Annotated in this window: 425 protein-coding genes, 1 tRNA gene, 8 pseudogenes and 1 riboswitch (1 of these 435 only partly in view); of the genes and pseudogenes, 193 read left to right on the top strand and 241 right to left on the bottom strand. The window is 63.8% G+C overall.

Going from position 1 to position 454,767, the window contains the following annotated elements:
* From ABIC03_RS12770 to ABIC03_RS12760, 3 genes are all read left to right on the top strand, one after another.
* A protein-coding gene (locus ABIC03_RS12770; RefSeq protein WP_354058484.1) for an MFS transporter crosses the window boundary here: on the top strand, positions 1–456 show its 3' end. The gene continues 711 nt to the left of window position 1, outside the view; 456 of the gene's 1,167 nt are visible here — the last part of the coding sequence; its start codon lies off the left edge, out of view; its stop codon occupies positions 454–456.
* Positions 457–525: 69 nt separating this feature from the next.
* Complete coding sequence (locus ABIC03_RS12765) at positions 526–1,137, top strand: PilZ domain-containing protein (protein WP_007602573.1); 612 nt, start codon at positions 526–528, stop codon at positions 1,135–1,137.
* A 331-nt stretch (positions 1,138–1,468) separates the two neighbouring features.
* Positions 1,469–2,095 carry a transglutaminase-like cysteine peptidase gene (locus ABIC03_RS12760; RefSeq protein WP_275174679.1) on the top strand — a complete coding sequence of 209 codons (627 nt, stop codon included), beginning with the start codon at positions 1,469–1,471 and terminating at the stop codon, positions 2,093–2,095.
* A gap of 120 nt (positions 2,096–2,215) precedes the next feature.
* Here the strand turns inward: ABIC03_RS12760 and ABIC03_RS12755 are convergent, their stop codons facing one another.
* Complete coding sequence (locus tag ABIC03_RS12755; protein WP_354058481.1) at positions 2,216–3,967, bottom strand: CYTH and CHAD domain-containing protein; 1,752 nt, start codon at positions 3,965–3,967, stop codon at positions 2,216–2,218.
* Positions 3,968–4,290: 323 nt separating this feature from the next.
* Between ABIC03_RS12755 and ABIC03_RS12750 the strand changes: the two genes are divergently transcribed.
* Together ABIC03_RS12750 and ABIC03_RS12745 are read left to right on the top strand one after the other, a co-directional pair.
* On the top strand, positions 4,291–5,103 hold the full coding sequence (locus ABIC03_RS12750) for a helix-turn-helix domain-containing protein (protein ID WP_354058479.1): 813 nt from the start codon (positions 4,291–4,293) through the stop codon (positions 5,101–5,103).
* 165 nt (positions 5,104–5,268) lie between these two features.
* Positions 5,269–6,198 carry a Bug family tripartite tricarboxylate transporter substrate binding protein gene (locus tag ABIC03_RS12745; protein WP_275174676.1) on the top strand — a complete coding sequence of 310 codons (930 nt, stop codon included), beginning with the start codon at positions 5,269–5,271 and terminating at the stop codon, positions 6,196–6,198.
* 40 nt (positions 6,199–6,238) lie between these two features.
* Here ABIC03_RS12745 and ABIC03_RS12740 read toward each other — a convergent pair whose 3' ends face one another.
* Entirely contained in the window at positions 6,239–6,946 is a 708-nt protein-coding gene (locus ABIC03_RS12740) for a GntR family transcriptional regulator (RefSeq protein WP_275174675.1), read from the bottom strand.
* A gap of 265 nt (positions 6,947–7,211) precedes the next feature.
* On the opposite strand from ABIC03_RS12740, the gene ABIC03_RS12735 reads away from it, so the two are divergent.
* The 6 genes from ABIC03_RS12735 to ABIC03_RS12710 all read left to right on the top strand — a co-directional run bounded on the left by ABIC03_RS12735 (position 7,212) and on the right by ABIC03_RS12710 (position 12,783).
* A complete protein-coding gene (locus ABIC03_RS12735) occupies positions 7,212–8,198 on the top strand; it encodes an ABC transporter ATP-binding protein (RefSeq protein ID WP_275174674.1) in 987 nt (328 codons plus the stop codon).
* Between the two features lie 42 nt (positions 8,199–8,240).
* Positions 8,241–9,530, top strand: a complete 1,290-nt coding sequence (locus ABIC03_RS12730; RefSeq protein WP_275174673.1) for an ABC transporter substrate-binding protein — start codon at positions 8,241–8,243, stop codon at positions 9,528–9,530.
* A 4-nt stretch (positions 9,531–9,534) separates the two neighbouring features.
* Positions 9,535–10,494, top strand: coding sequence for an ABC transporter permease (locus ABIC03_RS12725; protein ID WP_007602562.1), 960 nt, complete (start codon positions 9,535–9,537; stop codon positions 10,492–10,494).
* 3 nt (positions 10,495–10,497) lie between these two features.
* Positions 10,498–11,376: an ABC transporter permease gene (locus tag ABIC03_RS12720; protein WP_354058475.1), complete on the top strand. Its 879-nt coding sequence runs from the start codon at positions 10,498–10,500 to the stop codon at positions 11,374–11,376.
* 4 nt (positions 11,377–11,380) lie between these two features.
* Positions 11,381–12,112, top strand: coding sequence for an aspartate/glutamate racemase family protein (locus ABIC03_RS12715; protein ID WP_354059633.1), 732 nt, complete (start codon positions 11,381–11,383; stop codon positions 12,110–12,112).
* A 176-nt stretch (positions 12,113–12,288) separates the two neighbouring features.
* Positions 12,289–12,783 carry a hypothetical protein gene (locus tag ABIC03_RS12710; protein WP_354058473.1) on the top strand — a complete coding sequence of 165 codons (495 nt, stop codon included), beginning with the start codon at positions 12,289–12,291 and terminating at the stop codon, positions 12,781–12,783.
* 174 nt (positions 12,784–12,957) lie between these two features.
* Here the strand turns inward: ABIC03_RS12710 and ABIC03_RS12705 are convergent, their stop codons facing one another.
* Positions 12,958–13,320 carry a hypothetical protein gene (locus ABIC03_RS12705; RefSeq protein ID WP_354058471.1) on the bottom strand — a complete coding sequence of 121 codons (363 nt, stop codon included), beginning with the start codon at positions 13,318–13,320 and terminating at the stop codon, positions 12,958–12,960.
* A 102-nt stretch (positions 13,321–13,422) separates the two neighbouring features.
* Positions 13,423–13,722: a hypothetical protein gene (locus ABIC03_RS12700; RefSeq protein WP_275170188.1), complete on the bottom strand. Its 300-nt coding sequence runs from the start codon at positions 13,720–13,722 to the stop codon at positions 13,423–13,425.
* Positions 13,723–13,833: 111 nt separating this feature from the next.
* Between ABIC03_RS12700 and ABIC03_RS12695 the strand changes: the two genes are divergently transcribed.
* The gene (locus ABIC03_RS12695; RefSeq protein WP_275170187.1) at positions 13,834–13,998 is read left to right on the top strand and encodes a ribosome modulation factor; all 165 of its coding nucleotides are present in this window, start codon (positions 13,834–13,836) and stop codon (positions 13,996–13,998) included.
* Between the two features lie 2 nt (positions 13,999–14,000).
* Here the strand turns inward: ABIC03_RS12695 and ABIC03_RS12690 are convergent, their stop codons facing one another.
* Together ABIC03_RS12690 and ABIC03_RS12685 are read right to left on the bottom strand one after the other, a co-directional pair.
* A complete protein-coding gene (locus ABIC03_RS12690; RefSeq protein ID WP_275170186.1) occupies positions 14,001–14,531 on the bottom strand; it encodes a gamma carbonic anhydrase family protein in 531 nt (176 codons plus the stop codon).
* Between the two features lie 88 nt (positions 14,532–14,619).
* Positions 14,620–14,949, bottom strand: coding sequence for a DUF6949 family protein (locus ABIC03_RS12685; protein WP_007611845.1), 330 nt, complete (start codon positions 14,947–14,949; stop codon positions 14,620–14,622).
* A gap of 221 nt (positions 14,950–15,170) precedes the next feature.
* On the opposite strand from ABIC03_RS12685, the gene ABIC03_RS12680 reads away from it, so the two are divergent.
* Entirely contained in the window at positions 15,171–15,878 is a 708-nt protein-coding gene (locus ABIC03_RS12680) for a hypothetical protein (RefSeq protein WP_354058468.1), read from the top strand.
* Positions 15,879–15,894: 16 nt separating this feature from the next.
* Here the strand turns inward: ABIC03_RS12680 and ABIC03_RS12675 are convergent, their stop codons facing one another.
* Both ABIC03_RS12675 and cysE read right to left on the bottom strand, forming a co-directional pair.
* Complete coding sequence (locus ABIC03_RS12675) at positions 15,895–16,113, bottom strand: DUF3126 family protein (RefSeq protein ID WP_007602550.1); 219 nt, start codon at positions 16,111–16,113, stop codon at positions 15,895–15,897.
* Between the two features lie 148 nt (positions 16,114–16,261).
* On the bottom strand, positions 16,262–17,086 hold the full coding sequence (gene cysE, locus ABIC03_RS12670; RefSeq protein ID WP_007602549.1) for a serine O-acetyltransferase: 825 nt from the start codon (positions 17,084–17,086) through the stop codon (positions 16,262–16,264).
* A 275-nt stretch (positions 17,087–17,361) separates the two neighbouring features.
* Here cysE and ABIC03_RS12665 point away from each other — a divergent pair, with 275 nt between their 5' ends.
* A complete protein-coding gene (locus tag ABIC03_RS12665; RefSeq protein WP_354058464.1) occupies positions 17,362–18,735 on the top strand; it encodes a hypothetical protein in 1,374 nt (457 codons plus the stop codon).
* Here the strand turns inward: ABIC03_RS12665 and ABIC03_RS12660 are convergent.
* Together ABIC03_RS12660 and ABIC03_RS12655 are read right to left on the bottom strand one after the other, a co-directional pair.
* Complete coding sequence (locus ABIC03_RS12660) at positions 18,721–19,476, bottom strand: alpha/beta fold hydrolase (protein WP_354058462.1); 756 nt, start codon at positions 19,474–19,476, stop codon at positions 18,721–18,723. The two genes, ABIC03_RS12665 and ABIC03_RS12660, sit on opposite strands and share 15 nt — an antisense overlap.
* Positions 19,477–19,511: 35 nt before the next feature.
* A complete protein-coding gene (locus tag ABIC03_RS12655) occupies positions 19,512–20,648 on the bottom strand; it encodes a hypothetical protein (protein ID WP_354058460.1) in 1,137 nt (378 codons plus the stop codon).
* 304 nt (positions 20,649–20,952) lie between these two features.
* Here ABIC03_RS12655 and ABIC03_RS12650 point away from each other — a divergent pair, with 304 nt between their 5' ends.
* Positions 20,953–21,198, top strand: coding sequence for a zinc-finger domain-containing protein (locus ABIC03_RS12650; protein ID WP_007602543.1), 246 nt, complete (start codon positions 20,953–20,955; stop codon positions 21,196–21,198).
* 19 nt (positions 21,199–21,217) lie between these two features.
* A complete protein-coding gene (locus tag ABIC03_RS12645; RefSeq protein WP_354058458.1) occupies positions 21,218–22,420 on the top strand; it encodes an FAD-dependent monooxygenase in 1,203 nt (400 codons plus the stop codon).
* 15 nt (positions 22,421–22,435) lie between these two features.
* Here ABIC03_RS12645 and ABIC03_RS12640 read toward each other — a convergent pair whose 3' ends face one another.
* Positions 22,436–22,852: a twin-arginine translocation pathway signal gene (locus ABIC03_RS12640; protein WP_354058457.1), complete on the bottom strand. Its 417-nt coding sequence runs from the start codon at positions 22,850–22,852 to the stop codon at positions 22,436–22,438.
* 172 nt (positions 22,853–23,024) lie between these two features.
* Here ABIC03_RS12640 and ABIC03_RS12635 point away from each other — a divergent pair.
* From ABIC03_RS12635 to ABIC03_RS12625, 3 genes are all read left to right on the top strand, one after another.
* A tRNA-Leu gene (locus tag ABIC03_RS12635) sits at positions 23,025–23,113 on the top strand.
* Between the two features lie 159 nt (positions 23,114–23,272).
* Positions 23,273–24,523 carry a multidrug effflux MFS transporter gene (locus ABIC03_RS12630; protein WP_354058455.1) on the top strand — a complete coding sequence of 417 codons (1,251 nt, stop codon included), beginning with the start codon at positions 23,273–23,275 and terminating at the stop codon, positions 24,521–24,523.
* Positions 24,524–24,576: 53 nt separating this feature from the next.
* On the top strand, positions 24,577–24,720 hold the full coding sequence (locus ABIC03_RS12625) for a hypothetical protein (RefSeq protein WP_354058453.1): 144 nt from the start codon (positions 24,577–24,579) through the stop codon (positions 24,718–24,720).
* 88 nt (positions 24,721–24,808) lie between these two features.
* Here ABIC03_RS12625 and ABIC03_RS12620 read toward each other — a convergent pair whose 3' ends face one another.
* Positions 24,809–26,416, bottom strand: coding sequence for an ABC transporter substrate-binding protein (locus ABIC03_RS12620; protein ID WP_354058451.1), 1,608 nt, complete (start codon positions 26,414–26,416; stop codon positions 24,809–24,811).
* Between the two features lie 269 nt (positions 26,417–26,685).
* On the opposite strand from ABIC03_RS12620, the gene ABIC03_RS12615 reads away from it, so the two are divergent.
* The 8 genes from ABIC03_RS12615 to ABIC03_RS12580 all read left to right on the top strand — a co-directional run bounded on the left by ABIC03_RS12615 (position 26,686) and on the right by ABIC03_RS12580 (position 36,920).
* Positions 26,686–27,816: a M20/M25/M40 family metallo-hydrolase gene (locus ABIC03_RS12615; RefSeq protein ID WP_354058449.1), complete on the top strand. Its 1,131-nt coding sequence runs from the start codon at positions 26,686–26,688 to the stop codon at positions 27,814–27,816.
* A gap of 168 nt (positions 27,817–27,984) precedes the next feature.
* Positions 27,985–28,926 (top strand): ABC transporter permease, encoded by a 942-nt coding sequence (locus ABIC03_RS12610; protein WP_275170173.1) that lies wholly within the window; start codon positions 27,985–27,987, stop codon positions 28,924–28,926.
* Between the two features lie 20 nt (positions 28,927–28,946).
* Positions 28,947–29,834, top strand: a complete 888-nt coding sequence (locus tag ABIC03_RS12605; protein ID WP_247497687.1) for an ABC transporter permease — start codon at positions 28,947–28,949, stop codon at positions 29,832–29,834.
* 14 nt (positions 29,835–29,848) lie between these two features.
* Positions 29,849–31,498: an ABC transporter ATP-binding protein gene (locus ABIC03_RS12600; RefSeq protein WP_354059631.1), complete on the top strand. Its 1,650-nt coding sequence runs from the start codon at positions 29,849–29,851 to the stop codon at positions 31,496–31,498.
* A 298-nt stretch (positions 31,499–31,796) separates the two neighbouring features.
* The gene (locus tag ABIC03_RS12595) at positions 31,797–33,302 is read left to right on the top strand and encodes a M81 family metallopeptidase (protein ID WP_354058446.1); all 1,506 of its coding nucleotides are present in this window, start codon (positions 31,797–31,799) and stop codon (positions 33,300–33,302) included.
* Between the two features lie 13 nt (positions 33,303–33,315).
* Positions 33,316–34,488 carry a M20 aminoacylase family protein gene (locus ABIC03_RS12590; RefSeq protein ID WP_354058444.1) on the top strand — a complete coding sequence of 391 codons (1,173 nt, stop codon included), beginning with the start codon at positions 33,316–33,318 and terminating at the stop codon, positions 34,486–34,488.
* Positions 34,481–35,902, top strand: a complete 1,422-nt coding sequence (locus ABIC03_RS12585) for an amidase (RefSeq protein WP_354058442.1) — start codon at positions 34,481–34,483, stop codon at positions 35,900–35,902. Before ABIC03_RS12590 ends, ABIC03_RS12585 begins: the two co-directional genes overlap by 8 nt.
* 127 nt (positions 35,903–36,029) lie before the next feature.
* Positions 36,030–36,920, top strand: coding sequence for a crotonase/enoyl-CoA hydratase family protein (locus tag ABIC03_RS12580; RefSeq protein WP_354058440.1), 891 nt, complete (start codon positions 36,030–36,032; stop codon positions 36,918–36,920).
* A 99-nt stretch (positions 36,921–37,019) separates the two neighbouring features.
* Here ABIC03_RS12580 and ABIC03_RS12575 read toward each other — a convergent pair whose 3' ends face one another.
* Positions 37,020–37,997 (bottom strand): NADPH:quinone oxidoreductase family protein, encoded by a 978-nt coding sequence (locus ABIC03_RS12575; protein WP_354058438.1) that lies wholly within the window; start codon positions 37,995–37,997, stop codon positions 37,020–37,022.
* Complete coding sequence (locus ABIC03_RS12570) at positions 37,997–38,605, bottom strand: 2-hydroxychromene-2-carboxylate isomerase (protein WP_354058436.1); 609 nt, start codon at positions 38,603–38,605, stop codon at positions 37,997–37,999. The genes ABIC03_RS12575 and ABIC03_RS12570 overlap by 1 nt, the downstream gene beginning before the upstream one ends.
* Positions 38,606–38,714: 109 nt before the next feature.
* On the opposite strand from ABIC03_RS12570, the gene ABIC03_RS12565 reads away from it, so the two are divergent.
* Together ABIC03_RS12565 and ABIC03_RS12560 are read left to right on the top strand one after the other, a co-directional pair.
* Positions 38,715–39,737, top strand: coding sequence for a methionine synthase (locus ABIC03_RS12565; RefSeq protein ID WP_106944562.1), 1,023 nt, complete (start codon positions 38,715–38,717; stop codon positions 39,735–39,737).
* A 4-nt stretch (positions 39,738–39,741) separates the two neighbouring features.
* Complete coding sequence (locus tag ABIC03_RS12560) at positions 39,742–39,969, top strand: hypothetical protein (RefSeq protein WP_354058434.1); 228 nt, start codon at positions 39,742–39,744, stop codon at positions 39,967–39,969.
* On the opposite strand, the gene ABIC03_RS12555 is transcribed toward ABIC03_RS12560, so the two are convergent.
* The 3 genes from ABIC03_RS12555 to ABIC03_RS12545 form a co-directional block, all read right to left on the bottom strand.
* Complete coding sequence (locus ABIC03_RS12555) at positions 39,966–40,583, bottom strand: hypothetical protein (protein WP_354058432.1); 618 nt, start codon at positions 40,581–40,583, stop codon at positions 39,966–39,968. The genes ABIC03_RS12560 and ABIC03_RS12555 overlap by 4 nt on opposite strands.
* A gap of 101 nt (positions 40,584–40,684) precedes the next feature.
* A complete protein-coding gene (gene gpt, locus ABIC03_RS12550) occupies positions 40,685–41,212 on the bottom strand; it encodes a xanthine phosphoribosyltransferase (protein ID WP_007602504.1) in 528 nt (175 codons plus the stop codon).
* A 36-nt stretch (positions 41,213–41,248) separates the two neighbouring features.
* Positions 41,249–41,986: a competence/damage-inducible protein A gene (locus ABIC03_RS12545; protein WP_275170163.1), complete on the bottom strand. Its 738-nt coding sequence runs from the start codon at positions 41,984–41,986 to the stop codon at positions 41,249–41,251.
* Between the two features lie 277 nt (positions 41,987–42,263).
* Here ABIC03_RS12545 and ABIC03_RS12540 point away from each other — a divergent pair, with 277 nt between their 5' ends.
* The 5 genes from ABIC03_RS12540 to ABIC03_RS12520 all read left to right on the top strand — a co-directional run bounded on the left by ABIC03_RS12540 (position 42,264) and on the right by ABIC03_RS12520 (position 47,256).
* The gene (locus ABIC03_RS12540) at positions 42,264–43,682 is read left to right on the top strand and encodes a circularly permuted type 2 ATP-grasp protein (RefSeq protein WP_275170162.1); all 1,419 of its coding nucleotides are present in this window, start codon (positions 42,264–42,266) and stop codon (positions 43,680–43,682) included.
* A 4-nt stretch (positions 43,683–43,686) separates the two neighbouring features.
* Positions 43,687–44,631, top strand: coding sequence for an alpha-E domain-containing protein (locus ABIC03_RS12535; RefSeq protein WP_007611898.1), 945 nt, complete (start codon positions 43,687–43,689; stop codon positions 44,629–44,631).
* Positions 44,632–44,740: 109 nt separating this feature from the next.
* Positions 44,741–45,589: a transglutaminase family protein gene (locus ABIC03_RS12530; protein WP_354058428.1), complete on the top strand. Its 849-nt coding sequence runs from the start codon at positions 44,741–44,743 to the stop codon at positions 45,587–45,589.
* Positions 45,590–45,712: 123 nt separating this feature from the next.
* The gene (locus tag ABIC03_RS12525; RefSeq protein ID WP_027518752.1) at positions 45,713–46,471 is read left to right on the top strand and encodes a proteasome-type protease; all 759 of its coding nucleotides are present in this window, start codon (positions 45,713–45,715) and stop codon (positions 46,469–46,471) included.
* 26 nt (positions 46,472–46,497) lie between these two features.
* The gene (locus ABIC03_RS12520; RefSeq protein ID WP_275170160.1) at positions 46,498–47,256 is read left to right on the top strand and encodes an SDR family oxidoreductase; all 759 of its coding nucleotides are present in this window, start codon (positions 46,498–46,500) and stop codon (positions 47,254–47,256) included.
* Between the two features lie 154 nt (positions 47,257–47,410).
* Here ABIC03_RS12520 and ABIC03_RS12515 read toward each other — a convergent pair whose 3' ends face one another.
* Positions 47,411–48,649 carry an MFS transporter gene (locus tag ABIC03_RS12515; RefSeq protein WP_354058425.1) on the bottom strand — a complete coding sequence of 413 codons (1,239 nt, stop codon included), beginning with the start codon at positions 48,647–48,649 and terminating at the stop codon, positions 47,411–47,413.
* A gap of 157 nt (positions 48,650–48,806) precedes the next feature.
* On the opposite strand from ABIC03_RS12515, the gene ABIC03_RS12510 reads away from it, so the two are divergent.
* Positions 48,807–50,057, top strand: a complete 1,251-nt coding sequence (locus tag ABIC03_RS12510) for a NupC/NupG family nucleoside CNT transporter (RefSeq protein WP_354058423.1) — start codon at positions 48,807–48,809, stop codon at positions 50,055–50,057.
* Positions 50,058–50,183: 126 nt separating this feature from the next.
* On the opposite strand, the gene ABIC03_RS12505 is transcribed toward ABIC03_RS12510, so the two are convergent.
* Both ABIC03_RS12505 and ABIC03_RS12500 read right to left on the bottom strand, forming a co-directional pair.
* Complete coding sequence (locus ABIC03_RS12505) at positions 50,184–51,254, bottom strand: threonine aldolase family protein (protein WP_354058421.1); 1,071 nt, start codon at positions 51,252–51,254, stop codon at positions 50,184–50,186.
* A 27-nt stretch (positions 51,255–51,281) separates the two neighbouring features.
* Complete coding sequence (locus ABIC03_RS12500) at positions 51,282–52,277, bottom strand: amino acid ABC transporter substrate-binding protein (RefSeq protein ID WP_354058419.1); 996 nt, start codon at positions 52,275–52,277, stop codon at positions 51,282–51,284.
* Positions 52,278–52,347: 70 nt separating this feature from the next.
* On the opposite strand from ABIC03_RS12500, the gene ABIC03_RS12495 reads away from it, so the two are divergent.
* Both ABIC03_RS12495 and ABIC03_RS12490 read left to right on the top strand, forming a co-directional pair.
* On the top strand, positions 52,348–53,268 hold the full coding sequence (locus ABIC03_RS12495; protein ID WP_354058417.1) for a LysR substrate-binding domain-containing protein: 921 nt from the start codon (positions 52,348–52,350) through the stop codon (positions 53,266–53,268).
* A 148-nt stretch (positions 53,269–53,416) separates the two neighbouring features.
* Positions 53,417–55,543 (top strand): O-linked N-acetylglucosamine transferase, SPINDLY family protein, encoded by a 2,127-nt coding sequence (locus ABIC03_RS12490; RefSeq protein WP_354058415.1) that lies wholly within the window; start codon positions 53,417–53,419, stop codon positions 55,541–55,543.
* A gap of 12 nt (positions 55,544–55,555) precedes the next feature.
* Here the strand turns inward: ABIC03_RS12490 and ABIC03_RS12485 are convergent, their stop codons facing one another.
* The gene (locus ABIC03_RS12485) at positions 55,556–56,095 is read right to left on the bottom strand and encodes a cupin domain-containing protein (RefSeq protein WP_354058413.1); all 540 of its coding nucleotides are present in this window, start codon (positions 56,093–56,095) and stop codon (positions 55,556–55,558) included.
* A gap of 155 nt (positions 56,096–56,250) precedes the next feature.
* Complete coding sequence (locus tag ABIC03_RS12480) at positions 56,251–56,538, bottom strand: usg protein (protein ID WP_007602477.1); 288 nt, start codon at positions 56,536–56,538, stop codon at positions 56,251–56,253.
* Positions 56,539–56,916: 378 nt separating this feature from the next.
* Here ABIC03_RS12480 and ABIC03_RS12475 point away from each other — a divergent pair, with 378 nt between their 5' ends.
* Together ABIC03_RS12475 and groL are read left to right on the top strand one after the other, a co-directional pair.
* Positions 56,917–57,231, top strand: a complete 315-nt coding sequence (locus tag ABIC03_RS12475) for a co-chaperone GroES (protein ID WP_007611913.1) — start codon at positions 56,917–56,919, stop codon at positions 57,229–57,231.
* 44 nt (positions 57,232–57,275) lie between these two features.
* A complete protein-coding gene (gene groL, locus ABIC03_RS12470; protein ID WP_007602475.1) occupies positions 57,276–58,916 on the top strand; it encodes a chaperonin GroEL in 1,641 nt (546 codons plus the stop codon).
* 240 nt (positions 58,917–59,156) lie between these two features.
* On the opposite strand, the gene lepB is transcribed toward groL, so the two are convergent.
* A complete protein-coding gene (gene lepB, locus ABIC03_RS12465) occupies positions 59,157–59,903 on the bottom strand; it encodes a signal peptidase I (protein ID WP_354058411.1) in 747 nt (248 codons plus the stop codon).
* 109 nt (positions 59,904–60,012) lie between these two features.
* Entirely contained in the window at positions 60,013–60,846 is an 834-nt protein-coding gene (locus ABIC03_RS12460; protein WP_354058409.1) for a LysR family transcriptional regulator, read from the bottom strand.
* A 124-nt stretch (positions 60,847–60,970) separates the two neighbouring features.
* Between ABIC03_RS12460 and ABIC03_RS12455 the strand changes: the two genes are divergently transcribed.
* From ABIC03_RS12455 to ABIC03_RS12445, 3 genes are all read left to right on the top strand, one after another.
* Positions 60,971–61,564, top strand: a complete 594-nt coding sequence (locus tag ABIC03_RS12455; protein WP_354058407.1) for a cysteine hydrolase family protein — start codon at positions 60,971–60,973, stop codon at positions 61,562–61,564.
* Between the two features lie 13 nt (positions 61,565–61,577).
* On the top strand, positions 61,578–62,216 hold the full coding sequence (locus ABIC03_RS12450) for a glutathione binding-like protein (RefSeq protein ID WP_354058405.1): 639 nt from the start codon (positions 61,578–61,580) through the stop codon (positions 62,214–62,216).
* A 111-nt stretch (positions 62,217–62,327) separates the two neighbouring features.
* Positions 62,328–63,674: a caspase family protein gene (locus tag ABIC03_RS12445; RefSeq protein ID WP_354058403.1), complete on the top strand. Its 1,347-nt coding sequence runs from the start codon at positions 62,328–62,330 to the stop codon at positions 63,672–63,674.
* 18 nt (positions 63,675–63,692) lie between these two features.
* Here the strand turns inward: ABIC03_RS12445 and ABIC03_RS12440 are convergent, their stop codons facing one another.
* The 7 genes from ABIC03_RS12440 to ABIC03_RS12410 form a co-directional block, all read right to left on the bottom strand.
* Positions 63,693–65,129 carry an NAD-dependent succinate-semialdehyde dehydrogenase gene (locus ABIC03_RS12440; protein ID WP_354058401.1) on the bottom strand — a complete coding sequence of 479 codons (1,437 nt, stop codon included), beginning with the start codon at positions 65,127–65,129 and terminating at the stop codon, positions 63,693–63,695.
* Positions 65,130–65,141: 12 nt separating this feature from the next.
* Positions 65,142–65,801 carry an ATP-binding cassette domain-containing protein gene (locus ABIC03_RS12435; RefSeq protein WP_354058400.1) on the bottom strand — a complete coding sequence of 220 codons (660 nt, stop codon included), beginning with the start codon at positions 65,799–65,801 and terminating at the stop codon, positions 65,142–65,144.
* Positions 65,802–66,503 (bottom strand): ABC transporter ATP-binding protein, encoded by a 702-nt coding sequence (locus ABIC03_RS12430; protein ID WP_354058398.1) that lies wholly within the window; start codon positions 66,501–66,503, stop codon positions 65,802–65,804. It abuts the gene before it with no gap.
* The gene (locus tag ABIC03_RS12425; RefSeq protein ID WP_354058395.1) at positions 66,500–67,243 is read right to left on the bottom strand and encodes an ABC transporter ATP-binding protein; all 744 of its coding nucleotides are present in this window, start codon (positions 67,241–67,243) and stop codon (positions 66,500–66,502) included. Before ABIC03_RS12425 ends, ABIC03_RS12430 begins: the two co-directional genes overlap by 4 nt.
* Positions 67,240–68,283, bottom strand: a complete 1,044-nt coding sequence (locus tag ABIC03_RS12420) for a branched-chain amino acid ABC transporter permease (protein WP_354058393.1) — start codon at positions 68,281–68,283, stop codon at positions 67,240–67,242. The genes ABIC03_RS12425 and ABIC03_RS12420 overlap by 4 nt, the downstream gene beginning before the upstream one ends.
* A 5-nt stretch (positions 68,284–68,288) precedes the next feature.
* Positions 68,289–69,209 carry a branched-chain amino acid ABC transporter permease gene (locus ABIC03_RS12415; protein WP_354058391.1) on the bottom strand — a complete coding sequence of 307 codons (921 nt, stop codon included), beginning with the start codon at positions 69,207–69,209 and terminating at the stop codon, positions 68,289–68,291.
* Positions 69,210–69,313: 104 nt separating this feature from the next.
* Positions 69,314–70,606 (bottom strand): ABC transporter substrate-binding protein, encoded by a 1,293-nt coding sequence (locus tag ABIC03_RS12410; protein ID WP_354058389.1) that lies wholly within the window; start codon positions 70,604–70,606, stop codon positions 69,314–69,316.
* Positions 70,607–70,742: 136 nt separating this feature from the next.
* Between ABIC03_RS12410 and ABIC03_RS12405 the strand changes: the two genes are divergently transcribed.
* Both ABIC03_RS12405 and ABIC03_RS12400 read left to right on the top strand, forming a co-directional pair.
* Complete coding sequence (locus ABIC03_RS12405; protein WP_354058387.1) at positions 70,743–71,576, top strand: MurR/RpiR family transcriptional regulator; 834 nt, start codon at positions 70,743–70,745, stop codon at positions 71,574–71,576.
* A 22-nt stretch (positions 71,577–71,598) separates the two neighbouring features.
* Positions 71,599–72,423 (top strand): SDR family NAD(P)-dependent oxidoreductase, encoded by an 825-nt coding sequence (locus ABIC03_RS12400; RefSeq protein WP_354058385.1) that lies wholly within the window; start codon positions 71,599–71,601, stop codon positions 72,421–72,423.
* A 74-nt stretch (positions 72,424–72,497) separates the two neighbouring features.
* Here the strand turns inward: ABIC03_RS12400 and ABIC03_RS12395 are convergent, their stop codons facing one another.
* A complete protein-coding gene (locus ABIC03_RS12395) occupies positions 72,498–73,571 on the bottom strand; it encodes a DUF2778 domain-containing protein (protein WP_354058383.1) in 1,074 nt (357 codons plus the stop codon).
* 653 nt (positions 73,572–74,224) lie between these two features.
* Between ABIC03_RS12395 and ABIC03_RS12390 the strand changes: the two genes are divergently transcribed.
* A complete protein-coding gene (locus tag ABIC03_RS12390; protein ID WP_354058381.1) occupies positions 74,225–74,746 on the top strand; it encodes a FecR domain-containing protein in 522 nt (173 codons plus the stop codon).
* Positions 74,747–74,851: 105 nt separating this feature from the next.
* Positions 74,852–76,741: a CHASE2 domain-containing protein gene (locus ABIC03_RS12385; protein WP_354058379.1), complete on the top strand. Its 1,890-nt coding sequence runs from the start codon at positions 74,852–74,854 to the stop codon at positions 76,739–76,741.
* A gap of 25 nt (positions 76,742–76,766) precedes the next feature.
* Here the strand turns inward: ABIC03_RS12385 and ABIC03_RS12380 are convergent, their stop codons facing one another.
* The 4 genes from ABIC03_RS12380 to ABIC03_RS12365 all read right to left on the bottom strand — a co-directional run bounded on the left by ABIC03_RS12380 (position 76,767) and on the right by ABIC03_RS12365 (position 80,342).
* Positions 76,767–78,269: a glycosyltransferase family 39 protein gene (locus ABIC03_RS12380; RefSeq protein ID WP_354058377.1), complete on the bottom strand. Its 1,503-nt coding sequence runs from the start codon at positions 78,267–78,269 to the stop codon at positions 76,767–76,769.
* A 6-nt stretch (positions 78,270–78,275) separates the two neighbouring features.
* Entirely contained in the window at positions 78,276–79,409 is a 1,134-nt protein-coding gene (locus ABIC03_RS12375) for a glycosyltransferase family 2 protein (RefSeq protein ID WP_354058375.1), read from the bottom strand.
* A gap of 259 nt (positions 79,410–79,668) precedes the next feature.
* The gene (locus ABIC03_RS12370) at positions 79,669–79,872 is read right to left on the bottom strand and encodes a hypothetical protein (protein WP_354058373.1); all 204 of its coding nucleotides are present in this window, start codon (positions 79,870–79,872) and stop codon (positions 79,669–79,671) included.
* Positions 79,873–79,961: 89 nt separating this feature from the next.
* On the bottom strand, positions 79,962–80,342 hold the full coding sequence (locus ABIC03_RS12365; RefSeq protein ID WP_354058371.1) for a hypothetical protein: 381 nt from the start codon (positions 80,340–80,342) through the stop codon (positions 79,962–79,964).
* Positions 80,343–80,457: 115 nt separating this feature from the next.
* On the opposite strand from ABIC03_RS12365, the gene ABIC03_RS12360 reads away from it, so the two are divergent.
* Together ABIC03_RS12360 and ABIC03_RS12355 are read left to right on the top strand one after the other, a co-directional pair.
* Positions 80,458–81,279 carry a DUF72 domain-containing protein gene (locus ABIC03_RS12360; RefSeq protein WP_354058369.1) on the top strand — a complete coding sequence of 274 codons (822 nt, stop codon included), beginning with the start codon at positions 80,458–80,460 and terminating at the stop codon, positions 81,277–81,279.
* 22 nt (positions 81,280–81,301) lie between these two features.
* Positions 81,302–81,765: pseudogene (locus ABIC03_RS12355) on the top strand (DUF488 domain-containing protein).
* 225 nt (positions 81,766–81,990) lie between these two features.
* On the opposite strand, the gene ABIC03_RS12350 reads toward ABIC03_RS12355, so the two are convergent.
* The 6 genes from ABIC03_RS12350 to ABIC03_RS12325 all read right to left on the bottom strand — a co-directional run bounded on the left by ABIC03_RS12350 (position 81,991) and on the right by ABIC03_RS12325 (position 88,051).
* Positions 81,991–82,905 carry a PhzF family phenazine biosynthesis protein gene (locus ABIC03_RS12350; RefSeq protein WP_354058367.1) on the bottom strand — a complete coding sequence of 305 codons (915 nt, stop codon included), beginning with the start codon at positions 82,903–82,905 and terminating at the stop codon, positions 81,991–81,993.
* A gap of 237 nt (positions 82,906–83,142) precedes the next feature.
* Entirely contained in the window at positions 83,143–84,450 is a 1,308-nt protein-coding gene (locus ABIC03_RS12345) for an adenylate/guanylate cyclase domain-containing protein (protein ID WP_354058365.1), read from the bottom strand.
* Positions 84,451–84,481: 31 nt separating this feature from the next.
* Positions 84,482–85,645, bottom strand: a complete 1,164-nt coding sequence (locus ABIC03_RS12340) for an ABC transporter permease (protein ID WP_354058363.1) — start codon at positions 85,643–85,645, stop codon at positions 84,482–84,484.
* Positions 85,642–86,574 carry an ABC transporter ATP-binding protein gene (locus tag ABIC03_RS12335; RefSeq protein WP_106944523.1) on the bottom strand — a complete coding sequence of 311 codons (933 nt, stop codon included), beginning with the start codon at positions 86,572–86,574 and terminating at the stop codon, positions 85,642–85,644. Before ABIC03_RS12335 ends, ABIC03_RS12340 begins: the two co-directional genes overlap by 4 nt.
* On the bottom strand, positions 86,571–87,359 hold the full coding sequence (locus ABIC03_RS12330; protein WP_354058361.1) for an HlyD family secretion protein: 789 nt from the start codon (positions 87,357–87,359) through the stop codon (positions 86,571–86,573). Before ABIC03_RS12330 ends, ABIC03_RS12335 begins: the two co-directional genes overlap by 4 nt.
* Entirely contained in the window at positions 87,356–88,051 is a 696-nt protein-coding gene (locus ABIC03_RS12325) for a TetR/AcrR family transcriptional regulator (RefSeq protein WP_354058359.1), read from the bottom strand. The genes ABIC03_RS12330 and ABIC03_RS12325 overlap by 4 nt, the downstream gene beginning before the upstream one ends.
* Before the next feature lie 109 nt (positions 88,052–88,160).
* On the opposite strand from ABIC03_RS12325, the gene ABIC03_RS12320 reads away from it, so the two are divergent.
* The 3 genes from ABIC03_RS12320 to ABIC03_RS12310 are packed head-to-tail and all read left to right on the top strand — an operon-like array spanning position 88,161 to position 89,383.
* The gene (locus ABIC03_RS12320) at positions 88,161–88,496 is read left to right on the top strand and encodes an ArsR/SmtB family transcription factor (protein WP_007611986.1); all 336 of its coding nucleotides are present in this window, start codon (positions 88,161–88,163) and stop codon (positions 88,494–88,496) included.
* Positions 88,493–88,957 (top strand): SRPBCC family protein, encoded by a 465-nt coding sequence (locus ABIC03_RS12315; RefSeq protein WP_275170126.1) that lies wholly within the window; start codon positions 88,493–88,495, stop codon positions 88,955–88,957. Before ABIC03_RS12320 ends, ABIC03_RS12315 begins: the two co-directional genes overlap by 4 nt.
* 12 nt (positions 88,958–88,969) lie before the next feature.
* Complete coding sequence (locus ABIC03_RS12310) at positions 88,970–89,383, top strand: GFA family protein (protein ID WP_354058356.1); 414 nt, start codon at positions 88,970–88,972, stop codon at positions 89,381–89,383.
* A gap of 43 nt (positions 89,384–89,426) precedes the next feature.
* Here the strand turns inward: ABIC03_RS12310 and ABIC03_RS12305 are convergent, their stop codons facing one another.
* The 10 genes from ABIC03_RS12305 to ABIC03_RS12260 all read right to left on the bottom strand — a co-directional run bounded on the left by ABIC03_RS12305 (position 89,427) and on the right by ABIC03_RS12260 (position 97,386).
* The gene (locus ABIC03_RS12305) at positions 89,427–89,837 is read right to left on the bottom strand and encodes a DUF2000 family protein (protein ID WP_354058354.1); all 411 of its coding nucleotides are present in this window, start codon (positions 89,835–89,837) and stop codon (positions 89,427–89,429) included.
* Between the two features lie 63 nt (positions 89,838–89,900).
* Complete coding sequence (locus tag ABIC03_RS12300; RefSeq protein WP_007611990.1) at positions 89,901–90,290, bottom strand: DUF4189 domain-containing protein; 390 nt, start codon at positions 90,288–90,290, stop codon at positions 89,901–89,903.
* Positions 90,291–90,483: 193 nt separating this feature from the next.
* The gene (locus ABIC03_RS12295; RefSeq protein ID WP_354058352.1) at positions 90,484–92,088 is read right to left on the bottom strand and encodes an NTP transferase domain-containing protein; all 1,605 of its coding nucleotides are present in this window, start codon (positions 92,086–92,088) and stop codon (positions 90,484–90,486) included.
* Entirely contained in the window at positions 92,085–92,786 is a 702-nt protein-coding gene (locus ABIC03_RS12290; protein WP_354058350.1) for an XdhC family protein, read from the bottom strand. The genes ABIC03_RS12295 and ABIC03_RS12290 overlap by 4 nt, the downstream gene beginning before the upstream one ends.
* A 2-nt stretch (positions 92,787–92,788) precedes the next feature.
* Positions 92,789–93,112 (bottom strand): XdhC family protein, encoded by a 324-nt coding sequence (locus ABIC03_RS12285; protein WP_007602422.1) that lies wholly within the window; start codon positions 93,110–93,112, stop codon positions 92,789–92,791.
* 9 nt (positions 93,113–93,121) lie between these two features.
* The gene (locus ABIC03_RS12280; protein WP_354058348.1) at positions 93,122–94,324 is read right to left on the bottom strand and encodes a vWA domain-containing protein; all 1,203 of its coding nucleotides are present in this window, start codon (positions 94,322–94,324) and stop codon (positions 93,122–93,124) included.
* A gap of 139 nt (positions 94,325–94,463) precedes the next feature.
* Positions 94,464–95,387 (bottom strand): AAA family ATPase, encoded by a 924-nt coding sequence (locus ABIC03_RS12275; RefSeq protein WP_354058346.1) that lies wholly within the window; start codon positions 95,385–95,387, stop codon positions 94,464–94,466.
* A gap of 62 nt (positions 95,388–95,449) precedes the next feature.
* On the bottom strand, positions 95,450–96,256 hold the full coding sequence (locus ABIC03_RS12270) for an FAD binding domain-containing protein (RefSeq protein WP_354058342.1): 807 nt from the start codon (positions 96,254–96,256) through the stop codon (positions 95,450–95,452).
* A gap of 33 nt (positions 96,257–96,289) precedes the next feature.
* Positions 96,290–96,775 (bottom strand): (2Fe-2S)-binding protein, encoded by a 486-nt coding sequence (locus tag ABIC03_RS12265; protein WP_007602418.1) that lies wholly within the window; start codon positions 96,773–96,775, stop codon positions 96,290–96,292.
* A 164-nt stretch (positions 96,776–96,939) separates the two neighbouring features.
* The gene (locus ABIC03_RS12260) at positions 96,940–97,386 is read right to left on the bottom strand and encodes an SRPBCC family protein (protein WP_018455582.1); all 447 of its coding nucleotides are present in this window, start codon (positions 97,384–97,386) and stop codon (positions 96,940–96,942) included.
* Between the two features lie 184 nt (positions 97,387–97,570).
* On the opposite strand from ABIC03_RS12260, the gene ABIC03_RS12255 reads away from it, so the two are divergent.
* From ABIC03_RS12255 to ABIC03_RS12245, 3 genes are all read left to right on the top strand, one after another.
* On the top strand, positions 97,571–98,926 hold the full coding sequence (locus tag ABIC03_RS12255; protein ID WP_354058339.1) for a 3-carboxy-cis,cis-muconate cycloisomerase: 1,356 nt from the start codon (positions 97,571–97,573) through the stop codon (positions 98,924–98,926).
* Between the two features lie 35 nt (positions 98,927–98,961).
* Positions 98,962–99,744, top strand: coding sequence for a 3-oxoadipate enol-lactonase (gene pcaD, locus ABIC03_RS12250; protein ID WP_354058337.1), 783 nt, complete (start codon positions 98,962–98,964; stop codon positions 99,742–99,744).
* 129 nt (positions 99,745–99,873) lie between these two features.
* Entirely contained in the window at positions 99,874–100,266 is a 393-nt protein-coding gene (locus ABIC03_RS12245; RefSeq protein WP_354058335.1) for a carboxymuconolactone decarboxylase family protein, read from the top strand.
* On the opposite strand, the gene ABIC03_RS12240 is transcribed toward ABIC03_RS12245, so the two are convergent.
* Positions 100,228–100,764, bottom strand: a complete 537-nt coding sequence (locus tag ABIC03_RS12240) for a hypothetical protein (RefSeq protein ID WP_354058333.1) — start codon at positions 100,762–100,764, stop codon at positions 100,228–100,230. The two genes, ABIC03_RS12245 and ABIC03_RS12240, sit on opposite strands and share 39 nt — an antisense overlap.
* A gap of 345 nt (positions 100,765–101,109) precedes the next feature.
* Here ABIC03_RS12240 and ABIC03_RS12235 point away from each other — a divergent pair, with 345 nt between their 5' ends.
* The 5 genes from ABIC03_RS12235 to ABIC03_RS12215 all read left to right on the top strand — a co-directional run bounded on the left by ABIC03_RS12235 (position 101,110) and on the right by ABIC03_RS12215 (position 106,203).
* Positions 101,110–102,027, top strand: a complete 918-nt coding sequence (locus ABIC03_RS12235) for an ABC transporter permease subunit (RefSeq protein WP_007602412.1) — start codon at positions 101,110–101,112, stop codon at positions 102,025–102,027.
* Positions 102,028–102,038: 11 nt separating this feature from the next.
* Entirely contained in the window at positions 102,039–103,358 is a 1,320-nt protein-coding gene (gene livM, locus ABIC03_RS12230) for a high-affinity branched-chain amino acid ABC transporter permease LivM (RefSeq protein ID WP_354058331.1), read from the top strand.
* Positions 103,355–104,188, top strand: a complete 834-nt coding sequence (locus ABIC03_RS12225) for an ABC transporter ATP-binding protein (RefSeq protein ID WP_354058329.1) — start codon at positions 103,355–103,357, stop codon at positions 104,186–104,188. Before livM ends, ABIC03_RS12225 begins: the two co-directional genes overlap by 4 nt.
* The gene (locus ABIC03_RS12220; RefSeq protein ID WP_354058327.1) at positions 104,185–104,925 is read left to right on the top strand and encodes an ABC transporter ATP-binding protein; all 741 of its coding nucleotides are present in this window, start codon (positions 104,185–104,187) and stop codon (positions 104,923–104,925) included. Before ABIC03_RS12225 ends, ABIC03_RS12220 begins: the two co-directional genes overlap by 4 nt.
* Before the next feature lie 159 nt (positions 104,926–105,084).
* Entirely contained in the window at positions 105,085–106,203 is a 1,119-nt protein-coding gene (locus ABIC03_RS12215) for a branched-chain amino acid ABC transporter substrate-binding protein (protein WP_275170111.1), read from the top strand.
* 84 nt (positions 106,204–106,287) lie between these two features.
* Here ABIC03_RS12215 and ABIC03_RS12210 read toward each other — a convergent pair whose 3' ends face one another.
* On the bottom strand, positions 106,288–106,674 hold the full coding sequence (locus ABIC03_RS12210) for a response regulator (RefSeq protein ID WP_275170110.1): 387 nt from the start codon (positions 106,672–106,674) through the stop codon (positions 106,288–106,290).
* Between the two features lie 240 nt (positions 106,675–106,914).
* On the opposite strand from ABIC03_RS12210, the gene ABIC03_RS12205 reads away from it, so the two are divergent.
* The 3 genes from ABIC03_RS12205 to ABIC03_RS12195 are packed head-to-tail and all read left to right on the top strand — an operon-like array spanning position 106,915 to position 111,042.
* Positions 106,915–109,725 (top strand): PAS domain S-box protein, encoded by a 2,811-nt coding sequence (locus ABIC03_RS12205; RefSeq protein WP_354058324.1) that lies wholly within the window; start codon positions 106,915–106,917, stop codon positions 109,723–109,725.
* Positions 109,726–109,783: 58 nt separating this feature from the next.
* On the top strand, positions 109,784–110,779 hold the full coding sequence (locus tag ABIC03_RS12200) for a P1 family peptidase (protein WP_354058322.1): 996 nt from the start codon (positions 109,784–109,786) through the stop codon (positions 110,777–110,779).
* Positions 110,780–110,829: 50 nt separating this feature from the next.
* Positions 110,830–111,042 (top strand): KTSC domain-containing protein, encoded by a 213-nt coding sequence (locus tag ABIC03_RS12195; protein ID WP_354058320.1) that lies wholly within the window; start codon positions 110,830–110,832, stop codon positions 111,040–111,042.
* Positions 111,043–111,054: 12 nt separating this feature from the next.
* On the opposite strand, the gene ABIC03_RS12190 is transcribed toward ABIC03_RS12195, so the two are convergent.
* The gene (locus tag ABIC03_RS12190; protein WP_354058318.1) at positions 111,055–111,849 is read right to left on the bottom strand and encodes an EF-hand domain-containing protein; all 795 of its coding nucleotides are present in this window, start codon (positions 111,847–111,849) and stop codon (positions 111,055–111,057) included.
* 251 nt (positions 111,850–112,100) lie between these two features.
* Here ABIC03_RS12190 and rpe point away from each other — a divergent pair, with 251 nt between their 5' ends.
* From rpe to ABIC03_RS12170, 4 genes are all read left to right on the top strand, one after another.
* Positions 112,101–112,802, top strand: coding sequence for a ribulose-phosphate 3-epimerase (rpe, locus tag ABIC03_RS12185; protein ID WP_354058316.1), 702 nt, complete (start codon positions 112,101–112,103; stop codon positions 112,800–112,802).
* Between the two features lie 151 nt (positions 112,803–112,953).
* On the top strand, positions 112,954–113,094 hold the full coding sequence (locus ABIC03_RS12180) for a hypothetical protein (RefSeq protein WP_007602382.1): 141 nt from the start codon (positions 112,954–112,956) through the stop codon (positions 113,092–113,094).
* A gap of 4 nt (positions 113,095–113,098) precedes the next feature.
* Positions 113,099–113,275, top strand: coding sequence for a hypothetical protein (locus ABIC03_RS12175; RefSeq protein WP_198034867.1), 177 nt, complete (start codon positions 113,099–113,101; stop codon positions 113,273–113,275).
* 22 nt (positions 113,276–113,297) lie between these two features.
* Positions 113,298–113,489 carry a hypothetical protein gene (locus tag ABIC03_RS12170; protein ID WP_007602380.1) on the top strand — a complete coding sequence of 64 codons (192 nt, stop codon included), beginning with the start codon at positions 113,298–113,300 and terminating at the stop codon, positions 113,487–113,489.
* Between the two features lie 25 nt (positions 113,490–113,514).
* Here ABIC03_RS12170 and ABIC03_RS12165 read toward each other — a convergent pair whose 3' ends face one another.
* From ABIC03_RS12165 to ABIC03_RS12145, 5 genes are all read right to left on the bottom strand, one after another.
* A complete protein-coding gene (locus tag ABIC03_RS12165) occupies positions 113,515–114,939 on the bottom strand; it encodes a protein kinase domain-containing protein (RefSeq protein WP_354058313.1) in 1,425 nt (474 codons plus the stop codon).
* Positions 114,940–114,945: 6 nt separating this feature from the next.
* Positions 114,946–115,686, bottom strand: coding sequence for a metallophosphoesterase family protein (locus ABIC03_RS12160; RefSeq protein WP_354058311.1), 741 nt, complete (start codon positions 115,684–115,686; stop codon positions 114,946–114,948).
* A gap of 116 nt (positions 115,687–115,802) precedes the next feature.
* Positions 115,803–116,408 (bottom strand): hypothetical protein, encoded by a 606-nt coding sequence (locus ABIC03_RS12155; RefSeq protein ID WP_354058309.1) that lies wholly within the window; start codon positions 116,406–116,408, stop codon positions 115,803–115,805.
* Entirely contained in the window at positions 116,401–117,087 is a 687-nt protein-coding gene (locus ABIC03_RS12150) for a DUF2135 domain-containing protein (RefSeq protein WP_354058307.1), read from the bottom strand. The genes ABIC03_RS12155 and ABIC03_RS12150 overlap by 8 nt, the downstream gene beginning before the upstream one ends.
* Positions 117,084–117,884, bottom strand: a complete 801-nt coding sequence (locus ABIC03_RS12145) for a MotA/TolQ/ExbB proton channel family protein (protein ID WP_354058305.1) — start codon at positions 117,882–117,884, stop codon at positions 117,084–117,086. Before ABIC03_RS12145 ends, ABIC03_RS12150 begins: the two co-directional genes overlap by 4 nt.
* 198 nt (positions 117,885–118,082) lie before the next feature.
* Here ABIC03_RS12145 and ABIC03_RS12140 point away from each other — a divergent pair, with 198 nt between their 5' ends.
* The 3 genes from ABIC03_RS12140 (at position 118,083) to ABIC03_RS12130 (ending at position 120,557) form a co-directional block, all read left to right on the top strand.
* A complete protein-coding gene (locus ABIC03_RS12140) occupies positions 118,083–119,453 on the top strand; it encodes a sensor histidine kinase (protein WP_354058303.1) in 1,371 nt (456 codons plus the stop codon).
* Between the two features lie 7 nt (positions 119,454–119,460).
* The gene (locus ABIC03_RS12135; protein WP_354058301.1) at positions 119,461–120,111 is read left to right on the top strand and encodes a response regulator; all 651 of its coding nucleotides are present in this window, start codon (positions 119,461–119,463) and stop codon (positions 120,109–120,111) included.
* Between the two features lie 143 nt (positions 120,112–120,254).
* Positions 120,255–120,557, top strand: coding sequence for a hypothetical protein (locus ABIC03_RS12130; RefSeq protein ID WP_354058299.1), 303 nt, complete (start codon positions 120,255–120,257; stop codon positions 120,555–120,557).
* A 58-nt stretch (positions 120,558–120,615) separates the two neighbouring features.
* On the opposite strand, the gene ABIC03_RS12125 is transcribed toward ABIC03_RS12130, so the two are convergent.
* Positions 120,616–121,200 (bottom strand): TetR/AcrR family transcriptional regulator, encoded by a 585-nt coding sequence (locus ABIC03_RS12125; protein WP_354058297.1) that lies wholly within the window; start codon positions 121,198–121,200, stop codon positions 120,616–120,618.
* Between the two features lie 570 nt (positions 121,201–121,770).
* Between ABIC03_RS12125 and purB the strand changes: the two genes are divergently transcribed.
* A complete protein-coding gene (purB, locus tag ABIC03_RS12120) occupies positions 121,771–123,078 on the top strand; it encodes an adenylosuccinate lyase (RefSeq protein ID WP_354058295.1) in 1,308 nt (435 codons plus the stop codon).
* A gap of 107 nt (positions 123,079–123,185) precedes the next feature.
* The gene (locus tag ABIC03_RS12115) at positions 123,186–124,358 is read left to right on the top strand and encodes a M20 aminoacylase family protein (protein WP_354058293.1); all 1,173 of its coding nucleotides are present in this window, start codon (positions 123,186–123,188) and stop codon (positions 124,356–124,358) included.
* 135 nt (positions 124,359–124,493) lie between these two features.
* Here the strand turns inward: ABIC03_RS12115 and ABIC03_RS12110 are convergent, their stop codons facing one another.
* The 4 genes from ABIC03_RS12110 to ABIC03_RS12095 form a co-directional block, all read right to left on the bottom strand.
* Positions 124,494–125,819, bottom strand: coding sequence for an LVIVD repeat-containing protein (locus ABIC03_RS12110; protein ID WP_354058291.1), 1,326 nt, complete (start codon positions 125,817–125,819; stop codon positions 124,494–124,496).
* 124 nt (positions 125,820–125,943) lie between these two features.
* Positions 125,944–127,755, bottom strand: coding sequence for a caspase family protein (locus ABIC03_RS12105; RefSeq protein WP_502916880.1), 1,812 nt, complete (start codon positions 127,753–127,755; stop codon positions 125,944–125,946).
* Between the two features lie 39 nt (positions 127,756–127,794).
* The gene (locus ABIC03_RS12100; RefSeq protein ID WP_502916879.1) at positions 127,795–129,621 is read right to left on the bottom strand and encodes a caspase family protein; all 1,827 of its coding nucleotides are present in this window, start codon (positions 129,619–129,621) and stop codon (positions 127,795–127,797) included.
* 193 nt (positions 129,622–129,814) lie between these two features.
* Positions 129,815–131,722, bottom strand: coding sequence for an acyl-CoA synthetase (locus ABIC03_RS12095; RefSeq protein WP_354058285.1), 1,908 nt, complete (start codon positions 131,720–131,722; stop codon positions 129,815–129,817).
* A 268-nt stretch (positions 131,723–131,990) separates the two neighbouring features.
* Between ABIC03_RS12095 and ABIC03_RS12090 the strand changes: the two genes are divergently transcribed.
* Together ABIC03_RS12090 and ABIC03_RS12085 are read left to right on the top strand one after the other, a co-directional pair.
* On the top strand, positions 131,991–133,088 hold the full coding sequence (locus ABIC03_RS12090; RefSeq protein ID WP_354058283.1) for a SecDF P1 head subdomain-containing protein: 1,098 nt from the start codon (positions 131,991–131,993) through the stop codon (positions 133,086–133,088).
* 274 nt (positions 133,089–133,362) lie between these two features.
* Positions 133,363–134,169 carry a Crp/Fnr family transcriptional regulator gene (locus tag ABIC03_RS12085; protein WP_275170088.1) on the top strand — a complete coding sequence of 269 codons (807 nt, stop codon included), beginning with the start codon at positions 133,363–133,365 and terminating at the stop codon, positions 134,167–134,169.
* Positions 134,170–134,187: 18 nt separating this feature from the next.
* On the opposite strand, the gene ABIC03_RS12080 is transcribed toward ABIC03_RS12085, so the two are convergent.
* Both ABIC03_RS12080 and ABIC03_RS12075 read right to left on the bottom strand, forming a co-directional pair.
* On the bottom strand, positions 134,188–134,829 hold the full coding sequence (locus tag ABIC03_RS12080; protein ID WP_354058281.1) for a glutathione S-transferase family protein: 642 nt from the start codon (positions 134,827–134,829) through the stop codon (positions 134,188–134,190).
* A 66-nt stretch (positions 134,830–134,895) separates the two neighbouring features.
* Positions 134,896–135,444 (bottom strand): cytochrome b, encoded by a 549-nt coding sequence (locus ABIC03_RS12075; protein ID WP_354058279.1) that lies wholly within the window; start codon positions 135,442–135,444, stop codon positions 134,896–134,898.
* Between the two features lie 174 nt (positions 135,445–135,618).
* On the opposite strand from ABIC03_RS12075, the gene murI reads away from it, so the two are divergent.
* From murI to ABIC03_RS12045, 6 genes are all read left to right on the top strand, one after another.
* The gene (murI, locus tag ABIC03_RS12070) at positions 135,619–136,416 is read left to right on the top strand and encodes a glutamate racemase (protein WP_354058277.1); all 798 of its coding nucleotides are present in this window, start codon (positions 135,619–135,621) and stop codon (positions 136,414–136,416) included.
* 61 nt (positions 136,417–136,477) lie between these two features.
* Positions 136,478–137,251, top strand: coding sequence for an HpcH/HpaI aldolase family protein (locus ABIC03_RS12065; protein ID WP_354058275.1), 774 nt, complete (start codon positions 136,478–136,480; stop codon positions 137,249–137,251).
* Between the two features lie 74 nt (positions 137,252–137,325).
* Positions 137,326–137,709: a cupin domain-containing protein gene (locus tag ABIC03_RS12060; RefSeq protein WP_354058273.1), complete on the top strand. Its 384-nt coding sequence runs from the start codon at positions 137,326–137,328 to the stop codon at positions 137,707–137,709.
* 105 nt (positions 137,710–137,814) lie between these two features.
* Positions 137,815–138,582, top strand: coding sequence for an acyltransferase (locus ABIC03_RS12055; RefSeq protein WP_354058271.1), 768 nt, complete (start codon positions 137,815–137,817; stop codon positions 138,580–138,582).
* Positions 138,583–138,778: 196 nt separating this feature from the next.
* Positions 138,779–139,396: a 30S ribosomal protein S4 gene (gene rpsD / locus ABIC03_RS12050; protein WP_275170081.1), complete on the top strand. Its 618-nt coding sequence runs from the start codon at positions 138,779–138,781 to the stop codon at positions 139,394–139,396.
* Between the two features lie 352 nt (positions 139,397–139,748).
* On the top strand, positions 139,749–140,816 hold the full coding sequence (locus tag ABIC03_RS12045) for a threonine aldolase family protein (protein WP_354058269.1): 1,068 nt from the start codon (positions 139,749–139,751) through the stop codon (positions 140,814–140,816).
* A gap of 115 nt (positions 140,817–140,931) precedes the next feature.
* On the opposite strand, the gene ABIC03_RS12040 is transcribed toward ABIC03_RS12045, so the two are convergent.
* The 4 genes from ABIC03_RS12040 to grxD are packed head-to-tail and all read right to left on the bottom strand — an operon-like array spanning position 140,932 to position 144,413.
* A complete protein-coding gene (locus tag ABIC03_RS12040) occupies positions 140,932–142,197 on the bottom strand; it encodes a serine hydrolase domain-containing protein (protein WP_354058267.1) in 1,266 nt (421 codons plus the stop codon).
* 1 nt (position 142,198) lies between these two features.
* Complete coding sequence (locus ABIC03_RS12035; protein ID WP_354058265.1) at positions 142,199–143,485, bottom strand: serine hydrolase domain-containing protein; 1,287 nt, start codon at positions 143,483–143,485, stop codon at positions 142,199–142,201.
* Between the two features lie 43 nt (positions 143,486–143,528).
* The gene (locus ABIC03_RS12030; RefSeq protein WP_354058263.1) at positions 143,529–144,083 is read right to left on the bottom strand and encodes an O-acetyl-ADP-ribose deacetylase; all 555 of its coding nucleotides are present in this window, start codon (positions 144,081–144,083) and stop codon (positions 143,529–143,531) included.
* Between the two features lie 3 nt (positions 144,084–144,086).
* Entirely contained in the window at positions 144,087–144,413 is a 327-nt protein-coding gene (gene grxD / locus ABIC03_RS12025; protein WP_063995769.1) for a Grx4 family monothiol glutaredoxin, read from the bottom strand.
* A 241-nt stretch (positions 144,414–144,654) separates the two neighbouring features.
* On the opposite strand from grxD, the gene egtB reads away from it, so the two are divergent.
* The gene (gene egtB / locus ABIC03_RS12020; protein WP_354058261.1) at positions 144,655–145,947 is read left to right on the top strand and encodes an ergothioneine biosynthesis protein EgtB; all 1,293 of its coding nucleotides are present in this window, start codon (positions 144,655–144,657) and stop codon (positions 145,945–145,947) included.
* 52 nt (positions 145,948–145,999) lie between these two features.
* A complete protein-coding gene (egtD, locus tag ABIC03_RS12015; RefSeq protein ID WP_354058259.1) occupies positions 146,000–146,971 on the top strand; it encodes an L-histidine N(alpha)-methyltransferase in 972 nt (323 codons plus the stop codon).
* Positions 146,972–146,996: 25 nt separating this feature from the next.
* Here egtD and ABIC03_RS12010 read toward each other — a convergent pair whose 3' ends face one another.
* Together ABIC03_RS12010 and ABIC03_RS12005 are read right to left on the bottom strand one after the other, a co-directional pair.
* Positions 146,997–148,190 (bottom strand): low temperature requirement protein A, encoded by a 1,194-nt coding sequence (locus ABIC03_RS12010; protein ID WP_354059629.1) that lies wholly within the window; start codon positions 148,188–148,190, stop codon positions 146,997–146,999.
* A 24-nt stretch (positions 148,191–148,214) separates the two neighbouring features.
* Positions 148,215–148,451, bottom strand: coding sequence for a BolA/IbaG family iron-sulfur metabolism protein (locus tag ABIC03_RS12005; RefSeq protein ID WP_354058257.1), 237 nt, complete (start codon positions 148,449–148,451; stop codon positions 148,215–148,217).
* A 213-nt stretch (positions 148,452–148,664) separates the two neighbouring features.
* On the opposite strand from ABIC03_RS12005, the gene ABIC03_RS12000 reads away from it, so the two are divergent.
* On the top strand, positions 148,665–149,024 hold the full coding sequence (locus ABIC03_RS12000; protein ID WP_027567668.1) for a DUF427 domain-containing protein: 360 nt from the start codon (positions 148,665–148,667) through the stop codon (positions 149,022–149,024).
* A 161-nt stretch (positions 149,025–149,185) separates the two neighbouring features.
* On the opposite strand, the gene ABIC03_RS11995 is transcribed toward ABIC03_RS12000, so the two are convergent.
* A complete protein-coding gene (locus ABIC03_RS11995) occupies positions 149,186–149,359 on the bottom strand; it encodes a DUF1328 domain-containing protein (protein WP_007602280.1) in 174 nt (57 codons plus the stop codon).
* A gap of 188 nt (positions 149,360–149,547) precedes the next feature.
* Here ABIC03_RS11995 and ABIC03_RS11990 point away from each other — a divergent pair, with 188 nt between their 5' ends.
* The gene (locus ABIC03_RS11990) at positions 149,548–150,726 is read left to right on the top strand and encodes an acyltransferase family protein (RefSeq protein WP_354059627.1); all 1,179 of its coding nucleotides are present in this window, start codon (positions 149,548–149,550) and stop codon (positions 150,724–150,726) included.
* Between the two features lie 121 nt (positions 150,727–150,847).
* Here ABIC03_RS11990 and purL read toward each other — a convergent pair whose 3' ends face one another.
* Complete coding sequence (gene purL / locus ABIC03_RS11985; protein ID WP_354058254.1) at positions 150,848–153,058, bottom strand: phosphoribosylformylglycinamidine synthase subunit PurL; 2,211 nt, start codon at positions 153,056–153,058, stop codon at positions 150,848–150,850.
* Between the two features lie 183 nt (positions 153,059–153,241).
* Here purL and ABIC03_RS11980 point away from each other — a divergent pair, with 183 nt between their 5' ends.
* Both ABIC03_RS11980 and ABIC03_RS11975 read left to right on the top strand, forming a co-directional pair.
* On the top strand, positions 153,242–153,721 hold the full coding sequence (locus tag ABIC03_RS11980; protein ID WP_275170072.1) for a PaaI family thioesterase: 480 nt from the start codon (positions 153,242–153,244) through the stop codon (positions 153,719–153,721).
* A gap of 75 nt (positions 153,722–153,796) precedes the next feature.
* Positions 153,797–154,752, top strand: a pseudogene (locus ABIC03_RS11975) (DMT family transporter).
* Here ABIC03_RS11975 and ABIC03_RS11970 read toward each other — a convergent pair.
* Entirely contained in the window at positions 154,753–155,727 is a 975-nt protein-coding gene (locus ABIC03_RS11970; RefSeq protein WP_354058252.1) for a tripartite tricarboxylate transporter substrate binding protein BugD, read from the bottom strand. It abuts the pseudogene before it with no gap.
* Complete coding sequence (purQ, locus tag ABIC03_RS11965) at positions 155,724–156,425, bottom strand: phosphoribosylformylglycinamidine synthase subunit PurQ (protein WP_354058250.1); 702 nt, start codon at positions 156,423–156,425, stop codon at positions 155,724–155,726. Before purQ ends, ABIC03_RS11970 begins: the two co-directional genes overlap by 4 nt.
* A 165-nt stretch (positions 156,426–156,590) precedes the next feature.
* On the opposite strand from purQ, the gene ABIC03_RS11960 reads away from it, so the two are divergent.
* The gene (locus ABIC03_RS11960) at positions 156,591–157,607 is read left to right on the top strand and encodes a magnesium and cobalt transport protein CorA (RefSeq protein WP_354058248.1); all 1,017 of its coding nucleotides are present in this window, start codon (positions 156,591–156,593) and stop codon (positions 157,605–157,607) included.
* A 10-nt stretch (positions 157,608–157,617) separates the two neighbouring features.
* Here the strand turns inward: ABIC03_RS11960 and purS are convergent, their stop codons facing one another.
* Complete coding sequence (gene purS, locus ABIC03_RS11955; protein ID WP_007602264.1) at positions 157,618–157,860, bottom strand: phosphoribosylformylglycinamidine synthase subunit PurS; 243 nt, start codon at positions 157,858–157,860, stop codon at positions 157,618–157,620.
* Between the two features lie 12 nt (positions 157,861–157,872).
* Positions 157,873–158,640, bottom strand: coding sequence for a phosphoribosylaminoimidazolesuccinocarboxamide synthase (gene purC / locus ABIC03_RS11950; protein ID WP_171944915.1), 768 nt, complete (start codon positions 158,638–158,640; stop codon positions 157,873–157,875).
* A gap of 309 nt (positions 158,641–158,949) precedes the next feature.
* Between purC and ABIC03_RS11945 the strand changes: the two genes are divergently transcribed.
* The gene (locus ABIC03_RS11945; protein ID WP_018455521.1) at positions 158,950–159,273 is read left to right on the top strand and encodes a DUF1476 domain-containing protein; all 324 of its coding nucleotides are present in this window, start codon (positions 158,950–158,952) and stop codon (positions 159,271–159,273) included.
* A 114-nt stretch (positions 159,274–159,387) separates the two neighbouring features.
* Here the strand turns inward: ABIC03_RS11945 and cynS are convergent, their stop codons facing one another.
* From cynS to ABIC03_RS11925, 4 genes are all read right to left on the bottom strand, one after another.
* Positions 159,388–159,870, bottom strand: coding sequence for a cyanase (gene cynS / locus ABIC03_RS11940; RefSeq protein ID WP_007612142.1), 483 nt, complete (start codon positions 159,868–159,870; stop codon positions 159,388–159,390).
* 65 nt (positions 159,871–159,935) lie between these two features.
* Positions 159,936–160,868, bottom strand: coding sequence for an ABC transporter ATP-binding protein (locus ABIC03_RS11935; RefSeq protein ID WP_354058245.1), 933 nt, complete (start codon positions 160,866–160,868; stop codon positions 159,936–159,938).
* Between the two features lie 4 nt (positions 160,869–160,872).
* Positions 160,873–161,715: a nitrate ABC transporter permease gene (gene ntrB / locus ABIC03_RS11930; protein ID WP_354058243.1), complete on the bottom strand. Its 843-nt coding sequence runs from the start codon at positions 161,713–161,715 to the stop codon at positions 160,873–160,875.
* 169 nt (positions 161,716–161,884) lie between these two features.
* Positions 161,885–163,264 (bottom strand): CmpA/NrtA family ABC transporter substrate-binding protein, encoded by a 1,380-nt coding sequence (locus ABIC03_RS11925; protein ID WP_354058241.1) that lies wholly within the window; start codon positions 163,262–163,264, stop codon positions 161,885–161,887.
* Between the two features lie 160 nt (positions 163,265–163,424).
* Between ABIC03_RS11925 and ABIC03_RS11920 the strand changes: the two genes are divergently transcribed.
* Complete coding sequence (locus ABIC03_RS11920; protein WP_354058239.1) at positions 163,425–165,353, top strand: sigma 54-interacting transcriptional regulator; 1,929 nt, start codon at positions 163,425–163,427, stop codon at positions 165,351–165,353.
* A gap of 6 nt (positions 165,354–165,359) precedes the next feature.
* Here the strand turns inward: ABIC03_RS11920 and ABIC03_RS11915 are convergent, their stop codons facing one another.
* From ABIC03_RS11915 to ABIC03_RS11905, 3 genes are read right to left on the bottom strand one after another with little or no spacing between them, the layout of a single operon-like run.
* The gene (locus ABIC03_RS11915) at positions 165,360–166,238 is read right to left on the bottom strand and encodes a sulfurtransferase (RefSeq protein WP_354058237.1); all 879 of its coding nucleotides are present in this window, start codon (positions 166,236–166,238) and stop codon (positions 165,360–165,362) included.
* Between the two features lie 46 nt (positions 166,239–166,284).
* On the bottom strand, positions 166,285–167,418 hold the full coding sequence (locus ABIC03_RS11910; protein ID WP_354058235.1) for an acyl-CoA dehydrogenase family protein: 1,134 nt from the start codon (positions 167,416–167,418) through the stop codon (positions 166,285–166,287).
* A 34-nt stretch (positions 167,419–167,452) separates the two neighbouring features.
* On the bottom strand, positions 167,453–167,995 hold the full coding sequence (locus tag ABIC03_RS11905; RefSeq protein ID WP_354058233.1) for an OsmC family protein: 543 nt from the start codon (positions 167,993–167,995) through the stop codon (positions 167,453–167,455).
* Positions 167,996–168,241: 246 nt separating this feature from the next.
* Between ABIC03_RS11905 and ABIC03_RS11900 the strand changes: the two genes are divergently transcribed.
* On the top strand, positions 168,242–168,919 hold the full coding sequence (locus ABIC03_RS11900; protein ID WP_354058231.1) for a TetR/AcrR family transcriptional regulator: 678 nt from the start codon (positions 168,242–168,244) through the stop codon (positions 168,917–168,919).
* Between the two features lie 70 nt (positions 168,920–168,989).
* Here ABIC03_RS11900 and ABIC03_RS11895 read toward each other — a convergent pair whose 3' ends face one another.
* Positions 168,990–170,555, bottom strand: coding sequence for a bifunctional AfsR/SARP family transcriptional regulator/alpha/beta hydrolase (locus ABIC03_RS11895; RefSeq protein ID WP_354058229.1), 1,566 nt, complete (start codon positions 170,553–170,555; stop codon positions 168,990–168,992).
* A 148-nt stretch (positions 170,556–170,703) separates the two neighbouring features.
* Here ABIC03_RS11895 and mddA point away from each other — a divergent pair, with 148 nt between their 5' ends.
* From mddA to ABIC03_RS11870, 5 genes are all read left to right on the top strand, one after another.
* Positions 170,704–171,495: a methanethiol S-methyltransferase gene (mddA, locus tag ABIC03_RS11890; protein ID WP_354058227.1), complete on the top strand. Its 792-nt coding sequence runs from the start codon at positions 170,704–170,706 to the stop codon at positions 171,493–171,495.
* A gap of 47 nt (positions 171,496–171,542) precedes the next feature.
* Positions 171,543–172,184 carry a helix-turn-helix transcriptional regulator gene (locus ABIC03_RS11885; protein ID WP_354058225.1) on the top strand — a complete coding sequence of 214 codons (642 nt, stop codon included), beginning with the start codon at positions 171,543–171,545 and terminating at the stop codon, positions 172,182–172,184.
* Complete coding sequence (locus ABIC03_RS11880; RefSeq protein WP_354058223.1) at positions 172,181–173,158, top strand: NADPH:quinone oxidoreductase family protein; 978 nt, start codon at positions 172,181–172,183, stop codon at positions 173,156–173,158. Before ABIC03_RS11885 ends, ABIC03_RS11880 begins: the two co-directional genes overlap by 4 nt.
* A gap of 28 nt (positions 173,159–173,186) precedes the next feature.
* Positions 173,187–173,936 carry a PaaI family thioesterase gene (locus ABIC03_RS11875; protein ID WP_354058221.1) on the top strand — a complete coding sequence of 250 codons (750 nt, stop codon included), beginning with the start codon at positions 173,187–173,189 and terminating at the stop codon, positions 173,934–173,936.
* Between the two features lie 158 nt (positions 173,937–174,094).
* Positions 174,095–175,798, top strand: coding sequence for an amidohydrolase (locus ABIC03_RS11870; RefSeq protein ID WP_354058219.1), 1,704 nt, complete (start codon positions 174,095–174,097; stop codon positions 175,796–175,798).
* Positions 175,799–175,858: 60 nt separating this feature from the next.
* Here the strand turns inward: ABIC03_RS11870 and ABIC03_RS11865 are convergent, their stop codons facing one another.
* Positions 175,859–177,058 carry a TrmJ/YjtD family RNA methyltransferase gene (locus ABIC03_RS11865; protein ID WP_354058217.1) on the bottom strand — a complete coding sequence of 400 codons (1,200 nt, stop codon included), beginning with the start codon at positions 177,056–177,058 and terminating at the stop codon, positions 175,859–175,861.
* Positions 177,059–177,426: 368 nt separating this feature from the next.
* On the opposite strand from ABIC03_RS11865, the gene ABIC03_RS11860 reads away from it, so the two are divergent.
* Together ABIC03_RS11860 and ABIC03_RS11855 are read left to right on the top strand one after the other, a co-directional pair.
* A complete protein-coding gene (locus ABIC03_RS11860; RefSeq protein ID WP_275170054.1) occupies positions 177,427–178,641 on the top strand; it encodes an NADP-dependent isocitrate dehydrogenase in 1,215 nt (404 codons plus the stop codon).
* 99 nt (positions 178,642–178,740) lie between these two features.
* Entirely contained in the window at positions 178,741–179,235 is a 495-nt protein-coding gene (locus ABIC03_RS11855; RefSeq protein ID WP_354058215.1) for a DUF3455 domain-containing protein, read from the top strand.
* A gap of 4 nt (positions 179,236–179,239) precedes the next feature.
* Here the strand turns inward: ABIC03_RS11855 and ABIC03_RS11850 are convergent, their stop codons facing one another.
* Together ABIC03_RS11850 and alaS are read right to left on the bottom strand one after the other, a co-directional pair.
* On the bottom strand, positions 179,240–180,466 hold the full coding sequence (locus tag ABIC03_RS11850) for a cyclic nucleotide-gated ion channel (RefSeq protein ID WP_354058213.1): 1,227 nt from the start codon (positions 180,464–180,466) through the stop codon (positions 179,240–179,242).
* Between the two features lie 4 nt (positions 180,467–180,470).
* A complete protein-coding gene (gene alaS, locus ABIC03_RS11845) occupies positions 180,471–183,164 on the bottom strand; it encodes an alanine--tRNA ligase (RefSeq protein ID WP_354058211.1) in 2,694 nt (897 codons plus the stop codon).
* A gap of 222 nt (positions 183,165–183,386) precedes the next feature.
* A riboswitch (glycine riboswitch) is annotated at positions 183,387–183,475 on the top strand.
* Positions 183,476–183,618: 143 nt separating this feature from the next.
* Between alaS and gcvT the strand changes: the two genes are divergently transcribed.
* The 3 genes from gcvT (at position 183,619) to gcvP (ending at position 188,193) form a co-directional block, all read left to right on the top strand.
* On the top strand, positions 183,619–184,767 hold the full coding sequence (gene gcvT, locus ABIC03_RS11840; RefSeq protein WP_354058209.1) for a glycine cleavage system aminomethyltransferase GcvT: 1,149 nt from the start codon (positions 183,619–183,621) through the stop codon (positions 184,765–184,767).
* Between the two features lie 11 nt (positions 184,768–184,778).
* Positions 184,779–185,147, top strand: coding sequence for a glycine cleavage system protein GcvH (gcvH, locus tag ABIC03_RS11835; RefSeq protein ID WP_247328286.1), 369 nt, complete (start codon positions 184,779–184,781; stop codon positions 185,145–185,147).
* A gap of 181 nt (positions 185,148–185,328) precedes the next feature.
* Positions 185,329–188,193 (top strand): aminomethyl-transferring glycine dehydrogenase, encoded by a 2,865-nt coding sequence (gene gcvP, locus ABIC03_RS11830; RefSeq protein ID WP_354059625.1) that lies wholly within the window; start codon positions 185,329–185,331, stop codon positions 188,191–188,193.
* Between the two features lie 191 nt (positions 188,194–188,384).
* Here the strand turns inward: gcvP and recA are convergent, their stop codons facing one another.
* A complete protein-coding gene (gene recA / locus ABIC03_RS11825; protein WP_007602214.1) occupies positions 188,385–189,473 on the bottom strand; it encodes a recombinase RecA in 1,089 nt (362 codons plus the stop codon).
* A gap of 250 nt (positions 189,474–189,723) precedes the next feature.
* Between recA and ABIC03_RS11820 the strand changes: the two genes are divergently transcribed.
* Entirely contained in the window at positions 189,724–189,891 is a 168-nt protein-coding gene (locus tag ABIC03_RS11820) for a hypothetical protein (protein WP_275170048.1), read from the top strand.
* Between the two features lie 718 nt (positions 189,892–190,609).
* On the opposite strand, the gene ABIC03_RS11815 is transcribed toward ABIC03_RS11820, so the two are convergent.
* Positions 190,610–190,867: a DUF2798 domain-containing protein gene (locus ABIC03_RS11815; RefSeq protein WP_354058206.1), complete on the bottom strand. Its 258-nt coding sequence runs from the start codon at positions 190,865–190,867 to the stop codon at positions 190,610–190,612.
* Between the two features lie 374 nt (positions 190,868–191,241).
* Here ABIC03_RS11815 and ABIC03_RS11810 point away from each other — a divergent pair, with 374 nt between their 5' ends.
* Positions 191,242–191,475 (top strand): DUF6894 family protein, encoded by a 234-nt coding sequence (locus ABIC03_RS11810; protein ID WP_275170045.1) that lies wholly within the window; start codon positions 191,242–191,244, stop codon positions 191,473–191,475.
* Between the two features lie 9 nt (positions 191,476–191,484).
* Here ABIC03_RS11810 and ABIC03_RS11805 read toward each other — a convergent pair whose 3' ends face one another.
* A complete protein-coding gene (locus ABIC03_RS11805; RefSeq protein ID WP_275170044.1) occupies positions 191,485–191,739 on the bottom strand; it encodes a hypothetical protein in 255 nt (84 codons plus the stop codon).
* Between the two features lie 105 nt (positions 191,740–191,844).
* Positions 191,845–192,156, bottom strand: a complete 312-nt coding sequence (locus ABIC03_RS11800) for a hypothetical protein (RefSeq protein ID WP_354058203.1) — start codon at positions 192,154–192,156, stop codon at positions 191,845–191,847.
* A 361-nt stretch (positions 192,157–192,517) separates the two neighbouring features.
* On the opposite strand from ABIC03_RS11800, the gene ABIC03_RS11795 reads away from it, so the two are divergent.
* Positions 192,518–192,982 (top strand): PaaI family thioesterase, encoded by a 465-nt coding sequence (locus ABIC03_RS11795; protein WP_007612196.1) that lies wholly within the window; start codon positions 192,518–192,520, stop codon positions 192,980–192,982.
* Between the two features lie 112 nt (positions 192,983–193,094).
* Here ABIC03_RS11795 and ABIC03_RS11790 read toward each other — a convergent pair whose 3' ends face one another.
* Positions 193,095–193,388 (bottom strand): HdeA/HdeB family chaperone, encoded by a 294-nt coding sequence (locus ABIC03_RS11790; protein ID WP_354058200.1) that lies wholly within the window; start codon positions 193,386–193,388, stop codon positions 193,095–193,097.
* A 180-nt stretch (positions 193,389–193,568) separates the two neighbouring features.
* Between ABIC03_RS11790 and ABIC03_RS11785 the strand changes: the two genes are divergently transcribed.
* Complete coding sequence (locus ABIC03_RS11785) at positions 193,569–193,811, top strand: PilZ domain-containing protein (protein WP_354058198.1); 243 nt, start codon at positions 193,569–193,571, stop codon at positions 193,809–193,811.
* Positions 193,812–193,857: 46 nt separating this feature from the next.
* Here the strand turns inward: ABIC03_RS11785 and ABIC03_RS11780 are convergent, their stop codons facing one another.
* Both ABIC03_RS11780 and ABIC03_RS11775 read right to left on the bottom strand, forming a co-directional pair.
* Complete coding sequence (locus tag ABIC03_RS11780) at positions 193,858–195,873, bottom strand: pyrroloquinoline quinone-dependent dehydrogenase (protein ID WP_354059623.1); 2,016 nt, start codon at positions 195,871–195,873, stop codon at positions 193,858–193,860.
* A 33-nt stretch (positions 195,874–195,906) separates the two neighbouring features.
* Positions 195,907–196,140, bottom strand: a complete 234-nt coding sequence (locus ABIC03_RS11775) for a hypothetical protein (protein ID WP_007602200.1) — start codon at positions 196,138–196,140, stop codon at positions 195,907–195,909.
* Positions 196,141–196,356: 216 nt separating this feature from the next.
* Between ABIC03_RS11775 and ABIC03_RS11770 the strand changes: the two genes are divergently transcribed.
* On the top strand, positions 196,357–196,761 hold the full coding sequence (locus tag ABIC03_RS11770) for a hypothetical protein (protein WP_275170040.1): 405 nt from the start codon (positions 196,357–196,359) through the stop codon (positions 196,759–196,761).
* A 110-nt stretch (positions 196,762–196,871) separates the two neighbouring features.
* A complete protein-coding gene (locus ABIC03_RS11765) occupies positions 196,872–197,201 on the top strand; it encodes a hypothetical protein (protein WP_035961409.1) in 330 nt (109 codons plus the stop codon).
* A gap of 57 nt (positions 197,202–197,258) precedes the next feature.
* On the opposite strand, the gene ABIC03_RS11760 is transcribed toward ABIC03_RS11765, so the two are convergent.
* Together ABIC03_RS11760 and ABIC03_RS11755 are read right to left on the bottom strand one after the other, a co-directional pair.
* Positions 197,259–197,726, bottom strand: a complete 468-nt coding sequence (locus ABIC03_RS11760; protein ID WP_354058195.1) for a DUF6691 family protein — start codon at positions 197,724–197,726, stop codon at positions 197,259–197,261.
* A gap of 5 nt (positions 197,727–197,731) precedes the next feature.
* Positions 197,732–198,160: a YeeE/YedE family protein gene (locus ABIC03_RS11755; protein ID WP_354058193.1), complete on the bottom strand. Its 429-nt coding sequence runs from the start codon at positions 198,158–198,160 to the stop codon at positions 197,732–197,734.
* A gap of 169 nt (positions 198,161–198,329) precedes the next feature.
* On the opposite strand from ABIC03_RS11755, the gene ABIC03_RS11750 reads away from it, so the two are divergent.
* Entirely contained in the window at positions 198,330–199,493 is a 1,164-nt protein-coding gene (locus ABIC03_RS11750) for a GNAT family N-acetyltransferase (RefSeq protein ID WP_354058191.1), read from the top strand.
* Between the two features lie 7 nt (positions 199,494–199,500).
* Here the strand turns inward: ABIC03_RS11750 and ABIC03_RS11745 are convergent, their stop codons facing one another.
* Positions 199,501–200,166 (bottom strand): DsbA family oxidoreductase, encoded by a 666-nt coding sequence (locus tag ABIC03_RS11745; RefSeq protein ID WP_275170035.1) that lies wholly within the window; start codon positions 200,164–200,166, stop codon positions 199,501–199,503.
* A 67-nt stretch (positions 200,167–200,233) separates the two neighbouring features.
* Positions 200,234–201,055 carry a helix-turn-helix domain-containing protein gene (locus ABIC03_RS11740; RefSeq protein ID WP_354058189.1) on the bottom strand — a complete coding sequence of 274 codons (822 nt, stop codon included), beginning with the start codon at positions 201,053–201,055 and terminating at the stop codon, positions 200,234–200,236.
* Positions 201,056–201,156: 101 nt separating this feature from the next.
* On the opposite strand from ABIC03_RS11740, the gene ABIC03_RS11735 reads away from it, so the two are divergent.
* Positions 201,157–201,387, top strand: a complete 231-nt coding sequence (locus tag ABIC03_RS11735; RefSeq protein WP_354058187.1) for a hypothetical protein — start codon at positions 201,157–201,159, stop codon at positions 201,385–201,387.
* 37 nt (positions 201,388–201,424) lie between these two features.
* Entirely contained in the window at positions 201,425–201,829 is a 405-nt protein-coding gene (locus tag ABIC03_RS11730; RefSeq protein ID WP_354058185.1) for a hypothetical protein, read from the top strand.
* 38 nt (positions 201,830–201,867) lie between these two features.
* Here the strand turns inward: ABIC03_RS11730 and ABIC03_RS11725 are convergent, their stop codons facing one another.
* A complete protein-coding gene (locus ABIC03_RS11725) occupies positions 201,868–202,428 on the bottom strand; it encodes an SET domain-containing protein (RefSeq protein WP_354059621.1) in 561 nt (186 codons plus the stop codon).
* 164 nt (positions 202,429–202,592) lie between these two features.
* Here ABIC03_RS11725 and ABIC03_RS11720 point away from each other — a divergent pair, with 164 nt between their 5' ends.
* On the top strand, positions 202,593–203,213 hold the full coding sequence (locus ABIC03_RS11720; RefSeq protein ID WP_354059619.1) for a hypothetical protein: 621 nt from the start codon (positions 202,593–202,595) through the stop codon (positions 203,211–203,213).
* A 20-nt stretch (positions 203,214–203,233) separates the two neighbouring features.
* Here the strand turns inward: ABIC03_RS11720 and ABIC03_RS11715 are convergent, their stop codons facing one another.
* Complete coding sequence (locus tag ABIC03_RS11715; RefSeq protein WP_354058184.1) at positions 203,234–203,509, bottom strand: hypothetical protein; 276 nt, start codon at positions 203,507–203,509, stop codon at positions 203,234–203,236.
* 49 nt (positions 203,510–203,558) lie between these two features.
* Positions 203,559–204,284: a TetR/AcrR family transcriptional regulator gene (locus ABIC03_RS11710; protein ID WP_354058182.1), complete on the bottom strand. Its 726-nt coding sequence runs from the start codon at positions 204,282–204,284 to the stop codon at positions 203,559–203,561.
* A gap of 106 nt (positions 204,285–204,390) precedes the next feature.
* Here ABIC03_RS11710 and ABIC03_RS11705 point away from each other — a divergent pair, with 106 nt between their 5' ends.
* The 6 genes from ABIC03_RS11705 to ABIC03_RS11680 all read left to right on the top strand — a co-directional run bounded on the left by ABIC03_RS11705 (position 204,391) and on the right by ABIC03_RS11680 (position 208,647).
* Complete coding sequence (locus ABIC03_RS11705) at positions 204,391–205,788, top strand: carotenoid oxygenase family protein (RefSeq protein ID WP_354058180.1); 1,398 nt, start codon at positions 204,391–204,393, stop codon at positions 205,786–205,788.
* Between the two features lie 39 nt (positions 205,789–205,827).
* On the top strand, positions 205,828–206,091 hold the full coding sequence (locus ABIC03_RS11700; RefSeq protein WP_354058178.1) for a hypothetical protein: 264 nt from the start codon (positions 205,828–205,830) through the stop codon (positions 206,089–206,091).
* A 77-nt stretch (positions 206,092–206,168) separates the two neighbouring features.
* Positions 206,169–206,744 carry a hypothetical protein gene (locus tag ABIC03_RS11695; RefSeq protein WP_354058176.1) on the top strand — a complete coding sequence of 192 codons (576 nt, stop codon included), beginning with the start codon at positions 206,169–206,171 and terminating at the stop codon, positions 206,742–206,744.
* Between the two features lie 12 nt (positions 206,745–206,756).
* Positions 206,757–207,311 (top strand): inner membrane-spanning protein YciB, encoded by a 555-nt coding sequence (locus ABIC03_RS11690; RefSeq protein WP_275170027.1) that lies wholly within the window; start codon positions 206,757–206,759, stop codon positions 207,309–207,311.
* Between the two features lie 103 nt (positions 207,312–207,414).
* Positions 207,415–207,711, top strand: a complete 297-nt coding sequence (locus ABIC03_RS11685; protein WP_247497827.1) for a hypothetical protein — start codon at positions 207,415–207,417, stop codon at positions 207,709–207,711.
* A 15-nt stretch (positions 207,712–207,726) separates the two neighbouring features.
* Positions 207,727–208,647 carry an SH3 domain-containing protein gene (locus tag ABIC03_RS11680; RefSeq protein ID WP_354058173.1) on the top strand — a complete coding sequence of 307 codons (921 nt, stop codon included), beginning with the start codon at positions 207,727–207,729 and terminating at the stop codon, positions 208,645–208,647.
* 157 nt (positions 208,648–208,804) lie between these two features.
* Here the strand turns inward: ABIC03_RS11680 and ABIC03_RS11675 are convergent, their stop codons facing one another.
* The gene (locus ABIC03_RS11675) at positions 208,805–210,460 is read right to left on the bottom strand and encodes a fumarate hydratase (RefSeq protein ID WP_354058171.1); all 1,656 of its coding nucleotides are present in this window, start codon (positions 210,458–210,460) and stop codon (positions 208,805–208,807) included.
* Positions 210,461–210,706: 246 nt separating this feature from the next.
* Here ABIC03_RS11675 and ABIC03_RS11670 point away from each other — a divergent pair, with 246 nt between their 5' ends.
* The 3 genes from ABIC03_RS11670 (at position 210,707) to ABIC03_RS11660 (ending at position 212,410) form a co-directional block, all read left to right on the top strand.
* Positions 210,707–211,180: a hypothetical protein gene (locus tag ABIC03_RS11670; RefSeq protein WP_354058168.1), complete on the top strand. Its 474-nt coding sequence runs from the start codon at positions 210,707–210,709 to the stop codon at positions 211,178–211,180.
* A 265-nt stretch (positions 211,181–211,445) separates the two neighbouring features.
* Complete coding sequence (locus ABIC03_RS11665) at positions 211,446–211,619, top strand: hypothetical protein (protein ID WP_007612258.1); 174 nt, start codon at positions 211,446–211,448, stop codon at positions 211,617–211,619.
* Between the two features lie 116 nt (positions 211,620–211,735).
* Positions 211,736–212,410, top strand: a complete 675-nt coding sequence (locus tag ABIC03_RS11660) for a methyltransferase family protein (RefSeq protein WP_354058166.1) — start codon at positions 211,736–211,738, stop codon at positions 212,408–212,410.
* 77 nt (positions 212,411–212,487) lie between these two features.
* On the opposite strand, the gene ABIC03_RS11655 is transcribed toward ABIC03_RS11660, so the two are convergent.
* Together ABIC03_RS11655 and ABIC03_RS11650 are read right to left on the bottom strand one after the other, a co-directional pair.
* Positions 212,488–213,195: a glutathione S-transferase gene (locus ABIC03_RS11655; RefSeq protein ID WP_275170022.1), complete on the bottom strand. Its 708-nt coding sequence runs from the start codon at positions 213,193–213,195 to the stop codon at positions 212,488–212,490.
* A 185-nt stretch (positions 213,196–213,380) separates the two neighbouring features.
* Entirely contained in the window at positions 213,381–214,058 is a 678-nt protein-coding gene (locus tag ABIC03_RS11650; protein WP_275170021.1) for a lectin, read from the bottom strand.
* A gap of 365 nt (positions 214,059–214,423) precedes the next feature.
* Between ABIC03_RS11650 and ABIC03_RS11645 the strand changes: the two genes are divergently transcribed.
* From ABIC03_RS11645 to ABIC03_RS11630, 4 genes are all read left to right on the top strand, one after another.
* On the top strand, positions 214,424–215,437 hold the full coding sequence (locus ABIC03_RS11645) for an NrtA/SsuA/CpmA family ABC transporter substrate-binding protein (protein WP_275170020.1): 1,014 nt from the start codon (positions 214,424–214,426) through the stop codon (positions 215,435–215,437).
* Positions 215,428–216,276 carry an ABC transporter permease gene (locus ABIC03_RS11640; protein ID WP_354058163.1) on the top strand — a complete coding sequence of 283 codons (849 nt, stop codon included), beginning with the start codon at positions 215,428–215,430 and terminating at the stop codon, positions 216,274–216,276. The genes ABIC03_RS11645 and ABIC03_RS11640 overlap by 10 nt, the downstream gene beginning before the upstream one ends.
* 20 nt (positions 216,277–216,296) lie before the next feature.
* On the top strand, positions 216,297–217,136 hold the full coding sequence (locus tag ABIC03_RS11635) for an ABC transporter ATP-binding protein (protein WP_354059617.1): 840 nt from the start codon (positions 216,297–216,299) through the stop codon (positions 217,134–217,136).
* Positions 217,137–217,226: 90 nt separating this feature from the next.
* A complete protein-coding gene (locus ABIC03_RS11630) occupies positions 217,227–217,952 on the top strand; it encodes a Crp/Fnr family transcriptional regulator (protein ID WP_007612272.1) in 726 nt (241 codons plus the stop codon).
* A 10-nt stretch (positions 217,953–217,962) separates the two neighbouring features.
* Here the strand turns inward: ABIC03_RS11630 and atzF are convergent, their stop codons facing one another.
* The 9 genes from atzF to flgB all read right to left on the bottom strand — a co-directional run bounded on the left by atzF (position 217,963) and on the right by flgB (position 226,929).
* Positions 217,963–219,348 (bottom strand): allophanate hydrolase, encoded by a 1,386-nt coding sequence (gene atzF, locus ABIC03_RS11625; protein ID WP_354058159.1) that lies wholly within the window; start codon positions 219,346–219,348, stop codon positions 217,963–217,965.
* A 167-nt stretch (positions 219,349–219,515) separates the two neighbouring features.
* On the bottom strand, positions 219,516–220,520 hold the full coding sequence (locus tag ABIC03_RS11620; protein WP_354058157.1) for a Tim44 domain-containing protein: 1,005 nt from the start codon (positions 220,518–220,520) through the stop codon (positions 219,516–219,518).
* 205 nt (positions 220,521–220,725) lie between these two features.
* Positions 220,726–223,308 (bottom strand): cell cycle histidine kinase CckA, encoded by a 2,583-nt coding sequence (cckA, locus tag ABIC03_RS11615; RefSeq protein ID WP_354058155.1) that lies wholly within the window; start codon positions 223,306–223,308, stop codon positions 220,726–220,728.
* A gap of 154 nt (positions 223,309–223,462) precedes the next feature.
* Positions 223,463–224,542, bottom strand: a complete 1,080-nt coding sequence (flhB, locus tag ABIC03_RS11610; protein ID WP_354058153.1) for a flagellar biosynthesis protein FlhB — start codon at positions 224,540–224,542, stop codon at positions 223,463–223,465.
* An 11-nt stretch (positions 224,543–224,553) separates the two neighbouring features.
* Entirely contained in the window at positions 224,554–225,324 is a 771-nt protein-coding gene (gene fliR, locus ABIC03_RS11605; protein WP_275170013.1) for a flagellar biosynthetic protein FliR, read from the bottom strand.
* Positions 225,325–225,341: 17 nt separating this feature from the next.
* The gene (gene fliQ, locus ABIC03_RS11600; RefSeq protein WP_007612284.1) at positions 225,342–225,605 is read right to left on the bottom strand and encodes a flagellar biosynthesis protein FliQ; all 264 of its coding nucleotides are present in this window, start codon (positions 225,603–225,605) and stop codon (positions 225,342–225,344) included.
* Between the two features lie 151 nt (positions 225,606–225,756).
* Positions 225,757–226,065 carry a flagellar hook-basal body complex protein FliE gene (fliE, locus tag ABIC03_RS11595; RefSeq protein WP_007612285.1) on the bottom strand — a complete coding sequence of 103 codons (309 nt, stop codon included), beginning with the start codon at positions 226,063–226,065 and terminating at the stop codon, positions 225,757–225,759.
* A gap of 15 nt (positions 226,066–226,080) precedes the next feature.
* Positions 226,081–226,506 (bottom strand): flagellar basal body rod protein FlgC, encoded by a 426-nt coding sequence (flgC, locus tag ABIC03_RS11590; RefSeq protein WP_027518913.1) that lies wholly within the window; start codon positions 226,504–226,506, stop codon positions 226,081–226,083.
* 18 nt (positions 226,507–226,524) lie between these two features.
* Positions 226,525–226,929, bottom strand: a complete 405-nt coding sequence (gene flgB / locus ABIC03_RS11585; RefSeq protein WP_354058150.1) for a flagellar basal body rod protein FlgB — start codon at positions 226,927–226,929, stop codon at positions 226,525–226,527.
* Between the two features lie 346 nt (positions 226,930–227,275).
* On the opposite strand from flgB, the gene ABIC03_RS11580 reads away from it, so the two are divergent.
* The 3 genes from ABIC03_RS11580 to ABIC03_RS11570 all read left to right on the top strand — a co-directional run bounded on the left by ABIC03_RS11580 (position 227,276) and on the right by ABIC03_RS11570 (position 230,392).
* Complete coding sequence (locus tag ABIC03_RS11580) at positions 227,276–228,241, top strand: flagellar biosynthetic protein FliO (protein ID WP_354058148.1); 966 nt, start codon at positions 227,276–227,278, stop codon at positions 228,239–228,241.
* A complete protein-coding gene (gene fliP, locus ABIC03_RS11575) occupies positions 228,238–228,999 on the top strand; it encodes a flagellar type III secretion system pore protein FliP (RefSeq protein WP_354058146.1) in 762 nt (253 codons plus the stop codon). The genes ABIC03_RS11580 and fliP overlap by 4 nt, the downstream gene beginning before the upstream one ends.
* Positions 229,000–229,186: 187 nt before the next feature.
* Positions 229,187–230,392, top strand: coding sequence for a multidrug effflux MFS transporter (locus ABIC03_RS11570; protein ID WP_354058144.1), 1,206 nt, complete (start codon positions 229,187–229,189; stop codon positions 230,390–230,392).
* 267 nt (positions 230,393–230,659) lie between these two features.
* Here the strand turns inward: ABIC03_RS11570 and ABIC03_RS11565 are convergent, their stop codons facing one another.
* From ABIC03_RS11565 to ABIC03_RS11555, 3 genes are all read right to left on the bottom strand, one after another.
* A complete protein-coding gene (locus tag ABIC03_RS11565) occupies positions 230,660–234,409 on the bottom strand; it encodes a tetratricopeptide repeat protein (protein WP_354058142.1) in 3,750 nt (1,249 codons plus the stop codon).
* A 216-nt stretch (positions 234,410–234,625) separates the two neighbouring features.
* Positions 234,626–235,489, bottom strand: a complete 864-nt coding sequence (locus ABIC03_RS11560; RefSeq protein WP_354058140.1) for a tetratricopeptide repeat protein — start codon at positions 235,487–235,489, stop codon at positions 234,626–234,628.
* 102 nt (positions 235,490–235,591) lie between these two features.
* Complete coding sequence (locus ABIC03_RS11555; protein ID WP_354058138.1) at positions 235,592–236,218, bottom strand: FecR family protein; 627 nt, start codon at positions 236,216–236,218, stop codon at positions 235,592–235,594.
* 415 nt (positions 236,219–236,633) lie between these two features.
* Between ABIC03_RS11555 and ABIC03_RS11550 the strand changes: the two genes are divergently transcribed.
* Positions 236,634–240,776 carry a VCBS domain-containing protein gene (locus tag ABIC03_RS11550; RefSeq protein WP_354058136.1) on the top strand — a complete coding sequence of 1,381 codons (4,143 nt, stop codon included), beginning with the start codon at positions 236,634–236,636 and terminating at the stop codon, positions 240,774–240,776.
* Positions 240,777–240,797: 21 nt separating this feature from the next.
* Here the strand turns inward: ABIC03_RS11550 and ABIC03_RS11545 are convergent, their stop codons facing one another.
* The 5 genes from ABIC03_RS11545 to fliL all read right to left on the bottom strand — a co-directional run bounded on the left by ABIC03_RS11545 (position 240,798) and on the right by fliL (position 244,518).
* Positions 240,798–240,995, bottom strand: coding sequence for a hypothetical protein (locus ABIC03_RS11545; protein WP_275170004.1), 198 nt, complete (start codon positions 240,993–240,995; stop codon positions 240,798–240,800).
* Between the two features lie 598 nt (positions 240,996–241,593).
* Positions 241,594–242,352 carry a MotE family protein gene (locus ABIC03_RS11540; protein ID WP_354058134.1) on the bottom strand — a complete coding sequence of 253 codons (759 nt, stop codon included), beginning with the start codon at positions 242,350–242,352 and terminating at the stop codon, positions 241,594–241,596.
* A 9-nt stretch (positions 242,353–242,361) separates the two neighbouring features.
* Positions 242,362–242,808: a DUF6468 domain-containing protein gene (locus ABIC03_RS11535; protein WP_106944397.1), complete on the bottom strand. Its 447-nt coding sequence runs from the start codon at positions 242,806–242,808 to the stop codon at positions 242,362–242,364.
* Entirely contained in the window at positions 242,805–244,007 is a 1,203-nt protein-coding gene (fliM, locus tag ABIC03_RS11530) for a flagellar motor switch protein FliM (RefSeq protein WP_027567600.1), read from the bottom strand. Before fliM ends, ABIC03_RS11535 begins: the two co-directional genes overlap by 4 nt.
* 19 nt (positions 244,008–244,026) lie before the next feature.
* Positions 244,027–244,518, bottom strand: coding sequence for a flagellar basal body-associated protein FliL (fliL, locus tag ABIC03_RS11525; protein WP_354058132.1), 492 nt, complete (start codon positions 244,516–244,518; stop codon positions 244,027–244,029).
* Positions 244,519–244,897: 379 nt separating this feature from the next.
* On the opposite strand from fliL, the gene flgF reads away from it, so the two are divergent.
* From flgF to flgH, 4 genes are read left to right on the top strand one after another with little or no spacing between them, the layout of a single operon-like run.
* Positions 244,898–245,659 (top strand): flagellar basal-body rod protein FlgF, encoded by a 762-nt coding sequence (gene flgF, locus ABIC03_RS11520; RefSeq protein WP_247437369.1) that lies wholly within the window; start codon positions 244,898–244,900, stop codon positions 245,657–245,659.
* A 16-nt stretch (positions 245,660–245,675) separates the two neighbouring features.
* A complete protein-coding gene (gene flgG / locus ABIC03_RS11515; RefSeq protein ID WP_007602131.1) occupies positions 245,676–246,464 on the top strand; it encodes a flagellar basal-body rod protein FlgG in 789 nt (262 codons plus the stop codon).
* A 10-nt stretch (positions 246,465–246,474) separates the two neighbouring features.
* The gene (flgA, locus tag ABIC03_RS11510) at positions 246,475–247,614 is read left to right on the top strand and encodes a flagellar basal body P-ring formation chaperone FlgA (RefSeq protein WP_354058129.1); all 1,140 of its coding nucleotides are present in this window, start codon (positions 246,475–246,477) and stop codon (positions 247,612–247,614) included.
* A 3-nt stretch (positions 247,615–247,617) separates the two neighbouring features.
* On the top strand, positions 247,618–248,385 hold the full coding sequence (gene flgH, locus ABIC03_RS11505) for a flagellar basal body L-ring protein FlgH (protein ID WP_354058127.1): 768 nt from the start codon (positions 247,618–247,620) through the stop codon (positions 248,383–248,385).
* 249 nt (positions 248,386–248,634) lie between these two features.
* Here flgH and ABIC03_RS11500 read toward each other — a convergent pair whose 3' ends face one another.
* The 3 genes from ABIC03_RS11500 to ABIC03_RS11490 form a co-directional block, all read right to left on the bottom strand.
* Positions 248,635–249,414: a 2-keto-4-pentenoate hydratase gene (locus ABIC03_RS11500; RefSeq protein WP_354058125.1), complete on the bottom strand. Its 780-nt coding sequence runs from the start codon at positions 249,412–249,414 to the stop codon at positions 248,635–248,637.
* A gap of 519 nt (positions 249,415–249,933) precedes the next feature.
* The gene (gene dksA / locus ABIC03_RS11495) at positions 249,934–250,299 is read right to left on the bottom strand and encodes an RNA polymerase-binding protein DksA (RefSeq protein WP_008554760.1); all 366 of its coding nucleotides are present in this window, start codon (positions 250,297–250,299) and stop codon (positions 249,934–249,936) included.
* A 216-nt stretch (positions 250,300–250,515) separates the two neighbouring features.
* A complete protein-coding gene (locus ABIC03_RS11490; RefSeq protein ID WP_354058123.1) occupies positions 250,516–251,127 on the bottom strand; it encodes an NAD(P)-dependent oxidoreductase in 612 nt (203 codons plus the stop codon).
* Positions 251,128–251,275: 148 nt separating this feature from the next.
* Between ABIC03_RS11490 and ABIC03_RS11485 the strand changes: the two genes are divergently transcribed.
* A complete protein-coding gene (locus ABIC03_RS11485) occupies positions 251,276–251,647 on the top strand; it encodes a winged helix-turn-helix transcriptional regulator (protein WP_275169997.1) in 372 nt (123 codons plus the stop codon).
* A gap of 4 nt (positions 251,648–251,651) precedes the next feature.
* Here the strand turns inward: ABIC03_RS11485 and ABIC03_RS11480 are convergent, their stop codons facing one another.
* On the bottom strand, positions 251,652–252,065 hold the full coding sequence (locus tag ABIC03_RS11480) for a flagellar assembly protein FliX (protein ID WP_354058121.1): 414 nt from the start codon (positions 252,063–252,065) through the stop codon (positions 251,652–251,654).
* A gap of 270 nt (positions 252,066–252,335) precedes the next feature.
* Between ABIC03_RS11480 and ABIC03_RS11475 the strand changes: the two genes are divergently transcribed.
* From ABIC03_RS11475 to ABIC03_RS11460, 4 genes are all read left to right on the top strand, one after another.
* Positions 252,336–253,460, top strand: a complete 1,125-nt coding sequence (locus ABIC03_RS11475; RefSeq protein ID WP_354058119.1) for a flagellar basal body P-ring protein FlgI — start codon at positions 252,336–252,338, stop codon at positions 253,458–253,460.
* On the top strand, positions 253,460–253,825 hold the full coding sequence (gene flgJ, locus ABIC03_RS11470) for a flagellar assembly peptidoglycan hydrolase FlgJ (protein WP_354058117.1): 366 nt from the start codon (positions 253,460–253,462) through the stop codon (positions 253,823–253,825). The genes ABIC03_RS11475 and flgJ overlap by 1 nt, the downstream gene beginning before the upstream one ends.
* A gap of 11 nt (positions 253,826–253,836) precedes the next feature.
* Entirely contained in the window at positions 253,837–254,334 is a 498-nt protein-coding gene (locus ABIC03_RS11465) for a hypothetical protein (protein WP_354058115.1), read from the top strand.
* Between the two features lie 159 nt (positions 254,335–254,493).
* A complete protein-coding gene (locus ABIC03_RS11460) occupies positions 254,494–254,853 on the top strand; it encodes a hypothetical protein (protein ID WP_354058113.1) in 360 nt (119 codons plus the stop codon).
* Between the two features lie 3 nt (positions 254,854–254,856).
* Here ABIC03_RS11460 and ABIC03_RS11455 read toward each other — a convergent pair whose 3' ends face one another.
* The 6 genes from ABIC03_RS11455 to ABIC03_RS11430 form a co-directional block, all read right to left on the bottom strand.
* Positions 254,857–255,000 (bottom strand): hypothetical protein, encoded by a 144-nt coding sequence (locus tag ABIC03_RS11455; protein WP_275169992.1) that lies wholly within the window; start codon positions 254,998–255,000, stop codon positions 254,857–254,859.
* Positions 254,997–255,365, bottom strand: a complete 369-nt coding sequence (gene flaF, locus ABIC03_RS11450; RefSeq protein WP_007612319.1) for a flagellar biosynthesis regulator FlaF — start codon at positions 255,363–255,365, stop codon at positions 254,997–254,999. Before flaF ends, ABIC03_RS11455 begins: the two co-directional genes overlap by 4 nt.
* Before the next feature lie 291 nt (positions 255,366–255,656).
* Positions 255,657–257,948 carry a DUF1522 domain-containing protein gene (locus ABIC03_RS11445; protein ID WP_354058110.1) on the bottom strand — a complete coding sequence of 764 codons (2,292 nt, stop codon included), beginning with the start codon at positions 257,946–257,948 and terminating at the stop codon, positions 255,657–255,659.
* A 215-nt stretch (positions 257,949–258,163) separates the two neighbouring features.
* The gene (locus ABIC03_RS11440) at positions 258,164–260,443 is read right to left on the bottom strand and encodes a DUF1522 domain-containing protein (protein ID WP_354058108.1); all 2,280 of its coding nucleotides are present in this window, start codon (positions 260,441–260,443) and stop codon (positions 258,164–258,166) included.
* Between the two features lie 325 nt (positions 260,444–260,768).
* Entirely contained in the window at positions 260,769–263,045 is a 2,277-nt protein-coding gene (locus ABIC03_RS11435; RefSeq protein WP_354058106.1) for a DUF1522 domain-containing protein, read from the bottom strand.
* Positions 263,046–263,402: 357 nt separating this feature from the next.
* Positions 263,403–265,682 carry a DUF1522 domain-containing protein gene (locus tag ABIC03_RS11430; protein ID WP_354058104.1) on the bottom strand — a complete coding sequence of 760 codons (2,280 nt, stop codon included), beginning with the start codon at positions 265,680–265,682 and terminating at the stop codon, positions 263,403–263,405.
* 319 nt (positions 265,683–266,001) lie between these two features.
* On the opposite strand from ABIC03_RS11430, the gene flbT reads away from it, so the two are divergent.
* Positions 266,002–266,442 (top strand): flagellar biosynthesis repressor FlbT, encoded by a 441-nt coding sequence (gene flbT, locus ABIC03_RS11425; RefSeq protein WP_275169987.1) that lies wholly within the window; start codon positions 266,002–266,004, stop codon positions 266,440–266,442.
* Between the two features lie 119 nt (positions 266,443–266,561).
* Here flbT and ABIC03_RS11420 read toward each other — a convergent pair whose 3' ends face one another.
* The 9 genes from ABIC03_RS11420 to ABIC03_RS11380 all read right to left on the bottom strand — a co-directional run bounded on the left by ABIC03_RS11420 (position 266,562) and on the right by ABIC03_RS11380 (position 280,244).
* On the bottom strand, positions 266,562–268,058 hold the full coding sequence (locus ABIC03_RS11420; protein ID WP_354058102.1) for a pyridoxal phosphate-dependent decarboxylase family protein: 1,497 nt from the start codon (positions 268,056–268,058) through the stop codon (positions 266,562–266,564).
* On the bottom strand, positions 268,055–269,308 hold the full coding sequence (locus tag ABIC03_RS11415; RefSeq protein WP_354058100.1) for an ATP-grasp domain-containing protein: 1,254 nt from the start codon (positions 269,306–269,308) through the stop codon (positions 268,055–268,057). The genes ABIC03_RS11420 and ABIC03_RS11415 overlap by 4 nt, the downstream gene beginning before the upstream one ends.
* A 1-nt stretch (position 269,309) precedes the next feature.
* Positions 269,310–270,959, bottom strand: a complete 1,650-nt coding sequence (locus ABIC03_RS11410) for a sugar phosphate isomerase family (RefSeq protein WP_354058098.1) — start codon at positions 270,957–270,959, stop codon at positions 269,310–269,312.
* Positions 270,949–271,731 carry a hypothetical protein gene (locus ABIC03_RS11405; RefSeq protein WP_354058096.1) on the bottom strand — a complete coding sequence of 261 codons (783 nt, stop codon included), beginning with the start codon at positions 271,729–271,731 and terminating at the stop codon, positions 270,949–270,951. Before ABIC03_RS11405 ends, ABIC03_RS11410 begins: the two co-directional genes overlap by 11 nt.
* A 72-nt stretch (positions 271,732–271,803) precedes the next feature.
* Complete coding sequence (locus ABIC03_RS11400; RefSeq protein WP_354058094.1) at positions 271,804–273,687, bottom strand: flagellar protein; 1,884 nt, start codon at positions 273,685–273,687, stop codon at positions 271,804–271,806.
* A 21-nt stretch (positions 273,688–273,708) separates the two neighbouring features.
* Positions 273,709–275,592, bottom strand: a complete 1,884-nt coding sequence (flgK, locus tag ABIC03_RS11395; RefSeq protein WP_354058092.1) for a flagellar hook-associated protein FlgK — start codon at positions 275,590–275,592, stop codon at positions 273,709–273,711.
* Between the two features lie 34 nt (positions 275,593–275,626).
* Positions 275,627–277,888, bottom strand: a complete 2,262-nt coding sequence (locus ABIC03_RS11390; RefSeq protein WP_275169980.1) for a flagellar hook-basal body complex protein — start codon at positions 277,886–277,888, stop codon at positions 275,627–275,629.
* 290 nt (positions 277,889–278,178) lie between these two features.
* Entirely contained in the window at positions 278,179–278,691 is a 513-nt protein-coding gene (gene msrB, locus ABIC03_RS11385) for a peptide-methionine (R)-S-oxide reductase MsrB (protein WP_085357245.1), read from the bottom strand.
* A 56-nt stretch (positions 278,692–278,747) separates the two neighbouring features.
* Positions 278,748–280,244 (bottom strand): NAD(P)/FAD-dependent oxidoreductase, encoded by a 1,497-nt coding sequence (locus ABIC03_RS11380; RefSeq protein WP_354058089.1) that lies wholly within the window; start codon positions 280,242–280,244, stop codon positions 278,748–278,750.
* A 92-nt stretch (positions 280,245–280,336) separates the two neighbouring features.
* Between ABIC03_RS11380 and ABIC03_RS11375 the strand changes: the two genes are divergently transcribed.
* The 3 genes from ABIC03_RS11375 to ABIC03_RS11365 all read left to right on the top strand — a co-directional run bounded on the left by ABIC03_RS11375 (position 280,337) and on the right by ABIC03_RS11365 (position 282,867).
* Positions 280,337–280,870 (top strand): SixA phosphatase family protein, encoded by a 534-nt coding sequence (locus ABIC03_RS11375; RefSeq protein WP_354058087.1) that lies wholly within the window; start codon positions 280,337–280,339, stop codon positions 280,868–280,870.
* Positions 280,871–280,940: 70 nt separating this feature from the next.
* Positions 280,941–281,366: a universal stress protein gene (locus ABIC03_RS11370; RefSeq protein ID WP_007602088.1), complete on the top strand. Its 426-nt coding sequence runs from the start codon at positions 280,941–280,943 to the stop codon at positions 281,364–281,366.
* A 673-nt stretch (positions 281,367–282,039) separates the two neighbouring features.
* Positions 282,040–282,867, top strand: a complete 828-nt coding sequence (locus ABIC03_RS11365; RefSeq protein ID WP_354058085.1) for an outer membrane protein — start codon at positions 282,040–282,042, stop codon at positions 282,865–282,867.
* Positions 282,868–283,946: 1,079 nt separating this feature from the next.
* On the opposite strand, the gene ABIC03_RS11360 is transcribed toward ABIC03_RS11365, so the two are convergent.
* Positions 283,947–284,183, bottom strand: coding sequence for a DUF1127 domain-containing protein (locus ABIC03_RS11360; RefSeq protein ID WP_007612358.1), 237 nt, complete (start codon positions 284,181–284,183; stop codon positions 283,947–283,949).
* Positions 284,184–284,366: 183 nt separating this feature from the next.
* Here ABIC03_RS11360 and ABIC03_RS11355 point away from each other — a divergent pair, with 183 nt between their 5' ends.
* A complete protein-coding gene (locus ABIC03_RS11355; protein WP_354058083.1) occupies positions 284,367–285,710 on the top strand; it encodes an aminotransferase-like domain-containing protein in 1,344 nt (447 codons plus the stop codon).
* 26 nt (positions 285,711–285,736) lie between these two features.
* On the opposite strand, the gene ABIC03_RS11350 is transcribed toward ABIC03_RS11355, so the two are convergent.
* Positions 285,737–286,324 (bottom strand): hypothetical protein, encoded by a 588-nt coding sequence (locus ABIC03_RS11350; RefSeq protein WP_354059615.1) that lies wholly within the window; start codon positions 286,322–286,324, stop codon positions 285,737–285,739.
* Positions 286,325–286,403: 79 nt separating this feature from the next.
* Between ABIC03_RS11350 and ABIC03_RS11345 the strand changes: the two genes are divergently transcribed.
* Positions 286,404–286,838 carry a hypothetical protein gene (locus ABIC03_RS11345; protein WP_275169975.1) on the top strand — a complete coding sequence of 145 codons (435 nt, stop codon included), beginning with the start codon at positions 286,404–286,406 and terminating at the stop codon, positions 286,836–286,838.
* A 2-nt stretch (positions 286,839–286,840) separates the two neighbouring features.
* Here ABIC03_RS11345 and ABIC03_RS11340 read toward each other — a convergent pair whose 3' ends face one another.
* The 3 genes from ABIC03_RS11340 to ABIC03_RS11330 all read right to left on the bottom strand — a co-directional run bounded on the left by ABIC03_RS11340 (position 286,841) and on the right by ABIC03_RS11330 (position 291,411).
* A complete protein-coding gene (locus ABIC03_RS11340) occupies positions 286,841–289,240 on the bottom strand; it encodes a bifunctional diguanylate cyclase/phosphodiesterase (RefSeq protein ID WP_354058080.1) in 2,400 nt (799 codons plus the stop codon).
* Between the two features lie 112 nt (positions 289,241–289,352).
* Positions 289,353–290,756, bottom strand: coding sequence for an MFS transporter (locus tag ABIC03_RS11335; RefSeq protein WP_354058078.1), 1,404 nt, complete (start codon positions 290,754–290,756; stop codon positions 289,353–289,355).
* A gap of 148 nt (positions 290,757–290,904) precedes the next feature.
* Entirely contained in the window at positions 290,905–291,411 is a 507-nt protein-coding gene (locus tag ABIC03_RS11330) for a YciE/YciF ferroxidase family protein (protein ID WP_027566868.1), read from the bottom strand.
* 424 nt (positions 291,412–291,835) lie between these two features.
* On the opposite strand from ABIC03_RS11330, the gene ABIC03_RS11325 reads away from it, so the two are divergent.
* Together ABIC03_RS11325 and ABIC03_RS11320 are read left to right on the top strand one after the other, a co-directional pair.
* The gene (locus tag ABIC03_RS11325) at positions 291,836–292,918 is read left to right on the top strand and encodes a lysylphosphatidylglycerol synthase transmembrane domain-containing protein (protein WP_275169972.1); all 1,083 of its coding nucleotides are present in this window, start codon (positions 291,836–291,838) and stop codon (positions 292,916–292,918) included.
* A 154-nt stretch (positions 292,919–293,072) separates the two neighbouring features.
* Positions 293,073–295,022 (top strand): SGNH/GDSL hydrolase family protein, encoded by a 1,950-nt coding sequence (locus tag ABIC03_RS11320; protein WP_354058076.1) that lies wholly within the window; start codon positions 293,073–293,075, stop codon positions 295,020–295,022.
* A 63-nt stretch (positions 295,023–295,085) separates the two neighbouring features.
* Here the strand turns inward: ABIC03_RS11320 and ABIC03_RS11315 are convergent, their stop codons facing one another.
* Positions 295,086–296,171, bottom strand: a complete 1,086-nt coding sequence (locus tag ABIC03_RS11315) for a hypothetical protein (RefSeq protein ID WP_354058074.1) — start codon at positions 296,169–296,171, stop codon at positions 295,086–295,088.
* Positions 296,172–296,466: 295 nt separating this feature from the next.
* On the opposite strand from ABIC03_RS11315, the gene ABIC03_RS11310 reads away from it, so the two are divergent.
* The 6 genes from ABIC03_RS11310 (at position 296,467) to garD (ending at position 304,411) form a co-directional block, all read left to right on the top strand.
* Positions 296,467–297,819: an MFS transporter gene (locus tag ABIC03_RS11310; protein ID WP_354058072.1), complete on the top strand. Its 1,353-nt coding sequence runs from the start codon at positions 296,467–296,469 to the stop codon at positions 297,817–297,819.
* Positions 297,820–297,941: 122 nt separating this feature from the next.
* Entirely contained in the window at positions 297,942–298,847 is a 906-nt protein-coding gene (locus tag ABIC03_RS11305; RefSeq protein WP_007602059.1) for a LysR family transcriptional regulator, read from the top strand.
* A 124-nt stretch (positions 298,848–298,971) separates the two neighbouring features.
* Positions 298,972–299,916: a 5-dehydro-4-deoxyglucarate dehydratase gene (kdgD, locus tag ABIC03_RS11300; RefSeq protein WP_354058069.1), complete on the top strand. Its 945-nt coding sequence runs from the start codon at positions 298,972–298,974 to the stop codon at positions 299,914–299,916.
* Positions 299,917–299,941: 25 nt separating this feature from the next.
* Positions 299,942–301,285, top strand: a complete 1,344-nt coding sequence (gudD, locus tag ABIC03_RS11295) for a glucarate dehydratase (protein ID WP_354058067.1) — start codon at positions 299,942–299,944, stop codon at positions 301,283–301,285.
* A gap of 17 nt (positions 301,286–301,302) precedes the next feature.
* Entirely contained in the window at positions 301,303–302,751 is a 1,449-nt protein-coding gene (locus ABIC03_RS11290; RefSeq protein WP_275169965.1) for an aldehyde dehydrogenase family protein, read from the top strand.
* Positions 302,752–302,869: 118 nt separating this feature from the next.
* Positions 302,870–304,411 (top strand): galactarate dehydratase, encoded by a 1,542-nt coding sequence (gene garD / locus ABIC03_RS11285; RefSeq protein WP_354058065.1) that lies wholly within the window; start codon positions 302,870–302,872, stop codon positions 304,409–304,411.
* An 89-nt stretch (positions 304,412–304,500) separates the two neighbouring features.
* On the opposite strand, the gene ABIC03_RS11280 is transcribed toward garD, so the two are convergent.
* The 3 genes from ABIC03_RS11280 to ABIC03_RS11270 all read right to left on the bottom strand — a co-directional run bounded on the left by ABIC03_RS11280 (position 304,501) and on the right by ABIC03_RS11270 (position 306,978).
* Positions 304,501–304,857 (bottom strand): hypothetical protein, encoded by a 357-nt coding sequence (locus tag ABIC03_RS11280; RefSeq protein ID WP_027518961.1) that lies wholly within the window; start codon positions 304,855–304,857, stop codon positions 304,501–304,503.
* 379 nt (positions 304,858–305,236) lie between these two features.
* On the bottom strand, positions 305,237–305,833 hold the full coding sequence (locus ABIC03_RS11275) for a DUF2147 domain-containing protein (protein ID WP_354058063.1): 597 nt from the start codon (positions 305,831–305,833) through the stop codon (positions 305,237–305,239).
* Positions 305,834–305,949: 116 nt separating this feature from the next.
* Positions 305,950–306,978 carry an NAD(P)/FAD-dependent oxidoreductase gene (locus tag ABIC03_RS11270; RefSeq protein WP_354058061.1) on the bottom strand — a complete coding sequence of 343 codons (1,029 nt, stop codon included), beginning with the start codon at positions 306,976–306,978 and terminating at the stop codon, positions 305,950–305,952.
* A gap of 179 nt (positions 306,979–307,157) precedes the next feature.
* Between ABIC03_RS11270 and ABIC03_RS11265 the strand changes: the two genes are divergently transcribed.
* Positions 307,158–307,625 (top strand): acyl-CoA thioesterase, encoded by a 468-nt coding sequence (locus ABIC03_RS11265; protein WP_354058059.1) that lies wholly within the window; start codon positions 307,158–307,160, stop codon positions 307,623–307,625.
* 12 nt (positions 307,626–307,637) lie between these two features.
* On the opposite strand, the gene ABIC03_RS11260 is transcribed toward ABIC03_RS11265, so the two are convergent.
* Both ABIC03_RS11260 and ABIC03_RS11255 read right to left on the bottom strand, forming a co-directional pair.
* Positions 307,638–307,958, bottom strand: a complete 321-nt coding sequence (locus ABIC03_RS11260) for a 2Fe-2S iron-sulfur cluster-binding protein (RefSeq protein ID WP_007602043.1) — start codon at positions 307,956–307,958, stop codon at positions 307,638–307,640.
* A 165-nt stretch (positions 307,959–308,123) separates the two neighbouring features.
* The gene (locus ABIC03_RS11255; RefSeq protein ID WP_354058057.1) at positions 308,124–308,498 is read right to left on the bottom strand and encodes an Hpt domain-containing protein; all 375 of its coding nucleotides are present in this window, start codon (positions 308,496–308,498) and stop codon (positions 308,124–308,126) included.
* Positions 308,499–308,894: 396 nt separating this feature from the next.
* Between ABIC03_RS11255 and ABIC03_RS11250 the strand changes: the two genes are divergently transcribed.
* Positions 308,895–314,603, top strand: coding sequence for an apolipoprotein A-IV repeat region-like domain-containing protein (locus ABIC03_RS11250; RefSeq protein WP_354058055.1), 5,709 nt, complete (start codon positions 308,895–308,897; stop codon positions 314,601–314,603).
* 196 nt (positions 314,604–314,799) lie between these two features.
* Here the strand turns inward: ABIC03_RS11250 and ABIC03_RS11245 are convergent, their stop codons facing one another.
* Genes ABIC03_RS11245 through ABIC03_RS11235 form a run of 3 tightly spaced genes read right to left on the bottom strand, consistent with a single transcriptional unit; the run spans position 314,800 to position 317,604 of the window.
* Positions 314,800–315,681 (bottom strand): MlaD family protein, encoded by an 882-nt coding sequence (locus ABIC03_RS11245; RefSeq protein ID WP_275169957.1) that lies wholly within the window; start codon positions 315,679–315,681, stop codon positions 314,800–314,802.
* A 16-nt stretch (positions 315,682–315,697) separates the two neighbouring features.
* Entirely contained in the window at positions 315,698–316,468 is a 771-nt protein-coding gene (locus tag ABIC03_RS11240) for an ABC transporter ATP-binding protein (RefSeq protein ID WP_247400481.1), read from the bottom strand.
* Between the two features lie 2 nt (positions 316,469–316,470).
* Positions 316,471–317,604: an MlaE family ABC transporter permease gene (locus ABIC03_RS11235; protein ID WP_275169956.1), complete on the bottom strand. Its 1,134-nt coding sequence runs from the start codon at positions 317,602–317,604 to the stop codon at positions 316,471–316,473.
* A gap of 143 nt (positions 317,605–317,747) precedes the next feature.
* On the opposite strand from ABIC03_RS11235, the pseudogene dgcA reads away from it, so the two are divergent.
* Positions 317,748–318,741 (top strand): annotated as a pseudogene (gene dgcA, locus ABIC03_RS11230) (N-acetyl-D-Glu racemase DgcA).
* Here dgcA and ABIC03_RS11225 read toward each other — a convergent pair.
* Positions 318,711–319,907 carry an MFS transporter gene (locus ABIC03_RS11225; RefSeq protein ID WP_275169954.1) on the bottom strand — a complete coding sequence of 399 codons (1,197 nt, stop codon included), beginning with the start codon at positions 319,905–319,907 and terminating at the stop codon, positions 318,711–318,713. The pseudogene dgcA and the gene ABIC03_RS11225 overlap by 31 nt on opposite strands.
* 75 nt (positions 319,908–319,982) lie before the next feature.
* Between ABIC03_RS11225 and ABIC03_RS11220 the strand changes: the two genes are divergently transcribed.
* The gene (locus tag ABIC03_RS11220) at positions 319,983–321,368 is read left to right on the top strand and encodes a hypothetical protein (RefSeq protein WP_275169953.1); all 1,386 of its coding nucleotides are present in this window, start codon (positions 319,983–319,985) and stop codon (positions 321,366–321,368) included.
* 272 nt (positions 321,369–321,640) lie between these two features.
* Here the strand turns inward: ABIC03_RS11220 and ABIC03_RS11215 are convergent, their stop codons facing one another.
* Entirely contained in the window at positions 321,641–322,000 is a 360-nt protein-coding gene (locus ABIC03_RS11215) for a hypothetical protein (protein ID WP_007612410.1), read from the bottom strand.
* A 121-nt stretch (positions 322,001–322,121) separates the two neighbouring features.
* On the opposite strand from ABIC03_RS11215, the gene ABIC03_RS11210 reads away from it, so the two are divergent.
* Positions 322,122–322,439 carry an antibiotic biosynthesis monooxygenase family protein gene (locus ABIC03_RS11210; protein ID WP_275169952.1) on the top strand — a complete coding sequence of 106 codons (318 nt, stop codon included), beginning with the start codon at positions 322,122–322,124 and terminating at the stop codon, positions 322,437–322,439.
* Positions 322,440–322,469: 30 nt separating this feature from the next.
* Here the strand turns inward: ABIC03_RS11210 and ABIC03_RS11205 are convergent, their stop codons facing one another.
* A complete protein-coding gene (locus tag ABIC03_RS11205) occupies positions 322,470–322,913 on the bottom strand; it encodes an RbsD/FucU family protein (RefSeq protein ID WP_354058051.1) in 444 nt (147 codons plus the stop codon).
* A 164-nt stretch (positions 322,914–323,077) separates the two neighbouring features.
* Here ABIC03_RS11205 and ABIC03_RS11200 point away from each other — a divergent pair, with 164 nt between their 5' ends.
* Positions 323,078–324,895 carry a caspase family protein gene (locus ABIC03_RS11200; RefSeq protein ID WP_354058049.1) on the top strand — a complete coding sequence of 606 codons (1,818 nt, stop codon included), beginning with the start codon at positions 323,078–323,080 and terminating at the stop codon, positions 324,893–324,895.
* Positions 324,896–324,968: 73 nt separating this feature from the next.
* Here the strand turns inward: ABIC03_RS11200 and ABIC03_RS11195 are convergent, their stop codons facing one another.
* The 4 genes from ABIC03_RS11195 to thiD form a co-directional block, all read right to left on the bottom strand.
* A complete protein-coding gene (locus tag ABIC03_RS11195) occupies positions 324,969–325,952 on the bottom strand; it encodes a threonine/serine dehydratase family protein (protein WP_035994560.1) in 984 nt (327 codons plus the stop codon).
* A gap of 63 nt (positions 325,953–326,015) precedes the next feature.
* Positions 326,016–327,059, bottom strand: a complete 1,044-nt coding sequence (locus tag ABIC03_RS11190; RefSeq protein WP_354058047.1) for a glycosyltransferase family 4 protein — start codon at positions 327,057–327,059, stop codon at positions 326,016–326,018.
* Between the two features lie 13 nt (positions 327,060–327,072).
* On the bottom strand, positions 327,073–327,885 hold the full coding sequence (locus tag ABIC03_RS11185; protein WP_354058045.1) for a UDP-2,3-diacylglucosamine diphosphatase: 813 nt from the start codon (positions 327,883–327,885) through the stop codon (positions 327,073–327,075).
* Between the two features lie 184 nt (positions 327,886–328,069).
* Positions 328,070–328,870 carry a bifunctional hydroxymethylpyrimidine kinase/phosphomethylpyrimidine kinase gene (thiD, locus tag ABIC03_RS11180; protein ID WP_354058043.1) on the bottom strand — a complete coding sequence of 267 codons (801 nt, stop codon included), beginning with the start codon at positions 328,868–328,870 and terminating at the stop codon, positions 328,070–328,072.
* Positions 328,871–328,999: 129 nt separating this feature from the next.
* On the opposite strand from thiD, the gene ABIC03_RS11175 reads away from it, so the two are divergent.
* Positions 329,000–329,245, top strand: coding sequence for an Lrp/AsnC ligand binding domain-containing protein (locus ABIC03_RS11175; protein ID WP_007602021.1), 246 nt, complete (start codon positions 329,000–329,002; stop codon positions 329,243–329,245).
* A gap of 24 nt (positions 329,246–329,269) precedes the next feature.
* Here ABIC03_RS11175 and ABIC03_RS11170 read toward each other — a convergent pair whose 3' ends face one another.
* Entirely contained in the window at positions 329,270–330,199 is a 930-nt protein-coding gene (locus tag ABIC03_RS11170; protein WP_354058040.1) for a c-type cytochrome, read from the bottom strand.
* 152 nt (positions 330,200–330,351) lie between these two features.
* Between ABIC03_RS11170 and ABIC03_RS11165 the strand changes: the two genes are divergently transcribed.
* Positions 330,352–330,768, top strand: coding sequence for a CHRD domain-containing protein (locus tag ABIC03_RS11165; protein WP_275169947.1), 417 nt, complete (start codon positions 330,352–330,354; stop codon positions 330,766–330,768).
* A 75-nt stretch (positions 330,769–330,843) separates the two neighbouring features.
* On the opposite strand, the gene ABIC03_RS11160 is transcribed toward ABIC03_RS11165, so the two are convergent.
* The 10 genes from ABIC03_RS11160 to ABIC03_RS11115 form a co-directional block, all read right to left on the bottom strand.
* Positions 330,844–332,139 carry a cystathionine gamma-synthase family protein gene (locus ABIC03_RS11160; protein ID WP_354058038.1) on the bottom strand — a complete coding sequence of 432 codons (1,296 nt, stop codon included), beginning with the start codon at positions 332,137–332,139 and terminating at the stop codon, positions 330,844–330,846.
* A 335-nt stretch (positions 332,140–332,474) separates the two neighbouring features.
* Positions 332,475–332,921, bottom strand: a complete 447-nt coding sequence (locus tag ABIC03_RS11155; RefSeq protein WP_354058036.1) for a c-type cytochrome — start codon at positions 332,919–332,921, stop codon at positions 332,475–332,477.
* A 137-nt stretch (positions 332,922–333,058) separates the two neighbouring features.
* Entirely contained in the window at positions 333,059–335,368 is a 2,310-nt protein-coding gene (locus ABIC03_RS11150) for a xanthine dehydrogenase family protein molybdopterin-binding subunit (protein ID WP_354058034.1), read from the bottom strand.
* A gap of 115 nt (positions 335,369–335,483) precedes the next feature.
* Entirely contained in the window at positions 335,484–336,380 is an 897-nt protein-coding gene (locus tag ABIC03_RS11145) for a DUF1152 domain-containing protein (RefSeq protein ID WP_354058032.1), read from the bottom strand.
* 65 nt (positions 336,381–336,445) lie between these two features.
* On the bottom strand, positions 336,446–336,703 hold the full coding sequence (locus ABIC03_RS11140) for a DUF1127 domain-containing protein (RefSeq protein WP_354058030.1): 258 nt from the start codon (positions 336,701–336,703) through the stop codon (positions 336,446–336,448).
* 319 nt (positions 336,704–337,022) lie between these two features.
* Positions 337,023–337,439: an SRPBCC family protein gene (locus ABIC03_RS11135; RefSeq protein WP_354058028.1), complete on the bottom strand. Its 417-nt coding sequence runs from the start codon at positions 337,437–337,439 to the stop codon at positions 337,023–337,025.
* Between the two features lie 163 nt (positions 337,440–337,602).
* Positions 337,603–339,129 (bottom strand): murein biosynthesis integral membrane protein MurJ, encoded by a 1,527-nt coding sequence (gene murJ / locus ABIC03_RS11130; RefSeq protein ID WP_354058026.1) that lies wholly within the window; start codon positions 339,127–339,129, stop codon positions 337,603–337,605.
* 227 nt (positions 339,130–339,356) lie between these two features.
* Positions 339,357–340,544 carry a DegT/DnrJ/EryC1/StrS family aminotransferase gene (locus ABIC03_RS11125; RefSeq protein WP_354058024.1) on the bottom strand — a complete coding sequence of 396 codons (1,188 nt, stop codon included), beginning with the start codon at positions 340,542–340,544 and terminating at the stop codon, positions 339,357–339,359.
* Positions 340,545–340,553: 9 nt separating this feature from the next.
* Entirely contained in the window at positions 340,554–341,558 is a 1,005-nt protein-coding gene (locus ABIC03_RS11120; protein WP_275169940.1) for a Gfo/Idh/MocA family protein, read from the bottom strand.
* Between the two features lie 183 nt (positions 341,559–341,741).
* Entirely contained in the window at positions 341,742–343,154 is a 1,413-nt protein-coding gene (locus tag ABIC03_RS11115; RefSeq protein WP_354058021.1) for a mannose-1-phosphate guanylyltransferase/mannose-6-phosphate isomerase, read from the bottom strand.
* Between the two features lie 541 nt (positions 343,155–343,695).
* Between ABIC03_RS11115 and ABIC03_RS11105 the strand changes: the two genes are divergently transcribed.
* Both ABIC03_RS11105 and ABIC03_RS11100 read left to right on the top strand, forming a co-directional pair.
* Positions 343,696–344,655 carry a lysylphosphatidylglycerol synthase transmembrane domain-containing protein gene (locus ABIC03_RS11105; RefSeq protein WP_354058019.1) on the top strand — a complete coding sequence of 320 codons (960 nt, stop codon included), beginning with the start codon at positions 343,696–343,698 and terminating at the stop codon, positions 344,653–344,655.
* Positions 344,652–345,671 (top strand): MraY family glycosyltransferase, encoded by a 1,020-nt coding sequence (locus tag ABIC03_RS11100; protein ID WP_354058017.1) that lies wholly within the window; start codon positions 344,652–344,654, stop codon positions 345,669–345,671. Before ABIC03_RS11105 ends, ABIC03_RS11100 begins: the two co-directional genes overlap by 4 nt.
* On the opposite strand, the gene ABIC03_RS11095 is transcribed toward ABIC03_RS11100, so the two are convergent.
* From ABIC03_RS11095 to rfaD, 6 genes are all read right to left on the bottom strand, one after another.
* Positions 345,659–346,606 (bottom strand): NAD-dependent epimerase/dehydratase family protein, encoded by a 948-nt coding sequence (locus ABIC03_RS11095; protein WP_354058015.1) that lies wholly within the window; start codon positions 346,604–346,606, stop codon positions 345,659–345,661. The two genes, ABIC03_RS11100 and ABIC03_RS11095, sit on opposite strands and share 13 nt — an antisense overlap.
* Entirely contained in the window at positions 346,603–347,823 is a 1,221-nt protein-coding gene (locus ABIC03_RS11090; protein ID WP_354058012.1) for a glycosyltransferase family 4 protein, read from the bottom strand. The genes ABIC03_RS11095 and ABIC03_RS11090 overlap by 4 nt, the downstream gene beginning before the upstream one ends.
* Positions 347,824–347,825: 2 nt before the next feature.
* Positions 347,826–349,739, bottom strand: a complete 1,914-nt coding sequence (locus tag ABIC03_RS11085; RefSeq protein ID WP_354058010.1) for an SDR family NAD(P)-dependent oxidoreductase — start codon at positions 349,737–349,739, stop codon at positions 347,826–347,828.
* A gap of 123 nt (positions 349,740–349,862) precedes the next feature.
* Positions 349,863–351,152 carry an O-antigen ligase family protein gene (locus ABIC03_RS11080; protein WP_354058008.1) on the bottom strand — a complete coding sequence of 430 codons (1,290 nt, stop codon included), beginning with the start codon at positions 351,150–351,152 and terminating at the stop codon, positions 349,863–349,865.
* Positions 351,149–352,621, bottom strand: a complete 1,473-nt coding sequence (gene rfaE1, locus ABIC03_RS11075; RefSeq protein WP_354059613.1) for a D-glycero-beta-D-manno-heptose-7-phosphate kinase — start codon at positions 352,619–352,621, stop codon at positions 351,149–351,151. Before rfaE1 ends, ABIC03_RS11080 begins: the two co-directional genes overlap by 4 nt.
* A gap of 23 nt (positions 352,622–352,644) precedes the next feature.
* On the bottom strand, positions 352,645–353,625 hold the full coding sequence (gene rfaD / locus ABIC03_RS11070; protein ID WP_354058006.1) for an ADP-glyceromanno-heptose 6-epimerase: 981 nt from the start codon (positions 353,623–353,625) through the stop codon (positions 352,645–352,647).
* A 173-nt stretch (positions 353,626–353,798) separates the two neighbouring features.
* Between rfaD and waaF the strand changes: the two genes are divergently transcribed.
* The gene (gene waaF / locus ABIC03_RS11065; RefSeq protein WP_354058004.1) at positions 353,799–354,869 is read left to right on the top strand and encodes a lipopolysaccharide heptosyltransferase II; all 1,071 of its coding nucleotides are present in this window, start codon (positions 353,799–353,801) and stop codon (positions 354,867–354,869) included.
* A gap of 10 nt (positions 354,870–354,879) precedes the next feature.
* On the opposite strand, the gene ABIC03_RS11060 is transcribed toward waaF, so the two are convergent.
* From ABIC03_RS11060 to ABIC03_RS11050, 3 genes are all read right to left on the bottom strand, one after another.
* Positions 354,880–355,074 carry a type II toxin-antitoxin system HicA family toxin gene (locus ABIC03_RS11060; protein ID WP_007612469.1) on the bottom strand — a complete coding sequence of 65 codons (195 nt, stop codon included), beginning with the start codon at positions 355,072–355,074 and terminating at the stop codon, positions 354,880–354,882.
* Positions 355,071–355,352 carry a DUF1902 domain-containing protein gene (locus tag ABIC03_RS11055; protein ID WP_354058002.1) on the bottom strand — a complete coding sequence of 94 codons (282 nt, stop codon included), beginning with the start codon at positions 355,350–355,352 and terminating at the stop codon, positions 355,071–355,073. The genes ABIC03_RS11060 and ABIC03_RS11055 overlap by 4 nt, the downstream gene beginning before the upstream one ends.
* A gap of 382 nt (positions 355,353–355,734) precedes the next feature.
* Positions 355,735–356,772, bottom strand: coding sequence for a glycosyltransferase family 4 protein (locus tag ABIC03_RS11050; RefSeq protein ID WP_354058000.1), 1,038 nt, complete (start codon positions 356,770–356,772; stop codon positions 355,735–355,737).
* Between the two features lie 125 nt (positions 356,773–356,897).
* Between ABIC03_RS11050 and galE the strand changes: the two genes are divergently transcribed.
* From galE to ABIC03_RS11035, 3 genes are all read left to right on the top strand, one after another.
* A complete protein-coding gene (gene galE / locus ABIC03_RS11045) occupies positions 356,898–357,911 on the top strand; it encodes a UDP-glucose 4-epimerase GalE (RefSeq protein WP_354057998.1) in 1,014 nt (337 codons plus the stop codon).
* Between the two features lie 118 nt (positions 357,912–358,029).
* The gene (locus tag ABIC03_RS11040) at positions 358,030–359,832 is read left to right on the top strand and encodes an ABC transporter ATP-binding protein (protein ID WP_354057996.1); all 1,803 of its coding nucleotides are present in this window, start codon (positions 358,030–358,032) and stop codon (positions 359,830–359,832) included.
* Between the two features lie 35 nt (positions 359,833–359,867).
* On the top strand, positions 359,868–360,569 hold the full coding sequence (locus ABIC03_RS11035; protein WP_354057994.1) for a fumarylacetoacetate hydrolase family protein: 702 nt from the start codon (positions 359,868–359,870) through the stop codon (positions 360,567–360,569).
* Positions 360,570–360,646: 77 nt separating this feature from the next.
* Here ABIC03_RS11035 and ABIC03_RS11030 read toward each other — a convergent pair whose 3' ends face one another.
* On the bottom strand, positions 360,647–361,105 hold the full coding sequence (locus ABIC03_RS11030; RefSeq protein ID WP_354059611.1) for a YybH family protein: 459 nt from the start codon (positions 361,103–361,105) through the stop codon (positions 360,647–360,649).
* A 131-nt stretch (positions 361,106–361,236) separates the two neighbouring features.
* Here ABIC03_RS11030 and ABIC03_RS11025 point away from each other — a divergent pair, with 131 nt between their 5' ends.
* Positions 361,237–361,779 carry a periplasmic heavy metal sensor gene (locus tag ABIC03_RS11025; RefSeq protein WP_354057992.1) on the top strand — a complete coding sequence of 181 codons (543 nt, stop codon included), beginning with the start codon at positions 361,237–361,239 and terminating at the stop codon, positions 361,777–361,779.
* Positions 361,780–362,218: 439 nt separating this feature from the next.
* On the opposite strand, the gene ABIC03_RS11020 is transcribed toward ABIC03_RS11025, so the two are convergent.
* Complete coding sequence (locus ABIC03_RS11020; protein ID WP_007612486.1) at positions 362,219–362,374, bottom strand: hypothetical protein; 156 nt, start codon at positions 362,372–362,374, stop codon at positions 362,219–362,221.
* Between the two features lie 145 nt (positions 362,375–362,519).
* Entirely contained in the window at positions 362,520–363,443 is a 924-nt protein-coding gene (locus tag ABIC03_RS11015) for a LysR family transcriptional regulator (protein ID WP_354057989.1), read from the bottom strand.
* A 213-nt stretch (positions 363,444–363,656) separates the two neighbouring features.
* Here ABIC03_RS11015 and ABIC03_RS11010 point away from each other — a divergent pair, with 213 nt between their 5' ends.
* From ABIC03_RS11010 to ABIC03_RS11000, 3 genes are read left to right on the top strand one after another with little or no spacing between them, the layout of a single operon-like run.
* Positions 363,657–364,367: an SDR family NAD(P)-dependent oxidoreductase gene (locus ABIC03_RS11010; protein ID WP_354057987.1), complete on the top strand. Its 711-nt coding sequence runs from the start codon at positions 363,657–363,659 to the stop codon at positions 364,365–364,367.
* Positions 364,368–364,385: 18 nt separating this feature from the next.
* Positions 364,386–364,622: a tautomerase family protein gene (locus ABIC03_RS11005; protein ID WP_354057985.1), complete on the top strand. Its 237-nt coding sequence runs from the start codon at positions 364,386–364,388 to the stop codon at positions 364,620–364,622.
* A gap of 32 nt (positions 364,623–364,654) precedes the next feature.
* Complete coding sequence (locus ABIC03_RS11000) at positions 364,655–365,896, top strand: YbfB/YjiJ family MFS transporter (RefSeq protein ID WP_354057983.1); 1,242 nt, start codon at positions 364,655–364,657, stop codon at positions 365,894–365,896.
* 19 nt (positions 365,897–365,915) lie between these two features.
* Here the strand turns inward: ABIC03_RS11000 and ABIC03_RS10995 are convergent, their stop codons facing one another.
* The 4 genes from ABIC03_RS10995 to ABIC03_RS10980 all read right to left on the bottom strand — a co-directional run bounded on the left by ABIC03_RS10995 (position 365,916) and on the right by ABIC03_RS10980 (position 371,692).
* Positions 365,916–367,376 carry a flavin-containing monooxygenase gene (locus tag ABIC03_RS10995; protein WP_354057981.1) on the bottom strand — a complete coding sequence of 487 codons (1,461 nt, stop codon included), beginning with the start codon at positions 367,374–367,376 and terminating at the stop codon, positions 365,916–365,918.
* Between the two features lie 158 nt (positions 367,377–367,534).
* A complete protein-coding gene (gene ahcY / locus ABIC03_RS10990; protein WP_354057979.1) occupies positions 367,535–368,956 on the bottom strand; it encodes an adenosylhomocysteinase in 1,422 nt (473 codons plus the stop codon).
* A gap of 123 nt (positions 368,957–369,079) precedes the next feature.
* The gene (metK, locus tag ABIC03_RS10985; protein ID WP_354057977.1) at positions 369,080–370,276 is read right to left on the bottom strand and encodes a methionine adenosyltransferase; all 1,197 of its coding nucleotides are present in this window, start codon (positions 370,274–370,276) and stop codon (positions 369,080–369,082) included.
* A gap of 60 nt (positions 370,277–370,336) precedes the next feature.
* Positions 370,337–371,692, bottom strand: coding sequence for a hypothetical protein (locus ABIC03_RS10980; RefSeq protein WP_275170196.1), 1,356 nt, complete (start codon positions 371,690–371,692; stop codon positions 370,337–370,339).
* 172 nt (positions 371,693–371,864) lie between these two features.
* Between ABIC03_RS10980 and ABIC03_RS10975 the strand changes: the two genes are divergently transcribed.
* A complete protein-coding gene (locus ABIC03_RS10975) occupies positions 371,865–373,583 on the top strand; it encodes a caspase family protein (protein WP_354057975.1) in 1,719 nt (572 codons plus the stop codon).
* Positions 373,584–373,806: 223 nt separating this feature from the next.
* Here the strand turns inward: ABIC03_RS10975 and ABIC03_RS10970 are convergent, their stop codons facing one another.
* The 6 genes from ABIC03_RS10970 to ABIC03_RS10945 form a co-directional block, all read right to left on the bottom strand.
* Complete coding sequence (locus tag ABIC03_RS10970; protein WP_354057973.1) at positions 373,807–374,925, bottom strand: cobalamin-independent methionine synthase II family protein; 1,119 nt, start codon at positions 374,923–374,925, stop codon at positions 373,807–373,809.
* 19 nt (positions 374,926–374,944) lie between these two features.
* Complete coding sequence (locus tag ABIC03_RS10965) at positions 374,945–375,661, bottom strand: ABC transporter ATP-binding protein (protein WP_354057971.1); 717 nt, start codon at positions 375,659–375,661, stop codon at positions 374,945–374,947.
* Positions 375,654–376,409, bottom strand: a complete 756-nt coding sequence (locus ABIC03_RS10960; RefSeq protein WP_354057969.1) for an ABC transporter ATP-binding protein — start codon at positions 376,407–376,409, stop codon at positions 375,654–375,656. The genes ABIC03_RS10965 and ABIC03_RS10960 overlap by 8 nt, the downstream gene beginning before the upstream one ends.
* Entirely contained in the window at positions 376,406–377,434 is a 1,029-nt protein-coding gene (locus ABIC03_RS10955) for a branched-chain amino acid ABC transporter permease (protein ID WP_354057967.1), read from the bottom strand. The genes ABIC03_RS10960 and ABIC03_RS10955 overlap by 4 nt, the downstream gene beginning before the upstream one ends.
* A gap of 8 nt (positions 377,435–377,442) precedes the next feature.
* A complete protein-coding gene (locus tag ABIC03_RS10950) occupies positions 377,443–378,312 on the bottom strand; it encodes a branched-chain amino acid ABC transporter permease (RefSeq protein ID WP_007612509.1) in 870 nt (289 codons plus the stop codon).
* 153 nt (positions 378,313–378,465) lie between these two features.
* Positions 378,466–379,656 (bottom strand): ABC transporter substrate-binding protein, encoded by a 1,191-nt coding sequence (locus ABIC03_RS10945; protein ID WP_354057965.1) that lies wholly within the window; start codon positions 379,654–379,656, stop codon positions 378,466–378,468.
* Positions 379,657–380,183: 527 nt separating this feature from the next.
* Between ABIC03_RS10945 and ABIC03_RS10940 the strand changes: the two genes are divergently transcribed.
* Positions 380,184–380,468 carry a hypothetical protein gene (locus ABIC03_RS10940; RefSeq protein ID WP_354057963.1) on the top strand — a complete coding sequence of 95 codons (285 nt, stop codon included), beginning with the start codon at positions 380,184–380,186 and terminating at the stop codon, positions 380,466–380,468.
* 38 nt (positions 380,469–380,506) lie between these two features.
* On the opposite strand, the gene purU is transcribed toward ABIC03_RS10940, so the two are convergent.
* Positions 380,507–381,370, bottom strand: coding sequence for a formyltetrahydrofolate deformylase (purU, locus tag ABIC03_RS10935; RefSeq protein ID WP_275170195.1), 864 nt, complete (start codon positions 381,368–381,370; stop codon positions 380,507–380,509).
* Positions 381,371–381,511: 141 nt separating this feature from the next.
* On the opposite strand from purU, the gene ABIC03_RS10930 reads away from it, so the two are divergent.
* Positions 381,512–382,351 (top strand): uroporphyrinogen-III synthase, encoded by an 840-nt coding sequence (locus tag ABIC03_RS10930; RefSeq protein ID WP_354057961.1) that lies wholly within the window; start codon positions 381,512–381,514, stop codon positions 382,349–382,351.
* 129 nt (positions 382,352–382,480) lie between these two features.
* Positions 382,481–383,743, top strand: a complete 1,263-nt coding sequence (locus tag ABIC03_RS10925) for an MFS transporter (protein WP_354057959.1) — start codon at positions 382,481–382,483, stop codon at positions 383,741–383,743.
* A gap of 212 nt (positions 383,744–383,955) precedes the next feature.
* On the opposite strand, the gene ABIC03_RS10920 is transcribed toward ABIC03_RS10925, so the two are convergent.
* From ABIC03_RS10920 to ABIC03_RS10910, 3 genes are all read right to left on the bottom strand, one after another.
* The gene (locus tag ABIC03_RS10920) at positions 383,956–384,342 is read right to left on the bottom strand and encodes a hypothetical protein (RefSeq protein WP_354057957.1); all 387 of its coding nucleotides are present in this window, start codon (positions 384,340–384,342) and stop codon (positions 383,956–383,958) included.
* Positions 384,339–385,661: an AbeC-like domain-containing protein gene (locus tag ABIC03_RS10915; protein ID WP_354057955.1), complete on the bottom strand. Its 1,323-nt coding sequence runs from the start codon at positions 385,659–385,661 to the stop codon at positions 384,339–384,341. Before ABIC03_RS10915 ends, ABIC03_RS10920 begins: the two co-directional genes overlap by 4 nt.
* A gap of 624 nt (positions 385,662–386,285) precedes the next feature.
* A complete protein-coding gene (locus tag ABIC03_RS10910; protein WP_354057953.1) occupies positions 386,286–386,963 on the bottom strand; it encodes a Crp/Fnr family transcriptional regulator in 678 nt (225 codons plus the stop codon).
* A gap of 333 nt (positions 386,964–387,296) precedes the next feature.
* On the opposite strand from ABIC03_RS10910, the gene ABIC03_RS10905 reads away from it, so the two are divergent.
* The 6 genes from ABIC03_RS10905 (at position 387,297) to ABIC03_RS10880 (ending at position 394,390) form a co-directional block, all read left to right on the top strand.
* Entirely contained in the window at positions 387,297–388,118 is an 822-nt protein-coding gene (locus tag ABIC03_RS10905) for an ABC transporter ATP-binding protein (protein ID WP_354057951.1), read from the top strand.
* The gene (locus tag ABIC03_RS10900) at positions 388,115–390,046 is read left to right on the top strand and encodes a long-chain fatty acid--CoA ligase (protein ID WP_354057949.1); all 1,932 of its coding nucleotides are present in this window, start codon (positions 388,115–388,117) and stop codon (positions 390,044–390,046) included. Before ABIC03_RS10905 ends, ABIC03_RS10900 begins: the two co-directional genes overlap by 4 nt.
* Positions 390,047–390,125: 79 nt before the next feature.
* A complete protein-coding gene (locus ABIC03_RS10895; RefSeq protein WP_007612526.1) occupies positions 390,126–391,019 on the top strand; it encodes a branched-chain amino acid ABC transporter permease in 894 nt (297 codons plus the stop codon).
* A 3-nt stretch (positions 391,020–391,022) separates the two neighbouring features.
* Positions 391,023–392,096 carry a branched-chain amino acid ABC transporter permease gene (locus ABIC03_RS10890; RefSeq protein WP_354057946.1) on the top strand — a complete coding sequence of 358 codons (1,074 nt, stop codon included), beginning with the start codon at positions 391,023–391,025 and terminating at the stop codon, positions 392,094–392,096.
* A 46-nt stretch (positions 392,097–392,142) separates the two neighbouring features.
* The gene (locus ABIC03_RS10885) at positions 392,143–393,426 is read left to right on the top strand and encodes an ABC transporter substrate-binding protein (protein ID WP_275169906.1); all 1,284 of its coding nucleotides are present in this window, start codon (positions 392,143–392,145) and stop codon (positions 393,424–393,426) included.
* 124 nt (positions 393,427–393,550) lie between these two features.
* On the top strand, positions 393,551–394,390 hold the full coding sequence (locus tag ABIC03_RS10880) for an ABC transporter ATP-binding protein (RefSeq protein ID WP_354057944.1): 840 nt from the start codon (positions 393,551–393,553) through the stop codon (positions 394,388–394,390).
* Here the strand turns inward: ABIC03_RS10880 and ABIC03_RS10875 are convergent.
* Positions 394,387–395,541: an AGE family epimerase/isomerase gene (locus ABIC03_RS10875; RefSeq protein ID WP_354057942.1), complete on the bottom strand. Its 1,155-nt coding sequence runs from the start codon at positions 395,539–395,541 to the stop codon at positions 394,387–394,389. The two genes, ABIC03_RS10880 and ABIC03_RS10875, sit on opposite strands and share 4 nt — an antisense overlap.
* An 86-nt stretch (positions 395,542–395,627) precedes the next feature.
* On the opposite strand from ABIC03_RS10875, the gene ABIC03_RS10870 reads away from it, so the two are divergent.
* Complete coding sequence (locus ABIC03_RS10870; RefSeq protein WP_354057940.1) at positions 395,628–396,851, top strand: phenylacetate--CoA ligase family protein; 1,224 nt, start codon at positions 395,628–395,630, stop codon at positions 396,849–396,851.
* Between the two features lie 9 nt (positions 396,852–396,860).
* Here the strand turns inward: ABIC03_RS10870 and ABIC03_RS10865 are convergent, their stop codons facing one another.
* The 3 genes from ABIC03_RS10865 to ABIC03_RS10855 form a co-directional block, all read right to left on the bottom strand.
* Positions 396,861–397,454 (bottom strand): hypothetical protein, encoded by a 594-nt coding sequence (locus ABIC03_RS10865; RefSeq protein WP_354057938.1) that lies wholly within the window; start codon positions 397,452–397,454, stop codon positions 396,861–396,863.
* Positions 397,455–397,458: 4 nt separating this feature from the next.
* Complete coding sequence (locus tag ABIC03_RS10860; RefSeq protein ID WP_354057936.1) at positions 397,459–398,127, bottom strand: hypothetical protein; 669 nt, start codon at positions 398,125–398,127, stop codon at positions 397,459–397,461.
* Positions 398,128–398,512: 385 nt separating this feature from the next.
* On the bottom strand, positions 398,513–398,782 hold the full coding sequence (locus ABIC03_RS10855) for a helix-turn-helix domain-containing protein (protein WP_354057934.1): 270 nt from the start codon (positions 398,780–398,782) through the stop codon (positions 398,513–398,515).
* Between the two features lie 78 nt (positions 398,783–398,860).
* Between ABIC03_RS10855 and ABIC03_RS10850 the strand changes: the two genes are divergently transcribed.
* The 5 genes and pseudogenes from ABIC03_RS10850 to ABIC03_RS10830 all read left to right on the top strand — a co-directional run bounded on the left by ABIC03_RS10850 (position 398,861) and on the right by ABIC03_RS10830 (position 401,780).
* Entirely contained in the window at positions 398,861–399,697 is an 837-nt protein-coding gene (locus tag ABIC03_RS10850) for a YqaJ viral recombinase family protein (RefSeq protein WP_354057932.1), read from the top strand.
* Entirely contained in the window at positions 399,681–400,802 is a 1,122-nt protein-coding gene (locus tag ABIC03_RS10845) for an ERF family protein (RefSeq protein ID WP_354057930.1), read from the top strand. The genes ABIC03_RS10850 and ABIC03_RS10845 overlap by 17 nt, the downstream gene beginning before the upstream one ends.
* An 84-nt stretch (positions 400,803–400,886) precedes the next feature.
* A complete protein-coding gene (locus tag ABIC03_RS10840) occupies positions 400,887–401,234 on the top strand; it encodes a hypothetical protein (protein ID WP_354057928.1) in 348 nt (115 codons plus the stop codon).
* Positions 401,159–401,437: pseudogene (locus tag ABIC03_RS10835) on the top strand (outer membrane protein); the annotation flags it as partial. The gene ABIC03_RS10840 and the pseudogene ABIC03_RS10835, both read left to right, overlap by 76 nt.
* 79 nt (positions 401,438–401,516) lie before the next feature.
* Positions 401,517–401,780, top strand: coding sequence for a hypothetical protein (locus ABIC03_RS10830; protein ID WP_354057926.1), 264 nt, complete (start codon positions 401,517–401,519; stop codon positions 401,778–401,780).
* A gap of 210 nt (positions 401,781–401,990) precedes the next feature.
* Here the strand turns inward: ABIC03_RS10830 and ABIC03_RS10825 are convergent, their stop codons facing one another.
* The 3 genes from ABIC03_RS10825 to ABIC03_RS10815 form a co-directional block, all read right to left on the bottom strand.
* A complete protein-coding gene (locus ABIC03_RS10825; protein ID WP_354057924.1) occupies positions 401,991–402,320 on the bottom strand; it encodes a hypothetical protein in 330 nt (109 codons plus the stop codon).
* Between the two features lie 125 nt (positions 402,321–402,445).
* Positions 402,446–402,583, bottom strand: coding sequence for a hypothetical protein (locus tag ABIC03_RS10820; protein WP_354057922.1), 138 nt, complete (start codon positions 402,581–402,583; stop codon positions 402,446–402,448).
* A gap of 548 nt (positions 402,584–403,131) precedes the next feature.
* Entirely contained in the window at positions 403,132–403,692 is a 561-nt protein-coding gene (locus tag ABIC03_RS10815) for a D-glycero-alpha-D-manno-heptose-1,7-bisphosphate 7-phosphatase (protein WP_354057920.1), read from the bottom strand.
* Between the two features lie 418 nt (positions 403,693–404,110).
* Between ABIC03_RS10815 and ABIC03_RS10810 the strand changes: the two are divergent.
* Positions 404,111–404,754, top strand: a pseudogene (locus tag ABIC03_RS10810) (YqaJ viral recombinase family protein); the annotation flags it as partial.
* 17 nt (positions 404,755–404,771) lie between these two features.
* Here ABIC03_RS10810 and ABIC03_RS10805 read toward each other — a convergent pair.
* The gene (locus ABIC03_RS10805; protein ID WP_354057918.1) at positions 404,772–405,143 is read right to left on the bottom strand and encodes a hypothetical protein; all 372 of its coding nucleotides are present in this window, start codon (positions 405,141–405,143) and stop codon (positions 404,772–404,774) included.
* Positions 405,144–405,275: 132 nt separating this feature from the next.
* Between ABIC03_RS10805 and ABIC03_RS10800 the strand changes: the two genes are divergently transcribed.
* A complete protein-coding gene (locus ABIC03_RS10800; RefSeq protein ID WP_354057916.1) occupies positions 405,276–406,688 on the top strand; it encodes an O-antigen ligase family protein in 1,413 nt (470 codons plus the stop codon).
* A gap of 536 nt (positions 406,689–407,224) precedes the next feature.
* Here ABIC03_RS10800 and ABIC03_RS10795 read toward each other — a convergent pair.
* Complete coding sequence (locus tag ABIC03_RS10795) at positions 407,225–407,368, bottom strand: hypothetical protein (protein WP_354057914.1); 144 nt, start codon at positions 407,366–407,368, stop codon at positions 407,225–407,227.
* Between the two features lie 484 nt (positions 407,369–407,852).
* Positions 407,853–408,056 (bottom strand): annotated as a pseudogene (locus tag ABIC03_RS10790) (helix-turn-helix domain-containing protein); the annotation flags it as partial.
* A gap of 79 nt (positions 408,057–408,135) precedes the next feature.
* On the opposite strand from ABIC03_RS10790, the gene ABIC03_RS39265 reads away from it, so the two are divergent.
* Positions 408,136–408,378: a hypothetical protein gene (locus tag ABIC03_RS39265; RefSeq protein WP_502917340.1), complete on the top strand. Its 243-nt coding sequence runs from the start codon at positions 408,136–408,138 to the stop codon at positions 408,376–408,378.
* Positions 408,379–408,669: 291 nt separating this feature from the next.
* On the opposite strand, the gene ABIC03_RS10780 is transcribed toward ABIC03_RS39265, so the two are convergent.
* The 6 genes from ABIC03_RS10780 to ABIC03_RS10755 all read right to left on the bottom strand — a co-directional run bounded on the left by ABIC03_RS10780 (position 408,670) and on the right by ABIC03_RS10755 (position 417,820).
* Positions 408,670–410,058 (bottom strand): hypothetical protein, encoded by a 1,389-nt coding sequence (locus tag ABIC03_RS10780; protein ID WP_354057912.1) that lies wholly within the window; start codon positions 410,056–410,058, stop codon positions 408,670–408,672.
* 142 nt (positions 410,059–410,200) lie between these two features.
* Positions 410,201–412,327, bottom strand: coding sequence for a bi-domain-containing oxidoreductase (locus tag ABIC03_RS10775; RefSeq protein WP_354057910.1), 2,127 nt, complete (start codon positions 412,325–412,327; stop codon positions 410,201–410,203).
* On the bottom strand, positions 412,324–413,589 hold the full coding sequence (gene wecC, locus ABIC03_RS10770) for a UDP-N-acetyl-D-mannosamine dehydrogenase (RefSeq protein ID WP_354057908.1): 1,266 nt from the start codon (positions 413,587–413,589) through the stop codon (positions 412,324–412,326). The genes ABIC03_RS10775 and wecC overlap by 4 nt, the downstream gene beginning before the upstream one ends.
* Positions 413,586–414,707 (bottom strand): non-hydrolyzing UDP-N-acetylglucosamine 2-epimerase, encoded by a 1,122-nt coding sequence (gene wecB / locus ABIC03_RS10765; protein WP_354057906.1) that lies wholly within the window; start codon positions 414,705–414,707, stop codon positions 413,586–413,588. Before wecB ends, wecC begins: the two co-directional genes overlap by 4 nt.
* A 178-nt stretch (positions 414,708–414,885) precedes the next feature.
* Positions 414,886–416,163: a glycosyltransferase family 4 protein gene (locus tag ABIC03_RS10760; protein WP_354057904.1), complete on the bottom strand. Its 1,278-nt coding sequence runs from the start codon at positions 416,161–416,163 to the stop codon at positions 414,886–414,888.
* 1 nt (position 416,164) lies between these two features.
* On the bottom strand, positions 416,165–417,820 hold the full coding sequence (locus ABIC03_RS10755; protein WP_354057902.1) for a heparinase II/III family protein: 1,656 nt from the start codon (positions 417,818–417,820) through the stop codon (positions 416,165–416,167).
* Between the two features lie 90 nt (positions 417,821–417,910).
* On the opposite strand from ABIC03_RS10755, the gene ABIC03_RS10750 reads away from it, so the two are divergent.
* A complete protein-coding gene (locus ABIC03_RS10750; RefSeq protein ID WP_354057900.1) occupies positions 417,911–418,867 on the top strand; it encodes a class I SAM-dependent methyltransferase in 957 nt (318 codons plus the stop codon).
* Between the two features lie 120 nt (positions 418,868–418,987).
* On the opposite strand, the gene ABIC03_RS10745 is transcribed toward ABIC03_RS10750, so the two are convergent.
* Genes ABIC03_RS10745 through ABIC03_RS10730 form a run of 4 tightly spaced genes read right to left on the bottom strand, consistent with a single transcriptional unit; the run spans position 418,988 to position 425,417 of the window.
* The gene (locus ABIC03_RS10745; protein WP_354057898.1) at positions 418,988–420,208 is read right to left on the bottom strand and encodes an oligosaccharide flippase family protein; all 1,221 of its coding nucleotides are present in this window, start codon (positions 420,206–420,208) and stop codon (positions 418,988–418,990) included.
* A complete protein-coding gene (locus tag ABIC03_RS10740; RefSeq protein ID WP_354057896.1) occupies positions 420,196–422,220 on the bottom strand; it encodes a heparinase II/III domain-containing protein in 2,025 nt (674 codons plus the stop codon). The genes ABIC03_RS10745 and ABIC03_RS10740 overlap by 13 nt, the downstream gene beginning before the upstream one ends.
* Complete coding sequence (gene asnB / locus ABIC03_RS10735; RefSeq protein WP_354057894.1) at positions 422,207–424,249, bottom strand: asparagine synthase (glutamine-hydrolyzing); 2,043 nt, start codon at positions 424,247–424,249, stop codon at positions 422,207–422,209. Before asnB (ABIC03_RS10735) ends, ABIC03_RS10740 begins: the two co-directional genes overlap by 14 nt.
* 31 nt (positions 424,250–424,280) lie before the next feature.
* Positions 424,281–425,417, bottom strand: a complete 1,137-nt coding sequence (locus tag ABIC03_RS10730; RefSeq protein ID WP_354057892.1) for a glycosyltransferase — start codon at positions 425,415–425,417, stop codon at positions 424,281–424,283.
* Positions 425,418–426,797: 1,380 nt separating this feature from the next.
* On the opposite strand from ABIC03_RS10730, the gene ABIC03_RS10725 reads away from it, so the two are divergent.
* Positions 426,798–427,640 carry a hypothetical protein gene (locus tag ABIC03_RS10725; RefSeq protein WP_354057890.1) on the top strand — a complete coding sequence of 281 codons (843 nt, stop codon included), beginning with the start codon at positions 426,798–426,800 and terminating at the stop codon, positions 427,638–427,640.
* 255 nt (positions 427,641–427,895) lie between these two features.
* Here ABIC03_RS10725 and ABIC03_RS10720 read toward each other — a convergent pair whose 3' ends face one another.
* The 7 genes from ABIC03_RS10720 to ABIC03_RS10690 form a co-directional block, all read right to left on the bottom strand.
* Positions 427,896–429,221: a hypothetical protein gene (locus tag ABIC03_RS10720; protein ID WP_354057888.1), complete on the bottom strand. Its 1,326-nt coding sequence runs from the start codon at positions 429,219–429,221 to the stop codon at positions 427,896–427,898.
* A gap of 26 nt (positions 429,222–429,247) precedes the next feature.
* Positions 429,248–431,113, bottom strand: coding sequence for a hypothetical protein (locus tag ABIC03_RS10715; protein ID WP_354057886.1), 1,866 nt, complete (start codon positions 431,111–431,113; stop codon positions 429,248–429,250).
* A 43-nt stretch (positions 431,114–431,156) separates the two neighbouring features.
* A complete protein-coding gene (locus ABIC03_RS10710) occupies positions 431,157–432,104 on the bottom strand; it encodes a Gfo/Idh/MocA family protein (protein WP_354057884.1) in 948 nt (315 codons plus the stop codon).
* A 79-nt stretch (positions 432,105–432,183) separates the two neighbouring features.
* Positions 432,184–432,918: a class I SAM-dependent methyltransferase gene (locus tag ABIC03_RS10705; protein ID WP_354057882.1), complete on the bottom strand. Its 735-nt coding sequence runs from the start codon at positions 432,916–432,918 to the stop codon at positions 432,184–432,186.
* Positions 432,915–433,433 (bottom strand): GtrA family protein, encoded by a 519-nt coding sequence (locus tag ABIC03_RS10700; protein ID WP_354057880.1) that lies wholly within the window; start codon positions 433,431–433,433, stop codon positions 432,915–432,917. Before ABIC03_RS10700 ends, ABIC03_RS10705 begins: the two co-directional genes overlap by 4 nt.
* 18 nt (positions 433,434–433,451) lie before the next feature.
* Entirely contained in the window at positions 433,452–434,483 is a 1,032-nt protein-coding gene (locus ABIC03_RS10695; protein WP_354057878.1) for a glycosyltransferase family 2 protein, read from the bottom strand.
* 26 nt (positions 434,484–434,509) lie between these two features.
* Entirely contained in the window at positions 434,510–435,742 is a 1,233-nt protein-coding gene (locus ABIC03_RS10690; RefSeq protein WP_354057876.1) for a class I SAM-dependent methyltransferase, read from the bottom strand.
* Between the two features lie 207 nt (positions 435,743–435,949).
* On the opposite strand from ABIC03_RS10690, the gene ABIC03_RS10685 reads away from it, so the two are divergent.
* The gene (locus ABIC03_RS10685; RefSeq protein ID WP_354057874.1) at positions 435,950–437,842 is read left to right on the top strand and encodes an acyltransferase family protein; all 1,893 of its coding nucleotides are present in this window, start codon (positions 435,950–435,952) and stop codon (positions 437,840–437,842) included.
* A 108-nt stretch (positions 437,843–437,950) separates the two neighbouring features.
* Here ABIC03_RS10685 and ABIC03_RS10680 read toward each other — a convergent pair whose 3' ends face one another.
* Entirely contained in the window at positions 437,951–440,575 is a 2,625-nt protein-coding gene (locus ABIC03_RS10680) for a M10 family metallopeptidase C-terminal domain-containing protein (protein WP_354057872.1), read from the bottom strand.
* Between the two features lie 196 nt (positions 440,576–440,771).
* On the opposite strand from ABIC03_RS10680, the gene ABIC03_RS10675 reads away from it, so the two are divergent.
* The 3 genes and pseudogenes from ABIC03_RS10675 (at position 440,772) to ABIC03_RS10665 (ending at position 442,254) form a co-directional block, all read left to right on the top strand.
* Positions 440,772–441,086, top strand: a complete 315-nt coding sequence (locus tag ABIC03_RS10675; RefSeq protein WP_354057870.1) for a hypothetical protein — start codon at positions 440,772–440,774, stop codon at positions 441,084–441,086.
* Between the two features lie 134 nt (positions 441,087–441,220).
* A pseudogene (locus ABIC03_RS10670) lies at positions 441,221–441,550 on the top strand (CoA transferase); the annotation flags it as partial.
* Positions 441,551–441,726: 176 nt separating this feature from the next.
* Complete coding sequence (locus ABIC03_RS10665) at positions 441,727–442,254, top strand: CBS domain-containing protein (protein WP_354059609.1); 528 nt, start codon at positions 441,727–441,729, stop codon at positions 442,252–442,254.
* Here the strand turns inward: ABIC03_RS10665 and rfbG are convergent.
* Entirely contained in the window at positions 442,148–443,221 is a 1,074-nt protein-coding gene (gene rfbG / locus ABIC03_RS10660) for a CDP-glucose 4,6-dehydratase (protein ID WP_354057868.1), read from the bottom strand. The genes ABIC03_RS10665 and rfbG overlap by 107 nt on opposite strands.
* The gene (gene rfbF / locus ABIC03_RS10655; RefSeq protein WP_354057866.1) at positions 443,218–443,988 is read right to left on the bottom strand and encodes a glucose-1-phosphate cytidylyltransferase; all 771 of its coding nucleotides are present in this window, start codon (positions 443,986–443,988) and stop codon (positions 443,218–443,220) included. The genes rfbG and rfbF overlap by 4 nt, the downstream gene beginning before the upstream one ends.
* Before the next feature lie 290 nt (positions 443,989–444,278).
* Between rfbF and ABIC03_RS10650 the strand changes: the two are divergent.
* Positions 444,279–444,646: pseudogene (locus ABIC03_RS10650) on the top strand (GDP-mannose 4,6-dehydratase); the annotation flags it as partial.
* Here the strand turns inward: ABIC03_RS10650 and ABIC03_RS10645 are convergent.
* The 10 genes from ABIC03_RS10645 to ABIC03_RS10600 form a co-directional block, all read right to left on the bottom strand.
* Entirely contained in the window at positions 444,604–445,269 is a 666-nt protein-coding gene (locus ABIC03_RS10645) for a hypothetical protein (protein ID WP_354059698.1), read from the bottom strand. The pseudogene ABIC03_RS10650 and the gene ABIC03_RS10645 overlap by 43 nt on opposite strands.
* On the bottom strand, positions 445,257–445,511 hold the full coding sequence (locus ABIC03_RS10640) for a hypothetical protein (RefSeq protein ID WP_354057864.1): 255 nt from the start codon (positions 445,509–445,511) through the stop codon (positions 445,257–445,259). The genes ABIC03_RS10645 and ABIC03_RS10640 overlap by 13 nt, the downstream gene beginning before the upstream one ends.
* Before the next feature lie 463 nt (positions 445,512–445,974).
* Positions 445,975–446,997 (bottom strand): glycosyltransferase family 4 protein, encoded by a 1,023-nt coding sequence (locus ABIC03_RS10635; protein ID WP_354057862.1) that lies wholly within the window; start codon positions 446,995–446,997, stop codon positions 445,975–445,977.
* 163 nt (positions 446,998–447,160) lie between these two features.
* Positions 447,161–448,093, bottom strand: a complete 933-nt coding sequence (locus ABIC03_RS10630; protein ID WP_354057860.1) for an NAD-dependent epimerase/dehydratase family protein — start codon at positions 448,091–448,093, stop codon at positions 447,161–447,163.
* Between the two features lie 3 nt (positions 448,094–448,096).
* Positions 448,097–448,948 (bottom strand): class I SAM-dependent methyltransferase, encoded by an 852-nt coding sequence (locus tag ABIC03_RS10625; protein WP_354057858.1) that lies wholly within the window; start codon positions 448,946–448,948, stop codon positions 448,097–448,099.
* Entirely contained in the window at positions 448,938–449,543 is a 606-nt protein-coding gene (locus ABIC03_RS10620) for an acyltransferase (RefSeq protein WP_354057856.1), read from the bottom strand. The genes ABIC03_RS10625 and ABIC03_RS10620 overlap by 11 nt, the downstream gene beginning before the upstream one ends.
* Positions 449,544–449,585: 42 nt before the next feature.
* Positions 449,586–450,674: a glycosyltransferase family protein gene (locus ABIC03_RS10615; protein WP_354057854.1), complete on the bottom strand. Its 1,089-nt coding sequence runs from the start codon at positions 450,672–450,674 to the stop codon at positions 449,586–449,588.
* 3 nt (positions 450,675–450,677) lie between these two features.
* Positions 450,678–452,516 carry an asparagine synthase (glutamine-hydrolyzing) gene (gene asnB / locus ABIC03_RS10610; protein ID WP_354057852.1) on the bottom strand — a complete coding sequence of 613 codons (1,839 nt, stop codon included), beginning with the start codon at positions 452,514–452,516 and terminating at the stop codon, positions 450,678–450,680.
* Between the two features lie 3 nt (positions 452,517–452,519).
* Positions 452,520–454,073, bottom strand: coding sequence for an oligosaccharide flippase family protein (locus tag ABIC03_RS10605; protein ID WP_354057850.1), 1,554 nt, complete (start codon positions 454,071–454,073; stop codon positions 452,520–452,522).
* Positions 454,074–454,452: 379 nt separating this feature from the next.
* Positions 454,453–454,758, bottom strand: coding sequence for a hypothetical protein (locus ABIC03_RS10600; RefSeq protein ID WP_354057848.1), 306 nt, complete (start codon positions 454,756–454,758; stop codon positions 454,453–454,455).
* Positions 454,759–454,767: the final 9 nt, after the last annotated feature.

Raw genomic sequence — 454,767 nt, 5'->3', positions numbered from 1 at the left:
GCGGCGGGATCGGCGATCAGCGTCGTGATGTGGCTGTCGGTGATCTCGGTGCCGGCAGGCGGCTATCTCGCCGATCGCTTCAAGCGCCCCTTCGTGCTGGCGATCGCGGCCAGCCTGGTGGTGGCCGGGCTGCTGGCCTGGCTGACCCGGTCCGACGCCGTGATCACGATCCTGGTCCTGATCGGCCTCATCGGCGGCCATCCGGCCGGGCCGATCATGAGCCTGACCGCCCGCGTGCTCGTGCCGGAAACCAGGGCGATCGGGATGGGCGTGTTCTACACTCTCTTCTATGCCGCGATGATGCTGGGGCCGGCGGTGGCGGGCCGGCTCGCCAAATCGGCCGGCACTGCCGCGGTCGCGCTCGACCTCGGCGCGCTGACGGTGCTGGCCTGCCCGCCACTGATGTGGCTTTACGAACGCATTGTGTCTGTTCGTCTTCGCCGCGCCCGATCCTAACGGGGCATTAACCCTGTGCACCTTAGGGTCGTCCCGGACTCCGCCAGGCGGGGGGGTCGGGTTGTGAAAATGGCGTTGGCGCACAAAAAATTTCTTCCGGCCGCCGAGGAACGTCGGCGTTTCCAGCGGGTGAAAGTTCACCTGCTCGGCCGCTACATGCTGCCGGACCGCCGTGAATTTCCCTGCCAGGTGATCAACATGTCGCCGGGCGGGCTGGCGCTGCTGGCCCCCGGCATCGGCAATGTCGGCGACCGCGTGGTCGCCTATCTCGACCATATCGGCCGCGTCGAGGGCAAGATCACCCGCATCATCGACAATGGCTTCGCCATGACCGTCGGTGCCACGCCGCGAAAGCGCGACAAGCTTGCGGCACAGCTGACCTGGCTCGCCAACCGCGACATCCTCAATTTGCCGGAAGACCGCCGCCACGATCGTATCGTGCCGCGCAACCCGATCGCGGTGCTGACGCTCGAGGACGGAACCAAGATGACCTGCCGCATCATCGACCTCTCGCTCTCGGGCGCGGCCATCGCCGCCGAGAACCGCCCCCCGCTGAAATCGACGGTTCTGCTCGGCCGGGTGCAGGGTCGCGTGGTCCGAAACCTCGAAGACGGCTTCGCGCTCGAGTTCATGCATTCGCAGCCAATTGAAACTCTCGAAGAGAGCGTTACCGCGCGGTAAAGCGCGAAGGCACCAAAACCACTGCATTTCCAGCCCTGAAGGCGGCCTCCGCGATGCGGACGCCGCCTTTTTCATGGGTCGTGACCGGCCTGGCGCGGGTTAACGCGGAGGCTGCGGGTGCGTGCAAACAACGGTTCCGCCAGCGTTTCCGCGTTAATCGATAAAATTTGAATCAATTGCAGTCATATCGAATTTTATTCAAGTTTGACTCAAGTATAGATCGAATTTTCCGCGTGTTTTACTTGCATTCGTCTCGACTTGACTTGGCTGACTTAGCGGCAACTCAAAAGCTCCCTGCGCAATGTGGTCCCAACAAGAAACGGGGGCCGCAATGTTTGATTTCAGGGGACAGGGGAAGGGAATGGCGCTGGCCGCCATGCTCTTCGGAATGAGCGCGGCAGCGCAGGCCGGCGAAAGCCGTCTGCTCTACGCAAGCCTCGGCGACACCACGCGTGCGCCGATCGGCTGGGTCGAGTTCTGTGCGGATAATGCCGCTCAGTGCCAGGGCGCACCGACGCAAGCGCGCGACATCGTGATGTCGCAGGCTGCATGGCGCGACCTCGTCAAGGTCAATCGCTGGGTCAACGAGACCGTCAAGCCTTTGACCGACCAGGAGCACTGGGGCGTGATCGAAAAGTGGTCGCTGCCGTCCGACGGTTACGGCGACTGTGAAGACTACGTACTGTTGAAGCGCAAGATGCTGATCGATGCCGGATGGCCGCGCGAGGCCCTGCTCATCACCGTCGTGCGCGACAAGAAGGGCGAAGGACACGCGGTGCTGACGGTGAAGACCGACAAGGGCGAGTTCGTTCTCGACAATCAGAACGAGAACGTCGTTGCCTGGACGGAGACCGGCTATCGCTTCGTCAAGCGCCAGTCGCAGAGCGATCCCAACGTCTGGGTCTCGCTCGGCGACACCAAGCCGGCGGTCTCCACCGCCAGCGCGAGAGATCAGTAGAGACAAACGAAAGAGATACGCGACCCGGTCACATCCCCACCCCTCCCCGTCCCAGACCGGTTCGCGCGCGGCCAGCCATCCCCCAATGGCTGGCCGCAACTTTTCAAGGATGTACTTCGCTCAGTCCTGCGGCGTCTGCCGCGACCAGGGCACGCGCGCGGCGGTGAAATCGCGCCACGTGCTTTGCAAGGCAGGCTGCACTCCGATCGACGCGCGCGCCTGCCAGCCGGCGATCGCCGCCGCAGCGATGGCACCCTCGGGCTCGGCACCAAGCCGGTCCAGCAATGATGCAGTCACCGCCATGTCGTTGAAGGCGCCGAGCTGCTCCTGCAAACCGGCGAGCCTGCGCGAGAATTTTCGCGCGAATTTGCGGTCCACGAACAGCGGCAGCAGAAACTCGCTGAGATAGCGCAGCCGCTTGGTCGCCAGCCGCACGCGGTGCAGACCTTCGGCGGAAAGCGACTTAAAGCGGCGGCCGCGCCTGAGCACCTTCGCATATTGCTCCGACAGAATGCGCTGCGCGAAATTGACGGCGGGTTCGGCGAGTTGGCCGAGATCCTCAGCGGCGACGTCGTTGCGCCAGCCCCGCGTCTCGATCCAGCTGCCGAGGCCGAGCAGGAATATGGCGCAGCGGCGATCTTCGAGCGCGTCATGCGCCTTGCGATAGGCGTCGGACTGACGCCCGGCCGCGGCCCGGCCCAACGCATCGAAGCCCGCGACCGACGGACAGGCCTTTGCGATCGTCGGCAAGGTCTCGATCCGGAACACGTCCCAGTCGCGCGCGGCGGAGAGGTCTTGCGCGAGCCATCTGGCTTCCGACCGCAGCGCGTCGAGATTGCTGAGCGCGCCGACCGACCGCATCAGGTCCAGCGCCGATCGAAGCCGGCGCAGCGAGACGCGCAGCTGATGGACGCCTTCCGGATTGCGGCCGTCCTCGGCCGCCGGCACCGACTGAAGCAAATGGAGGAAGCAGGAGCGCAGGATCGTCGCGAACGCCTCGTCCAATGTCACTGACGGATCGAGACGAAGTTTTCGCGGACGTCGCGCCGAGGGCGGTGTGTCGTCGGCAAGATCGAAGCCGCGTGCCGATTTGGGGCGGATGGACGGCTTTACGTCACCGTGCTCCGCGAGTCGCAGCGCGATCTCGTAGATCGCGCTCGCGCTGCCGCTCTTGAGTTCCAACTCGATCTCGCTCACCGGCAGTGAACGATCGCCGGCCGTCAACTCGCCCCGGTCGAAGGCGATCTCGACCGTGCCTGACGGCAGGTCGATCAACCGCGCATGGCGATGGACATCGGCGGTGAAGACGGCTTCGAGCGGCTGCGCTTCCAGGTGGCCGCGAAGCTTCTCGGGAATGAAAGGCATTGCCAAAGCGAGATCGGGTGCAAGCGAAGGTACGCTCGCCTCCCACTCACCGCGGCGGAGCGGATCGTCTACCACATCGGTCTTCACGGTTTGCACGAAGCGCGCACCGCTCCGACGAACCCGCAAGCTCAAGCCGTTGCGACGCAACGTCCGCTCCGGCGTGTCGTAATAGACGGACTTGAGATGTTTGCGCGTGCCCTTGTTGCGCGCGTTCGCCGCGATGACGGGGGCGGCATTGAAATGCGCCATGCGATCGGCATCGACGAGAAGCTTGAGTTCGATCTCGCCGGCGGCAGGCGCGGCGCCGCTCGACGGGAGTGGTTCCGTTGCCGGTTCCGCGTCCTGCGATGGCATCTGATCGCTCACAGGTTCCGCGACGAGCTCGGCGGGTTCACGCTGCCTCAAAAAGCCGGCGATGACTTGCGTTCTCCTGTTGTCCTTCGCAACAGGACTCCCATCCCGCGCGCTCGAAACCTTGCGAACCGGCGTTGCGTCTGACTTCAGCATTTACAGGTTCATGACAGTTCGATGACGGAGCGTCCTCCTATAGCTGGTGCGGCTCGCGAGGACTAGTCACGTGACGCCGCAGCGCCCGACCGTCCACACGAGGCTGCGAGCGGCTTGACCACAGGAACTAAATTGCCGCCGGCTCAGCAAGCGATCGGCTTGACTGCGATCCCGCCCCTCTCGAAACCGAGATGAACGCGTCAGCGAGCTTGACTCATTCCAGCCTTCCCGCAATCGGTGAAGGCGTTGGCGTCGAACGCGCTGCCCTGTCCCTCCGGCGGTTGCTTCATGGCTAGCGGCACAGGCAATCACAAGGAGCTGCCATGACGTCGTTCCGTCCCGTCATCGCGTTGTCCAGGGGCCTGGAAGTCCTGCGGGTGATCAACCAGGAACGGCAGTCGACCGTCGGCTCGCTGCACAAAGCGACGGGGCTGAACAAGTCAACGATCGTCCGCATGCTCGAGACGCTGGAGCACGAAGGCTATGTGGTACGCCGTACCGAGCCGGCCAGCTACGCGCCGACGGGACGCGCGCTGCTGCTCAGCGCGGGCTATGACGAGCCGACCTGGATTGGCGGCATCGCCGAACCCATCCTCAACAAATTCCGCAAGCAGATCCACTGGCCGTCAGACATTGCCGTGCTCGATCAGGAATCCATGGTCATCGCCCACACGACGCGCGTGGATGGATCGCTGCTGTTCAGCCGTCCGCCGGGATTTCGCTTTCCCGTTCTCGGCACCTCGATGGGGCGCGCCTATCTCGCCTTTTGTGAGCCCGCCGAGCAGGAGCGCATTGCCGCGCGGCTTGCCCTCGGTCCCGAGCCCTGGAACGATCTGGCGCGCAACCCCGGCAGGCTCGCCAAAGTGCTGCGCGCGATCCGCGGCGCCGGCTTCGCGGTGATGGACGACAGCTACAGCCGCAGTATCTTCGGCGGCGCAGTCTGGGCGATTGGCGTACCCGTGATTTTGCGGAATCGGCTGTTCGGCAGCATGAACGTGATGATGCTGCGCGAGGCGGTCGGTCTGGAGGACGGCGTGCGGCGCTTCGTACCTCCGATGAAGAAAGTCGCTTCCGCACTTGCCGAGGCGCTCGGCGCCAAGCTTGCTGCGCCGGGCTCTCCTGAAGGTCGGCGATGATCATTTCACACAGTGAAACGATATTTTGATTTCTTGACCCTCCACCTCGCCCGTGTGACACCTCGTTACGGTGGCTACCGGCTGCCCAATGATACAGGGAAAAGGGGGGAGGCCGAAGTGCGGACATCCGCGAGAGTTTGGGCTGCCGCGATTGCATGCCTCACGATGGCCGCTTCTGAAACGGCTTGGGCCGAAGCCTGGCCGACCCGGGCAATCAGGATCGTCGTCTCCACACCGGCAGGCGGCATCACCGATGCCTTCGCCCGCGCCTATGGCGACTATATCTCGCAGAAGCTTGGCCAGCCGGTCATTGTCGAAAACAAAACCGGAGCCAGCGGTGCGCTGGCGGCACAGTCGGTGAAGGACTCTCCGGCGGACGGTTACACGCTGATGTACACGATCTCGTCCACCTTGCTCGGTAACCGGCTGCTGCTGAAATCGCTGGCCTATGATCCGGACAAGGATTTCACGATCGTCGCGGTGACGCCTTCGGGGCATCTGCCGTTGGTGGTCCATTCCGCCACAAACGCAAAGACGATCGAAGAGTTCGTCGCGTACGCCCGTGGCAACAAGGTCACGGCCGGCTCGTACGGGATCGGCTCGTTCGCGCACATTGCGATCGCCGAGCTCAACCGACAATTCGGTCTCGACATTTCCATCGTGCATTACCGCGGCGAAGCGCCGATGTGGCAGGATTTGGCCGCCGGGGTGATCCAGGCGGCGGTCGGCAGCTATCAGGCCGCGCTTCCGGTGCTCGATACCGGCGTCGGCCGCCCGATTGCGGTGCCGACACCGGTGCGCATGAAGAAGCTGCCCGAGACCAGGACGTTTACCGAACAAGGGGTCACCGGCAATGTCTTCCAGCTCACCAGCTTTACCGCGCTGGTGGCGCCTGCTGCGATGCCGGCAGACCGGATCGACATGCTCGCCAAGCTGATGGTCGAAGGCGGCAAGACGGAGCGCGTGCAGAAGCTGCTCGATGCCTTCGGCGTCGACCAGCCGGCAATGGACCGCGCATCCTCGATTGCGCTCTACGAAAAGGAAGGGCCGGTCTGGCTCGGCTCGATCAAGACTCTCGGATTGGAGCCGCAATAGCCGCGGCCGCGCCCAACCGGGCGCGGACGCCTCGTTGCGCTCACGCCCCGAGCACGTCCGCGAGCCGCAACTCGTCGGCGGCGGGATCCTTCAGGAACAGCTCGGCCTCGATCTCGTTCAGATGCGACAACATCTGCGCGCGCGCGGCCTCCCTGTCGCATTTGCGGATCGCGGCGACGATGCCGGCGTGATGATTGGTGCCGCAGGCCGGCGTGTCGTGCCGGCGGTAGAGCAGGATGATGAGCGAGGAGCGCGCGATCAGCTCCTTGAGAAAACCGAGATAGATGCTGTGGCCACTCATCTCGGCGACGAGTCGATGGAAGTCGCCGGAGAGGCGGACCGAAGCACGCGCGTCGCCACGCAGCTCCGCCTCGCGTTCCTCGGCAAGATGCCGCTGGAGACGCCCGATCCAGGCCGGCGACACCGCGTCAACGGCGTGATCGACGATCGTCGGCTCGATCAGGCGGCGCGCCTCGAATACTTCTCGGGCGTCCGCAGGCGTCGGCCGCGCGACGAAGGCGCCGCGGTTCTTCTCGATGTTGACGATGCCTTCATGCGCGAGCTGTTGAAGCGCGGTGCGCACCAGCGTTCGGCTTGCGCCGTAGATCTCGCCGATCTCGTCCTCGCCGAGTTTCGTGCCGGGCAGCAGGCGATGTTCGAGGATCGCCGCAGTCACGCCTTCCCGGATGCGGCTGACGCGATCGCTCGCATCTGGCGCGTCGGATTTGGGTCGGGACTTGGCAGCCATGAATGTGAGGGCTCGATCGTCGAAGATGGCGTCGAATCCTAATCGACCAGCTGTATCCAATCACAGGCGAAACTTTATACAATCCGCGCCTGTTTTGTGTGCACGCAACTGCGAAGGCCACGAGCCGCCCACGCACATGAGATTCGATCTAACGATCTGACTCCGCTGCACTGTTTTGGAATTCGGCCGGCCGAGAACGATTCAAGCGCGATTGGCATGGACCTTGCGGAGAGAGGCGCAGCATCGCCCTCGCCCCGGACACGCCATGGCCACTCCCGCCGCCCTCGAACTGGTCGCCGTCAGCAAGCGCTACGACACGACGCTGGCGGTCGACACCGTCAATTTGAAGATCCCGGCCGGCACCTATTGCTGCCTGCTCGGCCCCTCCGGCTGCGGCAAGACCTCGACCTTGCGCATGATCGCCGGCCACGAGGCCGTCAGCGAGGGCGACATCATCCTGGGTCCGCAGAACGTCACCGATCTCGAACCCGCCAAGCGCGGCACGGCGATGATGTTCCAGTCCTACGCGCTGTTCCCGCACCTCACCGTGATCGACAACGTGGCGTTTGCCCTGAAAATGCGCGGCATCGACCGGGCGACGCGGCACAAGCGCGCCGGCGAGTTGCTCGAGCTGGTGGCGATGACGCCCTACGCGGCCCGGCTTCCCGCACAGCTCTCCGGCGGCCAGCAGCAGCGCGTCGCGCTCGCCCGCGCGCTGATCACCGAGCCGCAGATCCTGTTACTCGACGAGCCGCTCTCGGCACTCGATCCGTTCCTGCGGGTGAAGATGCGGGGCGAATTGAAGCGGCTGCAGCGCGAACTCGGCATCAGCTTCGTTCAGGTCACGCACGGCCAGGAAGAGGCGATGGCGCTCGCCGACCACATCGTGGTGATGAACCAGGGCAGGATCGAACAGCAGGGAAGTGCCCGCGATATCTTCCATCATCCCCGCACCGAATTCGTGGCGCGCTTCATTGGCGGTCACAACGTCCTCAGCGACGCAGGCAAACTCATCGCCGTGCGCGCCGATCAGCTCGGCATCGTGCCGATCGCCGACGGCGCGGTCGGCGCGCCGGCGCTGCTGACCCAGACCGAGTACCAGGGCTCCTACATCGCCGTCTCGCTCACGCTCGAAGACGGGACCGCCCTGTTCTCCCACCTTCCCGAGGCCGCCTTCGACGTCCACCAGTTCCGGCCGGGCGATCGCGTGCTGGCCACCTGGGATCCCGCCAAGGCGCAACGTCTGCAATAGCGCCGATCAATCACCGGAATGCGCAACAGAGGAGTGACCGATATGACCGAAACGACCAGGAAGAAGGGCCTTAGCCGCCGCACGCTACTCAAGAGCACCGCAGGTCTCGCCGGACTTGCCGCCGGCTCCGGCGCCATCACCGGCTTTCCCTATGTCATGTCGGCCGAGCCGAAGGTGCTGCGCTATCTCGGCACCGCCGTGAACGAGGGCGACGACATCTCCAAGCAGTGCCTGAAGGACACCGGCATCAAGATCGAATACATCACCGCGACCACCGACGACGTCACCAAGCGCGTGATGACCCAGCCGAACTCCTTCGACGTGCTGGACACCGAATATTTCTCGCTGAAGAAGATCGTCCCGTCAGGCAACATCCTTGCCCTCGACGCCAGGAAGATCAAGGAATTCGACAACATCACGCCTGTCTTCACCAAGGGCCAGACGCCTGGCGGCAAGAAGATCGGCAGCCAGGGCACTGCGCCCTGGAAGGTGCTCTATCTCGAAGGCAAGGACTCCAAGAAGTTCGCGACGTCGGCGACCGAATTCGTCACTCTGATCCCGACCGTCTACAACGCCGACACGCTCGGCATTCGTCCCGACATCATCAAGCGTCCGATCAGCTCATGGTCCGAGCTGCTCAATCCCGAATTCAAGGGCAAGGCCTCGATCCTCAACATCCCCTCGATCGGCATCATGGATGCCGCAATGGTCGTGGAAGCCTCCGGCAAGTACAAATATGCCGACAAGGGCAACATGACCAAGGAAGAGATCGATCTCACCATGAAGGTGATGACCGAGGCCAAGAAGGCCGGTCAGTTCCGCGCCTTCTGGAAAGACTTCAACGAGAGCGTCAACCTGATGGCCTCGGGCGAGACCGTCATCCAGTCGATGTGGTCGCCGGCGGTGACGAAGGTCCGCTCAATGGGGATTGCCTGCACCTTTCAGCCGCTCAAGGAAGGCTATCGCTCCTGGGCCTCGGGCTTCTGCGTCTCCAAGGGCGTCTCGGGTGCGAAGCTCGAGTGGGCCTACGAGTTCGTCAACTGGTTCCTGTCCGGCTATGCCGGCGCCTATCTCAACCGCCAGGGTTACTACTCGGCCGTGCTCTCCACCGCGAAGGCGCATATGGAGCCTTACGAGTGGGCCTACTGGATGGAAGGCAAGGCGGCCGAGAAGGACATCAAGGCGCCCGACGGCTCGCTGCTCGAAAAGGCGGGCGCCGTGCGCGACGGCGGCTCCTACGAGGACCGCATGGGCGGCGTCGCCTGCTGGAACGCCGTGATGGATGAGAACGACTACATGGTCCGCAAGTGGAACGAGTTTATCGCAGCATAATGTGATGGACACGTCGGAGGACATCCTGCAACAGGCATCCCCGGATCTGGTCCGGGGATCGGAGACGGCGCGCCGCAGCAAAGCGGCGCGGCTGTCACCCTCCTTCATTTCCTGGCTCCAGGCCGGGCCGATGATGCTGGTGTTCCTCGCCTTCTTCCTGATCCCGCTCGTCTTCGTCGTTATCGTCTCGTTTTGGGACTACAACGAATACCAGTTGCTGCCGGCCTTCTCGGGCCGCGGCTACACCGACACGTTCGAGGGCTGCATCGCGCAGCTCCCCGATCTCTGCACCATCGCCAAGACCTATCTGAAGACGCTGAAGCTCTGTTTCCTCGTCTGGGTCATCACACTCTTCATCGGCTTCTGGGTCGCCTACTTCCTCGCCTTCCACGTCAAGTCCAAGACATGGCAGATGGGACTGTCGCTGCTCTGCACGATCCCGTTCTGGACCTCCAACGTGATCCGCATGATCGCCTGGATTCCGCTGCTCGGGCGCAATGGCCTGGTCAACTCAGGCTTGGTGAAGACGGGGCTGATCAACCATCCCGTTGAGTGGCTACTGTTCTCCGAATTCTCCGTGGTGCTGGCGCTGGTTCACCTCTTCACCTTCTTCATGGTGGTGCCGATCTTCAACTCGATGGTGCGCATCGACAAATCGCTGATCGAGGCCGCCTATGACGCCGGGGCGACCGGCTTCCAGACGCTGGTCAACGTCATCATCCCGCTCGCCAAGCCCGGTATCGTGATCGGCTCGATCTTCGTCATCACCATAGTGATGGGCGACTTCATCACCATCGGCGTGATGGGCGGGCAGCAGATCGCGGCCGCCGGCAAGATCATCGAGACGCGGGTGAATGCGCTGCAATTCCCGGCAGCAGCGGCCAACGCCGTGATCCTGCTCGTCATCACCTTCCTGATCATCACCATGATGTCGCGCATCGTCGACATCAAGAAGGAGCTCTAGAGCATGAAGGAAGGACGCCCGCGCTCTTTCTACGTGCTCGCGATCTTCTTCGCGGCCTACACGCTGTTCCTCTACGGCCCGATGATTGCGATCTACGTGCTGTCGTTCCAGGGGCCGCAGGGCGGCCTCACCTTCCCGATGAACGGTGTATCGACTTTCTGGATCGCAAAACTGTTCCAGGGCACCGGCATCGTCGATCTCGGTGCGGCCTTTCGTCGTTCGCTGCTGCTTGGCATTATCGTGATGATCGTCACCGTCGTGCTGTCGGTCGCCGCCGGCATGGCGTTTCGCCGCAAGTTCAAAGCGCAAAGCATCCTGTTCTACTCGGCGATCGCGAGCCTCATCGTGCCCTCGATCATCACCTCGCTCGGCATCTCGCTTGAATTCCGCATCATCGACGATCTGATCAAGGGCACCATCAACGAGAATTTCGAGACCTCGATGGGCCTGCTCACCTCGGGCCTGGGTGCACATCTGACCTGGACGCTGCCGTTCGGGCTGCTCATCATGTTCGCGATCTTCAACCGGTTCGATCCCAGGCTCGAGGAAGCCGCGCGCGATCTCGGCGCAACGCCATGGCAGGCCTTCCGTCATGTCGTGCTGCCGATCATCCTGCCCCCCGTGATCGGCATTGGACTGTTCGGCTTCACGCTGTCCTGGGACGAACTCGCGCGTTCCAGCCAGGCGATCGGGGCGGTGAACACGCTGCCGCTCGATCTCCAGGGCCTCACCACCACCGTGACGAACCCGGACATCTATGCGCTCGGCACCGTGATCTCGGCCGTCTCGTTCACGGTGATCGCGCTTGCGCTCGGCACCATCCACATGCTCAACAAGCGGCAGGCGGCCAAAGGCTCGGACGCCGGCAAAGGGCTTGTCTGATCTGATGCGGCTTCACGTCGTCAATCCCAACACCACTGCGGCCATGACGCTGAAGATCGCCGCTGCGGCGGGAAGCGTCGCCATGCCCGACACCGTGATCGATGCGCGTCAGCCCACGATGGGCCCGGTCTCGATCGAGGGATTTTACGACGAGGCGTTCGCGGTGCCCGGCATGCTCGGCTGCATCCGCGAGGCCGACCGCGACGGCGCGGACGCGCACATCATTGCCTGCTTCGACGACACCGGCCTCGACGCCGCGCGCGCCGCGGCAAAGGCACCCGTGATCGGCATTGGCGAGGCCGGCTTCCACATGGCGAGCCTGATCGCCGCGCGCTTCGCCGTGGTGACGACGCTCGGTGTCTCCATCGTGCCGATCGAGCATAATTTGCGGAAATACGGCCTCGCCGAACGCTGCGCCCGCGTCCGCGCCGCCGAGGTGCCGGTGCTCGCGCTGGAGGAGCGCAACACCGATGCGCTCGCAAAAATCTCCACCGAAATCACAGTCGCGATCCGCGACGACCGCGCAGAGGCCGTGGTGCTCGGTTGCGCCGGCATGGCCGATCTCGCCAATGAACTCGCCGCCATGCACGGCCTGCCCGTGATCGACGGCGTCGCCGCCGCAGTGACTTTGGCGGAATCACTGGTGCGACTTGGCCTGAAGACCTCCCGACTCGGACCCTATGCGGCGCCCCGATCGAAGACCTATTCAGGTCCGTTTTCGCCGTTTCAGCCCTGATCTCTGCCTCTGACGGGCGCTCGGATGCCCTAAGGCATCCTGATTGCTGGTTTTTTTGCTCTTGGCCTCTTTTTGGTCCCATTCCTTGCTGAAACGTAACGCTTTCGGGACACCCGGCGGCCTCAGGGTTGCCGGTCTTCGCCACTCACCAAGTTTCAATTTGGGTTTTGTCAGCGATGATCGATCTCGCAGAGGACACACGGTCCCATCCCCTCCTTCGCCTTGGCGCCCAGCCCATCGCGCTGACCGCCGCCGCGCTCCTGCTGCTGATCGCCGGCGTGACCTCGATCGCGATCTGGCGCGCCTATACCGGCTCAGCCCCTGAGACCGACCGGGTGGTGGCGTCGCGGCAGCTTCAGGCTCGCACCGCACAAGCATCCGAGCAGCTGGTCGAGAAGACCAAGGGGCTGGAGGCAACCCAGCAGGAATCGATTGACCAGCTCCAGGTCGTGCAAGACCAGCTCCAGAGTGTGAAACGCTTGCTCGCATTCCAGCAGGCCGACACTAAGCGCCTGTCCGAGCAGGTCACGACACTCAACGAGTCCATCGACGGCCTGCGGCAATCCTTTGCCAGCGCCCGAGCAACCGAGGCGGAGGCTCCCTCGGTTACCCGCAGGAAACCTGCACGGCATCGTGTCCATGCCAGTGCACGGAAGGGCTCGCGCAGCTGAGCAGCCGGCGCTGCCTATATTTTTGGACTTGTGAACTGGATCACATTCACCCGTATGATTCCAAGCGATGCTCGCCGTTACCGGATGGCGTGAGCCGATTTCAATGTCCGGGGCTGGCAAGGTCGTTGACGGTATATTGCGTCAACGGCCTTGTTTTTTAACGGGCGCCGCCGCCTATTCGCAAACATCCACGGGGCGGATGCGCCAGCCCGACGGCGTCATGACGCGCTTGCGCACGACGTAGCAGCCGCCATAGCCGCCATCGTTGTAGCCGGTACCATAGTAATACGGATTGCCGTAATATGGTTGGCCGTAGCCGTAATAGCCGCCGTAATAACCCGCGCCGGCAATACCCGCCCCGATGGCGATCCCCGGCCAGAAGCCGCCGCCGCGCCAATGGCCGCCGTGACCCCAGCCCCCGCCGTGGCCCCAGCCGCCGCCCCCGTGGCCGAAACCGCCTCGCGCCTGGGCCGCCTGTGGGGCCGACAGCCCGATTGCCGCGACGGCCAGCGCCGCCATCATCATCCTGCGTAACATCACTCGATCCTCCGCGTGGACACGCTCCACGCTCAAAGCAGGACCAAGCTAGCGTCCGCTGGGCATTCGGGACAGCCACGCTGCCTCACTTCCGCGCGAGCATCAGCAGCCGCGGCAGATGCTCTTGAGCTTCTTGTCGAGGAGCCGGTTCTCGGCGTTGACGGCGGCATCAGTGCTCCCGCCTGCACCGGTCCCGGTGGTGGCGCCGGGTGCATTCGCACCGGACGATTGGGCGGTACCCAGACTGTTGGTGCCAGGCGCGGGAGCCGGAGAGTTGGCCACACCTCCGGCCGATCCCGCAGAGCCGCCGGTGGCTTGCGCGAACGATACGGCCGGCATCGCGGCAAGGGCGAAGATCACGATCACGGTCTTGATTGAATGGGTTGTGGGCAATCTGGCCATTGAATTCTCCTTCGCCGGTCAACCGCCGCAGCAATGACCGGTTCCGGAACAAATGCCGTCGCATCAGCTTGAAACCCGGGAAGGCTCCGGAAACAGAAAGGCGCAGTCACGATGAACGATCGCGATGCTTTTGCAGAAGGCGAACGCGCGGCGCGTCAAAACATTCCGGCGGAAGCCAATCCGTACCAAGACGGCAGCGACGAGCATGCCCTTTGGTCCGCGGGGCACGAGAAGGTCGCAACCGCAATAGAAGCGCGCGAGTCCGAAGGAAACTGAGCTCACCCGATCCGCTTGAGGCCTTTCGTGAAGCGCGGGCCGTTCGCGACGTAGAACTTCGCCGCGCTGCCCATCTTCTGCACCTGGGCGTCGTCGAGCGTGCGGATCACCCGCGCCGGCGAACCGATGATCAGGGACCGTTCGGGGAACTCCTTGCCCTCGGTGATGACGGAGCCGGCGCCAACGATGCTGTTGCGCCCGATCCTGGCGCCGTTCATCACGATGGAGCCCATGCCGACGAGTGCGCCCTCCTCGATGGTGCAGCCATGCAGGATGACGTTATGGCCGACCGTACAGTTCCTGCCGATGTGAAGCGGAAAACCGAGATCGGTGTGGCAGGTCGAGCCGTCCTGCACGTTGGACCCCTCGCCGATCTCGATCCACTCATTGTCGCCGCGCAGCACCGCGCCGAACCAGACGCTCGCGCCTGGCTTCAAGCGCACGCGGCCGATCACGGTGGCGGTCTCCGCGATGAAGTAGTTGCCGTCGGCGGGAAGATCGGGCGCCTGCCCGTCGAGCTCGTAGATCGCCATGAGGGTCTCCTGTCGCGTCAACCCCAGCCATAGCGAAACGGCAGCCTCGACGCAAAGGGCCGCCGCGCAGGCAGCCCTACAGCGCGCATCAGACCAGAACGCCGGCCGCGCGGAGCGTCATCAGGAAGAAGGTGCCGCTCATCATGCTCCAGAAGCCGGCGATGACGGTCGCCATCATCACGAATTCGACGCGGCGGCTCTCCAGCTGCCTGCCGCGCAAGGTGTTGCGCATGATGATGAAGGGCGCCGCGAACACCAGAAACGGAACCGCCGCGAAAGTCTTCGGCGCCACGCCGTCCTGCAACAGACCGAAGCCGGCGGGCCGCTGTGCGACCGTCTGGTATCCGCTCACGAGCGCCCCCGCGAGCGCGAAACCGATGCCTATCGAGAAGAATGTATTGAGAGCTTCAGGTGTCATCGGAACGGTCCGCCCTTACGCAACGCCAGAGCCTTCCTGTGACAAAGAGTGCCGGTTAACGCTACATTATCCTTAAGGGAAGGTTAACGCCGCCGGCCGTTCCACGCAGGCCCCTCTCCCTTCCCTGCAGCCGGTGAGCGCTCCGCGAAATCACCGCCGCGTGGCATATTCGCCGCTGATTCGTCGGCCATCGGCCGACTTCCGGCTCATTCGCGCGGCTCATGACACTGTTTTCGGCAATCTCCCCTCAGTCCCCCCGGACGCGCACCCGGGCCCACGTGGTCCCGATCGTACTCGGCGGCATTGCCGCGGTGTGTGCCGTCGCGCTCGTCGCCTATTTGTTGTGGCCGACCTGGGGCCCGAGCGGCGCGAGCGCCCCGGACAAGCTGCCGGTGAGCGTCGGCGGCACGCTGTTCAACCTGCCGACCACCGCGATCCGCATGAAGATCCAGCGCCACTCCGGGCCGCAGGAGCGGATCGACCTCGACTTCCTGTACCCTTCGCTGGAGCCGCCGGGCGCGCCGAAGCACGTCACCGCTGATAGTGTGGATGCGGCGATGCAGCCGATCGACCGCATCTTCCTGTCGATCGCCGCGCATCGCGATGCGCTCTCGCCCGAGCAGCGCACAGCCACGATCTATCCGCGCTATCTCGACCAGGCCGCGGCAGTGCCCCAGGACGGGCTGATGATGCGGATGTTCCGCGCCGACACGCCTTATGGCAGCGAGGATCTCTATTCTGCCGCAAGTCCCGCGCTGACCGCGCGGTGCACGCGCGATGGGGCGACGCCCGGCATGTGCCTCGCCGAACGACGCGTTGGCGGCGCCGACCTCACCTTCCGCTTTCCGCGAAGCTGGCTGTCGCAATGGCGCGATGCGGCGGAGGCGATGGACCGGCTCACCGCGCAGTTGCGCGGGCCGCGGATTTAACACTCGTGGTGAAGAACTATTCCTGGTCGACCAGATCGTCCTCGAGGATCGCCATCTGGAACTGGAACGAGCGATCATCGTCCTCGTCGTCGACGAAGAGCACGCCGATGAATTCCTCGCCGATATAGACCTCGGCGGAATCATCCTTCTTCGGCCGCGGCACGACGCGGATCTTGGGATTGCCGAATACGCGCTTCAGATACGCGTCGAGCTTCCTAACTTCCTTGACGTCCACAGCAAGTCTCCAATCGAAATCTGGGTTGCCGCGGGTTTTAGGACGAGACGCGACTAACCGCCAGCATGAATTGCCAAAGAATTTTGGGCGAAAGGGCGGAAAATCCCGCCCCTTCCGACAAGTTCGAAGTCCCGCCTCAAAGTCCGCCTCAGAGTCCCATGGCGTTGATCATCTGATCCATGGTGCGCGACGGCTCGGCGCAGCCGGCTTCGCCGACGACCTTGGCGGGCACGCCTGCGACCGTCACGTTGTGCGGCACCGGTTTGACCACGACCGAGCCCGCCGCGATGCGCGCGCAATGACCGATCTCGATATTGCCGAGGATCTTCGCGCCGGCGCCGATCAGGACGCCGTGACGGATTTTCGGGTGGCGGTCCTCGTTCTCCTTGCCGGTGCCGCCGAGCGTGACGCCATGCAGGATCGAGACGTCGTCCTCGATGAGCGCAGTCTCACCGCAGACGAAACCGGTGGCGTGGTCGAGGAAGATGCCGCGGCCGATGCGCGCGGCGGGATTGATGTCGGTCTGGAATACCGCAGACGCCCGGCTCTGCAGATAATACGCGAAATCCTTGCGGCCCTTCAGATAGAGCCAATGCGCGAGGCGGTGGGTCTGGATGGCGTGAAAGCCCTTGAAATAGAGCAAGGGATCAATGAAGCGCGAGGTCGCGGGGTCGCGGTCGTAGACGGCGACGAGATCGGCGCGGAACGCGTTGCCGAGATCTGGATCGTCGCGCAGCGCCTCGTCATAGGTCTGGCGCACGAGATCACCCGACAGCGCGGAGTGATCGAGCCGGTCGGCGACACGATGGATCACCGCATCTTCCAGGCGGCTGTGATGCAGCACCGTCGAATAGATGAAGGTCGCAAGCTCCGGCTCGCGATGGACGATGTCCTCCGCTTCGCCGCGGATCCGATCCCAGATCGGATCAAGCGTTGCGAGCTTTCCTCCCGGATTGACCTGATGCACTGCCATGAGATCTGCTCTTTCGAATTGGCTCGTTTCGTTGGTTCTATAACACAGTCTAGGCGACAAAGTCCTGACGGGCTTGCCTAAGAGTGAACAGTGCGTTGTCCCGCCAGGGCATGCCAATGCGTTGAATCACAACAGTTTCTTCCGACACCCCGGGCCGCGAGGTCGGCTCAAAATGGTCAGGGTTTTGCCAAATTCAAGCCGGGCGGCGTCAAACTATTGGTGAATTCCGCATCAACCGTTATTGCAGGCATGGTCCGAGTGAGGACGGAGCGGATTTGACCATCACCACCGATCATGCGCGCGCGGGCGCCGTGGGCTCACTTTGGCTGCGGCTCGCCGCGGTCGCCCTGCCGCTCCTGATGATCGCGCCGGCGTTCTGGAACGGCTATCCGCTGTTGCAATGGGATACCGGAGGCTATCTGGCGCGCTGGTACGAGGGCTATCTCGTCCCGAGCCGCTCCACCGTGTTCGGCATCTATCTGCACTATGGCGAGAATTCTGGTTTCTGGATCAACCTCGCGGTCCAGTCGCTGGCGACGCTGTGGCTGTTGCAGCTCACCTTGCGCGTGCTCTCGATGATGCAGACGTTCCGCTTCGTCGCGATCAGCCTGCTCCTGATCCTGTCGACCGCGCTGCCCTGGCTTGCGAGCATGTTGCTCACCGACATTTTTGCAGGCCTGTCGGTGCTGTCGCTATTCCTGCTGGTCATCGGTGGGCAGCGGACCTCGGTGCTCGAAAAAATCTCGCTGTTCGTCTTCACGGCCTTTGCCGCCGCGACCCACAGCGCCACGCTCGGCGTGCTGCTCGGTCTCTGCGTCGTCGGCTGGATGGCGCGGCCGTTGCTCGGGCGCCGGCTTCCGATCGCCGGATTGGCTCAAGCGAGCCTCACCGTCGTCGCCGGTGGCCTGATGCTGGTGTCGGCGAACCATGCCTTGTCGGGCAAATGGACATGGACGCCCGGCGGCACCGGCGTCGCCTTCGGCCGCATGATGCAGGACGGCATCGTTGCGCGCTATCTCAATGACCATTGCCCGCGCGAAAAACTCAAGCTGTGTCCCTATCGCGACCAATTGCCGGCGACCGCTGACGAATTTCTGTGGGGCAAGAGCATGTTCAACACGCTCGGCCGCTTCGAAGGCATGAACGACGAGATGGGCACCATCGTCGTGGGTTCGCTTGCCGACTATCCGGCTTGGCAGGCCGGCGCGGCGTTGCGGGCGATGGGCCAGCAATTGCTGCATGTAGCGACCGGCGAAGGCACCAATGGCTGGATCCCACACACCCGCGGCATCATCGAACGCTATATCCCCTCACAAGCCGCGCCGATGCGCGCCGCGCGCCAGCAGCATTGGGGTGTCAATTTCGACACCATCAACTGGCTGCACGTTCCCGTTGCACTGGCCTCGATGCTGGCCCTGGTCGTGCTGCTCGCGCATGCGCTCGCGAACCGCTGGCTTGACGACCTGACGCTGCTGGCGGCGACGGTGACTCTGGCGCTGCTCGGCAACGCCTTCATCTGCGCCGTCATCTCCGGCCCCCATGATCGCTACGGCGCGCGGATGGTGTGGGTTGCGACCTTCACAGTGCTGGTAGCGCTGTTTCGCTCGTTCGGCGACGAGGCGGCGGACGAGACCTCAGCCGCGGCGTGACAGGAAATCGAGCACGCCGGTCTTGTAGACCTTGTCGCCGACCGCCCGCATGTGATCGCGGTTCGGGATGTCGAGCACTTCCGAACCCGGGATGATGGCGCCGAGTGCGCTGGCCGAGCCCGCGACGTCGTCGCTGCTGCCGACCGCGATCAGCACGGGCACGTCGATGCGCGCGGCGTCGTCCTTCGTCATGAGATCGCGTGTGCCGCGCAGGCAGGCGGCCAGCGCCTTGCGGTCGGAACGGGTTTGGTCTGCAAAAGCACGAAACGTGCGTCCGACGGGATCGGTGACGTCGTCGAGCGAGGGCGCTTCCAGCGCCTTCGCCACGTTCTCGCCGGGCCCGGTGCCCTCGATCAGGCCGCCGATGCCGATGCCGCCGAGGATTGCCGAACGCAGGCGCTGCGGCTCCTTGAGGGAGAGCCAGGCGGTCATCCGTCCGCCCATCGAATAACCCATGAGATCGGCCTGCGGGATGGCGAGGTGATCCATCAGCGCGAGCACGTCGCCGGCCATGGTCGGGATCGAGTACTGCGCGGGCTCGTAGAGCTTGGCGCTTTCGCCATGGCCGCGATTGTCGAGCGCAATGACGCGGCGGCCGTTCTTGCGCAGCTCCGAGACCCAGGTCGGATAGACCCAGTTCACGTTCTTGCTGGAGGCAAAGCCGTGCACCAGGATGATCGGATCGCCCTCGCCTTCGTCGAGATAGGCAATTTCAACGGCGCCGTTGTGAAAGCTCGGCATCATCAGTTCCGCAAATCTTGAGGTGAAGAGGTACCTTAGGCCGAGACGGCAGCGCTTGCCAGAACGGCTTCGGCGGCGATCCGGGCCTGGCGAAGTCGCCGCGCCCGTCTGCGATCGCACCAGGCCTGGGTCAGGCGCTCCGTGGTCGCCTTGATCGATGACAACAGGCCGAACAGCGTTAGGGCCGCACCGAACAGCCAGAGTGCAAGATTGAACGCACCGCCGATCAGCAGCAGCGCGCCGCGGCCGAGCAGCTTCAGGATCGCGCGCGTCTTGCCGCCCTGCACTTCCGCGAGCCGCACCGCGCGTGCGACGTCCTTGGGACCTTCGGCGATGCGCAAGCTATCCATCGCGCCGCGCGTGCCGGTCTTCTCGACGACGCGCGTGACATCCTTGCCAAGCCGAACCAGCGCGCCAGCCTTCTCGGCGCGGAACGCGGCCTTGATTGCGCTCAAGGTTTGGCCCGGCCGCAGCACCGAGCCGGAGGCAACCGCGTTCTGCAGCATCGGCGTATCGACGACCTCGCGCGCGGACCGGCCGGCCCAGGCCGCCAGTCCCTCGCCCAGCCGGCCCACCTTGCGTGCGTCCTTCACCAGCGTCAGCCCGGCGCGAACCGGCGCGGCACCGCCGACGGAGACGTAGGTCACGGCCGTGACCGCCAGACCCGCGGCGGCAAGGCCCAGCACCAGGCGATCGGTCTCCTCGCCCATGGCGAGGTGCTTGCCCTCGCGCACGATGTCCCTGATGTCGCCGATGACGAAGAGATCGCCGGCCACGGTTCCCGACAGGCTCGCAACATCGTCCGCGCTGCCGGTGACGAGACCGGTGGCAAACCGTTTTGCGAAATGCGAGGTGGAATTTTCGGCTTTGACCGCGTCGTTGACACGGCTCAGGAGGTCGTCAGGCAGCGCGATGTTGCGGTCGCGCGCCAGCGCGACAAAACTGTCGGCGAGATCGGCATCGCCCGATGCAAGCGCGGCATCGATGTTGTCCTGAATCAGGCGGTCGTTGTGCCGCAGCAGCGCGTCGAGCTTGATCTCGGACAGCGCGGCGGGATCGTCCCGGGCGGCCAGAATCGCGCCGGCCTCGCGGGCATGCGGTGCTACCTGCGCGAGCATGAAGCCGCATGCCGCGATACCGGTCAACGCTGTGCTGATTCGCAACCACTTCATGCGGAGAGCCTGGACGGTCCTGAGATCGTTGACGCCTGACGGTTCGTCTTTCGTCGCAATTGCGCTCGTCCACAGACATAGTATGCCAAAATTGCGACACAACGTCCCCGACGAAAGAAGGGCTTCTCTCAGGCCGCAAGATTGTGTCGAATTTGCATGAGCAAATGAGCATGGGGCATTGCGGAGCTTTCGGTTCCGCTGGACTAGCAATCATCTGTACCCACCAGTATGGTCCGCGGCGCCTTAATAATGCCGCGTCAGTCGTGATTGTGTCTGCCGCCATTGCCACTCCAGGATGAGTACGATGTCCGACCATGTCGTCCCGCACTTCCACAACGATGCCGGTGTCCCCGTCATCGAGATCGGCTCGCAAGAGTTCATGTGCGTGGGCGCCAACCCTCCGTTCGATCATCCGCACGTCTTCCTCGACCTCGGCAATGACAACGAGATCATCTGCCCCTACTGCTCGACGCTGTACCGTTTCGCCGCCGACCTGAAGGCGGGCGAAGCCCGTCCGCCGGAATGCGTCCTGAAGGACAAGGTGGCCTGACCGCTTCCATCGGCCAGGGGTGGCGCTCTCCCGAACGATTGTCATCGCCGGTGCCGGCATAGGTGGACTGACGGCTGCGCTTGCGCTCGCGGCCCGCGGCTTCCGCATCGTGGTACTGGAAAAGGCCGAGCGGCTCGAGGAAGTCGGCGCCGGTCTGCAACTCTCTCCCAATGCCAGCCGCGTGCTGGTCGAGCTCGGCCTCACCGAGCGCCTCAAGCTGCGCGCCGTGATCCCGGAGGCGGTCTCGATCATGAGCGCGCGGGCCGGCGGCGAGCTATTGCGCATGCCGCTGGGAGAAGCCGCCGCCGCGCGCGCCGGCGCCCCCTATTGGGTGGTGCACCGCGCCGATTTGCAATCCGCCCTCGCTGGCGCAGTCTCCGACCATCCCGATATCGACCTGAAACTTGGTGCGACCTTCGAAGACGTCGCGCCTCACGCCAAGGGGCTGACGGTCGTCCATCGCAGCGGCACGATCCGGCGCAGCGATCTCGCCAGTGCGCTGATCGGCGCCGACGGCATCTGGTCGACGGTGCGCCAGCATCTGTTTCCCGAGGTGCAGCCGCGCTTTTCCGGGCTGATCGCCTGGCGCGGCACGCTCGATGCGACGCAACTGCCGAAGGACTACACCGCGCGCCGGGTCCAGCTCTGGATGGGCCCGAATGCCCATCTCGTCGCCTACCCGATCGCGGGCGGACGCCAGATCAACGTGGTCGCGGTGCTGCCGGGCACCTGGAACAGACCGGGCTGGAGCACGCCCGGCGATCCCCGCGAGGTGATGGACGCCTTCGCCGCGCCGAGCTGGCCGCCAGCGGCGCGCATGATGCTCGCCACGGTCGATAGCTGGCGGAAATGGGCGCTGTTCGGCGTGCCTGACGACTGCCCCTGGAGCAAAGGGCCGGTCGCGCTGCTCGGCGACGCCGCGCATGCGATGCTGCCGTTTGCAGCCCAGGGCGCCGGCATGGCGATCGAGGACGCCGCGGTGCTCGCGCAGCATTTGAGTCTTGAGATCGCCGAGAGCACCGCGGGCATCACAGCTGCGCTGAAACAATACGGCCGTATGCGTCAGGCGCGCGTGCGGCGGGTGCAGCGGACCGCGCGGCAGCAGGGCCGCATCTATCATTTCACTGGGCCGCTGGCCTACGCACGCGATCTTGCGGTCCGCGCGCTCGGCCCGGAACGCATGCTGGCACGACAGGACTGGATCTACGGTTGGCGGCCCTGATGCGAGGCGCTGGTTTCAGCGCACTGCTCGTGTCGATTTCGGGCCAGGCTTGATCGGGCCAGGATTGGCGGCCGGCGTCGCCTCGGGCGGCGTTTCCCGGCACTTGTTGCGGCGCCAAGCGTCATCGGCCATCTGCGCCTGCCCGCGTACCGCGATGTATTCGTTGCGATAAGCAAGCTCCGACACGACGGCGCCGCCCGCGCCGGTCTGTGCCTTGTCCATCAGTCTCTGCAAATCACCGGTTCGGTTGGCGAGCGACTTGCGCTCGCCCTCGAGCTGCTTGCAATCGTACAATTCGTACCTGGCGGGATCGGCAAATGCCGGAGCGACGGTCTCGCTCATGCCTGCGCAGCCGGACAGCACGAAGCCGGCCGCGAGCAGCGCGACGGCCACGCAGCATGTACGCAGGCGATATTGGATCAAAGCAGCCATGTCGGATGAATAGTCCCCGTCGATTGAGAATGCCTAAAGCAACAACAGATGTCCGGATTGAGGCTTTGCCTTGTGCCGCCTGCTCGCCTAAGGAAGTACCGCCCCTCCGGCCTGCAAACGCCAATTCCAGACCGCCGGTAAGGGACTTAAGTGACTGATCTCGTTGGATCAAGCGGGCATGGCGGAATTGGTAGACGCAAGGGACTTAAAATCCCTCGGTGCGCAAGCACTGTGCCGGTTCGATTCCGGCTGCCCGCACCACGAGAGCTGCGCGGATGATCCCACCGAACGACGCGGCCGCGAGCGTTGATCCCTCATCAATTCTGCCTGCTCCTGCACCGCCTGCCAGCCATCCCGAAACATCGCTTGTGCAACGCAGCATTGGAGGTAGACAAGTCCCTCAAATCAGAGGTGAGCTTCTTGTCCGACGTCAATGCCGACGATTGGGTGTCCTCGGGACACCGACCGATGGGTTTCCCCGAATTCGTTATCGTGATCGCGTCAATCATGGCGCTGAATCCGCTTGCGATGGATATGATGCTCCCGGCGCTGCCCAATATCGGGTCGGCCTTCAATATCCCCGTCGCCAACCATCTTCAGCTGGTGCTGTCGACCTTCCTGATCGGCTTTGGCGCGGGGCAGTTCGTCATGGGTCCGCTGTCGGATCGCTTCGGCCGCCGCCCGGTGCTGCTTGGCGGGATGGCGGTCTATGCGGTGGCGAGCGTGCTGGCGATTGCCGCGCCGTCGTTCGAAACGCTGCTGCTGGCACGCGCACTGCAGGGCTTCGGCACCTCGGCCACGCGCGTGATCGCGACCTCGATCGTGCGCGACTGTTACGTCGGCCGCCGCATGGCGAGCGTGATGTCGCTTGCGATGATGATTTTCATCGCCGTGCCCGTGATCGCCCCCTCGTTCGGACAGGCGGTGCTGCTGGTGACGCAATGGCGCGGCATCTTCGTCGTGCTGATGCTCTACGGTCTGCTCGCGCTTGCATGGTCCGTGCTGCGGCTTCCGGAGACCTTGCCTGAGAGCGAACGCAGGTCACTTGCGCCGGCCGACGTGCTCACGGCCTATTGGCAGACCGTGACCCATCCCCAAACCCTCGGCTACGCGCTCGCCGCCGGTAGCGTCATGGGCGCGCTGTTCGCCTACGTGTTTTCGGCTCAGCAAGTTTTTGTCGGCATCTATCATCTCGGCCATTATTTTCCGCTCGCCTTCGCCGCGATCGCGGCCGGCACCGCCATTGCCGGCTTCCTCAATGCAAGATTCGTCGGGACCCTCGGCATGCGCGTGATCTCGCACGGCGCGCTGACACTCTACACCGCGGTGGCGGGCGTGATGCTGCTGACCGAAAGCCTCGGCGCGTTGCCGCTTCCCCTGTTCATGGTGCTCTCGGCACTCATGATGTTCTCGTTCGGCATGATGGTTGCCAACTTCACCGCACTCGCCATGGAGCCGCAGGGCCACATCGCCGGCACTGCGTCCTCGCTCTACGGCTCGATCACCACGCTGATCGGCATCGCCGTCGGCATGGCGATCGGACAAAGCTTCGATGGCACGTTGCTGCCGTTTTCGATCGGTTTCTTCGTGTCGTCACTCGCCGCGCTCGCGATCGTGCTGGTGGTGGAGAGGGGACGGCTGTTCAAGCCGCATCATCGCGCCATCGGCTGAGGAACTTCGCGGCGCTCTCGATCTTGTACTGCAACATTCGAGAGGAAGGCGAGATGGAACAAGAGAGCAGATTCGATCAGCCCGCGCGCGAGATCGAACGGCCCGCCCCGCGGCAACCAGTTTCTGAGCAGCAGCCGGACAGAAACCTGCCGTTCGCAGGTGAAGGGCTCGAGCAGCTGCGCGACAGCCACTGCTAGAAGAGGTCGAGCCAGTACCGCTTCATGGAAACGGCGCCGCGGAGAGATCCGCGGCGCCGTTTCTCTTTTCAGACCAGGAGTCTTCGCGCTACTCCGACTTGTCGACGTTCCAGAACAACGGGGTCGCGGGACCGTCGAGCACGCCGGTCAGCGATTTGCGCCAGCCGCTCGGCAGGAGATACTGCCCCAGCGGGATGTAGATCACCTGCTCATAGGCTTCCTTCTGGATGTCAGCAGCGATCTTCTTCTGATCGTCGAGCGAGGCGGCGCGAACGAAGTCGTCCTTGAGCTTTTCGATCTTGGCGTTCTCGGCCCAGCCGAACCAGCCCTTCTTGCCCTGGCCGCCGATCGAGAGATTGGCGATCGGGTTGGAGACGTCGGCTGCGACCCAGTTCGTGAAGAACATGTTCCAGCCGCCCTCCTTCGGAGGCTTCTGGCTGGCGCGGCGGCTCACCACCGTCTGCCAATCAGTCGCTTGCAGGTCGACTTTGAAGCCTGCCTCACGCAGCAACTGAGCCGCAACGATCGGCTGCGCCTTCAGCGTGGTGACATCGCCGGGGGCCATGATCACGATCGGGGTGCCGTCATAGCCGGACTCGGCGAGCGCCTTCTTGGCTTCGGCCATGCCGTTGCCCTTCACCAGCGTCTCCCCGCCGACTTCGGTCGCGAACGGCGTATCGCACACGAAGAAGGCACCACAAATCTTCTGATATTTGGCGTTGCCGACGAGCGCGTCGAGAACGTCCTTCTGGTTTATCGCCAGAAAGGCAGCACGGCGCACTTTGACATTGTCGAACGGCGGATGAAGGAAGTTCATTCGGCCGAGCGTCTGGAAACCGAACTTGTTGGAGACCTCGATGGTGATCTCCTTGTTCGCCTCAAGCAACGGCAGCATGTCGTAGGGCAGATTTTCCATGAAGTCGATGTCGCCCGACTGCAACGCGTTCACCGCGGTCTGCGAGTCCGGCATGGTGATCCACTCGACGCGGTCGACCTTCACCACCTTGCCGCCGGAGGTCCAGCTCGACGGCTCCTTGCGCGGCATGTAGTCGGTGTTCTTGACGTAGACCGCCTTCACGCCCGGCTGGAATTCCGACTGCACGAACTTGAAAGGACCCGAGCCGATCTGCTCGGGGATCTGCTTGTCCGGCGGCGTCTCGGCGAGGCGCTTCGGCATCATGAAGGCAACGCGGGAGGACGGCTTGCCGATCGAGTCAAGCACGAGGCCGTAGGGCTCCTTCAGCTTCAGCGTGATGGTCTTGGCATCGGTCGCTTCGATGCTCGCAGTGAAGTCGAGCAGTTTCTGCCCCATGCCGTCGACTGCGGCCCAGCGCTTGAGCGAGGCAACGCAGTCCTCCGCCGTCACCGGCGCACCGTCATGCCACTTCAGGCCGTCGCGCAGCGTGAACGTGTAGGTGAGCTTGTCGTCGGAGATCTTCCAGTCCGCCATCTGCGGCTGGATCTTGAAGTTCGAATCGGGCGCCACGAGCGTGTCGTAGATCATGTAGCCATGGTCGCGCGTGATGTAGGCCGTGGTGAAGATCGGATCGATGATGCGCAGATCCGAATGCATCACCGCCGTGATGGTCTTGCCGGCCGCAAGCACCGGCGAGGCCAGTGCGGTCGAAAGCGCGACGACCGACAGCGCAAGTTTGGAGGCGAACGCGCGAGGCCCCCGGCGCATCAACTTAAACATAAAAAGTTCTCCTGACGTGAAACTGTTCAAAGGCAGGTTATTGATTGAGCATCCGGTTCGTTCTTTAGGCGAACTAACCTCATGCAATGCCTTTATCTTTTCGAGACTTGCAGACAGTGCCGAGCGCGTCAATCCGGTTTCGCTGCAAGCCCAAGCGGCGCGCGCACGGGCTCCACAAGGATCGGTTTGGCTCTACAACGCTCTCCGCCTGTCCTGCTCCACGCCAATGCAATCCGCGTTCCACGTTCCGAAGCCCGAGAGACATTGAGATGAATCCAGCCAATCTTCCCTTCGATTCCGAAACGATGCTCCAGGGCCTGCGCGGCTGGGTGGAATGCGAAAGCCCGACCTGGGACGCGAGCGCCGTGAACCGCATGCTCGATATCGCAGCGCGGGAGATGGCGATCATGGGTGCGACGATCGAGCGCATTGCCGGTCGCCAGGGTTTTGGCGGCGTGATCCGGGCGCGCTTTCCGCATCCGAAACAAGGCGAGCCCGGCATCCTGATTGCCGGACACATGGATACCGTCCACCCCACGGGCACCATCGAGAAGCTGAAATGGCGGCGCGAGGGCAGCAAGTGCTACGGACCCGGCATCTACGACATGAAGGGCGGCAATTATCTTTCGCTGGAAGCGATCCGCCAACTGGCCCGCGCCTCGTTCACGACGCCGCTGCCGATCACCGTGCTGTTCACGCCCGACGAGGAAGTCGGCACCCCCTCCACGCGCGACATCATCGAGGCGGAAGCCGCGCGCAACAAATATGTGCTGGTGCCCGAGCCCGGCCGCGCTGACAACGGCGTCACCACCGGACGTTACGCCATCGCGCGGTTCAATCTCGAGGCGACCGGCCGGCCCAGCCACGCCGGCGCGACCTTGTCGGCGGGCCGCTCGGCGATTCGCGAGATGGCGCGGCAAATCCTCGCCATCGACGCGATGACGGGCGAAGACTGCACGTTTTCGGTCGGCGTCGTGCAAGGGGGTCAATGGGTCAATTGCGTTGCCACGACCGCCACCGGCGAAGCGCTTTCGATGGCCAAGCGCCAGGCCGACCTCGATCGCGGCGTCGAGAGGATGCTGGCGCTCTCCGGGACAACCAATGACGTCACCTTCAAGGTGACGCGCGGCGTGACACGTCCGGTCTGGGAGCCCGATGCCGGCACCATGGCGCTTTATGAAAAGGCGCGCGGGATCGCCAAGTCGCTCGGCGCGGAACTGCCGCATGCGAGCGCCGGCGGCGGCTCCGACGGCAATTTCACCGGCGCAATGGGCATCCCGACTCTCGACGGCCTGGGCGTGCGTGGCGGCAACGGCCACACGCTCGAAGAGTATATCGAGGTCGAAAGTCTAGCCGAACGCGGCCGGCTCATGGCGGGGCTGCTCGCGACTCTCGAGTAATGGGGCAAGCCACGTCACCCAAACCGGGCCAAGTCACCAAAACAAGGTGACCGCACTGCAAAAACCGTGGCCCGGATGGCATGGGAATTGCTGAAATGTTAGGCTGATGGCAGAACCCCAGGCTCCAGCCGCTGTCTCTGATTTGACTCTAATCTGACGGGATCCAACTTGCTCGGATATCTCCTTCGCCGAATTCTCGCCGCCGTGCCTGTGATGGGCGTGGTGGCGCTGTTCGTCTTCCTCCTGCTCCGCCTCACCCCGGGCGATCCCGCCGCCATTCTTGCCGGCGACAACGCCACGCCGGAGCGGCTCGAGCGGATCCGCACCTCGCTCGGTCTCAACGAGCCGCTGATCGTGCAGTTCATCACGTGGCTGAACAAGCTGCTGCATGGCGATCTCGGAACGTCACTCATCTCCAACCTTCCGGTGATGAAGATGATCGGCCAGCGGGTCGAGCCGTCGATCTCGATCGCGCTGTCGACGATCATTCTCGCCGTCATCGTCGCTGTTCCCCTGGGCGTCATCGCGGCGTGGAAGCACGGCACCTGGATCGATCGCTTCGTGATGGGCCTGTCGGTGCTCGGCTTCTCGGTGCCGGTGTTCGTGGTCGGCTATGTCCTGATCGAGGTCTTCGCGATCGACCTTCGCTGGGTGCCTGTGCAGGGCTTCCGCAGCATCTCGAACGGTTTTGGGCCGTTCTTCGAGCGCATCATCCTGCCCACCTGCGCGCTGTCCTTCATCTACATCGCATTGATCGCACGCATGACGCGCGCGGCGATGCTCGACGTGCTCGGCGAGGACTACGTCCGCACCGCGCGTGCCAAAGGCATCAATGAAGTCGCCGTGATGATGCGTCATGCGCTACGCAACGCCGCGGTGCCCGTGATCACGGTGATCGGTACCGGCTTTGCGCTTTTGATCTCCGGCGTGGTCGTCACCGAGAGCGTGTTCAACATCCCCGGCATCGGGCGCCTTACGGTGGATGCGGTGCTAGCACGCGACTATCCGGTGATCCAGGCGATGATCTTGCTGACGTCGTTGATCTATGTCGTCGTCAATCTCCTGATCGACGTCGCCTACACGCTGCTCGATCCCCGGATCCGGTACTAGGGCTAAGGATAACAACAAGAATGTCGGTCGATACCCTTCCCCAGTCATCCATCCCGATCACGTCGCCGCTGCGGCCGCGCCTCGGATTCCTGACCTCGACGCCGATCATCGCGGCAGCGACCATCTGCCTGGCGTTGGTCGTGCTGATCTCGATCCTGGCGCCGTTGATCGCGCCGTATGATCCGATCCAGCTTGCGCCGTCGCAGCGACTGAAGCCCTCTTCGGCGCAATTCCTGCTCGGCACCGACGCCTATGGCCGCGACCTGCTGTCGCGCGTCATGTATGGCGGACGCATTTCGCTTCTGATCGGCATCGGCTCGGCGATCATGTCGATCGTCATTGGGTTGGCGATCGGCCTGGTTTCCGGCTTCTTCAAGCTGGTCGATTCCGTCATGATGCGAATCATGGACGGCCTGATGGCGATGCCGAGCATCCTGCTGGCAATCGCCGTGGTGTCGCTGTCCGGCGCCAGCCTCTGGACCGTGCTGATCGCGATTACGATCCCCGAAGTTCCGCGCGTGGCACGCCTGGTGCGTTCGGTCGTGCTATCGGCTCGCGAAGAGCCCTATGTTGAAGCGGCGATCTCGGTCGGCTCATCCCTGCCGAAGATCATGTGGCGGCATTTGATGCCGAACACGATCGCACCGCTGATCGTCCAGGGCAGTTACGTCTGCGCGTCCGCGATCCTCACCGAGGCCATCCTCTCCTTCCTCGGCGCCGGCATCTCGCCGGAAACGCCGACCTGGGGCAACATCATGGCCGAGGGCCGCCAGTACTTTCAGCTCAAACCGACGCTGATCTTCTGGCCGGGCCTGCTGCTCTCGATCGCCATCCTCAGCATCAATTTGATCGGCGACGCCGCCCGCGACGCACTCGATCCGCGCATGAAGCAGCGGGAAGGCAAATGATGACCGATCAAGTGATGACCAGCCCGATCCTCGACATCAACAACCTCGTCGTCTCCGTCGGCAAGAAGCCAAATGCCGCAAACATCATCGACGGCATCTCGATCCAGGTGCACGAGCGCGAGACGCTGTGCCTCGTCGGCGAAAGCGGCTCGGGCAAGTCGGTGACCTCGCTGACCACGATGGGTCTGCTGCCGAAGGGCACGCTGATTCCGACCGGCGGCAGCGTCAAGCTGGTCGGCGAGGAGATTCTCACCGCGACCGACCGCCGCCTGCGGCAGCTCCGCGCGACGCGGATGGCGATGATCTTCCAGGAGCCGATGACGGCGCTCAATCCGGTGATGCCGGTTGGCCGCCAGATCGACGAAGTCCTGCGCGCGCACACCAAACTCGATGCGAAGGCGCGCAAGAAGCGCATCCTCGACATGATGGAGCAGGTGCGCCTGCCCCAGGTCGAGCGCATCTTTGCCTCCTACCCTCACCGACTCTCCGGCGGTCAGCGCCAGCGCATCATGATCGCGATGGCACTCGTACTCGAACCGAAGCTGCTCATTGCGGATGAACCGACCACCGCGCTCGACGTCACAACGCAGAAGCAGATTTTGACACTGATCCGCGACCTCCAGCGCGATCACGGCACCGCCGTTCTGTTCATCACCCATGACATGGGCGTGGTCGCCGAAATCGCCGACCGCGTCGCGGTGATGCGGCAGGGCCGATTGGTCGAGACCGGAACGCTGGATTCCATCCTGCGCAATCCGACCATGGAGTACACCCGCAACCTGCTCTCGGCAGTGCCGAGCCTGGTGCCGCGCGCGGCACGGCCTGAAACCAAGGAACCGGTGGTGCTGGAGGCCAACGAACTCGGCAAGGTCTACCGCGAGCGTGCGTTCTTCGGTAAAGGCCGCGAAGTTGTCGCCGCCGACAAGGTCACGCTGACGCTGCGCAAGGGCCGCACGCTCGGCATCGTCGGCGAGAGCGGCTCAGGCAAATCGACCGTGGCGCGCTGCATCGTCCGCCTGATCGACCCGACCTCCGGTGGCGTGCGCCTCTCCGGCCGCGAGATCTCGGACATCTCGCGGCGGCTGTTGCAGCCGCATCGGAAGAAGATCCAGATCGTGTTCCAGGACCCCTACCGCTCGCTCAACCCGCGCGTCACTGTCGGCGAAAGCATCGCGGAAGGCCCTATCAATTACGGCGTGTCGCATGCCGACGCAATGAAGCGTGCCCGTGAATTGCTCGAGCTGGTCGGCCTGCCCGCCGATGCGGTCGGGCGCTATCCCCACCAGTTCTCCGGCGGCCAGCGTCAGCGCATTGCGATCGCCCGCGCGCTCGCGCTCGATCCCGACGTGCTGGTCGCGGACGAGGCGGTCTCCGCCCTCGACGTCTCCGTGCAGGCGCAGGTGCTGGAACTGTTCGATGAGATCCAGAAGCGGCTCGGCATCGCCATCCTGTTCATCACTCACGATCTGCGCGTCGCCGCGCAGATCTGCGACGAGGTCGTGGTGATGCAGCACGGCCGCGTCGTCGAGCAGGGCCCGGCCGCCGAAGTGCTGACGCATCCGAAGGAGGCGTACACCAGAGCCCTGCTCGAGGCCGCGCCGGGCCGCGGCTGGGATTTTGCGAACTTCCGGCCGGTGGCCGAGGGCGTGGCGGCCACGGCATAGCAGCATGCTCCGGCGTCGTCCCGGCGAAGGCCGGGACCCATACCGCGTGATCTATCCATCGCGTGTGGCGCTTATCCCAAACATCCAATCTTCGCCAAACTGCTCCCTGGGGTTATGGGTCCCGGCCTTCGCCGGGACGACCCCGAGAACTTGGTGGCGTCTTTGGCTTCAACTAACACCCCATCCGCAGCATTCCCAAAACGATCTGACCCTATGCATGGCGCGATTGCTTCCCGGCTTGCTCTCGCCGCAAGCACAGGGCTAACGTCGCGCACTTTCAATTGCTGGGCTTGAGTTGATGATACGTATCGCCGTCGGCGGCTTCCTGCACGAGACCAACACCTTCGCTCCGACGAAGGCGACCTTCGCGGACTTCCAGCACGGCGGCGGCTGGCCGGCGATGACGCAAGGTCCCGACGTGCTGAAGGTGATGCGCCGCATCAATGTCGGCCTCGCCGGTTTCGTCGACAGCGCCGAGGCCAACGACTGGGAACTCATTCCAACGATTGCCTGCGGCGCGAGCCCTTCGGCGCATGTCACCAAGGACGCCTTCGAGCGCATCGTGAAGGTCATGGTCGACGGAATCGCAGCCGCCGGCCCGATCGACGCCGTCTATCTCGATCTGCACGGCGCGATGGTCACGGAACATCTCGACGACGGCGAGGGCGAGATCCTGGCGCGCGTGCGCCGCGCCATCGGCAAGGACATTCCGCTGGTCGCGAGCCTCGATCTCCACGCCAACGTCACCCCCGAGATGATGGAGCATGCGGACGCGCTGATCGCCTACCGCACCTATCCCCATGTCGACATGGCCGAGACCGGCCGCGCCTGCGCGCAACATCTCGCATTGCTTCTGAAGACAAAGCAGCGTTTCGCAAAGGCCTTCCGGCAATTGCCGTTCCTGATCCCGATCAGTTGGCAGTGCACCAACGACCAGCCGACCAAGGGCATCTACGAAAAACTTGCGGCGCTGGAGAGCGATCCGGTTCCGACGCTGTCCTTCGCGCCCGGCTTCCCCGCCGCCGATTTCCGTGATTGCGGGCCGAGTGTGTTCGCCTATGGCAAGACGCAAGCCGATGCCGACAGCGCGGCGGATGCGATCGTGAAGCTGATCGAGAGCCACGAGGACGATTTCGACGGCAAGATCTGGTCACCCGATGACGGCGTGCGCCACGCGATGGAACTCTCGAAGGGCGCGAGCAAGCCGATCATCATCGCCGACACCCAGGATAATCCCGGCGCCGGCGGCGATTCCGACACCACCGGAATGCTACGCGCGCTGGTCCGCAACAAGGCCAGTGCCGCGACCGGCGCGATCTATGATCCGGAATCGGCTAAGGCCGCGCATGCAGCCGGCGCCGGCGCCACCGTGACGCTGTCGCTCGGCGGCAAGTCCGGTATTCCCGGCGACGAGCCCTATCGTGAGACTTTCGTCGTCGAAAAACTTTCCGACGGCCGCTTCATCGCGCCCGGTCCCTACTATGGCGGTCGCGAGATGGAGATGGGGCCGTCCGCCTGCCTTCGCATCGGCGACGTCCGAATCGTCGTAAGCTCGCACAAGGCGCAGCTCGCCGACCAGGCGATGTATCGCTATGTCGGCATCGAGCCGACCGAACAGAAGATTTTGGTCAACAAGAGCTCAGTGCACTTCCGCGCCGATTTCGAGCCGATCGCGGAAAAGCTGATGATCTGCGCTGCCCCCGGCGCGATGCCCGCGGACACGGCTACGCTGCCGTGGACGCGCCTGCGGCCGGGCATCCGCATCAAGCCGAACGGCCCGGTTTTCACTCCTTCCTCACGCTAACTGGACAGAACACATGCCCACAATCGAGCGCATCGACGGCTATGCCGACGAACTCACTGCTATCAGGCGCGACCTTCACGCCCATCCGGAAATCGGCTTCGAGGAGGTGCGCACCTCCGGCATCGTCGCGGACAAGCTGAAGAGCTGGGGCATCGAGGTGCATCGTGGTCTCGGCGGCACCGGCGTGATCGGCGTCATCAAAGGCAAGGGTTCGAGCGGCAAGCGTATCGGGCTTCGTGCCGACATGGACGCGCTGCCGATGGAAGAGAACACCAATCTGAAATGGAGCTCGAAAATCCCCGGCCGCTTCCACGGCTGTGGCCATGACGGCCACACAACCATGCTGCTCGGCACCGCGCGCTACCTCGCCGAAACGAAGAATTTCGACGGTACAGTACACCTGATCTTCCAGCCGGCCGAAGAAGGCCTCGGCGGCGCCCGTGCGATGATCAAGGACGGGCTGTTCGAGAAGTTTCCCTGCGACGAACTCTACGGCCTGCACAACGCGCCCGACCTCAACCACGGCGAGATCGCGATCCTGCCCGGCCCCGCGATGGCCAGCGCCGACTTCTTCGATCTCCGCATCACCGGCTACGGCGCACACGGCGCGATGCCCGAACGCTCCAAGGACGCCGTGATCATCGCGACCACGCTGGCGCAGGCGATCCAGACCATCGTCAGCCGCAACGTCGAGCCGCTGCAGGCCGCCGTCGTCTCGATCACGCAGATTCATGCCGGTTCGGCGTACAACGTCATCCCCGGCGACGCGCATCTTTGCGGCACCATCCGCACTTTCTCGAAAGAAGTCCGCACCCTGATCAGCGAACGCATTCGCACGATCTGCGCCGGCATCGCGAGCGCCTATCAGTGCGTGATCGACGTCGACATCCGCGACACCTTCGATGTGCTGGTCAACCAGGTCGAGCAGTCCAAGGTGGTCGAGGAGGTCGCGCGCACCGTCGTCGATCCTTCCAAGGTGATCATCCGCGCCCAGCCGAAGATGGGCAGCGAGGATTTTGCCGACATGCTGCAAACCATTCCCGGCGCCTATTTCTGGGTCGGCCACGACGGCTCGGTCCCCGTGCACAATCCCGGCTTCGTGCTCGACGACAAGATCCTGCCGATCGGCGCCAGCATGTTCGCCCGGATCATCGAGACCCGGATGCCGGTGGGTGCCCATGCATAAAAAGAGCGTCGAAGAGGAAGTCACCTCGCTGCACGATCTCTCCGCGGTCGATCTGATCGCGGGCTATCGCGCCAAGCAGTTCTCGCCGAGCGAGGTGCTGGAAGACGTGCTCGCGCACGTCGCCGCGTGGGAGCCGCACCTCAAGGCGCTCTATGCATTCGATCCCGATGCCGCGCGCGAGGCCGCGAAGGCCTCGACCGCGCGCTGGTCCGGGGGCGAGCCGTCCGGCGCGCTCGACGGCGTGCCGGTGACGGTGAAGGACAACATCGCGACCAAAGGCGTGCCGGTGCCGCTGGGCGCGGCCAGCGTCAAGCTCGTGCCGGCCGAAAAGGACGCACCACCCGCCGCGCGCTTGCGCGAAGCCGGTGCGATCATCTTCGCCAAGACAACCATGCCCGACTACGGCATGCTGTCCTCGGGGCTGTCCTCTTTCCATGCGCTCGCGCGCAATCCCTGGGACCTCTCCAAAAACCCCGGCGGCTCCAGCGCCGGCGCGGGCGCCGCTGCGGCGGCTGGCTATGGGCCGCTGCATCTCGGGACCGATATCGGCGGCTCGGTCCGCCTGCCTGCGGGCTGGTGCGGCCTCGTCGGATTGAAGCCAAGCTTTGGCCGTGTGCCGATCGATCCCGCCTATGTCGGCCGCGTCGCCGGTCCCATGACCCGCACGGTCGACGATTGCGCGCTGATGATGAGCGTGATCGCAAGACCCGACCGGCGCGACGGCACGAGCCTGCCCGCGGAGCCCCTCAACTGGAAGGTGCTGGAGAAATCCCCGCGCAAACTCCGCATCGGATTGATGCTCGATCCCGGCGTTGGCCGGGCGCTGGAGAAACCGGTGCGCGAGGTCGCGGTGGAGGCGGCGAAAGCGTTCGAATCCGCAGGCGCCGTCGTCACCGAAGTCGACGGCATCCTCACGCGCGAGATGCTCGATGGTCTCGACAATTTCTGGCGCGCGCGGATGTGGGATGACCTGTCCAAGCTGACGCCCGCCGAACAGGCAGAGGTGCTGCCCTACATTTTCAAGTGGGGCGAGTCTGGCGCGAAACTGTCTGGCGTCGACGTCATCCGTGGCTTCAACCAGACCATGGCAATCCGCGCGGCGGCATCAAAGCTGTTCTGCGAGCTCGACTATGTGATCTCGCCGACCGCGCCGAACGTGAACTATCCGGCCGAGTGGGCCTCGCCGACCAACGATCCCATGAAGCCGTTCGAACACATCGCCTATACCGTACCGTGGAATATGTCTGAGAATCCGGCGATCTCCATCAACGGCGGCTTCGACGCCAAGGGTTTTCCCATCGGCGTGCAGATCGTCGGCCGCCGCTTCGACGATATCGGCGTGCTTGGCATGGCCAAGGCTTTTGAGAGCCTGCGCGGGCCGCAGAAGCCCTGGCCCGGCCCGCCGGCGAAGTAGCGACTAAGCACAAGTCGTCATGCGCGGGCTCGACCCGCGCATCCATCCTCTTCAAAAAAGATGGATTGCCAGGTCAAGCCCGGCAATGACACAATTGATTCAAGAAATACCAGGGAAGGAAACCACCATGGCGTATGAGACGATCAAATACGAGGTCGCCGAGCAGATCCTCACCATCACGCTGAACCGGCCCGACAAGCTCAACGCCTTCAACGCGCAGATGCAAGCCGAACTGATCGACGCGTTCGACGCCGCCGACAAGGACGACGACGTCCGCGCCATCATCGTCACAGGCGCTGGCCGCGGGTTTTGCGCGGGCGCAGACCTTTCGTGGGGCGCCGACACCTTCGATCGCGACGCACGGCGCGGGCCCGTAAAACGCTTCGCCGACGGCAAGGTCGACTACAGCGATTCCCAGGTGCGCGACGGCGGCGGCCAGGTGACCCTGCGCATCTTCAAATGCCTGAAGCCGGTGATTGCCGCGGTGAACGGTCCCGCGGTCGGCATTGGCGTCACGATGCAGCTCGCGATGGACATCCGCATCGCGTCCGACGCCGCGCGCTTCGGCTTCGTGTTCTCCCAGCGCGGCATCGTGCCGGAGGCGGCCTCGAGTTGGTTCCTGCCGCGCATCGTCGGCATCTCGCAGGCGCTGGAATGGTGCTATTCCGGCCGCGTCTTCCCGGCGCAGGAAGCCCTCGCCGGTCGTCTCGTCAGCAAGGTTGTAGCTCCCGATGATCTGCTGCCGACCGCCCGTGCGCTCGCCAAGGAATTTGCGGCGAAGACGGCGCCGGTGTCGGTGGCGCTGATCCGCCAGATGATGTGGCGCATGATGGGCGCCGACGATCCGATGGAAGCCCACAAGGTCGACAGCCGTGGCATCTACGCTCGCGGCCGCTCGGACGATGTGAAGGAAGGCGTTGTGTCGTTCCTGGAGAAGCGCCCGGCTCAGTTCAAGAACAAGGTGTCGAGCGATATGCCGGACTATTTCCCGTGGTGGACGGAACGGGAATACAAGTAGCTTCGTAGGGTGGGTTAGCGAAGCGTAACCCACCACTTTCTGATCCGCGGTCACAGAGGTGGTGGATTACGCCTTCGGCTAATTCACCCTACGGCACGGTCACTCCATCACCAACGCCACGCGCCCGATCGCCTTGCGATCGATCAGCAGCCGCATGGCCTTCGCATAGTCCTCCAGCGGCAGGCGGTGCGAGACGTTGGGGCGCAGCTTGCCCTCCTCCGCCCATTCGAGCAGCGCCTTCAGGCGCACCTCGCCGAGCGCGGGATTTTTCCGTACCGCCTCACCGGCGCGCACGCCGAGCACGCTGGCGCCTTTGATCAGCAAGAGATTGGTTTTCGCCGAGCCGATGCCGCCGGTGAAGCCGATCACCAGCAGCCGCGCGCCCCAGGCGATGCAACGCATCGAGCTCTCGAACACTTCGCCGCCAACGGGATCGAACACCACGTCGGCACCGCGACCGTCGGTGATACGTTTGACGGCATCACGAAACGGCTCGCGGTCGTAGCGCACGAGATGATCGGCGCCGCGCGCCTTGGCGATTGCGAGCTTTTCGTCGCTGGACGCGGTCGCGATCACGGTCGCCCCCAGCATCTTGCCGATCTCGACGGCAGCAAGGCCCACGCCGCCGCCGGCGCCATGCACAAGCAGCACCTCGCCCGGCGCAACCCGGCCGCGATCGATCAGCGCGTGATAGGCGGTGCCGTGCCCGGCGAGATAGGTCGCAGCTTCCGCATAGTCGAACGTCGATGGCATCGGCGTGAGCTGCGATGGCATCACCACCGCTTCATCCGTGAAGGCGCCGTGCCGCATCTTGACGATGACCTTGTCGCCGACGGCAACACCGCCCGCCTCTGCGCCGACCTCGGTCACGTCGCCGGCCGCCTCCATCCCCGGCGTGAACGGCAACTCGGGCTTGAGCTGGTATTCGCCGGCCGCCATCAGCACGTCGGGGAAATTCAGGCCCGCGGCACGGATCGCGACGCGCACTTCGTCCGGCTTCAGGTCGCGCGACGGAAACTCTTCGAGCTGCATTTTTTCGGGTGCACCGAGCGCGCGGCAGACGACAGCCCGCACCATCAGGCTGCGCTCGCCTTGCCGCGCAGCAGCGCCTCGCGGATCAACGGCAGGCGGTCATTGCCGAAATACATGTCGGTCTTGCCGACAAAGATCGTCGGCGAGCCAAAGCCGCCGCGGGCGACGACCTCTTCGGTGTTGGCCTTGAGCTGATCTTTGATCCCCTGCCCGGAAATGCCCGCGAAGAAATTCTGCTCGTCGACGCCGACCTTCCTGCAGATCTCCGCGAGCACTGCGTCCTGCGAGATGTCCTTGTCCTCGCCCCAATAGGTCTCGAACACCGCCGTGGCGAAAGGCACCGTTTCCTGCCCGAGCCAGATGCAGCCGCGCATCGCTTTCACGCTGTTCACCGGAAACACCGTCGGCGGCATCTTGATCGCGAGACCGGCCGAGCGGGACCAGTCGGCAAGATCCTTTTTCATGTAGCGCGCCTTCAGCGGCACCGGTGTCTCACGCTGCGCATAGACACTTGGGTTGACCGTATTGAAGATGCCGCCAACCAGGATCGGCCGCCAGACGATCTCCGCGCCAACCTCCCTGGCCAGCGGCTGGATGTTGTGGAAGGCAAGATAGGTCCAGGGGCTGGAACAGTCGAAGAAGAATTCGATCATGGCGTTTCCGGTCCGGCGCCGCCGGTTTCAGGCGACTTTTGTTGTTCTGTACCTCGACGTTAAGACATGGCAGGAAGGGGCGCAATCATAACTCGCCGAGAGGGCCGCCATGCTGTTTCCAACCACGATCGCCGGCTCCTTGCCGAAGCCGGAATGGCTCGCCGAACCCAATATGCTCTGGGCGCCCTGGAAGTCGCAAGGCGACGAGCTCGTCCGTGCCAAGCGCGATGCGACGATGCTTGCCGTCAAGGTCCAGGAGGACGCTGGCATCGATATCGTCACCGAGGGCGAGCAGGCCCGGCAGCATTTCGTCCACGGTTTCCTGGAGAAGATCGAGGGCATCGACTTCGCCCACAAGGTCGAGATGGGCATCCGCAAGGATCGCTACAAGGCGATGGTACCGCAGGTCGTCGCCCCGCTCCGGCTGAAGAGCCGCGTCCACGCCGACGAGGCGCGCGTCGCCCGCGCGCACACGCGGAAGAAGCTGAAATTCACCCTGCCCGGCCCAATGACCATCATCGACACCATTGCCGATCGCTACTATGGCGACCGCGTCAAGATGGCCTTTGCGTTCGCCGAACTCCTGAACGAGGAAGCCAAGGCGCTCCAGGCCGACGGCGTCGATCTCGTGCAGTTCGACGAGCCCGCCTTCAACGTCTACATGGACGAGGTCAACGACTGGGGCATCAAGGCGCTGGAGCGCGCGGCGCAGGGCCTGACCTGCGCCACCGCCGTGCACATCTGCTACGGCTACGGCATCAAGGCCAACACCGACTGGAAGGAAACGCTCGGCGCGCAATGGCGGCAGTACGAGCAGATCTTTCCCGCGATCGACGCGAGTCCGATCCAGCAGGTCGCGATCGAGTGCCGCAACTCGAAGGTGCCGCTCGACCTGCTTGCCCTGCTCAAGTCCAAGATCGTGCAGGCCGGCGTGATCGACGTCGCCAGCGACACGGTCGAGACCGCCGAGGACGTCGTGCAGGTGATCGACGCGGTGTCGAAATTCGTACCCAAGAGCAACATCATCGCCACCACCAATTGCGGCATGGCGCCGATGCGGCGCGAGATCGCCGAAGCCAAGCTGATGGCGCTCGGCGCCGGTGCCGCGCTGGCCCGCGAGAAGCTGGGTTAAGGATGTGATCCGTCTGGCGTTCACCATCGCAGCGCTTGCCGCGTTGGCGCTGCCTGCGCATGCAGAGGATCGTTCGGTGCTTCTCAATTGCAAGGCAACCGTGGAGCGTACGTCGAAGGATTCGAATGCTGCGAGCGAAGCCGAGCTGACACGCTGCCGCCAGGTGATCCGCGAATGGGCACTGCGCGATGCGCGGACGACAGTGGATGAAAACGGTAAGCCGCTACGCTAGCTGCGCGCGGTCGGATGCAGCACAGGCTGATATCCAGCGATGATCGTGCATAGCGTCGAAGGCGGCGTCAGCAACATCGGGTGATCGAGGGCGCTCGTATGCGGGACGTAGCCCGCGGGTGACCACAGCAGCGCCTTGCGCTGCGCGACCAGGAAGCAGTCATCGCCCTGTTGCACCACCGCGCCGTCTGGCAATTCCGCGAGCGGCATCGGCAGCGGGTGCAAGCGCTTGCGACCATGATCGAGGCGTTCCACGTGCAGTTGCGCATCGATCTCCTTCGCACGCGCGTTGCTCACGCCATTGCCCGTCTCCCATGCAACGCGAAAGCGTTTGGCATCATCGCGACGGCAGAAGAAGCAGGGACGGTGGCCTGCGGCAAAGGCGGTAGCCTCATCGAGAAAGAACAGCTCGGTCCAGCTCCGCCGCGCCATCACGGGCCGCCGCCAGCCGCGGAATTCACACAGGCAAACGATCCAGGCCGGCGACGACCAGCGCTTCTTCAGCAGCGTCTTCGTTGCGGGGTCATGGATGATGCCGCGGTTGCCGGTGAACATCCCGCGATGTGGTGTCGCGATGATCTCGCCGGTCGGCGTGACGCGGTTTTGCAGCGGCATGCCGGCCTCCGCCCGTCATTGCGAGCGCAGCGAAGCAATCCAGACTGTTTCCGCGGACACATTTCTGGATTGCTTCGCTGCGCTCGCAATGGCGGCGATAATCACGCTGCCCCGTCGCGAAGCGGCGGGTGATAGGACAGCGCGGTGTCCCAGGGGAAGAAGATCCAGGTGTCCTGCGAGACTTCCGTGATGAAGGTGTCGACCAGGGGACGCCCCTTCGGCTTGGCGTAGACGGTGGCGAAATGCGCGTCGGGCAGCATCGCGCGCACCAGCTTGCCGGTCTTGCCGGTGTCGACGAGATCGTCGACGATCAGGAGCCCCTTGCCGGTGCCGCCGCCGAGCTTCATCACGTCTTCGGAGATGCCCTTCAGCACTTTGAGGTCGCCCTGCTTGTCGTGGTCGTAGCTGGCGATGCAGACCGTATCGATCACGCGCACGCCGAGTTCGCGGGCCACGATCGCGGCCGGCACCAGCCCGCCGCGCGTGATCGCGATCACCGCATGAAACGGACCAACCTCATTGAGCCGCCAGGTCAGTGCCCGGCAGTCCCGGTGGAACTGGTCCCACGAGACCGGAAAGGGGCGACCCGCCCGTTCTTCCGCACTCAGTTCCGGTGCTTCACCAGCCATTGTCGTCTCCTGCTTCGCCCGCCGGCAGCTAGGTTGCTAACGGGTGATGTTCAATCCCGCCAGCATTTCCTTCACGGCCGCCATTGCGGCTGCGAGCTTGTCCGCATCGCGCGAGCGCACCACCAGATTGGTGTTCGGCTTCTGCTCTTCATCCATGAAGGGATAGCTGCCGATGATGGTGTCGGGATGTTCGGCGGCAATCGCCCGCAGCGGGCCGCCGATGTCGCCTTCCCGCGCATTGGCGCGGACCGATTCGGAGAGCATGCGGACGCCCGATTTCAGCTTGGGCGATACGATGTCCATCATCGCCTGCATGATCGAGGGCACGCCCGCCATCACGATGACATTGCCGATCTTGAAGCCGGGGGCGAGGATGGTCGCGCTCTGGATCAACTCGGCACCATCAGGAATGCGGGCCATGCGCAGGCGGGCCTCGTTGAGGTCCTGCTCGCTCCAGCGCTCGCGGAAACGGGCGACCACCTCCGGGTGATGGTCGATGCCGACGCCGAACGCCTTGGCGACGCTATCAGCGGTGATGTCGTCATGGGTTGGCCCGATGCCGCCTGTGGTGAAGACATAGGTGTATCGATGCCGCAGCGCATCCAACGCGGCAATGATGTCGGGCTCGTCGTCGGAGACGACCCGGACCTCCTTCAGGTCGATGCCGATATTGGTCAGGTATTCGGCGATGAAGCCGATGTTCTTGTCCTTGGTCCGGCCGGACAGGATTTCGTCCCCAATGACCAGAATACCCGCCGTGACGATCTCGCTCATACCTCAAGTCCCTCACCTATCGGCCCGACTTTGCCGAGGTAACGCGTTGAAGTCACGCGGTTTTGCTGCCGAAATAAGCAGTCCTCAGCCATTTTTTCAGGCAAGCCGCCGGCCACTCCCGGCAAATGTCCTCTCCCCATGCTTATCGCGCTGGCCCGGCCCTTGCTACCGCATGAAAGTCATGCACTCTTGCCGCATGGCCAGGACGTTGCGGTCTTCACCAAGGCCTGGCGACCTGTCGAATGGCGCAACGCCTTGCGGAGACAAGTCGGGATCTATGGCAGTCGCGTTTGATGAAATGAACATTCCCGGTGGGGACCTTCGCCCCGCCTATCAGGAGCTGGCGCGCTGGCTCAAGGAGACGCCTCCCGAGGCGCTCGAATATCGCCGCCAGGAGGCCGAGCTCCTCTTCCGCCGTATCGGCATTACCTTCGCGGTCTATGGGGACTCCGAGTCCACGGAGCGCCTGATCCCCTTCGACGTGATCCCCCGGATCATGTCCGGCAAGGAATGGTCGCTGCTGGAGAAGGGCCTGAAGCAGCGCGTGCGCGCGCTCAACATGTTCCTGCGCGACATCTATCACGGCCGCGACATCCTCCGCGCCGAGATCGTGCCCGATGACCTCATCTTTCAGAACCCGGTCTTCCGTCCCGAGATGAACGGCCAGCAGGTGCCGCACGACGTCTACGTGCACATCGCCGGCATCGACATCGTCCGGGTCGATTCCGAGGACTTCATCGTGCTGGAGGACAATGCGCGCACGCCCTCGGGCGTGTCCTACATGCTGGAAAACCGCGAGATCATGATGCGGCTGTTTCCGGACCTGTTCGCCCGTCACAGGGTGGCGCCGGTCGAACGCTATCCGGACGAGCTGCTATCGGCCTTGCGCTCGGTGGCGCCGCAAAGCGCCTCCGGCGAGCCGACAGTCGCGTTGCTCACGCCGGGCGTCTACAACTCGGCCTATTACGAGCACTCCTTCCTCGCCGACAAGCTCGGCATCGAGCTGGTCGAGGGCCGCGATCTCATCGTCAAGAACAATGAAGTGTTCATGCGCACGACCGAGGGCGTGAAACGGGTCGACGTGATCTACCGCCGCGTCGACGACGACTACCTCGATCCCCTCACCTTCCGGCCCGACTCCGCGCTCGGCGTGCCCGGACTGATGTCGGCCTATGCGGCCGGCAATATCACGCTCGCCAACGCCGTCGGCACCGGCATCGCCGACGACAAGGCGATCTACTCCTACATGCCGGACATCGTAAAATTCTATCTCGGCGAGGAGCCGATTCTGAAGAACGTGCAGACCTGGCGCTGCCGCGAGCCGAAGGATCTCGCCTATGTGCTCGATAATTTGAGCGAACTCGTCGTGAAGGAGGTGCACGGCTCCGGCGGCTACGGCATGCTGATCGGACCTGCCGCGACTAAGGCGACGATCGAAGCATTCCGCGAAAAGCTCAAGCGCGAGCCGGAGGGCTTCATTGCGCAGCCGACGCTGGCGCTCTCGACCTGCCCGACCTGCACGGCATCCGGCCTTGCGCCGCGCCACGTGGACCTGCGGCCGTTCGTGCTCACCGGCAGCAAGAGCACCACGATCGTGCCCGGCGGGTTGACACGCGTTGCCCTGAAGGAAGGCTCCCTGGTGGTGAATTCGAGCCAGGGCGGCGGTACCAAAGATACCTGGATCCTGGACGAGTAGAGAGATGCTGTCGCGTACCGCCGAAAACCTCTATTGGCTCGCCCGCTACGTCGAACGGGCCGAGTATCTCGCGCGCACCATCGATGCGACGCTGCGCGTCACCGCGCTTCCCGCCGCCTATATCGGCAAGACCAACGAATGGGACTCGGCGCTTTTGACCGCCGGCGTCGCCGCGAGCTTCTATCAGCAGTATGAAGAGGCCAACGAGCGCAACGTCGTCGATTACCTCTCGTTCTCGGCGGACAACCCGTCCTCGATCAGGAATTGCATCGAGGCGGCGCGGCTGAATTCGCGCTCGGTGCGCACAGCGCTGACGAGCGAGATGTGGGACACCATCAACTCGGCCTGGATCGAATTGCAGGAAGTCTGGAGCAGAGGGACCTCCACGCGCGAGGACCTCGCAAAATTCCTGCGCTTCGTGCAGGAGACCTCGCTGCGTTTCGACGGCTCGGCCTACCGGACCATGCTGCGCAACGACGCCTACTGGTTCTCGCGGATGGGCCTGCATCTCGAGCGCGCCGACAACACCGCGCGTATTCTCGACGTGAAATACCATGTGCTGCTGCCCGAGGAGGAGCATGTCGGCGGCCCGCTGGATTTCTACCAGTGGACCTCGATCCTGCGCTCGGTTTCGGCGCTGACGGCCTATCACTGGGTCTATCGCGAGACGCTGAAACCCTGGTTGATCGCGGATTTGCTCATCCTCAACGATTCGCTGCCGCGTTCGCTCGCAAGCTGCTACGGCAATCTCGTGCGCAATCTCGATCAGATCGGGGTCGCCTATGGCCGCCAGGGCCCGGCCCAGCGCCATGCCCGCGGCATCCGCAACCGGCTGGAACACAGCAATATGAACGACATTTTCCAGCATGGCGTGCATGAATTCATTCAGGAATTCATCTCGGACAATTCCAGGCTGGGCGAAATCATCACGAAGCAGTATTTGATCTGATCTTCTGTCATTCCGGGATGGTCCGTAGGACCAGACCCGGAATCTCGAGATTCCGGGTTCGATGCTGACGCATCGCCCCGGAATGACCATTTAGAAATCACGGTCCCCCATGCGCCTGCGAATCCTGCACACCACGACCTATCGCTACGAGCCGCAGGCCACGAGCGTGATCCAGATCCTGCGCATGACACCCGGCAGCCATGACGGGCAATATGTGGCGGAGTGGCAGATCGACGTGTCGACCGACACCAAGCTCGACACCCACGAGGACGCGTTCGGCAACGTCACCCATGTGCTGTCCTGCGGACCGGTCGGCGACATCAAGATCATCGCCGAGGGCCTGATCGAGACCCACGACACCGGCGGCGTTCTGCGCGGCGCCGATGAGCGCTTTCCGGCCGGCATGTTCTTGCGCGCCACCGACCTCACCACGGTCAATCCGGCGATGCATGTGGTCGCTCGCCAGCTGCGCAGCGAGGCCGAGAGCGACACGCTCGGCTTCCTGCATACGCTGATGACGCAAATCGGCGATCACATGACCTTCGACGAGGACCCCACCAACAGCGGCACGTCGGCGGCGGAAGCGTTCACGCTCAAGCGCGGCGTCTGCCAGGACTACGCGCACATCTTCATCGCCTGCGCCCGCAGCGGCGGCGTGCCGGCGCGATTCGTCTCCGGCCACTTCCTGCGGTCGGACGGCACGGTGCATCAGGACGCGGGCCATGCCTGGGCGGAGGCTTATGTTGACGGTCTCGGCTGGGTCGGCTTCGATCCCGCCAACAGCATCTGCGCCACCGACGCCCATGTCCGCGTCGCGATCGGGCTCGATTATCTCGGTGCAGCCCCCGTGCGCGGCACCCGCTATGGCGGCGGCGCCGAGACGCTGTCGGTGGCGGTCAAGGTCGAGCAGGCCGGCCGCAGTGGCCAGTCGCAATCGCAGTCCCAGCGGCAGAGCTGAGCCGCGCCGCGCGCGGCCCTCACCCACGGTCGGTTTCCACCCTGCCGCCCCGCGGCAATCGGGGGTTGGAGCGGCCCTTGAAATTGGCTAGTAATTCGGCGCAAACGCGTTCGGGGACCGGAAATGACCTATTGTTGCGGAATTCTGGTTCGGGACGGTCTGGTGATGATCGCCGACACCCGCACCAATGCCGGCCTCGACAACGTCTCGACCTTCCGCAAGCTCCACATCTTCTCCAAGCCCGGCGACCGCATCATGGCGATCGCCAGCGCCGGCAACCTCGCCGTCAGCCAGTCGGTGCTCTCGACGCTGACCGAGGGCCTCGAAGACCCCAACACGGGTGAGATCGAGACGCTGATGAACGCGCCGACCATGTTCCAGGCCGCCCAGCGCATTGGCCGGGCGATCCGGGCCGTGCACGCGACCGAGGGGCCGGCGCTCAAATCCGAGGACGTATCGTTCGACGTCTCCTTCCTGTTCGGCGGCCAGATCAGCGGCGCGCGCATGCGCCTGTTCATGGTCTACACCGCCGGCAATTTCATCGAATGCACCACCGACACTCCCTATTTGCAGATCGGCGAGCACAAATACGGCAAACCGGTGCTCGACCGCGCCATGCATTACGACGTCGAGCTCTACGAGGCGCTGAAGACCGGGCTGATCTCGATGGACTCGACCATGCGCTCGAATCTCGGCGTCGGCCTGCCGATCGATGTGCTGGTGGTGCGCGCCGACGCCTGCGAGGCCGATCTCAACCACCGCATCGAGGCGGGCGAGCCCTATTTCCACGATTTGCGCTCGCGTTGGTCAGCGGCCTTGCGTGCCGCGCATCAGAACATTCCGCGGCCGCCCTACAAGAACGAAAAAGAATCCAAAACCTGACAGCTTAAGAGAAAAGGCAGGAAACGATGAGTGAAGCGAAAAAGATCGCAGTGGTGACGGGCGCCGGCACCGGAGTCGGGCGCGCGGCGTCACTGGCGCTGATGAACACAGGCTTCACCGTGGTGCTGGTCGGGCGCCGCATGGAGATGCTCGAGGAGACCGCCAAGCTCGGCCCCGCCGGAAAGAGCCTCTGCGTCACCGCCGACATGACCAAGCCGGACCAGATCGCCGCGCTGTTCGACAAGGTGAAGGCGACCTATGGCCGGCTCGACGTGCTCTTCAACAATGCCGGCATGGGCGCACCGCCAGTGAATTTCGAGGATCTCAGCCTCGAGCAGTGGCAGGCGGTGGTGAATACCAACCTCACCGGCCCATTCCTGTGCACCCAGCACGCCTTCCGCATCATGAAGGACCAAAGCCCGCGCGGCGGCCGCATCATCAACAATGGCTCGATCTCGGCGCATGCGCCGCGGCCGTTCTCTGCCGCCTACACCTCGACCAAGCACGCCATCACGGGCCTGACCAAGGCGTCCAACCTCGACGGTCGCATGTACGACATCGCGGTCGGCCAGGTCGACATCGGCAACGCCGCGACACCCATGACCGACCGCATGGTCAACGGCCCCGGCGTGCTGCAGCCCGACGGAACGTCGAAGCAGGAGCCGCGCATGGACGCGAAAGCGGTCGGCGATGCCGTCGCTTACATGGCCGGTCTGCCGCTCGATGCCAACGTGCTGACCATGACTGTGATGGCAACCAAAATGCCGTTCGTGGGACGGGGCTGATCGCCGCTCTCGTGCCCCGGACGCAGCGCGGCATGCAATGACGCGCTGCTGAGCCGGGGCCCACGCCTCCGCGACCTCGTTCCTGGCGTTCTGGGTCCCGGGTCTGCGGCGCGTCACTTCGTGCCGCACCGCGTCCGGGACATGCGACCTTCCGCTACTCCAGCGTTTCCACCTGTCGCAGGCTCGGGAACAGCTTCATCCACAACAGCGCCACCGCGACCGTGCAGACGCCGCCCAGCACGGCTGCCGGCATGGCGCCGAACAGTGCGGCGGCCACCCCGCTCTCGAACTGGCCGAGCTGGTTGGAGGCGTTGATGAAGAGAAAGTTCACCGCACCGACCCGGCCGCGCATCTCGTCGGGGGTCGCGAGCTGCACCAGCGAGAAGCGGATCACGACACTGATCGTATCGGCCGCGCCGAGAACGGCGAGCGCGAGCACCGACAGCCACATCCAGGACGACAGCGCGAACACGATCGTTGCAACGCCGAACACGATCACGGCCTGAAACATGCGAAGGCCCACATGCCGCGAAATGGCGTGACGGGCCAGCACCATGGTCATCAGCAGCGCGCCGACCGCGGGCGCGGCGCGCAGGATGCCGAGCCCGACCGGACCGGTCTGGAGGATGTCGCGGGCATAGATCGGCAGCAGCGCGGTGACGCCGCCGAACAGCACCGCGAACAGATCGAGCGAGATGGTGCCGAGGATCGCTGGATTGCGCCGGATGAAACGGACGCCAGCGAAAATATTGTCGGCGCCCGCCATGTCCTTGGCGACCGCCTGCGGACGCGGCCGGATGAAGCCGGTCAGGATCATCCCGAAGATCCAGAACAGCACCATCACCGCGTAGGCGAGATGCGGCGCGACCGCGTAGGCAAAACCGCCGAGCGCCGGCCCTGTAATGGTCGCGACCTGCGCCGCACCGCTGGAGACGGCGGTGGCGCGCTGGAGCGAGCCCTGCGGCGCAATCGCCGGCAGCAGCGCGGCGGTGGTCGGACTTTCGAAGGCTCCGGCAATGCCGAGCACGAAGGTTGCCACGAAAATCTGAACTTCGCTGACCAACCCGAGATAGGTGATGACGCCGAGATAGAGCGCGGTCGCGGCTTCCACGAGCTGGCAAAGCTGGACCACACGCTTGCGCTCGTAGCGGTCGGCGGCATGGCCGGCGACGAACACCAGCAGCGCGGTGGGCAGGAATTGCACGAGGCCGACCATGCCGAGGTCGAAGGCCGAGCCGGTGAGATCGTAGATCTGCCAGCCGATCGCGACCGCCGCGATCTGGCTGGAGAAACGCGACAGGCTGCGCGAGAGCAGAAAGAACAGAAAGGCGCGATGGGAGAGGAGCGCGCGGGCACTGACCGGCGGGTTTCCCGATATTGGCTGATCTGGCATCGCCTCTTCGGTCACGCTCGGACTATCCGGCTCCTGATGTCATGTGCTCCGGGTGGCTGACGCGGACCTGCTTGTCAACAGCGGGACGCTCCGACAATCTCCCGGCATTGCGTTTGCAACGCAGAGGTGGCCATAATCATCGGGGTTTGGGGACATCATGCTGCAGCTGCAATCGGCACTCGGCATTTTCGCATTGCTGTTGATCGCCTTGGGACTGAGCGAGAATCGCCGCGCGGCCTCGCTGCGCCACGCGGCAATCGGCCTCCTCGCCACCTTCGTCACCGCGATCGTTCTCCTGAAGGTGCCCGTCGTCGCGCGCGCCTTCGGTGCCGTCAACGACGCGGTGGGCGCGATTTCGGCGGCCTCGCGCGCCGGCTCCTCCTTCGTGTTCGGCTATGTCGGCGGCGGTCCCCTGCCCTTCGACCTGAAAGCACCGGGTGCCGATTTCGTCCTGGCGTTCCAGGCGCTGCCGATCGTGCTGGTCATGAGCGTTCTGACGACGCTCTTGTTCTATTGGCGCGTGCTGCCGCCGGTGGTGCGCGGCATGGCCTGGCTGCTGGAGCGGACGCTCGGCGTCGGCGGCGCGGTCGGGCTCTCGACCGCCGCCAACATCTTTCTCGGCATGGTCGAGGCGCCGCTGTTCGTGCGGCCTTATCTCGCGCAGATGACCCGCAGCGAGTTGTTCCTGGTGATGACCGGCGGCATGGCCGGCATCGCCGGCACGGTGCTGGTGCTGTATGCGACGCTCCTTGCTCCCCTCATTCCTGACGCAGCCGCGCATTTCGTCATCGCCTCGGTGCTGGGTGCGCCGGCCGCGATCCTGGTCAGCTTGATCATGGTGCCCGAGACATCCGACAAGCGCACCGGCGGGGCACTGGAAGATCCCGAGATGGAAGTCTCAGGCACGATGGACGCGATCGTGAAAGGGACCGGCGCGGGGATCGAGCTGCTGATCAACATCGTCGCCATGTTGCTGGTGCTGGTGGCGCTGGTCTACCTCGTCAATGCGGTCCTCGGCCTGCTGCCTGATATCGGCGGCGCTGCGATCTCGTTGCAGCGCCTGCTCGGCCTCGTGATGGCGCCGGTGTGCTGGCTGATGGGATTGCCGTGGGACCAGGCGATCACCGCCGGCAGCCTGATGGGAACGAAAACCGTGCTCAACGAGCTGATCGCCTATGTCGACTTCTCGAAGCTGCCGCCCGGCACCCTCGATCCGCGTTCGCGCCTGATCATGCTCTATGCGATGTGCGGCTTCGCCAATTTCGCCAGCCTAGGCATCATGATCGGCGGTCTCGGCGTGATGGCGCCGGAACGGCGCGAGGAAATCAACGCGCTCGGGCTGAAGTCGATCGTGTCGGGAACGCTGACGACGTGTCTGATGGGAGCGGTGGTGGGCGTGCTGACGTAGTAACGATCTCGTAGCCCGGATGGAGCGCAGCGCAATCCGGGAAAGTCTATCCTCGCAAGCAGCGGCCCTGGATTTCGCTGCGCTCCATCCGGGCTACAGGAGACGCGATTCACATCGTCGGATGCGCTAAGCCAAAACTCCAGCCACGGTGCGAAATGCCATGACCGCGCGATCAATATCCGCATCATCGATATGGCGATGGGTCACACAACGCAAGCGATGCTTGCCCCAAGGCCTCGCCCTCAGGCCCGCCTCTTCGAGAGCCCCCGACCACACGGCGCTGTCGCGCCCGGAGAGAGAGACATCAACCTGCACGATATTCGTCTGCGGGATTGTCGCGCTGATCTTTGGATGCATCCCGTTCAACGCATCACTCAGGGCTCGCGCACGCCGGTGATCCTCCGCCAGATGCGTCCCCATGACCTGAACCGCCTCCAGGCCGGCCGCAGCCAGGATGCCGATCTGGCGCTGCGTGCCTCCCAGCATGCGGCGAAACCTGCGGCTGCTGTCGATCACCGCGCGCGGCCCGGCGAGCACGGCACCGGCGGGTGCGCTCAGGCCCTTCGACAGACACAGAGAAACCGTGTCGCAATGTCTCGCAACCTCGGCCGGCGCCGTTTCAAGCGCGACGGCGGCGTTGAACAGGCGGGCGCCATCGAGATGCACCGGGACACCGCGGGCCGAGGCCATGGCGTGCACGGCGTGCATATGATCCAGCGGCAATACGGCGCCGCTCGCGTTGTTGTGCGAGGTTTCCATCGCGACAAGAGCGGTCCCGAGCTTGAGCCCTTCGCCTTGCAAGGCGTCCTCCAGTAAATTCAGGTCCATTGCGCCGGCGGTGCCGGCAATTGCGAGGTAGAACTGCCCGGTAAACGTCGCCGCCCCGCGTTCCGAGGTGTACATGTGGGCATTCGATTCCAGCACGATCTGTTCGCTGCGCTGCGACTGCGCCAGCGTCGCCAGCAGATTGGCCATGGTGCAACTCGGCACAAACAGGCCGGCGTCCTTGCCCAACGCCGCAGCTGCGACGGCCTCCAGTTCCTGCACCGTGGGGTCACCGTCCAGCCCGTCATCGCCGAGCGGTGCAGAGGCCATGCGGGCATACATCGCCTCGGTCGGCTTGGTGACGGTATCGCTGCGCAGGTCGATGGGTGGCAACCCGGCGCCCGCCGGCTTCGTGTCGTGTTGATGTGCCATTGCGAGATCTCTAGAGCGCTTGTCGCATCATTCGTAGACTGCCGGTTCGCCGGAATCGGTCGGGTTGGCCAACGCCCGCTTGAGGGCGGCGCTCATCGGAAATTTCAGGTTGAGGCCATGCGGCGGGATCGGTGAATTGAAATATTTGTCGTAGAGCGCCGCAATCTGCCCGCTCTTCATCAGGTCGATCACGGCATCGTCGACCATCTTCTTGAAAGCAGGATCATCCTTCGGTTCGACGATACCATAGGGCGCCGTCTCAAGACTCTTGCTACCGATCAGGAATTCATCCGGCGTTCTGGACGAGGCGACCGTGGCAAAGGCGAGACCGTCATCGTTGGCAGTGCCGGCCACCCGGCCCGTCGACACCAACAAGAAGGTCTCGGCGGTGTCCTTGGCCGGCACCACCGTGATGCCGAGATTGTCCTTGGCATTGATCAGCGTAATCACCTTGAAAGTCTGGCCGCCGGCCTGGGCGGCGATAGCCTTGCCACGAAACGAAGCCGGGTCGTTGACATCGACCTCGCCATCCTTGCGCGCGACGAGAACAACCTGCGCAACGAAGGTGGTGGGAGCAAAGGCAACGAGTTTGTGCCGCTCGACATTATTGGTCGTGTTGCCGCATTCGAGATCGATCGTCCCGTTGGCGAGCAGCTGAATACGTGTCGCCGAGGTTATGGGGTTATAGCGAATCTCGAGCTTGGGGAGCTTGAGGGCCGTCTTGATCGCCTGCACCACCTGTTCACAGATTTCCACGGTGTAACCGATCGGCTTCTGGTTACCGTCGAGATAGGCGAAGGGCACCGAGGTCTCGGGGTACCCCAACGTGATCGAGCCGCTCTCACGGATCTTGTCCAGCCGGCTCGCACCCTGCGCCATGGCCTCGCTGGAAAGAAGAACACCAGCGACAGTCGCCGCGGCCAGTGCCTTGATCATTGTCGCTTTCATATGTCCCCTCTTGTCGCGAATGTCCGTCCACGGTGGGTGAGCACCCACAGGACAGCTCCGTGCGAACAGCTTCATGCTCTGGACTATCGTCCAAAAGCTCGATCTGATGAAATTCCAGTTTCATACTCTCCTATACGGATTTGATATGGCCACCAGACGCATGGGCCTGAAGCATGTGGAGGCTTTTCGGGCGGTCTTCGTGACGGGATCGATGACGCAGGCGGCTCAGCGCATGCATACCTCGCAACCCCAGATCAGCCGCCTGATCGGACAGCTGGAAGCGATCACACAATTCCCGCTGTTCGACCGCAGTGGCGGCCGGCTCCGCTCGACGGTGGACGGATCGCGCTTTTTCCAGGAGGTCGAGAAGACTTTCATCGGCTTGGCGGGACTGGAGGCCAGCGCAGCCAGCATCCGCTCGTTCGGTATGGGTCGGTTAAGCGTTGCGGCGATGCCGCGCCTGGCCGGCGGGCTGCTGACGCGCATCGCGGCACGCTTCAAGGTGGACTATCCGCATGTGATGATCTCGATCCGATCCGGCACGGCGAGCGCCGTGCACGACTGGGTCAGTTCCGGGCTTTGCGACACCGGATTGGCGATGCTCTACGGCGAGGTTGCGGGGGTGCACGTCGAGCCGGTGCTCAAGACGCGTTGCGTCGCGATCATGCCGAAGGCACATCGTCTTGCGCAGAAGAAGACGCTGCGCCCTGGCGATTTCGCCAACGAGCCCTTCATCTCCTTCGCCACGGGGAGTCCACTCTACGATCGCATCGATACGATCTTCGCGCAGGCAGGCGTCACGCGCCGCATCGTTGCGGAGACCGATCTGGGCGCATCGGTCTGTGCCCTGGTCGCGGCGGGCCTCGGCATTAGCATCATCAACCCGATTGCCGCGCATGACGAAAGCTCTGGCGCGGCTCTGATCACGCGCCCCTTCAACCCGGCTGTCCCCGTTACGATCGCACTGCTCTATCCACCTTATGCCGCGCGCGCCCGGTTGATCGATGCCTTCAGCGAATATGCTCGCAAGGTCATGAGCGCGGAATTGGGCTATCTCGAGCGGTAGTGGGCCGATCCGCCGCGAGGAAATCAACGCGATCGGGCTTCGTGAAGCTTGTGTGAGGCTGGCGCCCTCGCAGCTCCGATGGAGCGCAGCGCAATCGTGACAATCCTTCCATGTTAATCTCGTCGGGAGATTCGGGTGGGATTGATTCATGAGCAACAGCGCAGGCCAGCGGGCATTTCAAAATGCCCGGCTTCAGAAGCGGCAAAAAGCCGAGGTGACGCCGTTGCTCGCGCGCGCCCTCCAGCTGCACAAGGCGGGACTTCTCCCCGAGGCCAAGACGGCCTATCGCGAACTCCTGGATCTCGCGCCCAACCAATTCATCGCGCTGCATCTGCTCGGCGCTTTGGAGTCCGAAGCCAAAAACTATCAGCAAGCTCAAGTTCTGCTGAGCCGAGCGGTTGCCGTGGATCCGCGATCTGCCGAAGCTCATATGAGTTTGGGCGTCGCGCTCAACGGGCTAAAACGTCACAACGATGCCCGCGAGAGCTATCGGAAGGCCCTGGCCTTGCGACCCAATTACGCCTTAGCGCTATCCAATCTCGGGAACGCGAGCGCGGCCCTCGAACTTTACCAGGAAGCGCTCGAGAGCTACGACAAGGCGCTCTCAATCGACGGAAGACTTTCCGAAGCCCATAACGGCCGGGGTTGGGCGCTCTGCCGTCTGCGCGCCTATGACGAGGCGATCGCAAGCTTAAACCGCGCGCTATCGGTCAAGCCTGACTATGCCTCGGCGTTGTCGACCCGCGCCGTTGCTTTGCGAGAACTTCAGCGATTTGATGAAGCCATGGCGGATTGCAATCGAGCAATCGCGCTTGCACCCGGCGACGCGAATGGGTGGCTGTGGCGGGCCAGTATCTTGCTCCTGACCCGGCAAGTTGCCGAAGCACTGTCCGATTGCGAGAAGGCTCTCGCGACCGATCCCGGCTTCGCTCAGGCTCACAGCCTGCTCGGCCAATGTCTCGCGGCACTTGGCCGGGTCGACGAAGCCCTCGCCAGTTTCGACAGAGCTATCGACATCGAGCCTGATCAGAGCACGATCTCGAGCAAGATATTCACCCTCGATTTTGTGGCGGACGCCAGCGTTGCGCAGCATCAGCAAGCGCGACATGTATGGTGGGAGCAGATTGGTGCGAAGATCGCTTCGGCAGCGGCGGCACCGCATGAGAACAGCCGCGATCCAAATCGCCGTCTGGTGCTGGGTTATGTCTCGTCGGATTTTCACACACATTCAGCGGCGTTCATTTTCAAGCCGGTCCTACAGCACCATGATCGGGCACAGTTCGAGATCGTGTGCTATGCTTGTTCAGCGAAAACGGATGCGACGACTCGCGAATTTCAGGGGATCGCCGATCGCTGGCGCGACGCCTCGCAATGGTCCGACGATCGCCTTGCCGCTCAGATCCGCGCCGATGGCGTCGATATCCTGATCGATCTGTCCGGCCATACCAGCGGAAACCGCCTCGGTGTGTTTGCGCGCAAGCCGGCACCTGTCCAGGCGCATGGCTGGGGCCACGGTACCGGCACCGGGTTGCCAACGATCGATTATCTATTCTCGGACCCGGTCGCGATACCTGTCGCGGTTCGGCACCTGTTTGCGGAGACCATCGTAGACCTGCCGTGCTTCGTGACGTTGGCGCCGCTGCCGGCCGGGATTGCTCGGGCGCCGACGCCGGCGATTGCGAACGGCTTCATCACATTCGGTGTTTTCAACCGCATCAGCAAGATTTCGAACGAGGCGGTGGAAGTCTGGTCCAGGATTCTCGAGCGGGTGCCGGGTTCGCGACTGCTGATCAAGGATACTGCGCTGGACGCTCAGCTGGTCCGCGACAATCTGCTGGCGCGGTTTGCCGCTTGCCGGCTGCCGGCCGAACGCGTCGATCTGCTCGGAGCCACGTCACGAGACGAACATCTGGCAGCGTTCAATCGCGTCGATATTGGCCTCGATCCATTCCCGCAGAATGGCGGCGTCAGCACGTGGGAAGCCTTGCAGATGGGCGTGCCGGTGGTGGCGAAGCTCGGTCACAGCCTGCCAAGCCGTGCTGCCGGTTCCATCCTCACCGCGCTGGGCCTGCCGGAGTGGGTCGCGGAGAGCGACGAGGCCTATGTCGAAATCGCAGCGAGCCGTGGGTTGCAGATCGGCGAGCTCGATAAGTTGCGCGGCGAACTGCCCGGGCAGATCAGGGCTGCCGCCGCCGGCAACCCCGTCTCATACGCGCAAGCGGTGGACGATGCCTATCGCGCGATGTGGAAACGCTATTGCAACGACCGCGGCTGATCTCCGCCTCGCCTACGCCTTCAACTCCACCGTCCTGAACTCCGCCGGCAGGATCACCTCAAGCAGCTCGACGTCGTCCGAATAGTCCAGGATCATGTGCTTGATCTTCGGCGGCTGGGTCCAGGCGCTGCCTTCCTTCATCAGCGTCTCGCCCTCTCCGTCCATATAGGTCTTCACCCAGCCCTTGAGCACGTAGACCATCTGGAATTCGACGTCGTGGAAGTGCAGCTTCGACACCTCGTCCGGATTGCAAGGGCCTTGCAGCCGGATCACGTGCGCCTGCGCGAGGCCGTGGCTCGCGGCGGCGATGCCGAGATCGCGATACTTCGCGTAGGTACGGAGGCCGTCGGCCTTAAAGTCTTCCTCGCGGTGGTGGCTGATCGCAATGCGCTGCTTGGGCCGCGCCGGTTTCTTGACGGATGACTTTGCCGTTGTCGTGCGGGCTTTCGCCTTCACCGCCTTGCGCGCCGAGGATCGTGCGGCGGGTTTGGCCCCGCTTCGCTTCTTCACCGCCGCCTGCGATGCGCTACGCGATTTTGCTTTCTTGGTCATGGGCGGTCTCCCCTGTTGTTATGGGGAGAGGCTAGCACAGAATGCGAGATCCTGGGGTGGGTTAGCGCTCACGTAACCCACCAGTTCTTTCCGCAACCGTTGAAGCACGGTGGGCTTCGCTGAGGCTAACCCGCCGTACAGCACCGCGCTCGCCTTCAATGCAACCGGAATACGCCGTCCACCGCGCGCAGCTCGGCCGGCTTGATCAGCTTGGAATGCGCGACCGTGACCGAGAATAGCGGACCGTCGAGCTTCTTCTGCCAGAACGCCAGGAAATCCGTCAGCGCTGGAAATTTCGGAAACATGTCGTAGTTCTGCCAGACATAGGTCTGGAGCAGCGAGCGATGATCCGGCATCCGGTAGAGAATTTCGGCCGTCGTCAGCCCGTAACCCAGCACCTGTTTCCGGAAGTCGTCGGAAACAACCCCAACTCGCGAGACCATGCCAACCTCCTTTGCAGGAGCGCATATTCAAGGGGTGGCTTTCCGGTACGCGCCCTACGAGCCACCCGGTGGAGATGCGCTCACATGAGTGAAATGTGACGCAAACTGACAATCCATCTCAAGCCCAAAAGTTTAACAAGCTGTTGAAATTCAATGCGTTAGCAGCAGATGCGGCTCCCTGCTAGTACGGGCGCCGAGCGCGATTAACGATGGAAAGAGATTTTGGCAGGCAGCGCTTCCGAGTGCTATTTTTCTGCTACAAGCCCTTGCTCCCGCCAAAATCCTGCCTTATCTCAGCTGTGCCTGTGCTAGCACTCGCCGGCACAGACTGCTAACAATCCAAAATTCCCAACTCGTGCAAAAGCTTAGGAGAACTGCATGAATTTCCGTCCGCTTCACGACCGCGTCGTGGTCAAGCGCATCGACGCAGAAGAGAAGACCGCTGGCGGCATCATCATTCCCGACACGGCGAAGGAAAAGCCCTCGCAGGGCGAGATCGTCGCCGTCGGCCCGGGTGGCCGCGACGAAGCTGGCAAGCTGATCCCGATCGACCTGAAGGTCGGCGACCGCGTGCTGTTCGGCAAGTGGTCCGGCACCGAGGTCAAGATCGACAACGTCGACCTGCTGATCATGAAGGAAAGCGACATCATGGGCGTCCTCGACGTCCCCGCTTCCAAGAAGAAGGCGGCCTAAGAGCCCCTCTCTTATCCAGTTAAACACCTAAGGAAAAAATCCAGATGGCAGCTAAAGAAGTCAAATTCTCCGTCGATGCGCGCGACAAGATGCTTCGCGGCGTCGACATTCTCGCCAACGCGGTGAAGGTCACGCTCGGTCCGAAGGGCCGCAACGTCGTGCTCGACAAGTCGTTCGGCGCTCCCCGCATCACCAAGGACGGCGTCACCGTCGCCAAGGAGATCGAGCTCGAGGACAAGTTCGAGAACATGGGCGCGCAGATGGTGCGCGAAGTCGCTTCGAAGTCCGCTGACGCGGCCGGCGACGGCACCACCACCGCCACCGTGCTGGCCCAGGCGATCGTGCGCGAAGGCGCCAAGTCGGTTGCCGCCGGCATGAATCCGATGGACCTGAAGCGCGGTATCGACCTCGCGGTCGAAGCCGTCGTTGCGGACCTCGTCAAGAACTCCAAGAAGGTCACCTCGAACGACGAGATCGCCCAGGTCGGGACCATCTCGGCCAACGGTGACGCGGAGATCGGCAAGTTCCTCGCCGACGCCATGAAGAAGGTCGGCAACGAGGGTGTCATCACCGTCGAGGAAGCCAAGTCGCTCGAGACCGAGCTCGACGTCGTCGAGGGCATGCAGTTCGACCGCGGCTACATCTCGCCCTACTTCGTCACCAACGCCGACAAGATGCGCGTTGAGATGGACGACGCCTACATCCTCATCAACGAGAAGAAGCTCTCCTCGCTGAACGAGCTGCTCCCGCTGCTCGAGGCCGTGGTGCAGACCGGCAAGCCGCTGGTGATCGTCGCCGAGGACGTCGAAGGCGAAGCGCTTGCGACCCTGGTCGTGAACCGTCTGCGTGGCGGCCTCAAGGTCGCGGCCGTCAAGGCTCCGGGCTTCGGCGATCGCCGCAAGGCCATGCTGCAGGACATCGCGATCCTGACCGGCGGCCAAGCGATCTCGGAAGATCTCGGCATCAAGCTCGAGAACGTCACGCTCAACATGCTCGGTCGCGCCAAGAAGGTGATGATCGACAAGGAGAACACCACGATCGTCAACGGCGCCGGCAAGAAGGCCGACATCGAAGCGCGCGTGGCGCAGATCAAGGCGCAGATCGAGGAGACCACCTCGGACTACGACCGTGAGAAGCTCCAGGAGCGTCTTGCCAAGCTCGCGGGCGGCGTCGCGGTGATCCGCGTCGGCGGCGCGACCGAGGTCGAGGTGAAGGAGCGCAAGGATCGCGTTGATGACGCGATGCATGCGACCCGCGCTGCGGTCGAGGAAGGTATCGTTCCGGGCGGCGGCGTCGCCCTGCTCCGTGCCTCCGAGCAGCTCAAGGGCCTGCGCACCAAGAACGACGACCAGAAGACCGGCGTCGAGATCGTGCGCAAGGCGCTCTCCGCGCCCGCTCGCCAGATCGCGATCAACGCCGGTGAAGACGGCTCCGTGATCGTCGGCAAGGTCCTCGAGAACAAGTCGTACGCCTACGGCTTCGACTCCCAGACCGGCGAATATGTCGATCTCGTCAAGAAGGGCATCATCGACCCGACCAAGGTGGTCCGTACCGCGATCCAGAACGCAGCCTCGGTTGCGGCGCTCCTGATCACCACGGAAGCCATGGTCGCCGAGTTGCCCAAGAAGGGCGGCGCCGGTCCGGCGATGCCCCCGGGCGGCGGCATGGGCGGCATGGACTTCTAAGTCCAGCCATTCCGGCAAACGACAAAATGCGAAACCCCGGCAGCGATGCCGGGGTTTTTGTTTTTGCAGGATCGCTTCGCGCGCCCCATGATCACAGCCCTTAGCCCGGATGGAGCGCCGCGCAATCCGGGGCACGGTGTCCGGCGCAGGCAGTTCTCCTGGATTACGCTGCGCTCCATCCAGGATACGAACTCATGTCATGCAGGCGCCGCGCAATGCCCCCGGGATGGCGGGCGGGCCTCACCACACCTTCCCCAGCCGCTCCAGATGCGGCTCGCCGTGTTGGTCGAGCGACCAGAATATCCGCGTCACCTTGCCGACCAGATTGTCCATCGGCACGAATCCGATCGACGACATCACGCGGCTGTCGCTCGAGTTGTCGCGATTGTCCCCGAGCACGAAGAAATGGCCCGGCGGTACGGTATAGACGTCGGTGTTGTCGTAGTAGCCGTTGTCGACGCAGTCCTGCGTGACGTAGGACGCGCCGTTCGGCAGCGTCTCGCGCCAGCGCTTGGCCTTCGCACCGTCATCCACGCCGCAGGTGGAGCCGGCAACCACCGCCTTCAGGGCAACGCGTGTCACCGGGCGGTCGTTGAGGATGAGCTGGCCCTGCCGCATCTGGATGCGATCACCGGGCAGCCCGACCACGCGCTTGACATAGTCGACTGAGGTGTCCTTTGGCGTCCGGAACACGACGATGTCGCCATACGCGGGCTCGGTGGCCCGGAAACGCCCAGAGATCCATGACGGCGCGAAAGGAAACGAATAGCGGCCATAGCCATAGGCATATTTTGCGGCAAAGACGTAGTCGCCGACCACCAGCGTCGGCGTCATCGAGCCGGACGGGATGTTGAACGGCTGGAACAGGAAGAAGCGAAACAGGAACGGCGGCGACCACAGCACCGGGATCAGGAGGATCAGGATGACGATCGCCTTCCATTCCCGCACCTTGGGCTGCGGGTGGATGGTTTCCTGGAGAGTGGTCATGCGCCTGCCCTGATCAAGCCCGTAGCCGTTGCGAGATTACGCAACCCTCGCGCGCGCGCAATCCCATAGCTTGGTCGCGCCGCTCGCGGATCGCGTTCACGGGTCGCAATCAGCCGCGCGCGAGATCGCTGAAGCAGCGGCGGATCCATTCGATGGTGAGCCGCGTCGCCGGATCGCGCTTGAGATGGTTCTGCACCAGCAGCCAGACGTCGCGGCGCCCAGGCAGCAGTGTGGCGCGCAGGGGGCGATCGCCGAGCAAGTCTGCGCAGACGTGCTCCGGCAACACGCCGGCGGCCTGATGTGCGCGGATCAGGTTACGGATGACGCGAACGTTGTCGGTGACGCAGCGCGCGCGGGCTTTCTTCGTGCGCAGGAATTGCATCTCGGGAATGGCACCGAGCTCGTCGGGATAGGCGCACAGCATCGGCTCGCCCTCGGTCGTAACAGGCTCGAAATAATAGAGCTTGACGTCACCGAGTCTGGAGATCGCGAAGTCGCCCTTGTCGGGCTTGCGCAGCCGGATAGCGAGATCGGCTTCCCAGCGCGAGAACTTGACGTTCTCGCTCGAGGTGAGGAATTGCAGCGTCAGGCCCGGATTGGCGCGCAGGAAGTCGCTCGCGCGCGGCGACAGGACCTCCTCGGCGACCGTGTTGGTGGAGGCGATACGCAGGCGTCCCACCGGGCCAGCCAGACTCTCGCCGACGCGACCGATCTCGGCGGCATGTGCGGCCATCGCCTCGACATGCGCCAGCACCGCCTCGCAATGGCGCGTCGGCCGGCGCTGGCCGTCCACCGCATTGAACAGCGGCACGCCGAGATTGCGCTGGATCCGTGCAAGCCTGCGGCCGACGGTGGTCTCGTCGATGCGCAGCCGTGCGCTGGCGCCGGCATAGGTGCCCTCGTCCCTGACCGCGGCGATGATGCGCAGATCGTCCCAGTTCATGGCGATGAGCCTAGCAGGTCTCCTGCAAATTTGCAGCCGTATGCTGCAATAGTCCTGCACATTGGCAGGCCCCGGCCGCGCTAGTGTCACGCCGTCCGATATTTCTTAGGAAGGCCCGACCCGCATGACCGCTCCAAAAACCCTGCTTGAATTGTCCGGCGCCGATCTCAATCCGCCCAGGCTCGCCGATTCCTGCCTCGTGCTGATCGACATCCAGAACGAATATTGCGCCGGCCCGCTCGCCTTGCCGGATGCGGAGCCCGCGATCGCCGCCGCCGCGCGCCTGCTCGCCCGCGCGAGGGCGAGCGGCGCTGCGATCTTCCATATCGCGCACAAGGGACGTGCGGGCAGCCTGTTCGACCGTGAGGCCGCGCGCGGCGCGATCGTCAGGAACGTGGCGCCGCTCGCCAGTGAAGCCGTGATCGAAAAGGCGCTGCCGAACGCTTTTGCCGGCACCGACCTGCAGGTCCGACTGGCCGCAACCGGACGCACCAACATCGTGCTGGCCGGCTTCATGACCCATATGTGCGTCAGCTCGACCGCCCGCGCCGCGCTCGACCTCGGCCTGCGCACGACGATCGCGGCCGATGCCTGCGCCACACGAGATCTTCCCGATGGCCGCGACGGAGCGCTCTCCGCAAGGATCATCCACGAGGTCGCCCTGGCCGAATTGTCGGACCGGTTTGCGATCATCGCGCAAACCGAGATATTGACCTGAAGGAGCGTGGGCGATGCTGCAACTCTATTTCTCCCCGATGGCCTGCTCGCTTGCGAGCCGCATCGCGCTGATGGAAGCGGGCATCGAGGCCCGCTATCATCCGGTCCATCTCCAGACCAAGCAGGTCGTCGACGACGGCAGCGATTTCCTCGGCGTTTCGCCGAAGGGCGCCGTGCCGGTCCTCATGCTGGAGAATGGCGAACGGCTGACCGAAAGCGCGGCGGTGCTGCAATACATCGCCGATCTGAAGCCGCAGGCGGGCCTTGCACCCGCGTTCGGAGATCCCGACCGCTACCGTCTCCAGGAATGGCTGAGCTTCATCGGGGCCGAGATCCACAAGGCATTCCTGTTTCCAACCTTCTGGTACAAGGACGACGCCTCGCTCGCCAAGCCGCGTGCAAGGATAGCGCAGACATTATCGATGCCTGCGACGCATCTGGCGGGCCGCGAATTCCTCGTCGGCAACAGCTTCACCGTCGCGGATGCCCACCTCACCTGGGCTTTGCTGCTGCTCCGGCCGGCGGGCGTCGACATCGCGCAATGGCCATCGTTGTCGGCGTACCTCGCGCGCATGCAGGCGCGACCGGCCGTGCGGGACGCGATTGCGACCGAAATGGCTGTGCGCAAGATGATGGCGGCGAGCCCGGCGTGACAGGATGTCACGGCCGCGAAATCCGAGCGTTTTCTCTGGCAAGGCATTGATGTCGGCGCGGCATGCGCTAATCTGGAAGGATATTTTTCGACATTTCCTTGGAAGGCATTCATGCGTGCTCTTTCCAGATTTTGCCCGGCCGGACTTTGCCTCACCCTCCTGGCCTGCTGGCTTTTCCTTGCACCTGCATCGGCGGAAACCCGCGTCGCGCTGGTGATCGGCAATGGCGCCTATGCCAGTACGGCGAAGCTTCCCAATCCGTCGCACGATGCCGAAGACGTCGCCGCCTCGCTCAAGCGCAGCGGCTTCGAGGTGCTCCAGGGCATCGACCTGCGCCAGGCCGACATGCAGGACCTCACCATCCGCTTCGCGCGCGCCGCGAGCAAGGCCGACGTCGCGATGTTCTACTACAGCGGCCATGCGATGCAGTACAACGGCGTGAACTATCTGATGCCTGTCGATGCCGTGCTGAGCGACGAAGCCGACCTGAAGCGCTTCGTGCGGGTCGACGACATCGTGAACGATCTGCAGCAGGCCAAGAACCTGCGCATCCTCATCCTCGATTCCTGTCGCGACAATCCACTGGCCGACATGCTGAAGCGCTCTGCGACTCGCGCCGCCTCGATCGGGCGTGGCTTGTCGAAAGTCGAAGCACCGCGCGGCACGATCGTTTCGTTCTCAACCCAGTCCGGGCAGACCGCGGCCGATGGCAGCGGTCGCAACAGCCCCTACACGACGGCGTTCCTGAAGCACATCGAGGAGCCGCAGGAGATCGGCGAGGTCTTTCGCGACATCAGCAGCGACGTCTACGATTCCAGCGGCAAGACCCAGCTCCCGGAGCTGTCGCTATCGATCATCGGCAAGTTCTATCTGAACGGGCCGGTGTCGATCACGGTGGCGCCGGCGGCGCCGCAAGCCGCACCCCGGGCTGACCCTTGCGCGGCAGCAGAAGCGCACTGGAAGGCCGCGGACGGCATCGGCACGCTTGGCGCCTACGAGGACCATCTCACGAGATTTCCGAATTGCATCTTCGCTACGCTTGCCAAGGCACGGATTGAGAGCCTGAAGCAGAAGGTGGCGCTCGCGCCTGCAACCGGCAATCCCCGTAGCACCAAGGATTTCGACGGCAATTGGGACGTGACGTTAAACTGCCCGCCTACCGGCAAGGCGCAGGGCTTCACCAGGGCCCTGTCTGCCACGGTCGCGAACGGCGTGTTTCACGCTGACGCCCAGGGCCAGGGCGCCGTCAACCGCCTGGAGATCGATGGCCAGATCCCCGCGGACGGCAAGACGACTTTGAGCGCGCGCGGAACGACGGGGGCGAGCACCTACACCCTCAACAACCTCGCGCCCGGCTCGCCCTACGCCTTTACGGTCGATGCGCAGTTCGATCGCACCCGCGGCAGCGGCAAGCGCAACGAGGCGCGTGCCTGCAATCTGGTCTTCGTCAAACGCTAGCCGCGCATCGTCCAGCGTTCACACGCCGGTCTGGCTGATGAACTTTGTGTTGAAATAGCCCTCCATCGCCTCGGTACCGCCTTCCGAGCCGCAGCCGGAATCCTTGATGCCGCCGAACGGCACTTCGGGCAGCGCGAGACCAAAACTGTTGATCGACATCATGCCGGCTTCGACCGCCGAACCGATCGCGGCCGCGGTCTTCGCCGAGCTGGTGAAGGCATAGGACGCCAGCCCAAAAGGCAGCCGGTTGGCCTCCTCGACCACCTCGTCGAAGGATGAGAAGCGCGAAATCAGCGCCAGCGGGCCGAACGGCTCCTCGTTCATGGCGCGCGCATCTTTCGGCACGTCGCTCACCACGGTCGGCTCGAAGAAATAGCCCTTGTTGCCAACGCGTTTGCCGCCGGTCTCGAGTTTTGCACCCTTGCCGACGGCATCCTGCACCATGCCTTCGATGGCGGTGACGCGGCGCGGATTGGCGAGCGAGCCCATTTTGGATTCGGGGTCGAGCCCGTTGCCGACCTTGAATGTCTTGGCGCTGTCGACAAAGGTGTCGACGAATTCACGGAACACGTCATCCTGCACCAGCATCCGCGTCGGCGAGATGCAAACCTGCCCGGCATTGCGATATTTTGCTGCCGCCAGAATTTTCGCGGCCGACGCGACGTCGGCGTCCTTGAAAACGATCGCCGGCGCATGACCGCCGAGCTCCATGGTGGCGCGCTTCATGTGCAGGCCCGCGAGCGCATTGAGCTGCTTGCCGACATGGGTCGAGCCCGTGAACGAGATCTTGCGGATCACCGGATGCGGAATGAGATATTCGGAGATCTCGGCAGGCACACCGTAGACCAGGTTTATGACGCCGTCCGGCACGCCAGCGTCCGCAAACGCGCGGATCAGCTGTGCGGGCGAGGCCGGCGTCTCCTCCGGGGCCTTGACGATGATCGAGCAGCCGGCGCCGAGAGCGGCGGAGAGCTTGCGCACGACCTGATTGATCGGAAAATTCCAGGGCGTGAACGCCGCGACGGGGCCGACCGGCTCCTTCATCGCGAGCTGGTAGATGCCGGGGCCGCGCGCAGGGATCAGCCGGCCATAGGCGCGCTTGGCTTCTTCCGCAAACCACTCGATCACATCGGCGGCGGCCATCGCCTCCATTTTGGCCTCGCCAAGAGTCTTACCCTGCTCCATCGTGAGCAGCGGCGCGATCTCGTCATTGCGCTCGCGCATGATCGCGGCGGCTTTGCGCATGATGCGGCAGCGCTCGAAGGGGGCAACGTTTCGCCAGATCTTGAAGCCGGCGCTGGCTGCGGCCAGCGCCTCGTCGAGGTCGGACCGCCCGGCATGGGCGACGGTTCCGATCACCTCTTCGGTCGCGGGATTGCGCACCTCGATCACCTTGCCCGAATGGGCCGGTCGCCATTTGCCGCCAATGAAAAGCTGGGTGTTCGAATAGGCCAACGGATTCTCCCTTTAGGTCGATCTGTGAACGGCGCCGTGACAAATCGCATCCGCCGCCTTTGTCATTTCCGGCCCGAGATAAGAGCGACAGCGCGGATCTGCGACGAGAGCGCCGAAATTCGCCACGGGTGTCACCCCACCGCCGGCCACGAACAGGAATCGCCCGGCGATCTCGGCGAGGATGTCGAGGTGCCAGGCCGCCGTCGGATGCATGCAGAGAATGACCAGCCGGCCCTCGTCGCGCAGCTTGCGGAAGAAATCGAGCATAAAGCCGATATAGCCATCCTGCAGATTGAACTGCGGTTCATCGAACAGATGAACCAACGGCGTCCGGGTCGGCGACGGCGCCAGGAAGGCGGACGGAATGCGCTTACGGAAGCGCCTGACCTGATACGACTGGTGATAATGGATTGCGAGCCGGTCGCGCTCGCGATATTTGACGCCATGGATATCGGTGCCCGCAACCAGCACGCGCCCCGAGGTCGGCGCGTTCGAGCCCGTCATCATTTCGAACAAGGTGGTCTTGCCGGCCCCATTCGGGCCGACGACACCGACGATTTCAGGCTCCTCCAGCGACAGGCTTGCCTGTAGCGAGAATGTCGGTCGGCGGATCAGGCGGCCCCGCGTATAGACCTTCCGAACGTCGTCGAGAACGAGCAGCGGTGCGGCCATTTATTGTACTCCCAGCAAGCGCTGACGAAGCCCGCGATCATCGCGCAAGGCCGCGGCCTCCCCGGTCCAAACGATCCGGCCGCGATCGATCACCGCGGCATGGTCTGCGACCGACAGCGCGATCTCGGCGTTCTGCTCCACGACCAGCGAGGCAATGCCCTCGTCCTTCATGCGCAAGATAGTCGCGAGCACGTCGCCGACGATTTTCGGCGCCAGCCCCTGGCTCGGCTCGTCGAACAGCACCAGTCCCGGCGAGCCGACCAGCGCGCGGGCGATCGCCACCATCTGCATTTCACCACCCGACAGATTTTCGCAGTCGCGCTCCATGAGATATTCGAGCGGTGAAAAGATCGCGGCGGCCTCCTTGACGCTCCAGCGGCGAAAGCGCGTGCGCTTTTGCGCGATCGACAGGTTGCGCGCGACCGTCAATGTCGGGCATAGCCGGCGGTCGTCGGGCACCCAGCCGATGCCGGCGCGCGCAATCTCGTGGGTGGGATTGCGCGTGACGTCGTGACCGTCGAAGCAAACGGAGCCGCGGCGCGGACGCGTCAGGCCGAGAATCGAGCGGAGCATGGTCGTCTTGCCGGCGCCGTTGGGGCCGAGCAGCGCAAATACCTTGGCGTGCTCGATGGCGAGCGATGCGCCGAACAGCGCCTGGGTCTCGCCGTAGAAGGTATCGACCGCGTCCACTTCGAGGATCATGCGAACTTTCCGAGATTGGAGCGCCGAACCCATTCGTTCTGCTGCAGTTCGTGTGGCGTCCCGCGCGCCACCACCTGGCCCCAATGGATGACCGAGATACGGTCAGCCAACGAGAACAGGAACTCCATATCGTGCTCAATGGCGACGATAGTCAGCCGCCCCTTCAGACGAGCGATCAGGGTTGCGAGCCGCTGCACCCCATCGGAGCCGAGGCCGGAGGTCGGCTCGTCCAGGCACAGCACGCGGGGCGCCTGCGCCAAGGCGACCGCGATCTCCAGCGCCCGCCGATCGCCATAGGACAGGTCCTTGGCGCGGATGTCGCCCTTGTCGGCAAGCCCGACTGCCGCCAGCGCTTCGGAGGACTTCGCCGCAAACCGACTATCGCCCGCCGCGGCGCGGGCGACATCGTGGCCGCGGGCTCGAAACTCCGGCAGGCCCATCATGACGTTGTCACGCGCGGAAAATTCGTCGAACAGTGTCATGATCTGAAACGAGCGGGCGATGCCCTTGGTGGCGATGCGGTGCGGGCTAAGGCCTGTGACATCCTCGCCGGCGAGCAGGACTCGACCGCGGTTTGGTTTCACCCGGCCGGTGAGGACATTGAAGAACGTGGTCTTGCCGGCGCCGTTCGGACCCATCACACCGTGAAACTCGCCGTCCGCGACCGCGAGATCGACGCTTTCCAGCACGACGCGATCGCCGAAGCGGACATGAACGGCTGCGGCCTCGATCATGTTCATCGCCCGCTCCCGAACAGCAGCCGCATCGCCGAGGTACCGCGCTGCCGTAAGGCCCCGATTGAATGCTGCTGCACGGCAGCCGATATCGCGCCGGCGATGCCTTCGGGGCGGAACAGCACGATCGCGATGAACAGCAGACCAAAATAGAGCATCCAGGCATTGGTCAGCGCGCCGATCACGTCACGGGCGGTGAGGAAGAGAAACACGCCGATCACCGGGCCCCAGAAGCTGACAAGCCCGCCGCCGACGAGAGTCATCATCACCACGTAGCCGGATTGATGCAGGCTCATGACGTCGGGGAATGCGGCGAGCTGCGCCATGGCGAACAATCCGCCGGCAAGGCCGGAGACGGCAGCCGAGAGCGCAAAGACCGCTACCTTGTAGAGCCATACGTTATAGCCGAGATGGCTTGCGCGAACTTCGCTCTGCCTGATCGCAGCGACCACGCGGCCATAGGGCGAGTTCACCAGCCGCCACAATGCGGCGGTGCCGATCGCAAAGACGGCGAGCACGAAATAGTAGAACGCGATATTGTCGGTAAGATCGAAAGACACAAGCCCGAAATCGGCCGGCAACCGCTTGATCTTGAGTAGGCCGTCTTCGCCGCCGGTGATCCGGTGCGATTTGATCGCCAGCGTCCAGAAGATCTGGCCGAACGCAATCGTCATGAAGGCATAATAGATGCCGCGTCTGTGCGAGATGAACAGCGCCACCAGCACGCCGGCGAGGCCCGCGACTGCGGCCGCGGCAATCAGACATATCCAGAGATTGGCAACGATTTCGAACTGGCAGAGACCGAACGCATAGGCGCCGATGCCGAAATAGGCACCATGACCGAACGACGGAAGTCCGGCGGTGCCCAGCACCAGGTTGAACGCGAGCGCATAGAGCGACCAGATCAGGATCTCGATCCCGAGATAGGGATAGAGCCCGATCCGCGTGATCCAGAGCGGCACCGTTGCAAGCACGAACCAGAGCACCAGCATTGTCGGCGTCACGAGGCGCGCGGCGTCCGGTGAAGATTTTGATCCCACAATCATTCCCTTTAGGCCTCGAGCACGCTCTTCTTGCCCCAGAGGCCCCGCGCGCGGAACGTGACGACGGCAACGAGCAAGATGTACATCGACAACAGCGACCATTCGGACGCGTAGGCGCCGGCAATGCCGACGCACAATCCGACCAAAAGACCCGCGACGACCGCGCCCCAAAAGCTGCCGACGCCGCCGAGCACGATAACCAGGAACGCGGGGATGACGGCATCGACCCCCATATGCGGACGAATGCCCCAGATCGGCGCGACGATGATGCCCGCGATAGCGGCCAGCATCGTGCCGAACACGAACACCAGCAGCCGTAGTCGTGACAGGTTGATGCCGAGCGCACGGACGATCTCGCTGTCATGAGCGCCGGCCTTGACCGTCGCGCCGAACGAGGTCTTTTCGATCAATAGCCAGACCAGACCGATGATCCCGGCCGCGATGCCCGCCGCGTAGAAGCGATAGGTCGACCAGATCAGGTCGCCGAAGAGGAAGCCCCCATTGATGGCGGACGGCACCTGCAGCACGTAGTCGCGCGTGCCCCAGACCAGGCGGATCATCTCCTCGATCACCATCGCGGCGCCGAAGGTCAGGAGCAGCCCGTACAGCGGATCCTTGCCATAAGTGCGCCGCATACAGAGCTCGATCAGCATGCCGACCAGACTCACGATCACAGGCGCGATGATCAAGGTGGCGGCATAGCGCCAGCCGAGCGGCAACGCGAGCCACGCTTTCGCAAGCTCCATCGGCAATGGCGGGCGCGGCCCCGTGAGCTGCATGGCGACATAAGCCCCGAGCGCGAACAGAGAGCCGTGCGCGAGGTTGATCTGCTCCATCAGCCCGACGATGAGCATGAAGCCGAGTGCGATCAGCGCGAACAACAGGCCGAGCGTCAGGCCGTTGAGGAGATGCGGAAGAAGGTCAAACAAGGTTTTGGCTCTCGCAACTGGCGTGTGTCACCCGGAACGCCGATGGTCCGGGCGCGCGGCGCGCGAGATGCGCGCCGCTCGGTACGCGATGTGACGCACCGTCTCTAGGAGTCGACGGTCGGCACCTGCTCGTAGGGCGTGAGCTTGCACTTGCCGGGGGCCGCATCGTCGGCGGCGGATTTCGGCTCCGTCCAGCTGATGATCTCGAACAGATCGGTGTTGTCGGCCGGCTTGGCGTTGCGCCGGGCCAGATAGATCGTCTGCTGCATCTGGTGCGTCATCGGATCCATGTAGGCGTCGAAATGCTGCATGCGATCGGTCGCCGAGACCTTCAGGTTCTCGAGCTCCTTGATGATCTTGACGTTGTTGGTCGACCCTGCCCGCTCGATCGCACGGAGCAGTTCGCGCGTGGACATGTAGCCGTTGTAGGAGACGTTGCCCGGCACCGGAACCGGGCCGTCCTTGTTGGCGGCCTGCCACTTCTTGACGAATTCGGCGACGCCGGGCAGCGGCAGCTTGTGATACCAGGTAGTGCCGAACACGCCGAACAGGCTGTCGGGCGCGCCCCACACGTCGGGCCAGTCCTGCTGGTTGTTGATCCAGGCCGGCTTGCCGTCGAGCTTGAGCTGCGCCACCTGCTCGCGCAATGCCTTGATGTCGTCGCCGCCAACCGCGGTCGCCACAACATCGGGCTTGGCCTGCTGGATCTTCAGCAGATAGGCGGTGAAGTCGCGGGTGTTCTGCGGCACCAGCAGATTGTCGATGATCTTGCCGCCGGCGCTCTCGACCTGAGTCCTGGTCGCGGCAGACGTCGTGTGACCCCAGACATAGTCGTTGGTCAGCAGCATCCAGTTCTTGCCGATGGAGTCCACCGCGTTCTTGACGGACGCCTTGGAAAAATTGGTGCCGTTGCCGTCCCAGACGAATTTCACGCGTGAGCAGTTCTCCCCGGCTTCGCTCGGCGCGGAGGAATTGGTGTTCATGTAGATCACACCGTATTTGCTGGCGACCTGCGTGATGGCGTTGGCGACGCCCGAATGCAGCGCGCCGATCAGGATGGTGCAGTCCTCGCGGGTGATGAAGCGTTCGGCGACGCGGCTGCCGGTGGCTGGCGTCGTCTCGGTGTCCGCCGTGATGAAAGTGACCTGGCGCCCGAGTACGCCACCTTTGGCGTTGATCTCGTCGATTGCCATCTTGATGCCGCGGAAATCATCCTGGCCGCTGTTGCCGTATTGACCGCTGGCATCGCAAGTCAGGCCGAGTTTGATCGGTTTTGCGCCTTGCGCCCACGCATGATTCTGCTGCCACGGCCCAAAGAAGCTACCGGTCCCGCCGATGACACTCGCCATCAAGCTGCCCTTCAGAACGCTTCGCCGTGAGATCTGACGCCCTCTCATCGTGTCCTCCCGTTTTCGAAGTCTTTTGCTTTTTTGTGAGATTAGAATATTCATTCCATCTGTTATGTAAAGTAGAATATTTGATCCAAACTGTGAAATGCCGTTAAAGAGGCGACCGATCCGGAGATCCGACTCGATGAACAAGACGGCTGGCGCCATGAGTTATGACGAGCTACGCGGCGCGATTGCGCAGCGGCATCGGGCGTTGTCCGGCCGGCTGCAGCAGATCGCGGAGTTCGTGCTCGATCATCCGACTGATGTCGCACTCGGCACCGTGGCGGAGGTGGCACAGCGCTCAGGGGTGCCGCCGTCGGCGATCGTTCGCTTCGCGCATGCGCTCGGGTTCGGCGGCTTCACCGAGATGCAGCAGGTGTTCCGCTCACGCCTCGTTGCCGGCGTCGCGCCAAGCTACAAGGCGCGCCTCGCCCGCATGAAGAGCCAGGAGAAATCAGTGCTCGGCCGCCAGCCGGCCGCGGTATTGTCGCGCTTCGTCTCGGAAGCCCAATCGGCGCTGGTCACGTTGAGCCAGTCCGTGCATGCGCGCGAACTCGACGTCGCAACTGCAATTCTTGCCAAGGCGCGCGACATCTATCTGCTCGGCCTCGGCGGCTCGTTTCCGGTTGCGATTCATCTGGCCTACGTGCTGCGCAAGCTGGGACGGCGGGTCGTCCTGCTCGACGGCACCGGCGGCAGCATCCACGAGCAGTCGCATGCCGCGACCACGGAGGACGCGCTGGTCGCGATCAGCTTCCGAAACTACTATCCAGATACGGCGCGGCTGTTTCCTGAACTCGTCGCGCGTGGCGTACCCACGATTTCCATCACCGACAGCCTTTTGAGCCCGATCGTCGAGGGCGCGAGCGTCGTGTTCGAGATCCAGGATATGCCTGAGCCTGCGCTGCGTACGCTTGTCGCACCGATGTGCCTCGTGCAGGCGTTGGCGATCGGCCTCGATCTCGCAGCAGACTGATAGTCTCAACAGGAACAAGATCATGACATTGCATGACACCACCAAGATTCTGGCAGGCAAAGTTGCGCTGGTGACCGGCGCGGGGCGCGGGCTCGGCCGCGCGTTTGCAGAGAAGCTTGCCGCGCTCGGCGCTGACGTCGCCATCCACGGCATGCGCGAGAACGGGCCGGCCGAGTATGGCGAGGGCACCACCCTCACCGCGGTCGCGGCTGAGATCGGCCGGGAATTCAGCGTTCGCAGCCAGCGCGTGCTCGGCGATCTCACCAAGGGCGAGGACATCGCGCGCGTCATCGCGGAGAGCGAGGCGGCACTCGGGCCGATCGACATTCTCGTGCATAATGCCGGCGGCGATATCGCGGCCGGCGGCGGCAAGCCCGATCCGAACGATGCAGTGAACATCAAGGAGGCCGATGTGCGCGCGGTGCTGGAGCGCAACCTGCTCAGCACCATCCTGACATGCCAGGCGGTCGCGCGCGGCATGATGGAGCGCCGACGCGGCCGCATCGTCACGCTTGGCTCGGTCGCGGCTTTCAAGGGGCGTACCCAGGGCTCGATCTATGCGGTGTCGAAGGCCGGCGTGACCCATTACACGCGATGCCTGGCCGACCAGCTCCGTCCCTACGACATCGCCGTCAACTGCATCGCGCCCGGAGATACCCGAACCGGCCGCTTCCTCGGGACACGCGCGGTGGACCCCGACCGAATGGTCGAGACCGGCACGCTCGACCGCATCGCAACCGTCGACGAGGTCGCGCGCGTTGTCGAGTTCTTCGCCGGTCCCATGGGCGCCTTCGTCTCGGGCCAGGTACTGAGGATCGACGGCGGCGGACAGTGCTGGCCGGGCTGAAACGCACCCCGCAAAGCGGAACAGAAAAGGGCCGCTGCAAGCGGCCCTTTTGCGTGATCTCGAATTGACTGAGCCTAGTCCACCCGCGCCAGCACCGCGAGCTTGCGGATGCCTTTGTTACGGTAGGCGTCGAGGAACGCGTAATAATCCTTAAACGACACGCAGCCGTTGGAATCGCCATTCGGCCCCAGCATGAAGGTGTGCGCGAGCAGGCCGTCGCGGCCGTAGATCGCGCTCTCGCCGCCAATTGGGGTCAGGCGCAGCGCGGGCACGCCGTGAAACAGCGCCTCGCGCGGCTTCAGCGTGTAGATGTGCGGCGGCGTCACGCCGCGCATGCGGACGCGCGAGGAGCGGGGGTCGTCGAGGTTGGAGCCGAGGCCGGAATGCGCCTCGAGCTTGGTGCCGTCGGGCAAGTAAACCGTCTTGGCCGAGATGTCGTAGACCGCGGTGTCGCGCTCATAGGGTGCCGAACCGCCGAGCATGGGGTTCTGCTCCCTCGGCGCGATGGACGCGGTCACACTGGCGTCGGCCGAGGCATAGGCGAGCAGCCCGCCGGACGGCTCGCGCTTGCCCCAGAGTTTGTCCACCATCGACTGCCGCGGTCCGGTGATCGACATCACCGCAGCCTTGGCGCGATCGGCAATCGATTTTGGCTTCGCCTCAGGCGCCGGCACGATCTCGGCCGGATCTGCCGAGGCAAGCTGCACCGACGCGTCAGCGCCGCGCTTGGACTTCGCGGCGTCAGCGACCTTGGCGGGGCCCGGCTTCAGGACTTCCGCGACCCTTGCGATCACGCTCGGCTTCGGCGCGTCCTTGGCTTCGGCGACCCTGGTTGCGGGTGCGGCGCTCGCCGCATTCGATGTCACGCCTTGGGTCGCAGCCGCGGCAAAGCGATCGTTGAACATCTCGCGGGAGATCGGCGCTACCACCTGCAAGCGGTCGGGCAAGAGCGCAAAGGCTTCCTTGACGGCCTCACCGGCCTCGCGCAGCGCGACCCTGGGCGCGCGCTTGATCACGGGCTCGTCGTAGCCGCGGCTGCCGACGGACGGATAGACACTGGCGGCAAAGATGTTGCTGTAGATGGTCCAGCCGGCGCCAAGCACGACGCAGCCGATCACGGCGGCGCCAAGCACGTTTTGGATGGTCATTTTCCGGAAAGGCTTCCGATAAGAAGCGCTCGAGAATCCTTTGGACCTTCGTGCCGCGATGCCTTGCGCAGCGATACTCGTACTCATTCGCCTTGCGTCCAGAACGGTGTCACTCAGTCCCCCTTCGAAGCGCCGCTGGTCACGATCCGGGAACAGCATCTCGCAGAGGGTCGGAGCGTCATTAAGGCCACTTTTAGTTAAATGCGGATTAAGTTCGGGCAGATGTGGGGCAACCCGTTCGGGTCGTCCCATTTTGAGAAAAAAGCCCACAGAACTACGGACTTAAGGGCCTCTGTTAACTATGATTCTCGGCGGGATTGGCATTGCCGGCGACCGTCTCCGGCCGCATCTCTAAGGCCATCCAACCAAGTCGTTTTCGTGGTCTTCGATACCCGGAAGATAGCGGGGAAACGTTGCGCGAGGCTGGTGCGCACAGCACCCTCTTCTCCGCAGCCGCAGCGCGGTTGTCAGCAGCCACATCACACCGCGCAGGGGAGCCGGTGCCCTGACTGAAAGTTGATTGCACCGCACTAGAAAAGGCCGCAGCGAGAAAATAGCTACGTCAACCGGCACTTTTCAGCAGCCTCTGCGTGTGATACGGTACCGTATCAACATCGCCTTGAACTGTGCCTGGCACGCAAACGGAGGCTGGCATGAGAGGGATCGCACACGCGGGGTTTTTCGTCCTGCTGTGGTCGTCTTTGGCGATGGGATACGCGGCCGCGCAGCCTGCCAATGCGGGCTGCACAGCATCGCCATCCGCTGCCGGTACGCAGACCTGGCGCTGCGACAACGGCATCACGATCGTTGCCGAAAGCGGTGCCAGATTTGAACTTAAGGACGCCAACCGCGACGGACATATAGACTCCGTGGAGTTGAGCAGCAAAGCGCTGTTGGTCGAGGTGCGCAAAAAGCCCGGCGGCAATCCCTTCAAGGTGCTGACGCCGCAAGCGATCGCCGCGGTGCGCGGCACGAAATGGGCGGTCGACGTCGCAGAGGCCAAGACCTCGGTCTTCGTCGCCGACGGCCGTGTCGGCGTGAGCCGCAGGAGCCGTGGGCGCGGCGTCGTTTTAGGCCCCGGCCAAGGGGTCGATGTGGAAGCGACAGACCCGTTGACCGTCAAGACATGGGGCCAGCCGCGCGTCGACGCGCTGATGGCAAGGCTCGGTCAATAAGACTAGGCCAATAAGACTAGGTCAATAAGACCAGGCCAATGAGTTCGGGTCACCTGGGCTCGGCGAACAGCATTTGGACGATAGAAAAAATTGCAACACGACCACATGAGTAGCCGACGCGTTCAGATCCTGGTGGCACTCGTCCTCACCGGGCTGTGGGGCGCGGGCATCTATGCCGGCCACGCCAACGGACATCTTCGCTTTCTCGATCGCCTCGAGGCGACGCTGACGGATTGGCGGACGCAGGTCCGCGGCGTGCAGGTTCCGCCCGATCTCGTCACCATCGTCGCGATCGACGACACCGTCGTGAAGCGCGGCGGCAGCTATCCGCTGCCGCGCGCCGATCTCGCCCGCGTCGTCGACACCATCGTGCAGTTCAAGCCGAAGGTCGTCGCGATCGACCTGCTTCTGGTCGACCGCAGCGCTGCGATCGGCGACGCTACGCTGGCAAATACGCTGGCTACGGGTCCCATGGTGCTTGCCGCCGCGGCGATCTTCCCGTCCGCCAGCGAGACCGTGGAGACTAGCGGCCAAGGCCCCCTCGCCGCCCTGCCGCAGGCCGAGCGCTTCCTGCTGCCCTTGCCGGCGTTCGCCGATCATGCCGAGGTCGGCGTCGTCAACGTTGCGACCGGACAATCGGGCTCGCCGCTCTCGGTGCCGATGCTGTTCCGGACCAGCGACAAGGTCGAGCTGTCATTCCCGTTGCGGGTCGCGGCGCGGGCGCTCGACAAGTCGCTGACGATCGCGCCGGACCATCTGATGCTCGGCGACCGCGCGGTGCCCACCGATAGCGACTTCGCGCTGCCGATTACCTATTACGGGCCGCGCCGGACCATCCGCACCGTCAGCGCGCAGAGCGTCTTCGACGGCACGCTCAAACGCTCCGCGATCGAGAACCGCATCGTCGTGATCGGCGCCTCGGTCGCCGGCGGCGGTGATTTCTACCCGACGCCATTCGATTCCCTAATGCCCGGCGTCGAAGTGGTCTCCACCGCGATCACCCACCTCGTCGCCGGCGACAGCATCGTCCGCGACCGCAAGGTCCACATCGCCGACGCGCTCATCGCGATCCTGTTGCCGATGCTGCTGGTCGGCCTGCTCGCCTGGCGGCGCAGCGCGCTCGGCATCGTCGCGGCGGCCGCGGTGATGATCGCCTGGGCCGGCTTCAATCTGTTCGCGTTCACCCACGGCGTCTGGCTGAACGCCGCAACCACGCTCGCCACAGCGGTACCGCCGGTTGCGGTCTTTGCCGGCGTGCAATTGTGGGCGGGAGGCCGCCGCACGCAATATTTCGCGGCCAAGAGCCGGTCGCTCGCGCAATTCCAGGCGCCGGCCGTGCAGGAGTGGCTGGCGCGCGATCCGAATTTCCTGTCGAAGCCCGTCCGGCAGGACGCAGCCGTGGTCTTCATCGATCTCTCCGGCTTCACGGCGCTGAGCGAGCGGATCGATCCGGGCGAACTACAGGACATTCTGAAGGCGTTTCACGCGCTGATCGAGAAGACCGCGGTCGATTGCGGCGGCATGATCAGCGGCTTTCTCGGCGACGGCGCCATGATCCTGTTCGGTCTGCCCGGCGCAATGCCCGACGACGCCGCACGCGCGCTGAAATGCGCGATCGACCTGCACCGCGGCGTCGAACGCTGGATCGCGTCGTTGCCGCCTGCGATCAGGGATCAGCTCGGCTTCAAGATCGGCGCGCATTTCGGCCCGATCGTCGCCTCCCGCCTCGGCGAAAGCCACCAGCACATCACGGCGACGGGCGACACCGTCAACGTCGCGAGTCGGTTGATGGAGGTTGCCGTCCAGAACGGCGCGCAGCTCGCGCTCAGCGATACGCTGCTGGATGCGGCCGACTTCCAGGGCGCTCCAGACGGCGTTCTGTCGGGCCCTCTGCTCACGCAGGTCCGCGGCCGCTCTGGCGTCGTGACCGTCTGGTTCTGGCGCGACCAGGACAGGCCGAACCAGACCACGACCAAGGCCGCGATGATCGACTGACCTTCGCCGTCGTCCCGACGAAGAGCTACCGCGCTTCCGGCGGTGGCGAGCGGTCCAGCACGTCGCCCTTGGCGCCTTCGAGCAGATCGATGCCGTAGGTCTCGATCACGAGCGGGCCGCGCTTGCGCTGCAATTGCGCGACCTGCGTCACCTTCGCAAAGAGGTCGTGGACGGCGGGATGGCCGCCAGAGCGCAGCTCGTCGACATAGATCAGCTTGCCCGCAAGCAGTTTTGGATCGGGCTCGGGCATGTTGGCCCAGCGGATGCGCTGGTTCTGCTGCACCACGCAGCTGCCGGGCGGCAGATAGAAGGCGAGCCAGCCGGTCGTGCCGTAGTCCGGCGCAAGCACGCAGGTGGCACCATTGCGGGCGCGCACCGCTTCGATTTCGGCAGCGAGCTCGCGCCAGCCGACGCCGACGCTGCGCACCGTCGCATCGCGGCGATAGCCGGACAGCCAGCCGGTATTGGCCTGCACGATCAGCGCGACAAACATCACGATGCCGGCGGGTGCGGCCCAGCGCAGGCAGAAATCCACCAGGCTACGCTGGCGCGGCTTCCACTGCACGAGATTGGCGGCGGCGGCCGCGGCGACGACGAAAGGCGGATAGACCGGCGCGAACCAGTTGGCCTCGACGCGGGCATGCAGCGAATGCCAGACGAAATAGACGACGATGGTCCAGAACATCGTCTCGATCAGCACGCGCGAGGCCAGCGCACCGGCCCGGCGCCAGGTCAGCGCGTGCAGCCCCATCGCGCCGAGGATAAACACCGGCGGGGTTGCGAACGCGATCTGGGTCGGGATCAGCTCGGCAATGAAGACCGGACGAAAATCCTCGATCCTGGCGCGCCCGAGCTGCTTTGCGAACGAGACCCATTGATGATCGGCATTCCAGAGAATCACCGGCGAGAACAGCGCGAGCGCAACGAGGCCGCCGAGATACGGCCACGGCGAGAGAAACCAGTGCCGCAGTTTCGGCACGGTCACGAGCCAGATCAGGATCGCCAGCCCGAAGAACATCGCGGTGTATTTCGACAGTAGCGCTGCGCCGACGGCTGCGCCGACCGCGAGCCACCAGACGCCGCGGCCGCTCTCCAGCACCTTGGCGAGAAAGAACAGCACGAAGCTGGAGGCAACCAGAAGCGGCGCATCCGGCGTGACGATCAGTGTGCCGACCGAGGCCAGCAGCGTCACGTTGAGCAGGATGGCGCTGGTCGCCGCCACCCGCGCGCCGCCGATCAGAATCGCGGCGGAGCGATAGACCGCGTAGCTCATCGGGAGCGCGAGCAGGATCGAGACCAGGCGCACGCCGAGTTCGGTATTACCCGCGATCATGGTGCCGGCGCGGATGACGTAGGCAACCATCGGCGGGTGGTCGTAATATCCCCCGGCGAGGTTCTGTGACCACATCCAGTAATAGGCTTCGTCGAAGGTGATCGGCGTGAAGGCGGCTGCGACGAGCCGCAAGCCGACCAGCGCAAGGATCACCAGCACCGTATTGCGGACGATCCGCGCGTCAGCCCTGCCCATCGAGAGTTACTTCTTGCGCCAGACGAACAGTCCGGACATCGCGTAGTTCCACACCACGCCCATCAGCGCCCCGGCCGCACCCGCAAGCCACCAGATCGGCTCCTGGTCGTAGACCGAGAAGGCGACCCCGACATTGGCGAGCAGGCCGACGCTGCACACGATGTAGAACGCGATCAGGCCGCGCAGCAGTGCAAAGCCCTTCAGCCGCTGGTCGCGATAGGTGAGGAAGTTGTTGAGGACGAAATTGCTGGTCATCGCGACAATGGCGCCGGAGGCCTGCGCTTCCGCGAACGGCTCCTTGAACAGCTCGAGCGATATGAACAGGGTGGTGAGATGCACCACGAGGCCGATCCCGCCGACCATCGCGAACAGCAGGAAACGTAACGAGACAGCATCGTTGGTGAACTTCGCCAGCACCAGGCCGAGAAAATCCAGCGCGACCATGGAATCGAGCTTGCTCTCGCCGTGCTGACGCTCGCCGAACGTGTAGGGGATTTCCACGGCCCGCAAGGTGCCGTTCGCGCTGGCGACGAGGTCGAGCAGGATCTTGAAGCCGTGCACGGAAAGTTTCGGCGCCAGCTGCTCGAAACGGTCGCGGCGAACCATGAAGAAGCCGCTCATGGGATCGGCGATCTCGACCCGCAGCGCTTTCCTGGCGAGTTCCGTTGCCAGCGCGCTGGCTCCGGCGCGCTGCTTGTTGAAGCCTTCGCTCTTGTAGCCCTCGATGTAGCGGCTGCCGACCACGAGTTCGGCCTGCCCGCTCGCGAGCAGCGACAGCATCTTCGGCAGTTGCGTCTCGTCGTGCTGGAGGTCGGCGTCGATCACCGCCGCATAGGGCGCGCTGGAAGCCAGGATGCCCTCGATGCAGGCCCCCGACAGGCCGCGGCGGCCGATACGGCGGACACAGCGCACGCGGCTGTCGCGCTGTGCCAGCGCGCGCACGACATCCCACGTGCCGTCAGGCGAATTATCGTCGACGAACACGACTTCCCAGGCGACGCCGGCCAAGGCTGCCTCCAGCCGCCGGTACAGCACCGTGACATTGTCGCGTTCGTTGAAGGTCGGGACGACGACCGACAATTCCGGCGCCGGTGAGGCCGCCTGTGGGATGTCGGAGCCCGGTCTGATCGCTTCATTCATGACGGCAGCGTATATCCGCCGCGTCCTGTGCTGCCAAGAACTTGCGCTAGCAAGCCGGGGGTTCTCTGGGGGAGCGGCCCAAAAGGGGCCCAAAAATGCCAACGACCCCGGAACGGCGGGCCGCGCGTACATCCGGCGCAGCCTGTGCTATTCCAAGGTCGTTCCAGCGCCGGAGTTTTTCGCTCAACGTCGCCGTTAAAAGCTAAATGGGAACGGCAACGCCGCTTTACAAGGGGCGAAAGAGGCCTTTTTCACACCCTTACTGGTTCGGGACTTCCTTGATCACCGGCCCTCGCGGCACGGGCGCGGCAGGGGCCGCCGGCGCCGCAGCCCCGGCCGGCTCGGCCTTCGCAGGTTTGGGCGGCTTGCCGTACTGGCCGATCGGCCCAAAGACGACGGCGACCGCAAGCACGATCGCCGCGACGATCACGCCCAAAATGCCCCCCACCGACTCAGACGACATGGAAACCCATCCCTGTTCCAGATGCGCCCAGTGATACCATGGATGAGCGCGCTGCCGGAAGGGCTTGCCGGACGCACCGGTTCAATGGGCTATTTCTGCGGCGGCTTGTGCTTGACGAAGGCCGTCACGATGTCCTTCTGGGCCGCCTCCACCGCCCTGTTCGCGGTCGCGAGATGGGCGCCGGCATCGATAGCCGGATATTGCGTGGTGAGATAATCGAGCAGTGCCACCCGGTAATATTGCCGCTCCGACGGACAGGCTCCGGCGACGGAGCGGCCAAAGTCCTGTTCCGACAGGCCCTGATTGCCGTCGCGCGAATATTCCCGCGCCAGGCAATGCCAATAATCGTCGCGGCCCTGCATGGCGAGCTTCTGCGCACCCTTGGCATCGTCATCGTCGGCCATGACTGAAGATATCATGGCAGCAGATGTCATCATGACGAGCGCCGCTCCCACCATCAGCATCCGCATCTTGTTCTCCTTTTTTCGCAGATCCGTCGCGAGCTTAGACGGGACGTCGCAACTGGCCAATCACAACTGGTTTGATTAGGATGGAGGCCCTCCTCCCGTCATCCGAGATCCTCCCGTGGCCAAAGCAAAAACCGCGTCCAAAAAATCCGGCAACATCTACATCGGCATCGGCGGCTGGACGTTCGAGCCTTGGCGCGGCGTGTTCTATCCGGAGAAGCTCACGCAAGCCAAGGAGCTGTCCTACGCCGCCTCGAAGCTGAGCTCGATCGAGATCAACGGCACCTATTACGGCTCGCAAAAACCGGAGAGCTTTCGCAAATGGGCGAGCGAGGTGCCTGATGGTTTTGTGTTCTCGGTCAAGGGGCCGCGCTTTGCCACCAACCGGCGCGTGCTGGCCGAGGCTGGCGATTCCATCAAACGTTTCTATGATTCCGGCGTGCTGGAACTGGGCGATCATCTTGGGCCGGTGCTGTGGCAGTTCGCGCCGACCAAAAAATTCGACGGTGCCGATTTCGGTAAGTTCCTCGAGCTGTTGCCGCGCAAGCTCGACGGACGCGCGCTGCGCCATGTCGTCGAGGTCCGTCACGACAGTTTCTGCACGCCGGATTTCGTCGCGCTGATCCGCGAATTCGGGACGCCCGTCGTGTTCGCCGAGCACGGCAAATATCCTGGTATCGCCGACGTCGCCGGCGATTTCGTCTATGCCCGGCTTCAAAAGGGCAATGACGAGATCAAGACGTGCTATCCGCCGAAGCAGCTCGATGCCTGGGCCAAGCGCTTTCAGGACTGGGCCGAGGGGAGCGAACCCGACGACCTGCCGAAGGTCGACAAGGCCAAGCCGAAGAAGGAGCCGCGCGACGTTTTCGCCTATGTCATCCACGAGGGCAAGGTGCGCGCGCCGGCCGGCGCGATGGAACTGATCGCACGAGTGAGTTGAGGTGTTTCGCTAAAGGTGTCTCATGGCAAAGGCCAAAAAGCTCTTCACCATCGGCTATGAGCAGACGCCGCCAAAGGCCGTACTCGACGAGTTGGAGCAATCCGGCGTCAAGCTCGTCGTCGACGTGCGCGCGGTGACGTCATCGCGCCGGCCCGGCTTTTCCAAGAGGCAATTGTCCGCAGGACTCGACGAACGCGGCATCGCCTATGTCCACCTCGCCGCGCTCGGAACGCCCAAGGAAGGCCGCCTCGCCGCCCGCAGCGGGCAATACGATGTGCTGGAGAAGATTTTTTCTCAAAGCACCTGAAGACGCCGGAGGCCCGCGAGCAGATGGACGAGCTCTCGGCACTGGTGAAGAAAGCCGGTCCCGTCTGCCTGCTCTGCTACGAGCGCGACCACACCCATTGCCACCGCCAGATGATTGCGGAGATCATCGAGGAGCGCGATGGGGTGGCAGTGAAGAATCTGGCGGGGCGGCAGGTGTAGCGGCCGTTCGTGTACCGTCCGCTTGAGCAGAAGAAGGACGACGACTCTATCCGTAGCCGTCATCCTGAGGTGGCCGCTTCTTCAGCGGCCCTCGAAGGACGACGGCGTGCCGCGGAGGTCGCACCTCGGCCGTTCATCCTTCGAGGCTCGCAAGAGCTCGCGCGTCAGGATGACGATTCTAACTTCGGTGCGTAGTGCACAACTAAAACGGCGAATGGCGAAAGCCTACCCCTCTCCCGCCAGCCTAAACGTCCCTTCCATCATCTGCACGCATTGCCCGCCGACATGGGCCGAGACGATCTTGCCGTCCTGCTTGCTCACGCGCGTCTGCAGGATGCTCGGCCGGCCCATGTCAAAACCCTGCCCAACCGTGAGCTTCAACTCGCCATCGCGCGTGGCATTGAGCTCGGCGAACAGCGCGGCTGCGGCAACTGTGGCGCTGCCGGTGGCGGGGTCTTCGGCGAGGCCGCCGGCGCCGCGCATGAACATCCGCGCCTGCCGCTCGCAAGGCGCCTCCGCCGCGGGCACATCGCGCGTATAGAACCACGCCGAGAATGCGCCGTCGCACGGAAATACCTTGCCGAAGGCCGCCGCGTCGGGCCTTGCTCGCTTGAGCGCATCGCGCGAATGCACCTCAATCACCAGAAACGGCGTTCCAACGCTGACGACCTGCGGCGCGTGACGGTCGACCTTGATGTCGTCTGCACTGAGCGAGATGCAGCTTGCGGCATCAGCGGCAGACAATTGCGACAGGCGCGCCAAAGGCTGTGGTGCGGTGAGCTCGGTGCTGATCACGCGGCCCTGCTCTCGCGAGATATCGATCGGCACCAGCCCCGCCTTCTCCTCGAACCGCAGGCGCGGCTTCGGCTCCTTCGCGATCGTCGCCAGCACGAAGGCGGTACCGACATTGGGATGGCCAGCGAAAGGAAGCTCCCTGACAGGCGTGAAGATGCGCACCTCGGCATCATTCGCGTTGTCGCGCGGCGGCAGCACGAAGGTCGTCTCGGAATAGTTGAACTCGGTCGCGACCGACTGCATTTGCGCGGTCGACAACCCGCCGGCATCGAGCACCACGGCGAGCTGGTTGCCGCCGAAGGCGCGGTCGGTGAACACGTCGACGGTGATGTAGCGGCGCTGCATCTTCGCTTCCTCACGCAAGTCGCGACCACAACCGGCCGCATCACCGCCAGTCTACAAGCCGACGACATCGCTCGTCATGCCCCAATATTCGGTGCAATCGGAGCAATCGCGATGACGTGCTTGAAGCCGAGAAGCGGCTTCTACAATGCAAGACCCAGGCTAGCAAAGATAGTTCATCACGCGCCTCACCGAAGCGCGCCCCACTTCAACGAAGCGCGACTCGCATTTGAAGGCGCGTTAGCCCAATTGAAACACCGCCACCTTCTGCTCATAGCCGCGCACCTCGACCTCGCCGAGCGCGACGGCATCGCTGCCGTCCTCGCCCAGCGCCTCGCGGACGGCCGCGGAGATCAGGAGCTGCGAGCCGAACTCCTTGTTCAGCGCCTCCAGCCGGGAGGCGAAGTTCACGGTGTCTCCGATGACGGTGTATTCCTTGCGCCGGGGCGAGCCGATATTGCCGGCGACGACCTCGCCGAAATGGATGCCGATTCCGATTCTGAGCGGCCAGCTCGTCTGCGCGTTGATGCGCTCCATCGCGGTCAGCATCTCGCGGCCCGCGGCGACCGCGCGGTGCGCGGCGTCGGAGGTCTCGAGCGGGGCGCCGAACAGGGCAAGAAAGCCGTCGCCCAGAAACTTGTTCACGATGCCACCCTCGCGGTCGAGAATGTCGACCAGCACGGCGAAGGCACCGTCGAGCCTATCGACCACCTCCTGCGGGGTGCGCGACTGCGCGCCCGTGGTGAAGCCGCGGAAATCGACGAACATCACGGCAACGCGGCGGAGGTCGCCGGCGGCGCTCGTCCCCGCCGCCATCAGCCGCTCCACCACCTGAGGGGAAACGTGCTGGCCGAACAGGTTGGTCACCCGGTCGCGCGCGGTCGCCGCCGCAATGCTCGCGGCGAACTGGCGCCGGAGCTGCGCACCGACCGCGCCTGCAAGCACGCCACAGATCAGGATGATGGTGCTTCGCACCGCGTGGAAATAGATCTGCGGCTCGCCGCTCCCGCTGACGGGGTCGAAGATCAGCGCCACGGTGAGCAGCTCACCCGCAGCAACGAAGCCGGTGAAGGTGGACAGCCAGAAGTCGAGCCGCAGGGTCGAGAGAATGACGAAGATGAAATAGATCAGCGGCACGACGAAGCCGAGCGCCTGGCTCGCACCCATGCTGCGGATCTGCAGGATCAGGATAACGGTCGGCAGCGAGGTCTCGATCAGCGCACCGATATAGCGCCGGATCACCGGCAGATCGCGGTCGAGCTTGAGGTTTCGCCTGATCTGGCTATGGACCCAGACCTCGAACAGGATGAAGCCGGTCAGGAGACCATAGACCTCGGCAAGCCCCTCCGTGCCCCGCCAGACCCGCTGCACCACGGAGGAATCGACGAGATAGATCGCGGTGAGGAACACGACGATGACGCACCCCGTCGTGATCAGCGCCCTCACCCGTACGAGCTCGGTGCGCAGCACTTCGCGCGTCAGCTCGCGTTCGAAGTCCTCGGACATCACGGCATGCTGCCGGGCCTTCCTGCTCGCAAAACTGACCATTCCGCCCCCTTGATTCCAGCGGCATCTTGCCTCAATCCAGCGTGCGGCGGAAGCGCGTCACGGCGATGGTCATGGCGAGCAGCATCAGGACCGCCAGGGCCAACGCGTCAAAGCGCAAGTTTTGCATGCTCGCGCCCTTCAGCATGATGGCGCGGACGATGCGCAAATAATGCGTCAGCGGCAGGCACTCGCCGACATATTGCGCCCAGGCCGGCATCCCGGCGAACGGGAACATGAAGCCGGACAGCAAGATGCTCGGCAGGAAGAACATCATCGACATCTGCATCGCCTGGAGCTGATTCTGCACCAGCGTCGAGATCGTGTACCCGATCGCCAGATTGGTCGTGATGAACAGCGTCGAGAGCAGCGCCAGCAGGAACAGATTGCCGAGCACCGGCACGCCGAACAGGCCGACCCCGATGCCGATAATGAGAAACGCCTGCACGAACCCAACCAGCACGTAAGGGATGATCTTTCCGAACATCACCTCGACCGGCCTGATCGGCATCGACAACAGGCTCTCCATCGTGCCGCGTTCGACCTCGCGCGTGACCGAGAGCGCGGTGAAGATCAGCATGGTCATGGTGAGGATAGTGCCGACGAGGCCCGGCACGATGTTGAGGCTCGACGCGGCGGCGGGGTTGTAGCGGGCGTGGGCGCGGATCTCGAATGGCATCTCCGGGGGATTTCCGATGTAGAGATCGTGTTTGAGTGCGGTCTGCACGACCATGCCGAGCGAGCCGATCGCCGCGCTCGCTGCGACCGGATCGGTCGCGTCGGCCGCAACCAGCAGCGCAGGTCTGTCGCCGCGCCGTACCGCCCGCTCGAAGCCGCGCGGGATCTCGACGCCGAACAGCACCTTGCCGGACTTCAGCAAATTGTCGAAATCGTCGACGTCGTGCACCTCGTAGATGAAGCGGAAATAGGCCGTATTCTCCAGCGCCTTCAGGATCGAGCGGGCGAGATCGGAATCCTCCTGGAGCAGCACCGCGCTCGGCAGATTGTGCGGCGTGGTGTTGATGGCATAGCCGAACAAGAGCAGCTGCATCACCGGCAGCATCACGATCATCGCAAACGACACGCGGTCGCGCCTGAGCTGGATGAACTCCTTGATCAGCATCGCATAGGAGCGCCTCCAGAAACCGAAGCGCTCCCGGATCGCGTGCCGTGGTTCGGGACCGTCGACGGCACTCATTGGAAGTTGTCCTTGGAACGGCCCATCAATTCGATGAAGACGTCTTCCAGTGACGGCGATGATTGATGCCAGTGCAGCCCGCTTTTCTCGCGCCACGGCGCGATGCTGGCTTCGAGCGCGGCGACGTCGCGGCCGGAGACGTGCAGCGACGTACCAAACGGCGCCACCATGTCGATTCCCGGCTTGCCGGTAAGCGCAGCCGTGAGCTCGTTCAGGTCCTCGCCCGTCACGGTGTAAGTCGTCAGCGCGGATTTCGCGATCACCTCCTCCACGGTGCCGTGCACGAGCAGATGGCCATAGGCGATATAGGCGATCTCGTGACAGCGCTCGGCCTCGTCCATGTAGTGTGTCGAGACCAGCACGGTGAGACCGTCGGCCGCCAGTGCATGAATCTCGTTCCAGAAATCGCGCCGCGCTTTGGGATCGACGCCGGCGGTCGGCTCGTCGAGCAGCAGCAGCTTCGGACTGGGCAATGTGCAGGCACCCAACGCCAGCCGCTGCTTCCAGCCACCGGAGAGCTCACCCGCGAGCTGCTCCTCGCGGCCCGAGAGCCCCAGCCGCTTGATCATGTCGCGCGCGGCGCCGCGTGCATCGCGAAGGCCGTACAGGCGCGCGACGAATTCGAGGTTTTCGCGGACGGAGAGATCCTGATAGAGGCTGAAGCGCTGGGTCATGTAGCCGACCTGGCGCTTGATCTTTTCCGCATCGCGCCTGATATCGTAGCCGAGGCAGGTGCCCTCGCCGCTGTCGGGCGTGAGCAGGCCGCAGAGGATGCGGATGGTCGTCGTCTTGCCCGAGCCGTTCGGGCCGAGGAAGCCGTAGATCGAACCGCGCTTCACCTGCATTGACAAATCGTGCACGACCTCGCGGCCACCGAACGACTTGGTCAGGCCCTTGACGTCGATCGCGATGCCATTGCCGCCGCTCATCGCTTGTCCGCCACCGGGGTTTTTGGATTGAAATGGACGTCGATGGGTTGTCCGACGCGCAGCGCATCGGGGCGCGACGGCCGCGCCTGGATCAGATAGACGAGCTTGTTGCGCTCCTCGAGACTGTAAATGACCGGCGGGGTGTATTCGGCCGAAGTCGCGATGAAATAGATCTTTGCGGTGAGATCGGCGGCGCAATTGTCGCACGCGACCCGCACGGTATCGCCGATCGCAAGCTTCGGCAGCTCGGTCTCCGGCACGAAGAAGCGCAGCTTCATGTTGCCGGGCGGCATGATCGAGAGCACCGGCCGCTGCGCCGCCACCATTTCGCCCTCGCGAAAATAGATCTGCTGGATGGTACCGGCAACGGGCGCAAAGCCCTTGCGACGCGCCATCCGCGTCTCCGAGGTCGCCACCCGCGCCTCGGCGACGCGCAAGGCGGAGACGGCCGAGTCGAGATTGGCCTGCGTGCCCGAGCCGGTCTTGCTCAGCGAAGCCGCGCGGTCATAGGTCTGCTGCGCGTTGGCAAGCGTCGCCTTGTTCTGGTTGAGATCGGCAAGCTGGAGATCATCGTCGACGGAATAGAGGTGATCGCCGACCTTGACCTCGTCGCCCTCGCGGATGTTCAGCTTCGTCACGCGGCCCGCTTCGTCCGGGCTGACGAAGATCATGTCGGCCTCGACCCAGCCCTGGAAGCCGGGCTCACGTTTCTCCTGGCACCCGGCAAGCCCGGTTGCGAGCGCGATGATCAGTGCAGCTCCGAAAATTACCTGCGACGACCTCATGTCGTGCTCCGTTCGCCAAAAATCAAATCGAGATGAACGCGCAGCATGTCCTGCGCGTCGAGCGGCGCGTGCCGCGCAAACAGGCTCTGCCAGATCACCGCGATCATCGCGGGTGCGACCAGGATCTGCGGGTAATGCGCCAGGTTCTTCTGGCGTATCTCGCCGCGGGCGATGGCGAGTTCGATCAGCGCGCGCATGGCGGCGATGCCGCGTGAGACGACCTCGCGGTAGTAGAAATCGGCCACGGAGGGAAAGCGCGGTCCCTCGGCCACGATCAGGCGCACGAGATCGCCGCGCCTGGTGCCGATGACTTCCTTCAGGAAGTTGCTGGCAAACGTCTCGACGAGATCGCGCACCGAGCCCGCCGGCGGCGGCAATGCCGTCAACCGCGTCACAACAGGCACGATCACGGTCCGCACCAGCTCCTCGAACATCGATTCCTTGTCCCTGAAGTGCAGGTAGATGGTGCCCTTGGCGACACCCGCGCGCTTCGCGATGTCGTCGAGCCGCGTCGCGGCAAAGCCGCGCGCGATGAATTCCTCCATCGCGGCATCCACGATCGCCGCACGCCGTTCCGCCGCACGCGTGGCACGGCTCGACGCGGGGGCCGGGTCGTTGTCAGCACGTGCAGAGGCCTTCGCGTTGGCGCGAGTTGCGGGCGGCGTGGTGGCTTTGGCGGGCTTCTTGATCATCCGCACAAGATGACTGACTGGTCAGTCATAGTCAAGGCACAGCATTGCGGACCTAGTGGCCAACAAATTAGTCTTGACTAATTCATTAGCGTATACTAATCTAACTTCTATGATCGAAGCCGCCCCAAATCCCGTCACCACAGTGATGCGCGCCCTTGCCGATCCAACCCGGCGCGCCGTGTTCGAGCGCGTCTTCGAGAGCAAGGAGATCAGCGTCGCCGAGCTCACGCGCGGCAGCGGCGTGACGCAAGGCGCGATCTCGCAACATTTGAAGTCCCTCAAGCAGGCCGGCCTCGTCGCCGAGCGTGCCGAGGGCCGCAACGTCTATTACCGTGCCGCGCCGCAAGGCCTCGAACCGCTGGTCTCCTGGATGGACCATTACGGCGTGTTCTGGCGCGAGCGCTTCCAGAACCTGCGTGACCTCTTGAAGGAGATCGACCCGTGAGTGCTGTTGAATTGAAAGCCGAGACAAAAGACATCGTCCTCGACGAGGTGCTCCCTCACGCGCCGGAGACGATCTGGAAGGCGCTGACCAGCGCCCAGCTGATCGCGCGCTGGCTGATGCCGCCGAGCGGTTTCGAGCCTGTCGAAGGCAACACCTTCACCTATCAGACCACGCCGGGCGGCGCCTGGGATGGCGTCATCCATTGCCGCGTCCTTGAAGTCATGCCGAACCGGCGCCTCGTCTACGCCTGGAAGGGCGGCGATGAGCGCAACACCGGCTACGGCGCGCCGCTCGACACTATCGTGACGTGGTCCCTCACCCCGGTGGAGGCCGGCACGCGGATCCGTCTGGTTCATGCGGGCTTCGTCATACCCAGGAACGAATCCGCCTACACGGGCATGAGCGGCGGCTGGAAGAAGGTCGTCCGCCAGCTCGACGAGATCAGCGGCGAAGATAAGTAAGGAGTTGTCGCAATGACCAATCCGTTTACCGGCGGCTGCGCCTGCGGCGCGATCCGCTATTCGATCGCTAGTGAGCCCCTGTTCAGCAATCACTGCCAATGCCGGGACTGCCAGCGCGAAAGCGGCAGCGGCCACGGCTCCTACGTAACCTTCGCGCGCGCCGGCGTGACGCTTACCGGCGAGGCGAAGCATTGGGACATGGTCGCCAACAGCGGCAACGTGAAGACGCGCGGTTTCTGCACCCAGTGCGGCGTGCCTGTGTACATGACCTTCGCGGCACAGCCCGACGTCTTTACGATCCGCGCCGCTAGCCTCGACGAGCCTGCCCGCTACAAGCCGCAGGCGGTCACTTTCGCCGCGCGCGGACATGACTGGGATCGTCTTGACCCGGACCTGCCGAAATTCGCGGGCATGCCGCCGGGATAAGGCATCGCAAGTGGAAGCGCGCGCAAGACCGCGCGCGTTCACGTCAACTATGAAACTTCAGCCCATCAACGATCTTGTCGATCACCTTGCGCTCGGCGCGCACCGCGAGTCCGACGAGGTTGAGATCGGCCCGCGCCACCGCCCTCACCGCTTCGCGATTGGCAGCATCGTGCGTGGTCTTGAACATGTCCTCGGTGTAGACCGCCGGCTTGACGCTACGCGTCAGTGCCCGATCGAGCGCGCGCGTCAATGCGGGACCGTCGGCGCCATAGATCAGGACGGGCTGGCCGATGAGCGCGTGATATTTCGTGCCCGACGCGTCCTCATAGGGCTCGCCGATGCATTCCGGAAAGGCTGCGGCGATGCCGCTGGTGAGGAAGGCCGCGACATTGAGCTTCTGCCAGGCCTGAAGATCGGTGCGGATCACGATGGCGATTTTGGTATCGAACTGCATGCAACTCCCCGACTGTCATTCCGGACTCGATGCTACGCACCATCGGAATGACGGCAAGAGGAATCAACCCTTTGCGTCGCAGGCCCAGGCGCGGATCACGCATTCCTTGCCGCCGTATTTGTAGCATTCGCGCGTCGCGGCATTGAGCGTGGCCGAGATCTTCGGCTTGACGGCATAGCCATAGGCACCGCAGGGATTGGAAAGGTCGACCGACATCGCGGCGCAGGCGCGCTTCATCGTCACGGTCGTGCAATCGCCCTTGCACTGCTTCTGCGCCGCCGCACGCGCTTCGTGCTCGGCGCCATAATCAAAGGCCTGGCCATAGGCGCCACACTTGCCGACCGCAAATGCACCGGCGGCGTGCGCATCCGTGATATGGCGAGCGCCCGCGACGCACACGGACAGCGCAAAGAAAAACATCGCGCAACGGCGCGCGACGACGTTCGAAGCCATGGAAAAATCCCTCCCCCCAAGGCAGGTGGAGTGGACTGTAAGCGCCGGTCGTTTCCAGATGGTGAACGGGGCGTTGAAATCGGCAGGCTGGGAGGCGCTTCGTAGGGTGGATTAGCGAAGCGTAATCCACCAACTTCGTTCCGCGACCGGTGAAGCGTGGTGGGTTACGCTTCGCTAACCCACCCTACAAGAGCTATCCCCGCCGTGCCGCTTCCAACGCCTGCGGCGTGTCGATGTCGAGGAAGGCGCTCTCGCCATCCACCGGCACTTCGGCGACTGCCTCGGTGTGCTTGGCGATCAGATGGCGCGCGCCGACATCGCCGTCGAGCGTCATCAACTCCTTGAAGAAGCGGCGCGACCACAGCACGGGATTGCCGCGGCGGCCCTCGCTGACGGGCACGACGATGAGATTGCCGCGGTCCGGTGCGAACGCGTCGATGAGGCGGTCGATCAGACCGGCGTCGATCAGCGGCATGTCGCCGAGGCAGACCACGGCGCCGTCGGACGTCTCGGGGACGGCCGCGATCCCGGCCTTGACGGAGCTTGCGATGCCGCCGGCGAAATCCGGATTCCTGACGAAACGCACCTTGAGGCCTTGCAAGGCTTGCTCGATCAGCTCGGTCTGATGGCCGGTAACGACGATCACCTCGGACGCCTTGGAGGCCAGCGCCTGCTCGGTCGCGATTCGCACCAGCGTCTTGCCGTCGAGCTCGGCTAGAAGCTTGTTCGGTCCGCCCATCCGGGTCGAGCGGCCTGCCGCGAGCACGATGACTGCGACCTGGTTGTTTCCCTCGATCTCCGGTTTTGCGCGCGGCTGCGGGCGTGTAACGATCTCCATCAGGAGACCGCCGACGCCCATGCCCATCAGCTCGGAACGCGTCACCTTGATGCCGGCCAGGAGCCGCATCAGCACCCAGTCAAAGCCGTTCTCGACCGGCGAGCGCGCGCAGCCGGGCGCACCCAGCACAGGCACAGTGCCGGCCCGGGCAATCAGCAGTAGATTGCCGGGATCGACCGGCATGCCGAAATGCTCGATCTCGCCGCCGATTCCGGTCACCGCCGCAGGGATCACGTCGCGGCGGTCGGCGATCGCGGATGCCCCGAACACGATGACGAGTTCGGCGCCAAGACCCAGCAATTCCTTGATCGCAGCCGACAGCGCCTGCTCCTCATGCGGGACCCGCCGCTCGGCGATGATGCCGGCCCCGGCCGGCGCCAGCCGCTCGGCGGTGACGCGCAACGTCTTGTCGATCACCTTGGAGGACAGGCCGGGCAGCAGGGTCGAGACCACGCCGACACGCTTGATCGCGTAAGGTGCGATCTTCAGCACGTCGCGACCCGCGGCCTTCACCGCGGCATCACGCAAGTTCCCTTCGACGCCGAACGGGATGATCTTGACGGTGCCAACCATCTCGCCCTCGACCACCGGCTTGAAGGCGGAGAGCGTGGCAAAGGTAATGGCCTCGTCGATATTGTTGATGCGGTCCACCGCGGCGCGATCGATCACCAGCACGCCCGGGCGCGCGGCGAACAGATTGGCGCGACCGGTGAAGGCACGCTCGACGTGAATGCCATCGCCACCAACGGCGAGTGCGATGCTGGCAGCCGCGATGTCCTCGGAGACATCGCCCTCCTCCATCCGCACCACCACGACGTCCTTGATGCCGGCGCGCTCCAGCGCCGCGACCTCGGTGGGCCCGATCGTCGTGCCCTTTTTCAACACCAGCGGTCCCTGGCGCAGGGTGTGGACGGTCACCCCGCCGATCGCATCCTTGGGACTCGCCGGGCCGAACTTCATGCGGCTTCTTCTTTTTCTTTGGGCGGGAGGCGAAGCACCGCCGTGATCTCGGCCATGATCGACACCGCGATCTCGGATGGCGAGACCGCACCGATCGCAAGCCCGATCGGCGCGTGGATGCGCACGATGTCAGCCTCCTTGGCGCCCTGCGCCCGCAGCCGGTCGCCGCGCTTGGCGTGCGTCTTCCGCGAGCCGAGCGCGCCGATATAGAAGCAGTTGCGCTCGAAGGCGTGCAGCAGCGCGGGGTCGTCGATCTTGGGATCGTGCGTTACCGCGACGAAAGCTGTATAGGCATCGACATTAAGCGACGGCAGCGCCGTGTCGGGCCATTCCGCAACCAGCGGAATGTCGGGGAAGCGCTCCGGGCTCGCAAAGGCCGTGCGCGGGTCGACTACGGTGACGTCGTAGCCGAGCGAGCGCGCCAGCGGCGCCAGGGCCTGGCTGATATGAACGGCGCCGACGATGACGAGCTTTGCGGTCGGCGCGTAGACGTTGAGGAAGAGCTTCTTGCCGCCGGCTTCGACACTGGCGCTTTTGCCCATGCGGAGCTGCTTGTCGAGCTCGGCGCGCAAAGGATCCTTACTGAAGTCGTCGGCCTTCACCAGGCGCTGCTCGCCGCTCTCGGTGTCGGTCACCAGGATCACCGGGCGGCGCGCGGCGCGCTCGGCATTGAGTTCGTGCAGGATTGCGAGCTTCACGGCTAGCCGACCTTCTCGACGAAGACGCGGATGGTGCCGCCGCAGGACAGCCCGACATTCCAGGCAGTCTCGTCGGCGACGCCAAACTCCAGCATCCTGGGCTTGCCGCTCTGGATCACATCCATGGCCTCGGTGACCACGGCGCCCTCGACGCAGCCGCCGGAGACGGACCCCAGGAACGTGCCCTCGTCGTTGATGACGAGGCTCGAGCCCGCCGGACGCGGTGCCGAGCCCCAGGTCTCCACTACGGTGGCCAGCGCGACGCCACGGCCGGCCTTCTGCCAGTCCTCCGCCGCCTTCAGAATATCCTCGTCGCGATCGAGCATGGCTACCTCTCAGGCTGCGGAGCGGATCAGGCTGCGGTGATGCGGCGGAAGCGGCCGGGAGAGCGTAGTGATCAGCTCCTGAATCGAGCTCAAATTATGTACGGGGCGGAATTCGTCAACGTGCGGCAGCATCATTTTGATGCCCTGGGCCTTGGCCTCGAAGCCGCCAAACCGCAGCAGCGGGTTGAGCCAGATCAGCCGCCGGCAGGAGCGGTGCAGCCGGTCCATCTCGAAGGCGAGCTTGGAATCGGCCTCCCGCTCCAGCCCGTCGGAGATCAGCAGCACGATGGCGCCCTGGCTCAGCACGCGCCGCGCCCACAATTTGTTGAAATTGTGCAGGGAAGCCGAGATCCGGGTGCCGCCGGCCCAGTCCTCGACCGAGGCCGAGCAGCTCGCCAGCGCCTCGTCGGGGTCGCGCTGGCGCAGCGCCCGGGTCACGTTGGTGAGGCGAGTGCCGAACAGGAACACCGAGACACGTTTGCGCGCGTCCCCTATGGCATGCAGGAAATGCAGGAACAGGCGGGTGTACTCGCTCATCGAACCCGAGATGTCGAGCAGCGCGACGATCGGCGCCGGTTTCTCGATCCGCCCGAGACGACGGATGTCGATGATGTCGCCGCCAGTGCGCAGCGAGGCGCGCAGCGTGCGGCGGAGGTCGAGGCGCAGGCCGCGGGGATCGGGCAGGTGCCGGCGCGTCAAAAGCTCGGCCTGCGGCAATCGCATCCGCTCGACGGCGCGGAGCGCTTCGGTGATCTCTGCCGCGCTCATCTGCGCAAAATCCTTTTTCTGAAGGATTTCCTTGTCCGAGACAGACAGGCGCAAATCCTGCTCCTGGTGCTGCGGCGTCTCCGTCATGCGCGGTTGCGACATCGCCTCCTGCACACGGCGCGAGCCGGCCTGTGGCTTCTTTTTGGCTTGCTCCGGCAACGGCACCGAATCCAGCATGTGCTTCCACTCTTCCGAGGCGCGGAAGAACAGGTTGAAGGCCTGCTTGAAGATCAGCGCATGCTCGTGGCGCTTGACGAAGATCGCCTCCAGGGTGGTGAAGACGTCGACGCGTTTGCCGATGTCGATCACCTCAAGCGCGCTCATGGCATCGATGACCGCACCCGGCCCGACCGGCATGCCGGCCGAACGCAGCGCGCGGGCGAAGCCGACGATGTTGTCGGCGAATTGCTCGGTCTGCTCAGGCGCAAGGTGGTTGATGGCCATGGTTCATCCTTGCTCCGTCATTCCGGGGCGCGCCGCTTGGCGCGAGCCCGGAATCCATACTCCCGATCGTGGTTATGGATTCCGGGCTCGCCGCTTGCGCGTCGCCCCGGAATGACGGGGTTGTTGTGACGCACGCGCGTCAATTCTCGCTCGTCACGTCCTTCAGCACCTTCTGCAAGGTGTCGCCCTGCATCCGCGTGATGTCGTCCTGGTATTTGAGCAGCGCGCCCAGCGTGTCGCCAACCACTTGCGGGGTCAGCGATCGGGCGTCGAGCTCGGACAAAGCGGTGGCCCAGTCGATGGTCTCGGCAACGCCCGGCGACTTGTAGAAATCCTGATTGCGCAGCGCCTGGACGAAGCGCACGACCTGCTGCGACAATTTTGCCGAGATGCCCGGCACGCGCGACTTGACGATCGCGAGCTCGCGGTCGGCGTCGGGATAATCGACCCAGTGATAGAGACAGCGCCGTTTCAGCGCGTCGTGGATCTCGCGGGTGCGGTTGGAGGTGATGATGACGATCGGCGGGCTCGGCGCCTTCACGGTGCCGAATTCGGGGATCGTTACCTGGAAGTCGCTGAGGATTTCGAGCAGATACGCCTCGAACGCTTCGTCGGCGCGGTCGAGCTCGTCGATCAGCAGCACCGGCGGCCCGGCGACGTCGGGCTCCAGCGCCTGGAGCAGCGGTCGCTTGATCATGTAGCGATCGGCGAAAATGTCGGATGACAATTGATCGCGATCGGTGTCGCCGGCCGCTTCCGCCATCCGGATCGCGATCATCTGCGCGGCGCTATTCCACTCGTAGACCGCCGAGGAGACGTCGAGGCCTTCGTAACACTGCAGGCGGATCAGCTTCCGCCCAAGGGCCGCCGACAGCACTTTTGCGATCTCGGTCTTGCCGACGCCGGCCTCGCCTTCCAGAAACAGCGGCCGGCCCATGCGCAGCGACAGATAGGTCACCGTGGCCAGCGATCGCTCGGCGAGATAGCCGCGCGACGTCAGGAGTTCGAGCATCGAATCGACCGATGCCGGCAAGGCACCGGACGTGTTGGCCGCTGAGGTCATGAAAAAGCCAGTCTCGCTACGCCCTCACCGGGGACAAGTTTGGGCCGAGGCGTGAGGATCACTCACTCCTTGGCGTTGGCGGCATCGAGGGCACGCCGCGTCAGCACGCCGATGAGGTGCGCGCGGTATTCGGCGCTGCCATGGATGTCGCTGTTGAGGCCGTCCGCCGGCACCTCGATGCCGTCAAGCGCCTTCGCGGCGAAGCGCTTCTTCAGGGCTTCCTCGAACGCGGTGACACGGAACACGCCTTCGGAGCCGGCGCCGGTGACCGCGACCCGAACATCGGAGGGACGCCGCGTCACGAACACGCCGACCAGCGCGTAACGCGAGGCCTGGTTGCGGAATTTGATATAGGCCGCCTTCTTCGGCAGCGGGAACATTACCTTGGTGATGATCTCGTCGGCCTCGAGCGCCGTCGTGAACAGGCCCTGGAAGTACTCTTCTGCCTTGAGGCGCCGCTTGTTGGTGACGATGGTGGCGCCGAGCGCCAACACCGCAGCCGGATAGTCCGCGGTCGGATCGTTGTTGGCGAGCGAGCCGCCGATCGTGCCCTTGTGGCGCACGGCGGGATCGCCGATCTGGCCGGCAAGGTTCGCGAGCGCCGGGATCGCCTCGCCGACGATGGCGGAGCTTGCGACCTCGGCATGCCGGGCGGTGGCACCGATCACGAGCGCGCGGCCCTTCATCTCGATCGTGTTGAGCCCATCGATATGAGAGAGGTCGACCAGATGCGGCGGGCTGGCGAGGCGCTGCTTCATGACGGGAATCAGCGTGTGGCCGCCGGCGATCACCTTGGCGTCTTCGTTCTTCACCAGGAGGTTGGCGGCCTGCCGAACGGTCCCGGGGCGATGGTATTTGAAATCGTACATCTGAATGTCCTGATCGCAGAGTGCGCGCGCGGTTTACGCGAGATCGGATTTCGCCATCGCCTTGGCGCCGGCGGAGATCGAGGTGACGATGTTCTGGTAGCCGGTGCAGCGGCAGAGATTGCCTTCCAGCTCCTCGCGGATGGTGTGGTCGTCGAGCTCGTTGCCCTTGCGATGGACGATGTCGATCGCGGTCATGATCATGCCGGGCGTGCAGAAGCCGCACTGTAGGCCGTGGTGTTCGCGGAAGGCCTCCTGCATCGGATGCAGCGGCGCGCCGTCGGCGGCCAGCCCCTCGATCGTCTTGACCTCGTGGCCATCGGCCATCACCGCGAGCGTGGTGCAGGACTTCACGGCCTTGCCGTCCAGATGCACAACGCAGGCGCCGCACTGTGAGGTGTCGCAGCCAACATGGGTGCCGGTGAGCCGCAGATTCTCGCGCAGGAACTGCACCAGCAGGGTGCGGGGATCGACATTGGCCGTGACAGGATTGCCGTTCACGATGAGGGAGATTTTTGCCATAAGCACTCTCTATCAGCGCCCCGACGGGTCCCGTCGAAGCGGTTCTTATAATTATTCCAACCCATCATATGGGCCATTATGCCCCGGGGCAACATCGCCGGGAATGCAAGGCGCCATGACAAAACGCGATATGCCGAAAGGCGCCATGCTTGAGGTATTGGCCTTCAGCCCTGTACCGCCTTGGCGAAGTTCGCGAAAAATTCGTCGGCCAGTTTCTTGGCGGCGCCGTTGATCAGGCGCTGGCCGAGCTGCGCCAACTTGCCGCCGATCTGCGCCTCGACCTCGTAGGACAAAAGCGTGCCGCCGTCCTTCTCCGCAAGCTTGACCACGGCGCCACCCTTGGCGAAGCCGGCTACCCCGCCCTCGCCTTCGCCGGAGATCTTGTAGCCGTTCGGCGGGTCGAGATCGGACAGCGTGACCTTGCCCTTGAAGCGCGCCGACACCGGCCCGACCTTCATTTTCGCCGTCGCGCGAAAGCCGCCATCATCGGTCTTCTCCAGCTCCTCGCAGCCGGGGATGCAGGCCTTCAGCACCTCGGCATCGTTGAGCTTGGCCCACACGGCCTCGCGCGGCGCCGCAAGCTGGACTTCGCCGTTCATCGTCATGGCCATGGGTGCCTCCCGGGATATCGAACTTGGATCGCGCAACTATAATGCTGCTCAAGTACCGCAGCGAGGCGGCAAAAGCAAAGGGTGGCCCCCGGTCACGTGCAATGCATATTCGCAACTGCAAAAAGCTTGCGCCGGTGGTTTGGGATTGGCACAGGCGGGCCATGGTGGTTAGGTCCCGCACGATATGAGCACATCCCTCTCCCCCCTGCTCGCGCCGATGCTGTCGAGCGTAGCCATGCGCGCGGTCTGCGACGACCGGTCGACCCTCCAGAACATGCTCGATTTCGAGGCAGCCCTGGCCCGAGCCGAGGCGGCCACAAGTGTGATTCCCGCGTCCGCGGTGGGCCCGATCGAAGCCGCTTGCAAGGCCGATACCTTTGACATGGCCGCGCTGGCTGAGGCCGCCACGCGATCCGGCAATCTCGCGATCCCCCTGGTCAAGACGTTGACCGCCAATGTCGCCAGGACCGATGCAGAGGCCGCACGCTACGTGCATTGGGGCGCGACCAGCCAGGACGTCATCGACACCGCGACCATGCTCACGCTTCGCGCCGGCATCGTTGCGCTGGACGCCGATCTCGGCCGCGCCATTAAAGGCTTTGCCGCGCTGGCACGAGCCCACCGCAACACGGCAATGGTGGCGCGAACCTGGCTCCAGCACGCCCTGCCGATGCCGTTCGGGCTGAAGGCTGCCGAATACGCAGCAAGCCTTGCCCGCGCCCGCTGCCGCTTGAGGCGGCTCTCCCGCGAGGGCCTCGCACTGCAATTCGGCGGCGCGGCCGGCACGCTTGCAGCACTTGGCGACAAGGGCCTCGTGGTTTCCGAACGGCTGGCGCAGGAGCTGAACCTGCCGCTGCCCGAAGCACCCTGGCACACCCATCGCGACCGCATCGCGGAAGCCGCATCAGCCTTCGCGATTCTCGCCGGCAGCTGCGGCAAGATCGCCCGCGACGTCTCACTGATGATGCAGACCGATGTCGGCGAAGCGTTCGAGCCTGCCGGCGAAGGCCGCGGCGGCTCCTCGACCATGCCGCACAAGCGCAACCCGGTGGCCGCCGCAAGCGCGCTCGGCTGCGCAACCATGGCGCCGCAGCTCGCCGCGACGATATTCGCTGCGCAGGTACAGGACCATGAGCGCAGCGCTGGCCCCTGGCACGCGGAATGGCCGACACTGCCGCAATTAATGCTGGTCACCTCCGGTGCCCTCGCAGCCATCGTCGACATCGCGGAAGGACTGGACGTCGATGCGGCGCGCATGCGCAGCAATCTCGATGCGACGCACGGGCTGATCATGGCGGAAGCGGTCACCTTTGCGCTGGCCGAGACGATCGGCAAGAACGATGCGCATCACCTCGTCGAGGCCGCGAGCAAGCGCGCGGTCGCCGAGAAGAAGCATCTGCGCGAGGTGCTCGCAGCTGATTCGCAGGTCACTGCGCATCTTTCGCCGGAAAAAATTGCGGCGTTGTTCGAGCCGATGGCCTATCAAGGCGCTTCCCAAGCCCTGATCGACCGCCTGCTCGACAGCCTCGAACGCGAATAAAACAGTCCTGAGCGCAAATAAACGGAGACGCCCGCATGCCCATGATCGATGCCGACGGTTGCCTGATCAACGTCTCCGTCGAGGGCCGCGACGGCGGGCCGACGCTGATGCTGTCGAACTCGCTCGGCTGCACGCTGCAGATGTGGGAGCCGCAGATGAAGGCGCTGACGCAGATATTCCGCGTCATCCGCTACGACCGCCGCGGCCACGGCAAGTCCAACGTTCCGCCCGGCCCCTATACGATGGAGCGCTTCGGCCGCGACGTGCTGGCCATCCTCGACGACCTCAATATCGAGAAAGTGCACTGGTGCGGCCTGTCGATGGGCGGCATGGTCGGGCAATGGCTGGGCGCGAACGCGCCGGAGCGCTTCGGCAAGCTCATCCTCGCCAACACCTCCTGCTACTATGCCGAGCCGACCAAATGGCTGGAGCGCATCGACGCCGTGAAGAAGGGCGGCATCGCCGCCGTCGCCGATGCCGTTATTGCCGGCTGGCTCACCCAGGATTTCCGCGAGCGTGCACCCGACATCACCGCCAGGATGAAGGCGATGCTACTGGCCTCGCCGGTCGAAGGCTATCTCGCCTGCTGCGAGGCGCTGTCGACGCTCGACCAGCGCGCGCTGCTGCCGAAGATCAAGAGCCCGACGCTGGTGATCGCCGGCCGCCACGACATGGCGACGCCGATTTCGGCGGGCGAACTGATCCGCTCAAGCATTCCCGGCGCGAGCATGACCATCATCGACGCCGCCCACATTTCCAATGTCGAGCAGCCACACGCGTTCACCGACGCGGTCGTGGGCTTTTTGACGCAACGCTGATCGCGCCATCGCCATTCCGGGGCGATACGAAGCATCGAGCCCGGAATTTCGATCCGCATTTCACCACTTCGAGATTCCGGTTTCGCCTCTCCGAGGCGCCCCGGAATGACTGATCCGGAGGAGAACAGCATGGACGACCAGAAACGCCGCGATGCCGGCATGAACGTGCGCCGAAAAGTGCTGGGCAATGCCTGGGTCGACAAGTCGATCGTGGGTCGCAATGCATTCAACACCGATTTCCAGGACATGATCACGCGCTACGCCTGGGGCGAGATCTGGACGCGGCCGCATTTCGACGAGCGCACGCGGCGGGTGCTGGTGATCGGCACCATGGTTGCGCTTGGCCAATGGGACGAATTCCGCCTGCATGTGCGCGCGGCGCTCGCCGAGGGCGGCTTCACGCCCGACGACATCAAGGAAATTCTGCTGCAGCAAGCGATCTATTGCGGCGTGCCGGCCGCGAACCACGCCGTCAAGGAAGCCTCAGCGATTGTGCAGGAGCTCGGCCTGCTCAAGACCTAGCGGCGGGGTCGCCTCGACGGTCTTCTGAACGATCTTGGGCGCCGCCTCGGGCCGTTCGATCACCACCACGATGGCGGCACCGAGCAGGAGCAGGAGTTCGGTGGCGTGCAGCCGCAGCGCGGCCATCTCGCCGACCTTCGAAGCCATGATCATGCTCGCAAACGAGATCAGGCTGCCGATCGCAAGCGCAATGCCGAGCGCTTCGTCGCTGCCGCCGTTCTTGCGGACGCGGGGGATGCAGAGCAGCGCAAGGTAGATCACAAAGAACGCCACCACGGTCAGTCGCCCCAGTGCCAGCAGCCAGGCGGCGCGCACCGTGTCCATGCCCGCCATCTGGAGATGGTCGCTGAGGAAAAGAGCGACTGCGACGCTCGGCCGCTCATAGAGCCCGTGCACCGGCGCCACCATGATGTTGAAGGCAACGAGGGTCCAGGCCGGGACGAAATAGGCCGCCAGAAGTGCGCCGTTGACCGAACCGATCCGCCAGTTTCCGAACATGCCGCTTCCCGTTTCGCTTGGCCCGCGCCTTCCGTGGAAGGCCTTGCCGGGAGCTAACTCGCATCAGACTGTGGCGGCAATTTAAACCCTTTGTTTACCTTAACTGCCTCCCGACGGGCATCCAATTGGGCGCCGGCGGAACCGGTTCCGCCCATTGCCGGGGGAACCGGAGCGGCAAATGATCTCTGTAAAAGCCTTGATGCGGCGGCGGGGCCGGGTTGCAGCCGCCAGTTCCCTCCTGTTACAAAACGAGAATGCTTAAGGGCTGCCGGGGCCCGAGAAGAAACCAGCACTCTCTCTCGAAGAGCTCCCTTTGAGCCGCGTCAGATTTGGGTACGGCAGCCTATGGATTATTTCGCCCAGCAGCTCATCAACGGCCTCGTGCTCGGCTCGATCTACGGGCTGATCGCGATCGGCTACACGATGGTCTACGGCATCGTCGGCATGATCAACTTCGCCCATGGCGATGTCTTCATGATCGGGGGGTTCATCGCGCTGATCACCTTCCTTCTCCTGGTCTCGACCGGCCTGACTGCGGTCCCGGTGATCCTTTTGATCGTGATCCTGGTCTCGATGGCGGTCACAGCGCTGTATGGCTGGACCATCGAGCGCATTGCCTACCGTCCGCTGCGGCACTCCTTCCGCCTCGCGCCGATGCTGTCGGCGATCGGCATGTCGTTCGTGCTGACCAACTATTCGCAGGTGGCGCAAGGCGCGCGGGTGAAGCCAGTGCCGCCAGTGATCACCGGCGGCTATACGCTGCACGAGAGCGCCGATGGCTTCGTCATCCAGCTCTCCAACATCCAGATCGTGGTGGTCATCACCACCATCGTGTTGCTGGCGATCTTCACCTGGCTGGTGTCGCGCACCCGGCTCGGGCGCGACATGCGCGCCTGCGAGCAGGACCAGACCATGGCGGCGCTGCTCGGCGTCAACGTCGACCGCACCATCTCCATGACCTTCGTGATCGGCGCTGCGCTCGCCGCAGTGGCCGGCCTGATGTACCTGCTCTATTACGGCCTGGTCGATTTCTTCATGGGCTTCGTCGCCGGCATCAAGGCGTTCACCGCGGCCGTACTCGGCGGCATCGGCTCGCTGCCCGGCGCCATGCTCGGGGGGCTCGCCATCGGGCTGATCGAGACGTTCTGGTCGGCCTATTTCTCGGTCGAATACAAGGACGTCGCCGCGTTCTCGATCCTGATCGTCGTGCTGATCTTCATGCCGACCGGCCTGCTCGGCCGCCCCGAAGTCGAAAAAGTCTGACGGTCGCGCGCGTGAACACTCCCTCGATCAATACGGCCAAAGCTGCATCGGGCATCGCCGCTCTCCTGAAGACCGCCTGCTTCAACGCGCTGATCGCGCTGGTGCTGTTCTCGCTGATGGTCGGCGTCCGCACCGAAGCCGGTTCCGACGGCCAGCTCACCTATTGGACGCGATTCGGCGAGGTCGCCTCCCTCGTCGCCGCGGTATTCGGCGGCTCGATCGTGCTCGAGCTGCTCAAGCAATGGATCGGTCCGACCGGCGCCGAGAAGCTGGTGCCGCCGGCGGTGCAGAGCGGAATGTCGTTCCTCGGCCGCTATCTCGCACCGGCGCTCCTGATCTTCACGCTGCTGGTGCCCGTGATCTTCTATGACCAGCGCTACATCCTCGATCTCGCCATCCTCGTGCTCACCTATGTGATGCTGGGCTGGGGACTGAACGTCGTGGTTGGCCTCGCCGGCCTGCTCGATCTCGGCTACGTCGCCTTCTATGCGGTCGGCGCCTATTCCTACGCGCTGCTCGCGACCAATTTCGGCTGGTCGTTCTGGATCTGCCTGCCGCTCGCGGGCGTCCTCGCCGCATTCTGGGGCGTGCTGCTCGGCTTTCCCGTGCTGCGCCTGCGCGGCGATTACCTCGCGATCGTGACGCTCGCCTTCGGCGAGATCATCCGCCTCGTCATCATCAATTGGCAGGATCTGACCGGCGGTCCCAACGGCGTCTCCAGCATTCCCCGCCCCTCCTTCTTCGGCATCCCGCTCGACAACAGCGACAACGGGCTCGCCGCCAGGCTCGGTATCGAATATTCGCCGACCCACCGCATCGTCTTCCTGTTCTACCTGATCCTGGCGCTCGCGCTGCTCACCAACTGGGTGACGATCCGGCTGCGCCGCCTGCCGATCGGCCGCGCCTGGGAAGCCCTGCGCGAGGACGAGGTCGCCTGCCGCGCGCTCGGCATCAACACCACGACGACCAAGCTCACGGCATTCGCGACCGGTGCGATGTTCGGCGGCTTTGCCGGCGCGTTCTTCGCGACACGCCAGGGCTTCATCAGCCCGGAATCCTTCACCTTCCAGGAATCGGCACTGGTACTCGCCATCGTCGTGCTCGGCGGCATGGGCTCACAGCTAGGCGTGGCGCTCGCAGCGCTCGCCATGATCGGCGGTTTCGAGCTGTTCCGCAGCCTCGAGAGCTATCGCATGCTGGTGTTCGGCATGGCCATGGTGCTGATCATGATCTGGCGGCCGCGCGGCCTGATCGGCCATCGCGCGCCGACCGTGTACCTGACCAAGGCACACGCGATCTCATCCGACCTCGTCAAGGAGGGGCACGGATGAGCCGCGACCAGATTCTCGAGGTCGACCGGCTCACCATGCGCTTCGGCGGCATCGTCGCGGTGCAGGACCTGTCGTTTGCCGCCGAGCGGAAGAAGATCACCGCGCTGATCGGACCCAACGGTGCCGGTAAGACGACGGTGTTCAACTGCATCACCGGATTCTACAAGCCGAGCAGCGGCGCCATCCGCCTCAGCCATGACGACGGCAAGGTGATCGCGCTGGAGCGGCTGAACGATTTCCGCATCGCCAAGCAGGCCAAGGTCGCCCGCACCTTCCAGAACATCCGCCTGTTTCCCGGCATGACCGCGCTGGAAAACCTGATGGTGGCGCAGCACAACGCGCTGATGCGCGCCTCCGGCTTCACCTTGCTCGGGCTCGTTGGCGCGCCCGTCTACCGCGACGCCGAGAAGCGCGCGATCGATCTCGCCACCGACTGGCTCAAGCGGGTCAATTTGCTCGATCGCGCCGACGATGCCGCCGGTAATTTTGCCTATGGCGACCAGCGACGGCTCGAGATCGCACGCGCGATGTGCACCGAGCCCGCGCTCTTGTGCCTGGACGAACCCGCCGCCGGCCTCAATGCGCGCGAGAGTGCCGCCCTGAGCGAGCTGCTGCTGTCGATCCGCAACGAGCTCGGCACCTCGATCCTGCTGATCGAGCACGATATGTCTGTGGTGATGGAGATCTCCGACCACATCGTGGTGATGGACCACGGGGTGAAGATCTCTGAAGGCTCCCCGCGCGAGGTTCGCGACGATCCAAAGGTGATCGCCGCCTATCTCGGCACAGATGAGGAAGAGGCGGCGGCCGTGATGGAGAGCGGGTCGTGACGTCCCCCACTGCCCTGCTCGCGATCCGCAGCCTTCGCGCCGCCTACGGCAAGATCGAGGCGCTGAAAGGCGTCGACCTCGAGATCAACGCCGGCGAGATCGTGGCGCTGATCGGTGCCAACGGTGCCGGCAAGTCGACGCTGATGATGACGATCTTCGGCAAGCCGCGCGCCCGCGCCGGCCAGATCCTGTACGAAGGCCGCGACATCACCGAAGTGCCCACCCACGAGATCGCGCATTTGCGCATCGCGCAATCGCCGGAGGGCCGCCGCATCTTCCCGCGCATGAGCGTGGCGGAAAATCTCCAGATGGGCGCGGACGCCACCGAATGCACCGACGCCGAACGCGAGGCGACGCTAGACCGCGTGTTCACGCTGTTTCCGCGGCTGAAGGAACGCTACGCCCAGCGCGGCGGAACCCTGTCCGGCGGCGAGCAGCAGATGCTGGCCATCGGCCGCGCCTTGATGAGCCGTCCTCGGCTGCTCCTGCTCGACGAACCCTCGCTCGGTCTGGCGCCGCTGATCGCGCGCCAGATTTTCGATGCGATCCGCACTCTGAACCGGCAGGACGGCCTGACCGTGCTGATCGTCGAGCAGAACGCCAACCATGCGCTCAAACTCGCCCATCGCGGCTATGTCATGGTCAATGGCCTGATCACGTTGGCCGGGACCGGTGCCGAGTTGTTGCAGCGCCCCGAGATTCGCGCCGCCTACCTGGAAGGCGGCCGGCACGGTTGAGGCGCCCGAAAGCGAACCCGTGCGGCCGAATGAGGCGAGATATCTCTGCCAATGCCCGTATTTTGCCGGTGACTTCTCCTCAAATTCATTCAAGAATGGCGCCGGTTTGAACCGGGCATGCCCGGTAACTTCCACAGGCGACCACCCTCGAGGTATCTCATGAAATCACTGAAGCTCATCGGTCTGGCATTCGGCGCATCGATCGCGCTGTCGAGCGCGACATTCGCGCAGGATGTCACCGTCGCAGTCGCAGGTCCGATGACCGGCGGCGAGTCCGCCTTCGGCCGCCAGATGAAGAACGGCGCCGAGATGGCCGTCGCCGACATCAACGCCGCCGGCGGCCTCAACGGCAAGAAGCTCGCGCTATCCGTCGAGGACGACGCCTGCGATCCGAAGCAGGCGCGCTCGATCGCCGAGAAGATCGCCGGCGCGAAAATCCCGTTCGTGGCCGGGCATTATTGCTCGTCGTCGTCGATCCCCGCGTCGGAAGCCTATGCCGACGGCAACGTGCTCCAGATTACTCCCGCCTCCACCAATCCCAAGTTCACCGACAGCGGATTGTGGAACGTGGCGCGCGTCTGCGGCCGCGACGACCAGCAGGGCCTGGTCGCCGCCCAGTACATCGCCAAGAACTACAAGGGCAAGAATATCGCCATCCTCAACGACAAGACCACCTACGGCAAGGGTCTTGCGGACGAGACCAAGAAGGCGCTCAACAAGGCTGGCGTCACCGAGAAGATGTACGAGTCCTACAACAAGGGCGACAAGGACTTCAACGCGATCGTCTCGCGGCTGAAGCGCGACAACATCGATCTCGTTTATGTCGGAGGCTACCATCAGGAGAGCGGCCTGATCCTGCGCCAGATGCGCGACCAGGGCCTCAAGACCGTGCTGATGGCCGGCGACGCCCTCGCCGACAAGGAATATGCCTCCATCACCGGCCCGGCCGGCGAAGGTACGCTGTTCACCTTCGGCCCCGATCCGCGCAACAAGCCGACCGCGAAGAAGATCGTCGAGGCCTTCAAGGCCAAGAACATCGACCCTGAAGGCTACACGCTCTACACCTACGCGGCGATGCAGGTCTGGTCGCAGGCGGCCAAGAAGGCCGGGACCACCGACGCCAAGAAGGTCATGGCGGCCATCAAGGCCGGCAAGTGGGACACCGTAATCGGGCCAATCGAGTATGACGCCAAGGGCGACATCAAGCAGCTCGACTACGTCGTCTACAAATGGGACGCCAAGGGCGGCTACGCCGCGATCAGCGGCAACGGCACCTAAGCACGCGTGCCGGGGGGCCTGAAGGCCTCGTCCCATCATCATCGCGCCCCGGCTTGCCCCGGGGCGTTTCTTCCTGCGTCAGGGTCAGACGGCTGCAGGCAGCGCGGTGTCAGCCGCGGCTTGGGCCTTCCGTAGGGCTTGAAGAAGATCGTTCGGCCGAAACGGCTTTTGCAGGCAGACCACGTTGGCGAGGTGGGGCGATTGTTCCATGAAATCCAGCGCCGTCATCCCCGACACGGCAACGACCGGGAGGCTCGGTGCAAGCTCGCGCAGGGTTGCGATGACCTCGACGCCGTTGGTATCGCCGAGGAAAATGTCGACGATTGCCGCGTCGAAGCAGGCCTCGGTGAAGGCTTTCACCCCGGCTGCGCCGCTATCGGCCTCAACGACGTCATAACGGTTGACGCGCAGCACGATCGCGACCATCGCACGGACGTCCTTCTGGTCGTCGATGATGAGAACGCGGGGCATAGGGAACAACTCCCGGATCCTGAAATCAAAATGCCTGATTCAAACCTGGAACCCGTAGCGGCGGGAGAGCATTATGGCACCGTCCCGTAAAGCGCATCTTACCCAATCCCCCGTGCGCGTTCCCCATAAAATTAAGTAAGCTGTAACCTTCGGTTGAGTCGCAGTGGGTTTTGTCATGATGCGTGCCCAGAACCCGCTACCATGGGCGGAAATAGATTGGGCCAAATGAGATTGGCAAAAATGCTCAAGACCGATCTGCGAGAGCTGCACGTGTCCGCGACAACCGATCGGAACACATTCCTTTCGACGTTGCCGGCCACCCCGAAAGACCGCAGCGCAGCATTGGCGATCGTCGGCGTCTCCTCGATCCTGTTCGCAGTGGCCGTGCCCTTCGCTGGTATCCCGCTGCTGCCTGTGCCAGCCTTCGTCGCGAGCTATCAATCCGCCCTCGTCGTCGCGGACATCGTCACCGCGGTCCTGCTGTTGTCGCAGTTTGCGGTGCTCAGGACCCGCGCGCTGCTCGTGCTCGCGACGGGTTATCTGTTCACCGCCGCCGCGGCCGTGGTCCATGCCCTCACCTTCCCCGGACTTTTTTCGCCGACCGGGCTGCTGGGGGCCAACCAGCAGACCACGGTCTGGCTCTACATGATCTGGCACGGCGGCTTCCCGCTCTGCGTGCTGGCCTATGCCTGGCTCAAGGAGGCCGACGGCGGCGCCCGGATCGCCGGCTCGGCAAGCAAGGCGATCTACGCCAGCGTGGTCGGCGTCGTCGCGGTCATGATCGTCTTGACCTGGATCGTCACTGCCCAGCACGACCTGCTTCCGGTCCTGCTGCGCGATGGCCGTTACACGCAGATCATGATCGGCGTGGTGTCCTTTGTCTGGTCCTTGAGCTTCGCCGCGCTGGTCTCGCTGTGGTTCCGCCGTCCGCATTCGGTTATCGATGTCTGGCTCATGGTGGTGATGTGCGCATGGCTGTTCGATATCGCGCTGTCGGCGATCGTCAACGTCGCGCGCTTCGATCTCGGCTTCTACGCTGGCCGCCTCTACGGCCTCTGCGCGGCGACCTTCGTGCTCGCGGTGCTTTTGATCGAAAATGTCCGCCTTCAGGCGCATACGCTGGGTCTCGTCGGCAGGCTGCGGCAGCAGTCGGCATTGGATCGCGACTATTACGGCAAGCGCCTTGCCCTGTACGGCGCCGTCGTCGAATCCGCCAATGATGCCATCATCACGAAGACGCTCGACGGTATCATCACGGGCTGGAACAAGGCCGCCGAACAGCTGTTCGGCTATGCCGCCGCGGAGGCCGTCGGCCAGCCGATCGACATCATCGTGCCTGAGGATCGCAAGGCCGAGGTCAGGGGTATCCTGAACCGGGTCGGCGGCAACGAAACGATCGCCCAGCACGAGACGGTCCGGATCCGAAAGGACGGCCGGCGGGTCGACGTCGTCCTCAATGTTTCTCCGCTGAAATCAGCCAGCGGACAGATCATCGGCGCCTCCAAGATCGCCCACGACATCACGGAAGAGAAGCAGGCACGAGAAAAACTGCGCCGCGAGGTCGAGGAGCGGCAGCGGATCTTCGAGACCTCGCAGGACCTGATCCTGGTTACCGACGGTTTTGGCAATTTCATCCAGGTCAGCCCGAGCGTGAAGACCATTCTCGGCCTGAGTCCGGAGGACATGATCGGGCACAGCGCCACCGAGTTCATTCATCCCGATGACCTCCAGAAGACGCGCGACGAGATGCGCGCGGCGCGGCGCGGCGCGGTCAAGCGCAGCTTCGAGGCGCGCTACTACCACTACGACGGTCACGAGGTCACGCTGAACTGGATGGGCACTTGGTCCGAGCCGGTCAAGCGCCATTTCTTCATCGGCCGCGACCTCACCGAGAAGCAGGCCGCCGAGGCGCAGTTCAGGCACGTCCAGAAGATGGATTCCATTGGTCAATTGACCGGCGGCGTCGCGCACGACTTCAACAATGTGCTGACCGTCATCACTGGCACGATCGGCATTTTGGCCGACGCCGTCGCTGACCGTCCCGAGCTCGCCGCTATCACCAAGCTGATCGACGACGCCGCCGAGCGCGGCGCGCAACTGACCAAGCATCTGCTCGCCTTCGCCCGCAAGCAGCCGCTCCAGCCGCGCGAAATCGACGTCAACGCATTGACGCTCGAGGCCGCAAAGCTCCTGCATCCCACGCTCGGCGAGCAGATCACCATCATGCCGCAACTCACCGAGGATGCGTGGCCGGCACTGATCGACCCGGGCCAGCTTTCCACCGCGATCCTCAATCTCGCGCTGAACGCGCGCGATGCGATGCCCGACGGCGGCACGCTGGTGCTGGAAACCCGCAACATCTTCCTCGACGACGGCTATGCCAGCATGAATCCCGACGTGATGGCCGGAAATTACGTCATGATCGCCGTCAGCGACACCGGCTCCGGAATCCCGCCGGAGTTGATCGACCGGGTGTTCGATCCCTTCTTCACCACCAAAGAGGTCGGCAAGGGCACAGGCCTCGGGCTCAGCATGGTGTTCGGCTTCGTCAAGCAGTCCGGCGGACACATCAAGATCTACAGCGAGGAAGGCCACGGCACGAGCGTGAAGATCTACCTGCCGCGCTCGAGCGGCGTGCAGGAGACCGAATTCGAGGCGCTCCAGAACGCACCCGTCACCGGCGGCCACGAAAAAATCCTGATCGTCGAGGACGACGCGCTGGTGCGCCAATATGTCGTGACCCAGATCAAGAGCCTCGGCTATGCAGCCCTCGAAGCCGCCAACGCGGCCGAGGCCCTCGTCATCATCGACGCCGACAAGGACATCGACCTGCTGTTCACGGACGTCATCATGCCGGGCAGTATGAATGGCCGCCAGCTCGCCGATGAGGCGGCTCGCCGCCGCCCCGATTTGAAGACGCTGTTCACCTCGGGCTACACCGAGAACGCCATCGTCCATCACGGGCGGCTCGATTCCGGCGTGCTGCTGCTGGCAAAACCCTACCGCAAGTCCGAGCTCGCCAAGATGCTGAGGACCGCGCTCGCGGGTTGAGCGTGCGGCATCCCTACGATATCGCTGAAGCGAACGCCTTTCAGCCCGCGGAGCCGCCTTGAAAAACCTTCTCACCGATATCGCCGGCGTCCGCGTCGGCCACGCCGAAGATGCGAAAATCGCCACTGGCACGACCGCGATCATCTTCGACGCCCCCGCGGTTGCGGCCATCGATGTTCGCGGCGGCGGACCCGGTACGCGCGAAGATGCGTTGCTCGACCTCGCCAGCACCGTCGATCGCGTTGACGCCATTGCGCTGTCCGGCGGCTCCGCCTTTGGAATCGACGCAGGCGGCGGCATCCAGGCCTGGCTCGCCGAACAAGGCCGCGGCTTGCGGATTCGCGAGGTTGTGATTCCGATCGTGCCGGGCGCGATCGTTTTCGACCTGCTCAACGGTGGCGACAAAGCCTGGGGACGCTTCGCGCCCTATCGCGATCTCGGCTACGCCGCAGCGTTGGCCGCCAGCGACGATTTCGCGCTGGGCAGCGTCGGCGCCGGCCTTGGTGCCACCACCGCGACCTTCAAGGGCGGACTGGGCTCGGCCTCCGCGGTCCTGGCCAACGGCGTCAAGGTCGCAGCGATCATGGTCGTCAACGCGGTCGGCAGCACGACCGTTGGCGAAGGGCCTTGGTTCTGGGCTGCGCCATTCGAGGAGAACGGCGAGTTCGGCGGGCGCGGTCTGCCGTCCGCGTTCACGCCGGACATGCTGGCGATGCGCATCAAGGGCGGCCCCGCAGCGAGCGCGCGTGAGAACACCACGATCGGCCTCGTCGTCACCGATGCCACGCTGACCAAGGCACAGGCCAAGCGGCTTGCGATGATCGCGCATACCGGGTTTGCCCGTGCGATCTATCCGGTGCATGCCCCGACCGACGGCGACGTGCTGTTCGCCGCCGCAACGGGCGAAAAGCCGATCGAACCGCTGGTTGGGCTTACCGAACTCGGCACGGTCGCCGCCAACGTGGTCGCACGCGCGATCGCTCGCGGCGTCTACAATGCGACGGCCCTGCCGTTTGCCGGCGCGATGCCGGCGTGGAAGGATCGGTTTGGCTAGAAACGAAACGGCGGGCACAGCGTTACCCTGAGGGGCCAAGGTGCACCGCCATGCCGTCTTCCGTGATCCGCTTTTTCCGCTATGCACCCGACACGCGCGAACTGAAGGTGGCTTTCGTCAGCGGACGCCTCTATGTCTACGAGGACGTTCCGCCCGAGGTGGCCGCGGCGTTCAGGAATGCGCGCTCAAAGGGTACGTTCTTCAACCACGAAATCCATGATCGGTATGTCTTTCGTGACATCACTCACGAATATGCCGGTTAGCCGTGAGCGGGGCTACACGCTCATCGACATCGATGAACCGACAGTCGCTGAGGCACCTTGTCCCTGCCCGCCTTGCCGCTGCATCAACTGTGCGAACAGATCGTAGGCTGAATTACGCGAGCTGGAGGCGCCCGGGACCGTCGTCGACATCTTGAAGCCGTCGGCGTAGGTGACGGTGGTGGTGGTCGAGCCGTCGGCGCCCGTCGTCGAGGTCGAGGTGGAGCCGCCGGTGGATCGCGAGGATGAATCCGAACCGCTGCCGGACGCATCGCCCGCACCTTGCGCGTGATGGTGGCCGCGATGACCGCTCTTCAGTGCCTTGGACATCTCATCGAGGCTAACGCTGCCGTCGGTATTCGAATCCAGCTTCGAGAAAACGTCGTCGGCCTGCGCGAGGTTGGTGCCGCCGGCGCCGAGCGCATTCTCGAATTCCGACTTGGTGATCTTGCCGTCGCCGTCCCCATCGATCTGCGAGAACAGATCCTTCAAGGCGGCGTCGCGGCGCGTCGAGGACGAAGACGTCGAGCTCGACGAGGTCGAGCTGGCTGTGCTGCTCGTACTCTCCGAGGATTGGCTCTGCGCGGCGAACAGCGCGTTCATCGTCTCCGGCGAGATCTGCGGGGTTTTGCCCGCATTGACCGATGAGGTCGCGCCGGTCGTGCTGTTGCTGCCGCTGTCGATCGCGAACGGATTCGTCGCCGGCTTTTGCGAGGACCCCGTCTTCTGCGCCGACGTGGACGATTTCGAATTTGTCAGCGACTGGATCGCGTCGAGCGCGCTCGATACGGCCCCAAGAGCGAACAACATTGCACAACTCCAACCGATGCGGCATGCCGCGGCCAATGTTCTGTTCAGGTGAAGTCAGCAAGCGCCGTGCCAGCGCAAAAAGCTCAATGAAATCCGCTTTCACCGCGATTTGCACGGCCCGGGAACACCGGCAATTCGTGCCGGTCGCGGCAGAAATTTCCGCCCACAGGAAGCACGCCGCCCCTGCATTGCCCGGCTGAGAGGCCCATGTTAGGCGAGTCCATCTTTCACGGCCGCCACGGGAAACCGCCATGACCCAAGCCTTCGCCCCCCGCCCCCTGGCAATCGCGCCCTCGATCCTGGCCTCGGATTTCTCCAGGCTCGGCGAGGAGGTGCGCGCCGTGGACGCCGCCGGAGCCGACTGGATCCATCTCGACGTCATGGACGGGCACTTCGTTCCCAACATCTCGTATGGCCCCGACGTCATCAAGGCGATGCGCCCGCACACCAAGAAGATCTTCGACGCGCATCTGATGATCTCGCCCTGCGACCCCTATCTAGAGGCCTTTGCGAAAGCCGGCTGCGACCACATCACGGTGCATGCCGAAGCCGGTCCCCATCTGCACCGCTCGCTCCAGGCGATCCGCGCGCTTGGCAAGAAGGCCGGCGTTTCGCTCAATCCGGGCACGTCGATCAGCGTACTCGAATACGTGCTGGACCTGGTCGACCTCGTACTGGTGATGTCGGTCAATCCCGGCTTTGGCGGCCAGGCCTTCATCCCCTCTGCAATCAGCAAGATCCGCGACATCCGCGCGATGACAGCGGGCCGTCCAATCGATATCGAAGTCGATGGCGGCGTCGGCTCCGACGTCGCAGGTCCGCTGGCCGCGGCCGGCGCCAACGCCTTCGTCGCGGGCACATCCGTGTTCAGGGGCGGCACGCAGGACGCCTACAAGACCAACATCGCCGCGATCCGCAACGCCGCCGCGGGCGCGCGCGGCGAGGCGATCTGAAGGCTCGCGCGCAGCTCCACAGATGTGCGGCTTCTACGGGTGTTGCGGCGCGCAATGCCTAAACTTGCAACCTTGATCCGTACTCCTCCGGGCTTCCCTGATTCGCGCAAATCACCGCTAGTGATTCTTGCCTGTTTTCGCGGAGCACATCATGACGACGACCCTGGTTTGGACTGGCGTGGCGTTGTGGCTTGGTTTTTGTGCGTTTGTTGTGTTTGGTCCATCGGCCGGACCGGTGAAGGTCTCGGCTCGCTCGACCCGCATCGCCCGTCGCGACTGGTATCGGGCCTGACCCCATGCAGATCGCGCTCGTGAAACGTCAGCCGAAGCGCCGGTGCCGCATCCCGCGGCGCCCGCATCCTGACCTCGATTTTTTCTTCGGTCGGCTCGAACGCACCGAAGGCGAGATGCGCGACGACACCGGGCCCGAGACGGACCTGGATCACCCGCTCCGGTCACCGCGCCGGCATTGAATTCTTTTTCTGGACCAAGCTCATGAAGCCGCATTGCCCGAACTGCCTGAAGGAAATGACCAAGGCGTCCGCGTCGCGTAACCTGTTCAACTGCGAGCCCTGCCGCGAGATCATCCAGTTCTTCGGCGGCAGCGCGGATCACGGCGAGCCCGGCCCGCAATTCTCCTGGCCGATCCGCCGCAAACGCTCCGTCCACACCGCTCACGCGGCCTGAACCTTCCAGAATCCAGAGCGCGGCCCTAGCCGGCCTCCTCGCCCGCATCCGCAGCCATTCGCGGCGGCCGTACCACGGTGACGGTGCAGGCCGCTTCCGAGGCCACCTTGGCCGAAACGCTGCCGAGCAGCGTGCGCCTGAACGAGCCCTGCCGCGCGCCGATGATGATGTGGTCGACGTGGTTGACCTCGCAAAACTCCAGGATGGCCGCGGCCGGATCGACGGCTTCCAGCACGTGAGCCGACAGCCGGCTTTCATCCAGCTTGAGCGGCGTGGCCCAGTGTCTGAGCGCCACCAACCGGTCGATATGCTTGTTGGAGCCCTGCTCATCCAGCGTCCTGTCGATCGCGATGCGGTTGAGCTTCAGCACGTTGAGACAGGCGAGCCGCGCCGACGGCAGCGTGGCGAGAATGCGCTCGGTGGTGACGCGCAACGCTTCGTTCAGCTCGGGGGCGCCTTCCACGGTGTCGAGCGCGACCGCGAGGATCGGGCTTGATGCGATCTGGGCTGCGACATCCGATTTCGCGCGCGGCTGCATGACGCCTTGATTGAAGCGGCGCCGCCAAGCGACGCTTAACGGATCGCGCTTCATCCGCTCCGAGCGTGTGGTGAGCCTGACCTGGTCCGGGTGGGTGAGATCGAAGGCGAGCTGGGACGCCGTCGGATAGCGCCGCACCGGCTCGATCTCGAGGCATCGCAGCACCACCTCCTGGAGCCAGGGCGGATAGTCGGCGCGAAGCGAGCGCGGCGGGTGCGGATCGCGCCACAGCCGGCGCCGCATCGCACGCAGCGTCTCGCCCTCACCGAACGGCCGCTCGCCGGTCGTGAAGAAATAGAGCAGCACGCCGAGCGAGAACAGATCGCTGCGCGGATCGTCTCGCACCCCTGACAGCCGTTCCGGCGCCATATAGGGCGCGGTGCCGTAAGGCAGGCGGAATTCCTCCTGCAACAGGTCCGGCAGGTGGTTGTGATGCGACAGGCCATAGTCGATCAGCACCGCCTCGCCGCTCTCGCGGAACATGATGCTGCTCGGCTTGATGTCGTGATGGATCACGTGCTGCCGGTGCAAATCCGCGAGCCCCGTCGCGATCCTGGCGACGAGTTGCCGCGCCTCGTCATACGGCAGCGGCAGGTCGGGCAGCCGCTTGTAGAGCGTGGTCCCGGAGATGCGCTCGATCACGACATAGGCCTGGTGGGCGAAATCGCCGGTGCCGAAACATGAGGGTACGTGCGGCCCGGCCAGCCGCGGCAGGATCATCATCTCCATTTCGAAGGAGACGATCGCCGCGGGGTCCTCGCCCTCCGATACCCGCGGAATCTTCATCAGCAGCGGCACGTCGATGCCGGGATGGGTGACCGTCCACAGCGTCGCCATGCCGCCGGCATGGACGCATTCGCCGATCGTGTAGCCGTCGATCTCTGCGCCCGATTTGACGAGGGGTTTCGGCATCGGCCTCTAGCGTCCCTGCGACAGTCGGTCGGCGAGCCAATGCGGCAGGCCGTTCTCGCGGATCCGGCTTGCGGCCGTCTCGACATCGTAGGGCGCGCGGCAATAGGTGATCAGACACGAGACCGTGTCGAACAGCGCGAAAGCCGCGGATGGATCGTTATCGCGCGGCTGGCCGACCGAGCCAAGCACAGCAAGCCATTGCCGCCCGCGCAGCAAAGGCACGGAGACGTCGGTCTTAGGCACGAGTCCCGACATCTTCGCCGTCACCGACATCGAGTAGATCGCCGGGCGGTGGATGTGGCCGCAGAACGTGACATGAGCTGGCGTCGCGATCAGGCTTTTGGCGGCGTCCGCCGTCGATCGGACATAGTGCCAGCTTCGGGGACTGGAGGCTTCCGAATGCACGAACAGGCGATCGCCGTCCTCCACCAGCATCGGCAATTCCGCCAGGAACCGCCGCTGCGCGGTGTCGAGCCGGCCGCGGGTCCATTCGATCGCGATTTGCGCCTCGGCATTCATGGCCTCGGCCGAGGAATTCACTGCCTGGTCATGATTCCCGCGCACGGCGACGGCGCCCTGGGCAACCAGCTCCATCGCGGTATCCACCACCCATTCCGGATCGGCGCCATAGCCGACGAAGTCGCCAAGCAAGATGAAGCGCTCGGCGCCACGCGCCCGCGCGACTTTCAGGCACGCCTCGAACGCCTGCCGGTTGCCGTGGATATCCGAGAAAACAGCGAGAAGCACGCACCCTCCACCCTCGAACCTTATTGGGAGCCGATGAGGCCAAATTGAGGGAGGTCAAGAACATGCGCCAGCGGCGCGCGGTTTGCCAGCGGTGCCCTGTCGCGATGGTGAAGAGCCTATTGCTCGTCCTTCGGCGGCATCCGGGGCGGCGGAATCGGGGTGAACACGGCGCCCTGTGCGCCGGCCTGCGGAGCGCTGAACTCGCCGGTCGAGGAGTCTCCGCCACTCGTCTCCACGATGGTCTTGGGCGTCACATATTCCCGGACCATATCGATGAGGCTGCCATCGCCGCCGCCGAAATCGGCGGCGCGCCCGCCTTGCGGATGTCCCAGCGCGATCTCGTTCTCCGCCGCGTGGGTCTTGTCGGCCAGCCTGTCATTATAGGGCACACGAAAGGCGCGCGGGATGCCGCTCGGGCGATTGTCCTCGTCGAGCTGCTCGACCCAGAGATAGATCGAGCCGGGATCGCCCTCCAGCGAATGCGGCTCGACGATACGGGCCTTCAGCAGCTTGAAGTTCGCCGGCAGCCGGTCGGCGCTGGCCCAGCCGAGCAGCCCGCGCATCTCGGTGAAGCTGACGACATAGAAGGCGCTGGTCACGATCACCGCGACGGCCTTGATCGACCAGTGCAGCCGCGCATAGACCAGCACGACCAGCAGCAGCGCGCCGATGACGGCATAGGCTATCGATAGCGTGAGGATGACCGTCTGCAAGCTAGTCACGGCGCACCCTCACAGCGTTCTTGCTCACGCCGGTGCTCGGGTCGAGATCGGCGCCGTTGCGCCAACTGCTGCGAAAGGTCTCCAGCAGCGATTTCGGCCGCTGATCCACATTGACGACCTTGCCTTCGGCATCAAGCCGGAACCGCACCGCGGTCTTCTCGTCGCCGGTGTGGTCGAGGGTGAACTTGTTGTCGAAGACCACTTGCGCAGTCGGATTGAGCTTCTGCACCTTCACATTGGCCGTGACGGGTTCGCCTGTCGTGGCCACGAAATGTGAGACGTTGACCGTGTATTCGCCGGGGACGATGCCGCGCACGGTGACGATCTCCTCGCGGATCGGCGAGGCAATCTTCTTGCCGTTGACGACGATGAAGTCGTTGGCTCCGCCGCGATCGTCGCGGTCGAGCGTGAGGAAGCCGGCCTCGCGGTGGCGATACCAGGCGATATTGCCGACGGGATCCTGCACGAACAGATCGAGATCGTCGGGATGGCTGTCCGGCCAGTCCAGCGTGATCATGAACTCGGCCTTGGAATCGATCTTGCCGTCCTTGGCGTCCGGCGAGACCGCGAGCAGTGCGAGGAAGAAAAGGAAAGCGATCACCTGGAGCGCCTTGAACAGCATCACGCCCAGCGGATCGAACGGCTCCTCGCGCGGATAGAGACCGAAATCGCCCATCATGACTGGGTTCCGGCGCCCTTGATTCCAGACCCCTCGATTCCAAAACCCTTGCGCTCCAGCACCGGCGTCACATAGGTCTCGGTCAGCACCACCGCATCCGAGAACACCCGCTGGGTCGCGGCATCCAGCATGTAATACTGGATGCGGACCAGGATCGAACCGACCAGGCCCGCCAGTGTCGTGTACATCGCGACCGCCATGCCGTCGCTCATCAGCCCCATCGAAGATCGCATCGCGACCTTGTCGGCGGCATCCAGCCCCGCGATCGGCGCCAGCATGATGATGAAGCCGACGATGGTGCCGAGCAGGCCGAGCTTCATCAGCGTATCCGAGACGAAGGCCCCGAAGCCGTTGGAGCCGCGCAGCCGGTCGGCAAGCGTCCGCAGCAATAGCGTCTGGTCCACCGGACGGTAGTCCTGCGCGGCGGCCTTTGTCACAAGGCTGTCGATATGGTCGCGGACCAGCCCGCGCGGCAATGCGGTCGCGCTCGCATCGAGCACTTTGCTGCCGTCGGGTGCCGCGAGCGCCGCCCGGCAGCGCCGGGCCGCCGCGCCCTCACGGGCAATGGCCCGCGTACGCAGGAAGCAGTGGCCGCAGGTGAGCACATAGAGCAGTGCGATCACGCTGGAAATGTAGGTTCGATCCGAGGTCAGCATCAGACGGATCAGGCCGAACCGCCACAGCAGCACGACGGCGAAGATCGAAAGCCCGGTGAAGATCATCCAGAACAGGAGCGCGCTGCGCTCGGATGGGTCGGCAGCAGGCCCCGCGATCGGCCCAATCGTCATCGAACTCATGCTGCACTGCTCCTGGCCTCTAAAGATTGGCCTGCCGCGATTTCCTGCCCATTAGATCAAAGCCGCCGCGCCCGGTCCAAAGAGCCATGCCCAATCCGGCTTGGGAAATTTGCCCGAGCTGCCATCTTGCCGTGCCTCGCAATTGGCAAGGCGCGGCGGCGTTGTTAGGCTGACCTTACCAAACTTTGGGGTGATCGCATGCGCCTTGTGCTTCAGCTTGTCGCCCGTCTGTTTCTCATCGTCGCCCTCTGCCTTGGCGCGGCGACCATCTGGGCGACGTTCGACGCCTATCGCAGCGTCGACCGGGCGACTGCGGCCTCGGCGCAGCGGGTCGCCCAGGCGCTTCAGGCCCTGTATTGGCACGAATTCCTGTTGCGTAGCAGCAGAACACGCGAGCAGCTCCTGCCGGTTCCGGAGTGGCGCACGCTGGAGACGATGAAGCTGATCTCACCCGGCGTCTGCGTGGAGTTCCAACCCGCTATCGCATTCGAGAAGCCGCTCTGCGGCCAGAGCGAGGGGCTCGGCAAGACGCCTCCGCGCTGGTTCGCGTCAATTGTGCCGACCTTCCTTGGCAGCCATGCGGAGGTGATACGGCCGGTCAGTCCCCGCGCGGCGACCGCCGGAACGGTGGTCGCGACGCCGGATGCCGCAGCTGCCATCTCGCTCGCTTGGGAATACATCCTCAACGTAATCGACGTCGCGCTTTTGATGGCGGCGGCGATCGCGCTGCTGGCTTCGCTCGCGATCGCGCATGCGCTGGCGCCGGCGCGCACGATCGTGACCGCCTTGCAGCGCATGGCGCGCGGTCAGTATCGCACGAAACTGCCGCGCTTCCGCTCGATGGAGCTGGCGATGATCGGCAGCGCCGTCGACGAGCTCGGCGGGCGGCTGGAGGAAGCGACCGAGCAGCGCGCGGCGCTGACGCGGCGCCTGATCGAGATCCGCGACGACGAACGCCGCGCGCTCGCCCGCGAGCTGCACGACGAGTTCGGACAAAATCTCTCGGCCATCCTCGCCTTCGCCAACACCATCGAGACGGCGAGCACGAAGGCAGACAAGCGCAACGACATCGTGCAGGACGCGCGGATGATCTCGCAGGCCACGCATCATCTGATGGCATCGCTGCGCGACGCGCTGAAGCGCCTGCGCAATCCCCTGCCCGCCGAGCTTGGGCTGGAGGCGAGCCTCGTGAATCTGGTGGATAGCTGGCGCTCGCAGAGCTCGGCGCGGCCGACGATCCAGCTCGATCTTAAGGGCGACCTCACCGACATCAGCGGCCCGGCCGCGACCACCGCCTATCGCGTCGCGCAGGAATGTCTGACCAACGCGTTGCGCCACGGCGCGGCACGCGAGATTTCGGTCAGCGTCGAGCGGCGCCCGGGCGACGACGATGCGTTGCTGATCCGTATCGAGGACGATGGCGGCGGCGACGCGGCACGCGTTGAGCGGTCGGCCGGCTTCGGCCTCACGGGCATCCGCGAACGGCTCGCGGCGGCCGGTGGATCATTGTCGATCCTACCCGCCCATCGCGGACTCAGCGTCGCCGCCACCATCCCGCTCGCCGCGTGAGGACGGGATGAACGAGATTACGGCAACAGGCATCTCCGTGCTTCTGGTCGACGATCATCCGATCGTACGGCAAGGCTATCGGCGCGTGCTGGAAAGCCAGGGCGATCTGCATGTCGTGGCGGAAGCCGACAACGCCGCGGATGCCTACAGCGCCTTCAAGGCGCGCGATCCTGATGTCGTCGTGCTTGATATCTCGATGCCGGGCGCGAGCGGGCTGGAAGCCATCCGCAACATCCGCGCGCGCAGCCCGCGGGCGCGGATCCTCGTTTTCACCATGCACAACGAGGCCGTGCTGGTGAAGGCAGCTTTCAGTGCCGGTGCCAGCGGCTTCGTCACCAAGAGCAGCGAGCCGTCCGCGGTCGTGTCCGCGATCCGGAGCGTCGCGCGCGGCGAACGCGCCATGAGCGACGACATCGCGCACATCCTGGCCGAGGACAGCCTGTCGGCGGGCTCTGCGCTGGATCAACTGGGCGAACGCGAGATCGAGATCCTGCGCCAGTTCGCCGGCGGCGCCACGACCGAACTGATCGCTGCGCATCTCAATCTCAGCGTCAAGACGGTGCAGAACTATCACTACCTGATCAAGACCAAGACCGGCGCGCGCACGGATGCGCAGCTTGTGCGGTTGGCGGCCAGTTGTGGACTGACGAAAATCTAGATGCTCGCCCCTCCCTGGAGGTAGAACGCACGGAGCCCTCCTCCGCATGCGGGCACATGCAAGGATATTTCGACCGCCTTGCGATGCGGATTGGAACGGAGGCCGTCGAACTCTGGTTAGTACCGGAGTCAAGGAGTTCCGCCATGAGTAAGGCTATCCGCGAAGCTACCTATCCCGCGCTCATCACTGTCGGCGAGCTCATCGATGAACTCTGTCGCTTGCCAGACACAGCAACGATTCGATTCCACTGCCCCATGCTCGAGCAAGAGCTTGCATTCTACAGGCTTCGAAAGCGGGCGAAGGACGTGGTCGAAATCGAAGTCAATGCGTATCCGGAAAGCCCGCCGGTCGTGCCGTTGGCGGGTACCGCTCTTCGTGGGCGGAAAAAGGCCCACCATCCGCGTTCGCTCCGCGATGGTGCGCTCGCCCACAAGGCCGAAGGATAACCAAGCGCCGCCCATGCCGGCTATCGAGCGGCTTTGGATCGGCGTGGAGGTGTTCGGCCTACGCCTTCAGCCCGCGCAATAGCAGCGCCAGCGTCGCATCGACACGCGCCGAGAGATCGGCGTCCTTCCATTCGTCGGCGTGGGCCGGATGGTGGAAGCGGACGGTGGCATCGAAGATGGCGCGTGCGGTGGTCTTGACGTCGCCCACCTCGAACACGCCCTGCTTCACGCCATCGTTCAGGATCGCCGCAATCTGGTCGATCATAGTGTCCTTGTGACACTTGACGGCTGCACACGCCTCGCGCGCCAGAGTCAGATAGGTGTCGAACATCTCGGGGTCGTCGAGCACGCGCGAACGCTTGGCGGCGAACAGGGTGCGCAGCCAGCGGTCGAGCCGTGCTGGGGCCGGCCCCTGCTCTTCGGCCAGCTGGCGCAATGGCGCGTCGATGCGGTCCAGCCAGCGTTTGGCGACGGCCTCGCGCAGGGAGGCCTTGCTCGGAAAATGGCGGTAGACGCTGCCGTGGCTCACATCGAGTGCACGGGCCACGTCGACCACGGTGGCCTTGGCGAGTCCGTAACGCCGCAGCACGTCCTCGGTCACTTCGAGGATCCGCTCCGGCGTCAAGATAACGGCTTCGTTCATGCCAGCACCATGTTCCCGTTGAGGGCTCAGTTACCCGGCGACGGAGCTGCTTCCGAAGCGCCCGTGCCGGTCGTTTCGGAAAGCTCTCGCCTTAATGAGGCAGTTTTGCAGCCTGCGCCGCGATCTGGCGCGCCACCAGTAAATTGAGCCAATGCCCAATTGTCCCGGTCAAATTGATGATTTCGGTCGTCATTGTCGTAAGTCTCCAATCAATTGGCGGTCCCCATTGTTCAATTGCGATCCTCAATCCCATCTGTCTGGGACGTCGGGCTCCCGGGATGCCGCCAGACGCCCAATCGGAGCGTCCGAGAACGGATATACACGTCTCGCTGACAGATTTCAATATCTGTCAGTCAATGATCCGTGATTGACAGTTAATATCTGCGCCCCTGGGCGCGGGCCACCCATCGCCCGGGGTGGCCGGGCCGATCACCGCCCAACCCAATCATCCCCCGCTACCTTGTCGCCGCCGTTTGTTTCGCCCTCTCCCCTCTGCTAAATCACGGCGTAAAAAACATTCTGGCAGGTCGCCCCTCGTGGGTCGCCCGCCCACCTTCCTGGAGCAGTCCAATGATCCCCCGCTATACCCGGCCGGAAATGGCCTCGATCTGGGAACCCCAGACCCGGTTCAAGATCTGGTTCGAGATCGAGGCGCACGCGGCGGACGCCCTCGCCGAGCTTGGGACTATCCCCAAGGACGCCGCCAAGACGGTCTGGGCCAAGGCCAGGAACGCCACCTTCGACGTCGCCCGCATCGACGAGATCGAGCGCGAGACCAAGCACGACGTCATCGCCTTCCTCACCCACCTCGCCGAGATCGTCGGCCCCGAGGCGCGCTTCGTGCACCAGGGCATGACCTCCTCCGACGTGCTCGACACCTGCCTCAACGTCCAGCTCACCCGTGCCGCAGACCTGCTGCTTGCTGACCTCGACAAGGTGCTGGCTGCGCTGAAGAAGCGCGCCTTCGAGCACAAGATGACGCCGACCATCGGCCGCAGCCACGGCATCCACGCCGAACCCGTGACCTTCGGCCTCAAGCTCGCCTATGCCTATGCGGAATTCTCGCGCGCCAGGGAGCGCCTGATCGCGGCGCGCAAGGAAGTCGCTACCTGCGCCATCTCCGGTGCGGTCGGCACTTTTGCCCAGATCGATCCGCGCGTCGAACAGCATGTTGCGAAGGCCATGGGCCTCGTCCCCGAGCCGATCTCGACGCAGGTCATCCCCCGCGACCGCCACGCGATGTATTTCTCGACGCTCGGCGTGATCGCCGCCTCGGTCGAGCGTTTCGCGGTGGAGGTCCGCCACATGCAGCGCACCGAAGTGCTGGAAGCCGAGGAGTTCTTCTCCGAAGGGCAGAAGGGTTCGTCCGCGATGCCGCACAAGCGCAATCCGGTGCTCTCGGAGAACCTCACCGGCCTGTCGCGCATGGTGCGCGCCTATGTGACGCCGGCGCTGGAGAACGTCGTGCTCTGGCACGAGCGCGACATCTCGCACTCCTCCGCCGAGCGCATGATGGCCCCCGACGCGACCGTGACGCTCGACTTCGCGCTGGTCCGCCTCGCCGGCCTGATCGACAAGCTGCTGGTGTACCCCGCCAACATGCAGAAGAACCTCGACCGCCTCGGCGGCCTCGTGCATTCGCAGCGTGTTCTGCTGGCGCTGACGCAGAAGGGCGCGAGCCGCGAGGACGCCTACAAGCTCGTGCAGCGCAACGCCATGCCGGTCTGGCGCGGCGAAGGCGACTTTCTCCAGCTCCTGAAGAAGGACGCTGACGTGAAGAAGTATCTCACCGACGCCGAGATCGAGGAGCAGTTCGACCTCGGCTATCACTTCAAGCACGTCGACACGATCTTCAAGCGCGTGTTCGGCGAAAGCTGAACGTCATTCGTAGCCCGGGTGAGCGCAGCGATACCTGGGACTTCTCTCACAAAAGATCCCGGATGCCCCTTCGCTCATCTGGCAACAACAACAGAGACGGAGCCTCCATGCCCATCGTCAACCGCGTTGCCGCCCTCTCCGACGAAATGGCCGCCTGGCGCCATGACTTCCACGAGAACCCGGAGCTGCAATACGACGTCCACCGCACCGCCGGCATCGTTGCCGACCGCTTGCGCGAGTTCGGCTGCGACGAGGTGGTGACGGGCATCGGCCGCACCGGTGTCGTCGGTGTGATCCGCGGCCGCAAATCCGCCTCGGGCAAGACCATTGGCCTGCGCGCCGACATGGACGCGCTGCCGATCATGGAGACCTCGGGCGTCGCCTACGCCTCCAAGGTCCCCGGCAAGATGCACGCCTGCGGCCATGACGGCCACACCGCCATGCTGCTCGGAGCCGCCAAATATCTCGCCGAGACGCGCAACTTCGACGGCACCGCGGTCGTGATCTTTCAGCCCGCGGAAGAAGGCGGCGGCGGCGGCAAGGCGATGGTCGAGGACGGGCTGATGACGCGCTGGAACATCCAGGAGGTCTACGGCATGCACAACATGCCGGGCCTGCCCGAAGGACATTTCGCGACCACGCCGGGTGCGATGCTCGCCTCCTCCGACAACATCCAGATCACAGTCCACGGCAAGGGCGGCCATGCCGGCGCGGGTCCGCACAAGTCGATCGACAGCGTGCTGATCGGTTCGCAGATCGTCAACGCGCTGCAATCGATCGTCGCGCGCAACGTCGATCCGCTGAAATCCGCCGTCATCTCGATCACGCAGTTCCACTCCGGCACGGCCTTCAACATCATCCCCGAGATCGCCGAACTCGGCGGCACCGTGCGCACGCTCGACCCTGAAGTGCGCGATCTCGTCGAGCGCCGCATCGGCGAGGTCGCCGACAGCGTCGCGCGCGCCTATGGCGGCTCGGCGGAGACCAAATACACGCGGATGTATCCGGTGACGATGAACCATGCGCGCGAGGCCGGCCTTGCCGCCGACGTCGCCCGCGACATCGTCGGTGCCGAGCGCGTCAACGACAAGTTCATTCCGATGATGGGGGCCGAGGACTTATCCTTCATGCTGGAAGCGCGCCCCGGCGCGATGATCCTGGTCGGCATGGGCGACGGCAACGAGTGCCACCACCCGGCCTACATCTTCAACGACAACATCCTCGGCCACGGCGCGTCCTATTGGGCGCGTCTGGTGGAGACGCGGATGCCGGCGGGTTAGTCGGATTCGTAGGGTGGGTTAGCCGAAGGCGTAACCCACCGCCGTCTCTGTCCACGGAAACAGAAGAGGTGGGTTACGCCCTGCAGATGCGCTTTGCGCATCTGCAGGGCTAACCCACCCTACGCGCTCCTCCGCTCATCCCTGATATTGCAGCACGTGCATGCCGGCGTTCCAGTCGGAGACGAACATCAGCCCGTCGGGCCGGACATAGGCGTCGCAGGTCTTGGCCGCGAGCGCGACGTTCGGGCGGGGGTCGATGAGCTTTTTCGGTGTCGGCGGCACCCAATACGCGATCTCCTTCGGTGCGAAGGCGTCCCTGACGTCGAACACCCTGACGCCGGCATTGTTGTAGGTCGCAAAGATCGTCTCCTCGCTCTGGAACGAGCCCGGGCGGTTCTCGTGCAGATTATGCGGTCCGAAGGTACCGTTCGTGCAGAAATCGCGTTCGCGCGGGGTCGGCAGGGTTGCGATCGGCACCGGGTTTCCAGGCGCGCGCACGTCGAGGACGAATGTATGGAACAGGCCCTTGGCGCAATTGTCCGCATTGGCTTCGTCCGCGACGATCGCGAGCTGCCGCTTGGGCAGCGGCAGCGGCGTATGCGTGCCACCGGCGAAGGGCGGCGACCAGTTGATGTGGGACAGCAGCTTTGGATTGGTGGGATCGCTGATGTCGTGAATGGTGAAGCCGCCATCGCGCCAGGCGGCATAGCCGCGATCACCAGCCGTGATCATGTGATGGAGCGCAAAGCGCTTGCCCTTTGGCGTCGCCGGCTCGCCGGCCGCGCGGTTCATGCCGGGCAGCCACCATTTCGCGACGATCTCCGGCTTCGTGATGGTCTTGAGATCGACCACGCAAAGGATGTGGTCGGTGAACCCGTCGAGATGCGCCGACACATAGGCATAGCGGCCGCCCGGCCACCACAGCCGGTTGATGCCGAAGCCAGGCATTTCGAGAAACGCGATCTCGCGCATCTCGTTCGGCTTCGAGATGTCGTGGATCGAGAGGCCGCAGCGGAATTTCTTTGCCTTGGTGATGCTGTCGACCAGCGTGTTCTCGAAATAGCCGCGCATGTTGTCGTAGGACTGCATCGCGACAATATTGGCGCCGTTCGCAAGCAGCAGCAAATCTTCCGCCACCTGTAAATGGTGGGTGCGGGTGTATTGTCTTGCGGTGAAGAAATTGACCGGCTTCAGCGCACGCGGATCGGATGCGTCCAGGATCGTCACGCCGTCGCTGAACATGTGCCCGACATAGACGTGCTGCCGGTTGAACATCACCTGCACGCTGTCGGGCCGTCCGCCGATGTCGCTATAGGAGATGTGCTTGATGCCCTTGCCGATGCCCTCGGGAGGAATGTCTGCCTCCGAAGCCCTCGCGCATCTCGACCACCCAGGCAGCGCGGCGGATCCGAGCACGGCCGACAATTGCTGAAGGTGACTGCGGCGCGAGAGCTCAAGCATCGGTTTCCCCCATTTTTTTGGGAATGATGCTCGCTTGCGGCGGGGCACGCAAGCCTCGTGTCGCCTTCCCCCACCTCAACCGCAGACGTGTGTGGTCCGGCCGGACATCACCACTGCCTGGCCGTCAATTGCAGACCTCGCCGGTGATCTTGGCGCTGGCGTTCGCATTGGGCACCGGCCCGAGATGACAACCCTTTGCGACCGGCCTGCAGCCGGCGCCGTTGCAGATCATCTGGCCGGAGGCTTGTGACTTTGGTGCCGTTGACTCGGTATTTCTGCGGTCGCTATCGCGCCTTCTCGAGTCCTCGCGCGTCACGACCGGCTTCTTCTCTTGAATCTTCTCGCATTCGTTATCATCGCCGACATGATAGCCGGCGCGGCAGGTAATCTTCGCGCATTGATCGCCGTCGGCCTTGAAGCCGAAATTGCATACGAGCGGACAGACGCGTCCCGGCTTCGCCTTCAGCGCATCGAGCGCGTCAACGCTTGCAAGCTTCGCGTCGAACTGAGTGCCGGCATATTTGTTGAACAGCGTCAGCGAGCGCTGCGTTGCGGCGTTCCAGTCGCCGTCAGCGGAGGCCGAAAGACAGCCGACGCGGCGCAGTTCGCTCTGAACGGATTTCGCGAGGTCGCCGGGTGGCGGAGCGCTTGGCGGCGGCGGCGACATCGCGGCGACCTTCCTGCTTTCGGCATCAGCCGCCTGCTTGTCCGCTGCCTGCTTCGCTGCCGCCTCAGCTGCCGCCTTCTCCATCGCCCGCTTCTCCGCGAGCGACTTGGCCGCGGCCGCTTCCGCCGCCTTGCGATCTCGTTCGGCCGCCTCCGCCTTGGCCTGCTCGATCTGCTTGGCCTTCTCGGCCGCGATCCTCGCCTCTTCCGCGGCTTTGGCAGCTGCGGCGGCTTTCTCCTGCTCGGCCTTCTGGGCTCGTTCGGTCGCGAGCCTCGCCTTCTCCTGTTCGGCCAGACGCGCCTTCTCTGTCGCCACCGTGCGATCCTCCTCGGCGGCGATCTTCTTCAACTGCACGCGGGCGAGGTTGGCGTAAAAGCCGTCCGGATAGGTCTGGAGGAATGCTTCCCAGGCCTCGCGCAGGCCGGCCTGGAGGGCAAGCTCGTAGTCTTTGCGCACACTGTCCTGCGGATTTGCCTGCGGACCGGCTGCGGCGGCCGGCCTTGCCGGCACCAGCGGCACATCGCTGCCGCCCAGAGAGCCATAGACATACGGCTCCTGCTTGTTGCCGGTCTTCTTCAAGACGTCGTCACGGACAAACCCGAACGCCTTGCGCAAATCGAGCCCGGGCTTCGGCAGATGATCGGTCAGCGCGACCGCGAACGGGCTGTTCCGGGAGTCGCCATCCGACGCCGTCGATCCCGCCTTGGCCGCAAAGGCGATCATCGTGTTCGGACTGGTGGGCTCGACCTTGGCAAGCCCGCCGCCAATCGCGCGCGAGGCCAGGGTGCGCTTCATCGTCTTGGCGAAGGGATTGTCGCGGCACGCATCGAGGATGACGAGACGGAGTTGTTTGGCCGGTTCGACCGCGTACAGCGCGCGGTCGAGCGCGATCGTCTCATCGAGGACGTCGCCGTCGGTTTCCAGCATGGCATCGGTCGGAACGAGATAGTTGCTGCCGTCCAGCTCGATGCCGTGGCCCGCATAGTAGATCACCGCCATGTCGGCATCGCGCGTCCTGGCCGCGAACTCGCGCAGCGATCGCCGCATTTCGCTGGCATTGAGGTCCAACCTGATCTCGACCGTATCAAAACCCGCGTTCCTGAACATGCCGCCGACCAGCCCGGCATCGTTGACCGGGTTGGCGAGCCGCGGCGCGTTTTTATAGGCGGAGTTGCCGATGACGAGCGCAACGCGCTTGTCGGCCTGGGCCGATCCGCACCCCAGCCAAAGACCGAAAATCAACATTGAAAGAGATCGCAAGACGATCATAGAAGAACGAGCCTTATACGGGCGATTGCCAGTGACACCCTAGTTGCAGACCTCGAAGTTGCCGCCGGTGGCTGTATTCGAACTAACCCTACCGGGGATCGTGCCGCTAACAAGCCGACATCCCTTTTGCACCGGGCGACAGCCGGTCGAACTGCAAATGATCTGTCCACTCGCCTCAGGCCTGGACGGCGAAGATTCGCTTGCCTTCCGGTCCGTATCCCGCCTCCTCGAATCCTCGCGCGTCGCCACCGGCTTCTTCTCTGGTACCTTCTCGCACTCGTTGTCGTCACCGACGCGATAGCCGGCGCGGCAGGTGATCTTCACGCATTGATCACCATCCGCCTTGAAGCCGAAATTGCAAACCAGCGGACAAACCCGGCCTGGCTTCGCTTTCAGCGCATCGAGCGCGTCGATGCTCGCAAGCTTCGCGTCGAACTGGGTGCCGGCATATTTGTTGAACAGGGCCAGCGAACGCTGCGATGCGGCGCTCCAGTCGCCGTCCGCGGTGGCGGACAGACAGCCGACGCGGCGCAATTCACTCTGCACGGATCTTGTCAGATCAGCCGACGACAATGTGGATGCCGGCGCCGGTGAAAGGGCTGCAGCTTTTTGCTCGACCTCAGGCATCTGCCGATCGGCCACAGGCTTTGCAGCCTGCTCCGCCTTCTCTGCGGCCTGCTTGGCGGCAAGCTCGGCCTTGGCCCTCTCCGCGGCCTGCTTCTCTGCCTGTGCTTTCGCTGCGGCAGCCTCGGCCAGCTTGCGCTGGTGCTCCGCTGCGTCCGCCTTCGCCTGCTCGATTTGCTTCTGCTTCTCGGCCGCGATCCGGGCCTCTTCGGCAGCCTTGGCGGCCGCGGCCGCCTTGTCCTGCTCGGCCTTCTGGGCGCGTTCGGCAATGAGCCTTGCCTTCTGCTGCTCGGCCGCATTCGCTTTTTGCTCGGCCGACGCGCGCGTCTCTTCAGCGGCGATCTTGTTCATCTGGCCCTTGGCCAGATTGGCGTAGAAACCTTCGGGATATTGCGCCAGGAAGGCCTCCCAGCCGTCGCGCGTGGCAAGCTGCAGCGCGAGTTCGTAATCCCTGCGAATAGAATCCTGCGGATTGGCCTGCGGGCCGGTCGCCGCCGGCTTGGTCGCGACCAGCGGCACATCGTCGCCGCCGAGCGAGCCGTAGACATAGGGCTCCTGCTTGTAGCCGGTGTTCTTGAGCACGTCGTCGCGCACGAAGCCGAACGCCTTGCGCAAATCGAGTCCCGGCTTCGGCAGGTGCTCGACCAAAGCGACGGCGAACGGGCTATTCCTGGAGTCGCCGTCGGACGCGGTCGAACCGGCCTTTGCCGCGAACGCAATCATGGTGTTGGGGCTGGTCGGCTCGACCTTGGCAAGCCCCCGTCCGATCGCGCGCGAGGCCAGCGTCCGCTTCATGGTCTTGGAAAACGGATTGTCGCGGCAGGCGTCCAGGATGATCAGGCGCAGCTGCTTGGCCGGCTCGACCGCGAACAGCGCACGTTCCACCGGGATGGTCTCGTCGAGCACGTCGCCGTCCGTCTCCAGCGTCGCGTCAATCGGAATGAGATAGTTGGTGCCTTCCAGCTCGATGCCGTGGCCGGCGTAATAGATCACCGCCATATCGGCATCGCGGGTCCTGCCGGCGAACTCACGCAACATGCGCCGCATCTCGCTGGCACTGAGATCCAGCCTGACATCGACGGAATCAAAGCCCGCCTTCTTGAACATACCGCCGACCAGAGTGGCGTCGTTGACGGGATTGCCGAGCTTGGGCGCGCTCTTGTAGGCGGAATTGCCGATGACAAGCGCGACCCGCCGGTCCGCATGGGCCGGTCCGCAGGCGAGGCCAATGGCCAAAATCAACAAAGCAAATATCCGAAACGGAATCACTTGCGTCCCCCCGGATGCAATTCCACGAGACTATTCGGACCATCGCTCAATTACCAATTCTTCCTATGTGATACTTGTCACATAAGGGGCTCTATCGGGGGTATGGATAATGCGGCGAAGCGTCGCTCTGCTTTCGAGCTGACGCCAAAGCCGCCCGTTGGGTCCGTTACATTTGCACCACCTCATGGCGCATCACGAACGGTGCAAGCAGTGCGTGCACCTCGCTCGCAACCGCCTCGCGCTGATCCGCCGGCAGGCCCGCCAGCGTCACAGTGGCGATCGAACCGTGGCTGCCGTGAGCGCCGACCCTGACCTTGCAGTCGATGCCGCGCTCGGCGAGCGGCGTCAGCACCTTCGTAAACACGCGCTGGGCTGCGTCCCAGCGCAGCTGCGGCTTGAACACTTTGCCGACGCCCGTCACCGGTATCGGGTCGATCGGGATGACCTGCACCGGGACAGCCGCGCGCTCCGGCGTACGCTCGCGCACCCATGTCTCCAGCTCGCCCGGTTCGACAATCGCCCCCGGCTTCAGCTGCACGTAGCCCACCGGCAGCTCGCCGGCATAGGCGTCGGGTTGACCGACCACTGCGGCAAAGCCGACGGCAGGATGGCGGAACATGATCTCCTCGATCGGCGCCGGATCGATGTTGTGGCCGCCGCGGATCACGAGATCCTTGGCGCGGCCGGTAATCCAGAGATAGCCGTCGGCATCGAGCCGGCCGAGATCGCCGGAATTGACCCAGACCTCGTCGACGAAGGCACCCTTGTTGTGCTCGTCGTTGAGATAGCCGCCGAACACGCCTGGGCCGGCCATGATGACGACGCCAATCTCGTCAGGCGCGCAGTCGCGGATCAGCTTGCCCTCGCCATCGAGCTGGACGATGCGGACCCGCGCGTAGGGCATCGGAAGGCCGACCGAACCGAGCCGGATCGGCCGCGACCGATAGGCCAGCGTGTGCACGCTCGAAGTCTCGGTCATGCCGTAGACCTCGACGACAGGCAATTTGAGCTTGTCCTGGATCGCAGACCCCACCGCGACCGGGATCGCCGAGCCGCCACCGGCCGCGTATTTCAGGCTGGAGATGTCGGCATTGCCAGGCGGCACCGCGAGCGTTGCGGCGAGTACCGTCGGGACGCTCGACAGCGCCTCCGGCTTGAAGCGCTCGACCAGTTGCCAGATGTTCTTCACCGCATTCGGATTGCGCCATCCGCTCGGCGACAGCACGACCAGCGAACCGCCGGCCGACAGCGTCGTTAGCACCTGCGTCAACGAGCCTCCGACGTGAAACAGCGGCATGCCGAACAGCATGTTGGCGCCCGGCTTCGACTTCAGCAGCAGATTGAGCGCCCAGGCCTGATAGACCTGGTTGGCATGGGTGTGCCGCACCAGCTTTGGCGTGCCGGTGGTGCCGCCGGTGTGGAAATAGGCGGCGATGTCGTTGCCCAGAATCTTGCGCCCGCTGATAAGGCGGTCCGAAGGCTGCTGCTTGATCAGGTCGCTGAAGGCAAAGACTCCCTTCCCCGGGTCACCGCCACCGAACACCTGTATGATCGCCTTGAGATGCTTGAGTTGCGGCCTGATCTGCTCGACTTTCTGCCAGATATCTGTGCCCGGCATCGGCCCGAGCGCCACCAGGACTTTCGTGTTCGCCGCTTCCAGAATCTCCGCGATCTGGTGCGGCTCCAGGAGCGGATTGACGGGATTGGCGATGCCGGCGGCCTCCGCGCCGAACAGCGTTACAAAGGCGTCCGGCACCAGCGGCAGCATGAAGCTGACGACGTCGCCCTTCTCGACGCCAAGCGCGTGAAACATGTTGGCGGCCTGCGTGACGCGCGCGATGAAGTCGCGGTACGTGACCACGACCGGCGTGTCGGCGGGATCGGCATTTTGCAGGAACTGGATCGCTGGCCCGTCGGGATTGCGGTCAGCCCCGAGCCTGATGGCGTCATAGGTGCTGTTGGCCGCGACGCGCTCGGCGTAAGGGACCTGCTCGAAGGCCCGGACCTCTTCGTCAGTCGCCAATTCCGGATAGTCGTTGCCGATGAACCGATCGAGCGCATGGATGCCCGCCATGGAATTCCGTTCTCCCTCAGATGCATGTCCCCACGCCCTGTCTTTTGACTTTTTGGGCCCGCGGGCCTCGACCGATGGCGGCCGAGCACGGGCAGAATGATCGATGATTTGGCGTTCGTCCATGACCTAACGTCGGCGACGATGGGGCTTCGGCAAAGCCTTTGAACCTGTGCGGCCGATCCGGGGACCAAGAACTGGCATCGGACTCACATGCCGGCATGCTTGCCAGCTCCGTTGCCAGCGTCCTGCCGCAAGACTTGAGGTGATCATGACTACGCCCTCGCGGGATTGCGCCACCCGGCTGTTCATCGCGTTCGCCATGACAGCGGCGATCTTGACACCGGCGTTCGCTCTGCCCCGCGCGGCCCACGCCGAGGACGGCCAGATCGACAAGATGCGCGCCAAGATCTCGGCCTTCATCAGCGACAAGATGGAGAAGCTTGGCGGATCGCGCATCGTCTACAAGGTGGACACCGATGGCCTGCGCGAGAGCGTCGTCACCGATTTGCGCGACGACGTCTACAAGACCCTGCGCGAGGGCAAGATCGCCTTCTCCGGTCTTACGATCCGCGACGGCGGCGTCGAGTTGAAGATTGCCGACGTCAAGGGCCGCGAGCAACTCGCACGCAAGCTGGCGTCGGCCGCGGAAGGATTGCCGTCGCATGCACTCGCCGTGACCGACGGCGGCGACGGACTGGTCAGGCTCGCGCCGACCAATGCGGCATCCGCCGCGCGGTTGCACGAACTCGTCGAAGATGCCATCGCCATGATCGAGCAGCGTCTGAAGGAGGCCGGCGTCCAGCTCGCCAGCGTCCAGCCCGATGGGACCGACCGTATCCGAATCTTCCTGCCCGGTGTGATGGAGCCCGAGCGTGTCACCACAGTCTTCGCCCGAAGGGTCAAGGTCGGCTTCCGCCTGATCGACCTCTCGATGCAGCCTGAGCAGGCGCAAGCCGGCACGCCGCCGGCTGGCACGGAAGTCCTGCCCGGCTTCAAGGACAAGAGCCTTTATCTGGTCGCCAAGGACAGCGTGCTCGACGGCGACGACATCAGCTATGCGGGCCCGGGGTTTGCGAACGCCACGAAAGAGCCGATCGCCTCGTTCCGCTTCAACGGCCGCGGCACGCGACGTTTTGCCCACATCACCGAAGAGAATATCGCAAAGCCCTTCGCCATCGTGCTCGACGGCAAGGTGATCTCCGCTCCCGTGATCCGCGAGCCCATCACCGGCGGCTCGGGCCAGATCTCCGGCAATTTCACCCTGGAGGAAGCAAACAGCGTCGCCATGCTGCTGCGCGCCGGTTCGCTGCCCGGGCACCTCGGCCTGGTCGAGCAGCAGGTCGTGCAGCCCGCCGCCAAACCCTAAGGCGGGGATCGCCCACGCCCTCGTCTGGTCCCGCCCGCCCTGTCCGGCGCCGAGGTCCACAACGCCGAGGCTCGTACCCGGTGGGCCCCGAATCGCGGGCGGGCCACGGCCATACACACCGCCAAACAGGCAATTGCCGAAACGCCCGATCAGGCTAAAATTTGCCTCTTGCGGCACGGCGGCCGAAAGCTTCATTCAAGCGGTCGTCGTTCGATTTCGGCTATAGGTGTCGAGAATACGACCGTGACTGAAGGCCTTACGCGGGGATAGTACCATGCCGTCCGGCAGCGCAGACATTTCGTCGATCCTCGACCGCATTCTCGAGGCGGCGACGGATAACCTCAGGATCGCGAAGATCCTGGTCCAGATGGGCCTCGATCCGAACAACGTCACCTATGATTCGATCTTCAATCGGATGCTGGAGATCTTCGTCCAGAACATCACGCTGGCCAATATGTTCGCCGCGGTCGGGGCCGGCTTCTTCGTCGCCACCCTCCTGATGCGGACCATGGTGCCGCTGCGCGTCGCCAACATGATCGGCTGCGCGTTCTTCGCCGTCTTCGGCGCGCTCTCCGCCAACGTCTCGACCTTCCTGCTCTATCTCCTGCTGCTACCCATCAACGCCTTGCGCCTGCGGCAGATGCTCAAACTCGTCAAGAAGGCGCGCCATGCGGCCGAAGGCGACATGTCGATCGAATGGCTCAAGCCGTTCATGACCGAACGCAAATATCGCCGCGGCGACACGCTCTTCAAACTCGGCGATCCAGCCAAGGAGATGCTCCTGACGGTCACCGGCAAGTTCCTGGTCAAGGAGATCAATATCGAGATCATGCCGGGCGCGCTGATGGGTGAGCTCGGCTTCCTCACGCCGGGCAACCGGCGCACTGGAACGATTGAATGCATCGAAGACGGGCAGGTGCTGACGATTACCTATGACCGGTTGCTCGAGATCTACTTCCAGGATCCGCAGTTCGGCTATTACTTCCTGGTGCTGACCAGCCAGCGCCTGCTGCAGAACATCGATCGGTTGCAGAATCAGCTGGCGTCCGAGCGGGCGGCCACCACGAACAGGATTGCGTGATCGAGTGCGCGTCGCCGCTCAGCTCAGCAGCAACGCCATGCCCGGATCACCCTTCTCCATCGCACGCCGATAGCCCGCCCGCGCGCTGATGCGGCCGAGATATTTGGCCACGTTGGGACAGCGCTGGAGGTCATAGGGCTGGAAGTAGCGCATGGTGGTGAGTGAGAACACCGTCATGATGTCGGCGGTCGTGAAGGCGCTGCCCGCAAGATATTCGGCCTCGTGAAGCCTTGCGTCGAGAAGATCGTAGGCCCGATCGAGACGCCCCTTCATCGCGAGCAGGGTCGGATTGTCCTTGGCGAGATCCAGCCGGCTCAGGATCATCATCCGTCCCATGCCGGGTTGCAGGGTGCCATTGGCGAAATGAAGCCAATACAGAAACTGCGCGAAGGCAGGATCAGTGGGACCGAGCACGAGTCGTCCGTTGCCATATTTTGCAACGATGTAGTCGACGACAGCGCCGGATTCCGCGAGCACCAGCTCGCCGTCGGTGATCACAGGCGCCGTACCAGCCGGATGCAGCGCCTTGTACTCGGCCGGAGCCAGCATCGTGACGGGATCGCGCGTATAGCGCTTCAGCTCGTAGGGAATTCCCAGCTCCTCGCACAGCCAGACGATACGCTCGGACTGCGACTTGCCGAGATGATGGACGGTGAGCATGAGGCCTCCTGAAGACATGAAGCAGAACTTGGGATGTGCCACGAGAACGCACAGGTGCGGTTGCGACTACGCCTCGTCCGTCACCATCCGCGCCACGACGCGGTCGCGGCGGATGAAGTAGTGCCACAGGGCGGCGATCACGTGAACCGCGATCAAGGCGAGCAGCACATAGGCAAAGAGGATGTGGCGGTCTTCATAGGCGCCCGCCGCCGCGCGGTCGGGAGCGGTGAATTGCGGCACGTGAAACAGGCCGAAGAAGTTCGAATAATCAGGCGCGTGCGCACCGGAATGTGCCCAGCCGAACATGGTGACGACGATGACGGCGAGGTAGAGCGCGCCATGACTGATATGGGCCGCGACCTTCTGCCAGCGCGAGGTCTCGGCCGGCATGGTCGGCGTCGGGTTGACGAGGCGCCACACCAGGCGCAGCACGGTGAGCAGCAGGATCACATAGCCGATATCGGCGTGGATCGAACGGTAGAAAAAGCGGTCGGGACGCGCCGGGATGTGGTTCATCCACCACCCGAAGCCGATCATGCCGATGATGGTCAGCGCCAGACTCCAGTGCAGCCATCGGGAAATGATGCCCCAGCCGTGACTGGTATTTCTGATCATGTCGGCTCTCCGGAGTTTTGCGGGCCTGCCCCTATCCGCACCGCAGTACGGCAGCTGATACGGGGACCCATGCGGCAATCGCGAAATCGAATCGCTGCAAATTAGCCCTAAGCGCCCCTGCCGCAAAACCGCCCCAAAAACCGAATGGTAACCATGTCGGGCTAGAGTGTTCACGTGACCAAATCCCCGACGATTCTGGTGTTCGATTCCGGCCTTGGCGGGCTCACGGTCCTGCGTGAGGTCGTGGCCGCGCGCTCCGATGCGCATTACGTCTACGTCGCGGACGACGCCTTCTTCCCCTATGGCCACCACAGCGAGGACGCGATCATCGCCCGCGTGGTGCCGCTGATGGGGGAATTGATCGGCACGCACGATCCTGACCTCGTCGTCATCGCCTGCAACACGGCGTCCACCTTGGTCCTATCGCATCTGCGCGCCGCTTATTCCCTGCCCTTCGTCGGCACGGTGCCGGCGATCAAGCCGGCCTGCGCGCAGTCGAGGAGCCGGCGGGTATCGGTGCTCGGCACCAAGGGCACGGTGAAGCGCGAATACACCAAAACGCTGATCCGCGACTTCGCGCAAGGCTGCGAGGTGACGCTGGTCGGCTCGCCCGAGCTGGCGGCGCTGGCTGAAGCAGAGCTCAACGGCTCTCCCGTCAGCGACGACGCCATCCTCGCCGAGCTCGCCCCGTGTTTCGTCGGCGATGCCGGCGACGCAGGCGCACGCACCGACACCGTGGTGCTCGCCTGCACGCATTACCCGCTGCTGCTCGACCGGCTGAGAAAGCTGGCCCCCTGGCCGGTCGACTGGATCGATCCGGCGCCCGCGATCGCCCGCCGCGTCTCGGATCTGCTCGGCCCGCACACCGATGGTATCGCGCAATCCGGCGCCGAGATGATCTTCACCTCGAACCGCGTGCATGGCCTTTCGGCCGTGCTGATGCCGTTCTTCGGCGGCCGCATTCCAGCCTGACCTTGCGCCTCGACGGCGCGCTGCTAGGCTCCGCCGTCGTCGTTTCCTGCAGGTTCTTCCCATGTCGGTCTCCGCAACGCCGCTCAACCGTCTCCGCCAGCTCTGGCGCGAGGGTCGCCCCGCCTTCGGCGCGATCGCGACGATCCCGAGCGTGCAGACCGTGCAGATCATGGCGCGCTCGCTCGACTGGATCATCGTCGATCTCGAGCACGGCCCGATTGGACTGACCGAAGCACATGCGATGATCGCGGCCACCACCGGCACACCGTGCACGCCGCTGGTGCGGATCGCGGCGAACGAGCCATGGCTTGCGAAGGCACCGATGGACATCGGCGCCTTCGGCATCAATTTCCCGATGATCACCAACCGCGCGGAGGCCGAGAAAGCGGTGCGCAGCGTGCGCTATCCGCCGCGCGGCGATCGGCTCTGGGGTCCGTTCCATGCGCCATTCCGCTGGGGCCAGTCGATGCCGGACTACATGGCCAGCGCCGACGACGAAATGATCTGCATGATCACCATCGAGCACGTCGACGCCGTCAACCATATCGACGAGATCATGGCCACGCCCGGCATCGACGTCGCTGTGATCGGCCCCGGCGATCTCGCAACTTCCATCAACAAGCGCGGCCAGATGGACGATCCGGAATTGCTGGAGCTGGTGGCGCGGGCCGAGGCTGGCATCCTCAGAAGCGGCGTGCCGATCGGCGGTGTGGCGCGTACCGCAGACCAGGCCAACGCTCTGGTCGACCGCGGCTACCGCGCGATCGCGCTCGGCTTCGACTGGTCCCTATTCCAGCGCGGCATCATGGCGGCGTTCGAGGGAATCAAGCGCTAGCCATTGAGTCTTGCCGGAGTCTTGCCGGGATCCACGGCGCTGCTAGGGTCGGCCGTTCCAGGGAGGAAAAAACCATGCTCAAAAAGACTTTGCTCGTTCTCGCCTTCACTGCCGTCGCTTTCGCGGCCTACGCCCAGCAGCCCGGCATCAAGCGCACCCCGCTCCAGAAGGTCGAATTTCCGGATGGCTACAACACCATCACCGCCATCGCGGAAGTCCCGGCGGGCGGCGCGGCCGGTCGCCATACCCATCCTGGCATCGAGACCGGCTACGTGCTCGAAGGCGAGCTCAATCTCCTCATCGATGGGCAGCCGGAAAAGACGCTGAAGGCCGGCGATTCCTACCAGATCCCGGCAGGCGTCGTGCATGACGCCAAAGCCCACGGCGATAAGGCTATGAAAGTGCTTGGAGTTTACGTCGTCGACAAGACCAAGCCGCTGGCCTCGCCGGCGCCCTGATGCGGCGAACCGACCGGCCCCACGCGGGTTGGTTCGTGCTAGAGCAGGCGGCGAGCGGGAACCCCGCTCGCTGCGCAAACTTTAATCAGGGGAAACCAAAGAGCGATGCGCGGGACGTCCAAGACCATTTCGCTGCCGCGTCGCCTGATTGTCGACCTCATGCACGCCTCGATGGGCGTGCCCTTCGTGTCCCTGTCCCGTTCGCTCGATATCGGCCGCCTGCTGGAGGCCCGCGCCGGCGCGATGGCGCCAGCCGGCTGGGCGGCCATGTTCGTCAAGGCTTTTGCCCTCGTCGCCAGGGACGAGCCGGTCCTGCGTACCGTCTATGCCAAATGGCCCTGGCCGTCGCTCTACGAGCTGCCGAAGAGCGTGGCGTCGGTGGCCATTGCCCGGGTCGAGGGCGGCGAGGAATGCGTGATCCCACAGCGAATCGTGGCTCCCGAGGCCATGACCCTGGCTGCGGTCGACGCCGAGATCCGGCGCGCCAAGACCGCCCCGATCGACGAAATTCCCATGTTCCGCAAGATCATGCGGGTGACCCGTCTGCCGCTGCCGCTGCGGCGGCTGTCCTGGGCTATCGGGCTGAAATTCGGCCGGCAGCGCGGCAACTGGTTCGGCAGCTTCGCGGTGAGCTCGGTGGCAGCCTATGGCGGCGGCGAGCTTCACCCCATCACGCCCGGCCCCTTCATCGTCAGCTATGGGGTGGTCGGGCCCGACCAGACCATCCATGTCGTGATTCGCTGGGATCACCGGGTGACCGACGCCGCCCCGATCGCCCGGGTCCTGACCCGGCTGGAACAGGTCCTTAACACTGAAATCGCTGCCGAACTGCGTGCGGCCGGGTCGAAGCCGATCCGGGCGGTCGGGACGTGATTCCGGGCCATCCGCATTGACAGCGAGCCCCAAATCCCCCTAAAAGCCGCTTGCTCGCGGGCCGATTTCGGCCCGCGAAGCGTTTCGCGACCCGTGGTCCTGTCCCTTAAGCTTTGGGATCGGACCTGTCAGTGCCGGGCTAGCCCGTCACACAGGAGGGCGCGTTTCCTCAAACCATGTACCTGAAGAGGACGCGATGACTAAGCGCAGTGAGGCGAAGTACAAGCTCGATCGCCGTATGGGCCAGAACATCTGGGGCCGCCCGAAGAGCCCCGTGAACCGCCGCGAATACGGCCCCGGCCAGCACGGCCAGCGCCGCAAGGGCAAGCTCTCCGACTTCGGCGTGCAGCTGCGCGCCAAGCAGAAGCTGAAGGGTTACTACGCCAACATCTCCGAGCGTCAGTTCCACAGCATCTATGTCGAGGCCAGCCGCCTCAAGGGCGATACCGGCGAGAACCTGATCGGCCTGCTCGAGCGCCGTCTCGACGCGGTCGTGTACCGCGCCAAGTTCGTCTCGACGATCTTCGCCGCGCGCCAGTTCATCAACCACGGCCACGTCAAGGTGAACGGCCGCAAGGTCAACATCTCCAGCTATCTGGTCAAGATCGGCGACGTGATCGAGGTCAAGGAAGCCTCCAAGCAGCTCGCCCACGTCCTCGAAGCCAGCCAGCTCTCCGAGCGTGACACCCCCGATTATCTCGAAGTCGACCACGGCAAGATGATCGCGAAATACATTCGCATCCCGCACCTCTCCGACGTGCCGTTCCCGGTGCAGATGGAGCCGCATCTGGTCGTCGAATTCTATTCGCGCTGATAGTTCGGCAGATCAATCGCTCAAAGGCCCCGGTTTTCCGGGGCCTTTTTGTTTGATAGCATGCCTTCGATGTCTCGCACGGCCGACCAGTTCGCCAACACTCTGCCTTCGGCAGCGCCGACTAAAGCGGCGCTTCGAGCATGGGATGCCCTCTCCCGCGACTAGCAGATCTGCCGATATCAGGGGCTGCTCGCTCTGCCTGATTGCAATATCTTTACGGCCGACACGCCAGACGAAATCCTTCTCGCCGCGCGACAGCGCGTCACTCAACGTTCTCGTGGTAGTTCAGGTCCTTGAGAAACGCACGCAATACGTCGCAACGATTCGACTAGATGAAATGACGAGACCAACCATGCTCTACACCCCTCCCCCGATCGACCCCAAAGCGCCGCCGGTGCGCATCAATCTGCTCTCGGACACGCAGACAAAGCCGACACCTGCGATGCGCGAGGCGATGGCGCGGGCGGAGGTCGGCGACGAGCAGGTCGGCGACGATCCGACCGTGAACGCCCTGTGCGAGCGCGTCGCCGAGTTGCTCGGCAAGGAAGCCGCCGTGTACATGCCGTCGGGCACGATGTGCAACGTCACCGCGACGCTGGTGCATTGCCGTCCCGGGGACGAGATCCTCGCGCACGAGAGCGCCCACATTATCGCGCGCGAAGGCGGCGCGCATGCCGCGATCGGCGGCTTCCAGGTCACGCAGCTGAAGGGACCCGACGGCCAGTTCACGCCGGAGACGTTCCGCAAAGCGCTGCATCCACGCACCCGCTATCAGCCGCCGCAGACGGTGGTCAGCGTCGAGCAGACCGCCAATATCGGCGGCGGCACGATCTGGAAGAAAGCCGCGCTCGACGAGATCGTCGCGATCGCGAAACAACATGGCCTCGTCACTCACATGGACGGCGCGCGCCTGCTCAACGCCACTGTCGCGAGCGGCATCTCCCCGCGTGACATGACCGGGGGGTGGGATTCGGCCTGGATCGACTTCTCGAAAGGCTTGGGCGCGCCGATCGGCGGCGTGCTGGCGGGCTCGCGCGCCTTCATCGATGCGGTCTGGCAGTGGAAGCAGCGGCTCGGCGGCTCGATGCGGCAGGCCGGAATTTGCGCGGCGGCCTGCATCTACGCGCTCGACCATCACGTCGACCGGCTCGCCGACGATCACGCCAACGCGCGCGCGCTCGCCCGCGGTCTGTCGCAGATCCCTCGCGTCGAGGTGCAGGAGCCCGAGACCAACCTGGTGTTCTTCAAGCCCGATGGAGCCGGCATTCCCGGCGACAAGATGGTCGCGGCACTGCGCCAGCGCGGCGTGACGCTTGCGATGATGGACGGCCGCATTCGCGCCTGCACGCATCTCGACGTCAATGCGAGCCAGATCGAGGAGACGATCGGCTACGTGCGCGACATCGTGCGCGGAGCGTAAGTCCTGTAGCCCCGTAGCCCGGATGGAGCGCAGCGAAATCCGGGGCGACATCGGCAGCGGTCCCGGATTGCGCTTCGCTCCATCCGGGCTACCACAGCGGGGCTAGACGAAAAGGCTACCGCCCCATCGCCTGGTAGATCAGCGTCTTCAGCGCCAATTGAATCCGGCCGCGCTGCGTCGGGGTCTGCACCATGAAGATCCCGAACAGATCGTCCTCGGGATCGATGAAGAAGAACGTACCGCCAACGCCGTCCCAGCGATATTCGCCGAGCGGCCACGCCGTTCCAGGGGGAACCGAGGTGCGCACGGCGAAGCCAAGACCGAAGCCGGAAGATCCGCCCGGATAATAGTTCTGGTCGCGCGCGATCTTCGTCTCCGACCCGATATGATCCGAGGCCATCAGCGCTATGGTCTCTGGCTTGAGATAGCGCCGGCCCTCAAACGTGCCGCCGTTGAGCAGCATCTGGGCGAAGCGGGCGTAGTCGCCGACGGTACCGACCATGCCGCCGCCGCCCGATTCCCATGTCGCCGGCCGCCTGATGTCGCGGAGCTGCGTCGTCGGATTGATGTAGCGATCCTCCGGCATTGGCTCGGCGATGCGCGGGAATTTGGCGGGATCGGCGACGAAGAAAGCCGTCTCGGTCATGCCGAGCGGATCGAGCAGCCGCTCCTTCTCGAACTGCAGCAGCGTCTTTCCCGTGATGATTTCGACGATGCGGCCGAGCACGTCGGTGGAATAGCCGTAGTCCCACACCGTGCCGGGCTGCTCGACCAGCGGCAGCGTGGCGATCTTGGCGACGAATTCGGCGTTGGTCAGATTGCTGTTGAAGAGATTGGCGTCCGCATAGAGCTCGCGCACCATACCGCCGCCGTAATAGCCGTAAGGCAGCCCTGAGGTGTGGCGCAGCAGATCCTTGATCGTGATTGGTCGCTCCAGCGGCTCCAGCGCCAGGGCGACTTTGCCGTCCTCGGCCTTTTTCTCGATACCGACCTTCATGCCGGAAAAGGCCGGAATGTATTTCGAGGCGGGATCGTCGAGCGAAAGCCTGCCCTCCTCGACCAGCATCATCGCCATCACGGAGGTGATCGGCTTCGACATCGAGTAGAGGCGGAAGATCGTGTCTGCGACGCTCATCGAGAGTTCGGTCGCGACGTCGCGGACGCCGAAATTCTGGTAATACACCGGCTTGCCGTGCTGCTGAAGCAGCAGGATGGCGCCGGGGATCTTGCCGGTGGCGACCTCGTTGCGGATGTAGTCCGAAACCTTCGCCAGCCCCGCGGGCGAGAGCGTGCGAACCTCAGGTCTCTCCGAGCCTGCCTTTGCAACGATGCCGCCGGCGAGAAGGACGAGCGCCGCGATCAATGCGCGGCGCCCGACCATGTCAATTCTCCATCGCTTCATAAACCAGCTGCTTCAATGTTCGCTGCACGCGCTGGCGCTCGGTCGGGGTCTGCTCCAGCAGCACGAAGAACATGTCCTGCTTGGGGTCGATCACGAAATAGCAGCCGGAGGCGCCGTCCCATTTCAATTCGCCGAGATCGCCGGGCGGCGGCGGTTTTGCGTTGCCGGGATCGGTGCGGACCGCAAGTCCGAGACCGAAGCCGAAACCATCGCCGGGGAAGTAGAAATAATCGCGATCGACACCCGACTTGGGTCCGATCTGGTCGGTCGCCATCAGCTTGAACGTCTCGGGCTTGAGAATCGTCTTGCCGTCGAGGCTGCCGCCGTTGAGCAGCATCTGCGTAAAGCGCTCATAATCCGCCATGGTCGTAACCATACCGCCGCTGGCAAACTGGATTTTCTTGGCGACCGTCGGATCGTTGATCCGTCCGACCCGGAAATCGCTGTCGTTCGGCACCGGCTGCGCCAGCAGCTTCTGCTTCTCGGGATCGGTGACGAAGAAGCCGGTGTCGACCATGCCGAGCGGATCGAGCAGCTTCTCCCGTTCGATCTCGATGAGCGGCTTGCCGGCCGCGACTTCCATGACCCGGGCCAGGATATCGGTGGAATGGCCATATTGCCACAGCGCGCCCGGCTGGTTGTGCAGCGGCAGTTTTGCGATGCGCTCGGCGAACTCCGCGAGGTCGAAATCGCCGGCATAGATGTTGGCCTCGCGATAGGCCTTGCGGACCAGACTGTCGCTGTAGAAGCCGTAGGTGACGCCCGAGGTGTGCGTCATCAAATCGTGCACCGTCATCGGCCGGTTCGGCGGCACGAGCTCGAGCGATTTGGTGCCGTCCTCTGCCTTCTTCTCGACGCCGACTTTCACGTTGGCGAAGGACGGAATGTATTTCGAGACGGGATCGTCGAGCTTGATCGTACCTTCCTCGATCAACTTCACTGCGACCACGGAAGTGATCGCCTTGCTCATCGAGAACAGGCGGAAGATCGTCTTATCGGTGATCGGCGCCTTGCTGACCACGTCCTGCACGCCGAAGACTTCGTGGTAGACCGGCTTGCCATGTTGCTTGATGAGCACGTTTGCGCCAGCGATCTTGCCGGTCGCGACTTCGTTCTTGAAGAACTCGGTGATCCTGGCGAGCTTGTCCTTGTTGAAATGCGCGCCGGCCGGAATCTCGTAGGTGCCCTCCGCCCGCGCGAACGACATTGCACTCAACGACACAAGCGCGGCGCAGACCAGCGCACGCAGTCCAGACTGTGAAATCATATCCCCTCCCCGGAACATGGCCCGGCGGAGTGTACTGACCACGTCAGTCGGCACAAGGGCTGCTGTGCCGCGCCAAAGCGTCCGCGTGCAGAACCGCGCTCTTTTCCGAGAAACAACAAAATATGACCTCGACCACCAGCGGCGCGGCCGGCAGGGCTTCAATGGCCGCATGGACCGCAATCGTCGCGGCCTGGTCGGCGGGAAAGCCGTAAACCCCGGTCGAAATCGCGGAGAACGCCACGGAGGTCAGCTGATTAGCCTCACAGAGCTCAAGCGCACGGCGATAGCAGGAGCGCAGCGCCTCAGCCTCACCACGAGTGCCGCCGTGCCAGACCGGACCGACCGCATGGATCACATGACGCGCAGGGAGAAGGTAGCCCGGCGTGATCTTGGCATCGCCGGTCGGGCATCCTCCAAGCTTCCGGCACTCGGCTAGAAGCTCGGGACCGGCAGCGTCATGGATCGCACCATCGACGCCGCCCCCACCCAGGAGCGACGTGTTGGCCGCGTTGACGATGGCGTCAACGCTCAGCGTGGTGATGTCAGCAACGATGACCTTGAGCTCCGCGCCTCCGATTCGGCGCGTCAGCTCGGTCACGTATCAGGCCGCGACAGCGACGCCCTTTTCGGAGAAGAGCTGCTGCAACTCACCGGCCTGGAACATCTCGCGGACAATGTCGCAGCCGCCGACGAACTCGCCCTTCACATAGAGCTGCGGAATGGTCGGCCAGTTCGAAAAGTCCTTGATGCCGTTGCGCAGTTCGGCGGATTCGAGAACGTTGAGGCCCTTATAACCGACGCCGATGTGGTCGAGGATCTGGACGACCTGGCCGGAGAACCCGCACTGCGGAAATTGCGGCGTACCCTTCATGAACAGAACCACGTCGTTCGACTTCACTTCGTTAGCGATGAATTCCTCGATGCTCATATCCGTGTCCTTATGGGGCGGAGCCCACTCCAATTGCTTCGGGCTGGCGCAGCCGATTTAACCCGATCCCTCCCCATATATGTAGCCCAAACCGTTGTGCATCCAAAGTAAAATGGCGGCGAGCGGCCCCTGGGCGGACCGCTCTCGGCAGCAGCGGCCCATTGCATGATGGCACGAATATCATCGCCGGGGAGGACTTTCATACCGTCACGGAGCCCCTATCTAGGACGAACCCGGCGTTTTGGAACCCGACAACGCCAACAACGTTCTCTTGTCCTGTCTGGAGAAAAACGTGACGAAACAAGGCTCCGCTACGGCCCCCGCCCCGTCACCGTCGGCCGATTTGGGCGGCCTTGCCCAGAGGCTGGAAGACGCGTTTCTCGCCGTCCGCGACGAGACCGAGCGCCGGGCCGCGCCGCTGTCGCCGGAGGACCAGCAGATCCAGTCCATGCCGGACGCGAGCCCGACGAAATGGCACCGGGCGCACACCACCTGGTTCTGGGAGCAGTTCGTGCTCGGCGAGCACTGTGCGGGCTACCAGCCCTTTCATCCCGACTTCGCCTTCCTGTTCAATTCCTATTACGTCAGCGCCGGCCCGCGCCATTCCCGCAATCACCGCGGCGATATCACCCGTCCGAGCGCCGATCAGGTCGGCGCCTATCGAAAACATGTCGACGCTGCCGTCGTGAAATTCTTCGGCGACGCCGGCGAGGATAAGCTTCGCGAGATCGCGCCACTGGTCGAGGTCGGCCTCAACCATGAGCAGCAGCATCAGGAATTGATGGTCACCGACATCCTGCACGCCTTCGCGCAGAATCCGATCCCACCGGCCTATGATCCGGACTGGCGCTTCCCGACTGCGACGACGGCCGGCGACGATTGGCTGACGCTGAACGAAGGCATCCACACCGTCGGTCATGTCGACGACAGTTTTCATTTCGACAACGAGAAGCCGGCCCATCGTGCCCTCGTCGGCCCGGTCAAGCTCGCACGCAATCTCGTCACCAATGGCGAATGGCTCGCCTTCATGCGCGACGGCGGCTACCGGACCGCAACGCTGTGGCTGATGGACGGTTTTGCGGCCGTCAATAACGAGGGCTGGGACGCCCCCGGCCATTGGCGCGAAATCGACGGCCAATGGCATGTGATGACGCTGGCCGGCCTCAAGCCGGTCGATCCCGACGCGCCGGTCTGCCACGTCAGCTATTACGAGGCCGACGCCTTCGCGCGCTGGGCGGGAAAACATCTGCCGACCGAGATGGAGTGGGAGGTCGCGGCTCGCGCCGGCCAGCTCAACGATGCCTTCGGCATCGTCTGGCAGTGGACCCGCAGCTCGTATTCGCCCTACCCCGGCTATCGCGCCATCGAAGGCGCCCTCGGCGAATACAATGGCAAGTTCATGGTCAACCAGCTGGTGCTGCGCGGCTCTTCGCTTGCGACCCCGGAGGGGCACAGCCGTATCACCTATCGCAACTTCTTTTATCCGCACCACCGCTGGCAGTTCACGGGACTGCGGCTCGCCGACTACGAGTAAAATTCTCATCCGACGACAAATGCGCGCCGGACAGCGCGTTCAGGAGAGTATCATGAATGTGCACGCCAGCGCTTTGGCCGAAGCCCATCTTCCCGACGAACAAACCACCGCCTTTGCCCGCGAGGCCATCGGGGACCTCTCGCAGCAGCCGAAAAAGCTGTCGCCGAAATATTTCTACGATGCGGCCGGATCGGAATTGTTCGAAGCGATCACACGGCTGCCGGAATATTACCCGACGCGCACGGAGCTTGCGATCCTGAAGGAGCGCGGCAGCGAGATCGCGAAAATCATCCCGGAGCACGCGGCCCTGGTCGAATTCGGCGCGGGCGCGACCACAAAGGTCCGGCTGCTGCTCAACCACTGCAAGTTCGCGGCCTATGTGCCCGTCGACATCTCCGGCGACTTCCTGACGGCGCAGGCAAACGGCCTGAAGCGGGATTTTCCGTCACTCGGCATCTACCCGGTGGCGGCCGACTTCACCACGCCGTTCGAGCTGCCCAAGGCGGTGGCGACCATGCCCAAGGTCGGGTTCTTCCCGGGCTCGACGATCGGCAATTTCGAACCGCATGAAGCGCAGGCCTTCCTGAAGAGCGCGCGCGCTATTCTGGGCCGGGGCGCGCAGATGATCATCGGCGCCGACCTCGAGAAGGAGGAGCGCCTGCTCCACGATGCCTATAACGACGCGGCCGGCGTCACCGCGCGCTTCAACCTCAATGTGCTGGTGCGGATCAACCGCGAGCTCGGCGGCAATTTCGACCTCTCCGCCTTCACCCACCGCGCGATCTACAATCGCGAGCGGCACCGCATCGAGATGCACCTGATCAGCAAGAGGAGCCAGACCGTGCGCCTGCTCGGCACCAGCTTCTCGTTCCGCGCGGGCGAGAGCATCCACACCGAGAACAGCTACAAATACAGCCTCGACCGGTTCGCGACGCTGGCGCAAGGCGCCGGCTGGAAAGTGCGCGAGAGCTGGACGGATGCTGCGAAGATGTTCTCGGTGCACGCGCTGGAGGCGGCGGAGTAAAGGCTCCGGGCCAATTGACGCCGGCTCAATGCTCTTCGGCTTCTCCCGGCGTCGATCCCAGCGAGACCGACTCCCATACCGCGACAACGATCATGATCACTGTCGCGGCGACCGAGAGCCATAGCGGCGAGAGCTCCGCGGCGAACCACGACAGCACCAGGAGCAGGATGATGCCAATCCCGTGCGAGAGCTGGAGGAAGCCGCGGATCGCGTGCTTGAAGAGGATGGTGCCGACCAGGAACAGCAAGGGACCGCCGATCGTGCTCACGATGATCCTGATATCGGAATGCCCGACCGGATGTTTCAGCACCAGCTCATCGGAGACCGCGGTCAGGATGATGCCGGCGACAATCGGCATGTGCAGATAGGTATAGGCGAGCCGCGCCAACCGGCCGGATTCAGCGGATTTCGAGATGCGCTCGGCGCCGGCCTCGGCGCCTTTGTGGAAATACACCCACCACATCGCGATGCTGCCGACCAGCGCGGAGACGAAGGCCAAAATGTTGTCCGCGGTCCAGTCCAACTCGGCAAAGGTCGCGCCGTTGACGACGACGGCCTCGCCAAGCGCGATGATGACGAAGAGCGAGCAGCGCTCGGCCATGTGGCCGCCTTCGACCGCCCAAGCCTCGACCGACGAGAAGCCCAGCTTCGGGACCCAGAAGCGCACCGCCGGCGAGACATATTCGATCGACAACGCCCCGATCCAGAACCATAGCCGCGCCTCGTCATGGGCGAGGCCGCCGAGGATCCAGAAGATCGCGGAGACCGAGAGCCACGTCAGGATGCGGATCGCATTGTGCCGGACCGGCATTCGATGCCGCGGCGTTGCAAACATCCAGAAGGCGGTGCGCCCGACCTGCATCGTTGCGTAGGCGATCGCAAACCACAGGCCCCGGCCCTCGAACGCGGTCGGGATCGTCGTCGACAGCACGAGGCCGCCCAGCATCATCAGGAAGAGCAGGATCCGGACCGGCGTCAGCTCGGGATCGAGCCAGTTGGTGACCCAGGCGGTGTAGACCCACACCCACCATACCGCGAGAAACAGCACCGCGACGTGCACCGCACCGAGCGGCGTGAAATGGTGCAGCAGCGTGTGCGAGACCTGCGTGATCGCGAAAACGAAGACCAGGTCGAAGAACAGCTCGGCATTGGTGACGCGGCTGTGCTGGTTCGGCAGGATGACGCGAAACATCGCGCCGCGCGGATTGTCCGCAGCCATCGTCATCCCCCCGTCACGATCAGATCAAGCGCTCGGGACCCCGGTTTGCAGCGCCAGCGCATGCAGCACGCCACCCATCTGGCCGCGCAGGGACTGATAGACGATCTGGTGCTGCTGGACGCGGGACTTGCCGCGGAAGGATTCCGAGATCACGGTCGCGGCATAGTGATCGCCGTCCCCGGCGAGGTCACGGATGGTCACCTCGGCATCGGGGATCGCCGCCTTGATCATCGCCTCGATATCGTGGGCGTCCATTGGCATTCGGGTCGTGCTCCTGTCTCGGCTGCAATCAGCCTTGTCGTCGAATCGCTGCCGGGGGGTCGCGGATCTGCAAAGCCAAACTCGCCGGCGGGGCCAAACTTAGCGTGAACGGCCTTCTACGTCACGCCTTGAGGCACTATATCCGTGATCCCATTGCGATAAAGCCACGACAAAGTGCCGCGCGCGGCAGACTGATCGAAAAGGCATGAAATCATGAAGCTTCCAGGGCCCGACCACCCCATCACCATCACCCCAAATCCCCGACGCGTCCGCGTCACGGCCGGCGATATCGTGATCGCCGAGACCACCAAGGCGCTGACGCTGAAAGAGGCGAAATATCCGGCGGTACAATATGTGCCGCGACAGGACGCCAACATGGCGCTGCTGGAGCGCACCGACCGGGTCACCCATTGCCCTTACAAGGGCGACGCCAGCTATTACAGCGTCAAGGCCGACGGCAAGACGCTGGACAACGCGATCTGGACCTATGAGGCGCCCTTCCCCGCCATGACCGAGATTTCCGGTCATCTCGCCTTCTATCCGGATAAGGTGAAGATCGAGGAAGTGGGGTAGCCGCTGAGAGTTCGTCATGCCCGGGCTTGTCCCGCCTGCGCGGCCGAAGCCGCTTCGGCGAGGCGAAGGCCCGGGCATCCACGTTCTTGGTCAGGCGCGGATGGCCTGGATGGCCGGGACGAGCCCGGCCATGACGGCAGCGATGGCTGACGCGAGCCCCGCTACGCCCTGAAGATCGTGAGCCCCAGGATCAGCAGCACCAGGAAAATCGCGACGAACACATAGAACAGGAAGCGGGCGATGTCGGCGGAGGCGGCTGAGATGCCGGTGAAGCCGAGCACGCCGGCCACGATCGAGACCAGTAAGAAGATCAGCGCCCATTTCAGGATCGTCATCGCCAGCTCCGAAATTGTACCGCCTTGCCACGGCCTCAAGCCCTTTTGGCGAACGCTAACTTCGTCGCAGGGAACTGGTTCCTAGGGTGTCGGGACCTGCAGACGTGTCAAACGACCCTTGCTGAATCCGGTTCCCGGCGGCAAAGTCCGGCCGGGATAGAAGCGCGACCGGGGCGGCCACGATGACGATGTCACATTCAGCGACGATCGGGGCAGAGGCGCACGCGGCGCCGAAGGCCAAGGCGCGCAATCTGTCGCTCGATCGTGCCCGCACCTTCCTCACGCTGGTGGTGCTGCTGCACCACGCCGTCATTCCCTACACCTATTTCGGGCACACCGATCCGGCCTTCTGGGCCGGTTTCGACATCGTCGTGCTGGCCACCGACAGCTTCTTCATGGCGATGTTCTTCTTCCTGTCAGGACTGTTCACCTGGCCGGGCATCGCGCGCAAGGCGCCGTCAGTCTTTCTCCGTGACCGCCTGTTGCGGCTCGGGCTGCCGTTCGCGATCGCGGCGCTCACGGTCATCCCGCTCGCCTATTACGCGATCGCGCTGCGGCACGATCCGGGCCTGGGCTTCACGGCGTTCTGGTGGAAGACGATCTCGGTTGGCCCGTGGCCGAGCGGCCCGATCTGGTTCGTGTGGGTGCTGCTGGCATTCGACCTGACCGCGAGCCTGCTCTACCGGGTCTCCGCGCATCTGGTCGATCCCGGCAACCGCGTCTCGCTGCGCGGATTCGACCAGCCGGCCGTATTCTGGCTGCTGCTCGTGGTCGTCGCGACAATCGCCTACGTGCCGGCGCTGCTCTATTTCGGCGGCAGCAAATGGTTCGAGTTCGGGCCGTTTTCGGTGCAGGCGAGCCGCGTCCTGCTCTACTTCGCCTATTTCTTCATCGGCGTCAGTGTTGGAGCTGCGAATTTCGATCGCGGTATCCTCAGCGCCGGCGGCCAGTTGCCGAAACAGCGCTGGCTGTGGGTGCTCGCCACGCTGATCCCCTACTGCCTGATGTGGGGCATGATCTACATCAAGCGCGAAGTTCTGGGCAATCCAGACCCGCAGCCGCACTGGTACCAGGCGATCTACGGCATGTTCTTCGTGCTGTTTTCGGCCGGAATCCTGCTCGCGATCCTCGCCTTCTTCCTGCACCAGAAGTCGCCGGGCCCGAACCTGCTCGACCGCATGCAGGCGGATGCCTACGGCATCTTCCTGGTGCACTACCCGATCGCGTTGTGGATCCAGTACGCGCTGTTCGATTACAGCTGGCCTGCGATCGTGAAAGCCACGATCGGCTTCGTGCTCACGGTGATCCTGAGCTGGGGACTGACTGCGGCCCTGCGGAAAATTCCGGGGGCCTCGCACGTGTTGTGAGGCCGAGCTCTTTCCATTGTCATTGCGAGGAGCTCTTGCGACGAAGCAATCTAGACTGCTTCGGCCGTGAGACTCTGGATTGCTTCGCTGCGCTCGCAATGACGGAGTCTGCGGACGCGCCCTACGCCGCCTTGCCGCCCATAAACTCCGGCAGCCAGCGCTCGAACGAGGTTCGCAGCGCCTCGATCATTACCGGCGCTTCGCCCGCGATCGCGACGGCGTCGCCGCCAGTGGTGCCGATCCGCACACAGGGCACCTCGCAGCCGCGCATCTTCGCGAGCACGCGGCCGGCCTCGGTCTCAGGCACAGTGACGAGATAGCGCGCCTGGTCCTCGCCGAACCAATAGGCCTGCGGCACCAGCGCGGTCGGCGCCGCGAGCAGTTTTGCGCCGATGCCGCTCGCCATCGCCATCTCGGCAAGCGCGATCAGCAGGCCGCCGTCGGAGAGATCGTGCACGGCGGTCGCGGTGCCCGCATGGATCATGCCGCGCACGCAGTCTCCGTTGCGCTTCTCCGCCGCGAGGTCGACCGGCGGGGGCGCACCCTCCTCGCGACCGCAGATGTCGCGCAGATAGACCGACTGGCCGAGCCAGCCGTGAGTCTCGCCGATCAGGAGGATCGCCTCGCCCTCAGCCTTGAAGGCGAGCGAGGCTGACTTGGTGAAATCGTCGAGCAGGCCGACGCCGCCGATCGAGGGCGTCGGCAGGATCGCGCGGCCGTTGGTCTCGTTGTAGAGCGAGACGTTGCCGGACACGACCGGGAAGTCGAGCGTGCGGCAGGCTTCCGAGATGCCCTTCAGGCAGCCGACGAACTGGCCCATGATCTCGGGCCGTTCAGGATTGCCGAAATTGAGATTGTCGGTGATCGCAAGCGGCTTGCCGCCGACCGCGGTGATGTTGCGCCAGGCTTCCGCCACGGCCTGCATGCCGCCCTGATAGGGATCGGCCTCGCAATAGCGCGGCGTCACGTCGACGGTCAGCGCCAGGCCCTTCGGGCCGTCCTGCACGCGCACCACAGCGGCATCGCCGCCGGGGCGCTGCATGGTGTTGCCGAGAATGACGTGGTCGTACTGCTCCCAGACCCAGCGCTTGCTGCACATATCGGGCGTGCCGATCAGCTTTTCGAGCGCGGCACCGAGCCCCATCGGCGCCGCCACCTCGCGCGCATGCACGACCGGCAAAGCGGCGGAGGGAACATGCGGGCGGTCATAGAGCGGCGCCTCGTCGCCGAGCTCCTTGATCGGCAAATCGGCCATGACGTCACCGCCATGCTTGACCACAAAGCGCTTGCTCGGCGTGGTGTAGCCGACCACGGCGAAATCGAGGCCCCACTTCTTGAAGATCGCCTCGGCCTCTTTCTCCTTCTCGGGCTTGAGCACCATGAGCATGCGCTCCTGGCTCTCCGAGAGCATCATCTCGTAGGCGCTCATGCCGATCTCGCGGGTCGGCACCGCATCGAGATCGAGATCGACGCCGAGGTCGCCCTTGGCGCCCATCTCGACCGCCGAACAGGTCAGCCCCGCCGCGCCCATGTCCTGGATCGCGATGACGCAGCCCTTCTCCATGATCTCGAGACAGGCCTCCAACAGCAGCTTCTCGGCGAAGGGATCGCCGACCTGGACGGTCGGACGCTTCTCTTCGGACTTGTCGTCGAACTCGGCCGAGGCCATCGACGCGCCGTGGATGCCGTCGCGCCCGGTCTTGGAGCCGAGATAGACGATCGGCATGTTCACGCCGGAGGCGGCCGCATAGAATATCTTGTCGGTATCGGCGAGGCCGACCGCCATAGCGTTGACGAGGATGTTGCCGTCATAGCGGGTGTGGAAGCGGACCTGGCCGCCGACCGTCGGCACGCCGAAGGAGTTGCCATAGCCGCCGACGCCGGCGACGACACCCGAGACGAGGTGCCGCGTCCTGGCATGCTCGGGCGAGCCGAAGCTCAGCGCGTTGAGACAGGCGATCGGCCGCGCGCCCATCGTGAAGACGTCGCGCAAGATGCCGCCGACGCCGGTGGTCGCACCCTGGTACGGCTCGATGTAGCTTGGGTGGTTGTGGCTCTCCATCTTGAAGACCACGGCCTGGCCGTCGCCGATGTCGATCACGCCGGCATTCTCGCCCGGGCCCTGGATCACCCAGGGCGCCTTGGTCGGGAGGCCCTTCAGATGGAGGCGCGAGGATTTGTACGAGCAGTGCTCGTTCCACATCGCCGAGAAGATGCCGAGTTCGGTGAAGGTCGGCTCCCGCCCGATCAGCTTCAGGATGCGCTCATATTCATCGGGCTTGAGCCCGTGGGCGGCAATCAGCTCGGGGGTGATCTTGGGTTCGTTCTTCATGGATTCGAGGCTTTCGACGGCGGTTGGCCGTTCTTAGGAAGATCGGACGGGTTGGAAAAGCCCTTTATGGCGCATTTTCCCGCTGTCCCACGTTTTGCGGCCGGGGGCTGCGGGAACAGGAATTGCACAGCGCGGACAGATCGGATTTAAGGGCAAAAGACCCGCAATTGAAGGCCCATTTCCTTGCATGAATTGACCAAAGCGCCCCCGCCTCGCCGCCCCGACCTCCACGTCGCCACCGATGGGGAATTCCAGGGCTGGCGGACCTGGATTCGCGACAGTTTTGAGAGCCATATCGGCCCGTTCTGGCACAAGATCGAGGACGACGGTAGCGTCCGCTCGGCGTTCCGGGTCGAGAAGAAGCACCTCAACGGCTCCGGAAACGTCCATGGCGGCTGCTTCATGGCATTTTCCGACTATTGCCTGTTCGCGATCGCGACTCACGAGCTGGATGGACCAGCCGTGACCACGAATTTCGCCTGCGACTTCCTCGACGCGGCACGCGAGGGCGAGCTGATCGAGTGTGTCGGCGAAGTTTCCCGCGCCGGCGGCTCGCTGATCTTCCTGCGCGGCAAGCTGACGTCAGGCGGGCGGCCCCTTTTCACCTTCTCCGGCACGATCAAGCGGGTGAAGCGGAAGCCGGCACTGCAGCCAAACGCATAGCTCGCCGCCTTCCCTTTTGGCGCCCCCTCGCCCAGACTTGTGTCCAGCGCTGTCGCGCCGGGGAGCAACATCAAGGTGCCGCAGAGCACACCGCCGACGGCTCGCGCCACTGCCTCGCAATTGCCGTCCATGCCCGCCGCCGGCGCGCGCAACTGGCGCGACTATGCGCTGCTCGTCGCGCTCGCCTGCTGCTGGAGCTCAACCTATCCGCTGGCCAAGCTCGCGCTGGACACGATCCCGCCCATCACCTTCATCTCAGCGCGGTCGCTGATCGCGGCCGCGTTCCTGTTCGCGATCCTGTGGATGCGCGGCGTCAGGATCCCGACCGACGGGAAGGCCTGGAAGCTGTTCGCAACCCAGCAATTGATCAACTCGACCTTTCCGTTCCTGATCATCACCTGGTCGCAGCAATATGTGCCGGCGTCGAACACGGTGGTGTTGGCTTCGACCACGCCGATCTTCGCCTTTCTGATCACCTCGCTGATCACGCGTCACGAGCCGGCAACGCTGCTGAAGCTCGCGGGCGCGCTCCTCGGCCTTGCCGGCACCATCGTCATCGTGGGCCTGGATGCGCTGCGCGGCTTCGGCAGCGAAATCGTGGCCGAGATCGCCATCCTGCTCGCCACCATCTCGTTCGCCTGCGCCACGATCTTCGGCCTGCGGCTGTCCGAATACGACCCGATGGTGGTGGCGGCCGGCTCACTCCTGTTCGGCGGCCTCGTGCTGCTGCCGCCCTCGCTGATCATCGACCAGCCCTGGACGCTGCACCCGACGCCGACCGCGATCACAGCCACCATCGTCAGGGCATCGTCTCCAGCGCCCTGGGGCTCATGCTGTTCTACATGTGCCTGGGACGGCTCGGCACGCTGACGACGAATGCGCAGGGCTATCTGCGCATTCCGATCGGCGTGGGCCTCTCCGTGCTGCTGCTCGGCGAGAGCGTGCCCTCGAACCTGGCGCTGGGACTGCTGCTGGTCATGGCGGGCGTCGCCGCGATGACGGTGCCGGCGGAGCGGCTGAAGAGGCGCTAGCTATGGCTTGGCGTCGTCCGCCAGCATCTTGCGGTACTTCTCGACGTCGCGCGTCACGAGCTTCTGGAGCACCTCGGGCGTGTGCTCGTCGGCATCGGGGGCCACGGTCGAGAGGTCGGCAAAGCGCTTCTTCACCGCGTCGGTTTCGACCGCCGTGCGTGCAGCTGCATTCAGCTTGGCGATGATTGCCGGAGGCGTGCCCTTGGGCGCGAACAGGCCGTTCCAGCCCTGCGCTTCGAATTCGGGCAGTCCGGCTTCGGCTGACGTCGGCAGGTCGGGCACTGTGGCGAGCCGGACGGTCGAGCCGACCACGAGCCCGCGCGCCAGCTTCTCGTTGATCGACTGCGAGACCGAGGCTGCCGCATCGCAGACGCCGTCGATCTGGCCGCCGATCGCATCGGTGAGCGCGGGCGCGGCGCCGCGATAGCCGACCAGCGTCGCGTCGATGCCGGCGGCCGTGATGAAGCTCTTGCAGATAAGGTAATTCGAAGAGCCGACGCCGGCATGGCCGAGATTGATCTTGCCCGGGTTGGCCTTGGCGTAGGCGATGAACTCTTTCAGGTCCTTTGCCGGAAAATCCTTGCGCACGGCGATGATGCCGAACGTCTTCGCCACCATGGCGATCGGCACGAAGGAGTCCGGCGTGAACGGCAGTTTTGGATAGATCGTATAGGTCGCGGCGTTGGTGCCTGCATTGCCGATTGCAATGGTGTAGCCGTCAGGCTCGGCACGGGAGGCGCGCGCCAGTGCGGTCGAGCCGCCGGCCCCGGCGACGTTCTCGATCACGATGGTTTGGCCGAGCGCGATGCCCATCTGCTCGGCAACCGTGCGCGCGATCACGTCGGACGTACCGCCAGCCGCGAACGGAACGATCATCGTGACGGGACGCTTGGGAAAATCCTGCGCGAACGCGGCCGTCGCGAGCGTAACGACGGCGACAGCGGCCGACAGCCGCTTCAGCACGAACCTAATCACGCGGCCTTTTCCAGATGCGCGGTGAGACCGGCGAACAGGCCGCGGCCGTCGGTGCAGCCCATAATGTCTTCGACGTGGTTTTCCGGATGCGGCATCATGCCGAGCACGTTGCCCTTGTCGTTGACGATGCCGGCGATGGATTGCGCGGCGCCATTGATGTTGCTGATATCGTCGATCGCGCCGTCGGCCGAGCAATAGCGGTACAGCACGCGACCGTCCCCCTCGAGCCGCTTGATGGTCTCCGCGTCCGCCGCATAATTGCCCTCGCCATGCGCGATGGGCACGCGGATCACCTGCCCTGCATTGTAGCCGCGCGTGAACGGCGTGTCGGAGCGCTCGACGCGGAGATGCACGTCGTGGCAGATGAATTTCAGCCGCGCATTGCGCATCAGGACGCCGGGCAAGAGGCCGGACTCGCACAGGATCTGAAAGCCGTTGCAGACGCCCAGCACGAGGCCGCCCTTGGCCGCATAGTCGCGCACTGCGTCCATCACCGGCGCCCGCGCCGCAATCGCGCCGCAGCGCAGATAATCGCCATAGGAGAACCCACCGGGCACCACCACGAGGTCGGTGCCATTAGGCAGCGACGTCTCGGCGTGCCAGACCATCGCGGGCTCGCTGCCCGAGATCAGCCTCAAGGCGCGCGCCATGTCGCGCTCACGGTTGATTCCGGGAAAGACGAGGATGGCGGCTTTCATGGCAGAGGTTCCGAACGAGGATTGGAATGGGGCTGGCACGGCTGCCAAATCGCCAGCAGACATATCCATTTGACGGGGATTTTACCAGTGCTAGCCTCGGCAGCGAGCGTTGTGCACAGGCCATAGCCCGCCATTCGGCCGATCGATTCGCCCGGGATTAAAGCCATGAATGTCCCGTCGCTGCCCACATTCCCCTCCGAGCCGGTGTCCACCGAGGGCGTCATCGCCGCCGGTGCCTATGTCGATGGCCGGCGCGTCGCCAATATCGCCATCAGCGAAGCCTCGAGCTGGCGGGCGAAGCCCGGCCACGTGGTCTGGATCGGGCTGCACGAGCCCGACATGGCGCTGCTCAGCGCGGTGCAGAAGCAGTTCGACCTGCACGAGCTCGCCATCGAGGACGCCAACCACGCCCATCAGCGACCGAAGATCGAGCAATATGGCGAGGCCCTGTTCATCGTGGCGCGGACCGCGCAACTGATCGAGGGCCGGATCGCCTTCGGCGAGACGCACATCTTCGTCGGCGAAGGCTATCTGGTCTCGGTGCGCCACGGCGCGTCGACGTCCTACACGCCGGTGCGCGAACGCTGCGAAAGCTGCCCGCGAGCGCTCGCGCGCGGCGAGGACTACATCCTCTACGCCATCCTCGATTTTATCGTCGACAACTACTCGCCCGTGCTCGAGAGCATTCACGAAGAAGTCGAGAGCATTGAGGATGACGTGCTCTCCAAGGCGATCAGCAAGGCGCAGATCGAACGGCTCTACATGCTGCGCCGCGACCTCTTGCGGCTCCGGACCGCGATCGGCCCTCTGGTCGAGGTCTGCCGCCGGCTCGAGCATGACGAGCTGGCGATGGTGCGCGCGACGATGCAGCCGCTGTTCCGCGACGTCACCGACCACGTCAGGAATATCCAGGAACGGATCGATTCGATGCGCGAGGTGCTGGCCTTCGCCTTTGAAGCGAGCCTGCTGGTCGGCCAGGCCCAGGAGACGGCGGTCTCCAAGAAGCTTGCCTCCTGGCTCGCGATCATCGCGATCCCGACCGCGCTGGCCGGCATCTACGGCATGAACTTCAAGCACATGCCGGAGCTGGACTGGGAGTACGGCTATTACACGCTGCTCGGCGTGATGCTGACGGCCTGCGGCGCGCTGTACTGGCGTTTTCGTCAGGTCGGATGGCTGTGAGCCATCCCGTTCACCCGATCAGCTCGACCCGGTAATTCTCGATCACGGTGTTCGCCAAAAGCTTGTCGGCGGCGTCCTTCAAGGCCGCCTCCGCCTTCGCCTTGTCCGCGCCGGCGAGCTCGATGTCGAACACCTTGCCCTGGCGAACGCTGGCGACGCCGTCGACGCCGAGCGACTTCAACGCACCCTCGATCGCCTTGCCCTGCGGATCGAGGATGCCCGTTTTCAACGTAACGGTAACACGTGCCTTCACGTCAGATCCCTCTTAGCTCTTCACCAGCACCGGGCCGGAGCCCGCCGGACGCTCGTTCTCCATGAGAATGCCGAGTCGCTTGGCGACTTCGGTATAGGCCTCGAGCAGCCCACCGAGATCCCTACGGAAACGGTCCTTGTCGAGCTTCTCGTTCGACTTGATGTCCCACAGACGGCAGCTATCCGGCGAGATCTCGTCTGCGACGATGATCCGCATCATATCGTTCTCGAACAGCCGGCCGCACTCCATCTTGAAGTCGACGAGACGGATGCCGATGCCAAGGAAGAGACCGGTAAGGAAGTCGTTGACACGGATGGCAAGCGCCATGATGTCGTCGATCTCCTGCGGCGTCGCCCAGCCGAAAGCGGTGATGTGCTCTTCCGACACCATGGGGTCGTTGAGCTGGTCGTTCTTGTAGTAGAACTCGATGATCGAGCGGGGCAGCTGCGTGCCCTCCTCGATGCCGAGGCGCTGCGACAGCGAACCGGCGGCAACGTTCCGCACCACCACTTCCAGCGGCACGATCTCGACTTCGCGAATCAACTGCTCGCGCATGTTGAGGCGGCGGATGAAATGGGTCGGCACCCCGATGTCGTTGAGGTGCTGAAACAGGTACTCCGAGATCCGGTTGTTGAGGACACCCTTGCCCTCGATCACCTGATGCTTTTTTGCATTGAACGCGGTGGCGTCATCCTTGAAGTGCTGGATCAGGGTACCGGGCTCCGGGCCTTCGTAAAGAACCTTTGCCTTGCCTTCATAAATGCGACGCCGACGGCTCATGGGGATGTACCGTGTTTTGTTGAAATCCATGTATTTGGTGTGCTCCGGTTGACGAGACTACGACCCACAGCGGAGCTGCCGTGAACGGCCTGGAACCCGAGAAAACAGAACGGGAACCCAGCCTGAGGCAACCTATCCGATTGGCTCCCCCAGCACAATCGATCCAGCCGTCCGGCATCAAACTTATACCGCCTTGCCTGCGGCTTAACGGCTCGTTGTTTTGCCGATTCGTGCCCCCTATCTAGGCATGCACCGGGGCTCTCGCAACGAGGGCCAGCCGGGTCCAGTCAGCAGGGAATTGGAAAAGGCATGAGCACGTTGGACAAGCGCGAGGAAGGCTTCGAGAAGAAGTTCGCCCTCGACGAGGAGCAGAAATTCAAGGCGGAAGCCCGCCGCAACCGGCTGCTCGGTCTGTGGGCGGCCGAAAAGCTCGGCATCACCGGCGATGCCGCCACGGCCTATGCCAAGGAGGTGGTCGCGGCCGATTTCGAGGAAGCCGGTGACGCCGACGTCCTGCGCAAGGTCATGGCCGATTTCGCCGCCAAGAACGTGGCCGTCACCGAACAGGCGATTCGGGCCAAGATGAACGAGCTGATCGCGGTGGCGGCGGCCGAGGTGAAGGCCGGGAAATAAGGCGAAAGAGGCATCCGCACACACTGTCATTCCGGGGCGGTCCACAGGACCGAACCCGGAATCTCGAGATTCCGGATCGCCGCTATCGCGGCGTCCGGAATGACGGAGGGATCGCTATCCCTCCTTGAAGCCATATTCCGGCACATTGCCGCTGGCGCCGTAATATTTGTACGGCAGGAATTTGCCGCTCATGGTGATCTTGACGCGGTCGCCCTTCGGATTGGGCAGGCGCTCCATCACCATGTCGAAATCGATCGCCGACATGATGCCGTCGCCGTACTCCTCCTCGATCAGCGCCTTCCAGGCCGGACCGTTGACCATGACCAGCTCGTAGAAGCGATAGATCAAGGGATCGGTCGGCGGCATCGGCATGCCGCGCATCGGCGTCTCGTTCAGCATCGTGGTCTCGGCCTTCGTCAGGCCGAATAGTTCAGCGGCGTTGGCGGCCTGCGGCTTGGTCAATTTCATCTGGCCGAGGATCGCACCTGTTATCAGCACCTCGGAATAGCCGCCGATCTGCTCGCAGATGTATTTCCAGGTCCAGCCCTTCTCGCGCTTGATGTCGAGCAGCTTCTCGGTGAGGTCTTCGCGTTTCATGTCAGGGTCTCCTTGGCTGTCGTCATGCTCGGGCCTTGTCCCGGGCATCCAGGTTCTTGGCTGTACTAGGAAGACGTGGATGGCCGGGCCAAGCCCGGCCACGACGTCTCATTGAGCGGCTCCGACTTGGCGTCAGACGCGATCGTCAGTCCGGGCTTGCCGATACGCACCACCGGCACATTGCGCGGATCGTGACCAGGCGTCTCGGCGGCGAAAGTCTTGCTGCGCATCACCAGGAAATCAACGATGTGGTTGCGCAGCGCGTAGTAAAGCGGATGGCGGTGCAAATCGATGCGGCCGCGGTCCCTCGGCAGCGGGTTCTCGACCACTTCCGCCAGCACCGCACCGGGACCGTTGGTCATCAGGAAGATCTTGTCGGCGAGATAGATCGCCTCGTCGACGTCATGGGTGATCATGAATGCGGTCTGCCCGGTCTCAAGACAGATGCGCCGCACCTCGTCCTGCAGCGTGCCCCGCGTCAGCGCGTCGAGTGCCGAGAACGGCTCGTCCATCAGCATCATCTTTGGCGTGATGGAGAGCGCACGCGCGATGCCGACGCGCTGCTTCATGCCGCCGGAAAGCTCGGAAGGTCGCTTATGTTCCGAACCCGTCAGACCGACGAGATCGATAAACGTTTGCGCATGCGCCTTCACCTTGGCGCGATCCCAGCTCCGCCATTTCGAGCTCACGGCGTAGGCGACGTTGCCGAGCACGGTGCGCCAGGGCAGCAACGCATGGCTCTGGAAGATCACGGCGCGGTCGAGGCTCGTCCCTGAAATGGCCTGCCCGTCAACGATCACCGCGCCCTCGCTCGGCGCATCGAGGCCGGCGAGGATGTTGAGCACCGTGGTCTTGCCGCAGCCGGAATGGCCGATCACGCAAGCGAACTCGCCGCGCGCCATCGACAGCCACAGATTCTCGAAGATCGTCGTCGTCACGCCGCCGGCGCCCGGATAGCGCTTGGCGATGGCTTCGATGGAGACGAATTTATCGGTCACAGCCCTACTCCGGAAACGTGACCATGCGCGTGAAACGCGCGAGGATCTGGTCGAGCAGCATGCCGACGACCCCGATCAGCAGGATCGCGATGATGACGTTGGTGATCGACAAATTGTTCCACTCGTTCCACACGAAGTAGCCGATGCCGGTGCCGCCGACGAGCATTTCGGCCGCGACGATCACGAGCCAGGCGATGCCGATCGAGATGCGCATGCCGGTCAAAATCGTCGGCGCCGCCGCCGGCAGGATCACGGTGAAGGCGCGCCTGATCGTTCCGACCTCGAGCGTTCGCGCGACGTTGATCCATTCCTTGCGTACGCTCGCGACCCCGAACACGGTGTTGAGCAGCATCGGCCAGATCGAGCAGATGAAGATGACGAAGATCGCGGAGATCGAGGAATCCTTGATGGTGTAGAGCGCGAGCGGCATCCACGCCAGCGGCGAGATCGGCTTCAGCACCTGGATGAACGGATCGAGCGCTTTGCTGAGCAGCGGCGACATGCCGATGAGAAAGCCGAGCGGAATCGCGACCAGCACCGCCAGCAGATAGCCGGTGCCGACGCGCGCAATGGAATAACCGAGCTGGATGCCGAGCCCCTTGTCGTTCGGCCCGTTGTCGTAGAACGGCCTCTTCAAATGCTCCCAGAGTTTTGCGCCGACATCGAACGGCCCGGGCATGGCGGATTTGCCCTGCGTCGCGGTCAGGCCCATCAGCTTGGCGTATTCCGGGCTCATCGTGGCCACCGGTGCCGTCGAGCGCACGGCGAGATGCCAGACCCCGAGGAACGCGACGAGCAGCACGATCGAGACGAGGCCGGCGCGGAGACGAAGGGAGCTGGTGGTCATATTGCAAGATCTCTCCACCCGTCGTCCCGGCGAAGGCCGGGACCCATACCGCGTGATCTAGCGGAGTCGAAAGGTCGTAGTACCGAACAACGTATATTCGCCAAACTCCGCCCTGAGGTTATGGGTCCCGGCCTTCGCCGGGACGACAGCGGAGGCACATCGCGGCCGCTCACGACGCCTTCCTGATCTTGAAGCCCGCCAGATAATCCTCCGGCTTGGCCGGATCGAAAGTCTTGCCCATCACCGCGAATGATTTGTAGCTGCCGGCTGGCGGTGCCAGGCCCATCTCGGTCATCAGCTTCCTGGTGTCGGTGGCGAGATAGACCTGCTCGGCGACGGCCTTGTAGTCGACGTCGCCCTTGATCTGGCCCCAGCGCTTCATCTGCGTCAGCATCCACACCGCAAAGGACTGCCAGGGGAACGGGTCGAAATCGACGCGCTTTTCATCCGTCTTCACGCCGCCGAGGCCGTCGGCATAGGTGCCGGTCAGGACCTGTTCCAGCACCGTCACCGGCGCGTTGATGTAGTTCGCCGGCGCGATTGCCTCGGCGATCTGCTTGCGATTCTCCGCCTTCGACGCATAGGCGGTGGCATCGACGATCGCACGCGTCAGCGCCGCAAAGCTGTTCGGTGCCGTCGTGATGAACTCGCGGCTGGCGGCGAAGCTGCAGCAGGGATGGCCGTCCCAGATTTCCTTGGACAAGAGATGCATGAAGCCGACGCCGTCATAGATCGCGCGCTGGCAGATGTTGTCGGGCGCGAGGAAACCATCGATGTTGTCGGCGCGCAGATTTGCCACCATTTCCGGCGGCGGTACCGAACGCAGCTGCACGTCGGTGTCGGGGTCGATCCCGTGTTCGGCGAGATAGTAGCGCAGCAGATAATTGTGCATGGAATAGTCGAACGGGATGGCGAACTTCATGCCCTTCCAGTCCTTCGGGTCGCGCTTGTCCTTGTGCTTGCTCGCCAGCACGATGCCCTGCCCGTTGATGTTCTCGATCGCGGGCACTGCGAACGGAATGGCGTTGGCACCTAAGCCCAGCGAGATCGCGAGCGGCATCGGCGCCAGCATGTGCGCGGCGTCGTATTCCTTGTTGATGGTCTTGTCGCGGATGACCGCCCAGCCGGCCGTCTTGACCACGTCGACGTTGAGGCCGTGCTTGGCATAGAAGCCCAGCGGCGCCGCCATGATGATCGGCGTCGCGCAGGTGATCGGGATGAAGCCAACCTTGAGGTCCTTCTTTTCCGGCGCGCCGGCTTGCGCAAAGACTTCGGTGGCGGTCTGAAGCGGGAAAAACTGCGACAGCGCCGCCAGCGCGGTGGAGGCCCCGACCGATTTCAGAAACGCGCGCCGCGCCAGATCCTGCGGAAACATCGCGCGCATCACGGCAGAGGCGACGACGCCCTCGTAGCGCTTCTCTTCGCTCTCGACGGGAGCGCAGCGCAATGCGGTTGCTTGCTCATGCTCCGCTGCGGATTGATGCTGACCACAGGCACAGCCGGCTCGCAGGTTGCGATCGGGATCAAACGGATTGTCGAAAGTGGACATCGGACCTCCTGCGCGTCATTTGCGAGGAGAATTACGCAAGGAGCATGCCACCACCTTCAGGCCGGCCAGTGCCTTGATGACGCAGCACTTTCGCTCGCACTTGGTCATTACGAAAACTCGTGATAAACGATATTTCGTAGGTGAATAACGAGATTTCGTAATGGCAACGACGCCAATACTCGCCCACGACGATGTGGCCACGGCTATCGACCCGCGCGTCGCAGCCTTTGAATCCTCGGTCGAAGCGACGCTGCTGGTCGACCCCTTCGGCGACCAGATCGTGGATGCCAATCCCGCCGCCTGCGCCCTGCTCGGCTACGACCGCGCGCTGCTGCGCCAAACCAGCGCGAGCACGCTGCATGCCGGCGAGCTTCCGGCGCTGACCGTGTTCACCCAGGCCGTGCTGCACAAGGGCGCCTACTGGACCACGTCGCTCAACCCACGCCATGCCACCGGGCAAAATCTCCGGCTCGAATATGCCGGCTGCGTCCTGCCCCATGACGGGCGCACGCTGGTCCAGCTCACCCTGACCGATCTCGACGCGCGCCGCCGCCGCAATGTCGATGCCGCCGCTGAAGACCACATGCGCAGCGGCATCTCGACCTGGCAGCGGGTCGAGCGCGTGTTCCAGGACATCGAGCGCGAGAACCAGCTGATCCTGCGCGCCGCCGGCGAAGGCATTTACGGCGTCAACGCGGAAGGCAAGACCACCTTCGTGAACCCTGCCGCCGAGCGGATGCTGGGCTGGACCGCCGAGGAGCTGGTCGGCAAGGAAATCCATCCCATCATGCACCACACCCACCATGACGGGCGGCACTATCACAACCATGATTGCCCGATTTACGCGGCGTTCCGCGACGGCGCGGTGCACCAGGTCGACGGCGAGGTGTTCTGGCGCAAGGACGGGTCGCCGGCCTGGGTCGAATACACCTCCACGCCGATCCGCGATCGCGGCGTGGTGGTCGGCGCCGTCGTGGTGTTTCGCGACGTCAGCCAGCGCCGCGAGGCCGACGAGAAGCTGCACGCCGCGCTCGCCGAGGTCGATCGCCTGCGCGAACGTCTCGAGCTCGAAAACGCCTATCTCCAGGAAGAAATCCGCATCGAGACCAATCCGCGCGGCATCATCGGTGGAAGCGAGGCGATCCAGAAAACGCTGCGCCAGGTCAAGCTGGTGGCGCCGACCACCGCAGCGGTGATGATCACCGGGGAATCCGGGACCGGCAAGGAGCTGATCGCGCGCGCCATCCACGAGGACTCTACCCGTAGCGACCGGCCACTGATCCGCGTCAATTGCGCCGCGATCCCGCGGGAATTGTTCGAGAGCGAATTCTTCGGCCATGTCCGCGGCGCCTTCACCGGCGCAACCCGCGACCGCATCGGCCGGTTCGAGCTTGCTGACGGCGGCACGCTGTTCCTCGATGAGGTCGGCGAGATCCCGCTCGAACTGCAAGGCAAGCTGCTGCGCGTGTTGCAGGAGGGCAATTTCGAGCGCGTCGGCCAGGAGCGCACCCGCGCGGTCGACGTCCGCGTCATCGCCGCGACCAATCGCGACCTCAAGCAGGAGGTGCAGCGCGGCCGTTTTCGCGAGGACCTCTATTTCCGCCTCAACGTGTTTCCGATCGAGACGGTACCCCTGCGCGAACGGCGCGAGGACATTGCGCTGCTCGCCCAGCATTTTCTGACCCGCGAGAGCAAGGCGCTGAAATCGAATCTGCGCCTGTCGGAAGGCGATGCGCGTCGGCTGACGCGCTATGACTGGCCGGGCAATGTCCGCGAACTACAGAACGTGATCGAGCGCGCCGCGATCCTGTCGCAGAACGGCCGTTTGCGGATTGATCTGCCCGACTTCTCCGGCACGCAGGCCCCAGCCGGCGCCGCGCGGCAGAAGGCTGACGCGCGGCCGGCTGTGATGACGTCATCCGAAATGCGCGACCACGAGCGCGCCAACATCCTGGCCGCGCTCGAGGGCTGCGCCGGAAAAGTGTTCGGCCCCGGTGGCGCGGCCGAGATGCTGGATATCAAGCCGACCACGCTGGCCTCGCGGATCAAGGCGCTGGGAATCGCGCCCCGTCCGCGGGCCGGCGGTTAGCGGCGATCACGCCGCCTTGGTCGTCACCTCCGATGCGATCGGCAATCCCTGCTCGATCGGCAGCGACGGATCGCGCGACCATTCGTTCCAGGAGCCGAAATACATCCGCACGTCCTTCACGCCGGCGTTCTTCAGCGCCAGGAACGTGTTCGAGGCGCGCGCTCCCTTGAAGCAGTAGAGATAGACCGGCGTGGACGGCGAGATGCCGACAGTGGCGCATTCCGCCAGGATCTCGTCCTTGGACTTGAAGCGCGGGCCCTCGGCGGTCGGCTTCATCATGCGATACCATTCCAGCCACACCGCACCTGGGATGCGCCCCTTGCGCGGGCAGAAATCCTTCCCGTAGGGCGACGAGCTGTCGCCGATCCACTCGTCGACATCGCGCACGTCGAGAATCGCGACGCCCGGCTTGCCGACCGCCCCCAGCATGGTCTTTGCGTCGATCAGGATCTCGCCCGCTTCAGGCACGATCGAGAACGACGCCTTCGCCGGCGCCGGCACATCCTTGGTCACCGGAAGACCCGCGGCCGCCCAGGCATCGAAGCCGCCATGCAGCACCTTGATCTTGGGATAGCCGAGCATGGTGAGCAGGTAGTAGCCGCGGCAGGATTGGCCGAAGCCCGAGTTCATCGACTGCTCGTAGATCACGGCCGTCTCTTTGCCGGAGAGACCGGCAGCGCCGAACGCATCAGCGAACTTCGTCTTCAGCTCGGCCATGCCCTCCGGCGTTGAGGTCGCGAGGAACGTGAAGATCTCATGCACGTTCACGGCGTTGGGCAGGTGCCCGGCGCCATAGGCGTCGGGGTTGCGGGTGTCGATCACGACACAGGGCTCGGTCTTCAAGAGATCGGCAAGTTCGCTGGCAGAGATCAGGACGTCCGTCATGGGCAGCCTCTCCGTTGAGGTTAGATGGTGGGTGGGCTCGTAAAACTCAGGAATCGGCGAGCATCTTGCGCAGCTGCTTGGTGGCAGGGGTGACGATCGCGACGAAATAGGCCTCGCGCAGGCGGCGCTGCGCGCGGTGGGACTTGAGGTAGCCGCGCGCGCCACAATGCAGCATCGCCGCATGCGCCGCCGCGACGCTGGCCTCTCCGGCGCGAAGCCTGAGCGCGATCACCTTGCGCCAGTAGGTCTCCTCTTCATTGTAGGGATCGCGCGCCAGCGCCATGGTCTCGGCCTCGAGTTCGGCGGCGAGATCGCGGAAGTGCACCGGCTGTTGCGGCAAATAGCGGTTGATGTGGCCGAGCGGGTTGTCGACCTCATCCATGATGTTGATGCAGTCCTTGATGAGGCCGAGCGCCATGCCGGCCTGCAGCAGGATGAAGCCGGCGCGGATCTTCTTCACGAAGGGGCCGGCGGGATCGGCCAGGATCAGCTCGTCCGGCACGAAGACATCGCGGAACTGCACGCCGCAGGTACCGGTACCGTCCATTGCGAGAAACGGCTTGCATGGCGTCAGCGTGATCGCGGGATCGGAGCAGTCCGCGAGGAACATGACAGTGCCAGGCTCGCCGCTTGCGATGCCCGGCTCGTCCTCGCGCTCGAAGATGGTGCCGAAATAATGGTCGGGGCCGAGATTGGAGACCCAGGGCAGCGCGCCGCGCACGATGTAGCCGCCGTCGACCTTGCGCCCCTTCAGCTTGAGCTTTTCGATGCCGAAAAAGCTCTTCATCGGATTGGAAAGCCCGGTGCCGCCGAGCACGCGGCCGGTCGAGAACGCATCGCCGAAGCGCTTTGCCAGCGTCATGTTGGTGGAGTTGGCGGCGTACCAGACCAGTGTGTTCTGGCACCACGCCATGAAGGCGGTGCTGCCGCAGACCTCGCCGATCGCCGACATGGCCTGGATCGCACAGCGCAAGTCCGCGGGCCCCTCGTGCGGCACGTGGCTGCCCCAGGCGCCGACCTCGCCGAATTGGCGCAGCACCTCGGCGGGATAGACGGTGCCGGCATCGATGCCGGCGGCGAGCGGCGCGAGCTGCTCCCGCGCAATCCGCGCCACCTCTCCTGCAATGGACGGTGCGGGCTGATCCAAAACTTCGGCCCGTGATAAAGCCAGTGAACCCATGATCGTTTCCCGCACCTTGTCCTGTTGCCGTCTACTAGATGCCGACCTCGAGATTGACCGGGCGGGTGAAGGTGTTGGCGACCGGCGACCATTGCTTCACATGGGCGACCAGCGCATTGATCTCATCCGGCGAGATCCCCTCACATTCCATGTCGACCTTGACGCGCACGTCGGTGAAGCCGACCGGCTTGTCCGAGATGTCGCCGGTGCCCCACACCGCAGTGATGTTAAGATCGCCCTCGAGCTCGAGCTCGAGCTTGTTGACGATCCAGCCGCGATGCACGGCGTTGGCGTGCAGACCGACGGCGAGGCAGGAGCCGAGCGCGGCGAGCGAGGCTTCGGACGGATTCGGCGCAGTGTCGTCGCCCAAAAGCCCCGGCGGCTCGTCGACGATGTACGGCGGCAGACTGCGGATGTAGTTGGCGTGGCGGAATTTTCCTTCCGCGACCGTCTTGCACTTCAAGGTCTTGATGACCTTCGGATTGGCCTTGCCGTTGGCGATCAGTTGCTCGAGGCCATTCTTGTCGATGGGCGCGAGGCAACCCGTCAGCACTGTCTTTTGAACGACGGCAGTCATCATCTTCTCCCTGGCAGAAGTGGAAATCGGCAGGATACCGAACGGTCTGTTTCCTTGCATGGAGCGTGCCAGAGCCGGCCAAAATCAAAAGGCGAAGCATTGGAGCCGCTTAGCGGGAGCTGCCTGCGGATTGATCAGGGATCGTTTGCTCAAAGGCGATGCAGACGGGCTTTCCCCTGCGAATCTTTTCAGCGCAGAACAGATGCGGCTTGCTGATGCGCCGCGGCTGCGATTAAGTTGCAGCCCATGGCCAAGCTGTCACTGAACAAGCCCTCACTGAACAAGACGTCTAAGCAGAAGTCTCAGTCGCCGCACGGCACCAGCGACGACGAGTCAGCGCGCGGGCGCCTGCTCAACGCCGCTACGCATCTGTTCTGCAAGAACGGCATCAACGCCACCGGCATCGACGCGATCATCGCGGAAGCCGGCACCGCGAAGACCACGCTCTATAAATTGTTCGGCTCCAAGACCAATCTGGTCAACGCGGTGCTGGAGAGCGAAGGCAAGCAGTGGCGCGAATGGTTCATCGGCGCCATGGAAGAAGGCGGCGGCGACGCCCAAGCCAAGCTCACGCGCATCTTCCCGGCCCTGAAGTGCTGGTTCGCGGAAGAGCGCTTCTACGGCTGCCCCTTCATCAATGCGGTCGGCGAGCACGACAAGGACGCCAAGCAATTCCGCAACATCGCGATGAAGCACAAGAAGATCGTGCTCGGCCATATCGAGAAGCTCGCCGGCGAGCTCGGATCGAACGAGCCCGTCGTGCTCGCACATCAGCTCGGCCTGTTGATCGACGGTGCGATCGTCGCGGCGATGGTGTCGCGCGATCCGGGCGTGGCGGATACGGCGGCGCTGACCGCGGGCCCCCTGCTCAGTCAGCCCAAGGCAAAGAAGAAGCGCGCGGCGGATCAGTTAGAGGCGGTGTGACCTCGTAGCCCGCATGGAGCGGAGCGCAATGCGGGGACACTGTCCCGGATTGCGCTCCGCTCCATCCGGGCTACAGCACCTTACGGCCCGCTCTCACCTCGCCCGGCAACAGATCTATGAATCTTTTGATCGCCGCCAGCACCGGCTCCTGATCGCCTGCGAAGAACCAGTGATCATTGCCGTCGAGCTCGACGAATTGTGCACCTTTGATCCGGCTCGCCACATCGCGGCCGGCCGCGATCCGTACGGCCTTGTCGTCTCGACGATGCAGCACCAATGTCGGCATGGCAATCTGCGGCAAAAGGTGCCGCACGTCGGCGTCGCGAAACGCCTCGAGCACCGCCGAGATGCCGCCGGGACTGGAGGCCGCGCGCAATAACCCCGCCCACCAGGCGCGGGCCTGAGGATCGCCGGCAAGGCTGGGCGCGAAGGTTTCAATCTCGACCGGACCTCCCCATTGCGCGATGAGGTGCTTGCTCCAGGCGTCGTACTGGCTGGCGCGCAACGCGTGCGGATAGTCCTGCGACCAGCAGCCCTTGGCCAATGCACCGAACAGGATGAGTCCAGCCACGAGACGCGGCTCGTCGACCGCAAATTTGATGCAGGCCGGCCCGCACTCGGATGCGCCGAACAGCACGACGCGGCGCGCATCCACGGCCCGCAGCACGGTGCCGATATCCTCCGCGGTGACGTCGATACCAGGCGCCGATCCAACCCGGTCGGACAACCCGATGCCGCGACGATCGAACACGATCAGACGCCCCAGCTTCATCAGTGAGGCCAGAAACGCCCGGCTGGCGGGGTGCTCCCAGGCGCGCTCCACATGCGACACGAAGCCGGGCATGACCAGGATATCGAGCGGACCGCTGCCATAGGTCTGATACGCCAGATGCACACCGGCGCCCTTGACGTAGCGCGTCGCTGGAACGGCGTGTGCCGCCGCGGGACTCATTAACGCCTCGGTCTCGGCTTCGGGCCTAACACCAAGCTCGTCACGCAGCCGCTGCGTCAGTGCCGCGTGGTGCCGCTCTGCCGCGCTACGGTCGCCCGCCAGCAGCAGGCTGCGGATCAGATGCCGCCCGTAGACCTCGCTCAAAGGATCGAGCTCGACCAGACGGGTCGCATGCGCGGCCGCGGCAAAGTAGTCGCCGCCGGCAGTCTTGTCCTGCACCAGACGCTCCAGCGCATGCATCAGCCGTCCCCGCAGCGCCTCGCGGCGGAAGAACGCCCAGTCGTCGAATTCCGGACAATCCTCCGGCGAGAAGCCTGCGAGGAAATCTCCCCCGTAGACCTGGCACGCCTCATCAAAATCGCCGCGATCGCAGGCGCTCTCGAACAGATGTGCATCGACCTTCAGCGCGACTGCCGGAGACCATCGCACGCTGGTCCGGTCGGTCTCGAATACCTTCTGACCGAGTGTCAGCTCGATGCGGTGAAGCAGGCGCCGCAATCGCGCAAGCCCGGTGTCGCGGTCGGCCTCGGGCCACAGCAGCGTGGCCACGATTTCGCGGGCAGCGCCCTTGGCCTCCGCGAGATAGACCAGCAGCGCGAGGCCCTTGCGTAAGGCCAACTTGATCGGGCGGCCGTCGGCGTGGACCTCCGGGAACCCGAACGTCCCCAGCGAGAAAGCCGTCATGAAAGTCCTCCCTTCCCTCGCGGCGCCCCCGGGGGACGCACAGGGGACGGTCCAGCAATAGCAATCGGGGCAGATCGAGCCTGCTCGCCGGCGAGCAACTCAGGCTCCTGCATGCGGCACGGCTGCATCAGGCACAATAGGAAAAAACATGATCTCGCGCCTCCTGATCCTGCTCTATGCCATCGTGAGCTACGTCATCTTCACGATCTCATTTCTCTATGCGCTCGGTTTCGTCGGCAATTATGTCGTGCCCAAATCGATCGATATGTCGATCGGCGTCGGCAGCTCCGCGAATTGGGGCGAGGCCATCGTCGTCAACCTGCTGCTGATGAGCCTGTTTGCAATCCAGCACAGCGTCATGGCGCGCCCGGCCTTCAAGCGATGGTGGGCCAAATTCCTCCCCCTCGCCTGCCAGCGCAGCACCTATGTGCTGCTCTCCAGCCTGATCCTCCTTTTGCTGTTCTGGCAGTGGCGTCCGATCCCGACGCCGGTCTGGCAAGCGAGCGGAATAGCGGCCTGGTTGCTGATCGGCGTGCATTGGCTCGGCTGGCTGATCGCGTTCGCCTCGACCCACATGATTGATCATTTCGATCTGTTCGGCCTCCGCCAGGCTTTCGTCGCGTTCCGCGGGTCCGAGATACCAGGTCAGTCGTTCAGAACGCCGCTGCTCTACAAGATCGTGCGACATCCGCTCATGCTCGGCTTTCTGCTCGCGTTCTGGGCCACGCCCGAGATGACCGTCGGCCATCTGCTGTTCGCGATTGCGAACACGGCCTACATCCTGGTCGCCCTGCAGTTCGAGGAGCGGGATCTGATCGCCGAGTTCGGCATGACCTATCGGCAATATCGCCGCCGCGTTCCGATGCTGCTGCCGCGGCTTTTCACGCGCCGCCCGGCGGACGAGCGGCAGCCCCCTGGCCCCGCTGGTGCACCCCGATGAGCGCAGTGCCAAGCCGCGCATTTGCAATCGGGCGGGGGCCCGTTCCCGTGGCCGCAAACGCCGCCGTGTTCGCCGATATCCTCAATGGGCTCGACGCCAGCCTCTTTCTCGTCGACACGGACGGACGTCTCATTCATGCCAATACCGCCGGGCAGGCCATGCTCGATGCCTGCAACGTCCTGCTTGAGCTCCGTGGGCAGCTAATGGCCTGCGATACCATGGTCAGCCAGATGTTGCGGCAGGTCTTCGCGGCAGCGGGACGCGGCGACGAGGCCCATGGCATCAACGGACTCGCGATCTCGATGATCGGATTGGACGGTGAACGCCACGTCGCCCATGTCCTGTCGCTAACACCGGGCGTGCGCCGAAATGCGGGTGTCGCCTACAGCGCGGTTGCCGCGTTGTTCGTCCGCAAGGCGGCGCTGACACTATCGCCTCGTTCCGAAGCTCTCCGTAACGCGTTCAAACTGACGCCGACGGAGTTGCGTGTGTTGCTCGCGATTGTCGAGCTCGGCGGCGTTCCCGAAGTGGCGGCGGCGCTCGGCGTCGCAGTTACGACGATCAAGACGCATGTCCGTCGCCTGACTGGTGCAGCGCGACAGGCCGATTTCGTCAAGCTCGTCGCAGGATATGCGACGCCGTTGAGAGAACCTGCCGAACATGGACAATCCGCTGGAGCGATACGATGAGAGCAGTTCTATGCAGTTCATTCACCGGACCTGGCGATTTGCGCCTCAGCGAAATCGACGAGCCGAAGCCGGCGCGCGACGAGATTCTGATCGACGTCCACGCCGCCTCCGTCAGTTTCATGGACCAGTTGGTGGTCTCGGGCCTCTACCAGATGCGGCCGCCGACGCCCTTCGTGCCCGGCACGGAAGCATCCGGTGTCGTCGTCGCGGTCGGCGACGAGGTCACGGGATTCGCGCCTGGCGACCGCGTGGCGTGCAGCGCCTGGACCGGCGGGTACGCCGAACGGATGATAGCGAAGGACTCAAAGTGCGTGCTTCTGCCTGAAGGCGTCGCGTTCGAAGCCGCGGCGACGGTCCTGCATAATTATGGCACAGCCTATTATGCGCTGCTCGAACGGGCCCGGGCGCAGCGCGGCGAAACGCTGTTCGTCACCGGTGCTGCTGGCGGAGTTGGCCTTGCCGTGGTCGATCTCGGCCGCCATCTGGGCCTGCGCGTCGTCGCCGGTATCGGCTCCGATGACAAGGCTGCTCTGGTTCGCAATTATGGGGCAAGCGAAATCGTCAACTATCGCAGCGAGGATCTGCGCGACCGCATCAAGTCGATCACGTCGGGAGAAGGCATCGACATCGGCTTCGACAACATCGGCGGCGCGATTTTCGAGCAGATGGCTCGGCTGATGAAATGGGGCGGACGGCTGATGCCGATCGGCTTCACCAGTGGCGATATCCCGTCGCTTCCGATGAACCTTCCGCTGCTGAAGAACTATTCCATCCTCGGGGTCTTCGTCGGCGCCTGGGCGGAGAAATTCTCGCTCGAAGCCGCGCGTATGAACGCCACGCTGATGCAATTACTGGCCGACGGACAAATACGCCCGCACATCGATCGCGTCCTCCCTTTGGAGGAGGCCGGCGAAGCCATGCGTGCGGTGGCCAACCGAACGGTTCAGGGGCGAATTGTCCTCAAGATCAGGTAAAGTACACCGGGCAGAGAGAACAAAACCGATGACACAGATCATCATCGACAAACGCTTTTGCGGTCCTCCCAACTCCGGGAACGGTGGCTATGTCTGCGGCCGGCTGGCCCGCCACATTCCCGGGGCTGCGGAGGTGACGCTGCGCGCACCGCCGCCGCTGGACACGCCGCTCGATGCGGTCGCGACGAACGACGGCACATGGGAGCTTCGCGACGGCGACAAAATCGTCGCGACCGGGCGAGCGGCAAGCGTCGAGCTTGCGCGCATGGAAACAGCCAGCTTCGAGGACGCCTGCGCCGCCGAGCTATCGACGCCGGTGAAGCCGCACGAGCATCCGCTGCCGACATGTTTCGTCTGCGGTCCTGCAAGGACGAAAGGCGACGGCCTGCGCATCTTTGCCGGCTCGCTCCGTGGTCACAGCGCCGTTCTCGCGGCGAGCTGGACGCCGGATCAAAATCTCGCCGCCGAGGACGGCTTGGTCGCCACCGAATTCCTCTGGTCGGCGCTCGACTGCCCCACCGGTTTTGCCTGCAATTGCGATCCGCAGAGCGGCAGCTTCGACAAGGCGCCGCTGCTGCTGGGACGGATGTCGGCGCGGATCGAAGCCCGCCCGCGCCCGGGAGACCGCTGCATCATCACGGCCTGGCCAACCGGCCGCGACGGCCGCAAACGCACGGCCGAAGCTGCAGCGCATGACGAAGCCGGGAAGTTGCTGGCGGTGGCGCGCACGACATGGATTGCGGTGGAGCGCGAGGTGCAGCTCGGGCGTCCTTCGTAGACGGACGTGGGCGGCCGGCCAGCTTTCCGCCTAACAAGGAAGCACTCCACCTGCCCACCGTGCGACGCTGCCAAGCGTCGAGAAGCATTGAACCCCTATTTGATCAAAGATACCCTTGCAGCTGTCGCCAACGCAAAAAAGATCCAAGGGGGTACGCGATGGTCCGCAAGTTAACGGCATTTGCAATCCTTGCTACGGGCATGTTCATCGCCGGCGTCGCAAATGCCGAGGCGCAGCAGCCGGAGCTTAATGCGCCTGACCTGGTCCTCGTTAATGGCAAGGTTCTGACGTTGGACGACCGATCGACCGTCACGGAGGCAGTCGCCGTCGCAGATGGAAAGATCATCGCGACCGGAACCAGTGCTTCGATCAAGGCGCTTGCAGGCGCCCGGACCCGCGTGCTCGATGTGGCCGGCAAGACCGTCATCCCCGGATTGATCGATACACACGCTCATTTCAAGGCCGCTGGTCTGGGCGACTATGTCGTAATCCTGGGCCGCGCCAAGACCGTTGCGGACGCGCTCGAAGCCATCAAATCATTCGCCACGAAGAAAAAGCCGGGTGAGTGGATTGTAGGTGGCGCGTGGCATCCGCCCTCACAATTGGCCGAGAAGCGCTATCTGACGAGGCAGGAGATCGATAGCGTTGCTCCGAACAACCCGGTCTATCTTCGCACCGTCGGGCATTTCTCGATGGCGAACACCATGGCTCTACAAGTGGTCGGTGTCGACAAGACCACCGCGGATCCGAGTGGTGGTAAGTTTGAACGCGACGCAGCCGGTGAATTGACCGGCGTGCTCGTGGAGACGGCGATCGATCGGGTCGAGAAGGCCGTACCACCCTGGACAGAAGACGACGAAATGCGGCAATTCACCATTGCCGAAGGTGTGCTGAACAGCTTCGGCATCACCAGTGTGATCGAAGGCGCAACAGAGCCACGCGATGTCCGCACGCTGCAGAAGCTTGTCGCAGCCGGAAAAGCCACTTTGCGCACCGGCGTGATGTTTCGACCGGAGCCTCCAGCCGATCTGAGCGCATGGGAAGCGATCATGTCAGGCAATGGGGCCTCATCAGGGTTCGGTGACGATTGGCTCAAGTTCGCCGGCATCAAGATCTTTTACGACGGCGGCATGACGCTGAAGACGGCGCTCATGCGTGACGTGTATCCCGATTCACACGACAATTATCACGGCATCACGCAGCAGACTCCCGAGCGGCTGAAGCAACTCATCTCCGTCTGCAACCGTTATGACTGGCGTGTCGGTGTCCACGTGGTGGGCGATCTGGGTATTGACCAGGTGCTCGATGCCTTCGAGGCAGCGGATAAAGAAAAATCGATCCGCGACCGTCGCTTCGTCCTCATCCACGCCAGCCTGATCCGGCTAGAACAGATGGAGCGTGCGCAAAGACTGGGAGTCCGCATAGATTTCCAGAACGTTTTCATGTGGGACAAGGGAGCGACGGTCGAACGATTTCTCGGGAAAGCGACCGCCGACCGCGCCGTGCCGACCAGGACGTTGATTGAGAAAATGGGGCTCAACAGCCTCGGCGCCGGGACGGATTTTCCGGTCAACCCGATCAACCCCTTCCTCAACATGTACATCATGGTGACCAGGAAGGACCCCAACGGAAACGTCTACGGCTCGGCAGAAGCCATTACGCGCGAGCAGGCCCTACGGCTCTACAGCAGCGCGGCTTCGCGCTACACGTTCGATGAAACGCGCAAAGGGACCATCGAACCCGGAAAGCTGGCGGACATCGTCGTGCTCTCCGCTGACTACGCGGCCGTGCCGGAGGAGCAGATCAAGGACATCAAGGTGGACCTGACCCTGGTCGGCGGCAAGGTTGTCTTCCAGCGCTGAACCGGCGCTGATTGGCCAAGGTGAGCGAGAGCGACAATTCGCTCCGCTTCCCGACGAAATCTACGCGCCCTGCGCGATCATCCCCTGCAGCCGCGCCAGCTCCGCCTCCAGATCCCGCTCCACATCCGCCGCCCGCATCTCGATTACCCGATAATCCCGCGCCTCGAGCCACGCCCGCCGGCCCGCGCGGTCGGCAGCGATGGTCTCGCCCTCGCCCGGGTTGACCAGTTCGATCGCGATCCGGTGCGGGAACGAGACGAAGTCCGGGATGTGTCGGCCGACCGGGGTCTGGCGCTTGAACCCTCCTGCGAAGCGGCGGTCGCGCGTCAGGGCCTGCCAGAGCAGACGCTCGGCATCGGTCGGGTTGCGGCGGAGCAGGCGGGCGAGGCCGCGCACGGTGGAGCCGCTGTCGGGCACCCCGCCGCCCTGCCCGTGCTCCGCCAGCAGCGCGCGCAGGCGGGTGGCCTGCTCGCCGTCGAGCACGCCGCCTTTGGCCGGGCCCTTGCGCCCTTCCGCGATCGCCATCACCACCCCATGCAGGGTGTGCATGTCCTGCTTGGTCGGCTCCATCCGGCTGAAGATGTTGCGCAGGTTCACCAGCATGGTGTCGCGCTTCTCGGCCGGGCGCAGGAATTCGACCCGGTCGAGTTCGCGGATGAGATTGTCGAAGAAGGCCTGCATCTGGTGCTGCGAGGCGCGCTCGGAGCGCTCCGGCATCGCGTGCGGCAGCTCGCCGGAGGTTGCCCGCTTGAACCATTCGTAGCCGACCAGCAGCACCGCCTGGGCGAGGTTGAGCGAGGCAAAGCCCGGATTGACGGGGAACGTAATGATGCGGTTGGCAAGCCCGACCTCCTCATTGGTCAGGCCCCAGCGCTCCCGGCCGAACAGGATACCGGCCTTGCCGCCCGCAGCGACGTGCCCGGAAATCTCGCTAGCTGCGGCTTCCGGCCCCACCACCGGCTTGGCCTGGTCGTGGGGGCGCGCGGTGGTGGCGAACAGCAGGTCGAGGTCTGCGACGGCCTCACCGACCGTGTCGAACAATTCGACCTTATCCAGAATATAGTCGGCCCCGGCCGCGGCGCGCTGGGCGGCGATATTCGGCCAGCCGTCGCGCGGGTTGACGATGCGCAATCGGCTCAGCGCGAAGTTGCCCATGGCGCGCGCGGCCATGCCGATGTTTTCGCCCAGCTGCGGCTCGACCAGGATGACGATGGGACCGTCGAGGGAAAGGCCCGCTTTGCTCTTGTCAGTCCCCGACATCTCGCTTCGCTTTCACACTGGTTCTCAAGGCCTTGGACAGGCGCTCTTGATGAATTGATTCAAGGCCGGTCCTGACCCGGTATCGACCCGGTCTTGACCTGCTCTCGGGCCGGCTGCCCGAGCGCCTGTCGTTTGCCTGTCCTGAGAAAATTCTCAAGGGAAATAACGGGTTGGATTCGACTTTTGAATCTCGTCTGAAACTTCACCCCGGCCCCCGCGGCGGGGCTGCTCCCGTCCCCCATCTGCGGAGGCTGGATGAGCTAAAAGTGCATAATCCCTTGGCTTTCGCCGGCCGCGTCCCGGTGCTAAGAGGCGGCGGATATTCCCGTGGCGCGCCAAAGCGCCGTTCCCAAGAGGCTTCCCCGATCATGGCAAAAATCAAGGTGTCCAACCCCGTCGTCGAACTCGATGGCGACGAGATGACCCGGATCATCTGGCAGTACATCAAGGACAAGCTGATCAACCCGTTCCTGGATGTCGAGCTGCTCTATTTCGACTTGGGCATGGAATACCGTGACGAGACCAACGATCAGGTCACCATCGACGCCGCCGAGGCCATCAAGAAGGTTGGCGTCGGCGTCAAGTGCGCCACCATCACCCCGGACGAGGCCCGGGTGAAGGAATTCAATCTCAAGCAGATGTGGAAGTCGCCGAACGGCACCATCCGCAACATCCTCGGCGGCGTGATCTTCCGCGAACCGATCATCTGCAAGAACGTGCCGCGCCTGGTTCCCGGCTGGACCAAGCCGATCATCATCGGCCGCCACGCCTATGGCGACCAGTATCGCGCCACCGACATCAAGTTCCCGGGCAAGGGTACGCTGACGATGAAGTTCGTCGGCGAGGATGGCACCGTCATCGAGAAGGAAGTGTTCAAGACCCCGGGCGCCGGCGTCGCGATGCAGATGTACAATCTCGACGACTCCATCATCGACTTCGCCCGCGCTTCGTTGAACTATGGCCTGCTGCGCAACTACCCGGTCTATCTCTCGACCAAGAACACGATCATGAAGGTCTATGACGGCCGCTTCAAAGACATCTTCCAGGACATCTACGAGCGCGAGTTCAAGAAGGAGTTCGACGCCAAGGGCCTGACCTACGAGCACCGCCTGATCGACGACATGGTGGCCTCGGCGCTGAAATGGTCCGGCGGCTATGTCTGGGCCTGCAAGAACTACGACGGCGACGTGCAGTCCGACACTGTGGCGCAGGGCTACGGCTCGCTCGGCCTGATGACCTCGGTCCTCCTCACCCCCGACGGCAAGACGGTGGAAGCCGAAGCCGCCCACGGCACGGTGACCCGCCACTACCGCGAGCACCAGAAGGGCAAGGAGACCTCGACCAACTCGATCGCGTCGATCTTCGCCTGGACCCGCGGCCTGTCGCACCGCGCCAAGCTCGACAACAATGCCGAGCTCGCCAAGTTCGCCAACACCCTGGAGAAGGTCTGCGTCGACACCGTCGAGGAAGGCTACATGACCAAGGACCTCGCGCTCCTGGTCGGCGCCGACCAGCGCTGGCTCTCGACCACCGGCTTCCTCGACAAGGTCGCGGAGAACCTCGGCAAGGCGCTGGCGGCGTAAGCCGTCCGCAATTTCGCCCGACTGGGTCGGACATCATCACGGGCCGCGTCGCAAGCGCGGCCCGTTCGCTTTTTTGGACCTTTGCGCGGAGATGCGACCATGTCGATCAAGCTTGCCGTTCCCTGCCTGATGCTGCTCGCTGGACCGGCTGTGGCCGCCGACCCGCTCCCCGACGCCATCGCAGCGCCCGGCGAGAGCGTCGTGCTCAGCGTCCACGCCGAGGGCGCGCAGGTCTATGAGTGCAAGGCCGGCACCGACGGCAAGCTCGCCTGGACGTTCCGCGAGCCGATCGCGACGCTGCTGTCCGAGGGCAAGACCATCGGCCGGCATTTTGCCGGGCCGAACTGGGAGCATGCCGACGGCAGCGCCGTGGCCGCCAAGGCCGCCGGCAATGCCCCGGGTACCACCGCGGCCGACATTCCCTGGCTGAAGCTGGAAGTGACGACCCACCGGGGCAGCGGCGTCCTCACGCCGGTTACGACGGTTCAGCGCATCAACACCCATGGCGGCAAGCTCGATGGTTCTTGCGAGAAGGCTGGCGATTTCAAGAGCGCGCCCTACTCGGCCGACTACGTCTTCCTGAAGAAAGGCTGAGCCCTCAGCGGTCGGTGCCTTCGCGCTCGGCCTGCGCCAGCTCCGCCACCGCAAGGTCGCCGCTCCCCTCCAGCCGCGCCTTTGCCGTCCTGTGGACGTGCGCGGCAAGCGTCGGCATGCGTTCGATCAGGGCGTGAAAGTCCTGGGCGTCGAGCACCAGCAGCCGGGTCTTGCGCGTTGCCGTCACCGTCCCGCTGCGTTTGGTTTTGTGCAGCAGCGCGATCTCCCCGAAGAAGGTGCCATCCGCGAGCCGCACCTGCTGGTTCGGCAGCGCGATCTCGACCTCGCCGGCGGTGATGAAATACATCGACGAAGCCGCATCGCCCCGCCGCACCAGGATCTCGCCCTGCTCGATCGTGCGCGCCCGAAGCAGCCGCATGATGTCGGCGATCTCGGATGCGCTGAGATGCGAGAAGAGCGGCACCCGCGCCAGCATGCCCCAGGTCACGACAAAGTCGCGCCGCTTCACCTCTTCCGCAAAGGCCGTCGATATGATCGCGACCGGCAGCGCGATCATGGCAAATCCGCTGATGATGGTGAAGACGGAGATGAACTTGCCGAGCGCCGTCACCGGCACGACATCGCCATAGCCGACGGTGCCGAGCGTCACGATCGCCCACCACATCGCCTGCGGAATGGTGCCGAGCTTGTCCGGCTGCACGTCGCGCTCGATGGCGTAGAGCAGCGAGGCAAAGGTCAGAACCGCGCCGATCAGGATGACGATGCAGCCGATCAGCGCCCGCCGCTCGGCGTGCACGGCCGCGAGCAGCGAACGCATCGCCGGCGAATAGCGCACCAGCTTGAAGAACGGCAGCACGCCGAGCGCCGCCAGCGTCGCATGGCGGCCAGTAGCGAGCACGACCGCAGCCGGCAGGAACGCGAGGAGATCGATGATGCCGAGTGCGGAGAAGACATAACTGAGCCGGTCGGACAGCGCGGACGCCGGGCGCTGGGTATGGCCCGCCACCGTCCACAGCCGCGCGGCATATTCCAGCGCAAACACGATTACGGCGAGAATGGAGATGCCTGCGAACAGCGCACCGAATTGCGCGTCGAGCTCCGGCACCGAGGCAAGGATCATCGCGGCGACGTCGAGCACGATGACGCCGATGATCAGCTGGATGAAGCGCGACCCAACCGAGTAGGCCAGCGGATCGTGCTCCAGAAATTCGTAGAGGCGATCCCTCAGATTGGGATCGGTTGAGCCACGTCCTCGCGGAACGGGGCGCACCTGCTTACGCGCCGGCCGATTTTTGTTCAGTCATGGCTTTTTCGATCGCCGTGAGCGCCGCGGCCGCATTCGCGCCGTCGGGGCCGCCGGCCTGAGCCATGTCGGGCCGCCCGCCGCCGCCCTTGCCGCCGAGCGCTTCGGAGGCGACCTTCACCAGATTGACCGCATTGAAGCGCGAGGTGAGGTCAGCGGTGACGCCGACCACGACGCCGGCCTTGCCGTCCTCGGTGACGCCGACGATGGCGACGACGCCGGAGCCGATCTGCTTCTTGCCGTCGTCGGCAAGGCTCTTGAGATCCTTCATCTCGATGCCCTCGACCGCGCGCGCCATCAGCTTGACGTCACCAACCTCGCGCACGCCGGAGGCCGCGCCGTTGCTCGAAGCTGCACCGCCGCCCATCGCCAGCTTCTTGCGGGCGTCGGAGAGCTCGCGCTCGAGCTTCTTGCGCTCTTCCATCAGCGCGGCAATGCGCGCCGGGACGTCGTCGATCGAGGTGCGTAGCTCGTGCGCCGCGGTCTTCGCCAGCGCCATGGTGTCGTTGGCGTGTTTGCGCGCGTAGTTGCCGGTTAAAGCCTCGATGCGGCGCACGCCTGAGGCGACCGCGCTCTCGCCCGTCAGCGTGATCAGCCCGATGTCGCCGGTGCGCCTGACATGGGTGCCTCCGCACAGTTCGACCGACCAGCCGAGTGCGTTGGCGCCGCGCTCGCGCGCGGTGCGGCCCATCGAGACGACGCGAACCTCATCGCCATATTTCTCGCCGAACAGCGCGCGTGCGCCGGCCTCACGGGCCTCGTCCACGCCCATGACGCGGGTCGAGACTTCGTCGTTCTCCAGCACCACGTCGTTGGCGATGTCCTCGACGCGCGCGAGCTCTTCCGCCGTGATCGGCTTCGGATGCACGAAGTCGAAACGTAAACGGTCCGGCGCGACCATCGAGCCGCGCTGGGCAATGTGGTCGCCAAGCACCTGGCGCAGCGCCTCGTGGATGAGATGCGTGGCCGAGTGATGCGCGCGGATCGAAAAGCGCCTGCCGTGATCCACTTCGAGCTGCAGCGCGGTGCCGAGCTTCAGCTCGCCGCTCTCGACCGTGCCGACGTGAACGAAGAAATCGCCGAGCTTTTTCTGCGTGTCGGTGACGCGGAATTTGATGCCGCCCTCGCCGGTCAATACGCCGGTGTCGCCGACCTGCCCGCCGGACTCCGCGTAGAACGGCGTCTGGTTCAGCACGATCGCGCCGGTGTCGCCGGCCTTGAGGCTCGCGGCGTCCTTGCCGTCCTTGACCAGCGCGGTCACCACGCCTTCGGCGCTCTCGGTCTCATAACCCAGGAATTCGGTCGCGCCGAGCTTCTCACGCAGCGGGAACCAGATCGCCTCGGAAGCAGCTTCGCCAGACCCCTTCCAGGACTCGCGTGCCTTGGCCTTCTGACGCTCCATCGCGTCGGTGAACGAGGCCTGATCGACGCTGATGCCGCGCGACTTCAGCGCGTCCTGCGTCAGGTCGAGCGGAAAGCCGTAAGTGTCGTACAGCGTGAAGGCGACGTCGCCGTCGAACATATCGCCCTTCTTTAAGGACGCGCTCTTCTCGTCGAGAATGGCGAGGCCGCGGGTCAGCGTCTTGCGGAAGCGGGTCTCTTCCAGGCGCAGCGTTTCCTCGATCAAATTTTCCGCGCGCATCAAATCCGGATAGGCCTGGCCCATCTCGCGCACCAGCGCCCAGACCAGCCGATGCATCAGCGGTTCTTTCGCACCTAACAACTGCGCATGGCGCATCGCGCGGCGCATGATCCGGCGCAGCACATAGCCGCGGCCCTCGTTCGAGGGCAGCACGCCGTCGGCGACGAGGAAGGCCGACGAACGCAGATGGTCGGCGATGACGCGGAACGAGGCCACGGTCTTCTCATCCGGTCCGCTGCCGAGCGCGGACGCCGTCGCATCGATCAAATGACGGAACAGGTCGGTCTCGAACACGCTGTCGACGCCATGCATGATGCAGGCCATGCGCTCCAGCCCCATGCCAGTGTCGATCGAGGGACGCGGCAGCGCCACGCGCTCCTCCTTCGTCACCTGCTCGTACTGCATGAAGACGAGATTCCAGAATTCGAGGAAGCGATCGCCATCCTCCTCCGGGGAGCCCGGCGGCCCGCCCCAGATGTGATCGCCGCGATCGATGAAGATCTCCGAGCACGGGCCGCACGGGCCGGTGTCGCCCATCGCCCAGAAATTGTCCGAGGTCGGGATGCGGATGATGCGATCCTCGGAGAAGCCCGCGATCTTCTTCCACAGTCCGGCCGCCTCATCGTCGGTGTGGTAGACCGTGACGAGCAGCTTGTCCTTCTTCAGACCGAATTCCTTCGTGATCAGCGTCCAGGCCAGCTCGATCGCGCGCTCCTTGAAATAGTCGCCGAACGAGAAGTTGCCGAGCATCTCGAAGAAGGTGAGATGGCGCGCGGTGTAGCCGACATTGTCGAGGTCGTTGTGCTTGCCGCCGGCGCGCACGCATTTCTGCGACGTGGTGGCGCGCTGATAGGGCCGCTTCTCGACGCCGGTGAAGACGTTCTTGAACTGCACCATGCCGGCATTGGTGAACATCAACGTCGGATCGTTGCGCGGCACCAATGGCGAGGACGACACGATCTCGTGGCCGTTCTCGGCAAAGAAGTTCAGAAAGGTCGACCTGATCTCGTTGACGCCGCTCATGTTCATCCAATCGGGTGTGCTTGCACCCGCCTTCCAGCCATCCAAACCGCGAGTTTGGGCTGATATCTGCGGGTCAAAGCGCTTTTAGACAAGGCCAGCTTCGCTGTCCAGAAACTGTGCAGACAGATCAAGGCGTTGCCGCAGTCGCGTAATCCGTTGGAAAGCCGCCGATGCCGCGTTGACAGGCTTGGCCGGCCTGTGGTCTTTAGCCATCTGTATGGTACGGCCACGTCGGGAGAGACCGGCACTGGTGCCGGCGCCGAAGGAGCAACCGCCCCGGAAACTCTCAGGCAAAAGGACCGCGTGGCTTTGACAGCATCTGGAAAGAGGCGCCGACGGGTTTAGGTCCGGACAGCGTCCGCCGACGGGATAATACTCTCAGGCACAGCGACAGATGGGGCTTCGACTGGTGTCCACGGGAAATCGTTCCCGGGGAACCGCCGAGGGCCCCCCGATGCTTGCGCGTGACGACAAAGACTCCCTGAAACGCACCCCCCTTTACAACCTGCATGTCTCGCTCGGCGGCAAGATGGTGCCGTTCGCGGGCTATGACATGCCGGTGCAATATCCGGCCGGAGTCCTGAAGGAGCACCTTCATACCCGCGACGCAGCCGGCCTGTTCGACGTCTCCCACATGGGCCAGATCGCGCTCCGGCCGAAATCCGGCAAGGTCGAGGACGCCGCCCGCGCGCTGGAACGGCTGGTGCCGCAGGATATTTTGGCGATTGCGCCGGGCCGGCAGCGCTACGCCCAGTTCACCAATGCCGAGGGCGGAATTCTGGACGATCTGATGGCCGCCAATTTCGGCGATCACCTCTTCCTGGTCGTCAACGCCGCCTGCAAGGCAGAGGACGAGGCTCATCTGCGCGCGAATCTCTCGGACGACTGCATGATCGATTCGCTTGCCGACCGCGCGCTGATCGCGCTGCAGGGCCCGAAGGCGGAATCGGCGCTGGCGAAATTATGTGCAGAGGCGCCCGCCATGAAGTTCATGGATGCCGGCCCGCACAGGGTTGCCGGTCTCGACTGCTTCGTCTCGCGCTCCGGCTACACCGGCGAGGACGGATTCGAGATTTCGGTTCCTGCCGGCGATGCCGAACGGCTCGCCAAGGCGCTGCTGGACAATCCGGACGTCATGCCGATCGGGCTCGGCGCCCGCGACAGCCTGCGGCTCGAGGGCGGGCTCTGTCTTTACGGCCACGACATCGATACCGCGACCACGCCGGTCGAGGCCGCGCTGGAATGGTCGGTGCAGAAGAGCCGCCGCACCGGCGGCGCGCGCGCCGGCGGCTTTCCCGGCGCGGAAAGGATTCTGGCCCATTTCGACCACGGCGCATCCCGCCGCCGCGTCGGCCTGCGTACCGAGGGCCGCGCGCCGGTGCGCGAGGGCGCGCTGCTGTTTGCGAACGCGACCTCTCACGAGCCGATCGGAAAGGTCACCTCGGGCGGCTTCGGCCCGAGCCTGAATGCGCCGGTCGCGATGGGCTATGTGCCCACAGCATCGAGCGCGATCGACACGAAACTCTTCGCCGAGGTGCGCGGCCAACGCCTGGCCGTGCAGGTCGCCGCCATGCCCTTCGTGAAAAACACCTACAAACGCTGAGGACTGAGAAAATGACCACGACGCTCTACACCTCCGACCACGAATGGCTCGCGATCGACGGCGATGTCGCCACGGTCGGGATCACCGACTACGCGCAATCGCAGCTCGGCGACGTCGTGTTCGTCGAATTGCCCAAGCTCGGCCGCACGCTGAAGAAGGCCGAACCCGCCGCCGTCGTGGAGTCCGTCAAGGCCGCCTCGGATGTCTACGCGCCTGTTAGCGGTGAGGTGCTCGAGACCAACCCCGAGCTCGCGAGCGAGCCGGCGCTGGTAAACTCGGATGCGCAGGGCAAGGCGTGGTTCTTCAAGATCAAGATGGCCGACAAGAGCGAGCTCGGCGGTCTCATGGACGAAGCGGCGTACAAGGCCCACACGGCGTGAGATGAGAACAACTCGAACCACACTCTCGGTGTCATCGTCCGCGAAGGCGGACGATCCAGTACGCCGCGGCCCATCGGCCCTAGCCGAAGCGGCTGCGTTTACTGGATGCCCCGCCCCCGTGCGCAAGTGCGCACTAGGCGGGGCATGACGGCGACAGCGAACTCTGAAGCGAGGACCCATGATGACCGCGCACCGCAAATCCAACGGCGACACCGCCAGCTTCGTTCGCCGCCACATCGGCCCCTCGGCACGCGATGTCACCGCGATGCTCGAGGCCGTCGGCGCGAACAGCGTCGATGCGCTGATGGCGCAGACGCTGCCGGCCTCGATCCGGCAGGCCGCCCCGCTCGATCTCGGCAAGCCGCTCAGCGAAACCGAGGCGATCGCGCATATGGCCGAGCTCGCCGCCCAGAACCAGGTCTTCACCTCGCTGATCGGCCAAGGCTATTCCGGCACGATCTTGCCTGCGGTGATCCAGCGCAACATCTTGGAGAACCCGGCCTGGTACACGGCCTACACGCCCTACCAGCCCGAGATCAGCCAGGGCCGGCTCGAGGCGCTGCTCAACTTCCAGACCATGATCTGCGATCTCACCGGGCTCGACGTCGCCAACGCCTCGCTGCTCGACGAAGCCACCGCGGCGGCGGAAGCGATGGCGCTCGCGGAGCGGCACTCGAAAGTTGAAGCAAAAGCCTTCTTCGTCGACAAGGACGTGCATCCGCAGACGCTCGCGGTGATGCGCACCCGCGCGGAGCCCCTGGGCTGGACCTTGGTCGTCGGCGATCCCCTCACCGATCTCGACAAGACGGACGTGCTTGGCGCGCTGCTGCAATATCCGGGCAGTTCAGGCGCTGTGCGCGATCTCAGGCCTGCGATCGCCAGCCTGAAGGCCAAGGGCGCGCTCGCGATCATCGCTGCCGATCTCCTCGCCCTGACACTGCTCGCCTCGCCCGGCGAGCTCGGCGCCGACATCGCCATCGGCTCTGCCCAGCGCTTCGGCGTGCCGATGGGCTATGGCGGACCGCACGCGGCCTACATGGCGGTGCGCGATGCGCTGAAGCGTTCGCTGCCGGGCCGCATCGTCGGCCTCTCCGTGGATTCGCGCGGGATGCCTGCCTATCGCCTCGCGCTGCAGACCCGCGAGCAGCACATCCGTCGCGAGAAGGCGACCTCCAACATCTGCACCGCGCAGGTGCTGCTCGCGGTGATCGCCTCGATGTATGCGGTCTATCACGGCCCCGAAGGCTTGACGCAGATCGCGCGCAATGTGCATCGCCGCACCGCGGTGCTGGCTGCCGGCCTGCGCAAGCTCGGCTTTGCGCTGCAGTCCGACAGCTTCTTCGACACACTGAGCGTGGACGCCGGCGCCAAGCGTGCCGAGATCGTCGCGCGCGCGGCCGCCGAGAAGATCAATCTCGGCGTTGGCGACGACAGCTTGCGCATCGCGCTCGACGAGACCACGACGCCCGCGACGGTGGAAGCGGTTTGGCGCGCCTTCGGCGGCGAGCTCGCCTATGCCGAGATCGACGCGACCACACGCGAGGCGCTGCCGGAGGCGCTCAAGCGCGCGACCTCCTTCCTCACCCATCCCGTCTTCCATGCGCATCGCTCGGAAACCGAGATGCTGCGCTACATGCGCAAGCTCAGCGATCGCGACCTCGCGCTCGACCGCGCGATGATCCCGCTCGGCTCGTGCACCATGAAGCTGAACGCGACCACCGAGATGATGCCGCTGACCTGGCCGGAATTCGGCAGCCTGCACCCGTTCGCCCCGCGCGAGCAGGCGAAGGGTTACTACGCGCTGTTCGCGCGGCTGGAAAAATGGCTGTGCGACATCACCGGCTATGACGCGATCTCGCTGCAGCCGAATTCGGGCGCGCAAGGCGAATATGCCGGGCTGCTCGCGATCCGCGGCTATCACGCGGCGCGTGGCGAGACGCATCGCAAGATCTGCCTGATCCCCTCCTCCGCCCACGGCACCAATCCGGCCTCGGCCGCGATGGTCGGCATGGACGTGGTGGTGGTCGCCTGCGAGAAGAACGGCGACGTCGACGTCAACGATCTCCGCGCCAAGGCCGAAAAGCATTCGAACGACCTCGCCGCTGTCATGATCACCTATCCCTCGACCCATGGCGTGTTCGAGGAGCATATCCGCGAGATCTGCGACATCGTGCATGGCCATGGCGGCCAGGTCTATCTCGACGGCGCCAACCTCAATGCGCAGGTCGGCCTTAGCAGGCCCGGCGATTACGGCGCCGATGTCAGCCATCTCAACCTGCACAAGACCTTCTGCATCCCGCATGGCGGCGGCGGCCCGGGCATGGGACCGATCGGCGTCAAGGCGCATCTCGCGCCGTTCCTCCCGGGTCACCCCGTGACGGATGGGAAAGCGCCAGTCGGCCCGGTCTCGGCAGCGCCGTTCGGCTCAGCCTCGATCCTGACCATCTCCTACATCTACATCCTGATGATGGGCGGCGAAGGCCTCAAGCGCGCCACCGAGATCGCGATCCTCAACGCCAACTACGTCGCAGCACGGCTCGATGCGCATTTCCCGGTTCTCTACAAGAACGAGAAGGGCCGCGTCGCGCATGAATGCATCGTCGACCCCCGCGCGCTGAAGACGACGTCCGGCGTCACCGTCGACGACATCGCAAAGCGCCTGATCGACTACGGCTTCCACGCGCCCACCATGAGCTTCCCGGTACCGGGCACGCTGATGATCGAGCCGACCGAATCGGAATCCAAGGCGGAGCTGGATCGTTTCTGCGATGCCATGATCGCGATCCGGAAAGAAATCGCCGAGGTCGAAGCCGGCCGCTTCAAGATCGAGGCGTCGCCGCTCCGCCACGCCCCGCACACCGTGCACGACATCGCGGATGACGATTGGAAGCGCGCCTACACCCGCGCCGAGGGTTGCTTCCCCGCGGGCACCTCGCGCACCGACAAATACTGGAGCCCGGTCGGGCGTGTCGACAACGTGTATGGTGACCGCAATCTGGTGTGCTCGTGTCCGCCGGTGAGCGATTACGCGGAGGCCGCGGAGTAGGAATAGGGCGCGACCAATGAGCGGCTCTCGCGATCCCATCGCCACAGCCGCTCGTTTGTCAGTTCAGCTTCTTAGGATGGGTAGAGCGAAGTGAAACCCATCACCCCACGCAAAACGAAACAGGCGCCGAAGACGTCGGCAACTCAACGTCCTCAGCGCCCGCTCCTCGCGAAAAACTTTAACGTTGAAGCTTACTCGTCTCCCGGCTCCTCGCCGTCGGCGTCACGCTCGGGGCTGCCGGCGAGAATCTGCTCGGCGATCAGGCCGGAGTTCTGGCGGATCGAGGTCTCGATCTTGGCGGTAATGTCGGGGTTGGCCTTCAGGAACGCCTTCGAATTCTCGCGGCCCTGACCGAGGCGCTGGCTGTCATAGGAGAACCATGCGCCGGATTTCTCGACGATGCCGGCCTTGACGCCGAGATCGAGAATCTCGCCCATCTTGGAGACGCCCTCGCCGTACATGATGTCGAACTCGACCTGCTTGAAGGGCGGTGCCAGCTTGTTCTTGACGACCTTGACGCGGGTGGTGTTGCCGACCACTTCGTCGCGCTCCTTGATCGCGCCGATGCGGCGGATATCGAGGCGGACGGAGGCATAGAATTTCAGCGCATTGCCGCCGGTGGTGGTTTCCGGCGAGCCGTACATCACGCCGATCTTCATGCGGATCTGGTTGATGAAGATCACCATGGTATTGGACTTGTTGATGGACGCCGTCAGCTTGCGCAGCGCCTGGCTCATCAGGCGGGCCTGCAGACCCGGCAGCGCATCGCCCATCTCACCCTCGAGCTCGGCCTTCGGCACCAGCGCCGCGACCGAATCGATCACCAGCACGTCGACCGCGCCGGAGCGCACCAGCGTGTCGCAGATTTCCAGCGCCTGCTCGCCGGTGTCCGGCTGCGAGATCAGGAGCTCGTCGATGTTGACGCCCAGCTTGCGCGCATAGACCGGGTCGAGCGCGTGCTCGGCGTCGATGAAGGCGCAGATGCCGCCCTTCTTCTGCCCTTCCGCCACCGTGTGCAGCGCCAGCGTGGTCTTGCCCGAGGATTCCGGCCCGTAGATTTCCACGACGCGCCCTTTCGGCAGGCCGCCGATCCCGAGCGCGATGTCGAGCCCCAACGAGCCCGAGGAGACCGCCTCGACATCCATCGAGCGGTCGTTCTTGCCGAGCTTCATCACCGAGCCCTTGCCGAACTGCCGCTCGATCTGGGAGAGCGCGGCGGCCAGAGCTTTACTCTTGTCCATGGAAGATCCTTCGACGATACGCAGGGCAGTGGTGGACATTGGGTCGTGCTCCTTATGGCGAGGATTCGCTAGAGGGACAAACGGCTGGCGAGGCGGCGCGGCGATAAAAACAATGTACCCTATTTGTTCTAGGTTCGCAATATGTTCTTTTGCGGATTATGGCGCTGCCTGACGCGCATCAAAGACGGATGAGCTGCGCGCCGTCAGAATTCCGTAATCCTGCGGCACCGAACCTTTTGCGGCCTGCGGTCTTCTCTTGGATGGGACCGCAACTCTGGGGACCTCAGTCATGACGAACAACACGCATCACGATACGACCCGCCGCAATCCGCTGTTGGAGGCGGCGCGGGAGGAGATGATCAAGTTCGAGCGCAAGGAAAACGAGTTCCGCAAGAAAGATCGCCAAGAGCGTGCCGCCGAGCTCCATTTGCCGCTGGACGCGATCAAGCTTCAATAAGGCCGCCACGACGAGGGTTTAGGAGCTGACCGAGGCCCGCTTGCGACTCGTGGGGCGATGGAGGTGTTCGCCAGCGGCAATGCTCCGGCGACGATGCCGGAGCGGCCGCCTGTTGATTTCAAGCAGATTGGCACGGGAATCGGGATTCAGGATTCGGATGGCCGCGGAGGCGAATCCGAGCCGATACGGTATCTAAATACTACCAATAAACCGTTGATTGGACGATGGAATTTGTAGGCGGGCTACTGTGCATGGGGTTGTTTTCGCGTTTTTGAAAGGCGCACATGGGCCTTTCGACCCCGTGTCCCGGCACCCAACGCCGCCTACAGCAGAACCAGCAACCCGATGCCGATCACCAGCACTACGAAGCCAGCCGCCGTCGCGGCGGCGAATGACCGCTCTACGTTGTCCATGATGCCACCCCGTTGCCGGCACGCCACGTTTCCCCCATGGCAGCACCGTCGCTGCGGAATCTCGCCTGCGGTTGTGTCCTGAGTTGTGCGAACGGATGTCGAAATTGGGACCGGTGCAGGGCCAGTGTGCGGCCCCGAGCTCTGGGCCTTCGCTGCCGCCGTCAGGCCTTGTCAGGCTGTCGTAAGCTGAGCCGGCTAGGGTCGTCCGGCTATGGTGTTGCAGCCCAGCACCTCAGCCTCCAATAACCTTTTCCCCGCTTGGCTCTCCAAGCGGGGTTTTTTCATGCCGGTTTTCATGCCGACTTTCATGCCGGCCGGCCGGTTTGCGAACCGCCCTCCTCCTGCGTCAGCCGCAGCGAGAAGGCGCGGATCGCAGGCGCCGCCAGCAGCACGATCGGCAGCATCGCCGCCCATGCGATCAGCCACGACACCAGCCAATGCGCGAGGAACTCCAGCGCGTTCCCTGCGGGAAGGCTGGCGATGCCCGCGGCGACCAGCGAGGTCAGTCCGGACTGGATGATTCCGAACACGAAATGAGAATAGCGGCGGGGAATGCCCAGCATGATGCGCCCATGTTCCTTAGCCTCATCGGGCCAAGCAAGGCACATGCCGCCGCGCGCCGGACGACGCCGTTGCCCGGTCCAGGAACTCTGTTCATGGCCGGAGAACCACGGGAGAGGCCTCGCGCCGCCGCCGGGCGGCCGGCGCATCGATCGGGAGCTGAAGGCGATCGGGCGCGAAACCGCCTGAACGGCCGGACCGAGATCGTCGGCGGGATGGCGCCCCTGCGCGCTGCAGCCGCCATGACAGCAGGGCGCGCGGCGTCCATGGGGGCTATTCCGTAGCCGCCCGGAATTGATCTGCCGATGGTTTGGGATTGGACTGCCCGCGATTATGGCCGTGGGGACTGAGCCATCAGGCGCGATCGGTGCGAACCATGCCGCTCTACTTTTTTCGAATCCGGAACGGCAGCTATTCCGGCTGTGCCGACCAGGCGTCGGAATTTGCCGATCGCGATTCGGCCTGGAAGGAGATGACCAGCGTCTGCGCCGACATGGCCGCCGGCATCGCCCGCAAGCTGCAGGAAAATTCCGAATGGCACATGGAGCTGCTGGACGAAGCCAAGGAGCCCGTGTTCCGGATCCGCATCACATCCGAAACCTTCGAATAGAGGCCGGCCCTAATCCGCGCTGGGCAGGCGCCGCATCGTGAATTCGATGTCGCCGCCGGGCAGTTCGCGCCAAGTCTCGACCGCGCTCATATAGCCGGCCTTGGGGTAGCGGGCGAAGAAAGCCTGCGCCCTCTCCCGCGCCGCCGCGCGCGGCAGCGTGAAGGTCTCGCGCAGATAGCCGTCGCCGGCCATCGGGTCGGGCTTGCCGCCCATCTTGCGCCGGCGCGCCATCCGCTCGGCGAGATCCCGCGGACGATCGGCCATGTTCTGCTCTCCTCGACGCAATACGCTCCCACTCAATGTAGGAAGTAGGCCGATCAAAGAGGAGTCCCGGCCGGAGGCAGCAACCGCCTCCGATCGGGCAGGAGGTCAATTGGCAGTCGTGCCCGACTTTTTCTTCGGCGCACCGGTCGTGGCCGACGCCTTTGGCGCCGCCGGCTGTTTCGGCGGGTCGGAGCGCATGCCGCCCCACGGATCGTTGGAGGCCTTGGAGTCCGGAATCTTCTTCAGCGTTTCCTTGTAGGCCTTCTCACGCTCGGCTTCCGCGGCCTTCTCCTCTGGAGTCTTGCTCGGACCGTCCTGCAGCAAGTTGATATTGGGCATTTGCGCATAGGCCGGTCCCGCCAGCACGGTCGGTCCGGCCAGGACAGCCAGCACCGCGGCCATACGGAAAAGCTTCATCATTGACTCCTTGATTATCCGTGGCGGCGCGGGTCGTCCGCGCCGTGTCACCCCTGTCATTACCGCAGGGGCCGCTCGACCCGCTAGAGCCGGTCCGATCTGCACGATTTCGGCGCGTGGAGCCAGTCGTCCCAGATCGGGCCGCACCTGGTGCACCCGTTCAGCAACAGGCCGAGCCCGGCCAGACAAAACACGAGGACATACCGACGCAACATCACCCACCCATACCCGCTCCATGGCATCATACCGGGCGAAGTCAGGCATTTTCAAGCCGACGGGACCCGCGGCAGACCGGGTGACTTTGCCGCGCCGGTCCGCTCGCAATGCCGAACATCCGGCAATACAGGAGGGAACGACAGCAATGCCATCGCAGCCAGAAGCCGAGTTCGGCATCACGGAAGCCCGACGCATCCTCGGCGAGGTCTTTGCGCCCTGGGTCCAGGATCTCAACCTCTCGGTCGAGCGCATCGAGCACCTGCCGCCGCCGGACGTGCCGGACTGGCAGCCCGCAGCGCTCCTGCGCATGCCGTTCTCGGAACGGCTGTGCCGCAACGGCGGCGTGGTCTGCGGCCAGGCGCTGATGGCGCTCGCCGACACCGCGATGGTGATCGCGAACCTCGCCGCCAACCGCGGCTATCGTCCGATGACGACGGTCGACCAGACCACGCATTTCATGCGCGCCGTCTCCTCGTCGGACGTGCTGGCCGACGCCCGCGTGGTGCGGCTCGGACGCACCATGAGCTTTGGCCGGGTCACGCTGCTCTCGGCCACCGACAACAAGCCGGTGGCGATGGTGTCCAGCGCGTTCGCGATGCTGCCGGGGTGAGCATCATCCGAAAACAAGAAAGCCGCGGGAGCGCAAAGCGCACCGCGGCTCTCGATGGCGTCATGTCGAGGAAACGCGATGGCGATCGCGCTTCGCACGGCCACGCGGGAAATTACTTGCCGAGCACTTCGTCGGCCGCGGTGACGATGCTGACGTTCGGATTTTTTCCGCAATAGCTGCCGAACTTCTTGGCGTTCTCTACGAACACGTCGGTGTCGAAGATCGCGTTGTCCTCGTCGCCCTTGTACCAGCCGTCCATCCAGGTCAGCACCATCTTGATGGTGTCGTCGCCACTATCGAGGAACTGCTTGCAGCTCATGGTCGCGAGATCGAGCTTGGTGGCGTGGGCGGGCATGGACGACAGCGAGAGCGCTGCGGCGAACAGAAGCGAAAACGTGGTCTTCATCAATATCTCCATCGGCGCGTAGCGCCACAAAAAGAAGGGCTCGGGGAAAGTCGGCGGAGTGACCTCCGCTTCGACGTCGTAAACGAAGTCTGAAGCGCTATGCAAGTAGCGCCAGTATTGAGTTTAGTTCAACGTAATTTCTATGCACTACTTCACAAACATCATTATGGATTAACGCGGATGATCGAGAAGCGTGCGGCGCAGCGTTACCGTGTTTTCAAGGGTGGAAAGATCACCTTTGAAAATTGCGGCATCACATGCACGGTGCGAAACATGTCGGCGAACGGTGCCGCAATCGACCTCGACGCCCTCGTCACATTACCGCAATCGTTCACGCTCGCGATCGCGCGCGACAATTTCGTGCGGAAATGCCGCACCGTCTGGCGCACCGAGCGGCGAATCGGCCTCGCTTTCGTACAGTAGTGCATATGATGTGAATGATCGTTCGCATCGCGCGCGCGATGCCGTGTTATGTTCGCGCGATACGACGTCGGCGACGCCAGCGCAGGCTTGCGATCACAAGCGAGACGATCGCGAGCGCGATCATTGAAGATGCCGCAAAAAATCGTCCACCGGGGCGATCGATGGTACGCGACCACAGCGACGGCCCTTCGCCCGGCCGTGCCAGGCGAAACGCAACGACGCTGTCGCCGATCGAGGTGCCTGCCTCGGAGTGGCCGCCGGCGCCGATGGCGACATACTGCTCGCCCTTCCAGAAATAGGTCATGGGATTGGCGACTCCGGGCACCGGCAGCCGGCCTTGCCACAGCTCCCTTCCGCTTCGTGCATCGAAGGCGCGCAAATAGGCGTCCATCGCTCCGGTGAAAACGAGCCCGCCTGCCGTGATCGCGAGCCCGTTGACGAGCGGCGCACCCCACGGCAGCGGCACGCCGAGCGGGGCGAGATCCTCGGTGGTGCCCACCGTCGAACGCCAGAGGATCTTGCCGGCCTTCAGATCGACCGCGACCATCTCGCCCCAGGGCGGTTTGTTGCAAAGAAAACCAAGCGGCGATGTTGCCACCGCACGCGACATCGCAAACGGCGCACCATTCTGCTGGCCGAAATCATGACCGGGCGGAGGATCGAATCCGGCCGCCTCCGCCCGCGGAATCAGCTTGATGAGATGAACGGCCCGGCTGGTGTTGGCATAGAGGACCTGGTTGACGGGATCGAAGGCTGCGCTGCCCCAGTTGACGCCGCCGCCGGTGAAGGGAAACTCCAGCGTGCCGTGCGTTGAGGGTGGCGTGTACAGCCCCTCGTTACGTGCCTCCGCGAACTGCGTCTCGCAAGCTGAGCGGCGCAGGCCAGGAAGGAACGAGAGCGCATCCTCAGTCGAGATTTTTTGCGAAATCAGCGGCGGCACATGCGTCGGGAATGGCTGCGTGGGCGACAGTCGTTCACCTTCCGCTGCCGCCTGCGGAACGCTGCGCTCCTCGACCGGCCACACCGGCTTGCCGGTATCGCGATCGAGCACGAAAACAAAGCCCTGCTTGGTCGGCTGGATCACGACATCGCGCTGACCTTCGCCGGTGTCGATGCGCGTGAGCGTCGGTTGCGCCGGCAGATCGTAATCCCAGACGTCGTGGTGCACGGTCTGGAATGCCCATACGAGTTCGCCGGTCTCGATGCGCAGCGCGACCACCGAGTTGGCATGTTCGTTGTTGCCCGGCCGCTTGCCGCCCCAGAAATCCGGCGATGGCGAGGATGTCGGCAGGAACACCAACCCGCGCGCGGCGTCGACCGACATCGGCGCCCAGACGTTGGCGTGACCGGCTTCGATGCCGTCGCGCTTGAGCGGCTCGAAGGTCCAGCGCGGCTGACCGCTGCGCGCATCGAACGCGCGCACCACACCGCTCGGCGCGTCGACGCGGCGGTTGTCGCCGATCGCGGAGCCGACCACGACGACCCCGCGGCCGATCGCCGGCGGCGAGGTGATCTGGAATTCGCCGGGCCATTCCAGCTTCATGCCGACGTCGGGCCTGACCTCACCGCTCTCGCCGAAGCCGGCACAGGGCATTCCCGTCTTCGCATCGAGCGCGATCAGGCGAACATCGTTCGTGCCCATGAAGATGCGCGATCGACATGCGGCATCTACAGGCGCCTCATCGTCGATCCAGTAGGTGACACCACGGCAGACGTAGCGGTTGGCGGGACGCTGGTTGATCGCGATCTTGGGATCGTAGCGCCATTTCTGCGCGCCCGTGCCGGGATCGAGCGCGATCACCTCGTTGAAAGGAGAGCAGAAGACCAGGCTGTCCTCGACGAACAATGGCGTGGCCTGGAATTTGGTTCGCCGCATCACCCCGGGCGGCCGCGCCGCGAGATCGCCCGTGTGGAATTCGAAGGCCCGAACCAGGTTGCCGACATTGTCGGGCGTGATCTCCCGCAATGGCGAGAACCGCGAGCCTCCGGGATCGCCACCCCAGCTCTCCCAGGCGAGGCCTGGCCGCGACGAAAACAACAGGAGCGTGATGAGAGCGGCCAAATAGCAGGAGCGGGTCGCCAACGCCCGCCTCACCTATTTCGGCTTCTTGGCAGGTTCAGGCGGACGCGCCCCGCTCCACGGATCGTACTTCTCCTTGGACTCGGGAATGCGCTCGAGTGCGGCCTTGTAGGCCTTCTCGTCGACCTTGGGCTTGTTGTCCGCCTTCTGGCCGCCCTCGTTAGGCTGACGCCTGCCACCGCCCATCTGCGCCTGCGCGGAGGCAACCGCCAGCGCCAGCACGGCGGCCGCTATGACCAAAATCCTCATGGGCGCAATCCCCCTCGTCTGGGGTACAAACTAGCCGGCAATGATGGAATAGCCAATGCCGCGAGCTCCAAGACTTCAGGAATCCTGACTTCAGGAAATCCTGGCTCCAAGAAATTCTGGCTCCAAGAAATTCTGGCTTCAGCAAATCTTGATCGGCCAGGTCTTCGTCGGATCGCATTCGTGCCTATGTTTTGGCCCCGCAGGGGACCTTCACGGATGTTACGGATTATTGCTCATGCCGCGCTGCTGGCCAGCGCGCTCGCGCTCGGGGCCTGCGGTTTTGCCGACAGCCGCGCACCGGTGCCCGAGTTCATGCGCATGAAGGAGGCCGAGCAGCCGCCGCCCGAATCGCCTCCCGACGTCAAACGCGTCGTGCGCGAGCAGATCGAATTCGTCTTCCTCAGCACCTCCTATCCGCGTGAGGTGCATGTCGCCTCACCCCATCGCGAGGTGCGGGGACCGGGCTGGACAGCTTGCGTCCGCGCCCAGCTCACCTCGGCGACCGGCTCGCCGCTCGGGCCACAGACCTACATCGTGACCATATCAAGCGGAAAGGTGGTCGATCGACGCCGCGCCGAAGCGGACGACATCTGCGGGTCGGAAAGCTACGAGCCGATCTAGGGAACAGATCAAGCCGACATCCGATCCGGTTCCGGGAAAAACGTGTAATTTTGCCGGAACGATCATGGCCTCCCCTTCTTGTTACCGCCGAGGGCAGTTTCGAGGAGGACATGATGAGGACATTCACGATTGCATTGCTGGCTGGCGTCGGAGCCTTGGCAGCGGTGAGCGGCGCCAAGGCCGCCGACGTCTATACGACCAGCGAATACACCAGCCCCGATCTCGTCCAGGAAGTGCGGCTGGTCTGCGACGATTCCGGCAATTGCTATCGCACCCGCGGCGGCTCGCGCGTGATCGTGCGCGACTCCTACGCGACCATGCCGCGTGATCGCTACTATGAGCGCCGCACCTATCGCGACTGGGACGATGGTCCGCGCGGCGGCGTCGGCATCCGCGCGCCCGGCGTCAGTGTTGGCGTCGGCGTCGGCGATCGCTGGTAATCGATGAAGCCATGACAGACGGGACCGGACGAGATAACTCGCCCGGTCCTGTCCATGTCAGATCTCAAGCGGCTCTCCCGGGGTGACGCTAGGCGTTGCCGACGGGACCTGCGCGATGAAGCGGGCGAGCACCATGCCGGCACACATCGCGGCGACGAAGATGAAGGCGGAGGCCGAGCCAAATCCGAGCGCGGTCAACGCCGGGCCTGGACAAAAGCCTACGAGGCCCCAGCCGATACCAAAGATGGCGGGACCGGCGATAATTCTCGGATCGATATCGTTTCGCGTTGGGACGTAGAAGCAGTCGGCGAAGACAGGCCGTGCCAATTTCAAGACGCGGCTGAAGCCGATGAAGGTCACCGCGACCGCGCCGGCCATCACGAAAGCGAGGCTTGCGTCCCACGTTCCTGCCGGGATGCCGCCAACGTCCAGGAAATTCAGGACCTTTGCCGGGTTCGACATACCTGAGACGATGAGGCCGAGGCCAAAGACCAGACCGATCCCGAATTGAATGAGGATTGTCATCGCGGTCAGCTCCAGTGCCGCATGACGAAGACGGTCGCCATGCCGGCTACCATGAAGGTCATGGTCGCGACCAGCGATCGCACCGACAACCGCGACAGGCCACAGACGCCGTGGCCGGAGGTGCAGCCGCTGCCCCACACCGCGCCGAAGCCGGTGAGCAATCCCGCGACGATCAGAAGCGGCGTTCCGGCGGCGATCGTTTGCGCCGGCAGGCTTCCGGTGACAAGGCGCACCAGGACGGGCGCGACGATAAGGCCCGCGACGAAGGCGAGCCGGCCGGCGAATTGCCGATCCTCGTAAGGCGGAAACAGCCGCGCCGCGATACCGCTGACCCCGGCGATCCGTCCCGTCGTCCACATCAGCAGGACGGCGGACAGGCCAATCATCGCGCCGCCAAGGAGCGACGCAATCGGCGTAAAAGGTGTGGCGACCATGATGATCCTCCGGGTCGAGAGCATTCTGGCTTATCCATCGAGCATCCGGCCGGCTCGCGGCCGGATGCTCAACGAGACGTTAATATTACCACTCGAATTGAAGCGGTGTCCCAACGGTATTTTCCAATCTTTGCGCTAAGCATGGCCTCCTGAACGGGGACGACGGGACGTGGTCGATATCGCGCACCAGGCTGCGATCAACCCGGCATCGGCAAAGCATGCCGCGGCCTCGCGCGCGCGTGTTCCGCTTACGGCGATCGAACCCGGCCAGTGGCGCGCACTCGCGCAGCGCGCCATTGAGCCGAACGGATATTACTTGCCTGGCTGGGAGCTCGCCGTCAGTGCAACCGCGCGCGGCCGCACGGATGCCTCGGCGCTTCCCGCATACGATGGATCGCGGCTGGTCGGGCTGATGCCGGTGATCTCGCTCTGGCGGGCATGGAAGATTCCCCTGCCCGCGCTGGTGAGCGCGCATCCCTACGGCACGCTGTGCAGCCCCCTGATCGACCGCGATGCCCCGATCGAGGCATCGGCGCGCCTGTTGCAGCAGGCCCGCGCGGCCGGAGCGCATGCGCTCGTGCTGAACGATGTCGCGCTCGATGGGGCGGCAATGACCGCCCTCAACCAGGTTCTGCAGCGCGACGGCCTGAAGCCGCGCCTCCTGAGCTCCTACATCCGCGCCAGCCTCGACGCGACACAGGACGGTGAGACGCTGCTACGCGACGCGCTCGGTACCAAAAAACTCAAGGAGCTGCGTCGCCAGCGCCATCGTCTTGAAGAACACGGCGCCGTCGTGTTCGATGTCGCGCACAGCCCCGACGAGATCGGGCCGGCGCTCGAAACATTCTTGCGGCTCGAAGCCAGCGGCTGGAAAGGCAAGCGCGGCACCGCGCTGGTCCAGCATGCCGGCGATGCAACCTTCATCCGCCGCGCCGTTCCCGCGCTGGCAGAAACCGCGCAATGCGAGATCGTCACCCTTCGCGCCGGCGCGACGCCGGTGGCCGCCGGCATCGTGCTGCGGCATCAGGACCGCGCCTTCTTCTTCAAGCTCGGCATCGACGAGCGCTTTGCAAGATATTCGCCGGGCGTGCAGCTTACGCTCGAGCTCACCCGCCGCCTATGCGCCGATCCCGCCATCGCCAGCGCGGATTCCACCGCGAGCGCCGATCACCCCATGATCAACCCGATCTGGCGCGGGCGCTTCGCCGTTGGCGACGTGCTGATACCGTTGCGGCGGAACGACCCCATCGTGGCGCTCGTGCACGGAGCGCTCGCGGCGCACGGCATCGCCTACGCGGCGGCGCGCCGCGCAGTTCGCCTGCTTCGCAAATAGATAGCTCCTACTCCGCCGCCTGGGCGTTGATCTCCGCCGAGACCTCGCGGATGGCGCGCGCGAGCATGTTGGGATCCTGCGCGCCGGAGACGGCGTATTTTTGCGCAAACACGTAGGTCGGCACGCCGGAGATGCCCTTCTCGGCGGCTTCCTGCGCGTCCGCCGATACGCGCGCGACGTCCTCGTCGGTGGCGAGGCGCCTGCGCACGTCGTCGGCATCTAGGCCGACATCGGCAGCCGCCTGCACCAGCACGTTCACATCAGTGAGGTCGCCGCCGTCGCGGAAGTAGAGCTCCATCAGGCGCTGCTTCATTTCGGGCGCCTTGCCGATCGCCTCGGCCCAGAGGATCAGGCGGTGGCAGTCGGTGGTGTTGGGCTGACGCGCGACAAGCTCGGGCCGGTAGACGAGCCCCTCCTCGCCCGCGGCCGCAACGACGCGCCCCGCAATGCCCTTATAGGCCTCGACCGAGCCGAACTTCTTGGTGAGATACTCCTCCCGGCTGATGCCCTCGGACGGCACCCAGGGATTGAGGAAGAAGGGACGGAAATTGAGCTTGACCGGAACGTCAGGCACCAGCGCCAGCGCGCTCTCGATCCGGTGCTTGCCGATATAGCACCAGGGGCATACCACGTCGGAAACGACGTCGATCTGGAGCGGCTTTAGGGTGCTCATGAGCGCCTCCTTCGGGCGTTGCGGGTTGTGCCCAAAGATAAGCCGAACCCATGCTGAGGCAAGGCCGCTAGCTCATGGCTGCTGCCATTTGTCGGAGCCGCTCGGCGGTGCGCTCGTCGGCCGGGAAGAAGGTTTCCAGAGCCAGCTCCGACAGCGTGATGTCGACGGGCGTGCCGAACACCATGGTGGTGGAGAAGAAACTTAGGATCTCGCCGTCGTGGCGCAGCTTGAAGGGGATCGCGACATTGTCGCTCGACAGCGGCGCTGCGCGCGCCGGGATCGGATAGCTCTTCAGGTCGTTGTACAGCTTGATCAGCTCGGGATCTGCGGTCGCCTCGCATTGCCGGTGCAGCCGCTCCAAGAGATGTCCGCACCATTCCGCGAGATTGACCGTTCGCGGCGCCAGCGCCTCGGGATGGAAGGCGAGCCGCAGCACGTTGAGGGTCTGGCCGAGCAGCCGCTGCGGAATGCCGGCAAGCAGCGGCGCCAGCATGCGGTTGGCCGAGACCAGATTCCAGTGCCGGTCATAGGCCAGCGCCGGATTGGGCTCGTGCGCCCTGAGGACGAGGTCGATCGCCTGGCGGGCTGATTTCAAGGCGGGATCCTCCAGCGGGCGCTGCGGAAAGGCCGGGGCATAGCCGGCGGCGACCAGCAACACGTTGCGTTCGCGCAACGGCACGTCGAGGCGCTCGGCGAGTCTGAGCACCATGTCGCGCGAGGGTGCGGCACGGCCGGTCTCGACGAAGCTCAAATGCCGCGCCGAGATTTCGGCCTCGCCGGCGAGATCGAGCTGGCTCATGCGGCGGCGCTGCCGCCATTCGCGCAAATGGTCGCCGATATGGACCGGTTGGCTGCGTTCGGCCTGTGCCGTGGATGCATGTGCGTTCATGGTCGAAAACCTAGCACGCAGATTTCGGCGCTTCCATTACGTCAGAGGTAATCGAATTGGGCCTCGGGCCGGCGCATCTTCGGTCGTAACAGGAGACGACCATGATCGCACTGCTGCTCTACCGGACCGTCACAGACCACCTTGTCCCCTGGGCCATGGCGCTCGCAACCCGGATGCTGGCGCGCAGCCTCAACATGCCGGAGCCGCTGGTGCATTCGACCGGCGACTATGTCGTCGCGCAGGTCACTGCCTTCGAGCACAGCGTCGGCAGGAGCCTCTGCCCGTTCCGCATCGCCCGCCTGCTCCGCGTCTGGTGGCGCGGATGGCACTGAGTTTATTCCCGAGCCCACCCCAACCATGGAGACCACGATGATCGACGCATCCACCTTCCTTCGCCGCGCGCTTCTTGCCGACGCGATCTTCAGCGGCGTCGCCGCTCTCGGCTTCACTTTCGGCGCCGGCGCGTTCGCGTCACTGTTCAACCTGCCCGAAGCGCTGCTGCGCGCGACGGGCCTGTTCCTGATCGCCTACACCGCACTCGTCGGCTGGCTCGCTTCACGCGCCTCCGTGGCAAAGCCGCTCGTGCTACTGGTCGTGGTCGGCAACGCGGCCTGGACGCTCGGCAGCATCGCGCTGCTGCTCTCCGGCGCGGTGTCGCCGAATCTTGCCGGCGAGCTCATGGTCGTGGCACAGGCGATCGCGACCGGCGTGTTTGCCGAACTGCAATATGTGGGATTGCGCAGGAGCGGGAGTGTGCTGGCTGTCGGAGCTTGACAAGAGCACGACAACGGAGCCGGCCGCGCAAGTGCTAGCTAGGCCCGCGCGCGGCCTTTCGCCTTGCCAACGGCATGGCCATTGAGCTTCTTCTTTTTGGCGCCTTTGGCGCCAGCCTTCTCGGCCTTGCGCTCCGTGCGCGCCTTCACCTTGGCGCGTTCGGTCCGCGCCTCGGCGCGCAGCTTCTTGCGCTTCTTCTCGCAAGATTCGCACTTGCAGCCGATCGGCTTCAGGTAGGCTTTGAAATAATCGGTGCCGTAGTCGTAATTGATCTCGTCGCCCGGCTCGATGTTCTTGATGGCACGGATGAAGACCTTCCGCTCGCGCGGCCGGACGTCGGATTCGGCGTTGGGCCGGCACGAATGGTTGATGTAGCGCGCGAGGTTCTTGCGCACCGAGCCGTCGATGGTCCAGCGGCCGTTGAGCTCGAACAGGTATTTGTTCTCGATGTCGTCGTGCTCGGGAATCCGGGAGTCCAGGATCGGTCCGTAATAACGGATGATCCGGGTGCCCTTCTTGATCGGCTTGGTTGCGAAGAGGCCGAGCCCGGTTTTCGAGCGGCCGACGCGATAAGGTTTGTTCGAAGAGGTGGCTGGCATGATCACGAAAAACGAGGACGCGAACGAGGCTGAAAGAGCCAAGCGAAGCCGCTCTTCTAGAACGATTCCGCGCCGCTGTCAGGTGTCTGTCGACCCTGTTTGAACCTTGCCCACAATCAAGACGTCTGATGGTACGGAGTTCCCGTTCGATCAAAGGCGTCGTCATGTTCCGCATCACCACCGCAGGCTTGGCCATATTGCTGTTGGCCATGTTGCTGATGTGCAGCGGTCTCGACCGCGCCGACGCCCAATCCGTGGGCAGCCAATATACCTCGACGGCGTCGAAGGATTGCCGCCAGATCGGCAAGCCCAGCGAGCTCGACGGCAGCACCACGCGGGTCTGCAAGGGCAAGGATGGCCTCGTGGTCCTGATCGCCGAGGATGATCTTCGCGAGGTCGTCTCCGTCGGCCGCAATCGCAAGGCCGCGGCCGAGGAACCGGCGGCAAATGTCTGGTTCGCTCCGTTCAACTCGTCCGAGACCACCGTCGAATGGCGCACCGCGGCCGCCAGACCGTTTGCGATCATCCAGCGCTGGCACATCGCCGACGGCACCGATCCCGACAAGCAGGGGCGGCCGAATACCAAGGCCATGCTGATCGTGACCCGGCTGCCACCTGGCCCCGTCTGCCACGTCGCCTATGTCGACGCGATCGCCAACCCGAACGCCAATGAGCTGGCGCGCAACGCCGCGGACGAGTTCGCCCGCAGCTTTACCTGCGGCAAGGATGAGGTGAAGATCATCGGCGCACGGGGCCGCGCGGTCGAGCTGGCGACGATGCGCTAGGCTTCCGTCTTGGTGCGGTGTTAGCGCGACGTCTTTGCAGCCTTCTTCGTTGCGACCTTCTTTGTAACCTTGCGCTTGGGCGACTTCTTCGCGGATTTTTTCTTTGAAGCTTTGGCCTTGGACGTTTTCTTCGCTGCCATGCGCATGTTGTCCACGAGGTTGGGATAGCGGCGCCCGGCGCGGCGGGCAGTCGCCTTGGCCGCCGATTTCTGCGCGGGCGTGAGGTGCTTGGACGCCTTGCCGGCGCGCTTGCGCGGATTTTGACGTTTCCAGGGGGCGCGGGGTGCTCTTGCCATGCGGCGTCAACGCCGCATCATGGCTGGGGTTGCGTTGAGACCGACTGAATCAGGGACCCGGCGGCTTCCCCGTCACGGGCGACATCAGCATCGCTTCGAGCAGGCGTTCGGGAGTCGTCCCCTCGGGCACCCGGCCCAGAATATCCTCAAGCCGCCCATCGAGCAGCAGCATGGTAAAACCGTGCACCATCGACCAGGCGCGCGCGATCGCGGCGCCCTGTTGGAGCGTCAGCGCGTCGCCGCGGATCTGCTCCTGCCGCATCATGCCGACGGCATTGGCAAGCCCCGCGAAGGACGCCTCGGCGGCCTCGTGCAGCGACGGCCTGGAATAGTCGAGCCACTCGGTGCGGAACATGATGCCGTACATGCCGGGATGAGCCTGGGCGTAGGCGACATAGGCTTTCGGCCGCGCCAGCGCGTGCTCGAGCGGGGTGGTGGCGGCGTTGGAGGACGACGCCATCGCCGCATTGAACTGGCGGAAGCCGACCGCCGCGAGCTCACTGAGAAGCCCGGTGAGGTCACCGAAATGATGGGTGGGCGCGGCATGCGAGACGCCCGCCTCGCGCGCCACCGCGCGCAATGTCAGGCCGGCGAGCCCGTCACGCTCCAGTACTCGTTCGGCAGCCTGGAGCAGCGCCTCGCGTAGCGCTCCGTGGTGATAGGGCGCCTCGGCCTTGACGCGCGCCGGCCGTGGCGCGGGACGCGCCGGCGCGCTCGCCTTCTTTGGGGTGCGCGCACCGCGCGCGGTTGCTGTCCTGATTTCGCTCTTGCCCATGGGGCAGCTATAGGACGCAATATTGACAGTGTAAAGATTTCACTTGACCAGCACTCCTCGTACGGCTAATCGATCTTTACGATGTAAAGATGAAGAGGGATACGCCGTGCAGCAGGACGCCGTTGCCGAACGCCGCCATAACCTCGGTCCGATTTCATTCGAGGCCGACGCGGCCTTCCTGAAAATCATCGGTGAATTGCCACGCGAGCTGAACGGCACGCTGTATCGCAATGGTCCCAACCCGCAGTTCAACTCGCCTGGCGCGCACTGGTTCGTCGGCGACGGCATGCTGCACGCCTTTCAGCTCGAGAACGGGCGCGCCAGCTATCGCAACCGCTGGATCCGCACGCCGAAATGGCTGGCCGAGCACGATGCCGGCCGCGCGCTGTTCGGCGGCTTTGGCCGCAAGCTGCCGGATGCGCCGCAAGACCTCACCGACAGCGGCGTCGCGAATACCAACATCATCTTCCATGCCGGCAAGCTGCTGGCGCTGGAAGAAGCTCATCTGCCGACCGAGATCGAGCCGGGCACGCTCGCAACGCGCGGCTATCACAATTATCAGAGCCGCGTCGCCGGCAGTTTTACCGCGCATCCCAAGATCGATCCCGTGACGGGCGAGCTGGTGTTCTTCGGCTACAATGCCGCGGGACCGCTAACGCCCGCCCTCTCCTACGGCTCGATAGACGCGTCCGGCAAGGCGACACGCTTCGAACGTTTCGAGGCGCCCTATGCCAGCATGGTGCACGACTTCATCGTCACCGAGAACCATGTGCTGTTTCCGATCCTGCCCATCACCGGCAGCATGGAGCGCGCGATGAGCGGGCGGCCGCCCTATGCCTGGGAGCCGGACAAGGGCGCCTATGTCGGCGCGATGAAACGCAACGGCACGGCGAAGGACATCGTCTGGTTTCGCGCTGAAGCCTGTTACGTCTTCCACGTCATGAATGCGTGGGAGGACGGCAACCGCATCATCGCCGACGTCATGCAGTTCGAGGAAGCACCACTATTTACGCATCCCGACGGTCGGCCGACCGATCCGGAGAAGTCGCGCGCCCGCCATTGCCGCTGGACGTTCGATCTCTCAGGCGACACCGACCGCTTCCAGCAGACCTATCTCGACGATCTCACCGGCGAGTTCCCGCGCATCGACGCCCGCCGCGCCGGATTGAAGAGCCGTCACGGCTGGTACGCCTGCGCCAATCCACGGCTTCCGATGTTCGGCGCGCTATCCGGCGTCGTCCATGTCGACGGCAATGGCAAGCGCCTCGGCCATTATCTGCTGCCGGCCGGCGACACTATTTCCGAGCCAGTGTTCGTCGAACGGTCGAAGGATGCCGCGGAAGGCGATGGCTGGCTGCTGGCGGTGGTGTGGCGCGCGCGGGAGAACCGCAGCGACCTCGCCGTGTTCAACGCTGGAGATGTCGAGGCCGGCCCCGTCGCGCTGGTGCAGCTCGGCCATCGCGTGCCCGATGGCTTTCACGGCAATTGGGTCGGCGCGCAGTAGCTGTTCGTCGTCATCGAGGATGTCATCAAAAGGTCTCTCATGCATATGTCTTCGCTCATCGCGGACTATCTCGTCGTCCTCGTCCTGATCTGCGCCGCGCTCACACTTCAGATGATCCGGCCGCGGCGGAGCGGCCAAACCATCTTCAACGGCGGCATCCTGCTCGCCTTCGTCCTCTCGGCCGCCTGCGCGTTACCCGTCCTGTCGCACCTGCCCTGGGCCGGATTCTTCGACGAGATGGCCGCCCAAGCCGTTGCAGTCACTCAATTTTTGGAAGTCGCCTACGTCATTTTGACACTGTAAAGATTTTGCTTGACCCCGCCTCGCTCCTAACTTATTGATCTTTACACCGTAAAGATAAAGCCTGACCGAGGCGGACCATGGTGATTTTCCTGATCCTCGCGCCCTACGGCGCCTTCACCTTCCTGATGCTGATGACATCAGCCACGATCAGCGTGTTCGCGGCGTCGGCAATCTGTCTCGCCACCGTCGCGATCGATGTCGTGCGCGGCCGCTCGGTGAAGATCCTGGCCGTGGGCTCGGCGCTGCTATTCGCCGCAATCGGCCTCCACCTCGCACTGTTCAACCCCGCGCTCGGGACGCTCGGTGTCAAGCTGTCGATCGACATCGGCATCTTCGTCATCTCGCTCGGCTCGATGCTGGTCCGCCGCCCCTTCACGCTGCAATACGCCCTCGAATCCGTGCCGGCCGAGACCGCGGCAATGCCCGGCTTTCTCTATGCCAACTACGTCATCACCGGCGCATGGACTGCGGCTGCGCTGCTGATGGCGGCCGCCAATCTCGTGCTGCTCTACGTCCCCGGCCTGCCGCTCTGGTCGAGCCTTGCGGTCGCCTTCGCCGCCCGCAACAGCGCGATCTACTTCACAAAATGGTATCCCGAATATCGGCAGATCAAGTACGGTGCGCCGGCCAGCGCAATGCCCAACTCCCGCTGAACAGGACCGACGATGAAGGACGTATTCGCCCGCCTCGCCTCCGACCTCTTCTCCGCCATCGTCTTCCTGGTCATCTACCTCGTTACCGACAACGTCGTCCTGGCAACGTCGGTGGCAATTGCCGGAGCGATCGCGCAGGTGATTTACGCGCGCGTCAAGGGGCAGCAGCTGAATTACATGACCTATGCGAGCGTCGCACTCGTCGTCGTGCTCGGCACGGTCACGCTGCTCACCAACGATCCCCGCTTCATGCTCGCAAAGCCCTCGATCGCGCATTTCGCGATCGGCGCCATCATGCTCAAGCGCGGCTGGATGCTGCGCTACATGCCGCCGATCGTCGTCGAGACCGTTCCGGAATATGTGACGGCAGCGGGCTATGCCTGGGCGGCGCTGATGTTCGTGATCGGCGCCGGAATGATCGCCGTCGCCTCCACAGGCGATCTGAAGCTGTGGGCGTTCTACATCACGGTCGTCGCGGGCGGCGCCAAGATCGTCGCCTTCGCCGTGCAATATGTCGTGCTCCGCCTCATCGTCACCAGCCGACGGCGTGCCGCCGCCCGCGCCTAAATGCCTCCAACGGAGCGTTAGGCGCGAGCGGCGAGTTGCGCTATACGCTCGGCCGGGACTGGTCCGCGGATCGTCGCGGTCCGCCGGGATATGGGAGACGCGAATGGCCGTGGACGGCAACTGGACTCTGACCATGACGACGCCCATGGGCGAGCGCAAGGCGACGCTGAGCCTGACTGCCGCGGGCGGCACGCTTACGGGTACGCAGGGTGCGGAAGGCAATACCGCGGAGATTTTCGACGGCACCGTCAGCGGCGATGCCGTCAACTGGAAGGTCTCGATCACCAATCCGATGCCGTTGACGCTCGAGTTCATCGGAACCGTTTCCGGCGACAGCATGAGCGGGGAGATGGGCATCGGCCCGATGGGCAGCTTCCCGTTCACCGGCACGCGCGCGTAAGCCCGCGCCGCACCGATGCGAGCGCTCCGTCTCATCGCGGCGACGATCCTGTGTGTCGCGACACAAGCGGCGCGCGCGGACGATGCCGAACCGCCGTGGCGGGCAAGCGCGCTCGCCATGATACCGGCAGGCTATGTCGCCGGCACGGCCTATCGAACCGAAGGGTCGACGGGCTACCTCGCCGTTTATCCGACCTCGTCGAACGATCCCAAGTCACCTGCAAGCGTGTTCGCTGCGCGCCAGGCTCTCGTGGTCGCGCTGACGCCGGATGCGACACGCGCAGTTTCGGTCGAATTGAAGCCGCGTAATGGGCCGGATCCTGACAACGACGACACTGAGTTCGCAAAGCTGCACGCCGAACTCGTCGCCAAGCGGTCAACGCTCCCCGACGGCACCGAGCCCTGCGATCTCGGCGCCTGGTCCGTGGACAAGGATCCCAATGGCCTCAACGTGCGTGCCGAACCATCGGTCAAGGCGCGTGTGCTCGGCACGCTTCCACCACCCTACCGGCTCAAGCTCGGCGGCAGCGAGAACACGCCCGATGGCGGCTGGCTCACCGAATTCCGCATCATCGGCTTCAAGAACGGCTGGTTTCTGATCGAAGGCGCCAAGCCGCCGGGCAAGGACTACGAGGACGACAAGAAATATCCGCGTAGCGCGCCAAAGCCCTATGCCGGACGCGGCTGGGTCGCCTCCAACAAGGTCGGCGCGTCCTACGCCAATGGCGCGACACGCATGGGCGGCCTATTCCAGGCGCCTTTCGTCGATGCGAAGTGGATGCCGGCCCAGCGCGAGCTCGGCGGCCCCATCGACACCGATGGCGGCCCGAAGCACATCTTTGCTTGCAGCGGCCTCTGGGGCCTCGTCGAAAGCGAGGACGGCGTCCGCGGCTGGTGGCGCGGCCTGTGCTCCAACCAGGTCACGAATTGCAGTTGAGCGAATGAGTGCGCGCTTCGAAATATGGGCGCTGGCTCGCCTCGCACACAGGCGTCATCACCGGGCTCGTCCCGGTGATCCACGCCTCTTCGCGATCCCGGAAGGCCGTGGATGACCGGGACAAGCCCGGCCATGACGAGTCGAGAGATGAACTCTCTCAGCCCAAGTTCAACTCCTTGAAGAAGTCGTTGCCCTTATCGTCGATGATGATGAACGCCGGGAAGTCGACGACCTCAATGCGCCAGATCGCTTCCATGCCGAGCTCGGGATATTCGAGCACCTCGACCTTCTTGATGCAGTGCTCGGCAAGATTGGCCGCGGCGCCGCCGATCGAGCCGAGATAGAAGCCGCCATATTTCTTGCAGGCCTCACGCACGGCCGGCGCCCGATTGCCCTTGGCGACCATCACCATCGAGCCGCCGGCGGCCTGGAACTGATCGACGAAGGAATCCATGCGGCCCGCGGTGGTCGGGCCGAACGCACCGGAGGCGTAGCCCTCGGGCGTCTTGGCGGGCCCTGCGTAATAGACCGGATGGTTCTTGAAATAGTCCGGCAGCGGCTCGCCCTTGTCGAGCCGCTCGCGCAGCTTGGCATGCGCGGAATCCCGCGCAACGATCATGGTGCCGGTCATCGAGACCCGCGTCTTGGTCGGGTACTTCGAGAACGTCGCCAGGATATCCTTCATCGGCTGGTTGAGGTCGATCTTGACGACCTCGTCGCCCAGCGACTGCTCGACCTCAGGCAGATATTGCGCCGGGTTGTGCTCGAGCTCTTCCAGGTAGACGCCGTCCTTGGTGATCTTGCCGAGCACCTGGCGATCGGCCGAGCACGACACGCCAAGCCCGATCGGGAGCGAGGCGCCATGACGCGGCATGCGGATCACGCGGACGTCGTGGCAGAAGTATTTTCCGCCGAACTGCGCGCCGACACCGAGCGACTGCGTCATCTTCAGGATTTCCTGCTCCATATCGAGATCGCGGAACGCGTTGCCGTCGGGCGAGCCGTGTGTCGGCAGCGCGTCGAGATAGCGGGCCGAAGCGAGCTTCACCGTCTTCATGCAGAGCTCGGCCGAGGTGCCACCGATCACGATGGCGAGGTGATAGGGCGGGCACGCCGCGGTCCCCAGCGTCAAGACCTTCTCCTTGAGGAAGGCGAGCAGCCGGTCCTTGGTCAGCACCGAAGGCGTTGCCTGGAATAGAAAACTCTTGTTGGCGGAACCGCCGCCCTTCGCCATGAACATGAACTTGTAGGCATCATCACCTTCGGCATAGATCTCGCACTGCGCCGGCATGTTGTTGGCGGTGTTCTTCTCCTCGTACATCGACAAGGGCGCAACCTGCGAGTAGCGCAAATTGCGGCGGAGGTAAGCATCGCGCGCGCCTTCCGACAGCGCCGCCTCGTCGTCACCGTCGGTGATGACGTTGCAGCCTTTCTTGCCCATGATGATCGCGGTGCCGGTGTCCTGGCACATCGGCAGCACGCCGCCGGCAGCGATGTTGGCGTTCTTCAGGAAGTCCAGCGCGACGAACTTGTCGTTCGGGCTGGCCTCGCCGTCCTCCAGGATCGCGCGGAGCTGCTTCAGATGACCCGGCCGCAAATAGTGGTTGATGTCGCCAAAGGCCGCTTCCGACAGGGCCCGCAGCGCCTCACGCGACACCACCAGCATGTCCCGGCCCAAGACCTTCTCGACCCGCACGCCCTCGGTCGTGACCTTCTTGTAGGGCGTCTCGTCCTTGCCCAGCGGAAACAGCGGCGTGTGCCTGTAGGGCGGAACAGGCTTTGCGGGATCGGGGAAGGCGGTGGGAGCGTTCATGGGCTGGAATCTCGGGGTTTTGGAGCCCTCGCATGGGCCCCTTTCATAGAAGCGTTCTAAGCTTTTTTGCCGCAAAGGGAAGGCGCTCTGGTGCGGTCGGGGCATCCCGATTCGGCGACACGCGAGCTATCTTCGGCGGTTGTCGGCGGACACGAGGCCCTCATGATGCCAGTGAAGACCCTGGGTGCACCCCTTGCGCTACGCGCGGGACGACGGTTGAATGCGCCCGCTAAGGGGCTCTTCATCATGACATTGAACTTGCACGTCCGCGGCGCGATCCTGGTCGCCGCCGCCATCACCGGCCTTGTGACCCTCGCCGCGCCCGCGCGCGCCGACCGCTGCGACGACAGCGCCAAGGAACTGGCGAACCAGGTCGATAGACTCAAAGTGAATTTCCGCGCCGCCAACGTGGTCTACCTCACCCACCCCGCGGCCAAGGAATTGTCCGTGGCTTGCCGTGGCGACAAATATTCGATCGAGCTCTATGCCAAGGGCGATCGCAAGCCCAAGCCGGAGTTCCTGGCGCTGGTGGGGTCGACGGCAGCGATCGTCTTCACCGTGACCAAGGACGATACGACGACGGGCGCGACACGCTGCCTGAAGCGGATGGGGCTCTTGCGCGGCGACAAGATCAGCATGCGTTACCGGCGTCTGAACATGGAATGCACCCGCACCAAGACGGATGCGTCCATCGCGATCACGCGCGGCAAGGACGAATAGGCGGGGCGCCCCCCTCTTTCCACATACTCCGTCATTGCGAGCGTAGCGAAGCAATCCAGAATCCCTCCGCGGAGACCGACTGGACTGCTTCGCTGCGCTCGCAATGACGAGGAGAGGTCTGTCCTCTCGCGGAAACAGCGCTTGTGACGACACGAAAGCGGCCTCCTCTACCGCACCGGATCCCTCGCATTTTAACGATTGGCTTGAAGGAAATTTCGCGTCTCGCGGCGCAGGGTCAATTGTTTCCATATGTGAGGATTTGTGGATGAGCGTTTCTACCGTTTCGCCGCCGCCGATCGCGATCGTGGTGCCGAGCTACGACACGACCAAGCAGCAGGACGATCAGATCAAGACCAAGGACAACGATCCGACCTATAAGCCGCCGCCGCCTGCGCCGCTGCCGCCGGGTCAGGGTACGCGGATCGATCAGCTCGCCTGATCCGCCGCGTCGAAGATGAAATGCCCGATCCGGTCGATCGGGCTTTTCGCGTGTCCAGCCGCATCTTTGCCGAATAGCGGGACCAATATCGTGCGCGGCTACTCTGAGATCTGCGCATGATCGCAAGACTGCTGTTGCAGAGCACGATCACCACCGCCGCCATGGGCGCGCTGCTGTTCGCGTCCGCCGGCACCCTGCATTGGCCGTCGGCCTGGGGGTTCCTCGCGACCTCCGCCGTGCTCGGCCCGCTCTGCGGCTGGTGGCTTTACCGGGTCGATCCCGCGCTGCTCGCGGAACGTCTGCGGCCGTTCCTGCAAAAGGATCAGCCCGCCGCCGACAAGATGTTCATGACCGTCTTCGTCGTCGCGATGCTAGTCTGGCTGGCGGCGATGGGGCTCGACCGGCGTACGCTGTCCTCCGATATGCCGATGGCGCTGCAGATGCTCGGCCTCTTCCTGTTCCTGCTCTCGACGCTGTTCATCCTCTGGGTCTTCCGCGAGAACTCGTTCGCGGCGCCCGTGGTGAAGCTGCAAGCCGAGCGCGCGCAGCGCGTGATCTCGACGGGGCCCTATGCCCATGTGCGCCATCCCATGTACAGCGGCATGATCCTGTTCTTCGCCGGCGTGCCGCTGCTTCTGGGCTCATGGTGGGGATTTCTGATGGTGCCGCTGTTCCTCGTCTTGTTTGCGATCCGCATTCACATCGAGGAGCGCACGCTGCGCGAGGGCCTGCCGGGCTATGCCGACTATGTGACGCGCGTGCGCTATCGCCTGCTGCCTGGCGTCTGGTGAGCGCGCGCATCACTCTGTAATTCGCGGAAAGCGTTTCCTCCGATCGACTGACGTCGGCCGAAGCGTTCGCAGGCGCTCTAGCCATCCAACTCGCGGTAGCGGCGGAAGATGCCCTGCTCGTTGAAGGGAATACGGCGCTCGCTTTCGAGATAAGCCTTGATGTTCGGGCGCGCCGACACGCGGTCGTGCATGCCGACGAGGGCCGGGATATCTGTCTCGAACGCCTTCATCCGCTTCGGAAACGCATAGCGTAGTCCCGCGACGAGCTGGAACAGCGAGAGATCGACATAGGTCAGCTTGCGGCCGGTGACATAGGCGCCGCCATTGTCCTGAAGGAGGTGCTCGAAATAGCCGAGATATTTCGGCACGCGCTCGCCCCAGAAGTCGGCGGTGCGCTTCTTTGCCGGCGGTTTCTGATCTTCGTAGTAGAGCGAGGGCCCGAGCGGGTGATGGGTGTCGTGAATCTCGACCACGAAATCGGTGATCGTCAGCTGGAGCTGATGCACCCAGAGTTGACCCGCTTCCGACTTCGGGGCGAGGGCGTGGCGGGCGCCGAGATAGAGCAGGATGTTCGCGGTCTGGCCGATGACGAGCTTGCCGGCTTTGAGGAACGGCGGTGCAAAGGGCGGCGTGCCCTTGTGCGCATCCATCATCTTCATCATCGCGGCTGTGCCGCGTGGGCCACGCGCCATGTCGACGTATGCCGCGCCCGCCTCCTCCAGCGCCAGCCGCACATATTCACCGCGGCCCTGGATCTCGGGCCAATAATAGAGCTCGTATTTCATGGAAGGGTCCGTGAGCGTGGAAGCGACAGGACCAATCTATCACGCGCGACAAGGTTCCGTCAGGATGGGGCGGAAGGGCGGCACCACACGCTCCGTCATTGCGAGCGCAGCGAAGCAATCCAGACTGTCACCCTGGAGGGACTCTGGATTGCTTCGTCGCTGCGCTCCTCGCAATGACGGAAGCCTCAATTCGATGCGAAGCAATAGAGCAAGCCGTCGCCGCCGGTGCTCTTCAGATCGGCCTGCGAGCAGCCGCCATCGGGTCCGCGCGAGGGGTGTGCGGTGTTCCAGGATTTGACCGTCGGGTTGGTCGCAGGGCCGTTGATGTCGGAGTGGCCGAGCATCGCCGCGCCTTGCGTACTCGACGTCCAGTTTTTGCAGGTGCGGTCGTCGGGACCCGCAAACGCGGTGCCGTCGGACTGCGATCCCGTGAGAATGTCGTGCCGGTTAGGCTGGTCGCCATAGCCGTTTACAATCTCGCCCTTCTCGGTCAGCGCTGTCTCCTTGCTGATCTTGTTGGCGCTGTGCAAATCGGCCACGTCCTTGGCGATTTCCACGCCCTTGGCGTTCTGCCACGGTCCCTTGCCGATGCGGTCGCGCGCGTTGACGGCCGGCTTGCCGTCGGCGGCCTGCGTGGAGAGATAGGCGCGCCAGGTCTTACTGCCGGCGCCGCCGGCCAGGGCCAGCTTCTGGCACTGCGCATCGGCCCCCTCCAGACCGCCGAGATCAGCGCCTTTGCCAGGACCGCTGGAAGTCACGAAGAACGTCATGTTCGCCGACTGCGCCTGCGCCGATGGCGCCGCAAGCAAGGCCGCAGCGAGCGCGAGGCCTGAAATCGTCACGGTTCTCTCAATGCGGATCATCCTGTCCTCCATTTGTGTTGTCGTTGGCCGCCAGATTTCAACCCGACGCAGGCCCGCTTATTCCGATGCCGCGATGCGAGACGCCCAAAAGAAAAAGGCCCCGTGCAAGAAGCACGATGCCCTGGTTTTTTCATGTCGTCTGCGATCAGTTGGTCGGCGGGATCGCCGACGATTCCCAGCCGCTTCCCGACTGCCATGTCGATTAATTGCTTCCCGGGACAATGGTGCCGGGCGAGCATACCAAATGGGCCGATCCTCAAGTGATCGTCCAGGGGAGGACGCGGGGGACTGTGGCGGGACCGTTCAGGGCGGTATCCGCGATCACATCGGGGCTGCGTAGCGCGCGGCGCAAGGGGAGATCGTTCATGCACCGGACCACCATCCGCCCAATCACGACAATTGCCGGCCGCGCCACCCTTTGCTGCCTTGCCGTCGGTCTTGCCCTGGGTCCGAACTGCGCCTTGGCCGCGGAACTGCTCAAAGCCCGGCTGGCGCAAAATCTCGCACCGATCTCCGGCCTTGCGATCATCGCCAAGTCGAAGGGAATCTTCGAAAAGCACGGACTGGACATCACGGTTTCGAACTTCACGTCCGGCAAGCAGTGCCTGGACACCGTGATCGGGGGCGGTGCCGACATCGCGACCACGGCGGAGGCGCCGGTCACCGCATCCACGATGGCAAACCAGCCCATCGCCTTCGTCGCCGGGATGGAATATTCCGATCTCAAGACGCTCGTCGCGGCCAAGGCCGGCGTCAAGACCAGGGCAGATCTTCGCGGCAAGCGAATCGCCTTCACTGCCGGCACCGGTAGCGAGGTTTACACGGCGACCTTGCTGAAGTCGGCGGGATTGACGCCCAAGGATGTCACCCTCGTCAATCTGCGGCCGCAGGAGATGCTGCCGGCACTTGCCGCCGGAAGCATCGACGCGATCGACACCTGGGAGCCCCACGTGGCCAACGCGAAGAAGGCCCTGGGCGAAGCCGTCGCTGAGGTGGATACAAAGGGCACCTACTCCGAGACGTTCAATATCGTCGTCATGAAGCCCTATCTGGACGCCAACCCAGTGCTGGTCGAGAAATTCATCGCCGCACTGATCGATGCCGAGATCTGGATGAAAGCACAGCCGGATGAAGCAATCACGACAGTGGCGGACGCGGTTGGAATGAAGCGGGACGAACTCGCTCCCATCTGGGCCGACTATGTTTACCGGGTGCGTCTCGACGACCGGTTGATCGAGATTCTGAAGACCCATTCCGCATGGCGCCTTGAGAGCGGCAACCATCCTCCGGGAGCGGCGATGCCCGACTTCAGCAAGGTCGTCGTCACCGAGCCACTGAAAAAGGTCGATCCCGCACGCGTCACCCTGTCATGGAAATAGCCACCCGCGCGGCCATGCAGGAAGCCACTTCAGCGGAACGCGATATTGCCATCCGCACTGGCGGTCGCGCTCGGCGGCCGAATTCGGTTCGGCTTCGCCGCCTCAATATTCTGGTCGGGGCGCTTTCGCTTCCCTTGTTCATTGGGCTCTGGGAACTGGTCTCCCGTTCCGGGACCGTCAACATGGTGCTGTTTCCGCCGCCGACGGTGGTTGCTGCGGCGGTGCTTGAATGGATACGAAGCGGACAGTTCTTTAGCGATCTGTTGGCCAGCCTCTTTCGCGTCACGACGGGATTCATCATAGGCGGCGCGCTCGGCATCCTCCTCGGTGTCCTCACCGGCCAATTCCCCCTTATCTCGAGCTTGCTGTCCCCGCTATTCCATATCTTGCGACCTATTCCGCCGATTGCGTTCGTGCCGATCGTCATTCTCTGGTTCGGCCTGTCGGAGGCGGGAAAATTGTTCCTCGTCGTATGGGGCGTATTCTTTACGGTATGGCTTTCGACTCACATCGGCGTGCAGAAGGTCGACCGTGGCCTGATTCGGGCGGCGTTGATGCTCGGCACGCCCCGACGGCAGATGCTGCAGGAGATCGTCCTGCTGGGCGCGCTTCCCTACATTGTGGTCGGGTTGCGCACCGCCGTCAGCATCTCCTTCTACACGCTTGTCGCGGCTGAACTGGCCGGCGCTTTCGCCGGCATTGTCTACAGGATCGAGATCGCGCAGCAGAATTTGCAAACGGGCCAGGTCATGGGCGGGCTCGCAGCGCTCGGGTTGATTTCGTTCATCGCCGACCGGCTGTTTGCGGCTCTTGCCGAACGTATCGTCTGGTGGCGCTGATGTCGGGATCTCGATCGGGCATGAACCTGGCGCTGGCAAGTTCGCCTGCCTCCGTCGAATCGGCGCGGAAACAACCGGCCATTCAAGTCTCGAACCTGAGCATCGTTTTCGACACCAAGCGCGGGCAGATCATCGCGGTCGATCGCGTTTCGTTTGACGTGGCACCTGGCGAGTTCGTTTGCATCGCCGGTCCCTCCGGCTGCGGCAAGTCGACGGTGCTCAATACGATCGCCGGGCTGGAAGTGCCGTTCGAAGGCGAGATCCTGGTCGAGGGCGCGCCCGTCTACAGTCCGCGTCCCGATGTCGGCATGGTGTTCCAGCAGCCGCATCTCTTCCCCTGGAAGTCCGTCCGCAGCAACATCGCCCACGGTCCCAGGATGCTCGGGAAGTCCACGACGGAAGCGTATGCCATCGCCGACGATTTGATCGCGATGGTCGGCCTCAAGCGTTTCGCCGACGCTTATCCGAACACGCTGTCCGGCGGCATGCAACAGCGCGTGGCGATCGCGCGAGCGTTGGCCAATCAGCCCCGTGTGCTGCTGATGGACGAGCCCTTCGGGGCGCTCGACGCACAGACCCGTGCGGTGATGCAGGACAATCTGCTGGCGTTGCGCGACCGGATCAAGGCGACAATCGTATTCGTGACGCATGACATCGATGAAGCCATCGTGCTGGCCGACCGCGTTCTCATCATGAGCGCGGGACCCGGCCGCATCCTGCGCGAAGTCGCGGTCAAGCTGCCGCGCCCACGGTCGAGTTCTGTCATGGTCGAGCCAGCTTATCTTTCGCTCAAGAAGGATTGTCTCGACGTCATCCGCGCAGAAGGGTTGCGGGCGTTCAATCAGTCGGACGCGGACTGATGACCCGGAGCCCTCGGGTCTGAGGCGGACCGCAGCGGGCTGGCATGGTTCTTGAATAGTCGATGCCGGGTCTCACATGCGGAGCCGGCCATGCACAGGGCGAACAGCGCGATTGCGGCAGGTGTGATGCTCGCGGAGTCGGACGATCTCGTCAGACCGCTGCCCGGCTTGCTGGATGGTCTCAACCGGGCTGATTGCAACCGGTTGCGTGCGATCGGACGCGAAAAGATCCTGGAAGCCGGCCAACTGGTTTGGTCTCAGGGCGACGCGCAGGCCGGAATCTACCTGATCAGCGAGGGCCGCATACGCAGCTACTATGCGGCACCGTCGGGGCGCGAAGTCACGCTCGCCTATTGGTTTCCCGGCAACTTCGTCGGCGGGCCCGACATATTCGGGACGGGCCCGCACATGTGGACATCGGTTGCGGCCGAGCGCAGCCGCTTGACGTTCATGCCCGGACTGGCGTTGCGGCGGCTTGCGCTTGAATCGCCGGCAATCGCCGTCGCCTTGCTGGATGCCCTCGCATTCAAGGCGCGATGCTATTCGGCAATGGCTCAGATGCTTGGGACGCGCTCGGTCACCGAGCGGCTGCACAGCTTGCTGATCTTCCTGTCTCACGTCTACGGCGTAAAGCGCGACGGTGAGATCGTCGTCGGCATACCGTTTACCCACGGGGATCTCGCCAACCTCATCGGATCCACCCGCCAATGGGTGACCGTGCAACTCGCGCGGCTCCAGGACGAAGGCGTGATCAGATACGAAAGATCCGTGATTTCGATTCTGGATGTTTCTACGCTCGGGCAGGCGATGGGATAATGTCGGCCCTTTAGCCGCCAGACTTTAATTCGAACGCCGCTCCGTCTGCGCCGGCCTCGAACCGCCGCGCCAGTCCGATCAGCGCGCGATCGTGCCAGGCCGGCGCCAGCAGGGTCACGCCCATGGGCATGCCGTTTGGCAATTTCGCATTCGGAACGGCGACGCCGCAGAGATCGAGTAGATTGGCAAAGTACGAGTAGTAGCCCAGACGATTGTTGAGGGTGATCGGATCACGATGCATCTCCTCCAGTGTGAACGGCCGCGGTGCAGTCGGAACCACCAGGGCATCGATGCCGGCAAAGATTGCTTCGGCGTCGCGGCGAAGCCGGTGCAGCCGGTGAATGGCACCAAACGTGTCGATCGCCGAATAGCCGGCGGCTGAGTCCAGCACGCTCCTCGTGACATCAAGCAAGGAGCCGGATTGGACGTCGATGAGCGAAGCGATGGCAGAGTGCCTCTCCGCGACCCAGGGACCGCTGAACATCAACTCCCCGGCCTGGCGGAATGGGGCGAAGTCCACCTCGATCGCCGTTCCTCCGATATGAGAAAAACGCTCGCAGGCGCTCTCGTAAAGTTCGCCGCATTCCGACATGCCGAAGCATTCGAGATCCGCTGGCGCAACGCGGCCGAACCGGAATGATGCCGCCGCCCCGTTGGCGGGGAAAACAATTCTGGGCTGGCGGCTGTAGGGATCTTCGAAATCAAACCCTTCGATGATGTCGAGAATCGCTTCGCCGTCGCTGACCGTATTGCAGAATACCGACACGCAATCGATCGTCGGACAATTCGGCACCAGGCCACGTGATGACACCAGCCCAACGGTCGGCTTGATTCCGACGATGTTGTTGAACCCGGCAGGTATGCGCCCCGAGCCGCCGGTATCGGTGCCGAGCGCAAAGGCGACGTGCCCGGCCGCCACGGCGACCGCGGACCCGGAACTGGAGCCGCCCGCAACATAGCGCGCATCGGCAACCGACGCGCAGGGGCCATGGGGCGAGCGCACGCCGGATAGGCCTGTGGCGAACTGATCGAGATTGGTCTTTCCGAGGCAAATTGCGCCGGCCGCGATGAGGCGTTCGACGCTATGCGCGGAATGCCAAGGCGTATAGCTGAACGCCGGACATGCGGCAGTGGTCGGCATTCCCGCGACGTCGATATTGTCCTTCACGCCAAAGGGAATGCCGAGCAGCGGAAGATTTTCGCCCGTCCGCGCGCGCGCCACCAGCTTATGGCATTCTTCGAGTGCCTCCTGCCGCGGGCGAAGATAGATCCAGCAATTGCGGTCGCGCTCGGCCACGATCCGGTCATACGCCGTTCCGATCGCCTCCAGCAGCACGGACGAACTCCTGGCAATGCCTTCGTAGTTTGTCCTGAGGCGCGCGACACACTGGCTCACGGAATATCTCCTCATCCGACCGGCAGGCGCGAAATTGCGGCAGCTCTGCGCGGCCAACAAGCAATTAAGTGCTTCGCCCAAATGGCCGCCTGACCGGAAACGCGCCGCTCAAACAAAAAGGGCGCCGTGCCGAAGCACGACGCCCTCGTTTGTCGCTATACGCGCGATCAGTTGGTCTGCTGGATCGCCGACAGTTCCCAGGCGCCGCCCGGACGTCGGGCAAAGGTCCAGACTTCGGTGGCCTCGCCCGGCTGCTCGCTGCCGGCGACAATTGCGCCGGTATTGCGGTCGAGCGTCTTGTCGGTGAGCGCGAAGCGCAGCGCCACCGTCGCATAATCGGTCTCGCCTTCGCGCCAGGATTCCGCGAGGTCGCCCTGCAACAGCTTCACATCGCTGACCTTGTTGACGACGTTCCGCGCGCGGTTCTGGCCGAGGTCCTGCTCGAAATAGGAGACCATTTCCGGCGTCGCGAGCGTGTGCAGCTTGGCCACGTCCTCGTTGGACCAGGCGGACTGGACGTCGCCGAGCAGGCGCTCGAACGCCTCATAGTCGTCCGGCTTGATCTCGAGCGGTGCGTTGTTGGCGCCGAAGCCGAAGCCGCCGCCAAGACCGCCACCAAGGCCACTACGGTTGTTCGCCTGCGGTCCCGGACCGGCACCGGCTTCAGCGTTGGCATAGGCCGCCTGCGGGGTGTGGCGGCGCTGCCACCAGGACATCGCCAGCCGAACCACGAGCACCACGAGCACGATCTGGATGATCAGGCCGATGATCGACGACATGCCGCCAAGACCGCCGAACAGGCCACCGCCGAACAGCATCCCGAGCAGGCCCGCGCCGAGGAAGCCGGCCGCGAGGCCACCCATGAAGCCGCCGGCGCGGCCGAACAGGCCGCCGCGCGCGGGTGCGGCGGCAGCCGAATTCATGCCTGCGCCCGGCTGGGTGTAGGTCCGATTGAACTGCGAGGTCGAGCCCGGCGCGGTCGTGGTCGATGGCGGGGCCGAATAGGTGCGCGAACCGCGCGAACCCGACGACATGCCGCCACCGACGCGCGCGTCGACGGACGAGATCGCCAGCGCAGTCGGCAGCGCAAGCGCCAGCACGACGGCAATCGTCTTGAAGATGCTGCGGGAGCGTTGCGAGAAATTCATGTTCGTTTCCCAGATCCCCGGCATGGGGACGTGTCCCTAAGATGGGCAGCCTTCCGTAAAAAGGAAGCCACTATCGGAACTTATGGCTGCGGCCCTCAGTCGCGGGGATGTGGCAAAAGCCCATATTTGGCGGCGGCTTGGCCGGGTGTGCAAAGGAGCCGCGGTCGCGGGTTACCGGTCGGTTTGGCGACAGGAATTCCGCTTTGCCGTCGTCATTCCGTTGAGGCCCTCACCCAGCCTTCGCCATCGTCTCCTTCACGGCCGCAACAAGCTGGCTGAGCGTGAACGGCTTGGGCAGGAAGTCGAACTGCTGGCCTTCGGGCAGGCTCTTCTCGAACGCGTCTTCGGCGTAGCCGGAGACGAAGATGAACTTGATGTCGGGGTTCTTCTCGCGCATCGCCTTGAGCAGTGTCGGGCCGTCCATCTCCGGCATCACGACGTCGGACACGACGAGATCGATTCCGCCGCTCTGTTCTTCCAGCACCTCCAGCGCCTCGACGCCGTTCTCGGCCTCGACCACGGTGTAGCCGCGAGAGCGCAGACCGCGTGCGTTGAGCGCGCGCAGGCCCTCTTCGTCCTCGACCAGGAGGATGGTGCCCTGTCCAGTGAGATCGGTGCGGGGCTTGGCGTCCGCCGCGGACCCGGCGTCCTTCGCGGCACCATTGCTGGCGCCAACGACCGGCGCCGGCTGCTCGACCTGCACCTCCGGCTCGGCATGATGGCGCGGCAGGAAGATGTGGAACGAGGTGCCCTGCCCCGGCTCCGAGTCCACGTAAATGAATCCGCCGGTCTGCTTGACGATGCCGTAGACGGTGGAGAGCCCGAGGCCGGTGCCCTTGCCGACTTCCTTGGTCGAGAAGAACGGCTCGAAGATCTTGTCGCGGATGTCGGCGGGGATGCCGGTACCGGTGTCGGCGACCTCGATCCGCACATAATCCGCGGCCGGCATGCCCTTGTAGGCCAGCCTGGCCGCTTCCTCGGTGGTGACGTTGGCGGTGCGGATGATCAGCTTGCCGCCGTCGGGCATGGCGTCGCGCGCGTTGACCGCGAGGTTGACGATGACCTGCTCGAACTGGGAGACGTCGACCTTGACCGGCCAGAGATCGCGGCCGTGGATGGTCTCGTGCTTGACCTTCTCGCCGATCAGGCGGCGCAGCAGCATGGCGAGATCGGAGAGCGCATCGCCGAGGTCGAGCACCTGCGGCCGCAGCGTCTGCCGCCGCGAGAACGCCAGCAACTGCCGCACCAGCGTGGCGGCCCGCGTCGCGTTCTGCTTGATCTGCATGATATCCTGGAACGACGGGTCGGTCGGCTTGTGCGCGTTCAGCAGGAAGTCGTTCGCCATCATGATGGCGGAGAGCACGTTGTTGAAGTCGTGGGCGATGCCGCCGGCGAGCTGGCCGACCGTCTCCATCTTTTGCGACTGGTTGATCTGGTTTTCCAGCGCGCGCCGCTCGGTGGTCTCGAGCATGTGCACGATGGCGACTTCCGCATCGTTCTCGGCCGCGTCCACCGGCGTAACGAAGAACTGGCCCCAGCGCTCTTTGGTTCCTTCGAGCGCCACTTCGACCGGCGCGACGTCGGCTTGGCCCTCCGCGGCCTGATTGATGGCCGCGATCAAAAGGTGCCGGTCGCGCGAATTGACCGCGCGGAAGATCGACTTGCTGGCGCTATCGAGCCCCAGCGCCTGCCCGAGCTTGGCGTAGCGCGCATTGGCGCGCACGACGTTGCCGCCGCGGTCGACGGTGGCGATCGCCATCGGGGTATGGTCGAAGAAGCGCATGAAGCGCACTTCGGCGGCGCGATCCGGATCGCTGCGCTCGTCGCGGGCACGGCTGATCACCAGCGTTCGCGACGGGCCCGGCGCGCCGTCGGCGCCGAAGGCGAGCTTGTGATAGAGCCGCACCGGCATGGTCTTGCCGGTGCGCATGCGCAGGTCGATGTCGAAGACTTCCGTCTTGACCTCGCCCGGCACCGCCACGATCGCCGTGAGCAGCGAAGCGCCATCGCCCGAGACGATGTCGGTGAGCTTCAGCCCGCCCGAGCCGATCTCGGCGAGGTCGTAGTCGAGCCAGTTCGCCAGCGTCGCGTTGACGTAAGCGAGCTCCCCGGCCGGATTGACCGAGAAGAAACCGCAGGGCGCGTGATCGAGATATTCGATCGCGTGCTGGAGTTCCTGGAACACGTCCTCCTGGCGCTCGCGGTCGCGGGTGATGTCGGCGATCGACCACACTGCGTATCTCGTCTCGCGCTTGCCGGTGCCGAGGGGCCGCACCCGCATGCGCAGCCAGCGGCCCTGGCTGCCGTCATTGCCGGAGATGCGCACCTCTTCCTGCTGCCGCTTGCCTTCGCGCGCGGCTTTCAACAGGCGGAACACCGCCTCGGAGACGTCGGGGTTGCCGATGAAGACGCGCTCCACGGGGCGCACGTCCTGCGGGCCGGCGGCGCCGGTCAGCGTCAGATAGGCCGCATTGGAATAGACCACATGGCCGCGCGGGTCGGTCACGGCGAGGCCGTCGAAGGCGTGGTCGGCGATGCGCCCCATCACGGGATCGTCGAGATTGCGATCGACGAAGCGGATGATGCCGGCGGCGAAGGCGAACAGGTTGAACAGGCCGACCATCGCCAGCACGGCGAGGATGCCGAGAATATAGGGCTGGGCCTGCGCGCGCCCGAGCGTCATCAGCCCGACCGCGACGGCGACGAGGCCGGCAGCCACCAGCAGCACCAGCGCAATGCTGCCCGAGCGCGGCGACGGCTCGTGCGCCGCAACGGGCTCGCGTGTGAGGTCGTGGTCGGTCTCGGCAGTCATCTCAAGCTGGCACAGCCTGTCGGCAGAGAATCAACGCGCTACAGGGCGCGCAGGGTCCTCCCTGCCTGAATCGGACCCGCAGGCGCAAGGGCAGCAGGGGCGAAAGGTACGCTGATTCCCAGATTACGGCCATTTCCAGTACTTTTCAGGGGTTTTATTGCCGGCTGGCGCCAAATCCGCTCTTCAGACGCATGACGTAGCCGATGACTTCGGCGACCGCATGGTAGTGCTCGGTCGGGATTTCCTCGTCGATCTCGACGGTGGCGTAGAGCGCGCGGGCGAGCGGCACGTTCTCGACGATCGGGATGTCGTGCTCGCGCGCGATCTCCCGGATCTTGAAAGCGAGGTTGTCGACGCCCTTGGCGACGCAGATCGGCGCAGACATGCCGCGCTCGTAGGACAGCGCGATCGAATAGTGGGTCGGGTTGGTGATGATCACGGAGGCCTTGGGAACCGCAGCCATCATGCGCTTCTTGGAGCGCTGCTGGCGCAGTTGCCTGAGCTTGCCCTTGATGTGCGGATCGCCTTCGGATTGCTTGTACTCTTCCTTGATCTCCTGGAGCGACATCTTCTGCCGCTGGAACCAGCTGCGATACTGGAAGAAGTAGTCGCCGATGGCGATGATCGCGAGCGCCGCAACCACCGCGCCGAGCAGGTGAATGGTCAGGCTGGTGGTGGCGCCGAGCATGGCGGCCGGATCGAGCCGGACCATCGCCTCCATGCGGTGCCGTTCCGGCCACAGGATCGTGGTCATGACCGCGCCGAGCACGATCAGCTTGCCGAGACCCTTGAGGAAGTTTGCCGCCGCTTGCTTGCCGAAGATGCGCTTGAGGCCTTCGGCAGGCGACAGCTTGCTGAACTTGGGCTTGAGGGACTCGGCCGACCAGACCAGGCGGTGCTGCAGCATGTTACCGGCAATTGCCGCCAGCACCAGCATCAGCAGCGGCACGCCCATCGCCGCCAGCACCGCGACTTCGATCTGCTGCATCAGGGCGAGCAGAGCCCTGCCGTCGGTCTTGATCATCCAGGAATTGGCGATCAGGTTGCGCATCGGCGCCAACAGCCCGCTGCCGACCGATGCCGAGAAGCTCGAGACGACGAGCGTGGCGCCCGCGATCATGAACCAGGTGTTGATCTCCTGGCTCTTGGCGACGTCACCGCGTTCGAGCGCCTCTTCGAGACGTTTTTGCGTCGGGTCTTCTGTTTGACTCTCTGGATCGTTGTCTTCCGCCATCGATCACCTGGTCACTTGAGTGGCATCATCTGGTGCATGACACCGATGAAATAGTCGAGATAGGTGCCCATCATCGCCGTGAGCACCACGGCGAGCACCAGGAAGCCGGCGAAGATCGAGAGCGGCACGCCGACGAAATAGACCTGCATCTGCGGCATCAACCGCGCCAGCACGCCGAGCCCGATGTTGAAGACGAGGCCGAACACCAGGAACGGGCCGGAAAGTTGCAAGCCGAGGCGGAACGCGGCGGCAAAGGCGCGCGTCGCCAGCGCGGCGATATCGCCGCTCGACACCGTCTCGCCCGGCGCGAAGATCGTGTAGCTGTCATTCAGTGCCGCGATCACCAGATGATGGCTGTCGGTGGCGAACAGCAGCGTGACCCCCAGTATCGTCAGGAAGTTACCGACCAGCACGCCCTGCTGCCCTTGCGTCGGATCGACCGAGGTGACGAAACCCAGCCCCATCTGCTGTGCAATCACGGAACCGGCAACCTGCAGCGCCGACAAGGTCACCCGCGCGGTCGCCCCCAGCACGATGCCGATCACGATCTCATGCAGCATCAGGACCAGCAGCGGCGCGATCGAGCCCATGTCGACCTGATAGGCGTTGCGATGCAGCGGCAGGATGATCAGCGTGAGCAGCAGCGCGATCGACAGTTTGATCCGTGTCGGGATATTGGTTTCGCCCAGCCCCGGCAACAGCATCACCATCGCGCCGACCCGGGCAAAGGCGAGCATGAAGGAGGCGGCAAGCGCCGGCAGCAGCGAGACGTCGATGCGCATGACGGGCGCATTGTGCCTCAGCCGCCGATGATTCGCGACGATATCCGCAGCATGTGGGAATGCAGCGCGTCGGCCATGAACGGCAGGGCCAACAGCATGGTGGCAAAGATGGCCAGGATCTTCGGCACGTAGATCAGCGTCTGCTCCTGGATCTGCGTCAACGCCTGGAACAGCGACACGACGACGCCGACCACGAGGCCAACCACCATCAGTGGCGACGACACGATCACGATGGTCCAGATCGCATCGCGCGCGACGTCGAGGGTTTCCGGTCCGGTCATTCGCAGTTCCTTTATTCAAGTCTCATCCGCACCGCTCGGTGAGGACGACACGAAGCTCTCCTCGTCATTGCGAGCGAAGCGAAGCAATCCAGACTGCCACCGCGGAAGATTCTGGATTGCTTCGCTACGCTCGCAAGGACGACCGAGAAAATCAGATCGGCATCTTCATGATGTCTTCATAGGCCGCGATCACGCGGTCGCGGACCGAGACCAGCGTGGATACGGCGACGTCGGTGTCTGCGACCGCCGTCACCACGTCCATCACGTTGGCCTTGCCGGCGGCCATCGCCACCGTCTGCGCATCGGATTTTCGGCCGGACTCCAGGACGCTGCCGACAGTATCTTTCAGAAGAGAGGCGAAGGACTGCCCGCTCGGTTCGCTGCCCTTGCCGGCACCGCTGTTCTCCAGCACGCGGGCGAGGTTTGCATAGGCGTTGGCGGCAATTGTCGGTGTTGCCATGGTTCAAGGTCCTGTTCAGCTCTTGAGGATGTCGAGGGTGCGCTGGATCATCCGGCGCGTCGCGCTGATGATGTTGAGATTGGCCTCGTAGGACCGCTGCGCGTCGCGCATGTCGGTCATCTCGACCACCGAGTTCACGTTCGGATATTTGACGTTGCCGGTCGCATCCGCCGCCGGATTGTTCGGCTCGTATTTGGTACGGAAATTGGACTGGTCGGGTTTGATCCTGCCGAGGGTGACGACCTGCGCGTCGAGTGTACGGTCGAGCGCGGAGGAGAAGGTCGGCACCTTGCGCCGGTAAGGATCGCCGCCGGCCGTCGGCGACGTCGAATCCGCATTTGCGATATTCTCCGAGATCACCCGCATGCGCCCGGCCTGCGCCCGCAGACCGGAGGTCGCGATCGCCATCGAACGGGCAAAGTCGCTGCTGTCATTCGCCATGATGCGCTTCCTCTAGCTCTAGCCTTTGCCGATCGCGGTCTTGAGCAGGTGCAGGCTCTTGGAGTAGAGCGAGGTCGCCGCCGCATAATCCATCTGGTTGCTGGCGGCCTTCATCATCTCCTCTTCGAGATTGACGGCGTTGCCCGCGGGGCGGGTCTCAAAACCCGCATTCTTGTTCTGGTCGAATCCGGAAGCCGCGCCTGACGGCGCCATGTGGGAACCGCTGGTGCGGGTGAGCGTCAAGGGGCCCATCGAGCCCGTGACGGCCCCGCTCTTGTCCAGCTTCGGCTCGACGAGGTCGCGCGGCCGGAATTTGGGCGTGTCGGAATTGGAGACGTTCTCGGACAGGACGCGCTGGCGCTCCTGGTGCCATTGCATCTTGGTGCGAAGCGCCGATAGCACCGGAAGATCGTTGATGGACATCGTTGCGACTCCTTCCGCCTCTCGGACCAGGTCCGAAGCTAGGCAGAATTTGCCGCCTGTATGGTTAACAGCTGGTTAAGGAGTCGTAGGCAGTTGTCCCCCGCCGGGACACGAATGCGCGCACCCCGTGATTCTACGCCTCCAAAAGCGGCATTAACCCAACCGCTTGGCGGTGCGTACACAGGCCAAGAAGTCGTTTTGGATCGAGCGATTCATGGGTTATTAAGAGTTGGGGACGGCAAAACTTGCCGTGGGACGTTAAGAAATCGCAGTTTGGGCAACGTAAGCCGGTGGTTGGCGCATCTGACCACGGGCCCGAGAAAAGCGCCATTTGTCGGGGACAAGTATGCAAGGCAGCCCTATCACCTTCATCGTCGCGTTCATCGTCGTTCTGGCGTTGATCGGCGTCGCTGCATGGCTGGTTCGCCGATTCGCCACCAGTCGGCTCGGCGCCAACACCCAGCGCGGCCGGATGCCCCGGCTCGCCGTGATTGATGCCGCCGCGGTCGACGGCCGCCGCCGTCTGGTGCTGGTCCGGCGCGACAATGTCGAGCATCTTCTGATGATCGGCGGCCCCACCGACATCGTCGTCGAACCCAACATCGTGCGCGCTGCGCCCGGCCGCGACCAGCTCCCGCAGCGTCCCAATGCCGCCGAGCCGCCGCGTCTTGCGCCGATGCATGATACCAGCAGCTGGGCCGACGAAGCACCGCGGCCCGAGCTGCTCGATCATCCCGAGCCGCAAATGCCCGAGCCGCCACCGCGGCCCGCGCGCCCCTCTTTTGCCGACGAAGTGCGCCGGCCTGCTCCCACGCTCGCCGAACGCCGCAACGAGCCGCCACTGGCCGGCTTCACCTCCGAGCCGATCGCGCCGCGCCCCGAGCGCGAGCTGCGTCCCGAACCTGTTCCGCCGCGCGTTGCGCGCAACGAACCCCCTCTGATGCCGCGTCCGCCGCGCCAGAGCGAGCCCGTGAAGGCGCCTCCAGTGCGCGCCGAGCGCGTAGCCGCTCCGCCTGTGCCGCAGGCCCCGCCCGTTCCGCCGCCGGCGGCCGCTCCTGCGGCGCCATCGAGCGCCGAGCAGAATCTCGCCGAGATGGCGCAGCGGCTCGAGGCTGCACTGCGCCGCCCCGCCGGCGATACGCTTGCCCCTCCGGTCGCCCCGGAGCCCCCGGCCGCTCCTCCGCGCGTGGCCCGCAGCGAGCCGCCGGCACCACCTGCCCCTGCCGCAAAGCCGGCTCCGGAAAAGACCAGCTTTGAAAATCTCGAAGACGAGATGGCCTCGTTGCTCGGCCGTCCGAAGCCGTCTTCGTGAGGCTGCCGGCCCTCCCGCGTAGAGTTTTTCTTCTTTCTGTCCTGATCGGCGCGGCTTCGCTCGCGATGCCGGCGCATGCGCAGGACATCAGCATCAATCTCGGCGGCGGAGGCGCTGGCGGTGGCGGCGTCACCGAGCGCGCGATCCAGCTGATCGCGCTGCTCACGGTGCTGTCGATCGCACCGTCGATCCTGATCATGATGACGTCGTTCACGCGCATCGTGGTCGTGCTGTCGCTGCTGCGCACCGCGATGGGCACCGCGACCGCCCCGCCGAACTCGGTGATCATCGCGCTGGCGATGTTCCTCACCTTCTTCGTGATGGGACCGGTCCTGCAAAAATCCTACGACGAAGGCATCCGTCCGCTGGTCGCCAATCAGCTCGGCGTCGAGGACGCGCTTCAGCGCGCCTCCGTACCCCTGCGCGGCTTCATGCAGAAGAACGTCCGCGAGAAGGACCTCAAGCTGTTCCTCGACCTCTCCGGCGAGCCGCCGCCCGCCACCCCGGACGACCTCGCACTTCGCATCCTCGTCCCCGCCTTCATGATCTCGGAGTTGAAGCGTGCTTTCGAGATCGGTTTTCTGCTGTTCCTTCCCTTCCTGATCATCGACCTCGTCGTCGCCTCAGTGCTGATGTCGATGGGCATGATGATGCTGCCGCCCGCGACGATCTCGCTGCCGTTCAAGCTGATCTTCTTCGTGCTGGTCGACGGCTGGTCGCTGGTGGCGGGGAGCCTGGTGCAGAGTTACGGGGGCTAGCGAGCCTGGGGAGCGGTCAGCGACCCATCCCCTCTGGCCCGAGGTTTGTAGGCGTGCACTTCAGCTTACCAGCGCAAGGCGGACCGTGAGCGCGTTCGGCGGTTCGTGACATACCGGAATATGCTCAGGTTGCGCATTCAATGGGTCGTTGATATGATGGTTATCATTCATTGATCCGAAGCGGCTTATGACCAGCAACGTCGAAAACCGTCCGCTCGCTCGAGTCGTGCCGCTTGGTCTTCAGGTCGCCGTTCTTGCTGCGTTGTCTGCGAGTGGCACGTTGGCCACCAATATTCTGTTGCCTTCGCTACCGAGTATCGCCGTCGCGGTAGGCGTCTCCAGCGCTCAGGTAACGTCAGCTATCACCATATTCCTCGCCATGTTCGCGGTCGGACAACTTGTTGTCGGTCCGTTGTCGGATCGTTTCGGCCGGCGCGTACCCGTGATGATCGGGTTTGCTGTATTTTTCGCAGGTAGCATATGGTGCGCGTTAGCCAATGATTTGGCGGCACTATTGACGGGTCGCGTTGTGCAGGCCGGTGGCGCATGTGCCACGTCTGTCCTTTCGCGAGCTATCGCAAGAGATCTCTTTCAGGGCGAAAAGCTAGCGCGCGTGCTCACCTTTGTTATGGTTGCGATGGCAGCGGCGCCCGGATTCTCGCCCCTGGTCGGTGGCGCGCTGGATCATTTTTTTGGCTGGCGTTCAGCATTTGTGTTCGTCGGAATCTTCGCCGTCGTCGCCGCTTCAGCATTTCTTGCGGCTTTCGGAGAAACCCACCACGCGCCACGCGCCGAGTTCAATTCCTCGACGATCGCAAAGAATTACTGGTCGCTATCGACTGACCGCCGTTTCTTGGTTCCTGCCGCAACTGTTAGCCTCATCTTAGGTGCGCTGTTTGCAATGTTTTCGGCCTTGCCGCGTGTCTTGATAGAAGGCCTCGACTTCACGCCCATGCAACTCGGCCTGTTCTTCGCAGGCACTGTCATGATCGTCTTTAGCGCTGGCATTATCGCTACAAAAATTGTTCCGCACCTTGGCCTCGATCGATCGATTTGCATCGGCCTCGCGCTGGCCTGTGTCGGCGGCGGCATGGTGTTGCTTTTCGCGCTTTTCGACGGGCGCTTTTTGCCATTTCTTGTCGGCGCATGCGTATTCCTGCTAGGCATGGGCATGGTCAATCCGCTGTGCAGCGCGCAAGCTCTTTCGCCATTCGGCGATCGCGCCGGTGCTGCCTCGGCCCTGTTGGGTTTCTGGCAGATGTTGGCCGCGGCGCTGGGGGTATCGCTTGCGGCAGTAATCGCAAGGAACCCCATGATCGGACTTGGTCTCGTGCTAGTGCTTGCCTCGACCTTGGCCTCGGCAATCTATCAGGTGCGGGTAAAGCTCAACTAAGCCGTTAAGATCGCTTGCTGGCCCTTAGCTGCTTCCCTGTTTCTGCGCCCTAAGGTGTTTCTCACAATGGACCTGGAGCCCTCAGCCGACTAGCAAAGGCAAACGGGCCATGTCCGGTCTCAAAGACTGAATGGACATGGCTTACGTCCGCGCGGGCTGAGGGGGTTGGTGAGTACGCGCACTAGGCGATAGTCTCCGGTCCCTGCCCGTCACTCCGAGGAGTTTGCTCACGGGCACCTGTCGCGAGGCCCAGAAGGAGCAGCGATCCTACCGCGTCATCTTGATCTGCCGCACCACGGGGATCGTGGGCAGCGAGCCGGTGTGGTCGGACTGGTCCTTGGCCTGCGGCGAGGCCGGCGCCCGCGCGGTGGCGTCGGGGAAACGCTGCTTCATCTCGCGCAGGAAGCCGTCGAGCGTGTCGACGCTGGCAGCCAGCTTGGCGATATCGGCGAATTCAGCGCTGGAGGCGCCGGTCGGTTTGCTCGCGATGTCGAAGGCGAGCCGATCGGCGCTCTCGCTCATCAGTGGCGCATATTTCTCGCGGAAGCGCGACATGCCGATCGAGTCGTCGGCGAGCGCATAACCGACGGCGGCGCGGATGATATCGCTTTTCTCCACCGCATTGAGCGGCTTGAAGTCCCGGAAGCGCTCGCCGTAATAGAGCTCGATCTGCTCGGCGGACTCGCGCCAGCGCCGCGCCGCCCAGAAGATGTCCGAGCGCAGGCGCAGCACCTCGCGCCCTGTAACGTTGGAGACGATGTCGAGCGCAAGATCGTGGCGGCCGACGTCGCTCTGCGCACGCCCCTCCAGCAGCAGGCGTTGCTGCCTGAGCTCGCCTGAGAGGTCGCTGATGCGGCTCGCGCGCAACGCCGTGATCGCCATGTCGGGTCTGCGGTTGGCGAGATAGATCATGGAGAGGCGCGCGGCGACTTGCGCACGCGCCGCGCCTTCGAGGCGGTGGTCGACTTGGTACTGCAGGAGCTCGGCGGCCTGGTCGAGCAGATCGATCGAGGCGAGACGGTCGGAGAGGCGCCGGATCAGTTCGTCGCCGCGGCGGCCGATCGGCGTCAGCTCGCGGAACTCGTAGAACATCCCCAGCGCTTCGATCGGCGGCAACTCGTCGCCCTTGGGGCGGCCCAGGAAGATCTGCGTGAACAGGTCGGAGGCGAGGTCCTGCGCCTGGCGCGAGGCTTCTGCGTTCGGCTGCAGCTTTGTCGCGGTACGCGCCGCGGTGAGCGCGTCCCGGTAGCGTCCGTTCTCCGCAAACATCTGCGACAGCATCTGGAGCGTCTTCACCTCGATCGAATCGCCGCGCCAGGTCATCGAGAGCGTTTCGAGCTCGCGCAGCGCGTCTTCCTTGCCGATCTCGTCGCGCTTCTGCCGCAGCGCGACCTCGAGCTGCTTGGCCTCGGCCGCAGCCGGCCGGTCCGACGAGCCGACCGCGAACTTGTAGTCGTCGAGCGCGTCCTTGTCGTGGCCGAGCGCCTCGGCGAGCCGGCCGCGCAGCACGGCAAAGCCGGGCGCGGCCTCGGGCGAGACGCCGACCACCTCGAGCTCGCTGCGGCGCTTGGAGGCGCCGGCATAGTCCTTCACCTCGAGCGAAGCGCGCATCGCCTCCATCGTCACGATGCGCTGGATGTCGAGCGGCAGCGAGGCGATGGCGAATTCGACGTTCTTGAACTTCTCGCGCGCGTCCGCCCATTTGCCCTGGCGCGCATAGGCGAGCGCCTTCCAGAGCTGGGAATCGTGGCTGTTGCCGATCACGGGATTGGCGAGGTCCTTCAGGCCCTGTGCCGGCCGGCCGATCAGGATGCTCGCGATCGCATGCATGATCAGCGCACCGCTCTCCTCCTTGTTGAGGGGATCGGCCAGCATCAATTCGGTGACGGCCTTGGCCTCGTGATACATCGCGCGCGACATGTAGAATTGCGCGAGGTCGAGCCGCGGCAGCGAACGCATCGCCGGTTCGACGCTGGAGATCGCGGTGATCAGATCGTTCTGACGCGCTATGAAGTTTTCCGACTGGCCCTTGCGCCAGCCTTCGGGGCTGAAGACCGGCCGCACCGCGGTCGGCGCGCGCTCGGCCGAGATGTCGACCGGCGACAGTGTCAGCCCGCCCTTCTTGCCGAGGATGACCTTGTCGGCCCCGACCTCGACGCCAACCTCGTCGGAATTCGGCCGGATCGCGATGCCATGCGCGGATTCCAGCAGCGCGAGATCGACGAGGTCCTGCCGCTTGATAAAGCCGCGCACCGGCCGCTGCGCGGTGACGACATAGAGCGTGTCGCCGGCATCGGGATCGGTGAGCTTGTGCAGGAGCCCCGGATTGGCGAAGGGGATCGCGATGTTGGCGAGCGCTGGGTCGGTGATGTTGCGCGAGATCATCAGCGGCAGCGGCGTCGCCTGGATTCTGTCGGCGAGCGTCAAGAGCCAGTTGGTCTGCTTGCCGACCTCCTCGCTCGTCAGCGAATAGACCAGCGGCCGGGTGAGACGGATGCGCACCGCCTGTCCCTTCTCGAGCGGGACGCGGCCGACCTCGCCGATCATCGCACCGCCCCTGGTGCGGATTGCCTCGACGTCGATCGGCTTCGCCGTATCGAACACCAGCCAGACGGTGTCGCCACGGCGGAACGCCGCCGCAGGCGTTGCGACCTGAAGCGGGAAGGTCACGCGCAGGCCGTCGCTGTCGCGACGGACATCGACGCTGGCACCAATCGGCTGCGGCGCGGCGGGCGCCTCTGCTGGCGCGGCCTTGACCGGCTCCTTGACGGGCTCCTTTGCGGCTTCCTTCACGGCCTCTTGAGGCGCTTCGGCCATGACCGGCTTTGCAGGCGCGACCGCAGTTTCTGCAACTGGCGCGACAGTCTTTGAAACTTCCTTGGGCGCTTCCTTGAGCGCTTGCGCAGCGTGCGCGGCTTCGGACGCAGGAGCCGGCATCGGCTTCGGCGCTTCAGCAGGCTGCATGGCGGCGGGTGCTTCCGGCTTCACCTCGGGCTTGACGTCGATCCTGGCTTCGCGCGCGATCGTCTCGGACGTCGGTGGCGCGATCTCGCGCTGCGCCTCCTTCGGCTTCTCGACCGCCGGCTTCTCGGGCGCAGGCGCCGGTCCATGAGCGGCGGGCTTGGCCTGCGCGATCGCAGCCTCCGCCGACGCAGCCATCTTGCCCTTGTCCGGCTGGAAGGAGATGTCGACGACGTAGTTCTTCTCGTCGCGGAACGAATGCACGTCGGAATCGCCGATCAGCGCAATCTCGACACTGGTCTGGTCGATATCGGCCTTCTGCTTGATGGAGGCGACGTTCGGCGGCGCCGCGACGACCGCGTCCGCCAGATCGAAATTGAGGTTGGCGTTGAAGGCGAGCGTGAGCTTCTGCTCGTTGAGCACGGAGGATACCCCGACTCCGTCGGGCATCTCGAACACGAAGCGGACGAAGGTCGGCTGCACCGAGGCGCGCACGCGGATCTGCGGACGCTTCTTGCTCTCCGCCGCGGCGCGCTGGGCGCGCAGCGCGCGTTCGGCGACGCGCGCGCGCTCGGCGAGTTCCTTGACCACGTCCATCGGCAGGCTCGGCGGCGGCCCCTTCCAACCCTCCGGCAAGAGGTCGATGAAGGTGCGTTCGCCGGCATTCATGGTGTTGACGGTGACGCGCCGCGCCAGCGACAGGCGGATGGCGCCGCCATCGGGATCGCGGCGGGCGGAGTTGACGTAGTCGGGCGCGCCTTCCGGGACGCGGTCGACGGGAACGTCGACCGGCCGGTCGAAACGGATGACGAGAATGGAGCCGGCCGTCGTCACCTCGGAGGGGACGTCCTCTCCGAGCTTGATCACGAGACGGGCAAAGCCGCCGCCGGCCGAGAAAGTCGCCTCGCCCCGGATAGCATCGGCCGCCGGGACAGGCGCCGTGAAGCCGATCAGCAGGCCGGCTGCCAGCAGCGGCGCCGCGCAGACATGACGCGACAGGCCCTGCGCCAAAGCGCGGGCTCGCGACCACAATCCATCGGCAGCCTTCTGCGCCATTGGCAGCATTTCTTCCGGTCTGACAATCCAAGCCGGCCATCGCGCCGGCCGGTGCCATTGACTGTAGGTCTCGCCAATTAAGGACTTGTTAATGCTATATTTTGATTGGGGTCGCACGCCCTGCCGGATCGAGCGTGGTCGGCCCCCAGATTTGGAGTTGAGACGCAGGCGGTTAAGGAGTTGTTAACACCCACGCAACAGCGCCGCCGCGATTTGTCAATCGTTAGACGGCACTCCATAGCGGGCAAAGTCCTCGCCAATTCCAGCGTCGATTCTTCTTGCCGCGCCAATATCGCTATCGCCGCCAGCTCTGTCGCCGAGCTTAAGTCTGGCAACTCCGCGGCCATAGAGCGCATGTGCCAGCTTGGGCGCGAACCGCAGCGCAAAATTGTAGTCGTCGATAGCCGCGGAGAATTGCCCCATTTTCAGGTTTATCAGAGCTCGCGAATCGTATGTTGCGGCGTTGTTTGATCCCGATTCAAGCGCCCTATCGCAGTCTTCCAGCGCGGCCCGCAAGGCGCCGAGGACGGCTCGGGCCCAACAGCGTCCGCTCCACACCGCCTCCAGATTCGGATCGAGGCGAATTGCTTCATCATAGTCCTGCGTTGCACGGTCGTACGCATTCCTCTTCAGGTAGGCTGCCGCACGGTTGGCAAAAGCAGCGCCATAGTTTGGGTTGAGCTTGAGCGCCTGCCCAAAAGCGACAAGGGCCAGGTCGTGCGCGCCTTTCCTCAGATAAGCCACGCCGAGGTTGTTGAAAGCTTTCGCATAATCTGGATTGAGCCTGGTCGCTTCAACCAAATCACTGATCGCGCGTTCATAGTCGGTTTTGGCGCTGTAGGCATTGCCCCTGTTGTTGTGAGCGACAGCGAAGCCGTTCGCCGTCCCCTCGCCCGCATCGATGAACGCCGTGCAGCCATCGATCCGAGCTTCGGGCAATACGCGATCTGAGCCGTTACACAGTTCAACATTCTTGAGCGAACTGACCTTCTTCGGCTTCTGCGCTAAAGCCGACGGACCGGACAGCACAATGACGAAAATGAGCATCACTGTCTTGATGACACTGGCTCTTGCGATCATTTTCAAACCAAGCGTCTGACTGCGTGAACGAAGGGCTAACCCTGGGGCTCTCTGCCCGGCCGGCATTGCGGGTATCACGGCGCTTCGGAACGAGCAAAGTTCTCAACATCCCCGACAGATGTTGAGTCTGCGGTTGCTGCTTCGATCGGGCTCCGCTGCTGCGGATGCCGGCGGCTTCTTCAGGAGCTTGCTTTTGCCCTCTTCGATCAGGGTCGAGAATTTGACTGACCCGTCATCCGAAATCTCGATATGCGGCGTCGTGCCTCGGATTCCTAGCGTGGCGACGGGAGTATCGACCTTCATGTCGCCGGTCTTTGCGACACTGCCAGCGACAAACGTGAACGTTCCCCTGGTGAGATTGAACAGCGTCGCATTAGACTTGCCGTCCGGCTCGTACACATAATGATCCAACACCATACGGGCATTGCTCGACAGATTGAACGAGGTGCCGTCCGTAAAGTTGATGCCGATTCGGCCGTCGGCCCCGGTCCGCACCACGTCACCGAGATATACGGGATCACCCGTGTTGGCCCGGCTGGGCTCACCCGAGACATTCGCCTGAACGATCACTGCGCCCGCATGCTCGATCGAGACCGAGCCTGTGGCCGCCACTACCTTACCAATGGGTTTCGATGACGAGCTAACGACGGCGGGCTTGGCGGAATCGATTTGCGCTCGAGCCGCACTCGGCAGGAAACTGACAAGCGCCAAAACAAAGCTGGTCGCCAATGCGGCTATCATAGATCTGCACATGATCCACCCTTTCTGAGAAGATCTTGTCGCTGTCGTCGGCCCATTTTTTGAACCGCGAAGCCTAGCTGTCACAAAATATAATATATAATTCTTGTTTAATTTGTTTTATCGTTTTAATTTATCTCCAGGGTTACGGAAACGCCACAAATTAAATGCTCCGCGTTGTAAATTTAATCACTTTGACGGGAGGGCAGGGCACGGCGGGGATCGGAAGTACGCGTCGCTGTTCGCTGCGCAATGCGCCTCTCTCTAGAGCAGACTTGATTAGTTCGGCGGGCAAGCCTTCGGCTGCTGGCGCCCAGGATATTTGTTGTCCCTAGGCGAGGACGGAGCCGAGCAACACCATGGCAGCGCGCCGAGCCTGAATCGATCACCCAAGCGAGGTCGAGCCATGTCAGTTGCGGCCGGCATCCAGGTTGGGAACGAGGCCGCCATAGCCCTGTCCGTCCCAATCATCGGCCACATTCATACAGTGATCGGTTGCGGTACGCTCAGGCGAGCCAGCGGCGTCGCCACACAAGCCGTAGCTGGTGCGCCGGTCGACCGGGCTGACGTGATAGAAACCGGTGCCGACGGACAGATTACAATTCGCTTCATCGACGGTACTCTTTTCAACCTGGCCTGCGGCACTCACGTCGCTCTGAGCGAATTTGTCTTCGAAGCCGAAGGCATATCACATTCGGCCTTGCTCGACGTGAGCCGAGGGAGCTTCGGTTTCGTGCCAGGCCGGCTGGCAGAAGCCGGGTCGCTCCGGCTGAATACGCCAGTTGCAGGCATTCGCGCCCGGGGCCACGCGGGCGGTTTCGGGATCCTGACGCTTGCAGCCTTGACTTTCTCCGCCGCTAGAAATGGCGAGGCCGCGGACCCGGATGTGACAATTCTGGATGACGATTCCATCACTTACAAGGACCTTGCCCACGGCGCATTCGAGCTCGTGACGAAGGAGCCGATCCCACGGCACATCATCGTCGAGGATCCCGGCGAGACGATCGTGCTCAAAAAGGTGGGGTCCTCGGTCAGCGTAAACCAGGTCACGAACACTGCTGCTCACATGGAGGAGTTGAGGGCCGCGCAACAGGACGCGCTCGCCAATCTTCAAGGGCAAGGACCCCACGGGTCGGGCACCCCCCCCTTCGTCAAATCCCAGCCGCTACAGCCGATCAATTTCATTCCGCCCGAGGCTCCCGCACTGCAAGATCCGCTTGCGCATGCCCCGCCGTTCATCATCCCTGTGCCCCTGATCATACATGCGCCGCCGACGCTGAGCATCGGAGCCGGCCCGGCCGAACTCGATACCGTGGTGTTTGACACATTCGCGGCGACGAGCGGGACGTTCACCGCGAGCAGCAACAATAGTGATGCCAAGCTGACCTTCGGCGTCATCGGGGCGAGCGCCGGCAACACGGTCATCGGCGGAGTGACATACGATCTGTCGAAGACAGATCCCTACGGGACGCTCTACGTCAACAGCGCGAGCGGCGCCTATACGTTCGTGCCCAACAGCGCCGCGATCAACGCGCTGACGGCGCCCACGACCGAGAGCTTCGTGGTGACTGTTTCCGACGGATCCGCCTCTGTCAGCCAGACCTTCACGATCGCCATTAACGGCGTCAACGACACCGCATTCATCTCCGGAACCACGACCGGCTCAGTTGTCGAGGCTGGCGGCATCACCAACGGAACAGCCGGCACGCCGATTGCGAGCGGTACCCTCACCGACACCGACGTCGACGATCCGCCCAATACCTTTATGGCAGTGAGTTCGCCAGCAACGAGCGCCAGTGGCTATGGCACTTTCACGATGACCGCAGCCGGCGTGTGGACCTACACGCTCGACAACACCAATAGCACAGTGCAAGCGCTCGATTCCGGCGAGACGCTGACCGACAGCTTTACGGTGACCACGATCGGAGGCACGGCCCAAGTGGTGACGATCACGATCCACGGCGCCAGTGACGCGGCGATCATCTCCGGCGCGGCAACCGGTGCTGTGATCGAGGCTGGCGGCATCGCCAATGCAAACCCCGGCACCTCCACCGCGACCGGCACGCTCACCGACACTGATGTCGACACGACCGCAAATGTTTTCACGGCAGTCGGCACGGCAACGGCGAGCGCGGCCGGCTACGGCACCTTCACCATGACGGCGGCGGGCGTGTGGACCTATACCCTCGACAACGCCAACCCTGCAGTGCAGGCGCTCAATGCCGGCGAGACACTGATCGATACGTTCACAGTGACCACTCTGGACGGAACTGCCCAGGTGGTGACGGTTACCATCCACGGCAGCAACGATGCCGCCATCATTTCCGGCGCCACGGCCGGCTCGCTGACCGAGGCCGGAGGCGTTGCCAACGCGACACCAGGCACGCCGAGCGCAACGGGCACGCTCCTTGCCGCCGACGTTGACAATACGTCCAATACTTTCACACCCGTGAGTTCGCCCAAGGCAAGCACGAGCGGTTATGGCACTTTTGCGATAAGCGCCGCCGGCGTGTGGACCTACACGCTCGACAACGCCAACGGCGCGGTACAGGCGCTCAATGTCGGCGGCACACTCATCGACAGTTTCACTGTAACAACCCTCGATGGAACGCCGCAGGTGGTGACGATCACCATCCAAGGCACCAACGACGCGGCCGTCATTTCCGGCACTACGACCGGCTCAGTGACCGAGGCAGGCACTTTCTCGCCTGGGCTTCCCCTCGCGACCGGCACGCTCACCGATACAGACGTCGACAACCCGCCGAACACCTTTACCGCGGTCTCTTCGGCTACCGCGAGCGACGACGGCTACGGCACCTTCGCCATGACGGCAGCCGGCGTATGGACTTACACCCTCGACAACAACAATAGTGTGGTTCAGTCGCTTGAGGTCGGCGACACGTTGACCGACACCTTCGCGGTCACTGCCATCGATGGTACGACGCAGGTGGTGACCATCGCCATCCATGGCGCCAGTGACGCAGACCCCAACGATTTTGATTACTTGGCCACCGGATCTGTCGTGATCTCGGATTCCCCCAACGTGTATGGAACGCCGGGGGGCGAAACCATCGCGGGCGGCGGCGACACAGGTCAGATCATCTACGCCGGGGCCAGCAGTGATACCGTCAACGGCACCGGCAAAGCGGACGTTCTCTACGGCGGCTCCGGCAATGACACAATCAAAGGCAACGATGGGGATGATACCATCTACGGGGGCTCGGGCAACGATACAATCAACGGCAACAACGGCAGCGACACCATTACCGGTGGATTTGGTGCGGACCAACTCACCGGCAGCAATGGGAACGACCGCTTCGCTTACTTGTTCGTAGCCGATTCCAAAGCAAGCCAGTACGACACCATCACCGACTTCGCATCGGGGGCCGACAAGATCGACTTGACCGCTTTTGGCGCGCTTGGGTTCGTCATCTTGGCCTTGAGCTCAACCAGCACGACCGTGCCGGCACATGCGATCGCCTGGCTCTATGACAGCGCTGCTAACGAAACCATCGTATACGTCAATCCAACGGACCAGACCCTGCACATCGGCGATTCCAGTCTGCTCGAAATCCATTTGCAGGGGATCGCAACCATCGACGCGGCGGACTTCATCCAGGCACCGGCGGCGGTACCTGTGATGGCGAATGCCGGCGAGCTGCTCGACCTCACCGCAGCGGCGCAGAGTGACGCGCTTGTCGTGACGGCAACCTCTTCCGGGGGCTGGTCCGATTCCACGAGCGGCGACGGCACGCTCCTCGCCGACGGGAGTTCGACAATCCAGGCGACCTACAGCCTCGATTCGAGCTGGGTCCAGATCGGACGGACCGACCATTCCAGCCCCTCCGGTTCAGACGGGGAGCAAACGTACGCAACCGAAACGCCCTACAGTGACGCGTTAGCGCCCGCAGCCCTCGGAATGTCCACGATCTTGCAACACGTGGCCACACCGACGGACAGCAGCTTTGTCTTCGATCACTGGGCAAAGCTCGACACGGACACGACTGGCAACCATGGCATGACCGCCGGAACCGGCCAGATGCCTGACATCGCTGTCGCCGCGGTGAATTTTGCTCACAACGCCGCCGACCAGCAGACCGGCCTCGGCCTTCAGCCAGGGAGTAATGCCCGGGCTCATAGCGACTTGTACCCGGAACACGCCGCCAATGCCCACGGCCATAGCAGCAATGACGAGGCAAACATTACGCTCAACCCGGGCGCTCCGAAGTCGTCGACCGGCGGAGTCGACCATTCGCCCTCAAGCAAGGCGGCCGGGCAGCACGAGCAGCCCCATGAAGCGGCTGGGTCAATACCTGCCGATTCCCCGCAGCTCGGCGACTCATTCCAGTTCAAGGATGACACTTCGCAGGGTTCACAGCACGGTGCAGTGCTGGATCATCTTTCAGACCTCGCCCGTCATCACGACCACACTGGAGGCACCCACGGGTCCGAGCTGGAGTCCTTGTCTGAAGCATCCCTGCTCGATGTTGATCCACCTTACGGGGCAAGTGCAGTTCACGGCCATATGTTACACGATCTGGTCGTGTGACGCCGTAAGCCGACCGCGTCTTCAGTGTCGCTTGCCGGCGCCATCCGGCGCGGAGGAATTCTCTCCATCGAGACAAGATTCGTCATCGTTGCTTTCGCCCTCTTCGGGCGGCGCTGTATGCTGGTGACTTAGGGTGGATGTCCAGGCGGACGTCATCGCCGCTATGAGGAGACGGTTGACGGCCTCAATGACGCGTTCTCCCGCGGACGAGTAGTTCATGGCCTCCTCCTGCGCTGCTGATTGCGAATGGTGGAAGCCTAGGACGAAGTCTTAACGCGTCACTGTACGCCACTTCACATCTGCGCGCGTCAACTCATCGCAGCCTCAGAAGGTGCCGCCTGCAGCGTCTGCATCCGCGGCGGGAGCTTGGATCCGCGGCTTCGATGAGTTGCTGAGCGCGCGCACTCACAACCTCCGAGGAGTTGCGGTTCGCGAGCGACTCTGAATCAGATGCGATCTCGGCGAAGAATCGATTGGTTAGCTTGGGGGGTAATCAATGAGCGGAGAAGCCGGTTGCATTGTATGTAGCAGGGCGAGAGCGGTCGTCGCAGTCGTTCCGATCGCCAGAGGATATGCCCTGAAAGTATATGAATGTTCCTGTTGCCATAGCACGCTGCAGCTCGTGACTCGTGTCACGAAGGCCGCGCTGACCAAGCAGCAGTCTCGGATTCTTCCTCGTGGGGAGAAGCAGTTGCGCCTCGCTGGCCGCAGGGTGCAACCGGCGCTCGTGAACTAGACACGCGAGCCTCTCGCTCGGCCTCGCTGAAGCACCGCGGAATAGCGCGCGGGTTGCCGAAGCACGCTTCGACTTGAGCCCTCAATTCGGCTTTTGGGTCGGCTTGCCGTCGATCTTGGGCAGCTCGCCGGCCGAGGCGGACTGATCGCCGCCGCCATTGGCCCGACGGGCCATCTCGACCGTCAGCCGCTCGGCGGCCTCCGGGGACATCAATCCCATGATGTCCGACATTTTTCGCGGCGCGATCTGCGAGGCGATCTCGATCAGTACGCCCATCTCGAGCCGGTCAAAGACCCGTGCGGCGTCCTTCGGCTTCATGCCCTCATACATGGTCACGAGGCCCTTCATGCGCTGGGCTTCGGCGGCCTTCTGCTCGGCCTGCGTCGCGGAGATACGAGTTTCTACCGCCTTCATCTCCTCGACCTTGTTTTCGATGCGCTTCTCCGCGGATTTCAACAGGCTCTCGCGGATGTCGATCTCGCGCTGGCGGGCCTCGATCTCCTGGCGGCGCGACTGCAGGCGTTCCAGGATCGCGCGCTCCGAGGCGGAGATCTGCGGCTGGGCTTCCTCCCTGACCGCGGCGCCTTCGGACTTGGTGTCCGGTGCGGCCGGCTTCGGCGCCTCCTTCGGCGCGCCATGGGTCGAGCCGGTGATATCGGGATCCTCACGGCTGGCCGGGAAGTTCAGATTCTCCTGCGCCCAGGACTTCTTGGTCGGGCTCGGCTTGTAGTCGAAGACATAGCCGCCATTGATCACAAGACCCGTGACCTTCAGCGTGGCGAGGCCAGCCACGGCAACCAGCACGATCGGAATGACGCGGATGTTGCGAAAGGACTTCATACCCTGACTTTATGCGGCAAGACCGTTGGAGCGTCGGCGCTCGGAGAAGGCTTCGGCCGCAGCCGCCACCGCCTTCGCCGACGAGGGCTTGGCTGCGGGCGCTGCGACCATTTCCGGGTTCGTCACGGGGCGCGCGGCGATTGCGATCTTGGACAGGCGCCGCACCACGTTGTCGGCTTCGCCGAGCTGCTTGTAGAGCTGCTCGGACATCTGGGTCGCCGACGCGAGCTGGCTGCCGAGGTTCTCGTTGACGTCGCGCACGGCGAGCTTCAGCCCGCCGATCGCGCGCTCGGCGATCTCGGTTGCGGTGATCAGCTCGCCGATGACCGCCTTCAGCGAATGCTCGTCCGCCTTCAGCCGCGTCAGTCGCTTGTTGAGCGTGACGCAGTAGACGATGGTCAGCATCAACAGGATAGCCACCAGCGTCTCGATCGCCATTCCTAGGGAGTGGTTCATGGGGCCTCCATCATCTTGTTCTGCTCGTCGACCTTTTCGAACATCGCAAGTGTCGTACTTGGCTTGCGCAAGGGTTTCGTCACCCGTATCGCGACGCGGTCGCCGACCCGGCCCATGCGTCCTTCGGTGATCGTGACGTCGCCGCAGCGAACGGTGACGTTGGCATCCGCACGCATGTCAAGCGGCAGCGTGTCGCCGACCTTCAGCCGCATCAGCTGCTTGAGCGGAATGTCGGCTTCGTAGAGCACGGCGTCGACGGAGATCTCGGCCTGCACGATCTCGGTGGCGAAATGGCCTTCCCAGATCTGGTCGCGGCCGAACTTTTCGCCCATGAACATCTGGAGCAGGACGCCCCGGATCGGCTCGATGGTCGCGTAAGGCAGCAGCAGCTCGATGTTGCCGCCGCGATCTTCCATGTCGATGCGCAGGCGCACCAGGATCGCGGCGTTGGCAGGACGGCTGATCGCGGCGAAACGCGGGTTGGTCTCGAGCCGGTCGATGGTGAAGGTCACCGGCGACAGCGGCCGGAACGCCTGTTCGGCATCGGCCATGACGACTTCGACCAGCCGCTTGACCAATTCCGTCTCGATTGTGGTGTAGGGCCGGCCCTCGATGCGGAGCTGGCTCGAGCCGCGGCGGCCGCCGAGCAGCACATCGATCATCGAGTAGATCAGGCTGGAATCGACCACGGCCATGCCGAAATTGTCCCACTCTTCGGCCTTGAAGACGGTGAGGACGGCGGGCAGCGGGATCGAGTTCATGTAGTCGCCGAAGCGCACCGAGGTGATGCGGTCGAGCGAGACTTCGACGTTGTCGGAGGTGAAATTGCGCAAGGAGGTCGTCAGCAACCGCACCAGGCGGTCGAAGACGATTTCGAGCATCGGCAGACGCTCGTAGGAGACCATCGCCGAATCGATGATGGCGCGAATGCCGGAATGATCGTCGAGCGTGACGTCGCCGACCGCGAAGCCGAGGAGGTTGTCGATCTCCTCCTGTGACAGCACCCGTTCGCCGGAATTCTTGCCAGCGCCGAGATCGCGGCTGCCATCCTCGACCATGGCCGCCCATTGCAGGGCCATGGTCTCGGATAGTTCGTTTTCGGCAGCAGCCTTCGCGGCCTCGGCGGGATCCTCGGAATCGAGCGAGGCCTCCCATTGGGCGGCAATTGCATCCTGGTCTGGTTGGTCGGTGCCTGCCATGATCCCTAGCCCGTCATGCTCACTGGATCACGACTTCCTTGAACAGCACCGCGCTGACCTGGACCGGAGCGACCGCCGCGTTGACGCGCTTGGTCAGCTCTTCCTTGAGGCGGAAGATGCCGGCGGAACCGTTGAGGTCGGAGGAGCGGAGCTCGCGCGCATAGGTCTGGAAGATGTCGGTGATGCGCGGCATCGTCGGCTTGATCGCCTCGACCTGCTTCTCTTCCTTCAGCTCCAGCACGATCTTGAGCTTCAGATATTGGACGCGCTCGCCCGGCGCGCCGGCGAGGTTGACCATGATGTCGGGAACCTCGACGAAAGACGGCGGCTTCGGCGGGGGCGCCACCTCGGCGTGATGCTCGTCGTCGCCGTGACGGAAAAAGAAGAACCAGGTCGCGGCGCCGCCGCCGAGAATGGCGAGCAGGCCTACCGCCATGATCATCAGCTTGAACTTGTTCTTGGGCGGAGCGGCTTCCGCGCCTGCGCCGCCTTCCGCTTCATTCTCTGCCATGATCGCCGCGCTCGCTCATCTCTCAAAGGGGTCGAAAGAGCGAAGCTCCTGGCAGACAGTGACGCGATACAAATGCCCCAGCGCAGTGCTCCTCTTACCCGCAAACGCTACGGTAATAATGGTTAACGGAACCTTTCGATTGGGCCTTCGCTAGGAAAAATCTGCCGGGCAAACATGGCTAACAGTCCCTTTCTGCCGCCTCCCCGCATCCTCGAAAAATGAGCAATATATTGAAACTTCACGATTTTTCAGCTTGGCACGAGTTTCGCTGAGAAAGGACCGAGACCAGAGGTTTGGGAGAACCCGAGGTCTCGTTCAGGGGATCGGCCAATGCGCTTGGGAGAGCGAGCTGGCAGATCTCACTCAGGGGAGATTTCCGATGCAGAACGCGCTTCTGATCGGCTTGTCACGACAGATGACGTTGGAACGGCAGATGGATGTCATCGCCAACAACGTCGCCAACGCCAACACCAACGGCTTCAAGGCCGATCATTCGCTGTTCGAGGAGTACCTCAACTCGAACGCGCGTGAGGACAATTTCGTCGGCTCCGACCGCCGGGTCTCCTATGTGCAGGACCGCGGCACCTTCCGCGACGTCGGCCAGGGGCCGATGGAGCCGACCAAGAATCCGCTCGACATGGCGATCAGCGGCAACGCCTATTTCGCGGTTCAGGCCAATGGCGCCGAGCGCTACACCCGCGACGGCAAATTCTCGCTCAACAGCACCGGTCAGCTCGTCACCTCCGACGGCAACCTCGTGCTGGGCACCGGCGGCCCGATCACCTTCCAGCCGACCGACCACGACATCAACGTCGCGCCCGACGGCACCGTCACCGTGCTCGAGGGCACGGCCAAGAACGATTCGATCCGCGGCAAGATCCGCATGGCCTCGTTCGACGATCCGGCCAAGCTGACCAAGCTCGGCGCCAACCTTTACAACATCGGCTCCGCGGTCCCGCAGGCCGACACCAAGTCGACCGTGCAGCAGGGCTATGTCGAGAAGTCGAACGTGAACTCGGTCGGTGAGATGAGCCGTATGGTCGAAGTCATGCGCAGCTACACCGCCATCGCCAACCTGCTCCAGCAGCAGAGTGACATGCACAAATCGGCGATCGAGAAGCTCGCCGACGTTCCGGCCTGATTGAGGGAGAACTGACATGCAGGCGCTTCACACCGCAGCAACCGGAATGGCGGCACAGGAACTCAACGTTCAGGTGATCTCCAACAACATCGCGAACCTGCGCACCACCGGCTTCAAGAAGCAGACCGCGGCGTTCCAGGACCTGATCTACGAACACGTCCGCCGCGTCGGCGCCCAGTCATCCGACCAGGGCACCATCCTGCCGGTCGGCGTCGACATCGGCGGCGGCGTCAAGACCGTCGGCACGCCGCGCAGCATGACCCAGGGCACGCTGTCGCAGACCGGCAACGACCTCGACATGGCCATCACGGGCGAAGGCTTCTTCAAGATCCTGATGCCCGACGGCAGCTACCAGTACACCCGCGACGGCACCTTCCAGATGGACAATCAGGGGCGCATCGTCACCGCGCAGGGCAACCCGGTGCAACCGACGATCACGATCCCGAACAACGCCTCGGGCCTCACCATCAACGTGCAGGGCCAGGTCTCGGTGACGCTGCCGGGTTCCTCGACCTCGGCCGTCCAGGGCCAGATCGGCCTGACCCGATTCATCAACAAGGCGGGCCTCCAGCCGGTCGGCAACAATCAGTTCACCGAGACGCCCTCCTCCGGCCCGCCGCAGGACGGCACCGCGAGTTCCGAGGGTTTCGGCAACATCACCCAAAGCAGCCTCGAGCAGGCCAATGTCGACGTCGTCTCGGAAATGAGCGACCTGATCGCCGCCCAGCGCGCCTACGAGATGAACGCCAAGGTGATCAGCGCCGCCGACCAGATGATGCAATCGACCACGGCGCTGTTCCGCTGAGGTGATGACGATGATCCGCACCACCCTCGCCACGATCTCCGCTCTCCTCGTGCTGGCGCTGCCAGCACGGGCCGCCGACGATTTCATCGCGACGCCGACGCTGCGCGCGAGCATCACCGTGACCTCGGACGTGGTGCGGGTCGGCGATCTCATCGACAATGCCGGCTCGGCCGCGCTGATTCCGCTCTACCGCTCGCCCGATCTCGGCACCACCGGTGCGCTGCCGGTCGCGCAAGTGCTGGCGGTGTTGCGCGCGAAGCAGGTGATCGGCGTGATGACCGGCGACATCAAGGAGGTCCAGGTCACTCGTCTCGCCCGCACGCTGGCGAACAAGGACCTCGAAACCGCGGTCGCCTCGGCGCTCGAGCGCCGCTTCGGGCTTGGCGATGCCGCCAACATCACCGTCACGTTCGACCGCGGCATTGCCGACATGCGGTTGGATGCCTCCAACACCGGCGCGCTGCAGCCGGTCGCAACCCGCTACGACGCCCGCAGCGGCCGTTTCGACATCGCCTTCGAGATCAACAACGACAACAATCCGGCGCCGACCAAGCTGCATTTCACCGGCACCGCGATCGAGACGGTGGAAGTGGCCGTGCTGACGCGCGACATCGATCGCGTCGATCTCCTGAAGGCGTCCGACGTCGCCATGGAGCGCCGGCCGAAGGCCGAGGTCCCCGGTGAGGCCGCCTCGCGCGATCGCACGCTCGGCATGCAGCTTCGCCGGCCGATGCGGGCGGGAACGCCGATCCGCGTCGCCGACATCGTCAAGCCCGATTTCGTGCAGCGCGACCAGAACGTCACCGTCATCTACCAGGTCCCCGGAATCTACCTCACCACGCGGGGCAAGGCGATCGAGAGCGGCGCCGAGGGCGACACCATCAGCGTGCTCAACCTGCAGACCAAGCGCACGCTGAGCGGCGTCGTCACCGGCCGCGGCCAGGTGACGGTCCAGGGCGCCAGTCAGGCCGCGCCGATGCCGGCCGCGGTCGAGCAGACCTCCTCGCTCAAGCGCGACGAAGCGCCCGCCCCCGTCGATACCGCAGCCCTCGTCCGGAACCTGGTCCAGACCCCGGCATCCCCGGCCCAGATCGCGCAAGTCCAGGTCCCGCAAGTTCGCGTCTCGCAAGCTCCAGCCAAGTCAGAGTAAGTCATGTCCACGTTCAGTTCGGCTTTTCGGCCCCGTCGCATCGCGATCTCTGCCCTGCTGCTGGCGACTTGCACGCTGGCGAGCGGCTGCTCATCGATCGACCGCCTGTCGCAGATCGGCGAGCAGCCGAAATTGTCGGCGATCGATAATCCGACGACGCAGCCCGGCTACAAGCCGGTGCAGATGCCGATGCCGAAGCCCGAGGTCGCCTCCTACAATCCGAACTCGCTGTGGCGCAGCGGCAGCCGCGCCTTCTTCAAGGACCAGCGCGCCCATCAGGTCGGCGATATCCTGACGGTGGCCGTGAACATCACCGACAAGGCCAATATCGAAAACGACACCCAGCGCAGCCGCACCAACAAGGAAGATTCCGGAATCACCGATTTCATCGGCGCCAAGACCTTGGGCGCCCAAGCGCAGAAGGTGTTGCCCGGACGCATCCTCACCGCCGACTCGACCGCGTCCAGCGAGGGCAAAGGAAGCGTGGACCGCAAGGAAGCGTTGCAGACCAACGTCGCGGCGGTCGTCACCCAGGTCCTGCCCAATGGCAACCTCGTGGTCGAAGGCAAGCAGGAAATCCGCGTCAACTACGAAATTCGCGAGCTCATCGTCGCCGGCATCGTCCGCCCCGAGGACATCCAGAGCGACAACACCATCGATTCCACCAAGATCGCGCAGGCCCGCATCGCATACGGCGGCCGCGGCCAGATCATGGACGTGCAGCAACCGCGCTACGGCCAGCAAGTCATGGACGTGCTGCTGCCCTTCTAACTTCTCCCGAGCTCCCACATCGTGTTCACGAACCTAGGCGCGGACGACGATGTACGACGCGGCCCTCGCTAGCTCCCCTGGCGAGGGCCGCATGTATTTTGACGACGGTTGCATACAGCTGGCCAGATGCGCGATCGTAGCGACACCGCTGCCCTAACCTCCGTCATTGCGAGCGAAGCGAAGCAATCCAGACTGCCACCGCGGAGGGACTCTGGATTGCTTCGCTTTGGTCGCAATGACGCGGAGATATCACGTAAACTCCGCCTCCACCACGCCCAGCCCGTCCAGCTCCATCCGCACCTTGTCGCCGGCCTTCAGCCACAGCGTCTTGACCAGGCTCCCGGTGAGGACGAGCTGTCCCGCGTGCAGACCCTTGCCCTCGGCGGCGAGATGGTTGGCAAGCCAGGCGAGTGCGTTGTGGGGATGGCCGAGCACGTCGGCGCCGGTGCCATGGCTGACCTCTTCGCCGTTGACGATGGCGCGGCCTTTGATCGCATTCAGGTCAGGCACCGACGAGCGCGGCACGACCTCGCCCAGCACGCAGCCGGCGGCGAAGAAATCGTCGGCGATCAGCGTCGGCGCGCCCATGGTTTCCCACTTCACATAGCGGTCGTCGACGATCTCGATCGCGGGATGATAGGCCTCGACGGCTTCGCCGACCCATTCGGCCGTGAACGGCGCCTCGCCGGCGGCGAGATTGCGCTTCAGCCGCACCGCGATCTCGCATTCGACGCCGACCCGGACATAGTCGGCAGCCGCGAGCTGCACGCCGCTGTCGTGCACGCCCTTCTGGAACACGCCGCCGCCGCATGGGTGTGGAATGCCGATGTAATCCTGCATCACCTGGCTGGTGCAGCCGATCTTGTAACCGACCAGCGGGCCGACATGCGGCAGCAGCAGATCGTGCAGCGTGCGCTGGACCTGATAGCCCTCGGCTTCATCGGCCGGAGGAACTTCGAGCGCCGCGAGCGGCGCATGGTTGCGGCGCGCCAGCGCGATCGCCTTTGCGGCTGCGAGAATTCTGTCCATCGGCGCCCGCTCCTACACACCACAATCGAGGACGGCACTTCAGCATCCCCGCCGGGGCGTGACAAGCGCAGGAGGCCGCGCGGCTGCACGTCATTGCCAGCCCAAGCTGGATGAGCTGCTGACGCTGAGCGGCCACATCCTGGCAAGCCTCATGGGCTGCGCCGGCGTTTAAGGAAATATTGAGCTGGTCCGGGCTTTATGGGGATGCGCGCCTTGAAGCGTCGCAACAGGCCTGATGCAGCAAGGCGTGAAGCTGCTGGATCAGTGCCTCAGCATTCGAGTCGATGTCCTTGATGCGACTCGCAAAACCTCCTGCACCTGAAGTGAAGGCTGTTTCTCATCCGAACTCACGTGAGCTCGGAGGAGTTGAGTCTAGCCCATTGATCGCGATTCACTTTTCGCGATTGCGCTCGCGCGCCGAAGCGCGCGGTTGCAAGCGACAGGCAAAATGCCGATCAGGGCGCGAAAAGGCGCGCCTTGCGTCAAAAAACAAAGAGCCGCATCGCTGCGGCTCGGACTCTATTCGTCGCGATAGACCTTCTCGCGTTTCTCGTGGCGCTCCTGCGCCTCCACCGAGAGCGTCGCGATGGGACGAGCCTCGAGCCGCTTCAACGAGATCGGCTCGCCGGTGTCCTCGCAATAGCCGTAGGTGTTGTCCTCGATACGCTGGAGCGCGGCGTCGATCTTGGCGATCAACTTGCGCTGGCGGTCGCGGGCACGGAGTTCGATGGCGCGGTCGGTTTCGGACGATGCCCGATCGGCGAGATCGGGGTGGTTCACGTTCTCCTCCTGCAGGGCTTGCAGGGTGAGCTTGGACTCTTTGAGGATCTCATCCTTCCAGGCGAGGAGCTTCAAGCGGAAGTACTCCTTCTGCCTGTCGTTCATGAAAGGCTCTTTTTCGGTCGGTCGGTAGTTTTTCAACTTTTCCAAGGGCGGCCTATCTGTCTAAGCAACGACTCGTACGCGGAACGGGGTCCGCTGAGCGGGGCGTTATATAGCGGCCTCCTGTGACAGACAATGTTTCCCTGATCGTCCGACCGGCGCCCCCAAGCCCTTGCACAGGAAAGGTTTATCCTGAAGGGCCCGGGAGCGGCCGTAGGCCTAGTAGCCGACCGTGAAACGTTGCCTCTCATGGGCGGGCCGCTCGATCTCGTCGGCGAGCGCGATGGCGTAATCCGCGAAGGTGATCCAGCTTTTGCCGTTCGCATCTGCGAGAAGCTGATCGGTACCAAGCCGGAACTTGCCGGTGCGCTCCCCCTCGATGAACAGGGCCGACGGCGAGATGAAAGTCCAGTTCAGCGCCTTTTCCTGCCGCAGCAGGTCGAGAAAGGCCGAACCTGCCTCCGCCTCAGCCTTGTACTGAGCCGGAAAGCCGGGAGTTGTCACCAGTTTGACGCCCGGAGCGACCTCCAGGCTGCCGGCGCCGCCGACGACAAGGTAACGACCGACCTTCGAGTCCTTGGCCGCGCCGATCAGCTTGAGCGCGTCGCTGGCCAGGAAGTGCACGGAACTCACGGCGACGTCGTGCCCGGCCCACAGCTTGGCAAGGCCTGACTGGTCGAGCACGTCCCCCTTGGTGGGGATGACGTTCGGCAGGGCCGCGATCTTCTCGGGGTTGCGGGCGATGGCAGTAACCGTGTGGCCGCGGCGGGACAGTTCCTTGGTGATCTCCGACCCGGCCCGGCCCGAGGCGCCGGCAACTGTGATTTTCATGGAAGGCTCCTTTGCTTCGTTGGTAACTATCGGTAACTAGATATCGCAAAGAGCGCTGGTGTTAAGAGAGCACTTTGTGCTTACCTGATTACACAGGAGTAACCGGCGGCGCCGGCAAATGGGCGGAATGGATCGTGAGGACCCGACGATGAAGCCAGACGTCTATGCAGCGAACTGCCCCACGCGACAGATCCTCGACCGCGTCGGCGACAAATGGGCGGTGCTGATTCTGCTGCTGCTGCGCGAGGAGCCGATGCGCTTCAATCAGTTGCGCCGGACGATCGAAGGCATTTCGCAGAAGATGCTGAGCCAGGTTCTCAAGTCGCTCGAGCGCGATGGATTGCTCAAGCGTCACGCCATCGCAACCGTGCCGGTGACCGTGGAATACTCGATCACGCAGCTCGGCGTGACGCTCGCCGCCGCCGTCGATCCCCTGCGCGATTGGGCCGAGCAGAATCTGAAGGACGTGCTCGCCGCCCAGCGCCGCTACGACGCGCAGTTGAAGGATGAAGCGGCTTAAGACGCTACGCCTGCCCGGCCTTGGCGAGCTCGACCTCGACGCGCAGCTCGATCTCGGACAGCACCGAATCCAGGCCGGAATCGCCGGAGGACGATTTCAGGTTCGCCGCAGCGTCACGCAGCCGCATCACGGTCGCGGCGTCGAGCTTGCCGGAGAGAAGTCCCATCTTGAGATCGTCGAGCACGTCAAGCGCGGTCTTTCCGCGCACGACCGAGCGCCTGCGACGCTCGACGGGATCCTCCTCGATGCCTTGCAGCGCGAGCAGCCCGTCGATGTTGGCGGTGGCCTTCGGTGCGGCGGCGCCCCGCGTCTCCGGCGCCGACGAAGTGTCGGGCAGCACGAAGGTGCCGGAGCTCGTCCGCCTGGCCTGGCTGGCCGGCGTTCCAAGCGTGGTGCCGTTCGGTCCGTAGATGCGCATCGGAAGCAATCCGGGTGATCGATGCGCCACATTCGCCGTTTTATGGTTAACGCCCCGTAAACAGCCCGGCAAAATCTGCCGACAGGCGGCAGTTTCGCTCCTCAGGGACAACACAGGCTGAGGTCGCTCGAAACAGATTTATTCAACCTATTCAGCTACCTACCCCCGCTGCCCCGACTTGGCACAGCGCTCGCAAGGACAGCGTCGGACCAGCTCGTCATGGGAGTGTCGTGATGGTCCTTCGATTTGAGGAGCCTCGGGGAGCAGAGGATGCCAAGCGTTCGTTGGGTGAGACTTGTGGGAGTGGCCTGCGCCGCGCTGTCAGCGCTGGTGCTCTCGGTCAATTCTGCAAGCGCGACATCGCGCATCAAGGATCTCGCCAACATCGAAGGCGTGCGGCAGAACCAGCTCATCGGCTACGGCCTCGTCGTCGGCCTCAACGGCACCGGCGATACCCTCAACAACATCCCCTTCACCAAGCAGTCGCTGCAAGCGATGCTCGAGCGCATGGGCGTCAACATCCGCGGCGCCACCATCCGCACCGGCAACGTCGCCGCGGTGATGGTGACAGGCAATCTGCCGGCCTTCGCCACCCAGGGCACGCGCATGGACGTCACCGTCTCCGCGCTCGGCGACGCCAAGAATCTCCAGGGCGGCACCCTGCTCGTCACTCCGCTCCTCGGCGCCGACGGCAACGTCTATTCGGTCGCACAGGGCTCGCTCGCGATCTCCGGCTTCCAGGCCGAGGGCGAGGCGGCGAAAATCGTGCGTGGCGTGCCGACCGTCGGACGCATCGTCAACGGTGCCATCATCGAGCGCGAGATCGAGTTCGCGCTCAATCGCCTGCCGAACGTCCGCCTTGCGCTGCGCAATGCCGACTTCACCACGGCCAAGCGGATCGCCGCCGCGATCAACGACTATCTCGGCGTCAAGACCGCGGAGCCGATCGACCCGTCGACCGTGCAGCTTGCGATCCCGCCGGAGTTCAAGGGCAACGTCGTCGCCTTTCTCACCGAGATCGAGCAGCTCCAGGTCGATCCGGATCTCGCCGCCAAGATCATCATCGACGAACGCAGCGGCATCATCGTGATGGGCCGCGACGTCCGCGTCGCCACCGTTGCGGTCGCACAGGGCAACCTCACCGTCACGATCACCGAGAGCCCGCAGGTGAGCCAGCCCAACCCGCTGTCGCGGGGGCGCACCGTGGTCGCGCCGCGCAGCAGCGTCACCGTCACCGAGGACGGCAAGAAGCTGGCCGTCGTCAAGGACGGCATCTCGCTGCAGCAGCTCGTGGACGGTCTCAACGGCCTCGGCATCGGCCCGCGCGACATGATCAGCATCCTCCAGGCGATCAAGGCCGCCGGCGCGATCGAAGCCGACATCGAGGTGATGTGATGCAGACCGGCATGGTCAACACCGCACGGGTCGCCAGCTCCGCCTTCTCGGTGGAGAGCCGCAACGGCCGGCCGGACTTCGATCTCGCCGCAGCACTGCAGAAGGTCCCGCCGAAGCAGCAGGCCAAGGCACAGAAGATCGCCACCGACTTCGAGGCGATGTTCCTCAACAGCATGTTCTCGCAGATGACCTCGGGCCTGAAGGGCGATGGCCCGTTCGGCGACACGCCTGGCACCGGCGTGTGGCGCTCGATGCTGACCGAGCAATATTCCAAGAATTTCGCCAACGCCGGCGGCGTCGGCATCGCCACCGACGTCTATCGCACCCTGATCATGCAGCAGGCAAAAACGGTCCGCACGGCATAAGGTCAAACGAGATGAACCACTTCAACGCCTCGCGTCAGCCGGTGCAAGCGCAGCGCCCGAACACCGCACCCGGCAGCGCCGAGGCGCGCAAGATCGCCGAGCAGTTGATGGATGCGATGAGTGCGCTGCTCGGCCTGATCGAGCGCGAGACCGAGCTCGTGCGCGCCGGCCAGGTTCGCGAGGCAATGACCCTCGAGAGCAAGAAGCAGGAGCTGTCGCGAAACTATGTCGGCGCCGTCACCCAGTTGAAGGCGAACCAGGCCCAGCTCGCCAAATCCGCGCCCGAGCTGCTCTCGACGCTGCATCGGCACCACGATGCATTCCGCGCGATGCTCCAGGTCAACCTCACCGTGCTCGCAACCGCTCACGCCGTCTCCGAGAGCGTCGTGCGCGGCGTCAACGCCGAGATCCAGAAGCGCAACGTGCCGAACACCTATACGGCCGCGGGACGACGCGCCGCGCCGGGCCCGCGCCACATCACGCCGCTCGCGGTCAGCCGCTCGCTCTGAGCGCGCGCAACAACAAGCGACAATTTTACGAAAAGCCGCGCGGCAACATCGTCGCGCGGTTAGGCACGTTTCCTTACCGGATGTTCAATCCCGGTGTTCCATGGTTGCGTATTGAGAGGGGTTGGGATTTGACTCACGTGAGGCAACCAGGAGGCTGCCATGAGTACAGATTTCAGCATCAGGCCGGTGGGGATACCGGCCGCCGTGCAGATCGTAACGACGTCGAATGCGGCGGCGAACGAGGCCGTGCAAACCGATCTGCCCGTCAGCCAGACAGTGGCCGCCGGCGATGCGAGCGCGCCTGCACGTAACGATTTGCGAAGCAACGAGAACGTCTCACGCCAGGTCGTGTTCGACCAGGCGGCGGCGTCGTTCGTCTTCCAGGTCGTCAACGACAGGACCGACGCCGTGGTCAACCAGTTCCCCGACGAAGCAATGCTACGCCGGCGGGCCTATTTCCATGCGCAGGATTTGAAATCCGAGCCCTCGCGTCCGGCAAGTACCGACCGCAGCGCCTGACGATCAGGCGTCGAGCGTCGCAACGGCAACATCGAGATCGCTCGAACCGGTCGCGGGATCGGTGACGACGTTCTTGATCTGCGCCTTGCCGCTATCCGTCAGCATGAACTTGGTGTTGCCGAAGCGGAACGAGCCGTGCTCGATCACGGACGGCCGGACAGACCAGCGGCGATATTGCGGTTGATCTCGATCAGCGGACGGAAGTGATCGAACTGCGGGCTCATCTGCAGCGCGGCGGTCTGGCTCAGAACGAACACGCTGATGTTGGCGATCTTCTGCCGGACGTCGATCGGCTGCGGATTGTTCTCGCGCATGGCCTCGCTCAGGAAAATCGTCCAGAGCTTGCGATTGAACATCAGGGCCTGCGTGGTCTGCTCACTGAACGGCTCGGCGCTGTTGATCGCATCCTGAAGCTTGTTCGCTGCCTTGAGCAGGGTCTGCGCTTCGATGTCGCGAGGAGATGCGGTGGTCGTTGCAACACGTGCGTAGGCCGAGGCAGCGGAATTCGACATCAATCACACCCTGGAGGTTACCTAGCCCGTTGAACGCGCTTAAGGATTTCTTTCCCGACCCTAGGCAGCACCGCTTAAGATTTGCTTACATGTGTGCTTGGAAGCACTCCGGATTATTACGGGTCTCGGAGTTCTTCGTCATCGTGAAGCTAGACGCGCATGTGCACGCTGTAAACACGTCACGCGTTGTGCGCGTCGATCTCAGCTAATCCTGCCTTAGCGATCTCCCTAAAATGAACGGCGGAGCGTTAGCCCCGCCGCGAAATCGATGAGTGATCTTGCGCCGCGAAATTAGCGGAGCAGCTGCAGCACGCTCTGTTGCGACTGGTTGGCCAGCGACAGCGCGGACACCGCGATCGACTGGCGGGTCGACAGCGCCTGGCTGTTCGCAGCTTCCTCGTTGGTGTCGGCCAGCGTCAGATTGGACGAGCCGGTCTGCAGAACGTTGATCAGGTTCTTGGAGAAGTCCTGACGCACCTGCACGATCGACAGATTCGAACCGAGCGACGAACCCTCGGAGCGCAGCGTGCTCGAAGCGGCATTCAGGCTGGCCAGCACCTTGTTGGTGGCACCGTTGTCGATGAAGTCCGTGCCCGGAACGAGATTGCTGAGACCGAGGCCGGCCGCGTTGAACACCACGCCGTTGATACCGAGCGTCGAGCTGCCGTTCTCGTTGAAGACCAGCTTCAGCGTGTCGCCGTTGAGCAGGTTGACGCCGTTAAAGGACGAGTCCTGCGAGGTCGTGTCGATCTGCGCCAGGATGTTGTTGAACTGGCTGACCAGGCCGGAGCGCGCGGTCTGCGCGACGGGATCCTGAATCGGGGGCTGCGCGGTGGTAAAGGCCAGCACGCCCGTGATCGTACCGCCGACCGTTCCGCCGGCGGCAGTCGAGCCGAGGGTCGAGGATGCGTATTCGTTGACGGTGGTGACCGTCAGCACGCCGTTGGCGTCGATCGTCGCCGTCAGGTGGTTGGCCTGAAGCTGCACATTGAGCTGGTCGAGCGTCTTGACGGTGCCGTTGGTGCCGTCGCCGAAGGTGACGTTCACCGGCGTGCCGCCGTTGAAAGACGTGAAAGTCAGCGTCTTGCCGCTGACGCCGCCGACACCGGAGTTGCGCGCCGCGGCGAAAGCGGTCGCCGTTCCCGTATTGCCGCTGAGACCGAACGCGTTGAGCGCATTGCCGGTACCGGTGATCGACAGGTCGGCGTTGATGCCGGTGGAGAGCGCAAGCTGACCGCTGCTGTTGACCGACGAGGGGATCTGGCCCGCGGTGGTCGACAGCGTCGCCGCGCCGTTGAAGATGCTGGCGGTCTTGACGCCGGTGGCGAGGTCGATCGAGTTGAGCAGGTCGGTAAGCGTCGCGCTCTGGATGTAGACGGTCGAATTGCCGTTGCCGTCGGTGACGATGTTGCCGTTGACGCCACCGGAGGTCACGCTGATCGCCGACTGGGGCGTCTGGGCATTCTTGAAGGTGATGGTGTGGCCGTCGATGTTCAGCGTCGAGCCGTCTTGAACGAGAGAGCCGAGCGAGCCCGCGGTGGTCGATCGGGCCGCAGTGACGCTGGCATTGCCTGCACCGGTCGCCGGGGTCAGACCGAGCTTGTTGAGAAAATCGGCCTTGCCCGTCACACTCAAATCGGCACCGGTCGAGCTCTTCAGCGTAACCGCGCCGCCTCCCGAGATGGACGATGCCACCTGGAGCGTTCCGACAGGACCGGCCGAGCCGCTGACAGCGATGGTTGCGGCGCCTGCGCTGATGGCCGCGGTCTTGACGCCGCTGGCGAGGTCGATCGCGCTGAGAACGTCGTTGACGGTCGCGCCGGGCGCAGCCGCCGTTCCCTCATAGACGATCGAATTGCCGTTACCGTCCGTGGCGATGTGTCCGCTAGCGTCGAGGCCCCAGCCGGTCGGCTGCGTGCTCGGAGCGATACCGGTGCGGAAGGTGATGGTCTTGCCGTTGACCGTGAGGGTGTCGCCGTCCGCGGGCGCCGTGCTGAAGGTGGTAGATGCGGTCGTGCCGAGCAGCGTGGCGGTACCGGACAGTGCGGTGGTGCCGTCGGCGGCGAGCGCCGCTGTGCCGGTAAAGGCGCCGGCGGTCGAGCCGAGCGAGGCGCCGAGCGCGGCGGTTCCCGTGACCGGGGTGACGCCACCGGCTGCGCCGGTATAGAGCACGTTGCTCTTGGCGGTCGCGCTCGCATATGAGGTCGTGCCGCGGAGGTCGGCGGGCGTCGCACCGGGAATCGTGGTGGAGACGTTCGATTTGGTGGAATAGCCGACCGTGGTCTGGAGCGCCTGGTTGGCGATCGACTTGGCGCTGTCGATCAGCTTCTGCAGCGAGGTGATGCCGGTGTTGGCCGCCTGGAGCACCTGCACACCGTTGTTGATGCCATCCAGCAGGTTGCTGATGTCGCTCGCCCGGTTGTCCAACCCCTGGGCCGTGAAGAAGTTGGTGGGATTGTCGAGCGCCGTGTTGACCTTCTTACCGGTCGACAGCCGCTCCTGCGTCGTGGCCAGCAAGTCGGCCGTCGACTGCAGCGACAACAGGTTCTGGCGAACGGACGCCGAGAGAACGATGTTGGACATTGGCGAGTCTTCCTCTTGAACCAGGTACGAATCGGCCGCGCGGTCTTGAAAGCGGGCTTTTGTCCAGTCTTAGAGGCTGTCCTTTAAAGTATGGTTAACGCCGGTTTAAGGGATAGGGTTAATGGCCGGTGAACGCCCCTGCCCGCCTCCGGACGCAAAAAAGCGGCGGGGCAAACGACCCCGCCGCTCTGGTTTTATTCAGTGATGCCAGCTACTTAGCGGAGCAGTTGGAGCACGCTCTGCTGCGAGGTGTTGGCCAGCGACAGCGCGGAAACCGCGATGGACTGGCGGGTCGACAGCGCCTGGCTGTTGGCCGCCTCGACGTTGGTATCGGACAACGTGAGGTTCGAAGAACCGGTCTGCAGCACGTTGATCAGGTTCTTGTTGAAGTCCTGACGCACCTGCACCACCGAGAGGTTCGAACCGAGCGCTGAGGCTTCCGAGCGCAGCGTGCTCGACGCGGCGTTCAGATTGGTCAGCACGCGGTTGGACGCGGCGTTGTCGATGAAGTCGACACCAACGGTCAAGGCAGCGAGGCCGAGACCCTTGGAGTTGTAGGTCACGCCGGTGATGTTGAGGCTCGACTTGCCTGTCTCGTCGAACACCAGCTTGAGCTGATCGCCGTTCAGCAGGTTGACGCCGTTGAACGAGGAGTCCTGCGAGGTCGTGTCGATCTGGTTCAGGATGTTGTTGTACTGAGACACCAGGTTCGCACGGGCCGTCTGTGCAACCGCATCCTGGATGGGGTTGGAAGCCGTCGAGAACGTCAGCGCCGACGTGAGCGTGCCGCCGATGCCACCGCCGGCGGTCGTCGAGCCGAGCGTCGACGACGCGTAGTCGTTGGACGCCGTGATGGTCAGCAGGCCGTTGGCGTCGATCGTCGCAGCCAGGTTGTTGGCCAGAAGCTGCGTGTTGAGCTGGTCGAGCGTCTTGACCGTTCCGTTGGTGCCGTCGCCGAAGGTGACGTTGACCGCCGTACCGCCGTTGAAGGCGGAGAAGGTCAAGGTCTTGCCGCTGAGGCCGCCGACGCCCGAGGTACGTGCCGCGGTAAAGGCGGTGGCGCTGCCGGTGTTGCCGGCGAGGCCGAGCACGTTCAGCGCATTGCCGGAGCCGGTGATCGAGAGGTCGGCATTGATCCCGGTCGAGAGCTTGAGCTGGCCGGACGTATTGATCGTCGAGTTCGATTGGCCGGTTGCGGTGCTCAGTGTCGCCGTGCCGTTGGCAGCAATCGCGGCAGTCTGCACGCCGGTGGCAAGGTCGATCGCCTTCAGCACGTCGTTGACGGTGCCTGCCTGCAGATAGACGGTCGAGTTGCCGTTGCCGTCGGTGAGGACGTTGCCGCTCGCACCGAAGCCGCTCGGAACGCTCGGAGCACCGGTCGAGCCCGGGATCGGCGCGTTCTTGAAGGTAATGACGTGGCCGTCGACGTTCAGCGTCGAGCCGTCCGCGATCGTCGCACCCAGCGAGCCCGCGCTCGTAGTCCGTGCAACGGACACAGTGGCGTTGCCGCCGCCCACAGACGTCGTCAGGGCGAGAGCCTTGAGCAGGTCGGCCTTGCCGGTGACGCTCAGATCCGCACCCGTCGAGCTCTTCAGCGTGACCGCGCCGGCAGCGGCGCTCGAGGCGGTCTGGCCGACGCTGGTGGCGATCGTTGCGGCACCCGCAGTGATGGCTACCGTCTTCACGCCGCTGGCGAGATCGATCGCGGACAAGAGGTCGGCGACGGTCGCAGCCGGGGTGCCCGCGGTGCCGAGATAGACGATGGTGTTGCCGCTGCCGTCGGTGACGAGATTGCCGCTGACGCCCGAGCCGGACGCAACCGCAGTAGAGGCCGGAGCGGAGCCCGAGCGGAACGTGATGGTCTTGCCGTTCACGGTCAGCGTGTCGCCGTCGGCGGGCTGGGCGTTGCCGGCAAGACCCGTTGCGGTCGTGCCGTTGGTGGCGATCAGGGTGATGGTGCCGCCCAGCGCCGTGGTGCCGTTGCCGGCCGTTGCGCCAGTGCTTGCAAAGCTGCCGATGGTGGCGCCAAGGGTCGTGGTGCCGCTCGCCGCCGTCGTGCCGCCGGCCGTGCCGTTATACAGCACGTTGCTGCTCGCGGTCGCACTGGCGAAGCTCGTCGTGCCGCGCAGGTCGGCCGCCGTCGCACCCGCGATCGTGGTGGAGACGTTCGACTTGGTGGAGTAGCCGACGGTGGTCTGCAGCGCCTGGTTGGCGATCGACTTGGCGCTGTCGATCAATTTCTGCAGCGAGGTCAGGCCGGTGTTGGCGGCCTGCAGCACCTGCACGCCGTTGGCGATGCCGTCGAGCAAATTGTTGATGTCGCTGGCGCGGTTGTCGAGCGACTGTGCGGTGAAGAAGTTGGTGGGATTGTCCAGGGCCGAGTTGACGCTCTTGCCGGTCGACAGACGGTTCTGTGTGGTGGCGAGAAGATCAGCGGTGGACTGGAGAGACAGCAGGTTCTGGCGAACCGACGCAGAGAGAACAATACCGGACATGACTCTTACCCTTCTGGTTTACGCGTCTTCGTTCGATCGCTTCGGATCGAGTGACGGGGCCAGCGTGCCGCGACATGGCTAACAAAGGGTGAAACAACACGCGCCCGCATTAAGCGCGGGTTCACCATAAGCGCGCGGAAGGCGCGGTCGCGGCCGGCAATCAGGCTGAAATCATTGGCATTTATCCGCGCTTACTCTCCATTAACCATAACCGCTGGTTACTTTTTCAGAACGATGCGTGGCGGCGAATGTCGGCTGACGCACGAAAAAAAGCGGCGGAGCCGAAGCCCCGCCGCCGTAGTCGTCTTGCGATGTCTTCCGCTTGTTAGCGGAGCAGCTGCAGCACACTCTGCTGCGACTGGTTGGCCAGCGACAGCGCGGAGACCGCGATCGACTGGCGGGTCGACAGCGCCTGGCTGTTCGCGGCTTCGACGTTGGTGTCGGCCAGAGTCAGGTTGGACGAACCGGTCTGCAGCACGTTGATCAGGTTCTTGTTGAAGTCCTGACGAACCTGCACGATCGTCAGGTTCGAGCCGAGGCTCGAGGCTTCCGAGCGCAGCGTGCTCGAGGCCGAGTTCAGGTTGGTCAGCACCTTGTTGGTAGCGGAGTTGTCGATGAAGTCGACGCCACCGGTCAACGCAGCGAGGCCGAGACCCTTGGAGTTGTAGGTCACGCCGGTGATGCTGAGGTTCGACTTGCCGGTCTCGTCGAACACCAGCTTGAGCTGGTCGCCGTTCAGCAGGTTGACGCCGTTGAACGAGGAGTCCTGCGAGGTCGAGTCGATCTGCGCAAGGATGTTGTTGTACTGGCCGACCAGGTTGGCACGCGAGGTCTGCGCAACCGTATCCTGGACGGGGCTGGAAGCCGTCGAGAACGTCAGCGCCGTGGTCAGCGTGCCGCCGATCGCACCACCCGCGGCGCTCGACCCGATCGTCGAAGACGCGTAGTCGTTGGTGGTCGAAACCGTCAGCAGGCCGTTGGCGTCGATCGTCGCAGTCAGGTTGTTGGCCTGAAGCGAGCTATTGAGCTGATCGAGCGTCTTGACCGTGCCGTTGGTGCCGTCGCCGAAGGTGACGTTGACCGCCGTGCCGCCGCTGAAGGCGGAGAAGGTCAAGGTCTTGCCGCTGAGGCCGCCGACGCCCGAGGTACGTGCCGCGGTAAAGGCGGTCGCAGTTCCGGTGTTGCCGGCGAGGCCGAGCACGTTCAGCGAATTGCCGGTGCCGGTGACCGACAGATCGGCGTTGACGCCGGTCGAGAGCTTGAGCTGGCCCGAGGCGTTGATCGACGAGTTGGTCTGGCCGGTCGCGGTCGTCAGCGTCGCGGCGCCGCTGGAGATCGCCGCGGTCTGCACACCGGTGGCAAGGTCGATCGCCTTCAGCACGTCGTTGATCGTACCGCCCTGCAGATAGACCGTCGAGTTGCCGCTGCCGTCGGTGAGAACGTTGCCGGAGGCGCCATAGCCGCTCGGGACGCTCGGAGCACCGGTCGAGCCCGGGATCGGCGCGTTCTTGAAGGTAATGACGTGGCCGTCGACGTTCAGCGTCGAGCCGTCCGCAATGGTCGCACCCAGCGAGCCCGCGCTGGTGGTCCGGTTGACGTTCACGGTGGCGTTGCCGCCGCCCACAGACGTCGTCAGGGCGAGAGCCTTGAGCAGGTCGGCCTTGCCGGTGACGCTCAGATCCGCACCCGTCGAGCTCTTCAGCGTGACGGCGCCGCCGGTAGCGCTCGAAGCGGTCTGGCCGACGCTGGTGGCGATCGTTGCGGCACCCGCAGTGATGGCTACCGTCTTCACGCCGCTGGCGAGATCGACGGCGGTCAAGAGATCGGCGACGGTCGCAGCCGGGGTGCCCGCGGTGCCGAGATAGACGGTGGTGTTGCCGCTGCCGTCGGTGACGAGATTGCCGCTGACGCCCGAACCCGAGGGAACCGCAGTCGAAGCCGGAGCAGAACCCGAGCGGAAAGTGATGGTCTTACCGTTCACGGTCAGCGTGTCGCCGTCGGCGGGCTGGGCGTTGCCGGCAAGACCCGTTGCGGTCGTGCCGTTGGTGGCGATCAGGGTGATGGTGCCGCCCAGCGCCGTGGTGCCGTTGCCGGCCGTTGCGCCAGTGCTTGCAAAGCTGCCGATGGTGGCGCCAAGGGTCGTGGTGCCGCTCGCCGCCGTGGTGCCGCCGGCCGTGCCGTTATACAGCACGTTGCTGCTCGCGGTGGCGCTGGCGAAGCTCGTCGTGCCGCGCAAATCGGCCGCCGTCGCACCCGAAATCGTGGTGGAGACATTGGATTTGGTCGAGTAGCCGACGGTGGTCTGCAGCGCCTGGTTGGCGATCGACTTCGCAGAGTCGATCAGCTTCTGCAGCGAGGTGATACCGGTGTTGGCGGCCTGCAGCACCTGCACGCCGTTGGCGATGCCGTCGAGCAGATTGTTGATGTCGCTGGCGCGGTTGTCGAGCGACTGTGCGGTGAAGAAGTTGGTGGGATTGTCCAGGGCCGAGTTCACGCTCTTGCCGGTCGACAGACGGCTCTGTGTGGTCGCGAGAAGATCAGCGGTGGACTGGAGAGAGAGCAGGTTCTGTCGAACCGACGAGGAGAGAACGATACCGGACATTGAGTGTTACCCTTCTGGTACGCAACGCAACAAACTTCGATTAGGATTAATCGATGTCCGGAACGGTGAACGTAGACGGCTAACAAAGCATGAAGCGTGTCGCGCCAGTCCTTGCGCGGATTCACCATGTGCGCGATCGAAGCCGGATCTGGCTCGCTCATATCGTCATGATTGGATGACGCTTTTCCGTGCAGCGACGCGACGTTTGCGACTTGTCAACCATAACTGAGAGTGAGCAATCGGCTGCATCCGGATGCATCGTCTGCGCTTTGCCGCGGCACTCTGGTGCCGGCGCAAAAAGAAAGCGGCGGGGCCTGAGCCCCGCCGCCGGATCTTGCTTGCGATGTCGTCCGCTTGTTAGCGGAGCAGCTGCAGCACGCTCTGCTGCGACTGGTTGGCCAGCGACAGCGCGGAGACCGCGATGGACTGGCGGGTCGACAGCGCCTGGCTGTTGGCCGCTTCGGTGTTGGTGTCGGCCAGCGTCAGGTTCGAAGAACCGGTCTGCAGCACGTTGATCAGGCTCTTGTTGAAGTCCTGACGCACCTGCACCACCGAGAGGTTCGAGCCGAGGCTCGAAGCTTCCGAGCGCAGCGTGCTCGACGCGGCGTTCAGGTTCGACAGCACCTTGTTGGTCGCGGAGTTGTCAATGAAGTCGACACCGCTGGTCAGCGCAGCAAGGCCGAGACCCTTGGAGTTGTAGGTCACGCCCGTGATGCTCAGGTTCGACTTGCCGGTCTCGTCGAACACCAGCTTGAGCTGGTCGCCGTTCAGCAGGTTGACGCCGTTGAACGAGGAGTCCTGCGAGGTCGTGTCGATCTGGTTCAGGATGTTGTTGTACTGAGACACCAGGTTCGAACGCGAGGTCTGGGCAACCGTGTCCTGGACGGGGCTGGAAGCCGTCGAGAACGTCAGCGCCGAAGTCAGCGTGCCGCCGATCGCACCACCCGCGGCGCTCGAACCGATGGTCGAGGACGCGTAGTCGTTGGTGGTCGAAACCGTCAGCAGGCCGTTGGCATCGATCGTCGCCGTCAGGTTGTTGGCCTGAAGCTTCGTGTTCAGCTGATCGAGCGTCTTGACCGTGCCGCTGGTGCCGTCGCCGAAGGTGACATTGACCGCCGTGCCGCCGTTGAAGGAGGAGAAGGTCAAGGTCTTGCCGCTGAGGCCGCCGACGCCCGAGGTACGCGCCGCGGTGAACGCGGTCGAGGTCCCGGTATTGCCGGCGAAGCCAAGCGCATTCAGCGCATTGCCGGTGCCGGTGATCGACAGGTCGGCATTGACGCCGGTCGAGAGCTTGAGCTGACCCGAGGCGTTGATCGACGAGTTGGTCTGGCCGGTCGCAGTCGCAAGCGTCGCGGTGCCGTTGGCATTGACCGTCGCGGTCTGCACGCCGGTGGCAAGGTCGATCGCCTTCAGCACGTCGTTGACCGTGCCGGCCTGCAGATAGACCGTCGAGTTACCATTGCCGTCGGTGAGGACGTTACCGCTCGCACCATACCCGCTCGGAACGCTCGGAGCACCGGTCGAGCCCGGGATCGGCGCGTTCTTGAAGGTGATGACGTGACCGTCGACGTTCAGCGTCGAACCGTCGGCGATGGTCGCACCCAGCGAGCCGGCGCTGGTGGTCCGGTTGACGCTCACGGTGGCGTTGCCGCCGCCCACGGCCGTCGTCAGGGCGAGAGCCTTGAGCAGGTCGGCCTTGCCGGTGACGCTCAGATCCGCACCCGTCGAGCTCTTCAGCGTGACGGCGCCGCCGGCAGCGGTTGAGGCGGTCTGGCCGGCGCTGGTGGCGAACGTCGCTGCACCCGCGGTGATGGACACCGTCTTCACGCCGCTGGCGAGATCGATTGCGGTCAACAGATCGTTGACGTTCGCAGCCGGGGTGCCCGCGGTGCCGAGATAGACGGTGGTGTTGCCGCTGCCGTCGGTGACGAGATTGCCGCTGACGCCCGAACCGGACGCAACCGCGGTCGAAGCCGGAGCGGAGCCGCTGCGGAAGGTGATGGTCTTGCCGTTCACGGTCAGCGTGTCGCCGTCGGCGGGCTGGGCGTTGGCCGACAGGCCGGTTGCCGTGGTGCCGTTGGTCGCGATCAGGGTGATGGTGCCGGTCAGGGCCGTGGTGCCGTCGCCGGCCGTCGCGCCGGTGCTGGCGAAAGAGCCGATGGTGGCGCCGAGGGTCGTGGTGCCGGTCGCCGCCGTGGTGCCGCCCGCCGCGCCGCTAAACACGACGTTGCTGCTTGCGGTCGCGCTGGCGAAGCTCGTCGTGCCGCGCAGGTCAGCCGCGGTCGCACCCGCGATGGTGGCGGAGACGTTGGACTTGGTGGAGTAGCCGACCGTGGTCTGCAGCGCCTGGTTGGCGATCGACTTCGCAGAGTCGATCAGCTTCTGCAGCGAGGTGATGCCGGTGTTGGCGGCCTGCAGCACCTGCACGCCGTTGGCGATGCCGTCGAGCAGATTGTTGATGTCGCTGGCGCGGTTGTCGAGCGACTGTGCCGTGAAGAAGTTGGTGGGATTGTCCAGGGCCGAATTGACGCTCTTGCCGGTCGACAGACGGTTCTGCGTGGTGGCGAGAAGATCAGCGGTGGACTGGAGGGAGAGGAGGTTCTGACGAACCGAGGAGGAGAGAACGATACCGGACATTGGGTGTTACCTTTCTGGTAAACAACGCTTACTGTTACGCGTCTGCATGGATCGAGTGACCCAGCGACCGGCGGACCGTGGGGCGGAGTCCTCTAACGAAACATGAAATGAAATGGGCACTTTTGCTGAGTCGCCGTGCGATTCGGCCGATATGCAGGCCCGTGACGCCGCTCCGCCGGGTGATTTCGACGTTGATATAATTGAGTTTTTTCGCGGCAATGACCGGGATTTACAACTCGTTAACTAGTCTTGATGGAGTATTGCGCCCTGATCCGCCGCAACACACGCTCGGTTACGAAAGCGTTGATGGAGAACAGGCATGGCCCTCAAGGTCGAGCTCAGACCGCACGAACGCATCATCGTCGGCAACTGCGTGATAACCAACACCGACCAGCGCGCCCGCCTTCTGATCGACGGCGACAACGTGCCGATCCTGCGCGAGCGCGACATCCTCACGCCGGAGACCGCCGACTCGCCCGCCAAGCTCGTCTATCTGGCGGTCCAGCTCATGTACATCTCGCCGGATCCGCAGACCCAGCACGGCACCTATTTCAACCTGGTGCGCGACATCGTCACCGCGGTGCCGAGCTCCTGGCCGATCATCGAAGGCATCAACAACAACATCCTCAACGGCGACCTCTATCGCGCGCTGAAGGATGCCCGCAAGCTGATCGCCTATGAAGAGAAGTTACGGAGCCAGTTCGAGGCCACGCATCCCAAGACGGAAGCGGGCCAGGACGACGTCAGCACCGCCGCCTGATCCCACGCGTTCGCGGGCCCACGCCGGGCGAACGACCGGGCCGGACGAACGACCAGCCTGAAACGACAACGGCCCCGGATCGCCTCCGGGGCCGTTGTCGTTTCAAGCCGGCTTCAAGGCTACTGCGCCGCGAGCGGCGGCGCCTCGACGTCGATCACTCCCCCGGTCCGTCTTCCGCCGAATTCCAGCACGGCCGCGACCAGCGCGTCGATGTCGGACTCGTTGGTACGGTGATTGACGATCGCGGCGCGGATCGCAAACCTGCCGTCCAGCGTCGTACTCGATGGCGCCGCAATACCGGACTCCTGGATGTCGGCGACGATCTCGCGATTGACCTCTTCGGCAGCGCGGTAACGGAAGCAGACGATGTTGAGATTGACAGGTGCCAGCAATTCCAGCCGCGGCTCGGCGAGGACGCGCGTCTCCAGATATTTCGCCAGCGCACAGCTTCGCGTGATCGCCGCACCAAGCCGATCGGTGCCGAACGTCTTCAGCGTGAACCACGTCTTCAGCGCACGGAAGCCGCGCGACAGATCGGGGCCGAGATCACACGGCCAGATCGCGCCGGCCGCAAGCCCCCTCGCCTCGCGACGCAGATAGGCCGCGGGCTGCGCAAAGGCTTGCCGATGCTGCTCGCCGTCGCGTACCAGCAGAAAGCCGGCGTCGTAAGGCACCTGTCCCCATTTGTGGAAATCGAGCGCAATGGAATCCGCAAGCTCGATGCCACCGAGCAGCGGCGCAAGCTCGGGCGACAGGATCGCGAGCGCACCGAAGGCGCCGTCGACGTGAAACCAGATTCCTTCCTCGCGGCACAGCTGCGCGATCGCGCGGAGATCGTCGATCGCGCCGATATCGACCGTACCGGCGGATGCGACGACGAGGAACGGCTTGAAGCCGACCTCGCGATCGATCGCGATCTGCGCACGTAGCGCGGCAACGTCCATGCGATGACCGGCATCGACGTCGATCTTGCGCAGCGCATCGGTACCGAGCCCGGCGATGTCCATCGCCCTCGAGACGCAGCCATGCGCGGCCTGCGATGTATAGGCGGTGAGAAGCGCACTGTCATTGCCGATGCCGTACTGCCGCGCCAGCGTGCCGAGCGCGCTCGTACGTGCCACCAGCACCGCCATCAGATTCGCCATCGACGTGCCAGTGACGAAGATGCCGCTCGCGCTTTCCGGGAAGGCGAACAGGCGGCGCATCCAGTCCACGACCTGGCGCTCGACCTCGATCGGCATGTGGTCGCGGCCGCCGAGATTGGCGTTGAGGCCTGCCGCGAGCATTTCCGCGACCATGCCGACCGCGGTGCCGCCGCCATGCACCCAGCCCATGAAACCGGGATGGACGTTCCCGGTCGCATAGGGTGCGACATGTTCGGAGAAGTCGCGATAGACGTCGGCGAGATCGCTCGCCTCGCGCGGCACGTCGGCCTTGAATGCCGCGCGGACGCCGTCGGGGATCGGCTGCCACACCGGGCGCGCGCGAACGTTGGCGATGCCGTCGATCGTCTCGTCAAGCATGCGATGGGCGAGCGCGCGAAACTCGCTCCAGTCCTGCGGATCGAGCGAAGTGTGCGTGATGGAGCCTTGCGTGTTGCGGATGATCTCGTTCATGCCGCACTCTCCTCGCCCGCTCGCACATGCCGCGACAGCATCGCCGTGAACGCCGCGAAGATCTTGCGCATCTGCGGTGGCTTGTACGGAAACACGGCCGGCGGATCCATGTTGTGCACGACGGCGGTGTTGTCGGCTTCGAAGACCAGGAGCTCGCGGTTCTGGTTCTCGGCGCAATCGACGATGAAGTAATCGAGGCCGACGCGCCTGCTCATTTCGTCCAGCGCGATTTTGTGGCGCGCCGCGAACGCTTGGTCGAAGTCGAGCATGAAGACGGCTTCCTCGGCCCGCTTCTCCTCGCTGAACGCCATGAAAGCGTTGAGATACCAGATGTCCCAGCGATCGGCGATCGCCATGTGGCAGGCGTAGGGTTTGCCGTCGACCATGGCGAGACGATATTTGCGGTAGAGCCCGTCGGGACTCGCATAGTCGACGAAGCGCGCGACGAAGAAGTCCTGCTCTTGCCGCTCGGCAAGATAGGCCGCGAGCGCCGCCGCGTCGTCGAGCTTGGCAAGCCCGACGCCGGCATGCGTGCCGCGCGGCCTCACGATCATCGGAAAGCGCAGTTCGCCCGTGATCTCCTCGCAAACGATCTTGCCTTGCGAAAGCTCCGACAATTGCGCGCGCGTCGTGGGGGCGGTCACTGGAATGTCGAGACCGGGTACGCCCGCCAGCAGACGATACAGCTTGTCGCGATCGAGATTGCCGATGAGATCGGGACGATTGAGCAGCGGCCTCGGCCAGTGTGGCGCAGCCTTCTCGATCAGCGCGAGCGCCTCCCGGCACTCCTCGGAATCGGATGCGATCACGATGGCGACGTCGTGCTCGGGCAGAGTCTCCGGCAGGCCGATGCCCTTGACCACGTAGAGCGTCAACAGCTCGATGTCGGAGTCTTCAAGCAGGAAGTCGATCGGCGTGTTGCCGCCCATGTCGATATCGGCAGCGAGCGCGAGCACGCGCAGCCGGGGTTTTGCAGCAGCGCAAGGCGTACGAAACAATTGGTGGAAGGAGAGCACTTCGGTCTGGATCACCAAACCGGCCTCCTTCTCGCCGAGAAGCTGGGCGATCAGCGAGAGATCGAGGCCTTCGCCAGCCTCCGCCGTCCCTTCCTCGATCCGCGCCAGCAGCCGCTCGCGCAATGGATGCAGGTCGCCGCCCTCGAAGGCGCGACGCGTCAACTGCGCAAAGCCGATGCGGTCGGCATGGTTCGGCGCGGTCACGCCGCTCTGCGCGTAAACTGGATGTTGCATCTCACACCTCGAACGCGGACTTTGCCGGCGCGGCCGTGACCGCGCCACGGTCAAGCAACAGCTCGATCTTCACCAGCACATGGGCGATGCGATCGAGAACGTGTTGCACATTGCGTTGCGCCTGCATTGGATCCGGCGACCAGGCTTCGGTCACCAATCGTGCGCCGACGCAGAGGCGCAACACGACCTGCGGCGCACCGTCCTGCCTCTCCAGTCGGACCGGCTGGCCGACGAGACAGCGCTGGGCGGCCACTTGCCGGTCCGCCGCGCTGTCGCTGATTTCCTCGGCCATGTCGCGCGCCAGCGCCCGATGCACGGCGCTGGTCTCGGCGATCGAGACCGACTTGCCGCCGCGCAGCAGCGCGAAAGGAAAGATCGTGGCTTCCGCGAATTCCTCGTCGTCCGCGCCTGACTTCTCGATCGCGGCTGGAACGGCACGAAGTGACGGCGACAACGCGATCATGCTGTCGATGCCGGCTGCAAGCTCGGCCAGCATCCTGGCGCGGAAAGCCCCGGGCACGGCGTAGTAGCTGCCGATCTCGGCCAGCGCGGCCTCCCAGCGCAGCCATTGACCGAAATTCGGCCGCCGCTCGAAGCGCGAGCGTAGCGTCGTCCACGCTACCGGCCAGTCGCAGCGGCCGGCATAGTCGAAGATGCCGGGCGCGATCCCGCCAATCCGGTCGATCGAGCGCGACAGGCCTTTCGGCAGCAGCAGCGCACCGCTGAAGGCGGGGCCGCCGAAAAACTTCGAGCCGGTCATCAGCACCATGTAACCACGGTCGAGATAGGCGCGCAGCCGCCGGCGGCCGAGCCGCGCCTGACAGGCATCGACGACGATTTGAACCTTGCGCGGCCAGCGCCGCGCGATCTCGTCGAGACAGGCCTCGCTTGGGGCACGCCAACCGAGTTTTGACGAATCCATGATCTGCAACAAAACGCGGCGGCCTTGCGTGAGGCTGGTCTCGACCGCGCGCAGCACCGCGGCATCGGCATCGGTGCGCATCGCAATGCCGGCCGCCATGTCGATCAGCGGCACCGCAATGCTGTCGCCGGCGAGCCCCGTCACCGCGCCGTCCTTGCGCACGGCCACGCCGCCTGGCGTCATCGTGCTGAAATGGTGGCCGCGTGCGGTATGCGGCGTCCCGCTTCCGGTCTGGTCGGCGCCGACCACGATCGTCACCGGCGACGCACCGAGCATCGCGCGCGCCACGAACAGCGCGTGAAGCTGGGAGTCCGTGCCGGACGGCGAGAACACGACGTCGATGCGCGACGAGAGCGCAAGGTGGCCGCGCAGCTCCTCGCGCATGTCCTCGCAGCGGGCATCGAAGGCGATCTCGACCTCGTCGAACAGGCATTTGTGCATCAGCTCTTCGCGCGCCAGCGCGGCGCGGTCGTAGGCCATCTGCGAGATCGTCGACGCGGTCGCGGAGGCGAAATTCCAGAGCTCCGGCTCCGGCGAAGCCGCGCAACCATAGGCGTTGACACGGTCGTTCGCATCCAGCGCCAGCCGCGGATCTCCGCCGGAGGCGAGCAGCGTATCCAGCGGTGTGAAGAGATCGCGCAGGCGATAGCGCGAGCCGCCGTCAGACGCGCGCTCGCTGGCTGACAGACGGGATGCGCCGGCGCTCATCCCGAAAGGCTCACGCCGCATCGGCCGCCGCCGCGGGCGCCGGTGCGAATTGCGAGGTGATGTCGCCGTGGAACACCGACGGCCCGACGTGATCGAGCGAGCTCTCGATGTCGGCCCAGATCTCGCCGCCGATGTCGGTCCAGCGCTTGCAGAAGGCGAAGTCCTCGGACAGATAGGTGCCGGTCGCCGCATCGATCATGCATTCGAACAAGGCAAACCGGTTCAGGCTCGCCGCCAGCGTATCGTGCGAATGTTCGCGGAAGAATTGCAAGGCCGCGTAATCCGGATGACGGCACATCGTCTCCAGCACGGAGCGCCGGATCATCAGGAAGCCGGTGCCGGCGTAACGCACGCGGGTGAAGCCGTTCACCACCACGATGCGGTCGGGGTCCTCGATCTCGAGCACGTAGTCGAGCGATGCGGCCGGCACGTCGGCGCGGCCGGACTGGATCGCGCGCGCGGCCTTGTCCCAGTTGATCCGCTTGATCGGATAGCAGCCGGCGACGACGTCCGCGCCGCACTCGATCAGCCGGAACACCTGCTCCGGCTTGAAGCCGATGTCGGCGTCGATGAACAGGAAATGCGTCGCCTCTGGATCGTCCAGGAACATCGCCGCCAGATTGGCCCGTGCGCGCGTGATTAGCGCATCGCCGTCGCGCAGCTGCACCTTGAGCTCGAGATTGGCCATGCCGTGCACGGCGCGCTGGAGCGCGAAGATCGAGCTCGCATAGATGCTCGTCACCTGCCCGCCGAAACATGGCGTGGCCACCACCAGTTTCATCTTCTCCGACATCGTCAGCTCCGCCCCGCTGCAATCCTCACGAAGAGGTAAAGAGGCATGGTTAACGGCGCCTTAACGCCCGGCTTACAGGAACTTGACGAGCGAGAGCTGCGAGAGGTTCGATGTCACCTGGTAGGACGCCTGGAGGGCATTCTGGAGCGCCAGTATCTCGCTCGCAACCTGGTCCGGCGGGGCCGATTCCGCCTGGTCGATGATGGTCTGGAGCTGCGCCTTGGCCTGGGTCTGGCGCGAGCTTGCGCCCTTCATGGTGTTCTGCGCCATCGCGATGTCGGTCTGGATGTCCTCGATGCGCTGCTGGCCGGGCTGCTTCGTCAAGGCCTGCGTCACCCGCAGGCTCAGCGCGGCGACCTGCCCGCCCGAATACTGCCCGGTCGGCGAGGTCGAGAACGTCCCGAACACGGCGACCGCCTGCAGCTCCTTGCGGATCGCGTCCTCGTTGGCCTGCGCGCCATACTGCACCGTGACGGAATCGTCGACCCGGGCCATCGCGGTGGAGCGCGGCGAGCCGGGGCCGTCATTGCCCAGGTACCATTTCACGGTGGTGGCCGAGCCGTTGACCAGCGTGGTCGCCGAGCTCGCGGGCGACGAGCCGACCCGCAGCGGCGGTTGCGTGGCGGTGATCGGCGTCGAGCTGAAACCGAGCGAGGCGAGAGCACCCGTATTCGAACTCGTGATGTTCAGGCTCGCCGCATCGTCGGTGTTGATCGTGATCGAGCCGCTGTGGATGGTAGACGGCCGCGAGGTGCCCGTGATGGCGTCGATCTTGCTCATCAGGGCCTGGATGCTGTCGCCGATATTCAGCTGGTTGCCAGTCGCCCCCGAAGTGACGAAGCTGATCGTGGTGCCGTTGACGGTCAGGGTGTCGCCGGCGGAGAAGCCCGGCGCAATCGAGTCCGAGGGCGAGGTGCCGGATAGCGCGGTGGTGCCGCTGATCGGCACGGACGCCTGGCTGGTCTTGGCAACCCCGATCGCCGAGCTGTCGGTGTTGAAGAAATTGTCGCCGGCGGTGATGGCGGAGGCCGCCACCAGCGAGGTGCCGGCGAGCTTCTTGATCGCGGTGTTCAGCGCGGTGTTGAGGTTGGTCGCCGTGTTGTTCGGGTTGACCGGGACGCTTGCATCGATGGCAAAGCTGCCGAGCGGTGTCGGCGTCGCCGTCGATGCCGTCAGGTCGATCTGCTCGGTCGAGCCATCGGGCAGCGTGAACTGCACGCTGAGCTTGTCGCCATTGTTCGGATTGACGCCGTTGAGGTCGACCGAGAACGACACCGGCGAGCCGCTCGGGCCGGTGACCGTCGCGCCGGTCAGCGTCGAGGAGACCGCGGCGATCTTCAGGCCGAAGGGCGATGCCGCGGCGTCCTCGGAGACCATTACCGAGCTCGGCGTCGGCTGTGGCGTCGCCAGCACCAGCCGGCCCATGCCGTTGGCGCCGAGGTCGGCGGCCTGCCGCTCCGCCATGACGGTCTTGAAGCCCGCCTGCGTCGTGGTGCCGTTGATGATGTCGCCGGCATTCGCGACCGACGGCGTGTTGAAGGCGGTTCCGGAGAACAGATAGCGGTTGCCGGACTGCGTGTTGAGAACGCCGACCATCGAGCCGAATTGCGCAGCCGCGGTGTTCTGCGCAACCGTCTGGCCGTTGACGTTGAGATCCTGCGCGGTGTTGGCCGAGCCCGTCTGCACCGTGTTGCGGATCGTGGTCAGCGACTGCAACGCGGTATTGGCGAGGTTGATGCTGACGTTGACGTTGGTCATCGTGTCGGTATAGGCGGCGATGTTGGAGAGCTGCGCGCGCCCGGCGATCGCAAAGCCCTCGTTGGTGCCCATCCCGGAATAGTTCTGCGACAGCTTGCCGGTCGAGAGCTGCGTCGATAGGTCGGTGAGCTGCTGATTGATGTTGCGGATCTGCGAACCGAGAACCGACGAGGAATAGTTGATGCTGCTGATCGACATGTTTCAGAGCCCTGTTACTTGTTACACTTGAGCCTGGAGCAACGTATTCATCATGCTCTGCACCACCGACATGACATGAGCGTTGGCGGCATAGGCATTCTGCAGCTGGATCAGGTTCGACATTTCCGAGTCCAGATTGACGCTGGAGGTCGAGTTGAACTTGGCCTGCAGCGTCGAGACCACGACGCTCTGCCCCTGCTGGAGCTGGGTCGCCTGGGTCGCGGCATTGCCCTGGATGCTCAGGAACTGCTGGAGGTAGTTCGAGACGCTGCCGGTGAAGGGCTGGCTTGCCGAGCCCAGACCGGATTGCGGCGAATAGGAGAACACCGCCGAGGTGAGCTGCGAATAGAGATAGTCCGAGCGCGTGGTGTCGCCCGTGGGCGTCACCGGCGAGGTGTTGTAGACCGACAGCCTGGTCGGGTCGGTGGCGAGCTGCGTGTTCACGGCGATGCGCCCGGCAAGGCCGGTCATCTGCGAACCCGATGCCGTGATCGCGCCGGTGTAGAGCGCCTGCCCACCATCGGTGAACAGCGGCAGTTGCGGATTGCCCGAGGTCAGCGACGAGATCGTCTTGGTGATCGAGGCCGAATTGACCTTGGCGAGGCCGCTGTTGTCGTCGGTCACCCGCAATGTGGTGGCCGTCGCCGGCGACGGGGCGGCGGCGAACGACAGATGCGAGCCGTTAAGCGCGGTGTTGAGCGCCGAGGCGATCGCGCTCATGCCGCCGGCGAAGTTCACCCCGATCTGCATCGGATTGGCGTTGGTGGCATTCTGGAGCGGCAGCGCCGCCGGATCGGTCACGTTGACCAGCGTGACCTGTCGCTTCGTGTTGGTGGTCGTATCGGTGTAGGTGAAGTTGACGCTGTTGCCCGGCGCCGCCCCGGCAAGATCGAGATCGAAGCCGGCCGGCGGGCCGGTGACCGTGCTGCCGGCCGTGGTCTTGTCCGACAACGCGCTCGACATCGTCGCGGCGAACTGGTCAATCTGGTTCTGCGCCTGCACCAGCGTCTGATCGCGCAGCTTCAGATCGGCCGCGATCTGGCCCGAAGACACCACGCTGTTGGCGATGACGTCGACCGAGGATCCGTTCGGGAGCCTGATGTTGAACGCGCCGACGCCGGATTTGGCCGCATCGATGTTGTAGAGCGAGGTCGCCGACAGCGCGCCGGCGGACGCAAAGGTGAATTGCGAGGCCAGGCCGGCGCCGACCAGCTGGATGCCGGTGGTGGTGTAGATGTTGGCCTGATTGGACCCGTCGGTGGTGACGTGGACGTCGACATATTTCGACAGCGTGTTGATGGCCTGGTCGCGTTGGTCCATCAGCGTCGCGGCCGAGGGGTCGTTTGCCGACAGGCCCTGGAGCCTGCCGTTGATGTCGGCGACCTGCTGCATCGCCGCGTTGGCGGCTAGCGCCGAGGTGCCAAGATCCTGCTCGACGTTGGAGCGCAGCGACTGGATTCCCTTGGTGGCGAGGTTGAGCTGCTGCGCCAGCGTCTGCGCCGCGCCGAGCGCAACCGTCTGCGCCGACGACGAGCCCGCGTTGGTCGACAGCGCCTGCAGCGCCGTGGTGAAACTGTTCAGCGCGTTTTCGAGCGTACCGCTGTTGCCGGGCGTGCCATAGACATTCTGAAGCTGCTTCAGGATGTTGGCCATCTGGTCGGCGTAGCCGCTGCCGCCGGTCTCGGTGCGCAGCTGGTTCTGCACATAGGTGTCGAGCTCGCGGCTGACGCCGGTCGTCATCACCGTCGAGCCGAAGTCGCCGGTGGTGACCTCGATCTGGTTCGGCGTCTGGACGACGTAACCCGGCGTCTGCGAGTTGGCGACGTTCGAGGAAACGATCGAGAGCGCAGCCTGATTGGCACGCAGACCGCTCATCGCACTGGCGAGGGCTGAACTCAAACCCATGTTGACTTGCCGCCTTTGGTTACGTCACGCGCGATCAGCGCAACACGTTCAAGAGGTCCTGCACCATCGAATTCGCGGTCGTGATCACCTTGGTGTTGGCCGAATAGGCCTGCTGGGTCACGATCAGCTTGGTGAATTCGTCGGCGATGTCGGTGTTCGAGCCTTCCAGCGACGAGCCGCTGATGGTGCCCGACGCGCCGTCGATCGCGGGCCCCGACTGCTCGGTTGAAGCGTAAGCGCCGCCGTCGATCGCCTTGAGATAATTGGTGCCGTTGAAGTGCGACAACGAGACCTGTGCGAGGTCGAGGTTCTGGCCGTTGGAGAAGGTGCCGACCACGAGACCGTTGTTGTTGACGGCGACCGAGCGGAGCTGACCCGCGGCGTAGCCGTTCTGGGTGATGGTGTTGATGGTCACCGCGCCGCTGGTGCTGGCATATTGCGTCAGCCCGCCCGAGGAGATGTTGAAGGACACCGAGCCGAGCGACTGCCCGCTGACGCTGACGTTGTTGATGGTGATGCCCGAGCCGCTCGGCGAGGTCAGTGAGCCGTCGGAGGCAAAGGTGAAGGCCTGGCCGGTGTTGACCCAGCCGACCGTCGAACCGGTCGCATTCGGGTCGGTCTGGTAGAACATGTTCCAGGTATCGGCATGGCCGGCGCCGAGCGAGGCGCTGTCGGTCTTGGCCCAGCGCAATTGCAGGTTCACCGGCGTGCCGGCGGCGTTGTAGGCGGTCACCGCGCCACCGCTGATCGATTCCTTGGTGAAGGTCGCGATGTCGTTGCCGATGACGCCGCCGGTGCCGGCGGTGCCGCCGCCGTCACGATTCTTGCTGATGGTCGAGGTGAAGCCGAGCGCGGCGAAGGCCGCACTGTTGGAGCTGGCTACCGAGAGATTGGAGACGGTGCCGGTGTTCAGCGTGATGACGCCGCCGCTGCTGATCGACGACCCCGACGCGCCGGAGAGAGCGTCGATCTTGCCGAGCAGGGTCGTGATGTTGTCGGTGATGTTGATCTGGTTCGGACCGGTGGCGCCCGAGGCCACAAAGGTCAGCGTCTGACCGTTGACGGTGATGGTGTCGGCGGGCGGGCCTGCCGAAAAGCCGGACGAGAGCACCTCGGCGCCACCGGCCGTTGCCGCGCCGCTCAGCACCGTGGCGCCTGTGATCGAGGGCGAGGACAGCACGTTGCCGCCCCGCGCCACGCTGCTGATGCCGAGTGCCGTGGCTGCGGTGCCGCTGTTGACCGCCACGTCGGTGCCGGTACCCGTCGAGATCTGGATATTGCCGCTGGCGGAGAGCGAGGCCGTGACACCGGCACCGCCGGCCGTCTGGATCGCATTCAGGATGCTGGCCACGGTCGCCGTCGTGCCCGCGCCGAGACCAATCGTGGTGTTGCTGCCAACCGTCGCGACGGTGGTGCTGCCGTCGAAGGTAATTGTGTTGCCGTTGATGGTCAGCGTCTGGCCGCTCAGCGCTGTGAGGATGCTGGAGGCGAGATGCGTGCCCACGGCATTGTCGAGCGAAGTGGTGCCCGATGCCACCGCGGACGAGTTGTTCTGGAGCGGGACCGTGCCCGTCCCCGTCGTTGACGAATAGGCCGAGCGGATGTTGCCCGTGGCGGCTGCGCCGGACACCGTCGCGCTGGTATAGGGCGCGGGCGGTGTGCCCACCGGCAAGGGGTTGGCCTGGAAGTCCGACGGATTGATTCCGCCAGCCGCGAGCAGCGTCTTGGTCGCCGCAGTCGTGCTCGCCACGGTGTTCGGCTGGGTCGGCAGGTTCGCCGCGTACTGGATCGAGGTCGTCGCCTGTGCCGGGATGAAGTTGTTCTGGAATTTCAGGACCGTCGCAACGTTGCCTTGCGGGTTGCCGGTCTTCGGGTCGACCGTGACGCCCATCAGGTAATAGCCGGCGCCGTTGACCAGATTGCCGTTGGCATTGAGCTGGAAGTCGCCACGCCGCGTGTAATAGGTGACGCCGCTGAACACCGGCGAGTTGTCGACGATGCCGGTTGCCTTCTGGATCGAGAAGAAGCCGTCGCCGGTGATCGCCATGTTGGTGGCGACGGTGGAGCCCGAGATCGTGCCTTGCGTGGTGATGGTGGCCTTGGCATTGGCGGTCACGCCGCCGGCGACCTGCTTGCTCGGCACCGAGGCGTCCGGAATGAGATCGACGAAGCTGGTCCCGATGCCCTTGTAACCGGTGGTGGATGAGTTCGCGATGTTGCCGGAAATGTTCTGCAGCGCGTAGGACTGCGCCTGCAGGCCACCCACCGAGGTGTTCATTGCATCGAAGATACCCATAACTTTGTCTCCAGATCCGATCTCGGCGGCCGGTCGACCATGGCCGCAGTCGGAGGAGACTGTCGCAAGGGCTATGCCAATGCGGGTTTTCTCAGCAAATCAATGACTTGACGAAAAAGCCCCGGTCTGATGACCGGGGCACAATTGCCGGGACCGGCAACAATTGCCGGGACGATTGTCGTCCCGAGCGATGCGTCAGCATCGAATCCGAAACCTCGAGATTCTCAGGTGCGCAATTGCGCACCATAGTTCGGTCCTGCGGACCGCCCCGGAATGACGAGGAGAAAGGCCTACGTTGCGGATGCAGCCGCGGGGTGGAAGACCAGCCCGAAACCGTCGATGCAGTAGCGCAATCCGGTCGGCTTCGGACCGTCGTCGAACACGTGCCCGAGATGGCCGCCGCAGCGCCGGCAATGCACCTCGGTGCGGAGCATGCCAAAGGTGCGATCCTCGGTCTTGCCGACATTGCCCTCGATCGGCTGGTAGAAGCTGGGCCAGCCCGTGCCGCTCTCGAATTTGGTGTCGGAGGCGAACAGCGGCAGGTCGCAGCCGGCGCAGGCGAAGACGCCCTTGCGGTGCTCCTTGAGCAGCGGGCTGGAGCCCGGCCGCTCGGTGCCTTCCTTGCGCAGGATCTCATATTGCTGCGGCGTGAGCTGGGCACGCCATTCGGCGTCCGTCTTCTCGATCTCGAATTTCTGCGCGGCTTTCTCTCCAGCCTCCGCGGGCGATGCTCTGAGCCAGCGGAAGGCCGCAAGGCCGAACAGGCCGGCGACAGTCGTCAACAGGATGCGGCGGTCAAACATCTCATTCTCCATGCGGGAGCGTCCATGCCCTGAGATACGGGCTCTCACGGCCGACGTTACACTTCCGGGCGGGATTTTTCTCGGGTCTCGTGCGAGACGCTGTCGTCGCGCGAGGCTGGTTCCGAGGCTCGTTCCACGGTTTCGGACGCAGTTTTCGGCTGGGCAAGCCGCGGCCTGACACCTGACGGCGGCCGGCGCGGACCGGTGCCAGCGGCACGATTGGCTTCGGCGAGGCGCGTCTCGCGTTCCCGGTCCTTGATCCTGGCACGTTCACGATAGCGCGCAAGCGAGCCTGCCGCGGCGGAACTCGCCCTGCCCCAGATTCCGACCAGTTGGCCGGCAACCCTCCCCGTCGTTCCCCCGGCCCAGACCAGCTCGAACGGTGAGAACAGCTTCCAGCGCTCGTCGCCCCGCAGGATGCTGCGCGCGATCATCTGCCCGGCCATGGCCGAGGTGTTCATGCCCTGGCGGCCGAACCCGCTGGCCACCCACAGGCCTTTGCGCAACTGGCCGATCTGCGGCATGCCATGCACGGTCTGGCCGGTGGCGCCGCCGAAGGTTTCGGTGATTTCGACATTGCCGAGTTGGGGAAAGATGGATCGGATCCGCCGCCTGACGGCGCCCGCAAAGCGTTGCGGGCGCGCCGCCCAGGTGGTCTCCGGGCTCTCCCACATCAGGCGGTCGCCATCGACGATCCGGAAATGATCGACGCCGTCGGAATCCATCACCGATCCCCTGAACGACATGATCTCGTGCACGCGCTCGCCGAGCGGCGCGGTGATGCCGGCATAGCGCCAGACCGGCAGCAGCGTTTCCGAGAGGCGCCGCAACGGCGCCCCGAGATGGATGTTGCCGGCAAGCACGATGTGGGTGGCGCGCAGCCGCGCCGAGGGCGTGACGATGCGCTTGCGGATACCGGAATGATCGATGCTGACGACCGGCGTATCCTCGAAGATGCGCGCCCCTGCCCGCCGCGCCAGCGCCGCGAGGCCGTGCACATATTTGCGCCCGTCGACCTGGAACGCCCTCGGATAATACACGCCGTGGAAGTAGTGATCGGTCTTGAGCACCTCGCGGACGCGATCGGCCTGCCAGCCCTCGACCTCGGTGTCGAAATCCTCGGTGAGCATCTGCAACCGGCTGATCAGCCGGTCGCCGGCATCGACGTTGGAGACCTCCAGCACGCCGTCGCTCGGGCCGATCCCCGGCATGTTCTCTTCGGTGGCGTTGGCCCGGACGAACTCGGCGCCCTCTTTCGACAGCGTCCACAATTCCCGCGCGTCCTCGAAGCCGATGCGCTCGATCAGCTCGGCGAGCGGCAGCGCGAAGCCGGGCATCACGGTGCCGAGCTGGTTGCCGGAGGCGTTCCAGCCGACATGGCGGCCCTCGAGCACCGCGACGCTGGCCCCGAGCCGGGCCGCCTCCAGCGCGATGGAGAGTCCGGCAAGCCCGGCCCCGATGACGCAAATGTCCGCATCGAGGTCGAACGACAGCCGCGCCCGGTCGCGAAAGCCGGCTTCTTCCTGGGACACGCTTGTGAAAGTCTCGCTCATGTCGTTTCTTAAAGGACTGAGCGGCCGCTTGTCACCTTGTCCCCGACCGGCGCCTGTAGATTATCCTGGTCGTGTAACGATTCGAGAATGCCATGCGCCGTTTGCTCCTGCTGCGTCACGCCAAGACCGAGACCGACGCGCCGAGCGGCCGTGACCAAGACCGCCGGCTCGATGACCGCGGCCACAAGGATGCCGCCGAGATCGGCGACTGGATGGCCTCCCATCCCCCCTTTCCCGAGGCCGTACTGGTATCGCATGCCGTGCGGGCCCGGCAGACCTGGGACATTGCCTGGGAGACCATGAAGGACCGCGTCGCCGCGCCGCAGGTGGAGGTCCTGCCGGAACTCTACGCCGCCGATCCCGCCCAGATCCTGGAATCCATTCGCACTGCAACCATTCCGGCTGATCCGAGACAATTGCTGCTGGTCGGCCACAATCCGGGCATGCACGAGATCGCCCTGATGCTGACAGGCGGCGGCGATCCGACCGCCGCCAAGGCGCTCGCCGACAACCTGCCCACGTCGGGGCTTGCGATCTTCGATTTTGACGTCAAGGATTGGGCCGACGTGGCTTACCGCCGCGGCAAGCTGGTGCTGTTCGTCAGTCCAAAGCTACTTCGAAATTAAGGCTGCTTCGATCGGGTTGATCGCGCGACGTGCCGGCAAGACGTCCTGACTGGAAGATTTGGAGGCGCAGATGTTCAAGTCCATCCTCGTGCCCATCGACCTCGCCGACACCGACCTGGCCAAGCCGGCGATCGCGACCGCGGCAACGCTGTCGCAGACCTGGAGCGGCGTGGTGCGCCTGCTCAACGTGCTGCCGATGACGCCGGTGATGCTGGCCGAATACGTGCCGGCCGATTTCGACGAGCAGCAGCGCCAGACCTCGGAAGAAGCGCTCGCCATCGTCGCACGCGAGTCCGGCATCGAGCCTTCCCGCATCTCCAGCGTGGTGCGCCAGGGCGGCATCTACCACGAGATCCTGGAGGAAGCCGTGCACATGAAGGCCGAGCTGATCGTGATGACCTCGCACCGGCCGGCGATGCGCACCTATTTCCTCGGCTCCAATGCCGGGCATGTCGTGCGCTACGCAAAATGCTCGGTGCTGGTGGTGAGGCACTAGGCACCGCACCGACTTCGTCATTGGGCGCAACTCGGGGCTAAGATGGAGCGTCCGAGCTACCCTATTTTCGGTTGCTTCGACCGATCCTGAGGGCCTTGGATCGGCTGCCAGCGACATTCGTGCGCAGCCTAAAAAAGCCGGGAAATACTTGGACGGTGGCGGCTGGCCGAGGCCCGCGCCAGGGCCAATGAGGCGGGCAAGCTGGTGGCGCCTGGGGTCGCCCCGCTGGCGCACCGCAATGCCGAGCGGATGGCGGCCGGACCGCGGAACTGCACACCGCGACCTTCAAACAGGGTGCTCGACCAGCTCCTTGAAAGCCACGGGGACAAATGGCGGCACGAGCACGCGACGCAATACAGCAGCATGACCACCTACGCGAAGTCGCCGTTCAACGTGGCGGTCGGCGATCACCGCGGTGGTCGTCAATTGAGCAAGGCGAAGCGGAAGACGCGCGGAATCGGGTTCGCCGGAGAATCGGCGAGGCACTCGGCTTTGCCGAGGTGCGCGGCTTTCGCAAACCGCGACCGCTGCCGACGCGCTAAGCCGATCGCCGCAGCGCGAGGCAACTGGGCAAAGATAACTCAAGTTACGCATTCGATCGCGCTTTGATGCAATCTCGGTTTTGCCTCATGATGGGCAGGCCGCCGGGGCGGCCCAATAGGGGAGTTTTTGAATGAGAAGGTTTGCACTCGCATTGCTGTCAATGGTCGCTCTCGGCCCGATCACAGTCCGGGCGGCGGATATCGCGCCCGACCGTATGCCGCTGAAGGCTCCTGCTTTGGTAAGCAAATGGACTGGATTCTATATCGGCGGCAACGTTGGTTATGGTTGGGGCAACTACGGCGCTTCGAACGTCATCGGAACGATCGTGAACTCGAACGGCGGTTCGGCCCCATATGGCTTCAACGCCGTATCTGACAACGGTAATGGCATCACCGCCGGTATCCAGGCCGGCTACAACTGGCAAATCGAGCAGACGGTGCTCGGCATCGAGGCTGATTGGCAGTATCTCAATTCAAAGGCCAGCATCGGCAATTCGGCTATTGCCATCCCGCCCGCCATCGGCAGCAATTTCAACGGCAGCGCTTCCGTCAGCACCGATTGGTACGCGACCTTCCGCGGCCGAGTGGGTTATGCGTTTGGGCCGGCTTTGCTCTACGCGACTGGCGGTATAGCGTTGGCTGAAACCAAGCTGAGCGCGGCTGCTACGGGCAGTATCCCCACCAGCCTTTTCCCGCTTACCTATGGACCGTTAGGCTCCATGAACGCTTCTGACCGTGCCGTCTTGGTCGGCTACGTGGTTGGCGGCGGCCTCGAATATGCCCTTGGGGCAGGTTGGTCCGTCAAGGGCGAGTATCTGCACATGGGCTTCGGCACGAACGGCTACAACTTAACTGGCTCGCTTCAATCACCGGCCGGGTTAACTGGCGTCATCACGACTCGTGCCGATGTCAAGTCGAGCTTCGACATAGCCCGTGTCGGCGTAAACTATCGTTTCTGATCGGCAGGTCTTAAAAGTGAGTTGGGGAGGCCTCAGGTCTCCCTTTTGCGCGCAGTCGTCTGATGGGGAAGGGCCCCCGGGGCGCGGCTTGAGGCGCCCGCGCTGGCGGCTGCGACCCTCCATGGCCATGGTCCCTATCGATGGGGGATAGATCGGCGTAAGGATCGATATAAGTCGAAATAATGAAAACGACTTCAGAGCGGTAGCTCGGAGCGAAGCGTAATCCGGGGGCCAGTGCCTCTAGGGAGGGAATCCCGGATTGCGCTTCGCTCCATCCGGCGCAGGGAAGACCGGGCGCCGGCTGGCACCCGCGGTCCACTGTGCGAAAGTTGCAGTAAGAAAATCTGCACAGCGGCATACAGGTGAAGCCAAAACGTCCGGCCTTCCCTGCGCAGCGGTTTTACGGCTTATGCCGTGCTCTCCCCGGGGAGCGATGCACTATTGCCCCCGTCGCCTCATGGATCGCTGATGCTGCGTGCCCGGTCGGGCCGCCACATCACCACAAGACTTGACGCACAGACCCCGGGCGTCAGGACGACACGGTTTTGCCGTACGCGAACCGCACCGGTCGTGTGCGCGACGCCTACGCTCACGGTTGCCCGCCCTGCGAAGCCATTCGCGCCGGTGTGGCCCAGCGTCCGCCGCCGTCCGGCCCGCGTTCGTGACGATCGCGATACGCCCCTCTTCCTTGGGCCGGGTTGCGGCGACACATACGCCGTTTCCGAATTTCGGTAAAGCGGAATATTTTGGCGATCGGGAGTTGACCCATCGCTCGCGTATTTTGCCCGTCAGCAACGCAAGATTCCTCTTTCTCAAGGGGGCAAGGCGATGAAGCAAAGCTCGGGCGAACCAAGCCGCGAGAGGGCGAAGGTGTGTCTACGATGAAAGCACGAGCTAAGGAGCGACAGTGCTACCCACAAGTGCCGTCATTGCGAGCGCAGCGAAGCAATCCAGAGTCTTTCCGCGGTGTGATTCTGGATTGGCTTCGCTGCGCTCGCAATGACGATGTTGAAGCAGGTGTGCCTGAAAACTCAGTCTCATGCCCCGGACGCAGCGCGTCCGGGACAAGAGCGAAGCGCTTACAGATAGCGCGTCAGTTCTGCTTTGGCCTGACCGTAGACCGCATCCTCGATCTGGCTGCGCGTGATCCCGATGTCGCGCAAGGCGCGGTCATCGAGGTCGTTCAGCGTCTTGACGGCGGAGCGGCGCTCCAGGCTGTCGAACAGCGCATAGGCGCCGTTGGCCAGCTTGCGGAAAAATCCGTCTGACGAGGATGAGCGTAAACTCCGCCCGGCGGTCTGCGAGATCGTGGTCATTGTCCTTCTCCGGCCTGTTGTCCACGCGGCGAAGCGGATGCCGTTGGCGCAAGCGCCCGAGCGCCTGCACCTCATTTGCCTCGGATTGCTCTCGCTCTCCTCGGCTCAATCGTGGAGCTTGATGGAACTTAAATGCTCCACTACAGTACTCGGAGCAAGTGAAACATTGCTCTCGGTGCAATAATGTCCAAGTTCGAATACGTGAAGCTTGCCGATGCCATTGCTCTCGATATCTCTAACGGCACGTTAAGGCCCGGCGACCGGCTGCCGCCGCAGCGCAATTTTGCCTATGACCGCGGCATCGCGGTCTCGACCGCGAGCCGGGTTTATACGGAGTTGCTCCGCCGCGGCCTCGTCGTCGGCGAGGTCGGCCGCGGCACCTTTATCTCCGGCGCCATCCGGCGCGAGGTCGAGGCGCTGAGCGAGCCGCGCGACGCGCGGATCGATTTCGAGGTCAATTACCCGCTGCTGCCGCAGCAATGGGCAATGATCGCCAAGAGCCTTGCCGGCCTCGAGCGCGTAGACGCGCTTGAATCCGCGCTGCGCGTCTCCACCAGCACCGGCACCAAGAGCGCGCGCAATGCCGCCGCCGCCTATCTCGCGCGCAAGGATTTCGCGCCGCAGACCGAGCAGATCGTCTTCACCGCCAACGGCAAGCAGTCGCTCGCGGCCGCCCTCGCATCCCTCGTTCCCACCGGCGGCCGCTGCGGCGTCGAAGCGCTGACCTATCCGTACGTCAAGAGCATCGCCGCGCGGCTCGGCGTGACGCTGGTCCCGATTCCGATCGACGAATTCGGCGCGCGTCCCGACGCCATCCAGAAGGCGCATCGCGAGGCGCATCTGTCGGCGCTGTATCTACAGCCCATCATCCAGAACCCGCTCGGCGTCACCATGAACGCGACGCGGCGCGCCGACATCATGCGCGTCGCCGAGAAGCTCGATCTCACCATCATTGAGGACGCCGTCTACGGCTTCCTGGCCGACGACACGCCGCTGGCCGCGCTTGACCCCGACCGCTGCATCGTGATCGACAGCCTGTCCAAGAAGGTTGCGCCGGGCCTCGCGCTCGGCATCCTCGTCGCGCCGCCGCGATTGCGTGAGAGCGTGATGAGCGCGGTCCGCACCGGCGGCTGGATCGCGTCAGGCCACGCGCTCGCATCCGGACAGCGGCTGATGGCCGACGGCACCGTCGCCGAGCTGACGCGGCTGAAACGCATCGACGCCGCGCGCCGCCAGCAGACCGCGGCAAGGCTGCTCGCCGGCTACCAGCTCTCCGCCGATCCACGCTCCTATCACCTCTGGCTCACGCTGCCGGCACACTGGCGCTCGCAGACCTTCGTCGCCGCAGCCGCCCGGCGCGGCATCGCGCTGACGCCGTCCTCGACCTTCGCGATCGCCCATGGCCACGCACCGAACGCAGTGCGGCTCGCGCTCGCCCCGCCCACGTTCGAGCAACTCGATTCCGGCCTGCGCACGATCGCGTCGCTGCTCGGCACCAAGGAAGAGGATTTCGACTCGACGGAGTAACGCGCCGTCCAGGGCAACACGGCCATTTAAGGCAGCAAGGCCCTCGGCACGCGATCGAAACCGTAGCTCCGCGGCTGGTTGCGCCGGACGAAGCCGCCGACCTGCCAGGCGAACAGCGCGGCAAAGCCGATGATGAACAGCGCGCCGGCAAATTCGCCGATCGCGAGCGCGCGGATCAGGAGCCCAGTCATCGCCACTGCAAGCACCGCAAGAAAAGCCAGCATCGCCAAATAAGTCCTGCGGCCAAGGCCCGCGGTCAACTCGGCGCGGCTGCCGGCCTGCGCCATGCGCGCGTGCAGCGCGACGATGAAATCGCGAAAACCATTGTCCTGCGGTGCCATCAGCGCCGCCGTCTGCCAGCTCGTCGACAGAATCCTGATGCGGCCGCCATTGGAGTGGCTGACATCGGCGCGAAAGCGGTGCTGCTGCATCGACACCGGGCGGAACGACAGCCGGATTGCACTGATCTCGTCATAACGCCAAAGCGAGCTGCGGCCGGCGATGTGCCAGGACAGCCCCTCCTCCGTCAGCTCGAATCGATGCGCCGAGCCGATCAGCGACGCCTTGTAGGCGTAGCTCGCACCCGCAGCCGCTTCAGCTCCCGAATCCCGCATCTTCACATTCGATCCAATCCGGGCGATCCAGTCTGCGATCCGCTTGCGTGAGCGCCCTGCCCCATCCTACAAGCGGGACATGGCTGAGACGATTTTTTTTCCGCGCCGCCTGATTCTCGGCGCGGCCGTGATCTCCGGCGTGCTGCTCGCGCTCGCCGTGCACATGCTGGGCGCCCGCTACGGGCTCGACCTCGGCGGCCTCTGGCACTCGGACACCCACGTGTTCATACCGGCGGGCGCGGCGATCGCCTGGTGGTTGATCGCCTCCGTCGGCTTCTCCGGCGGCTATTTCACGGCGACCCTGATGCAGAGCGCCGTCTCGGGCCAGATTCCGCGACGGATGCGGCAGTTCCTGATCGCGGTCGGCGTGCTGCTGCTTGCGGGCGCGGGCCAGGTGGCCTCGGCGCCTAGCCCGGTGCCGACGGTCTCGGGCGTGCTGGCCGGAATTGCCGCGCTGGGCCTCGGTGCCGTGATGGCGTTCTGCGGCGCGCATTTCGCACTGCGCCGCGGCTAACCTCAGGCGGTCGCGCGCAACGGCGGTCGGTCCAGCATGATCGCGACATCGGCAGCGGGCCGCGGCTTGCTGAACAGATAGCCCTGCGCCTGGGTGCAGCCTTCGCGCCGGAGCAGCTCGAGCTGCGCATCGTTCTCGACCCCCTCTGCCGTGGTGACGATGCCGAGGCTCCGGCCCAGCCCGGTCACGGCGCGGATGATCGCCATGGAATCCTCGCGCGTCGCGAGTTCCGACACGAACGAGCGGTCGATCTTGATCTTGTCGAAGGGGAAGCTGCGTAGATAACTCAGCGATGAATAGCCGGTGCCGAAATCGTCGAGCGAGATGCGTACGCCCATGGCGCGGAGGTCGTGCAGCGTGGCCAGCGTCGCCTCGCTGTTCTGGAGCAGCACGGATTCGGTGATCTCGAGCTCGAGGCGGCGAGCGTCGAGTCCGGAAGCGACCAGCGCCTCGGTCACGGATGCGATCAGGTTCGGATTCTTGAACTGCACCGGCGACAGGTTGACCGCAACGTCGACATCGTCGGGCCAGGTGGCCGCGTCGGTGCAGGCGGAGCGCAGCACGAACTCGCCGAGCTGGATGATCAGTCCGGTCTCCTCCGCGAGCGGAATGAAGTTCATCGGCGCGATCAGGCCGCGCTGCGGATGGTTCCAGCGCAGCAGCGCCTCGAACGCGACGACACGACCGCTGACGACGTCGCGGATCGGCTGATAGTACGCCTCGAACTCGTCGCGCTGCAGGGCGGCGCGCAGGTCCATCTCCAGCAGGCGCCGCGCCTGCGCGCGCGCATCCATGCCGGTCTCGAAGAACCGATAGGTGCCGCGGCCGTCCGCCTTGGCGCGATACAGTGCGAGGTCGGCATTCTTCAACAGCTCGTCCGGATTGCTGCCGTCCTGCGGCGACAGCGAGATGCCGATCGAGACGCCGATGATGATCTGATGGTCGTCGATCTCGTAAGGCGCCGAGATCACCTCGACAAGGCGGCCGGCAAGGGATCGTGCCGCGGTTTCCTCGGAACGTCCGATCTGGACCACGGCGAACTCGTCGCCACCGAGCCGCGCCACGGTGTCGCTCTCACCGACGGTGGCCTTCAGCCTGCGCCCGACCTCCTTGAGCAGCGCATCGCCGATGGGATGGCCGAGCGAGTCGTTGATGTCCTTGAAGTGGTCGAGATCGAGACAAAGCACCGCGAGCTGGTCGTCCGATCTGGTCCGGCGCAGTCCCTGCACGAGCTGCTCGTGGAACAGCACGCGGTTCGGCAGGCTGGTCAGCGCGTCATGGCGGGCCATGTGCGAGATCTTGGCCTGGGCCTCCAGCCATTCGGTGATGTCCTCGAAGGTCGCGACCCAGCCGCCGCCCTGCATCGGCTGGTTGACGACCCGGATGGAGCGGCCGAACCTGGTCACGACGTCGGTCGTGGTCCGGCTCTCGCGCGCGTCGGCGACGAGGCGGGCAAAGAATTCGCCGGCATCGCCCTGCCACTGACCCTTTGCCTGCTCCTCCCGCAGCACGTCGACCAGCAGCCGGCCGGTGAGCAGGGTGTCGGTGCGGCCGAGCATCGCGGCATACCGCTCGTTGAACAGGATGATCTTGCCGTCCGCGTCGAACATGCACAGTCCCTGCGACATGTTCTCGAGCGCCGTGTCCAGCACGATCTGCTGGCGGCCCAGTTCGCCCTTGGCGCGGCGGTCGAGCAGCGCGGCCACCAGCGCAATCGCGATGATCGCGACCGCGGCGCTTGCGGTGAAGAAGGACAACGAGTCCGCCGGGATCGATAACCCGCTGATCGCGAGTGTCGGATCCGGCGTCAGCACGACCGCGCCCATCGCTGTGAAATGATGTACGACGATGGCGACCGTCAGCAGGGTGCTCGCGGTCAGCGCATGGAAGAGGTCGTCGCGCCGCGCAGCGACGAACAGCGCGAGCGCTGCAAAGACAATTCCGAACAGCACCGAGGCGGCAACCGTGCTCCCGATCCAATTGACGCGTGCCGGCATTTCCAGCGCCGCCATGCCGGTATAATGCATCGTCGCGACCGCGGTGCCGACGATGGCGCCGCCGAGCACGACCCACGGCGCGCGCACGGAGGATGCCGCGAGACTCAGCCCCACGAAGGTTAAGGAGATCGCGAAGATCAGCGAAAGGATCGTCACCGGGATGTTGTAGGCGCCGGCGCCGCCCGGCCCGTAGGCGAGCATCGCGATGAAATGCGTCGCCCAGATGCCGCAGCCGCTGACGGCGGCATCCAGGGCGATCCAGACCAGGCGCCCGGGGCCCTGCGTCGCGCGCGCCCGGTGAAACAGGCTGATCGCCGCCGCGCTTGCGAGCAGGCACACCGCGCCGCCAAGCGCGACGAGCCGCCAGTCGTGTTCTTCGGCGAGACAGTAGAGAACTTGATACATTGCGGGCCCCTATCGACCCGCACTTGAACCGACAGAAATGGACAGTCGGTAACCGGCTACGCGACTGTTTCGGGGATGGTGAACGGAAGCTGTGTTCATTCGCTCGGATTGTTCATCCGCGCGCCGGCGCGCCGAGGCCGATCACAGCGGCGGCGAGCATCAGCACGGCCGCGGACACGACCAGCGACAGGTGCAGGCCCGTCATGAACGCCCCCTCCGAGGCCACCAGCGACCCGAACAGCGCGACGCCAAGGACGCTCCCGGTTTGCCGCGTCGCGTTCAGGACGCCGGCCGCGATGCCGGAGCGCGCCTTATCGACGCTGCCCAGCAAGGTCGAGGTCAGCGGCGGCACCAGCAGCCCAAGTCCGCTGCTGATCGCGATCATCTGCGCAAAGATCGCCCAATAGCTCGTGCCGGCTTCGATCCAGAGCAGACCGATGCAACCGAGCGCCGATACGCAGGCACCGACGACGATGGTCGGGCACGCCCCGATACGCTCGGCGAGGCGCGGCGCCAGCAGATTGACCGGCAACACCACTCCCATCATCGGCACGAAGGCGAGACCGGTCCACCACGCCGACAGCCCGTTGATCCTCTGGAAATACAGGCTGAGCACGAAGATCAGGCCGTAGATCGCGATGTTGACGAGCAGGCCGACGAGCGAGGTCAGCGCGAACAGCCGCTGGCCGAACAGCGACAGCGGCAACATCGGCTGCGCCGTGCGGCTCTCGCGCCAGACGAAGAGCACGGCGAGAATTGCGGCTGCGACAAAGGCCGCGATCACGGCTGGATGTTCCCAGCCAAGCGCGCCGCCTTCGATGATCGCTCCGGCGAGCGCTCCCAGCGCGCCGATCGCGGCAAGCTGGCCGGGCAGATCGATCTCGCGCGAACGCGCTCGCGTGGTTTCGCTGGCGTAACGCCAGCTCAGCCAGAGGCCAACGAGCCCGACCGGCAGATTGACCAGGAAGATCGCGCGCCAGCCGACCAGCATGATCAGCGCGCCGCCGACGAACGGGCCGGCAGTGAGCGCGAGGCTCGCACCGGCGGCCCAGATCGCAACGGCGCGGCCGCGCTCGCGGTCGTCCGGATAGGCATGATTGAGCAGCGCAAGAGAATTCGGCACCAGTATCGCGGCCGCCAGCCCCTGGACCAGCCGCGCTGCGATCAGCACGGTCGCATCGGGCGACAACGCACAGGCGAGCGAGGCCGCGGTGAAGATGGCGAAACCCGCCATGAAGACGCGCTTGGCGCCGATGCGGTCGCCGAGCGCGCCAGCGGTCAGGATGAACGCGGCAAACGCAATGGTATAGGCGCTGACAACCCATTGCAGCTCGGCGACGCCGCCTCCGAGCGTCCTGCCCATCGCGTCGAGCGCGGTGTTGACGATGGTGACATCAAGCTGCACCACGCCATAACCAAGGCTCATCGCGGCAAGGGTGAGGGATGTCGCAAGACGGAAGCCGGCATTCGGCGCGCCGGCTCCGAAGGTTTCATATTTGACGGTGCTTACTCGCATGCTGCCATCTCGATTGCAGCCCCATGCGAACGATACGCTTCCCGCGCCCCATCATGTTACGATAACGACCGAATGATGGATGCGTAATGCGCAAGCGTCGCGCGGATGACCGCGCGACGCTCTATCCCGATCCTGGCGACGCCCGGCCCTAGCTGGCCGCGCGCAGGTTCACCTTGCTCTCGGCGAGCGTGGTCAGCTTCTTGTCGGTCGCCTTCTCTTCTTCCAACGTCTTGGCGAGCACGCTGGCGCAGTCGTTGCGGCCGAGCTGCTTGGCCCAGGCGATCAGGCTGCCGTAGCGGACGATCTCGTAGTGCTCCGCCGCCTGTGCCGCGTTGATCAGCGCGGCGTCGAGCACCGCCTTGTCGGCGACTTCGCCCGCGGTCTCGTCGGCTTCCTCGATGATGCCGTCGATCGCGGGGCAATCGACCGCCTTCACCTGCGCACCGTGCATCTTGAACACTTCCTCGAGGCGCTTGACGTGCTCTCTGGTTTCTTCGAGGTGCGTCAAAAAGCCCTGCTTCAGCTGCGGATCGGTCGCCTTATCCGCCATTTTCGGCAGAGCCTTGGTGAGCTGCTGCTCGGCGTAATAGATGTCCTGGAGCTGATGCACGAACAGGTCGTTCATGGTTTTGATGTCTTTTGTGAACAATCCCATCGGTCCGATCCTCTCGGTTGTGGGAACACGGAGGCACCGGCTTGCTGGAGAAGCCGGTTATTCCGCCATGTTCGATTGCTGATGGGGACTAACCAGCGCACGGCATCGTCGTTCCAAAAAAGCCCGCATCCCTTGCGCTGGAACAATGCCGGCCGTGCAGGATCTGAAATCATGTCACGGACGGACGCGACCGGTCCCACGACTCATATGCTTAACGCGCGTCCGATGTGAACCGCGTATGACAAAGTGGCTGGTCCAAGCTGGTCCAAAGCAGAACCTATCCTTGTCAAGGGCTGCACAAGTCAGTGTTTTTGCCTTAAATGAGCTACATCATGCCTAGCGATCAAAGCCCACATAGGGCACTGATCGCATCCGACCGGCCAATGTCTGGCCTGGTCGGTCTTGCCCCCCGCCGGGAGGATGAATGCACGGACTGCTGACCGCGCTGAAGCGCGGCTTCAAGAGATGGATCGGCTGGCGGCGACTCGGCGTTGCGGCGAGCGTCTTCATTATTGCGTTCGCGATCACCACGCTGGTACGGACGCTCAAGGGCATCGACACCGGGGTCATCCTGACCGCGTTGACCGAGATCCCCCGCGCCAATATCGGGCTGGCGGCGATCTGCGTATGCTTCGCGTTCTGTACGCTGACCTTCTATGACTTTTTTGCACTGCGAACGATCGGCAAGAAGCACGTGCCCTATCGCATCGCCGCGCTCTCCAGTTTCACGTCCTATTCGATCGGCCACAATATCGGCGCCACCGTCTTCACCGGCGGCGCGATCCGCTTCCGGATCTATTCGGATTACGGGCTGAATGCGATCGACGTCGCAAAAATCTGCTTCCTGTCGGGCCTGACCTTCTGGCTCGGTAACATCTTCGTGCTCTCGATCGGCATGGCCATTCATCCGGATGCCGCCTCCTACATGGATCAGCTGCCGTCGTCGATCAACCGGCTGATTGCGCTCGGCGGCCTCGCCTCGATCGGCGCCTATCTGGTCTGGCTGTGCATGGGCGAGAAGCGCCGCGAGCTAGGCCAGAAGGGCTGGAAAGTGGTGCTGCCGTCAGCGCCTCTGACGCTGGTGCAGATCCTGATCGGCGTCGTCGATCTCGGATTCTGCGCGCTGGCGATGTACCTTCTGGTGCCGGCCACTCCGCAGATCGATTTCCTGTCGCTCTCCGTGGTGTTCATTTTGGCGACATTGCTCGGCTTCGCCAGCCACGCCCCGGGCTCGCTCGGCGTGTTCGACGCCGCCATGCTGGTGGCGCTGCCCGAATTCGGTCGCGAGCAGCTTCTGGCCACGCTCCTCGTCTTCCGCATCCTCTATTTCGTGATCCCGTTCGGTCTTGCCATCTCCATCATGGGCGCACGGGAGCTCTGGATGAATGTGGTGGAGCCCTGGCAGGAGCGCCGAAGGCTGGCGGAGGCCTGCGCGCAGGCCAACCTACCCAAGCAGGTGGCAGCGATGGAGCGCGAGCGGTCGCTGCGGCAGGCCAGCAAACGCTGAGCATGATCCGGAAAGGTGCGAAGCGGTTTTCCGAAAAGATCATGCTCCAACGGTAGTCCGCTAGACGGCGGCCGGCAAAAGCGTCAGACCAATGTTGCAGGCGGAGGGCAGCTCTCTTATTTCCGCCTCAACTTTGCCGTTGAAAACGCAGGCCATGATCCCTGTATTCCTACGCCGTTTCCTCGCCGGTGCCCTGCTGCTCGCCGGGCTCCTCACCGCCTTGCCGCCGGAGCGGGCGGCCGCGCAGGACGCGGGCGCCATGCAGATCAGCTGGGAGGTCCGCAACCGCTTCCGGCTGTTCCGCGAAGAGCGCGACTTCCTGCTCCATGTCGAGAACGCGCGTAACCGCAGCATCCTCGCCGCCGAGCAATCGCTGGAGCTCCAGAGCGAGGGCCGCGGCTGGGCCCGCAACATGGTCAACCGGCTCTGCATCGACCTCCAGGGCCGGGTCAACCAGCCCTGCACCCGCGACAACACGAAGGAAAACTACCTCACGCCCATCGACCATCCCGTTACCGTGCGCCTCGCCGGCGCGGTGCCGGTCGGCGCCACCTGCGCCTGGTCGTTCGACGACGGCGACGGGCCGCAACAATCCACCTTCGACTGCGCCGAGCCGGTCAATCTGCGGGTCCGCTACGGCAAGCAGACGGTCGCGAGCGTCGACGTCTCCTCCGGCTCCGATCCCACCCAGCGCGTCCAGACCGAGATCCAGGTCCGGGACATCTTCGTCGCTGGTCTCGGAGACAGCATCGCCTCGGGCGAAGGCAATCCGGACCGGCCGCTGGCGCTGTCGGACGAAGGTTTTTGCTTCCGCTCCTATCTCGGCACCGCCGGTGCGCAGTATTACCGGCCGAGCCGCGCCGGCTTCAAGGGCGGCCGCGCCTGCGAAGCGCCGGATACGCTTGCCAACTGGCAGCGCTACAGCGCGCTCTGGTTCAACTCGCCCTGCCACCGATCGCTCTACAGCTATCAGGCGCGCACCGCGCTGGCGCTCGCGGTACGCTACACCCACGTCGCGGTGACCTTTCTGCCGCTCGCCTGCACCGGCGCCAGCATCAGCGACGGGCTGCTCGGCTCGCAGCGCGCCCGCGAATGCCCGCCCGGCAAGACCGGCGTCTGCAACATCAGCGTGAACGCGCAGGTCGCCGAGCTGCGCGAGGCGCTGACCGCCGCCAGGAAACGCCAGCCCGAGCGCACGCTCGACCTCGTGCTGCTCTCGGTCGGCGCCAACGACGTCTATTTCTCCGGCCTCGTCGCCGACGTGATCGTCGAGACCGCAACCGAGCGCGCGATCTTCCGGCGCTCCGGCGTGATGGCGAGCGTCGATGATTCCCGCGATGCGCTGGCGCGCGAGCTGCCGCAGAATTTCGTCAAGCTGCGCGAGGCGCTGAAGCCGCTGGTCGGCGGCGACCTCTCGCATGTGGTCTACGTCTCCTACGCCAACCCGGCGCTCGCCGACGGCGGCGTGCCCTGCCGCGGCGGCCGCGCCGGCTTCGACATCCATCCCTCCTTTAACGCCGATCCGCAACGCCTCGCCCGCGTCTCGAGCTTCGTGGACACCGAATTCCTGCCGCAACTGAAGGGGCTCGCCACCTGCACCCGCGGCGCGCTGTGCCGCGATCCCGAGGCCGACCGCATGACCTTCGTGGATTCGCATCAGGCGGCGTTCGCCGATCACGGCTTCTGCGCGCATTCGGGCAACGATCCCGAATTCGACCGCACCTGCTTTGCCGAGAACGGCCAGAGCTTCAATCCCGACATCGTGAGCGCGGCGAGCCAGCCGATGCTGTGCGGCCGCGGCGCCTCCGAATTCCGCGCCTATTTGCCGCGCGCGCGCTGGATCCGCGACGCCAATGACAGCTATTTCGCTGCGATGACCTATCCGCAAGGCCTGCCGGCGGCGAGCCAGCCGACCGACATTCATGACGCGACCTGGGGCGTGCTCTCCGCCGTCTATGGCGGCGCCGTGCATCCGAGCGCCGAAGGCCACGCCGCGATGGCGGACGCGGCACTGCCGGCCGCAAGCGCCGTGCTGGGGCTCGATGCGGCGCCCCCGGGCGTGACACGCGGGTTGCTCGCGCCACTGCTGCCGGGCGCGCGCTAATAGCGACGAGAGCGAGTTCTCTCCACACGGTCATCGCGAGCGCAGCGACCGCCTGTAGACACCCTACTTCCGCACCGATTTGCCGAAGTCAAACGCGAACGAATTTCCTTTCGCGAGATAGGCGCCTTGCCCAACTCCGCTGTTGCCTGCGACATAGCGTGGAGTGCCTTGATCGCCAGCCTGCTCAGGAGGCTCCAGAGACAGGGAGACGTTACAATTGAATTTCGTCGGCTCGTCGTTCTCGGTGCGACAGAGTGCGCCGTTTATTATCTTCCACCGATTGATGAAGATCATTCCAGCAATCTCAGCCGAGGGATGCAAGAGGTCAATGCCTTCCGGCGGCTTGGGAATGGAGATCACAATAATCCGTCCGTCGGGAGTATAGTACTCGCCTCTACGGCCGTCTGATTTCCTGTCCGGGCCGAGCCGCACCATGGTGTTTCCGATGATTTTCGTGGTTGCTTCGGCATCACTCAGCCCGATCAACCGCTGTGTCCTGCCGGAATCCTGCGGGGGCAGAGACAATGCAAGAGGGTCCGGTCGCACAAGATCGGGTTTCGGAACGGGATCGAAATTCGGAAAGATTGTTCCGTTCCCTTTGACAAGCTCGAACTTTCCTTTGATCAGATCAGGATCAGTTGGGCCGGTCGCCGTCCTGCCAGTTTCCGGCAAGGTGACAACACCGAACACCTCCCCCTCTGCAACCTTCGCCGGATCGGAGCGCCGGGCAAAAGTGAGCTCGAGTTCGTGCTCTTGACACTCCTCGTATTGATAGCTCTCGCAGAGCCGACCTTGCCTGAGCGCCACGAAGAGTAACTCGCACCCCCCAGCCTCGCTGTGGAGTCTGATATCCCGCGCAGCGAGGCCGGACGGATCCCACCCGCTGCAACGATATTCGAACTGCTGCGTCATGAAGTATCGAAACGCGGGGATCAGCTTGCTATTACCAACCGACCGCAACGTGTTGCCAACGAGAAGGTTGAAGGCTTCGGCGCCGCGAAGCGTCACCGACTTGTTCGCATCTGATGCGGCCGCACCGAGGCCGCCCGGCGCCAACATGATTGCGCTCAACAGGGTGGCAAGGAAAACCCGATGTAATGATCGTGCCCTCGCAGGAGATTTCAAGTGAGCGAGGATTTGCGTCAACATTCTTCCTCCGGCGGCCATACTGGACGCTAGCCAAACTCCAGCGGCCATACTGGAGGCTAGCCAAAATCGACCCACAAGTACAGATTGCACCCCATTGCTTTGCTTCTCTCGGCGGAGCTGCGCTCGCAATGACGGGGTGGGGCTCACCTCTCTGCACTTTCTCACAATCGTTCAACCTGCCGTTCCATCAATCCAAAAGCGGCATCGATCGATACTGCCTTGAACTTGGACACTTTGCCGCGCGCACCTCTAGGAGTCGCAGGGGGAAACGTTTCGAGTTCTAAGGAGGCGCGTCATGAGCGCAGTGATGTCCGCAGCGGACGCGAGAAGGTCTCGCGTTAGGCTGTTCATCGTGACCATGTTGTTCCTGGTCACGACCGTCAATTATGCTGACCGCGCCACGCTGTCGATCGCGGGCCCCGCGCTCTCCAAGGAGCTGCATCTCGATCCCGTCGCGATGGGCTACATCTTCTCGGCGTTCGGATGGTCCTATGTGATCGCGCAGGTGCCGGGCGGCTGGCTGCTCGACCGCTACGGCTCCCGCCTTGTCTATGCCTTCAGCATCATCGTATGGTCGCTGTTCACGACGCTTCAGGGCTGGGTCGGATTCTTCAGCGCCGGCATCGCGATCACCGTGCTATTCGGCCTGCGCTTCCTGGTCGGTATCGCCGAAGCGCCGTCTTTCCCCGCCAACGCCCGCATCGTTGCGGCCTGGTTTCCCAGCAACGAGCGCGGCACCGCGTCCGCCTTCTTCAATTCCGGGCAGTATTTCGCGACCGTGATCTTCGCGCCGCTGATGGGCTGGATCGCGCATGATTACGGCTGGCGCTACGTGTTCTTCGTGATGGGCGCACTCGGAATCATCATGGGCCTGGTCTGGATCAAGACGATCTATGGCCCGAAGGAGCATCCCAGCATCAACGAGGCCGAATTCGACTACATCAAGGCCGGAGGTGCGCTGGTCGACCTCGACGCGCCCAAAGAGGATCTGAAGCAAGAGCGCGCGCCCGAGGCCGGCTCCGGGTGGGACCATATCCGCCAGCTGCTTTCCAACCGCATGATGCTCGGCGTCTATCTCGGCCAGTACTGCATCAACACTCTGACCTATTTCTTCCTGACCTGGTTCCCGGTCTACCTCGTCAAGGAGCGCGGCCTGTCGATCCTGCAAGCCGGATTCGTCGCGACGTTGCCGGCGCTGTGCGGCTTCATCGGCGGCGTGCTTGGCGGCGTCATCTCCGACGCGATCCTGCGCAAGACGGGCTCGCTGACCATGGCGCGCAAGATCCCGATCGTCGGCGGCATGCTGCTGTCGATGTCGATCATCGCCTGCAACTACGTCGACGGTCAGGCGCTAGTGGTCGGCTTCATGGCGCTCGCCTTCTTCGGCAAGGGCATCGGCGCGCTCGGCTGGGCTGTCGTCTCAGACACCTCGCCGAAGGAAGCCGGCGGCGTCTCGGGCGGCCTGTTCAACACCTTCGGCAATCTCTCCTCGATCAGCACCCCGATCGTGATCGGCTACATCCTGGCCGCGACCGGCTCGTTCAACGGGGCGCTGATATTCGTCGGCGCCAATGCGCTGGTGGCCGCATTCGCCTATCTCGTGGTCGTCGGCAAGATCGAGCGCGTGGTGCTCAAACGTTCCTCCTGAGGGCTCCCGTGGGAGCTTGACCAGGCAACTTAACGGCGGCTTCACGGCCGCCGTCTTTGTTTTGGGAGTAATCGATGCTAGAAGCGCCGGGGAAACGCCTTATCCATCTAAGGCATGTATCGATGTTCGACCTCAATCAGCTCCGCTGTTTCGTCACGGTGGCGGAGGAATTGCATTTCGGCCGCGCCGCCGCGCGGCTGAACATGACCCAGCCGCCGCTGTCCCGGCAGATCCAGGTGCTCGAGCACATCATCGATGCGCCGCTGCTGGAGCGTACCAGCCGCTCGGTGCGCCTGACGCCTGCCGGGCGCAGCTTCCTGCCTGAGGCGCGACGCATCTTGAAACTCGCGGAAAGCGCCTCGCAGGTCGCCCGCCGTATTGCGCTCGGCAAGTCCGGCTCGCTGAAGATCGGCTTCACCGCGGCCGCCGCCTACGGCTTCCTCCCCGAGCTCGTCGCCGCCTGCCGCGCCAAGCTGCCCGAGGTGGATTTCTCACTGAAGGAGATGGTGTCGGGCGACCAGTTCGAGGCGCTGACCTCGGGCCAAATCGATGCCGGCCTGCTCAGGCCGCCGATCGCGCGCCCCGAAATCGCCAGCCGCCGTGTCGTCGCCGAGCCCCTGCTCGCCGCGATCCCGAAAAAGCATCCGCTGGCGAATGCCGAGAGCGTCACGATCAAGGATTTCGACAACCAGCCCTTCGTGATGTATTCGCCCTATGAGAGCCGCTACTTTCACGACGTGCTGGTGGCGCTGTTCACCCGCGCCGACATCCTGCCGCGCTATGTCCAGCACCTGAGCCAGATCCACTCGATCCTCGCCATGGTGCGCGCCGGCCTTGGCCTTGCCATCGTGCCGGCAGCGGCGGCGAGCCTGAAGATCGCGGACGTCCGCCTGCGGCCGCTGAAGCTGCGCACCCGCGTCCCGGTCGAGTTGTTCATGGTCTGGCGCCGCGACGACGAGAACCCGCTGCTGTCGGCGCTCGTCAAAATCGCGAGCGAATTGTCCTCGGCGGAGGTGATGGAAGATTGATGCTGAATTCGCATCGGTCGATATAGGCTTTGGCTTGGACCCGCATCGAACGGTCTCCTAAACCACGGCGCATGGACGCGCAGCCTTTGCGTCCTCCACAACACGAGACCAGGGAGCAGCGCCCATGAGCAAGATGACCCCGCAGGAAATGGCCCAGAAGATCGGATCCGGCCTCCTGTCTTTCCCCGTCACCCCGTTCAAGGCGGATTACTCCTTCGACGAGGCGACCTACCGCGCCAACATGGACTGGCTATGCGGCTATGACGTCGCAGGCCTGTTCGCCGCCGGCGGCACCGGCGAGTTCTTCTCGCTGACGGCGGCCGAGGTTCCGCAGGTCGTCAAGATCGCCGTGGACGAGACCAAGGGCCGCGTTCCCGTCCTCGCCGGCACCGGCTACGGCACCGCCACCGCGCGCGAGATCGCGATGGGCGCTGAGAAGGCCGGCGCCGACGGCTTGTTGCTGCTGCCGCCCTATCTCACCCATGCCGAGCAGGACGGCCTCGCTGCCCACGTGGAAGCGATCTGCGCCTCCGTGAAGATCGGCGTCATCGTTTACAACCGCGACAACGCCATCCTCCAGCCCGATACGCTCGCCCGCCTCGCCGAACGCTGCCCGAACCTCGTCGGCTACAAGGACGGCATCGGCGACATCGAGCTGATGACCCGCGTCTACACCAAGCTCGGCGACCGCCTGACCTATATCGGCGGCTTGCCTACCGCGGAGACCTTCGCGCTGCCCTATCTCGACATGGGCGTGACGACCTACTCTTCGGCGGTGTTCAACTTCGTTCCGGAATTCGCCACCAACTTCTACGCCGCCGTGCGCAAGCGCGACCACGCGACGATCCATGCCGGCCTGAAGGACTTCATCCTGCCGCTGATCGCGATCCGCAACCGCAAGAAGGGCTATGCGGTCTCGATCATCAAGGCCGGCATGAAGGTGATCGGCCGCGATTCCGGTCCGGTCCGCCCGCCGCTGACCGACCTCACCGAGCAGGAGATCGCGGAGGTCACGGCGCTGGTGAAAAACCTGCCCGCCATCCGATCGTCACAACAGGCTGCAGAATAACAAACGACACAGGGAGGAGCCTGCGATGGCCAAGACCGAGATCACTGGCGCACCGGTCGTCACCGCGATGCAGGTGATCCCGGTCGCAGGTCGTGACAGCATGCTCCTCAATCTGAGCGGCGCGCATGCGCCGTTCTTCACCCGCAACATCGTCATTCTCACCGACAATGCCGGTCACACCGGTGTCGGCGAGGTGCCGGGCGGGCAGAAGATCTGGCAGACGCTGCAGGACGCCCGTGATCTCGTGATCGGCAAGACCGTCGGCGCGATGAACAACATCCTCGCCGATATCAGGACCGCCTTCGCCGATCGCGACGCCGGCGGCCGCGGCAAGCAGACGTTCGATCTCCGCGTCATGATCCATGCCGTCACGGCCGTGGAGTCGGCCCTGCTCGATCTGCTCGGCCAGCATCTCAACCTGCCGGTCGCAGCCCTGCTCGGCGAAGGCCAGCAGCGCAACAGCGTCGAGACCCTCGGCTATCTCTTCTTCGTCGGCGACCGGCGCAAATCCAAGCTCGACTATATCGGCGGCGAGACCGGCAAGCCCGAATGGTTCAACCTCCGCCATCAGCAGGCGATGACGCCGGAAACCGTGGTGCGGCTCGCGGAAGCCACCCACGACCATTACGGCTTCGCTGATTTCAAGCTCAAGGGCGGCGTGCTGCGCGGCGAGCAGGAGATCGAGGCCGTCACAGCAATCGCAAAACGCTTCCCCAATGCCCGCGTGACGCTGGACCCGAACGGCGCCTGGTCGCTCGACGAGGCTGTCAGCCTCTGCAAGGACATGCACGGCATCCTCGCCTATGCCGAGGACCCCTGCGGCGCCGAAGGCGGCTTCTCCGGCCGCGAGATCATGGCCGAGTTCCGCCGTGCCACGGGCCTGCCGACCGCAACCAACATGATCGCGACCGACTGGCGGCAATTGTCCCATGCGCTGCGCCTCGGCGCGGTGGACATTCCGCCGGCCGATCCCCATTTCTGGACCATGCAAGGTTCGGTGCGCGTGGCTCAGACCTGCCGCGACAACGGCCTGACCTGGGGTTCGCACTCCAACAACCATTTCGACATCTCGCTCGCCATGTTCACCCATGTCGGCGCCGCCGCCCCCGGCAAGGTCACCGCGATCGACACGCACTGGATCTGGCAGGACGGCCAGGCGCTGACGAAGGAGCCGCTCCAGATCAAGGGCGGCAAGATCGCTGTGCCTGATAGGCCGGGCCTGGGTATCGAAATCGACAGGGCCGCCATCGACGCCGCGCATGACCTCTACAAGCAGCATGGACTCGGCGCCCGCGATGACGCTATTGCCATGCAGGACCTGATCCCCGGCTGGACCTTCGACGACAAGCGTCCCTGCCTGGTTCGTTAAAAACTCTGGAGGAAGCTATGACTGCGATCCTGAAGAACTTCATCGGCGGCGAATGGGTCGACGGCTCCGGCGTCACCAAGAACATCAACCCCTCCAACACCAACGACCTAGTCGGCGAATACGCCAAGGCCGACAAGGCGCAGACCGAGAAGGCGATCGCAGCCGCCAAGGCCGCCTTCCCCGCCTGGGCGCAGTCGACGCCGCAGGCGCGCTACGACGCGCTGAACAAGATTTCGCTCGAGATCATCGCCCGCAAGGAAGAGCTCGGCCGCCTGCTCGCCCGCGAGGAAGGCAAGACCCTCCCCGAAGGCATCGGCGAGGTCGCCCGCGCCGGCCAGATTTTTGCGTTCTTCGCCGGCGAGGCGCTGCGCATGATCGGCGAAAAGGGGGCCTCGGTGCGTCCCGGCATCGACGTCGAGCTCACCCGTGAGCCGATGGGCGTCGTCGGCATGATCACGCCCTGGAATTTCCCGATCGCGATCCCCGCCTGGAAGATCGCCCCGGCGCTCTGCTACGGCAACACCGTGGTGTTCAAGCCTGCCGAGCTGGTGCCGGGCTCGGCGCATGCGCTGTCCGAGATCATCACCCGTTCCGGCATCCCGGCCGGCGTGTTCAACCTCGTTGTCGGCTCGGGCTCCGTGGTCGGCCAGACCCTGATCGAGCATCCCGACGTCGCCGCGATCACCTTCACCGGCTCGGTGCAGACCGGCCGCAAGATCGCGCAGGCCTGCGTGACCTCGAGCAACATGAAGAAATTCCAGCTCGAGATGGGCGGCAAGAACCCGCTGGTCGTGCTCGACGACGCCGATCTCAAGACCGCCGTCGAAGTCGCCGTCAACGGCGCCTATTTCTCCACCGGCCAGCGCTGCACCGCCTCGTCCCGCCTGATCGTCACCGAAGGTATTCACGACCGTTTCGTTGCGGCGGTGACCGAGCGCCTGAAAGGCCTGACGGTGGACGACGCGCTCAAGGCCGGCGTGCATATCGGCCCGGTGGTCGACCAGAGCCAGCTCGACCAGGACCTGCGCTACATCAAGATCGGCCAGGACGAGGGTGCCAAGCTCGCCTGGGGCGGCGAGTTGCTCAAGCGCGAAACGCCCGGCCACTACCTCCAGCCGGCGCTGTTCACCGAGGCCAACAACAACATGCGCATTTCGCGCGAGGAGGTCTTCGGCCCGGTTGCCGCCGTCATTCGCGCCAAGAACTACGAAGAGGCGCTCGCGATCTCCAACGACACTGAGTTCGGCCTTGCCTCCGGCATCTGCACCAGCAGCCTGAAATACGCCTCGCACTACAAGCGCAACAGCGAGTCCGGCATGGTGATGGTCAATCTGCCGACCGCCGGCGTCGACTATCACGTGCCGTTCGGCGGCCGGAAGGGTTCGAGCTACGGTGCCCGCGAGCAGGGCTCCTACGCCCGCGAGTTCTACACGACGGTGAAGACCGCCTATACCTATCCCGGTTGATGGATCGTAGGTGTCGTAGGGTGGGTTAGCGCAGCGTAACCCACCTCTTGTGGTTCGACGGATGCAGACGGTGGTGGGTTACGCTGCGCTAACCCACCCTACACTTCGGAGTCCTTCCATGGACCAGTCGGTCGCAGCGAAAGAGCAGCCGCGCTACATCAAGCTCAACGATCGCGACAACGTCGCGATCGTGGTCAATGATTTCGGGCTTCCCGCCGGCTCGCGCTTTGCCAGCGGGCTGACGCTGCGCGCCTTCGTGCCGCAAGGCCACAAGACGGCGCTGGTCGACATCCCCCAGGACGCCCCGATCATCCGCTACGGCGAGGTGATCGGTCATGCGCTCGCGCCGATCCTGGCCGGCGAATGGGTGGACGAAGCGCGCATCCGCATGCCGGAGGCCCCTGCCCTCGACAAGCTGGAAATCTCGACCGCCGTTCCCGCGCCGCTGCCGCCGCTCGAAGGTTTCACATTCGAAGGCTTTCGCAACTCCGACGGCTCTGTCGGCACCAAGAACATCCTCGGCATCTCCTCCTCCGTGCAATGCGTCAAGGGCACGATGGAATACGCGGTGAAGCGCATCCGCGCCGAGCTGCTGCCGAAATATCCGAATGTCGATGACGTCGTGCCGCTGACGCATGCCTATGGCTGTGGCGTCGCCATCAACGCGCCCGACGCTGTGATTCCGATCCGCACGCTGCAAAACATCGCGCAGAACCCGAATTTCGGCGGGGAGATCCTGGTCGTCAGCTTGGGATGCGAAAAGCTCGCGCCCGAGCGTCTGGTGCCGGAAGGCGTCAGCAATGCCATCGTGCGCATGCAGGACGAAGTCTTCGACGGCTTTGGCGCCATCGTCGACGCCATCATGACCCAGGCCGAAGCCCGCCTGAAGATCCTCAACAAGCGCACCCGCGAGACCTGCCCGGCCGCCGATCTCGTCATCGGCCTGCAATGCGGTGGCAGCGACGCCTTCTCCGGCGTCACCGCGAATCCCGCGGTCGGCTTCGCGGCCGACCTGCTGGTGCGCGCCGGCGCCACCGTGATGTTCTCGGAAGTCACCGAAGTGCGCGACGCGATCCAGCTCCTCACCCGCCGCGCCATCAACGAGGACGTCGGCCGCGCACTGGTCCGCGAGATGGCCTGGTACGATTCCTATCTGGCCCGCGGCGGCGCTGACCGCAGCGCCAACACCACGCCGGGCAACAAGAAGGGCGGGCTTGCCAACATCGTCGAGAAGTCGCTCGGCTCGATCGTCAAGTCCGGATCAAGCGCCATCACCGGCGTGCTCTCGCCCGGCGAGAAGGCGACGCAGAAAGGCATGCTGTTTGCGGCAACGCCGGCGTCCGACTTCATCTGCGGCACGCTCCAACTCGCCTCCGGCATGACGCTGCAGGTGTTCACCACGGGCCGCGGCACGCCTTACGGCCTTGCGGCTGCGCCCGTGATCAAGGTAGCGACCCGCAGCGAGCTCGCGCGACGCTGGAAGGACCTGATCGATTTCGATGCCGGCGGCATCGCGACCGGCGAAAAGACCATCGAGGAGACCGGCTGGGACCTGTTCCGCCTGATCCTCGACGTCGCCAGCGGCCGCACGCAACCATGGTCGGATCGCTGGGGCATCCACAACGATTTGACGCTGTTCAATCCGGCGCCGGTGACCTGAGCGCCGCGCGCGGGCGCTGTCTCGCCGCGTGGATGCATTGGTGCGAGTCCCGTTTCGACGCTACGTTTCGCCCGGGATGACGCTTCAGTCTACGTCATGCTGCCCGGCATGAAGCAGCGAACGCGCGGATGGCCGTCGATATAGTGCTTCCACACCATGGTGCGGCCGATCTTGTTCGGCTCGGTGATGACGGCGCCGTCAGGCACGACCACCCATTCGCCCTCGAGATGCACGCGATAGCGGCCTTTGTCGGATTCCCAGTCGACATCGGCGACCACGTAGCCGTCGGCATCCGAGCAGCATTGGCCGTATTCGCTGTGCAGGCTCTCGAACCAGGGCTTTAACGGCGAGTTGGCGTAGCGGCCGTCGTCACGCGCCATCGTCGGGGCGGTCAGCAGCACCGTCAGGACCAGCAGCATAGCGGCACGCGGTATTGCACGTCTCATGTCGTCTCCGCGGATCGAGGTCATCGCCGCGGGGCGATAGTTGCCGTCCGCCTTCCGCGACTCGGCGAAGGGCGTCAAGGACGGCGACTCATTCCCCCAACAGCTTTGCGGATAGCTATGCAAATCCGGCGCCACCGCGCATTCCGGGGAACTACTGGCGCGCGTCCGGCACGCATTGGTCTTTCGACGGGTATGACTGCTGCTCGCGCGCCAAGTTCTCCGCTGTCGCAGCCGGCCGCATGCGCGATTGCGCACGGGGGCCACGGACACCGCGCAAGAACGCGGAGAGGCTGCGGCGTACTGGACTCCCCGCTTGGCGGGCAATGACGGCCTGTGTGGAGCTACGGAAGTTCGGGCGCCACAGCGCGCGACCTAGACCCTACTGCTTCGGCGCCGGCGCCATCATCGCGCCGCCCTTCTTCGCCGCGGGCACGGGCTTGGTCGCAGCGGTTGCTTGCGCCGGGAGATATTTCGCGACGATGGCGGGATCGACCTGCGCGATGTTGGCGTCGGGAAGACGCGTCCAGGTCTCATCCTTGCCGAACAGGGAAATGCCGAGGAAGCCGCGCATCGTCAGGGTCTGCCCATCCGGACTGACCGTCATCTTTGCCTTCCAGATGTTGCCGTCGCGCGGGTTGACCACGTTGCCGCCGTCATACTTCAAGCCATCGCGCTTCATGTCGCGGATGAAGGAGAGGCCGAGCACCGGCGCGTTCTTGCGATCGTCCGTGCATTTCGCGCAGATCTCGTTCGGATCGTCGCCGGGCCGCGGAAAGGTTTTTGCGATGACGCCTTCGAAGATGCCGTTGTGGTCGACGAAGAGGAACCATCCCACCGTCTTGCCGTCTTCGACCTTCTGCCAGAGGCCCGCGGCGGTCGGCTGCTGCACTTGCGCCGCAACCGGGCTCACCGCGCCGAGCGACATCGCGAGCGCGAGGAGCGAGAACAACCGAAAGCCGGAAAAGAGAGTCCGCATTATCATCACCTTGCTGAGCCAATCGCCTTGCTAAGCCGCCTACTGCAATGGCCGCAGACTACGGCGATTTCGCGAACTGTTCCAGCACCAGAAACATGGGGCATCGCCCGCCGCCGTCAGTTGACGCCGAGCTTCTTTTGCAGGCTGGAGGACGATGTCGTGTACTGGAACACGAGCCGCTTCTCCGGATACACGTAGCGATGGGCTTTTTGCGACATCAGCGCGCCCTCGTGGAAGCCGCACAGGATCAGCTTGATCTTGCCGGGATAGGTGTTGATGTCGCCGATCGCGAAGATGCCCGGGACGTTGGTCTCGAACGCGGATGTCTCGACCGGCACCAGATTGTTCTCCAGCGCGATGCCCCAGTTCGCGACCGGACCCAGCTTCATGGTCAGCCCGAAGAACGGCAGCATGGTGTCGCAGGCAATTTCGCTCACGCTGTTGTCGTTGCCCTTGACGGTGGCGCCGCTCAGCTTGCCCTCGTTGCCCGACAACGCGGTGACCTGGCCGAGCCGCAGATCCATCTTGCCGGCAGAGACCAGCGCGCGCATCTGCTCGACGCTGTGGGGGGCGGCGCGAAAATCGTCGCGACGGTGCAAGAGCGTGATGCGCTTGGCGATCGGATGCAGATTGAGCGTCCAGTCGAGCGCGGAATCGCCGCCGCCCACGATCAGCACGTTCTTGTCGCGGAACGTCTCCATCTTGCGCACGGCGTAGTGCACCGAGCTTCCTTCATAGGCCTCGATCCCCGGCACCGGTGGACGCTTGGGCTGGAACGAGCCGCCGCCGGCAGCGATCACCAGCACCTTGCATTCGAACACCTTGCCGGCGTCCGTGGTGCAGCGGAACAGGGGATCGCCGATCTTCTCCACCGTCTCGATCATTTCGCCGAGATGGAAGGTCGGATGGAACGGCTTGATCTGCTCCATCAGGGCGTCGGTGAGGCCCTGCCCCGAAACTTTCGGAATGCCGGGAATGTCGTAGATCGGCTTTTCCGGATAGAGCTCTGCGCACTGGCCGCCGACCTTGTCGAGGATGTCGACGAAATGCGTCTTCATGTCGAGAAGGCCCAGCTCGAAAGCGGCGAACAGACCGCAGGGGCCGGCGCCAATAATCAGCACATCCGTTTTGATCGCGTCGCTCATGTCGTCTCTTTATCGTCGTTCGGTGGGACGGCGCCCTTTGGGCCGAGGTGACCCTGCCTGTCTAGCCAACGGGGATGGATCAGGGAAGGCATAAAAGCGGGAGCGCCCCGCAGCCGCACCCACTTGCCGGGTCAGGATAACTGGGCTGTAACCAGCAACGCTATGACGGAGATCAATCGGTGAACGCACCAAGCCGCCTCGATACGACGCCGCGCCTGGAGGACTATCCTTTTCGCCTCAGCGACAATGTCCGCTTCGGCGATCTCGACCCCAACCAGCACGTCAACAACGCGGTCTACGCTACCTATTTCGAGACCGGCCGTGTCACGCTGATGAAGCTCCCGGAATACGGCCTGACGCCGCCGGGACTTGCCTGGATCATGGTGCGGCTCGACATCCATTTTCGCGCCGAGTTGCACTGGCCGAACACAATCGAACTCGGCCTCGGCGTCGCGAAGCTGGGACGAACGTCGGTGACGTTCGAGCAGGTGGTATTTTCGGAAGGGAAGTGCATTGCATCGGCGACGTCGGTCGCCGTGATGATCGACGAAGCGTCGCGCCGGCCAAGGCCACTCACCGCGGAAGTGCTCGAGAAGCTCAGCCCCTGGCACAAGCGCGGCATCGAGGTCGCGCCGCCGAGCACATGATGGCTAAGAGAGTTAGGCCTGCCGCTCCGGCGTCGCCACGACGAGGCCATCGAGATCGTCGGAGACCTTGATCTGGCAGGACAGGCGCGAGTTCGGGCGTACGTCGAAGCCGAAGTCGAGCATGTCCTCTTCCATCGGCGTCGGGCTGCCGACCTTCTCGCGCCACGCTTCGTCGACATAGACATGGCAGGTGGCGCAGGCGCACGCGCCGCCGCATTCGGCCTCGATGCCGGGAATGCTGTTGCGGATGGCGGCTTCCATCACAGTCGCGCCGTTCTCGACGTCCACCGTACGGGTTTCGCCCTTGTGATCGACAAAGTGAATTTTGGCCATGTGTGCTCGTACTGCCGCGATCTAGGGAATGAAGGAGGGTCCGGGCTGTCCTATAACGGGTCGATCAGCCCGGCGCCATAGCGTTTTGATAAGTCGTGAATACCGCTTCGCGGGAAGAAAACCCGTCAAAACAAAACACTAGAGGACGGCTCTGGCCCTGTCGGCCTAAGGGTTGAGGATCGCCTCGATGGCGGCGCGAGCTTCGGTCACCGCCTCTTTCAGCGCGGCGAAGGCGTGAGGCCGGCCCTGGCCGGTCTGGATCGCGGTCTCCAGACTGGCTGCGGCATCCGCCACCGCAAAGGCGCCGATCCCGCGCGCCGAGCCCTTGAGCTTGTGGACGAGTACACCGGCCTCGGCCGGCAGCGCTGCCATTGCCGCGATCAGGCGCACGGCCTGCTCGGCAAACATCGCCAGCACTTCCTGTTCCAGCTCGGAATCGCCGAGCGTCATGCGGGAGAGATGATCGAGGTCGAGCGGGCTGTCGATGGGTGCAAGCGGGGGCGAGGGCATCCAGTCCATCCGTTGCAGTTCAGGCGTCATGGCGCAGGCCCCGGCATCGCGCGTTGTCCGCCGGTCCGGCGGTCAAGTTCCCTCCACCCAAGCACGGAAATGGTTAACGAAATGTTCCGGCCGTTTTACGCAAATCTGCCTGTTTATTGACGAAAAGTTGCCGCAATCCGGCGAGTTCCGTGGAGAATTCCATTTATTGCTAAGGCCTTACGGCACGATCCTGTTAACGATGATTAAGAATGTCTTAATCGCGGGCATTTCATTCGCGACGCTCTGCCAATAGGATGTTGGAGAAATTGGCGGACAAGCCGTCCGGGTGGGGATGGCTCGGAGATCCGCGCAAGCGGCATGATCCGGACTGTGGGCTTGCGTAGCGCGCAGAGCTCGCGGGGGGACGCGTACAAGTAACGAGGGCTCGGACTGAACATGGCAAACACTCCGAAAAAGGTCAAAGACCCCACAGAAGATGCGCTTTCTGCAATCCAGGAAGCCCTGAACATCAGCGACACGGCTGCGGACACCAGCCGCAATGCCTCGATGCGCAGCGAAACGCCGCCCCCGGTCGCGCCACCGGCTCCCCCGATGTTCGACGAACCGAGCTTCGACCCGCGTCCTGCCGCGAATGAACGCGCGATGTTCGACCAGGTCGAGGAGCCGCGCTCTTCGCGCCGCGCCGCCAATGACGACCGTGCGACCATCGGCCAGCTCTTGCAGACGCTGCAAACGGGACGCCCGACCCGCAACATCTCTACCGGCGCGACAATCTTCACCGTCATCTGGCTGGCGGCCTGCGCCGCGCTGACGGTCGGCTTCCTGCCTTCGATCCAGGCGGCGATGGGCCAGAGCGGCGGCGTGTTGGCCATTGCCGGCCTCGTCACGATGTTCTTCGCGCCGATCATGCTGTTCTTCTTCCTGGCGAGCCTCGTCTGGCGCGGCCAGCAAATGAGCTCGGTCGCGCAAGCAATGGCCCAGGTTGCGATCCGCTTCTCCGAGCCGGAAGGCTCGGCTTCGGATTCCATGGTGACCGTCGGCCAAGCCATCCGCCGCGAGGTTGCGGCGATGGGCGACGGCATCGAGCGCGCCATCGCGCGCGCCGGCGAACTCGAGACGCTGGTCGCCAACGAGGTCGCGGCGCTCGAACGCGCGTATTCGGACAACGAAGTGCGCATCCGCGCCCTGCTCCAGGACATCGCGCATCAGCGCGACAATCTGGTCGGCCAGGCCGAGCAGGTCCGCAGCGCCATCTCCGGCGTGCAGATCGATTTGCGCCATGACATCGCGCTGATCTCGGACGCGATCGCCTCGCGCGTCGACGAGGTCGCCAAGTCCATCACCGGGGCGCTCGAAGAGCGCGGCGCCCACATTACCGGTGCGCTCAGCAACGCCGGCGACAACATGATCCTCGCGCTCGGCGAGCGCGGCGGCGACCTGCTCGACCGCCTCGAGGAGGCCAGCAACGAGACCACGCGCGCGGTGCTCGACGCCAGCGAGCGGCTGACCACCAGCCTCAATTTCAAGACCGGCCACGTTCACGACGAGTTCGTCGACCTCGCCGACCGCGTCCACGAAATGCTGAACGAGCGCATCGACCGCATCACCGGCGAGTTTGAGCAGCGCTCCGCCGCGATCGTCGACGGCATCTCCGAGCGCACCGAGCAGGTGCACGACAGCCTGAAGAATTCGTCGGACTCGCTGCTGCTCGAACTCGAGCTGCGCTCCAACGACCTCTCCGCCAAGATTGACGACGCCGGCAACCGCCTCGCCGGCCACATCATGACCTCCGGCGACAAGGCGAGCGAAGCGCTCGACGCCACCGTCAACACGCTGGTCGCCAAGGTCGTCAGCCAGACCGAGACCGCGCACGACTCGCTGTCGCTGCAGATGAGCGCCTTCGACGAGCTGGTGAAGAACCAGGGCACCGAGCTGGTCGAGAAATTCGCCCGCGACTCCGGCACACTGGGCGCGCTGATCACCCGCCACATCTCCGAGTTCGACCGCACCGTGAAGACCTTCGGCGGCGAGATCGTCGATCGGATGGGCCAGCGTACGCAGGACATCCATGAGTCGCTGAAGACCTATGTCGACAATTTCGACACCCGCTTCACCTCCAACGGCGGCGCGATCACGGCTGTGCTCGACCAGCGCCTGGTGCAGTTCGAGACCACGGTCGGCGAGCGCGTCAGCAACCTCGACACCTCGCTGAACGGCAAAATCTCCAGCCTCGACTCGACGATCGATGGTCACATCAAGACCTTCGACGAGCAGCTCGTCGGCCGCGTCGCCGCGCTCGAACAGTCGTTCGATACCCGTGCGAAGTCGGTCACCGAGACCATCGACGGACGGCTCAACACGCTCGCCTCGTCGCTGACCGACGGTGCCGCGCAGGCGATCCAGTCGATCGACAACCGCCTCACCCATCTCACGACGTCGCTAACCGATGGCGCATCGCAGGCGATCGAGACGATCGACAACCGCCTCAACCACCTCACGACCTCGCTGACGGATGGCGCATCGCAGACCATCCAGACGATCGACACGCGCCTCACGCATCTGACGACCACGCTCACCGGCGGCGCGTCGCAGGCGCTCGAATCCATCGACACGCGCCTCACCTATCTGACCACCGCGGTGACGAACGGCGCCTCGCAGGCGGTGCAGTCGATCGACACCCGCCTCACCCTCCTGACCTCGACGCTCACGGACGGCACCGCGCAGGCGATCGAGGCGGTCGACCGCCGCATCACCGGCGTCACCGAGATCATCGACGGCCGCAGCATGCACCTGACCGACACGGTCACGGCGCGGTTCCAGGACATCCAGCAGGCCATCGAGACCAAGGTCGGCTCGGTCGCCAGCGACATCGACGTGCGCGTGGCGCAGTTCGAGGACCTGCTCGGCTCGCGCGTCGAGGCCGTCGCCGGCCGCATCGAAAGCAGCGGACGCCAGGCCAGCGAGGACATGATGTCCCGCGCCGAGATGATCTCGACCGCGATCCGCTCGCATGTCGAGGACGCCGAGCGCTCGCTCACCAACCTCGTGGTCAACACCAGCGAGACCATCCAAACCGGTGCGCGCACCGCACAGCAGTCGCTGATGACGGTTTCCTCCGACGTCAACGCCCAGCTCAAGATGACCTCCGCCGAGGTCGAGCGCGCGCTGACCGCGGTCGGCACCGGTGCCGCGAACTCGATCCTGACCAGCGCCCGCGAAGCGCAGTCGACGCTGGTCGCAGCATCCGGCGATGCCTCCAACCAGATCAAGGGGCTCACGGCCGACGTCGAACGCACGCTGTCGTCGGCAGGCTCGGCGACCGCCGCCTCGATCCTGGCCGGTGCCCGCGAGGTGCAGACCACGCTCGTCACGGCGTCCTCAGACGCGGCCAACCACGTCAAGACCCTCACCGCCGACGTGCAGCGCTCGCTGTCGATGGCCGGCTCCGCCACGGCGGAATCGATCACCGCCGGCGCCCGCGACGCGCAGAGCGCGCTGGTCGCGGCTTCGAGCGAGACCGCCAACCAGATCAAGGCGCTGTCCTCGGACGTGCAGCGCTCGCTCTCGATGGCCGGCACCGCGACGGCAGAGACCATCATGACCGGCGCGCGCGAAGCCCAGAGCACGCTCGTCAACGCGTCCTCGGATGCGGCGAGCCAGGTCAAGTCTCTCGCCGCCGAAGTGCATCGGTCGCTCTCGCAGGTCGGCCAGTCGACCGCCGAGACGATCACGACCAGCGCCCGCGATGCCCAGAGCACGCTGCTGGCGGTTTCCGCCGAACAGACCGGCCAGGTTCGTTCGCTGGCGGCCGAGATGCAGCGCGCGCTGGCGACCGCCGGCGGCGCCACCATCGAGGCGCTCACCAGCGGCGTACGCGAAGCCCAGGGCACGCTGATCTCCGCTTCGACGGACGCTGCGAGCCAGATCAAGTCGCTGACCACGGACATCGAGCGCACGCTGACCTCGGTCGGCGCCGACACCGCCTCGACCATCCTCAACAGCGCGCGTGAGGCGCAGACCTCGCTGACCTCGACTTCGGCGGATGCCGCAAGCCAGATCCGCACGATCTCGAGCGAGATCGAGCGTACGCTGAGCACGGCCACCGCGAACGCGACCAACGACATCCAGACCAGCGCGCTCAACGCCCAGAACGCGCTGATCAACGCCTCCAACGAGGCAAGCTCGCGGGTCAAGTCGAGCTCGGCGGACGTCGAGCGTTCGGTGCTCGCCGCCAGCAGCAGCTTCGGCCAGGCCATGACCGGCAAGACCGACGAGATTGTCACCTACGTGCAGCAGCAGTCGGACCGTCTCGCCAACATGATCGACGCCAAGCGCGGCTCGCTCGTGGACGCGATCGGTTCCAAGACCAGCCAGCTCACGCTCGACATCGACCGCGTCACGTCCGACGCGCTGAAGTCGATCGAGACCCGCGGCCACGCGTTCTCGCAGACCATGATGGGCAACGGCTCCGAGGTGGCGCGAACCATCAACTCGGCGAGCGAGATGGCGACGGGTGCCGTCAACAAGTCGCTCAAGGACCTCGAGCAGGCCTCCCGCGCGGCGATCGACCAGTCGCGCCAGGTCTCGATCGCGGCCGTCACCGAGATGCAGGAGACCAGCAAGATCCTGCGCACCGACACGGTCGCCCTGTTCGAGCGCCTGCGCGAAGGCAACATCCTGCTCCAGGAGGTGCTGACCGGTGCGCACGACAACCTCAACTCGCTCGAGCGGGCGCTGGTGACGCGCGTCGCCGACTTCGTCTCGGCGATGAACGACGTCACTTCGCGCAACGGCGCTGCGACGCAGAACCTGGAAGACCAGCTCAACGTCTTCAACAGCAAGACCACGCGGGCGCTCCAGGATCTCGGCGAGCTGTCGACCCAGTTCGACGCGCACGGCAAGGCACTGGTCGAGGCCGCGCAGGTCGTGGAGCAGAGCAACAAGAACACCACCGCTTCGCTCGCCGAACGCAAGCAGGCGCTGGAATCGCTCGTCACTACGATCGACCTGCGCACGGCCGATCTCGACCAGCGCCTGTCGCGCTTCACCGGCCTGCTCGATGAATCGCTGGCAGCCGCCGAAGAGCGTGCCCGCGACATCGCCCGCGTCGTGGCGGAGACCGCCGGCGCCGGTTCCGCCGCGATCACCCGCCAGTTCGAGGCGGTGCGGTCGGCCTCCGAAGAGGAGCACCGGCAGACCGTCGAGGCCATGCACGACATCTACCGCCAGACCACCGACGAGGCGGATGCGATGTTCAAGCAGTCGACCGAGAAGTTCACCAACCTCGTCTCCAGCATGAAGCAGATGGCGTTCGAGATGCACAACGAGCTCGAAGCCACCCGCAACGAGCTGCGCCGCGGCGTGCTCGAGATGCCCCAGGAGGCCGCCGAGAGCACTGCGCAGATGCGCAAGGTGATCGTCGACCAGATCGAGGCGCTCGCCGAGCTCAACCGCATCGTGGCCCAGCACGGCCGTGGCCTCGACGTCTCCACGACGGGCCGCGCCAGCGTGCAGCGTCAGGAAGAGCCGATGCTGGCGGCGGTCGGCGCGCGCAGCACCGAGACGCGCATGCGCGAAAGCGCCAGCGCCTCGACGCTGCCGCCGCCGGACCTCGGCATGCCGGCCTCCTCGCGCCGCACCGAAGCGCCGCCGGTCGCACCGGCCGGAAACGACCAGGGCCGCGACGGCTGGCTGTCCGACCTGCTGAGCCGCACGGACGCCAACCAGGGTGCACCCACCGGACGTGAGGCCCCGCGCGCCCGCCAGGCTGCACCGGCTCCGCAGCCGCAGGCTCCGCAAGGTGGCGGCAATCCGCTGGAATCGTTGTCGCTCGACATCGGCCGGCTGATGGACCGCAACCTCGCGTCCGAGATGTGGGACCGCTACCAGCGCGGCGAGAACAAGGCCTTCACCAAGCGCCTCTACACGCCCGCCGGCCAGAAGGCCTTTGACGAGGTCGCCCGCAAGTATCGCTCCGACCGCAACTTCAAGGGCACGGTCGACCGCTATGTCGCCGAGTTCGAACGTCTGCTCGACGAAGTCGCCCGCGACGGCCGCGGCCCGCAGGAGCTGCGCAACCACCTGACCTCGGAAACGGGCCTAGTGTACACACTGCTCGCGCACGCAGCGGGCCGGCTGGGGTGAGCGGTTCGCGGCGATAGCGAATGAAAAACGGAGCCCTCGCGGGCTCCGTTTTGTTTTGGGGCACATCGCTGCGCCTCCACAAACTCGTCATTGCGAGGAGCTCTTGCGACGAAGCAATCCAGACTGCTTCTGCGGAGGCAGTCTGGATTGCTTCGCTTCGCTCGCAATGACGAGGTGAGAGACGAGTGCAACGCGGCTACTGCCGCCGGCGCTCCGGCGCGGCCGGCTTCGGCGGCTCTGGCGGCGGAGGCGGAGCGGCCGGCGGTGCGCTGTTGCTGGCGCCGAACAGGACGCGGGTCGGGTTACGGTCGAAATTGTTGACGGCGCGACTGATGTCGCCGAGCGTGCGGCGGCCGTCGGTCATCAATGCGCCGGAGCGCTTGTCGAAATCGTCGGCCAGTTCCCGGATCGACTTCACCGCCTGGAACAGCTCGCCGCCATCCTTGCCGCCGGCGAGCGTGTTGAGGCCGAGCATGAGGCTATCGGCCTTGAGCATCACGCCGTCGACCTTGGCCATCACGCCGTCGATCTTCTCGGAGTTGCGGGCGAGCGAGTTGGTGAAGGTCTCGAGATTCTTCAGCGAGTTCTTCACCGACTCCTGATTGTCGGCGACGATCTTGTTGATGTTCTGGAGCGTGCCGCGGATCGCCTCGGTGACGTCCTGGAGCTTGTTGGGATCGGCCGTCAGCGTGGGGATGCCGTCCTCGTCGAGCGGCGGCGACGGCGCGGCCTCCTCGCCGCCCTTGAGCGAGATCGCGGCAACGCCGGTCAGGCCCTGAAATTCGAGGCCGACCAGGGTGTCCTTGCGGATCGGGGCGTTGTTCTCGACCATGGCGAGTGCGACAACCCGCCGCGGGTTGTCGAGCTTCACCGAGACCACCTCGCCCACCCGGATACCGTTGAAATTGACGCTGCCGCCGTTGCGCAGGCCCGCGGCCGGGCCCTCGAACACGACGCGCAGGGGGCTGCGCTGCTTGGTGGTGTGCAGCGACTGAAACCACAGCACGAAGCCGATCGCGGCGGCGATCACTGCCAGCGTGAACGACCCGATCAGCACGTAATTTGCGCGCGTTTCCATCAGCTACTCCGGCACCTCAGCCCATCACCGCGCGAGCGCGCTTGCCATGGAAATATTGCCTCAGCCAGGGATGCTGCGAGGCCTGCATGTCGGCGATCGACCCTGCCGCAATGATCTTACCGTTGCCTAAAACGGCGATGCGGTCACATGCTGTGTAAAGGCTATCGAGATCGTGCGTTACCATGAAAACGGTCAGCCCCAAAGTACGCTGCAACGTCCTGACCAACTCGTCGAAGTCGCCGGCGCCGATCGGATCGAGGCCCGAGGTCGGCTCGTCCAGGAACACGAGATCCGGGTCGAGCGACAGCGCGCGTGCCAGCGCCACGCGCTTGATCATGCCACCCGACAGTTCCGACGGAAAGCGATCGGCGACTTCGGGCTTGAGACCCACCATGGTGAGCTTGGCGATGGTGATCTCGTCCATCAGACGCTGCGACACCCGCAGATATTCGCGCATCGGAAACTGGATGTTCTGCCGCACCGTGAGCGAAGAGAACAGCGCGCCTTGCTGAAACAGCACGCCCCAGCGCCGCTCCACGTTGCGACGCTGCGACGTATTGGAGGCATCCAGGTCGACGCCGAACACCTCGATGCTCCCCGCGACCTTCGGCACGAGCCCGATGATCGTGCGTGTCAGCACGGACTTGCCCGCACCGGAAGGACCGACGAAGCCAAGAATCTCGCCGCGCTTGACGTCGAGGTCGAGCCCGTCGAGCACGCGCGTCGCGCCGAACTGCACGGTGATGTCGCGGACGCGGATGATGGGGTTCTGAATTTCGGGAGCCATCGTCACATCCCGATCGCGGCGAAGAAGATGGCGAAGACGCCGTCCATGACGATGACGAAAAAGATGCCTTTCACGACAGACGACGTCGTGTGCTGCCCGAGCGATTCGGCGCTGCCCTGCACCGCGAGCCCCTCGACGCAGGCGACGATGCCGATCACCGCGGCCATGACAGGTGCCTTGACGATGCCGACGATGAAATGGTCGATCGAGATGGCATCGCGCAGCCGCAGCAGGAAAGCCTCCGGCTGCACGCCCCCATAGAGCCAGGCGACGAGGCCGCCGCCATAGAGCGCGGCCATCGCACCGAGGAAGGCCAGGATCGGCAGCGCGAGAACGAGCGCGAGCATGCGCGGCAGCACCAGCACCTCGATCGGGTCGAAACCCATGGTGCGCAGCGCGTCGATCTCCTCGCGCATCTTCATCGAGCCGAGTTCGGCGGTGTAGGCGCTGCCCGAGCGGCCCGCGACCATGATCGCGACCAGCAGCACGCCGATCTCGCGCAGCACCAGCACACCGAGCATGTCGACGACGAACAGGTCGGCGCCGAACCTGCGGAAGTGGAAGATGCCCTGCTGGGCGATGATGCAGCCGATCAGGAACGTGATCAGCACGACGATCGGCACCGCGCGCCAGCAGACCTGCTCGAGATGATGCACGGTCGAGGTCAGGCGGAACGAGCGCGGATGAATCAGGGTGCGCGCGACCGCCGCGAGCACCGCGCCGAGCATGTCGATCAGGCCTGCCACGGTGCCGGCAACGCCGGCCACGGCCCGGCCGATCTGCTCCAGCATGCCGGTGATGGTGATCGTGCTGCTGTCGATGACGGGCGTTGCCCTGACCCGCCGCACCTCGTCCACGAGGCTCGAATAATTGGCGGAGAGGCCGGCGATCTGCGCCTCGACGGCGCCCTGCGTCAGGCTGCGGCGTAGCCGCTCGATCAGCCAGGCGCCGAAAGTGTCGAGCTTGGAGACCTCGGAAACGTCGATGAAGATGCTTTGAGAGCCGCCGGCGAGCTTCTCGGCGTCAGCCACCATCCGCTCCAGGACCGGCGCGAAGCTCGCGGTCCAGGTTCCGGTGGCGCAGAGTGCCAGCGCATTGCCTTTTGCAATCCGTTCCAGCTTCGGATCGCCGTTCAAGATGTCCGCTCCCGTGCCGAGGCGCGAGAAACGGATGAAATCAGATGGTTGCGCACGCGCCCTTACCCAGAGAAGGTATCCCCAACTGGTTAACCTTAGTTGCCACAGGTAACCAGCAGGTTCAGATTTCGCCAGAGTTCAAAATGACTTCCAGCAAAGTTCCGGCCCTCTCCGCGCGAATCGAGCGCTTTCCCATCGCGGGCAGTTTTACCATCAGCCGGGGCGCCAAGACCGAGGCCGTGACCGTCGTGGCCGAGGTCAACCGGGACGGCCTGACCGGCCGCGGCGAATGCGTGCCCTATCCCCGCTATGGCGAGACACCCGAGGCGACCCTTGCCGCCATCCAGGCCATGAAGGAGGCCGTGGCCCGCGGCCTCACCCGCCAGGCCCTGCAAGCCGCCATGCCGCCCGGAGCGGCCCGCAACGCGCTGGATTGCGCCCTGATTGATCTGGAAGCCAGGGCCGCCGGCCTGCGGGCCTGGAGCCTGCTCGACCGCCCGTCGCCGGGCGAGCGCACCACGGCCTACACGATCTCGCTGGGCACGCCCGAGGCCATGGCTGCCGCGACCGCCAAAGCGGCGCACCGGCCCCTGCTCAAGATCAAGCTCGGCGGCGACGGCGACGGGGAGCGGATCGCCGCCGTGCGCGAGGCGGCGCCCGAATCCGAGCTGATCGTGGATGCCAACGAGGCCTGGACCGAGGCCAATCTGGAGCACAATCTTGCGGTCTGCGAGGGCGTCGGCGTCACCCTGGTCGAGCAACCGCTGCCCGCGGGCAAAGACGACGCACTGGCGCGGATCAAGCGGCCGCTCGTGGTCTGCGCCGACGAGAGCGTGCACGACCGCCACTCGCTCGCACCCCTGCGCGAGCGCTACGACGCCGTGAACATCACTCGACAAGACCGGCGGCCTCACCGAGGCGCTGGCAATGGCCGATGCCGCTCAGGCGCTCGGCTTCGAGATCATGATCGGCTGCATGGTCGCAACCTCGCTATCGATGGCGCCGGCGATGCTGGTGACGCCGCAGGCGCGCTTCGTCGATCTCGACGGCCCGCTGCTGCTGGCGCGCGACCGCGATCATGGCCTTCGTTACGACGACAGCCTGATCTATCCGCCGGACTCGTCGCTGTGGGGATGAGCTTTCAGCTGGTGCCGCGCCGACCAGATCAGAAGTGCGCCGGCAGCGGCCATCGCTGCCATGACGTAATACAGGCCATCGCCGATGCGGGCGTAGATCGCGCCTGACGCGATCGAGGTGGTCGCACCCAACAGCCCGTTGCACGCGGCGTAGTAGCCCTGCCCCCGCGCGATCTGATGCGACGGCACCCGCTGCACCAGAAGACTCATGGTGCCGAGAATGGTCATTCCGAAGGTCAGGCCGTGGCCAAGCTGCACGACCGCGAGCAGCGCGAGTGGCGGATCGTATGCGGTGACGACCCAGCGCACGACCGCGCTCGCGCCCCCGATCGCCATCAGCGAGGACGGATGCAGCGAGAAGCGCGGCGACAGCGCGAAGACGGCGATCTCGGCGATCACCCCTAATGTCCAGAGGCCCGCGATCGTCAGCCCGCCGAGGCCGTGGGCCTGCCAGTTGATGGCCGAGAACGTATAATACGCGACGTGACTGCCCTGGATCAGCGCGGCAGAGACGATGATGGCCCAGAAGCCGGCATCGCGCAGCAGCGCCTTGCTGTCGTGCACCGCCGTCGTCCTTCGCCTGACATCGTCGAGCGGCTGCAGCAGCATGCCGGCGGCGACCGCAATCACGGCCCAGGCGACGATGACCCAGATCAGATCGCGCGGCGCGATGTGGTCTACGAGATAGCCGCAGGCGAGCGAGCCGGCCGCGAAGGCTGCCGAGCCCCACAGCCGCACCGGCCCGTAGTCGAGCCCGTAGCGGGCGACGCCACGCAGCGCATAGGCGTCGGTCAGCGGCATGGTCGGCGTCCACATCATGCAGGTCAGCGCATAGATCAGGAACAGCGCCAGCGGCTGCTGCTGCAAGCCGACCGCCGTGAACCCGATCGCCGTCGCCAGCACGGACACCATCATGCCGGCGCGAATGGCATGTCGCTTTTCGGCAAAGGCGGTGATCTGCGGCAGCGTGGTGAAGCGCGTGATCGCGGGCAGCGCGTTGATGAGGCCGATCCAGGCAGCGTCGATGCCGATCGCCTTCAGCCAGACCGGAAAGAACGGCAGATGCGTTCCCGATACCGCGAACACGGCCGAGTAGAACAGCGCGAGGCTGACGGCGAATCGCCGCTTCTGAGATGCTGCGATGGGGATTTGTGATTCGGGTGCCATCAAACCAATTGCGATTCGGTCGATATCGTGGTGATCGTTACTGTAACGCGCGGTGATTTGCGCGACGAGATTGACATGGCCAACGAAGCATTCGCCCTCTCGCCTATGTCTGCCCGCGCGGCCGAGCCGAACGAGCAGGATTACGACGCGATCCGCGAAGCCTTCATGGAGACCGCGCGCGGCCGCTGGTTCCTCGGCGAATACGCCAAGCGCAACCGCAATGCCGACACCCGCATGGTGCTCGACGCGGTCGCGAAAATCGAAGAAACCCTTGCGGCACAGCGCCAACCCGTGGTCGAGGACCGCCTGCCCGAGGCGCTGGTCGCGATCCGGCACGCGATCCGCGAGGCCGAGACGATCGCGATCGCGGCGTTCGATCCCGGGGCGATCGAGGCGAGCCTCGCGCCGATCCCGCGCGGCCTGCGCATCATCAAGGAGATCTCCTGGCGCTGGCGCGAGATCGGCGCCGACGGGCGAATCTGCGATCTGATTGATTCGCAGCTCGCCTCCATCGAGGCAGCCTGCGCGCAGGTTTCGACCATCGACCCCCGCGCAGACCTCAAGGCCGCGTTCGATCTGCTCAAGGACCGGATCGACCAGACCGACGCTGACGCAACGCCGCGGGCCGCGCGCCCCTCGCCGGCTCCGGTGCAGGACGCACCGTCGCCCGTTGCGGAAGCTCCGCTTGCGGAGGCCGCACCTGCGGCAATGGCCGGCGAAGCCGCCGTGGCTTTTACGGAGCCGCAGGACATCGCAGAGGCGATCGATCCCGAAGCCGCCGTGGAGACGGCCGGCGTCGCTGAAGTCTTCTCCGTTGCGGAACAGGCGATGGACGCCACGCTGGAGCCGGAGACCGTCGCCGAGAGCCGGATCGCGCCCGAAGACGCCGCTCTTGAAGAGCCCGCCGCCTTCGCCGAGGTGACGGACGAATTTTCGCTCGATGCCGCTGCCGAAGCCGAGGACGAAGCCATCCTCGACGCGATCGCGCTGGAGATGGCCGCGCCCGACCCGGAATTCGACGAGATCATCGAGCCGGTCGAGATGGAAGCATCGGTTCCCGAGCCGGTGGTTGCGGAGGCCGCAGCGCCCATCGCAGCCGAGATAGCGGAGCCGATCGCACCAGAGCCGCTCGCACCAGAGCCAGTCGCCGCCGCAGCGGTCGTGGAGGAGCCCGTAGAGGAAGCGCCGATCGCGATGGAATCGCTTGCGCGCCTCACCAACGCCATTGCGGAAGCCGCCGCCGAAGTGATGGAGCAGCCGTCGCCTGTCATGGCCGCCACGGCGACATTCGGCGCGGCGCAGGCCACGACGCTGCCGATGCCCTCGCCGGTCCCGGAAGCCTCACTCGGCGCCACCATCCTCGCCAGCGGCATCCTGCAAAAGCCCCGCGCCGCCGCCAACGATCCCATGGCACCAATCCGCCGCATGACCCAGGCCGAGAAGATCGCGTTCTTCTCGTAAGGGGAGCGCCTACTCGGCCGTGTCCCGGACAGGCGAAGCGCAGATCCGGGACCCAGGAGCCACAGCGTCCGCCCCAACATGGGCCCCGGCTCTGCAGCGCACCGTCGAAGAGACGCTGCGCTGCGTCCGGGGCACGAGAGCGGCGTGGGAAAGCACCCTCTCCTCAACGTCATTGCGAGCGTAGCGAAGCAATCCAGAGTCTTTCCGCAGCGGCAGTCTGGATTGCTTCGCTGCGCTCGCAATGACGGATAGGCCGCCGCGCGCTCAGCCCATCAACCGCAATTCCAAACCGCGCCGATCGGCGTCCGCGTCCAGCACGGCCCAAAACTGCCGCCATTGTAGCGGCCGCCGCCGAAGCCGGGCCGGCCGAAATAGCGCCACTCACCGTCCCAGCCGTAATATTGCGGGACTGGATCGATGTACCAATGGCGGCGGTCGCTAGGCGACATCCGCCGCATCGCTTCCTTCTGCTTGTAGAGCGGAATGCTGTTGCTCAGCGGCTGGCGATAGCCCGGCAGAAAGCCGTAGCCATGCCAGGCTTGCTTGGGACGCTTTTGGATTGAAGCAGCCGGCGCGACAGCCGGCAGCAGCGATAGGACGATAGCGACAGATAGACACATAAGGCGCGACATGGTCCGACCATAAACAGTCGGATGCCGGCAGGCCATTCAAATTCGGGTGGGCGATGTAACAAAGCCATCGCGAAACCGAAGATATCGGGAACGGAAATCCATCACCGAGGGGCAAGGAAACATGATTGGCGAAGTGATTGTCATTGGCGATCTGCAATTGCGTGACGGCGCCTCTGTCGACGAACACGACCGACTCGGCGCGCGCATGTACGACATCGTCAGCCGTCTTCCCGGCTTTGTGTCGATCAAGTCGTTCAAGGCCGACGACGGCGAGGAGCTCACCGTGTTCCGTTTTGCCTCGGAGGAAGCGCTCGAAGCCTGGCGGACCCACCCCGAACATGTCGAGACGATGAAGCGGGGACATGCCGAGTTCTACGCCAGTGGCTTCCTGCAGATCTGCAAGGTGATCCGTGAGGTCGGACCATTCGAGCACGTGTGACGCGGCCCCGCATCGTTCGATCGTGCGCTGCTAGCCGATCACGCCCTTCCTGATCAGGAAGCATCCGTAACTGCTGCTGTCGCCGACCTGCACGACGCCAAAGCTCGCCGCCGCCGCGCGATAAAAATCAGGCCGGGAGAGTTTTCCGGGCGTGACAGGCCGGCCGGCGGCGCGTTCGATCTCGGCGAGCACCGCGCGCTGCACGTCGGGGACGCGGTCGGGATCGTCGACGGGCATCATCACGCGCACCGGATCGGGATCGAAATCGTCGAGCGGATAGACCGACATGATAGCGCGGATCGCAGTCTCCATGCTCATGCCCGGCAACTGGATCAGGCGCCGCGAATTCGTGCTCTGCGCGATACGTGCCGCGGGGTGATTGGCATCGACGAAAACGAGGTCGTCGCCATGCCCCATGGAAGCCAGCAGCCAGAGCAGGTCGGGCGTGAGGATCGGATAGATCGATTTCAGCATGTGACGGACTGTCCTCCCATCGTGCACCCACCTTGGCAGGTTCCAAGCGTGATTCAGATCACGCAGCCTACCATGGTGATAGGGATCACGGACCTCAAACTCGAACGCGGCCAAGCTCCCCGGCAACCAATCTCGTATCGAGATCAGTGCCAAAGGAGCACGCCATGTTCCGCCTAAAACCTTTCCTGATGACGGCCAGCCTGCTGGGAAGCCTGTTCGGCTTTGCCTGCGGCCCTGTTTCCGCGCAAGTCGCCCCGGTCGAGCCGGCCCCCACCGTGCTGCAAGGTCCGGAACAGCGGGTGGCGCTGGTGATCGGCAATTCGAACTATCAGAACGCGCCGCAGCTCGCCAATCCCGACAATGACGCGGAGTCGATGGCGAAGTTCCTGAATTCGGCCGGGTTCGAAGTGGTCGCCGCGACCGACCTGACCCAGAACGACATGCTCAAGGTGGTGCAGGACTTCTCCGCCAAAGTGTCGGCGCGCGGTCCGAATACGGTGGCGATGGTCTACTACGCCGGTCACGGCGTGCAGCTCGCCGGCGAGAACTACCTCGTTCCCGTCGACGCCAAGGTCTCGAGCCAGACCGAGCTCGTCAACAACTCCGTCCGCCTGGTCGACGTGATGTCGACGCTGGAGACGATCCCGAGCCGCATGCGCATCGTCATCCTCGACGCCTGCCGCAACAACCCGTTCCCGAACGTCAACGACGCCGGCCGGGGCTTGGCCATCGTCGATGCGCCGAACGGTTCGATCGTCGGTTACTCGACCGCACCGGGCGCGGAAGCACAGGACGGCACCGGCGGCCACAGCCCCTACACGCAAGCCTTCCTGAACGTCGCGCGCGAGCCCAACGTGCCGATCGAGCAGCTGTTCAAGCGCGTGCGCCTCGAAGTGAACCAGACCACCAGCGGCGCGCAGATCCCGTGGGAGAGCTCGTCGCTGACGTCCGACTTCACTTTCTTCGGCGACACCGCTGTTGCCGCCAACCGCGCGCCGGTGAATGCGCCCATCGTGCAGATGGCCTCCAACCTGCCGAGCCGCTCGACCCGCCAAGCCTATGACTACGTGGTGTCCGAAGCACGGCCGGAGTACTATCAGGAGTTCATCACGATGTATCCGCACGACCCGCTGTGCGATCACGTCCGCTGGCTGCTCAACAACCTGCTGCTCACGCAGGCCTGGCACAAGACGGTGCTCGCGAACTCGCCGGTCGCCTACAAGAACTTCTACGACAGCTACGGCAACACGCCCTATGCGCAGGTCGCGCTCAAGCTCCAGATGCAGCCGAAGCAGATCCCCCTGATGCAGGCTACCAAGTTCCTGGCGCCGCAGAATATCGCCCCGACCTTCAAGATCGGCAATCTCGGCCAGCCCAAATACATGCCGCTGCAGCAGGGTAATGGCGGCGCGCAAGTGAACGGCAATTTGCCGATCGTGCAGAAGTCGGGCGACAACAACGGCATCGGCAAGCTCGGCAATGGCGGCCAGATCATCAACCTGCCGGCGGGCAACAACCAGCCCAACCAGCAGAACGGCACGCCGTCGCAGACCCCGGGCAAGATCGTGACCCTGCCCGCGCCGACCAACACCACGACCACCAAGGGCGGCATCGGCAAGATCGTGACGCTGCCTGCGACCAATAAGACGCAGAACGGCGGCAACAATGGCGGCACTGCCAATGGCACAACCAATGGCAATCCTGGCAAGATCGTGAGCATGCCGGTGAATGTCGGCAAGGGCGGCACGACCATCGATGCAAAGCCCGTCAACGTTCAGACGCAGAACAACCCGATCCGCATCAACAACGGCGCGAAGATCAACAAAAACCCGGTGAACAAGGTGCAGGTGCAGAACAACAACCGCCCGCAGTTCAACACGACCAACCGCATCGTCAACAACGGCAGCAACAACTTCCGTCAGTCGATGAACCAGAGCCAGGGTGGTAACAGCGGGAACAACCACCGCGGCTTCATGCACTGATTGCGGTCGGCCACACACAACAAAGGGCAGAGCGGTGACGCTCTGCCCCTCTTCACGTCAGAAGATTAGAATATCAGGCCACCAGCTCCGCAAACAGATCGGCGTCGACATTGCCGCCGGAGAGCACGATGACGACGTTCTTGCCGGCAACATCAAGGCGCCCCGCAAGCAGCGCGGCAAGACCCACGGCGCCACCCGGCTCCACCACGAGCTTCAGCTCGCGATAGGCGAACGCGACGGCCGCGCCGACTTCCTTGTCCGAGGCGGTGACGCCGCGCGCGAGCAGCTTGCTGTTGATCGCGAACGTCATCTCGCCGGGGATCAGAGCCATCAGCGCATCGCAGATGGTGCGGCCTGCCGGCCCGTGCGGCTCGCGATGGCCTGCCGTCAGCGACAGGCCGTGATCGTCGAACGCCTCAGGCTCGGCGACGACAATTTGGGCCAGCGGATAGCGTGCCTTCACGGCCGTCGCGACGCCCGCGATCAGGCCGCCGCCGGAGGCCGGCGCCACCACGATGTCGGGGGCGAGACCGAGTGCCGCCATGTCCTCGGCGATCTCGCGGCCGGCGGTGCCTTGGCCGGCGATCACGAACGGATCGTCATAGGGCCTGACCAGCGTTGCGCCGCGCTTCTCGGCGATGCCGCGCGAGATCGCCTCGCGGTCGTCGCGGTCGCGGTCGTACAGCACGACTTCTGCACCGTAGGATTTGGTACGCTCGCGCTTCGACAACGGCGCATCCGCCGGCATCACGATGGTCGCCTGCATGTCCAGGATCTTTGCCGCCGCAGCCACGCCCTGGGCATGGTTGCCGGAGGAGAACGCGACCACGCCGCCGGCGCGCTTGTCCTGCGGGATCGAGGCGACCTTGTTGAAAGCACCGCGGAACTTGAACGAACCGGTGCGCTGGAGCATCTCCGGCTTGAGATAGACCTTTGCGCCGACACGCTCGTTGAGCACGGGAAAGGACAACAGCGGGGTGCGGACGGCAAAGGGCGCGATCACGCGCGCTGCGGCATCGATATCGGCAGGGCCGATCGGAAGGAGCTGTTCTGTCATGCCTGATGTTATCGCGGCGGATGAGGCGCGGGCAAGGCATCTCCGCGCGAGGATTTTGGGCTCTCAGGCGACGAATCGCGCCGGCTCCGCCCCGTTCCGGCCGGGCAGCACCGCACCGACCGCCAAAATGCTGTCGATAAATGCCCGGGCCGAGGCCTCCCAGGTGTAATTGGCGGCGAACTCGACGCAGTCCTGCCGGGAGATGTCCAGCGCAGCGAAGCAGGCGCTGCGCAGATCGTGATCGAGCGCGCCGACCGGCGCATCGCCGATCACGTCGCGGGGCCCCTTCACCGGAAACGCCGCGACCGGCAGGCCGCTCGCCAGCGCTTCGAGCAGGACGAGGCCGAACGTATCGGTCTTGCTCGGAAACACAAAGACGTCGGCGGCAGCGTAAATGTCCGCCAGTTCCTCGCCGTGTTTTTCGCCGAGGAAAATCGCATCCGGATAGGCCTCCTCCAGCGCGACACGGGCCGGACCGTCGCCGACGATCACCTTGGTGCCGGGCAGGTCGAGGTCGAGGAACGCCTCGAGATTCTTCTCCACCGCGACCCGTCCGACCGAGAGGAACACCGGCGCCGGCAAGCAGAGATCGATCGCGCGGGGATGGAACAAATCGGTGTCGACGCCGCGCGGCCACAGCACGACATTGTCGAAGCCGCGCTCGGTCAGCTCGCTGGCGAGCGCCGACGTTGCCGCCATCACGGCGCGGCTGGGGCTGTGGAATCGGCGCAGCGCCCGCCAGATCAGCGAGCCCGGCACCGGCACGCGGGCGCGGACATATTCGGGAAAGCGGGTGTGGAAGCTGGTCGTGAAGGGCAGCTTGCGCTGGCGGCAATAGCGGCGGACCATCAAGCCGATCGGACCCTCCGTCGCGATGTGGATGCTGTCCGGGCGCGCCTCTTCGATCAGCTTCGCGATTCTACCCGGCCGCGGCATGGCCAGCCGCACGTCACGATAGCTCGGCATCGCAAAGGTGCGGAACGATTGCGGCGTCAGGAACGCGAATTCGACGTCGAGGCTTTTGGCTGCGTCGGCAAGCTTGGTCAGCGTCCGAACCACACCGTTGACTTGCGGGTGCCAGGCGTCGGTCGCGACCAGGATGCGCATCAGGCGGCCTTTGTCATGCAGCTCTGGCTGCGACCTGCGGGACCTGTGCCGGCTTCTCGGCCTGGTCCGCCCAGGTGATGATCTCGAAACGGCCGTCATCGTGCTCGACCAGCGCCGTGCAGCTCTCGACCCAGTCGCCGCAATTCATGTAGCGGATGTCGCCCTCGTCGCGGATCACCGCGTAATGGATGTGGCCGCAGATCACGCCGTCGGCGTCGTGGCGCCGCGCTTCGGCGGCGAGCGCCTGCTCGAACGCGCCGATATAGTTGACCGCGTTCTTGACCTTCTGCTTGGCCCATTGCGACAGCGACCAATAGGGCACCTTGAACATACGCCGGAAGAAGTTGACGAAGCGATTGAGCTGGATCGCGAAGTCGTAGGCCTTGTCGCCGAGATGGGCGAGCCAGCGTGCGTTCTGCACCACGAGGTCGAAGATGTCGCCGTGGATGACGAGATAGCGCTTGCCGTCCGCGCCGGTGTGGACGGTGTTCTCCACCACGTCGATGCCGCCGAAATGCGTGCCGTAATAGTTGCGCAGGAACTCGTCGTGATTTCCGGGGATGTAGATGACCTTGGCGCCCTTGCGCGCCTTGCGCAAAAGCTTCTGGACGAGGTCGTTATGTGATTGCGGCCAGTGCCAGCTCGATTTCAGCGCCCAGCCGTCGACGATGTCGCCGACGAGATAGATCGTGTCCGCATCATGGAAACGGAGGAAATCGAGCAGAAGGTCGGCTTGAGAACCGCGGGCTCCGAGATGAACGTCGGAGATGAACAACGTGCGAAAGCGCCGCTCCGGGCTCTCGTCACTCACATCGTAACTTCCCATGCGCCAGCCTGTAACAATGTCCCGTGACAGGGGGATGACCAATTGAACCTCTGAGGCACCTTCGGATACGAATCGCGCTTGCCTCGCCCACCCCGCGAATATCAGTCGCATGCGACAATCAGGCGACATGGCGTCGCAGCGCCCTCCGCAAGAACTCGGAACCGCGGCGCGCTCGCGAGAGGCGTCAGTAGAACTTGTGGAAATGATGGATCGGGCCGTGGCCGTGGCCGACGCTAAAGCGATCGGCGGCCGCGATCGCCGCGCTGATCCAGGTCTTGGCGTTGCGCACGGCGCGCTCGAGATCCTCGCCTCTGGCGAGCCCCGCGGCAACCGCCGAGGACAGCGAGCAGCCGGTGCCATGGGTGTTGCGAGTGGCGACGCGCGGCGCGGCGAGCGCGATCGTGGTGCTGGCATCGACGAGATAGTCGATGCTCTCGGCGCCCTCGCCGTGCCCGCCCTTGATCAGGACCGCACGGCAGCCGAGCGCCAGCAGCCGGCGCCCCTGGCTCTCGATTTCGGCTTCATTGGCCGCGACCGGCTCGTTGAGCAGAGCCGCGGCCTCGGGCAGATTGGGTGTGATCACCGAAGCCAGCGGCATCAGTTTGATGCGCAGGGCGTCGACGGCTTCGGACGCGAGCAGGCGATCGCCCGATGTCGCCACCATCACGGGATCGAGCACGATATGCCGGGGCGCCCAGCGCGACAGCGCGGCCGCGATCGCATCGATGCTGGCGGCTTGCGCCACCATCCCGATCTTGACCGCGCCGACCTCGAGATCGGAAAACACCGCGTCGATCTGCGCGGTGACGAATTCGGCGGGCACCGCGTGAATGCCGGTGACGCCACGCGTGTTCTGCGCCGTCAGCGCCGTGATGGCGGAAGCACCAAAAACGCCGAGCGCGGCGAAGGTCTTCAGGTCAGCCTGGATGCCGGCGCCGCCGCTCGAATCGGAGCCGGCAATGGTCAGCGCGACGGGCGTGGTCATAGGGCGATCTTCAGCGTTTTCGAAGCCATGGCCCGTCCTAGCGCGCCTCCGCCAGCCCAGCAAGTTCGCTTGCTAAATCCGGCCGGGTTTGGCCTATTAGCCGCCAGATATGCTTTCGGAGTGACCGCGATGGTTCCCTTTTTCGTCCAGATCAAATGCAAGCTCGGCCAATCCTATGTGGTCGCCAATGCGCTTGCCGAAGCCGAGATCGCCTCCGAGATCTATTCCACGGCCGGTCAATACGACCTGCTGGTGAAGTTCTACGTCGACAACGACACCGATATCGGCCACTTCGTCAACGAGAAGGTGCAGGTGCTGCCCGGCATCCAGGACACCCTCACCATCATCACCTTCAAGGCGTTTGGCGCGAGTTGACCGTCCGGAAAAGGGCGGCCCTGATCAGGCGCCGCCCTCCTTGCGCTTGGGACGCGGCGGACCGTCCACCGGCGGCAGTGATTTGAGATAGTCCGCCATCGCCGCGAGATCGTCGTCCGGCAATTGCGAGGTGTTCTTGATCACCCGCGTCATCGCGCCGCCGACGCTGTCGCCGTCGGGCAATTCGCCGGTCTTCAGGAAATAGGCAAAATCCTTCGCGCTCCACTCGCCAAGGCCCTTCTGGGTGATGTTGGGCACCCACCCCTCGCCTTCCGGATTGGGCCCGCCGGCGAAGCGTTGTCCGGCGATGATGCCGCCAAGCGCATTGCGCGGACTGTGGCATTCTGCGCAATGGCCAAAACTGTTGACGAGATAGGCGCCACGATTCCACTGCGGCGACTTCGCGCTGTCGGCGACGAAGGGCTTGCCGTCCATGAACAGAAATTTCCAGATGCCGACGTTCCGCCGGATGTTGAACGGAAAGCCCACGTCGTGGTCGCGCACCTTGCCGGCAACGGCCGGCAGCGTTTTCAGATACGCAAAGAGATCGAGCACGTCCTCGCGCCTGGCATGCTGATAGGACGTATAGGGAAAGGCCGGAAAATAATGCCGTCCGTCGGGCGAGACCCCCTGCATCACCGCGTTGACGAATTCGGCCTCGCTCCATTTGCCGATGCCGTCGGTCGGATCGGACGAGATGTTCGGCGCGTAGAACGTTCCGAACGGCGACTTGATCGCGACGCCGCCGCCGAGCCTGAGACGATCGGGCTGGTCGGGAACGGCATGGCATGAGGCGCAGCCGCCGGCGTTGAACATCACCTGGCCATTGGCAAGGTCAGGGGCGCGGGCAGGCGCGGTGCTGGCGGCCGCCACCACGGGCGCGCTGAGCCACCAATAGACGCCGGCTGCGGCGAGTGCGGCGAGCAGCACCACGGGGATTGTTCGTCGCAACATGCGGTCCTTTCGTCGCGACGAAGCTTATGACCGATGTCCTCGCGGCTCCAGCCACGAAGAATTTAGCCCACCGCGGCCTGAAACGGGAATAAACTGAAATGCCGGCTGTTGGAAGTTTGGCAGCCCAAACGGGTTCAGCAGGGAGAAAAATCATGAACAAGATCGTCATCGCCATGTCAGTGCTTGGCGCCGTTGCTTTTGCCGGTTCGGCCAGCGCCGAAAAGCTGAAAGCAACGCTCGATGCCAAGTCCGAAGTCCCGGCAACGACCAGCAGCGGCACCGGAACGGCTGATCTGGATTACGACGCCGCCAGCAAGAAGCTGTCTTGGAAAGTCACCTATTCCGGCCTGTCCGGCCCTGCCACCGCCGCGCATTTCCACGGACCTGCCGAGCCCGGCAAGAACGCCGGCGTTGCGATCCCGATTCCCGGCGCCGCCACCAGCCCGGCCGAGGGCTCGGCGACACTGACCGACGCGCAGGCGGCCGATCTGCTCGGCGGCAAGCTCTACGTCAACATCCACACCGCGGCCAATCCGGGCGGCGAGATCCGCGGCCAGGTGATGAAGTAACCTTCGCACAGATCAGCAAAAAGGGCGGCTGCCATCGCAGCCGCCCTTTTCGTTCCGCGTACGCTGGCGCAGGCGTCACACCTCAGGTTCGGCTGCGTTCAGCGCCTGCGCGAGGTCGGCGATCAAATCCGACGGGTGTTCGATGCCGATCGACAGCCGGATCGTGGAATCGAGCACGCCGATTTTCCGGCGGATGTCGGCGGGAACGCCGGAATGGGTCATGGTGGCCGGCAGGCTCGCAAGCGACTCCGTTCCACCGAGGCTCACCGCCAGCTTGAGGATTTGCAGCGCGTTGAGGAATTTCATGGCGGCGGCCTTGCCGCCGACGATGTCGAACGAGAACGTGGACCCCGCCCCTGTGCATTGCCGCACAAACACACGTCCGTCCCGCGACGCCGCGTCGTGATGACCGAGATAGTGCACCTTGGCCACTTTGGGATGATCGCGCAGATAATCCGCCACGAGGCGCGCATTCGCATCGGCCTTTTCCATGCGCAGGCTCAGCGTCTCGAGCGACCGGTTGATCATCCAGCAGGAATGCGGATCGAGCTGGGTGCCGATGGCGCCTCGCAGCGCCTTGATGCCTTTCACCACCGCCTTCGCGCCGAGCGCGGCGCCCGCGATCAGGTCTGAATGACCGCCGACATATTTCGTGAGCGAGTACAGGGAAATATCGGCGCCGTGCTCGATCGGCCGCTGAAACACCGGCCCGAGCAGGGTATTGTCGCAGGCGATGATCGGAACGTGGCCTTGGGTCTTTCCGATGGTGTCGGCGACACGGCGCATCATCGCGATGTCGACCAGCCCGTTGGTGGGGTTGGCCGGGGTTTCGATCAGGATCATCGAAACGCGGCCCTTGCGCATGGCCTCCTCCGCGGCCTGGCTGACCACGTCTTCATCGACGCCATCGGCGAAGCCGAGGGCGCCGATCGACAGACGCGCAAGCGTATTCGTCAGCAGCGTTTCCGTGCCGCCATAGAGCGGCTGGGAGTGCAGAATGACATCGCCGGGGCGGACGAACGCCAGAATCGTGGTCGCGATGGCCGCCATGCCGGACGAGAACAGCGCGCAGCTCTCGGTGCGCTCGTAGATCGCGAGCCTGTCCTCGACGATTTCGCTGTTGGGGTGATTGAAGCGTGAATAGACCAGGCCCGCACCCATCCCTTCCGGCGGCTCGCGCCGGCCGGAGACGAAATCGAAGAAGTCCTGCCCGTCCTCGGCGGTCTTGAACACGAAGGTCGAGGTCAGGAACACCGGCGGCTTGACCGCGCCTTCCGACAATTGCGGATCGTAGCCATAGGTCAGCATCAGCGTTTCCGGATGCAGCATATGGTTGCCGATGTGCGTCTTCGACGGGAACGGTTTGACCATGGCTTGTCTCGCTGTTGCTGATTGAGCTGCTCGCCGCGGGTTGGAACTCCTGATGTCATAACGCAGTCAGGAGCGAGATGCGTCAGCGTCAAAAGCTCACGCCAATGCCGCGGCGGCTGGAGCAAAGATAGCTGCTCCGGCAGCGATCCGTCAGGCCTTGCGAACAGAATTTCCAGCGGTGACACGCGACGCAATAAAAAGGGCGGCTGCTTTCGCAGGCCGCCCTTCTTGATTCCCAGTAGCCCGGATGGAGCGCAGCGCAATCCGGGGCAGTCTGTCAGCTCGATTGGATTTCCCGGATTGCGCTGCGCTCCATCCGGGCTACGATTTTTGCCTCAGCCGTTCTTCACGCGAAACGTCTCGTGGCAGCCGCCGCATTCCTTGCCGACCGCGGGGAAATTCGCCTTGAGCGAGTCCAAATCCTTGATCTTGCCCTTGGCCTCGCCAACGACCTTGGCGAAGCTCGCGACCTTGGCGTCGAATCCGGCCTTGTCCTCCCACACTTTCGGCGAGGCGCTGTAGTCGCCCTCGGGCTTCATGCCCTTGGCGCTCGCCGGAAACAGGTTCGGCAGCTTCTTGGCGGTGTCCTCGAACTGCGCCAGCGCGCTGTCCACCGTAGCCTGGTCGTAGGGCTTCTCGCCCTTGACCATCGCCGCCACTGCGCCGGCGTTCTTGCCGTTGCCCTTCATCAGGATCTGGACCTCCTTGACGGAGTCCTGTTGTGCCCAAACCGCGCCCATACCGAGCAGGAGCGCGCCCCCAACAACCAACATTCGCTTCATTCGCAAAGTCCCTTTCCTTGATGCAGGATTGCCTTGATGCAGGATTGCCTTGATGCAGGATCGCAGCGCTGCACGATCGTGCTGACCCCGCAATGGGGCCAACACCGCTTGGCAGAGTTCATTCCATGGGAAGATTGTCACAGGCTGTGGCGGCGATGGTGCTCGTTGACGGCGATCCACACCCGCTCCGGGGTCGCCGGCATGTCGATGTGGTCGATCTTGTATTCGCGCCAGAGCCCGTCGACGATGGCGTTGACGACGGCCGGGCAGGACCCGATCGCGCCGGCCTCGCCCGCGCCCTTCACCCCCAGCGGATTGGTCTTGCAGGGAACGTTGGCGGTTTCGAACACGAAGTCCGGCCCGTCCGCCGCGCGCGGCAACGCATAGTCCATGAAGGTCGCGGTGACGAGCTGGCCGTCGCCCGCGCCATAGACCGCCTGCTCCATCAACGCCTGGCCGATGCCCTGCATGGCGCCGCCATGGACCTGCCCGGCCAGCAGCAGCGGATTGAGCGTCATGCCGAAATCGTCGACGATCACGTAGTTGACGATTTTGATGATGCCGGTGGCCGGATCGATCTCGACCTCCGCGACATGGGTGCCGTTCGGATAGGTGCCGTCGGCGCTGGCGAAGGTCGCGCTCGCATTGAGCTTCGACGGATCGACGCCGGGACGCTTGGCCAGATCGGCGAACGAGATCGAACGGTCGGTGCCGGCGATGCGCACCAGGCCATCGGTGATCTCGAGGTCGCCGGCGCTGGCTTCCAGCGCCTGCGCCGCGATCGCCTTCAGCTTCTCGCCGAGTTCGCGGGTCGCACGCTCGACGCTGACCCCGCCTGACGGGATCGAGGCCGAGCCGCCGGTGCCGAGACCCGTGGCGATCATGTCGGTGTCGCCCTGGTGGACGTGCACGCGCTCAGGCGCCACGCCGAACTGCTCGGCAACGATCTGCGCATAGGCGGTCTGATGGCCCTGCCCGCTCGACTGGGTGCCGATCAGGACGGTGATATCGCCATTGGGGTCCATCCGCACATTGGCGGTTTCCTCGCCCATGGTGCCGCAGACCTCGACATAGCTCGCAAGCCCGATGCCGCGGATCAGGCCGCTCTTCTTGGCCGCCTTGGCGCGCTTGCCAAACTCCTTCCACTCGGCGATCTCCATCGCGCGCTTCAGATGCGCGGCGAAGTCGCCGGAATCGTAGACCTTGCCGGTCGCGGTCTTGTAGGGCAGCGCCTTCGGCTGAATGAAATTCTTGCGGCGGATCGCATCCACCGTCACGTCGAGTTTTCGCGCGCAGGCGTCCACGAGACGTTCGATGACATAAGCCGCTTCGGGCCGCCCGGCGCCGCGATAGGCATCGACCGGCACGCTGTTGGTGAAGATGGTGCGCACACGGCAGTGGAACGCCTGGATGTCGTAGAGGCCCGGCAGCATGCCGGCGCCGCCATGCGGGATATAGGGCCCGAAGGTCGACAGATACGCGCCCATGTCGCCCATCAGATCGCAATCCATCGCGAGGAACTTGCCGTCCTCGGCCAGCGCCATCTTCGCGGTGGTGACGTTGTCGCGGCCCTGCGCATCGCCCATGAAATGCTCGGTGCGGTCGGCCGCCCATTTCACCGCCTTCTTCAGTTTTCGCGCGGCGACTGCCAGGAGGGCGTATTCCCGATAGGGAAACAGCTTCGTGCCGAAGCCGCCGCCGACGTCGGGGCAGATCACCCGCATCTTGTCGGTCGGAATGTTGAGCACGTTCTGGCAGAGGATATCGCGCAGGCGATGGCTGCCCTGGCTGCCGACGGTCAGCGTCAGATGGTCGCGCTTGGCGTCGTATTCGCACACCGCCGCGCGCGTCTCCATGAAGTTCGCGACCACGCGCGGATTGACAATCGAGATCTCGGCCACCGCATGCGCCTTGGCAAAGGCCGCTTCGGTCGCTTTCTTGTCACCGATCGAGACGTCAAACAGCACGTTGCCGGGCTTGTCCGGCCAGACCAAGGCTGCGCCCTTCTTCACAGCGTTGACGACCCCGGTCACCGCCGGCAGCGGGCTCCATTTGACCTCGATCGCTTCGATCGCGTCGCGGGCCTGATCGATGGTCTCGGCGACGACGAAGGCGATGGAATCGCCGACATGGCGCACCTCATCCTTGGCGAGGATCGGATAGGGAGGGCCCTTGAAGGGGTCGGTCTCGAGATTGAACAGGCACGGCAGATCGCCGAGATCGCCGACCTCAGCGGCGGTTAGGATCAGCGCAACGCCGGGCAGCGTCCGGGCGCGGCTCGCATCGATGGTGTATTTGGCATGGGCATGCGGCGAGCGCAGCATCAGACAGCGGAGCGCAGCCTGCGGCGCGTAATCATCGGTATAGCGGCCCTTGCCGCGGATGAGCGCGTCATCCTCCTTGCGCAGCACGCTTTGGCCAACGCCGAACTTGATGGGAGCCGCCATTTTCTTGTCCCGTTTCTCATGGTTATTTTGCCGGCATATTGCCGTGGAAAAACTGGCAAGGCAAACGGCTTTAGCTGGACGCAGTCCGCGAAAAATTGTCCGGCACCCTTGTGTTTCAGAGCGGGATACGACGGAAAGGCCGCAGCTCACTCGTCTCCCTGTGAAGATCGATGATCCTGCGGACGTCCTCGGCACGCTCGGTCGCGGCCAATTGGCTCGCATAGGCCATGCGGCGAACCACCGCTGAGGATTGAAACGTCCAGTATTGCGTCATCAGCGGGTTGATGAACAGCTCGTTCCCACTGGTCCGGTTGGTGGCATGATAGTTGCCGAACTCACCCCGCAGTGCACTCGCGATCGAATTGCAGACGATGCTCGGGTGCTGGGGCTGACGCTGGTTGGCGTAGTCAACCAGATCGAGGAATGCATCGGCCTCCTTACTGCCCTGCGACAGCGAAAACATGCCGAGAAACCCACCATCGCGAATCAGCCGGGCCGTGGTCTCCAGGAACGCATGATGCGAGACACCGTGATAGTGATCCACGCCGAAGCCGATCGCAGCGAGCAGCACGCGTTCGCCCGCGGCCTGATCGGCGGCGATGAGCGAGACCGCGTCCTCGACGACGCTGCCGACGCCGGGCTCGTCGCCGAACACGAGACTGTCCGTTCCGCCATCGACCAGGACGACCATGTCGATGTCGTGGCGGTCGATAATCGCGCGATACGCAGCTGCGAGCGGACGAACGCCGCTCTTGGCAAAAGCGTAGATCGGCACGAGCTGCTCGCGGCGGCCGAGCCATTCAGCCAGCCACTTCTCCGGAAAGTACGGAATCTCGGCGGCGCGCTGATCGACGCGCCAAATCGTCTCCCCGATACGCTCACCGCCGCACAGCCACAAATTCGTGAAGGAGAAGCTGGCGAACACCACCTGCTTACCCTGCGCCGTCAGATGCTGGGCGAGCGGAACCCCGGCGAAAACGTCGAAGCCGCCGCCACAGCCAGCAACAAGCACTTTGCTTGCGTGATCGAGTCGCTCAAGAAACGGAATCATGCTTGAAAAACCGTACGTTTGATCATTTACATCCCCGCTCGGCTCCATAGAGCCGTGGCGCGATCTCTCAGCCTGTCGATAGCGCATTCCGGCGTGAGGTAGTCAATCTCGCCACGCGTCAGGCCGATATCCATCAGCTCCCTGTCACTCAGGTCCTGCAAGGCGATGTGTGGACCCTGCCGCCAGCGCCAGTCCTGGAGCGCACGCCAGTATTGCGCGAGCAAGCCTGGGATGCTCCACGTCGAGGCAAGTTCGAGAGGGAGCCTCTCGGTCTCGGATGTCATGTTCGTCTGTTGGGGTGGCATCGGACGCTCCTGCTGTTGTGCCGGCAGGGAGCGTGGCCAAACAAAAGGCCCCGTCCGATGCCGGCGGGGCCTGGTGGAAAGATGTCGTCGTCGAATTCTTAGCGCGCGACTCCTTCCACGGCCCAGCCGAAGCGGGTCATGTGAATGCAGTTGAGTTTGCGCACTGATTTGATCATGCGCTGCGATTACCACAGCAATCGCGCAAAATCAAGAGATGTGTAGAGGTTCGCTGCATCCTGGAGGCGAGTCCCTACCTGAGGGTGCCGGGCGCCGAAGCCGACGACGCCCGTCAACGCCCTCAGGACTTCGTCTGCTTCGCTTCCACGTATCGTGCGAAGTTTTCGAGGATGGCCTGCCAACCGCCTTGCTGCTGCTCGACCGAGTGCGTCGATTCGCCATCGAAGACAACCCGGATCAGAACGCCCTTCGGGCCGGGCACAAACTCGACTTCGGCTTTTCGCTCGCCGAACGCGTATTCGATCCGCTTGTGCTCGATGATTTTCGTGTAGGTACCGGCGAAGTCAAAGCCCATGCTGCCGTCCTTGGCCTCCATGCGCGATGAGAAGATACCGCCTTCTCGCAGGTCGACGGTCGCCTTGGTCGTATGCCAATCGTCAGACGCGGCGTTCCACTTCATGATGTCGGCAGGCGTCGTATAAGCGCGCCAGACCTGATCGATGGGGGCTGCTACGTTGGTTTCGACGGTGATCCTCATAAACAGTGCTCCTGGTTCGATTTTTGCCGGCTCAAGGTGACGGCATCACGTCAATTGTGCAGGGTCCATCCGCCGCGCTTCCGAGATGTGTCCATCCAAGGACGATCGAGACGGGCCCGTGCCGACAAGGTCGAGCCGTCAATGGGTTGAAAATATGAAAAAGCTAACCCCGCACCAGCGAGACCAGCCAGCGGCGGCCGAACAGCGCAAGGATGGCGAGCGCATAGACGATCGTGCCCCCGACGGCCAGCAGAAGCAGCGTCAATTCGTCCCGGAAGTGCATCGAGCCCAACGAAGGACCGCCGAAGCGCGCGATGAGCCAGAAGGCGGCGGCCAGGATGATCCCGGTCAGCAGGAATTTGGCGAGCGACAACAACCAGGCGCGGTCCAGCACGAGAAAGCCTCGCCGCACCGCGAAGAACAGCACCAGCAGCAGATTGGTCCAGACGCCGACGGCAGTGGCAAGCGCAAGCCCGATCTGGGCCAGCGATCCCATCAAGGCGACCTTGAGGGCGACGTTGACCGCGATGCCGGTCAGGGAGGCGCGAACCGGCGTCGCCGTATCCTTGCGCGCATAGAAGGTTGCGACCGCGCTACGGATCAGCACGAAAGGAATGAGGCCGATGGCATAGGCCGCGAGCGTTGCGCCTGCGGCGGCGGCATCGGCTTTCGAGAACGCCCCGCGGGCGAACAACGCGCGCATGATCGCGTCGGGCACGGTGAGGAAGGCGGCGACGAACGGCACCGAGAACAGCAGCGTGAAATCGAACGCACGGCGCTGCGCCTTCATCGCGCCGTCATGGTCGTTGGCCGTGATCCGCCGCGACATCTCCGGCAGCAGCACCGTACCGATGGCAATGCCGATCACGCCGATCGGGAGCTGGTTGAGACGGTCGGCATAATACAGCGCCGACAACGCGCCCGCGGGCAGGAAGGTCGCGATGATGGTGTCGGCAAACAGCGCGAGCTGCGTGCCCATCGAGCCCAGCGTCGCAGGTCCCAACGCCCTAAAGAATGCGCGGACGTCTTCGTCGAGCTTGAGTGGCGCAAAGCGCGGCAGGCCGCCATGGCGGGCGAGATCGCCGGCGAGCAGGGCATATTGCAGGAAGCCGGAGATGAGGACGCCCCAGGCGGCAGCGTGGCCCGCGCTGGGAAACCAGGCGGCCAGCGCCAGCGTCATCATCATCGAGATGTTGAGGAAGATCGACGCGGCCGCGGCGCTGGCGAAGCGCTGCATCACGTTGAGCATGCCGCCGTAGAGCGTCACCAGCGTGATCAGCAGCAGATAGGGAAAAGTGATCCGGGTCAGCTCGATCGCGAGCTTGCGCTGCTCGGCGTCCTCGCTAAAGCCGGGGGCCAAAATGCTCATGGCCTGCGGCATGAACAGCCAGGCGACGATCAGCAGCACCACCTGCGAGGCCAGCAGCAGCGTGAAGATGCGGTCGGCGAACAATCTTGCCGCCCCCTCCCCGCGCTCGCCATGGACGTGCGCATAGGCCGGCACCCAGGCGGCGTTGAAGGCGCCCTCGGCAAAGATCGCACGGAAATGGTTGGGCAGCCGCAGCGCCACGAAAAAGGCGTCGGCCACGGGGCCGGCGCCGAGAATTGCCGCAAGCATGATGTCGCGGGCAAACCCCGTCAGCCGCGAGAGCAGCGTGTAACCACCAACCGTGAAGATACGTCCGAGCATGCGTCTGTTTTAGAGGCTTATCGAACAGAGGTCGATTGCATCTTGCGAATGCGCATTGCTGTGCCCTCTCCCCTTGTGGGAGAGGGCAGCGCCGCAAGTAGACGCAAACTCATTGGGGTGAGGGGTCTCTCCCCGCGCATTCCGGGCGGAGAGAGACCCCTCACCCGTCTCGCCGCTTTGCGGCGAGCCACCCTCTCCCACAAGGGGAGAGGGCAAGAACAGCGAAATCAGGTTGAAAGCGCACCGCGCACGGCCGCGATGATTCGCTCCTGATCGGCTTCGGTCAGATAGGCATGCATCGGCAGGCTGATGACATCCTGCGACAGGCTCTCGCAGCCCGGCAGGCCGCCTTCGGCGACCGGGTACTGCTTGTAGGCGGTCTGCTGATGCATCGACTTGCCGTAATAGATCGCGGTCGGCACGCCCTGGGCCTTCAGCGCGGCGGCAAAGCCGTCGCGGTCGGTGCCCTCAGGGAGGCGGATCGTGTACTGCGCCCAGACTGACGTATTGCCGGGAGCAACGCGCGGCATGGTGACCACATTGCTGAGACCGCGTGCGTAGCGCTCGGCGACCTTGTTGCGGGCAGCGATCTCGTCGTCGAAGATCTTCAGCTTCTCGAGCAGGATCGCGGCCTGCATGGTGTCGAGCCGGCCGGTCAGGCCGAGGCGGACGTTGTCGTATTTATCGACGCCCTGCCCGTGCACGCGGATGCTGCGCAGCGTCGCCGCGAGCTCGTCGTCATCGGTGAAGATCGCGCCGCCGTCACCGAAGCAGCCGAGCGGCTTTGCGGGGAAGAAGCTGGTCGCGGTGGCGAGCCCAAAGGTGCCGAGCTTGCGGCCCTTGTAGCTCGCGCCAAAGCCTTGCGCGGCGTCGTCGAGCACGAACAGGCCTTCGGCCCTGGCGATCTCGGCGATAGCGTCGTGATCGGCGGGCTGTCCGAACAAATCGACCGGAATGATCGCGACCGGCTTCAGGCCGGCTTTGCGGGCTGTCGCGATGCCGCGCTTGAGCGATTCCGGGCTCATGTTGAAGGTGGCTTCGTCGACGTCGACATAAACCGGCGTCGCGCCGGTCCGCGCGACCGGCGAAGCGGTCGCGATGAAGGTGAAGGACGGGCACAGCACGGCGTCGCCCGGCCCGACATTCTTCGCCATCATCACCATCAGGATCGCATCGGTGCCGCTGGCGCAGCCGATGACGTGCTTGGCGCCGCAATAAGCCGCAAGCTGCTTCTCGAGCTCGGCGACTTCAGGGCCGTTGACGAACTGGCAATGATCGAGAACCCGCTTCACGGCGGCATCGAGCGAGTCGCCGAGCCGGCGGCGCTGCGAGGCGACGTCGATAAAGGGAATGGGTTCGGAACGCAGATGCTGGTTCATGGCCTGGTTCTTGGAGCCTTCTTGGCTGGTCGACATGGAAAGAGTTCAGCCGGCAACGCGGCGCGGACCCTTGCGGGCAGACGACGAGGCTGCGGGGCGGGACGGCGTTTCCAGGCACTGCGTCGCGATCTCGAGGCTGGCGACGCCTTCGTCGCCCGTAACGGCCGGCGTCTCGCCATGACGCACGGCCTTGAGGAACGCGATCAGCTCGGCGCGGAGCGGCTCGTCATGGCCGACCGGCAGATGCCGCATCGAATAGCTGCCGTCAGGCTTGAAGCCGAAACATTCGGTGACCTGGCGCGTCAAGAGATCGCCCATCACGTATTTGCCGCGGGTCGCGACCGTGACGCTGCGTGCCTTGAACGGCGTCAGCCAGTTGGTGTTGATGTGCGCGAGCACGCCGTTGGCGGTGCGGAACTGCAAGAGCGCGATGTCCTCGCGCTCGGCGACCGCACTCGACAATTGCGGCTGCACCTCGACGATGTCGGACTCGGTGAACCAGCGGATCAGATCGATGTCGTGCACGGCAAGATCGATGACGACGCCGACATTGGACATGCGCGGCGGAAACGGGCCGACGCGCGTGATCGCGATCGACAGAATATCCTCGCCCGCGATCGCCTGCTTGACGGCGGCGACCGCCGGATTGAAGCGCTCGACATGGCCGACCATCAGCGTCACGCCGGCCTTTTGCGCAGCCGTGACGATCTCGCGGCCTTCCGCGACCGTGGACGCAATCGGCTTCTCGACCAGCACGTGGATGTTCTTGGCGATGCAGGCGAGCGAGACCTCGTGATGCAGATGAGTCGGCGCCGCGATGGTGACCGCATCGACGCCTTCGGCCAGCAGTTGGTCGAGCGTCTCGAAGCTCGCGCAATTGGCAAGCTCCATCGCCCGGGTGCGATGTGCCGGCGAAGGATCGACGACGCCGACCAGGCTGACGCCGGGAAGACCCGCGAGCACGCGCGCGTGGTTGCTGCCCATCACACCGGCGCCAATGACGCCGACGCGCAAGCCGGCCTTTGCCGGTGCAGATCCTGTGGAACTCATTTGAGCAAACCCCGATTCAACGCAAATCCCCGAGGCGCTTCTAGCACGGCCGCCACATTTGTGGCGAATGCGGAGCTGGCGGTCCGGACACGATTTGATTCAAACAGTTACACGTTCCCCGGGCTTAAGCCTCTGAAAGAGACCACTCTTTTGGCCCGGGGCGCGTGATTCGGAGTGTGCTGGTTACGACCTTTGATAGTCGTCTTCAATCCGGATGATGTCGTCTTCCCCGAGATAACTTCCAGTCTGGACCTCGATCAGCTCCAGCATGATTTTACCGGGGTTCTCCATCCGGTGCACCGCGCCCATCGGGATGTAGATGGACTCGTTCTCGTGCACGCTTTTGATGGTCTCGTTGACGGTGACGCGGGCCGTGCCGCGGACCACGATCCAGTGCTCGGCGCGATGATGGTGCTTCTGCAGCGACAGACGCCCGCCCGGCTTCACCACGATGCGCTTGACCTGGTGGCGCTCGCCATTGTCGACCGACTGGTAGCTGCCCCAGGGCCGATGTACCTTGAGGTGCTCCTCGGTGACTTTCGGCGCGACCGCCTTGAGTTTTGTGACCAGCCGCTTGAGCCCGTTGGCGTCTTTTTGGCGCGAGACCAGCACTGCATCGGCAGTCGCGACCACGATGAGATCGTCGACGCCTTCGAGCGCGACCAGCGCAGCGTCGGTGGTGACGTTGCAGTTGCGGCTATCTTCGAACACGGCGGTGCCGTGCGAAGCATTGCCTTGCGCGTCCCTGTCCGACAATTCCCACACCGCGTGCCAGGAGCCGACGTCGGACCAGCCGCACGACACCGGCACGACCGCGGCGCGCGCGGTCTTCTCCATCACCGCATAGTCGATCGAGATCGCCTTGGCCGCGCCGAACGCCTCGGGCTCCAGCGTCACGAAGCCGAGATCGCGTCCGGCGTTACTAACAGCAGTGGAAATCGCCTCCACGCTCGCCGCATCGACCTTGCGGTATTCGTCGAGCAGGACGCTGGCCGGGAACATGAAGTTGCCGCTGTTCCAGAGATAGCCGGAATTGACATAGTCGGCCGCCTTCACCGCATCCGGCTTCTCGACGAAACGCGCGACCGCGTGCACCTCGCCGGAGATGACCTCGCCCGGGCTGATATAGCCGTATTCGGTCGCCGCTCGCTCCGGCTTGACACCGAACGTGACGATGCGCCCGGCGCTCGCGGCGGTGAGGCCTTGGCGGCAGGCCGCGACGAAGGCGGCATTGTCCTGCACCACGTGGTCGGCGGCGAGCGCGAGCACGATGGCTTCACTCGAGCGGTTCTGCGCGAACACCGCGCCGGCTGCGATCGCGGGGCCGGAATCGCGCCGCATCGGCTCGAGGATCACGTCGGCCTCGATGCCGATCTCGGCGAGCTGCTCCAGCACCATGAAGCGGTAGGAGGCATTAGTGATGACGATCGGGCGATCGAACAGCGAGGCCTCCGAGACGCGCAACAGCGTATCCTGGAACGTCGAGCGCGTGCCGAACAGCGGCAGGAACTGCTTGGGGCGCACCTCGCGCGAAGCCGGCCACAGCCGCGTTCCGGCACCGCCGCACATGATCAGGGGGATAATGCGTTTGTCCATCGTCATCTCAAACCTTGAAGTCGTCCCGATACCAGGTGACACAATTACGAACTCCGTGCGCGATCGGCCTTGACGGTGCAAAGCCGGCGTCGCGCATCAGATCCTCGACATCCGCGAACGTTTCCAAAGGTTTCTCGGCAGCAATTCTTTGATCGCCGTCCGACCCAGCTCCTGCTCCAGAACTCCGACGACGTGCGTCAGCTCTTCCGGGTGGTGGTTCTCGACATTGTAGACCTTAGACGGCGCATTTGCGGCAGCCGGGTCATCCGCGGCACCAAGCCGATGAAATCGGCGCCACCCGTGACCAAAATCGCCTGATCCCTCATCCTGTTCCCAAGGAGTGCTTCGCCCGATCCGTCGCTCGATTTTTCGCCCGCGGCGCCTCTTTTGCCTCGGCGTCGACGGGGTCGCAATAGCCCGCCGCCCTGCATGCGGGCTCCCGATCACCGCTATTGCAAGATCGGCGCCAAAACCATACCAAAGCGGCCGAATTCGGCGCCTTGCGTCGGGTTGCTTCAAAACCCTTGTTCATGCGGGCGAAATGCGCCGAATCCTGCTGTCGACGGCCAAGATCCTGATTTCCGGAGCGCTGCTCTACCTGGCGCTGCGCAAGGTCGATCTGTCCGAACTGTTTTCGCGTTTCAACGTGACCAGCCTGTTCTGGATCGGCTTGGCGATCGCGATCGCGTTCCTGCAGATCTTCGTCGGCGTGTTGCGCTGGCGCGAGATCAGCGCCGAATGCGGCGCCCCGCTCGAGCTCAGCCGGGCCATGCGCTACAACGTGATCGGATCGTTCTTCAACCAAACCCTGCCCTCGGCGATCGGCGGCGATGCGGTCCGGCTGTGGCTCGTCGCGCGCGCCGGCGCCGGCTGGCGCGCGGCGACCTACTCGATCTTCGTCGACCGTGCGATCGGTTTGATCGCGCTCGCGATCATGATCGTGGCAAGCCTGCCTTGGAGCTACGCCCTCATCGCCGATCCGCACGGGCGCTCCGCGCTGCTGCTCGTCGACTTCGCCGCGCTTGCGGGCGGTCTCGGCTTCCTGGTCTTCGGCGCGCTGCAATGGCGCTGGCTCAAAACCTGGTGGGCCACGCATCACATTCACGCCTGTGCCGTGATCGCCAACCGCGTGATCTTCAGCCGCTCGCGCGGACCGGTCGTCGTGATCCTGTCGCTCGCCGTGCATGTGCTGGCCGTCGTGGTCGCCTGGTGCGTCGTGCAGTCGATCGCGGCGCCGGTCGGCTTCAGCGACGTCTTTGTGCTGGTGCCGCCGGTGATGCTGATCACGATGATGCCGATCTCGATCGCCGGCTGGGGCGTGCGTGAAGCCACCATGAGCCTCGCCTTCGGCTTCGCGGGCCTCGCCACGAACGAGGGCGTCAACGTCTCGCTGCTGTTCGGCGCCGTGTACTTCATCGTCGGCGCGATCGGCGGTCTGGTCTGGATCCTGAGCGCGGAGAAAGCCGCGCAGGGATCGGCGCCGCTCGGGGTGCCGGAGTGAACGCGGCCGTCGACGCGCTCGGCGCGATACCATCGCTGCTTGCCGTTGCGATGGCCGCGCTGGTGTCGGGCGTCATCACCTGGACCAGCCGCCCCCTGCTCCAGCGTTACGCATTGGCGCGGCCCAACGCGCGGTCCTCTCATCGTATCCCGACTCCGCAGGGTGCGGGCATCGCGGTGATATCAGCGACGCTGCTGGTCGCATCAGCCTGGGCAGCCTGGGCGAACGTCGCGATTCCGCCGGCGCTGATCGCTGCGACGGTCTTGATCGCCCTGGTCGGATTTGCCGACGACATCAAGTCGCTGCCGGTGCTCGTGCGTCTCGTGCTGCAGGCCGCAGCGGTCGGCGCTGTCGTGTTCACCACGCCCGAGACCGCGCGCATTGTGCCGGCGCTGCCGCTCGCGCTGGAGCGCGGACTCATCCTGCTGGCGGGCGTGTGGTTCTTGAACCTCGTCAACTTCATGGACGGGCTCGATCTGATGACGGTGGCGGAAGTCGTGCCCGTCACCGCGACGCTGCTGCTGCTGGCACTCCTTGGCGATCTGTCGTGGCCGGCTGCGCTGATCGCCGCGACGCTGTGCGGCGCCATGCTCGGCTTTGCGCCGTTCAACAAGCCGGTCGCAAAAGTCTTCCTGGGCGATGTCGGCAGCCTGCCGATCGGCCTTTTGCTCGGCTGGTGCCTGCTCGATCTCGCCTGGCGCGGGCAGCCCGCCGCGGCGCTGTTGCTGCCGGCCTATTACCTCGTGGATTCCACCATCACCCTGTTTCGGCGCATCGCTAGGGGCGAGCAATTCTGGTCGGCGCATCGCTCGCATTTCTACCAGCGCGCCACCGACCACGGCTTCACGGTCTCTCGCGTGATCGGGGAGGTGTTCGCCCTCAATATCGTGCTCGCGGGGCTTGCCATCGTCACCGCTCGCGCCGGCTCGGTGACGATCACGCTGATCGCGCTGCTGGCGGGCGCAATCGCGATCGGAATCGTGCTGCGGCGGTTCTCCCGCCCTCAGGCGTCCTGAGCCGCCAGCGCCAGCCGCAGCCCCTCGTCCAGAGACACCTGCGGCTGCCACCCGGTTGCGGTCACCTTGGAGAGGTTGAGCTCGAGCGAGCCGATCAGGCTGTCCTGCGTATCCTCCCGGCCCATCACTCTCAGCAGCGTGCTGAGCAGGTCCTGCGGCATGCCGAACAGCCGCGAGTTCTTGCCGGCAGCCCTGGCCAGCCGCGCGATGAACTCGGGCGTCGAGACCTGCTCCCTGTCCGCCACCAGGAAGATCTCGAAATTGCTCGCGGGATCTGGATGAGAGAGCCGTCGCAGGATGAACGACGACAGGTTCTGCACGGCAAGGAAGGCGCGGTGATTGCGGATCGCGGCAAAGGGCAGCGGCAGACCGAGGTTCACTGCACGCGTCAGCAGCGCGAAATTGCCCTTGGCGCCCGCACCATAGACCAGCGGCGGCCTGATCACCGAGATCGTCATGGCGCTGTCGCGTGCCAGCGTCTTCAATCCCGCTTCGGCCGCGGCCTTGGACATGCCGTAGAGACCGCGCGGCGTCAGGATATCGTCCTCGCTGAACGGCGCGCGGCCCTCGTTGCTGCGACCGTGCACGAGAACGGTGCTGATGAAGATGAACTGGCGCACGCCGGCCGTCGCCGCGCTGCGCGCCAGGTGCAGCGTGCCGGCAATGTTGACGTTGCGATAGAGCTGGACCGCATGCTCTTCGTGCTTGTGATGCACCCGCGCGGCGAGATGAACGACGGCATCGACGCCTTCAAGTGCCGCCTGCCAGTCGGTGTCAGGCCCGATCGTTTCGATCACGACCTCGTCGTCCATGCCTTCCGGTCTGCGCACCGCGCGGCGGACCGACCACCCCTCGCGCGCCAGCGCGGGTACGACATGACGGCCGACGAAACCGCTCGCACCCGTCACCAGCACGACTGGCTTGCGCTCGTTCATCGTTGCTCCGCCAGTTCGGGGTTGCGCAACAATTCGTCGACCAGGGCAGCATAGGCGTTCATCGCGGTGACGCGATCGAATTTCGCTGCCGCCTTTACCGCGCGCTCCGCAATGGCGACACCGTCGGAGCGAGACGCCGCGCGGATGACCTCGGCCAGTTGATCGGCACGGCCCGGCGTCACCACCCAGCCCAGCCCGTTCTCCACCACCGTCAACGCGGCCTCGGCCTCCGGTTCGGAGACCAGCACCACGGGACGGCCGACCGCCAGCAGATTGTAGAACCGGCTCGGCACCGACACCCCCGCAACGTCCTTCCGGTACGGAATGATCCAGAGATTGGCCGCCGCCAGGAATGCCTCGAGCTCGGCATCCTCGACCCGCCCCACGAAGGAGACATTGGGCAAGTTCGCATCGGCCTGCAACTGCTTCAATCGCTCGAAGCCGATGCCCCAGCCGGAGAGCAGGAAGTGGATGTCAGGCTCGGCCCTCAAAAGACGCGCCGCCTCGAACACGATCTCCGGATCATGGGTGAAGCCGAGATTGCCCGACAGGCCGACAACGAAACCCGCCGAGAGCGCTTTGCGGAACGGATTATCCTCCGTCACCGGCCGGGGTGCGGCCACCAGCGTCGCCCAGTTCGGGATGAAGCGGATCTTGTTTCGCGTCATGCCGGAATAGCTCAGCAGCGGCCGTTCCGCATCGCGGCCGATCGTGATGACGGCATTGAGCGCGCGGAACATCAGGCTGTTGGCGGCGCGCATCGTCATGGTCACGATCGAACCGGGCTTCAGCAGGCCCGCCATCACCAGCACGTCGGGGAAGAGGTCGTGCATGATCAGCGCCGAGCGCGCGCCCTTCAGCCTCGCCGCCGCCGCGACCGCGTAAGGCAGCATGAACGGTGCGGTGACGGTGAGCACGACGTCACCTCGCCTCAGCTCCCGTGTCAGCGCCAGGAACGTGCGCGCCGCGAACAGCAGCTCGGAGGTGCCGCGCCGCACCAGCGCCGCCTTGCCCGCCATCCGGTTCTTGACGGCGACGACCCGCGGCTTGCCCGGGCCGGTCTGCGCGGCCGGCAACGCGCCTGATGAGCCCGACAACACCACGACCTCGTGATCCCCGGCGATGCGGCAGGCGATCTCGGCCATGATCGCCGCCGTCGTGCTCGGATCAGGCGGGTAATGCTGGCTCGCCACGACGATCTTGCCTCGAGGCTGCATGATCAGGCCGCGGTCGACCCGAATTCCGGAACCGCGTCCTTCAGGATGGTCCTGATGGTGGCCCGATCGTCGCGCGCGATCGCCTGCTCCAGCGCCGCAATCCATTTGCGCAGCGTCTGCATAGGCGGCTCGTTCGGCTGCGCGGCCATGATGCCGGCGACGCCGATCTCGCGGGTCGGCTCCTCGGAGGCGAACAGGATTTCGTGCAGGCGTTCGCCGGGCCGCATGCCCGTGAACACGATTTCGATGTCGTAGCCGGGTTGCAAGCCCGACAGACGGATCATGCGCTCGGCGAGATCGACGATCTTCACCGGCTGGCCCATGTTGAGCACATAGACCGACACGTCCGAACGCTGAGATCCCAGCGCATGCGTTGCCGCCGTGATGACGAGATCGCAGGCCTCGCGGATGGTCATGAAGTAGCGGACCATGTCGGGATGCGTGACCGTCACGGGACCGCCGGCATCGATCTGGGCCTTGAACTTCGGCACCACCGAGCCGTTCGACGCCAGCACGTTGCCGAACCTGACCGAGATCAGCCGCATCGACCGCCTGGCGCCACCGAGACCCGCCGCAAGATCATGGTCGAGCGCCTGGCAATACATCTCGGCGAAGCGCTTGGTCAGGCCGAGCATCGACACCGGCTCGATCGCCTTGTCGGTCGAGATCATCACCATCGCTTCGGCGCCGGCGCTGTGCGCGGCATCGGCAACGTTGATCGAGCCGAAGATGTTGGTCTTGACGCCCTCGCTCCAGTCGCGCTCGAGGATCGGCACGTGCTTGAGCGCGGCGGCATGGAACACGATGTCCGGCTTGAACTCGGCCATCAGGCGCATGATGCGCTCACGGTCGCGGATGTCGGCGATCCGGCCTTCGATCGAAGCAGCGCTGCCGAGCACCGCGAGCGTTTCCGTGATCGCGTAGAGTGCCGGCTCGGAATTTTCCACGATCAGAAGGCGCGCCGCGCCGAACGCGACGACGCGCTCGCAGATCTCGGAACCGATCGAGCCGCCCCCGCCGGTGACGATTACCGCCTTGCCCTCGATCAGGGCCTCGAGCCGCGCATAGTCGATCTTTTCGCTCGGCCGCAGCAGCAGGTCCTCGACGGCGACGGCCGTGAGCCGAGGCGTGTCGCCACTCTCGAGCGAGGGCATGCGGCTCACGATCACGCCGAGCTTGCGCGCCCGCATCAGGATCGATTCGGGATGCGCCTCCGGCTCGAATGCCGTCGGCGTCATCACGACGCGCGCGATCCCCTTGCCGCGCTTGGTGAAGTCGGCGACGACATCCTCGATGTCGTCGACGCCACCCAGAACCGGGACGTTGCGGATGGACTGGCCGCGATCGGAACTCGATGGCGAGAGCACGCCGACCGGCCAGATGTGCTTGATCGCCCCGCTTTCGATTCCCCGCAACAGCACCTCGGCATCCGCAGCGCGGCCGATCAGCAGCGTCGGCGCGGCATCTCCGGTGCGGGCGTGACGCCGCACCCGCGTGTAGCGGAAATAACGGTAGGTCATGCGCAACGCGCTGAGGAAGGAGATCTCGAGGAACCAGTAGAGGACGATGGTCACCTTGCCGAGGAAGAAGGCGCCGCGAACGTTGGGGGCGACGAAGATGTAGTCGAGCACCAGGAGTGCAACCGTGAGCACGGTCGCGACGCGGATGATGTTCAGCGCGTCGGGCAGCGAGATGAAGCGCCATTTCGTCGTGGTCAGGTTGAAGACGAAGCACACGACCAAGCTGAAGGCCAGAAAATAGGGCAGGATCTGGATCAGCAGCGGCAGGCGGTCGAAGAAGCCGTCGCCGCCCTCGAAGCGCAGATAGAAGGCGGCGAACAGCGCCGCCGTGGTCGCCAGCAGGTCGTGGAGCGCGATCATGGCATTGCGCAAGGTGAGATGCGAAAGACGCGTCATCCGCTGACCGAAAATCCAGTTAGATGCAACCTGATCGCGCTGATATCCCATCTCGGCCGGACATGCCAGTCAAGGCTTGCCCGTCATTGTTTGCCCGTCAAGGTCTGCCATCCGGGCGGCCGTTCAGGAACCGGCTACTGCCGCCTTCGCCTCGACTTGCTGAGCCCGGATCACCATGCCGCCGGCAACGCCCACGCCGATGACGTACATCCAGCCCTCGTGGAAGTCGAACAGATGGGAGTTGAACAGCGAGGTGAAGACGTTCTGGACCACGACCAGGAGGCCGACCCAGTTTGCGAGCCCGTCGCCGCGAAACAAAAGCAGATGCAGGATCCAGATGGCGTAAAGAGCGGCGACCCCGATGACGCCCCATTGTACGGCCACGTTCAGCGTCTGGTTATGCGGGTTGCCGATCACCTCGGCGGACGCCTGGTACAGACCACTGCCCGGCGTCGCGGCACGCTCGAATAGCCCGCGCGTCGAACCCGTACCGTGCCCTTTGATCGGCGCCTCCGCGAAGAAAGCGAGGGATTTCCGCCAGAATTCGAGCCGCAAGCCTGCCGAGGTCGACTCGCCTTTTTCCACATAGCGTGTGTAGTCGCTGGCAAAGCTGTCAGCGGTCTTGCGCAATTGCGGCGAGGCCTGCCAGGCGAGAACCGCGCCCACGAGCAGGGCCGCGGAGATGATCGCGATGTTGCGCCATCTCAGATGAAGCAACGCAAACACACCGAACAGGATCGGAATCGTGAGGAGCGCGGTGCGCGATACCACCACGAACACCATGTTGGCGAAGAAGGCGAGCGCAAGCGCCGTGAGCAGCCCGGCGATCCAGTAGTGCTTTTGGCGCAGCAACTGCACGATCGGATAGGCGAGCGCGACCGCGCAGAGCGTGAACTCCTGGCTCTGGTCGATGTAGTTCTTGACGAAGATGCCGCGCTCGACGCGATCGGATTTGAGCGCAAGGTCAGGGTAGAAGGCGACGACCCAGGACATCACCGACAACAGCGCGCAGGACACCAGGAAGGCGACGAACACCCAATGTCCGCGCGGCGAGCGCGCAAAATGATAGAGCAGGACCGGCAGCACCAGCAGCTTGACGGTCGGATTGACCGCATGGAAGCGCGCGCCCCAGGCCGCGTCCGACCACAGCGTCCCGACCAGCGCGAGCAGGACCAGCGCAATCGGCGCCGCACAGATCGGACGCTTGAGCGATTGCAGGAACTCACGAACGTCGAGGAACGGCACCATGGAGAGCAGCATCAGGACATTGAAGATCGCCGCAAGCGACGTCGACCACGGCAGCGAAGCCGCGGTCAGGATCGCAAACAGATCGACCGTCTCGGACCAGGCCGCCGGACTGCGCAGACGCCGCCACAGAACCTGGCCGGTGGTCTCCCCGGCGAGCGTCGTCACTTGCTCTCTCCCCGCGCGCGATGAACCAGCGCCGTCGTGCTGAAGCCCTTGAGAATGTCGACCAGCACGACCGTGCCGCCCGCGGCCTCGACGACCTCATGGCCGACCACCTGCTCGCGGGTGTAATCGCCCCCTTTGATCAGCGCGCTCGGCTTGATGCGGGTAATCAGGTCGATCGGCGTATCCTCATCGAAAATAACGACGAGATCGACGGCTTCGAGCGCCGCCAGCACTTCCGCACGTGCTCGCTCATCCTGAACGGGGCGGTCGGCGCCCTTCAGCCGCCGCACCGAGGCGTCGCTGTTCAGCCCTACGATCAGGCGGTCGCAGGCGGAGCGCGCCGCTGTCAGCACCTTGACGTGGCCGGGATGCAGGATGTCGAAGCAGCCATTGGTGAAGCCGACGCGCTGGCCTTGCTTCTTCCATTCCGCGAGCTGCGTTTCGAGCGCACCGGGCTCGAGCACGATCTTCTCTTCGGCCGCGAGATAGGCATGCGGCAATATCTTTCGCTTCAACTCGGCCACACTCACGCTGGCGGTGCCCTGCTTGCCGACGGCGACGGCGGCTGCGGCACTGGCCATGCGCAGCGCCGTGTCCCAGTCCGCGCCGGTGGCAAGCGACACCGCGAGCGCCGCGGCGACGGTGTCGCCGGCGCCGGAGACGTCGCGCACCTTGACCGGAAACGCCGGAACGTGAACGGCCTCGCCGTTGCGCGGCACCAGCGTCATGCCGTGCTCGCCTTGGGTGACCAGGATCGCCTCGCAATCGGCGAGCCGCATCACGTCCTCGCTGGCATCGACGATGCTCTGCGGCGTGTCGGCGCGGCTTCGGGTCGCTTCCGAAAATTCCTTGCGATTGGGCGTGAGCAGCGTCGCGCCGCGATAGATCGCCCAATTCAGGCTCTTCGGATCGACGATCACGGGCTTGCCGAGTTTTCGCGCGGCGTCGATCGTGTGGCGGATGACGCGGGCGGTCAGCACGCCCTTGGCGTAGTCGGACAGCAGCACGATGTCGGCGCGCGCGATCTGCGGCAGGATCGCTTCGATCAGCTTGGTCTCGATCGTATCCGAAGCAGGCTGGGCCTGCTCCCAATCCGCACGCAGCATGTGCGTGGAAAAATGCTCGGAGACGAAACGGACTTTTCGCGTGGTCGGGCGCGAGGGATCGCACACCAGCACGCTTTCGATTGCGCCCTGCTCCGCAAACGTTGAGGCGAGCTGCCTGCCCGCATCGTCCTCGCCGACGAGGCCGACGAAGATGCAGCGCGCGCCGAGCGCGGCGACGTTGCGCGCGACATTGCCGGCACCGCCGATGTGGATCTCGCTGCGCTGTGCCGCGATGACAGGCGCCGGCGCTTCCGGCGAGATCCGCGACACCTCGCCATAGACGAACTCGTCCAGCATGATGTCGCCGATGCACAGTACCGTACGGCCCGAGATGGCTTGCACGAGGGCATCGAAATCGAGAATGGGCGTTGGCATGGTGATGGGCCTCAGCGGAAGCGGTCGGGCCGGTCGAGATAATCCCCGACATAGGCCTTCACCGCGTCCTCGAGCGTCGTGAAACCGCCATTATACCCGGCGCGGTGGAGGCGATCGAACTCGCTCTGGGTGAAGTACTGGTAGCTGCCGCGGATCTGCTCGGGCATGTCGATGTATTCGATGTTGGGGCTGGCGCCGAGCGCGGCATAAGCCGCCAGCATCAGATCCTTGAAGCTGCGTGCCTTGCCGGTGCCGACGTTGAAGATGCCGGACACCGAGCGCGTCGCCAGCAGCCACATGATCACGCGCACGACGTCGTCGACATAGATGAAATCGCGGCGCTGGTCGCCGTCGGCGATGCCCTCGCGATGCGACTTGAACAATTGCACGACACGGCCCGCTTTGACGTCGTCGAAACGGCGCGCCAGCACGCTCATCATCGAGCCCTTGTGGTATTCGTTGGGGCCGAACACGTTGAAGAATTTCAGCCCGGCCCATTGCGGCGGCAGTTTCTCGCCGTTCGCTGCGCGCTCGGCGACGGCGAGATCGAACAGATGCTTGCTCCAGCCGTAGAGATTCATCGGCCGCAATTTTTTCAGCGCAGGGACAGAGCTGTCGTCATCAAAACCTGCCTCACCGTCGCCGTAGGTCGCCGCCGAGGAGGCGTAGATCAACGGCACCTCATTCGCCGTGCACCAGTCCAGCAGGCGCATCGACAGGCGGAAGTTGGTCTCGAACACGAGGTCGCCGTCGGTCGCCGTGGTCGCGGAAATCGCCCCGAGATGGATCACGGCATCGAGCTTGCGGCCCTTCAGCCAATCCGGCAGCTCAGCCGGCGGGACGATATCCACGAGCTGCCGCTTGGCGAGGTTGCGCCATTTGCCCTCGTTGCCAAGGAAATCGCAGACCACCACGTCGCTGCGGCCGGCCTCGTTCAGCGCGGCGACGACATTCGATCCGATAAAACCGGCCCCGCCGGTCACCAGCAACATTCCAACTTCCCTGCCAGATTCCGCCTGCCCGAAGTTTTGCGGCCCGGTTCTGCCCTAGCGCATGATCCGCCAAAGTGTAAGCGGTTTTGGGATTGCCGCTCAGCCGGCTTTACCTGTCGGCCCGGAGCGGCTAACCGAACCGTCACATCAGCGCACCTCGACCTTATTAACGAATGAACCAAGATTCGCAACTTAGTGGCGAGGCAGATCGGGGCGACACGCGCCCGATCCTGATCGTCCCTTACATGTGGATCGGCGATTTCGTCCGGAATCACACCGTCGTGCGGGTCCTGAACGAGCGCTGGCCGAACCGGCCGGTCGATCTGCTCACGACGTCCCTGTGCGCGCCCCTGGTCGATTACATGCCGGGCGTGCGCGATGCGATCGTCTGGGACCTGCCGCGCGGCCGGCTTGCCGTGGGCCGCCAGCTCGGCCTGGCGAAGCTCCTGCGTGAGCGGAACTACGGCACCGCCCTGGTGCTACCCCGGACCTGGAAGGCCGCCATTGCGCCCGCTTTGGCCGGGATTCCGGAAAGGGTCGGCTTCGTCGGCGAGTTCCGGTTCGGCCTGCTCAATCGTTGGCGCTGGGGCGAAAAGAAGCTGCCCCGCTTCATCGACAAGAACGCTGCCCTCGCCCAGCCCGATGGCGCCCCGCTGCCACCGGAATGGCCGGTGCCGCAATTGCGGGTCCCGGCCGAGGACATCGTCCGCTGGCGGCAGGCCAACGGCCTGAGCGCGGGCGCTGCCGTAGCGCTCGCCCCCGGCTCGGTCGGGGTGTCAAAACGCTGGACCTACTATCCCGAGGCCGCCCGCTTGCTCGCCGAGCGCGGCCTTGAGGTCTGGGTGGTCGGCGGCCCCGGGGAAAAGGGCCTGGCCCAGGAGATCGTCGCGGCCGGCGGCGCTGGGGTCCGGGACCTCACCGGCAATGATCTGCGCAACGGCGTGCTGGCCATGGCTGCGGCCGGCGTCGCGATCTCCAACGATTCCGGCCTGATGCACATCGCAGCCGCCCTGGCCACGCCGACCATGGGCATCTTCGGGCCGACCAGCCCCTATCTCTGGGCCCCCCTCAACGGCCTCGCCGCGACCGTGGTCCAGGACAAGAGCGTGCTCTCCTGCCAGCCCTGCCAGAGCACGATCTGCAAGATGAACGATCATCGCTGCATGCGAGATATCGCGGCGAGCGAGGTGGTGGAGATTGCGCAGCGGGTGCTGGGCGACGTGGGGGCAAGGGTTACGACCTGAGTGTGGTCGGTCAAAACTGCTTGGGCAGCCCAGCCTGTTTCAGAACCGCGTTCGCAGTATGCCGAGATTTGATATTGTTATCGACCGTAAAGCGGATACCTGAGACCGGGCTCTCCCAGATGTCGTGATCGCCACGCCCACGTCGAACAAAGAAGCATCCCGCCTTCTCCAGAATTCGTTTCAATTCCGGAGTAAAGCTATTCATGCGGCTTCTTTTGCGGAGCCGATCTTGATGCGTTTCGAGAAGCTCGCGATCACCTCGACGGGGACTTCATACCCTTCAGTGGCGCCTTCACCCTCCAACAAGTCGCGAATAAGGTCGGGCAACTTGGCATCGAGCTCATCAAGGCTCGCAGCTTCCGTGACGAGTCCCGGGAGGTCGGAACTCTCGGCAGTCCACACAGATGCTTCGGTATCCCAGGTCGCTCGAACGACGATGAGATGGCCCATTTTCAGCGTTCCCTCTGCGGCGATGTCCTTCATCAAAGCAGCCCTCATTAGTCATGGCAACCGCATAGCAAGCAGAGTGCCAGACAACGCATTAAGTCCTAGTTAGTCTCGCCAAGGTCGGAAAAACCCGCCGCCGCACATAACTCACTGATTTAATGCGCATTTTGCGCACATCAATGTTGGGGTGATGTCGATTAGGGAAAGGGTTTCCCGCTCGGGGGGCGTACTCTGACAGCGGGGGGCAGCAAACCTGCGATGATGAATTTTAGACCTGTTTTGCCCGACGAGTCAAATCGATTTCGTAAAATCAGCAGCCCATTTACACCGGCCGCCAAGCCATTGATTTCGTTGGCCCCGGCTACTGTGCATGGGGTTGTTTTCGCGGTTTTTGTTTTGGGGATGCGACAGCAGTGACTCAAAGCAGCGGCCGATACACTTCGCCGATCCGCGCCGCCTCGGCATCAAGGCTGAATCGTTCGAGCACCCGTGCCCGCCCGCGCTCGCCCATAGCGATCGCAGTGGCCACATCGCGCATCAGCGGTTCGATCGCTGCAGCCAGTGCATCCGCATCACCGGTCGGGATCAGCACGCCGGTCACGCCATCCTCGACCACGAGTTCGGCCGCGCCGGCGCGTGCGGCGACGAGCGCGCTGCCGGCCGCCATCGCCTCGATCAGCGTCAGGCCAAAACCTTCGTTGCGTGAGGTGAAGGCGTAGATCGTCAGCCGCTGATACCAGCGCTGCACGTCTTCGATCGGCAGTTCGCCAGTGATGACGATGCGCGATTGCAGGCCGGCGACCTCGATCCGCTTCTTCAGGTCGTTTGCGAAAACAGTTTGCTCGGGTGTGACCTGGCCGACGATGATTGCGGTGAAATCCGGATAGCGCGGCAGCAAGCGGCACATCGCATCGACGAACACATCGGTGCCCTTCTGCGCGCGCACCCGGCCGAAGCAGCCGATCGCGTAGCGGCCCGGCAGCGCGGCTTCGGCAAAGGCGGCAGTGCGATCTGCCGGCGGCGCATAGACGGCGGTGTCGACGCCGTGCGGAATCACCGTCGCCTTCACTTTCAGGAACGAGGCCGAAAGATCTGATGTCGCGATGATCGCGTCCATGCGCCGGATCAGCCAGCGCGTGATCCAGCTATGATGGCGCTGTGCCGCCGAGGTGAAGACGAGCTTGAGCGGCCAACCGAGCGCGCGCAACAGCACGCCCGCAATCATCTCGTTGTTGCGGCGCGCGTGCCAGATCACAGGCGCCTTGCGGCGCCACAATCTCAGGAGATCGGCACCGCTCAGCCGCGCGATCCCCTCCGGCGCGTCGGAGCCGAACCACGCGGCGCGAAACAGCTTTGCCAGCCGCGGCGCCACCATCCGGTTGGTCGCGGTGACCCCGGAATAGCGCCTGTGCAGATTTGGCACGATCACTTCGAGATCGCTTGGGGAATTCGCCACGCCACGCTCCGTTTCGAAAGTCCCTATACGCAACATTAAGCATAGTGACCAGTTCAGCCGCGCCGATACCCACTCTTCACCACGTAAACGTTAGCTTGGAGCGTTGATCGAAGACGGGTGAGATCATGACTGTGCTTGTCACCGGCGGTGCCGGCTATATCGGAAGCCACACGGTTCTGGCGCTGGCGGAAGCCGGCGAGGACGTCGTCGTGATCGACGATCTCTCCACCGGCTTCTCGGCCTATCTGCCCGAAGGCGTGCCGCTGTTCATTGGCGATGCCGGCGACGAGAACCTCCTCGAAGGCGTGATCGCCCAGCACAACATCGAGAGCATCATCCATTTCGCTGGCTCGGTGGTCGTGCCGGATTCGATGCGCGATCCGCTCGGCTATTACCGCAACAACTTCACGACCGCGCGCAACCTGCTCAATGTCGCGGTCAAGCGCGGCATCGACCGCTTCATTTTCTCCTCGACCGCTGCGGTCTACGGCGATCCGGACCAGGTGCCGGTGCCCGAGCATGCGCCGACACGGCCATTGTCGCCCTACGGTTCGTCGAAGCTGATGAGCGAGATCATGCTGCACGACGTCGCTGCCGCCTACGGCATGCAATACGTGACCCTGCGCTATTTCAACGTTGCGGGTGCCGATCCGCAGGCCCGCATCGGCCTTGCCACCGCCGGCGCCACGCATTTGCTCAAGATCGCGGTGGAAGCCGCGACCGGCCAGCGCGCCAAGATCGACGTGTTCGGCACTGACTATCCGACCCCGGACGGCAGCTGCATCCGCGACTTCATCCATGTCACGGACCTGTCGCAGGCGCATCGCTCGGCGCTCGCCTATTTGCGCAACGGCGGCGCCTCGACGACGCTCAATTGCGGTTATGGCCGCGGCTATTCGGTGCTGGAGACCATCGACGCGGTGCGTCGTGTTTCGGGCCGCAGCTTCGCCGTGCAATACGCCCCGCGCCGGCCCGGCGACATCATGACCATGGTCGCCGACACCAGCCGCATCCGCGGCCTGCTCGACTGGAAGCCGCAATACGACGACCTCGAGACCATTGCAGCCCATGCGCTGGCCTGGGAGGACAAGCTGTTCCGCGAGCGTCACGGCGAGCTCCGCCACGCCGCCTCGGCCTAGATTCCATCCGGGCGCAAGGCCTTAATTGGGCTTGAAAAGCGCTGGCTTAGCGGGCACAGAGGCCGTTCGATCCCTGACGCGCGGGCAGGCTTATTCCTGTGCCGTCAATGGACTGCGGATGGCTCAGTTTCCAAAGAAAATCACCGACGATCCCTATGCGGCAGCGGTGCTGATTCGCCGCCTGGTCACGGAACAGGGGATCATCTACTGGCGGCGCTATCTCGTCGCCTTCGCGCTGATGGCGCTTGCCGCCGGATCGACCGCGGGCGCGACCTACGTGCTCGGCCAGGTCATCAACCAGGCCTATGTCGACAAGAACATCCCGGGCATCGCGATGTTCTCGGGCATCACGGTGATCCTGCTCTTCATCAAGGGCGTGGCGACCTACGGCCACATGGTGATCCTGACCAAGATCTCCAACGCCATCCTCGCCACCAACCAGCGCCAGCTGTTCGCCAAGCTGATGCGCGAGAGCGTCGGATTTTTCTCCGAGCGGCATTCGTCGGAATTTCTGGCCCGGCTGACGGCCGGAGCAAAGTCCATCACCGATGTCCTCAACATGCTGGTCAATGCGGTCGGGCGCGACCTCATGATGCTGCTCGCCATGATCGGCGTGATGGTGTGGCAGGATCCGGTGATGTCGTTCATCGGCCTCGTCGCCGTGCCGCCGGCGATGCTGGTGCTGCGCAAGCTGGTCAAGCGCATCAAGGGGCTCGCTTACAACCAGTTCACCGGGACCGCCGACATCCTGGAGACGATGCAGGAATCGCTGCAGGGCATCCGCACGGTGAAAGCGTTCACGCTCGAAGACACCATGCAGAACCGCATCGACGAGAATATCGCGATCGTCGAGCGCAATGCCAACAAGATGGCCCGCGTCGCCAATCGCTCCAATCCGCTGATGGAGATGCTCGGCGGCTTCGCGGTCGCAGGCTGCCTGCTGTATGGCGGCTACAGCGTGGTCGCGCTCAACGCCACGCCCGGCGCGTTCTTTTCCTTCATGACGGCGTTCCTGATGGCGACCGAGCCGGCCAAGCGGCTGGCGCGGCTCAACATTGACCTCAACAGCCAGCTCGTCGGCGCCCGCATGCTGCTCGAAGTCGTCGACAGCCCTGCGAGCGAGCATTCCGACGACGAGAAGCCGGCGCTGAAACTCTCGAACGCACGCATCGAGCTGCGCGATGTCAGCTTTTCCTATCGCAACGGTGAGACCGTCCTCAATCGCATGAGCTTCGTTGCCGATCCCGGCAAGGTCACGGCGCTGGTCGGCCCCTCCGGCGGCGGGAAATCGACCGTGCTGGGGTTGCTGCTGCGCTTCTACGAGGTGACGCAAGGCGACATCGTGATCGACGGCCAGTCGATCGGCGCCGTCTCGCGAAAATCGCTGCGGGCTCAGACCGCCTATGTCGGCCAGGACGTCTATCTGTTCCGCGACACCATCCGCAGCAACATCGCCTTCGGCAAGTCGGGCGCAACCGAAGACCAGATCATCGGCGCCGCCAAGGCGGCCTGCGCGCATGATTTCATCATGGGCTTCCCGCTCGGCTACGACACGCCCGTCGGCGAGCACGGCACGCAGCTGTCCGGCGGCCAGCGCCAGCGTATCGCGGTGGCGCGCGCGCTGATCAAGAACGCGCCGATCATCCTGCTCGACGAAGCCACCGCCGCGCTCGATTCGGAGTCCGAGCGGCAGGTGCAGGAGGCGATCGAGCATCTCTGCCAGAACCGCACCACCATCGTGATCGCGCATCGCCTGCACACCATCATGCACGCCGATGCGATCCTGGTGGTCGAGGGCGGCGAGATCGTCGAGCAGGGCCGGCATGACGAGCTGCTTCGCCGCGGCGGACGCTATGCGTCGTTCTTCCGCCTGCAACATCACGGCGCCGGCGCTCTGGCGCCGATCAGCGCAACCGCATAGAGTTCCCTTCACCTCAAGAGCAGCGAGATCGCACTATGAACGCCGCCTCCTACGTCATCCCGCTTCCGACCCAGGCTTCGCTTCCCGTCGTCGGGGAAAGCGGCCGTTATCCCGTGCGCCGCATCTGGTGCGTCGGCCGCAACTATCTCGAGCACATCCGCGAGATGGGCAATGACGAGCGCGCCCCGCCGTTCTTCTTCGCCAAGCACGCCGACATGCTGGTGCCCGACGGCGCCACCATTCCCTATCCGCCGCTGACCAAGGATCTTCATCACGAGGTCGAACTGATCGTCGCGATGAAGAGCGGCGGCCTCAACATTCCCACCGACAAGGCGCTCGACCATGTCTACGGCTATGCCGTCGGCATCGACTTGACACGCCGCGACCTCCAGATCGCCTCGCGCAAGAAGGAACGTCCGTGGGAGATCGGCAAGTCGTTCGACTATTCGGCGCCCTGCTCCGCGGTGCAGCCGGCATCGAAGATCGGTCATCCCGCCAAGGGCAAGATCTGGCTCACGGTCAACGGCAAGGAAGCGCAGAAAGGCGACCTCACCGAGCTGATCTGGAACGTGCCCGAGATCATCTGGCAGCTCTCGCAGCAGGTGAAGCTCGCCGCCGGCGACATCATCATGACGGGCACGCCGGCCGGCGTGTCGCAGCTCCAGCCCGGCGACAAGCTCGAATGCGGCGTCGACGGCGTCGGTACGCTGAAGGTCTCGATCGGCCAGCCAGAGTAAGGCTCACGGCGACTCCAGATAAGAAGGCCCCGGACATGTCCGGGGCCTTTTGCATTTCGATGGCCGACGATGCCGATCTACCGGGCCTTCACCGGCCGATCGGCGTGGCTTGCCTGCGGCACACCGCGATTGAGCGACATGTGGGAATGCACGCACAGCCAATCATCACGATGTCTTGAAAACACCATCGTCGCGCGGCCGGGACGCGGAAACGCGCTCCCATCGGGATGATAGCCCGTGCTCGTCCACGGTACGATCACGGTCGCCATCGTGCCATCGGACGATGCCAGGATCGAGGCCTGGTTGACGACGAAACGGAAGTCGGACGTCTTCGGCCAGACGTTGTCCCATTGCGTCGTGACCCATTGATCGAGACCTGGGATGACGTCGTTGTGGGTGCCGAAGGCCAGCACATCCGGATCGAAGAGCGGCCGCGCCGAAGCATAGTCGACCTCGCGGACATAACTCGCAAAGGTTTCCAGCCAGTGGCGAAAGTACAGCGTGATCTCGGTATTCGCGGTCGGCAAGGAGGCCATCGCCTGCTCCATCTTCGGCAACTCAATCGCGGCAATCTTTGTTGCCATGGGGCGGACTGTCCAGCAAGATACGCGCAGAGCACCGGTGGAGATCGATCGACGAACCGGGCCGATTTCATGGAGCCAGACTCATGAGACGCCTTCTCCTGCTTGCAGCCACGCTTATCGTCTCGTGCGACGTTGCCAGCGCGCAGTCCAGTCAGCCCTATGCTGGCCTTGAGCATCGCCGCATCAAGGCGCTGTCGCACCAGCAGATCGACGATCTTCGAGCCGGACGTGGCATGGGCCTGGCGCTTGCTGCCGAGCTCAATGGATATCCCGGTCCGAGTCATGTTCTTGAGCTGGGTGATCGGCTTGATTTGACCGCGGACCAGCGCATCCAGGTTCAGCGCCTCTTCGATGCCATGAAGCAAGAGGCGGTCCCGCTGGGTAACAAGCTGCTCGAACAGGAAACGGAGCTGGACCGGCTCTTCTTCACCCGCGCCGTGACATCGGAGTCACTCAAGGCGGCCCTCCTTGCCATTTCGGAAACCCAGGCACTGCTCCGCGAAAGCCACCTCAAATATCATCTGTCGACAACCGCCCTGCTCGATCAGAGGCAAATGCAGCGATACGCGGAGCTGCGAGGTTACCAACGGCCCGATAGCTCCGAAGGACACAAGCACCATCGCTAGACGCGATCACCGCAACGCCGACAGCACGATGAGGCCGAGGATCAGCGCCGTCAGCGAATATCTGAGCGTGGCGCTCGGCGAACCGCACCGCAAGCTGCCGCCGGCGAACAACGCCAGGATTATATGTACTTCCTCGGCAAGGCCGATCAGTTTCCCTATCTCGCCGCAACCGTGAAAGCGAACCGCGTGATCGCGCTTCGGTCAGCGGGCTGGCACCGGCCCCCGGCCACAGCTTCAACTACATCAATCTCGGCGGCAGCACCGAGAAACTGATGGCGCAGTTCGGCGACCCTTCCATGTCGGGCCGAGCGGGCTGGAGAAGACCGAGCTCTGGACCTATCACCCATGGCCCTTCTCATTCGAAGTGCAGGCGGACCGCGTCACGTCAATCCGGATCAGCGATCCGACCCTCCAGTAAATAGATTGTACGGGGCCCTGGTCACGCCCGTGACAGGGCCTGGAGACCCTTGAAGGTCAGGCGCTTGGGGTCGGTGACGCCGGCGAGATACAGGCGGCGGATGAATGCGATGACGGCGTCGCGGTCGCAATCGGTCAACGCGACGACGGCGTCGACCGCGATTCTCTGGGCTTCCATTGGGCTCACCTCGGCCTTGCAAGTAACCCCGGCCGAGACAGGCTAGGACTCCGCGGTTAATCCGGCGTTAACCGTTCGGGCAGCATGGCCGATTCACCTGAGCGGCCGTATACGCAAAACAACGCATTGCCCGGGGTGCAGCGGCTCATCGCGCAGTGATGCTATTCTTGAGCTGAGCGAACTGCTTCTTCAGCCGCGGCACCGCAAAGTCCGTGAAGGTCCGCACCTTCGGCACCGAGAGCCGTCCCTGCGGACAGATCAAATGCGCAGGCATCTCGGGATCCTCGTCGGCGGCCAGCACGATCTCGAGCTCGCCGCGCGCGACCTGCTCACCCACCTGGTACGAATACATTCGCGCCACACCGCGGCCGGCGACGGCCGAGGCCACCGCCGCATAGGTGCTGTTGACGACGAGGCGGGGGCTGAATTGCACGGTGCGGGCAGCCGACGAGCCGGCCAGCGGCGCAAACGTCCAGGAATTGGGAAGGTGGGCCATCGCGACGATCTGGTGCTTGGCGAGATCGCCGGGCTCGGTGATGCGTGGATGCTGCTTCAGATAGCGTGGTGATGCCACCACGACGCGGCTGATCTCGCCGACCCGCATCGCGACCATCGCCGAATCCGCGAGATGGCCGATGCGGAGCGCGACGTCGACCCCCTCCTCGATCAGATTGACGGCGCGATCGAACAGCAGGAGTTTTGCCGACACGGTCGGATAGGCGTCGAGAAACGCATCGAGGATCGGCCGCAGCACCATCTCGCCCGACACCACCGGGGCGGTGATCGTAAGCAGGCCGCGGGGTGCCGTGCGCGGCCCGGCCGCGATGTCGTCGGCCTCCTCCAGTTCGGTGAGCACGCGGCGACAGACCGCGACATAGCGCTCGCCCTCCTCGCTCAGCTTGATCGAACGTGTGGTCCGGTGCAGCAGCTCGGCACCGACCCGCTGCTCCAGGAACGCAATGGCGCGGCTCACCGCCGCCGGCGAACGGCCGAGCTTGCGGCCCGCAGCCGCGAGGCTGCCCTCGTCCACCGCAAGGACAAACACCTTCATCGCATCCAGACGATCCATACGTCTCCCACCAGCCCATCGAACTCCGATTGCAAGCTAGGCGTTCGCTCCCGCTGCAGCAACCACCGCCGGCGCCGGCCCGGCATTCGTTCGCGCCGCGAAAGAGTGTCTGCCGGACAGCGCATATTCGCAGCCGGCCCGCTGCGGCGTATTTCATCCGCCAAGCCAGCCACTGCTGGCGCAGGTTCTGAAAGCCAACAACAGGAGCCCATCATGGGTATCGAACAGAAGGTTGCCATCATCACCGGTGCTTCGCAGGGCATCGGCGCCGCGTTAGTCCAGGGTTTTCGCGATCGCAACTATCGTGTCGTCGCAACGGCACGCTCGATCAAGCCGTCGGCCGACGATGATGTCCTCGCCGTTTCCGGCGACATTTCCGAGCGGGCCACGGCGGAGCGCGTGGTCTCGCAAGCCATCTCCCGCTTCGGCCGCGTCGACACGCTGGTCAACAACGCCGGCATCTTCGTCGCAAAGCCGTTCACGCAGTACACGGCGGAGGACTATGCGGCGGTGATGGGCACCAACGTCGCGGGCTTCTTCCACGTCACGCAGCTCGCCATCGGCGAGATGGAGAAGCAGGGGTCGGGCCATGTCGTCCAGATCACGACGTCCCTGGTTGACCAGGCCAATTCGAACGTGCCCTCGGTTCTGGCCTCGCTGAGCAAGGGCGGGTTGAGCGCCGCGACCAAGTCGCTCGCGATCGAATATGCCAAGCGCGGTATCCGCGTGAACGCGGTGTCGCCCGGCATCATCAAGTCGCCGATGCACCCCGTCGCGACGCACGCTCAGCTCGATGCGCTGCATCCCGTCGGCCATATGGGCGAGATGTCCGACATCGTCGACGCCGTGCTCTATCTCGAGGGTGCCTCCTTCGTCACCGGCGAGATCCTGCATGTCGACGGCGGCCAGAGCGCCGGCCATTAGGCCAAGAGGAGAGACGATATGCCCATTGTCACCATTCAAGTGACTCGCGAGGGAACGACGCCGGGAACGGCCTCGCTCACGGCGGAGGAGAAGGCGGCGTTGATCAAGGGATCGAGCGAGCTCCTGCTCGACGTGCTCAGCAAGCCGCTCGATTCCACCTTTGTCGTGATCGAGGAAGTCGACCTCGATAACTGGGGCTGGGGCGGCCTGCCTGTGCCGGAATTCCGGCGGCGCCGCGCCGCCCGGACAGGATGATCCGGGCGCCATCGCGCGCGCAGGAGAATGAGATGACCGAACTCAATGCAAATTCCAAGCACGATACCCGGCCGCAGCGGCGGCCGGGAGCGGCATCACAAGCAGCTTCCCGGCAAACCTGGCGATATGCGGTGGCAGGATTGTCGGCATCGCTGGTCGGACTTGGCCTCGCGCGCTTTTCGTACACGCCGTTGATCCCGGCCCTGATCGCCGCGAAATGGTTCGGCGCGTCAGACGTCGTCTATCTCGGTGCCGCTAACCTGGCCGGCTATCTCGCCGGCGCGCTCGCGGCGCGGGCTGTGGCCTCGCGCATCGGGGCCGCCCGTGCCGTGCGAGCGATGATGTTGCTCGCCACCCTGTCCTTTTTTGCCAGTTCAACCCCGGTGTCGTTCACCTGGTTCTTCGCCTGGCGCTTCCTGTCGGGGCTCACCGGGGGAATCATCATGGTGCTGGCGGCCTCCGTCATTCTGCCGCATACCTCGGCCGCGAGGCGCGGCATCGTCGGCGGGGTGATCTTTGCGGGCGTCGGGCTCGGTGTCGCCGCATCGGGCACGCTGGTGCCACTGCTGCTACAGCAAGGCTTGCAACAGAGTTGGTATGGCCTTGGCGTACTCTCGGGCACGCTCACGCTGGTGAGCTGGTGGAACTGGCCTGCTGAAGTCAAAGCCGATACCGTGCCATCGTATCGCGCGAAGCACGACCACGCTTCGCCCGTTCTTCGCGGCTTGCTCGTCCAATACGGCCTCAACGCGGTGGCGCTGGTGCCGCACATGGTCTTCATCGTCGACTTTGTCGCGCGAGGCCTCGGCCAGGGTATTGCCGCGGGATCGCACTACTGGGTGCTCTACGGCCTTGGCGCAATCGTCGGCCCGCTGATCACCGGTCATCTCGGCGACCGCGCTGGGTTTGGACCCGCGCTGCGCGCCGCCTTCCTGATCGAGGCGGCCGCCGTGCTGCTCCCGACCGTCAGTACCGCGCCTCTCTCGCTGATCGTGTCGAGCGTGGTGGTCGGTGGCTTCACACCCGGCATCGTACCGCTCGTGCTCGGACGCATCCATGAGCTGGTCCCACATTCTGCCGAGCAGCAGCGCACGACATGGAGCCATGCCACGACCAGCTTTGCGCTGTTCCAGGCGGCCGCGGCCTACGGCTTCTCCTGGATTTACGCGCAGACCGGCGGCGATTATCTCATCCTGTTCGCGCTGGGCGGCGGCGCCGTCGTGCTCGCACTCGCGATTGATCTTGCGCTGCCGCTTACCACCCGCAAGGCATAGAACGCCGAAATCGTTGCGATCAGGAGTACCGCATCACGCGGTCATCGATCCGGCCGAACCGCAACGAGACGATGTCGAGCGCGTAGTTTTGGTAGAGCCGCCACGGCTGCTTCGAGCCTTGCTTCGGCATCTTTGCGACCGAGCGCTGCACATAGCCCGAGGTGAAATCGAGCGATGGCTGCGCAGTGATCGTGGGGTCGTCATTGTGCGGCATGCACTGACGGAAATTATGCCGGTCCATGTAGTTGATGAGACGGCAGACATATTCGCAGGTGAGATCACATTTCAGCGTCCATGATGCGTTGGTGTAGCCGAAGGCGGAGGCCATGTTAGGTACGTCCGCATACATCATGCCCTTGTAGGTCAGCGTATTGGCGAAATCGACGATACGGCCGTCGACACTGATTTCGAGACCGCCGACGACCTGGAGCACCAGTCCCGTCGCGGTCACGATGATGTCCGCCGCAAGCTCGCTGCCGTCCTTCAGCCGGATGCCGTCGCGCGTGAACGTGTCGATCTCTTTGGTGACCACGGACGCGCGCTGCTCGCGGATCGCCTTGAACAGATCGCCATCCGGCACGAGGCAGAGTCGCTGGTCCCAGGGATTGTAGCGCGGCGTGAAATGGGTCGCGACGTCGTAGTCGGGGCCGAGCGCTATCTGCACGCCCTTGAGAACCAGCTCCTTCACCTTCGCAGGGCGGCGCCGACTGAGCTGGAAGAAGAACATCCCCCACATCACGTTGCGCCAGCGGATCAGGTGATAGGCAAGCCGCGTCGGCAGATTGCGCCGCAATTTGTTGGCGACGGGATCCTGCGCCGGGCGCGACACCACATAGGTCGGCGAGCGCTGCAGCATGGTGACCTGCGCGGCCGTCTTGGCCAGCTCCGGCACCAGCGTCACCGCGGTCGCGCCCGAGCCGATCACGACGACGTGCTTGCCGGCGCAGTCGATGTCGTCGGTCCATTTCTGCGGATGCACGATGCGGCCGGCGAAATCCGCGACGCCCGGAAACTCCGGCGTATATCCGGCCTCGTATTTGTAATAGCCCGAGCACATGAACAGGAAATTGCAGGTGAAGCGCACGAGTTCGGCCGCGCCCTCGCCGGTGATGCGCTCGGCCTCGACGGTCCAGCGCGCCTCACTCGTCGACCACGCCGCACGCTTGACACGATGGTGGAAGCGGATTTGCTTCTCGATGCCGTTCTCGGCTGCGGTTTCGCGAACGTAGTTGAGGATTTGCGCACCGTCGGCGATCGCCTTCGGATCGGTCCAGGGCTTGAAGGAATAGCCCAGCGTGAACATGTCGCTGTCGGAGCGGACGCCGGGATAGCGAAACAGGTCCCAGGTCCCGCCGATGCAGTCGCGGCCCTCGAGGATGACGTAGCTCTTGCCTGGACATTTCGTCTGCAGGTGGACGCCCGCGCCGATGCCGGACAGGCCGGCACCGACGATCAGCACGTCGAAATGGTCTTGAGCCATTGTTTCCTCCGCAGCCGAGGATTGTCTGACCGGGATCGTCGCTCGTCAACTGGCAATCGGCCTGACACAACCGGGAAGGAAACAGGTGCGTCGCGCTTAAGACAACAAAGCCCCGGATCGCTCCGGGGCTTTGCGTCGAAAATAGATACGATCAGCGATCAGTACCGGTAATGGTCCGACTTGTACGGACCTTCCTGCTTGACGCCGATGTAGTCGGCCTGGTCCTTGCGCAGCTCGGTGAGCTTGACGCCGATCTTGGCGAGGTGCAGGCGCGCGACCTTTTCGTCGAGCGACTTCGGCAGCACGTAGACTTCCTTCTTGTACTTGCCGTCCTTGTTGTTGGCGAAAAGCTCGATCTGCGCCAGCGTCTGGTTGGTGAAGGAGGCCGACATCACGAAGGACGGATGGCCCATCGCATTGCCGAGGTTCACGAGGCGGCCTTCCGACAGCATGATGATGCGATGCTTGTCGGGGAATTCGATCTCGTCGACCTGCGGCTTGATGTTGGTCCACTTCAGGTTACGCAGACCCGCGATCTGGATCTCGTTGTCGAAGTGACCGATGTTGCAGACGATGGCGCGATCCTTCATCGCGCGCATGTGCTCGATCGTGATGATGTCCTTGTTGCCCGTCGCGGTGACGAAGATGTCGGCGCGGGGCGCGGCGTCTTCCATGGTCACGACTTCATAGCCTTCCATCGCCGCCTGCAGCGCGCAGATCGGATCGACTTCGGAGACCATGACGCGGCAGCCGGCCTGGCGCAGCGAGGCGGCCGAACCCTTGCCGACGTCGCCGAAGCCCGCAACCATCGCAATCTTGCCGGACATCATCACGTCGGTGCCGCGGCGGATGCCGTCAACCAGCGATTCACGGCAGCCATAGAGGTTGTCGAACTTCGACTTGGTGACGCTGTCGTTGACGTTGATGGCCGGCCATAGCAGCGTGCCGGCCTTCTGCATGTCATAGAGACGATGCACGCCCGTGGTGGTCTCTTCAGAAACGCCCTTGATGCTCTTGGCGATCTCGGCGAAGTAGCCCTTCGGCTTCTCCTTGAGCTGCTTCTTCAGAAGCGCGAAGAAGACTTCCTCTTCCTCTGAACCCGGCTTGTCCAGAAACTTGGTGTCGCCGTTCTCGGCGCGCAGACCGAGGTGGACGTACATGGTGGCGTCGCCGCCGTCGTCGAGGATCATGTTCGGGTGACCGCCGCCGTGCCAGTCGAACAGCTTGGCGGTGTAGTCCCAGTACTCGGTAAGGCTCTCACCCTTGACGGCGAACACCGGAATGCCGGCGGCTGCGATTGCCGCCGCGGCGTGGTCCTGCGTCGAATAGATGTTGCAGGAGACCCAGCGGATGTCGGCGCCGAGCGCTGCCAGCGTCTCGATCAGCACGCCGGTCTGGATCGTCATGTGCAGCGAGCCCGCGATACGCGCGCCCTTCAGCAGCTGCTTCGGGCCGTACTCCTCGCGGGTGGCCATCAGGCCGGGCATCTCGGTCTCGGCGAGCGAGAGCTCCTTGCGGCCGAAATCGGCGAGCGAAATGTCCTTGACGATGTAATCGGTGAAGCCGGGCTTCGCATTCATTGCGGGCGTCCTGTTGTTGAATTGGTCATTCCGGGTCGCCTGGAGGGGCGAGCCCGGAATCTCGATACGATGGAAGAATTCCGGGTTCGCCGATGTGGCGGCGTCCCGGGATGACGTCGGCGATCAGACCGCGCGCTTGAGCGCTTCGACCAGGTCGGTCTTCTCCCAGGAGAAGCCGCCCTCGTTGTCGGGGGTGCGGCCGAAATGGCCGTAAGCCGAGGTGCGCGCGTAGATCGGGCGGTTGAGATCGAGATGGCTGCGGATGCCACGCGGGGTGAGATCCATCGCCTTGGCGGCGGCCTTCTCGAGCTGATCCTCCGACACCTTACCGGTGCCGTGGGTGTCGATGTAGATCGACAGCGGACGCGCCACACCGATGGCGTAGGCGAGCTGCAATGTGCAGCGATCCGCAAGACCGGCCGCGACGATGTTCTTGGCGACGTAGCGGGCAGCGTAAGCCGCGGAGCGGTCGACCTTGGTCGGATCCTTGCCGGAGAACGCGCCGCCGCCGTGCGGGGCCGCACCACCATAGGTGTCGACGATGATCTTGCGGCCGGTCAGGCCGGAATCGCCGTCGGGACCGCCGATGTAGAACTTGCCGGTCGGGTTGATGTGCCAGATCGTCTTCGCCGTGATCCAGTCCTTCGGCAGCGCCTCGCGCACATAGGGCTCGACGATGTCGCGAATCTGCTTGGACGAGATGTCCTCGACCAGATGCTGGTGCGATACCACGATCTCGCGCACGCCGACCGGCTTGCCGTTCTCGTACTGCACCGTGACCTGGCTCTTGGAGTCCGGACCCAGGACCTTCTCGCGTCCGGAGTGCCGCGCTTCCGAGATGAGGCGCAGGATCTTGTGGGCGTAGAAGATTGGTGCCGGCATCAGGTCCGGCGTCTCGTTGGTGGCGTAGCCGAACATGATGCCCTGGTCGCCCGCGCCCTCTTCCTTGACTTCGCCCGGCTGCAGCGCATCGACGCCCTGCGCGATGTCGGCGGACTGCGGATGCAGCAGGATCTCGATATCGGCCTTTTGCCAGTGGAAACCTTCCTGCTCGTAGCCGATGTCCTTGATCGCGTCGCGGACGACGCCTTCGATCTGCTCGTTGGTGACGGATGCGGGACCGCGGGTCTCACCGGCGATTACGACTTTGTTGGTGGTCGCGAGCGTTTCGCAGGCGGCGCGAATTTGCCAGGGATCGATGCCGGCTTTCGGTCCTTCGCGGTAGAACAGATCGACGATCTCGTCGGAGATCCGGTCGCACACCTTGTCCGGATGGCCTTCGGACACGGACTCGCTGGTGAAGAGATAGGACGCGCGCATCAGTAACCCCTTGTTCCGCCGCTAGCTGGCGGGCGTTGTGATATTTAGCTTTGAATGATGTCAATCACGCCGGCGCGAGATGACGTAGGATTCGTCGAGAAACCAGAGCCCATTGTACTTTCGCAGCACGTCCCTGGCGGCATCCAGAGTGCGGCCGTTTTGAGTCATTTCCGTCAACCGGTCGTCCTCAATCTGAGCGACATACACCGCCGCATTCCAGGCTGCAAAGGCCGTCGAGGTTCCGATAGTGCCTGTCACCTCGTTGGGCAGCGCTTCCATATCATACCTGAAGATCGAGCGGTTATCTGCATAAGCATTAAAATTTAAGTCGCGGCCCACCGAGCCGAGCTCGTACTTCACCGCGCGCAATAGCTCATGACGGCTCACCGAGAAAGGATTTTCTCCAGGCCAGATCGCCTGGATCATCTCCATGCCCGGATCCTGGCCGTGGGAGTGAATTCCGATCAGGCGGCCGCCTGCCCGCAAGGCCCGCGCCAGGGGCGCAATGATCCGTTTCGCCCTGAAATTAACCGAAGACAGCGCGCGGTATGGCTGGGATGCAATAACGAGGTCGAAATTTGCTTCGGCCTGGCCCGGCCGTGGAATGGTCGAATCGAGCAGAAACCGCTGGTCTTCACGGTAGAGCACCAGCACGACAGGCCGCTCATAGAGCGGCATCCCCGTGCGCGGGCTGACCGCCGCGCGCCAGTTTTGCTCCAAGAACGGCTTCAATTCCGTAATTTGCGTCTCGAACTCGCCCGAGGAAGCACCCCGCAAGGGAACCTCGTGCCAGACGGTCGCGGCTGCCGCCGCAGGCGATGCCGGCGTGAGCCAGGGCGCCTCCGCGTAGAGCATGTTGGTAAAAACGAACACCGAGGCCGGATGCTCGAAAATGCGATCCGGCACCTTGTCCAGCGTCAGGCGGAGGTCCTCGAGACTGAGCTCCTTGCCGGCGACATAGAACGGCATGTGCGGAAAGCGCTGATGCATCGAGCGCAGCACGCGCGCCAGCACCGTGCCGTCGCCAACGCCGGCATCGAACACGCGCAGCGCCGGCGGCCGGGGATGGATGCTGGCAAGCTCCAGCGCCACGCGCTCGGCGACCACCCGCTTCTCGCTGCAAGTGTGGACGAAAAGCAGGTATTTCTGGCGATTCTCGAAAAAGCGGAAATTGCCGCGCGGATCGCGCTTTTCCGGGGGCACCTGAAGTCCGCGCGGGGGCGGCACGCCGCCGGCCATTGATGCGGCCATGTAGGCCTGGATCCGGTCCAGGGTGTCGATCGTGATGCGCTTGCCCTCGCGCAGGCGGTGCACGAGCTTCCCATCGTTCACCGCGCGCCGGCCGAACGTCGACTCCGCCATGTCCGCCTTACGGCAGAACTCGGTGATTTGGCTCAGGATTTCGTCATTCTTCATGAAGTGGGACGCAGTGGGCAGAAGGGTTGGGTAATGCCTCCTAGCAAAATCTGCCCACTGAGGGAATAGGGATACATCCACCTGGTTTGCCGTGTGGACAATAGCGAGGCCGTGAACCACCACGCGCTGCCGGGCAACAAACAGACGCCTCTCCTCAACGGGACCACCGCCAATGCGTCGCCTGCTCGTCGCGCTCTTCGTGCTCGCCGCAACCCTGTGGTCGGCATCCGCTTTTGCGCAGGCGCGCAACCAGCTTGGGCCGCTCTGCACCACCGACACCACGCCGGCCGACCAGATGATTGACGCTTGCACCAAGATCATTGCGCTGAAGGTGTTCAAAGGCGAGCAGCTCGCGACGGTCTACTTCTGGCGCGCGGTAGGCTGGAACAAGAAGGGCGATTACCCAAAGGTCATCACCGACGCCACGGAAGCGATCCGGCTCCAGCCGAGCCAGGCGGCCTATAATCTCAGGGGATCGGCCTACTACGACAGAGGCGAGTACGAGATTTCGATCGCCGATTTCGACGACGCGCTGAAGCTAGGCCCGCCGAGCGGTACCATCTTCCACAATCGCGGCAATGCCTGGCGCGGCAAGGGCGACTACGCCAAGGCCATTAGCGATTACGATATGTCGATCAAAGCTGATCCCAAATCGGCATTCTCGTACCAGAACCGCGGCATCGCGAAGGAGGCACGTGGCGATCTCGACGGCGCGCTGGCCGACATCAACCAGGCGATCCGGCTCGACCCGACGCTGCCGCAGCCGCTGATCAACCGGACCGCGATCTGGCGTGTCAGAGGCGATTACGATCGCGCGATTGCCGACGGCAGCGAAGCGATCCGGCTCGCGAAAGAGAAGCCGCCAGTCAATATCATGACGCCGCCGAACAGCGTGCTGATCTCAGGCTACACCCATCGCGCGCTAGCCTATGAGGTGAAAGGCGACTACGCGCACGCGAGGGACGACTACAAGGCGTCGCTGGCGATCGCGGCTTCCGATGCCGGCAGCAAGGCCAATCAGGCCACCGCAAAGGTGCGGCTGTCGCTGGTCACCGACGCTAGCGTGCCGATCCCGCGCGATGCGCCGTCACCGACGACGGAGCCCGCGCAGGCACCGGCTCCCCAGCAGACGGGTGCCGCGTCGCCCCCCTCGCCTGCTCCAGCTGCGCGCGGCACGCGCATGGCGCTGATCATCGGCAATGGCGCCTATGCGCATGTAAAGGCCCTGCCGAATCCCCCCAATGACGCGCGCGCCGTTGCGAAGAGCCTGCGCAACATCGGCTTCACCGTGTCAGAAGGCGTCGATCTCGACCGTGCGGCGATGCAGAAGATGACGCGTGACTTCTTGCGGGAGGCGGCGCGAGCACAGGTCGTGGTGGTCTACTATGCCGGCCACGGTGTGCAGGTCGACGGCCGCAACTATCTCATTCCCGTCGACGTCGAACTCAAGCCGGGCGCGAGGATGACGGAGGCGATGATCGACATGGACACGATCATGGCCGGCCTCGACGACCAGGTCCGCACCAACATTTTGATTTTCGATGCCTGCCGCAATAATCCGATGGCACAGCAGGTCGCATCCGCCGGCACCAACCGCGCCATCGAAGCTGCCTCCGGCCTCGCGGCGCCGACCAGCCTGGGAGCCGGCGCGACGCTCGGGGCCGGCACGCTGATCGCCTTCGCCACTGCACCGGGCCAGGTCGCGCTCGACGGCGAGGGTGCCAACTCGCCGTTCTCCGCCGCGCTCTCCCGCCATCTCGGCACGCCGGGCCTGGAAGTGCAGCAGATGCTGACGCGGGTGCGGGCCGAGGTGGTGTCGACAACGAAGAACAAGCAGGTGCCGTGGTCGAACTCGTCGCTACTGGGCGAGGTTTATCTGGCGGAGAAGTGAGGGGGCGTGTCTGCTGCGGTGAGGCGAAGCGTCGTGCTCATACTCAGTGTCGTCTCGGCGAAGGCCGGGACCGATAACCACAGGACGTAGTTTGGCGAAGACTCGGAGTTGCCGCCTTCGCGTCACAACATCTCCCTGGGGGTATGGGTCCCGGCCTTCGCCGGGACGACACCGAGGGTGTTGCACCAGTTAACCGTCACTCACGAGACGGGCTGCGTAGAGCTCAATTGCCCCACACTTCCTTCGCGATCTCCACGGCGAGGCTGAGCTTGGCCCACTGCTCCTCTTCGGAGAGGACGTTGCCTTCCTCCGTCGACGCAAAACCGCACTGCGGGGAGAGTGCGAGCTGCTCCAGCGGGGCGAACTTGGCGGCTTCCTCGAGACGGCGCTTGATGGCGTCCTTGTTCTCGAGCTCACCGAACTTCGAGGTGATGACGCCGACCACGACGACCTTGTTGCCCTTGGGCAGGAAGCGCAGCGGCTCGAAGCCACCGGCGCGGTCGCTGTCGTATTCGAGGAAATAGCCGTCGTAATTGGTGCCGGCGAGCATGGTCTCGGCAACCGGCTCGTAGCCGCCTGACGAAATCCAGGTCGAACGGAAATTGCCGCGGCAGACGTGCGTCGTCACCACCATGTCGGCGGGCTTCTCGGCCAGCGCATAGTTGATGATGCGCGCATAGATCTGCTGGAGGCCTTCCGGATTGTCACCGCGCTCGCGCGCTTTCTGCAATTCGTCCGGCGAGCAGAGATAGGCCCACACGGTGTCGTCGAATTGGAGATAGCGGCAGCCGGCATCGTAGAACGCCTTCACGGCCTTGCGGTAGGTCTTGCCGAGGTCTTCGTAGAAGGCGTCGAGATCGGGATAGACGTCCTTGGAGATCGCCTTGCGGCCACCGCGGAAGTGCAGCACCGCCGGCGAAGGGATCGTCATCTTGGCGGTGACGTGGGCCTGGTCGGCGACCTTCTTCAGGAAGCGGAAGTGATCCAGCATCGAGTGGTCATCGGGGAAATCGAGCTTGCCGATCACCCGCACCGCGTCATGCCGCGTCTCGACGCCCGCGAACTGAATGCCCGTGTCGGGGTGGAACATTTCGCAGCCGGTGAGCTTGGCCAGGAAGTCGAAATGCCACCAGGAGCGGCGGAATTCGCCGTCGGTCGCGAGCTTCAGGCCGAGCGAGGCCTGCTTATGCACGACCTTCTCGATCTCCATGTCCTCGATCTTGCGCAGATCGTCGGCCGAGATCTCGCCCTTCTCCAGCCTGGCGCGGGCTTCCTTGATCTTGGCGGGACGCAGAAGGCTGCCGACCTCGTCGGCGCGGAAGGGGGCTTTGGTTCGCTGCATTTCTTACTCCCAGTTACTTTTAGTGGGCCGCCGCCCCTGCGACGCCGAGGTGGCGCTCGAGGACCGACGGGTCGGCCTTCAGCGCGGCGCTCGGAGCGTCGTGGACGATCGTTCCGCGCTCCAATATCACAACACGGTCGGCCAGCCCCAGAATCTTTTGGGCATTCTGCTCGACGATGATCGAGCAGATGCCGCCCGCCCGCGTGATGGTCCCGATCGCTTTCAAGAGCTCCTCGACGATGATGGGGGCGAGGCCCTCGGTCGGCTCGTCCAGGAGAAGCACTTTCGGATTGAGGGTCAGCGCGCGGCCGATCGCCAGCATCTGCTGCTCGCCGCCGGAGAGCTGGTTGCCAAAATTGCTCCGCCGCTCCTTCAGCCGCGGGAACATCTCGTAAACCCTCTCGACGGTCCAGGAGCCGGGCTGGGCCACTGCGGACATGTTCTCCTCCACCGTGAGCGAGCGGAAGATGTTGCGCTCCTGCGGCACCCAGCCGATCCCTGCGCGCGCCCGCTGGTCCGGCCGCAAGGTCGTGACGTCGGTACCACCCAGCCCGACAGTGCCGGAGAAGCGACGGGTGACGCCGACGATGGAGTTGATCAGCGTGGTCTTGCCGGTGCCGTTGCGCCCCAACAGCGCCAGCACCTGACCTTCAGCAAGACGCAGCGACATGTTAGGCAGCACCACTGCCTCGCCATAGCCGGCGCGAAGCGAGTCGATCGCGAGCAGGTCAGACATTGACCGCCTCCTCGCCGAGATAGACCGCCTTGACCTGCGGGTCGCGCGCGACCTGCTCGGGCGGGCCTTCGGTGAGCAGCGCGCCTGAGACCAGGACAGAGATGCGGTCGGCGAAGGAGAACACGAGGTCCATGTCGTGCTCGATCAGCAGCACGGTGACGTCGCGCGGCAGGCTGCCTACGACGGCAAGAATGTCGTGGCGCTCGCTCTCGGGCACGCCGGCGGCGGGCTCGTCCAGCAGCAGCACGCGCGGCTTGGCGGCGATCGCGACCGCGATCTCGAGCAGGCGCTGCTTGCCGTAAGGCAGCGTCACGGTCTGTTCGTTCATGACGTCGAGCAGGTGGAAGCGCGTCAGGAGGTCGGCGATCTCGCCGTTGACGTCGCTGTGCGTACCCATCCGCCGCCACCAGTCGCCGCCATGGCCGAGGCGCTCTGAGACAGCGAGACCGATGGTCTCGAGCGGGGTCAGGTCGGGATAGAGCTGGTTGATCTGGAAGGTGCGCGACAAGCCGCGCAACACGCGCTTGTGCACGGGCAGATCCGTGATGTCCTGGCCTTCGAGCAGGATGCGGCCCGAGTTCGCCTTGAGCACGCCGGTGAGCTGGTTGATCACCGTGGTCTTGCCGGCGCCGTTCGGGCCGATCAGCGCGTGTCGGGCGCCCTGCTCGATTTTTAGCGACAAGTCGCGAGTGACACGCAGACCGCCAAACTGCTTTTCGAGACTTTGGGTTTCGAGCGCGATGGTCATGCGTCGCTCTCCGGCACGGCGACGACGGCCTTGCGCCCGGCTATCTGCCTGATGACTAGATTGGGCACATACAACATCCAGCGATGCAGTCGCTGCCGGCCGACAAGGACGATCACGACGAGCACGAGGCCGATCCAGAACTGCCAGTATTGCGGGGTGATGGTCGAGAACAATTCCTGCAGCATACGAAACAGCACTGCGCCGATCAGCCCGCCGTAGAGATAGCCGGTGCCGCCGATCACGAGCACCAGCATCAGGTCCGCCGAGCGCTCGAAGGAGAACACGTCGAGCGAGGCGATCGCGGTGGTCTGGGTGAACAGCGCGCCTGCGATGCCGGCATAGAACGCTGCGAGCGTGTAGATCGCAATCAGGCGACGGTTGACGGGGATGCCGATCGCGGCCGCGCGCAGCGGATTGTTCTTGATCGCCCGCAATGACAGGCCGAACGGGGAATGCACGACGCGGCGGGCGAACAGGAATAATAGGAACAGAACGGCGAGCGAATAGAAGAAGCCGGTCTTGCCGAACATGTCGAATGGAATCTCACCGAAGATAGGCTGCATCTCGATACCCTGCAGACCGTCGGTGCCGCCGGTGATGTTGGAGAAGCGTTCGGCCAGCGCCTCGAGCAACAACGCGATGCCGAGCGTCACCATCAGCCGCGTCAGGTCGACGCCGCGGATCACGAGGAAGCTGGTGGCGAAGCCGAGCACCATCGCGACAAGCCCGGCGACGACAAGCGCAAGCACGGGTTCGTTGATGATTCCGTGCAGCGCAAGAAGCCCCGCCGCGTAGGCGCCGACGCCGAAGAAGGCGGCATGGCCGAGCGAGACGATGCCAGCGTAGCCGAGGATCAGATCGAGCGACATCGCAAACAGCGCGAGCCGCAGGATGTCCGTCATGATCAAATAACGCGTGGGAAATACGAAGCCGCAGGCCAGCACGATCAGCCAGAAAGCGGCCTCGCCATAATGCCAGCGGGCCTTGCGCTGGGCGTGATAGCCGACGTCGGAGGAGGCGCTCATCGGCGAACTCAACGCGCGGCCGTGCGGCCGAACAGACCGTTCGGGCGCCAGATCAGGATCACGATCATCATGGTGTAGATCACGAAAGGCCCCATCTTCGGGACGTAATATTTGCCAGCGACGTCGCCGATGCCGAGCAGCAGCGAGGCCAGAAACGGGCCGGTGATCGAGGACGAGCCGCCCACGGTGACCACGATCAGGAAGTAGATCATGAATTTCAGCGGAAAGTACGGGTCGAGGCCGAGGATTTCGGCACTCAGCGCGCCGCCGAGACCGGCCAGGCCGCAACCAAAGGCAAATGTGAAAGCGAACACCTGCGGCACGTTGATGCCGAGGCCACTCGCGGCGCGGGGATCGTCGACCGCGGCGCGCAGACGGCTGCCGAACCGCGTCTTGGCCAGCACCATCTGGAGACCAATGGTGAGCAGCCCGCAGATCACGATGATCATCAGGCGGTAGCGGCCGATGCCGACTCCGAACACGTCGAACTGGCCCTGGAGCGCTGCCGGCAAGTTGATGAAGACCCGCGAGGAGCCCTGGATGTAGTCGACGGCCGCGACCGACATGAACGTGAGGCCGATCGTGAACAGCACCTGATCGAGATGGCTGCGCGCATAGAGGTGTCGGTACAGCGTGCGCTCGAGCACGATGCCGATCGCAGCAGAGGAGACGAAGGCAAGCGGTAATGCAGCGAAGAATGGCCAGCCCATCCGGTTGACCAGCACCATGCAGACATAGCCGCCGGCCATGGCGAAGGCGCCATGGGCGAGGTTGACGAAGTTCATCAAGCCGAGCGTGACCGCGAGCCCGCAAGCCAGCACGAACAGCAGCATGCCGTAGGCAACGCCATCGAACAGGTTGGTGAGGATTGAGGTCATCGTCTCAGCTTGGAGTTATCGTCATGGCCGGGCTTGTCCCGGCCATCCACGTTCTTGGTTCGGCTCTCGTGGTTGCCCGGGTCAAGCCCGGTCATGACGAGAGTGGCGGGCGAGATCCCCGATGCGCGCTCGGGGATGACGCGCTTTCGCGCGTTACTTCTTAGTCTTGCCGAGATCCTTGACGGCCTCGAAGGTCGCAAACTCGACGTTATAGAGCTCGCCGTCGACCTTCTCGACCTTCCGGATGTAGATGTTCTGCACGATGTCGCGGGTCTCGGGGTCGATCGAGATCGGCCCGCGCGGGCTCTCCCACTTCTGGCCCTTCATGGCTTCGACCAGCTTGGTGCCGTCGGTGTCGCCATTGGTCTTCTTCAACGCCTCGTAGATCAGGTGAATGCCATCATAGCCGCTCACTGCCATGAAGCCCGGCCGGTTTCCGTACGCCTTCTTGTAGGCCGCGACGAAATCCTTGTTCATCTGCGAGGAATGCGCCGCCGAATAGAGGTGCGCGGTGACCGTGCCCAGCACGGCGTCGCCCATGTTGTTGAGGAGATCGTCGTCGGTCACGTCGCCCGGTCCGATCACCTTAATGCCGGCCTTGTCGAGCCCGCGCTCGGCATACTGCTTCATGAAGTTGCCGCCCTGGCCGGCCGGCACGAACACGAAGATCGCGTCAGGCTTGGCATCCTTCATACGCTGGAGGAACGGTGCGAAATCCGGATTGGCAAGCGGCGTCTTCACCTCTTCGACCACCTCGCCGCCACCGGCGGTGAAGTTCTGCTTGAAGAAGTTGAGCGCGTCATTGCCCGGCGCGTAGTCCGAGGTCAGCGTCGCCACCTTCTTGATGCCGTTTTTCACCGCCCAGTCGGCGATGATGGTGGAGGATTGCGCCAGGGTGAAGCTGGTGCGGACAATATAGGGCGAGCGCTCGGTGATGATGGAGGTGCCGGCCGCCATCACGACTTCCGGGATCTTGGCTTGCGTGGCCAGCGGCGCCGCCGCGAGCGCGGCCGGCGTCACGCCGAAGCCGGCGATGAAATGGACCTTGTCGTTGACAATCAGCTCCTGCGCGGCGGTCTTGGTTTTGTCCGGAATCGCAGCATCGTCCTTGAGGATGATCTCGATTTTCTTGCCGGCGACGGTGTCGCCCTTCTGCTGCATGTAGAGCTTGATCGCGTTCTCGATCTGCTTGCCGGTCGAGGCCTGGCCGCCGGTCATCGGCAGGATCAGGCCGACCTTGACGCTGTCCTCAGCCCTGGCCGGAGCGATGGCCGCAAGGCCCGCGATGGCGGTAGCTGCAGCGGCCCAAATAGTCGTACGACACAGTTGTTTGCGTTCGAACATCAGATGTCCCTCCCCTTCATTCCTGATCTCTTGTGCGCCGGACCGAGTGCCCGGTCCTTGCCTTAAGTTTAGCTCACGCACGCGTGATGTCGCGCGCCACATGGCGTCTTTCGCGCCCTTATTGTCAATCGGACGTTTGGCGACCATTCGGCGCAAGCCGAGCGTTCCGATTGTCGACGGCAGAAGCGATATCGGGTCACGTCCGGGTAACCTCGGCATCGTGACTACGATCACCTTAATTTGTACGATTGTACAAACAAAATGGACCTGTCAACGAAAAAGCTTCATCTCCAATCAAGCCACTTTGTCGCGAGCTCTTGCCGCAGTCTAGAAACGCAGCCAGCCGAGGGGATGGAGGATTTCGTCTTTTGTTTGCAGAATTTGAACATCGGCCAAGGCTTGGGGTCGACATATTCCGGTAGCAAGTTACCTACCTCGAATAAGTCTATTTTACCTGTTGAAGGCTACTCTCCCGGTGCCAGCCTGACTTGGCGTCCAACACGACTGATCGCGCGCGCCCCCGTACAATGCCCAGATTCTTCCGTTCCCTCCTGATCCTCCTCGCGCTCTCCGCGGGCCTGTCCGGCTGCGGCACCGTCAACGAAAAGCTCTCGTCCGGCATGGGCGACTACGTCCCGCAATGGGCCGGCGGCTTGCCGGCAGACGCCCCGCCGCGGGCGGGCACGCCGCAATACGATGCCTACATGAAGGAGCGCGAGCGCAAGCGGCTGATGCCGGCAGCGGATCGCGAAAAGGAAGAGCAGGCGCAGAAGGGCGCAACGGGCTCGGCCTCCGGCACCGCGGTGCGTTAAATCGTGCCCTCTCGCCGCTTGCGGCGAGGTAAGGCAAATCAATCCACGAACACCACGGTCTTGCGGCCATTGAGGATGACGCGGTCGTTGAGATGGTAGCGGATCGCGCGCGCCAGCACGCGGCGCTCGATATCGCGGCCCTTTCGGACGAGATCCTCGGGGGTATCGCGGTGGCTGATGCGCTCGACGTCCTGGTCGATGATCGGGCCCTCGTCGAGGTCGCGCGTGACGTAATGCGCGGTGGCGCCGATCAGCTTGACGCCACGCTCATGGGCCTGGTGATAGGGTTTTGCGCCCTTGAAACCCGGCAAGAATGAGTGGTGGATGTTGATGCAGCGTCCCGACAGATTTGCCGAGAGATCGTCCGACAATATCTGCATATAGCGGGCGAGCACGACGAGATCCGTCCCGGTCTTGGCGACGAGGTCGAGGATCTGCGCCTCCTGATCGCGCTTGGTCTCTTTCGTAACAGGCAGATAGTGGAATGGAACCCCGCCGAAATCGAGCCCGTCATAGACCTCGCGCGGATGATTGGAGACGATTGCGGCCAAAGTCATCGGCAGCTCGCCGGTGCGCCAGCGATAGAGGATGTCGACCAGGCAGTGGTCGGACTTCGATACCAGCAGCATCACCTTGCGAAGCGCGGCGCGATCTCGCATCTGCCATTCCATGCCGAAACGCTCGGCGATCGCGGCAAAGCCGGTCTGGAGCGCCGACAGCTCCACGGCGAGATCGGCGGCGGTGAACACCACCCGCATGAAGAACTTGTTGGTCTCGATGTCGTCGAACTGCTGGGCGTCGAGAATGTTCTGTCCGTTATGGGCCAGGAAAGTCGACACCGCCGAGACGATGCCGGGACGATCCGGACAGGACAGGGTCAGGACATATTGATGATCTGGCATGGGCCTTGATGAAGGTTTGGGCAACGGCTGCGGAACGATCCGCGATCGCGCCCTGCTCTATCACCGACCCCACCCTTGCGCCAATCCCGACCGTGGAGTCAGGATGAACGCACCATTGCTTTGACTGACCGGAGTAGGCTCATGGCCGACCGTTTGAACGGCACCCGCATCCTGATCCTCGAAACGCGCGAGGAGGCGCAGTTTTCGAAGCTGCTGGCCGAGCAAGGCGCCGAGGTCGTGCAATGCCCGATGTTCACCATCCAGGATGCACCGGACCCCGCCCCGGTCGAGGTCTGGATCCGCCGGGCCATCGACAAGCCCTTCGACGATCTCGTGCTGATGACCGGCGAAGGGCTGCGGCGGATCATGAAGCTCGCCGTCGCGCGAGGGCTCGATCAGGCCCTCGTGGCGGCGCTTGCCGGATCGCGGAAATTCACCCGTGGCCCGAAGCCCGGCAAGGCACTGCGCGAAATCGGGCTCGAGGCGCAGCAGACCACGGAGAAGCCGACCACCGAGGGCGTGATCGAGATGTTGGGCAATCTCGACCTGAAGGGGCATCGCCTCGGCCTCCAGCTCTATCCCGACAAGGATCACAGCGCGCTGACCGATGCGCTGTCGGCGCAAGGGGCCGAGGTCGATAGCGTGCTGCCCTATGCCTACGATTCCAAGGCGGCGGATGCCAACATCGTCGCCGCCATCGACGACATGGCCGAAGGGCGGATCGATTCCATCGCGCTGACCAATCTCGGGCAGGTCCGCCGGCTGATCGAAGCCGCGAAAGCCCACGGCAGCGAGGCGAAGCTGCGCGCAGGTCTCGAGCGGACGCTGATCGCGTCGGTAGGACCGGCGGTCTCGGGCGAGCTCACCGCGCATGGTTTGCGCACGGACGTCTCGCCGGCCGACGAAGCCTATTTCATGCGGCCCCTGATCTCGGCCATGGCGACGGCGCTCGCGGAGCGGAAGCAAGCTCCTGCGCGTTGATCGCGCGTCGTCGGCGAGCATGGCACTATGCGGCAGCGCCAATTGACACCGGGATGGCCGGGGTTACCCTGCGAGCAGAAAAACGAATAACAAAGGGCAGGGAATCGCCGTGAAACCCGTCGTCGAGTCTTGAGCACGACCATACGTCTTTCCGCGCTCGCGCCATTCCGCATCCGCAACTATCGCTTTCAATGGCCGTCCGATCTGCTCACCTCCTGGGCATTCGAGATCGAGACGCTGGTGCTCGGCTGGTACATAATGGTCGAGACCGGCTCGGTGCTGCTACTCACCATGCTTGCGTCGCTCCAGTTCGTCGGGACGTTGGTGGCGCCGGTGTTCGGCATGGTCGGCGACCGCATGGGTCATCGCGATCTCCTGGTCGCGATGCGTCTTGCCTATATGGTGCTCGCGTCGACCATCATGATTCTGGCGCTGACCGGTCACCTGACGCCGCTAAGCGTCATGATCATCGTCGCAATCATGGGCCTGATTCGCCCCTCGGACCTCGGCGTTCGCGGCGCGCTGCTTGCCGAGATCATGCCGACCGAGCAACTGGTGGGCGCCATCAGCGTTGCGCGCACGACCCAGGACAGCGCGCGCATCGCCGGCGCGTTGACGGGCGCCGGGCTGTTTGCCGTCCTCGGCATTGGCCTCGTTTACGTGGTGATCGTCTGCCTCTATCTCGCGGCCGCGCTGCTCATGCTCTGCCTGACCAGGCCGGAAAGGACCATTGCCACAACTCATCTTCCGGCGGACAGTCGCGCCGTTTCAAGATTGCTGGGCGATTTGAAGGAAGGGATCGTCTACGCCTGGAATGGCCCGGGAATGCGCGCGGCGCTGTGCGTCGCCTTCCTGGCCAACCTGACCGCATTTCCTTTCACCGGCGGATTGCTGCCCTACATCGCGCGGGAGATCTTTCATACCGACCAGACCGGCCTCGGTTATCTCTCCGCGAGCTTCGCCGTCGGCTCGCTGATCGGCTCCGTCACGCTCAGCCTCGTCAGCGGATTGCGCATTGCCCGGCTCCTGATCGGCGCGACGCTGGCCTGGTACGCCATGCTGCTGGTATTCGTCGAGATCAGGACCATGCCGGTGGCGATGGCCTGCCTCGTGCTCGCCGGCATCGCCCAGAGCATGTCGATGATATCAGCTGCCGTGATCCTGATGCGGACGGCCAGCGCACACCTTCGCGGCCGCGTCATGGGCGTGCGCATGATGGTAATCTACGGCCTGCCACTCGGATTGCTCGCGGCCGGCAGCCTGATCGACATCATCGGCTATTCCGCGACGGGGTCGCTCTATGCCGTATCGGGGTTCATCGCGATGCTGGCAATCGCGATCCGCTGGCGCGCCGACCTCTGGCCGGTGCACGCGCCGGCCAATGCACGCTAGGTTGTGCGTCGCTCGTGGCACCGCAGCTGTGCCCGAAACTTCGAGAGCACGCGCAGGATGGGTTGAGCCCTTGCGAAGCCCATCCTGTTTCATCAGCGGCGAACGGATTGATGGCGCAGAACAACCGGCCGCCTACCAAGAAGCAAGGTAAGCCGTCGGATGACGCTACATCCGCATCGCCCCGACAGACATCACTCTTCATTCTCGATCGGCTAAAGGATTGAAAAACCAAATATCGCGGCAATCTTTGCGATAGGCGCGAGAACTGTTCCGGCATTTGATACGAACTCTCCCAGCAGTTTGGCCGAGGAAGCCAGCGATCTGAGCGCACCTTCCACCCGACCTCGATCCGGATTGGCTTTCGCGGCCTCCGCCTCCAACCCCTTCACGTGCTCGGAAATCGATGCCTTCGCCTGCTCTGGAAGCCCGATCCCCTCGATAGTGGTTTTGAGTTCTTGGAGTGACGCGCGAAATTGAGCAAGCTCTCCCGAAGAGAGGCTTTGAATTGCCGTCGCATTCGTGCCAACGGCCATCACTTGGGCGCTTACCGTATCCGCGATGATACCTTGATTACCCGAGGCGTCTGATTTTCTGCTCATGATGTATGCGACCTGCCACCAAGAGAACTCGTCTGACTGGTTTGTGCCGTGGCACCTTGCCCAACGGCCATCGTCTGCGCCGTCACATCTCCACCCTGGACCATGATACCCGAATTGTAGATGGTCATGACCTTATTACGGAGATCAGAAACATCAACGCCGTGGTCCTGCATGTGCTTGTAGATCAGCTCCACAATGGTCTGATCAAACGCCTTCACGGAGAAATCCAGATCCGCCTTCTGAGAATAATGGTCGAATTTCTCGTCCATCATCTCGCGTCTCGTGCTGTCGGCGGCCCCGTAGTTGAACATTGGGTTTGTTTCCAGGCTTTCCAGATATTCCTTTTTGAGCTGCTTGATCGAACGGCTCAGCGTGGCAAATCTCAGAAGGTTGTATGTTTCGGCGATGACCACAAACGGGCTGACCATTGCCAACCCAAAAAACTCGCGGATTCTTGTTGCCGGCTTCTTGTTGAAATTGGTGGTATCTGTGCCTTTGAATTCCTTGGTGGGCGGAGTAAGCGCAAATCTGCTCGTCTCGATGTAAAAAATCTTGCCCTGGAGCACGGTTCTGACGACATGAGTGAGTATCAATCCGCCGTCCCAGCGAATGTCATGGAACATGATGTAGCATCGAACAAGATTAGGGTGCCTCTCTGCGAGGTCGGCTACCGCGACCTCGTTCAAGCTTACGTTCGGTTGGTTGATATTGGCCTCGTGCGAGACCATCGGAAGGATGAAGGCATCCTCACCGCGAATCGCGATGATCTCCCTTACGAGCAAGTCGCCGAAGCCACTCCCTGGAAGCTCCCGTTTGATGGCGGCTTCAATTTCTCCGCAAGATACCGGATGAACTTGCGCTGTGCCTGACGCAGTTTGTGCCGGCCTTTCGACATCAACCGTGAAGGACCATTTACCAACTGGTACCCCGGCGAATTTAAACGGATCGAAATCCTTGAAGACCAGCACGCGCTGGTCGCTCGGACCAATGCCGACATCCAGCTTGCTGTCATGCGGCGCGTTGAGCAGTTGCGTCGCCTTGTCCAGGTTGAACTTGTTCCTCGCGAAGTCGCGCAGCTTCGCTTGACGGTCGACATGGCGTTTGCCGACGGCAACCGCTGCCACGAGAAAGAGAAGCACGAATGTGGCCTCGGGCATGCCTAGAATGAATGCGAACACGGTCAAGACAAGAAGGATCGCGCAAATTATGCGATGAGCCGTCTCCTGAGATTCCAGTTGCGAGGCCAAATAGACCATTGGACGGGGATCGAGACCGATCTCCAGCGGAGGTGCGGCGATTGGATTCATGGCCTTGAGCAAGAGCTTCCTCCGGAACGCGGCTCCTCTCGTGTGCACTCCGGCCAAGGCCAATCTCATGACTTCGAAACAGCTCGGCCAGTGCAACGTTCGAATGGATTTATTGGAATTATCTAACTGGGGCTTCGATAATTGATCGAGCATATGACCACTCTCCGTCGAAAGTGACGCCACTGAGGCCGAACAAGCATGTATGCCGCCGACGATCGTCAATCACAGACCGACATCACTGCGCGACCTTGAACCGTGGGCTGAGTTCGCGTGAGACCGCCGCTGGCCCCAGGAAGCGGGCCAGAACGCGCTCGCACGGCACGGCAGAAGGTTATGCGGTCATCGAGATCATTGCGCGGTCGTGTAGCAACTTGGTGTCCGCGGCTGCATTCAAGCACCCGCCGAAACGACTGAAATGATTTTTGTCAATTCCAATTGGGCCTCTCGCTCAAGTTCAAGGGCCACTCCAGGATGCTATCAAAAGTTGCTTCCCAGTCAAGTGACACTCTTGGGAGACGACAAAATCAACGTCGGCTCGCATTGACGTCCGTCAGGGCGGATGACCTATGCGAGGCGCCCGCCCGCAAGACACCAATGCTTTTTCACAGACATTGCTCTCATTGCGAAGCAGAGGTCTCACTCGTCCCCGTAACCGCGCAATCGCTCGATATCGAGGATGGTGACGCCGCCATATTCCAGCCGGAGCAAGCCCTCTTTCTCCAGCCGGTTCAGCGCGCGGTTGGCATTCTGGCGGGACATGCCGGAAAGCGCGCCGATCTCCTCCTGGGTGATCTCCAGATGCGCGGTGGATTCCGGATAGAGGATCGGATTGAACAGCGAGGCGATGCTGCGGGCAAGCCGCGCGGTGGCATCCAGCGTGCGGTTGACTTCGAGCATGCCGATGAACTGGCCGAGCCGCTCGTTGAGCTGGCGCACCAGGAAGCGGTTGAAGCCGACGCTGTTCTCGAACAGCCACATGAAGGCGCTACGTTCCATCAGTGCGACACGGCTGTTGCGCAGCGCGACCACATCATAGCGGCGCGGCTCGTTCTTGAGCACGCTGCCTTCGCCGAACCAGGCGCCTGCCGTCAGACCGGCAAGACTCGTCTCCTTGCCGTCGCGCGAGACCCCGCCCATCCGGGCAAGGCCGAAGACCATGCCGGCCCAATAGTCGAACGTGTCGCCGCGCATGAAGACGGTCTCGCCGGTGCCGTAGGACCGCTCCGTTATCCCGGCGCGAGCGACCTCGATCTCCGCTTGCGTGAGCTCGCGCGACCAGGCAGCAACGCGCTTCAGTTGATCTTCTGAAATCATGATCCCGAAGCCAGCCGCACCGTGCGCCACTCCTTATTTTGCTGCAATGCAGCATGATCGTTCCGACCACCATCCGACGAAAGATGGAGGATGCTCCCATCCAAAAACTTTGTCGCAGAATTGTCAGCCGGGAGACATTTCAAAATAGCGCTTTCCCCTATTGAGGACCACCTCGGGCGATGCGGCTTTTGATCCCAAACGGGAACGAGAGCGGCGCGGCTCCGGTCGAGACCATCTGCTGCATGGTCTCACCGGCACGGCCGTACTAGGATCGCCCGATAGAACGGACGAAGAGCGCCACTGAAAGCGCCATCACCGGGAGGGATCTGTTTGGTGGCTACCAGTCTTGAAGTGCGCGGCGTGTCCTTGCGATTCGGCGGCGTTCGTGCGCTGACTGATGTCGGCTTCGCCATCAGGGAAGGCGAGCTGTTCTCGATCATCGGCCCCAACGGCGCCGGCAAGACCTCGATCGTGAACTGTATTTCCGGCCGCTACAAGCCGACCGAAGGCCAGCTCTTCTACCAAGGCCGCGACATCACCGGCCTGACGCCCAACGCGCGCGCTTCGCTCGGCATCGGCCGCACCTTCCAGAACCTGGCGCTGTTCCACCACATGAGCGTGCTCGACAACATCATGGTCGGCCGCCATCACCTCCTGAAGAACAATTTTCTCACGGGCTCGCTGTACTGGTTCACCGGCGCGCGCAAGGAAGAGCTCGAGCACCGCCGCAAGGTCGAGGAGATCATCGATTTCCTCGATCTCCAGTCGGTGCGAAAGGCGCAAGCCGGCACCCTCTCCTATGGCCTGCGCAAGCGGGTCGAGCTCGCGCGCGCCATGGCACTGGAGCCGCGCCTCATTCTCCTCGATGAGCCGATGGCCGGAATGAACTTCGAGGAGAAGGAGGACATGGCCCGCTACATCGTCGATCTCAACGAGGAGTTCGGCATGACCGTGGTGATGATCGAGCACGACATGGGTGTGGTGATGGACATCTCCCATCGCGTCATGGTGCTGGATTTCGGCCGCAAGATCGCCGAGGGCGATCCGGCCGCCGTGCTCGCTGATCCCCACGTCAGGCGCGCCTACCTCGGCGAAGAGGACGAGGTGCTGGTCGACCCTGACGATGCGCCGCCAGCGCAGGAGAGCGCGGCATGATGGATTACGCAGGCCGCGTCGCGCAGGCCGACACCTATCCGAAGATGCTCCGGCTCAATGCGAAGGAGTACGGCAACGAGATTGCGCTGCGCGAGAAGGATCTTGGGCTGTGGCGCCCGTTCACCTGGAACGCCTACCAGAGGCGGGTGCGCGATTTCGCGCTCGGCCTCGTCGAACTGGGCCTTGGGCGCCAAGACGTCATAGGCATCATCGGCGACAACCGGCCGGACTGGGTCGCGGCGGAAATCGCAACCCACGCGATCGGCGGATTGAGCCTCGGGCTCTATCGCGACGTGCTTGACGAAGAAGCTTCGTATCTCCTCAATTATGGCGAGGCGCAGCTCGTTTTCGCCGAGGACGAGGAGCAGGTCGACAAGCTGCTCACCCTCGCCGACCGCGTCCCAAAGCTGAAGCACATCATCTATTCCGATCCGCGCGGCATGCGGAAATACGATGATCCGCGTTTGACGTCGGCGGAGACGTTTGCCGAACTCGGGCGGGCGCGGGCGACGCGCGAACCGGAGCTTTACGACCGGCTGGTGGACGCGACCAAGGGCGAGGACGTCGCGATCCTCTGCACGACGTCTGGCACCACCTCGCATCCAAAGCTCGCGATGCTCGCCGCCGGCCGCGTGCTCGGCCATTGCGCGACGTATCTGGCTTTCGACCCGAAGGGGCCGGACGACGAATACGTGTCGGTGCTGCCGCTGCCCTGGATCATGGAACAGGTCTATGTACTCGGCAAAGGCCTCTTGTGCCGGATGAAGATCAACTTCGTCGAAGAGCCCGAGACCATGATGAACGATCTGCGCGAGATCGCGCCGACGTTTGTCCTGTTTGCGCCGCGCGTGTGGGAATCGATCGCCGCAGACGTCCGCGCCAGGGTGATGGACGCAACGCCTTTCAAGCAAAGCCTGTTCGACATCGGCATGAAGAGCGGGCTTGCCGCGCTCGAACAGGGCCAGCGTTCCGGCTTTGCCGACGCGATCCTGTTCCGCGCGTTGCGCGACCGCCTCGGCTTCACCCGCCTGCGTTCAGCTGCAACCGGCGGCGCGGCACTCGGGCCCGAGACATTCAAGTTCTTCCAGGCGATGGGCGTGCCGCTGCGCACGCTCTACGGCCAGACCGAGCTGCTGGGGGCCTACACGCTGCATCCCGCGGGCAAGGTCGATCCCGACACCACCGGCGTGCCGATGGCCGACAGCATCGAAATCCGCATCGACAACGCCGACGTTCACGGTGTCGGCGAGATCGTGGTGCGGCATCCCCACATGTTCCTCGGCTATTACAAGAACCCGGAGGCGAGCGTCAACGACGTAAGGGACGGCTGGATGCTGTCCGGCGACGCTGGCTATTTCAACGCGAACCGCCAGCTCGTGGTCATCGACCGCATCAAGGATCTCGCCGAGACCTCGCGCGGCGAGCGCTTTTCGCCGCAGTTCATCGAGAACAAGCTGAAGTTCTCGCCCTATATCGCGGAAGCCGTGGTGCTTGGCGCAGGCCGCGACGCGCTCGCGGCGATGATCTGCATTCGCTACTCCATCATCTCCAAATGGGCGGAGAAGAACCGGCTCTCGTTTACGACCTACAGCGATCTCGCCTCGCGGCCCGAGGTCTATGCGCTGCTCAAGAAGGAAGTCGAGACCGTCAACGCCACTCTGCCGCCGGCACAGCGCATCTCGCGCTTCCTGCTGCTCTACAAGGAGCTCGACGCCGACGACGGCGAGCTCACCCGCACGCGGAAAGTGCGCCGCAGCGTCATCAACGAAAAATACGAAGGCATCATCGACGCGATCTACCGCGGCCAGGCCGACATCCCCGTTGACACCGTGATCCGGTTCCAGGACGGCACCACGCAGCGCGTACGAACAACGCTGAGGGTCGTGGATCTGGGTGGACCGGGCCAGCTCGCGGAGGCCGCGGAGTGAGCACGCTTTCAAACGGGCGCACGCTGCCAGTCGATACGCCCTCTCTCCGCAAGCGGGGAGAGGCCAAGGATAGCATAACATGAACACCGCCTTCCTCATTCAGCTCCTGGTCAACGGCCTGGTGGTCGGCACGCTCTATGGCGTGGTCGCGATGTCGTTCGTGCTGATCTACAAGGCCACGCAGGTCGTCAATTTCGCGCAGGGCGAACTCTTGCTGGTCGGCGCCTGGGTGTGCTGGACCTTGCTCGCGAAATACCAGGTGCCGTTCTGGATCGGCATGCCGATGACGCTGGTGTTCATGTTCGTGTTCGGCATCGCGGTGCAGGTCCTGATCCTGCGACCGATGATCGGTGAGCCCATCATCTCCGTCATCATGGTGACGATCGGCCTGTCCACCGTGCTGCAGGCGACGCTGAAATGGATGTTCGGTGTCAATCCGCAGCCGTTCCCACGTGTGTTCGAGAGCCAGTCCGTCAGCTTGTTCGGGCTCCAAATCCAAACCGTCTATGTCATGAGCCTCGTCGTCTCGATCGCGATGATGATCGGCATGGCCTGGTTCTTCCGCGCCTCAAAGTACGGGCTTGCGATGCGCGCCACCGCGTTCAACCAGCAGGTCGCGCAATCGCTCGGCATTTCCGTGAAGAGCGTGTTCGCGATGGCTTGGGCGATCTCCGCAACGGTGTCGGCGGTGGCAGGCGTCGTTGTTGCCGTCGTGAACGGCGTATCCTCGGGCCTCGCCGCTTACGGCATTAAGGTGTTTCCGGCGGCGATCCTCGGCGGGCTCGATTCCGTCGGGGGCGCCGTGCTCGGCGGCATCATCATCGGCCTGCTCGAAAACATCGCGCAGTATGTCGACAGCGAATACCTGCACTGGGGCAATCTCTACGAGATCGCGCCGTTCTACGTCCTCATCATCGTGCTGATGATCAAGCCCTACGGCCTGTTCGGCACCCACGACATCGAACGGATCTGATACATGGCCGGCCCCGCGCTCATCCCTGCTGGTGATTTCCGCACCTCTTACGCGGCCGACACCACGATCTTTCCGACCACGACCAGCCGCAATTTTGCGATCGCCGGCGTAGTACTGCTCTGCCTCGTGCCGCAATTCCTTGGCGGGTACTGGCTCAGCATCCTGATTCAGATCGGCATCTTTTCCATCGCGGCCCTCGGGCTGAACATCCTGGTTGGCTTCACCGGCCAGATTTCGATCGGCCATGCCGCGTTCTTCCTGCTCGGCGCGTTCACGTCTGCCTACATCTCCAACAGCACATCGATCCCGGTCTTCTTCGCGATCCCCCTCGCGGGCGTCGTCACTGCGCTGGTCGGACTGATCTTCGGCATCCCGGCGGCGCGGCTGAAAGGGCTCTACCTCGTGATCGCCACGCTCGCCGCGCAATATATCCTGCTCGACTTCTTCTCCCGCGCGGAGTGGTTCACCGGCGGCTCGGTGCCGGCCAGCGCCAATCCGTTCTCGATCTTCGGCTACACGCTGCGCGGCGACAGGCAATATTTCTACGTCGTACTCGCCTACGTAGTTGCAAGCTACGTCCTCGTCACCAATCTGATGCGCACCCGCGACGGCCGCGCGCTGGTGGCGATCCGCGACCATTATCTCTCCGCGGAGATCATGGGCATCAATCTCACCAAGTACCGCACGCTGTCATTTGGGCTCGCCGCCTTCTTCGCCGGCATCGCCGGCGCGCTCTATGCGCACTACCAGCTCGTGGTGTCGCAAGAGGGTTTCGGCATCGAACGTTCGATCCTGTTCCTCGCCATGATCATCATCGGCGGCACCGGTTCGATCATGGGCACGCTGATGGGCACTGCGTTCGTGGTGCTGCTGCCCGAGACGATGGAGTTCCTCAGCGTGACGTTGAAGGGCGGCGCGATCGATAAGGCGCTGTCGCTGAACAACAACATAACCTTCCTGCGCGAGATCGCGATCGGGGTGATCATCATCGCGTTCCTGATGTTCGAGCCCGACGGGCTCGCCCATCGCTGGCGACAGATCAAGGCGTATTGGAAACTCTACCCGTTCTCCCATTGAGCGCGGGCAACTCTCTAACTAACAAATAAACAGGAGGAGGCAACCAATGAAGACAAAATCCCTTTTGAGCACCGCATCGCTTGCACTGGCGATCGCCGCATTCTCGTCAGGCGCGCAGGCGCAGATCGCAATCGGGCATCTCGCCGATTATTCCGGCGGCACGTCCGACGTCGGCACGCCCTACGGCCAGGCCGTCGCCGACACCTTCGCCTGGGTCAACAAGAACGGCGGCGTGGGCGGCAAGCAGATCAACGTCGACACCAACGACTATGGCTACCAGGTGCCGCGCGCCATCGCGCTCTACAAGAAGTGGTCGGCGCCGGACTCCAAAGTCGCGGCGATCATGGGCTGGGGCACGGCAGACACCGAGGCGCTGACCGGCTTCCTCGCACAAGATAAAATCCCCGACCTCTCCGGCTCCTACGCCGCCGCCCTCACCGATCCCGAAGGCGTCAGCGGCAAGGCCAAGCCCGCGCCGTATAATTTCTTCTACGGTCCGAGCTATTCGGACTCGCTGCGCGCGATGCTGATGTGGGCAGCCGAAGACTGGAAGGCCAAAGGCAAGTCCGGCAAGCCGAAATTCGTCCACATGGGGGCCAACCACCCCTATCCGAACGCGCCGAAGGCCGCCGGCGAAGCGATGGCGCAGGAGCTCGGCTTCGAGGTGCTGCCGCCGCTGGTCTTCGCGCTCGCGCCGGGTGACTACAGCGCGCAGTGCCTGAGCCTGAAATCCTCAGGCGCCAACTACGCCTATCTCGGCAACACCGCCGCGTCCAACATCTCGGTGATGAAGGCCTGCAAGACCGCCGGCGTCGACATCCAGTTCATGGGCAATGTCTGGGGCATGGACGAGAATGCCGCCAAGACCGCGGGCGACGCCGCCGACGGCGTGATCTTCCCGCTGCGCACCGCTGTAAGCTGGGGCGGCGATGCGCCCGGCATGAAGACGGTGATGGAGATCTCGAAGATGTCCGATCCCACCGGCAAGGTCTATCGCCCGGTGCACTACATCGCGGCCGTCTGCTCGGCGCTCTACATGAAGGAAGCGATCGATTGGGCCGCCAAGAACGGCGGCGCCACCGGCGAGAACGTCGCCAAGGGCTTCTACCAGAAGAAGGACTGGGTGCCATCAGGCATGGAAGGCGTCTGCAATGCCTCGACCTGGACCGACAAGGACCACCGCGGCACGCTGAAGGTCGATCTCTACCGCACCAAGATTGCGGGCGCGACCGACGGCGACCTCAACGACCTCATGGCTAAGGGCGCGATCAAGCTCGAGAAGGTCAAGACTGTCGAGCTTCCGCGCAAGCCGGAATTGCTGGGCTGGTAACCACAACATCGGACGTCATGGCCGGGCTTGTCCCGGCCATCCACGCCTGACCACTCGGACGAAGTACGTGGATGCCCGGGCCAAGCCCGGGCACGACGAGCACAGCAAATTGGCGGCAACTGATATGACCGACACCCTCGAAGCAGCTCGCCCCTCCCCCGGCGTCGTACCCGCACCGCCTCTCCTCGGCGTGCGCAACATCGAGGTCGTCTATGACGACGTCATCCTGGTGCTGCGCGGTCTCAGCCTCGACGTGCCCAAGGGCGCGATCGTGGCGCTGCTCGGCGCCAACGGCGCCGGCAAGTCGACGACGCTGAAGGCGATCTCCGGGCTGCTCAAGACCGAGGACGGCGAAGTCACGCGCGGCGAGATCCTGTTCGAGGGCGAGCGCATCAACGGCATCGATCCCGACAAGATCGTCCGTCGCGGCATCTTCCAGGTGATGGAGGGCCGGCGCATCGTTGCCGACATGACCTCGCTGGAAAACCTCAAGTTGGGCGCCTTCACCCGCAGGGATCGCGAGGTCGGCGCCGATCTCGACATGGTCTTCAACTATTTCCCGCGTCTGAAAGAGCGCACCGGGTTGGCGGGTTATCTCTCCGGCGGCGAGCAGCAGATGCTCGCGATCGGTCGCGCGCTGATGGCGCGCCCGAAGATGATCCTGATGGACGAGCCCTCGATGGGCCTGTCGCCGCTGCTGGTGAAAGAGGTGTTCTCGATCATCCAGAAGATCAACCGTGACCTCGGCGTCACCATTCTCCTCGTCGAGCAGAACGCCCGCGCCGCGCTGTCGGTGGCAAGCCACGGCTACATCATGGAGCAGGGCAAGGTCGTGCTCGACGGCACCGCGGACGAATTGCGCGACAACGAGGACGTCAAGGAATTCTACCTCGGCGGCGCCGGCGACCAGCGCAAAAGCTTCAAGAACCTCAAGAGCTTCAAGCGGCGCAAGCGCTGGCTTTAACCTTCCAGCACCTGCTCCGCTTCCGTGACTGCGCAGAGAACATGATAGAACGACGACGCAGGAATGGTGTCGATCAGCGATTTGCCGTCGCGGTCGAACTGGTCGTACCAGCCGCCCCGCACGGGATGGCTGAGATAATGGCGTTCGAGCCGCGCCAGCGCCATGCGCGCCTCGTCCGCCGCGCCCTCCTCGCCGGATTCGGCCTGCGCTATCCACGCCTTCGCGATCTCGGTCTGCGGCCACAGCCGGCGCGTGTTGCGGCGAATGTTGCCGGCGTCGTCACCCTCGTCGACCAGACAGCCGGTGGCCTCGTCGCGATAGCGCAGCGCGGTTTCCAGCAGCTCGGCGCGCCGCTGTCCGGTCGGGCAACCCGTGATGCGTTCGAATCCCTTCAGCAGCCAGACCCATTCCGCCTGATGGCCGGGCTCGATGCTGACCGGCGCGATCTTCGACCAGTCCTCCTCGAAATATTCGCCGAGCGCGCGCGTCCGCTTGTCGTAGAGATTGGCGAGGAACAGCGCGAAGAACTCGCCGGCACGGTTCTGGAACGACAAATCGTGGGTCGCGTCGAAGCACGCGATCATCGCCTCGAACAGATGCATGTGCGGGTTCTGCCGGCGCGGCAGCGAGACCGGAAGGCTCTCGTGGACGCCGCCGTGCGGCGAGCGCAGGTGAGCGTCGAGGAAGGCGAGCAGCGCGTCGATCTCGGCGCGAATTTGTGCGTCCTGGTCGAGCGCATAGACGGTCGCGAGCGCAAACAGGATGAAGGCGTGGTCGTAGGCATCGCGCCGGCCGTCCAGCACCGCGCCCTCCGGCGTCAGCCGGTGCACGTAGCCGGGCCGGCCGTCGGGGGCCTTTGCCTTGGCGAGCAAATGCTCCAGCCCCTTGAGCGCGATGGCGCGCCCCTCAGGGTACCAGCCCATCTGCGCGGCCTTGGCGTAGCACCAGATCTGGCGGGCCTGCACGAACACGCGTCGCGGCGCGATCACGTCCGCCGTGCCGTCGCGGTGCAGCCGATCGATGAAACCACCCGCGCCATGGTCCCAACCGACCGTCGACCACAGCGGCAGCGCCTCGTCGATCATGCGGCGCTTCAGGCGCGCGACGACGTCCGCCGCCTCGTCCGCCGCACTGATTCCCTCGTCCGCCATCGCGTCCTCTTCAAACCTCGCCCATGGCCGTCTGATACCCATGCCGGCGGCGGCACGCAACGGATGCCAACCCGGAAAGATCAGCCATGACCGCCCATTACGACGCCCTCGAGACGCGCGAACAAGCCGCGCGCGAGGCCGATCTGTTCGCCCGCCTGCCCGGCGTGCTGCGCTCGGCGATGACCGCGCCCGTCTATGCAGATCGCCTGAAAGGCGTGGATCCGGCGACCGTGACCTCCAGGGCGGCCCTGGCGGGCCTGCCGGTGCTGCGCAAGTCGGAACTGCCGGCCCTGCACAAGGCCTCGACGCCCTTCGGAGGGTTGGTCGCGGCGGCCCCCGGTTCGTTCGCCCGTCTCTTCACCTCCCCAGGGCCGATTTTCGAGCCGGAGGGGCGGCAAGCCGACCCCTGGCGCGGCGCACGGGCGCTGTTCGCGGCCGGGTTCCGACCTGATGACATCGTGCTCAACACCTTCAGCTACCATCTCACCCCCGGCGGCTTCATCTTCGATGCGTCGGCGCGCGCGCTCGGTTGCGCCGTGATCCCCGCAGGTCCAGGAAATACCGAGCAGCAATTCGAGCTGATCGAGGCCTACCGTCCTGTCGGCTACAGCGGCACGCCGGACTTCCTGAAGATCTTGCTCGATGCTGCCGACAGCTCGGGCCGCGACGTCTCGTCGATCAAGCGCGCGCTGGTCTCGGGCGCGGCCTTCCCGCCCTCGCTCCAGGCGGAGATCAAGGCGCGCGGCATCGATGCCTACCAGGCCTTCGGCACCGCCGATCTCGGCCTCATCGCCTTCGAGACCGTGGCGCGCGATGGCATGGTCGTGAACGAGGATCTGATCATGGAGATCGTCAAGCCCGGTACCGGCGATCCCGTGGCGCCCGGCGACGTCGGCGAAATCGTCGTGACCTCACTCGACCCGCACCATCCCTGGATCCGGCTCGCGCTCGGCGACCTCACCGCGGCACTGCCGGGGACCAGCCCCTGCGGGCGCACCAACATGCGCATCAAGGGCTGGATGGGCCGCGCCGATCAGACCACCAAGATCAAGGGCATGTTCGTCCGGCCCGAGCAGGTCGCCGAGATCGGCAAGCGCCATTCCGCGCTCGGAAGATTACGCCTCGTCGTCACGCGCCAAGGCGAGGCCGATGCGATGACGCTGAAAGCGGAGACGGCGGCCGCGAACGATGCGTTGCGCGAGGAGATTGCGGGCACCTTGCGCGCCGTGACGAAACTCGGAGGCGAGGTTGAACTCGTGAGGCCCGGCGCGCTGCCGAACGACGGCAAGGTGATCGCGGACGAGCGATAACGCCACAGTTCACGTCATTGAATCGCCTGCATAAATTGAATTTGCCCGCGAAAAATTGGCATTGTTTTGCAGAGCGCGGTTGCGTCGGCCAATCGCGCGGACCTCATAGCGCACCAACCTCGCCAAATCAGGCAGCGTCCGTCGGACCGCCTCGGCCATCCGTTCTGCATCGTCGACCGGCATGGTCGCCGACGGATCCGGCGGTATCGGCAGCGGGAGCCAGGTGTTGTTGTTTCGCAAGGATGCTTTGATGTAACGCCACTTGGCCTTCCATGAGGGGAAAAGCTGCGGCGGATCAATTGATCCGAAGGCCATGACTCGAGTAATCAGCTCCGCCTTGCGCCGGCGAATGCGGGCGAGCTCAAACTGAGCGACCGCAGCGTCCCGCGCGAATGCGAGCGCGAGAGGCTCCTTGCCATCGCCAGCAATTTTTTGGGTGAGCTGGTCGATCATCGCAGCTTCCGCCGGATCCGCCGCGTAGCTGGTCGCGAAGCCATGCCGGAACGCATTGCGGCTGGTACGTTTCTTGGCACCGGCCGATCGAGGCCCCGTGCTTTTGCGAGCGTTTCGCCGGTTCGCGGCGATCTGTCGATCCGTCGCCATTGCCTCAACGCCTACCTGGGCAGAGATTCGAGGTCATTCGCTCCTCAAGGCGATCGACGCTCGCTTCAACATGCATCGCGAAACCCTTGCGATCCTTGACAAGGTCGCGGATCAGCTTGTCTCGGAGTGTCCGCTCTAGGCTGATCAGTTCGTCGAGTTGCCGGAGATCCTCAAACTCCGCTTGGGTCGCCTGCGCGCCGACCGCCTCCTCGTCGAGTTGAATCTTCGCGAGCAGATCCTCGTGAACGACGTTCTCGATTCGAGAATGCAGTTCAATGAGCGCATTCTGAAAGGCCATTTTTTCGATGCGAGCTCTGCATTGTCGTAATCGCCCAAGCTCCCACATATGGGTCGCTAGCTCAGCGACGAATATTTCCTCCAGAACTCCCTTTGGCGCGATGTCGCGGACGAGGGCCATGCGCAATTTCACGAAATCGTCCTTGGATTCCGTGGGGACGAGCGACATGCAAAAAAGCGTTGAACGCAATACGCTGTTTTCGGGTACGTAGCTTCGAATCACGCTTCCCTCCATCAGTTGGCGATCACTATCGGGCGCGGTCGGCCGCACCTCAGCTGACCGAAAGCAAGCACGCGCACGAAAAGGCGGATCCTCCACCGCCTGCACACATGGTTTGATTTCGGAAGGTCGTCGCCACGACGTCGTCGAAGCCAACGTGGGTCTCCTTCGGAGACCATTGCGGGCGAACTCGCGCCCTAAGCAAACTTAAACCCGCCCTCTGCAATAGTCCACGGAAATTTTGCTAGGAAAGTGCACTGGGGCCCTGCGCGAGCGTCATGAAAGTGCGGAGAGCAGTTCTTCGAGAAAGGGTGGGGCCAGCTTTCGAAGCTTATCCGGCATAATCAAGCAAAGAAGTTCTTCGACTGACTCTCCAAAATCATACATGCACATCCAGCCCCCGAAGTAACTGCGCGCAGTCAGCCTCCCCAAAACGCTACACCTGCATTGAACAAACTGGCTCCGCACAAGCGAGGGGGCGGTCTAAGCTCGTCCTGATCCTAGGGCTGCTAGATTCGTGGGAGAGCTACGATTGAGGCGCTTAATTCCCTCGATCCTTAGTTTTCGACTTCGTTGATTTTCGGAGCCGCACACCCGGTCCGCCGCCGTTTTCCCAAATGAATTCGACGCCGGCTTCCGCTAAGGCTCGCTGCATCTTCTGCATCGCTTCTTCTGATACAGTTCGGCGTTCTCGCTCGAAATCGACAATCGTTGATAAACCAAGATTGGCCAGGGTTGCTAGTCGAGGTTGCGTCATGTTGAGCAGCGCCCTGGCACCGCGACACTGAGGCGGAGTCATCTTCTTCAACATTTTATGTTGACATTCACCGTCTATAGAGTTATCAACATTTTATGTTGGTAACTCTGCTTCCACTTTTGGGAGAGTGCCGTGATTCTCAACAAAAGACCGCAATTTTGTTTCGATAAGGACCGCAGGACCTTCATCGGCGGCTCCGATGCCCGGATTATCATGGGTGAGGACGCTGGAGCGCTACTCCGGCTTTGGCAGGAAAAGCGCGGCGAACTTGAGCCGCCGGACCGGTCGGGCGATCTTGTCGTGCAGCTCGGCAATTGCACCGAAGATTTGAATCGGATCTGGTACGAACGAAGCAGCGGCCATACGATTCAAGATGTTCAACGGAGAGTGCGGCATCCCATTCACAAATGGATGGGAGCAACCTTAGACGGCCGCGTGGAGCAGACGGGCACGGTCTTCGAAGCCAAGTTCATGCTGCCCTGGAATTTCTCGCAGGAAGCCGCAGCCGAAAAGCACATGGCGCAGCTGCAACACAACATGTGGGTTGTCGCCGCTCGATCCGCTGTGCTCTCGATCATCACCGGCGGCGGTCAGTGGGTCGAGATCAAAATCCATGCCGACCCTCTCTATCAACACCTCCTCCTCATGGCCGAGAAGAAATTCTGGCGATGCGTTCATAGCGGCCAGCCACCTGTCCTTTTCAATATCGAGACGCCGCGCCCGCGGCTGGACGCGGTCAAGATCGTCGACATGTCCACCTCGAATCAATGGGCGGAACTCGCGGTTACTTACCTGCGAACCCGAGACGCACACGGCGAGCATGAAATGGCCAAGGCCGATCTCAAGAAACTCATGCCGGAGGAGGCCAAGGAAGCGATCGGTCATGGAATCAAGGCCAAGCGGTCCAAGTCCGGGGCGATCAGCTTTGAAGCTCAAGTCGCAGAGGAACCCCATGCATCAGTCAAGTGAGCGCATCGGGACCATCGCGGCTGCCCTTGCCCGGGCGCAGGCAGAACTGACAAATCCTGAGAAGACGCTTACCGCCACCATCCGATCCCCGTTTCCGCGCCAGCAGGACCGGAGCTTTCGCTATGCTTCTCTTGCGAGCGGCCTGGACCTCGTCCGGAAGAGTTTAAGCCGGCAGGAGATCGCAACGATTCAAAGCACTAGGGTTGACCAGGCGACGGGACAAATCCATCTTACGACCATGCTCGCTCACGCCTCAGGCGAATGGATCTCCTCAGATTGGCCGGTGTGTGCCACAAAGGACGTTAACGCGCCGCACTGGATGGGGGCCGCGCTGACGTATGCCCGGCGCTACGCATTGTTCGCCCTCGTCGGCATTGCCGGTGAGGATGACCTCGATGCGCCGGATCCTAGAGCTGGACCGGCGGCTTCCAGCGCTAACCAGAGCACAACCGAAACGGCCGCGAGATCGTCGAACCGAACCTCAAACAAAGCGCCGCCGTTGGACTCGAAATCATCCGCTGAGCTTCGCGATCAGCTTATTGCGGAATTAGCGGCACTGGCTGGGGAGGACGCCCTCCTGTTGTGGGCCAAAATCAACCTGCCGCGCAAGAACAGCCTCACAGAAGCCGATGCCCACCTGATCGAGGTTGCCTACGAACAAAAATGCGAGCAGTCGTTGCCTTCGGTCATCGCAGTCGACCAAGATCTTGTCACGATCGCCGGGGGCGCTCACGCGCCCCTACCCCACGGTCGCGAGCCGCCGCAAAACACGCAGTCTCGGATGGATTCGCATGACAGCGAGGACGGGATTGCCTTTCCCAAAGATCCGGCGCCAGTGAGAAGCAAAGCCCACCGACTGTTCGTGCGAGGGCAGCCATGCCTCGTCTGCCAGCAGACACCGAGCGATGCCCACCACATCAAGTTCGCGCAACCGAGAACATTGGGCAGAAAAGTGAGCGACGAGTTTACCGTCCCTCTCTGTCGAAGCCACCATGTGGCTCTGCATCGTCATGGCAATGAGCGGACTTGGTGGGCCGACGTGCAAATATCGCCTCTGCCTATCGCCAAGGATCTATGGACCGCAAATCCGATCCACGAACCCTAAGTCTTGCGACAGATAGTACGTGCTGGGCTCCTCGGCCATTCTCGTGCAGCACATCTGATCGCCTTCGCAGCAGGACGTCGTGACATGGTCCATTGCAAATCCTGCCTTCAATCAATCGAACTAAGAGAGTGGGCTATTGGTGTTTTGCTGGGTGCCGGGGCGATCTATGAATGCCATGAGCACGGGTGGATGCGCGACCGTGGTGATCCGCATGCGCGCGAGCGCGCCGTTGAAGCCGCCCACGACGATCCGCTCGCCGGTATCTCTACAGAAACGGCTCTAGCCGAGCTCTGCGACTTTCTGAATTCGATAGGCGATACTTATCCTGAATGCCGGCTCGCTGGTGACAGTCAGTTGACTCCCGCCTTACGAACGGTTTCGGCGGCGGCACCTTCACCAACAACGGCGGTGGTCGCGACGGCTACACCGTAGGCGGTGGTCTCGAATACATGTTCGCCCAGAACTGGTCGGGCAAGGTCGAATACCAGTACTATGACTTCGGCACGCGGAACGCTCTCTTCACCAGCGCCGCTGGTGTTGTTACCGCCGTCGGCTTCCGCAATGACGAGCACACCATCAAGGCCAGCCTGAACTATCGGTTCAATTGGGGCGCTGCCTCGGCTTCTCGTTACTGACGGCTTACATAATATACTCAAAGGGTCAGCCATACGGGCTGGCCCTTTCTCATAAGCCCGAATGGCAGGCGCGGATTGCGTGTCGGCCAAAATACTCACCCGGCTGAACCCGATCAAACTGGTCTTTGCCAAGCTCAACCACCTGCTCCGGTCTGCGCTGCCATTGGCGCGCCAGAAGAGTGCGCGAACTGCCTCAAAACTCAACCTGTCGCAGCTATTGCCATCACGCTTCAGTTTCCTTGCTGCGGGAGCCGCGGTTGTCATCAATCACAGCGGTCACGCCATCGATGAACGCTTGACACTCAGCGTGGGTCTTGAAAGTGCCCTTGTACTTCCCGAATAGGAAGACGGTCCGGCCGCGACCTTTTCCGAAAAAGTATTGGCCGACGTGTCCGCCCCCTTCGTCTTTGAGCTCAATGCTACCAAGGCTTTGCACTGACTTGAGGTCTGTCTCGGGTAGCTTGATGCGCACATGTGTCTCCGTGAATCACGGCCGGCTCCGCCCGGGCTAAGGATGTTAGCGGCCTCAGCGTCAACTCGCGTGTCTAGCAGATCATCGCTTCGCCGCGTTACCAGCCGATTCCATCGCTAGATCCAGAGCTGCAACTCCAATTTGATCTGAAGAATTAAATTTGCAGCGCCGGTCCATCCAAGAAACAATCGCGGAGAAATCGCCGCCGCCGACAATGTCCCTCTCGGCACTCACGTTTAGCCCGCTGAGGAAGCCCACGACCCAAGATTCAAAGGCTGCCTTTACGAGTAAGTTCTTCTTCCTGTTCAGCCAGGCGGTACAAGATTGCGAGCCCGCGCCCACGATCGTTGATCCGGCGTTCAGCGGCGTCGGCAAGAGTAGCATCATCACTATGGCAAGCGCTCGTTTCATCTTTTCCTCGACCGAAAACGGCTACTTCCAAGAAGGCTCTATCTGTTGCTTTGCCGACGGCGCAAGCTCAGTTTCGGTTTTTCGATGCGCCTGCGTATGGGGATGGACGCTTCGACGGCCGATCTCTATCTCAGGCTCGAATCCGGCCAGTGAGCAACCTCATCGGCGCGGCGGGATCGACGCAAGTTCTGCCGGACCATCGCGTAGAGCACAAACAGGCCGATGGTGATCGCGACAGCCAGCAGTGGGAAAATGTAGTTCATGCAGCCTCCAACACTTTGAAATACTAGCAGCCCGTCCACTCGACGCTCCTCGGCCTGAGACCCTACACTGCTAATGTCCTACTCAGCTCGTGGTTCTCATCCGGCATTCCGCTTCAAATGTTTGAGCCGGCGCCTTTGCCGCAAGAGAGCAGCCTTCTCATACCGTTCCAAGCTCGACAAATATCTCATTGCTTTGGTTCCCTCGATCACCGCCAAGATGAGTATTAATCTAAGAGCTCGCAGGCGATCTGCCGACTCCTAGCTTGAGCCAAATCTTGAACTGCGACATCCTAGTCCGTACTTTTGAAGTCTTCAGCAAGGACTGCATCGAAACCAGCGAAACCAAGACCAGCGGGTTCATCCCAACGAGATAAGCCATGCCGATAGGAGTTGCGGCTCGATGCTCCTCTGCCGGCGCTTGTTCGCGGGACCGGTACTCCTCGCTGCGTTTGCGCGATGGCTACGATTTGTCGCTTTGACGCCAACTTGCCTCCTTGATTTCATTATCTCGCAATCGAGCGATCCGCTTTATCGCGAAGACCACGGCCTCAATCCTCGGTTACCGCGCCTCGGCGATGCGACGGTGACTGATCCGGAGGATACGACGGGTCCGGCAACAACGGCGCAATGAATGTGTGCAGGTTTGATCCATCAAACAGATAGGCTGCTATTCCGGCCGCTTGCGCCGCAGCAAGATCGCTCTGCTTGTCGCCGACCATGAAGCTAGCATCGATATCCACTGAATACCGCTCAAGGAGGGCTCTGATCATCCCCGGCTGCGGCTTACGACAGCTGCAGAGCATACGGTAACGCTCGATCAGGCCATCAGGGTGATGTGGGCAGAATTCGAACGCATCGATACGCGCACCAACAATAGCAAGTTCACGCGACATCCATTCGTGCAGATTGCAGACATGCCGCTCCTCGTAAAACCCCCTGGCAATTCCTGATTGGTTGGTGACGACAAACGCAAGATACCCGGCGTCATTGACTGCTTTGACGGCCTGCTGGGCTCCTTCCACCCACCGGATCTTGCCCGGATCGAAAGCATAGCCATCGTCCTCGTTGAGGACGCCATCACGATCGAAAAATACTGCCGGACGCTTCAAATCTCACTGGCCCAAGTTGGAGGGGACACCCGCCGATCTTCCGATAATCACGGCTTCGTTTCAACATTTCATGCGACCGACAGCGAGCGCCTTTTGCATCCAGGTCTTTGCTGTTCATGCGTGAATTGGCTTCGTTTTGCCGGTTTTATACCGGTCAGCCTCGTCCCGTCCTTGCCCTAAGCGCGTGAGAACAAGAGCCATTCCTACCGCTAAAACGAGCAAGATTACAGAAAGGACTGGCCTTCATCCGCGATTGGAGCGTTAATGATTCTACCGGGTGCCACCTTCGATCATAGCGCCGGTATCTCGCCTCGCAGACGCGGGGCTTCAGGCAGTGCGGCAAATGAAGCCGCTTGTTTTTGCATAGGAGATACCAGTGACAACAGTTCAAGCAAACGGCGTCGATGCGCCCAATCATATCATCAGGTTCAACCAATGACGGCCGCCACTTCATCGGCGGCTCGGATGCGCGTGTCATCATGGGCGACGACCAGGACAAGCTCACCCGCCTTTGGCAAGAGAAACGTGGAGAGGTCGCACCAGAAGATCTCTCGGATAATCTCATCGTCCAGCTCGGCACGATAACAGAGGTCCTCAATCGCCTCTGATACCAGCGCTCGACAGGACAAACCATCTCGGACATCCAGAAGGGCGTTCGGTATCCGGTGCACAAATGGATAGCCGCAACACTCGATGGCATCGTCGAGCAGACTGGAGCGGTGTTCGAGACCAAGTTCATGCTGCCCTGGGCGTTCATGGAGGAGGCCGCCGCCGAAACGCATATGGCACAGCTGCAGCATAATATATGGGTGGTCGCCGCTCGCTCGTCCGTACTCTCGATCATCACCGGCGGTGGCAAATGGGTTGAGATCAAAGTCCACGCTGACCCGCTCTATCAGCATCTGCTCCTTACCGCTGAGAAGAAGTTTTGGCGCTGCGCTCAGAGCGGCAAGACGCCTCTGCTCTTCAACATCGAAACGCCACCACCAAGGCTGGAGGCGTTTGTCTTGGTCAAATGCTTGGGGCGAGTTCGTTGCAACCTATCTCCGCACCAAGGACGCCCTCGGGGGAGCAGCTCTCTAGACTAAGTATTTGGTTTCGCTGGCAGGAGTGGCAGGGCTCGAACCCGCGCCCACGGTGTTGGAGTTCGGGCTGCATCGTACTATCAGATGCCGCCTTGTTATTTTACGCAAGGAAAACAAGGGGGCCTGCCCGGCTCCTGATCCATCGCGTCGTCGAGTTCTTTCCTTACTTTCGGCTTTGGGTCCAAGCTTGGGTCCGGCTGCCGCGTAGTTGCCAGCCATCTCGAGCAGCCCTGCCCGCTCCTCCGGCATGGTCGCGCCGGCGGCGAGATTTAGGCAGATGCGCTCCATGCGCGCGAGCTCGTCGATGTTTTGCTGATGTTGCTGCATGCGGGCTGCACCAGAAGCCAGATCACTGCCGATTGTCAAGATCTCGGATTCTCTTAAAGGTGCTTCAGGTCTCTATCGTTACAGCAAATCGGACGCATATAGCTAACACGGACAACCAACGATTGACTTAACTGCGAATCCGTCCCTACCCAGGTTGAGGAGAACGGGAACATGTGGAATTTTCTCTACGAGGACACCAATAAGCTTGGATTCACCGTGCTGGGAACCGCGCTCTTTTTGGCAGCGCTCTGGAATCTGCCTGTTTTGTCTAGAGCGTTTTGGCGAGGGCTAAGTCTCGCGTGTTTTGTATCAAGCGGCCCAATCCTAATGTTTGCTCACGAGTTCTTTGATACCTCGTCCGTTTTTACAGCCGCGTTTTTAGGGGGGACCACGCTAGCGCTCCTACTGCTTGGGAATTGGAAATCGCTTTCTGTTCACAGGGCAGATCTTGCGTTTTGCGTCTTTCTTGCGGGGACCACGGTGTCAATCGCTCTCCACGGATTTTCGGATCCGAAAGAATTGGCCTTGCTCGCACTAACAGTTGCCGCATATCCCGCCGGTCGGGTATTCGCCGGTGCCCCGATTGAGCCGACATTCACAATCATAAGCGCCACGATCGTCGTAATCGGTGCGATCACTATCCTCGCCGCGATCAATGCAGGACCAGGATATGTCGATAGCGTTGGCAAGGTGTTCGTTTTCGGGAAGTACGGTGCCGCCCAGCTCTACTTCGCAGTTGCGCTGGCTGTTACGATCGCCGCGCTTGTGGCGCGACCGTTGACGCTTGAACAAGCAGCGAAAGTGGCCATTGCAGCAGCCCTGCCTACGGCAATCATTGCGTCGGCCATGGTGCGGTTTTCCTTTGTCTCTATCATGAGCATGCTGGCAGTCGCAGCTATCTCTACTCCTGCGAAGGATCGAAAGGCGCTCTCTGTGGTCGCTGGAGCGCTTGTTCTTGCCTTCTTGGCTGGCCAACTCAGTCGACCTTCGACAGCCGCACTGTACATCAAATTCGGCGTTGAAGCCCTCGGGCTGGGAAATGCTGAAACCACCCCTCTGCCTTTGCCCGTGGCCGCAGAGGCAACGACACCAGCCCGACCACCGGGGATGCCAGATCAGTCGAGATGCGTCGGGGTCGACCAACGGAACACAATCGAAATCCGCAAGCAGCTTTATCGGGAGGCATTTCAGCTCCTGCCCCAGACGATGCTAATTGGCGTCGGTTTGGACCGTTTCATGGATGCGTCTTGCCTGGTCGAGAAGAATGAAGTGCACAATAGTGTGCTTCAGGTTGCCGTCGAATTTGGTTGGCCTGCCAGTGTAGCCTTGTTGATTCTGGTGCTGCTCGCAGGACAAAAAGCTTTCTCGCAGGCACCTTTTAGTCAGGAGGCGCGTTTCGCGCTTTGCGTGCTGACATTCATGTTCTGCATGAGCATGGGTCATGGGAGGATAAGCCGCGACGCGTACCTATTCTTATTTCTCGGTTACGCCGTTAGCGCAAGCCGCCAGTGTGTCACTCGTGCCGGCCTGTCTGTTGTTCGAAAGTCAAAGCTCAAGGCCGCCCAAATTGGCCCGCCAGCGTGAACCGGCGGGCCCCGTCCCCATCAATTCAATCGTCGGCGATGGGTCGTCAGCCGCTGCCGATCGCGATTTCTGTGAAGTCTGCGGCGGCGCTTCATTGGTCCCGCTCCGATAGAATGCGGCGGATCTTGGCGGTCACCTCCATCCGTTGATCTGGATCGAGTTGGGAATACCTCGCAGCGAAAGCCGCCGCTGGCAGCACAGCGCCTCTTGCCGACGGCGCTCGTCGACCATCTTCTTGAGGCCCTGCATACAGCCGTCCTGCCTCCAGTCGAAGCTGATGCCGTGGCGGGTGCAGTAGCTGGCCAGTCTTTCCGATGGCGAGCGGCCTACCTTTGGCGGCGCCTCGAGGTGCCACTCGGCGGCAAGCCACAGGAGGCGCCTGGAGATGTGCCGTGGCGAGCTGGCACCCTCCACTACCAATCGGCCCAGGCGCCTTCCCCGCGGCTACAGAGCCGCTTGGCGGCGTTGCGGCGGCGAGTGATGATGCGGCGGATCGTGAGCCGGCTGGCCTTCTTCTGCTTTGCTTTCGCCATAGCTCAGCCCTCCACGGAGCGGACGGCCGCGGCCGAGGCGATCGCGGGCCTCAGCCTGGCCTCGGCCTTGGTGAGGAGGTCTGCGCGGGCCGCGGCATGGTCCCGGTCGCGTTGTAGCAGCCGCTGGATGGCGTTGAGCTTGGTCATTGCCGTGGGGCGCCCGGTCGAGCCGTACAACCCTCACCAGGTCGGCCTCGGGCGCCGACAGGATGAGCTCGTAGCTGCGGAAGAGGAAGGAGTGCATGCTGGCGGCCGAACGGCGCCGGGTTTGCCGGTGGAGCGTGGGGACAGCGAACCGGACCTCGACTTCGGCGACATTCTGCGGTGGGAACGACGGGTTACGCAACGTATCCGCGGGCGCCGTGCTGCGCCCCGGGAAGGTGAGGATGTTGCTCATGCCGCACCGCCGATCCGCTCGACAGCTTCGCTACGGAGGCGCCCCAGCGCCTGGGGAGAAACTCGAACCCGGTAAAGCCGAGGGCATCGGCGCCGCGGCGGAATGCCTTCGAGAAGGCGCTTAGATCCCGCGGCTTGGCCAGGTCGAAACTTTGGCCGGCTACCGGCGCAGCGGGAAGATCAAGGCATCTCGGGCAACCGCACTAGACTGAGATCGACGCCGGCGCCGTCAGGATGCGTGATGCGGCGCCGGAACCGGCTTACGGTGACCGCCCATCTTGCCTGGTGCCACCGAACTCGTCGCGCGATAGCGCTGCCGCCACTTCACGACGGACGACATTGCAACATCGAACCGGGCCGCCACAGCATGGCAACTCTCGCCGGATTCCAGCGCCTTCACGGCTCGTTCACGAAGATCATTCGAAAGAGGTCGGACCATCCGATGCTGCCTCCGATCCAGTTAGCATCTTGAATCACAAACCGCCGCCCGACGGAATCCCTCCCGATTCAATCAATCGATGAACCGCTCTAAAGCTGAGTTGAAGAAGCTCGTGCCCGAGGATGCCAAGGAGGCAAGCGGGCACGAGATCAAGGCCAAGCGCCCCGAGTCCGGCGCCATCGGCTTCGAGCTCTCCGAGGCGCGGGTTCTTCAATGTCCAATCTCTACATCGGTGGATGACGAAGGAGCTGCCGGTGATTGGTGCGCACCTGACGCATTTATATACCGCCCCGACCATCCCGAAGCAGCCATCGAGCGCTAGCAACGCTGAGCAACCCTCGCAAGCCCGGGCCGAGCAATGATCACCGACATCATCGAACGCGTTTCAGTGGCACCCTAGATAAGCGTCCTGATCGGAGATAAATCAAGTGAGCTGGAGGCGGCCGAAAGCCGCGCGCATGCAGGACCTACTATTACAGGACGGAAACCTCGAAGCGTTCGTTCGGCAAGCTCTCGCCTTGCACGGAGACGTGTGCCACTCAATTCAAGTCCAGCACGCCAAATAGGCAGTATGGAGGTGACTAACACCGAGCAGCTTGCGACGTGTCGTGACTCATTTTTGAAGATTGATGCTGATCATCCATGTCAGCGCACGCATTGCGACAAGCGGAGCTATCAACCAAACGAGGCCATAGCTATCCAGCAGCGTCGCGGTTAGAGGAACCTGGGTCATGTAATACGCGTAGAGGCAGCCAGCCACCTGCATGGCAATGCTCATGGGATCGTTGCGCCGCGTCAAGGCCGAAATTAAACCAATGAGCGAACCTGCGATCGCGGTCGCCAATACAGCATAAAAGGGTCCCCCCTCTGCATACCCGGACAGACTCACGCCGGCCGGTTGCGAACCCGTCGTATAGGTGATGGCGGGATAAATCACCGCAAACACTTTGGTGGCCGGATAGCAAGGCTGCGGAGCAAGAAGTCCGCCGAGGGTTGGCCGCACGATGCCGCAACGTTGATCGGGATCCGAAAAGATCTGCACATAGTATGGAATTCCAACCGCCATCCGGAATACGCTCGATCGCAAGATCCGAATGGCCTTCGCCAGCCCTCCATGGAATCCGCTCTCGGACGGCTCCCCATCGGCGGCCGATGGCGAGCCGAGCACGGATGAAGATTCCGCCAACGGAACCATGGGCGACGGTCCCGGGTGGCTCGCTAGCGGCGACGATTCCAGGGCGGTCCTTTCCGGATGGCCGCGGTTCTCAACTCCGCAAAACTGGCTCAGAGCCAGTGCCACGTAGATCGTCCCCCCCACCGCAATTGTCGCGCACGCGCTGCGCACGAGGCCGCATCCAGAGAGCGCCAATGTCAATCCGAGCACGAGCACATAGAGAAGCGCCGGCGCCTTCTGAATAGTTGCCACATCCAACCAAAGAACGATTAGGCTCACCCCCGCGCAAGCGCCGAGGGCGATCTTTTCACGCGTAAGCAATCCCCGCGCCAGCAAATAGCAAGCGACGATGGGTAGACTGGAGTAGACGAACGAAAAGTAATGGTTACCGAGCAACTTGAATAATTCGACCCGCCTCAGGATTTTATCTTGGTAGCATAGGCTTTGGTCCCACGCCGCGCTAGCGGACAAGCCGCCGGCCTGAGCCAGCCTGTGAACGCAGAAAGCGATCATGGCGCCGGACAGAACGAGGGGAATCCACAAGGGCACCTCGTCGGGAAATGAGACCGTTGCTGACGCAAAGATCTTCTCGGTAGCAATCGCAGCAATCGGCACAATTACAAGCGTCAGTAAGAATAAGAGCCAGTAAGTTGCGGAGCCGAGCGTGGTCATCCACGCGTAAGGAACTTCCTGGGGAAAGAACAATAGGCGGAGCTGTTCTTGACCAAACGAAAATGGAATTAGCGCAGCAGCACCTGAAGTCGCGATGTAGGCAGTAACCGCCACGCCAACGGCGAGGTTAAACCGTCGCAATTTCCTGAAACCCATGGAATTGCTCCAGCACTTCCCTGCAGCACAGATCTACGAGAAACCCAGATCCTGCGATTGGTATGGTCGAGTTCTACCGCAACGAGATCGCGGGCATGCGGCGATCCTACTACGTCCCGACCCTACAACACAGCGCAGCGCCTCACTCCGTAAGCTGTTTCTCGACCGCGAAACTGACCCGCGTCGCAGACAACTGATCGGCCAGCGAGATCGGCCATTTGCCGGCCGGCTTGAAGGCTTCGGCGAGTGCCGCCAACTCCTCGAGTTGCCCCTTCTCAATGGTCAGGCCCTTCCAGCCCCCCTTTGCGCCGGTGACATCCAATCGCTTGTAGTCGTCGAGGACGAGAACTTTCCCGTCCACAAAAATATCGAAGCGCTCCTTGGAGAACTCCTTCGAGCCCAACGAAGAATAAGTCAGCGTGCATAGCGAGCCATCGCCGTAACGCACCGTTGCGACGAAATTGTCGTCGCGGCGCCAATGGCCGCTGCCTGGTACAATGGACCGGGCCTGAACCTCTACGGGCTGGCTGCCGGTGAGCGCGTTGAAGAGATCGTAGATGTGGCACGCTTCTCCGATATTGCGGCCTCCGCCATGTGGGCCATGCACCCAATGATCTGGGGGAATGTACCCCGCATTCATGCGGTAGTTCACGATCAACGGCGACAAACGGGTCTTGAGCACTTCGCGCGCCGCAGTGACAGCGGGCGCGAACCGCCGGTTGAAACCCGTCATCAGAAGCGGTCCGTTCGGGTTTGCCGTGTAGAACGCCTCGATCGAGTCCAGGCCTTCCTCGGTCATCGACGTCGGCTTTTCGACGAAGACGTGCTTGCCGGCCTTCAGCGCCGCCAGTGTCATCTCGGCGTGCAGGTCGTGCCGGGTTGCGATGAGGACGAGATCAATATTGGGATCGTCGAGAACAGACTGAAAGTCGGTGCTCGCCATGCTGAAGCCGAAGCGCTCGGCGGCCGTGCGCGCAGACAGGCCGGTGCGGCTCACAACGCTGCGGAGGTCGAACTTGTCGCCGAGCTTCTTCAGATTGGGCAGGTGCATGCCCTGCGCAAAGCTGCCGGCGCCGACAACCGCGATCTTGATGCGGCCATCGACCGGCTTCGGAGGCGCGATCTGCAGCACGGACCGCACGGCCTCTTCGCGGTGCGGATACTGCAAAAGGACCAGCAGCGGCTTCTCGCCCTCGCCCGCTAGCTTGCCATATGCCTCTTCTGCGCGGTCGATCGCATAGGGCTCCTGCAACATGTTGTCGAGTCGAATGCGGCCGGCCGCGATTAGCCGGAGATATTCAGCCATGTTGCGGTTCTCGGTCCAGCGGACATAGGCGAGCGGATAGTCTCCGCCCTCCTCTTCATAGACGGGATCGTAGCGTCCGGGTCCGTAGGAGCAGGAGATCAGGACATCGAGCTCCTTGGTGTAGATGTCCGACCGCGCCATGTTAAGGCCGACGTCGCCGACAATTACCACCCGTGCCTTCTTGCGGCAGGATTGAAACGCCTGCGCAAGAATGTCGCTGGACGCGGATGCCGCCGTGATGATCGCGGCGTCGGCGCCAAAACCATCGGTCAGCTTGACGATGTTATCGACCAGATTGCCTTCATTCGGATTGATGCCGTGATCGAGGCCGTTTTCCAGCGCGGTTGCGATGCGCTTGTTGTCCACGTCGGCGCCGATGACACGGCAGCCATTGGCGGTCAGGAGTTGCGCCGTGATCTGCCCGAGAATTCCGAGCCCGATCACGACGATGGTCTCGCCGAGCGTGGGCTGCGCGCGGCGCACGCCCTGCATCGCGATGGCCCCCAGCGTCACCGTGGCGGCGCCGTCGAAAGAGACTTGCTGCGGGACCGGAACGCAGAGATTGACCGGGACATCGATGACCTCGGCGTGATTCGCAACGCCTGCGCCGGCACAGGCAACGCGATTGCCGACCGCGATCCCGTCGACATCCGATCCGACGGCGATTACTGTGCCGGCGGCCGAGTAGCCGGTGGGCAGTCCCGCATCGAGCTTGCCCTTGACCTGCTTATAGACGCGCGCCACGCCCTGATCGCGCATGAGCTGAAGCACCCGCTTGACGTGGTGCGGCTGCTTGAGGGCGCGGCGATACAGCGGCAGGCCCGACATCTTGACGCCGGCCATCTCGGTGCCGACGCTCACACATGAACGCTCCACCCGGACCAGCACGTTCTTCGGACCGGCGACGGGCGCCGGGACGTCCTGCAGGAAGACCTTGCCCGAACGGACCAGAAGCTGCTTCACGACCATACTCCGCGCGTGTCGATTACCACCTTGCCGTTTAGCTCGGCCGGCTCGATTTCATTGTAGGCACGATGATTGACCAGCATTACGACAATATGCGCTTCGGCGATCGCCTGAGTGACCTCATGGATCATTCGGACGTTCTTGTGCGTAGCAAGCTTTCCCGGCAGCAGCGCGGCGAATGGCTCTGACACCAGCAGTTCGCAGCTGTTCCACTCAGCCACCACTTCGGCGATCTCGAGCGCCGGACTTTCGCGGAAATCGTCGACGTCGGGCTTGAAGGCAAGCCCGAGCGTCAGCACCTTCGGGAAGGCGCCGACCGACCGCGCGCCGGCGATTGCCGTCTTGATCTTCTCGAGAACGTAGGACGGCTTGCCGTCGTTGACTTCGCGCGCGGTGCGGATCAGGCGGGACTCCTGAGGCGCCGCCTCGACGATGAACCAGGGATCCACCGCGATACAATGGCCGCCGACGCCCGGACCCGGCTGCAGAATATTGACGCGCGGATGATGGTTGGCGAGCCGGATCAGCTCCCAGACGTTGATGCCGAGCTTGTCGCAAACGATCGACAGCTCGTTTGCGAAGGCAATGCCGACGTCGCGGAATGAGTTTTCGGTCAGCTTGCACATTTCCGCCGTGCGGACGCTAGTCTTGAGCAGGCTACCGGTGCAGAAGATGCGATAGAGCTCCTCCGCGCGCGCAGAGCACTTGGCCGTGATCCCGCCGATCACCCGGTCATTCTCGACCAGCTCGACCAGCACGCGTCCGGGCAAGACGCGCTCGGGACAATAGGCGATGTGAACGTCGCAATCTTCGTCTCCCGAAACAGGCATGCGCAGATCGGGCCGCAGTGCTGCAAGCTGAGCTGCCATCCGTTCCGTCGTGCCCGGCGGGGAGGTCGATTCGAGTACGACGAGGTCGCCGCTCTTCAGGACCGGCGCGATTGATGCCGCGGCGGCTTCGACATAGCTGAGGTCTGCCTTCCCATGATGGAATGGCGTCGGGACGGCGATGATGAAGGCATCCGACGGTGCAGGCTTCGTAGCCGCGCGCAACTTTCCAACCTGGACCGCCCGCGCGGTCACCGCATCGAGGTCGGGCTCCACGATGTGAACCTGGCCGCGGTTGATCTTGGCTACGACCGCCTCGCTGACATCGACACCCACGATCGAAACACCTCGCGAGGCGAGCACGACCGCAGTTGGGAGCCCGATATAACCGAGCCCGACCACACAAATCGCTTTTAGCTTTACGTCGCTCACAGTTGGTCCTCGATCACCTTGCGAATTCGCTTTGCGGCGGCGCCGTCGCCGTAAGGATTAATCGATTGCGACATCCGCTCATAGTGATCGCGGTCGGTCAACAACCTGGTTGTCTCTTCGACAATACGCTCCCGGGACGTGCCCACGAGAATCACCGTCCCGGCGTCGACTGCCTCGGGACGCTCGGTGGTTTCGCGCATCACCAGGACCGGCTTGCCCAACGACGGCGCCTCTTCCTGCACGCCGCCGGAGTCGGTGATGATGAGACGCGAACGCTCCATAAGAGAGACGAACGGTTCGTAGTCCAGGGGAGCGATCAAGTGAATCCGCTTCTGGGCTCCGAGCAAGCGCTGGACTGGCTCCAGAACGTTGGGATTGGGGTGGACAGGATAGACGATCTGCACGTTGTTCCGTGTGACAATCTCGAGCAGCGCATTGCAGATATTTTCAAATCCGTCACCGAAGTTCTCCCGCCGATGTCCGGTCACGAGGATCAGTGGAAGATCGGGATCGAGGTAGCTGAAACGTCCGCACGATTCCGCGCCGACAGAGGGTGCATTCCTCAGCCGCTCCACGGTCTCCATCAACGCATCGATGACGGTATTACCAGTCAGATGGATATGCGAAGGATCGACCGCTTCAGCAAGGAGATTCTGCCGCGAGCGCTCGGTTGGCGCGAAGTGAAATCGGGTCGCAAGGGTCGTGACCCGGCGGTTCATCTCTTCCGGCCAGGGCGCGGACAGCGAGCCGGATCGCAGACCTGCTTCCACATGCCCCACGTGCAGCCTGCGATAGAACGCGGCCAGCGAACCGGCAAGGGTAGTCGAGGTATCGCCGTGGACAAGAACCAGGTTCGGCTTCTCCTGATCCAGCACCTGCCCGATCCCTACGAGAAGCTTGGCCGTAAGTTGGTCCAGCGCCTGGTTCGGTGACATCAGGTTGAGGTCGTAGTCGGGCTTGATTGCAAAGAGATCCAGCACCTGGTCGAGCATGCCCCGATGCTGACCCGTCACACAGACCCGCAAATCGAGACTTTGGCTGCGCCGCAGCTCAGTCACGACCGGCGCCATCTTGATGGCCTCCGGGCGCGTTCCAAATATTGCAATGACTTTTCGCATCTTCGGGTTTGCTGTCCGCTCACGCTCACCCGGGGAGCCCCGGCGGCGCTGTGTAACCAGTCGCGCTGAAATATACAAACTCAAACAGGAGTGGAACCCGACGAACCGCCGGGAACCGCCCCCCCAAAAAAAGTATTAAAGTCCAAATAGTTAGACGGACTTGCGGCGACCTCCGCAGTTAGCTCGTCTCGTCTTGAGCGACACTGCGATCCGACCGGCCCGATTCTTCGGGTTTCCCAGGGCATAGCCGTTGCAGGGCTTCTAGCATGCTGTCGGCCAGGGCCATGCGCTCGTAGCGCTTGCCCCCGGTAGCGGCGTTAGCTGCAAGCAAATGCCGGCGCGCCGGATCTCGTGCGAATGCGCCGATGGCGCCAACCAATGCTTCGACACTATCCGGCTCGATGATCTCCGCGGCGCCGAGCGGCTCCAGCAGACGTTCCAGCTCACCGAGCACATTGGTGATGATCGGTGTGCCGGTCGCCAGGGCCTCAAAGACCTTCGATGGCAAGACCGTCCTGAACAGCGGGGTGTTCTTCAGCAAGACCAGCGTGACATCGCTCAGATGCCAATAGTCGATCGTCTCATCGTGCGAAACACGACCGACAAACACCACATTCCGCAGTCCCCGGCGTTCGGCCTGTTGCTGCAGCTCCTCGCGCTCCGCACCGGATCCGACGATGATAAATTGCGCCTCGGGAACGCGGCTCAGACACGCGTCTGCCGCGTCCAGGATGAGCTGCAACCCGTGCGCCATGCCGACAGTGCCGATGTACGAAAAGACGACCTTGTTCGCGACTTTAAGCTTCTGTCGCAAGGACACTGGCGCGCTCCCTGGGGCGAGCTTCGCGGTGTCCGCTCCATTGGTGATGACGACAATCTTGTCGGCGTCGAATCCGCGCGCCACCAGCACATCGCGGGTCGCATGAGTGACTGTAACGATAAGATCCGAGCGCCTATAGAGAAAGCGCTCCACACGCCGGATAAGATTCACCAGCCGCCCTTCCTTCATGGCGCCGACGGCGACAATGGAGTCCGGCCAAAGATCGCGCACTTCGAAAACAAAGGGTCTCCGGTGAATCCGGCCCACGATCCAACCTGCGATTGCGGCAAAGATGTGTGGCGACGTCGCAATGACGACGTCGGGCCTCGCAATGAAAGCCGAAGCAAGGCTCGCCGTCACGACGAAGCTCGAATAATCGAGTATTCGCAGGATGGAACCACGATTCGGAAACACCAGCGTCGGTACGCGCAGGACGTCCACCGTTTCGTAGATCTCACGCTTGTAGAGCGATTGCCGATAGCCGCCGAACACCTTGCCGTCCGGGTAATTCGGAAAATTGGTCACCATGGTGACCTGATGCCCGCGCTCGATCCAGCGCTTTGCGTGCGTGCTGCAGCGGATGGACGCTGCACTCGCCTCGGGGGGATAGTGATCGCTGACGAAAAGTATGCGCAAATCAGAACTCGAACCGGGTTTCAACGTCCATTGGTAGCCCCCCCGTATAGCTCCATGCGAGGACCGGTCGCAAGATTCGCTGGCCAAAGCTCGGGGCATAATGCCCTTCGCTCAGTGAGAATTGCGACGCTCCACTGGCTGACACACGAATCCGCTGTCCGCCCGGCAACTCGATTGACCAACCCGGCCCCTCCGGGAGAACGCCCCCGACCAGGGGGTGCAGCGGAAAGCGACCAACGATCGCGTGGTTTCCGTCGCCGGTGACACGATCCCGAATGACCAGCGAAGTCGGAGACACCGTCACGCTGCGATAATGGACGGGGCGGCCGGGCAGCCAGCGATAACCGTCGTGGCTCGCAGAGGCCGACTGGATTTCGCCGGTCGCAGATACCGATCGGCCGAACGAATGCGCACGCCGCCCGACGCGGAAACTCGCCCACACTTCGGTGGAGTTTTCTCCATCAATCTCGACGGTGGCGTGCGTGCCGGTCGATCGCTCTTCGTCCCGAATAGCATCGTGGGCATAGGACGACGTTCCGGAGTTGGTGATCAAGCGCTGATCGTCAAACGACACTTCGAGCGAGAGCGTGTCTGCATGTGCATGTCCAGGCAGGTAGGAGGGACCGACTTCAGCAGCATCGAAGATCGCAAGCCACGGACCCGAGCGCAGCCGCACGTAACCGCTGTCGGCCAACAAGCGACCTGACGCCTCGCCCCCGCTTCGCGTTACGTTGAGCGACTGGGCATAGTCGGCAAGCTCCCCTCGCGTCCTCGCGATGCCGAGCGCTGCGTCATTGAAGAAGGCGATTTCCCCGTCCGGATGGACCATTTCACCCAGCCAGGCCAGCATACGCGCTGCCAGTACCGGCCATTGCGACGCCGCTTCAGCGAGCTCTTGCGGATAGATCTTCGAAAGCTGAACGAGATCCAGCACGTCCTCGAGCAGGATGGCGTGATACATCGGACTGAGTTCAAAGTGGCCGCCGTCCGAAAGCACCTGCTCTCGCCACTCCCGTTGCAGCAGATCAAGGCCGGTGCGCCGCCATCGGTCGGCTTCCGCTCCCGAGAAATAGCAACCAGCGAACACAAGAGCCTTCGCGTTGGCGAGCAGATGGTTGCCCAGCAAATGATATTCGAGCGAAGCGCTCAGCGCGCGCGCCTGCGTAGCCAGACTGTCGCGTGCGGCAGAGCCCAGGTCATTGCCCGAGAGCGCCCATGCGACCCAGTTCACGATGCGCAACGACACCGGGTACGGCTCCCAGCCGTTTCCCGTCATGGGACGATTTTCGGCGATCCAGGCGTTGATCAGGTCGCGATGCCATGATGCACGAACCTCGGCTGCCTCGGCGCGCAAATCATCGAAATAGTGCAGGTTGTACAGCCACAGCTTTGGCATTGCCGCATTGTTCCAGCCGGTAGCGTCCCGCAGCTCCGCCACCTGCCCGAGAATCCGGAAACGCCGGGGGGACAGCATGCTGGCCGGCCGTCCGGGAGCGTTCCGCCATGTCGCCGCCGGCACGCGCAAACCGGGCGCGGGTCCCTGCGAAATTCTGGCCGGAAACATTCGCCGTGTGATGCGATTGACGATTTGTTCGGGACGCAAATGGCGCACCGTACGGATCAGGCGCGCAGGATCCTCCCATAGTTTCCCAAACATTCCACATCCGGCTTGATTTCGCCCAGCGCTGATAGCATTTTCGGCGCCGAGTTCAATAGCGCGGCCGTCGTGAGACAGCGCGCTTGTGGCTTGCCGATCAAGCGCGAAGGCCGATGGTACCGGGGCGCTGGCAGCCCGGAGGCTTCGGAACTCCGGCAAGTCAGCAGATCGCCGGCCGGCCTTTCTTGTGCCAGCCTCGTGGCGGGGATACAGTTGCGCTATGATGAGTACGCTCCTATGAACAATCGGGTCGTCCGCGATTTCTGGAACGAGGCGGCCTGCGGCGAGGCGGCCTATGCCGTCGGCATCGACTCCTCAAACCGCTTCTCCAGCCAGCGCGAGACGAGGTACGAGCTCGAGCCGTTCATCGAGCCCTTCGCCCGCTTCGCAGAGGGGCACCAGCAGGCTGTGCTCGAAATCGGCGTTGGCATGGGTGCGGACCATGAACAATGGGCGCGCAGCGGGCCCGCTCGCCTTTGCGGCATCGACTTGACCCCGCGTGCCGTCGACCTGACACGCGAACGTCTCGCCCTCGTTCAACTTGAATCTGAACTCCAGGTGGCCGACGGGGAACGGCTTCCTTTTCCGGATGCGACGTTTGATATCGTCTACAGCTGGGGCGTTCTGCACCATAGCGCCGATACACCCCGGGCGTTCAAGGAAGTTGCACGGGTGCTGAAGCCCGGGGGCTCTGCGCGGATCATGATCTATCACAAATGGTCGATAGTCGGTCTAATGCTCTGGCTTCGCTACGGACACTTGTCGTTGAGCCTTGCCTCGATCTATGCGAACCATCTCGAAAGCCCCGGTACCAAGGCCTATTCGACGAAGGAGGCAACCGCGATCGTCGAAGCCAGCGGCTTGCGGGTGGCCAAGATGGTAGTCGAGCTGAGCCCGGGTGACTTGCTCTCCGGCGCAACGGGCCAGCGTCATCGCGGAAGTCTGCTGTCGATCGCCCGGCGCCTTTGGCCGCGAAGGCTCCTGCTTGCTGTTGCACGCCAGCTCGGCCTCTATCTCATGATCGAAGCGATCCGTCACTCGGAATAGGTTGCCGGAATATCTTGCTCCCGGCGAGGTTTCGCGGCCCGCGCCGAAGTTGGCGCGGCTGCTTTGCAGACCATCCGGAAGACTGGAATGCGGCGAGGTACCCCGCGTCAAATCATTGCGTCAGAGATCGGCGGAAAGGCCGGACCTGAAGCTGTTGAGAAGCAGCCAGACACAGACAAATCCAGCGCTTGTGCTCTGAATCCACGCCAGACCAACGGTACCAAACTGTCCGAACAGCGCAACCGAGAGCACGACTTGCAGAGTGGCCCCGCAGAGCCAGGCCACGACCTGCGACCAGGGAAATCCGCTCGCCGACAGAAACTGGGAGGCTGCGGAGGCGACGCCGATGAAGAATACACCGGGAAGCAGCGCGAGAATGATGGCCACGGCCGGCTCGTACGCGTTCCCAAAAACGATCGTGACCATCGCGCTCGCCAGCAAGGCGCAGGCCGTGCAGGCCAACGCCATCAGTAAGGTGATTTGTAGCAACGCGACCTTGTACTGGTACCTGCGCGCCGGACCTTTCGCGCGCACGAGCGCGGGAAACAGCAGAAGGCCGATCGTCGAGGGCAGGACCAACAACGCGTCGGCGATCTGCGCCGCGATCGACCAGTAACCGATATCCGCAAACTCGCCGAAGTGCCTGAGCACCATGACGCTCATGCGGCCCATGACGAATCCCAGCAGAGTCGCGACATGAGCCCGCAGCGCAAATGCGATACCGTCCCGAAACAGCCCGAGGTCGAAGCGGCGCGGAATGTCGACGCCCTTCGCCAGAACAGCCCAGGCGACGACACAGGCGACGAACGAGGCGACGACCGCCGCAACGAGAAATCCTCCGAGTTGCGGAGCAAGCCAGGAGGCAGACAGCGCCGCTCCGACGGCAGCGACGCCGTTGAGAATGATCAGACCGTTGAAGGTCCTGGGCCGATTAAGAGCAACCGCGATATTGGACAGGTAAAGGAAAAGGAGCAGCGACGGTGTCAGAGCCATTAGGATGGCGACGCACATGAAGCTCTGCTCGGGACCGCCGGTCGCAAGATCGAATGCGATGACGCCCGCGGCAGCGGCAACACCGGCAAGGACCGCAAGCCACAGCGAGTTGGCCATGATCTGCGCGAGCAGCGCCGGTGTCCGCGCAATCAGGTAGGTGTTGCTCGACTGGATGCCGAGGGAGGCTATCTGAAGTGCAATCGCGGCAAGCGTCACGATGTAGTAATAGCGCCCGCGCTCGACGGGACCGAGCATGCGCGCGGTCATGATCGCCACGCCGAAGGAGCCGAGAATGGCGAGGCCCCGCGCCAGCAGCATTTCGGCGTATGTATGGATCAGGGAGAGCACGAGATATCATTCCCGTCTGGCTTGATCGCTATCACCAGCCTCGCCGGCAAGGCTCCCTGCTTCCGCCACACCAGCCGTTGGGACGGCTCGACAACGCCGTAGCTCGGAGAGATCGACGTGGGCTCGATCGTCAGTTCCCAGCCGTCATCGGATGCCGACAGGGAGAACAGGCGTCCCGCTGAAGCGAGGCGGACCGCAGCGCCGCTGCGCTCGACACTGACGGAAGGCGCCAAATGCAAGGGTACAACGATCTGGTGCTCGCCCTGGCCATTGAAGGTATCGACGATCTCGAGCCGGCCCGATCGCCTGTCCAGGCTGATTTCGCGCCCAACGTCGACGCCGAGGCGCCGGTAGCCCCGGTGCCTGCCCGCAAACAGGTCCTGCTCTTCGCTGGTCCGCCAGGTCGTGCATTCGGCTTGCGCATCGTCCTGGAGGTTCCAGAGATTGCCGGGATCGAAGCGGTTCATCTCCGCACCGCCGATCCCCGGCGTATTGTGGGACGAGGTCGAACGAAACTCGTTTCGCTTCTCGAACGAGGCCGTGTAGACGAACGAGCCGCGGTCGATGACGACTGGCGCGCCGGCGAGCCAGGCTTCGAACGACAGCGCATCATTGTGTCCGTGGCCGCCGCGGCCGGCGAGGCCGACCGGGCCGCAATCGATGAATACGTGATGATTCCCGGCGCGCATCACATAGGCACCGCCTAGCGGGAAGGCTATCGACGACGCAGGCGAGCGAGCGGTTGGCGCGAATGATGCGGCCAGTTCGGGCCCGACCACCCAGACGAGTTCGGAGCGAGGCCCCTCCGCTTGCGCCGCCAGATCGTTATCACCGAATGCGAGCGCGATCAGGCTGACCAGATAGCGATGGTCGCCGAGTTTCTGCCCACCAAATGGCAGGGCTCTTGCGTCGTCGGCATCGCCCCACAAAGGGCTGGTGCCGTCGCGACGCGAATAGGCGGCGGCAAATCGCGCCATCGCGCGCAACCGCTGGACGTAACTGTCCGACAGGCTGGCGCCGCATGCCTTGCGGAACAGTGCCGGCCACAGGAAGAGCTCGCAGACCAGCCGGTGATAGGGCACCGACGCCTCGAAATCGACCCCGTCGGGGAAGACCTGTTTTTCGATTTCCTCTTGCAGCCCTCGCCAGCCGGCCTCCTGCCAACAACCGGCATTCCCAACGTCGCCGAAAAAATGGCCGGCCATCACCAGGCCTGCAAGATCCGCGGTGTAGTGGTTGCCGTTGACATCGGCTTTCTCGATGTGCCTGAGCGTGAAGTCGCCATGGAGGTAAAGGCAGGCCAGAAACTTCGCGCGAAAGTCCTCGTCGCACCACGAGGGGCTGTTCGCGAAGACATGAAACAGCCAAGTCCAAGTAAAAAGCCGCATCGCGGCTTCCATCGTGCAGGACCAGTTCACGGTGTAGCCGAGCGGATTGCCGTCCATCCACTCCTGCAGGATATCGCGCGCGGCGATGGCATATTGCTCGTCAGCGTCCAGCAGGTAGGCCTGTCCCGCCGGGATCAGCCATTGCAGCCGCGAAATCTCCCAGGGCACCTTGACGTCGCTGGGACGCTCGCGGTTCACGTAATCGATCGATCGCGCGAAGCCTCCCGGCCACCCCATCCCCACCCGGTAATCGCGGGCCCAGTCGATCGGCCTGCCGAGCGCGACCGGCCCGGTCCCGAGCAGGTCGACCGTTCGTGCGCAAGCAAGGCGTGCGGCGTCTCGAATCCGCGCGCTCTCGCCAGGCTCGACGCGGTCGAGGGCCGCGGGATCCATCGCCGATTTCCAGGCCGGATAGGGGCGCTGGCGCAGCCGTGTCCACAATTCATCGATGGAGGAGGCCCGCGCCATCGCAAGCAGCCGCCCGCGCGAGAGGCTTCGCTCCCGCATCGGCGCAAGCCAGCGGTCGAGCTCGCGCTCCCCCTCCTGCCAGGCGCGGCTGGCAACGTAGGTCGGAGATTTGCCGAGAATTCTCCTGGCGCGGCGCGCCGCGTCAAGCAACCGCATCGGACAACTGCGATGTATCGACCGCCTTCCGATCGATCCACAAATCATACCAGGCGGTCAAATTGTAGATCGCCCAGATATACAGGCTGGTATCGGTCCGCCCCGTGAAGTGCCAGTCGAACAGCTTCTCGATATAAGAGGCATTCAGGAAGCCGCGCCGCATCAACCCCGAAGAGAACACCGACGTCCGGACCGCACGGCCGAAATCGCTGCGCATCCAGTCACTCATCGGCGCGCCGAAGCCCATCTTCTTGCGGTAGATGATGTTGTCGGGGATCAGGCCCTCGACGGCCTTCTTCAGAAGATATTTCGGCTCGCCGCCCTTGGTCTTCCATTCCTCGGGAATGTCCATCGAAAACTCGACGAGCTTGTGGTCGAGGAAGGGGACGCGCGCTTCCAGCGACTCCGACATGCCGATCTTGTCGACCCGCATCAGCAGCAGCTCGGGCAAGCGCAGCCTGAACTCGCTGTGGATCATGCGCGTCAGCGGATCAAGGCTGGGGAACTTGGCGTCCAAGGGATCCATGAAGCTGCGGACGATATTGAAGCTGTCGAGCTTGAGATATTCGGGATCGAGCAACCCCGTCGCGTCCGCGTGATCGTCGTTGGCGGCCGCGATGGAGGCGGAGTCAACGAGCTGCCTCTTCATCAGATCGGGGAACACCATCGCGCCGGACCAGAAATGCTCGCGGCTTCGGGCTGCGCGATCGATGACGTCAGCATAGACCGGTAGCTTTGGATGAATCCCCGAAAGCAGACTGGCGGTGCCCGCCGCAAGGCGCTGCGCCGGCTGCGGCAGATACTTGCGGAACGGCGCCCAGTATTTGTGATACATTTTTAGGTACGTCATGTAGCCTGAATAGCCGCAGAACTGCTCGTCCGAGCCTTCGCCGACCTGGACCACTTTCATGCCGTTGTCGTGCGCGAGCTTGGAGACGAAATAGAGCGGGATGCACACCCAGTCGGCGATCGGCTCGTCTTGCGAGTGCAGCATCTGCGGCAGGTAGTTGATCATGTCCTTCTTGCTGATCCCAATCTCATGATGATTGGTGCCGAACTGCCGTGCGACCTGATTGGCCTGCTCGTATTCGTTCAGATGCCTGTAATCGCTGAACCCGATCGTGAAGGTCTCCACGGGGCGGCTGGAGAATTCGCTCATCAGCGCCACGTTGGTCGATGAATCGACGCCGCCCGACAGGAAGACGCCCATCGGCACGTCCGACATCATCCGCTTTTCCACGCTGGCGCGGAGCCGGTCGCGAATGCCGCTGACGTAGAACTCCTCGAGCGCCGCCTCCGAAAGATTGGCGGTCTCGCCCGGGTCGATGCCGCGTCCGGGCACCGCGTCCCAGTATCGCGAGACCGTCGCCTTGCCGGAACGATCGATCGTCATGCTGCATCCGGCCGGCAGCTTGTAGATGCCGCGCATCATCGTCAGCGGCGCTGGCGTCGTCAGGAACGACAGGTAATGATACATCGCCGCGGTGTCGATCTCCCGCACGAAGTCGGGATGCTCGACCAGCGCCTTCATCTCCGAGGCGAAGGCGAAGCATCCCTTGATCCGGGCGAAATAGAGCGGCTTGACGCCGACGCGGTCTCGCGCGAGCGATAGCAGCCCCTTTCGCTCGTCCCAGATCCCGAACGCGTAATCGCCCTCGATCCGCTCGAGGAGGCCGTCGAGGCCCCACTCCTCGTAGCCGTGCACCAGCACCTCGGTGTCGCTATGATCGGTACGGAACTTGTGCCCACGGGCGACGAGCTCGGGCCTGAGCTTGGCGTGATTGTAGATCTCACCGTTGAAGGTGATGATGACGGCGCCGTCCTCGTTGCGCATCGGCTGCGTCGCTGCGACGTTGAGGTCGACGATTGAGAGACGGCGGTGGCCGAGCCCGATTCTGCGGTCGTCGGAAACCCAGCCGTCTCCGCCGTCCGGCCCGCGATGCGCCATGGCGTCGCGCATGCGATCCAGGACATTACGATCGACCCTGCCGGCGTCGCCGTAAGATAGCAAACCCACTATTCCGCACATTCAGAACAATCCCCTTGGTTCGGAGACGAGATCATGCCGCATCGCGATCCGGCCGGCGCACGAGCAACCCGTTACGGGCCATTGCGGCGAGGATAGCATCGACATGCCGCTTCCAGGTATAGCGATTCAGGACCTCGGCGCGGGCCGCCTTCGCCACCCCGGTGGCCGCCGGCATGTCATCCACGACCCGCCGCAACGTGTCCTTGAAGGCCTGGGCGTTGCCCGGCTCGTAAAGGAATCCGCAAGGCGCTCCCGCCCCCGGCGGTAAGGCCCCCAGCCGCGTGGCACCGCGTCCGGCGATGACATCCTCGATCTGGCCGAGCGCCGATGCGACGATCGGCTTCTCCATCGCCATATACTCGAACAATTTGGTCGGCGACCCAAAAAATCCGGAGCCGTCCGCGTTCGGCACGTGCGGCGAGAGCAGCAGGTCCGCGCAGGCCAGATATCTGGGGGCTTCCGATTGCGCCACCAGTCCCGTCAGCGTGACAAAGCGTGCGACCTCGGGCGGTCCGACCAGCCGACGCACCTCGGGCATCTTCAGACCGTCGCCCACCAGCATGAAATACAACTTGCTCCGCTCAAGCCAGGCGGCCTCGTTGCGCGCGAGGTCACTGATGCATTCGGCGAGAAATTCGATGCCATGCCACTGCCCGAACGTTCCGATGAACCCGGCGACCAGCGCATCTTTCGGGATATCATGCTGCCGCTTCAGATCGGCGAGATCGTCCGTCGAGAATCTCGTGGAATCAAAAGCGGCCGGATCGACGCAGTTGGGATAGACGAGAATCCGGCTATCGGGAATTCCTCTCCGCTTCAGCTCCTCCCCCAACTCGTCCGAAACGGTGACGATCAAATCCGCAGCCTCCAGCGCGACTGCTTCTGCTTTCTCAGCGGCCCCATGCAGGCGGAGCCGCGTTCCCCAATTCGCGGACGCCCAGGCCTCGGATCCGTTGAATTCGACGACGACCGGCACGTTCAAGCGGCGCCCCAGATGAGGCCCGGTGAAATCGTGCAGAGAAAATCGCTGATAGATGAACGACCATGGATTGGAGCTGTGCAGCGGAACGATCCTTTTCTCGATCGCCTCCGCATATGGATAGAAATTCAGCTCTGCCGGCATCGCAAGCAGCCCATCAGGCTGCAACTTCAGCCAGCGCGCGCCCACGCGATCCGTGGGCAGCGACTTGAGACTTGCGTAATCCACCTCGAAGGCGTTGTCGAGAAATCCGCCGATGACGCCCGCCGTGTGACCGACCGAGCCACCGACGGCCGCGCCAAGCGAGATGTTGGCATCGAGATAGAGAATGCGCGCGCCGCCGCTGGGAGGAATCTGGCGGGGCATCGGCAACCGTCTCATCGCCTCTCCCTCCCGCAAACGGCGGACAAGAGCACGGCGGGACGATAGCGTATCGACGCAGAGCTGCAGCAAGTTCTGCAGCCCGCCAAGCCGCCCGAGCGCTTCGACCCGCAAATCGGGCCAGACAACCGCAAGTGAGCCGACCCGGGTCAATGCAGCCGCGATCGAGAGCGGTGCAATCAGCGCCGTGGAAACCTCGCTTTCCAGCGCGATGACCAGCTTATCGGCACGGAGACTGCGCAGCTTCCGAAGCGCCGCGACGGGCGACAATTTGCGCAGGTTCGCCGCGTCATAGTAGCTGTCCACCGGTCCGCAGACCTCTGTGATTCGATCGGCAAACGATCTCGTCACAGGATGGAAGCTCATGACGATCAGCTTGGGTCTTGTGGAAAGGTCAGGACGCATTAGTTTCGCGGACGGGTTGGACATCTGGGTCAGGCTATACTAGCAATAACGCGTCAAGACCAGCGTCCAGGAGCCCCCCGCGAGGCTCGCCCGCCGCAGGCCCAAGCCATTCAGTTCCCGTCATTTTACCGGGGCTCCAAGACCCCGCACCCCCGCTAAAGCGCCGCCGATACGGTTTACGTGCTTGTCATCCCCCTTGGTCGCCGAGACGCACTCTCTCGCGCCATCGCTCGTGTTGGTGGAACGACTCATCAAGCCATCGTGCGAACAACCGGACGCCAGGCAATTGAGCTGCCCCGCCGTTGCCTTGATATCGTGACGCACGTCGATGCCAGTGCACCAGGCCGCGCTGTTCGGCAGATCCTGACCGCGATCGCGACAAAGGACCGGTGACTTTGCGCGGCTGCTGACGAGGTCTTCAGCAAACCACCTCAACCGCCGCACGCGTTGAACTTCCGTAGCTCTCAGGATAGGTTGTTTGGGGGTTGTTAGAGTGAGATTGGGAGTAATGGCCGAGTCCGTCAGTTCAGTGCATCGCGGGCTTGCCGGCCTGCTCGATCGAGTCCGACAGCGGCCGCTACTGCTCGGGCTTCTGATCTGTCTTCATGTCGTAGTCTGCGCCGCCTCACTTCACATTTCATTTCCGTTCTATCGTTCGGAATATGTGATGTACGACCCGGCGGGACTCGCAAACGCGATAGCGGCGACCGTGAGCTTCTGCCTCCGCTCTTCGTTTTTACCCGCTTCAGCTTCGGTTATCTCTGCGGATTCTACCTGTTCACCATGGTTGCTGGCTTTCTCTGGCTGAACTCCTTCTCGAAGCTTCAGTACGACCATGTCGCCGCAGGCATCTCCGCCGACTTGTCCTGCCTGACCTTCCTCCTGCCTGCTCTTCTCACCACTCTCCGGATCGGGCGCCTATTCGAGATCTTGGAGCGAAGCTTCGAACGCGTCCTCTACGTCATCGTTGCATTCTGTCTTGGAACGTCGATAGCAGCGGCCACATACGGCTTCCGCGTCGTCGCGATCGACGACATCTACCGAAATCGCGCCGAGCTGCAGTTTCCGATTGCGCTGAACTACGCCATCGCATCGACCACGGCAGTGCTGATTCCGTTCGCCTATGCGTGCTTTGCCCTCCGGCGTCGATACTGGATGGCGGCGGATGCTCGCCATCGCGATCTCATTTTATCCGAGCACGTTCACCAAGATCGCGCTGTTCACGCGGGCTTGGCTGCTTTTCATGACGTTGCTTTCGATATTCCTCGGACGGATCGCAACGATCCTGTCCCTGTTTTTGCCGGCTCTCGCCGGCGTGCTTCTCATCATCACAATCGGCGAGCCGATGAGGCTCTTCTTCGGCATCGTAAATGCCAGAATGCTCAGCGTTCCCTCGGTAGCAATGGATGTCTACAACGAGTACTTCGCTCAGCACGAGCTGACCCACTTCTGCCAGATGTGGCTCCTGAAGCCGTTCGTAAGCTGCGCACTGAAACAGCAGATTTCCGTCGAGATGAACAGCACCTACCCGCTAGGTTTCCTCAATGCTTTCCTTTGTTTGCCACGGAGGGCATCGCATCCGTCGGCCTTTGGGCAGCCCCCTCACGACGTTCGTCTGCGGGCTGATCATCGGTTTCGGCAACCGGCTATCTGCAGGCCTGTCGGAGCGCTTTATCCTCATATCCCATCGTGCCACAGGTTATCACAAACGTCCCACTCTCGACTGTGATACTGACCCACGGCCTCTGGCTTCTATTCCTGCTCTGGTACTTGACCCAGCGAACGCTGTTCGAAGGTCCGGCAGAACCCTGAGGCCCGGTCGCGCCCAAGCTCGATGCGCCGTGACGAAATCGTTCAAGCGGGAAGAACCTTCGTAATGGTCTAGGCTCGCCGGCCGGCCGGCTCGAACCTGCCGGCTCTTGCCAGGGCGAGAAGGATCTCGACAATGACACCAAACAGCAAGACTAGAAAGATCTTCACCGGGAAAAGATAGACATCGGTGTAGTGAAAAAGAGCCGCCTGCCCGAGAAAGGTGACAACAAACGCGGCACTCACGCTGAATACCGCATCATAGGACGACCAGCCTGCAGAGTAGCGTACAAGTGAAAGCCGCGCCCAGGCGAAAGCGCCAGAAACGACGATGAGAAGGTAGATCATCTTGTAGGCGGTGAGCGCCTTCATCACCTTCTTCAGATAGATCGTGATCACTTCGATCGGATGGTGAAGGACAATCTCGAAATACCTCCGCTTTAGTATCGAATAATATTCGGCCGACAGATACAGCGTGCCGGGGCTGACCTCCTTGACCGCCCGGACACCGTCGTCATCGCTCCACACGATTCCGAAGGGATTCTCAACGGCCCCCAGGCCGATATACAGATTGTGCCATGCCCCGTGCTGCTCCATCCGGGCGGACGGCGCGATATCAAAGAAGGCATCGCGAGCGCGAAGTATGGCGTATGGCGCCCAGATGGTCATAACTGTTGCGCTGGCAACGACGAGATGGGCCAGCCCCACCCATCGCATCTTCATGAGCGAACAAGAATAACTGACACCAAGGGCAAGTAACGCAGCTAAAACCCCCATAAGCCCGATCGCCTCGCGGAAAACCATTCCGCCAGCGAGACCAAGCACACCGGCGATCATCCATAACGACCAGTTGGCACGCGACGGGCCGGTGCATGGTACTCCGAGAACGGCTAAAGGCAGCAATGCGACCAAACAGGCGACACCTAGGTGGCCTGGATGCGGCCCGAGCGCATGATGCTCATTGGCAATCAAGGGTCCCACGATCAGGACCAGAAACGAGAGGCTGGGCAAACGCATGCATAAAAGCAGACCAGCCAGACTTACAATCCCGATATAGTTCAAGATAGTATTCACTCTCGAAACGTCAGTTTCGGTGACGGCCGCACCGCTAACGACCGCATAGAGATCCAAGACTAGGGGTGGGCCGGGATCGTCACCTGGCGAGAGGTCCGCGATAGGCAAGAGACGACCCCTTTGACAAATCGCCAGGATGGCCTTCGTTGTTCGCGCACAATCAGCACTTTTCACCCATACCTCAGCAGAGTACCAGGAATGATCGAGCGTGCCGGCCGTGTTCAAGGAACGGAGAAACCCTGGAACGCAAAATAGTATCAGAGCCGCCAGAAGCAGCGTGACCTTGATCGGTCCGCGGTCCAGTTGTGCAATAAGCTTGCGCAATTCAGCCCCTCTCCGCTCAAAATGCATTATTGATGACTAGCGCCGCACGCCGGCTCAAGACTGGTTTGACGATAGACGTAGGCAATAACGCCCCCCGCGCTGCCTTCCGCAACATACTGATTGTCAATTGCCGGCCCAGGCATGATCTCGCGCGGTGGTCGAGCTCGCACCAGCAGTGCTGGATGTTCAAAAACCTTGCATCGTGCAAGCGACGAGAGATAACCCTGATAACGTTCGATGACCGGACCGACACTTTGCTCGAGCTCTGCCTGGCGCACCTTGCGGTTGTCGCTTGCCGGATACCATGCATCGCGAAAGCTGAACAAATAGCTCAGATTTGCTCCAGCCCGCTGCTGGATTTCTGCGCCCAGCAATTGCTCCGCCATCTCGGGGCTCACGTCGGTTCGGAACCAGTGCTCAAAAAGCGCATTCTCGTGTCGGCTGGGATCGGCGCTCTTAGCCTCTGGCGCCATGTTCGGAATGAAGTCCATAGCTACCCGGTAGAAAGTGAGGACGACATTGTAGTGGTTGCTCGTTCTGACCTGCAGCAGCGGTGCAATACCCGCGTCATCCAATACCAGGCTCGCCTGCCTCGCCGTATCGGCGTCGACAGCCTCCAACGCCCGGACGATGGCGATGGACTCCATGTTGTAGGCCCGCCAGGCCGAGAACGAGGTCTTCTCCGCCCGGACGACAACGACAGCAATGAGAGCCGAACATATCCATAACACTGGTGCAGGAAACGACAGCCGCGTAGTGTAAGAGGGCGCCATGATGGAAAGAGCCGCGATAACACCAAACAAGAGTATCGGATAGCTAACAGTACGTTCCCAATCTCGCGCGCTGAACATCACCCCGGTTACGATCTGCTGATTACTCAACAGCAGGGGCATGATCAGACAACCGAAGGCGAGAAAAGCCAACGGCTCCCTGCATCCTCTCAAGATCATCCAAAAGCAAAAGCAGATACCGAAGGTGAGACTGCCGATGACGGCAGGCGTTATGATCGGCAGACGCGTTTGGTAGGTAAGGCCGGTGAGCATGCCCGTCGTCGTCTGACCGCCATTGTGATCCCAATAAACCGCGCTGAGCGACACCAATGTGGCCCCCAGCAAACCGACTGCAATTGGGATGGCCGAGATCTGCCTGAAATATCCCTGCACCAGCAGGAATCCGCCGGCAATCGCCGCCACCGGGAGCGTCACAAAGGTGTACCCGATCGGAAGCAGGGATATGGTGATGACCGCTGCCGCAAGAGCTGCTCGTTCGCGAATTCCGGTGACGACGGCGAATCGCGCGAGCAGCCCAAGACTCAGGAACATGACCACAAAGCTCACCTGCGGCTCCGGCGTCCTGAAGACGGCGAGGAAGCTCGTCTCGTAGGACGGGACAAGCTTGGGATGAACCAGCCCTACGATCTGGGAAAACCGCGAAATATTGAACTGACCCGACGTCCAAAGAATCAGATTGCCCAGCGAAAACAGATCGTTCGAAAAAACGAGCAGCAATGCCGCCAATACCCTTGCGGACCGGCTGGACACGACCTGTCCGACAGCAAAATAGGCGACGCAGCTCGCCAGGAATGGAAACACGAAATCCGATGCGGCCAGCGTCGCGTCCAATGAGGATGCACAGAGGCGGTAAATGGTACTGAGCGCAAAGCCGGACAGCGCGCGCGTCGACCTTAGCGTTCCCAGCAGCCAGCTCAGAACATAGGTGTCCTCGTCATAGGCACCGTGAAAATACCGAAACTCGCCAATTTCCCTGGCGAATTGCAGGTGCGGCCAAAGCCCCAGAACGCCGACGAAGGTCGCTACCAGGCCGGCTGCCAGCAAGTCAGCCCGCGACCAGGCGCAAGGCACTGGACAGTTCTTTGTCACGTCGACTTCCAATTGATGGCATCCATAGATCGCAACGCGTGGAGCGGATAATCGATCATGTCCCGGCCTTTGCGAGCGTCCGTTTCAGGTCCTCCTGCGCCGCCAGCAAGCCTAATACGTCCCCCAGCGCAAATACTGCATCTGCCGTGCCCATCATCTGCGACAAGAACGCACCAAGCTCGAGCCGCAAGGTGCTGTTCATCGCCGACATGCTCTCATCAAGCGCGTGCGGCTGGCCGTTGATCGTCATCAGCCCGTGGACACCACTGAAGTCGACCGACACGTGACCGGATTCTGTCCGGATATCCAGCAGTCTTCGACGCGCCTTTGCTTTGGTGTGACAGCGAAATTCGTGGCGCCCTCCCCGATCATCGTGGAATTCGATCCATCCTTGACCGCCATCCGGGCTCTCCTGCGCTGCCCCGATCCGAAGATCGGCCTTAGGGACAAAGACCCGGAAGATCGAAAAGGCATGAGGCAACAAGTCGTACAGCAGCCCTGTCTCCTCGTGCCGGGTCTTTGTCGCGCCATATCGCACTTCGTTTTCGACGTCATCCCATATCAGCGTCATCTCTGCGCTAGCGCCGGCGAGTTCCTCGGACAATTGATGGAAGGCCGGCAGATAGGCGAATTCCGTGCCCACCGCGAGGATGCGCTTCGTGTGTTGGGCCGCCGCCACAAGCCTCCGTCCGCTTTCCGGATCCACACCGAGCGGCTTTTCGACAAGAGCGTGCAGACCATGGCCGAGCGCGTCCATTCCGTCGCGCACGTGATCGCGTGGCCGGCTCGAAATGATCGCCGCTTGCGGCTGCCGATCGACAAGCATGGCCTCCGCAACTGTCGGCACGACCGTCAGGCCCGCGAGCTCAGCGCGCGAATCGGCCCATACGCGCACCTCGTCGGGCCGGCTGCGGGCGGCCAGGACGATGCCGTCCGCAGAACCGCGCGCGGCGACGACGACCGAAAGCCAAGTCCGCCCCCAACGACCGCCGCCAACGATCACAAGCGGAACCGGCAGGGCCGCCGCGCGCCAGAAGTCAGCCAGTTCCGAAGCGATCGCGGTCAGATGCGTCTCTCCCGCTTCAGGACGACGGCTTCACGCCGCTGAGGTAATATTGAGCGCCGAACGGAAGATGCCCCAAGAACGAGTCGAGGCTGCTGAGAAACGGGCCGGCCGGCGGCACTGAAATGATCGTCTTCGTTTCGACCTTGGCAAAGCCCGCGTCCACAAACATTTGCCGCAGCTTCCCGGGCCGCAACAACACCGCGTCCTTGTCGATGTCGCAGCTCCTAACAATGTACTGGGTCGCCGGGTTATAGGGATTGTGCTCGAACACAAGCACCAGCCCCCCAGCCTTTGTGACGCGAAACATGTCCGCGACGAACTCCGTCCATTGCGGCGGCGGCACATGATGCATGACGCATACGGTGAACACGATCGAGAATTGCCCGTCGCGACAAGGCAGCCGGGCTCCGTCAAATGTCGAATAGTGCACGAAAGGATGCCGCGCCGCTGCAAGCTCGACGCTCTGCGCCGATACGTCGATGCCGTGCAGTTCGCGGAACTTTCCTTCGAGGCCGGGATGATACGCGCCGAGCCCGCAGCCGAGGTCCAGAACATCCAGCTCTGTCAGATCAGGAAAATGCTCTCTGCCGAGCCGCAAGATGTGCTCGCGCTTGATGTCGATGTAGAATGAGTGCTCACGCCCGGCAAAGGCAAGCGCCGAGTTGATTTTTTCCTCGTAGTCGCCGGTGACGTTGTCAAAATCCGCCGCGACCTGTTCCTGCGTCACATGAGAGATCTTCTGCTCGCTCATTCCGAATCTCCAGTCGCAACAATACGCTCGCGCCTGCCGCCGGTGCCAAACACCCAGCCGCGCGTCAGGAAGAAATTCAGCACGGGAATGATCACGCAAACGCCGATCGCGCCGGCCAGGTAGGGCCAATGCAACAGGTCGACTGTCAGCGCCATCACGCCCCAGGAAACCACGAGCCCCGCGAGGGACATGACCACAAAGCGCGCAACCTGATCAAGGGAATCGCCATCGACCCGAAAGGTGAAACGACTCTGCATCAGGTACGAGATGGCGACCGATACGGCGTACGCGCATACCGATGAGACGACTGGCGTCATCACGGACGAGAGCACGAACGCGTTTGTCAGCACAAAGTACACGAGCGTGGTCGTCGCGCCCGTCAAGCCAAAGCGCGGGATCAGGCGCACGGAGGATGAAGTCACCAGTGCAAACAGGCCGCCGGCGCGCGTTTCGGAGGTGGGCGCATCGGTCATCACCAGCCGGCCCTTCCAAGACTCGCGATCAATCTGTCGCATGGCCTCTTTTCCAGCCGATCATCGGAGCAGATTCCGTTCGACGCTGTCGATTTGCTCATTGAAATTGACCAGATCGGAAATGATCGTCGGCGGCCGCATGCGAACCTGATCGTAAATTCGCCCGACATAGATACCCAGCACACCCAGGAAAAGGCTATTCAACCCTATTCCGAACAGGATGAGAATTTGTGTAGTCGTAAATCCCGGCGGAACAATCTGGTGAGAAAACAGTCTGACCATGAGATAAAAACTCGCGAGCAAGACGGCAGCCAGTGCGATCACCAGGCCGATATAAAACGACAACCGCAAAGGCAGGCTTGAGTGCGCGATGATGCCGTCCATGGCAAGGCGCACCAGGCTTCCAAATCGAAACTTGCTTTCGTTGTGCAACCGCGCGGCGCGATCGAAGGGAATGCCGGTCTGGCGTCTGGCGAGCGAGGAAATGAGACCGCGCAGATACATGTGCGGCTCGTGAATCGGACGGAGCCGCTCAATCACGGATCGGTCGATCAGCCGAAAATCGCCGCCATCCGGAATGAGATGAGGCCCGCCAATCCGACGCATGAACCGGTAATATGCCCGCCTGCCGCGCCGCAGGAGCAAGCTCTCTTTCCGGCTTCGCCGCACGCCGACCACGACGTCAAACCCTTCGCGCCATTTTTGCAGGAAGGCAGCGAACATCGATGGCGGGTCTTGAAGATCAGCGTCGATCTGGATTGCCGCCGCTCCGCGCGCCAGCCGATAGCCTGTCAGAACGGATTGCTGAAAACCGAAGTTTCTTGCAAAGCGGGCGACCCGCACGGCCGGATCGAGGGCGGCAATGCTGGAGAGCTTCTTGAAGGTGCTATCGGTGGAGTGGTTGTCGGTAAACAAAAACTCGAACTGATAATCCTTCAGCTCTCCCGTAACCCGCTTCAGCTCCGCATATGTCCGGTCGACGTTGTCTTCTTCATTGAACACGGGGACGATGATCGAAATGAGAGGCCTGCTCGAGGACTCAGATCTCCCATCCGCGGATTCGGCGTTTTCACCTGTCGTCGTTTCAGCCATCAAAGCCATTCTTGTCACGCGCAGCACTAGGCCCGCTCAAATTCCTCTGGCGAAAATAGATCGATGATCTGACCGCCATATCCCTGCTTGCGCATGTACCCCTGAATTTCACCAGAGATGTGCCAAGCCAGATTGAGAAGCGGCACATCCCGATTCGGCCGCTTGTCGAAATCATCGTCGGAAAGAATCGGGATGCGGGTGCCCGGGATGTAGTGCCCGATCTTCATCGAGCCCGGCTTCTCGTAGACCGCCTGCAGGGTGGACTGATCGAGATCGAGCAGCTTCACCAGGATAGCCGCGCGGCCCGGAAAGGCCTTGCCGACGAGTGGACCATGGCGAGAAACGGCCGCTTCGATTTCGGCGCGCTTGCTCTTCTGCCACGCAGGTATCCGCTTCGCCATGTCGAGCAGGCGCTGCTCGAAGCCGCCTTCCACTGCGTCCACCTTGGCGAGTTCGGGAGCAGCCTGCTCCTCACCGTCCCCTCGCCGCATCATGACCCGGATGTTGCCGCCATAGCGTGCCGGGAACTCCAGTGCCTCGATCCGCGCCTGAAGCGATTTGGCGATGTACCGGAAGGACGTCAGACTATAGGTGCGCGGATGCTCGTGATAGAACGTATCGAATTGATAGCGATCGAGCACGGAGCCGAGATAATGGTTCTCGATGACCAGCAGCGTGGTCGGCCCCATGAGGGCGCCGACGGCCGAGAGAACGCTCCGCAGATCCTCGATATGCGCGAAAACATTGGTGAACGTGATGATGTCCGGCAGACCACCGCTCGCCGCAATTTTTTCAGCCAGCGAAGGCGCGAAGTAGTCCTGATAAACCGTGTGACCGGCCTGCTTCGCGTCTGCGGCGGCGCCGGTCGGCTCGACGCCAACGGTTCTCGCGCCTCGTTCCCCGAAGGTCGACAACAGGCTGCCGTCGTTGCACCCTACGTCGAGTACCAACAGATCTTTCAGTGAACCGACCTGCTTTTCGCATCGCTCCATCAGCTGACGCATTCCGTTCAGCACATCTGCGGTGTGCCGTGCCCTGTAGTGGTACGTACTCGGAAACAACGTCCGTTTGGGAACCTGATACGCCTGGTGAGCCGTCTTACAAGTCGGACAAAAGACGATATCTATCGGATATGTTTCAGGAATCCCCGGATTCCCGACCGGCACGAGATCGTCGCACAGCGGATGGCGTCCAAGATCCAGCACATCCTTGAGTTCGGACCCGCCGCACACCTCGCAGCCTTTAATTGTACGCGCCATCTATAGTTCCAAATCGGGGGAAGTAAGTCGCCTTATAAGTGAAGTCCGCGACATTGCAAACGCGCCATTCGATGTCACCGCCTCCCCTGTGAAACCAGTGTTTCTCGCGACAGGACCGATGGTTGAGTGCAGGCCGCGCTTCTTCGTGCCCCTATCGTCGCCACGCGTGTTAGGGCTATAAGAATTGGCAGCAGCAGCGTTGAGATTATGACGATATACCGTCCCGAAATCGATGGGTTACGCGCGGTCGCCGTATTCCTGGTCCTTGGTTTTCATGCTTTTCCGGAAGTTGTCCCCGCCGGTTTTGTCGGAGTTGACGTCTTCTTTGTCATTTCTGGATTCTTGATCACGGGCGTCATTCTGGCAAATGACTTTTCATTTGCGGGCTTTTACGCGCGCAGGGCGCGTCGTCTGTTTCCGGCGTTGCTGTTAGTAACCACGACCGCGCTGAGCTTCGGCTGGGTCTTTTTGACGCCCAGTCTTTTCGAAGCGCTCGGGAAACAAGTGGCCGCCGCAGCCTTATTCCTACCCAACTTGCTGTTCTGGTCTGAAGCTGGCTATTTCGATCTTGCCGCATCGACAAAGCCGCTGCTGCATCTCTGGTCGCTCGGGGTCGAAGAACAATTCTATCTGGTCTGGCCGGTATTGATGCTTGTCGGCGTGAGATTCCGTCTCCGAATGGAATGGATGCTTCTCACCATTAGTCTGCTGTCACTTCTGCACTGCTGGGGTCTCAGCCATTTCGGCCACACCTCTGCAGCTTTCTACTCGCCGCTTGCACGGGCTTGGGAATTGTCGGCGGGCGGTTTGTTGGCGGTGATGAAAACGGGAAGCGCCAAGTCTGCCAACTCTACAATCGGTGTGATCGTTGGAGTGTCGATGATCGCACTCGTCGCATTCTTTGGCGGCGGCCAGGCGGCTTGGCCAAACAGGTTCGCGCTAGTGATCGTTGTTGGGTCGATGCTCGCGATCCGTTACGGCGCAACATCGAGACTTGCGATGCGGTCGCTGGGTAGCGGCTTGATGGTTTTCCTGGGCAGGATCAGCTACCCGCTCTATTTATGGCATTGGCCAATCCTGGTTTTCGCCTATATCAAGAATGGCACTACACTCGCGCCATGGCAGGCATCGGCGTGTTTGGTTGCGAGCATCGGTCTAGCAATCCTGACCTACCTGGCGGTCGAAGTGCCGCTCAAGAAGCATCTTCGACTTTCGCCTCTCGTGCGGGGCGCTGTCGCGTCGCTTGCCGTTGTCGGACTGGCCGGCTTTTCAATTGCATTTGCGCATGGAGTCCCCAGCCGGCTACCGGAGGCATTGCAAGCCGCCGTCGCCTACGAACGCTACGATTTCAAGACGGATGCCTACAATCCAGGGTGCTGGCTCGGAAATGACGAGGATACTTCCAAGCTGCTGCCGGTATGCCTGAAGACAAATCGCAGCGACGCCATCGTGATCTGGGGGGACTCTCATGCTGCGCGGCTCTCGCCAGGTCTTCGGGAGGTTTTCGGTTCGGAGCGCATCTCGCAGTTCACCAGAAATGGTTGCGCCCCCCTGCTCGGACTTGGCGAACCTGCGTCGTCGGGATGTCGCGACGGCAATGCGGCGGTCTTCGAGCTAATTCGGAAACACCCCCCCCAGACTGTCATCTTATTTGGTGCCTGGCAGAATTATCCAAACGATTGGAAGACCGGATCAGCGTATGCAGCTATGCTTGAGGAAACGATCGCGACGATAAAGGCAGCCGGCGTAGCCGAAATATTCGTCCTTGGACCTGCTCCGAGATTCGATCCGAGCCTTCCCTCGCGCCTGCTGCAATCTTGGCTGCAGCACAGGTCGGATATGTTGCCAGGCCGCTTGCAAATTGACCTCAGCAAGACACTTGCCATCGAGGACGGAATTGAACGCATCGCCAGAGAGAATGGGACGCGGTACATTTCCCTGATCAGGCTGTTTTGCAACAACGAAGGTTGCCTCACCAAAATTCCAGGCTCAACCAGCGATCTGGTCACTTGGGACTACGGTCATCTGACAACGAATGGCGCAATCCTTGCTGCTCAGGCGATCCAGAAGATGGACACCGCACTATCGACGGCAAAGTGAATAGCGATCGCGTGACACGAGTCCCCTGCTGCCGCGATTTTGTCGTCGCCCAGGGAGAGCACACCAAGACGTTCCGGTTCATGAATGCAGGACGCGAACGACGGTCAACTAGAAAAAGAACCCCGAATGCTGCTCCCCATTCAAGACTGCCTCGCGGAGAGCTCCAATAACACCGTCCCCGTTCAGGTCTTGATGAAAATTGCTCTCTAAAGCGGCTAACGAAGCGCTTGAGCCCAGCACCCCACCGATCAGGTTGCCCGCCTGACCGTCCGCGAATGGCAAACCATCATGCTTCAGTTCCGGGCTAGCGCCGCCATCTCCAAGGTTGCCGAAATAGAACTTAGCGGAGGCCAGCTTGTTCGAACCGAAAGCTTCGATCCCCGCCGTCGGTGCTGGCGACGCACCAATGACCCCGTCTCCGTTCAAGTCCTGATGAAAACTGCTCTCGAAGGACACCAATGAAGCACTTGTCCCTGACACACCACCGATCAAGTTGGAAATGTAGTTGCCATTGCTGTCGGTGCTCCATACCGAGTAGTTATCGGCGCCGTCCACTTTCCACGCTACCTGATATCCGGAGCCGATCTGCTCGACTCCGATAGGACTCCAACCACCCGCCTGGCCCGCCACAAATGGAGAACTGTTATATTTCAGTTCTGGGCCCGCGCCGCTACCAATGTTGTCGAGATAGAAATTACTGCCGACCTGGACCAGCTTGGTCGAACCGAAAGATTCGATCACCGCTGTCGGTGCTGCCGACGCTCCAATTACCCCGTCTCCGTTCAAGTCCTGATGAAAACCGCTCTCGAATGACACCAACGAGGCGCTTGAGCCCGACACACCGCCGATCAGGTTAGAAATATAATTGCCATTGCTGTCGGTGCTCCACACCGAATAGTTGTCAGCGGCGGCCACTTTCCAGGCGACCTGATAGCCGGAGCCGGTCTGCTCGACGCCGATCGGGGTCCATCCGCCCGCCTGACCGTCCACGAATGGCGAACCGTTGTATGTCAACTCCGGGCCCACGCTGCCGCTGCCGACGTCGCCAAAATAGAAATTAGAACCCACCTTGATCAGCTCTGTTGATCCGAAGGACTCAATCACCGTTCTCGATGGTAAACCAATGATGCCGTCCCCATTCAGGTCTTGGTGAAAAGCGCTTTCGAATGACGCCAACGAAGCACTTGAGCCGGAGACGCCACCGACCACGTTGGAGATGTAGTTGCCGTTGCTATCGGTGCTCCACACTGAATAGTTATCGACGCCAATCATCTTCCAGGCCACCTGATAGCCGGAGCCGATCTGCTCAACTCCGATCGGAGTCCAGCTGCCAAACTGCCCGGCCACATAAGCCGTGCCCTGATATTTCAGCGTTGGCCCTGTGCCGGCGCCAACCGGGTCAAGATTATAGAGGCCGCCCGACTGGACGAGCGCAGTCATGCCCATTGCTTCTATCGTGACAGGAATCAACGACGAGCTGGCGACCGTGCTATCTGCGAACTGAAGGTACTCAATGCCGGTGTCGGTATCCACGCCATCGGGCGAGACGCCACGCAAATCCGTGACGGTGAACGTCTGCGTGCTCGCATTGAAAGAAATAGAATAGTTGGCCCTATTGCCCGAATACACCGCCGTATCGGTACCGGCGCCGCCAATAATAGTGTCGTTGCCGCCACCGCCCGTGATCGTATCATTGCCGGAACCGCCGTTCAGTGCGTTGGCGATGGCATTGCCGATGATCGTGTCGTTGCCGGAGCCGCCGATCGCGTTGTCGATGTAGGAACGCGCGTCGTTGTTGTAGAGATAGGAATTGTAGACGTTACCCGACGCGTAATGGCCGTTTCCGAGATTGGCCAGTTGAACCGACGAGAACAGGGACGACGCACCTGGATTGAGATTGATGCTCAGGTTCGTCGTGTAATTCGACAGGTCGTAGGTATCGACGCCGCCACCATCCCAGATCGTCTCGTAGATGCGATTGGCCGAACCAGCGGCACCGCCATTGTCGGCCGGCTGGCCAGCGCCATTGATGAATTCCTGCCCGGTGGTCGGGCTCCACGTATAGACGGTGGTCCCGCCCTGGGTCGTGTAGTTCGCGCCGTACATCGTCTGCAGCGCGAGAATATCGTTGGCCATATAGGTCTGCGGATACCCATAGGCTTCGTTGGTGTAGCCGCTCGTCGTCGAAGCACCGACATAGCTGCGATAGCTCATGACGGTGTATTCGCTGTCGTCGTGCGCGCTCGGCACCGCGACATTGGCGGGGCCGCCCGCTTCCTGACTGTGCTTCAGGCCAAGGGCATGTCCGAGCTCGTGCAACGCAGTCGTGAAATAGTAGTTGCCGAGCGCTGCCAGCGAATAATTGTAGCCGGTTCCGAACCACACGTCGCCACCGGCCGCGTAGTTGCCGGGGTAATAGGCGTAGGATGTCGGATTGGCGGCCGGCGACTGCGCGACCATGATGTCGGCGCCGTTCGTCCCGGCGTACTGGATGCTGGCGTTGGTGTAGCCGACGATCAGTCCGATCGCGTAATTGATGGCCGCCTGCATCTGACTCGGCGCCGAGGCAAAACCCGACTTCGTCGGCTCACCGCTGCCGCCGCTGTAGGAACTGGCGTAGTCGCTTGCAGCGTCCGGAAAGCTGTAGGTGATCGCGCCGGACCATTTGTAGCCCGACAGCAGGCCGTCGATCTCGGCGTTGTTAGTCGCACTGACGTTGACGGTGGTAGCCAAGGGAATCTCCGAAGCAGCAAGCCCCGTTCGATTCGGGGCGCGACAGGTGATTCTAGCTTGAGAGTTAAACGTTTGGTTTAATTTTGGCGAGCCGGTCCGGACTCCTTCCATAAGGCCGTGTTAGCCATCAAATCCCGTAGTCATACGGGCCAGAACAAGGGATGTCGGTTCCGGCCTGCGTGTTGCGAGTGAAATCATGAAACTACGTTCCCTCTCGGCCGGTCTGTTCGGCGCCCTGGTGGCGCTCGTCGGGCCGGACCATCTACCCTTCGGAGGATTGCCTGTCATGGTCGGGAAAGCCAATGCGGACGAGAGTGGCAAGCAAGGCGGCACAGGGGGGCGCGCCCCCTCCGTTCCAATGGCCCGCGACCCCTCGGCTGCGGTAGCAGAGGAGTACGAATCCGCCCGTCGTGTGGGAACGCGGGGGGCCTTCGAGCTGTTCATTGCGCGTCACGGCGATGACCCGCTGGCCGAGCAGGCGCGCGCCGAGCTGAAGCGGCTGGCGCGCTGATCGTCCGCGGGCGCCCTTCAGCTATTGCATTTCGACAGGCGGCATCCGCGCGGCCCAGACCTGCCGCGTGATGTCTTGCCGCATGGTCTTTCGGCACTATGGTAGGCCCACAATCTGTCCCGGAGCCCATCAAGATGCCCTTTCCGCATGCCTCGGAAGCCCTGTCACGCTTCACCGTGCTCGATCTGACCCGCGTCCGGTCCGGGCCCACCTGCGTGCGGCAGCTCGCGGACTGGGGCGCGAACGTGATCAAGATCGACGCGCTCACCGAGGATGCCGGCGGCGAGCAGCCGGGCGGGCCGCGGCGGGGCTCCGACTTCCAGAATTTGCATCGCAACAAGCGGGCGATGACGCTGAACCTGAAGGACGAGCGCGGGCTCGCCGTGTTCAAACGCCTCGCCGCCAAGGCCGACGTTGTGGTGGAGAATTTCCGCCCCGACGTGAAGAAGAAGCTCGGCATCGAGCTGACCGGCGAATTTGCGATGCTGGAACCACTTCTGATTGCCACGAGCGCTGCTTATGCGCTCACCGTGTTGCTGCTCAAGCGCTCGATCCTGAGCGAAAAGATCGTGCGGCGCGGCCAGCACTCGTGCGCGACTACGACATCGCCCCCTTCGACCTACTTCGCGTGAACGAAGTGATGGTGAGGGATGTCGATACCCTGCCCGCGACCATGACCGTCGGCGAAGCGGCATCGTTTTTCTCCGATGGGGAACGACGTCACAAGTCCTATCCGCTGATCGATGCGGGCGGACGGGTCTCCGGACTCGTCAGCCGCTCGGACCTCCTGCGCTGGCGTGCCGCAAGCGCCGATGGTCGCGCCACCCTGTTCGACTGCGCCTCAGACAGCTCGCTCACGCTCGGCTATCCGGACGAGCCCGTGTCGCATGTCGCCGATCGGATGGTTCTGGCCGGCGCCGGACGGTGCCGATCGTCGAGCACGCGACCGGGCATCTCGTCCTGGTTGCCCGCAAGGATCTCCTGCGCATTCGCGCCACAGCGAGATCGGTCGAGACGCGGCGGTCCGCTTTCTTCGGCCCCGGCCGCCGCAAGCCGTCACATCACGCGACCGTCCTCGACGACGCGCCGACGACCTGATCGAGCTGGTCGAGCGAGACTTTGCGCAGGTCCCGGCTCTCGCGCAGCGCCTCGTACCAGTCGACGGTGAGACGCAGACCCTGGGCCAGATCGAGCTGCGGCGTCCAGCCGAGCTCGCTGCGCGCCTTGGCGCAGTCGAGCTTGAGATAGGCAGCTTCGTGCGGGTGCGGGCCGGCATCGGCCGTCCAGCGCGCGCCGTCGCCCCACAGCGCGATCAGATGTTCGACCACGGTCCCGACCGGCACCTCGCTTGCGGCATCGGGCCCGAAATTCCAGCCGCCGATGAAATGATCATCGCCCGCGAGCCGCTCGACCAGCGTGAGATAGCCGAGCACCGGATCGAGGGCGTGCTGCCAAGGCCGCACCGAGTTGGGATTGCGGATGCGCAAGGCCTCGCCCGCAAGGAACGCCTGCATTGCGTCAGGCACCAGACGGTCGCGCGCAAAATCGCCGCCGCCGAAGACGTTGCCGGCGCGCGCGGTCGCGATACGTGCCGCGCCCTTCGCATTGAAGAAGCTGTCGCGATAGGAGTGCGTCACGAGCTCGGCGCAGGCCTTACTGTTGCTGTAGGGATCGTCGCCGCCGAGCCGATCGACCTCACGAAAGGCGATACCCGCCCCGTTATTCTCGTAGCATTTGTCGCTGGTGACATTCAGGATCACCCGTACCGATCGCAGCTGCCGCGCGGCCTCCAGCACGTGCACCGTGCCCATCACATTGGTCGCAAAGGTCTCGACCGGCTCCTCGTAGGACGGCCGCACCAGCGCTTGCGCCGCCATGTGAATGACAATGTCCGGCGCGGCCTCAGTCATTGCGGCGCGCAAGGCGGAGAGATCACGAATGTCGGCGATGCGCTGCCTGATGTCGTCGGCGATGCGCGCCGTCACGAACAGCGAGGATGGATGCGTCGGCTCGAGCGCATACCCGTAGACGCTGGCGCCGAAGCGGCGCAGCAACAGCGAGGCCCATGCCCCCTTGAAACCGGTGTGCCCGGTCAGAAAGACTTTCTTGCCGCGCCAGAATGCGGGATCCGTCACCAGACTCTCCATTTGGCGCGGAGGTTCGCCCATTCGCCCTCCAGGAAACTGCGATCCCGCAGCGAATCCATCGGATGCCAGAAGCCGGGATGCACATAGGCGCGGAGATCGTCCCCACTCACGAGTTGCTCCATCGGCTCGCGCTCCCATATCGTCTTGTCGCCCGCGATGACATCACCGACCGACGGCGACAGCAGGAAGAAGCCGCCATTGATCCAGCCGCCATCGTCCTTCGGCTTCTCCTCGAAATTGACGACCCGGTCACCCTCGATCGCAACCGCGCCGAAGCGCTTTGCAGGCCGCACCACCGCGACGGTGGCGCGCCGCCCATGCGCCTTGTGGAAAGCGATCTCGGCGGCGAGGTCGATGTCGGCGACGCCGTCCCCATAAGTCAACGCAAAGAAAGGCTCGTCCGCGACGTAAGGCAGCACCCGCTTCAACCGCCCGCCGGTCTGGGTGTCTTCCCCGGTGTCGACCAGGGTGACCCGCCATGGCTCGGCAGTTTCGCGATGCACCTCCATTCGGTTTTCGGCCATATGAAAAGTCACATCGGACATGTGCAGGAAGTAGTTCGCGAAGTACTCCTTGATTATGTAGCCTCGGTAACCAAGACAGATCACGAAGTCATTAAAGCCATAATGACTGTAGATCTTCATGATGTGCCAGAGGATCGGACGGCCCCCAATCTCGACCATCGGCTTCGGACGGGTGCTGGTTTCCTCGGCGATTCGGGTACCGAGACCTCCGGCAAGAATTACGACCTTCATTGATCTCTCCAGACGGGAACACGCATTCATCGCAACTTCTATACAAACCGGCCGCGACCGGGAAAATCCATTCCAGCGAGAGGTTTAAAGGCAATATCTCAGCAGGAGCAACCCTCTTGGCATTTCCCCTATAGCGGCATGAGGCTGACAGCCTCTCCGAGAACCGGTCGTGCCGTCAAATGGCTATGAAATTGCCGAATGTTCGTCGGCTCGGGGCAGCGGCTTCATCGGGTAGCATGCTTGCTAAAGACCGATCGAGCCCCTAGCGCCAAGGACGGATCAGCGGACAGTTCACCGGCAGCCGGCGCAACATCGCCCATCTGATCGCAAATCTGCTGTTCGAGGCGGTCCGGCACGACGTCACCTTCCCGCTCTACACCGAGGTCGACGCGATCTTCAACCTGGCCTGCCCGGCCTCGCCGATCCACGACCAGCGCGATCCCGTCCAGACCACCAAGACCTCGGTGCACTGCGCCATCAACATGCTCGGCCTCGCCAAGCGGCTCAAAGCGCGCATCTTCCAGGCCTCCACAGCGAGGTCTATGGCGATCGGCTGATCCATCCCCAGACCGAGGATTATTGGGGCAACGTCAGCCCGATCGGCATTCGCTCCTGCTACGACGAAGGCAAGCGCTGGGCCGAAACGCTGTTCTTCGACGTCGGCGAGCCACTCATCAAAAACTCGATCCCGACGAATATCAGGCCAGCAAGCACAAAGGACGCGGCGGGATTGGAGTGCGTCCGCTTTGCTGCCGATATCCCGCCGAAACGAACGCAGCAGCCAAAAGCAGCGCTGCGGCAACACCAACCTCGACTGCGGCTTGCAGTACAAACGTTGTGCGGCTCCGTCTTGTAGCAAGATTGTTGAGCGAACGTTCCGATGCCTTGGCCGAGAAGACCAACCTTCGGCAACAGGTTCAAGGCTTCCTTTGCGAGTATAATTCTAATCGCAAAGGTATCCTCGGTATCGCACGCCACGACCGGCTTCTGCGCATTCTCCACGACAAGCCCGATGATCTTGCCGGACATCGAGGGACGCACGACCAAACCGATGACAATGCTCAGACCCACGACGCCGGCTACCGCAATCTGGCGCCGACTGCCCATCTTGGCCGTCGCAACGAGCGTGACAGCCAGGGCGATGAAAGGATGTCGCACCATTGCTGCGGCAACCACGAACGCAGGCAAGGCGATCAATCCGCCAACAACACGCCATTGAAGCGACGACAAGTTCATTGAAAGCAAAGCAAAGACCAGGAAGCACCACGTCAGCGAAAACACGGTCGGACCTTCGTGGAAACCCAGAACGAGCGGTTGTACTCGCCGCTCCGATCGTAAACCACCGCCCAAGCCGTCAGCAGGGTCCCAACCAAAACGAGCGCCGCCGTGATGTAGGAGAAACGCGAGAGATCAAAACGACTACCCACGGCCCGAAACGCGGGATAGGCGGCCATTGAAAGGGCGAGCAGCGCATAGTCGCGATCAGTCGTCGTTCGACCGTTGACGACTACGGACGCCACCATGAGCGCTGCCAATGCAGCGAACGAATAGTCTGCCGGTAGCGGCTGAAATTTCCTCGCATGACGAGCAGCGGCGCGATCATGACAGCCGCTGTCATGGCTGCATGGCCCTTCGTGCCACTCATGCCATACAAGAGGATAAGGACTGAGTTAGTTGAGATCCAAACCGCTATTGCTGCGTTCGTCAACCAAGTCTTCGTCATCGGTTGATCGCTGACATCCGATTGCCGAGACGATCAATAATCCGATCGTTGTGACGGGAGGTGCAAAACGCCCAATAGCATCGATGTCAATCATGACTACGAGCAAGACGCGCTACTACGCGTACCTGCTAGCATTGCGGCATCAACTTGTAAATATTGCTGCCAACTGAGCAGGCCTGGGTCGGCGCGCGCTCGTCGGGCACCGAAGAATTCGGTCACTCTGAGCGAACCATGGTCATGCGCATCCACGCTTCCAATCAGTCTTAGCCGCGCCGCGACGCCATCACATCCCGAGTCAGCCGGATGAAATCCGCAACGAACGCCTCTACGCGATGCTCCAGGTTCGGCAACAAATTGCGCACGAACGCAGGCCCGGCGGTTTGCGCAACCTCCGACATGTGATCGGCCAGCGACTTGGGATCGCGGATGCCGAAGTATCGCGCGCCCCCCTCGGTCTGTTCGCGATGGACATCGATGTCGGACAGGATCATCGGGACACCAAACGACTTCGCTTCTTCGACAGTGGTGCTCCACCCCTCGCACTCCGAAGGATTGATCAGCGCCGTTGATGCGCGCAAGAGCGCGTAGACATGATCCAGCGGAATCATTCCGAGATGTCGAAAATTCATCTCCAGGCCGCGCCCCTTGACCTCCTTCATCATCGCCTCGAAGAGACCGGGCTCGCGGAAGTCCTGCGTACTGCCGGATGCCGCGACGACGACATCCAGCCCCCGGGATTTCAGCAGATCAAGCGCGTCGACCACGCTTTGATGATTTTTGTGCCGCCAGAACTGGTTTGGCAGATAAAAATACCGTGACGAAAGACCATAATGCGCAATCACCTCGGACGGCTGCGTGGCGAGCAGACTGGCGGGCGGCTCGGTCGCAAACCGGACGACCGAGACGCCGCTCGAATTGCCCGGATAGAACGTCTTGAGATCGCCGAGCGCCGTGGCGCTGCTCAACATGATGTGCCGGCCGGATGCGATCTGAACCCGGAAACCGAGATCACGCCGCCAATATGCGCTCCTGGAGAACAGATGTGGGAGTAGTCGATGCTGGAAATCCGGGAACCATGCGACCGCCGGAAACGGCAGGCGCCAGCCAAAGAAGCGCGCGGATTCGAACACCATGTCGATCCTGCTGGCCGTAAAGGCCGCGGCGGCAGGTGCGTCCAAACCAAAGACAATCGCGCGCGCGAGGTCCGTCGCGCGGGCAAGACCGGTCGCGGCGTGATCGAACACCGGCGAGCGCACGACCTCAACGCCGGGAATGCCGGCCAGCACCGCGATCTCCTCGGGATCGTCCGCCGTTCCGGCAAACACCACGGGGACCACCGTCCCCGGAGAATGCCGGTTGAGCACCTCGAACAGATTGCGTTGATAGTTGTAGCCACCCGCCCATAGCCGACGTGGGATGTTGGTGAATGCAATCCGCAGCGGCGCGCGCTCAGGCACGAGCCTGGCTCCTGAACCATTCGACGTAGTCGGCCAGACCGCGCTCCAGCGGGATGCGCCAATCGAAATTCATGGCGAGCACGCGCCCGTTGTCTGCGAGCAAGCTCGTCGGGTCCCCTGGCCGCGCCACGCCGGAAAAGCGCACGACCGTTTTGCTGTCCCAATGCCTGATCAGTCCCTCGGCAATATCGGCCACGCTCACGCCGCGCCCCGAACCGCCATTGATCACGCCAAAATCATCCTGCCACTCCGCTTGCGCGACGCGCGCAAGCAAGCGAACGACGTCACGAACGTCGGTCCAATCCCTGATCTCGGCCCCCGTCCCGCCGAGATTCAACGCCTCTACCTCGCTCTGCAGCCGAGAGCAGATATCCCAGAGCAGTTGCTTGCGGAGGTGGGGTCCGTAGACAGAGAACAGCCGCACGACCATGCAGTGAATGCCGAAGCTCTGGACGTAGCTTTGGCACAGCTGTTCCATGACCAGCTTGTGGTGTCCGTAGGGCGACATCGGCAGAAGTGCCCCGCGCTCGGGAATCGGACCGGTGTGATCGGCGCCGTAGACCGCGGCGCTCGACACCACGATCAGCCGGCTGCTGGGCGCAAAACTTCGGAGCCATTCGAGCAGACGCGCCGTGCTCGTCACGGTCCGCGAAAAATCCTCGAACGGACGCGCGATCGAGAGCCCGACCGACGACCCGCCGGCCAGATGGAAGACGTGCGACGGCAGGCCGTGCAAGGCGGCGAGCGCATTCAGATTGGCAGCGTCAACTTCACCATTGATCCAGGTCTGCAAACCGAGTGCCTGTGCCTCGGCCGGATCGAGCGCACCGTGGCCGACGCCATGGACCGCATGCCCGGCGCCCGCCAGTTCGCGAACGAGATGACGTCCGATGAATCCGTTCGCACCGGTAACCCACGTGGACATGTCCTAGACCTTGTGACAGACGAACGAATAGAGCCGGCCGGGCCGGTGGCCAAAGCGCTCGGCAAGCGCGAGCAGGGATGCGAAGACGTGCTGCGAGGCAAATGCGGCGCGCCACAGCGGACCGACGGGAATCTTCCGCGTCAATCTTTCGACGACCGCGGATCGCAGCGTCTGCGTCGTATACGGGAACAGATTGATGGCGCTCTGCAGCGGAGCCAGTGTCTCGACACTGGCAAAGCCCGCCGACTTCAGCGCACCGGTATAGCGGTCGAGCAGGTAGGCATGCTCGCCCCCGTAGAGGTGATGCAGCGGGTGCTGATCGAGGAATTTCTGAAGATCGCCTTCCTTGCTGATCACGTGCTCACGCGCTGCGATCAACATACCGCCTGGGCGAAGCACACGAAACATCTCGCGGCAGGCACCATCAAGATCGCGCGTATGATGGAGCACGGCGCGCGCGAAGACGAGATCGAAAGTGTTGTCGGCGAACGGCAGGCGCTCGGAAAACTCCTCGACCACGTGGATGGGCAGCTGCGTGCTCGCCGCAAGAGCCCGGATTGCCGCAGCGCCGACGATGGCGCTGCCATCGGGCTCGAGTGCAGTCACCTCGAATCCGCTCCGAGCCAGCGCGTAGCTGGCAATGCCGCGACCCGCTCCCACATCGAGAGCCGAGCCGGAGCGCCCGGCCAGGAGCGCCGTGACCGCCTGCCATTCGGAACTCTGAAAATAGCGCTCGGCGGCGGCGATCAGCGGATCATCGTAGAAGGCGTCGCGCACGAGCTGACCCTGATCCGGCTGATTGCGCAGCCAGACAACGGCATCCTCCCACGTCGTGAACTTGTCGTCACCGCTCATCGGACCGGAGCTCCCTGACCAGCACAGCCGGATTTCCGGCCACGATCGAGAAGGGCGGCACGTCCTTGGTCACGACTGCCCCGGCCGCCACCACGGCCCCCTGCCCAACCGTCACGCCGCGCAGCACCATGGCTCCCGCGCCAATCCAGGCATCATCGCGGATCCGGACCGGGCTTTCGTCGAGCGAGAGTTCGCGCGGATGACCACTTGTGAAGATCTGTCGGACCTGCGCGTGCCGCGCGGCCGCCCCGATCGGATGGGTCAGACTGTCGAAGACATTTGCCGAATGGGAGATCAGAACCCGGTTTCCGATCTCGATGGAGCCGGCCGACCAGATCCGCGTTCCCTCGCCGACATAGCACCATTCGCCGATCTTGATTTCGCCGCCATGGGCGAAGGTCATGAGTTCGCCGAGGATCCGGCTCTGTGGGCCGATCACGATCCTGTCGAGATCGCCGCGGATGTTCCTGATCCTCGCGCTGGCTCCGAGCGCTGCCCCGTCGCCGAGACGGCAAGTCGCCCGGCCCATCATGCGCTGGATCAGGTAGTCGGTATTGCGGCCGGTGAGCCGCTGGATCAGGAAGTCGAGGGTCATGCAATCAACTGAAATCGCGTCGTTCTGGACGCTCTAGCACGGCTAAACCCGTCCGACGAGGTCGCCGAACTGCTTCCATTGCACGTCCTTGCTGTAGATGTCGCGGATGCGGGTCCGACCAAGCGCAGCGATCTCCGCCATTCTGGGCCAGTCTTGCAGACTGCGTGAAATGACCTCGACGGCCTGTTCGGGGGTACCGTAGGTCTCGATGGTCACGCCCTCCTGCATGCCGGCGGGATAGCTACCGGCGTCGGAGACAAGCAGTGCGCCGCATCCCATCGTCTCGAAGCAACGCATGTTGCCGCGATCCGTGCCGGCCATGTCGATCGCGCCGTTGAACACGATCTTCGACGAGCCAATCAGTTCGTAGAGGGCTCTGCCGAACACCGGCAGCCTCGCAATGGCGGCGATGGCATCGGGGCGCCGGTGCTGTCGCAGTGGCAGCAATCGCCCGATCGTGCTCTCCGCGAGCCTGGTCAGGCGCGATGCATCGAGACAAAGCACGATATTGCGTCTATCGGCGAGCTGCGCGACCTGCTCCAGAGTCCTGGCCCGCACGCGATGGTGGCGCGAGTAGCCGCCGGCGAAGGCGACGTCGATCGGGCGCTCGCCGTGACCATACTCGTCCATCACCGGATCATGCGCCGGAAAGAATGTTTCGACCCGGCATCCGTTGCGGCGCCAGATATCGAGGATCGATGGTGCGTTTCCGAGCACGGCGCGATAGGCCGTGAAATCGGCATTTCCCGACGGCGCGGCACGCCAGCACAGCGCCTTCTTCACGCAGCCCGGCAGCTTGGCAACGAATGCGCTCGGGTACCGCACGGGATCGAGATTGTAGAATACCTCGGTGGCGTGATGCTCGATCTGCGCGAGCAGAATGGCCTCGAGCGTGGGCTCGCCCGACATGCCCTGCTCGCGCGCCCAGCGGCGCTGCAAGACCTCGTCGTCCCCATTGGTGAAGAAGGCCTCCGGCGAACCGTCGAGCACCGGTTGAAGAAAATGCGACGCGCCGAAACGGTCGTGCAGAAACACGCGCCGCCGCTCCGCGAAGCTCTGCGTGCTGGCCGCGAGCTGATCCAACCGCGGCAGATAAGACGGATAGAGGGCGCTATTCTGGAATAGACGCATCGTTTACGCGTACCTCGCCAACATCCATTTCATATTCAGATACGGCCAGATCCGCCCGACCGACTCCCAGTCCCAGGACTTCGAGGCCGTCAAACGGCTGACCGCCGCGCGCAGACCCGCTTCATCCACCAGCTCCGCAAACGCCGGCACATTCTTGTCCAGCAGGTCGGCCGTCCAACTGGCCAGCGGTCCGTTCAACCATTCCGGCATCGGCGAGTTGAAGCCGACCTTGCGGCGCGCGGTGCGGATGGACTCCGGCATCAAATTGGCCATCGCCCGCCGGGCAACAGCCTTGGTATAGCCGTCTGCCGACTTGCTGCTTTCGGGAAGCGCCATCGTATAGGTCACCAGCCGCCAATCCATGAAGGGCATGCGAACTTCGACGCCGTGCGCCATCGAAAGGCGGTCGAAGTTGCGCAGGATGGTGGGCAGCACCGTGCTGTGAAACATCCGATAGAGGCGCTTGTTCAAGCCACCCCATTCACGCGGCAGCACATCGTCCTCCGCTATCAGCGGGAGCGGGGCGGGAAGATTGCGCAGGCCACCGCGCAGAAAATACACGCCCTTGCGCTTGAGGTCCAACGCACGCAGGACATCCACACAACGCCGGGCCAGTTTCGAACGCGACGCGAGGTCCTCTGCCGCGTTCCGTATTTGAAACGCGCGCGCTTGTCCTTCCTGCAAATAGCCGCCCATCAGCTCGTCTGCGCCGTGGCCGTCGAGTGACACCGTCACGTTGTTCTGGGTCAATTGCCGATAGAGCAGCCATATGGCGCTGGGCAACGCGATGTAGACGTCATCGAGGTCGTCGAGAATCTGATCGAGGTCCGTCAGCGCATCGGCCTGTCCGATTTCGAGAAAAGTAGGATCGACATTGGCCCAGACGGCGGCCTCCTCGGCCATCGGCCTCTCGTCGTTCAAGGCGCCGGGGAACGTCGCAACAAAGGCGTGCCGCCATGCCGTGCTGTCGCGCGGCCCCATGCCTTCCTTCTCGTGCGCGGCCATGGCGCAAATCACGGCCGACGAATCAAAGCCGCCGGACAGGCATGTTCCGATCGGCACGTCGCTGCGCATGCGCAGCGCCACAGCATCCTGGAACAGCTCGCGAAAGCGCACGACACGCTCGGCTTCGGTGGCCGGCACCGGCGGCAGATGATCCACGGTCCGCCACCAACGCTTGACACTGACCTTGCCCTGGCGAAGCCACATGCAGTGGCCGCCCTGCAGGCGGCGAACCTGCCGAAACAGGGTCCGCTCGCTTCCTTCGATTCCGAAGGCATCGAGCAGCAGCCGGCGTGCAACCTCCATGTCGACGGAAGTATCGATCAGTCCGCTCCGCACCAGCGCCCGCTGCTCGGACGCGAAGATGAATCGTTCCGGCGACGCGGCATAGAGCAACGGCTTGATGCCGAAGCGGTCGCGCGCAAGGAACAGCTCGCGGGTGCTGGTGTCGAAGATCGCCAAGGCCCACATGCCGTTGAAGCGGGGCAGCATGTCTTCCCGCCAGGCCTGCCAAGCGGCCAGGATCACTTCGGTATCGGATTGGCTGCGGAACACCGCGCCCTGCGCCTCGAGTTCGCGGCGAAGCTCGAGGAAGTTGTAGATCTCGCCGTTGAACACGATCACATGGCGGCCGTCCGCGGACAGCATGGGCTGATAGCCGCCCTCGCCGGGATCGATGATCGCCAACCGGCGGTGCCCGAATGCGAGGCTTCGGTCCGCGCTGAACCAGGTCCCCTCGCCAAACGGACCGCGATTCGCGATCAGGCTGGTCAGCCGCGAGATGTCGGCCGGTTCGACCGCATTGCCACCCAGATTTACGATGCCTGCGATTCCGCACATGTCCTAGACAGCCTTGATGGGCAAGAAGCGACTGACGATCGAACGAATATCTTGCCGGCAAGCCCTTCGATACGGACCCAATTGCGACGCCGCAACCGCGATCGCGAAAATGGTCGCGGCCGTCACCGACGAGACAGCTCCCACCGACCACCAGGACGGCGCGGGCTGGAATGGCGCGCGGTCGAGACCGTCTCGCACCGCCAGCGCCGTCGCGATGCCGATGCCGAGCGGCATCAGCACGCAATGCACGATGCGCGACCACATGCCGGCGACGTCAAAACTACGGCGCAACAGGAAGACAATGGTCGCCATCTGCGCGATCATTCCGGCGCATGCGCTCCAGCCTGCGGCGTGCCATCCGAAGCGTGGCAATGCGATGGCGCTGGTCATGAGTGTGACGACACCCGTGATCAAGGCGATGAGCGCGTTGGAGCGCGACCGCCCGTGCGCCAGCAAGTAAAAGCCGAAGACGTTCGCGCTCGATCCGAGGATCCCGGCAATCGACAGGACGACGAGAACCCGTGCAGCCTCGGCCGCGACCTCGGCGCCGGTCCAAACATGCAGCAGCGGACCGGCCACGGGGATCAATCCGCCGAGCGCGCTTGCGGCCAGGACGTTGAGCACCCATGATGATCGGAACAGCAGATCGACCTTGCGGTCCTCGCTCTCCTCTTGCAGCGTGCTGAAGAAGGGAAACAGGATCTCTCCGACCTTCAGGATACCGATATAGGTCGCCTCCTGCAGGCGCTGCGCAACGCCGTAGAAACCGACGAACTGCGGTTGTAGCAGCGCGCCAAGCAGATATCGATCGGCCTGCCCCGCAAGCAGCGCACCGCCCTGTGCGGCAACCTGCCATCCGCCGAACCGAACCAGCCTGCCAAGCGCCTCGCGATGCAAGGCTGGAGGCGCCAGCCACTGACGCATTTGGCCGCTGCACCAGGCCAGGGCCAGCAGCAGGCCAATCGCCAACCCCAGCGCCTGGCAACCCAGGAATGTCGATGCGTATGGCGCGGCGGGGATCAGGAGGAGCATCGAAAGAGTCGAGACCACGGTGCTGACGATGCCGATCGAGGCGATCCGGGCATAGTCTTGCCGCGCGGTGAACAACGAAATCAAGACCGCCGATACACACTGGCACAACCAGCCGATACCGGCCAGCGCGAACGCCAGCGCGAGATCCTCGGCGGCCGGACCGGCCAGATGAAATCCGAGACGCGCGAGCGGAGCCCCGGCAACCAAAAGGAAAATGGCGATCGGCCCGCCCGCGCCGACCGCGAGCATGACCGCGGTCGCGAACAGGCGTCGCGCATCGTCGCGCTCGGATGGCTCCAGTCGCTGTGCAAGCTCGCGCGACGTCGACAGCCCGAGCGCGTTGCTGAACACCAGTGCCGGCGCAATGCATGCGGTGACAAGACCTGCGACACCGAATGCCGCGAGGCCGAGATGGGTGATCACGAAAGGCAGAATGGCCAGGTTCAGCACCACGGCTACCACGAAGGCCATCGCATTCCAGGCGGAATTCCCCAGCAGATCGGGCGGTGTTTTTCTCAACGTCATGCCAGCCACCCGGCCATCACCTCAGCAAGCCTTGCTCCCTCGGCAATCAGGGTTCCCCTATGTATCGCGAATTGGGGCTAGCAGTCAGTAAAGGGAATGTCGATAGCCGGCGACGGCGGCCGTGCCCAGTCTCTTTCAAGTTTTAGGGCCCGGTTGGCAACTTGTCAGAACGGATCGTCGACGTATGCGGCTCTGCCGGGCAACACGGGCTCTGAGCCCCTCGGACTTGCCATCTTCGGCGTGGAGCGCGGCAAGGAACAGCGGAATATCGGTCCTCCCACGTATGGTCAGCCGGGATCCGCAGGGGAGCTGCAGCGAACGTCGCTCGCAGCGCAGAACCAGCACCAGCACCAGCGACGGGAATTCACCGAGAATCACGCTATCGCAAGGCCAAGCTATGTTTGGCCAGCTCCGCGAAGAAAGCTGCTGCGCTTGGAGATGAAGGCGAAGGGCCGGTCACGTGGTCACCATTGAGATCCTGATGAAAACTGGTCTCAAGCGATTCGAGGATCACGCCCGTCCCTGAAACCACGACCCCGCCGTTGCCGTTGGAAACGAAATTGCCTCTGCCGTCGGTGTTCCAGACCGTGTACTGATCCGTCCCGGGAATATGCAGCGCAACCGGATAACCGCTTGCCGTCCGCTCGGCGCCAATGAAGCTCCAGAAATCGAGTTGGCCCGCCACCAAAGGAAC

Origin of the sequence: Bradyrhizobium sp. RT6a, assembly GCF_040547675.1 — a bacterium.
Taxonomy (GTDB): Bacteria; Pseudomonadota; Alphaproteobacteria; order Rhizobiales; family Xanthobacteraceae; genus Bradyrhizobium.
This window is presented reverse-complemented; position numbering and strand designations above follow the sequence as displayed.

Bases quoted from the DNA above. Each gene is read 5' to 3' on its own strand.
- ABIC03_RS12765 (WP_007602573.1), top strand. From the start codon at position 526: ATGGCGTTGGCGCACAAAAAATTTCTTCCGGCCGCCGAGGAACGTCGG.
- ABIC03_RS12760 (WP_275174679.1), top strand. From the start codon at position 1,469: ATGTTTGATTTCAGGGGACAGGGGAAGGGAATGGCGCTGGCCGCCATG.
- ABIC03_RS12755 (WP_354058481.1), bottom strand. From the start codon at position 3,967: ATGCTGAAGTCAGACGCAACGCCGGTTCGCAAGGTTTCGAGCGCGCGG.
- ABIC03_RS12750 (WP_354058479.1), top strand. From the start codon at position 4,291: ATGACGTCGTTCCGTCCCGTCATCGCGTTGTCCAGGGGCCTGGAAGTC.
- ABIC03_RS12745 (WP_275174676.1), top strand. From the start codon at position 5,269: ATGGCCGCTTCTGAAACGGCTTGGGCCGAAGCCTGGCCGACCCGGGCA.
- ABIC03_RS12740 (WP_275174675.1), bottom strand. From the start codon at position 6,946: ATGGCTGCCAAGTCCCGACCCAAATCCGACGCGCCAGATGCGAGCGAT.
- ABIC03_RS12735 (WP_275174674.1), top strand. From the start codon at position 7,212: ATGGCCACTCCCGCCGCCCTCGAACTGGTCGCCGTCAGCAAGCGCTAC.
- ABIC03_RS12730 (WP_275174673.1), top strand. From the start codon at position 8,241: ATGACCGAAACGACCAGGAAGAAGGGCCTTAGCCGCCGCACGCTACTC.
- ABIC03_RS12725 (WP_007602562.1), top strand. From the start codon at position 9,535: ATGGACACGTCGGAGGACATCCTGCAACAGGCATCCCCGGATCTGGTC.
- ABIC03_RS12720 (WP_354058475.1), top strand. From the start codon at position 10,498: ATGAAGGAAGGACGCCCGCGCTCTTTCTACGTGCTCGCGATCTTCTTC.
- ABIC03_RS12715 (WP_354059633.1), top strand. From the start codon at position 11,381: ATGCGGCTTCACGTCGTCAATCCCAACACCACTGCGGCCATGACGCTG.
- ABIC03_RS12710 (WP_354058473.1), top strand. From the start codon at position 12,289: ATGATCGATCTCGCAGAGGACACACGGTCCCATCCCCTCCTTCGCCTT.
- ABIC03_RS12705 (WP_354058471.1), bottom strand. From the start codon at position 13,320: ATGTTACGCAGGATGATGATGGCGGCGCTGGCCGTCGCGGCAATCGGG.
- ABIC03_RS12700 (WP_275170188.1), bottom strand. From the start codon at position 13,722: ATGGCCAGATTGCCCACAACCCATTCAATCAAGACCGTGATCGTGATC.
- ABIC03_RS12695 (WP_275170187.1), top strand. From the start codon at position 13,834: ATGAACGATCGCGATGCTTTTGCAGAAGGCGAACGCGCGGCGCGTCAA.
- ABIC03_RS12690 (WP_275170186.1), bottom strand. From the start codon at position 14,531: ATGGCGATCTACGAGCTCGACGGGCAGGCGCCCGATCTTCCCGCCGAC.
- ABIC03_RS12685 (WP_007611845.1), bottom strand. From the start codon at position 14,949: ATGACACCTGAAGCTCTCAATACATTCTTCTCGATAGGCATCGGTTTC.
- ABIC03_RS12680 (WP_354058468.1), top strand. From the start codon at position 15,171: ATGACACTGTTTTCGGCAATCTCCCCTCAGTCCCCCCGGACGCGCACC.
- cysE (WP_007602549.1), bottom strand. From the start codon at position 17,086: ATGGCAGTGCATCAGGTCAATCCGGGAGGAAAGCTCGCAACGCTTGAT.
- ABIC03_RS12660 (WP_354058462.1), bottom strand. From the start codon at position 19,476: ATGCCGAGCTTTCACAACGGCGCCGTTGAAATTGCCTATCTCGACGAA.
- ABIC03_RS12655 (WP_354058460.1), bottom strand. From the start codon at position 20,648: ATGAAGTGGTTGCGAATCAGCACAGCGTTGACCGGTATCGCGGCATGC.
- ABIC03_RS12650 (WP_007602543.1), top strand. From the start codon at position 20,953: ATGTCCGACCATGTCGTCCCGCACTTCCACAACGATGCCGGTGTCCCC.
- ABIC03_RS12640 (WP_354058457.1), bottom strand. From the start codon at position 22,852: ATGGCTGCTTTGATCCAATATCGCCTGCGTACATGCTGCGTGGCCGTC.
- ABIC03_RS12625 (WP_354058453.1), top strand. From the start codon at position 24,577: ATGGAACAAGAGAGCAGATTCGATCAGCCCGCGCGCGAGATCGAACGG.
- ABIC03_RS12620 (WP_354058451.1), bottom strand. From the start codon at position 26,416: ATGTTTAAGTTGATGCGCCGGGGGCCTCGCGCGTTCGCCTCCAAACTT.
- ABIC03_RS12615 (WP_354058449.1), top strand. From the start codon at position 26,686: ATGAATCCAGCCAATCTTCCCTTCGATTCCGAAACGATGCTCCAGGGC.
- ABIC03_RS12605 (WP_247497687.1), top strand. From the start codon at position 28,947: ATGTCGGTCGATACCCTTCCCCAGTCATCCATCCCGATCACGTCGCCG.
- ABIC03_RS12600 (WP_354059631.1), top strand. From the start codon at position 29,849: ATGACCAGCCCGATCCTCGACATCAACAACCTCGTCGTCTCCGTCGGC.
- ABIC03_RS12595 (WP_354058446.1), top strand. From the start codon at position 31,797: ATGATACGTATCGCCGTCGGCGGCTTCCTGCACGAGACCAACACCTTC.
- ABIC03_RS12590 (WP_354058444.1), top strand. From the start codon at position 33,316: ATGCCCACAATCGAGCGCATCGACGGCTATGCCGACGAACTCACTGCT.
- ABIC03_RS12585 (WP_354058442.1), top strand. From the start codon at position 34,481: ATGCATAAAAAGAGCGTCGAAGAGGAAGTCACCTCGCTGCACGATCTC.
- ABIC03_RS12580 (WP_354058440.1), top strand. From the start codon at position 36,030: ATGGCGTATGAGACGATCAAATACGAGGTCGCCGAGCAGATCCTCACC.
- ABIC03_RS12575 (WP_354058438.1), bottom strand. From the start codon at position 37,997: ATGGTGCGGGCTGTCGTCTGCCGCGCGCTCGGTGCACCCGAAAAAATG.
- ABIC03_RS12570 (WP_354058436.1), bottom strand. From the start codon at position 38,605: ATGATCGAATTCTTCTTCGACTGTTCCAGCCCCTGGACCTATCTTGCC.
- ABIC03_RS12565 (WP_106944562.1), top strand. From the start codon at position 38,715: ATGCTGTTTCCAACCACGATCGCCGGCTCCTTGCCGAAGCCGGAATGG.
- ABIC03_RS12555 (WP_354058432.1), bottom strand. From the start codon at position 40,583: ATGCCGCTGCAAAACCGCGTCACGCCGACCGGCGAGATCATCGCGACA.
- gpt (WP_007602504.1), bottom strand. From the start codon at position 41,212: ATGGCTGGTGAAGCACCGGAACTGAGTGCGGAAGAACGGGCGGGTCGC.
- ABIC03_RS12545 (WP_275170163.1), bottom strand. From the start codon at position 41,986: ATGAGCGAGATCGTCACGGCGGGTATTCTGGTCATTGGGGACGAAATC.
- ABIC03_RS12540 (WP_275170162.1), top strand. From the start codon at position 42,264: ATGGCAGTCGCGTTTGATGAAATGAACATTCCCGGTGGGGACCTTCGC.
- ABIC03_RS12535 (WP_007611898.1), top strand. From the start codon at position 43,687: ATGCTGTCGCGTACCGCCGAAAACCTCTATTGGCTCGCCCGCTACGTC.
- ABIC03_RS12530 (WP_354058428.1), top strand. From the start codon at position 44,741: ATGCGCCTGCGAATCCTGCACACCACGACCTATCGCTACGAGCCGCAG.
- ABIC03_RS12525 (WP_027518752.1), top strand. From the start codon at position 45,713: ATGACCTATTGTTGCGGAATTCTGGTTCGGGACGGTCTGGTGATGATC.
- ABIC03_RS12520 (WP_275170160.1), top strand. From the start codon at position 46,498: ATGAGTGAAGCGAAAAAGATCGCAGTGGTGACGGGCGCCGGCACCGGA.
- ABIC03_RS12515 (WP_354058425.1), bottom strand. From the start codon at position 48,649: ATGCCAGATCAGCCAATATCGGGAAACCCGCCGGTCAGTGCCCGCGCG.
- ABIC03_RS12510 (WP_354058423.1), top strand. From the start codon at position 48,807: ATGCTGCAGCTGCAATCGGCACTCGGCATTTTCGCATTGCTGTTGATC.
- ABIC03_RS12505 (WP_354058421.1), bottom strand. From the start codon at position 51,254: ATGGCACATCAACACGACACGAAGCCGGCGGGCGCCGGGTTGCCACCC.
- ABIC03_RS12500 (WP_354058419.1), bottom strand. From the start codon at position 52,277: ATGAAGCTGTTCGCACGGAGCTGTCCTGTGGGTGCTCACCCACCGTGG.
- ABIC03_RS12495 (WP_354058417.1), top strand. From the start codon at position 52,348: ATGGCCACCAGACGCATGGGCCTGAAGCATGTGGAGGCTTTTCGGGCG.
- ABIC03_RS12490 (WP_354058415.1), top strand. From the start codon at position 53,417: ATGAGCAACAGCGCAGGCCAGCGGGCATTTCAAAATGCCCGGCTTCAG.
- ABIC03_RS12485 (WP_354058413.1), bottom strand. From the start codon at position 56,095: ATGACCAAGAAAGCAAAATCGCGTAGCGCATCGCAGGCGGCGGTGAAG.
- ABIC03_RS12480 (WP_007602477.1), bottom strand. From the start codon at position 56,538: ATGGTCTCGCGAGTTGGGGTTGTTTCCGACGACTTCCGGAAACAGGTG.
- ABIC03_RS12475 (WP_007611913.1), top strand. From the start codon at position 56,917: ATGAATTTCCGTCCGCTTCACGACCGCGTCGTGGTCAAGCGCATCGAC.
- groL (WP_007602475.1), top strand. From the start codon at position 57,276: ATGGCAGCTAAAGAAGTCAAATTCTCCGTCGATGCGCGCGACAAGATG.
- lepB (WP_354058411.1), bottom strand. From the start codon at position 59,903: ATGACCACTCTCCAGGAAACCATCCACCCGCAGCCCAAGGTGCGGGAA.
- ABIC03_RS12460 (WP_354058409.1), bottom strand. From the start codon at position 60,846: ATGAACTGGGACGATCTGCGCATCATCGCCGCGGTCAGGGACGAGGGC.
- ABIC03_RS12455 (WP_354058407.1), top strand. From the start codon at position 60,971: ATGACCGCTCCAAAAACCCTGCTTGAATTGTCCGGCGCCGATCTCAAT.
- ABIC03_RS12450 (WP_354058405.1), top strand. From the start codon at position 61,578: ATGCTGCAACTCTATTTCTCCCCGATGGCCTGCTCGCTTGCGAGCCGC.
- ABIC03_RS12445 (WP_354058403.1), top strand. From the start codon at position 62,328: ATGCGTGCTCTTTCCAGATTTTGCCCGGCCGGACTTTGCCTCACCCTC.
- ABIC03_RS12435 (WP_354058400.1), bottom strand. From the start codon at position 65,801: ATGGCCGCACCGCTGCTCGTTCTCGACGACGTTCGGAAGGTCTATACG.
- ABIC03_RS12430 (WP_354058398.1), bottom strand. From the start codon at position 66,503: ATGATCCTCGAAGTGGACGCGGTCGATACCTTCTACGGCGAGACCCAG.
- ABIC03_RS12425 (WP_354058395.1), bottom strand. From the start codon at position 67,243: ATGAACATGATCGAGGCCGCAGCCGTTCATGTCCGCTTCGGCGATCGC.
- ABIC03_RS12420 (WP_354058393.1), bottom strand. From the start codon at position 68,283: ATGATTGTGGGATCAAAATCTTCACCGGACGCCGCGCGCCTCGTGACG.
- ABIC03_RS12410 (WP_354058389.1), bottom strand. From the start codon at position 70,606: ATGAGAGGGCGTCAGATCTCACGGCGAAGCGTTCTGAAGGGCAGCTTG.
- ABIC03_RS12405 (WP_354058387.1), top strand. From the start codon at position 70,743: ATGAACAAGACGGCTGGCGCCATGAGTTATGACGAGCTACGCGGCGCG.
- ABIC03_RS12400 (WP_354058385.1), top strand. From the start codon at position 71,599: ATGACATTGCATGACACCACCAAGATTCTGGCAGGCAAAGTTGCGCTG.
- ABIC03_RS12395 (WP_354058383.1), bottom strand. From the start codon at position 73,571: ATGACCATCCAAAACGTGCTTGGCGCCGCCGTGATCGGCTGCGTCGTG.
- ABIC03_RS12390 (WP_354058381.1), top strand. From the start codon at position 74,225: ATGAGAGGGATCGCACACGCGGGGTTTTTCGTCCTGCTGTGGTCGTCT.
- ABIC03_RS12385 (WP_354058379.1), top strand. From the start codon at position 74,852: ATGAGTAGCCGACGCGTTCAGATCCTGGTGGCACTCGTCCTCACCGGG.
- ABIC03_RS12380 (WP_354058377.1), bottom strand. From the start codon at position 78,269: ATGGGCAGGGCTGACGCGCGGATCGTCCGCAATACGGTGCTGGTGATC.
- ABIC03_RS12375 (WP_354058375.1), bottom strand. From the start codon at position 79,409: ATGAATGAAGCGATCAGACCGGGCTCCGACATCCCACAGGCGGCCTCA.
- ABIC03_RS12370 (WP_354058373.1), bottom strand. From the start codon at position 79,872: ATGTCGTCTGAGTCGGTGGGGGGCATTTTGGGCGTGATCGTCGCGGCG.
- ABIC03_RS12365 (WP_354058371.1), bottom strand. From the start codon at position 80,342: ATGCGGATGCTGATGGTGGGAGCGGCGCTCGTCATGATGACATCTGCT.
- ABIC03_RS12350 (WP_354058367.1), bottom strand. From the start codon at position 82,905: ATGCAGCGCCGCTACATCACCGTCGACGTGTTCACCGACCGCGCCTTC.
- ABIC03_RS12345 (WP_354058365.1), bottom strand. From the start codon at position 84,450: ATGGTCAGTTTTGCGAGCAGGAAGGCCCGGCAGCATGCCGTGATGTCC.
- ABIC03_RS12340 (WP_354058363.1), bottom strand. From the start codon at position 85,645: ATGAGTGCCGTCGACGGTCCCGAACCACGGCACGCGATCCGGGAGCGC.
- ABIC03_RS12335 (WP_106944523.1), bottom strand. From the start codon at position 86,574: ATGAGCGGCGGCAATGGCATCGCGATCGACGTCAAGGGCCTGACCAAG.
- ABIC03_RS12330 (WP_354058361.1), bottom strand. From the start codon at position 87,359: ATGAGGTCGTCGCAGGTAATTTTCGGAGCTGCACTGATCATCGCGCTC.
- ABIC03_RS12325 (WP_354058359.1), bottom strand. From the start codon at position 88,051: ATGATCAAGAAGCCCGCCAAAGCCACCACGCCGCCCGCAACTCGCGCC.
- ABIC03_RS12320 (WP_007611986.1), top strand. From the start codon at position 88,161: ATGATCGAAGCCGCCCCAAATCCCGTCACCACAGTGATGCGCGCCCTT.
- ABIC03_RS12310 (WP_354058356.1), top strand. From the start codon at position 88,970: ATGACCAATCCGTTTACCGGCGGCTGCGCCTGCGGCGCGATCCGCTAT.
- ABIC03_RS12305 (WP_354058354.1), bottom strand. From the start codon at position 89,837: ATGCAGTTCGATACCAAAATCGCCATCGTGATCCGCACCGATCTTCAG.
- ABIC03_RS12300 (WP_007611990.1), bottom strand. From the start codon at position 90,290: ATGGCTTCGAACGTCGTCGCGCGCCGTTGCGCGATGTTTTTCTTTGCG.
- ABIC03_RS12295 (WP_354058352.1), bottom strand. From the start codon at position 92,088: ATGAAGTTCGGCCCGGCGAGTCCCAAGGATGCGATCGGCGGGGTGACC.
- ABIC03_RS12285 (WP_007602422.1), bottom strand. From the start codon at position 93,112: ATGCTCGATCGCGACGAGGATATTCTGAAGGCGGCGGAGGACTGGCAG.
- ABIC03_RS12280 (WP_354058348.1), bottom strand. From the start codon at position 94,324: ATGGCCATCAACCACCTTGCGCCTGAGCAGACCGAGCAATTCGCCGAC.
- ABIC03_RS12275 (WP_354058346.1), bottom strand. From the start codon at position 95,387: ATGACCTCAGCGGCCAACACGTCCGGTGCCTTGCCGGCATCGGTCGAT.
- ABIC03_RS12270 (WP_354058342.1), bottom strand. From the start codon at position 96,256: ATGTACGATTTCAAATACCATCGCCCCGGGACCGTTCGGCAGGCCGCC.
- ABIC03_RS12265 (WP_007602418.1), bottom strand. From the start codon at position 96,775: ATGGCAAAAATCTCCCTCATCGTGAACGGCAATCCTGTCACGGCCAAT.
- ABIC03_RS12260 (WP_018455582.1), bottom strand. From the start codon at position 97,386: ATGGCCATGACGATGAACGGCGAAGTCCAGCTTGCGGCGCCGCGCGAG.
- ABIC03_RS12255 (WP_354058339.1), top strand. From the start codon at position 97,571: ATGAGCACATCCCTCTCCCCCCTGCTCGCGCCGATGCTGTCGAGCGTA.
- pcaD (WP_354058337.1), top strand. From the start codon at position 98,962: ATGCCCATGATCGATGCCGACGGTTGCCTGATCAACGTCTCCGTCGAG.
- ABIC03_RS12245 (WP_354058335.1), top strand. From the start codon at position 99,874: ATGGACGACCAGAAACGCCGCGATGCCGGCATGAACGTGCGCCGAAAA.
- ABIC03_RS12240 (WP_354058333.1), bottom strand. From the start codon at position 100,764: ATGTTCGGAAACTGGCGGATCGGTTCGGTCAACGGCGCACTTCTGGCG.
- ABIC03_RS12235 (WP_007602412.1), top strand. From the start codon at position 101,110: ATGGATTATTTCGCCCAGCAGCTCATCAACGGCCTCGTGCTCGGCTCG.
- ABIC03_RS12225 (WP_354058329.1), top strand. From the start codon at position 103,355: ATGAGCCGCGACCAGATTCTCGAGGTCGACCGGCTCACCATGCGCTTC.
- ABIC03_RS12215 (WP_275170111.1), top strand. From the start codon at position 105,085: ATGAAATCACTGAAGCTCATCGGTCTGGCATTCGGCGCATCGATCGCG.
- ABIC03_RS12210 (WP_275170110.1), bottom strand. From the start codon at position 106,674: ATGCCCCGCGTTCTCATCATCGACGACCAGAAGGACGTCCGTGCGATG.
- ABIC03_RS12205 (WP_354058324.1), top strand. From the start codon at position 106,915: ATGCTCAAGACCGATCTGCGAGAGCTGCACGTGTCCGCGACAACCGAT.
- ABIC03_RS12195 (WP_354058320.1), top strand. From the start codon at position 110,830: ATGCCGTCTTCCGTGATCCGCTTTTTCCGCTATGCACCCGACACGCGC.
- ABIC03_RS12190 (WP_354058318.1), bottom strand. From the start codon at position 111,849: ATGTTGTTCGCTCTTGGGGCCGTATCGAGCGCGCTCGACGCGATCCAG.
- rpe (WP_354058316.1), top strand. From the start codon at position 112,101: ATGACCCAAGCCTTCGCCCCCCGCCCCCTGGCAATCGCGCCCTCGATC.
- ABIC03_RS12180 (WP_007602382.1), top strand. From the start codon at position 112,954: ATGACGACGACCCTGGTTTGGACTGGCGTGGCGTTGTGGCTTGGTTTT.
- ABIC03_RS12175 (WP_198034867.1), top strand. From the start codon at position 113,099: ATGCAGATCGCGCTCGTGAAACGTCAGCCGAAGCGCCGGTGCCGCATC.
- ABIC03_RS12170 (WP_007602380.1), top strand. From the start codon at position 113,298: ATGAAGCCGCATTGCCCGAACTGCCTGAAGGAAATGACCAAGGCGTCC.
- ABIC03_RS12165 (WP_354058313.1), bottom strand. From the start codon at position 114,939: ATGCCGAAACCCCTCGTCAAATCGGGCGCAGAGATCGACGGCTACACG.
- ABIC03_RS12150 (WP_354058307.1), bottom strand. From the start codon at position 117,087: ATGATGGGCGATTTCGGTCTCTATCCGCGCGAGGAGCCGTTCGATCCG.
- ABIC03_RS12145 (WP_354058305.1), bottom strand. From the start codon at position 117,884: ATGAGTTCGATGACGATTGGGCCGATCGCGGGGCCTGCTGCCGACCCA.
- ABIC03_RS12140 (WP_354058303.1), top strand. From the start codon at position 118,083: ATGCGCCTTGTGCTTCAGCTTGTCGCCCGTCTGTTTCTCATCGTCGCC.
- ABIC03_RS12135 (WP_354058301.1), top strand. From the start codon at position 119,461: ATGAACGAGATTACGGCAACAGGCATCTCCGTGCTTCTGGTCGACGAT.
- ABIC03_RS12130 (WP_354058299.1), top strand. From the start codon at position 120,255: ATGAGTAAGGCTATCCGCGAAGCTACCTATCCCGCGCTCATCACTGTC.
- ABIC03_RS12125 (WP_354058297.1), bottom strand. From the start codon at position 121,200: ATGAACGAAGCCGTTATCTTGACGCCGGAGCGGATCCTCGAAGTGACC.
- purB (WP_354058295.1), top strand. From the start codon at position 121,771: ATGATCCCCCGCTATACCCGGCCGGAAATGGCCTCGATCTGGGAACCC.
- ABIC03_RS12115 (WP_354058293.1), top strand. From the start codon at position 123,186: ATGCCCATCGTCAACCGCGTTGCCGCCCTCTCCGACGAAATGGCCGCC.
- ABIC03_RS12110 (WP_354058291.1), bottom strand. From the start codon at position 125,819: ATGCTTGAGCTCTCGCGCCGCAGTCACCTTCAGCAATTGTCGGCCGTG.
- ABIC03_RS12105 (WP_502916880.1), bottom strand. From the start codon at position 127,755: ATGATCGTCTTGCGATCTCTTTCAATGTTGATTTTCGGTCTTTGGCTG.
- ABIC03_RS12095 (WP_354058285.1), bottom strand. From the start codon at position 131,722: ATGGCGGGCATCCATGCGCTCGATCGGTTCATCGGCAACGACTATCCG.
- ABIC03_RS12090 (WP_354058283.1), top strand. From the start codon at position 131,991: ATGACTACGCCCTCGCGGGATTGCGCCACCCGGCTGTTCATCGCGTTC.
- ABIC03_RS12085 (WP_275170088.1), top strand. From the start codon at position 133,363: ATGCCGTCCGGCAGCGCAGACATTTCGTCGATCCTCGACCGCATTCTC.
- ABIC03_RS12080 (WP_354058281.1), bottom strand. From the start codon at position 134,829: ATGCTCACCGTCCATCATCTCGGCAAGTCGCAGTCCGAGCGTATCGTC.
- ABIC03_RS12075 (WP_354058279.1), bottom strand. From the start codon at position 135,444: ATGATCAGAAATACCAGTCACGGCTGGGGCATCATTTCCCGATGGCTG.
- ABIC03_RS12065 (WP_354058275.1), top strand. From the start codon at position 136,478: ATGTCGGTCTCCGCAACGCCGCTCAACCGTCTCCGCCAGCTCTGGCGC.
- ABIC03_RS12060 (WP_354058273.1), top strand. From the start codon at position 137,326: ATGCTCAAAAAGACTTTGCTCGTTCTCGCCTTCACTGCCGTCGCTTTC.
- ABIC03_RS12055 (WP_354058271.1), top strand. From the start codon at position 137,815: ATGCGCGGGACGTCCAAGACCATTTCGCTGCCGCGTCGCCTGATTGTC.
- rpsD (WP_275170081.1), top strand. From the start codon at position 138,779: ATGACTAAGCGCAGTGAGGCGAAGTACAAGCTCGATCGCCGTATGGGC.
- ABIC03_RS12045 (WP_354058269.1), top strand. From the start codon at position 139,749: ATGCTCTACACCCCTCCCCCGATCGACCCCAAAGCGCCGCCGGTGCGC.
- ABIC03_RS12040 (WP_354058267.1), bottom strand. From the start codon at position 142,197: ATGGTCGGGCGCCGCGCATTGATCGCGGCGCTCGTCCTTCTCGCCGGC.
- ABIC03_RS12035 (WP_354058265.1), bottom strand. From the start codon at position 143,485: ATGATTTCACAGTCTGGACTGCGTGCGCTGGTCTGCGCCGCGCTTGTG.
- grxD (WP_063995769.1), bottom strand. From the start codon at position 144,413: ATGAGCATCGAGGAATTCATCGCTAACGAAGTGAAGTCGAACGACGTG.
- egtD (WP_354058259.1), top strand. From the start codon at position 146,000: ATGAATGTGCACGCCAGCGCTTTGGCCGAAGCCCATCTTCCCGACGAA.
- ABIC03_RS12010 (WP_354059629.1), bottom strand. From the start codon at position 148,190: ATGGCTGCGGACAATCCGCGCGGCGCGATGTTTCGCGTCATCCTGCCG.
- ABIC03_RS12005 (WP_354058257.1), bottom strand. From the start codon at position 148,451: ATGCCAATGGACGCCCACGATATCGAGGCGATGATCAAGGCGGCGATC.
- ABIC03_RS12000 (WP_027567668.1), top strand. From the start codon at position 148,665: ATGAAGCTTCCAGGGCCCGACCACCCCATCACCATCACCCCAAATCCC.
- ABIC03_RS11995 (WP_007602280.1), bottom strand. From the start codon at position 149,359: ATGACGATCCTGAAATGGGCGCTGATCTTCTTACTGGTCTCGATCGTG.
- ABIC03_RS11990 (WP_354059627.1), top strand. From the start codon at position 149,548: ATGTCACATTCAGCGACGATCGGGGCAGAGGCGCACGCGGCGCCGAAG.
- purL (WP_354058254.1), bottom strand. From the start codon at position 153,058: ATGAAGAACGAACCCAAGATCACCCCCGAGCTGATTGCCGCCCACGGG.
- purQ (WP_354058250.1), bottom strand. From the start codon at position 156,425: ATGAAAGCCGCCATCCTCGTCTTTCCCGGAATCAACCGTGAGCGCGAC.
- ABIC03_RS11960 (WP_354058248.1), top strand. From the start codon at position 156,591: ATGAATGTCCCGTCGCTGCCCACATTCCCCTCCGAGCCGGTGTCCACC.
- purC (WP_171944915.1), bottom strand. From the start codon at position 158,640: ATGAGCCGTCGGCGTCGCATTTATGAAGGCAAGGCAAAGGTTCTTTAC.
- ABIC03_RS11945 (WP_018455521.1), top strand. From the start codon at position 158,950: ATGAGCACGTTGGACAAGCGCGAGGAAGGCTTCGAGAAGAAGTTCGCC.
- cynS (WP_007612142.1), bottom strand. From the start codon at position 159,870: ATGAAACGCGAAGACCTCACCGAGAAGCTGCTCGACATCAAGCGCGAG.
- ntrB (WP_354058243.1), bottom strand. From the start codon at position 161,715: ATGACCACCAGCTCCCTTCGTCTCCGCGCCGGCCTCGTCTCGATCGTG.
- ABIC03_RS11925 (WP_354058241.1), bottom strand. From the start codon at position 163,264: ATGTCCACTTTCGACAATCCGTTTGATCCCGATCGCAACCTGCGAGCC.
- ABIC03_RS11920 (WP_354058239.1), top strand. From the start codon at position 163,425: ATGGCAACGACGCCAATACTCGCCCACGACGATGTGGCCACGGCTATC.
- ABIC03_RS11915 (WP_354058237.1), bottom strand. From the start codon at position 166,238: ATGACGGACGTCCTGATCTCTGCCAGCGAACTTGCCGATCTCTTGAAG.
- ABIC03_RS11910 (WP_354058235.1), bottom strand. From the start codon at position 167,418: ATGGGTTCACTGGCTTTATCACGGGCCGAAGTTTTGGATCAGCCCGCA.
- ABIC03_RS11905 (WP_354058233.1), bottom strand. From the start codon at position 167,995: ATGACTGCCGTCGTTCAAAAGACAGTGCTGACGGGTTGCCTCGCGCCC.
- ABIC03_RS11900 (WP_354058231.1), top strand. From the start codon at position 168,242: ATGGCCAAGCTGTCACTGAACAAGCCCTCACTGAACAAGACGTCTAAG.
- ABIC03_RS11895 (WP_354058229.1), bottom strand. From the start codon at position 170,555: ATGACGGCTTTCTCGCTGGGGACGTTCGGGTTCCCGGAGGTCCACGCC.
- mddA (WP_354058227.1), top strand. From the start codon at position 170,704: ATGATCTCGCGCCTCCTGATCCTGCTCTATGCCATCGTGAGCTACGTC.
- ABIC03_RS11880 (WP_354058223.1), top strand. From the start codon at position 172,181: ATGAGAGCAGTTCTATGCAGTTCATTCACCGGACCTGGCGATTTGCGC.
- ABIC03_RS11875 (WP_354058221.1), top strand. From the start codon at position 173,187: ATGACACAGATCATCATCGACAAACGCTTTTGCGGTCCTCCCAACTCC.
- ABIC03_RS11870 (WP_354058219.1), top strand. From the start codon at position 174,095: ATGGTCCGCAAGTTAACGGCATTTGCAATCCTTGCTACGGGCATGTTC.
- ABIC03_RS11865 (WP_354058217.1), bottom strand. From the start codon at position 177,058: ATGTCGGGGACTGACAAGAGCAAAGCGGGCCTTTCCCTCGACGGTCCC.
- ABIC03_RS11860 (WP_275170054.1), top strand. From the start codon at position 177,427: ATGGCAAAAATCAAGGTGTCCAACCCCGTCGTCGAACTCGATGGCGAC.
- ABIC03_RS11855 (WP_354058215.1), top strand. From the start codon at position 178,741: ATGTCGATCAAGCTTGCCGTTCCCTGCCTGATGCTGCTCGCTGGACCG.
- alaS (WP_354058211.1), bottom strand. From the start codon at position 183,164: ATGAGCGGCGTCAACGAGATCAGGTCGACCTTTCTGAACTTCTTTGCC.
- gcvT (WP_354058209.1), top strand. From the start codon at position 183,619: ATGCTTGCGCGTGACGACAAAGACTCCCTGAAACGCACCCCCCTTTAC.
- gcvH (WP_247328286.1), top strand. From the start codon at position 184,779: ATGACCACGACGCTCTACACCTCCGACCACGAATGGCTCGCGATCGAC.
- gcvP (WP_354059625.1), top strand. From the start codon at position 185,329: ATGACCGCGCACCGCAAATCCAACGGCGACACCGCCAGCTTCGTTCGC.
- recA (WP_007602214.1), bottom strand. From the start codon at position 189,473: ATGTCCACCACTGCCCTGCGTATCGTCGAAGGATCTTCCATGGACAAG.
- ABIC03_RS11820 (WP_275170048.1), top strand. From the start codon at position 189,724: ATGACGAACAACACGCATCACGATACGACCCGCCGCAATCCGCTGTTG.
- ABIC03_RS11815 (WP_354058206.1), bottom strand. From the start codon at position 190,867: ATGCTGGGCATTCCCCGCCGCTATTCTCATTTCGTGTTCGGAATCATC.
- ABIC03_RS11810 (WP_275170045.1), top strand. From the start codon at position 191,242: ATGCCGCTCTACTTTTTTCGAATCCGGAACGGCAGCTATTCCGGCTGT.
- ABIC03_RS11805 (WP_275170044.1), bottom strand. From the start codon at position 191,739: ATGGCCGATCGTCCGCGGGATCTCGCCGAGCGGATGGCGCGCCGGCGC.
- ABIC03_RS11800 (WP_354058203.1), bottom strand. From the start codon at position 192,156: ATGAAGCTTTTCCGTATGGCCGCGGTGCTGGCTGTCCTGGCCGGACCG.
- ABIC03_RS11795 (WP_007612196.1), top strand. From the start codon at position 192,518: ATGCCATCGCAGCCAGAAGCCGAGTTCGGCATCACGGAAGCCCGACGC.
- ABIC03_RS11790 (WP_354058200.1), bottom strand. From the start codon at position 193,388: ATGAAGACCACGTTTTCGCTTCTGTTCGCCGCAGCGCTCTCGCTGTCG.
- ABIC03_RS11785 (WP_354058198.1), top strand. From the start codon at position 193,569: ATGATCGAGAAGCGTGCGGCGCAGCGTTACCGTGTTTTCAAGGGTGGA.
- ABIC03_RS11775 (WP_007602200.1), bottom strand. From the start codon at position 196,140: ATGAGGATTTTGGTCATAGCGGCCGCCGTGCTGGCGCTGGCGGTTGCC.
- ABIC03_RS11770 (WP_275170040.1), top strand. From the start codon at position 196,357: ATGTTACGGATTATTGCTCATGCCGCGCTGCTGGCCAGCGCGCTCGCG.
- ABIC03_RS11765 (WP_035961409.1), top strand. From the start codon at position 196,872: ATGATGAGGACATTCACGATTGCATTGCTGGCTGGCGTCGGAGCCTTG.
- ABIC03_RS11760 (WP_354058195.1), bottom strand. From the start codon at position 197,726: ATGACAATCCTCATTCAATTCGGGATCGGTCTGGTCTTTGGCCTCGGC.
- ABIC03_RS11755 (WP_354058193.1), bottom strand. From the start codon at position 198,160: ATGGTCGCCACACCTTTTACGCCGATTGCGTCGCTCCTTGGCGGCGCG.
- ABIC03_RS11745 (WP_275170035.1), bottom strand. From the start codon at position 200,166: ATGAGCACCCTAAAGCCGCTCCAGATCGACGTCGTTTCCGACGTGGTA.
- ABIC03_RS11740 (WP_354058189.1), bottom strand. From the start codon at position 201,055: ATGAACGCACATGCATCCACGGCACAGGCCGAACGCAGCCAACCGGTC.
- ABIC03_RS11735 (WP_354058187.1), top strand. From the start codon at position 201,157: ATGATCGCACTGCTGCTCTACCGGACCGTCACAGACCACCTTGTCCCC.
- ABIC03_RS11730 (WP_354058185.1), top strand. From the start codon at position 201,425: ATGATCGACGCATCCACCTTCCTTCGCCGCGCGCTTCTTGCCGACGCG.
- ABIC03_RS11725 (WP_354059621.1), bottom strand. From the start codon at position 202,428: ATGCCAGCCACCTCTTCGAACAAACCTTATCGCGTCGGCCGCTCGAAA.
- ABIC03_RS11720 (WP_354059619.1), top strand. From the start codon at position 202,593: ATGTTCCGCATCACCACCGCAGGCTTGGCCATATTGCTGTTGGCCATG.
- ABIC03_RS11715 (WP_354058184.1), bottom strand. From the start codon at position 203,509: ATGGCAAGAGCACCCCGCGCCCCCTGGAAACGTCAAAATCCGCGCAAG.
- ABIC03_RS11710 (WP_354058182.1), bottom strand. From the start codon at position 204,284: ATGGGCAAGAGCGAAATCAGGACAGCAACCGCGCGCGGTGCGCGCACC.
- ABIC03_RS11700 (WP_354058178.1), top strand. From the start codon at position 205,828: ATGCATATGTCTTCGCTCATCGCGGACTATCTCGTCGTCCTCGTCCTG.
- ABIC03_RS11695 (WP_354058176.1), top strand. From the start codon at position 206,169: ATGGTGATTTTCCTGATCCTCGCGCCCTACGGCGCCTTCACCTTCCTG.
- ABIC03_RS11690 (WP_275170027.1), top strand. From the start codon at position 206,757: ATGAAGGACGTATTCGCCCGCCTCGCCTCCGACCTCTTCTCCGCCATC.
- ABIC03_RS11685 (WP_247497827.1), top strand. From the start codon at position 207,415: ATGGCCGTGGACGGCAACTGGACTCTGACCATGACGACGCCCATGGGC.
- ABIC03_RS11680 (WP_354058173.1), top strand. From the start codon at position 207,727: ATGCGAGCGCTCCGTCTCATCGCGGCGACGATCCTGTGTGTCGCGACA.
- ABIC03_RS11675 (WP_354058171.1), bottom strand. From the start codon at position 210,460: ATGAACGCTCCCACCGCCTTCCCCGATCCCGCAAAGCCTGTTCCGCCC.
- ABIC03_RS11670 (WP_354058168.1), top strand. From the start codon at position 210,707: ATGACATTGAACTTGCACGTCCGCGGCGCGATCCTGGTCGCCGCCGCC.
- ABIC03_RS11665 (WP_007612258.1), top strand. From the start codon at position 211,446: ATGAGCGTTTCTACCGTTTCGCCGCCGCCGATCGCGATCGTGGTGCCG.
- ABIC03_RS11660 (WP_354058166.1), top strand. From the start codon at position 211,736: ATGATCGCAAGACTGCTGTTGCAGAGCACGATCACCACCGCCGCCATG.
- ABIC03_RS11655 (WP_275170022.1), bottom strand. From the start codon at position 213,195: ATGAAATACGAGCTCTATTATTGGCCCGAGATCCAGGGCCGCGGTGAA.
- ABIC03_RS11650 (WP_275170021.1), bottom strand. From the start codon at position 214,058: ATGATCCGCATTGAGAGAACCGTGACGATTTCAGGCCTCGCGCTCGCT.
- ABIC03_RS11645 (WP_275170020.1), top strand. From the start codon at position 214,424: ATGCACCGGACCACCATCCGCCCAATCACGACAATTGCCGGCCGCGCC.
- ABIC03_RS11640 (WP_354058163.1), top strand. From the start codon at position 215,428: ATGGAAATAGCCACCCGCGCGGCCATGCAGGAAGCCACTTCAGCGGAA.
- ABIC03_RS11635 (WP_354059617.1), top strand. From the start codon at position 216,297: ATGAACCTGGCGCTGGCAAGTTCGCCTGCCTCCGTCGAATCGGCGCGG.
- ABIC03_RS11630 (WP_007612272.1), top strand. From the start codon at position 217,227: ATGCACAGGGCGAACAGCGCGATTGCGGCAGGTGTGATGCTCGCGGAG.
- ABIC03_RS11620 (WP_354058157.1), bottom strand. From the start codon at position 220,520: ATGCCGGGGATCTGGGAAACGAACATGAATTTCTCGCAACGCTCCCGC.
- cckA (WP_354058155.1), bottom strand. From the start codon at position 223,308: ATGACTGCCGAGACCGACCACGACCTCACACGCGAGCCCGTTGCGGCG.
- flhB (WP_354058153.1), bottom strand. From the start codon at position 224,542: ATGGCGGAAGACAACGATCCAGAGAGTCAAACAGAAGACCCGACGCAA.
- fliR (WP_275170013.1), bottom strand. From the start codon at position 225,324: ATGCGCATCGACGTCTCGCTGCTGCCGGCGCTTGCCGCCTCCTTCATG.
- fliQ (WP_007612284.1), bottom strand. From the start codon at position 225,605: ATGACCGGACCGGAAACCCTCGACGTCGCGCGCGATGCGATCTGGACC.
- fliE (WP_007612285.1), bottom strand. From the start codon at position 226,065: ATGGCAACACCGACAATTGCCGCCAACGCCTATGCAAACCTCGCCCGC.
- flgC (WP_027518913.1), bottom strand. From the start codon at position 226,506: ATGGCGAATGACAGCAGCGACTTTGCCCGTTCGATGGCGATCGCGACC.
- flgB (WP_354058150.1), bottom strand. From the start codon at position 226,929: ATGTCCATCAACGATCTTCCGGTGCTATCGGCGCTTCGCACCAAGATG.
- ABIC03_RS11580 (WP_354058148.1), top strand. From the start codon at position 227,276: ATGCAAGGCAGCCCTATCACCTTCATCGTCGCGTTCATCGTCGTTCTG.
- ABIC03_RS11570 (WP_354058144.1), top strand. From the start codon at position 229,187: ATGACCAGCAACGTCGAAAACCGTCCGCTCGCTCGAGTCGTGCCGCTT.
- ABIC03_RS11565 (WP_354058142.1), bottom strand. From the start codon at position 234,409: ATGGCGCAGAAGGCTGCCGATGGATTGTGGTCGCGAGCCCGCGCTTTG.
- ABIC03_RS11560 (WP_354058140.1), bottom strand. From the start codon at position 235,489: ATGATCGCAAGAGCCAGTGTCATCAAGACAGTGATGCTCATTTTCGTC.
- ABIC03_RS11550 (WP_354058136.1), top strand. From the start codon at position 236,634: ATGTCAGTTGCGGCCGGCATCCAGGTTGGGAACGAGGCCGCCATAGCC.
- ABIC03_RS11545 (WP_275170004.1), bottom strand. From the start codon at position 240,995: ATGAACTACTCGTCCGCGGGAGAACGCGTCATTGAGGCCGTCAACCGT.
- ABIC03_RS11540 (WP_354058134.1), bottom strand. From the start codon at position 242,352: ATGAAGTCCTTTCGCAACATCCGCGTCATTCCGATCGTGCTGGTTGCC.
- ABIC03_RS11535 (WP_106944397.1), bottom strand. From the start codon at position 242,808: ATGAACCACTCCCTAGGAATGGCGATCGAGACGCTGGTGGCTATCCTG.
- fliM (WP_027567600.1), bottom strand. From the start codon at position 244,007: ATGGCAGGCACCGACCAACCAGACCAGGATGCAATTGCCGCCCAATGG.
- fliL (WP_354058132.1), bottom strand. From the start codon at position 244,518: ATGGCAGAGAATGAAGCGGAAGGCGGCGCAGGCGCGGAAGCCGCTCCG.
- flgF (WP_247437369.1), top strand. From the start codon at position 244,898: ATGCAGAACGCGCTTCTGATCGGCTTGTCACGACAGATGACGTTGGAA.
- flgG (WP_007602131.1), top strand. From the start codon at position 245,676: ATGCAGGCGCTTCACACCGCAGCAACCGGAATGGCGGCACAGGAACTC.
- flgA (WP_354058129.1), top strand. From the start codon at position 246,475: ATGATCCGCACCACCCTCGCCACGATCTCCGCTCTCCTCGTGCTGGCG.
- flgH (WP_354058127.1), top strand. From the start codon at position 247,618: ATGTCCACGTTCAGTTCGGCTTTTCGGCCCCGTCGCATCGCGATCTCT.
- ABIC03_RS11500 (WP_354058125.1), bottom strand. From the start codon at position 249,414: ATGGACAGAATTCTCGCAGCCGCAAAGGCGATCGCGCTGGCGCGCCGC.
- dksA (WP_008554760.1), bottom strand. From the start codon at position 250,299: ATGAACGACAGGCAGAAGGAGTACTTCCGCTTGAAGCTCCTCGCCTGG.
- ABIC03_RS11490 (WP_354058123.1), bottom strand. From the start codon at position 251,127: ATGAAAATCACAGTTGCCGGCGCCTCGGGCCGGGCCGGGTCGGAGATC.
- ABIC03_RS11485 (WP_275169997.1), top strand. From the start codon at position 251,276: ATGAAGCCAGACGTCTATGCAGCGAACTGCCCCACGCGACAGATCCTC.
- ABIC03_RS11480 (WP_354058121.1), bottom strand. From the start codon at position 252,065: ATGCGCATCTACGGACCGAACGGCACCACGCTTGGAACGCCGGCCAGC.
- ABIC03_RS11475 (WP_354058119.1), top strand. From the start codon at position 252,336: ATGCCAAGCGTTCGTTGGGTGAGACTTGTGGGAGTGGCCTGCGCCGCG.
- flgJ (WP_354058117.1), top strand. From the start codon at position 253,460: ATGCAGACCGGCATGGTCAACACCGCACGGGTCGCCAGCTCCGCCTTC.
- ABIC03_RS11465 (WP_354058115.1), top strand. From the start codon at position 253,837: ATGAACCACTTCAACGCCTCGCGTCAGCCGGTGCAAGCGCAGCGCCCG.
- ABIC03_RS11460 (WP_354058113.1), top strand. From the start codon at position 254,494: ATGAGTACAGATTTCAGCATCAGGCCGGTGGGGATACCGGCCGCCGTG.
- flaF (WP_007612319.1), bottom strand. From the start codon at position 255,365: ATGTCGAATTCCGCTGCCTCGGCCTACGCACGTGTTGCAACGACCACC.
- ABIC03_RS11445 (WP_354058110.1), bottom strand. From the start codon at position 257,948: ATGTCCAACATCGTTCTCTCGGCGTCCGTTCGCCAGAACCTGTTGTCG.
- ABIC03_RS11440 (WP_354058108.1), bottom strand. From the start codon at position 260,443: ATGTCCGGTATTGTTCTCTCTGCGTCGGTTCGCCAGAACCTGCTGTCT.
- ABIC03_RS11435 (WP_354058106.1), bottom strand. From the start codon at position 263,045: ATGTCCGGTATCGTTCTCTCCTCGTCGGTTCGACAGAACCTGCTCTCT.
- ABIC03_RS11430 (WP_354058104.1), bottom strand. From the start codon at position 265,682: ATGTCCGGTATCGTTCTCTCCTCCTCGGTTCGTCAGAACCTCCTCTCC.
- flbT (WP_275169987.1), top strand. From the start codon at position 266,002: ATGGCCCTCAAGGTCGAGCTCAGACCGCACGAACGCATCATCGTCGGC.
- ABIC03_RS11420 (WP_354058102.1), bottom strand. From the start codon at position 268,058: ATGAACGAGATCATCCGCAACACGCAAGGCTCCATCACGCACACTTCG.
- ABIC03_RS11415 (WP_354058100.1), bottom strand. From the start codon at position 269,308: ATGCAACATCCAGTTTACGCGCAGAGCGGCGTGACCGCGCCGAACCAT.
- ABIC03_RS11410 (WP_354058098.1), bottom strand. From the start codon at position 270,959: ATGCGGCGTGAGCCTTTCGGGATGAGCGCCGGCGCATCCCGTCTGTCA.
- ABIC03_RS11405 (WP_354058096.1), bottom strand. From the start codon at position 271,731: ATGTCGGAGAAGATGAAACTGGTGGTGGCCACGCCATGTTTCGGCGGG.
- ABIC03_RS11400 (WP_354058094.1), bottom strand. From the start codon at position 273,687: ATGTCGATCAGCAGCATCAACTATTCCTCGTCGGTTCTCGGTTCGCAG.
- flgK (WP_354058092.1), bottom strand. From the start codon at position 275,592: ATGGGTTTGAGTTCAGCCCTCGCCAGTGCGATGAGCGGTCTGCGTGCC.
- ABIC03_RS11390 (WP_275169980.1), bottom strand. From the start codon at position 277,888: ATGGGTATCTTCGATGCAATGAACACCTCGGTGGGTGGCCTGCAGGCG.
- msrB (WP_085357245.1), bottom strand. From the start codon at position 278,691: ATGTTTGACCGCCGCATCCTGTTGACGACTGTCGCCGGCCTGTTCGGC.
- ABIC03_RS11380 (WP_354058089.1), bottom strand. From the start codon at position 280,244: ATGAGCGAGACTTTCACAAGCGTGTCCCAGGAAGAAGCCGGCTTTCGC.
- ABIC03_RS11375 (WP_354058087.1), top strand. From the start codon at position 280,337: ATGCGCCGTTTGCTCCTGCTGCGTCACGCCAAGACCGAGACCGACGCG.
- ABIC03_RS11370 (WP_007602088.1), top strand. From the start codon at position 280,941: ATGTTCAAGTCCATCCTCGTGCCCATCGACCTCGCCGACACCGACCTG.
- ABIC03_RS11365 (WP_354058085.1), top strand. From the start codon at position 282,040: ATGAGAAGGTTTGCACTCGCATTGCTGTCAATGGTCGCTCTCGGCCCG.
- ABIC03_RS11360 (WP_007612358.1), bottom strand. From the start codon at position 284,183: ATGACCACGATCTCGCAGACCGCCGGGCGGAGTTTACGCTCATCCTCG.
- ABIC03_RS11355 (WP_354058083.1), top strand. From the start codon at position 284,367: ATGTCCAAGTTCGAATACGTGAAGCTTGCCGATGCCATTGCTCTCGAT.
- ABIC03_RS11350 (WP_354059615.1), bottom strand. From the start codon at position 286,324: ATGCGGGATTCGGGAGCTGAAGCGGCTGCGGGTGCGAGCTACGCCTAC.
- ABIC03_RS11345 (WP_275169975.1), top strand. From the start codon at position 286,404: ATGGCTGAGACGATTTTTTTTCCGCGCCGCCTGATTCTCGGCGCGGCC.
- ABIC03_RS11340 (WP_354058080.1), bottom strand. From the start codon at position 289,240: ATGTATCAAGTTCTCTACTGTCTCGCCGAAGAACACGACTGGCGGCTC.
- ABIC03_RS11335 (WP_354058078.1), bottom strand. From the start codon at position 290,756: ATGCGAGTAAGCACCGTCAAATATGAAACCTTCGGAGCCGGCGCGCCG.
- ABIC03_RS11330 (WP_027566868.1), bottom strand. From the start codon at position 291,411: ATGGGATTGTTCACAAAAGACATCAAAACCATGAACGACCTGTTCGTG.
- ABIC03_RS11325 (WP_275169972.1), top strand. From the start codon at position 291,836: ATGCACGGACTGCTGACCGCGCTGAAGCGCGGCTTCAAGAGATGGATC.
- ABIC03_RS11320 (WP_354058076.1), top strand. From the start codon at position 293,073: ATGATCCCTGTATTCCTACGCCGTTTCCTCGCCGGTGCCCTGCTGCTC.
- ABIC03_RS11315 (WP_354058074.1), bottom strand. From the start codon at position 296,171: ATGTTGACGCAAATCCTCGCTCACTTGAAATCTCCTGCGAGGGCACGA.
- ABIC03_RS11310 (WP_354058072.1), top strand. From the start codon at position 296,467: ATGAGCGCAGTGATGTCCGCAGCGGACGCGAGAAGGTCTCGCGTTAGG.
- ABIC03_RS11305 (WP_007602059.1), top strand. From the start codon at position 297,942: ATGTTCGACCTCAATCAGCTCCGCTGTTTCGTCACGGTGGCGGAGGAA.
- kdgD (WP_354058069.1), top strand. From the start codon at position 298,972: ATGAGCAAGATGACCCCGCAGGAAATGGCCCAGAAGATCGGATCCGGC.
- gudD (WP_354058067.1), top strand. From the start codon at position 299,942: ATGGCCAAGACCGAGATCACTGGCGCACCGGTCGTCACCGCGATGCAG.
- ABIC03_RS11290 (WP_275169965.1), top strand. From the start codon at position 301,303: ATGACTGCGATCCTGAAGAACTTCATCGGCGGCGAATGGGTCGACGGC.
- garD (WP_354058065.1), top strand. From the start codon at position 302,870: ATGGACCAGTCGGTCGCAGCGAAAGAGCAGCCGCGCTACATCAAGCTC.
- ABIC03_RS11280 (WP_027518961.1), bottom strand. From the start codon at position 304,857: ATGAGACGTGCAATACCGCGTGCCGCTATGCTGCTGGTCCTGACGGTG.
- ABIC03_RS11275 (WP_354058063.1), bottom strand. From the start codon at position 305,833: ATGCGGACTCTCTTTTCCGGCTTTCGGTTGTTCTCGCTCCTCGCGCTC.
- ABIC03_RS11270 (WP_354058061.1), bottom strand. From the start codon at position 306,978: ATGAGCGACGCGATCAAAACGGATGTGCTGATTATTGGCGCCGGCCCC.
- ABIC03_RS11260 (WP_007602043.1), bottom strand. From the start codon at position 307,958: ATGGCCAAAATTCACTTTGTCGATCACAAGGGCGAAACCCGTACGGTG.
- ABIC03_RS11255 (WP_354058057.1), bottom strand. From the start codon at position 308,498: ATGACGCCTGAACTGCAACGGATGGACTGGATGCCCTCGCCCCCGCTT.
- ABIC03_RS11250 (WP_354058055.1), top strand. From the start codon at position 308,895: ATGGCAAACACTCCGAAAAAGGTCAAAGACCCCACAGAAGATGCGCTT.
- ABIC03_RS11245 (WP_275169957.1), bottom strand. From the start codon at position 315,681: ATGGAAACGCGCGCAAATTACGTGCTGATCGGGTCGTTCACGCTGGCA.
- ABIC03_RS11240 (WP_247400481.1), bottom strand. From the start codon at position 316,468: ATGGCTCCCGAAATTCAGAACCCCATCATCCGCGTCCGCGACATCACC.
- ABIC03_RS11225 (WP_275169954.1), bottom strand. From the start codon at position 319,907: ATGGCACCCGAATCACAAATCCCCATCGCAGCATCTCAGAAGCGGCGA.
- ABIC03_RS11220 (WP_275169953.1), top strand. From the start codon at position 319,983: ATGGCCAACGAAGCATTCGCCCTCTCGCCTATGTCTGCCCGCGCGGCC.
- ABIC03_RS11215 (WP_007612410.1), bottom strand. From the start codon at position 322,000: ATGTCGCGCCTTATGTGTCTATCTGTCGCTATCGTCCTATCGCTGCTG.
- ABIC03_RS11210 (WP_275169952.1), top strand. From the start codon at position 322,122: ATGATTGGCGAAGTGATTGTCATTGGCGATCTGCAATTGCGTGACGGC.
- ABIC03_RS11205 (WP_354058051.1), bottom strand. From the start codon at position 322,913: ATGCTGAAATCGATCTATCCGATCCTCACGCCCGACCTGCTCTGGCTG.
- ABIC03_RS11200 (WP_354058049.1), top strand. From the start codon at position 323,078: ATGTTCCGCCTAAAACCTTTCCTGATGACGGCCAGCCTGCTGGGAAGC.
- ABIC03_RS11195 (WP_035994560.1), bottom strand. From the start codon at position 325,952: ATGACAGAACAGCTCCTTCCGATCGGCCCTGCCGATATCGATGCCGCA.
- ABIC03_RS11190 (WP_354058047.1), bottom strand. From the start codon at position 327,059: ATGCGCATCCTGGTCGCGACCGACGCCTGGCACCCGCAAGTCAACGGT.
- ABIC03_RS11185 (WP_354058045.1), bottom strand. From the start codon at position 327,885: ATGGGAAGTTACGATGTGAGTGACGAGAGCCCGGAGCGGCGCTTTCGC.
- thiD (WP_354058043.1), bottom strand. From the start codon at position 328,870: ATGACCACGCCCGTCGCGCTGACCATTGCCGGCTCCGATTCGAGCGGC.
- ABIC03_RS11175 (WP_007602021.1), top strand. From the start codon at position 329,000: ATGGTTCCCTTTTTCGTCCAGATCAAATGCAAGCTCGGCCAATCCTAT.
- ABIC03_RS11170 (WP_354058040.1), bottom strand. From the start codon at position 330,199: ATGTTGCGACGAACAATCCCCGTGGTGCTGCTCGCCGCACTCGCCGCA.
- ABIC03_RS11165 (WP_275169947.1), top strand. From the start codon at position 330,352: ATGAACAAGATCGTCATCGCCATGTCAGTGCTTGGCGCCGTTGCTTTT.
- ABIC03_RS11160 (WP_354058038.1), bottom strand. From the start codon at position 332,139: ATGGTCAAACCGTTCCCGTCGAAGACGCACATCGGCAACCATATGCTG.
- ABIC03_RS11155 (WP_354058036.1), bottom strand. From the start codon at position 332,921: ATGAAGCGAATGTTGGTTGTTGGGGGCGCGCTCCTGCTCGGTATGGGC.
- ABIC03_RS11150 (WP_354058034.1), bottom strand. From the start codon at position 335,368: ATGGCGGCTCCCATCAAGTTCGGCGTTGGCCAAAGCGTGCTGCGCAAG.
- ABIC03_RS11140 (WP_354058030.1), bottom strand. From the start codon at position 336,703: ATGACATCCGAGACCGAGAGGCTCCCTCTCGAACTTGCCTCGACGTGG.
- ABIC03_RS11135 (WP_354058028.1), bottom strand. From the start codon at position 337,439: ATGAGGATCACCGTCGAAACCAACGTAGCAGCCCCCATCGATCAGGTC.
- murJ (WP_354058026.1), bottom strand. From the start codon at position 339,129: ATGCTCGGACGTATCTTCACGGTTGGTGGTTACACGCTGCTCTCGCGG.
- ABIC03_RS11125 (WP_354058024.1), bottom strand. From the start codon at position 340,544: ATGTCGACCAGCCAAGAAGGCTCCAAGAACCAGGCCATGAACCAGCAT.
- ABIC03_RS11120 (WP_275169940.1), bottom strand. From the start codon at position 341,558: ATGAGTTCCACAGGATCTGCACCGGCAAAGGCCGGCTTGCGCGTCGGC.
- ABIC03_RS11115 (WP_354058021.1), bottom strand. From the start codon at position 343,154: ATGGACAAACGCATTATCCCCCTGATCATGTGCGGCGGTGCCGGAACG.
- ABIC03_RS11105 (WP_354058019.1), top strand. From the start codon at position 343,696: ATGCGCCGAATCCTGCTGTCGACGGCCAAGATCCTGATTTCCGGAGCG.
- ABIC03_RS11095 (WP_354058015.1), bottom strand. From the start codon at position 346,606: ATGAACGAGCGCAAGCCAGTCGTGCTGGTGACGGGTGCGAGCGGTTTC.
- ABIC03_RS11090 (WP_354058012.1), bottom strand. From the start codon at position 347,823: ATGCAGCCTCGAGGCAAGATCGTCGTGGCGAGCCAGCATTACCCGCCT.
- ABIC03_RS11085 (WP_354058010.1), bottom strand. From the start codon at position 349,739: ATGACGCGTCTTTCGCATCTCACCTTGCGCAATGCCATGATCGCGCTC.
- rfaD (WP_354058006.1), bottom strand. From the start codon at position 353,625: ATGTTGCTGGTGACCGGCGGGGCCGGTTTTATCGGATCGAATGTCGTC.
- waaF (WP_354058004.1), top strand. From the start codon at position 353,799: ATGAACCAAGATTCGCAACTTAGTGGCGAGGCAGATCGGGGCGACACG.
- ABIC03_RS11060 (WP_007612469.1), bottom strand. From the start codon at position 355,074: ATGAATAGCTTTACTCCGGAATTGAAACGAATTCTGGAGAAGGCGGGA.
- ABIC03_RS11055 (WP_354058002.1), bottom strand. From the start codon at position 355,352: ATGAAGGACATCGCCGCAGAGGGAACGCTGAAAATGGGCCATCTCATC.
- galE (WP_354057998.1), top strand. From the start codon at position 356,898: ATGACTGTGCTTGTCACCGGCGGTGCCGGCTATATCGGAAGCCACACG.
- ABIC03_RS11040 (WP_354057996.1), top strand. From the start codon at position 358,030: ATGGCTCAGTTTCCAAAGAAAATCACCGACGATCCCTATGCGGCAGCG.
- ABIC03_RS11035 (WP_354057994.1), top strand. From the start codon at position 359,868: ATGAACGCCGCCTCCTACGTCATCCCGCTTCCGACCCAGGCTTCGCTT.
- ABIC03_RS11030 (WP_354059611.1), bottom strand. From the start codon at position 361,105: ATGGCCTCCTTGCCGACCGCGAATACCGAGATCACGCTGTACTTTCGC.
- ABIC03_RS11025 (WP_354057992.1), top strand. From the start codon at position 361,237: ATGAGACGCCTTCTCCTGCTTGCAGCCACGCTTATCGTCTCGTGCGAC.
- ABIC03_RS11020 (WP_007612486.1), bottom strand. From the start codon at position 362,374: ATGGAAGCCCAGAGAATCGCGGTCGACGCCGTCGTCGCGTTGACCGAT.
- ABIC03_RS11015 (WP_354057989.1), bottom strand. From the start codon at position 363,443: ATGGATCGTCTGGATGCGATGAAGGTGTTTGTCCTTGCGGTGGACGAG.
- ABIC03_RS11010 (WP_354057987.1), top strand. From the start codon at position 363,657: ATGGGTATCGAACAGAAGGTTGCCATCATCACCGGTGCTTCGCAGGGC.
- ABIC03_RS11005 (WP_354057985.1), top strand. From the start codon at position 364,386: ATGCCCATTGTCACCATTCAAGTGACTCGCGAGGGAACGACGCCGGGA.
- ABIC03_RS11000 (WP_354057983.1), top strand. From the start codon at position 364,655: ATGACCGAACTCAATGCAAATTCCAAGCACGATACCCGGCCGCAGCGG.
- ABIC03_RS10995 (WP_354057981.1), bottom strand. From the start codon at position 367,376: ATGGCTCAAGACCATTTCGACGTGCTGATCGTCGGTGCCGGCCTGTCC.
- ahcY (WP_354057979.1), bottom strand. From the start codon at position 368,956: ATGAATGCGAAGCCCGGCTTCACCGATTACATCGTCAAGGACATTTCG.
- metK (WP_354057977.1), bottom strand. From the start codon at position 370,276: ATGCGCGCGTCCTATCTCTTCACCAGCGAGTCCGTGTCCGAAGGCCAT.
- ABIC03_RS10980 (WP_275170196.1), bottom strand. From the start codon at position 371,692: ATGAAGAATGACGAAATCCTGAGCCAAATCACCGAGTTCTGCCGTAAG.
- ABIC03_RS10975 (WP_354057975.1), top strand. From the start codon at position 371,865: ATGCGTCGCCTGCTCGTCGCGCTCTTCGTGCTCGCCGCAACCCTGTGG.
- ABIC03_RS10970 (WP_354057973.1), bottom strand. From the start codon at position 374,925: ATGCAGCGAACCAAAGCCCCCTTCCGCGCCGACGAGGTCGGCAGCCTT.
- ABIC03_RS10965 (WP_354057971.1), bottom strand. From the start codon at position 375,661: ATGTCTGACCTGCTCGCGATCGACTCGCTTCGCGCCGGCTATGGCGAG.
- ABIC03_RS10960 (WP_354057969.1), bottom strand. From the start codon at position 376,409: ATGACCATCGCGCTCGAAACCCAAAGTCTCGAAAAGCAGTTTGGCGGT.
- ABIC03_RS10955 (WP_354057967.1), bottom strand. From the start codon at position 377,434: ATGAGCGCCTCCTCCGACGTCGGCTATCACGCCCAGCGCAAGGCCCGC.
- ABIC03_RS10950 (WP_007612509.1), bottom strand. From the start codon at position 378,312: ATGACCTCAATCCTCACCAACCTGTTCGATGGCGTTGCCTACGGCATG.
- ABIC03_RS10945 (WP_354057965.1), bottom strand. From the start codon at position 379,656: ATGTTCGAACGCAAACAACTGTGTCGTACGACTATTTGGGCCGCTGCA.
- ABIC03_RS10940 (WP_354057963.1), top strand. From the start codon at position 380,184: ATGCCCAGATTCTTCCGTTCCCTCCTGATCCTCCTCGCGCTCTCCGCG.
- purU (WP_275170195.1), bottom strand. From the start codon at position 381,370: ATGCCAGATCATCAATATGTCCTGACCCTGTCCTGTCCGGATCGTCCC.
- ABIC03_RS10930 (WP_354057961.1), top strand. From the start codon at position 381,512: ATGGCCGACCGTTTGAACGGCACCCGCATCCTGATCCTCGAAACGCGC.
- ABIC03_RS10920 (WP_354057957.1), bottom strand. From the start codon at position 384,342: ATGAGCAGAAAATCAGACGCCTCGGGTAATCAAGGTATCATCGCGGAT.
- ABIC03_RS10910 (WP_354057953.1), bottom strand. From the start codon at position 386,963: ATGATTTCAGAAGATCAACTGAAGCGCGTTGCTGCCTGGTCGCGCGAG.
- ABIC03_RS10900 (WP_354057949.1), top strand. From the start codon at position 388,115: ATGATGGATTACGCAGGCCGCGTCGCGCAGGCCGACACCTATCCGAAG.
- ABIC03_RS10895 (WP_007612526.1), top strand. From the start codon at position 390,126: ATGAACACCGCCTTCCTCATTCAGCTCCTGGTCAACGGCCTGGTGGTC.
- ABIC03_RS10890 (WP_354057946.1), top strand. From the start codon at position 391,023: ATGGCCGGCCCCGCGCTCATCCCTGCTGGTGATTTCCGCACCTCTTAC.
- ABIC03_RS10885 (WP_275169906.1), top strand. From the start codon at position 392,143: ATGAAGACAAAATCCCTTTTGAGCACCGCATCGCTTGCACTGGCGATC.
- ABIC03_RS10880 (WP_354057944.1), top strand. From the start codon at position 393,551: ATGACCGACACCCTCGAAGCAGCTCGCCCCTCCCCCGGCGTCGTACCC.
- ABIC03_RS10875 (WP_354057942.1), bottom strand. From the start codon at position 395,541: ATGGCGGACGAGGGAATCAGTGCGGCGGACGAGGCGGCGGACGTCGTC.
- ABIC03_RS10870 (WP_354057940.1), top strand. From the start codon at position 395,628: ATGACCGCCCATTACGACGCCCTCGAGACGCGCGAACAAGCCGCGCGC.
- ABIC03_RS10865 (WP_354057938.1), bottom strand. From the start codon at position 397,454: ATGGCGACGGATCGACAGATCGCCGCGAACCGGCGAAACGCTCGCAAA.
- ABIC03_RS10855 (WP_354057934.1), bottom strand. From the start codon at position 398,782: ATGTTGAAGAAGATGACTCCGCCTCAGTGTCGCGGTGCCAGGGCGCTG.
- ABIC03_RS10845 (WP_354057930.1), top strand. From the start codon at position 399,681: ATGCATCAGTCAAGTGAGCGCATCGGGACCATCGCGGCTGCCCTTGCC.
- ABIC03_RS10840 (WP_354057928.1), top strand. From the start codon at position 400,887: ATGGTCCATTGCAAATCCTGCCTTCAATCAATCGAACTAAGAGAGTGG.
- ABIC03_RS10825 (WP_354057924.1), bottom strand. From the start codon at position 402,320: ATGAAACGAGCGCTTGCCATAGTGATGATGCTACTCTTGCCGACGCCG.
- ABIC03_RS10820 (WP_354057922.1), bottom strand. From the start codon at position 402,583: ATGAACTACATTTTCCCACTGCTGGCTGTCGCGATCACCATCGGCCTG.
- ABIC03_RS10800 (WP_354057916.1), top strand. From the start codon at position 405,276: ATGTGGAATTTTCTCTACGAGGACACCAATAAGCTTGGATTCACCGTG.
- ABIC03_RS10795 (WP_354057914.1), bottom strand. From the start codon at position 407,368: ATGACCAAGCTCAACGCCATCCAGCGGCTGCTACAACGCGACCGGGAC.
- ABIC03_RS39265 (WP_502917340.1), top strand. From the start codon at position 408,136: ATGAACCGCTCTAAAGCTGAGTTGAAGAAGCTCGTGCCCGAGGATGCC.
- ABIC03_RS10780 (WP_354057912.1), bottom strand. From the start codon at position 410,058: ATGGGTTTCAGGAAATTGCGACGGTTTAACCTCGCCGTTGGCGTGGCG.
- wecB (WP_354057906.1), bottom strand. From the start codon at position 414,707: ATGCGAAAAGTCATTGCAATATTTGGAACGCGCCCGGAGGCCATCAAG.
- ABIC03_RS10755 (WP_354057902.1), bottom strand. From the start codon at position 417,820: ATGTTTGGGAAACTATGGGAGGATCCTGCGCGCCTGATCCGTACGGTG.
- ABIC03_RS10740 (WP_354057896.1), bottom strand. From the start codon at position 422,220: ATGCGGTTGCTTGACGCGGCGCGCCGCGCCAGGAGAATTCTCGGCAAA.
- asnB (WP_354057894.1), bottom strand. From the start codon at position 424,249: ATGTGCGGAATAGTGGGTTTGCTATCTTACGGCGACGCCGGCAGGGTC.
- ABIC03_RS10725 (WP_354057890.1), top strand. From the start codon at position 426,798: ATGGTTGCTGGCTTTCTCTGGCTGAACTCCTTCTCGAAGCTTCAGTAC.
- ABIC03_RS10705 (WP_354057882.1), bottom strand. From the start codon at position 432,918: ATGAGCGAGCAGAAGATCTCTCATGTGACGCAGGAACAGGTCGCGGCG.
- ABIC03_RS10700 (WP_354057880.1), bottom strand. From the start codon at position 433,433: ATGCGACAGATTGATCGCGAGTCTTGGAAGGGCCGGCTGGTGATGACC.
- ABIC03_RS10695 (WP_354057878.1), bottom strand. From the start codon at position 434,483: ATGGCTGAAACGACGACAGGTGAAAACGCCGAATCCGCGGATGGGAGA.
- ABIC03_RS10690 (WP_354057876.1), bottom strand. From the start codon at position 435,742: ATGGCGCGTACAATTAAAGGCTGCGAGGTGTGCGGCGGGTCCGAACTC.
- ABIC03_RS10685 (WP_354057874.1), top strand. From the start codon at position 435,950: ATGACGATATACCGTCCCGAAATCGATGGGTTACGCGCGGTCGCCGTA.
- ABIC03_RS10675 (WP_354057870.1), top strand. From the start codon at position 440,772: ATGAAACTACGTTCCCTCTCGGCCGGTCTGTTCGGCGCCCTGGTGGCG.
- ABIC03_RS10665 (WP_354059609.1), top strand. From the start codon at position 441,727: ATGGTGAGGGATGTCGATACCCTGCCCGCGACCATGACCGTCGGCGAA.
- rfbF (WP_354057866.1), bottom strand. From the start codon at position 443,988: ATGAAGGTCGTAATTCTTGCCGGAGGTCTCGGTACCCGAATCGCCGAG.
- ABIC03_RS10640 (WP_354057864.1), bottom strand. From the start codon at position 445,511: ATGGTGGCGTCCGTAGTCGTCAACGGTCGAACGACGACTGATCGCGAC.
- ABIC03_RS10630 (WP_354057860.1), bottom strand. From the start codon at position 448,093: ATGTCCACGTGGGTTACCGGTGCGAACGGATTCATCGGACGTCATCTC.
- ABIC03_RS10625 (WP_354057858.1), bottom strand. From the start codon at position 448,948: ATGAGCGGTGACGACAAGTTCACGACGTGGGAGGATGCCGTTGTCTGG.
- ABIC03_RS10620 (WP_354057856.1), bottom strand. From the start codon at position 449,543: ATGACCCTCGACTTCCTGATCCAGCGGCTCACCGGCCGCAATACCGAC.
- ABIC03_RS10615 (WP_354057854.1), bottom strand. From the start codon at position 450,674: ATGCGTCTATTCCAGAATAGCGCCCTCTATCCGTCTTATCTGCCGCGG.
- asnB (WP_354057852.1), bottom strand. From the start codon at position 452,516: ATGTGCGGAATCGCAGGCATCGTAAATCTGGGTGGCAATGCGGTCGAA.
- ABIC03_RS10605 (WP_354057850.1), bottom strand. From the start codon at position 454,073: ATGACGTTGAGAAAAACACCGCCCGATCTGCTGGGGAATTCCGCCTGG.